Genomic DNA, 460186 nt, shown 5'->3' with positions numbered 1-460186 from the left:
CCATGCTGGAACAGCCGGCCAGCAGCAGCGCAAGAATCGCAATAACAAGACAACGACGGATCACGCACACCCCCTGACCGATGACATACCCGCAGTATCGCCGCATGCAGCTGTGCTGGCATGTCGCATTGCGGCGATTTCTGTCGAATATTCATCTGATTGTCGCCGCGGTGTGCTCGGCGCAACGTTGATCGCCATGGCCCGACACGGCGACTACGGCAGCAGGATCAGCGTCGCCAGGCCGAGGAAGCTCAGGAACCCCATCACGTCGGTCAGCGTGGTCAGGATCACGCCACCGGCCAATGCCGGATCGAAGCCCAGCCGTTTCAGCGTCACCGGGACCAGCACCCCGCCGAATGCGGCGGTGAGCATGTTCAAGGTCAGCGCGGTGCCTATCACCAGCGACAGCATCGGCTGCTGGAACCAGGCCAGCACGATCAGGCCCAGGCCCACGCCCAGCACCAGGCCGTTGATCAGCGCGACGGTGAGCTCCTTCTTGAGCAGGGTCATCACGTTGGAAGAGCCGATCTGGCCCAGCGCCAGACCGCGCACCATCAGGGCCAGCACCTGGGTGCCGGCGTTGCCGCCCATGCCGGCGACGATCGGCATCAACGCCGCCAGCGCCACCAGCTTCTCGATCGTGCCTTCGAAGCGGCTGACCACGCTGGACGCAAGGAAGGCGGTGCACAGGTTGATGCCCAACCAGATCAGGCGGCGGCGGAAGGCGCGCCGCGCCGGGCTGAACATGTCCTCGTCCTCGTCCAGACCGGCCGCGCTCATGGCCTGGTGTTCGGCCTGTTCGCGGATGATGTCGACCACGTCGTCGATGGTGATGCGGCCGAGCAGGATGTTGTTGTCGTCAACCACCGGCGCGGAGATCCAGTCGTGGTCCGAGAAGCGCCGTGCCACCTCGTCGGAGCCATCGCCGACATCGATCGCCGGTTGTTCGTCGTCGATCAGGCGATTGACCGGCGTGCTGTCCTCGTGGGTGACCAGCGCGGCCAGCGACACCCGGCCCAGGTACTGGTGGCGCCGGCTCACCACATACAGGTGATCGGTGTGGTCTGGTAGCTCGCCGCGCAGGCGCAGATAGCGCAGTACCACATCGACATTGACGTCGGCGCGCACCGTCACCACGTCCGGATTCATCAGGCGGCCGGCAGTGTCCTCCGGGTACGACAGCACCTGCTCGAGCCGCTCGCGGTTCTCGCGGTCCATCGACTTGAGCACTTCGTCGATGACGGTGTCGGGCAGGTCTTCGACCAGATTGGCCAGATCGTCGATGTCGAGGTCTTCGACCGCGGCGACGATCTCGTCGGTGTCCATGTCGGCCAGCAGGCTTTCGCGTACTTCATCGCCGACATGCAGCAGCACTTCGCCGTCGTCTTCCGGGTCGACCAGCCCCCACACCACTTCGCGCTTGCCGGGCGGCAGCGACTCCAGCAGGTTGCCGATCTCCGCCGGCGCGAGCGTATTGACCAGCCGGCGTACCGGGCCCAGGCGTCCGCTATCGAGCGCATCGGACAGCAGTCGCAGCTGGCGCGCGGTCTTGTCGTGGCGGACGGCTTCGGCCATGCGCGGCTCCCTGGAAGAGTGGACACGTCCCGATGGAAGACGCGCTGCTGAGTCAGCACGGCATTATCGCTTGCGCACGGTGACGAAACATACAGTGCCGCTCGCAACGCGTTAGAACATCGCCTGCGCGATGACGCGATCGCTCAGCGCGCCAGGCCCTGCGCGACGGTAGCCAGCCACTTCTCGATGCCCTTGCGGTCGCGCGCGCGCAGCAGCTTGTCGCCCTGCACGCGCAACTCGCCCAGGTGGATGTCGCGCACCGCACGGCGCACTTCCAGCAGCGTGGCCGGATGCAGGCTGAATTCGGTGAGTCCCAGCGCCAGCAACATCGGCACGAAGCGTGGGTCGCCCGCGATCTCGCCGCACACCGCCACCGGCTTGGCGTACGCGCGCCCGGTGGCGATCACCTGCGCGATCAGGCGCAGCACCGCCGGATGCAACGGCGAATACAGCTCGCCCAATGCCTCGTTGTTGCGATCCACCGCGAGCAGGTACTGCACCAGATCGTTGGTACCGATCGACAGGAAATCGATGTCGTCGATAAAGCAGTCCAGCGCCAGGGCCGCAGCCGGCACCTCGATCATCGCGCCCAGCGGAATGTGCTCGGCGATCTCGTGGCCTTGTTCGCGCAATTGCGCGGCCAGCTTCTTGATCTGCCGGCGCAGCAGCTGGACCTCCTCGCGGCCGCTGACCATCGGCACCAGGATGCGCACCGGCCCGTAGCCGGAGGCGCGCAGGATCGCGCGCAACTGCGCCTGCGCCACCGCAGGGCGGGCCAGCGACAACCGCACCCCGCGCAAGCCCAGCGCCGGGTTGTCCTCATCGCTCAAGGTCAGGCCGGTGCGGTCGGCCTTGTCGGCGCCCAGATCCAGGGTGCGGATGGTGACCGGTCGCCCGCTCATGCCCAGCACGGTGTCGCGATAGGTGTGGAACTGTTCTTCTTCGTCCGGCAACTCGCTGCGCTGCAGGAACAGGAATTCGGTGCGATACAGGCCAAGGCCGCTGGCGCCGAGTGCGTGCGCCCTGGCCACGTCCTCCAGCGATTCGGCATTGGCCAGCAGCGTGATATCGACGTTGTCGCGTGTGCGCGTGGGTTTGGAGCGCAACCGTCCGAGTTCGCGCTGTTCCTTGGCCAGCGCGCGCAGGCGCTCGCGGTAATCGCGCAGATGCTCAGGCTTGGGGTCGACGATGACCTGGCCGGAGCCGGCATCGACGATCAACACGTCGCCGTCGTCGATCCGCTGGACCGCATCGCTTACCCCCACCACCAGCGGCAGGTGCAGGCTGCGCGCCAGGATCGCGCTGTGCGACAGCGCGCTGCCGGCGGTGGTGACGATGCCGACCACCCCTTGCGCCTGCAGCTGCGCCAGCTCCGACGGCGCCACGTTGTCGCAGACCAGGATCTCGCCGGCCACGCCCTTGAGGTCGGGCGCGCGCTTGTGCAAGAACGCATGGATGCGGCCGATGACGTGATCCAGGTCGTCCATGCGGCTCTTCAGGTAGGCGTCCTCCATGCCGTCGAACACCGCCGCCAGCCGGTCACGCTGCACGCGCAAGGCGTAGTCGGCGCTGTAGCGGTGGGTGCGGATCAACTCGTCCAGGCCTTGCAGCAGCTCCGGGTCGTCGAGCAGCAGCGCATGCAGTTCGAGGAACTCGCCGACCTCCCGCGCAAGCGCGCCATGCAGGCGGTCGCGCAGCTGCTGCATCTCGGTGCGTGCCGCCTCGATCGCCAGGTGCAGACGCTGCAGCTGGGTTTCCACCTGGCTGGCGGGCACGCGTTGTTCGGCCACTTCCAGCGTGTGGCTCTGGCGCACGCGCGCGCGTCCGAGTGCGTTACCGCGCGAGGCGGCGTGTCCACGCAAACGCAGGCTCATATGCGGCCCTGGCGCGGACGCGCCCTGTCGGTCAGCCCCGCACCGACGCGGCGCATGCTCAGCTGTCCTCGTCGAAACGACGCTCGAACAGGTCCACCAGCGCCTGCAGGGCTTGCGCCTCGTCTTCGCCATCCAGCCGCACCACCACGCTGGTGCCCTGGCCGGCGGCCAGCAGCATCACGCCCATGATGCTCTTGGCATTCACCTCGCGGCCCTTGGCCGCCAGGGTGGCGTTGCTGCGATAGGACGACAGCGTCTGCACCAGCTTGGCGGTTGCCCGCGCATGCAGTCCGAGTCGGTTGGAAACTATGAGTTCGCGTTCAAGCATCGTCGATGATCGCTCCGTTGCGGGTGCCTGCCGCCGCGGTGGCGGGCAGCTCCTGCAATCCTTGTTCGGGGTAGTTCATCACCCGCAGCAGCATCGGCAGGCTGAGCGCGGACACCCGGCGAACCGGCGTGCCGAGCTTTGCCAACCGGCTGGCGAGATTGCTGGGGCTGGCGCCGTACAGGTCGGTCATGACCAGCACGCCGTCGCCGCTGTCGACCCGTCGCATCGCCGACGAGGCCTGGGGCAGCAAGGCGTCCAGGTCTGCATCGAGCGGCACATCGAACGCTTCGGTCTTCAGCGGCAACTGCCGCAACAGCCCCGTCGCCACGTTCAACAACGCCGCGCCGATGCCGGGATGAGTAATGAGGAGAATGCCACAGGCCATGCCGAAACGTTAACAGGTCGGCATGACCGCGCGATAGCGTCTGCCGGCACCGATGTGTTGCGAAATGAATAGCCGTTTAGGACCGCTGCAGCGTGTCGCGTGCAGCGCATGCAGCAAGCGCGCCGCTGCCCGCATGGCGATGATCGCGACGTCCGCAGTCTGCCGATGCGAACCGCATCACAAGCGAACGCTGCAGTGCGCACATGGCAGGCAGTCCCTGATCAGAACGCGCAGACGAATGCACCGATCGAAAGTTTTTTCCCGCAGACCCAAAGCCTGCATCAGGCCGAACAATGCGACCCGCAGCAAAACAGAGAAGCAGCAATGCCAAAAAAGACGAGCTGCAGCTCCCGATCAGCCATCAAGACTAAACATCCATAGCAAGCGCGGGGCAGGGGCCCGATGCAGAAGCCAACTCGCAAGGCCAAGCTTCAAAGCACAGATGTCACCGACCGTACGCACATTCCAAGCCGCATGACACCGCTTTGACGATTCCCGATTCCCCAATCCCGATTCCCCAATCCCAGCCCTTCAGTCCTGCTCACGATGAAACGTCGCCACCTCCGGCCAGCCCTGCTCGCGCGCATGCCGCGCCATGCGTTCGGCCAGATACACCGAGCGGTGCTTGCCGCCGGTGCAGCCGAAGGCGATGGTCACGTAGCTGCGGGTGTCGTTGCGCAGCCGCGGCAGCCAGGTGTCGAGCAGGTCCACGATCTGCGCGCTGTAGCGCACCACGTCCGGTTCCTTGTCCAGATACTCGCGCACGCCGGCATCGCGGCCGGTCAGCGGGCGCAGTTCCGGGTCCCAATGCGGATTGGGCAGGACGCGCGCATCGAACACGAAGTCGGCCTCGGCCGGCACGCCGCGTTTGTAGGCGAACGATTCGAACAGCAGTGACAGCCGGTCGCTGCTGCCGAGCGCGAACTCGGTGACCACGCGGCGACGCAGCTGGTGCACGTTGAGCGCGCTGGTGTCGATGATGGCGTCGGCCTGCGTGCGCAGCGGTTCGGTCAACTGCCGCTCGCGGGTGATCGCTTCCGGCAAGGCCAGGCCCAGATGGCTGAGCGGGTGGCGGCGGCGGGTATCGGCGTAGCGCTTGATCAGCGCCTCGTCGCCGGCCTCGAAAAACAGCAGCCGCGCCTCGATGCCGTACTCCTGCGCAGCCTGGCGCCATTGCGCCAGCTGGGTCAGATCGCTGCGGCTGCGTACATCGATGCCCACCGCCAGGCGCTGGTCGCCGAGCGGATTGCCGCGCAGGCGGCTGCGCACGAAATCCGGCAGCAGTTCCACCGGCAGGTTGTCCGAACAGTAGTAGTCCAGATCCTCGAAGGTCTTCAACGCAACCGATTTGCCCGAGCCGGACAGCCCGCTCACGATCATCAACGTGGAGGGCGCAATACTCATGGCGTGCGTCGCTCCAGCAGGTTGCTGTGGCGGGCGATGAACATCGCCGCCGGGTCGATGCCCTTGGTGCGCAGGATATGCAGACGCGTGGCGGCTTCGGTCAGCACCGCCAGGTTGCGGCCGGGCATCACCGGCAGGGTGATCAGCGGCACGTCCAGATCCAGCACGTGCCGGCTGCCGGAATCGCCGGTCAGGCGTTCATAGCCGGACGGGGTGGGCTCGGTCATCGGGCGGGTCAGGTGCACGATCAGGCGCAGGTACTTGTTCTTCTTCACCGCGGTGTCGCCGAACATGTCGCGCACGTTCAACACGCCCAGGCCGCGCACTTCCAACAGGTCCTGCAGCAGTTCCGGGCAGGTGCCGTCGAGCACGTCGGGGGCGATCTGGGTGAACTCGGGCGCGTCGTCGGCCACCAGCCGGTGACCGCGGCTGAGCAGCTCCAGCGCCAGCTCGCTCTTGCCCGAGCCGGCCTCGCCGGTGATCAGCACGCCGATCGAATAGATCTCCATGAACACGCCATGCAGCGTCACCCGCGGCGCCAGCGTGCGCGCCAGGTGGTAGGAGAGGTGATTGAGCAACTCGTGGCCGCGCTTGGGCGAGATCCACAGCGGCGTGTTGGATTCGTCGGCGGCCGCGCGCAGGTCTTCCGGGCAGGACTGGTTCTTGCTGATCGCCAGCGCCAGCGGCTGCACCTGGATGATCTTCTCGATGGTTTCCCAGCGTTGCCGCGCATCCAGCGAATCCAGCCAGGCCAGCTCTTCGGTGCCCAGAATCTGCACCTTATTGGGATAGATCACATTGAGATAGCCGGCCAGCGACGGGCGGCGTGCGTTGTTGCTGCCGGCCTCGATCTCGCGGTGCTCGCCTTTCTGGCCCGCCACCCAGCGCAGTGCCAGCTTGTCGCGTTGCTGGTCGAACAGTTCGCGTGCGGTGATGCTGGTATTCATGCGGCGCTGGCCTGTGCTGGCGGTGCGTCGGTGAGCAGCGCCATCAAGGCGTCGGCATTGGGGGCGGCGCGCAACTGCTGACGGAAGTCCGCGTCGGAAAACCGCTCGGCCAGTTCCGACAGCAGCATCAGATGCTGGTGGGTGTAGTGCGCAGGCACCGCCATCGCAAAGATCAGGTCCACCGGCTCGTCGCCACCGAAGGCCACCGGGGTGTCCAAGCGCAGCAATGCGCCACGCGGTTCGGTGAGATTAGGGCAGCGCCCGTGCGGGATGGCGATGCCGTGGCCGATGGCGGTACTGCCCAGGGCCTCGCGTTCGCACAGGTTGGCGTAGAGCTCGTCGGCACCGGCCTGGCGGCAGGACAGCAGGTCGGCGGCGGCATGCAGGACGGTGTCGCGATCGGCGGCCGGCGACACCACGGTGCGCACGGCCGCCATCAGATCGGTTAAAGGCATGAGGGCATCAAGCGGGAAGCGTCATGCGGGATTGTCGCGCACCTCGCGTGCATGGTGGTTACATTTCTTTTCCTTGTGCTTGAGCACAAGGCGGTCGAGCTTGTCGACCAGCAGGTCGATGGCCGCATACATGCTGGAGCCGCTGGCATCTGCGTGCAGGGTGCGACCGGGGAGGTTGACGGTGGCGACCACGTGATGGTCTGGCTTGCGAACAGCCAGCTGGGTTCGGACTTCACAGTGCTGGTCGAAATGGCGCTGCAATCGCTGCAGCTTGCTTGCCACGTACTCCCGCAGCGCGGGGGTCACTTCAAGCTGGTGGCCATACGTCTCGATACGCATCGGATACCTCCATTGGTCGGTGGGCCAATGAACCTTTCCGGTGATCCGACTCACCCGGCGCAGGCCGGCGTTGCGGTGGGTGCAACGTCAGGCGATACGCACGCGTTCGTGGGAGGCGGAAATGTTCATGGCCTCACGATACTTCGCAACGGTGCGCCGCGCCACTGGTACGCCGGAGGTTTTCAGCAGATCGGCCAACTTGGCGTCGGACAGCGGTTTGCGCGGGTTTTCCGCCTCGATCAGGCGCCGGATCATGGCCTGGATGGCGGTGCTGGAAGCCTCGCCGCCGCTGTCGGTGTCGATGCCGGAGGCGAAGAACGAGCGCAGCGCGATGGTGCCGCGCGGGGTGCGCACGTATTTGCGCGCAATCGCGCGGGAAATGGTGGATTCGTGCAGGCCGAGCTCGCCGGCGATCTCGCGCAGGGTCAGCGGCCGCAAGGCCTGCGCGCCGAATTCCAGGAACCCGGCCTGGTGCTGCAGCAGGCAGCGCACCACCCGCAGCAGGGTCTCGCCGCGCGCCTCCAGGCTCTTGAGCAGCCAGCGCGCCTCCTGCAACTGGCCGCGCAGGTAGCCGGCGTCGGACTCGCCGCAACTGCGGATCAGGTTCTCGTAACCGCGGTGGATGGTGACCTTGGGCTGCGCGCGGCCGGCCAGCGAGGCCCGCCACACGCCACGCTGGCGCCAGATCACGCAGTCCGGTACCACGTAGGTGTCCTGCGACAGGTCGCCGATCTGCTTGCCCGGGCGCGGGTCCAGCGAGCGCACCAGCTGGACCGCCTGCTCGACATCGGCGGTGGAGCGCTTGAGTTCGTGCGCCAGGCCGGCCACGCCGCTGCGCGGCAGGCGCTCCAGCGGGCCGGCGACGATCTGCAGCGCCAGCTCGCGCCCCGGAGTGGCCGGGTCGAGTACCGCCAGCTGCAGTGCCAGGCATTCGCCAAGAGTGCGCGCACCCACGCCGACCGGGTCGAAGCGCTGGATCTGGTGCAGCACGGTGAGCACTTCGGCCTCGTCCACCGCCGCACCGAGCGCCAGCGTTTCCAGAATCGCCGACAGCGGCTCGCGCAGATAGCCGTCCTCATCCAGTGCATCGATCAGCAGCGCGCCGATCTGGCGGTCGCGCGGCGACAGCGGCGACAGGTGCAGCTGCCACAACAGATGGTCGGCCAGGGTTTCGGATTCAGCTACGCGCTCGGCGGCATCGCCGGACTCGTCGTCGTCGAAGCTGCCGCCGCTGCCCGACCCGGTCCACTGCAGTTCGTCCTGTGACCAGTCGTCATCGCGCTCGGCCGGTGCCGGTTCCTCGCGCGGGGTGTCGTCGGTGGAGGCGGCCGACGACGCATCCACCGGCAGCTCGTTGGCCGCATGCGCGGCCTCGTCGGCCCATTCCAGCAGCGGATTGGTCTCCACCGCTTCGGCGATTTCCAGTTCCAGCTCGGTGGTGGACATCTGCAATAGCTTGATCGCCTGACGCAACTGCGGCGTCATGACCAACTGCTGTCCTAGCGATGTCTGGAGCCGGGCTTTCATGCGGGCACTGACTGGAAGAATCGATGGCGCGGCGACGCGCTCAAAGGCGGAAAGTTTCCCCCAGATACACGCGACGGACGTCGGGGTTGGCTAGCAGCGCATCTGGTGCCCCCTGCGCCAGCACGCCCCCCTCGGCGAGAATATACGCGCGGTCGCAGATTCCCAAGGTTTCGCGCACGTTGTGATCGGTGATCAACACGCCGATGCCGCGTTCCTTGAGGTGGATGATGATGCGCTGGATCTCGCCGACCGAAATCGGGTCGACGCCGGCAAAGGGTTCGTCGAGCAGCATCATGCGTGGCTTGGCCGCCAGCGCCCGCGCGATCTCGCAACGCCGCCGCTCGCCGCCGGACAGGCTGGCGCCGAGTTGGTCGGCCACGTGGGTGATCTGCAGCTCTTCCAGCAGCGAGACCAGTTCCTTCTCGCGGCCGGCGCCATCCAGCTCTTCGCGCAGCTCCAGTACCAGGCGGATGTTGTCGGCCACGGTGAGCTTGCGGAAGATCGACGGCTCCTGCGGCAGATAGCCGACACCGAGCTTGGCGCGGGCGTACATCGGCTCGGCGGTGAGGTCGCGGCCGTCCAGCTCGATACGCCCGGCATCGGCCTCGACCAGGCCGACGATCATGTAGAAGCAGGTGGTCTTGCCGGCACCGTTGGGACCGAGCAGGCCGACCACCTCACCGGCCTCGAGCGTGAGGCCGAATTCCTTGACCACTTCGCGTTGCTTGTACTTCTTGCGCAGACCGGTGGCGACCAGCATTACTTCTTCCCCTGCGGCTTGGCCGCGGGCTTGGCGGCCGGCGTCGCCGCAGGCGCTGCTGCCGCCGGCGCTGCGGTCTTGGGCTGGATGATCGTGCGCACGCGGCTGCCGTCGCCGCCGCTCTGCATATTGCCGGTCTTGGTGTTGTAGACCATGCGCTGGCCGGCGTTGGTGCCCTTGGGCGAGTCGACCTTGTAGTTGCCGGTCAGCACGATGACTTCGTTGGCGACCTGGTACTCGATGTTGTCGGCCTGGCCGTTCATCATCGCGCCGTCGTCCATCTGCTGCTTCAGCGTGGCCTGCTTGCCGGTCAGCACGACGCGGTCGGTCTGGCCGTTCTTCTGGAAGATGTCGGCGGTGTCGGCGTGGATTTCCAGCGTGCCCTGGGTGATCACCACATTGCCGCTGAAGCGGCACTTGCCGCTGTCGTCGAGCATGTTGCAATCGTTGGCATTGGAGTCGATCGCCATCGGCTGATTGCGGTCGCTGGTCTTGGCCATCGCAAGGGCGGGCAGCAGCAGCGCGGCAAACGCCAGTTTAGCGGGCAGCATTCGGTTCATAGCGGGTCTTGACCTGGGAAAGGAGCTTGTACTGGCGTGATTTGAGATCGGCCTCGAAGCCGACCCCGCTCTGCATGATACCCGGCCGGCTCATGCTCACCGGGGCCGCGGTCTTGGCGAGGTTCTGCTTCGGGAACACGTCCAGGCTCTGGGTGCGGAACGTGGTCGGCGGAGTCGCACCGCCGGTGGGGCTGTCGCCCTCGACATCGCCGCGCAGGCGCAGCTCGTCTCCCGTGGGGCTGATCCAGCCGGTCTTGGAGCGCAGCGTCCACGGTTGATTGGTGTTGTCAGGCAGCAGGAACACCGGGGTGGTGACTTCGGAAGTGCGATCGGCGCGGTTGCGATGCATCTCCGGCGCGCGCAGCGTCATCGATTCCTTGCCGGTTTCCTTGTCCAGCGCAATCAGTTCGAAATCGCGCAGCACGTAGTCGGCGCGCGCATCGTCTGTCGCCGCGGCGACCGGACGCGCGCGCTGCTGCCACGCCGACCAGCCGGAAATCACCGCGGCGGCGAACAGCGCCACGCCCAGGGTGGTGCGCCAGTTCCAGCTCATGCCGAGAACCTTTCGATGATGCCCTCGACCTGGCCCTGCGCGGCCAGCACCACATCGCAGACCTCGCGCGCGGCGCCTTCGCCGCCACGTGCCCGGGTATGCCATTGCACGCGCTCGGCGATCCACGGGTGCGCGTTGGCCGGTGCCACCGGCAGACCGACCGCCAGCAGGGCCGGCAGGTCCGGCAGGTCGTCGCCCATGAACAACACCTGGTCCAGCGACAGCCCGTGCTCCTGGCACAGGGCCAGCACTGCCAGGCGCTTGTTCTTGACCCCGATCTGCACGTGCAGGCCCAGATCCTGGCCGCGTTTTTCCGCCGACAGGCTGGCGCGTGCGGTGATCAGCGCGACATGGATGCCGGCATGGTCGAGCTGCTTGAGCCCCTGGCCGTCGAGCACATTGAACGACTTGCTCTCGTTACCAGCATGGTCGTAATAAAGGCGGCCGTCGGTCAGGGTGCCGTCGACGTCGAAACAGGCCAGGCGGATACGCGCGGCGCGGTCGGTGATGTCGGCGGGCAGGTGTTGCAGAGGGGAATAGGGCATCGGCACGAATCGGTGAGAACGGGGTTCCAACGGTAGAAAACTGAACCTGTTAAACCACTTTGGCGCGCAACAGGTCGTGAATGTTCAATGCGCCCACCGCGCGCTGCTGCGCGTCGACCACGATCAAGCCATTGATCTTGTAATCCTCCATCAGCCGTGCGGCTTCGGCGGCCAGCTGGTCGGCGCCGATTGTGCGCGGGTTGCGCGTCATCACCTGGGCAATGCCGGCGCTGCGCACGTCGATGTCGCTGTCCAGCGCACGGCGCAGGTCGCCGTCGGTGAACAGGCCGATCAGCCTCCCGTCCGCGTCCACCACTGCAGTCATGCCCAGCCGCTTGCGGCTCATTTCCATCAGCGCCTCGCTCAGGCTGGCGTCCTCGCGCACGCGCGGCAGGTCATCGCCGCTGTGCATCACGTCGGTGATGTGCAGCAGCAGGCGTCGGCCCAGGCTGCCGGCCGGGTGCGAGCGCGCAAAATCGTCGGCGGTGAAGCCGCGCGCGTCCAGCAGCGCCACGGCTAGCGCGTCGCCCATCGCCAGCGAGGCGGTGGTGCTGGAGGTGGGCGCCAGATGCAGCGGGCAGGCTTCGGCCGACACGCTCACGTCCAGGTGCACGTCGGCGGCCTGCGCCAGCGAGGAGTTCGGGCGCCCGGTCATGGCGATGATCGGGTTGCCCTGGCGCTTGAGCACCGGCAGCAGCATGCGCACCTCGTCCGATTCGCCTGAGTAGGACAGCGCCAGCACGATGTCGGCCTCGGTGATCATGCCCAGGTCGCCGTGCCCGGCCTCACCCGGATGCACGAAGAACGCCGGCGTGCCGGTGGAGGCCAGGGTGGCGGCGATCTTGCGCGCGATATGCCCGGACTTGCCCATGCCGGTGGCCACCACACGCCCGCGTGAGGCCAGCACCAGCCGACAGGCCGCGGCGAAGTCGCTGCCGATCCGCGCGCCCACGCTGGCCAGCGCCTCGCGCTCGATCTCCAGCACGCGCTGGCCGCTGGCGACCAGGCTGGTGTCGCTGACGGTGGCGGAGGGCAGGTGCGAGACGGCCATGCGGGACTCGGGTGAAGAGTAGAATGTGCGCTCATTTTATGAGGAAACGCCCTTTGGACGCCGAAACCATCCGTAAACTCATCGAATCCGGCTTGCCCGAAGCCCGCGTCGACGTGCACGGCGACGACGGCGTGCACTTCGAGGCGACCGTGATCAGCCCCGCATTCGCCGGCAAGGCCCCGCTGGCGCGCCACCGCATGGTCTACGCGACCCTGGGCGAGCTGATGGGCGGCGCGATCCACGCGCTGCAGCTCAAGACGCTGACGCCCGACGAAGGCTGAGCGTCAGCCGGGTCCTGGCCGGTCGGGCTGCGCCTGCGCCCCGACTGCCAGCGGCCCGGCCGGCTCCTGGCCACCCTTCCCATTCCCCCGACATCCCTTTTCGGATTTCCCAAGCTCCCATGGCAAAAATCGTAGTGACCGGCGGCCAAGCGCTGCACGGTGAGGTCAATATTTCCGGCGCCAAGAACGCGGTGCTGCCGATCCTGTGCGCGACCCTGCTGGCCGATGCGCCGGTGGAGATCAGCAACGTGCCGCATCTGCACGATGTGATCACCACGGTGAAACTGCTCAGCGAACTGGGCGCCGAGGTCACCATCGACGAAGGCACGCTGGCCAAGGGCCGCTCGATCCTGGTCGACCCGCGCTCGGTCACCCACCAGGTCGCGCCCTATGAGCTGGTCAAGACCATGCGCGCCTCGATCCTGGTGCTCGGCCCGCTGCTGGCGCGCTACGGCACCGCCGAAGTGTCGCTGCCCGGCGGCTGCGCGATCGGCTCGCGCCCGGTCGATCAGCACATCAAGGGCCTGCAGGCGCTGGGTGCGGAGATCAGCGTGGAGAACGGCTACATCAAGGCCACCAGCAACGGGCGCCTGAAGGGTGGCCGCTACGTGTTCGACATGGTCAGCGTCACCGGTACCGAGAACGTGCTGATGGCCGCCGTGCTGGCCGAAGGCACCACTGTGCTGGAGAACGCGGCGATGGAGCCGGAAGTCACCGACCTGGCCGACTGCCTGATCGCACTTGGTGCGCAGATCGAAGGTGCCGGCACGCCGCGCATCGTGGTGCAGGGCGTGGAGCGCCTGGGCGGCGGGCACCATGCAGTGCTGCCGGATCGCATCGAGACCGGCACCTTCCTGGTCGCCGCGGCGATGACCGGCGGCAGCGTCACCGTGCGCCGCGCCCGTCCGGACACCCTGGACGCGGTGCTGGACAAGCTCACCGAAGCCGGCGCCAGCATCACCACCACTGCCGACAGCATCACGCTGGACATGCACGGCAAGCGCCCGCGTGCGGTCAACCTGACCACTGCGCCGTACCCGGCGTTCCCCACCGACATGCAGGCGCAATTCATGGCGCTCAACTGCGTGGCTGACGGGGTGGGCGTGATCAACGAAACCATCTTCGAAAACCGCTTCATGCACGTCAACGAACTGCTGCGCCTGGGCGCGGACATCCAGGTCGAAGGCCATACTGCGATCGTGCGCGGCACCGAGCGCCTCAGCGGCGCGCCGGTGATGGCGACCGACTTGCGCGCGTCGGCATCGTTGATCCTGGCCGGCCTGGTGGCCGACGGCGACACCACCATCGATCGCATCTACCACCTGGACCGTGGCTACGAAAACATCGAGGAGAAGCTGGGGGCGCTGGGCGCGACCATCCGGCGCATCGCATGATCCTGCGCGGGCGCTTCACCACCCGGCGCAAGATCCTGCTCGGCGTGATCGTGCTGATCCTGGCATGGCTGGCCTATGCCTGGTCGGTGGGCATGGCGATCACCCAGGGCGTCGAGTTCAAAGACATGGACTGGAACAACGACGGCACCGCCAGCCGCGACGAGATCGCGCAGTCGTTCTATGCGGTGGCGGTCAAGAAGACCGTCGAAGGCAAGCGCCATTGCGACCTGTTCTACTGGCGCAGCACCGGCGAGCAGATCCGCGTGGACTGCCGCACGGTGTTCTCCAGCGGCGACGACAAGGCGGCCAAGCCCTGAGGAGTGATAGGTGGGTGCGGATAGATCAGTAGTAGAACGGCTGATCTGAGGCTTGGTTGCAGGGCCCTTGCCCGCCCACCCTCGCAGGACACGCCGCAAGTACGTCCCTGTAGGCTCTTACGCGGCATCCGTGCCGCGTAAGGTCCCGCGACGGTGAACGGGCAAGGACCCGTCGACATGGTCGGTGTGCATGTTTTCAATAAGGCAACCGACTAACTCTCTGGTGCGGTGTCCTCGCCGCTTGCGGGACCGTGTGGCGGCATGGATGCCGCCACCGAGCCCCCAGGGACGGGTTCACGGCGTGTCCCGCGAGCGGTGAGGGCACCGCGCCCTCGACCCACTGGCTCCTACAGCCTTGCGCCTTGGCGCGCTCTTAAAATGGCAGTTACATCCGGCCTAGCGCAGGCCCTTGATGGTCAGATCCAGCGCGTCCTGGCCTTTTTCCTTCTGCAGCAGGCGTGCCGGCACCGGCAGATCCTTGACCACCCACGCGATCAGTTCCTTGTCGCCGTCCACGCGCGACACCTTGGTCGCCTGTTCCTGCTTGCCGTTGACGGTGATGGTTTCCTTGCCGACCACCTTGTAGCTCATCGGCTTGATGCGGCCTTCGTCCACCATGCGGTAGTTCAGCGGCTTGCCGGCGGCCAGGTCGCGGGTGATCGCCAGGTTGATCAGCAGCGCATCCATGTCACCGGGTTGCAATTTCACCGGGCCACGACGGTCCGGCTTGATGTCGCCGCCCCAGGTCGCCTGGCTGGTTTTCCAGTCGTAGTTGGCGGTGACGTTGCGGCGCTTGACCATCATCGACGAGGTGTCGTTGCTGCTGACCGGACGCAGTTGGCCGTTGCTCTCTTCGAACACCGTGCTCTGGGTCAGGTTGGCCAGCTGGTTCTGGATGGTGAGCGTATAGCGCCACTGATTGGCGCCGGCGGCGGCCAGGGTCATGGTGCCGTTGGCCTGCATGCCCATGTAGTTGGCCGAATAATCGGCCTGGAACGGCTGCATGGCGAACGCGGGCAGGCTGGCCAACGCCAGTGCGGCAGCGGCAATCAGCGAACAGGTGCGGGAAACGGTGTGCATGGGTCAGGCTCCTTGATATTCGACCAGGCGTAGATCGACCTGATCCTCACCTTTGTCACGTTGCAGGATGCGCACCGGCGTGGGAACGCCGTTGGCGATCCAGAGGATGGTTTCGTTGTCGCCGCTGTTGACGCGGTACACGCGCAACGCGTCGTAGCTCAGGTCGCCGACCTGTACCACCTCGGTGGCATCGGCGACTTTGTAGTCGTACTTACGCACCCGGCCGACATCGACGTAGCGATAGCTCAAGCTGCGTCCGGGTTGCGCGTCGCGCATCAGCGACAGGTTCAGCGACAGCGCGCTCTGGTCGCCGCGCTGCAACGGAATCGCCTGCTGGCGCTCCTTCTTCAGATCGCCGTCCCACTGGGCGCTGGCGGTCTGCCAGTTGTAGACGCCGGTGACCTTCTTGCCGAAGAACATCGCCTTGCGCACCGTGCTCTGGCTCAACGGTACATAGGTGTCGCCATCGACGCGGAACACCGTGCTCTGCTCCAGGTTCAACCCTAGGATGCTGGCAAAGCCCTTGCGGCCGCGCACCGACATGTCGATACGCCACTGGCTGCCTTCGCCGTTGCTGACCTGCATGGTGGCATCACCGGCTTCCTTGCCACGGTAGAACGCCTGATAGGTGGCCACGAAGGGTTGCAGTGGCGGCGGCGTCCAGGTGCTGGCAGGCAGGGCCGCTGCAGAGGCTGGCGCCGCTGGCGGCGTCGCAGCTGGAGCAGGGGCCGTTGGCGCAGGCACGGCAGTCGCCTGTTGCGCACGGCCGGCACCGGCCGGGGCGAGCAGGGCAGTGGTCAACAGCGCGGTCGCGATCGGGAGGAGTTTCATGCGCTGGGAGGGAGGCACGGGGCCGCCAGGATGTCCGAGACAGGATGAGGAGGGCGTATCCGCATTCAGGCGAGTGCGGTGTCAGCGGACTCTAGTCGCAGTGGCGTAAACAGGCACTGACCGTCGATATGGACGCCATCGCCACGCACCTCCACACGCCCGCTGGCGAGCAGGTCCAGCGTGGCCAGCAGCAGCGGGTGTTCGCGCGCCAGCACGCGCGCGGCCAGCTGCTCGGCGCTGTCGTCGGGCAGCACCGGCACGTGCGCCTGTGCGACCACCGTGCCGGCATCCAGCTCCGGCACAACCAGGTGCACGCTGGCGCCATGTACGGTATCGCCGGCTTCCAGTGCGCGGGCATGGGTATGCAGGCCGCGGTATTTGGGCAGCAGCGAGGGGTGGATGTTGAGCATGCGCCCGGCAAAGCGGCGCACCAGCGGCTCGCCGAGGATGCGCATGTAGCCGGCGCAGATCACCCAGTCCGGCTGCGCGGCGGCGATTGCATCGCCCAGCGCAGCGTCGAAGGCCGCGCGGTCGGCGAAGCCGCGCGGACTGGCACTCCAGCGCAATGCCTCATCGACCTTGTGCAGTGCCGGCGCCTGCGGGCGATCGGAAAACACGCCGACGACCTCGGCCGGCAGCCGGCCGCTGGCGATGGCATCGAGAATGGCCTGCAGGTTGCTGCCACGGCCGGAGGCCAGGACCGCCAGACGCAGGCTCATGGGGTTGGATTCGCTGAAGTCATGGGGCAGTGCGCGTCACGCGGCGGTGGCGGTCGGAGCGAACAAGGCCTTGACCTGCGGGCGCAGCAGCACCACCAGCGTAAATACGCCGACGACGGTGCCGAACGGCATGAAGGAGCAGGAAATGCCGGCCACGATCAGGCACAGCAGATGCCGTCTGCGCTGGGCAATGCAGCGGCCCGCGTAGGCCATGAACGCCGCCAGCGTCAGGCCGCAGCCAATGAACACAGCCGCGAACGCCACGAAGAACCAGCCGAACAATCGCGGATCCATCGATGGTGCGTCCGCACTGGCATGTGTCATGGGCAGGTGCCCGGTGATGATTGCAATGCCCATGAACAGATGGATCAACGGGAAAAGCGAAAACAGCGCAGTGATGGCGGCCAGCACATAGTGAAAGACCGACAGCAGTTTCAGATGCTGGAGATCGTCAGCGCTGGCCGATGCCGGCAGTGCGCGTGGGGAAGCGTCCATGCAGCTCTCCTCGATCAACCGATCCGCACGCGCTCGTCGCCCTGCGCCGGGACCACCTGGCCGATGCGCCAATGCGCCAGCGACTGCGCATCCAGTGCCTGTTCAAGCGCGGCAGCCTGCTCGGGGGCGGCGATCAGCACGAAGCCGATGCCGCAGTTGAAGGTGCGCCACATTTCGGCATCGGCCACCGCGCCCTCGCGCTGCAGCCAGGCGAACACCGGCGGCAGCGTCCAGGCCTTGGCGTCGATGTCCAGGCCCAGGCCGTCGGGGATCACCCGGATGATGTTTTCGGTCAGCCCGCCGCCGGTGATGTGCGCCATGGCGTGGATGCTGTCGCCCTGCGACTTGAGCAGCGCCAGGATCGGCTTGACGTACAGCGCGGTCGGCGCCATCAGCGCATCGATCAGCTTGACGCCGTCGTCCAGCACCAGCTCGGCCGGTGAGCCGGCACGTTCGTAGATCTTGCGGATCAGCGAGTAGCCATTGGAATGCGGGCCGGACGAGGCGATGCCGATCAGCACGTCGCCCGCGCGCACCTGTGCGCCGTCCAGCAGCTGCGATTTTTCCACCGCGCCGACGGTGAAGCCGGCCAGGTCGTACTCGCCCGGCGGATACATGTCGGGCATCTCGGCGGTTTCGCCGCCGATCAGGGCGCAGCCGGACAGCTCGCAGCCGCGCGCAATGCCGCCGACCACCGCCGCGGCGGTGTCCACGTCCAGCTTGCCGGTGGCGAAATAATCCAGGAAGAACAACGGCTCGGCGCCCTGCACCAGCACGTCGTTGACGCACATGCCGACCAGGTCGATGCCGATGGTGTCGTGCCGGCCCAGCTGCTGCGCCAGCTTGAGCTTGGTGCCGACGCCGTCGGTGCCGGACACCAGCACCGGCTCCCGGTACTTGCCGGACAGGTCGAACAAGGCGCCAAAACCACCCAGGCCGCCCATCACCTCCGGCCGGAAGCTGCGCTTGACCAGCGGCTTGATACGTTCGACCAATGCATTGCCGGCATCGATGTCGACACCTGCCTCACGGTAGGTCATGGGCGAGGGATTGGAAGGCGTTGGGCTGGTCACGGGCGGGGAGGGCTCGGCTGTAAAGGCGGCGATTTTAGCAGCCACGTTGGCGCTGGCGTCCCATTCGGGCAACAATTCACCCGGATACGCTTACGTCATGGAACCGTCGATGCGCCGCAGTCTCGCTTTCTTTCTCGCCCTCGTGGTCGCCATGCCCCTCGCGCCAGCCTTTGCGCAGGCCGATCTACGCACCGAAGGCGACGTCGCCAAGGCGCAAAGTGCCTACGAGGCCGAAGTGCCGGTCAACAGCCAGAGCGAGTCCGATCGCCCCGGTGCGCTGGCGCGCGCGCTCGGTGCGGTGCTGGGCAAGGTGTCCGGCGACCGCGGCGTGATGAGCCGCCCCGGCGTCTCGCAGGCATTGCGCGGCGCGCCGGGCTATGTCGAAAACTACGATTACCGTCAGGACCAGGGCACCTCGCGCACCGGCGCGCCGACTTTCCGCACCGTGCTGGTGGCGCGCTTCCGGCAATCGGACGTGGATGGCCTGATCGCCGCGCTGGGTCTGCCGGTGTGGCCGCTGCCGCGGCCCAAGCCGGTGCTGTGGCTGGCCATCGACGACGGCAGCGGCCCGCGCCTGGTCGGCGTGGCGCAGGCCAACGCCGCGCGCAGCGTGCTGGACCGGGCGATCGAGCGCGGCTACCGGCTCGGCCTGCCCGGCGGTGCGGCCGCCGAGCAGGTGCTGGCCGGCGCGATCTGGCGCAAGGACACCGCCGCGGTGGCACGCGCCTCGGCCAAGTACAGCCCGCCGATGCAGTTGATCGGCAAGCTCTACCGCAATGACGCCGGCTGGACCGCCGATTGGGTCTTCGTCGACAACGGCAACGTGCTGTCCAGTTGGACCAGCAGCGACGCCGACGCGCGTCGCGCGATGGCTGCCGGTGCCGACGGCGCCGCCGATGCGCTGGTCAAGCGCTACGCCAAGCGCGTGGATTCGGGCGTGCCCGGGGTCTACCGCGCGGTGATCACCGGCATCAGCAGCGCCGACGATTACCTGCGTGTCTCTGCCGCGCTGCAGGGCGTCTCGGTGGTGCGCAGCATCCGCCCGGTCAGCGCCAATGGCGACCGCATGGAAGTGGATCTGGAATTGCTCACGGGCATTTCCGGCCTCAACCGTATGCTCGGCGACAACAGCCCGTTGGTGCCCGTTTCGGTACCGACCGAGGGCCCGATCATTCTCGAAAACGAGCACGCCGAGTACCGCCTGAAATGACTTTGACTCCCGAAGCCGAGATCGCCCTGTTTCTGCGTCGCCTGAAATGGGTGGCGGTGACCGTCGGCGTGTTGTGGGTGGTATCGCTGCTGTCGCCGATCCTGACGCCGTTCGTGCTGGCGCTGCTGCTGGCCTGGCTGGGCGACCCGCTGGTGGACCGCATCGAGCGCGCCGGCCGCTCCCGCAACATCGCGGTGGTGCTGGTATTCGTGCTGGCGCTGCTGCTGTTCGTGCTGGCGCTGATGATCCTGGTGCCGATGATCGAGCGCCAGATCATGACCCTGATAGACGCGCTGCCGCAGATGCGTGCCTGGGCCATCAGTACCGCGATCCCGTGGCTGGAAGCCAAGACCGGCGTCGAGCTGATGGGCTGGCTGGACCCGGAACGCCTGATCGACTGGATCCGCAGCCACTGGGAGCAGGCCGGCGGCGCCGCCAAGACCTTCTTCGGCTACGTGCAGCGGTCGGGCTTTGCGATGGTGACCTGGGTGATCAACCTGGCGTTGTTGCCGATTCTGGCGTTCTACTTCCTGCGCGACTGGGACCGCCTGGTCGAGCGTGTGGCCGCGGTCATTCCGCGCGCCTACATCGGCACCGTGAGCCGGCTGGCGCAGGAATCCAACGACGTGCTGGGTGGCTTCATCCGCGGCCAGTTCCTGGTGATGCTGGCGCTGGGCGCGATCTACGCCGCCGGCCTGTCCATCATCGGGCTCAATCTGGGCCTGTTGATCGGCATCATTGCCGGCCTGATCAGCTTCATTCCGTATCTGGGCGCCACCACCGGCATCGTGCTCGCCCTGCTGGCGGCGGTGGTGCAGGCACAGGGCTTCGACCTGAAGCTGCTGATCGGCGTAGGCGTGGTGTTCACCGTCGGCCAGCTGCTGGAAAGCTATGTGCTGACGCCGCGCATCGTCGGCGACAAGATCGGCCTGCATCCGGTGGCGGTGATCTTCGCGGTGATGGCGGGCGGCCAGTTGTTCGGCTTCCTCGGCATGCTGCTGGCGCTGCCGGTAGCGGCGGTGGCCAATGTGCTGCTGCGCTATGCGCATGAGCAGTACACGCGCAGCGACCTATATGCGGGCGAACGTGCCGGCATCGTGCTGCAGTCCACCAACGAGCGCAGCGTGATCATCGACCCGAGCAAGGACACGGATCGGCTGTGAGCGTTCCGCAGTTGCCACTGGCGCTACGCGCGCCGCCCGATCAGCGATTCGACAGTTACATCGCCGCGCCCGACGGCCTGCTGTCGCAGCTGCAGGCGTTGGCAGTCGGGCAGGTGAGCGACTGGCTGTATCTGGCCGGCCCCGCAGGCACCGGCAAGACGCATCTAGCGTTGTCGTTGTGCGCCGCCGCCGAGCAGGCCGGGCGCGCCCCAGCGTACCTGCCTCTGCACGCCGCCACTGGCCGGTTGCGCGATGCGCTGGAAGCGCTGGAAGGGCGCAGCCTCGTCGCACTGGACGGCGTGGAAAGCATTGCCGGGCAGCGCGACGACGAAGTGGCGCTGTTCGATTTCCACAACCGCGCGCGCGCTGCCGGCACTACCTTGCTGTACACCGCGCGGCACATGCCCGACGGCCTGGCCTTGGTATTGCCGGATCTGCGCTCGCGGCTGTCGCAATGCATCCGCATCAGCCTGCCGGTGCTCGACGATGCAGGGCGCGCGGCGGTGTTGCGCGATCGTGCGCAACGGCGCGGACTGGCATTGGACGAGGCAGCAATCGACTGGCTGCTGACCCATAGCGAACGCGAACTGGCCGGACTGGTGGCATTGCTGGACCGGCTGGATCGCGAATCGCTGGCTGCCAAGCGCCGCATTACCGTGCCGTTCCTGCGGCGGGTGCTGGAGGATCGCGGCTCTTCGAGCAGCTGACGGAATTACTGCGCTCAGCGCTAGGTAGGCGCAGGTTGCTTAGCGCTTGCCATCTGCACATCTATCGCAGTGTCGGTGCATTCGAGGCACATCGCCTGAAGCTTGTAGAGCAGCTGATCTGCGGGTTGGCTGCAGGGCCCTTGCCCGCCCACCATCGCGGGACACGCCGCAAGTACGTCCTTGTAGGCTCTTACGCGGCATCCATGCCGCGTAAGGTCCCGCGACGGTAGTCGGGCAAGGACCTGTCGGGATGGTCGGTGCGCATGGACAAGAGCAGGAGCGGCGCCGGCGCATTGGCTGCAAGCCCGTCGAGATGGTCGGTGTTCGTGGTTCGAGCAATGCACGACGCGCGGCCGGGCGTTTGCAGCGGCGTGGTTGCGATCAGCCGCCGTCGCGCAGCAACCGGGCATCCAGCTCCGCCAATCGCTGCGGCGTGCCGACATCGGTCCAGCGCCCGGCATGGTGGATGCCATCGATCAGGCCTGCCGCCATCTGCGCGCGCAGGATCGGCGCCAGCGCGAAGCGCGGCGCGGTGCCGGGGTGCTCTGGGTGCTGGCCGATGACCGACTGCCAATCGCGCAGCAACGCCGGTCGATACATGCCGATGCCGGCGTAGGTCAGCGTCGCGGGCAGATCTGCGCGCACCTTGCCATCGGCATCCAGCGCAAAGTCTGCGCGCGCCGCATAGGCGGGTTGATCGACCAGCACCAGCTGGGCCAGGCCCTCCGGCGCGGCCGACAGCCGCGCGAAATCGAAATCGGTCCAGATATCGCCGTTGACCAGTAGGAACGGGGCCTCGCCCAGCAACGGCAACGCATGCAGCATGCCGCCGCCGGTTTCCAGCGGGGTGGCGCCCTCAAAGGAGTACGTCAGCCGCAGCCCGAACGCGCTGCCATCGCCCAGTCCCTGCGGAAACTGCTCGGCCAACCACGAGGTATTGATTACCACCTCGTCCACGCCCAGCGCGGCCAGCTTGCGCAGATGCCAGACGATCAGCGGCGTGCCGCCCACCGACAGCAGCGGCTTGGGCGTGCGCTCGGTCAACGGACGCATGCGCTCGCCGAAACCGGCGGCGAAGATCAGTGCCTTCATGCGCCGGCCTGCGCGGAGTGTGCCGCCAGTGCAGGTTTGACCAGGTCTTCCAGCAGGCCGATCAGCGGCGCAAGTTCCGGATGACGCGGCAACACCTCGTCCAGATAGACAATGAAACGCGGCACGTTATCCAGATACCAGTGCTTGCCGTCGCGATGGCTCAGGCGCGAGAAGATGCCGAGATTCTTCAGGTGCCGCTGCACGCCCATCCAGTCCGCATCGCGCAGGAATTGCGCCAGCGGCGGCACCGGCAGTCCGTCCGCTGCGGCACGCGCGTGGTAGCGCTCCAGCCAGCCATCCACGCGCGCCAGCGGCCAACTCACCGAGGTGTCCTTGAACAGACTGATCGGGTCGTAGGCGATCGGCCCGATCACGCAATCCTGGAAATCCAGTACCGCCGGCCCGTCGCCGACCGGCATCAGATTGCGCGGCATGAAATCGCGGTGGGTAAAGACGCGCGGCTGCGCCAGTGCGTTGTCCATCAAGCGGCGCTGCACCAACTGCAGTTGTTCGGCCTGGCCGCAATCCAGCTGCAGGCCCAGGTGGCGACCAAGAAACCATTCTTCGAACAGTCCGGCATCGCGTAGCAGCAGCGCCTCGCCGAACACGCCGCTGTCGGCGGGCGGCGCAATCCGCTGCAGCAGCAGCAACTGGCTGATCGCAGCATCCAGCAACGCGTCGGCATTGGCGTCGGTCAGCACCTGCGCCAGGGTCGGCACGCCCAGGTCTTCCAGCAGCAGGAAGCCTGTCTCAAGATCCTGCGCAAGCACCTGCGGCACGCGCACGCCGTGGGTGCCGAGCAGAGCGTGCATGCGCAACCAGGGCGCCACGTTTTCCAATGCAGGTGGCGCATCCATCAGGATGCGGTCCACGCCGCGTCCTTGGGTACGCCAGTAACTGCGGAATCCCGCATCGACCGAGGCACGCTGCAGCGTGACCTCAGGGTCGTTCAACGCCTGCTTCGCCCATTGCAGACGAAGCGCAGCGCGCGCGGTATCGGGAGTCAACGATGACGTCATGGGTGAATGCTGTGTCGTGAAGTGAAGCGCAGCCAGGTCGGCAGCGACGCCGGGTCGATCAACGCTTGCTGCCGCTGAACAGCCGCAGCAGCGCCAGGATCGCGATCGCACCCAGCAACGCGCCGAGGAAACCGGCCGGTTCGCCAGCGTGATACCAGCCCATGTAGCGGCCGAACCAGCTGGCCACCACTGCACCGGCGATGCCCAGTACGATGGTCAGCAGGCAACCCAGTCGCTGCGTGCCGGGCGTGATGAAACGGGCAAGCAGCCCGACCACGAAGCCGACCAGAATGATGTAAAGCCAGCTGTCGCTACCGAAGAGATTGTTCATCGCAGGCACTGAGGGAAGTGGGATCGGCAGACTAGCATTCGCCGCCGCGGCAACCACATGTGCAGCGCCGACTGTCGCGACGGTGTTGGGGCTACGTCCATGCGCGCGCCGCAACGCATGGCAATGCCATTGGGCCGCCCCGGCATGCGCGGGGCGGTCCAGGGGTCAATCAGCAGCAGCCATGCCCACCATGACGGGTGCCGCTATCGGCTGCCACCGGCGAGCCGCTGGTCTCGCCGCGCAGGCAGGCGGCGTGGTGCTCGGCGATCACCTTGGACACGCAGGCCGTGACCCGCTTGCCCATCGGGATATGCAGGAACTCGTTGGGGCCATGCGCATTGGAATGCGGGCCGAGCACGCCGGTGATCATGAACTGCGCGCCCGGGAACTTCTCGCCCAGCATGCCCATGAACGGGATCGAGCCGCCTTCGCCCATGTACATCGCCGGCTTGTCGAAGAACGCCAGGCTGGCGTCGTCGATGGCTTTTGCCAGCCATGGCGCCATCTCGGGCGCATTCCAGCCCGATGATGCCTTTTCCAGTTCCAGGGTCACCTGTGCGCCGTTGGGTGGGTCGCGCAGCAAGGCCTCTTTCAGCAGTTCGCCACAGGCCTTGCCGTCGGCGGTCGGCGGCAGACGCAGCGACAGCTTCACCGCAGTCTGCGGACGCAGCACGTTGCCGGCCGACGCCAGCGGCGGCATGCCATCCACACCGGTGATCGACAGCGCCGGGCGCCAGGTGCGGTTCAACACCAGCTCGGTGAGGTCGTCGTGCATCGGCACCAGGCCCTCGACCATTGGGAACTTGTCGAAGATGGCGGTATCCAGCGTCGCCGCCGCGGCCTTGGCCTGCGCCAGCCGTTCGGCCGGCACCTGCACATGCAATCCGTCCAGCAGGATGCGGCCGCTGGCTTCGTCCTCGATCCGCGACAGCAACTGGCGCAGCAGGCGGAAGCTGGACGGCACCACGCCGGAGGCATCGCCCGAATGCACGCCTTCCTCCAGCACCTTTACGCTCAGGTTGCCGCCGGTCAGCCCGCGCAGCGAGGTGGTGCACCACAACTGCTCATAGTTGCCGCAGCCCGAATCCAGGCACACCACCAGCGATGGCTTGCCGATGCGTGCGGCAAGATGGTCGACATAGGCCGGCAGGTCGTAGCTGCCGGATTCCTCGCAGGCCTCGATCAGCACCACGCAGCGCGCATGCGGCAGGCCCTGGGTGCGCAGCGCCAGTACTGCCGCCAGCGAACCGAAGATCGCGTAACCATCGTCGGCGCCGCCGCGGCCGTACAACTTGTCGTCGCGCAGCACCGGCTCCCATGGGCCGAGGTCGGCATCCCAGCCGGTCATTTCTGGCTGCTTGTCCAGGTGCCCGTACAGCAGCACGGTGTCGTCGCCCGACTCGGCACCGGTTGCCGGAATCTCAATGAAGATCAACGGCGTGCGGCCTTCCAGGCGCACCACCTCGACCTGCATGCCCTCGATGGCCTGCGCGCGCGCCCAGGTTTCCATCAGGGTGACCGCCTGCTCCATATAGCCGTGCGCAACCCAGTCGGCGTCGAACATCGGCGATTTATTGGGGATGCGGATGTAATCGACCAACTGCGGGACGATCTCGCGGTCCCAGGTGTCGCTGATGAATTGGTCGATCTTGGCGCTGTCCATGGAGACTCCGAATACGTGACGTAACGGCACATTCTACGCCCGTGCCTGGGGGTAGGTATTTCCCTACAAGGCGGCGCGCAGTTCACCGGCTGTGTGAAAAGTTCGTTGGCGATAGGATTGCTGCATGTGGCGCGGGACACTGGCTCCGCCGGCAGGAATGCTGGCTAGGACCATCACCCAAGCCACAAGGAGCGTTGCAATGAAGTCATTTACCGTAGCCCTGAAGTCCCTGCTACTGGCGTTGCTGTTGTCCTCGAATGCGTATGCACTCGACAAGGTCGATATCAACACTGCGTCTGCTGAGGAATTGGACAAGGTGCTGACGAACGTCGGGCGATCAAAAGCCGAGGCAATCGTCGAGCACCGTCAGGCAAACGGTCCCTTCAAAAGTGCCGAGGAACTGGCCCTGGTCAAGGGCATCGGACTCAAGACGGTCGAACGGAATCGAGACCTGATCGAAGTAGGAGCCACGATGGCTCCCGCCAAGAAGGCTGCCAAGGGGGCGGCGGTGAAACCGGTGGGACGGCGTTAATGGGAAAGGATCCGAGATACGGTTCGACGCGAGGATGCGTGGCCGCAACCTAACTGGACAGGATGTCCGGGGGATGGCTGGATGCCGACAAGGACGTGGAATCGCCCGGTGTTGCACTTGGATGTGCAGCCGGGCGTTTTTCGTTTTGGGCCCGCGTGGGTGGCGAACGCACGCAAGCATCGGTGACTGTGGGAAACCAGCGCACGCCGCATGAGGCGCTACTCACTCCGTGAGGCACCAGCCGCTTCGTGGGTCTCGGCCACACCCTCCAGTTGAGGCTTGGCATTGAGCCTAGGGCACATCAGCAGCCCTGAAGCACCGCATGACGGGCTGGCGCCGCGCTTGCGGCACAATGTGCCCATGCAGCTGACAGACCTGAGCAGCCGGGTGATTCCGGCCACCGAGTACCGCCGTGAGCGGTGGCGCAATCAACTGGGCTGGACGCGCGAGATCCTGCGTCTAGGCGAAGCCGACGCATGGTCGCTACGCCTGTCGATTGCCGAGATCGAGCAGGACGCGGCGTTTTCCGCATTCCCGGGCATCGATCGCGAGCTGGTGCTGTTACACGGCAATGGCATGCGGCTGCAGTTTGGCGATGCTGCCAGCGGTATGGGCAGCGATACCAGCACTGACACCGGCACCCGCACAGGCACCGGTGCAGGCATTGGCATCGGCACGGCTACTAGCGGCGGCGTCAGCAAAAGCGATAGTGGCAATGGCAATGGCAATAAGGGCAATGGCAATAAGGGCAGTGGCAATAAGGGCAGTGGCAATAAGGGCAGTGGCGCTGACCAGGGCGTCCATGACGCCAGCGCCGGCGCCGGTGGCAATGTTCCTGGCAGCAGTCATCGCAGTTGCGAATTGCTGCCGCCGCACCAGCGCGTCCGATTTGCAGGCGAGGAAACGGTACATGCCACGCTGCTCGACGGGCCGACCCAGGATTTCAACCTGATGTGGCGGCGCGATCTGGTGCAGACCGAACTGCTGCACCGGCCGCTGGTCGGCACCATGCTGTTTTTCGCCGACCCGGGCAGCGCCTGGGCGATCCACCTACTGGCAGGCCAGGCCAGCTTTGGGCGCGAGAGTGGCCTGCCACCGTTGGCTGCCGGCGATACCGCGTGGCTGAGTGCCTCCACGCGCAGCCGCTATGTGCTAGATGGCGGCGGCGAACTGCTGGCGATCCGGGTGAGCCCGGTCTAGGGCGTTTCACGTATCCGCAAGCAGATCGCGCCCCCGCGGCACGCGCCCGGATGCGTTCGTGTCAACGCGGACAAGCGACGGCATCGCTGTGCCACCTGGCTAGGGAACAGTGCATGCGCCGGGAGTGGTTCCGGCAATTCCAGGGGGAAATCAATGAGTACCATCAGCTCGGTCGGAGCCGGCTATGCCGCCTACCCGGTCTATGCAAGCCGCAGCGCGACCACCGCCAACAGCGCATCCGCTGCGCAGGCGGAAAAAACCAATCCGCTGACGCAGTTGTTCAAATCCATCGATAGCGACAGCAATGGCAGCCTGACCGCGTCCGAGCTGTCGACCGCGCTGTCGTCCAATAGCGATGACGACAGCAAGATCGACATCGATGGGCTGCTGAGCATGCTCGATCAGGATGGTGGCGGCACCGTCAGCGAGAGCGAACTGGCGCAGGCCTTGCCGCCGCCTCCGCCACCGCCGGGTGAGCAAGGGCAGGATGTGCAGTCGTTGTTTGCCGGCCTGGACAGCGATGGCGACGACAGTGTCAGCAGCGGTGAATTGAGCACGCTGGTCAATGGCGACAGTGCGTCGAGCACGCAGCTACTGGACCTGCTCGACAGCGACAAGAGCGGGGCGCTCAGTCTGCAGGAACTGCAGGAGGCGATGCCGCCGCGCGATCCGCCGCCGCGACCGCCGTCATCGGCCGATGCATCCGGCAGCGACGGCACGCAGCAGGCCTATGCAGCGTTGGTGCAGATGGCCGTGGGGCAGTACCGCAGCATTGGCGGCAGCGCGACAACGAGCAATCTGGTCGATCTGGCAGCGTAATGTGGTGATCGAGCGATTACGGGGACGCCGGAGCGGTAGCGGTGTATCCGGCGCGCGGTGCAGCGAGGGTGCTGCATGCCTTGTCGATGCAGCACCGCGTTGGAAGGAGATTTCGTCGCGGAAGGCGTCGGACCAAAGACTGCTTCTCGCACCGCGGATGCATCACTGGATGTGCCTTCTGTGAAGTCCGGCTGTTAACTACTGCTTTCTTCTTTGGGCAACGCGGCTGTTTGGGGCAACCCGGCTGTGAACCCTGAGGCAACACAATTACTTCCTTCTTCGCCATTGGCCGCTGACAGAGGCCACAAGCGGTTGTCAGCGGCCGACAACGGTCAGAAGCATCGGGAAGGGCAGATGACTGCAGCAACGGCGCGCAGTCCTGGATCAGCCGGTGCGTTTAGCGCGCAGCCACTGCAAGCAGGGATGTTGCGGATTTCAGCAGCAGACGCGCTGCGGGTACCTGCGTAATCGCTTTGTTGAGCGCTTTTGGCGGTGCCGCATGCGATGGTTCAATACACGTCGCGGCGATAGCGCCCGTTGCGTAGTAGTTCCTGTCTGACATCGGCTCCGAGGATGCAATCCAGCGTGCGGTCGAGTTCGGGTGCCATGCCGCGCAGACTGCCGCAGACGTAGATGCAGGCATCTTGATCGATCCAATGACGCAGGCGGTCGGCGACTGCGGCCAGTGCGTGTTGGACGTAATGCGGTGGCTGTGGTTGATCGCGCGAGTAGACAAGATCCAAGCGCTCGATCCAGCCATCCTGCTGCCACTGCTGCAGCTCGTCGGCATACAGCGCGTCGTGCGCGGCATTGCGTTCGCCGAACAGCAGCCAGTTGCGCCGCGCACCGGCTGCGATGCGTGCACGCAGATGCGCGCGTAGACCGGCGATGCCGGTGCCGTTGCCGATCAGCAGCATTGGTTGTTCGGGCGCAGGCGGGTGGAAGCCGGGGTTGCTGCGCAGTCGCAGTGCTATGGACGCGCCGATCGGTGCATGCACGCAGAGCCAGCCACTACCCAGCCCCAGGCTGCCGTCGGCGTGCCGATGCTCGCGCACCAGCAGTTCGGCGTGGCCTTCCTCGGGAATGGATGCGAGCGAATAGTCGCGATGGGGCAGGGTGACCAAACTACGCACCAACGCATCTGCGTCCAGTGGTGAAGTTGTGCCTGTGGCTGTTCCCGTAGCTGTATCAGTGCCTTTACCTATGTCCGTGATTGGGTCGATTTTGACTTCGGCATCGGCATCGGCATCGGCATCAGCGCCAGCGCCAGCGCCAGCACCAGCATCAGCACCAGCATCAGCACTATCGCCGAGGCTTGCACCGGCACCCACATCGATACCGAAAGCGGCATCGGTATCGACGGGAAGTTGCGCGCCGCCGAGCCAGTCGCGCAGGCGGCGGCCGTCGATCTGCTGCGCGCCATCGTAGTGGTTACGCCGCAGCCAGGACTCGACCGCATCCGGGGTGTGACGCGGTGCGATCTCCGCGATGTCGCCTGCGCTCCACTCCGGCAACGCGCCATCGCATGGCGTCAGGCGCAGCCGGTAAATCGGCGCACCCGCACTGCCGGGATTGACGTGGACACGTTCGCGTAGCTGCCAGGTGGTGTAGGTCGGCAGGCCCCAGTCGGGTTGCGTCGCGAGTGCGGGCGCCAGTTCCGCCAGATAGCGTTGCCAGTCCTGCAGGGCGTTCGGGTCAGCGTTATCGACCTCGATGCGTTCGAACAGGCGAGTGGCGCCGCGCGCCTGCAGGCGATCGTCGAGGCGTCGGCCGAACGCGCAGTAGTGCGCGTAACCACGGTCGCCGAGCGCCAGCACTGCGTACTGCACGGCGGTCAGATCCTGCGCGTGGTCGGCAAGCCAGGCGCGCTCGGCTGCCTGCGCATGGTCGGGCGCATCGCCCTCACCGGTGGTGCTGACGATGCACAGCAGCCGCGGCACGCGTGCGAGTTGATCGCTGTCGACGTCTTCGATCGGCAGCGCATGCGCGCCGACGCCGGCCGATTGCAGCGCGGCAACGCTGCGTTGCGCCAGCTCACGCGCAAATCCGGTCTGGCTTGCCCAGACGATCAATACGCCGCTGGCGTCTGCGCGTTGTGCGCCGACGCGCTTGCGGGCACGCAGCAGCACGACCGCGCACAGGCCCAGATACAGCGCCAGGCCGAGCGCTGCCAGTTGCCAGCGATGCGGCGTGGGTGCGCTCCACCATGCGCCCTCATGCAGGCCGGCCAGCCAGCCGACGATGACCGCAAGCGCCAGCAGAACCAGCCCGTTGCCCAGCCACACCCGTGAGGTGGCGCTGCTCATGACGCGAACAGGTGGCGTTCGAATGCCGGGCTCATGGATTCGAGCAGGATGCCGTCCTTGCGTGCCAGGAATCGCACGGCCAGTTCCGCCTTGCGTGCATGGGCAAGACCGGCATCGACGCCAAGCACGGTCATCGCGGTGGCCCAGGCATCGGCCTGCATCGCATCGGGCGCAAGTACGGTGACCGCTGCGGGGGCATGCGGAACGGGCGCGCCGGTGCGTGGGTCGATGGTGTGCGTGTAGCGTGTGCCGTCGGCATCGAAGCGGTGCCAGCGATCGCCGGAGGTGGCGACCGCCAGGCCGTCCAGCACCAGCACGCGTGCCGGCAGCGCGCTACCGGCATCTTCGTCGGGGGCGGATTCGACCAGCACGCGCCACGCGCTGGCATCGGGCTTACGTCCGTAGCCGAACAATTCGCCGCCGACCTCGATCAATGCACTGTCGATACCCGACTGCAGCAATGCGCGATGCACGCAGTCCACACCGAAGCCCTTGGCGATGCCGGACAGATCCAGTGCCACTGCGCCTGGCTGCAGCACACGCCTGCCATCCAGCTGCAGGCGTTGCCAGCCGCAACGCAGGCTCGCCAATGCGATCGCCTGCGCTTCCGGCACGCGCTGGCGCGTGCCCGCGGCGCCGAAGCCCCATAGCTCGACCATCGGGCCGACGGTGGGGTCGAAGGCACCCTCGCTGGCCTGTGCGATCTCCAATGCTGCGCTCAGCACTGCGTGGAATTCGTCGGGCAGGTGGTGCCAGCTGCCCGCCGGTGCGCGGTTGTAACGGCTGAGATCCGAATCGGCCTCCCAGGTACTCATCTGCGCGACCACGCGATCCAGCGCGGCCTGGATGCACGCATGCAAGGGGTGCAAATCGCGTCCGCGCGGCGCCACCAGCTTGACGCTCCAGGTGGTGCCCATGCTGCGGCCGCCGAGCGTGGCAACGGCGTGGTCGGCGGAAGACGATGCGGACATGGACGGATCTTATGAAGATGGGGCGGCAGGGTGCACGCTGCGTGCACTCCTGCCGCGTGCCGGCAGATTACTGCGGCAACACTTCCAGGGTGGCGACATAGCCCAGGCGGCGCTGCTTGGCCTGCGGCAGCGAGGTCTTGGTGTCTTCGGTGGTGGTTTCCAGCCAGTACATGCCCGGCTCCGGCCAGGTCACGCTGAAGCCGCCCTTGGCATCGGTTTTGAGCTTGATCTCGTTCTGCGCATCGCGATAGCGGGTGCCGCCGCGCACGATCTCGATCTCCAGCCCGGCCGCCGGTTTGCCATCCAGCTGCAGCGTGAATTGCGCCGCTTCGCCGGCGACCAGATCGTTGGGATGGGTCACCGGAATCAACTCGATGCCCTTGCCGGCGGGCTTGAAGACCGTGGTGGTCGGCGCACCGCGGGTGACGAAGGTCTCCACCCGATTGAAGGACTGCGAGACCTGCAGATCCTGCGCGTTCTTCGGCACCTCGGTGGCGAAGCGGGTTTCGTCGCCACGCCAGCGCTTGGGCTTGCCGTCTTCCTTCCAGCTGGCGAACAGGCCGGCGTTGACGATGCTCAGCTTGTAGGTGCCGGGCTGGGTGAGCTGCAGGTCGAACACGCTGCGGTACTTGCCGGTGGCCGGATTTTCCGGCTTGAGCGCGCTGCCATCGGGTGCGGTGATGCTCAGGTTGTCCAGGCGCAGCGGCACGTGGTTGAAGTAGAACAGGTCGTTGGACACCGCTGCATCCACGGTGATCCACGGCGCCTCACCGGCGATGACGGTCTGCGACGGCAGCAACCAGGCCTTGTGGGCGAGTGCGCTGAGCGGCAGTGCGGCGAGCATGGCGATCAGGACGAGCGAACGTTTCATGACAACTCCTTGAAGGATGATGAGGACGGTGGGTCACGTGTCTGATCAGCGCGCAGGTATGGCGCTGCGTGGATGCGTGGAAAGCGAATGTGTCTGGCAACGCGATGCACTGCGCAGCTGCGCCGTGGCCGGCCGCGTGTGCTGCGCGGCCGCCACCAGCAGGCAATGCTCAGGGTTTGGCGACCAGGCTGACGGCGCCGAGCTCGCTGCTGCCGCTGGCCTTGGCGGTCTGCGCAGACTTTGTCGGCCAGGTAAAGGGCACCTTGACCAGTTCGCGGCCGCCGACCTCGCGCGCGGCTTCCACCACCAGCGTGTACTGGCCGGGCGGCAGCGACTTCAACGCACCCTTGGTGTCGGAGAACGACAGCGCATGCGCGCCGGCCGGACGGGTGGGGCCGGTGACACCGTCGACCGGCACCTCGAGGGTGCGCCCGCTCTTGCGCCACCACTGGCGCAGGTCCGGCAGCCACTTGGTGCCGTGGCCTTCGGCGGTGTCCTTGGATTGATACCAGACCGCCAGATTGGCGGCGACTTTCTGGTCCGCACCTTCCAGCCAGATCGCCACGTACGGGCGGTGATATTCGGCGACGTTGAGCTTGGGGATCTCGACGTTGATGTCGAGCGTGGCGGCGTATGCCGGCATGGCGAGCAGGCCGCTCAGGGCGATGGTCAGGGTGGCGCGCATGATCGTCTCCGGTAGGAAAAAGTCAGTGGATCAACAGCAGGGCGAGCAGCAACGGAATCAGCAGACCCAGGCCGACCAATGGCCAGGTCATGCGGCGCTGGCGCGCATGCAGATGCAGCAGGAACAGCCCGGTAATGCAGAACACCAGGCAGGCGATGGCGAACACGTCGATGAACCAGCCCCAGGCTGGCCCGGCATTGCGTCCCTTGTGCAGATCGTTGAGATAGGCGATGGCGCCGCGCCCGGTACGCTCGTATTCGATCGCGCCGGTGCTGCGGTCCAGGCTCAGCCAGGCATCGCCGCCAGGACGCGGGAGCGCCAGATACACCTCGTCGGCCGACCATTCGCCGGCACGGTTACCGATGCTGATATCCAGCTCACGCCCCAGCCACTGCGCCACGCGCGGCGGCAGCGGGGCGTCGCCGTCTTCGCGGCTGCCCAGGGACTTCAGCAGGGCCGGCGGCAGCGTGAGCGTGCGGTGTTCGGTCGAAGGGCTGGCTTCGATGCGCGCGGCATGGTTCAAGGTCAGCCCGGTGATGGTGAACAGCAGCATGCCGATCAGGCACAGCGCCGAACTGATCCAGTGCCATTGATGCAGCATGCGCAGCCAGAAACCGCGGCGTTGCTGGGTTGTGGCAAGCGTGTCGTTGGAGGTCGCCATGGCGCTCAGGCCACATCCGCTGCGAGCGACGGCTGCAGGTGCGATTGCCGCGCGGCCACTTCGCTCAGCAACGCGCGTAGACGTGGCTGCGTTGCACCTGCAAGCAACGGGGTAAGTTGTTGCAGGAAGCCGGCATGCCCGCCGGCGATCGCACGGCGCATCCATCGCTCGGCCTGGTCGATGTCGCCGGCGTCTGCGAGCAAGGTGGCGTAACCGGCCTGGCCGCGGAAATCGCCGGCTTCGGCAGAGCGGCGGTACCAGTGGCGCGCGGCGATCGGATCGGCAGCGCAGGCCAGGCCCTGGTCGAGATAGCGCGCCACGAAGTTCATCGATTTGGCATGCCCGCGCTCGGCGGCGGTGCGATACAGCGCCAACGCCTGCGCGTGGTCCTGCGCCACGCCACGGCCGGAGCCGTACAGATGGGCGAGGTTGTACATGCCCCAATCCAGCCCATGCTCGGCGGCGCGGCGGTACCACAGCGCCGCCAGCACCGCGTTGCACGCGGTGCCGAAGCCCAGTTCGTGGCAGCGCCCCAGCTGGTTCATCGCTTCCGCATGCCCGGCATTGGCGGCGACCTCGTACCACAGCATCGCCATGGCCGGATCGGCGGGGATACCGCGGCCTTCGGCGTAGAGCTGGGCGAGCAGCAGTTGCGCGGCCAGATCCTGGCGCTCGGCGGCCTTGCGCAGCAGCGCGACCGCGCGATCGGGCTGCGTGTGCAGCAGCTCGATCAGCTGCGCCGGGTCCAGTGCGGGCTCAGACATCGGCCCATTGCCGCAGCAGGTTGTGATACACGCCGGTGAGCTGGATCAGCGACGGATGGCCGGGGGTGTCCTGGGTGAGCCGCCGGATCGACACGTCCAGTTCGAACAGCAGGCGACGCTGCGCATCGTCGCGCAGCATGCTTTGCGTCCAGAAAAAACAGGCGACACGCGCGCCGCGGGTCACCGGCATCACCCGATGCAGGCTGGTGCCGGGATAGATCACCAGGTGCCCGGCCGGCAGCTTTACCGACTGCGTGCCGTAGGTGTCTTCGATCACCAGCTCGCCGCCGTCGTAGCTGTCCGGGTCGCTGAGAAACAAGGTGGCCGAAACATCGGTGCGCACGGGATCTGCGCCGCCGCGACTGCGGTCGTAGCGGATCGCGTTGTCGACGTGGTAGCCGAACGATTGCCCGCCGCTGTAGCGATTGAACAGCGGCGGATAGATGCGCCGCGGCAAGACCGCCGAAAAGAACGTACTGCTGCGCGAGAGTGCGTCCAGCACCAGCGCGCCGGCCTCGCGTGCAATGGCGCTGTCTTCGGGCAGTTGTGCGTTGTCCTTGGCCTGCGCCGACTGATGGCCGGCGGTGATGCGGCCGTCCGCCCAGTCGGCCGCGTCCAGCCGCGCGCGCAGCTCGGCGAGCTGGGCGGGGCTGAGCACATCGGGAATGGGCAGCAACATGCGGTGGTCTCCACGCCGCCCGCGTTGTGCGGGCGGCGTGCCAGTGGGTCAGAAACTGAAGGTGGCGCTCAACACCGCCGAGCGGCCTTCGCCTGGAAGCGCCCAGCCACTGCCGGCGGTGACGGTGCCGGCCGCATTGACGGTGAGGTTGTTGCGCACGCTGGTGTAGTACTCCTCGTCGAACAGGTTGTTGACGTTCAACTGCAGGCTGAGCCAGTCGTTGACGCGCAGGCCGACCATCGCGCGGTGCACCCAGTAGTCGTCGGTCTTGCGATAGGCCGCGGCCGAGGCGTTGTTGGGATAGAAACCGCCCTGATAGGTGACGCCGTAGCCGAAGGTCCACTGATTGAGCGTGTAGGTGGTCCAGATGTTGCCGGCATTGCGCGGGGTCTGCACCAGGTCGCGTCCGGCCACCGGGTCGCCGGTGAGGCTCTCGGTGCGGTTGGACACGCTCTGCAGCACTTCGCTGTCCAGGAAGGTGTAGTTGGCGAAGATCGACCAGCGGTCGGTCAGGTAACCGGCGGCGCCGAGCGCGATGCCGTCCACGCGTGCCTTGCCATCCAGCACCTGCTCGGGGATCAGCGGATCGCCGCTGTTGACCTTGTAGTTTTCGCGCTCGTTGCGGAACAGCGCAGCGGTCAGTGCCAAGCGCTGGTCCAGCACGTCCCACTTGCCGCCCAGTTCGATGTTGACCGCCGTCTCCGGCTCGACATTGCAGTTGGCGCCGGCGGTGGCCGTGGCGATCGGCGTGCACGAGCCGTTGACCGAGGCCTTGGACGGCGTCTTGCTGTTGGCGTAGGACAGATACAGGCTGGCGTTCTCGGCCGGCTTGAACACCAGGCCGGCGCGATACGAGAACAGGTCCTCTTCGCTGCCAGCCGGGAAGCCCGCGCTCACACCGGTGACGTTGCCGGCAGCGTTGACGGTGTAGGTGGTGCTGTCGCCTTCGTTGTGCTCGTAGCGGCCGCCCAGGTTGAGCATCCACTGTTCGTTGAACTGCAGCGTGTCGAACAGGTACACCGCCTGATTGGTCAGGCTGCCCTTGCTGCGCCCGGTGCGGAAGTAATTCTGCGGGCCGGTCCAGATGTTGTACGGATTGTCGAAGGACTGCACCGGGTAGGTGATGCCGGTGGTGGAGCCATCGGCATTGCGGAAGGTGGTGCCGCTATTGAGTTCGAAGTCTTCCTTGCTGAAGGCCACGCCTGCGACCACACGGTGCTCGATGGCGCCGGTATGCAAGGTGGCGGTCAGGTCGGTCTGGCTGTGCGCGATGAAGTTTTCCGTCTCGCGGACCAGGCCGCGCGGGCCGCTGTTAGGGTTCCAGCTGGCCGCCGGTTGGCCGACGCAGGCGCGGCCGGTGTACGGGTCGGTGCCGTTGGGCAGGCACCAGGTGCCCTGCGGTGCGGTGGCATTGGTGGTCTGGTCGACGCGCTGCACGCGCGCCAGGCTGCGCAGTTTGACGTTGTCGTCGAAATCCATTTCCAGCACGCCGGTCAGCATGTCCACGTCGATTTCCTGACGCGAGGTATTGCGGTAACCGAAGAAGGTTTCCGGGTCCACGCCCGGCAGCGGGCCGTCGTTGAACGGGCTGAGTGCGAACGGCACGCCGTACTGCGGCAGGTTGTTGTCGTGCTGGTGCAGGTAGCTCAGGGTGAAGCGGGTATCCGAGCCCAGGCCGAACGCCACCGACGGCGCAAAGCCCCAGCGATGACGGAACTCCTCGTCGCGCCCCGGCACGTCCTGGGTGTGGCCCATCGCGTTCAGGCGCACCGCGGTGCCGTTTTCGAAGTCGTAATTGCTGTCGGCAGTCAGCCGGCCATAGCGGTCGCTGCCGCCACCGACCACGACGTTGGTGAAGTCGCCCTGGCCGGCGGTCTTGGTGACCAGATTGATGTTGCCGCCAACCGAGCCGGCGCCGGACATGGCCGAGTTGGCGCCGTTGATCAGCTCCACCGCTTCAAGGTTGAAGGTGTCGCTGCGGCTGTACTGCGCACTGTCGCGCACGCCATCGGTGGTGATGTCGCTGCTGGCGGTGAAGCCGCGCAGGTTGATGCTGTCGCCATAGCCACCGCCGCCTTCGCCGGCGCCGAAGGTGATGCCGGGCAGGGTGCTGAGCACATCGCGCAGCGACAGCAGGTTCTGCTGGTCCATGGTCTGCTTGGTCACCACGGTGATCGTCTGCGGTGTGTCGCGCAGCACCTCGGTGTACTTGGGCGAGGATGGCTTCTGCGCGCGTTCCTGCTGCACCCGGATGGCGTCCAGATCGACCGCGCCCGGAGGCGCCGGCGCATCGCCAGGCTGGGCGAAGGCAGGAGCGGACAGCGTCAGCAGCACGGCCGAGGTGAGCGGGGAAATCCTGGGAGTCATGAGGCGTCTCGAAGAGGAAAGCGAGGCTCCGGCCTGGCGATGGCTCGGCGGATGCGGGATGGGAAGGCGGATCGGGGAATGCGCGCCCGCTAGCCCGAGGCGGCCAGTCGGCCCGACCAGTTCCCGGACACGCACAGGCGCTGCGCAGCAAGGCGCATGCGGGGCAGGATCGGGAAAAAAGTGTCGAACAGAGCTGGGCGCATGGGATCGCAGGGCAGGCCAGTTGTTAAGAAGGCCTGAAGGGCTGCGATCTTAAATGCAAATCATTCTTCTTTGCAATCTTTGTCGACTGGCGCCATGCATCGGGCAATCGCGCTGGCTGAGGCGTCAGGCCATTGCGGCGATCAATGCGGGCTTGCATGGGGAACCGCGCGGGTTTGCGCCTGCCGACGGGCCGAGGTGTCGCTTGCACGGCTGGTCGCGCTCGCTGGCGTGGCAACGCGTCTTTTTCCTGCGGGGCGCGGATCTGCGCACGCCAGGGGCACGCGCCGGACGGGGCCGAGACTGCGGATCAGCGTCCTGAGCGGTCTGCGCTCATGGCGACCGTGTCACCCACGGGTCCGGCCGGTGTCAGCGGTCGTCGCGGGTCCATATGCCGCCGTGTTCGCGCTTGACCGGGAACTTGGGCACCGCGGTGTAGGCCGGTGCGCACAGCGGGCGGCCGTCGCGGATGTCGAAGCGGGCGCTGTGCAGCAGGCACTCGATGCTGCCTTCTGCCGGGTCGAACGTGCCCGGCGACAATTCGTAGTCTTCGTGGCTGCAGCGGTCTTCCAGCGCGTACAGCTCGCCGTCGAGGTTGAAGATGACGATCGGGGTGTCGGTCACCTCGTCCCAGACGGTCTGCAGCTCGCCGGGCAGCAGCGCCTCGCTGGCGCAGACGAAGGTCCAGGTGTCGCTCACAGCGCTGCGCCGCCAAGCGGTTTTTCCAGCACCTCAAAGCGCAGGTCCTGGCGCAGCGGCACGCCGAAACGCTCGTCGCCATACGGGAACGGTTTGAAGACGCCGGTGCGGCGGTAACCGCGTCGCTCGTAGAACGCGATCAACTCGTCGCGGATGTCGATCACCGTCATCCGCATCACCGGCAGCTGCCACTCGGTGTAGGCGATACGCTCGGCCTCGGCCAGCAGCGTCTTGCCCAGCCCGCCGCCCTGTAGCGCGGGGTCCACCGCAAACATGCCGAAGTAGCCGGCACCGTGGTCGTCGGCAATATGCGCGCAGGCCCGCAGGCGCCCATTCTGTTCGACCAGCAGCACCAGGCTGCGGTCGCGCAACAGGTCCTCGCGCAGCACCGCAGGATCGATCCGCGCGCCGTCGAGAAAGTCGGCCTCGGTGGTCCAGCCAACGCGGCTGACATCGCCGCGATAGGCCGAGGTCACCAGCGACACAAGGGCGTCGATGTCGTCGACGGTGGCGGTACGGAAGGTGGTGGTCTGCATGGGAGCAGTTTAGCGGGAGTCGGGATTGGAGAATCGGGAATCGGGAATCGGGAATCGGGAATCGGGAATCGGGAATCGGGAATCGGGAATCGGGAATCGGGAATCGGGAATCGGGAATCGGGAATCGGGAATCGGGAATCGGGAATCGGGAATCGGGAAAAGCGTTGCGCCGCTCGATGAGCTACTTCCAACGTGTCGAACTGCATCAGTATGCGGGAGCGCCGCTTTTCCGATTCTCCATTCCCAATTCCCAATTCCAATCAACCCAGCAACCGACGCACTTTCACCAACGCAGCAACAAAGCGCTCGATCTCGTCATGCGTGTTGTAGAACGCCAGCGAGGCGCGGCAGGTGGCGGCGACGCCGTAGTACTGCAGCAGCGGGTGCGCGCAGTGCTGGCCCGAGCGGACTGCGACGCCTTCCAGGTCGAGCAGGGTGGCCAGGTCGTGGGCATGCGCGCCTTCGATCAGGAACGACACCACCGCGGCCTTGTCCGGCGTGGTGCCGAAGATGCGCAGGCCGTCGATGCGCTGCAGTTCTTCGGTGAAATGCGCCAACAGCTCGGTTTCGCGCGCTTCCACGTGCGCCAGCCCGACCGACTCCAGGTAATCGACTGCCGCGCCCAGGCCGATGAAACCGGCGATGTTGGGCGTGCCGGCTTCGAACTTGTGCGGGGCATCGTTGAACACCGTACCCTCGAAACTGACTTCCTTGATCATCTCGCCGCCGCCCAGGAACGGCGGCATTGCCTGCAGGTGCTCGCGTCGTGCCCACAGCGCGCCGGTGCCGGTGGGCCCGCACATCTTGTGGCCGGTGATGGCGTAGAAATCGCAGCCGATGCCGGCCACGTCGATACGCCGATGCGGCGCCGCCTGCGAGCCGTCCACCACGGTGACGATGCCGCGCTTGCGCGCCTCGCGGCAGATCTCGCGCACCGGATTGACCGTGCCCAGCACATTGGACACATGCGTGATCGCCAGCAGCTTGACCTCCGGCGTCATCGCCTTGCGCAAGGCATCCAGATCCAGCGCGCCGTCCGGGGTGATCTCGGCCACGCGGATGCTCGCGCCGGTGCGTTGCGCCACCAGTTGCCACGGCACGATGTTGGCGTGGTGCTCCATGCGCGAAATCAGGATCACATCGCCAGCGCCCAGGCGCGGCAGCGCCCAGGAATAGGCCACCAGATTGATTGCAAAGGTCGTGCCGCTGCACAGCACCAGTTCGTCGGCGCGCACGTTGAGAAAGCGGGCGAGCTTGCTGCGCGCGCCTTCGAAGGCGTCGGTGGCCTCGGTGCCCAGCGCATGCACCGCGCGGCTCACATTGGCGTTCTGACGACGATAGAACTCGTCGGTCGCGGCGATGACCTGCAGCGGCTTCTGCCCGGTGTTGGCGTTGTCGAAATAGATCAGCGGCTTGCCATGCACCTGCCGCATCAGCAGCGGGAAATCCGAGCGCACGCGCTCCCAGTCCGGCGCGGCCAGTTGCGTGGCGGCGGGCGCGTTCATGCCACGCCTGCCGAGGCCAGTGCGCGGTCCAGCTGCAGCGCCAGCACCGCAGTCAGCGCGGCGGGGAGCACGCGCAGCGGCTCGTGGCAGAACGCCGCGCTCAATAAACGCTGCGCCTCGGCCTGCGGCAGACCGCGCGAGCGCAGATAGAACAAGGCATTATCGTCGAGCTGGCCGACGGTGGCGCCATGCGCGGCCTGCACTTCCTCGGCATCGATCACCAGCACCGGCTGGGTGTCGATCTCGGCATTGGCCGACAGCAGCAGATTCTTGTTCGACAGCCGCGCGTCGGTGCCATCGGCGCCCGGCCGGATGTTGATGCCACCGTGGAAGACCACCCGGCTGCGATCGGCGCCCACGCCGCGCCAGACCAGCTCGCAGGTGGTGTCGCGTGCGATGTGCGCGATGCCCAGCCGTGTATCGACATGGCGGCGGCCGTTGCCGAGCAGCACGCCATTGGCGGTGAGCTGGGCATTGTTGCCCTCCAGGCGCACGTTGAGCTCGTGGCGCGACAGGTTGGCACCCAGTTCCAGGTCCACGCGCTGGTAGCGCGCATTGCGCGCCAGCACCGCATCGGTGCGCAGCAGCGACGTTGCGTGCGCGCTGTCGGCCTGCACGCGCGCATGCGACAGCACCGCATCCTGGGCCAGATGCACATGCATCAGGCTGTTGTGCAGATGCGCGGCATCGCCGACATGCAGGTGGTGCTCGACCACGTTCAGTGCCGCACCGGCGCGCAGTTCGATCAGGTGACGGTGGTGCCAGGACAGGTCGTGCTCGCCGGCCACGCCGATGAAGACCAGATGCAGCGGCGCCTCGATCTGCGCGCCTTCCTGTACGCGCACCAGTACGCCTTCGTCGGCAAGTGCGGCATTGAGGCGCGCAAAGATTTCATCGCTGCCTTCGAAACGGCGGCCGAGCAACTGCTGCGCCTCGTCGCTGGCGGCCAGCGACGCAGACAAGGTGTCGAGCTGCACGCCGTCCGGCAGCGTCGACAGGTCGCTCAATGCGTCGGACGGGCGGCCGTTGACGAACACCAGCCGCGGCGACGGGATCTCGTCCAGCAGCGCGGCGTCGATCAGCGTCGGCACCAGCGGCGCGGGCTGGAAGCTGCGCCGCTCCAGCTGCCGCAGCGAGGTGTACTTCCAGGCTTCGGCGCGCGGGCCGGGCAGGCCGGCCTGCAGCGCGGCATCGAGTTCGACCCGGCGCGCATCGTTACCGCAGAAGCCGCGGGCGAGGGATTCCAGCAGGGCGCTCATCAGGCAGCCGCCTCGGGCACCACGCGGTCCTTCAGGAAGTGGTAGCCGTGCTTTTCCAGCTCCAGCGCCAGTTCCGGGCCGCCGCTCTGCACGATGCGGCCTTCGGCCAGCACATGCACCACGTCCGGGGTGATGTAGTCGAGCAGGCGCTGATAATGGGTGATCACCAGGAACGAACGCTCCGGCGAGCGCAGCGCGTTGACGCCGTCGGCCACGCTCTTGAGCGCATCGATGTCCAGGCCCGAATCGGTCTCGTCCAGGATGGCGAGCTTGGGCTCGAGCACGGCCAGCTGGAAGATCTCGTTGCGCTTCTTTTCGCCACCGGAGAAGCCTTCGTTGACGCCGCGATGCAGCAGCTCATCCTTCAGATGCAGCACGGCCAGTTTCTGACGCACCAGCTTGAGGAACTGCATCGAATCCAGCTCGTCCTCGCCACGTGCCTTGCGCTGTGCATTCAGTGCGGCGCGCAGGAAATAGGTGTTGTTGACCCCGGGGATTTCCACCGGGTACTGGAAGGCCAGGAACAGGCCGGCGGCGGCGCGTTCTTCCGGCGGCAGCTCGAGCAGGTCCTTGCCTTCGAACTGCACGCTGCCGGCGCTGACTTCATAGCCGTCGCGCCCGGCCAGCACGTTGCCCAGCGTGGATTTGCCCGCGCCGTTGGGGCCCATGATGGCGTGCACCTGGCCCGGCTGGATGTCCAGCGACAGGCCCTTGAGGATGTCTTTGCCGGCGATGCTGGCGTGGAGGTTGTTGATCGTAAGCATGGGAATAGGGAATCGAGAATAGGGAATGGGTAATGCGAGACGTTGGCGCGGTAAGGAGCAGGAAAGAGAACCGATACCGATTCTCCATTCCCCACTCCCGATTCCGTTGGCGTCAGCCGACGCTGCCTTCCAGCGAGACTTCCAGCAGCTTCTTGGCTTCCACCGCGAACTCCATCGGCAGCTCGCGGAACACCTGCTTGCAGAAGCCGTCGACGATCAGCGACACCGCGTCTTCCTGGCTGATGCCGCGCGCGCGGCAATAGAACAGCTGGTCGTCGCTGATCTTGGAGGTGGTGGCCTCGTGCTCGACGGTGGCGCCGGGATTCTTCACCTCGATATAGGGGAAGGTGTGCGCGCCGCACTGCTTGCCGATCAACAACGAGTCGCACTGGGTGTAGTTGCGTGCGCCGTCGGCGTTGCGGTCCACCTTGACCAGACCGCGATAGGTGTTCTGTCCGCGGCCTGCACTGATGCCCTTGCTGACGATCTTGCTCTTGGTGCGCTTGCCGATGTGGATCATCTTGGTGCCGGTGTCGGCCTGCTGACGGTGGTGGGTCAGCGCCACCGAGTGGAACTCGCCGACTGAGTCGTCGCCGATCAGCACGCAGGACGGATACTTCCAGGTGATCGCCGAGCCGGTTTCGACCTGGGTCCAGGTGACCTTGCTGCGCGCGCCACGGCATTCGGCACGCTTGGTGACGAAGTTGTAGATGCCGCCACGGCCTTCCTCGTCACCCGGATACCAGTTCTGCACGGTCGAATACTTGATCTCGGCATCTTCCAGCGCCACCAGCTCGACCACAGCCGCGTGCAGCTGGTTTTCGTCGCGCATTGGTGCGGTGCAGCCTTCCAGATACGACACGTAGGCCTTGTCCTCGCACACGATCAGGGTGCGCTCGAACTGCCCGGTGTGGCCGGCATTGATGCGGAAATAGGTGCTCAGTTCCATCGGGCAACGCACGCCCGATGGAATGAACACGAAGCTGCCGTCGGAGAACACCGCCGAGTTGAGCGCGGCAAAATAGTTGTCGCCGACCGGCACCACGCTGCCCAGATACTGTTTGACGATCTCCGGATGTTCCTTGATCGCTTCGGACATCGAGCAGAAGATCACGCCCTTTTCGGCCAGTTCCTTGCGGAAGGTGGTGCCGACCGAGACCGAGTCGAACACCGCATCCACCGCCACGCCGGCCAGCCGGGCGCGCTCGTGCAACGGCACGCCGAGCTTGTCGTAGGTGTCGAGCAGTTCCTTGGGCACGTCGTCCAGCGATGCGTACTTCGGGCCCTTGGGCGCGGAGTAATAGCTCAGCGCCTGGAAGTCAATCGGCGAGACCTTCAGCTTCGCCCATTCCGGCATCGGCATCTTCAGCCAGTGCCGATACGCCTCAAGACGCCAGTCGGTCATCCATTGCGGCTCGTCCTTCTTGGCCGACAAGGCACGGATGACGTCCTCGTCCAGGCCGGGTGGGAGCGAGTCCGATTCGATGTCGGTGATGAAGCCGGCGTCATAGCGTCGGCCCAGCCGTTCGATAATTTCGGCATTCTGCGGGGGTGCAAGTTCGGTGGCCATCGGGCTGCCTACAGGGTCAGGTGGTCGCGACGCGTGCGGCGATGGAACGCCGACGGCTGTCGCCAGGGAGAGATAGGGGCTGCAACATCTGTGCGAGCGTGACGCGACGCAATGCATCGCCGACCACGTCGTTGATCAGGCGCCAGTTGGAACGCACCCCGCATGTCTGCGCGATGCCGCACTGGCTGTGGTCCTGGCTGCATTCGGTGATCGCCAGCGGGCCTTCCATCGCCTCGACGATTTCCACCAGCGTGATCTCGCTGGCCGCGCGCGCCAGCCGGTAGCCGCCGTGCACGCCGCGCAGCCCTTCGACCAGGCCCGCCTGCGACAGCGGCTTGAGGATCTTGCTCACGGTCGGCGCTTCCAGGCCGGCCTGCTCGGCAAGTTCGCTGGCGCTGAGCACCTGGCCGCAGCGCGCTGCCAGGACGGTCAACACGACGGTGGCGTAATCGGTGAGTTTGGTGACGCGCAACATGGGGAAGGCGATAAATCTGAAAGCGGACCGAAATTGTACGCTTTTAGCCGGGGCAGGGCCACCTGCCTGGTTCAGCCGCCGGCAAGCAGCAGCCGTTGCGGGTACTGCTGCGCTTGTGCTTGGCGCATCGTCGCACTGCAGTCACAATGAGCGGCCCCATCACTGGACCCCTTCATGTCGCGCAAAGTTGCCGCCCGCAAGTCACGTATCCACGGCAATGGCATGTTCGCCCTCGCCGCGCTCCGCAAGGGCGAGCGCATCATCCAGTACAAGGGGCGCCTGCGCACGCATGCGGAAGTGGATGCCGATGACACCGGCGATGTGGAGAGCGGCCATACCTTCCTGTTCACGCTCAGCGACGACTATGTGCTGGATGCCAATTACGAAGGCAATGTCGCGCGCTGGATCAACCACAGCTGCAACCCCAATTGCGAGGCGGTGATTGAAGAAGCCGAGGGCGACGACCGCAGCAAGGACAAGATCTTCATCGAGGCCAAGCGCGCGATCAAGGCCGGCGAAGAGCTCACCTACAACTACGGCATCACCCTGGCCGAGCGGCATACGCCGCGTCTGAAGAAGATCTGGGCATGCCGCTGCGGGTCGAAGAACTGCACCGGCACGATGCTGCAGCCCAAGCGCTGAGCACCGGTTTGCCGGCGTCGCACTGACGCGGCGCACACATCGATTCACTCATGCGCAACAGGCGCACGCCTAGCGTGCGGGCTTCTTTTCAGTGAGGAGTCCCCGCATGTCGTATTCGCTCTCCGGCAAGACCATCGCAGTGCTGGCCACCGATGGCTTCGAACAATCCGAACTCATTGAGCCCAAGCGCCTGCTGGAATCCTGGGGCGCCAAGGTCGATGTGATTGCGCCCGGCGACGCTGCGCAGATCCGCGCCTGGAACAAGACCGATTGGGGCGATTCGGTGCCGGTGGACCAGCGGCTGGATCAGGCCAAGATCGACAGCTACGACGCGCTGGTGCTGCCCGGCGGGGTGCTCAACCCCGACACCTTGCGCGGCGACGCCAAGGCGATCGCATTCATCCAGGCCTTTGCCAGTGCCGACAAGCCGGTTGCCGCGATCTGCCACGGCCCATGGCTGCTGGTGGAAAGCGAGCTGGTTCGCGACCGCGACGTCACCTCGTGGTCGTCGGTCAAGACCGACCTGCGCAATGCCGGCGCACGCTGGCAGGATGCGGAGGTGGTTGTCGACGGATCGCTGATCACCAGTCGCAACCCCGACGATATCCCGGCCTTCACCGCTGCAGTGGCCAAGGCCCTGGTGGCCTGATCCGTCCCTTGCAACGTTGAGATGAAAACAAAGGCCCGGCGTGGTGACGCCGGGCCTTTGTCTTGATCCGATGGCCGTTTGCGCAGATTGGCGCGACGGCATGACGGCGTATTTCAAGTCCTGCGTCGCAGCTAGCGCGTCAGCCTATTTCCCGGACAATGCAGCGGCCGGCACCAGCTGTTCGATGTTTTGGTTGAAATTCACCGCGACGCGGCCGTTCTGGATGCCGACCGACTCCACCTGCACATTGCCCATCACCGCCGCGATGGCCGGGTCGATACGATAGATCGGCTCCTTGCGCGCGTAATCGGCCAGCCAGGCATTGAGCAGCTGGCGGGTGCTGTGGTCGAGTTTTGCGCCGGCGTTGGCCGGGCGGAAATCGTCGATGGTGGGCTGATCGAGATAAAAGCCCTGCTTGGCCGTGTCGTAGCGCAGTGCGCTGGTCAGGGTCACATTGCCGACCGGTGCGGGCGCGCCGCCGGCAGTGGCGAGCGCCAGGTCGAAGGCCATCTTGAGCCGGTCGCCCGGCGGCAGCGACAGCGCCGGATTGCTGACCGTCATCTCGACCAGGCCGCCCAGCGCATCGTGCGTCTGCGGGAAGCGGCCACCCAGGAATTGCTGCAGGTCGCTGCCCTGTACGCTGATCTGGTGTCCCTGGATCTGCGGGGTCGCCCACGCGCTGGTCGTCGGTATCGCCAGAGCGAGGGCAAGCATGGATCCGGCAAGCGAACGCAGTTTCATCGGGTGACTCCGGCAACAGGTGCGATCACCTTAGTCGGTGCCGGTGAACCGTGGGTTAGCGCAATACCGGGTGCAGGGTGGCCGAGTAGATCTCCCAGTCGTCGCTGCCGCTGCGCGGCTGCAGCCGGTAGGCGCCGACCAGGCGTTGGGTGCCGGTGTCGGTGCGCACGATCAGTTGCACCGGCACTTCGATCCGGCGCGGGGGCTGTTCCTGATCCAGTGCGATGGGCGCGTCGTTATTGATACGCATCGACTGGATATTGCCGATACCGCGCAGCGCCGCATCGTCCGGCACCGGCGCAGGGTGACCGCCGCTCCACAGTGCATCGGCATCACCACGTGCCGCACCTGGCAACGCGCCCAGGTATCGCTGCACGGTCGCGCTTGCTTTGGCGAAGTTGGCGCGCGCAACCGCATCATCAGGGGTGGCATCGCTTGCGGGTCGTGCGGGCGTGTTGTCTGTGGTGGCGGTAGTCGGCGTTTGCGTCGCCGCTGCAACGTGCGAGGACGCTGCCGCGTTGCCCGTTTCTTCATCAGCGCTGCGATGGCAACTGCAACCGGCGATTGCCGCTGCCAGCATGACGATCCCCAACCCACGCATGGCGCATCTCCCGTCCCCGATGCGCGCAGTGTAGCGGTCGCCGCGACGCCGGTCTCAGGCGCCGGCGGCCGGCTGCACGCGTTGCAGGCGTTCCAGCAGCAACTGCAGTCTTGGCCGCAAGGCCTCCAATGCATCGCTTGGCTGCGCGCGCGGGCGGGCGGCCAGGTCTTCCAGCAGCTGCGAGCCGACCGTCAGCGCCGCACATTCGTCGCTGCTCAGATCGCGTCGCAGGTGCAGCTCCTCGAGCAGCCGCATCCAGTCGGCCCGCGAGCGCTGTTCGAATTCGATGGTGCAGCGATCGCTGCAGGGGCGGCCATCGCTCTCGATGGGCGTGACCGTAATGCGATAGCGTTTTCGGGACATGGAGGGGGCGTCGTTCCTTGGGCTGACTCCACCATAGGCGTAGCCAGCAACGGCCTCGATAGCTCAGGCCATGACGCAGTGTTCCAGCATGCTCACTGTGCCGGCTGTGGCACGGGTTTGCGCAGCAGCGGCAGTGGATCGTACGCACCGTTGCGCCCATAGACACCATAGTGCAGATGCGGCGGCGTGCCGCGCGCATTGCCGGTGGTGCCGACCATGCCGAGCGGTGTGCCGGGCTCGACGACATCGCCAACGGCCAGGCCGGCGGCCCAATCGTCCAGGTGCGCGTAGTAATGACGTTCCATCGCCGGCCCGAGTACCCAAACCTGCTTGCCGCCCAGGCCTTGATCGCGGATGGCGCTGACCACCCCGCGTGTTGCGGACAGCACCGGCGTGCCGCGCGGCGCGAAGATATCCACGCCGGCATGACGTCGGTCGCGACCGCGCGGTGCGCCGAAGGTGTCGGCGATGCGGCGTGCCTGCACGCCTTCGACCGGAACCGACAACTGTGCGGGTGGCGGCATGCGTGACAGCTCCCAACTGGTACGCAGTTGTTCGGCAATCGGCAACTGCCATGCCCAGCGTGCGGCCACACCCAGGGCGCACAGCAGCGCAATCGACACCAGCAGCCGGCGCACCCGGCGCGCGGGGCTGCGGGTTGCCGATGACGGCGGTGTGGATGGGCGAGAAGACGACGGATCGGTCACATGCACCTGCTGCGTTGCAAATCAGCGTGCAGGGTAGGCAAGCGGCGATGAGCGGCATGTGGGGAGTGATGCGGGCGGTCACGCGCGCGCAAAAAAAAAGACGGCCCGCAGGCCGCCTTCGTTACAACGCAGGCGTGCTCGATTAGAGCGCGGCGTCCTTCAACTTCTTCAGCAGACGAGCCTTGACCTTGAAGCTGGCCGGCTTCGCTGCAAAGGTCTGCTCTTCCTTGGTGAACGGGTTGATGCCCTTGCGCTTCGGCTTGGCCGGCACATGGACGCTGGTCAGCTTCAGCATGCCCGGCAGGGTGAACGAGCCGGCGCCCTTCTTGCTCAGCGACGAATGAGCGGCCGATTCCAGCGTCGCCAGAACAGCGCGGACGTCCTTCGGAGCCAGCTGGGTGGATTCGGCAATGTGCGCGACCAGGCCGGTCTTGCTCAGCGCTTCCTTGATCGGCTTCGGCGCAGCGGACTTGGCAGCAGCGGCCTTGGCCGGCTTTGCGGTCTTGGTCGCGGCGACCTTTTTCACTGCCTTCTTGGGGGCAGCCTTCTTAGCGGCGGTTTTTGCCATGAGTTATGTGTTCCGTGATCGTTGGTGGTGTTGGGTCTGCCGACCCAGTCGGCAACGCGAAATGTAGGGCAACTGCTGCGCGCCGCCAATAGGGAAACGATGAAACAACCGAAAAAAAGCGTCTTTTGACGGGGATTCGTTCACCGGCGGCAGAAAACCTCCGCGAAAGCGCTGTCGACACGGCTGCGATGCGCAGGGTGATGCGGTGTCTGACGCATAGCAGCAGATCGTTTGCGCGAAGCCATGTGTGCGTTTTGCATCATGCTCGGCGCTGAGGATTGGCTACGGCGTGCAGCTGGCGGTGGCGTTCGCTGCCGCGATCAAGCATCGCCGCGTGGCTACGCCTTGCAGGAGACGTCCGACGTCGCCGGCTGTTGGTGCGTGTTCCTGAGGCCTTGTTTTGACCCGACGAGCCGCTGCGTTTGCCTCGCTGCTGCTGTGCGCGCCCGTCGCGTGCGCCGGGTTTTTACGCGCCTGACAGGCGCCGACGCGCTATATGTGGTGACGGCTTAACTGCGCAATTGCAGCTGCACTCCCGCGCGCGGCACGGCCGGCGCTGCGAGACATTTCTGCTTTGGACGATGTCCCGTCACCGGTCGACTAATCATTGGCTGCCGACAGGCTGCGGCCGCGCTCGGTCGCCGCGGCAATCGCCTTGGCGGTGAGCGCTTCGAACTGGCCGGCCTGAAATGTCTCAATTGCCGCCTGCGTGGTGCCGTTGGGCGAGGTCACCCGGCGGCGGAGCAGCTCCGGTGCTTCGCCCGATTCGGTCAGCATGCGCGAGGCGCCGAGCAGGGTCTGCAGCACCAGCGTGCGTGCGGTGTCGGCTGGCAAGCCTTGCGCCTGCGCGGCAGCTTCCATTGCTTCGGCGAGCAGAAACACATAGGCCGGCCCGCTGCCGGAGACCGCGGTCACCGCATCCATCTGCGCCTCGTCGTCAATCCAGACGGTGACACCGGCGCTCTCCAGCAGGCCGGTTGCCTGCGCGCGTTGCACGTCGGAGACGCGTTGATTGGCATACAAGCCGGTGACGCCGGCACCGAGCAGGGCGGGTGTGTTGGGCATTGCGCGCACCACCGCAAGCTCGCCGCCGGACCAGCGCTCCAGCTGCGGAGCGGTGATGCCGGCGGCAATGGACAGCAGTAGCGGCTGCTGCGCCTGCGCAAGATCGGCCAGCTGTGCGCATACCGCTGGCAGCACCTGCGGCTTGACCGCCAACACCCAGATGGCTGCGCCGTCCACGGCGCTGCGCGCCTGCTCCACCGCATGCACGCCGAAGTCGCGCGACAGCGCATCGCGCAGTTCGGCCACCGGCTCGGCGACGCGGATACTGGCCGCGGGCACGCCTTGCCGGATCAGCCCGGCAATCAGGCTGCGCGCCATGTTGCCGCCGCCGACGAATGCGGTGATAGCAGCGGCAGAAGGCGCGGGCGAGGAGGGCAGAGTCATTGCGACACCTTAAGTAAGAGGAAACGGCGATGTGCTACGCGAGGCCGATCGGAACCGAGGGTCAGGACGCCGCGGCAGCCGACGAGCCGCGTTCGCCGAACAACGCAGTCCCGACCCGCACCATGGTCGCGCCGGCCGCGATCGCTTCGGCAAAATCCGAGCTCATGCCCATCGACAAGGTATCCACCTGCGGGTAGCGGCGCTTGAGGTCATCGAACAGTGCCTGCATGCGGGTAAACGCCGCCATGCGGCGCGCCTGCTCGGGGAATGGCGCGGGAATCGCCATCAGGCCGCGCAATTGCAGCCGCGGCTGCAGCGCGATGGCCGCGGCCAGGTCGTCGACCGCCTCCGGCGCGCAACCATGCTTGCTGTCCTCGTCGTCGATGTTGACCTGGATCAGCACATTCAACGGTGCGCGACTGGCCGGGCGGTGGCTGGCCAGCGGCGCGATCAGCTTGGCGCGGTCCACGGTCTGCACCCAGTCGAACCACTCGCTGGCCAGTTCGGCCTTGTTGGATTGCAGGTGGCCGATCAGGTGCCACTCCAGGCCGAGCGTCTGCAGTTGGGCAATCTTGGTTTGCGCTTCCTGCACGTAGTTTTCGCCGAATGCGCGCTGGCCCTGCGCCGCCAGCGCGGCAACCGCGTCTGCCGGCCGGGTCTTGGACACCGCCAGCAGCCGCACATCGGCGCGCGCGTGCCGAGCCGCGGCGGCGTGGATGGCATCGAGAATCTGCTGCAGCGACGAAGCCGGCACGTGGCAATCCAGGCGGGAAAGGAACGCTATAGTGCCGCCCCCGGCTGCGTCCTTCCAGCCGGCGCGTCGAATCAGGCCGGCCGATGACGCTGCAATGGCGCCAGCCCTCGCCGAGCCTGCCCACAGACGGGGCGAGCTGGCGATCGGCGCGGCGCTGGCCCAGGCAAGGACCGTGCCCGCACCGCGCGCCCAAACCAACGCCTTCAGGCGCGCCCGACGGCGCCGGCCTGAACCGGCCGCGCGCCGCTTCCCGCCAGCAGCCAGAACGCTATACTGCCGCTCGGGGAGTACCTTCCAATCGCAGCCTAGGGGAAAAGCAGCGCATGGATATCGCTGAACTATTGGCGTTTTCCGTCAAAAACAAGGCATCGGACCTGCATCTGTCGGCCGGCTTGCCGCCGATGATCCGTGTCGATGGCGATGTCCGTCGCATCAATATTCCGGCCCTGGATCACAAGCAGGTGCATGCGCTGGTCTACGACATCATGTCGGACAAGCAGCGTCGCGATTACGAGGAATTCCTCGAGGTCGACTTCTCGTTCGAGATTCCGTCGCTGGCGCGCTTCCGCGTCAACGCGTTCAACCAGAACCGCGGCGCCGGTGCGGTGTTCCGCACCATTCCTTCCGAAGTGCTGACGCTGGAGGACCTGGGCTGCCCGCCGATCTTCCGCCAGTTGATCGACCAGCCGCAGGGTCTGATCCTGGTCACCGGTCCGACCGGTTCGGGCAAGTCGACCACGCTCGCCGGCATGATCGACTACATCAACAAGAACGAATACGGCCACATCCTCACGGTCGAGGATCCGATCGAATTCGTGCATACCTCGCAGAAGTGCCTGATCAATCAGCGCGAAGTGCACCGCGATACGCACGGCTTCAACGAGGCGCTGCGCTCGGCGCTGCGCGAAGATCCGGACATCATCCTTGTCGGCGAATTGCGCGACCTGGAAACCATCCGCCTGGCGCTGACCGCCGCCGAAACCGGCCACCTGGTGTTCGGCACCCTGCACACCAGCTCGGCGGCCAAGACCATCGACCGCATCATCGACGTGTTCCCGGCCGGCGAAAAGCCGATGGTGCGCTCGATGCTGTCCGAGTCGCTGCGCGCGGTGATTTCGCAGGCGCTGCTGAAGAAGGTCGGCGGCGGACGCACCGCGGCCTGGGAAATCATGGTCGGCACCCCGGCCATCCGCAACCTGATCCGCGAGGACAAGGTGGCGCAGATGTATTCCTCGATCCAGACCGGCCAGCAATACGGCATGCAGACGCTGGACCAGCATCTGCAGGACCTGGTCAAGCGCAGCCTGATCACGCGCAACCAGGCACGCGAGTACGCCAAGGACAAGCGGATATTCGAGTAGCCGGGATTCGGGATTCGGGATTGGGGATTCGCAACGGCGGCTCCCTGACCGGACCCCGCTCTTGCGAATCCCGAATCTCCCATCCCGAATCCCTGCTCCCGAGGAGCACGCCATGAGCACCATCGACTTCACCTCCTTCCTCAAGCTGATGGCGCACCAGAAGGCGTCGGATCTGTTCATCACCTCGGGGATGCCGCCGGCGATCAAGGTGCACGGCAAGATCAGTCCGATCACCCAGACCCCGCTGACCGCGCAACAGAGTCGCGATCTGGTGTTGAACGTGATGACGCCGTCGCAGCGCGAAGAATTCGAAAAGACCCACGAGTGCAATTTCGCCATCGGCGTGTCCGGGGTCGGGCGCTTTCGCGTGAGCTGCTTCTACCAGCGCAACCAGGTCGGCATGGTGCTGCGCCGGATCGAAACGCGCATCCCCACGGTGGAAGAGTTGAGCCTGCCGCCGGTGATCAAGACGCTGGCGATGACCAAGCGCGGCATCATCATCTTTGTCGGCGCCACCGGCACCGGCAAGTCCACCTCGCTGGCGGCGATGATCGGTTACCGCAACCAGAATTCCACCGGGCACATCATCACCATCGAAGACCCGATCGAATTCGTGCACAAGCACGAGGGCTGCATCATCACCCAGCGCGAAGTCGGCATCGATACCGATAGCTGGGAAAATGCACTGAAAAACACCCTGCGCCAGGCGCCGGACGTGATCATGATCGGCGAGGTGCGCACCCGCGAAGGCATGGATCATGCCGTGGCCTTCGCCGAAACCGGCCATCTGGTGCTGTGCACCCTGCACGCCAATAATGCCAACCAGGCGATGGACCGCATCATCAACTTCTTCCCGGAAGACCGCCGCAACCAGTTGCTGATGGACCTGTCGCTCAATCTCAAGGGCGTGGTCGCGCAGCAGTTGATTCCGACCCCGGATGGCCGCGGCCGCCGCGTGGCGATGGAGATCATGCTGGGCACACCGCTGGTGCAGGACTACATCCGCGACGGCGAGATCCACAAGCTCAAGGAGATCATGAAGGAGTCCACCAACCTGGGCATGCGCACCTTCGACCAGAGCCTGTTCGAGCTGTACCAGGCCGGCGAGATCAGCTACGAAGACGCGCTGCGCTACGCCGACTCGCAGAACGAGGTGCGCCTGCGCATCAAGCTGTCGCAGGGCGGCGACGCCAAGACCCTGGCGCAGGGCCTGGATGGCGTGGAGATTGCCGAGGTTCGCTGAGCGCTTGCAGGAGCGCTGCAAGCCGTGGCGGATGGCCGGGCGTGCATGGAGGCGGGATGGTCTACGCCGGATTCGCTGCAGCGTCCTGCTTGCAGCTGTTTACTGCACGATGCCAGCGACGGACGCCGCCGCAGCCGATGACCGTGCAACGTCGCAACACACGCGTGGGGTGATGTTTCAGATGTAACCAGGCGGGCCGATAGTGTCTAATATCCGCACCCCACCGCAGTGCCCAGCCCGTGAGCCTTCCCGATTCCGATCTCCGTCCGGAGCAACAGCCGTTGCCCGACGACGGCACAGTGATGACTTCCGGTCCGTTGACGCCGCCACCGGATTCGGCCGGCACCTCAGCCGACGATCACGCGTTTCATCACTCGGTGGCCGAGGACGTGCAGGGCATGGTGCTGGCGACGCTGGTCGCCTCGCTGGGCCTGGCGATCTTCGCCAAGGGCGGCCTGATGATCGGCGGCATGGCCGGCGTGGCGTTCCTGCTGCATTACGCGCTGCACTGGAACTTCGGCCTGGTGTTCGTGCTGGTCAACCTGCCGTTCTATTGGCTGAGCGTGCGCCGCATGGGCTGGGAATTCACCCTGAAGACCTTTGCCGCGGTGGGTGCCTGCGGTGCGCTCACCGACCTGCTGCCGCGCTGGGCCGATTACGCGCACATCAGCACGCTGTTTTCGGCGATCGTCGGCGGCGCGCTGGCGGGCCTGGGCATCCTGTTCTTCATCCGCCATCGCGGCAGCCTGGGCGGCATCGGCATCCTGGCGGTGTACCTGCAGCGCGAGCGCGGCTGGAGCGCCGGCAAGGTGCAGATGAGTTTCGATGCGATGCTGATGCTGGTCGCCTTCAGCGTCCTCACCCCTGAAAAGGTGCTGTACTCGGCGCTGGGCGCATTGATGCTGAGCCTGGTGCTGATGTTCAATCACCGCCCGCATCGGTATATGGGCGTGTGATCCAGCGCGTTATCGGGCGCCGTTGATCTAGCTGCGCTCGGCCGCTACGCGGCACGTCGAGGCGGCATGTTGCGCATTGCCGCTGCCGCCATGCGCCGTGCGGCTGCTTGCCGGCGTGTGCGCGCCGACGTTGCCGCTAGACGGTGCCGTTGCGCATCCACGGCGGCGACAGCGCCTGGATGCGCGCGAACACCGGGCAACCGGCATGGTGCGCGCCGGGCAGGTAGCCCAGGCTCATCAGGAACTCGCCGGTGATCTCGCCACCGGTGAAGCGGAAGGTCTTCTTGAACAGCTTGACCCAGGCGGCTTTGTCGAGCGGATGCTGTGCATCCAGCCATTGCGCGAAACTGCCGTGCGAGGCGCGTAACTGCTGGATGACCTGCGCATTGTGGATGGCCGCCAGCACCTTCAACCGGTTGCGGATGATGCCGGCATCGCCGAGCAGCCGCGCAATGTCGCTCTCGCCATAGGCGGCCACCGTGTCCACGTCGAAGCCGTCGTAGGCGCGCTGGAAGTTGCTGCGCTTGCGCAGGATGGTTTCCCAACTCAGCCCGGCCTGATTGATCTCCAGCACCAGGCGCTCAAACAGCTCGCGCTCCTCGCGCTGCGGAAAGCCGTATTCGTGATCATGGTAGTGCCCGTGGACCGGATGCCCGGGGGCGATGCTGCAGTAGCCGCTCATGAGATGCCTGTTGTGGATGTAGCAGGTGTAGGTGGAGCAGCGGCCGGCGCGAAGGCCGGGAGTCCGGCCCGCCACGATAGCGACCGAACAGCGACGCGTGGGTGCACGCATCGACTGCGGTGCCGTAGCAGATCGATCGCAGCACGGCGCAGCCTCGAGGTCCGCGCCGCGCAGCCGCCAGCAATCTGAACGGGTCGGCCTTGCCTGCCGGGTGCCACCGGCGGCGTCTGCGAGGCCGCTGTCCATCGGCAGCATCGGCAGTCCGGTGCCGCGCGCATGCAGCAAGTATGGCAGCGGCTCTGCGCGCGGCGAAGCGAACGGCTAGAATGCGGCCATGTCTGTTTTGCCCACGCCTCTGGCCAACCAACTGCTGATCGCGCTTCCGGCGCTGTCCGATCCCACCTTTTCGCGCAGCGTCGCGCTGATCTGCCAGCACGACGAGAACGGCGCCATGGGCGTGCTGGTCAACCGGCCCTCCGAATACACGCTGGGCGAGGTCCTGTCGCAAATGGGCATCGACACCGTCGACGAGCACCTGCGCGAGCAGATCGTGCTCAGCGGCGGGCCGGTACATCCGGAACGCGGTTTCGTCATCCACGACGATGCGCGCGACTGGGATTCCAGCCTGGAAGTGGGGCAGGGCGTCTATCTGACCACCTCGCGCGACATTCTCGAAGCCATGGCGGCCGGCGAAGGCCCGCGCAATGCGCTGGTGGCGCTGGGCTGTGCCGGCTGGGGGGCGGGTCAGCTGGAATTCGAACTGGGCGAGAACAGCTGGCTGACCGCGCCGTCGGACGCCAATGTGCTGTTCGCCACCGCGCTGGAAGATCGCTGGCAGACCGCTGCCGGGCGCATCGGCGTGGACCTGTTCCGGCTGACGGATTATTCCGGGCATGCCTGAGGCGGGCGCGATCCGCCCGGATGGCACGGTGCTGGGCTTCGACGTGGGATCGCGCCGCATCGGCGTGGCCATCGGCACTGCGCTCGGCGCCGGTGCGCGTGCAGTTGCCGTCATCAATGTGCATGCCAGTGGCCCGGACTGGGTCGCGCTGGATCGCGTGCACAAGCAATGGCGTCCCGACGGCCTGGTGGTCGGCGACCCGCTGACCCTGGACGACAAGGACCAGCCCGCACGCAAGCGCGCGCATGCCTTCGCCCGCCAACTGCGCGAGCGCTATGCGCTGCCGGTGGTGCTGATCGACGAGCGCTCCAGTTCGGTCGAAGCCGCGCAGCGCTTCGCGCGCGAGCGCGCCGACGGGCGCAAGCGCCGCCGCGATGCCGAGGCGCTGGACGCGATGGCGGCCGCGGTGATCGTCGAACGCTGGTTGGCTGCGCCCGACCAGGCCACTCTTCTTCCCTGACACTCCCGACCTGCGATGACCACCATGCAACTCGATTCGGACGGACGCCTGCGCCACCTGCTCACCCTGGAAGGACTGCCGCGCACCACGCTGCTGCAGCTGCTTGATCGTGCCGGCCAGATCCGCGATGCGGCGGTGGGGCGCGTGGGCAAGCGCAGCGTGCTCGCTGGCACCGCGGTGTGCACGCTGTTCTTTGAACCGTCCACGCGCACGCGCAGCTCGTTTCATCTGGCTGCGCAGCGACTAGGCGCGGACGTGCTCAACTTCGATGCCTCCACCTCGTCCACCCGCAAGGGCGAGACCGCGCGCGACACGCTGAAGAATCTCGAGGCGATGGGCGTACGCGGCTTCGTGGTGCGCCATCCCGACGACGGTGCGGTGGAAGCGCTGGCCGCGGCCGCAGGCGAGGGCACTGCCTTGATCAACGCCGGTGACGGACGCAGTTCGCATCCCACCCAGGGCCTGCTCGACATGCTCACCCTGCGCCAGGCCAAGGGCACCGATTTTTCCAAGCTCAAGGTGGTGATTGTCGGTGACGTGAAGCACTCACGCGTTGCGCGCTCGGACCTGCATGCACTGCGCACGCTGGGCGCCGGCGAGATCCGCGTCTGCGGTCCGGCCAGCCTGCTGCCCGACGACGACATGCTGGATGGTTGCGTGGTCGGCCAGGACTTCGACGCCATGCTGGAAGGTGCCGACGCCTTGATGATGCTGCGGCTGCAGCGCGAGCGCATGGAAGAAGGCCTGGTGCCGTCGCTGGAGCAATACCACGCCGACTACGGGCTCACCCGCGAGCGCCTGGCACGCGCCGGCCGCGACGCTGCCGTGCTGCATCCGGGCCCGATCAACCGCGGCGTGGAAATCACCGACGAAGTCGCCGACGGCGCGCAATCGTGCGTGCTGCGCCAGGTCGCCAACGGCGTGGCGGTGCGCATGGCCGTACTGGAAACCCTGCTGGGTTGAGCGAGCCCGGCGACGCGACCGCGCACCCACACTGCGGTCGCGGTCGCCGCCGGCTGAGCGTCTTCGCGCAGACGCATCCAAAAGCCTTACCATCACAACGCGCGCTCCCCCTGCTCTTACGATTCCCGATTCCCGATTCCCGATTCCAGCCACCACGCCATAACATCCACTCGCCTATCGTGGCAGCTCCTTTCATCGCAGGAGATCGCAATGGGTATTTCGCGTCACGCCACCGCTCACTGGGAAGGCGACCTCAAGACCGGCAAGGGCCAGCTCAGCACGCCGCAAAGCGGGCTGATGGACAAGACCCGCTACGCCTTCAGCAGCCGCTTCGGCGACGAGAAAGGCACCAACCCAGAAGAGCTGATTGCCGCCGCCCACGCCGGCTGCTTCACCATGGCGCTGTCGGCACAACTGAGCGAAGCCGGTTTTCCGCCGACCTCGCTGGAGACGCGCGCAGACGTGGATCTGTCGATGGAAGGCGGCCCGCAGCTGTCGCAGATCCGCCTCAAGCTCAAGGCCGTGGTGCCAGGGATCGACGAAGCCAAGTTCCGCGAACTGGCCGACACCGCGAAGAAGAACTGCCCGGTGTCCAAGGCGCTGAGCGCCGTGCCGATCAGTCTGGAAAGCGAATTTTCCAACCAGGCGTGATCCCCTTGCGTGCGCCGGCGATGGTTGCCGGCGCACGCAGCTGGCGGCGACCTGAATAGGGCTTTGCAAGGGCGGGTTGGTTCAGGGCGGTTTCACTGGCGCAGGCCGAGCATCGGCAGCGTGTCCTCCCTGTGAAGCTGCTGCAATGAAAACTCTTGTGCTTGGTGCTCTGGTGATGGGTCTGGCAGTTGCAGGCAATGCAACGGCGCAGCGCTATGACAGCGGCTACGACGGACGTGGCAGCTATGAGGATGGTCGTTACGAATATGCGCGGGTAGTGCGCGTGGACCCGATCATCGTGACCGATTCGTATAACGAGCGCAGCAGCGAACGCTGCTACAACCGCCCGGCAGATGGCTACTACACCAGCAACGACGGCTACTACCGCGATGGCGGCAGCTATGGCCAGGCCGGTGTGTCCAACCGTGGCGTGGCCAGCGTGATCGGCGGTATCGCCGGTGCGGTGCTTGGTAGCCAGGTCGGTGGTGGCAATGGCCGCCTGGTCGGCACCGCCGTCGGCACCATGGCCGGCGTCGCAGCGGGCCGCTCGATCTACGAAGCCAATAATCGCAACTACCAGGGCAATGTCAGCGTCTGCGAGCCGGTGTCCTACCGGCGCGAACGCGATCGTGTCGATGGCTATGACGTGACCTACGAATACGCGGGCCGCACCTACCACACGCGTAGCGACTACAACCCCGGCGACCGCATCCGCGTGCGCGTGGACGTGCGCCCGGACTGACCGCTGCGGTGCCGCACGCTGCGGTCAGGCGATCGACATCCGCCGGTTGAATGAAAAAACGCTACGGGCGACCGCAGCGTTTCTTGTTTCCGCGCAGGCACTCTTCAGCCTGCGGGATCAGGCGCGATCACGCCCAATCCAGCGTGCCGCGGATCACCGTCTGCACCTGGCCGCCAGACCACACATCGCCATTGGCGTCGATGCGCAATTCCAGCAAGGCGTCGAAGCCGATCTCGCGGCCCTGGCTGACCACGTAGCGACGTTCCTTGCCCGGCAATGCCTGGCGACTGTCCAGCCAGGCGGCGAGCACTGCATTGGCCGCGCCGGAGGCGGCATCTTCGAAGCGCCGACCATTGCCGACAAAGGCGCGCACCGCCAGATCGTAGGCACCGGGCGCTGCGGCGCGGGCATAGGCGAACACGCCCATGCTGCCGGTGGATTCGGCCAGCGCGGCGATCGCGTCCCAATCCGGCTGCAGGCCGCGCAGCGCCGCTTCGCTGGCCAGTTCCACCACCCACCAGGTGCGGCCGCCGTCCATCAAGGCGGGCGGCAGGCTGCCGAGTGGCCAGCCGCGCACCGCATCGCGCAGGCGCGGGTCGTCGGCCTCCACCTGCTCGGCCACGCGCGCACGCGGGGTGCGGATGGCGATGCTGCGGTGGCCTGCGATCTGCTCCACGCGCAGCGGCAGCTGGCCGGCGATGCCATCCTGGATCAGCACGCCGTCGTCGGGTGCGGCCAGGCCGGCTTCCAGCACCGCGTGGGCGGTGCCGACGCTGGGGTGGCCGGCAAACGGAACTTCCTTTTGCGGGGAAAACATCCGCAGCCGATAGCTGCTGTGCGCATCCGGCGCTGCAAACACGAAGGTGGTCTCCGGCAGCTTGGTCCAGCGTGCGATGGCCTGCATCGCGGCATCGTCCAGGCCTTGGGCATCCAGCACCACCGCCAGCGGGTTGCCGCTGCCGGGGCGGGCGGAGAACACATCCAGTTGCAGGAAACGGCGGGTGGTCATGGTGGCGGCTCCGCGAACAGGGCGCGGCAGCTTACCAATCGATGCGGCCTTCGATCACTTGCCTGGTCGTTCCGCCGATCCAGACTTCGCCTTCGTGATCCACCTCCACGTGCACACGGCCGTCGCGGCCGACTTCGCGCCCCTGGCTGGCGACATAGCGCGACGCCTGGCCGGGCACGCGGCCTTCGCCGTGCAGGCGCGCGGCAATGCAGGCGTTGGCGCTGCCGGTGACCGGATCTTCCGGGATGCCGTCGCCGGGGCAGAAGGCGCGCACCACCAGGTCCGCACCGCCATTGGCCTGCGGGGCGTAGATGGCCAGGCCGGTGGCTGCGCTGGCCTGGGTCAGGCGGCTGATCGCCGCCAGATCGGGCATCGCCTGGCGTACCGCCTGCGCGTCGGCCAGTTCCAGCAGCCACCAGCCGGGGCCGTTGTTCCACAGTGCGGCCGGGCGTTCGGCCATGCGCAGGCCGGCGCAGGCCTCGTGCAATGCCGCAACATGCGCATCGCCGGTTTCGACTGCTTGCGCACGCGGTGCCCGCAGCCGCACCAGCACGGCGCCATGCCGGTCGATCACCTCTACAGGCAGCACGCCGGCAGCGCATTGCTGGCGCATCCGGCCATCAGGCTTGAACGCCACCAGCCCGTGCGTTGCCGCCGCCCACGCAGCTCCGACGCTGGGATGGCCGGCGAACGGCAGCTCGGCGCGTGGCGTGAAGATACGGATGTGGTAATCCGCATCGGGCGCGCTGACCGGCAGGAAAAAGATCGTCTCCGACAGGTTCAGCCAGGCGGCCATCTGCTGCATCTGCTCCGACGACAACGTCTGCGCGTTGAGGACCACGCCCAACGGATTGCCGTGGCCGTCCTGGCCGCCGAACACATCCAGTTGCAGGTAACGGTGCTTGCTCATGGGGCATGGATCTCGGTCGATGGAGGGCGCGTCGATGGTTGCAGCGCAAACCGTTGCGGTGATGGCCGTGGCCGCCGGCGGGCTGTGACCGTACACGGGGTCATGCGGGCGGCATTGGCAGTAGAATCGGAGGTTCCGCCCGGCGTACCGGGCGTCTTCCCCCTCATCCTAAACGCCTATCTCCATGTCAGCTCCCCACTCTACCGATCGTTGGATCGTCCTCAAGTTCGGCGGCACCTCGGTGTCGCGTCGTCATCGCTGGGACACGATTGGAAAACTGGCGAGCAAACGGGCCAACGAGACCGGCGGCCGCGTGCTGGTGGTGGTGTCCGCGCTGTCGGGCGTGACCAACGAACTCACGGCGATTGCCGATGGCGCTGCCGACAGCGCGCAACGCGTGGCAGCGCTGGAGCAGCGTCATCGCGAGTTCCTGGCCGAGCTGGAGCTGGATGCCGATGCAGTGCTGGGCGAGCGCCTTGCCGCGCTGCATGCATTGATCGGCGACGCGCGCGCGGCAACGCGCACGTTGGACTGGCAGGCCGAGGTGCTGGGGCAGGGCGAGTTGCTGTCTTCCACTATCGGTGCGGCGTATCTGCATGCCAGCGGCCTGGATATGGGCTGGCTGGATGCGCGCCAGTGGCTGTCGGCGCTGCCGCCGCAGCCAAATCAAAGCGAATGGTCCAAGCGCCTGTCGGTGTCCTGCCAGTGGCAGTCCGACGCCGACTGGCGCGCGCGTTTCGATGCGCAGCCCACGCGCCTGTTGATCACCCAGGGCTTCATTTCGCGGCACGCCGATGGCGGCACTGCGATCCTGGGGCGTGGCGGTTCGGATACCTCGGCGGCGTATTTCGGTGCGCTGCTCGGTGCCAGCCGGGTGGAAATCTGGACCGATGTGCCCGGCATGTTCAGCGCCAATCCCAAGGACGTGCCGGACGCGCGGCTGCTGACCCGCCTGGACTATTACGAGGCGCAGGAAATCGCCACCACCGGTGCCAAGGTGCTGCATCCGCGTTCGATCAAGCCATGCCGCGATTCCGGCGTGCCGATGGCGATCCTGGATACCGAGCGCCCCGATCTGCCCGGCACCAGCATCGACGGCAATGCCGAGCCGGTGCCGGGCGTCAAGGCGATCAGCCGGCGCAACGGCATCGTGCTGGTGTCGATGGAAGGCATCGGCATGTGGCAGCAGGTGGGCTTCCTGGCCGATGTGTTTACGCTGTTCAAGAAGCATGGCCTGTCGGTGGACCTGATCGGTTCGGCCGAGACCAATGTCACCGTGTCGCTGGACCCGTCCGAGAACCTGGTCAACACCGATGTGCTGGCGGCGTTGTCGGCCGATCTGTCGCAGATCTGCAAGGTCAAGATCATCGTGCCGTGTGCGGCGATCACCCTGGTCGGGCGCGGCATGCGTTCGCTGCTGCACAAGCTCTCCGACGTGTGGGCCACGTTCGGGCAGGAGCGTGTGCACATGATCTCGCAGTCGTCCAACGACCTGAATCTGACCTTCGTGATCGACGAAGCCGATGCCGATGGCCTGCTGCCGATCCTGCATGCGGAACTGATCGACAGCGGTGCGATGCCGGTGAGCGAAGGCGAGGTGTTCGGGCCGCGCTGGCGCGAGATCATCGGCTCGGTGCGGCCGCGGCCCACGCCGTGGTGGCATGCCGAGCGCGCGCACCTGCTGACACTGTCAAAGGCCGGCACGCCGCGTTACGTCTATCACCTGCCCACGGTGCGTGCGCGGGCGCAGGCGCTGGCGCAGATTGCGGCGGTGGATCAGCGCTATTACGCGATCAAGGCCAATGCGCATCCGGCGATCCTGATGGCGCTGGAACAGGCCGGGTTCGGGCTGGAGTGCGTCTCGCACGGCGAGCTGCGCCGCGTGTTCGATACCTTGCCCGAGCTGTCGCCGCGGCGCGTGCTGTTCACCCCGAGTTTCGCGCCCAAGGCCGAATACGAAGCCGGATTTGCGCTGGGCGTGACCGTCACCGTGGACAACGTCGAAGCATTGCGGCGCTGGCCGGAGGTGTTCCGTGGCCGCAACGTGTGGCTGCGCATCGATCTGGGGCATGGCGACGGGCATCACGAGAAGGTCAACACCGGCGGCAAGGCGTCCAAGTTCGGCTTGTCGTCCACGCGCGTGGATGAGTTCGTGGAAGTGGCGCGCACGCTGGAGGTCACCATCACCGGCGTGCATGCGCACCTGGGCAGTGGCGTGGAGACCGGCGAACACTGGCGCATGATGTACGACGAACTGGCCGGCTTCGCGCGCCGCATCGGCACGGTGGAGACCATCGATATCGGTGGCGGCCTGCCGATTCCGTACAGCGCCGAGGACGAACCGTTCGATCTGGAGCTGTGGGCCAAGGGCCTGGCTGAGGTCAAGGCGGTGCATCCGGGCTACCGGCTGGCGATCGAGCCGGGCCGCTACCTGGTGGCCGAAGCCGGCGTGCTGCTGGCGCAGGTGACCCAGGTGATCGAGAAGGACGGCGTGCAGCGCGTGGGCCTGGATGCGGGCATGAACACGCTGATCCGCCCCGCGCTGTACGACGCCTGGCACGACATCGAAAACCTCAGCCAGCTTGATGCGCCGGCCGATGGCAGCTTCGATATCGTCGGGCCGATCTGCGAATCCTCCGATGTGTTCGGCAAGCGCCGTCGTCTGCCTGCCGCCACCGCGCCGGGCGATGTGATGCTGCTGGCCGATGCCGGTGCCTACGGTTACTCGATGGCCAGCACTTACAACCAGCGCGAATTGCCGCGCGAAGAGGTGATCGATGCGCCCGCAGGCTGAGTTCATTGCACTCAGTACGCTGGCCGGTGGCGCTGCGATCGTGTTCGCCACCGCGCTCCAGCAAGTGAGCCTGGGCATGCCGTGGAGCGACACCTTCAAATGGGCGCTGCCCGCGCTGGTCGCTGCCGGTATCGGCGCGTGGTTGGCTGGGCGTTGGCAACGTCGGCGCGATGCGCGCGGTCCCACGCGTCGCAGCGGCGGGATGGCAGTGCGCACGGTGCTGTTGAGCGCGCTGAGTTATGTGCCGGTGGTGGCGCTGTATCTCGCCGTTGCCTTCGCGGTGTCCGGCGATACCACGGCTGCACGTCTGGATGTGCTGTTGCTGGCAGTGCTGTTCGGTTGCCTGCCGCTGCTGTGGGCTGCGGTGCCGTTTTCCATGATTGAATATGTCCTGTGCCGGCGTTATCTGCGTCGCGTACGTGTTCCTGCAGGTAGTCCATGAGCGCTTTCGACAAACACCAGATTTCCACCTTCCGTTTCGTGCGTTGCGCACTCGACGCGCAGACCGGCGTGGCGACGCTGGTGTATGCCTTCGATCAGGGGCCGGAACTTGTGGAAACCGTTGCCGTGCCCGGCGCGCCATTCGTGCTGGACGGCGCGCGTGCCGCCGCCGTGCAACAGGCCTTGCAGTTGCTGCACCTCATCGCGGGCGTGAGTTACTACAAGGCCGCAGTGCCGCCAACCATTGCCATCGACAGCTACAGCATCGATGCCGATACCGCTGCGCTGGTGGAAAGCGTCTACCTGCACGGCCTGGGCGAGTTCGCCTATCGCAATGGCTTGAACCTGCACGGCAAGATCCACTTGCCGGTGGCTGCACCGGCTGCCGGCGATGCGCCGGCGTTGGGCCTGCGCGAGCACGCCCTGGTTGCGATCGGTGGCGGCAAGGATTCGCTGGTCAGCATCGAAGCGCTGCGGCATGCCGGCATCGACCAAACCGTCAGCTGGATCGGCGGCTCGCAGCTGATCCGGGCCTGCGCCGAGCGCACCGGTCTGCCGGTGCTCAATATCGGCCGCGTGCTGGCGCCGGAATTGTTCGAGCTCAATCGCCAGGGCGCCTGGAACGGGCATATCCCGGTCACTGCGGTGAACTCGGCCATCCTGGTGTTGTCGGCCTTGCTCAATGGCGTGGACCAGGTGGTGTTTTCCAACGAACGTTCGGCCAGTTACGGCAGCCAGATTCCCGGCACCGGCGAGGTCAATCACCAGTGGTCCAAGGGCTGGGCGTTCGAGCAGGCGTTCGGCGATTACGTGCAGCGGCACGTAGCGGCCGACCTGCGCTATTACTCGCTGCTGCGGCCGTTGTCGGAGCTGGCGGTGGCGCGCCAGTTCGCCAAGACCGATCACTACGACGCGCATTTTTCCAGCTGCAACCGCAACTTCCACATCATGGGCGAGCGCCCCGTGCATCGCTGGTGCGGGGTCTGCCCGAAGTGCCATTTCGTGTTCCTGGCATTGGCACCCTTCATGCCCAAGACGCGGCTGGTCAAGATCTTCGGGCGCAATCTGCTCGACGATGCAACCCAGGCCGGCGGCTACGATGCGCTGCTGGAATTCCAGGACCACAAGCCGTTCGAATGCGTCGGTGAAGGGCGCGAATCGCGCGCGGCAATGGCGGTGCTGGCCAGCCGTGCCGAATGGAAGGAGGACGCGCTGGTGCTGCGTTTCATCCGCGAGATCCAGCCGCAGCTGGACCAGCAGGCGCTGCAGCTGGAGCCGTTGCTGGCCATCGACGGCGAACACCGGATTCCGTCGGCGCTGTGGGAGCGCGTGCGTGCGAATTTCGCAGCTTGAGGGCAAGGCGGTTGCGTTATGGGGCTGGGGGCGCGAAGGACGCGCCGCGTATCGCGCACTGCGCGCCGCGTTGCCGACGCAAACGCTGACGGTGTTCTGCAACGCCGACGAAGCGCGCGAGCTCGAGACGCTGGCCGATGCTGCGTTGCATGTGGAAACCGATGCCAGTGCGCAGGCGCTAGGTCAGTTCGATGTGGTGGTGAAATCGCCCGGCATCAGCCCGTATCGCCCCGAGGCGCACACCGCCGCAACCGAGCACGGCACGCAATTCATCGGCGGCACCGCGTTGTGGTTTGCCGAGCATGCGCAGCCTGATGGTTATGTGCCTGGCGCCATCTGCGTCACCGGCACCAAGGGCAAGAGCACCACCACCGCGCTGCTGGCGCATCTGCTGCGTGCGGCCGGCCATCGCACCGCCCTGGTCGGCAATATCGGCCAACCCTTGCTGGAAGTGCTGGCGCCGCAACCGCCGCCGGGCTATTGGGCGATCGAGCTGTCCAGCTACCAGACCGGCGAAGTGGGGCGCAGCGGCGCGCGTCCGGAATTGGCGCTGGTGCTGAACCTGTTTCCCGAGCATCTGGACTGGCATGGCGATGAGGCGCGCTACGTGCGCGACAAGCTGGCGCTGGTCACCGAAGGCCGCCCGCACATTGCCTTGCTCAATGCCGCCGATCCGCATCTGACCCAGCTGCAGTTGCCCGACAGCGAGGTGCGTTGGTTCAACCATCCCGATGGCTGGCATCTGCGCGGCGATGTGGTGTATCGCGGCGAGCAGCCGGTGTTCGACACCGCCAACGTGCCGCTGCCCGGTGAACACAATCGGCGCAACCTGTGCGCGGTGCTGGCAGCGCTGGAAGCCCTGGGGCTGGACGCGGCGGCGCTGGCGCCGGCCGCAGCGAGCTTCCGCCCGTTGCCGAACCGCCTGCAGCTGCTCGGCAGCGTGGACGGCATCAGCTACGTCAACGACTCCATCAGCACCACCCCGCATGCCTCACTGGCGGCGCTGGCCTGCTTTGCGCAACGCCGCGTGGCCTTGCTGGTCGGTGGCCACGATCGCGGGCTGGACTGGCAGGATTTTGCCGCGCAGATGGCGCAGCAGGCGCCGCTGGAAATCGTCACCATGGGCGCGAACGGGCCGCGGATCCATGCGTTGCTGGCGCCGCTGGCCGCGAGCGGTCGCTTCGGCCTGCATGCTGCCGACGACTTGGAGCACGCGATGCGGCTGGCGCGCCAGGCGCTGGGCGAGCAGGGCGGCGTGGTGCTGCTGTCGCCGGGTGCGCCCAGCTTCGGCGCCTATAGCGACTATGTCGCGCGCGGCCGCCATTTCGCCCAGTTGGCCGGGTTCGATCCGGCGGCGATCAGCGCGATTCCCGGCTTGGGCGTGCAGTAGCGCTGCGTTGCGCGCGCGCGGAGCGACGGCGCCATCCGCACCGGGTTTTTTCGACGGCCTTGGCAAAAAGCCGATGCGATCGGTCCGTCGGCATCCACGCTGACCCGGCCTGCACGGCGGCAGCGCCTACACTCGCCGGACCTTCCCGGGAGCAGGCACATGCACAAGCAATGGAGATGGCGTGGCGTTGGGTTGTTCGGTGTCTTGGCGTCGCTGGCGTTGCCCGCTGCGGCAGCGATGCAGGCCAAGCCGCTGGAATGGACGGTCGGCAAGGACACCTTCAGCGGTGTGCTGGTCTACGACGACGCCGGTGCCGCCAAGCGCCCAGGGCTGGTGATGGTGCCGAACTGGCGCGGCGTCAACGATTCGGCGGTCACCAAGGCCAAGCAACTGGCCGGCGACGACTACGTGGTGCTGGTTGCCGACGTCTACGGCAAGGGCAAACGTCCGGCCAACGACAGTGAGGCCGGGCAGTTTGCCGGTGCGCTGAAGAAGGACCCGCCGACGTTGCGCGCCCGCGCGCTGAAGGCGGTGGATGTACTCAAGGCGCAGGCCGGCAAGGCGCCGCTGGATGCATCACGCATCGGTGCGGTGGGGTTCTGCTTCGGCGGCACCACGGTGCTGGAGCTGGTGCGCGCCGGTGCGCAACTGGCCGGTGTGGTCAGCCTGCACGGTGGCATCGCTACGCCCAGCCCGGCGGCGGCCGGCTCGGCCAGGACGCCGCTGCTGGTACTCAATGGCGCCGACGACAAGAGCGTAAGCAAAGCGGACATCGCCGCCTTCGAAACCGAGATGAATGCGGCTGGCGCGGACTGGCAGTTCGTCAATTTCAGCGGTGCGGTGCATTGCTTTGCCGAAGCCGATGCCAACAGCCCGCCAGGCTGCCTGTACAACCCGCGTGCGGCGAAGCGTGCCTACCGCATGCTCGGCGATTTCTTCGACGAACGCTTTGGCGATTGATGAGGTAGCCAGAGGCGGGTGACCGCCGCACTGGCGGCCGTCGGATGTGGCGGACGGCGCGCGGACATGCGGTGCGGGAGCGAGGTGCCGATCCGAACATGGATCGGATCGCGCACGCAGCGTCGGTGTGTGATGCGTTCAGAGGCCGTGTGACAAGGCGCCGCAACCCTGGCATGGGTTGCGGCAGCGTTTTCGCCGGAAAGGCGAGGGTGACCGTCGGCTGTCAGCCCGTTCAGTGAGCGCGGCAGGCGAACCTGCCGCCGCCCGGCTCAATGCGTGCGTTGCACCGCATAGCGCGCCAGGCCGCGCAATGCGGCAACTGCGGGGCTGGGCGGCAACGTGTCCAGCGCCTGTTCGGCAGCGGCGGCATATTCGGCGGCACGCTGGCGGCTGTAATCCAGGCCGCCGGTGGCGTGAATCGCCGCCAGCACTTCGGGCATTGCGCTCGCATCGCCTTGTTCGACGATCTGGCGCAGGCGCTGCCGGGTGCCCGCATCCGAGTGCGCCATGGCGTGGATCAGCGGCAGGGTCGCCTTGCCTTCGGCCAGGTCGTCGCCCAGGTTCTTGCCCAGGTCCGCGGCGTCGGCAGCGTAGTCGAGCACGTCGTCGGCAATCTGGAAGGCAAAGCCCAACTGCATGCCGTAGTCGTACAGGCGCTGCTGCACCTGCGCATCCGCGCCCGAGGCCAGCGCGCCCAGGCGGGTGCCGGCGGCAAACAGCACCGCGGTCTTGCGCTCGATCACGCGCAGGTAGGCGGCTTCGTCGGTGTCGGGGTTGTGCACGTGCAGCAGCTGCAGCACCTCGCCTTCGGCGATGCGGTTGGTGGTGTCGGCCAGGATCTGCATGACTTCCATGCGATCCAGCTCCACCATCAACTGAAAGCTGCGCGAATACAGGAAATCGCCGACCAGCACGCTGGGCGCGTTGCCCCATAGCGCATTGGCGGTGCTGCGCCCGCGGCGCAGGTCCGATTCGTCCACCACGTCGTCGTGCAGCAATGTGGAGGTGTGGATGAACTCGATGATCGCCGCCAGTTGATGGTGCTCCGGGCCGGAGCCGCCAGCGGCGTGGCCGGCCAGCATCACCAGCATCGGCCGCAGGCGTTTGCCGCCGGCGGAGATGATGTGATCGGCGATCTGGTTGATCAGCACGACATCCGAGGCCAGACGGCGACGGATCAGCGCGTCGACCGCGGCCATGTCGGGCGCGGCGAGGGACTGGATCTGGGGCAGGCCCAGGACGGTGGGGAGGTCTTCGGCGATGGTCATGCGCAGGCGTTCGTGATGTGCGCCGATTATAGGTGTCTGGGCCAGATCCGTCCCGCTGGCCGTGTCCGAAGGCCTCCGGAGTGGCCGCAAACCCTTGCGGCGCCAGCGTCGGGCCTGTCGGCGAGCGCCCGGATTCCGACCTGCCGGCGCGGCATTCCCCGGCCCGGCGCTGCGGCGATCCGCCGGGACCGTGGCCGGCAGGTGCGGTAACATTGGCACCAAGACATTCACCGCCGCGCCCATTGGCGCCGGCGCACCATCTCGGAAGCATCTATGGCCCGCGGCATCAACAAAGTCATCCTCGTCGGCAACCTCGGCAACGATCCCGACACCAAGTACACCCAGGCCGGCATGGCGATCACGCGCGTGAGTCTGGCCACCACCAGCATGCGCAAGGACCGCGATGGCAACAACCAGGAGCGCACCGAGTGGCACCGCGTGGTGTTCTTCGGCAAGTTGGGCGAGATCGCCGGCGAGTACTTGCGCAAGGGCTCGCAGGTGTACGTCGAAGGCGAGCTGCGTTACGACAAGTACACCGGCCAGGACGGCGTGGAGAAGTACAGCACCGACATCGTCGCCAATGAGATGCAGATGCTCGGCGGCCGTGGCGAAGGCGGCGGTGGTGGCGGCATGGGCGGCGATCGCCCGCAGCGCAGCCAGGCTCCGCGCCAGCAGCAAGGCGGTGGCGGTGGTGGTCAGGGCGGCGGTCAGGATTACGCCCCGCGTCGTCAGCAGCCGGCCCAGCAGCAGTCGGCACCGCCGATGGACGATTTTGCCGACGACGATATCCCGTTCTGATCGGCAGCCAGCCTGCTTGTCATTCAGAAGGCCCGCATCGCGCGGGCCTTTTGCTTGCCGGTCGCTGATTGCATCGACGCAGGCCGGGCTGTTCCGAAGCTCCCTGGACGCGCAGGCCTGGTCGGTACGACGGCTCCGCTCACCAATCTCGACCAAGTCTGGCTAACAACACTTCGCTCGCAATCGTCAGGTCGCTGAGAACGCCGCGCACCCATGGTGTGTCTGCCTGCCACACACCGATTCCGGACATGGGCCGCGCCCACCTGGAGTTGCGCGCAGTTTTTACTACCAGTTGCGCTACGCCGACGTCCGGTCGCGGCCGTTCTGCTTGGCGCGATACAAGGCCGAGTCGGCGTCGTGCACGAAGGCATCCGGGGTGCGTGGCGTTTCGCCCGGTTCGAACGTCGCTACGCCGACGCTGACGGTGACGTGCGCGCTGGTCGGGCTGGACAGGTGCATCAGCCCGAGCCCGGCGACGGCGCTGCGGATTGCGTCGGCCAGCCGCAGTGCGCCGGCGGCATCTGTCTGCGGCAGGATCATGCCGAACTCTTCGCCGCCGTAGCGCGCGGCAATGTCTTCGCTGCGCCGTGAGCAACCGGCAATCGCGCCTGCGACCAGGCGCAGGCAGGCGTCGCCGTTGACGTGGCCATAAGTGTCGTTATAGAGCTTGAAATGATCGACATCGATCATCAGCACCGACAGCGGTGCCTGTCGATGCACAGCCTGCTGCAAGGCACGCGAGAGCCGGTGGTCGAACGCACGACGGTTGGCAATGCCGGTGAGTGCATCTATCCAGGCTTCGGAGCTGAGCTTGTCCTCGTTGCGATGCATGCGGCGTAACTGCAGATCCAGCCAGATGCCGACGCCCAGCAGTAACGCGCATCCCAGTGCGGCGATCACGATCCGCTGGCGCACGGATTGCCGCCAGTTGGCCAATGCATCATCGACCGCGACCCCGGTCAATACGGTCAATGGATAGGCCTGCGCTGGCGCGAAACTGGAAATGCGCTCCACGCCGTCGATCGGCGAACGATAGGTGGCAGTGCCATGCCTGCGCGCGCGCATGGCGACGTAGATCGAGGTGCCTGCGATCGAGGTGCCGATCACGCCCGGTTTGTCGGGCCGGCGTACCAGCACGATGCCGTCGTCATTGGTCATGCCGATGGTGCCGTTCGGGCCGACCTCGAAGGTGCTGTAGTAGTTCTGGAAATACTTCAGTTGCAGCGTGACCAGGACCACGCCGGCAAATTCGCCGCGGGGGGTGTTGAGGCGCCGGCTCAAGGTGAGCACCCAACTGCCATCGGAGCGGCTCTGCACCGGCGGCCCGACCAGCGACAAGGCGTCGCGATGATCGCGGTGATATTTGAAATAGGCGCGATCGGCGTTGTTGTGTTTCCTGGGCGTGCTGTCCAGTGACGAACTCACCCAATTGCCGTCGGCCGCATAGATGAAGATGCCATGCAGCCGGTCCGAGCGACGCGCTTCATGCACCAGGAAGTCATGCATGACCAGTCGCGCGCTGGCCGAGCCCTGGTCGTGCTCCACCCGCGAAACCAGCCCCGACAGCACGGCGTCGGCGATCGTCAGGGTGTCGCTGGCATGCTGCGCCAGCGAATTGGCGAGGTTCAACGATTGCGCTTCGGCGGTACGCAGGGCACTCGTGCGCTCGTCGTGGATGGACCAGTATTCCGAACCAAGCAGCAGCAGGCACGAAATGCTCAGCACAAAGTGCAACGCGATGCGTTGTGCTCGTTGCCGTCGCCGCTTGCCGGGTGATGTCACGTGAGTTACCTGTCTGGACATCAGGACGTTGCAACCGCCGTGCCAGCTTAGCCGTGGGCGCCGCGTGGAATCGTTTGCATCATGTGGCGCAATGCCGATCTGTGATTGATGCCTCATGCGTTGTACGGCAGCTCACCCAGCGTGCGACTGCGCTGCTGTCCCGCCTGCTCTCATCACCGTGCTCGATGCTGCGAGGATCACCAGCTCATAACGGAGTCCAAAGCCAGCTCGACTGCATGCGGATAACGCCCGGCGTGTTATCCCGAAGATCGATCACAGCAAGGAGCGCCCCATGCGCGCGATTCGTTTAGCTCAGCCTGCAGGCCTGAATGCATTACATGGTGTTGCCTTGCCCGACCCCGGGCAGCCGGCACGCGGTCAGATCAGGGTGCGGCTGCATGCAAGCTCGTTGAATTTCCATGACCTTGGCGTGGTGTCAGGGCAGATGCCGACCGCTGAGGGCCGTATCCCCATGTCCGACGGTGCCGGCGTGGTCGAGGCCGTCGGGCCTGAGGTGGATGAGTTCGCCGTTGGCGATCATGTGGTGTCCACCTTCTTCCCCGAGTGGCTGGATGGCGAGCCGCTGCATGCCGGCTTTGCCACCACGCCCGGCGATGGCGTCGATGGCTATGCACGCTCTGCGGTGGTGGCCGCCGCCCATGCGTTCACACACGCCCCGGCCGGCTACAGCCATGCCGAAGCGGCGACCCTGACCACGGCCGGCGTCACCGCATGGCGCGCCCTGGTGGTCAACGGCGGACTCAAGGCCGGCGACAGCGTGCTGGTGCTCGGCACCGGCGGCGTATCGATCTTTGCATTGCAGTTCGCCAAGGCGATGGGTGCCACCGTCATCGCGACATCGTCGTCCGACGAGAAACTGGCCAAGGCGCGTGCACTGGGCGCAGACCATGTCATCAATTATCGACAGCATGCCGAGTGGTCGGCGCAGGTGCTGGAGATCACCAATGGCCGCGGCGTGGATCACGTGGTCGAGGTCGGTGGGCCGGGCACGTTGGCGCAATCGATCCGCGCTGCGCGGGTTGGCGGGCATATCGCCTTGATCGGCGTGTTGACCGGTGCCGCGGGCCCGGTGCCGACCGCGGAAATGATGGGCCGGCAGCAGCGCCTGCAGGGGCTGGTGGTCGGCAGTCGCACGCATCAACAGCAGCTGGTGCGTGCACTGGATGCGTTGCCGCTGCGGCCGGTGATCGATCGCGCCTTCGCGCTCGACGATATCGCCGAGGCCTTCGCGCTGCAGCAGGCGGGCGGCCATCTGGGCAAGATCGTGCTGGAATTCTAGGAGCGGTCGAAAACGCGCCGCGCTTGCCGTGAGGCGGGCGCGGCCGCTGTGTGGGATCGTCAGGTGTCACTCGTGCACGCTGCAACTCCACGCTATCCACACTCAGCTGACGGCCGATCGCCACGCGCTGGCCGCCGCTCAAGAGCGGTCGTTCGCGTCCGGATGTTTTCGATGCAACGCATCCGGATTCGGAAGACAAGCACCGCGTGGTGGAGACCGAAGCAAGTGCGCTGACGCAGATGACATCGTCGTTGTCAGCACATGGAAAGGTCTCGAACCATTTCAAGAACCTGAGGCGCGCTGCCAAACGCGAGCTGCCTGCAGCACACACGATCGTTGTGCAGCGAGTACGCAACCCATTCCAACAATGATGAGCGCGTTTCATAGGCGCATGCAGTCCATGCCGTCAATGCCCGCCTGCAGCGCCTCTAGAATCAGGCCATACCGCCGATTCGCGCCCGCACACACTCGCCGCATGCTCACGCGATTGTGACCGGCCGCGCTGCACATTATTTAAGAACTGTATAAGCCAGCATTGTTGGAGATGCCAGCCATGAGAGATATCAAGATGACCCGTCGCGAGGTACTGATCGCTGGCACGGCGTCGGCAGCCAGCGTTGCCGCAACCCAGTCGATGGCCGCCACTGCAGCCAATGCGATGTCGCAGCGGCAGGCAGTCGAGCCTGCCAACGCATCGAGCCAGGTCGCATTCGAAGTCAACGGCAAGCCGGTGACGCTGACCCTGGACAATCGCACCACCTTGCTAGATGCCCTGCGCGAACACCTGCATCTGACCGGCACCAAGAAAGGCTGCGATCATGGCCAATGCGGTGCCTGCACCGTCATCGTCGATGGGCAGCGGATGAATTCCTGCCTGTCGCTGGCGGTGATGCATCAGGGCGGCAAGATCACAACCATCGAAGGCCTGGGCACGCCGGACAAGTTGCATCCGATGCAGGCGGCCTTCGTCAAGCACGATGGATATCAGTGCGGCTATTGCACGCCCGGCCAGATCTGTTCGGCGGTGGCGGTGCTGGACGAAGTCAAGCGCGGCATTCCCAGCCATGTCACCGACGATCTGACCGCCAAGACCAGGCTCACCACGCCGGAATTGCAGGAGCGCATGAGCGGCAACATCTGCCGCTGCGGTGCGTATTCCAACATCGTCGATGCGATCAATGATGTTGCGGGAGAGCGCGCATGAAGGCGTTTAGCTATGAGCGTGCGACCTCACCTGCCGACGCTGCGGCCAAGGCGGCACGCCAGCCGGGTGCCAAGTTCATCGCCGGCGGCACAAACCTGCTCGATCTGATGAAGCTGCAGATCGAGACGCCCTCGCACCTGATCGATGTCAACGGGCTGAGCCTGGACACCATCGAAGAGACGCCGGATGGCGGCCTGCGCATCGGCGCCCTGGTGCGCAATACCGATCTGGCAGCCGATGCCCGTGTGCGTCGCGATTACGCCGTGCTGTCGCGCGCATTGCTGGCAGGTGCGTCGGGACAACTGCGCAACCGCGCCACCACCGCAGGCAATCTGCTGCAGCGTACGCGTTGCCCGTATTTCTACGACACCAACCAGCCTTGCAACAAGCGCCTGCCGGGCAGCGGTTGCGCGGCGATCGGTGGCTTCAACCGGCAGTTGGCGGTGATCGGCGTGAGCGAGGAGTGCATCGCCACCCATCCCAGCGATATGGCCATTGCCATGCGCGTGCTGGACGCGGTGGTCGAAACGGTGCGTCCGGATGGACAGAGGCGTGCGGTGCCGTTGTCCGAGTTCTACCGTGCACCCGGCAAGACGCCGCACCTGGAGACCGTGCTGGAACGCGGCGAACTGATCACCGCGGTGAGCCTGCCCAAGCCGCTCGGCGGCACGCATGTCTACCGCAAGGTGCGCGACCGCGCCTCCTACGCATTCGCCCTGGTGTCGGTTGCAGCAGTCGTGCAACGCGATGGCAGCGTGCGGGTCGGCGTCGGCGGTGTCGCCCACAAGCCGTGGCGCAGCGAGGCGGCCGAAGCACAGTCGCGTCAGGGCGCACGTGCGATTGCCTCCGTGCTGCTCGACGGCGCACAACCCACCGAACACAACGCCTTCAAGCTGCCGCTGGTTGAGCGCACCTTGACCGCGATCCTGGCCGACACGAGGGCCTGACATGAAATTCGACACTCCCGCCAGTACCAATCCCATCGACCAGCTCAAGGTGGTCGGCAAGCCGGTCGATCGTATCGACGGTCCGCTCAAGACCACCGGGCAGGCGCCATATGCGTACGAGCATCACGATCTGCCTGGCCGTGCCGCCTATGGCCATATCGTTGGCGCCGGCATCTCCAAGGGCAGCATTCGCAGCATCGATCTGAGCGCCGCGCGCAATGCGCCGGGCGTGCTCGGCATCGTGACTGCGCAAAACGCAGGCAAGTTGCAGAAAGGCAAGTACAACACGGCCAAACTGCTTGGCGGCCCGGAGATCCAGCATTACCACCAGGCCATTGCGGTGGTGGTGGCCGAAACCTTCGAGCAGGCACGTGCCGCAGGCCAGTTGATCAAGGTCGACTACGGTCGTCACGTCGGTACCTACGATCTGGAAAAGGCCCGCGATGGCGCCAAGGTCACCAAGGAGGGCGGGGCGCCGAACAGTGCGGTCGGCAATTTCGATAGCGCCTTCGTGGCAGCGCCGGTGCAGCTGGATGCCAAATACACCACGCCCGATCATTCGCACGCGATGATGGAGCCGCACGCATCGATCGCGATGTGGGAAGGCGACAAGCTGAGCGTGTGGACCTCCAATCAGATGATCGACTGGAGCGCGGGTGATCTGGCCAAGACGCTGGGTATCCCGCGCGAAAACGTGCGTCTGATGTCGCCGTATATCGGTGGCGGCTTCGGCGGTAAATTGTTCCTGCGTGCCGATGCGGTGCTCGCCTCGCTGGCCGCACGCCAGGTCGGACGCCCAGTCAAGGTGATGCTGCCGCGGCCGCTGATCTTCAACAACACCACGCACCGCCCCGCCACCGTGCAGCGCATCCGTATCGGTGCACAGCGCGATGGCAAGATCACCGCGATCGCGCACGAGAGCTGGTCCGGCGACCTGCCCGAGGGCGGCCCGGAAATCGCGGCCGCGCAGACGCAGTTGCTGTATGCCGGCGCCAATCGGCTGATTTCCACGCGCCTGGCGGTGCTCGATCTGCCCGAAGGCAACGCGATGCGTGCGCCGGGCGAAGCGCCGGGTCTGATGGCGCTGGAAGTGGCCATGGATGAGATGGCCGAGAAACTGGACATGGATCCGGTCAAGTTCCGTATCGTCAACGATACCCAGGTGGATCCGGAAAACCCGCAGCGTCCGTTCTCGCAGCGTCAGCTGGTCAAGTGCCTGGAGGATGGCGCAAAGCGTTTCGACTGGTCCAAGCGCAAGGCCAAGCCGGCCAGCAACCGCGATGGTCGCTGGTTGGTCGGCATGGGCGTGGCGGCCGCATTCCGCAACGCGCCGGTGATGACCTCCGGCGCACGCATGCGGCTGGAGCAGGGCGGCCGTGTGGTGGTGGAAACCGATATGACCGATATCGGTACCGGCTCCTACACCATCATTGCGCAGACCGCTGCAGAGATGATGGGCGTGCCGCTGGACTGGGTGGATGTGCGCCTGGGCGATTCCAGCTTTCCCGCCTCGGCCGGTTCCGGCGGCCAGTGGGGTGCGAACAGTTCAACAGCCGGTGTCTATGCCGCGGCGGTGAAACTGCGCGAAGCCGTGGCCAAGCAGCTGGGGCTGGACCCGGCCAAGGCCGAATTCGCCGAAAGTCATGTGCGTGCCGGCGGCAAGCGCATCGCGCTCGGTGATGCCGCGGCCAATGGCGCGTTGGTGGTGGAGGACAAGATCGAGTTTGGCGAGCTGTCCAAGACGCATCAGCTGTCCACCTTCGGCGCGCACTTTGTCGAAGTCGGCGTGGATATCGCCACCGCCGAGGTACGCATCCGCCGCATGCTGGCGGTGTGCGCGGCCGGACGCATCCTCAACCCCAAGTCTGCGCGCAGCCAGGTCATCGGCGGCATGACCATGGGCGCGGGTGCGGCGCTGATGGAAGAGCTGGCGGTGGACAAGCGGCTGGGCTTCTTCGTCAATCACGACCTGGCCGGTTATGAAGTGCCGGTGCATGCGGACATCCCGCATCAGGAAGTGGTCTTCCTGGAAGAAAGCGACCCGATGTCATCGCCGATGAAGGCCAAGGGTGTCGGCGAGCTGGGCATCTGCGGCGTGGCGGCGGCGATCGCCAATGCGGTCTACAACGCCACCGGCGTGCGCGTCCGCGATTACCCGGTGACGCTGGACAAGCTGCTCCCGCATCTGCCCGAGTTGCTGCGCGCGTGAGTGCGGTGGTGGCCCCGATCACGCATGCAGCGCCGGCCGAGCCGGCGTGGCCGGCATGGCCGAGCTATGCCCTGCACGATGACCTGCTGCCGACGCTGACCGCCTGGCATCGGGCGGGGCAGCGCGTGGCCATTGCCACGCTGATCGACGTGCAAGGCTCCTCGCCGCGCCCGTTGGGGAGCGAGATGGCCATCAGTGCCGACGGCCGGGTGGCCGGCTACGTCTCCGGCGGCTGCGTGGAAGCGGCAGTGGCGCACGAAGCCATCGCCGCCTTGCGCGACGGCATACCGCGCTGGCTGGACTACGGCGAAGGCAGCCAGGTGCTGGACATCCAGCTCAGCTGCGGCGGTCGTATCGGCGTGCTGGTCTGGCCGGTCCAGGACCTGGGCGAGCATCTGGCGCGCTGGCGCAATGCGCGCCAGCATCGTCGTCCGTTCCATGTCGCGCTGGATCGGAGCACCGGCGCCGTCCGTTACCCGGTCAGCCCGCACGACCTGCGTCCGGACGAATTCCTGCGTACGCATCGGCCACCGCTGCGGCTGGTACTGGTCGGTGCCGATCCCGCGCTGCTGGTGCTGGTGTCGCTGGCCAGCCAGATGGGTATCGAGGTGCGTGTGCTGCGGCCGCATGGTCCCAGCGAACCACCGCCCGGCCTGGCCGCGGATCATTACGATCGCCGTGCTTTGGGCGACGCGCTGCAGGATCTGCATCTGGATGCGGACACTGCGCTGTACAGCCTGGCGCATGACGGCGACAGCGACCTGCAGGTCGCCTCTCGCGGGCTTGCCTCCGGGGTCGCCTGCATCGGCATCCTGGGCAGTCGCCAGAAGCGGGAAGCACGCCTGCAGGCACTGCGTGCGCTTGGGCATGACAATGCCGCGCTGGCCAGATTGCGGTTGCCGGCAGGCTGGCGCATGGGGCGCTCCTCCCCGCACACGATTGCACTGGGCATCATTGCCGAAGCCACCCAGGCGGTCGCCGATGGGCAGGCTGCTGCTGCGTCGGCTGGCTAAGAACGGCCACCAACACGACTGCGCGCACCGCCGTGCGGGCGCGGCCAATAGTCGTATGTACCACTCGTACACTGCGATTGCTCCGCGCCATCCGTACTCGCTTGGCGACTGCTCGCTACGTTCCGTTAGCCACTCCAAGCCGTACCGCCGTGAGAACGGGCAGGGCACTGCAATCGCGCGTTTGCATTAACTTCGATATGAATTTCAATGTGCAGTCACCAGCAGGGTGGGCGCGTGGTTGCCGATGAAGTTTCTGGTGCTGAAAAGTAGCAATCTGGAGAGTAAGTAATTTTTGATATGCCTTTTAAGGCATGCTCTTGTGATCCGCACTTCTGCAGGTAACTGCGCCATCCAGCGCTGGAAATCAGTCGCTGCCGTCCTGAGCGCAGCGCTACCGCAGCTCCGCATGTTTCTTCGTCATGCTTGCGTAGCAGTGCAATGCACGCCGGTCGGTTTGTAGACGTAGGAAAGCGTCATTATCTGGATCGGGGAATGCGCTGCATTTAGTCACTCCGCGCGCACAGTTACCTCTTTAGGCTGGCGCATCCCCAATATGCACGCCACGTCGCCATGACCGAATTACTTGATCACTACGACGACGTCTCCTGCGACGCAGCTCGATTGCCGTCGCCAGTCATTGCCGGCCCTCTCAACGCAACCCGGCGCGATGCGCTCGTTGATGCGTGCCCGATGCTGCGCACATCGCGCCATCGCTCGCCGCGCGCTATGGCATCGGACGCATGAGCAGCGATCACGTTGCGCTGCTGCTCGCCGCGGGTGCAGGACGTCGCTTGGGGCGCTCCAAACAATTGCTGCTGCGCGACGGCGAACCGTTGTTGCGGCGTTTCGCACGCGTCGCACTGCAGACGGCGCCGCGCCGCTGCGTGGTGGTGCTGGGCGCCGATGCCGACGCGTTGACCGGGGTCCTGCAAGGCCTGGAGGTGGAAGTGTTACGTCACGCCGACTGGGCCGCCGGCATGGGCTCCAGCCTGGCGGCGCTGCGCCAGCATGTGCAGGACGATACATCGCTAAGGCGCAGCCTGATTCTGGGGTGCGACCAGCCCGCGCTGGATACGCCGCATCTGCGCGCCTTGCTGGAAGAAGCGGACCGGGCCGCATCCGGATGCGCCACCAGCGGGTACGCCGGTGTGCGCGGCATCCCGGCGGTGGTCACTCACGCGGCCTGGGCCGACGTGCCGCTCCACGGCGACAGCGGCCTGCGCGGCTTGTTCGCCGGCCTGGACGTTCAGAGCTTGGGTTGCGTCAGCGCTCCGGCGCTCGCGCTGGACGTGGACACGCCCGCCGACCTGGTCGCAGCGCAACAGCGTGGCTGGGTGGACGCGGATTGAGACACCGTGACGGGTGCTTGACGCGCTATCCGGCAGCCTGGTGGCAGGGTTGCCTCAGGACCACAGCAAGAGTGCTTCCCTGATCACCAGGACATAGCCCACCACCATCGCGGTCTTGACCGGAAACTGGAACTTCCTGAGCAGATGCATGCGACCCCTCCCCCGAGGCATCTCCAAGAGCGACGAATTCCCCCGCGCCGTCTGCGCCCGTTGACGGCCAGCTGCGACGTCTGTTCGCCGCTCGAGCGCGAATTTAGCGCCAGCTCCGGTCGGTGTCACGTAAGAATTTTCCTACCTTCATGCCAGTGTCCGCCCGACGGCGTTGGCATAGGCGAAAAGACATGCTGGCTATGCCGGACGCGGGGCCCCAGGCCACTCTCCCGCGGCCCCTTGAGTAAGGGCACGCCGGCATCCCGAACGGGACCCCGGCACTCCCATCGCTGGTGCGCTGCGCCATTCCGCGCTGCCCACCTCCGTCGTTCTATCGCTGCATCTACTGGCCGGAGGCCCTGATGGACGAGTCTCGTTATGTTGTGCGTATTCATCCCGAGCAGGGCGGTTGGTGGGTGACCCGGCCGCAGTGGTCGCCGCTGCGTTATCTGCGTGAGCAGGGCGCGCTGGAAAATGCCGAATTGATGGCCAAGCTGCATTGCATGACCACCGGTCAGCCCAGTGGCGTGGTGTTGAAGACCGCCGAAGGCGAGCGCGTGGTACGTCGCTACGGCTGACCGAGCGATCTTCTTGCAGGGATCGCAGGGGAAACGCTGACTATCCCGTCAGGGCAGGGTGGCCGATCACACGCACCCGGCAACCCTAGCCCAATGCGCCAGCCGGCGGCCTTGCAGTCACGCCGGGAGTCGCCCGCAGATCCAGTCGACTGGACGCGACCGATCGGCCATTCTTGCTGCGATCCGCACCTTGGCGGCCCCTGTCGAGAATGTCGCCCCTAGTGAATGCCGCCGGTTCTGCCTTGATCCAAAACGATATCGTGGTCTTCGGCCTGATCGCCGCCACACTGGGAGCGGTGTTCTGGACCTCCTCGCGCGAGCAGGGGCCTTGGCGACGCTTCTACGCCGTGGTGCCGGCGCTGCTGCTGTGTTACCTGCTGCCGGGCATCTACAACACCATCGGCCTGATCGACGGTGCCAATACCCGCCTGTACAACCCGATCGCGCGCGACGTGCTGCTGCCGGCCGCGCTGATCCTGCTCACGCTGAGCATCGACCTGCGCGCCATCCTGGGACTGGGGCCCAAGCTGGTCGCCATGTACCTGGGCGCGTCACTGAGCATCATGCTGGGCGCGGTGGTGGCGTTCTGGGGGATGGGCTGGGTGCATCCGGCCACGGTGGCCGGCGATACCTGGGCCGGCATGGCCGCGCTGGCGGGCAGCTGGATCGGCGGTGGGGCCAACATGCTGGCGATGCGCGAGGTGTTCGATGTGGATGCCACCACCTTCGGGCAGTTTGCAGTGGTGGATGTGGGCGTCGGTTATGTGTGGATGGCGGCGCTGATCTTCCTGGCCGGGCGCGCGCGCAGCATCGATGCGCGCAGCGGCGCCGATACCCGCGCGCTGGATGCGCTGCAGGAGCGCATGGCGCGGTTCCAGGCCGAACACGCGCGCATCCCCAGCCTGGCCGATCTGATGGTGATCGTGGCGGTGGCGTTCGGCGGGGTCGGGCTGGCGCACGCGCTGGCCAGTCCGCTGGCCGCATGGTGCAAGGCCAATCTGCGCTGGTCCAGCCAGTTCAGCCTGGACACGCCGTTCGTGTGGGTGGTGGTGCTGGCGACCAGCATCGGCCTGCTGCTGAGCTTCACCCGCGCGCGCACGCTGGAAGGGGCCGGGGCCTCCAAGATCGGTTCACTGCTGCTGTATTTCCTGATTGCCTGCATCGGCATGCAGATGGATCTGCTGGCGCTGCTGGACCGGCCCTGGCTGTTCCTGCTCGGGCTGATCTGGATCGCGGTGCATGTCGGGTTGCTGTGGGGCCTGGGCCGCCTGTTGCGGGTGCCGTTCTTCTATTTCGCGATCGGCTCGCAATCCAATATCGGTGGGCCGGCCTCGGCGCCGGTGGTGGCCGCCGCGTTCCACCCGGCCCTGGCGCCGGTTGGCGTGCTGCTGGGCACGATGGGCTACGCCACCGGCACGTACCTGGCCTATCTGGTCGGCATCACCTTGCGTGCGATGGCGGGAGCGGGCTGACCGAGCAGTCGCACGGTCGGTGTAGTCGTCGGGAAGGTGTGGCAAAACATGCCGGGGTTACTTGGCGGTATCACGCATTGGCGCAGTGCCGGATGTACTGGCTGCATCCCTTCGACGAGCGCTTGCGAGGTGTTGTCAGCCTTGAGGCGGGCACTGGCCAGAGCCAGTGCCCGGTCATGATTACTGCTGAAGGCCGCGCCGCTGCGCTTCCTGCTGCGTGCTTTGCTGCGACTGCTGCTGATTGTGCTGCTGCAGCTGATCGACGTTGCCGTGCGCCGGCTCGTTGGCCGCCGAGGCGGTCTGCACATGGCTTCGCAGATGCGCCGGGTCGTCCATCCGGCCTTGCACCGCAATCAGGCTGTCGCCGTCGCGGTTGGGCACCAGGTGGTCGATCCGCTGCAGGCCGTCGCTGCTTGCACGCGCGGCCACGCTGGCGGCGGTGTTGAGAAACGCGGTGTCGTCTCGCAGGCCCAGGCGTTCGCGCTGGCCATCCAGGCGCACCACCGCGTCGTTGAACAACTGGCTGCCTGCACCTTGCGCCTGCCCGGGCGATTGCATCTCCTGCGCCTTCATCACCGAGTCCATGCCGTGCAGGTCCATGCGGTGCATCAACATTCTGCCGGGCACCAGGCGCTGCCCGAACGACAACGGGTCCGGTTCCGGCAGCTCGATCTGGTGGCCGGCCGCATTGGGCATCGCCCATTTCAGCGGGATGCTGTCTTCCTGCAGATGGGTGAGGATCTCGTTCTTGACGTGGTAGCCGCGGATCAACTCGCTGCTGGCGTACTCCTTGGCTGCCGAGGCATCCAGGCCCTGGCGTTCCAGCGTGCGGTCGTTGACGCCGGCGGCGTTGTAGGTCACGGCGGGGATGTCGTTGACCATCGCCGAAGCGGCCGCCAGGCCGCCGCCGAGCGAATGCCCCGAGATCACCACCTGGTCGCCGAACGCCTGCTTGGCCTGGCTGCCGAGCTGGATGGCAGACGCGTATTGCGCGTCGTCGAAGCCCAGGCCCTGGCCAAGGTTGTGCTTCCAGTCCTTGCCTTCGTCGGTGCCGCAGAAGCCGAGCACCACCTGGCCCTGCTCATTGCGGTAGAACGCGGCATCGAAACCGCTCTTGGCATCGTGCAGCAGGCCGGGGTCGATGCCCGCCCGTTGCAGCGTGCTGTCATCCATGCGCGTCCAGCCGTTGGGCAGGGGCGCAAAGGTTTCGGCGCTGCCTTCGCGTCGCTGCGAGGCAGTGGCGTAGAGGTCTTGCAGCACCCCCGGGAACTGGCGGTCTTCCGGCTGCGGTTGCTGTCCACGCATCGCCTCTGCGAATGGGGTGGACGAGGAATTTGACGGGCTCATGCGCGGCTCCTTGCGTTCGTCGTGCGAAAAGCCCGCTTAGCGGCTGCTTTCCACGGGAATGTTGTGGGCGCTCAACCATGCGCGCACGTCCGACCTGGCCTGCTGGCCGGCTGCATTGAGCAGGCGGTCCGGGGTGGTGAAGAAATACGCCTGGAAGGTTTTCTGTTGCGCGTTGCGCAGCGTGGGATCCACCCCGGCCTTGAGCAATTGCAGCACTGCCGGGCTTGCCGCGCCGCTTTGTGCGGCCAGATGCAACACGCTGTTGCCGGTATTGTCGACGCGCTGTAGATCGGCGCCTGCCTGGATCAACAACGCAATCTGCGCATCGCGCTTGCTCTGTACGGCGCGGAACAACGGCGTCCACCCGGCGCGCGCGCTGACCACATCGACCGGCGCCTTGTGCTGCAACAGGATATTCAGGTATTCCGCATCCTTCGCCATGGCCGCCATATGCACGACCGTTTCCTGGTCCATGCCCGGCAACGACGGATCTGCGCCGGCATCGAGCAAGGCGGCCAGGGCGCGGGGTTGTTCGTTCCAGATCGCCCACTCGAGCAAGGTGACGTTCTGATCGCCGTGTGCGGCGAGATCGACTGTCGGTGCGAGTGCGCGGATTTGGGCGACATCACCGTGCGCGATGGCGTTGGCGATGTCGGTCAGGCCGGGGTCGCGGAAGGCGACGGTGTGGTCCTGCAGCGTAGCTGACATGGTGGTTTGCTCCTTGGCACCGGGCGAGGCGGTGCATGAGACCGCGAAAAACGAGGTCGCAAGAACGAGCAGGGTGGGGAATCGCGTCTGCATCGAAATCTCCTTCTCCTGATCGCATTCCTGGTGGCACTGCGGTGTGTCCTTCCGCAGCCGGGCCGATCCTACCAGCTGTCTGGACGACGCGCGGTAAGATTTTGTGACATGCCGGCGCCGCAGGTTTCAGTTGTTGAGGCCGTTTGTCGTCGTGGTGTCGGCATGTCGCCGATGCATCACGATGAGTCTCACGCGCGCAGGCACTCCGCCACAGCCAACGGTCACAAGACGGCCGGCATAATGGTGCTTTGCGAGCAGATGGGTGCAATGGTCTACGAATTACTGATCAGCGATTGCGATGGCGTGCTTGTCGACAGCGAAATACTGGCCGATCGGGTAATGCGCGAGGCGCTGGCGGCCTTCGTGCCGGCCGAAGCGTTGGAGCAGTTGCTCGGCACAACGTTCGGGCAGACCACGCGTGAGGTATTGCTGCGCGTGCAGGAACAATTCGCAGTAAGGCTGCCAGAGACTTTGCTGGCACAGATCCAGGCGCGTAGCGAAGCCTTGATCAAGGCCGAGGTGCAGCCGATTGCCGGCGTGCGCGATGCATTGGAGCAGATTCCGTTGCCGCTGGCGGTGGCCTCCAACAGCCGCCGTCATAACGTGATCGCCTCGGTCGAACGGGTGGGGCTTACCGCACGCGCGGCGGGGCACATCTTCAGTGCAGACATGGTGGAGCGGCCCAAGCCGGCGCCGGATGTCTATCTGTTGGCCGCACGCACCCTCGGCGTTGCGCCGGAGCGCTGCCTGGTGATCGAAGACAGCCCCACCGGTGCGACTGCCGCATTGGCGGCCGGCATGCAGGTGCTGGGATTTACCGGCGCCAGCCATATTCCGCAGGGCCACGCCGACACCCTGCGTCGCATCGGTGTGCTGGGGGTGTTCGACGATATGCGCGAGCTGCCTGCGTTGTTCGAGCGGCTGGCGCAAAAACGCGCTAGCTGAGAGCTGCCGGCAGTACGTCTTGGACGCGTGTCGATGGTGGCGCAATCGCAGCCCTCTCATTCTGCAACCGACCGGGCCAGACCGTGCAATCGACCTGCAATGACAGGGCTGTTGCGTCATAGCGTGCCTTGGAGACCGTCAAAGGCTTGGTCCATCGAGCGCGCGGTGCCCTCACCACTTGCGGGACACGCCGCAAGGACGTCCGTGTAGGCTCGGTGGCGGCATCCATGCCGCCACACGGTCCCGCAACCGGCAAAAGCACCGCACCAGAAAGTTGGTCGGTTGCTTTCTTGAGAGCTTGTCGCTCGGCTTAGGGTGGCAGACGAGACGTTTGTGGGTTGCGTGCTGAAAGTCCGTCCACAACTGGGCTCGCGATGGCGTGGTGAGACGCTGGTCGACGCACACCGATCCGACCAATGCACCTCATGCACTGCTTGCAACCACGCACACCGACTCTCTCGACTGGTCCTTGCCCGCCCACCGTCGCGGGACCTTACGCGGCATGGATGCCGCGTAAGAGCCTACAAGGACGTACTTGCGGCGTGTCCCGCGACGGTGGGCGGGCAAGGGCCCTGCACCAACCCCAAGCCATCAACGCAGCAGGGCGCGATTCGCATCGCGCCCTGCTGCGTTCCGACTCGCCACCTATCCGGTCATCCGGTCAGCAGCAGCGAAACCCGCTCTTGCCGCCGTAACGCGCGTCCTGGCGCTCGCGGAAGAAGGTGGGGTAGTCCATCACCGGTTTGTCGGGGTGTTTTTCCAGCATGTGGCGCACATAGTTGTCGTAATCGGGAATGCCGCAGCACAGGCGTGCGGTCTGGATCAGGCGCCGCCAGATGCGGCGATGCACCTGGTATTGGCTGGCGAGAACGAGTTGGGTGCCCATTACAGGTCCGCCATCTGGTGTGGCTGCAAGGCCACGTACGGAGTTTCGCGGTCGCTACGCTGCGGAGTGCGGCGTGCAATCACGATGGTCTTGATCGCATAGATCAGGATCGAACCCACCACGAACAGGAACAGCACGGTCAGCCCAGTATTGACGTAGGCGTTGGTGACGATCTGCTGCATCTGCGCCACCGTCTTGGCCGGCGCGGTGATGGTGTTGCTGGCGATGGCGTCCTGGTACTTGTGCGCCTGCGCCAGGAAGCCCTGCGCCGGGTTGCTGTCGAAGATCTTGATCAGCCCCGCATAGGTGGTGCAGATCAGCAGCCACACCGCCGGCACCAGGGTGACCCAGGCGTAGCGGTCGCGCTTCATCTTGAACAGCACCACCGTGCCCAGCATCAGCGCGATTCCGGCCAACATCTGGTTGGAGATGCCGAACAACGGCCACAGGGTCTGGATGCCGCCGAACGGATCGATCACGCCGGAGTAGAGCAGGTAGCCCCACAACGCCACGCAACCGGCGGTGGCGATGATGTTGGCGGCCCACGATTCGGTTTTCTTCAGCGCCGGGATGAAGTTGCCCAGCAGGTCCTGCAACATGAAACGGCCCGCACGCGTCCCCGCGTCCACGGCGGTCAGGATGAACAGTGCTTCGAACAGGATCGCGAAGTGGTACCAGAACGCCATGGTGTCTTCGCCAGGCAGCAACTGGTGCAGGATCTGCGCAATGCCCACCGCCAGGGTGGGCGCACCACCGGCGCGTGCCAGGATGCTGTGCTCGCCGATGTCGCGTGCCGTGGCTTCCAGCACATCGGGCGTGATCGCAAAGCCCCATTCGGACACCTTGGCCGCCACCGCCACCGTGTCGCTGCCGACCAGCGAAGCGGGGCTGTTCATGGCGAAGTAGATGCCCGGCTCGATGATCGATGCGGCCACCAGCGCCATCACCGCTACGAACGATTCCATCAACATGCCGCCGTAGCCGATGTAGCGCATGTGGCCTTCGTTGGCGAGCAGCTTTGGGGTGGTGCCCGAGGCAATCAGCGCATGGAAACCGGAAACCGCGCCGCAGGCGATGGTGATGAACAGGAACGGGAAGATGCCGCCCTTCCAGACCGGGCCGTCGCCGGTGGACGCGAACTGGGTCAGTGCCGGCATCTTCAGATCCGGCATGACCACCAGGATGCCGATCGCCAGCGCCAGGATCGTGCCGATCTTGAGGAAGGTGGACAGGTAATCGCGCGGCGCCAGCAGCAGCCACACCGGCAACACCGACGCGACGAAGCCGTAGCCGATCAGCATCCAGGTGATCTGCTTGGCGGTGAAGGTGAATGCCGGGCCCCAGCTCGGATCCGCCGCGACCTTGCCGCCCAGCCAGATCGCGCCCAGCAGCAGGATCAGGCCGACCACCGAGATCTCGCCGATCTTGCCGACCCGGATGTAACGCATGTACACGCCCATCATCAGCGCGATCGGCATCGTGGCGATGACAGTGAACATGCCCCACGGGCTTTCCGCCAGCGCCTTGACCACCACCATCGCCAGCACCGCCAGGATGATGATCATGATCAGGAAGGCGCCGAACAGGGCGATGGTGCCGGGCACCTGGCCCATTTCCTCGCGCACCAGATCGCCCAGCGAACGGCCGTTGCGGCGGCTGGACAGGAACAGCACCACGAAGTCCTGCACCGCGCCGGCAAACACCACGCCGACCACCAGCCAGAGCAGGCCGGGCAGGTAGCCCATCTGTGCGGCAAGCACCGGGCCGACCAGGGGCCCGGCACCGGCGATCGCGGCGAAATGATGGCCGAACAGCACGTGCTTGTTGGTGGGCACGTAGTCCAGGCCGTCGTTGTTGGCCACCGCAGGCGTGGCGCGGGTGACGTCCAGCTGCATCACCTTGTCGGCGATGAACAGGCTGTAGAACCGGTAGGCGATCAGATAGATCGACACCGCCGCCACCACGATCCACAACGCGTTGATGTGTTCGCCGCGGCGTAGCGCCACGGTGCCCAGACAGAACGCGGCCAGCAGCGCCAGCGCGCCCCAGGCCAGCTTCGAGAACCCTTTCATGCATGCCCCTCAGGAACGATTCACCCAAGGGTCACCCTCTGCCCGCCCGGGGTCAATGGTGCCGTTCCGGGCCGGGGTAAAACTTTAGTTGTAGAGCGTCTTGGCGCCGCCTGCCGGATCGCGCGGCGGTGCCGGCGGGTTTTGGAACGATCGGTTGCGCCGGTCGCGGTTGGGCCGCGTGCCGGCTGCATCCATTATTCGAGCCAGTCATTCACGCAGGGAGAGGTCGATGAGCACCACCACCACCGCAGCGGCACACGTGCTGCGCACCATCCGTGGCATGCCCACCTCCGACGGTGCCGGAGTCAAGCTGACCCGCGTGATCGGCACCCAGCAGCTGCCGGACCTGGACCCGTTCCTGATGCTGGACGAGTTCGGCACCGACAAGGCCGAGGATTACCTGGCCGGGTTTCCCAGCCATCCGCACCGCGGCTTCGAGACGGTGACCTACATGCTCGACGGGCGCATGCGCCACAAGGACAACCATGGCAACGAGGGTCTGCTGACCCCGGGCAGCGTGCAGTGGATGACCGCCGGGCGCGGGTTGATCCATTCGGAAATGCCCGAGCAGGAATCCGGGCGCATGCGCGGATTCCAGCTGTGGGTGAACCTGCCGGCGCGCGACAAGATGACCGACCCCAAATACCAGGAGTACGCCCCGGAACGCATTCCGGTCGCCCAGCCGGCGCCTGGCGTCACGGTCAAGGTGATCGCCGGCGCGGTGGGCGAGGTGCGTGGCCCGATCGTGCAACCGGCCACCGAACCGGTGTACCTGGATATCGCACTGGCACCGGATGCGGCCTGGGACTATGTGCTGCCCAGCGGCCACAACGCGTTTGCCTATGCGTTCGAAGGCGCAGTGACGGTGGGCGAGGGCGATGCCGCGCGTGCGCTGCCGGCGCAGGAACTGGCGGTGCTCGGCGGCGGCGAGCGCCTGACGCTACGGACCGGTGCGCACGGTGCGCAGCTGATCCTGGTGGCGGGCCGCCCGCTCAACGAGCCGGTGATGCGGCACGGCCCGTTCGTGATGAACACCAAGCAGGAATTGATGCAGGCCTTCGTCGATTTCCAGGAAGGCCGGTTTTGAGCCGGCGCGCTCCAGCCACCGCGGGGTCGCGGCATGAGTGACCGGCCCGTCAGTGTCAGCACCGGCGCGGTGCCGTACACCGTGAGCATCCACGATGGTCAACACAGCTGGAGCGGCGACACTCAGCCGGCCAACGGCGGCGCCGACGCCGGGCCGGATCCGGAGTCGCAGGTGTTGGGTGCCCTGGGTGCCTGCACCGCGATCACGGTGTCGATGGTGGCCGCGCGCAAGCAGTGGCCGTTGACGGCGGTGCATGTGCATCTGCATTACACCCAGCGCGGCGCTGCAGGCACGCGGATCACGCGGCAGATCGAACTGGAAGGCACGCTGGACGATGCGCAGCGTGCACGCCTGCTGGAGGTGGCCGACAAGTGCCCGATCCATCGCCTGCTCACCGGCGAGGTGCGGATCGAGACGGCATTGCAGGGCGACGGCGACGCGTCAGGTGCGGCGGCGGGCGTTTGAAAGCGCAGGCGAGCCGCATGCGGGTGCTCCGCCGGCTCGCCTGAAAGACCGCGTCAGGTCGGCATGCCCTGGCGCGTCACGACCGCTTGCCTCAGCGCTGCAGTGCCAGGCTGGCCGGCTGCAGGTCCATGTTCTGCACCAGCGACTGCATCGAGGCCAGTTCCTCGGTATCGGCGCCGTCGATCCATAGCTGCGCGTAGCGCTTCTTGCCCAGCTCGACCACGGTGACGCGGCGCGATTCCATGCCCGGCAGTTCGCGGCCGCCCAGGTCGAGCTTGTACCAGTAGAAATCCTCCTGCTGGATCTGGCCTTTCTCCGCGCGTCGGTCGCGCGCCAGCGTCATCGCCGGGTCGCGGGTGGTCAGCATTACGCCGACCACTTGGCGACCGTCGGCGGTCATGGCCTTGCAGACCAGATAGTCCGCGCCCGCAAGCTCGCTCCACTGCAGCCCGGAGGCTGGCGGTAGCGGCGGGCAGACCGGTGAGGTTTGGGCGTGAACGGTGGCGGCGGCCAGCAACAGGCTCAGGCCGACAAGGCAGGATGCGGACTTCATTCAAGTGTTCCCCGGCGTTGGATGTCTGCGCAGGGACAGCGTCGTCGCGCGTGTCGCCGCATCAGCCTGTGCGCTCCCCGCCCGGCTGTGCCCGCACGCAACCTGTCCCCAACCTATGGGGACATCACTACCACAGGTGTGGCTGCAAGCTCAAGCGCAATTCGCAGGCCGGGCTGCAATCGGTCGTGCGCACCGGCACTTCCGTTTCGAGACCTGGGTGGGTTGGGCGGCGCTTGCGCCGCAGACTGCGGTCAGGGGTAGTTGACCGGCTTGGGCGCCGGGGTTTCCGGCAGCGGGATGAATTCCTTGTCGTCGCCGGGAATGCTGCCGAAGCGACCGGCCTGCCAGTCGTCCTTGGCCTGCTCGATACGCTCCTTGGAGCTGGAGACGAAGTTCCACCACAGGTGGCGCGGGCCGTCCAGCGGCTCGCCGCCGAGCAGCATCGCCTTCAGCGGCGTCCTGGCGCGCAGGCGCCCGCGGCTGCCGGGCGAGGGCACGATCAGGTGGCGCGCGGGCACGTCGGCGCCATCCAGCTGCGCCTCGCCTTCCAGGATGTAGAGCGCACGTTCGGCATGGCCGGTGTCCAGGTCGATCTCCGCATCCGGCTGCAGATCCAGCGCGACATTGAGCGTGCCGCTGAACACCTGCACCGGCGATTCCTCGCCGTACGCACGGCCGGCAATCACGCGTAGCCAGACGCCATCGCGGCGTTGCTGCGGCAGGCTGGCGGCGGCGTGGTGATGGAAGGCGGGCGCGGTTTCTTCGGCCGAGCGCGGCAGTGCGATCCAGGTCTGCATGCCGTGCAGCGCATGCGTGCGGGCGCGCTCGGGGCCGGGCGTGCGCTCGGAGTGGGCGATACCGCGGCCGGCGGTCATCCAGTTGACGTCGCCGGGGCGGATCACCTGGTCCGAGCCCAATGTGTCGCGGTGGCCGATCTCGCCGGACCACAGGAAGGTGACCGTGGCCAGGCCGATATGCGGATGCGGACGCACGTCGATGCCGTGATCCGGCTCCAGCACCGCCGGGCCCATATGGTCGACGAACACGAACGGGCCGACGCTGCGCGCCTGCAGCGTGGGCACGGCGCGGCGGACTTCCAGCCCGCCGATGTCGTGCACGCGGGGAGCGATCAAGGTGGTCATGGCGGCGGCTCGCGGTGGCTGGAGTGGTCGCCAGCTTTGCATGCGCGCACGCGGCCGGGCGAGCGCTCCACCAAGACAGATCGTCCCGGAGGCAGTGTCACGTACGAGGCCGGCGACGTGTTTTTCAATGGCCAGCGGCGCGTGTCGCGCGATTGCAGTCCAGCGGCGCGCAGCGATGTGCCGCAGCGACAGCAGGGATGAAATCTGTCGCGACGATGACGTGTGTTGTCGCAGCAAGGATCACCGGTCGATTGCGAGAGAGTTAGCGCCGATGCGCTCCAGGCCGAATGCCGCGCGTTGGAACGTCGTTGCATGGCGCGCTGGCGGCCAGCACGAGCGCACCGAGCTCGTTCGTCGTGGACGACGGCTGCAGGCACGCAGCGTGTCGATCGCGATTGACTGCCGCGCGCTAGAACAGTTGTGCGGGCGCCTCGGTGTCCAGGGCGATCTCGCCGCGCCGCGAGGCCAGCCGATCGGCCAGGCGCGTGGGTTCGGGCAGGCGATAGGCGCGCAAGGTACGCAGCGTCCAGTCGAGCGCGCCCTGCATCGAGACGCGATGGCCCGGCGAGACGATCAGCGGATTGCAGCGCAGCTTGCTGCGCAACGCCCAGCCGATCTGCGTGCCGCCCAGCAGGATCGGGCTGTGGTCGCCGCGCTCGGGTCCCGGCTCGACGAAGCTGCCTGCCAGGCGTTGCTTGGCCACGCCGATGCTGGGCAAGCCGGTCACCACGCCAAAGTGCGCGGCGATGCCGAGCTTGCGCGGATGCGCGATGCCCTGGCCGTCGATGAAGACCAGATCGGGGGGGCGCGAGAGCAGTGCCAGCGCCTGCAGCAAGGCCGGCAGCTCGCGAAAACTGAGCAGCCCCGGTACGTAGGGCATCGAGGTGGGCACGCGCGCGACATGCGTCTCCAGCGGCAGCAGCGTGTCTGCATCCAGCAGCACCGCGGCCGCGCGCGTGGTCTGGCCGTCGTCTTCGAAGCCGACGTCGAAGCCGGCGAGCAGCTGCGGTGTTGCGCCGGCCTGGTCCTGCAGCACCACGCGATGTGCCAGTTGCTGTTGCAACTGTCGCGCCTGGATGACGCTGCCATCCCAACCGGCAAAAACGGGATCGATCGTTTGCATGGCCGCAGCATCGCGCGCTGGGCGTGGCGGTGTCGTGCACGCCTGCGATGCGCTGGCTGCCGTTACAATCGCAGGCTGATCGGCCCCCAATCGGAGAACCGTAGTGACCCGCAAACTCGTACTGCTGCGCCATGGCCAGAGCCAATGGAACCTGGACAACCGTTTCACCGGCTGGGTGGATGTGGAACTCACCGAGCAAGGCCGCCAGGAAGCCGCTGCGGCCGGCAAGCTGATGAAGGACGAAGGCCTGCAGTTCGATGTGGCGCACACATCGGTGCTCAAGCGCGCCATCCATACGCTGCAGGGCGCGTTGAAGGAACTCGACCAGGACTGGTTGCCGGTGTCCAAGAGCTGGCGCCTCAACGAGCGGCACTACGGCGGCCTGCAGGGGCTGGACAAGGCCGAGACGGCAGCCAAGCACGGCGAAGAACAGGTCAAGATCTGGCGCCGTTCCTACGACATCCCGCCGCCGGCGATGGACGTCAACGATCCGGGGCATCCGTGTCACGACCGTCGCTATGCCACGCTGGACCGCAATGCATTGCCGGGTACCGAGTCGCTGGCGACCACGCTGGTGCGCGTGCTGCCGTACTGGCACGACGCGATCGCACCGCAGTTGAAGGCCGGGCAGACCGTGCTGGTGACCGCGCACGGCAACTCGCTGCGCGCGCTGTACAAATACCTCAACGATGTCTCCAACGAGCAGATCCTGGAGCTCAACATCCCGACCGGCATCCCGTTGCTGTTCGAGCTGGACGACAACCTGCAGGTGCAAAGCTTCCGCTATCTGGGCGACCCGGAAGCGGCCAAGCGTGCCGCCGAAGCGGTGGCCAACCAGGGCAAGGCGAAGTAATCGCCGCATCCGCCGGCTGCGCTGCGTGCATGGCGCGCAGCGTGGTGTGGGTTTCGCAGCGCGCGTTCTAGTGAGGCGTGCGGGTTTGACACGCAGGCGGTGCCTGTTCGCGGATCGAACAGGTACCGCATGACCGCATGCGTGTGTTCTTGCAGGGGAGACATGATGTCCAGCAAGCGTAAAAGGCAACAAATGAGTGCCACCTACTGCCGCGCGTATCTGGTGACGTTGGGGCTGCTGTTGGCCGGTGGCAGTGCGGCGTTCGCGGTGCTGGCCTGGGGCAGCGTGTCCGCTTCGGCGATCGGTGTGGCGCTGCTGATCTGCGTCATGGGTGTGGCGCTGCTGATGTTCGGTTTTTTGGGGCCGTCGCGGCAGATGGAATCCTGGGCGGAGGCAGCGTCCGGGCATGAGGTCGCGCTGGTGCTGATGGCGCTGGCGTATCCGGTGTATCTGCTGATGGCGCCAATGTACGCACGCAAATGACCGCAGTCGATGGCGCGCTTCTGCGCCGGACTGCTGGGTGGTTTCCGCGGCGGTAGATGGCGCTGGCACGCGCGTGCCCAGCTGACGTGCAGTGTCTTGTTGGTCGTTGTGCGTTCTTCGATAAGGCGCGGCACCGGACGTCAGGGCGTTGCGGTGCCGTTGCGATGATGGTGTGGTTGGTGTGTCTGCGCTGATTGCCTACTTTTTTGACTGCGTCTGACGCGGTCGTCTGCCTTGGAGAATGGAAAGATGTTGAGCAAATTCGCGCCACTGTCGCTTGCGCTGGCCATCGCGGTGACGCTCTCGGCGTGTGGCAGTTCCGACGACAGCGCCAAGCCGGCACCGGCCGCAACGCCGGCCGCACCGACCAGGGTGGATGTGTCCAAGCTCGATGCACCGATCGTGGCCTTTGGCATCAACGACCTGGATCCGGCCATCAACGCGTGCCAGGACCTCAACGGCTTCGTCAATGCCAAGTGGCTCAAGGCCAATCCGGTGCCATCGGACCGCACTAGCTGGGGCAGTTTCGAAGTGCTGGCCGAGCGTTCGCTGACCATCCAGCACGCGCTGGTGGAGCAACTGGCGCGCGGCAACCTGTCGGCCGGTTCAGTGGATGCCAAGATCGCCGACCTGTGGCGCACTGGCTCGGACGAAGCGGCGATTGACAAGGCCGGCATCACGCCGCTGCAGCCACAGCTGAAGGCGATCGATGCGCTGACCCATGCGCCGTCCATTGCCGCGTGGTTGCGCGATAGCTATGCCAAGGGCCAGGGCTTCGTGTTCTCGTTCGGCGCCAATGCCGACTACAAGAATTCCGAACAGATGATCGCCTACGCGGGCCAGGGCGGTCTGGGACTGCCGGAAAAGGGCTATTACACCGATCCGGCGCAGGCCAAGATCCGTGAGCAGTACGTGGCCTACATCGCGCGCGTGCTGGAATTGTCCGGCGTTGCGCCAGCGCAGGCGGCAACCCAGGCCAAGGCGGTGATGGCGTTCGAAACGCGCCTGGCCAATGCCTCGCTGTCGCGCATCGAACTGCGCGACCCGGCCAAGCGCTACAACCCGGTCGATGTGGCCGGCGCCAATGCGGTCACGCCGCATTTCGACTGGCAGGCGTTCTTCAGCGCGCTCAAGGTGCCGGCCGGGACCTTCTCGCTGAGCCAGCCGGGTTACTTCGCCGAGCTCGATGCGATGCTGGCTGACACGCCGGTGGACACCTGGAAGGCCTACCTGCGTTTCCACAGCGTGGATGAGGCAGCGCCGTATCTGGCCAAACCGTTCGAGCAGGCCAACTTCGACTTCTATGCCAAGACGCTGCGTGGCCAGCAGGACATGTTGCCGCGCTGGAAGCGCACCTTGAACGCGGTCAACGAGGCGATGGGCGAGGCCCTGGGCCAGTTGTACGTGCAGTCCGCGTTCCCGGCCGAATCCAAGCAGCAGATGCAGCAGCTGGTGCAGAACCTCTCGGCGGCGCTCAAGGCGCGGCTGGAAAAACTCGACTGGATGAGCGCGGAAACCAAGCAGCGCGCGCTGGAGAAGTGGGCCAGCTTCACGCCCAAGATTGGCTACCCGGATCAATGGCGCGACTGGTCGGGCCTGGAGACCCGTGGCGATGGATTCCTGGCCAACATGCAGGCCGCGCAGGCATTCAACTACCGCTACATGCTGGACAAGATCGGTAAGCCGGTCGACAAGCGCGAGTGGCATATGACCCCGCAGACGGTCAATGCGTACTACAACGCCACGCGCAACGAGATCGTGTTTCCGGCCGCGATCCTGCAGCCGCCGTTCTTCGATCCCAAGGCCGACCCGGCATTGAACTACGGCGGTATCGGCGCGGTGATCGGGCACGAGATGATGCATGGCTACGACGACTCGGGCAGCCAGTTCGATGCCAAGGGCAACTTCGATACCTGGTGGACCGATGCGGACCGCAAGCTGTTCACCCAGCGCACCGACCAGCTGGTGGCGCAGTTCGACGGCTATGAGGCGATTCCCGGCGTACATGTCAAAGGCAAGCTGACCCTGGGCGAGAACATCGGCGACCTGGGCGGCCTCACCGTGGCCTACGACGCGCTGCAGATGGCGTTGCAGGAACAGCCCGACGCCGGCAAGGATATCGACGGTTATACCCAGGACCAGCGCTTCTTCATGAACTGGGCCACGGTGTGGCGCCGCAACTTCACCGACGGCGAACTGCGCGTGCGCCTGAACACCGATCCGCATGCGCCGGCCAATTTCCGCGCCAATGGCGCGCCGTCGAACATGCCGGCATTCGCGCAGGCATTCCAGTGCAAGCCCGGCGATGCGATGGTGCGTGGGGACAAAGAGCGCGTTGCAATCTGGTGATCGGCGCAACTGCAGCACGCGGGGTTGCGACCGCGCGTGCTGCAAATGCCGCGTTTTTAGCGGCTTTGTAGAGCCTGCTTGCGGCTGCGTCTGCACATCGGTCTGCCGGTGCAGCGTCTAGACTGCCGCGCTCCGAAGGGCAGGAAGCGGCAGTGACAAGGCGAAAGATCTTCAAGGCGATCGGGATCGGTTTACTGATCCTGGTGCTGGGCAGCGTGCTGTCGTTGTACGGCTACGGGCGCTTTGCCGATCGTCAGCGCGGTGCGGTGAGCCATGCGTTGCCTGCCACGGCGATTGCCACGCCGATCGATCGGGTCGTCGCGCCGCTGCAGCAGGCACATGCCGGCCAGACCGGCATGGTGATCCTGCCCGACAATGTCGACGCGTTCGCGGTGCGCGCGCTCACCGCGCGTGCGGCCGGGCGCAGCCTGGATCTGCAGTACTACATCTGGCATGCGGACTTCACCGGCAACCTGCTGCACAACGAGCTGCTGCATGCGGCCGATCGCGGCGTGCGCGTGCGCCTGCTGCTGGACGACATGAACATCCATGGCAGCGATTCAGTGCTGGCGGCGCTGGACAGCCACCCGCTGATCGAGATCCGGCTGTTCAATCCCACCCGTGCGCGCGAAGGCACGCTGATGCGCGGCGTGGAGATGGTGCTGCGCATGTTCAGCATCAATCGGCGCATGCACAACAAGGCCTGGATTGCCGATGGCCGGATGGCGGTGGTGGGTGGCCGCAATGTGGGCGACGAGTATTTCGATGCGGCGCGCGACACCAACTTCATGGACATGGACGCGGCATTGATGGGGCCGGCCGTGGGCCAGGCCGAGCAGGTGTTCGATGCGTACTGGAACAGCCCCAATGCCTTGCCGCTGGCCGCGCTGGTGACCGCGCAGCCGCAGGCACTGGATGCATTGCGCGGCAGTCTGGACGCCGGCCTGGAATCGGCACGCGCGCATCCCTACGTGGAGCGGCTGCGCCAGTCGCCGAGCGTGCAGGCATTGACGCAGGGCCAGCGCCAGGTGCATTGGCTGGACCAGGCGCGCATCGTCTCCGACCCGCCGGAAAAGGCCGAGGGCGCACCGCCGCAGGCGGACTGGATGACGCCAATCCTGATCGGCGAGATGGCGCGTGCGCAGCGCGAGCTGAAGGTGATCTCGCCGTACTTTGTGCCGGGCGGGGAAGGCATGCGCTGGATCGGCCAGTTGCGCCGGCGCAATGTGCGCGTCAGCGTATTGACCAATTCGCTGGCGGCAAACGATGTGGTTGCCGTCCATAGCGGCTATGCCGGTTACCGCGTGCCCTTGCTCACCCAGGGCGTGCGCCTGTACGAGCTCAAGCCGATGGGCAAGCCGGACGGCAGCCTGTTCGGATCCAGCGGGGCCAGCCTGCACACCAAGGCTTTCGTGGTGGACGACAGCAGCGGCTTCATCGGCTCGTTCAATCTGGATCCGCGCTCGATGAACCTCAATACCGAGATGGGCCTGCTGTTCAACGATCGCGCAGTGGCCGCGCAACTGGAACAGGTCTACAACCGCAAGATCGGTGCGCCGGTGAGTTACCGCGTGACCCTGGAGCACGGCGAGTTGCGCTGGCACGACGATGCGGCGCAACCGCCCGAGGTGTGGTCGCAGGAGCCGGCAGCCAGCGTGTGGCGGCGTGGTGCGGCGACGGTGATGGGCTGGTTGCCGCTGGAGTCGCAGTTGTAGTTCCGCGGCGCGCGCGTGCAGTGCGCTACTGCAGCTGTGTCACGATCTCGCGCGCCATCGCGCCCAGCGGCAGGATGCGGTCGGCGCCGCCGCGTTTGATCGCTTCCTTGGGCATGCCGAATACGATGCTGGTGTGCTCGTCCTGCGCCACCGTGCGCGCGCCGGCCTGACGCATTTCCAGCAGCCCGGCGGCGCCGTCGTCGCCCATGCCGGTCATGATGATGCCCAGCGCATTGCTGCCGGCCGCACGTGCGGCCGAGCGGAACAGCACATCCACCGACGGACGATGCCGGTTGACCGGTGGGCCTTCCATCACTTCGACAAAGTATTGCGCGCCACTGCGGCGCAGCAGCAGATGCTTGCCGCCGGGCGCGATCAATGCGCGGCCCGGCATCACCCGGTCGTTGTTGGCCGCTTCCTTCACCGCGATCTGGCACAGGCCGTTGAGGCGCGCGGCGAAGGCGGCGGTGAATTTCTCCGGCATGTGCTGCACGATCACGATGCCGGGGCAGACGCGCGGCAGGGCGGTCAGCACTTCTTCCAGCGCCTGGGTGCCGCCGGTGGAGGTGCCGATGGCGACGATGCGCTCGGTGGTCTGCGCCAGCGCGCGCCCGCTTTGCGCCGGCAGGATCACATCGGCGGTGTGCTTGACCTCCGCTTCCAGCGGCGCTGCGGCAACCCGCGCGGCCAGCCGTTTGACGTTGGCGCGTGCGGCGCTGCGCACCGTATTGACCAGTTCCTCGGCCGAGTCGGTGAGGAACTGCTTGAGCCCCAGTCGCGGCTTGGTCACCACGGCCACCGCACCGGCGGCCAGGGCGTCCATGGTGACGCGTGCGCCTTTTTCGGTGAGCGTCGAACAGATCACCACCGGGGTGGGGCGCTCGCTCATGATCTTGCGCAGGAAGGTGATGCCATCCATGCGCGGCATTTCCACATCCAGCACGATCACGTCCGGCCATTGCTTGCGCATCTTCTCGATCGCCAGCAACGGGTCGGCCGCGGTGGCGATGACCTCGATGTCGGCCGCGTCGTTGAGCACGCCCACCAACACCTGGCGCACCACCGCCGAGTCGTCGACGACCATGGCCTTGATGGGACTGGGGCTGGCAGCTGGGCGGTTGAGGGCTATCGACACGGCGGATCCTTGGCTCAGGCCTTGCGGAAGATCGAGGGTGCCACCTGGACCAGATCGATGTCGAGTTCGCTCAGGCTTTCCGAATGACCGATGCAGAAATATCCGCCCGACTTGAGGTTGGACAGCACGCGCAGGATGACCTCGCGCTTGGTCTGGCCATTGAAATAGATCATCACATTGCGCAGGAAGATCGCATCGAAGCTGCCCAGCATCGGCAAGGCCGTGTTGAGGTTGGCATGCACGAACTTGACCCGGTCGCGCAGCCGGCGTTCCACCAGCAAGGTGCCGTCGTACTCGCCCTGACCACGCAGGCAATAGCGTTTGAGATAGGGCTGCGGAATGCCGTCGATGCGTTGCAGCGCGTAGTGCCCGGTGCGGGCCTTGGCCAGCACGCGGGTGCTGATGTCGCTGCCGACCACTTCGAACGGCCGTCCCTGCAAGGCATCGTCCAGCACCATCGCCATGCTGTAGGCCTCTTCGCCGCTGGAGCTAGCCGCGCTCCAGCAGCGGAACGGCAGGCCGCCGCGATGTTCGCCGGCCAGCTTGCGCAGCAGCTCGAAGTGCTTGGGCTCGCGGAAGAAGTAGGTCTCGTTGGTGGTCAGCAGATCGATCGCGGTCTGGATCTCGGCGCGGTCCTGGCGGCTTTCCAGCAACTGCAGGTACTGCGTGTAATTGCTGAACTGGTGTTCGCGCAGGCGCTTGCCCAGGCGGCCGCACAACATGGCCTTCTTGCCCGAGGAAATGCTGATACCGGCCGCTTCGAAGATGAAGCGCTGGAAGCGGCCGAATTCCTGTTCGGTGATGGCGGTGGACGTGCTCATGTCAGGCGCCGTCCGCATCGCTGGGCAGTGCGTTGCCGCACAGGCGGGCGATGCGCACGGCGTGTTCGCGCCACCATTCCGACAGCATCGGCCCGGGCATCGGCGAGCCCATCAGATAGCCTTGCGCCAGGTCGCAGCCCAGCTCGCGCAGCAGGCGCCAGTCGTCCGGGGTCTCCACTCCTTCGGCCACGGCGGTGAGGTCGAGCCGGTGCGCCAGTTCCAGCGTCGATTCGAGCACGGTGCGCTGGCTGCGGCTGCGATGGGCGGCATGCACGAAGCTGCGATCCAGCTTGAGTTCGGTGAAGGGAATGCTGGCCAGGCGCTGCAGCGAGGAAAACCCCGTGCCGTAGTCGTCGATCGACAGGCCAAAGCCATGCAGGCGCAGGCGCGCCAGCATGCTCAGGGCATTGGCCGGCTCGACGATGGCGCTCTCGGTGAGTTCCAGCACCAGATCGGCAGGGCTCAGGCCGTTGTCGCTCAGCTTGCCGCACAGTTGTTCGAGAAAGCCCTGCTCGCTGAGCAGGTTGGGCGACAGGTTCAAGGCCAGGCTCAGCTCGAAGCCTTCTGCGCGCCAGTCCACCAGTTGCGCGACCGCCAGGTCGATCACCTGCTGGGTCAATGCATGGATCAGGCCTTCGCGTTCGGCCAGCGGAATGAAGCGCTCCGGCCCGATCATGTCGCCTTGCGGGCGGCGCCAGCGCGCGAGTGCTTCCACACCGCGCAGGCGGCCATCCCTGAGATCGAGCTTGGGTTGGTAGGCCACGCGGATTTCGCCGCGGCGCATGGCCCGGTCCAGCCGCGATGCCGCCGCGCCACCGCTGGACATCAGCGGCGATATCGCCGGCTGTGCAAACGCAGGCGCGTTCGTGGCCAGTCCCGGTTCGCACTCCAGCACATTGGCCAGGTCCTGCAGATGCATCGGCTTTTCGATGCCGCCGAGCACGCGCACGCCGGCGCTGCGGCTGAGCTGCATCACCGCATCGATCAGGGCGCCGCCGCGCTGCGAGACCACCACCACCGGCACGCTGTACTTGCCGCGCGCCAGTGCATCGAGCAGCTGCACGCCGTCCATGCCCGGCATTTCCAGATCGATCAGCAGCAGCGATGGCGAAATCGCACTGCCCAGCCAGGCCAGCGCAGCGTGACCGTCGACCGCGCCGTCGACCGCGACGGCGCCGAGCTGGCGGCACAGTGCCATTGCGTGTTCGCGCTGGACCACGCTGTCGTCGACGACCAGTACCGGGCCGTCCAGCGCGCAGCTGCAGGAGAGAAGGGTGGGGCGCATGGGAGTCCTTGCGTGCATGCTGGACATGTCAGGCTGCCAGCTCGGCGACAGGCAGCTGGGCGAGTGCGTCGTTGCCCAGCACCGCGTCGGCGTCGAGCAGGATCACGAAGCGTTCGCCGATCCTGGCCATCGCATGGATGCATTCGCGTGCGATGCCGGCGCCAAAACTGGGCGCGCCGGCGATGGCGTCGGGTGCGATCTCCAGCACTTCGCTCACCGCGTCCACCAGCAGGCCGAGCACCTGATGCGTCTGGCCATGGGCAATCTCCACGATCACGATGCAACTGCGCTTGGTGATCGCGCTCGCATTGCGGCCGAAGCGTTGCTGCAGATCCACCACCGGCACCACCGCGCCGCGCAGGTTGATCACGCCGCGCAGGGCCGGCGGCATCATCGGCACGTCGGTGGGCGCGCGGTATTCGATGATTTCCTTGATGCCGAGGATGCCCAGGCCGAACATCTCCGTGCCCAGCAGAAAGGTCAGGTATTGCTGCGGTGCCGTCGATGACGGCGCAACGATGCGTGTGGTGGTGGTGGCTGCGCTGTGCGGTTGCATCGTCGTTTCCTCAGAAGCTGGCGAACTGCGATTCGTCGATCGCATCGGCGGTGGTCGCCACCGCGCTGATCTGGCGCACGTTGCTGCGACGCGGCGGTGCGCTGACCGCGGTGCTGCTGGCATGCGTTGCGATCCGGCGCGGGCCAGGCTTGTTGCTGGGCGATGCCACCGCGCGCGCGCTGTTGCCGAGCCGGAAGAAGCCCATCAACTGCTGCAGTTGTTCGGCCTGCGCGCTCATTTCCTCCGAAGTGGCGGCCAGCTCTTCGGCATTGGCCGCGGCCGACTGCGTGGTCTGGTTCAACTGGCCGACGGCGGTGTTGATCTGGCTGACGCCGGCGGTCTGTTCTTCGGAGGCGGCGGCGATTTCCTGCACCAGGTCGGAGGTGCGGCGGATCGAGGGCACCATCTCGCCGAGCACGCGGCCGGCGCTTTCGGCCAGGTCCACACTGGAGCCGGCCACCTCGCCGATCTCCTGCGCGGCGATCTGGCTGCGCTCGGCCAGCTTGCGCACTTCCGCCGCCACCACCGCAAAGCCCTTGCCGTGTTCGCCGGCACGCGCGGCCTCGATCGCGGCATTGAGCGCCAGCAGATTGGTCTGGTAGGCGATGTCGTCGATGATGCCGATCTTCTTGGCGATGTCCTTCATCGCCACCACGGTGGCGCGCACGGTGTCGCCGCCGTCGGCCGCTTCGCTGGCGGCCTTGGCGGCCATGCTGTCGGTGACGCGCGCGTTCTCGGTGTTCTGCGCGATGGAGGCGGTCATCTGTTCCAGCGAAGCGCTGGTCTCTTCCACGCCGGCGGCCTGTTCGCTGGCGGCCTGGGCCAGTGCCTGCGCGGTGGCGCTGACCTGTTCGGAGGCGCTGGCCAGGTTCTCGGCGTTGCGGTTGACCTCATCGACGATCTCGGTCAGCCGGCTCATGGTGGTGTTGACGTAGCGCTGCATGTCGGCGAAGGCGCCTTCGTAGCGGCCTTCCACGGTGTGGGTGAGGTCGCCGTCGGCCATTGCGCCCATCACCTGGATCACCTCGGAAATGCTGCGCAGGTTGCCGCGCGCACGCTCCACGGTGTCGTTGATGAAGGCCTTCTTGCCCGGCAGCTGCGCTAGCGGTGCCTCGAAGTTGCCGCGGCCGAACTCGGCCACCACGCCCATCGCCAGTTTCTTGACTGCGATATGCGCGCCCACCATCTGGTTGATGCCGGTGGCCATGCTGCGGAAATCGCCGTCGAAGCCGCTGCTGTCGATCACCACATCGATGTCGCCGGCCTCGTGTTCGGCCGACATGTGGTTGATCTCGCGGATCAGGCCGGTGAGGTTGCCGCGCACCTGTTCCAGGGTTTCGTTGATGAAGCGCTTCTTGCCCGGCAGCAACGGTAGCTGCGCGGTGAAGTTGCCGCGGCCGAACTCGGCCACGCAGGCGATGGCCTGCTTCTTGACCGCGATGTGGCTGGCCACCATCGCATTGATGCCTTCGGCCATGCGGCGGAAATCGCCGCTGAAACGCTGGCTGTCGATGACCACGTCGATATCGCCGGCATCGTGCTCGGCCGCCATGCGGTTGACCTCGGCGACCATGCCGGTGAGGTTGCCGCGGATCTGCTCGACGATCTCGTTGATGAAGGCCTTCTTGCCCGGCAGGCGTTCCAGCTCGGCGGAGAAGTTGCCGCGGCCAAACTCGGCCACGCAGGCCATGGCCTGCTTCTTGACCGCGATGTGGCTGGCGACCATGCGGTTGATGCCTTCGCCCATGGTGCGGAAGTCGCCGTCGAAACGCGCCACGTCGATGCGGACATCGATCTCGCCGGCATCGTGTTCCTGCGAAACGCGATTGATCTCTTCGTTGACGTGGGCGATGTTGCCTTGCACCTTGCGCAGTGCACGCAGCACCTCGCAGGCCTGCTCATCGCGCAACTGCGGCAGGGCGACGGCGAAGTTGCCGCGCGCAAAGGCATCCAGCGTGGTGGTGGCAAGCTGCAGCGAGCCGGTCGCGCTGCGGATCGCATGGAGCAGCAACGCACCGCTGACGAGTGCGGCCAGGACGCTGGCGGCGAGCAGGGCGCCGTGCGACAGCGTCAGCGCAAAGCCGGCGACCACCACCACGACGGGCAAGGCGAGGGCGAGGGCGGCGGTGAACCACAACTGCGTGGCGATCGGGAGACGGTGTGACATGGCGGCAGCTTCCTGGGCTCAGGGAACAACGGATGACGCGGTGATGTGGGGAGTGCTGGTGTGGTGACTCAGGCCGCCAGGGCGTCCTGGTTTGGATGCAATTGCTGCAGCAGGCTGGGCACATCGAGAATCAGCGCGACATCGCCGCTGCCCAGGATGCTCGAGCCACTGATGCCCTTGACCTGCGCGAAGACCTTGGATAACGGCTTGATCACGGTCTGCCATTCGCCCAGCAAGGTGTCCACGACCAGGCCGAAGCGCTGGGCGCCCTGGCGGATCACCACGATGCTTTCGCGCGCCGGGGTCCTGCCGCCGAGCGCGAACAGCTCGCGCAGGCGCACATACGGCAGCACGCTGCCACGCAGGTCGATGTAGTCGCTGGCGTAGTCGGGGGTGAACTCCACGCATTCCTCCACCACGTCCAGCGGCACCACGAACACCGACTTGCCGACGCCGACCTGGAAGCCGTTGATGATGGCCAGCGTCAGCGGCAGCCGCACCGAGATGGTGGTGCCCACGCCGGCGCTGCTGTCGATCTCCACGGTGCCGCGCAGCGCGGTGATGTTGCGCTTGACCACGTCCATGCCGACGCCGCGCCCGGACAGGTTGGTGACCTTTTCAGCGGTGGAGAACCCCGGCTCGAAGATCATCGCAAACACCTCGCGGTCGCTGAGCTGGCGGCCCGGTTCGATCAGGCCGCGTTCCAGTGCCTTAGCCAGGATGCGGTCGCGGTTCAGGCCGCCGCCGTCGTCGGTGATTTGGATGACGATGCTGCCGGAGTCGTGATACGCATTGAGGCCAACGGTGCCGCGTGCGGGCTTGCCGCGCGCCACGCGCACGTCTGCCGGCTCGATGCCGTGGTCCATGGCGTTGCGCACCAGATGGGTGAGCGGGTCGCCGATCTTTTCCACCACCGACTTGTCCAGCTCGGTGTCCTCGCCGGCCACCACCAGCGCGATGTCCTTGCCGAGTTCGCGCGCCACATCGTGTACCACGCGCTGGAAGCGGCTGAAGGTGCCGCCGATCTTGACCATGCGCAGTTGCAGGGCACTTTCGCGTACCTCTTCCACCAGGCCGGCCAGGATCGAGGCCGATTCCAGCAACTGCGCGTCGCCGGTGCGCTGTGCGTTGGCATTGGTGCCGGCCACCGCGATGATGAGTTCGCCGACCAGATCGATCATGCGATCGAGCTTGTCGGCATCGACGCGGATCGAGCGCGCGTCGGTGTTGCGTGTGCCGGTGTCCTGCGGCGCGCGTGCCGGCGCTGCGGCCGGGACGGCAGCCAGCGCGCCGACCACCGGCGCGGCAGCCACGACCGGCTCGCTGGCAGGCACGGCGCTGGCGTCCATCGGTGCCGGCACCGAGAGGATCTCCAGGTCGCAGTCTTCGCGCACGAACTCGAACACGTCCTCGATCGCGGCACGGTCGGCATCGCTGCGCAGCAGGATCTGGAAGCCCAGATAATTGGCTTCCGGATCGAGCGCTTCGAAGCTCGGCAGCTGGCTGGCATCGGTGCTGATCGACTCGACCGAGCCCAGCCCGCGCAGGTTGCGGATCAGCTTGAGCGGCGAGTTGCCGTAGCGCAGCGCGTCGGCGAACAGTTTCAGCGCGATGCGCCAGTAACCGCTCTGTTTTTCCGGGGTGCTGTGCTGGATGGCGGAGGCGGTGACACCGCATGCGCTGGCCTGCAGGTAGGTCTGCAGTTGTGCCAGCAGCGGTTCGGCCTCTGCCGCCAGTGCGTCGGCATCGGCGTGAGCGGGGTCGGCGGCGGTTTCCACCAGGGCATGGATGTGGTCGCAGCACACCAGCAGCAGCGCGATCAGTTCCGAGCTCAGCGTCAGCGCGTCGTCGCGCACCAGGTCCAGCACGCTTTCCACGACATGGGTGAAGCCGACCAGCTGCGGCAGATCGAACAGGCCGCCCGAGCCCTTGATGGTGTGCGCCGCACGGAAGATCGCGTTGACCGCATCCGGCGAGGACTCGCCACGCTCGGCTTCGAGCAGGTGACGTTCCATGTCTTCGAGCAGGTCCCGGCTCTCGGCCAGGAAGGTCTGCATCAGCTGGTTCATATCCATACGCGTCGCCGGTCCGTTAGTGAATGCGTTCGCCGATACCAGCAACCGCATGCGGGTACAAGGCTTCGAGCAGGCCGAGCAGTTCGATCACGTCGACCACCGCGCGGCTGGAATCGGTCAGCGAAAATGGCCGGCCGTCGGCCTGGATCGCCTGCTTGGTCGCCAGCAGCAACTGCAGGCCGGTGGTGTCGATCTCGCTGACCGCGCCCAGGTCCAGGTGCAATCCGCCCGGATGCAGCAAGGCCGGCTGCAGCAGCGGCTTGAGTTCGGCAGCGCGACGGATGGTCATCTCGCCTTCCAGGGCGAGCGTCAGCGGCGCGGGTAGATCGGACAGTGGCGTGTTCATTGATGCCTCAAGCGATGCGATGGCGCACGGATGCGTGCCATGACGCGGAAGAAGGTCGCTCCGGCGTGGCTTGCGTGGGCAGCTCTGCACACGCGGACATGCCGGTCCATGCAGGTATCGGCGCGTGACAGGAATATTTAGGCCAAATTCAGTGCAGTGACGGATTTGAGAAATCCATCACTGCCTGGGCATTAATTGCTCAGCTTTGTCGCAAGCAGGCTCAGGAAACCAATGTCCTGGACAGTCCTGCAGGACAGATAGCCGCCTTTCAGCCGACTTCTTTAATGCGTGCGGCCCGGATCTGCGCACGGCCGCTGCCGCGAAAACGCATGAAACAGGCGGCATGCGTCACGCCCGGCATCGCAATGTTGCGAAGGGCGTTAGTGAAAATGCCGCATTGGCCCGGATTGACTTCGCGCCGCGATCGCAACGCGCCCGCCGCGTGCTTGCGTCCTGCACGGTCGAGAGCGCTGCATAAAGCAGGCGCAACCGACCGCGCAGCGCGCTTATCTCGGCGCCAGCATCGTCAGCAGCCCACGTGCGGCGTTGAAGCGGTCCGCGCCTTCCGGTAGCGGTAGCTTGATGCGCAGTTTGTCCGGGCCGTCCATGGTGTAGATCTTGGGCTGCTTCTGGATCATTTGGATCACCGCGACCGGATCGATCGCCGGTTTCGCCTCGAAGACCAGCCGGCCGCCGTTCTCGCCCAGGTCCAGCTTGCGCACACCCAGCGCATTGGCCTGCAGCTTGAGCTCGGCAATCGCGAACAGGTGCTTGACCGGGTCCGGCAGCAGGCCGAAGCGGTCGATCATCTCCACCTGCAATTCGCGCAGCGCATCGGCGTCGCGGGCGCTGGAGATGCGCTTGTACAGCGTCAGGCGCGTATGTACGTCGGGCAGGTAATCCTCGGGAATCAGCGCGGCCACATGCAGTTCGACCTCGGCACCGCGGACCTCCTCACCGGCATCCAGGTCCGGCAGCTTGCCCTGGCGGATGCTGCGCACCGCGCGTTCCAACAGCTCGGTATACAGGCTGAAACCGACCTCGGCCATCTGCCCGCTCTGGTCTTCGCCCAGCAGCTCGCCGGCACCGCGGATTTCCAGATCGTGGGTGGCCAGGGTAAAGCCGGCACCGAGCTCGTCCATGGAGGCGATCGCCTCCAGGCGCTTCTCCGCATCGGAGGTCATCGAGCGACGATCCGGCACCACCAGGTACGCGTAGGCGCGGTGATGCGAGCGGCCGACGCGTCCGCGCAGCTGGTGCAACTGCGCCAGGCCGAAGCGGTCGGCGCGGTTGATGATGATGGTGTTGGCATTGGGGATGTCGATGCCCGATTCGATGATCGTTGTCGACAGCAGCACGTTGAAGCGCTGCTTCTGGAAATCCAGCATCACCCGTTCCAGCTCGCGCTCGGGCATCTGCCCATGCGCGATGCCGATGCGTGCTTCCGGCACAAGCTCGGACAGCTCGCGCTGCATGCGTACGATGCTTTCCACATCGTTATGCAGGAAGTACAGCTGCCCACCGCGACTGAGCTCGCGCTGGAAGGCCTCGCGCAGCAGCGCGTTGTCCCAGGCGGTGATGAAGGTCTGCACCGCCAGCCGGTTCGGCGGTGGGGTGGCGATGATCGACAGGTCGCGCAGCCCGGCCATGGCCATGTTGAGCGTGCGCGGGATGGGGGTTGCGGTGAGCGTGAGCAGATGCACGTTGGCGCGCATCGCCTTGAGCGCTTCCTTCTGCCGCACGCCGAAGCGCTGCTCTTCGTCGACCACGACCAGGCCCAGGTCCTTGAACTTGACGTCCGGCTGCAGCAGCCGGTGCGTGCCGATGATGACGTCGATCTCGCCGCTGGCGACCTTCTCCAGCTCGGCCTTGATCTCCTTGGTGCTCTTGAAGCGCGACAGCACTTCCACCTTCATCGGGTAATCGGCGAAGCGGTCGCGGAAGTTGCGGTAATGCTGCTCGGCCAGCAACGTGGTCGGCACCAGCACCGCGACCTGCTTGCCGGCGCTGGCGGCGGCAAATGCGGCGCGCACGGCCACCTCGGTCTTGCCGAAGCCGACGTCGCCGCAGACCACGCGGTCCATCGGCTGGCTGCTGCCCAGATCGCGCAGCGTCGCATCGATGGCCGCCAGCTGGTCGGCGGTTTCCTCGAACGGAAAGCCGGCCGCGAACGGTTCGTACATCGCCCGGTCCACCTGCAGCGCCAGACCGGCACGCGCACGTCGGCGGGCCTGGATTTCCAGCAATTCGGCCGCCACGTCGCGGACCTTTTCGGCCGCCTTGCGCTTTGCCTTGGTCCATTGCTCGCCGCCCAGCGAATGCAGTGGCGCGGTCTCGGCCGAGGCGCCGGAATAGCGGCTGATCAGATGCAGCTGCGCCACCGGCACATACAGCCGGTCGCCCTTGGCGTACTCGATTTCCAGGAACTCGCCGGGCATGCCGCCGGCGTCGAGCACGATCAGGCCGCGGTAGCGGCCCACACCGTGGTCCTCGTGCACGATCGGCGCGCCTTCGGACAGCTCGCCCAGGTCGCGGATGATCGCTTCCGGCTCGCGTCCGACCCGGCGGCTGCGGCGCGGCTGGTTGGCGCGCTCGGGAAACAGCTGGCGCTCGGTCAGCACCGCAATCTGCGGGGCGTCCAGCGCAAAGCCGTCTTCCAGCGGCGCCACGGTGATGCCGAAGCGCAGCTTGGGCGCCGCCAGGAAGGCGGGCAGGTCGGCGACGACCTCCGGCTTCAGCTGCGCGGCGGCCAGCACTTCCATCAAGGCTTCGCGCCGGCCGGCGGTATCGGCGGCCACCAGCACGCGGCCGGGGTAATGGCCCAGGAACGAGGCCAACGCCTGACCAGCCGGGGCGTCTTTTGCCGCCACCGGCAGCGGCGGCAACGGCTGGTCGCCCAGCGCGGCGGCCTCGTCGATGCGCGGATGGTCGCTGGCCCAGACTTCGATGCGCGCCAGCTTGTTGAGCCGCTCGCGCAGTGCGTCCGGCGACTGATACAACTCGTCCGGCGTCAGCAGCGGGCGCTCCACATCGTGGCGGCGTTGCTCGTAGCGGTCCTGCGCCTGCGCCCAGAACGTGTCGGCCGCGTTGGAGACGCCGGTGGCGACCAGCGGCAGCACGCGCTTGTCCAGATAATCGAACAAGGTGGCGGTCTTGCTGAAGAACATCGGCAGGTAATACTCCACCCCCGACGGCGCCAGCCCCGACTTCAGATCCTGATACAACGCGCTGCGCCGGGTGTCCACGTCGAAACGCTCGCGCAGGCAGGCCAGCACACGCTCCACGCTGGCATCGTCCATCGGCACTTCACGGCCGGGCAGCAGCTTGACGGCCTCGACCTTGTCCAGCGAGCGCTGCGATTCCGGGTCGAAGGCGCGGATCGAGTCGATATCCTCGTCCAGCAACTCGATCCGCAACGGCGTGGCTTCGCCCATCGGGAACACGTCGAGCAGGCCGCCGCGCACTGCAAAATCGCCCGGGTCCATCACCTGCGGCACGTTGCGGTAGCCGGCGCTTTCCAGACGGCGTTTTTCCGCATCCAGATCCAGCCGCTGGCCGACCTTGAGATCGAAACTGCCGCCGACGATGTAGCTCAGCGGTGCCAGTTGCTGCATCAGTGTCTGCACCGGCACGATCACCACGCCACGGGTCAGTGTGGGCAACCGATGCAGTGCGGCCAGGCGCTGGCTGATGATCTCCGGGTGCGGGCTGAACTGGTCGTAGGGCAGGGTTTCCCAATCGGGAAACGGCACCACCGGCAGCGTCGCATGCTCGCCGAGCAAGGCATGCAGATCCGCCTCGATCTGATGCGCGCTCTGGTTGTCGCGGGCGATCACCAGCAGCGGGCCGGCATGCACCTCGGCGGCGCGTGCGATCGACCAGGCCAGCGCAGTCGGCGAAGACGGAGCGCGCCAATAGGCGCGGAGCTGGCCGGACTTGGGCAGCGGCGGGGAGGGGAAGGTGGTTGGCGACGGCATCAGCCGGCAATTTTACCAGAGCCCCCACCGCGGCCGGTCCATCCGGCGTGAAAGCCGGCGTCGGCCCACCTGCGCCGCGTTGATCGGATGTGCGGCGCACTCGCCATCTGCATACCGACCACCCCGACAGGTCAACAATCAAAGCCAGGTGAGTCGAGGGTGCGGCGTCCTCACCGCTCGCGGGACACGCCGTGAATCCGTCCGTGGAGGCTCGGTGGCGGCATCCATGCCGCCACACGGTCCCGCAATCGGCGAGGACACCGCCCCAGACAGGTAGTCGGTCGTTTAAAAAGCTGGTCCGCTGCCCTGGCTTTCTTGCGGAACGCGCGGACGCGCTCTTGCCTGACACCGTGCTGCTCGCACTATGCGGACCGACCATCCCGACAGGTCCTTGCCTGCTTACCGTCGCGGGACCTTACGCGGCATGGATGCCGCGTAAGAGCCTACATGGACGTACTTGCGGCGTGTCCTGCGATGGTGGGCGGGCAAGGGCGCTGCAGCCAAGCAGCAGATCAACAATCAAAGCCAGGTGAGTCCAGGGTGCGGCGTCCTCACCGCTCGCGGGACACGCCGTGAATCCATCCGTGGAGGCTCGGTGGCGGCATCCATGCCGCCACACGGTCCCGCAATCGGCGAGGACACCGCCCCAGACAGGTAGTCGGTCGTTTAAAAAGCTGGTCCGCTGCCCTGGCTTTCTTGCGGAACGAGCCGACGCGTTCTTGCCTGACACCGTGCTGCTCGCACTATGCGGACCGACCATCCCGACAGGTCCTTGCCCGCTTACCGTCGCGGGACCTTACGCGGCATGGATGCCGCGTAAGAGCCTACACGGACGTACTTGCGGCGTGTCCCGCGATGGTGGGCGGGCAAGGGCCTTGCAGCCAAGCGACAGATCAACAATCAAAGCCAGGTGAGTCAAGGGCGCGGCGGCCGTCCCAATCCCCAATCCCCAATCCCGAATCCCAGCCCCTCAGGCATCCAGCTCGAGCACCATCCGCACCAGCTCCGGCGAATCCGGATGCGGCTGCGGCTTGAAGCCCAGCGACTCGGCCAGCTGCAGCATCGGCACATTGCTTTGCAGCACGTCGCCGAACAGGCAATCCAGGTATTTGCGCCGTGCCCACTTGACCAGCTTGCGCATCAGCTGCCGTCCCAGCCCCTGGCCGGCGACGAAGCTGCTGACCAGGATGGTGTACTCGGCCTGGCGGGTGCCCGGCACCAGCGCTGCGCGCGCCACCGCACCTACCAGGGCTTCGCCCGGGGGCAGCTGTTCGGCGGCCACCAGGACGATCTCGCTCTTGGGATTGGGATGGGTCAGGCGCTGCACCATCTCCGGGGTGATTTCGGCGGAGGAACGCACGAAGCGCGCGCGGATTTCCTCCGGTCCCAACAGGCTGAAGGCACCCTGCAGCGGCGGACCGTCCTCGGGACGGATCGGGCGGAGCAGGAGCGTGCGGCCATTGGGCAGGCTGAAGTTTTCATGCCAGGGAGGCATGCGATTGCGAATGGCCATGACCGGTGTTCCTTAAAGATCGGAAGATTCTGGCACCAGCCCAGCGCACAACCGTGAATGAATCCGGTGCGCCGCTGGGGCCGTCAGGGGGTGGCAGTGCTTCCCTCATCACTGTACCGAGCGATACCGTGATCCAGTCGTGAGTATGCAGCCGCGTTCGCCAGTACGAGCAGGCGCTGGCATCGCCGACTCAGGCGTCCTGGCGCAGCCACTCCAGCCGGGTCGATGCACCTGCTTCGCCTAGATGCTGCTTCAGCACCGGCAGCGCGGGCGCCAGCACCTGGTCGAACTGCCACGGCGCATTGACGATCAGCAGCCCGCTGCCGGTCAGGCGCAGCGGCGAGTCGTCCGGGCGCACCTGCAGCTCGGCCACCAGCACCGACTTGGCCGGCAGCGTGGCGGCCTTGCGCATGAACGGCTGCAGGCTGCGGCGCAGCTTGATCGGGTACCACACCATGCAGATCGCCTGCGGCCAGCGCGCCAGCGTCTCGCGCACGCTGTGGATGACCTGCGGGTACTCGGCTTCCTGCGCCTCGTACGGCGGGTCGATCAGCACCAGCCCGCGGCCGATCTTGGTCTCGCCCGCACGTGGCGGCACGAATGCGCGAATCGCCTCGTAGCCATCGCCGGCATGCACGCGCACGCGGCTGTCCCTGGCGAACAGGCGCTTGAGCGCCTCGGCCTCTTCCGGCTGCAACTCGCAGAACGCCATGCGGTCCTGTTCGCGCAGCGCCTGCGCCGCCAGCAACGGCGAGCCGGGGTAATGGTTGATCTGGATGCCGGCGGTGGGGCGCGCCGGCTTCTGGCCGGGCGTGGCCGGGCGGGCGACGGTGTGGTTGTCGGCCTGCACCGCGCGCAGATAGCGCTCGACCACCTCGGGCAGGGTCGATTCGGCCATCAGCCGCATCACCCCGGCATCGGCCTCGTTGGTCTTGCGGCTTTCCTCGCCGCCGAGCTGGTAACGCCCGCGTCCGGCATGGGTGTCGAGCACGAAGAACGGCGTGTCCTTGCGCTTGAGGGTGTCGATCAGCGCCAGCAAGGCGATGTGCTTGAGCACGTCGGCATGGTTGCCGGCATGGAAGGCGTGGCGATAGTTCATCGCGGCAGTGTACGGGCCGCGCCAGCATGCGGCTATGCTGCGCGCCATGTCCGAGTCCCCCGCCCGCGTGCTCGTCGTCGAAGACGAAGCCGCCATTGCCGATACCGTGCTGTACGCGCTGCGCAGCGAAGGCTATGCGCCCGAACACTGCCTGCTGGGCCGTGACGCATTGGCACGCCTGCGTGCCGACCCGGCCGATGTGGTGGTGCTGGACGTGGGCCTGCCGGATATCAACGGCTTCGAGGTGTGCCGCACGCTGCGCGGGTTCAGCGACGTGCCGGTGATCTTCCTGACCGCGCGCAACGACGAGATCGACCGTGTGCTCGGCTTCGAACTGGGCGCCGACGACTACATGGCCAAGCCGTTCTCCCCGCGCGAGCTGGTGGCGCGGGTGCGCGCGCGGCTGCGTCGTCGCCATGCGGCCGCCGTGGCGGAGCCGGGCTGGCAGCCGCATGGCGCGTTTGCGATCGATCGCGAGGGCAGCCGCATCCGCTACGGCGATGCGCTGCTGCCGCTGACCCGCTACGAGTACGCGCTGCTGTCGGCGCTATTGCAGCGCCCCGGCGCGATCCTGAGCCGCGCGCAGCTGATGGACCGCGGCTGGGACGCCAGTGCCGACAGTGCCGACCGCACCGTGGACACCCATATCAAGACGCTGCGCGGCAAGCTGCGCCAGGCCGGCGTGCCGGCCGACCCGATCCGCACCCACCGTGGCCTCGGCTACGCGCTGGAGCTGTAACCATGGCCGCGCGCAGGCATCGCGTTGTTCTTCGGGCCGGGGCCTGAGATGCGGCTCGGTCTCAAGCTGTTCCTAGGCTTCTTCCTGATCGTCGGGCTGGCCGCGTTCTTCGTGATGCGGGTGTTCGTCAACGAGGTCAAGCCGGGCGTGCGCCAGGCGATGGAATCCACGCTGGTGGACGCGGCCAACGTATTGGCGGAAATGGCCAGCGGCGAGCTGGCTGCCGGCACCATCGCCAGCGGCAGCTTTGCGCGCAACGTGGCGCAGGCGCAGCGGCGCGACCCCAAGGCCTGGGTGTGGCGATTCCGCAAGAACAATGTGGCCTACCGCGTCACCGTCACCAACGCGCGCGGCGTGGTGGTGTTCGACTCGCTGGGCCGCGATGTGGGCCGCGACAACTCGCGCTGGAACGATGTCTATCGCACCTTGCGCGGCGAATACGGCGCGCGTTCCAGCCCCGAGGTCGATGGCGACCCGACCGCCACGGTGATGCATGTGGCCGCACCGATCTACGCGCCGAATGACCCGGCCAAGTTGATCGGCGTGCTGACGCTGGCGCAGCCCAATCGCAGCATCGACCCGTTCATCGAGGCCAGCCAGCGCAACATCCTGCAACGCGGTGCCTGGCTGATCGGCATTTCCGCGCTGATCGGCATCTGGATGACCTGGTGGCTGATGCGAGGCATCGGCCGGCTCAATCGCTACGCGCAGGCGGTAAGCGCCGGCGTGCCGGTGCCGCCGCCGGAACCGCGCGGCGATGAAATCGGCGACCTGGGCCAGGCGCTGGAAAGCATGCGGCGCAAGCTGGAAGGCAAGGCCTACGTGGAGCAGTACGTACAGTCGCTGACGCACGAGATGAAGAGCCCGCTGGCGGCAATCCGGGGTGCGTCCGAACTGTTGAGCGAGCCACTGCCGGAAGCCGATCGCCAGCACTTTGTCGCCAGCATCCGCGCGCAGGAGCTGCGCCTGACCGAAACCATCGACAAGCTGCTGGCGCTGGCCGAGGTGGAGCAGCACGGCTGGCTGCAGACGCGCGAGCGCATCGCGGTGGCTGGCCTGCTGCAGGCGGCCGTGGATGCCGTGCTGCCGCGCGCGGCAGCGGCCGGCGTGCTGCTGGAACGCGATGCCGCCTCCGACACGGCGCGCGGGCAGTACGTGCTGGGCGATGAATTCCTGCTGCGCCAGGCGCTGATCAACCTGCTGGAAAATGCCATCGCGTTTTCATCGCAGGGCAGCACCATCCAGCTGCGTGCGCAGGTGCTGAAGGAACAGCTGCAGCTGGTGGTAGAAGATCGCGGCAGCGGCGTGCCGGACTACGCACTGGAACGGGTGTTCGAACGTTTCTATTCGCTGGCCCGCCCGCAGACCGGGCAACGTAGCTCCGGCCTCGGCCTGCCGTTCGTACGCGAAGTCGCGCGCCTGCATGGCGGCGAGGCGACGCTGGGCAACCGCGAGGGCGGCGGTGCGATCGCCACCCTGCGCCTGCCCATCGGCTAAGCGCGGCTAGCAAACCGTAGCGCGCAGTCGTCAGGTGGGTGCGGATGGCGCGCAGCACCAGAGTGTACGGGTGGTACCTGCCGATTCCGCGCATCGGCCGCGCCCACCTGGCGGCTACGCAGCAGGTTTGTTGGCGGCTCTGAACCGCATTGCATGCCGTCTGTGCACAGGCCGGCTGCCGACGGTGGCGGTATCGCGGTGGCACGCAAGCGGCATGCGCCAGGCACATGCCGCATCCGTGTCAGCCGCGCATCGCTGTGCGCAGCCGCTGTGTGTCAGTGCACCACGTCGGCCCCGATGACGTCCTTGGCGACCACCGACCAGGACAGCTTGCCAAAGCCCTTGTTGCCCCACTCGGTGCCCCAGCTGTTTTCGACGAGCAGCCCTTCGCTGTCGTAGCCCAGCGCGATCACCGCATGCCCGCCCAGGATCGGCGTCTTGGTGTCGTAGTCGACCTGGTTTTTTGGCGTGAGGTCTTCGAACCCCTGCCTGACATAGAAGCCGATCGCCACCGGCGTGGACGAGGCCAGCGCGAGTTTGATCTGTTCGATCAGGGCCCGCCCGCCATTGCCGTCGCCCGAATACAGCACGGTGTACTTGCGGTATGGCGTGGGGTTCTTGGCGGCGTTGGCGCGGTCGGCCGCAGTGGGTGGGTTCTTCCAGTTGTAGTTGCCCCACGAATAATGCTGCTCGGTGTCGATGCCTTGGGCCAGCGCGACGTCCAGCGGCGCTTCCAGCGTGGAGCCCTCATCGACGCCACCGTTGACCTGGCTGTAGAGATACATCGGGGCGAAGCGGGTTTGTGCCTGCTTGTTGGCGTTGGCATACCAACCGGTCAGGGTGTGGGCGTTTGCCCATGACGCACATGACCCCACCTGGCCCTGGTCGCCCGGGGTAATTGCCCAGGCAGTCAGGTCCACCGTGGCGGGCAGGGGTTTGTCGGCGCTGGCAATGCCGAACAACGGAGTGACCGGCTGCATCAATGACGAGGGTTTCAGGCCCATCCCGTGCATTGCCGCCTGTGCGGCGGCGGAGGACAGGCTCAGGGCAGCGAGCAGGCAGAGCGTGAGCGAACGTTGCTTGGTCATGAAGGCAAACTCCAGGCGAGAGAGAGGCAGTCGTGCGCGTTTCAGGAACCATGGCCGGCAGGCGGGCATGCGTGTGCGACACCGCCGCTGCGGCGCGTAACGTTGAATGCGGATGCCGCGGAACCACGGAACTGCAACGCCGTGATCAACGCAGACTCGAGAAAAGCAATGGCCCCGTGATGCGCAACTGCACTCGCATCCTTGCGCCTGGCGGCGAAGCGCGCGGCGGTGATGCGAAACCCTGGCGATGCAACGGAAGCATGTCCTGGGCCTCTGTTGCATTTTTGATGGGCAAAACCTGCATTTCCTAACGGGATCACAGTGCCGGTCGCCGAGCCTGCCGATCGCCCACTTCACATTCGCTTCAAATTCGCCTCAAACCTGCGACACCGGCGCAACGCACCCTGGCGACCTCCCAGACTGAGGAAGGTCGATGAAATCCCTGAAACTGTTGTTGCGCTTCGCCACCATTGGCGGACTGATCCTGTTGTTGCTGATCCCATTGCTGTTGATCCGCGGCACGGTGCAGGACCGTGCGCGTTACCGCGACGAGGCGGTGGAGCGGGTGGCGCAGAGCAAGGCCGGCGAGCAGCAGTTCATCGCGCCGGTGCGGGTGCTGCCGTTTACCGAGGACGTGCAGGTCACCGAGCCGGACGAGCAGGGCAACCCGCGCAAGGTCTGGCGCAAGCGCGACGGCCAGTTGCTGCAGACCCCGCGCACGCTCGCCCTGAGCGGCGAGCTGACCCCGTCCGAGCGCAAGATCGGCCTGTTCCGCGTGCAGGTGTATTCGTGGAAGGCCAGGCTCAAGGCCGAGTTCGACCCGTTCGAGTATCCGGCCGTGGCCGGTCGCCGCTATGGCCGGCCGCATCTGGCGGTGGGCATTTCCGATGTGCGCGGCCTGGTCGGCACGCCGAGCCTGCGGGTGGACGGCCGCAGCTTGCCGCTGGAGAGCGGGGCCGGTGGCCTGGTGGGGCGCTCGGCCGGTATCCATGCCGATCTGCAGCCGCTGGGCGATGCGCTGACCGGCACGCTGGGCGATGGCAACCTGGTGGAGATGTCGTTCGTGCTGGATGGCACCCGCAGCCTGGCGATCGCACCGATTGCCGACAACAACGACATCGCGCTGCGCTCGGCCTGGCCGCATCCGCTGTTCGGCGGGCGCTTCCTGCCGAATGCGCCGACGATCGGTGCGCGCGGTTTCGATGCGAGCTGGTCGTTGTCGTCGCTGGCCACCGGTGCACAGACCCAGTTGCAGTCCAGCCAGTCGTCGCTGGATACGCTGGAGGTGCGGCTGGTCGATCCGGTCGACGTGTATACCCAGGCCGACCGCGCCAGCAAGTACGGCATCCTGTTCGTGGTGCTGACCTTCGTGGCGTTCGTGTTGTTCGAGTTGATCAAGCGTCTGCCGATCCATCCGCTGCAATACCTGCTGGTGGGTCTGGCGCTGGCGATCTTCTTCCTGCTGCTGCTGAGCCTGTCCGAGCACATCGCGTTCTGGCAGGCGTATCTGGTCTCGGCTGCGGCGTGTATCGGCCTGCAGTTCTTCTATCTGTCCGGAGTGTTGCGCAGCTGGGCGCGTGCAGCGGGGTTCTCGGCGATGCTCACGGCGTTGTACGGGGTGCTCTACAGCCTGTTGATCTCCGAAGACAACTCGCTGCTGATGGGATCGCTGCTGCTGTTCGGCATCCTGGCCAGCATCATGTGGGTGACCCGCAAGCTCGACTGGTACGAGCTTGGCAACAGCCTGCGCTGAGGCCGGCATGCGCGCTCACGCACAGTTGCACCGGCGGGCGCAGCGTTTGCTGCCCGCCGGGATCGACACGGTGGCGCTGCTTCCCGCAGCGTTGCCGCAGTATTGGGAAGCTTCGCCGTTGTCGGCCTTGCCCCTGCGCCGCGACGGACGCCGCGGCGTGATCGGCCTGCGCCTGCATGCAGGCACCGCACAGGCGTTGCGCCTGGGTGGTAGCGGGTTCCTGCAGGCGGCGCAGCGGCAGGACGCGGCGGCAGACAACGCGCGTCCGCGCCGCTACGGGCCGTGGCAGCGGTTGAGCAACGGCAGCTACTGGGCGCGCAGCACCGATGCGCTGCTCGGTGTGCTGCTGGCCAGCGAGGAGGCGGCGGTGTGGTTGCTGTGGCAGCAGCCGGCTGCGGCGGCTCCGGGCAATGGCGGCTGGCTGCGCTGATGTACGGCGGCGCAGCTGCGCCAAGCTGGCTTACCATGGCCGGCATGAGCGGCTCCTCCCTGATCGTTGAAACGGTGCGCGGCACGCAGGTGCTGCCGCATCTGGCTGCGGTGGCGCAACTGCGCATCGCGGTGTTCCGCGCCTGGCCGTACCTGTACGACGGCGACGCCGATTACGAGCGCGGCTATCTGGCCGCCTACGCGGCCTCGCCGGACAGCGTGTTCGTGCTGGCACGCGATGGCGATGCGGTGATCGGCGCCTCCACCGGGCTGCCGCTGCTCGACGACAGCGAAGCCTTCCATGCGCCGTTCCGTGCCGCCGGCATCGACCCGGCCAGCGTGTTCTATTTCGGCGAATCGGTGCTGCTGCCGGACTATCGCGGGCAGGGAATCGGCCACGCATTTTTTGACCGGCGCGAGGCGCATGCGCGTGCACTGGGCCGCTTCGCGCTCACTGCGTTCTGCTCGGTGGAACGCGCAGAAAACGATCCGCGCAAGCCGGCCGACCATCGACCCAACGATGTGTTCTGGCGCAAACGTGGCTATGCACCTCAAGCGGACATGCGCGTGCAATTGGCGTGGGCGGAGTTGCAACACGGCGAGATCGACCACAGTCTGCGGGTATGGACGCGGCCACTGCCGCCGTGACCGAGTCACTTCTTACGCCATCGATCAATCGCAACCAGGCCAGCAGATGAAAATTGCCGTCGCCAAATACCCGATCGGCAAACCTGCCGACTTTGCCGCGTTCGCCGCACGCCAGTCGGCGCTGGTGGGCGAGGCTGCCGCCGCCGGCGCACGCCTGCTGGTGCTGCCGGAGTATCTGTCGCTGGAGCTGGGCGCGACCTTCGGTACGCAGATTTCTGCCGGCTTGCCGGAGTCGCTGGCGGCGATCCAGGCGCTGCGTGCGCCGTGGCTGGAGCTGTTTGCCGGCCTGGCGCGCCAGCATCAGCTGCATCTGGTGGCCGGCAGCTTTCTGCTGGACCTGGGCCAGGGCCGTTACCGCAACCGCAGCGACTGGTTCACCCCCGATGGCCGGCACGGCTGGCAGGACAAGCTGCAGCTGACCGGCTTCGAAAAGGCCACCGGGCTGATCGAGCCGGGCGACGCGCTGAAGGTGTTCGACCTGGATGGCGTGCGTGCGGCGATCGCGATCTGCTACGACAGCGAGTTCCCGCTGCCGGTGCGCGCGCAGTACGAGGCCGGCGCGCAGCTGTTGATCGTGCCCAGTTGCACCGACACCGCCGCCGGGGCGATGCGGGTACGTGTCGGCTGCCTGGCGCGCGCGCTGGAAAACCGCGTGTTCGTCGCGCAATCGGTCACGGCCGGGCAAGCGCCGTGGAGCCCGGCGCTGGACGTCAATACCGGCGAAGCGGCGGTGTTCGCGCCGATGGATGTCGGCTTCCCGGCCGATGGCGTGCTGGCGCAGACCCAGGGCACTGCCGTGTGGGCGTATGCGGAGCTGGATTTTGCCGCCTTCGAGGCCAGCCGCGCGCAGGCGCAGGTCGCCAACGATCGCGATTGGGTCGGTCAATTGGGCGCTCACGTTGCACGTGCCAGGCTGGCCACGTTCGACTGATAGAGCGCGGCCAGCCACTGCGCGCAGCATCAGGCGAGCGCAGTCGGTGCCTGCGACCAATCGCGCCGCGCGTGCCGACCGTTCCGCGCCGGCCATCACTCTCATTCCTAGCACCATCCACCAGGTTCCCATGGCCAAGAAAACCCTGATTCCGCACAGCGTCCGTCTCGAGTTCGCGCCTGGCGCGCTGGTGCACAGCAATCTGTCCGGTGCGGCCTTCACCGACGACTGGCTGTGGGTGGCCGGCGACGAGGCCTGCGCGGTGGATCGCCTGCGCAGGCTCGACCCCGTGCAGCGCGAGACGCTGCGCTTCGGCCAGGGGCAGAGCTTTGCGCTGGCCGAGTTGCTGGATCTGCCCGGCGAGGCGGCCGAGGAGGCGGATCTGGAAGGCATGGCGCTGTCGGAGGGATTGCTTTGGGTGATCGGCTCGCATGGGCTCAAGCGCAAGAACGCCAAGCGCAGTCGCGACGATGCCGAAAACGCCAAACGCCTGACCAAGCTCAAGCTCGACGCCAACCGCCGCCTGCTGGCCTGCCTGCCGATCGAGCGCGATGCCGACGGCACCCCGCGCCTGGTGCGCGAAGCCGCTGACGGCCGTCGTGCGCTAAGGCTCAAGGGTGACGCGAAGCACAACCAGCTCACCGAGCTGCTGGCCGAGGACCCGCACTTCGGCCCGTTCCTGAAGATCCCGGGCAAGGACAACGGCTTCGATATCGAAGGCATCGTGGTGGACGGCGAGCGCCTGCTGCTGGGCCTGCGTGGCCCGGTGCTGCGCGGCTGGTCGGCGCTGCTGGAGATCCGGGTGCAGGCGCATGGCGACCACCTGCGCCTGGCGCCGCTGGACGAGGACGGCACGCTGCTGCGCAAGCACTTCCTGCAATTGGGCGGGCTGGGCATCCGCGACCTGCATTATTCCGGCGACGACCTGTACCTGCTGGCCGGCCCGACCATGGTGCTGAACGGCGAAATCCGCCTGTTCAAATGGCCGGGCGCGCGTGCGGTGCTGGCCGCCAACCAGGCGCCGGTGCGCTTTCAGCACGAGCTGCTGGAATCGGCGGTGTTGCCGCACGGCACCGACAGCGACCGCGCCGAGGCGATCTGCAATCTTCCCAGCCACCTGGCCGGCGACACGCCCAGCTGGCTGGTGCTCTACGACGCGCCCGGCCCGGCGCGCAGCGGCGGCGATGACGTGGTCTACGGCGACCTGTTACGCAACCGCTGAGCCGCGCGCGGGCAGGTCTGCGCTGGTCAAGGTAAAATCGGCCGACTCCCGTTTTGCCGAGCGCTCCATGACCTGCCGCACCCGTTTTGCCCCCAGCCCCACCGGTTACCTGCACATCGGCGGCGCCCGCACCGCCCTGTATTGCTGGCTGGAGGCGCGCCGCCGCGGCGGGCAGTTCGTGCTGCGCATCGAAGACACCGACCGTGAGCGCAGCACCCAGGCCGCGATCGACGCCATCCTGGAGGCGATGGAATGGCTGGGCCTGGGTTACGACGAAGGCCCGATCTACCAGACCCAGCGCGTCGCCCGCTACCAGGAGGTCGCCGAGCAGCTGCTGGCCCAGGGCAAGGCCTATTACGCCTACGAAACCCGCGAAGAACTCGACGCCATGCGCGAGGCTGCGATGGCCAGGCAGGAAAAGCCGCGCTACAACGGCGCCGCCCGCGAGCAGAACCTGCCGTACCGCGACGACCCCAACCGGGTCATCCGCTTCAAGAATCCGGTCGGCGGCACGGTGGTGTTCGACGACCTGATCAAGGGCGTCATCGAGATCGCCAACAGCGAGCTCGACGACATGGTGATCTTCCGCCCGGACGGCTTCCCCACCTACAACTTCGCGGTGGTGGTGGACGACTGGGACATGGGCATCACCGAGGTGATCCGCGGCGACGACCACATCAACAACACGCCGCGCCAGATCAACATCTATGAGGCGCTGGGGGCGCCGGTGCCGAAGTTCGCGCACATGCCGATGATCCTGGACGAGCAGGGCGCCAAGCTGTCCAAGCGCACCGGCGCGGCCGACGTGATGCAGTACAAGGACGCCGGCTATCTGCCGCACGCGCTGATCAACTACCTGGCCCGTCTGGGCTGGTCGCACGGCGACCAGGAGTTGTTCAGTCGGCAGGAACTGCTCGACCTGTTCGACGTCAAGGACGTCAATTCCAAGGCCGCGCGGCTGGACATGGCCAAGCTGGGCTGGGTCAACCAGCATTACCTGAAGACCGACGACCCGGCCAGCATTGCCCCGCAGCTGGAATACCAGCTCGCCAGGCTGGGCATCGATGTCGCCGCCGGCCCGGCCGCCGCCGATGTGGTGGTGGCGCTGCGCGAACGCGTGCAGACCTTGAAGGAAATGGCCGAAAAAGCCGTGGTCTGGTACCAGCCGCTGGAAACCTACGACGAGGCGGCGGTGATGAAGCACCTCAAGCTGGGCGCAGAAGTGCCGCTGGGCAAGGCGCGCGAACTGCTGGCGGCGCAGAGCGAGTGGAGCGTGGAGACCGTCTCGGCCGCGCTGCACGACGCGGCCGCCGCGCTGGAGCTGGGCATGGGCAAGGTGGCCCAGCCGCTGCGGGTGGCCATCACCGGCACCCAGGTCAGCCCGGACATTTCGCAAACGGTGTACCTGGCCGGACGCGAGGGCGCCTTGAAACGCATCGATGCGGCACTCATCAAGATAGGGGCGGGCTGACCGCCGGAGCCTGTGATGAAAACCAACGAACACGCCTGCACTGCACCGCATCACCATGTCGACGACGCCAACGGCTTCGTGCGCGCGGTGGAGCGCGCCTGCAGCGAGCGCGGCCTGCGGCTGACGCCGATCCGCGCCAATGTGCTGCGGCTGATCGCCGACGCCGGCAAGCCGGTCAAGGCCTATGAACTGCTGGACTGGGTGCGCGAAGGAAAGGGCGTTGGTGCCGACGCCCCGCCCACGGTGTACCGCGCACTGGATTTCCTGATGGCCAATGGCTTCGTGCACAAGCTTGAGTCGGTCAACGCCTTCGTCGCCTGCCACCACCCCAATAGCGCCCAGCACTCGGTGCCGTTCTTGATCTGCGACCGCTGCCACAGCGCGGTGGAACTGGAAGACCGCGAGGTGGTGGCGCAACTGGAAGCGCGCGCCAAGGCGCTGGGCTTCCAGCCGCAGGCGCAGACCCTGGAAGTGCACGGCCTGTGCGCCAAGTGCGCGGTGGCCGAGTAAGCATCGCCAGGCAAACGCGGGGCGGTTCACTTGGAGCGGCTAACAAGCCGTCGCCGCACCTACGCGGTATGGATGCCGTGCAAGAGCTTGCAGGGACGTACTTGCAGCGTGTCCCGCGACTTTAGGCGGGCAAGGGCCCTGCAGCCAGGCAGCAGATCAGCTGGCGTGACGTAGTTTTGTTAGCCGCTCTATAAGTTGCCGGCAGTGCGCAGACGCAGCCATCTGCTGCAGACAAATGCGCTGTTGTTGTCACACCAACCAAGCTTCGAGCAGTACGCGCATGCACGAGTGCCATGCATGCGCATCAGTGGGGTCGCCAGCGACTCTTACCCAAGCTATCAGACACCACCACGCATCACGCCGCGGCGTCGGTCTTGCATCCATAGCCCGCCAGAAACAGGGCGACCGCGCGCTGCGTCGCCTCGCGCAGATACTCGGGCGAGGGATCCTTCAGCGCGCCGAACAGGCAGGGCATCAGGGTTTCCGCCTCCAGCAACCCGCCGAACTGCCTCGACGCGATCAGGACGTCGGCGCAGCGGATCACGCCGCGATCCATCTGCGTCTGCAGATAGTCGGCCATGCGTTGCATGCCTTCTTCGGGGCCTGCATTGAAGAACAGCGCGCCCACGTCCGACCGCCCCGATACACCGATGATGGTCTGCCAGATGGTGATCGAGCTGGGTTGGCACAGGAAGCCGAGGATGTCCTCGCCGAAGCGCTGCAGCGTCTCGGCGACCGGGCCGCTGCTTTGCGAAAGCGCGTCCAGCAGCGGATCGATGTAGCGGTCGGACATGTCCTTGGCAAACGCCACGAACAACTCCTCCTTGGACGGGAAATAGCCGTAGAGCGTGCGTTTGGAGCCGCCGACGCGGGCGGCGATCTGCGACATCGAGGCACCTTCGAAGCCCAGTTCGAGGAACACCTCGCTGGCCGCCTGCACGATGGCGTCGCGTTTTTCTTCGGTTCTGACCCGCATCAACTGACTCCATTGGGTACTTAAGTATACCGACTGGGCAGGAATGCTTGACGGCCACGGATGCGCTTATTAGGATACCGAACCGTACCGTTTATATTTAACCATTCTGCGTCCCGTCGGAGACCTCCTCGTGCGTCCTCATGCTTCGTTTCGCCTGCCCCTGCTCGCTGCTGCCGTTGCTGCCACCGTCCTGCTCAGTGCCTGCGGCAGCCCGCCGGGCGGCCCACCGCCGGAGGAGGGCATGCCCGAAATGGGCGTACTGACCGTCAAGCCGCAGCCGGTGACCCTGACCACCGAGCTGCCCGGACGCACGGTTCCCTACCTGATCGCCGAAGTTCGCCCGCAGGTGGGCGGCATCGTGCAGTCGCGCCAGTTCACCGAGGGCGGCGACGTCAAGGCCGGGCAGACGCTCTACCAGATCGATCCGGCGACCTACCGCGCCAGCTATGCCAGCGCCCAGGCCACCCTGGCCAAGGCGCAGGCCAACCTGCGCACCGCCAGGCTCAAGGCCGAGCGCTACACCGAACTGGTGCAGATCAAGGCGATCAGCCAGCAGGACGGCGACGACACCGCCGCCGCGCTGGGCCAGGCCGAGGCCGACGTGGCCGCCGGCAAGGCCAGCGTGGAAACCGCGCGCATCAACCTGGCCTTCGCGCGCCTGGACGCGCCGATCTCCGGCCGTATCGGCCGCTCCAGCGTCACCCCGGGTGCCCTGGTGACCGCCAACCAGGCCACCGCACTGACCACCATCCAGCAACTGGACCCAATCTATATCGACGTCACCCAGCCCAGCGCGGCCTTGCTCCGCCTCAAGCAGGCGATGGCGCGCGGCGAGCTGGAAAAGGCCGGCGACGACGCGGCCAAGGTGTCGCTGCTGCTGGAAGACGGCAGCGCCTATCCGCTGCAGGGCCACCTGGCGTTCTCCGATGTCACTGTCGACCAGAACACCGGCTCGATCACCTTGCGCGCGGTGTTCCCGAACCCGAACGCCGAGTTGTTGCCGGGCATGTATGTGCGCGCGGTGCTGCAGGAAGGCATCAAGGAGCAGGGCGTGCTGGTGCCGCAGCAGGCGGTCTCGCGCAATGGCGCCGGCAAGCCGACCGCGTTCGTGGTCGGCGCCGATCACAAGCTGCACCTGCGCGTGCTGGAAACCGACCGCGAAGTCGGCGACCAGTGGCTGGTGCGCAGCGGCCTGAAGGCCGGCGAGCAACTGGTGGTCGAAGGCGTCTCGCGCGCCCGCGACGGCATCGAGGTCAAGACCGTGCCGTGGCAGCCCAAGGGCGGGCCGGCTGCCGGTGCCGGCAATGCAGCCGCCGGCACTCCTTCCGCCCCGACCGCACCGCGTGCGGCCAACTGAGGCGGGATCACACGTCATGGCACGCTTCTTTATCGATCGTCCGATCTTCGCCTGGGTGTTGGCCATCATCGTGATGCTGGCCGGCATCCTGTCCATCGCCACCTTGCCGATTGCGCAATACCCCAGCATCGCGCCGCCGGCCGTCGCCATCACCGCCAACTATCCGGGCGCCTCGGCGCAGACCCTGGAAGACACCGTCACCCAGGTCATCGAGCAGAAGATGAAGGGGCTGGACCACCTCAGCTACATGGCCTCCACCAGCGAATCCAGCGGTGCGGTGACCATCACGCTGACCTTCGACAACGGCACCGATCCGGACACCGCGCAGGTGCAGGTGCAGAACAAGTTGTCGCTGGCCACGCCGTTGTTGCCGCAGGAAGTGCAGCAGCAGGGCGTGACGGTGACCAAGTCGGCCACCAACTTCCTCAACGTGCTGGCCTTTACTTCCGAGGACGGCAGCATGAGCGATTCGGACCTGTCCGATTACGTGGCTGCCAACGTGCAGGAAACCATCAGCCGCGTCGAAGGCGTGGGCGACACCACCTTGTTCGGCTCGCAGTACGCGATGCGGGTATGGATGGACCCGAACAAGTTGAACAACTTCAGCCTGACCCCGGTGGATGTGCGCACCGCGATCCAGGCGCAGAACGCGCAGGTTTCCGCCGGCCAGCTCGGCGCGTTGCCGGCGGTGCCCAACCAGCAACTCAATGCCACCATCACCGCGCAGACCCGGCTGAAGACCGCCGAGGAATTCGAGAACATTTTGCTGCGCACGCAGTCCGATGGCTCCCAAGTGCGCCTGCGCGATGTGGCACGCATCGAACTGGGCAGCGAGAGCTACAACACGGTGGGCCGCTATAACGGCAAGCCGGCCGCCGGTCTGGCGATCAAGCTGGCCACCGGCGCCAATGCGCTGGATACGGTGCGCGCGATCGACAAGAGCCTGGAGGAGCAGGAGAAATTCTTCCCGCCCGGCATGAAGGTGCAAAAGCCGTACGACACCACGCCGTTCGTGCGCATCTCCATCGAGCAGGTGGTGCATACGCTGATCGAAGCGGTGGTGCTGGTGTTTCTGGTGATGTACCTGTTCCTGCAGAATTTCCGCGCGACCTTGATCCCGACCATCGCGGTGCCGGTGGTGTTGCTGGGCACCTTCGGCGTGCTGGCGGCGTTCGGTTTCACCATCAACACGCTGACCATGTTCGCGATGGTGCTGGCGATCGGCCTGCTGGTGGACGATGCCATCGTGGTGGTGGAAAACGTCGAACGCGTGATGGGCGAGGAGCAGCTGTCGCCCAAGGACGCCACGCGCAAGTCGATGGACCAGATCTCCGGCGCGCTGGTCGGCGTGGCCCTGGTGCTGGCCGCGGTGTTCGTGCCGATGGCGTTCTTCGGCGGTTCCACCGGTGTGATCTACCGGCAGTTCTCGATCACGATCGTCTCGGCCATGACCTTGTCGGTGCTGGTGGCGATGATCCTGACCCCGGCCCTGTGCGCCACCTTGCTCAAGCCGGTGGAGAAGGGCCATGGTCTGGCGACCACCGGGTTCTTCGGCTGGTTCAACCGCGTGTTCGATCGCGGCAACAGCGGCTATCAGGGCGTGGTGCGGCACATGCTGGGCAAGGGCTGGCGCTACATGCTGGCCTACGCGGTGTTGCTGGCGTTGGTGGTGTTCGGCTTCATGAAGCTGCCGGTGGGCTTCCTGCCGGACGAGGACCAGGGCACGCTGTTCGTGCTGGTGCAGTTGCCGCCCGGTGCCACCGATGCGCGCACCGGCGAGGTGCTCAAGCAGGTGGAGCATCACTTCCTGGTCGATCAGAAGGACTCGGTTGCCGGCATCTTTGCGGTCTCCGGGTTCAGCTTTGCCGGTACCGGCCAGAACGTGGGCTTTGCCTTCGTCAAGTTACGCCCGTGGGACGAGCGCACCGGCAAGGGCCAGAGCGTCACCGACGTGGCGGGCAAGGCCGGTGCGTTCTTCAGCACCATCCGCGATGCCAAGGTGTTTGCCTTTGCACCGCCGGCGGTGTCGGAGCTGGGTAATGCGACCGGTTTCGACCTGATGCTGCAGGACCGCGCCAACCTCGGCCACGAGGCCTTGATGCAGGCACGCAACCAGCTGCTGGCCGAGCTGTCGCAGGACAAGCGGCTGGTGGCGGTGCGCCCGAACGGGCAGGAGGACACGCCCGAGTTCAAGCTGGAAATCGATTCGCACAAGGCGCAGTCCATGGGCGTGTCGATCGCCGATATCAACAACACCTTCTCCAGCGCCTGGGGCAGTACCTACGTCAACGACTTCATCGACAAGGGCCGCGTCAAGAAGGTGATGCTGCAGGCCGATGCGGTGTACCGCATGAATCCGCAGGACATCGACCGCTGGTTCGTGCGCAACAGCGCCGGCACGATGGTGCCGTTCAACGCCTTCGCCACTGCCAGCTGGAGTTCCGGCTCGCCGCGTCTGGAGCGCTACAACAGCGTGCCGTCGGTGGAGATCCTGGGCATGGCGATGCCGGGTGCCGCCTCCAGCGGCGAGGCAATGCAGATCGTCGAAGCGGCGGCGGCCAAGTTGCCGCCGGGTATCGGCTACGAGTGGACCGGGCTGTCGCGGCAGGAGAAATCCTCGACCGGCCAGACCGGCCTATTGTACGGGTTGTCGATCCTGATCGTGTTCCTGTGTCTGGCCGCGCTGTACGAAAGTTGGGCGATTCCGTTCTCGGTGATCCTGGTGGTGCCGCTGGGCGTGTTCGGCACGCTGCTGGGCGCAATGCTGACCTGGAAAATGAACGATGTGTACTTCCAGGTGGGCCTGCTCACCACGATTGGTCTTGCATCGAAAAACGCGATCCTGATCGTGGAATTTGCCAAGGAACTGCATGAAAGCGGCAAGAGCCTGATCGAGTCCGCATTGGAGGCAGCGCGCATGCGCTTGCGGCCGATCCTGATGACATCGCTGGCCTTCATCCTGGGCGTGGTGCCGCTGGTGCTCGGCAGTGGTGCCGGTGCCGGCGCGCAGCATGCCTTGGGCACCGCGGTGATCGGCGGCATGTTGTCCGGCACGATCCTGGCGATCTTCTTCGTGCCGTTGTTCTTCGTGCTGATTAGCGGCTTATTCAAGCGCCGCACACAGCCCACTTCGCCCGCACCGCAACCGGCAGGACACTGAGATGACACCGATCCGCATGACATTGACCGCGATCGCGGTGGCCGGCGTGCTGTCTGGATGCACGCTGATGCCGCGCTATGCACGGCCCGACGCACCGGTGCCCGAACGCTTTGCCGGCACCGAGCTCTCGACGGCATCCACTACCACCGATATGGCCAGCCCCGCGCAGGCGATCGATATCGCCAACATCGGCTGGCGGCAGGTATTCACCGACCCGGCGCTGCAGCAGGTGATCGCGCTGGCATTGGAGAACAATCGCGACCTGCGCGTGGCCGCGCTCAACATCGAGGTGGCACGTGCGCAGTACCGGGTGGAGCGCGCTGCGCTGCTGCCTGCCGTGCAGGGCACCGGCACCGCCAACAACGCGCGCACGCCGTCGGAGCTGGCCATTCCAGGCCAGCCGCAGGTGTTCCGGACCTACAGCGCCAACATCGGCGTCAGTGCGTACGAGCTGGATCTGTTTGGGCGGGTGCGCAGCCTCAAGGAACAGGCGCTGCAGCAGTTCCTGTCCACCGCCGAGGCACGCCGCAGCACCCATATCAGCCTGGTGGCCGAAGTGGCCACCGCCTATATAACGCTGGCGGCCGATCAGCAGTTGCTGCAGCTGGCGCAGTCCACCTTGAGCAGCCAGGGCGACAGCTATCGCCTGCAGCAACGCAGCTTCGAGCTGGGTGTGGCCTCGCAGCTCAGCTTGCGCCAGGCGCAGACCACGGTGGAAACCGCACGCGTGGATGTGGAGCGTTACACGGCGCAAGTGGCGCAGGACCGCAATGCATTGGTGCTGCTGGTCGGCACGCAGGTGCCGGCGGAGCTGTTGCCGCAGGCCTTGCCCGACGGCGCCAGCGTGGACGGCAACGTGCTGGCCAGCGTGCCGGCCGGGTTGCCGTCGCAGTTACTGCAGCGCCGCCCGGACATCCTGGAGGCCGAGCGCAACCTGCGCGCGGCCAATGCCAACATCGGTGCGGCGCGCGCGGCGTTCTTCCCCAGCATCAGCCTGACCGCATCGACCGGCTCGTCCAGCAGCAGCCTGTCCAACCTGTTCGATTCCGGCACCCGCGCCTGGAGCTTCGTGCCCACGCTGACGCTGCCGATCTTCAACGCCGGGCGTAACCGCGCCAACCTGGACATGGCTAAGGCCAACCGCGATATCGAAGTGGCGCAGTATGAAAAGGCGATCCAGAGCGCGTTCCGCGAGGTTTCCGATGCGCTCGCGCAACGCGAGACCCTGGGCCGGCAATTGCAGGCGCAACAGGCCCTGGTCGATGCCACCGCCGACAGCTACCGGCTCTCGCAGGCGCGCTTCGAACGCGGCGTGGACAGCTACCTGCAGGCGCTGGATGCGCAGCGCGCGCTGTACAGCGCGCAGCAGAACTTGATCACCACGCAGCTGTCGCGCTTCACCAATCTGGCGACGTTCTACAAGGCGATGGGCGGCGGTTGGCTGCAATCGGCCGACCCGGCGGTGGCCACGACCGCGACGGGGCAGCCACGTGGATGACGCCGCTGCCGAGGCCCCGGCGCCCAGGCGCGCACCGCACGACAAGCGTGGCGCGATCCTGCGCGCGGCAGCCGAGCTGTTTCCACGCCAGGGCTTCGACAAGACCAGCATGGACAGCATCGCCGAGCGCGCAATGGTGTCCAAGGCCACGGTGTATGCGCACTTCGCGTCCAAGGAGGTGCTGGTCCGCACCACCCTGGAGGCGCTGGCGCACCAGTCGCCCAATCCCTGGGAGGCATTGTTGAACATGCGCGGGCCGTTGCCCGTGCGTCTGCTCGCCATCGCCGATGCGGTCGTGCGCATGGCGGCCAGCAATGCACTGGGCGATGCCGCCTACGGCCTGGTGCGGCCGCCGGCACTGCCCAGCCAGATACGCGAGGAGATGTGGACGCTGGGCTTCGAACGCTACGACACCACGATGCGTGCGGTGTTGGCGCGCGAAGTGGAGCAGGGCAGCCTGGTCATCGACAATCTGCCGGATGCCTCGGTGCATTTCTTCGGATTGATGACCGGGATGCCGGCCAATGCGGCACTGCGTGGCGACACGTGGCAGGCACCGGCCGCCACGCAGCACGGGTATGTCGCCATTGCGGTGGCGCTGTTCCTGCGCGCGTATCGGCCGCAACCGCCGGTGGTGACAGCGGGAGGCAAGCGCGAGGTGCCGAGCGGGTTCTAGCGGCGGCGGCAGGGCAGCGTGATGGATGGTCGGTGGCGTGTTGTCGGCGTTCGCGTGCGCAGAGTTACCCCGGCAGTGCAGGCGCTGCGCGCGTTGATGAGGCTCGCTCATAAGCGTTAGCGCCGCCTGCTGTGCAATGCGCCTGCCCCACAGGTCTATCGTGATGTATCGGTGCTGCAGCGGTATTGCCGCCTGCGGCCGACCCATTCGATGCGGCCGTTGCCGCGGGAGCACACGATGCAAACACGACAGTTGGGAAACAGCGGACTGCAGGTGTCCGCGCTGGGCCTGGGCTGCATGGGCCTGAGCTATGGCTACGGGCCGGCGACCGCGCGCAAGGAGGCCGTTGGCTTGCTGCATGCGGCAGTGGAGCGCGGCGTCACCTTCTTCGACACGGCCGAGGCCTACGGGCCGTTCGCCAACGAGGCATTGCTGGGCGAAGCGCTGGCGGCGCACCGCGACCAGCTGGTGATTGCGACCAAGTTCGGCTTCAAGGACGGACATGCCGACGCCGGGCTCGACAGTCGTCCCGAGCGGATCCGTGCGGTGGCCGAGGCCAGCCTGACGCGCCTGAAGACCGACCGCATCGACCTGTTCTATCAACATCGCGTGGACCCGGCGGTGCCGATCGAAGAGGTGGCCGGCACGGTCAAGGACTTGATCGCCGAAGGCAAGGTCAAGCACTTCGGCCTGTCCGAAGCCGGTGCCGATACCATCCGGCGCGCGCACGCGGTGCAGCCGGTGACGGCGGTGCAGAGCGAATACTCGCTGTGGTGGCGCGAGCCGGAAACCAGCGTCTTGCCAACGCTGGAAGCACTCGGGATCGGCTTCGTACCGTTCAGCCCGCTCGGCAAGGGCTTTTTGACCGGCGCCATCCAGGCCGACACGCAATTTTCTGCCGACGATTTCCGTAATCAGGTGCCGCGCTTCGCTGCCGAGGCGCGTCAGGCCAACCAGGCGCTGGTCGAACGCATCCAGGCCATCGCTGCCGACAAGGGCGCCACCCCTGCGCAGGTCGCGCTGGCATGGTTGCTGTCGCGCAAGCCGTGGATCGTGCCGATTCCCGGCACCACCAAGCTGCATCGCCTGGAAGAAAACCTGGGCGGCGCCGCCTTGACCTTGAACAACAAGGATCTTGCGCGCATCCAGCAGGCGCTGGATGCGGTAGCGATCGTCGGCGAGCGTTACAGCCCGGAGCGACAGAAGCTGGTCGGTAAATAACCCAGCGATCAACTAGCCCAACCGACGCTGTCGTAGGAGCGTGCCCGCGCGCGATGGGCGTTATCGATAACGCCTCGTCGCGCGCAGGCACGCTCCTACAAGCGGGTATCAGCGCGCCGGATCGTGTCGCAATGCGTCGATCACCCCTTTCAACCAGCCGCAAGCCGACGCTGTCGTAGGAGCGTGCCCGCGCGCGATGGGGCGTTATCGAGAAGGCCTGGTCGCGCGCAGGCACGCTCCTACACGGGTGTGTCAGCGCGCCGGAGCGTGCCGCAATGCGTCGATCACCTCTTTAACCCGGCCGCAAGCCGAGGTTGTTGTAGGAGCGTGCCCGCGCGCGATGGGGCGTTACCGAGAAGGCCTGGTCGCGCGCAGGCACGCTCCTACACGGGTGTGTCAGCGCGCCAGGTCGTGCCGCAATGCGTCGATCACTACCTTGAGTGCGCGCGAGGATTGGCGGCGGCTGGGGTAGTAGGCGTGAGCCGTCGAACGGCTCGCACCAGTCCTCCAGCACGCGGCGTAGCCGGCCGGCGGCGATGTGCTCCAGCACCATGGTTTCCGGCAAGAACGCGAGGCCACCGCCGGCCAACGCGGCACGCAGGATGGCGCTGCTGCCGTTGAAGGTCCATTGCCCGTCCACGCGCACCTTGACCTCGCGGCCGTCCTTTTCGAAATCCCAGGGCAGCAGGCCGCCATGGGTGGGCAGGCGCAAGCCGATGCAGTTGTGCCGGGCCAGCTCGGCCGGCGCGGCGGGGATGGTGTGGTGCACGAAGTAGCCCGGCACCGCCACCACCGCCATGCGCTGCATCGGGCTGATCGGCACCGCGATCATGTTCTTGGCGACCTGGTCGCCCAGCCGGATGCCGATGTCATAGCGCTCGGCAACGATGTCGGCCAGCCCGTAATCGACGGTGACCTCAATCTTGAGGTCGGGATAGTCGGGCAGTACGTTCGACAACGCCGGCCAGATATAGGCGTCGGCGGCGTGGCCGGCGGTGGTGATACGGATGGTGCCGGCCGGCTTGTCGCGGAAGTCGGTGAGCGCGGACAGCTCGTCGTCGATCTCTTCCAGGCGTGGTGCCACGGTGTCGAACAGGCGTGCGCCGGCTTCGGTCATCGACACGCTGCGCGTGGTGCGGGTCAACAGACGGATGCCCAGGCGTGTTTCCAGTGCGCGCACGGTGTGGCTCAGCGCCGACTGCGAGACGCCCAGCTGCGCGGCCGCACGGGTAAAGCTACCCTCGCGCGCCACGGTGACGAAGACCTGCAGATCGTTGAGATTTTCCCGCGCCATTGCTTGCGACGGCCGACTCCAGCGCATGCCATTCATGCCGCTGCATCATGCGCGATGCTGCGTGATGGCTTCAAATCCGAGGTGTCATTGCCGCATTGATGCGCTGTGTTTCTAGGTGCATGCGCGGTTGCCCGGGTAGTGCCGGCGTGCATGCGCGCTACAGTGCAGGCACTTGGATCGAGGAGCACTGCCATGAATCTGTTCGCAACTGCGATGTCGCTGTCGATGATGGCCGCCATCACGCCCGGTGGTGAAGAGCAACAGGCGATCAGGGTGAGCAAGGCCGGTGGCGCCGCATCTGCGGCCGGCCCGGCCGACTATTTCACCGGCAAGGTGCGCATCGATGCGCCTTTCCAGGCCGATGCGCCGGCGCGGGTGGGCGGCGCCACGGTGACCTTCGAGCCGGGCGCGCGCACCGCCTGGCACACCCACCCGTTGGGGCAGACGCTGATCGTCACCGCCGGTGCAGGGCGCGTGCAGGAATGGGGCAAGCCGGCGCAGCAGATCCGCCCGGGCGACATCGTGTGGATTCCGCCGGGCATCAAGCACTGGCACGGCGCCAACGCCACCGTGGCGATGTCGCATATCGCCATCGCCGAAGCGCAGGACGGCTCGCCGGTGACCTGGCTGGAGCAGGTCAGCGAGGCGCAGTACGCGGCCGAGTGACACGGCGCTCAACGATGACGTGGTGCGGTCTGCCGCCTCATCGTTGGTGATGCATGTCGTTCAGTGCGAGTGCGCGTGACTGCACTCCACTGCGTAACTGCGCACGAATTGGCTTATGCCGCTTGTGTCGCAGCCTGTGCCCCGGCACGCAACCGTTGTGCGTCACGTGCGGGCGGCGCGCCGAGAATGCGCGCGTAGTCGCGACTGAATTGCGAGGCGCTCTCGTAGCCGACGCGGAAGCCGGCATCGGCGGCATTCAGCGCTTCGGCCAGCATCAGCCGGCGCGCTTCGTGTACGCGCAGATGCGAGCGGTATTCCAGCGGCGTCATCGAGGTGACTGCCTTGAAATGCGCATGAAAGGTGGAGCGGCTCATTGCCGACAGATCGGCGATCTGCTCGATGCGGAAGCGCTGTGCGTAATGCTGGCGCAGCCAGACGATGGCTTTGGAAATCTGGTTGAGCCGGCTGTCGGCGATGGCCATCTGGCGCACCACCGCATTGGCCGGATCGGCCATCAGGCGATAGAGCACTTCGCGCAGGACCAGCGGCGCCAGTGCGGCGATCTCCTGCGGTTGGTCGAGCAGACGCGCCAGCCGCACTGCAGCGTCCTGCAATGGCGGCGTGCTGTGGTTGAGCAACAAGCCGGCCTGCGCCGTATCGCGTTGCGGCTCGACCAGCTCCGGGTGGCTGACGGCCAGATCGCTCAGCACCGCGGTGTCCAGATCCAGGCAGAAACACAGATACGGTTGCGCAGCGCTGGCCTCGATCACCGAACCGACGATCGGCAGATCCACCGAGGCCACCAGATACATCTGCGGATGATAGAGATACGCCGCCGCGCCCAGCATCGCCTGCTTGCGGCCTTGCGCCACCAGGCACAGCATCGGCGTATAGACCGTGGGCACCGACACGGTGGGCGAGGCGCTGCGCATGATCTGCAGCCCGGCAATCCGGGTGGCATGCATGCCGTCGCCGGGGGCATGGCGCAGCAGGATGTCGGTCATCTCGGTCAAGGCGGACATGCAGGACTCGGCAATGGCACCAGGCGGCGTGGCCGCGATGCCGTCGATCCTACAAGACCCACTGTCATGGAGCCGGCATGCCTGCCACAGCAGCGGGTAGGGGTAGCGCCGATTGGCGCCGGCACAGACGGTCAGGCCCACGCGCCCGGTGCCTCGAAACGGCAGGCCAGCCACGATCTGGCGCTCACATGTGCGCCGTATCATGGGTGTCTGTTTCCGTGACCGCCCAGTCCCATGCCCGCAAAACGTTCGACCATCGCCGCACCGGCAAGCCCGGCCGACTGGAAGGCGCTCGAGGCCGCCGCTACGGCCGAACTTGCGCGCCGCACGGCGCAAGCGCATCAGCAGATCCTGGGATTGTTGAACACGCATGGGCATCTGCTCAGCGAAGCGCAGCGGCGTGGGTTGCACCGGCGCTTGCTGCGTGCGGGACGCTAAACGAGGGCGCTAGGGCGCCAGCGACATCCTTGACGCTAGAGCGACGGTGCCAACGCTCCGGCCGCACGCGCATTGTTGATTGGTGAGTAGAGTGTGCGGTGCCCTCACCACTTGCGGGACACGCCGTGAATCCGTCCGTGGAGGCTCCTTGGCGGCATGCATGCCGTCACGGGTCCCGCAAGCGGCGAGGACACCGCACCAGAAAGGTGGTCGGCGCTCGCATAAAAGCTGCTTGTCGCGCGATGTGCATTGGTCGTTGACTGTTGGGCCGCGCAGGTACATCGCTATCCAAATGCACATGACGCACTGCTTTTGCCCATGCGCACCGACCATCCGACTGGTTGTCGCTGGAGATGCATCAGGCATTGAGCTGGCGCATCGGCATCAAACAACGCGCAGCAGGCAATGTTCGTAATTGTGCACACCGACCATCCCGACAGGTCCTTGCCCGCTCACCGTCGCGGGACCTTACGCGGCATGGATGCCGCGTAAGAGCCTACACGGACGTACTTGCGGCGTGTCCTGCGATGGTGGGCGGGCAAGGGCCCTGCAGCAAACTCGCAGATCGCCGCCCACCACTGATCCAACAGCGCGACTCGGCCGCATCCAGCCACTAACCAACCAAGACGTCGCCTCGCAGCCACGCATCAATCCGCGTCCAGCCAGCATCTGCCGACGCAACCAACGCGCTCGCGTTCAACCGCCAAGCTCCCACGGCGGCACTTCGCCCAGGCGTTCCTGCAGAAAATCCACGAATGCACGCACACGTGGTGGCTGCAGCTGGCGCGCCGGCATCACCGCGTTGATCTGCGAGGTTGGCGGCGGGTAATCGGGAAGTACTTCGACCAACCGGCCGTTGCGCAGTTCTTCTGCGATATGCCAGTACGAATGCAGCGCGATGCCTTGGCCGGCGACGGCCGCATCGCGGATCAACTCACCGAAATTGCTCTCGAAGCGGCTCTGCATGCGCACGCGCACCAGGCCGCCCTCCGGTGTTTGCAACTGCCAGACATCCTGGCGGCCGTCGCGGCCCATCAGCAGTACGCCGGCATGCCCGGCCAGGTCGTCCGGCGTGCGCGGGGTGCCATGGCGCTGCAGGTAATCGGGCGAGGCGGCGAGGGTGCGGCGGTTGTCGGCGATGCGCCGCGCTACCAGCCCGGAGTCGTCGAGTGGGCCGATGCGGATCGCCAGGTCGAAGCCTTGCTTGACCAGGTCTACCAGGTCGTCGCTCAGGTGCGCACTGATGTGCACGCGCGGATGACGGGCCTGAAATTCCGGTAGCAACGGCGACACGTACTGCCGCCCGAACGAGGCCGACATGGTCATGCGCAGGATGCCGCCGACCGCGTGTGCGCTTTCGCGCAGATCGTCGGCCAGCGCGTCCAGATCCTGCACCAGCACGCGGCCGCGCTCGGCCAGGCGCTGGCCTTCAGGGGTTGGGTGCAGCCGGCGCGTGGTCCGGTGGAGCAGGCGCACGCCCAGGTCGCGCTCCAGCCGCTTCAGGCGCTGGCTGGCGACCGCTACCGACAGGTCCAGGCTACGCGCACCGGCAGTGATCGAGCCGGAATCGAGCACGCGCAGGAACAGCGCGATATCGCCGAGGCGGTCCATGCGATTCTCAATGATTGCTTGATAGTGAATCAGGATAACAGGGGTTTTTGCTTAGGACCCTGGAGCGCAGGCTGTGGGTTGTCTTCCCTGGTCCATGCCCATGTCCGCTTCCGCGCGTTCTTCCCGTTTTCCGCCAGCGCTGCTGGCGCTGACCATCGGTGCCTTCGGCATCGGTACCACCGAGTTCGTGATCATGGGCCTGCTGCAGCAGGTGGCCACCGACCTGGGCGTGTCGCTCAGCGCTGCCGGCCTGCTGATCAGCGGCTATGCGCTGGGCGTTTTCGTCGGGGCGCCGGTGCTGACCCTGGCCAGTGCGCGGCTGCCGCGCAAGGCGGTGCTGGTCGGCTTGATGGCGATCTTCACCCTGGGCAACGTGGCCTGCGCGCTGGCGCCGGACTACACCAGCCTGATGGTTGCGCGCGTGCTGACCTCGCTGGCGCACGGCACCTTCTTCGGCGTGGGCGCGGTGGTGGCCACCTCGCTGGTCCCGGCCGAGCGCCGGGCGTCGGCGATCTCGCTGATGTTTGCGGGCCTGACCGTGGCCACCCTGCTGGGCGTGCCGGCCGGCGCCTGGCTGGGTCTGCAGCTGGGCTGGCGGGCGACGTTCTGGGCGGTTGCGGTCGTCGGCGTGCTGGCCACGGCCGCGGTGGCGCTGTGGGTACCGGCGAACGCAGGCGCGGCCGCGCCGGTGTCGTGGCGCCAGGAAGTGGCGGTGCTGGGGCGCGGACAGGTGCTGCTGGCGCTGGCAATCACGGTGGTGGGCTATGCCGGCGTGTTCGCGGTGTTCACATACATCCAGCCGTTGCTGGTGGACGTGAGCGGTTTTGCGCAGACGGCGGTGTCGCCGGTGTTGCTGGTCTTCGGCGTCGGCATGATCGTGGGCAATCTGCTGGGCGGGCGTCTGGCCGACCGGCGTCCCACCGCCGCGTTGCTGGGCAGCCTGGCGGCATTGGTGGTGGTGCTCGCCGCGATGGGCCTGGTCCTGCACAACAAGACTGCGATGGTGGTGTTCGTCGGGCTGCTGGGCGTGGCCGCCTTCGCCACCGTGGCGCCGCTGCAGTTGCGCGTGCTCGAGCATGCACGCGGTGCCGGCCAGAACCTGGCTTCCAGTCTCAATATCGCCGCGTTCAATCTGGGCAATGCGCTGGGCGCCTGGTTGGGCGGTGTGGTGATCGCCACGCATGCCGGCCTGGTCGCCACCCCGTGGGTCGCCGCGCTGTTGAGCGCGCTCGGCCTGGGCATCGCGTTGTGGAGCGTGCAACTGCAACGCCGGCGTGCCGCCGCGCCGGGCGTGTGCGCGCAGGCGGGTTGATTCGTTTTTTAGGCATGAGTGCAGTGACCGCGCAACCGGCAACCCTGCGCGCTCGCGCGGGTGATCGGCAAGCGGAGCGTGGCGCCTGACATCGCGCGTGGCCGGATCGACCGGCAGCGCGTGGATTTTCTTTCGGCTTCAAGGAGCATTGCGATGGAGACACGTTTTCTCGGCCGTTCCGGTTTCAAGGTGCCGGTGCTCGGTCTGGGGGCCGGTACCTTTGGCGGTAAGGGGCCGCTGTTTTCTGCATGGGGCGATACCGATGTCGCGCAGGCGCAGCGCATGATCGACCTGTGCCTGGAGGCGGGCCTGAACCTGTTCGACACCGCCGATGTGTATTCGGACGGCGCCTCTGAAGAGATCCTCGGCCAGGCGCTGCAGGGCCGCCGCGATCAGGTGATCCTCTCGACCAAGACCGGCCTGCGCCTGGGCGATGGCCCCAACGATGCCGGTGCCTCGCGCTTCCGTCTGTTGCGTGCGGTGGATGCCTCGTTGCGACGCCTGCGCACCGACTATATCGATCTGCTGCAGCTGCATGCCTTCGACGCGATGACGCCGGTGGAAGAAACCCTGTCCACGCTCGATGGGCTGGTCCGCGCCGGCAAGGTGCGCTACCTGGGCGCGTCCAATTACGCCGGCTGGCAGCTGATGAAGTCGTTGGCAGTGGCCGATGCGCAGGGCTGGAGCCGCTTTGTCGCCAACCAGACCTATTACTCGCTGGCCGGGCGCGATTACGAATGGGAGCTGATGCCGTTGGGCATCGACCAGGGCGTGGGCGCGGTGGTGTGGAGTCCGCTGGGCTGGGGGCGCCTGACCGGCAAGCTGCGCCGCGGCCAGGCGTTGCCCGAACACAGTCGCCTGCATGCCACTGCGGCCGCCGGGCCGGCGATCAGTGACGAGCGCCTGTTCGACATCGTCGATGTGCTCGACGCGGTTGCCGACGAGACCGGCCGCAGCGTGCCGCAGATCGCCATCAACTGGCTGCTGCAACGGCCCACCGTGAGCACGGTCTTGATCGGCGCACGCGACGAAGCGCAGTTGCGCCAGAACCTGGGTGCGGTGGGCTGGTCGCTGACGGACGCGCAACGCGCGCGCCTGGATGCGGTGAGCGCGGTGGAGCCGCCGTATCCGTATTACCCGTACTGGCGCGGGCACTTTGCCGAACGCAGCCCGCTGCCGGTGTGACACGGGCTGCGCCATCGCGCCACGCTGCCGCCGGTTGGCAGCAGCGTGGCATCCCTCACCGTTGCCGCCTCACAACGGCCGTGCCGCGCGCGGAATCACCTCGGGCATGATCGCTCCCACGCCCTTGCTGCCTTGTAGCTGTTTGCAGTTATCCAGTGCGGTGGCCACCGAGTCGTAGCCGATCATCGCGCTGCCATCGATGGCCGAGGCATAGATCAGTGTGCCGCCGGTACGTGAGGCCAATCCACCGGCGATGGCTGGGGTGGTATTGAACAGTTTGATCGAGGAGCCCAGCAGGATCAGTTGACCGCTGCGCGTTTCGAGCGCTGCGGCCACGCGCGGGGCTTGCCCGGCCGGAACCACGGCGGCCGTGCGTGCGGCCGTGCCGGCATCGAGATAGATCGCGTAGCGGTCGAAGCGTGCAACCGGAGCGTCTATGGTGGTTTGCGACGCCGGCACCGCGCGTGCGGCGGTCGCTGCAGGCGCGCCGTCGGCCAGCCTGACCACTGCGCCGGGAATCAGCCGGAAGCTGCTGCGTCCCGCAGCGATGGTCGGCCCGGTCGCCGCAGCGTGCAGGCGTTTGCTGTCGACCAGCTGCGCCGACGCGGGAGCGCAGACGCCAGCTGCAACGACAACGAGCAGTGTTAGTAAGGATGTCTTCATGTCAGTGGCCCACCACGCGCATTTCGAATTCCTCCAGTTGCTCCTTGCCCTGGTCGGCGAGCATGTCGTCGACCTCCAGGGTCCAGCGCCCGGCCGAGGGTTCGTCCAGGAAGGCGTTGCTCGATGTCAGCCAGACCACGGTGCCGTCGGGGGCCTGATCGAGTGTGGAAAACGGCGTCATCACCGTGCTGCGCGTGCCGCTGGGCGACACCAGCACCACCCGCAGGTGACTTGGGTCATTATGGGTGGCCGAGAAATACAGTTGCACGCCTTCCACCTTGAAGGATTGGGTGATGTTCAATGACAACCTGGCCGGTGCCGCGACACCCCCGATGGTGCTGCTGTTGCCTTCATACACTTTCCAGCTCGTGTCCTGCAGGGCGGGCAGCGAGGTGAAGTGCATTGCACGTTCCACAGCCGCGGCGGCGTCGACCAGCCCGAAGCCATACCAGTTGCTGAAAGGATGGCCCGCCGCATTGGTGACCCAACCCGGGTCGATCACGGTGCCGTTATAGAGGGCTTTGGGTTGAGTTGGGTCGACCTGGGTCGCGGTGGTTGCCAGGATGTATTTGACATCTCGCAGGGTCAGCTGCGGATTGGCGCCCAACATCAAGGCCGCCACGCCCGCCACGGTAGGCGATGCCGCCGAGGTGCCGTTCATGCGCGCGGTGTAGTTGCACGATGCATCGATCCTGGAGCGGCTGCTGTCGAGCGCGTTCTGCATCTGGCGGGTGCGATCACGGTTGTTGCCCGCTGCACAGCCGCTGAGGTCGGTGGTGACGATTGCGGCTTTATAGAAGCGCCGCAGCGGCAGAAGGTTGGTGAGCCCATAAGAGGGCCGGGCCGTTTCCGGGTGCGGATCGAAGGCGCGCTGAAACCCATACTCGCCACCCAGCCCGGAGACCCACAGTGCAGAGCCTGGAGATGAGTACGACGCCCGCACGCCATCGGCGTTGACGGCACCGGCCACGATCGTGGTGATCAGGTTGTTGAACTGGTCGGTGTTGGCCAGTGCGCAGCCGACACCGAGCTTGCGGGTCTGGTCTGCGCAGCGATCCACCGGATTGCCTTGTGCATCGTTCTCGATAAGGGCAAAGAAGTCATTGCCGGCAGCTTTGACATACACCCCGCCTTTCCCGCCGCGCTGCGCCTGCATCAGTCTTTCGAGCGACTGTTGTTCGTCGACTTCGGTGTACGGATACGCGCGCGACGAACCACCCCAACTGTTGTTGAACACCTCCATGGCGCGCCCTTCCGGCCCGTCGCCCCAGGCGTAGCGAATGTCGACGTACTGCTTGCTGCCATCCGGCTCTGCAATTGCATTGAAGCCTGCCAACTTGGCCTCCGGTGCAACGCCACGTCCGCCGATCCCGTTCCATCCGCGCTCGGCAATGATGCCCGCAACTGCGGTGCCGTGGTCGCTATCGATCTCGCTCGCCGGTGGTGTCGGCTCGTTGGAGCCGGTCAGGAAATTGCGCGAGCCGTTGGCGACGATATTGTCGACCAGGTCCGGGTGTGCGATCTCCAGGCCGTCATCGATCACCGCAACCTTGACGCCTGCGCCGCGGATGCCCAGTGCGTGCAGGATATCTACGTCCAGGTCCACGCCGGGCAGCGGGCGTCCATCGCCGAACACTGGCTGGCCCTGATTGAGCAGATGCCATTGGTAGCGGAACAGTGGGTCGTCGCCTGGCTGTGTTGCGGCGTTGGCCGCTGCGCTGAACACCTGGGCATCCCCGTGCTGGCTGGCATACGCCAGGCCGCATGCGGCGAAGCAGGCAAGTGACGTCGAAGTAAGCATCATGTATTTCATGTCAGTGCCCCAGGATGCGAAGCTTGAAGGTTTGCAGCGCCGCAGTAATCGTCGGCTCGGTCATGTCGGTCACTTCCAGCGTCCACACGCCTTGCGCCTTTTCGTCCAGGAAGGCATTGCTGGACGTCAGGTCGATATAGAAGCCAGTATTTGCGTACGCCGAAGCATCGAGCGCTGAAAAGGGCGTGAGCACATAGCTGCGTGTGCCGCTGGGAGATTCCAGGACCACGCGCAGATCGGTCGGGTTGCGATGCGATGTGGCAAGCGACAGTTGCACGCCTTCCACCGTCATTGCTTGCGTGATGCGAATGCGCTGCTTGGCCGGCCGCGCCGGTCCGCCAATCTGGCTTGGGGCGGCAGTGGAAGTAATCCAACGAGAGTCTCGCACTGGAGGAAGCGGCGTGAAGTCGCTAGCTTTGTAGACCGCCTCGGCCCCATCGACCAGGCCGAATCCATACCAGTTGCTGAAGCGATGTCCGGCCGCATTGGTGATCCAGCCCGGATCGATCACGCTGCCCTGATATATGGCGCGCGGTTGTTGTGGGTCGACCTGGCGCGCGGTAGTGGCCAGGATGTACTTCACGTCCCGGGCACTAAGGCTGGCATTGACGCCCAGCATGAGAGCGGCGACGCCGGACACGGTTGGCGCGGCGGCGGAGGTGCCGTTGAAGCGGGCCGTGTAGTTGCAGCCGGGGTCGATCTTCGAACTGCTGGTATCCAGCGCATTGGCCGGATCAAGACCGCGATCCTGGTTGTAGCCTGCCGAACAACTGCTCAGGTCGGTCGTCACCAGCGCGGGGCCATACGCAAAGGGCACTGCATCAGCGGGCAGGCGTTCGCCCGGGTCAGGGACGAAGGCGCGTTGCATTCCTATCAGCCCGCCAAGACCAGACACCCATAGCGCGGAACCGGGTGAAGAATACGCTGCGCGTTTGCCGCTGGCATCGACGCTTGCGACGGTGATGGTGTCAAACAGGTTGTTGAGTGGGTCCAGATTGGCCAGTCCGCAGCCGACCCCTGCCGCGCGGGCGCGCGGGCCACACAGATCGCGCATGTTCCCGTCCTGATCCGGCATCTGCAGACTGAGGAAATCGTTACCCCCGATCTTGACGTAAACCGCTCCCAGTCCACCGCGGGTCGAGCGCATCAATGCCGCCCATGACGCTTGCTCCTGTTGCGGAAAATCCAGGTAGAATGAGGCCGGCTGGCCCCAGCTGTTGTTGAAGATATCGATGTTTCGACCTTCCGGCCCGTCGCCCCAGGCATAGCGCACGCTGGCCAGGTTCCTGGACGAGTCGCGGGCGTCGAAATCGAACCCCGCAAGCCTGGCTTCGGGCGCCACGCCGCGGCCACCACGCCCGTTCCAGCCAACGGCCGCGACAATGCCCGCGACCGCAGTGCCATGAGACAGGAAAGTGTCGATGGGCGTCACGTCATGCGAGCCGGTCTCGAAGTTGTACGAGCCGTTCGGAATGATGTTGTCGGCCAGATCTTCATGACCCAGTTCCAATCCGTCATCCACCACGCCGACGCGGATGCCTTTGCCACGAATTCCGAGGGAATGCAGGACATCCACATCCATATCCACGCCCGCAACCGGGCGGATGTCGCCGATGACCTGCTGCCCCTGATTGGAGATGTGCCACTGATACCGCACCAGCGGGTCGTCGGCGGCCGTACGCAAGGCGGTGGCCGGAGCGGCGGCCACCGCCGTGTACAGTGGGGCGCCGATCAGCAGCGCGCCAACCATGGCGCTGCGGTGATGCTTGCGAACACGGCTCATGCTGTTCTCCGATCGATGGTCGAATGCGTGTGAGCGAGCAAGGCAGCGATGGCAAGTACGCCTTCGCTCGATTGCCGCGTTGTAGATGGATGCGTCCGCGGAGCGGCCCGCCGCGCGCGCGCTCGACGGTCGCCCGGAGGTCTGCTACATCGGCTGCATGACCGACTGTTGCACCACCAGCGCCGCCTGCGTGCCGGGCGTGCTGGCGCGCAGACGGGTCAAGGCCTGCTGCGTCTGTTCGATCGACGGATAGGCGATCACTGCGCTGTTGTCGATCGTCGAGGCGTAGACGACGCGCCCGCCGGAGCTGCGGGCCAGTGCACTGACAGCGCTTGGCGTGGTGTCGGTCAGCTTCAACTGTGGCTGGACCAGTACGACGCGTCCATTGCGTTCGTTCACCGCTGCGGCAATGGCGCGTTCTGTCGAGCCCGTGGATGTGGACGCAAGCCTGGACGCGCCACGTGCAGCGCTGGTTGACGGAAGGACGATGGCATAGGGGCCGATTCGTGCGGCAACCTTGCCATCGATTGCTGCTGCGCTGCTTGCGCGCGCCTTGGCGGCAGATGCGGGAGCGGCGTTTAAGCGGTCGTTCGGCAGTGGCTCGGAGACCACCGCGCCGGGCAGCATGCGATAGGTATCGTTTCCGGATTTGAATTGCTCGCCGGTGGCCGCTGCGCTGAGCGCCTGGGCGTCCATGTACTGGCCGGCATGCGCGAACCCGCACGCGGCCAAGGAAGCAACGAGGACCGAAGTAAGGAGGATGCTTTTCATGTCAGTGCCCCAGGATGCGAAGTTTGAAATTCTGCAGCGCCGCAGTGGTTCGCGGCTCGGTCATGTCGGTGACTTCCAGCGTCCACACGCCTTGCGCCCGCTCATCGAGAAAAGCGTTGGTGGAGGTGAGATCGATATAGAACCCGGTCTTCGCGTACTCGGCCGGATCCAGTACCGAGAACGGGGTGACGACGTAGCTACGCGTTCCGCTGGGCGACTCCAGCACCACGCGCAGATTGGCCGGATTGCGGTGCGAGGTGGCCAATGACAGCTGCACGCCTTCCACCTTCATTGCCTGGGTGATGCGAATGCGTTGTTTGGCTGGTCGTGCAGGTCCACCGATCTGACTTGCAGCAGCGGTGGATGCAACCCATTGCGTGTCGCGGACCGGAGGCAGGGGCTTGAAATAGGTCGCCTCGTAGACGGCTGCGGCGCCGTCGGCCAGGCCGAAGCCATACCAGTTGCTGAAACGATGGCCGGCCGCATTGGTGATCCAACCCGGGTCGATCACGCTGCCCTGGTAGACCGCGCGCGGCTGCCAGGGATCGATCTGGCGCGCGGTCTTGGCCAGGATGTACTTGACATCGCGCGCGGTCAGGCTGGGGTTGGAGCTTAGAATCAGCGCTGCGACACCTGAGACGGTGGGCGCAGCGGCAGATGTGCCGTTCATCAACGCGCTGTAGTTGCAGGATGCGTCGATCCTGGAGGTGCTGCCGGCAAGCGCGTTTTCGACCGTCGCGCCATCCACATTGTCGCCAGCGCTGCAGCCGCTGAGATCGGTGGTGACGATTGCCGGATCGTAGACGAACGGTGCGGTCTCGGGGGAGGCGGTCTGTGCCGTGTTGGGAGAGAACCTGCGCTGGTATCCAAACTCTCCACCCAGGCCGGAAATCCACAACGCCGAACCGGACGACGAGTAGGAGGCGCGCTTGCCGGTGGCGTCCACGCTGGCGACCACGATGGTGGCGGGAACATTGTTGAGTGGATCGACATTGGCGAGCACGCATCCGACATTCAAGGTGCGCGACAGTTCGCTGCAAGCATTGACGATGTTGCCCTCTGCATCGCGGATGCGAAAACGCCTGAAGCTGTTGCCGGCTGACTTGATGTAGATGCCACCCAGCCCGCCGCGTGTCGAACGCATCAACGCTTCCCAGGACTGACGCTCTTCCAGCGGAAAGTCGGGGTAGCTGGCCTGGGTCGAACCCCAGCTGTTGTTGAAGATATCGATGGTGCGTGCTTCGGGACCATTGCCCCAGGAATAACTGACTTCTGCGCCGCTGCCGGCCGAGTCGCTCCCCAGAAAATCGAAGCCTGCAAGCAAGGCTTCGGGCGCAACGCCGCGACCGCCACGGCCATTCCATCCAACCGCAGCGATGATGCCCGCGACCGAGGTGCCGTGACCGAAATCCGGGTCGGTCGGGGTGGGGTCGTGCGACCCGTTACCGAAATTGTACGAGCCATTCGGGAGGATGTTGTCGCGCAGATCTTCGTGGCCGATCTCCAGGCCGTCGTCCACCACGCCGACGCGGACGCCACGGCCGCGAATGCCCAATGCATGCAGCAGATCCACATCCATATCGACCCCGGGCAGCGGACGGCTGTCGCCGATCACGGCCTGTCCCTGGTTGGACATGTGCCATTGGTAGCGCAGCAATGGATCGCTGCCCTGTGCGCTGGACTTGGAGCTGGCGGTGGCGGTAGGAGCGGTCACTGGCGTGTCGGCCAGTGCTGAGAGTGGCACGCTTGTGATCAGTAGGGCACCGATCAACAGCGCGAGAGGGCACCTGCGATAAGGGTTCATTCCGTTTGAGTCCAGTCAAGGGTAGGCACGTTCGATACGACACAGTTCCCCGTCCGGCCGATCAGGCGATCGGCCAGCGCAACTGCTTCAACAGAGTCAGGCCGTGCCTATCGAGCCCGAATCAGATGCGTCAGCAAGCGTAGAAAGTGAATCCATGCGGCGGCGGCCGCGGCGAGCAAAACCGATCAGGCAGCGCCGAACAGATGCGCTTGGCCGTGCCAGCACGCCGTCAACCTCAGGTGGAATTGAATCGTGCGTGCAGGAGAACCACGCGAAGAGGCAGCAATAGGGTGCATGTCCGTGTATCCCGAAAGAGCCAGTGATACGCATCGGTCCCACACGCTGGACGGATGCGGCCGGGTCATCAGTCGGCTCCCCCGTGCGCGTCCGCGCAGCCGACGCTGGCAATGCGAACGCATTGGCAACGATTCGATTAGAGATGGCGCAATCCGCGCTCGCAACCCGAGCGCCAGATGACCGGCGCGTGATCCGTTGCGCATTTCATGCAGGACATGCAGATTCACGCTCGCGATGCGAGGTTTTTCGCACAGGATTGGCTGCGATCTGTTGCGAGCTATCAGTTTTTCATTGACAGAAAGCATCGCGATGCGCGGATTTGCTTCGCATCCGGCGCGGGGCGGCACGCGAATTGCGGCGGTGCTGCGCCGGGGACGCAGTCAGGCGATGCCATGCGATTCAGCACTGAGACGCTGTATGCGGGCGTGCGGGCGGCTTCGCCTGTGCCGCACCAATAACCCGCATCGTTGAATGCACAGTGGCACAGGTGTTCCCGGTGCACACATGTGCTGTGGCAACAAAAAGGCGCCGATCCCATGTGTGTCCAGGATCGACGCCGTAATGCCTCGCTGTCTTGATCCTGCCACCTACCAGCGATACGCCACCGACATCTGGTACTGCCGCCCGGCGATCGGCCGGCCCATGAACACGCCGCCGGTCGCTGCACCCGGCACGCGCACATTGCCTTCGGTCAGGCCCAGCGTGTCGGTGACGTTGCTGCCGCTGGCGGTCACTTCCCAGTGCTCGCCCACATGCAGGTTGGCGCCGATGTCGAGCATGTCGTAGGACGGCAGCCGCTGGCTGTTGGCCAGGTCCGCAAAGCGATCGCCGATGTAGGAATAGGTGGCAAACACCTTGAGGTCGCCGAACGGCAGCATCCAGTAATAGCTGGGCGTGACGCGGAACTGGCGCTTGGGCTGGCGCATCACCTGGTTGCCGGTGAACTCGCGGTAGTTGCGGTACTTGGCATCCAGCCACACCCCGGTGCCGGCCAGCTCGAAGCCGCCAAATGGACGGATGGCACCTTCCACTTCCAGCCCGCGCGCACGCGAGTCGCCGACGGTGGTGAAGTTTTCACCATTGGCCAGGAACGCCTGGAACGGCGAGTTCTTGAAGGTGTTGTAGAACGCGGTCAGGTACAGGTCGTAGCTGCTGGCACCGGACTTGAGCCCGAGTTCGTACTGATCCACTTCCTGCACGCGATTCTGGCCATCGCGCAGATTGTCGAAGCCGGGGAACTTCACCCCTGAATTGACGCGTGCGAATAGGCTGTTGTGGGTATCGAGCGTGAAGTTCAGCCCCGCCGTCCAGGAGAACGCCTCATCGTCCTGGTCGATGCGGCGCGTGCTGGCCAGGGCGAGCGAGGTGGCGTTGTCGTACAGCGTGTCCGGGTTGCCGTCCAGATCGACGGTGGCGGTGTCGTGCACATCGCCGGTGACGCTCTGGCGCTCGTAGCGGGCGCCCAGGTCCAGACGCAGCCGCGCGTTGAGCTCCCATTCGTCGGCGACGAAGGCGGCGATGTTCTCGCCATCGTAGTTGGCGCGCAGGTTGAAGAACGCGGTGCTGGTGAAACCCTGGCGCGTGGCCTGCTGGCCGTTGTCCAGCGCCAGATCGATCCGGCGCGCGTTGTTCTGCGCGGTGAGCAGCATGGTGTTGCCCAGGTACCAGGTGTCGGCCGAGGAGTACTTGGCATAGTACGCGCCCACGGTGAGCGTGTTGCCAGTAAACAATTCGCGGCTCAGGCGCAGGTCGTTGGTGACCGAATTCAGGCGCTTGTCCACCGACCACCAGCCGGCTTCCAGCACCTGCTGATTCGGATCGACGACGCCGCCGCCATTGGTGAAGCTACCGCTGCCGGTAGTGCCGTAACTGGCGATGAAATCGCTCAATCGCACCGGTGCACCGCCGGTGAACAACGCATAGGTCGGCGCGCTGCCGCTCATCACATTGAAGCGGTCGGCAATGGTCCAGTCGCCGGTCTCCCAGTTCAGTTCGCCGCCGAATACATCGATGTTGACGCCGCGGCCGTCGGCCAGATCGCGGCGGATGGTCTGTCCATCCGGCCCGACCAGCAGGTCGACATTGCGGAAGTCGCGGCCGAGCAGGGTGCCGGTCTGCGCATTCAAACCGGGGAAGCTGGACAGGTCGTTGCCGTTGTTGCGCGACAGCAGCGGAATGGCGGTATAGAAGGCATTGTTGTCGTCGGTATGCCGCGCGTAGAACGACAGCTCGCCGCTGTCCCAGCGCTTGCTCAGGGTGGCGCTGAACTGGCCACCCTTGTCGGCGGAAAACTGCGGGTCGCGCACACCGTCGGTTTCGCGAAAGAAACCGCCCACGCTGTAGTACCAGCCGTTGCCCATCGGCCCGCTGTTGAAGACATCGATGCGGCGCAGCGCGTTGTTGCCGCCGGTCAGGCGTACGCTGCCTTCGGGCTCGTCCTGGCCTTTTTTCTGGATGAAGTTGACCGTCAGACCCGGCTGGCCGTTGGAGAAGATCGGGCTGGAGCCGCCACGCAACACCTCCATGCGCTCGACCGTGTCGTCGACGCGAAACAGCGTGGAATTTTCCAGGAACGACAGGGTCGGCGGCGGAAACAGCGGCGAGCCATCCAGTTGCATGGTCACGAACGGCGCATCGCCTTCGGATGGCATGCCGCGCACGAAGATATTGGCGCCGGTGCCGCCACCGCTGGGCTCGGCCCATACGCCGGGCACGATCTTCAGCAGGTCCGCAGTGCTCTGCGGCACCGCCTGCTGGATCTGCTCCGGGCTGGCGGTGGTGATCGAGAAGCTGGCATCGCGCTTGGCCAGGCCCTTGAAGCGCGCGGTGCCGCTGACGATCACTGCATCCAGCGTGGTGGCCTCGCTGCGCGGCTCGGCGGTGGACGTCTGCGCGTGCACGGCAGGCGCAAGCAGGGCGCCGATGGCAAGGGACAGGGCATAGCGGGGCATCGATGCGGTCATGAAAGCTCTCCTGGGATGACGTCGCAGCTGGCGGCAATGCGCGCACGCGTGCACGCGCCGCCAAAGAGTGACCGGCAGCACGTCACAGTGGCCGGTCGCGCAACGCAGCGACACACGTCGCGCTGTTGTTCTAACGGAGTTGCCGGCAAAAGCTGTTGTGCGCTGCGGCACTCGGTGTAGGCGATATGCTCGCCATCGATCAATGCGGCAAGGCGCCAGACAGCGCGTGCGCAGTGCACGTGTGTCGCTATCGGGCTGCGTGTGGGGCCGTTCAACGCGCACCACAGCGGCAGCCGATGCGATCCATCGTCGCGGCACGATGGCCTTTGCGCATGTGCTGCCGGCACCATGCAATGGCACAGCGATGTCGCTGCACGCAAGCCGATAGGCAGGCGCGCGCTTGCGCCTGTTTTACGCTGCTGCGCGTACCGGCGCGGCTTCGCGGATTGGCAGGTTGATCAGTGCGGCGATGACTGCCAGCAGCATGTCGGCGTACCACATCCAGCTGTAATCGCCGAAGCGCTCCAGCGCCAGCCCGCCCAGCCACGCCCCGAAAAAGCCGCCGATCTGGTGCGACAGCAAGGTCAGGCCGAACAAGGTCCCCAGGTAGCGCGGGCCGAACAGTTTGCCGATCAAGCCCGCCGTCGGCGGCACCGTGCCCAGCCAGGTAAAGCCCAGTGCCGCGGCGAACAGGTAGAAGGTCAGTGGCGTCGGCGGCGCGATCAGGTACAAGCCGATCAGCACCGCACGGCTGGCATACAAGACGCACAGCAGCCACTTCATGCGGATGCGTTCGCCGAGCTTGCCGGCGACCAGGCTGCCGGCCACGTTGAACAGGCCGATCAACGCGATCGACACCGCCGACACGCTGGCGGGTAGGCCGCACAGCACGATCTCGCCGGGCAGGTGCGTGACCAGAAACGCGATATGCACGCCACAAGTGAAAAAGCCCAGATGCAGGCACCAGTAACTGCGGTCGCGCATGGCAACCTGCAGTTGCGCACGCAAGCCGATGTCGTCGTTTGCGATCGGCGTGTGCGTGCCCGGCGGCGTCGATCTGCGTCGCAGCGGCCAGGCCAGCGGCAAGGTCAGCAGGGAGATCATCGCCAGCCCAGTCATCGCCCTGGCCCAGCCGGCGGCGCCGATCATCAGCTGCACCAGTGGCGCAAACACGAACTGGCCGAGCGAGCCGCCGGCATTGATCAGCCCGGCTGCGAACGAACGCCGCTCCGGTGCGAGCCGGCTGGCAGTGGCGCCGATCAGCACCGAGAAACTACCGGCGCCCGCACCGGCGGCGGCCAGGATGCCGAGCGAGACGATCAGGCCCCACTCGCTGGCCAGCCACGGGCTCAGTCCCAGGCCCAGCGACAACAGCACGCCGCCGAACAGCAGCACCGGCAGTGGCCCGCGCGCATCGGCGATCGCGCCGAATACCGGCTGCACCGCGCCCCAGACCAGTTGCCCCACCGCCAGCGCGAAGCTGATCGACGCGATGCCGATCCCGGTCTGGCGATGGATCGGCTCCACGAACAGGCCGGTGGTCTGGCGTGCGCCCATCGTCAGCATCAGCATGGCCGAGGCGGTGAGCAGCAATCCCCACTGCGCGCTGGTGCGGGCGCTCGCAGAGATGTTCATGCCGCTGCCTCCGCGTCCAGGGCCGCATCCAGTTGCATCAGGGTGGCGTGCAGCTGCGCGGTGGAGGCGCTGCCGAACAGCGTTTCCAGCTGCGTCTGTGCGCGTTGCCAATGCGGCAGGGCGCGCACCAGCAGCCCGCGCCCACTGCGGCTCAGTACCACCAGTTTCTGACGCGCATCCTCGCCGTGACGTGCCTGCACCCAGCCCGCCGCCAGCAGCGGCTTGAGATTGCGGGTCAGCGTGGTGCGATCCATGCCCAGCGAGTGCGCCAACGCACCCAACGGCTGTGCACTGACCAGCCGGCGCAGGATCGAGTATTCGTTGAGGCTCAGGCCCACCTGCGCCAGGGCATGGTCGTACAGCTGCGAGGTGCGCCGTGCGGCGCGGCGCAGCTGGAAGCAGGTGCAGGGGCTGGTCCCGGACATGGCGATGCTCCACGAGGATGCTCGCACTTTGCGTGCATATGCACCTATTGGCAAGCGCATGGCGAACGTGGGTCGCCTGTTCGTCGAAGCAGGATCGATTGAGTCTGCGCGGCAAGACCGCCCGACCCGCGCCGATGACGGCACGGGTACATGCGCTGGTGCGTACCGGCAGCCTTGCTATCGGCCGGCGTCGGCAAGCGGCCTCGGTGTGATCGGTCAGCGGGGCGTCGAGCCAGCCAGTGCAATGCATTGCATCGGCTCGTTACAGGGAGCGATGTGGAGCAGAACCACCATTTCCATGCGAATGCGCGCAGCAGTGCAGAACGCCGAGGCCGGCAGCCCGCCGCCGGACATGACGAGGCCGCCCGGAGGCGGCCTCGCTTATGACGGCGGGAGAGAGGTACCGTCAGAAGAACAGGCGCACGCCGAACGAGGCGCTGCGGCCGGGAAGCATCACGTCGTCCTTGAGGAAGGAGGTGTGCACGCGTGCGTCCTGGTTGGTCAGGTTGTTGCCGTCCAGGAACACTTCCCACGCGTTGCTGCCACGGTCCACGTGGTAGGCCAGATGCGCATCGACGAAGGTGTAGCCGTCGGTCGGGGTTTCGTTCACCGCCACCTTGTCCTGCTTCATGGTGCGGGTGGCGCCGAGCGAGGCGCGCCATGCGTCGGCGTTCCAGCGCATCTGCGCGCCGACGCGGCCCGGTGCGATGCGCGGCAGGTTGCCGCCATCCTTCAGGCGCGCACGCACGGTATCGCCGAACACGCGCAGATCCCACGCGCCGGTGTCGTTGTCGGCCAGATGGAAGGTGGCCTCGCCCTCGAAACCGTGGAAGACCGCATCGTTCTGCGTCCACTGGCGGATCGGCAGGAAGTCGTTGTCTTCTTCGTTGAACCATTGGCCGCCGGTATCGACGATGTAGACGAAGTCGTTGTAGCGGTTGTAGTACGCGGCGATCTTGGCATCCACCCATGTGTTCTGGAAGTTCAGGCCGAGCTCGGCCTGGTTGGCCTTTTCGGTCTTCAGATCCGCATCGCCGATCTCGTAGGCGAGGGTGGCGATATGCGGGCCGTTGGCGAACAGCTCTTCCTCGGCCGGTGCGCGTTCGGCGTGGTCGAGGTTGGCGGTCAGGCGCCACTGTTCGTTGAAGCGGAAGCCGCCGCTGGCCGAGAAGCTGGTCGGGGTGAAGTCGCGGTCCACGCCGATGTCGGTGCGGTACTTGACCTTGTCCACGCGCGCGCCGACTTCGGCGGTGACGCGCTCCCAGCTGTTGCGGGCAACGCCGAACACGCCGAGCGAGCGGGTGTCGGTCTTGGGCACGAAGGATTCCTCGCCAATCGCCTGGAAGGTGGTGTCGCTGCCCTGCAGGCCGAACGCGGTCTGCCAGCCGCCGCCGAAGGTGAACGATGCTTCCACGCGGCCTTCGTTGGCGCGCTTGGTGAACACGGTGCCGACTTCGGCGCCTTCGAATTCGGTGTGCGCGTAATCGGTGTGGCCGAAGCTGTAGCGCAGCGCGCTGCCTTCGCCCCAGGGATCGGTCAGCCCGCCCTTGAGGTCGTAGCGATCCTGCTGCAGCTTCAACGACACTCCGCGCTCGCCGATCGTCGGGTCGCCCGGCTCGCCGGGGTTGCCGTAGTTGTCGCGGAAGCGCGAGGCCGACAGGCCGACGAAACCCCAGTCGCCGGACAGCGAGGCGCCGACCGAGCCGACCTTGGAGTCGATCCAGCTGTTGAGCTGGCGCCCCTGCGGGGTGTCGTAATCGTTCTGGTTGCGGTACACGCCGTCGGCATGGATCGACAGGCCGCTGCCATTGCCGGCATCGACGCGGAACATGTCGGTGTTGCCGTCCTTGTCGCCGCCGTCGAAGCGCACTTCGGCGCGGCCGCTGAAACCGTCCACCGGGGTTTCGGCAATGCGCCCGTCGACCACGTTGACCACACCGCCGATCGCGCCGGAGCCGTACAGCAGCGTGGACGGGCCCTTGAGCACCTCGATCTGGTTGGCCAGGAACGGCTCGATCGCCGGCGAGTGGTCCTGGCTGACCGTGGACACGTCCTGGGTCGACAGGCCATCGCGCAGCACCGCCACGCGCGGGCCGTCCAGGCCACGGATGATCGGCCGGCCGACGCCGGGGCCGAAGTTGGAACTCTGCACGCCGGGCAGGCTGGCCACGGTCTCGCCCAGGCTGGAGCTGCGCACCTCGTCCAGACGCTCGCCGGCCAGCACCTCGACCGGGCGGCTCAACTCGCCGGCCGCATCGCGCAGCGGGCTGGCGGTGACCACGACCTTGTCCAGGTCCTTGATATGGCGACCACTGGAAGTGGTGGCGTCGTGGCGCGTGTCCGAGCTGGGCGGGGTCTGCGGGTCGGCAGCTGCCGGTGCGTCCTCGGCCAGGGCCAGGGCGGGCGTCAGCAGGCTGGTCAGCGCCAGCGAGAGCGTGGAGCGGCGGAACGAGGAAGCGAGGCGAGGGTGCATGGCGGGCCGGACTCTGTGATTGTTACTGTATATCAATGATAAGGCGCAGCTTGGCTGCTGTGCCGACGGCAGGACCCGCTCACCTGCGCGATGCAGCGGTGCGGGTCTGGAACAAGGAAGATGTTATATTATTCCACGTCGCCGCGAGCCCCTGCTGGAAGTCATGCCTCTACCGTCCCTTCGCCATGTGCTCGACCGCTTCGGTGCGACCGGTTCGCTGCTGTGCGCCGTGCATTGCGCGGTGCTGCCGCTGGTACTGGCCCTGGCCCCGTCGTTGGGCCTGTCGTTCTGGCTGGGCGATGGGGTCGAACTGGCCATCGTGGTGTTCGTGACGCTGCTGGGGCTGTTCAGCCTGGTGCTGGGCTATCGCCGTCACAAGGCGCTGCACGCGCTGGCACTGTTGCTGCCGGGCTTGTTGCTGCTGTGGGCGGGCCTGCTCTACGACCCCTTGCACCACGCGGTGGTGCCGCATGCGGTGGTGATGACGCTCGGTGGCGCGCTGGTCGGCATCGCCCACCTGGTCAATCTGCGTCTGAACCACGGGCACGCCCACGTCCACGACGCCAGCTGCGCGCACTAGCCCGGGCTGCGCGGGCAGGGCCTACGTGGTAGGCTTGCCGGCCTTGCGCGAGGGCGCCGCCGGCGTAAACCTCGCCAGACCCGTGTTCAGCGCGGGGATTTTGTATTCAGTATTCACATTCAGGAGTCGACGAACATGGGTAAGGGTGACCGCAAGACCGCCAAGGGCAAGCGCTACAATTCCAGCTACGGCAATTCGCGTTCGCACGCGGTGAGCAAGGTTGTCGTGGGTGCAGCTGCCCCGGTTGCCAAGAAGGGCGTGGTCAAGGCTCCGGCCAAGAAGGCTGTTGCCAAGAAGACCGTTGCCAAGGCCGGCTGATCCCTAGCCCGCTTCGCGACATCAGAACGCGGCGCTTGCGCCGCGTTTTTTTATGTCCAGCATCGGCGCAGACGCGCGCTGCAGCGCTCGCCCGAGCAGCCATTCCGCTACCGGCCTGCGTCGAAGCGGCGACGTGCGCGCCGCTGGCGTCGGTTCGCGCACGGCACAACAGCGCCGGCCGCAGTGCGCGGCGATCATGGCCGGTATCTGCACACTGCGGTCGGTCGGCCCTGCGCCGCTCTCCCGCGTGGGATGTTCAGTGCGTCGTTGCCGTAGCCGGCGAGGTGCGGGACGGCGTCGGCGCCAGCAACTGTTCGGCCAGGCCGCGATAGATCGGCGTCTTGCACACCAGCCCGGACATTGCGCGCGCGATCAGCACGGTGGCCAGGATCGGCAACAGCATCTGGCTGGTGTCGGTCAGTTCCAGCGAGATCACCGCCGAGGTCAACGGCGCCTGGGTCACGCCGGTCAGATACGCGCACATGCCCAGCAGCACGAAGGTGCGCGGGTCCACGCCCGGCATCAGCACCGACAGGTTGTGGCCGATGCCGGCACCCACCGCCAGCGCCGGCGAGAACAGCCCGCCCGGAATGCCGGCCAGGTAGGAGACCAGATTGGCCAGCAGCTTCATCAGCCCGAATTCGTGGCCGACCACCGCATGGCCCTGCACCAGGCTGCGCGCCTGCTCGTAGCCGGTGCCGAACGCGCCTTGCCCGAACACCAGTGCCAGCCCAACCAAGGCCACCCCGCACAGCGCGGCCAGCAGCACCGGATGGCGCTGGCGCAGCGTTGCCAGCCAGCGCGGTTTGCCGCTGACGCTGGCCAGCACCAGGCGCGCGAAGATGCCGCCAAGCAGGCCGGCCACGCTGCCGCATAGCGCGATCGCCAGCCAGGCCTGGCCCAGCGGCAAGGCCAACGCCACCTTGCCGAAGTAGGTGTAGTTGCCCAACAGGCCCAGCGACACCACGCCACCGACGATCACCGCAGTCAGCAAGGTGCCGGAGAAGCGGTGCTCGAAGCGCCCGCTCAATTCTTCGATCGCAAACACCACCCCGGCCAGCGGCGTGTTGAACGCCGCGGCGATACCGGCCGCGCCGCCGGCGAGCAGGAAATGCGAGAGCTCGCGCGGATCGTGAAACCCGAACCAGCGCCCGAACACATGCATCAGGCTGGCGCCGACATGCACGGTGGGGCCTTCGCGTCCGACCGAGGCGCCACCGAGCAGCGACAAGGTGGTCAGGGCGAGCTTGCCGATCGACACGCGCAGCGACAGATTGGTCTGGCGAAATGCCGCGTCGTCATGTTCCAGTGCCGCGATGACCTGCGGGATGCCGCTGCCACGCGTGGGCCGCATCGCGCCGGAGGTGAGCCAGGCCAGCAGGGCGAAGATGCCCGGCGTCAGCAGCAGTGCCCACCAGATCGAATGCGCGGTGATGCGCTGGAACAACTGGAAGGCGGCGTCGCTGGCCTTGGCGAACACGATCGCCACCAGTGCTACTGCAATTGCGCCGCCCCAGAGTGCGGCGCGACGACGCCAGCCTTGGCTGGACAACAACGGCCGCAGCCGAAGCCGGCGCGGCGAGGGATCAGGAGCAGACATGGCGCCATTGTCGCATCCGCACAGTGCGGCCGCGACGCGTCACTCAGCGGCCGGCGGCCGGCGGCGCGCGCAGGGCCGGCAGCAGCGTGGCGGGATTTCCATCATTGGGCGCGGCAGGAATGCCCAGCAGCCGGGTCATCAGCGCATACACATCGACGTTGTCGAAGCCCGGCAAGCTCTTGCCCTGCGCCAGATCCGGGCCCTGCGCCAGGAACACCGCACGCATCGACGGCAGCGCCGGATCGAAACCGTGCGAGCCGCGCATCTGATCGCGCGGGCGCTTGGCCAGCTTGTCCGGGAACAGTGCATCCCAGCCTTCGTGCATCTGGCACACGATCGGCGGAATGCGCGGATGCGTGCCGTAGTGCCAGCGCGCAGGCAGCTCCGTCTTGCGCCAGCAGTCGTACTGCGCATGCGCACCGAGCAGGCCGGCTTCGGCGCGGGCCTGCTGTCCCGGCAATGGCGCAAAGCCGATCACCTGCCCGTCGGTCACGGCATTGGCGATGTCCGGGCGCGCCATGTCTTCCACGCTGATCGCATGCCCGGGCGCCACCTCGGCCATGCCGTGGTCGGAGACCACGACGATATTGGTGCGCTCGCGCGTGCCGTCGCGCTGCATGCCGGCCAGCAGCCGGCCGATCGCGCCATCCACCGCACGCACGTTGTCGGCGTATTCGCGCGACTCCGGGCCGTGGTCGTGGCCGGCTTCGTCCACGTGTTCGAAATACAGCGTGACCAGGCGGTTGCGGTCGGCGCCGGAGGCGGCCAGCCAGCCCCGCACTTCGTCCACGCGCGCGTCCAGGCTGGTGCCTTCTTCGTAATGGCGCCAACGCGTGGGGCGCACGCCGCCGATCGCCGCCTCGCTGCCCGGCCACGACCAGGTTGCGGTATGCAGGCCATGGGTTTCCGCACCCACCCACAGCGGCTCGCCACCCCACCAGCGCGCATCGCCGACCGCATCCTGCTTGCTCAGCCAGAAGCCGCCCAACGTCGCATCGCGCATGCTGTTGTGCACGATGCCGTGGTGATCCGGGCGCAGGCCGGTGACCAGCGTGTAGTGATTGGGAAAGGTCAGCGACGGGTACGACGGCGTCATCCAGCGCGCACGTACGCCGTCGTGTGCCAGTTGCGACAGATTCGGTGTGATGCCGCGATCGAGCATGTCCGCGCGCAGCCCGTCGATGGAAATCAGCAGCACGCTATGCGGTACATCGCTGTGCTGTGCGCCGGCCGGGGCGGGCGCTGGCGTACTGCGCCAAGGGGCGTGAGAACTGCAGGCCGCGAGCAGTGCGAGCGCGGCAAACACAAAACGTCGATCGATCATCGCGCCAGTTTACGGCCTGGCAATGACGTCGCGAAGTCAGCGCGTGCCGGTGGCGGATGCGGCGAACAGATCGTCGGCCGCTGCGCCCTGGCGCGGCGACCAGCCTTCCAGCTGCAACAAGGCCTGTTTGGTCGGCAGGCCGCCGCCGAAGCCGGTCAGCGCACCATTGGCGCCGATCACGCGGTGGCAGGGCAGCACGATCGGCAATGGATTGCGCCCATTGGCAGCGCCGACCGCGCGGCTGGCGGCGGGGCGTCCCACCGCATGCGCGAGCTGCGCATAGCTCCAGGTCTGCCCGAACGGAATCTGCGCCAGCGTATGCCAGACCTGCAGCTGGAACGGCGTGCCGGTCGGGGCCAATGGCAAATCGAAGCTGTGCCGCCCGCCATACAGATAGTCGAGCAGTTGCTCGCGTGCCTCGCGCACCAGCGGCGCATCGGGGTCGTGCTGCCAACGCGCGCGGCCGACCGCGTCGTAGCGGTTCTGCGCGAACAGGATGTGGTGCACGCCGGCAGCATCGGCGGCCACGCTGAGTGCGCCGATCGGCGAGGGAAAGGTGTCGTAATACAACGTGCTCATGGGCGGGTGTCCTTGCGATCGACAGCGAGATGCCACAGGTGCAATACGGCGTAGGCGCGCCACGGCCGCCAGGCCTGCGAGCGCGCTTCGGTGGCACGCTCGCTGAGGCGCTCGGGCGTGCCGAGCACCTGCTGCAGGATCAGGTCGCCGGCCGGAAACGCGTCCGGATGCGACAGCGCACGCATGGCGACGTAATGCGCGGTCCACGGCCCGATGCCGGGCAACGCGGTGCAGGCGGCGACGAACTCGGACAGGCGCTGGCCGGCGCCGAAATGCAGCCGCCCTTGCGCGCAGGCCGAGGCCAATGCACGCAGCGTGGCCGCGCGCGCCCGCGGCAGGCCGAGTTGTTCCAGCGGCGCCTCGGCCAGCTGTGCCGGAGTCGGAAAGATGCGGTCCAGGCCGGGCGGCATCTCCACATGATGGCCGCCATGCCGGTCGACCAGCCGCGCCGCCAGCGTCGCCGCGCCGGCCACGCTGATCTGCTGGCCCAGCACGGCGCGCACGGCCACTTCAAAGCCGTCCCAGCCGCCCGGCACGCGCAGGCCGGGGCGGCGCGCGATCGCCTCGGCCAGCAGCGGCTCGGTCGCCAGCGTGGCATGCACCGCCTGCAGGTCCGCATCCAGATCGAACAGGCGGCGCACCCGGCGCACGATCTGCGGAATCTGCCGCGGGTCGGTCGCGCCGATGCGCAGCAGCAACTCCGCACGCTGCGGCGCCGCGCTGACCTCGATCAGGGTTGCGTTGCCCGGTGTGCCGATCACGCGCCGGTAGCCGCTGGCGTCGACCTGTTCGATGCCGGGAATCGCGCGGCGTTGCAGAAATGCCAGCATCGCCGGCAGATCCAGCGGCGGGCGATAGCCCAGGCGCAGGGTCAACTCGCCACCGGGCACCTCGGCACGCTGCTTGCGCAGCGCCGATGGCGGCATCCCGCAGCCTTCCAGGAATGCGGCATTGAAGCGACGCAGGCTGTTGAAGCCGGCCGCCAGTGCGACCTCGGTGACCGGCAATGCGGTCTCGGTCAGCAGCTGCTTGGCCAGCAGCAGCCGGCGCGTGCCATGCACCTGGATCGGCGTGGCACCGAGCTGCTGCACGAATTGCCGCTGCAGCTGGCGTGCGCTCAGGCCCACCGCGTCGGCCAGGGTCTGCACCGGCTGCTCCTGCAGGGCACCGTCGGCAATCATCGCCAGTGCGCGTTGCACGCTCTCTTCGCCCAGATGCTGCTGCGCCTGCGGCGACAGCTCGGGGCGGCAGCGCAGGCAGGGCCGGTAGCCGGCGGCACTGGCTGCCGCCGCGCTGGGGTAATAGCTGATGTTGCCCGGCTTGGGCGGCGGCGCCGGACAGACCGGCCGGCAGTAGATGCCGGTGCTACGCACCGCGGTGAAGAACAAGCCGTCGAAGCGTGCATCGCGCGCCAGCCGGGCGCGGTCGCATTGGAGTCGGTCGGGCGTGGCGGTCTGCATGGCGCCAGTCTATGCGCTCGTCCCGGCCCGGGCTGGCCGTTTTCGGACAGGGTTGTAGCGTGCCGCTGCGTTCATGGCAGGGTCAAACGCTTCGCCCATTCAGCCATAGACTGAGGGTGATCTCCGTCGCGGTCTGTTGCCTGACATCATGCTGAAACTGCTCTGCCTGTCCCTTTCATGCGTGCTGGCGCTGGCGGCCTGCGACCGCACCAGCACCTCGGCCGATGCCGCCGCGACGCAACAGAGTGGCGCGGGGCAGGGCGATGGCGACCATATGGTGTCGGTGGATACGCCCGAGCCGGTGGCGCCGCCGCCGCGGCCGCGTGCACAGGCCGGCGAAGCCGGCTGGCCGCAGGCGGAGCTGGACGCGGGCAAGGCCTGGATCAGTTGCGCCACCGATTACAGCAGCGAAGCCGGCGACGGCACGCTGCTGCCGGCGCTGGACCGCGCCAGCGTGGAGGCGGCGCTGGCGCCGTGTCGCGACACTGGCCTGCTGCGGGTGCGCTACGCCGGCAAGATCAACGCCGGCTTCGCTGCGCTGGTGTGGCGGCTGGCCGCGGTGGCCGAGCAACTGCGGCTGCCGCATCGCATCCTGGACCTGGATTCCAGCGGCGGGCAGGTGGAAGCGGCGATTCGCGCCGGCGATGTCATCGGCGAATCCAACTGGACCATCTGGGTGCGCGAGGGCTCGATCTGCCACAGCGCCTGCGTGTTCGTGCTGGCGGCCGGCGACAATCGGCTGGTGGCTGGCAAGGTCGGTATCCACCGCATGATGCGGATCAGTTCCAAGGCCACCTCGCGCGCGGAACTCAATCGCGAATTGCGCGAGGTCTACGGCAACGTCAAGGATTATCTGGAGCGCAACGGCGTGGCGGTGGCGGTGGCCGACCTGATGATGACCGTGCCCAACCGCAGCCTGCGCCTGCTGACGATGGACGAGCTGCGCGAGTACGGGCTGGATGGCACCAACGCGGTGCAGGACGACCTGGAGCGCATCCGCCAGATGCGCAAGTGCGGCGATGCCTTCGTGCGCCGCAAGGACGCGTTTCTGGTTGCCTTCGACCAGAAGTGCAAGGGCGAGGGCGCCGATCTGGAGGCGGTCAACGCCTGCGGCCTGGCCTTGAAGCAGCGCTTCGGCTTCCCGGATGCGGCCTGCCCGGAAGAAAGCCCGCTGGCCGAAACCGATGCCGCCGCGCTGCCGGCCACCGCCGCAGCGCAGGCCGCGCCGGCGGCCGACGCGGAGGCAGGAGCGCCAACTGCGGCACCGGCCGCAGAGTCGGCTGCCGAGCCCGCGCCGGACCCCGCCCAGGGCGAGGGCTGAGCTTCACACCCACCGCACTGCCGGCTGCCTATGGTCGCGGCATACCACGGAGCCGGGGGGCGACATGCTTGGAAAGACGAAAGGCGTTGCGCTGGCATATCTGCCATCGGCGCTGCTGGTGCTGGCCGGATTTGGCGTGGCTGAACTGCTGCAGGTGATCGCTGCGGCCAGCCAGGTGCAGTGGCCGGCGACGCTGGCGGTGTGGCTGAGCCTGGCGGCCCTGATCGCGGCCATCGCGCGCGCGCTGTGGGTCAGCTGGCGACTGTGGCGGCCGCGCGGTGTCGCGGCGGTTCCGCCGGGCGGCGACATCTGATTTTTGAGTCAAGGCGTGCGTTCCCGGCACCCGGCTCGCGCGTCGCTTGCACACTCACCTCACCATGCAGCGCAGGTCTTAAACTGCCGCACCCGCCGCGAACCCTGCGGCGGTTCCCATCCGTTTGCTACGCACAAGGTCATCTGCCCCATGTTCCGTCCTCGTCTGCTTGCCGCACTGCTGTTGGCTCCCTCGCTGGTTCTGGCACAACAGCCGCAGACCGCTGCACGTCCGGCCGCCGCTCCCCAGGCGGCGCCCGCGGCCAGCCCGGCGCAGCAGGCGCAGCTGACCAAACAGAACACCGAGATGACCCAGGCGGCATTGCGGGTGGCGCAGATGGTCGATGCCAACCAGGTGGCCTCGCTATGGGATGGCGCCTCCAGCGTCGCCAAGACCGCGGTCAAGCGCGATGTCTTCGTGAGCCAGATCGGTGCCGAACGTGCACGCCTGGGGGCAGTGGTCGGACGCGGGCAGGGCTCGGTGACACGGGTCAAATACGCCGCCGGCGCGCAGGTGCCCGAAGGCCTGTACGTCAACGTCAGCTTCCCGACCCGGTTTGCCAAGGCCCAGCAGCCGGTGCGCGAGCTGGTGTCGTTCCGCCTGGACGAGGACAAGACCTGGCGGCTTGCCGGCTACAGCCTGCGCGCGTCGATCAAGTGATCTTGCAGCTCATCGGGAGACCCGCGTGGAACTGACCATCGAACTACAGATGCTGGGCTGGGCCATGGTGCTTGGTCTGGTGCAACTGCTGGCCGCCTCGGCCAGCATGACCGCCCAGCGCGGGACCAAGTGGAATGCCAGCGCCCGCGATGGCGACGCCAAGCCCTTGACCGGCGTCGCGGCGCGGCTGGATCGCGCCTTCCGCAATTATCAGGAGACGTTCCCGATCTTCGCTGCTGCGGTACTGGCGGTGAGCGTTGCCGGCCGTACCAATGCAGATACCGCACTGGGTGTGCAGCTGTACCTGTGGGCGCGCGTGGCTTACGTGCCGGCGTATGCGGCAGGCATTCCCTATCTGCGCAGCGCAATCTGGGTGGTGTCGTTCTGGGGCATCGTTAAGCTGGTGCGGGCGTTGCTGGGCTGGTGACGCAGGCCGGGCTGCGTGCGCGCAGCCTGTGGTTAGTGGCTGAGAAAACGCAGCGACAGATCGCGCGCCTGCGACTGCGGTAGGTCGCCTGTTCCGGTCACTGCTTGATCCTGATCAACGCCGGCGAGCACCACTGCCGTTAAACTGAAAGCCGCTACCAAGACGGCTGCGCTCACGGCCAGGCGTGCGTGCTCGATGCGGCAGGTGCCACGCGGACATGCCGGTTGCTCTGCGCCGACCGCATCCAGCGGACCACTGCACGCGAGGTCTTGTTAGCTCCTCTGGGTCTCGGTGGTGAAGGAGCGTGGCATGCAATCGGTGGATGTCGCAGTCATTGGTGCCGGGCCGGTCGGCCTGAGTTTTGCGCGGTCGTTGGCCGGCAGTGGCCTGTCGATGCTGGTGGTCGACCAGCAGCCACGCGCGCAGCTGGCCGAGCCGGCCTTCGACGGACGCGAAATCGCGCTGACCCATGCCTCGCGTGCACTGCTGGAGCAACTGGGCATCTGGCCGCAGTTTCCCGCCGATGCGATCTCGCCGCTGCGCGACGCCCGCGTCATGGACGGGCATTCGCATTTCGCGCTGACCTTCGCCGCCTCCGCGCGTGGTGCCGGCGATCTGGGCTGGCTGGTGCCCAATCATCTGATCCGTCGCGCGGCCTGGCGGGCGCTGCAGGCACAAGCTGCGTTGGAGATCCGCTGTGCCTGCACGCTGCAGGCCGTGCAGCAGCAGCGCGACCGCGTGGTGCTGCAGTTATCCGATGGGGAAACGGTGTCGGCGCGCCTGCTGGTGGCGGCCGACAGTCGCTTTTCCAGCACCCGGCGCCTGCTCGGCATCGGTGCGCAGCTGCGTGATTTCGGCAAGACCATGCTGGTGTGCCGGATGCGGCATGCGCTGCCGCACCGGCATGCCGCGTGGGAGTGGTTCGGCTACGGCAAGACGCTGGCGTTGTTGCCGCTGCAGGGCAATCGCGCCGGTGCGGTGCTGACCCTGCCGCCGCGACAGGTGGAGGCCTTGCTGGCGATGGAGGCGGTGGACTTCAGTGCGGCGGTGACCGAGGCGTTCGAGCATCGGCTCGGGCCGATGCAGCAGGACGGCAGCCGGCATGCGTATCCGCTGGTGGCGGCGTATGCGCAACGCTTTATCGCCGAGCGTGCCGCGCTGATCGGCGATGCGGCGGTGGGCATGCACCCGGTCACCGCGCACGGTTTCAATTTCGGATTGCAGGGCCAGGCACGCCTGGCCGAGCGTGTCTGCGCTGCTGCCGCCGCTGGGCGCGATATCGGGGCTGCGGCCCTGCTGCAGGGCTATGAGCGGGCGCACCGGCTGGCGACGCGCCCACTGTATGAAGCGACCAACGCGCTGGCCGCGCTGTATACCGACGACCGTGCGCCGGCCCGCCTGCTGCGACGTGGTGCCTTGCGTGCGGCGCATGCGGTGGCGCCGTTCAAGCAGGCGATCGCAGCGCATCTGACCCAACGCAGCGTTTGACGTATCGAAGTGGGGGCGGGGAGACGCAGTGCGTGCAGCGCTGCGTTGTGGTCCTCACGCGCAGTGGCCTGCAACGGTGTTCGACGCGCGGGGGCAATGCGGTCATCCGCTCGCTCGCAGGTGCTCTTGCGGCAATCGGATGGGCTCGATCAGGCCGGATTTGCATGAGGTCGGCTTTCGTCACGCGCGCCGCAGTCGGGCAGCAGCCATCAGGTCGGCGTGTTGACCCGCGCAAGAATCGCATCGATCGCGGTGCGCGCATCGCCGCTGCGCAAGGCGTCTTCCAGCAGTGGAATCACCCAGGCGCAGCCGGCCTTGGTCACGTCTGTGCGCCAGCCGCCGGGCCAGGCTTCCAGCTCGTGCAAGGCCAGCATGCTGCAACCGCCGCGCTCGGCGTGACCGCCACGGATCGACTGCTCGAACCAGAACGGCGTGGGTGAATCGACGTCGATCGAGAAAATATAGACATCGTGGTCCGGGTCTTCAGCCGAGGGCGCGTTGTTGCGCCAGCTGACCTGCACCACGCTCATTCTGCCGGCTCCGCATCGGGGTCCAGCGCCAGCACGCGGATCTCCACATCGTCCAGTTGCACGCACTGGCCGGGGCGGATCTTGGCGGTCTTGCGCAGTTCCTGCACGCCATCGACGCTGACCGCGCCGCTGGCGACGATCGCCTTGCCCTGCCCACCGCTGTCGGCAATACCCGCCAGCTTGAGCAACTGGTTGAGTTCGATGTACTCGCCGTCCAGGTCGAATTCCAGAAATTGCATGATGCGCTCGGTGACAGGAAGACGGCGATTATCCGCCTGTCGCAGCCGGCAACACCACTGTGCCGAACGCGGCGCCGGCAGGTGGAGTCGTGACGGCAGCGCGACGCCGGCACGCCAGCGGCGTGCACGACGCCGGAGGCGCGGTGCGGCGCGGCACGCTTATTCGCGTCGAAAACGTGCAATCTCGTCCAGCATGCTTTCGGCGCGCACGACGCCGGGCCCGACATGCGCGTTGTCGATGCGCTCCAGCCAGGGATGGCGTTTGCGCTGCAGCCGTCGATAGCCGAGCCAGGTGCCGATGCCGCCGAGCACGCCCACCAACAGATTGAGCAGCAGCCAGTCGTGCGGCAGGGTCAGGCCGGTCAGCCCGCGCCAGCCGGCGTCGGCCACGGCCACCCACAGCACCCAGAACGCCACGCCCAGCCACGGGGCCACCCGCGTGCGCCAGCGCCGCAGCTGCGCGAGCGCGCGCTGCGTCGGCAGCAGCGGTCCGGCAAAGTCCAGTTGCGCCAGCAGCTGCAGCTGCCGTAGTGCGGAGATCGCCAGTGCAATGCTCCACAGCTGCAGCAGCACGCCGCCGATGATGGCTGCAGCCTGATCGGTGTGGGCAAGCCAGCTGCGCGCGATCACGATGTGCAGCGCCACGGCGCACAGCAATTGCACGGATTGGCTCAGCCACAGCGGGCGCAGGCTGGTGCGCGCCGCGTGGCCACGCACCTGGCCGACGATGTGGCCGATCTGCGTGCCGTGCTGATCCAGGCGGTGTTCCATCGCGTGCCAGGCGCGCTGCATGTCGTCGAGTTCCATCGAATGTTCCTTGGGTGAAGTGGGTGGTCAGAGTTCGGCGCGGATGCGCGCCTTGAGGCGGCTGAGTTTCGTGGCGACATTGGTTTCGCTGATGCCGAGCACCTCGCCGATCTCGCGGTAGCTGTGCGCGTCCAGGTACAGCAGCATCAAGGCGCGTTCCAGCGGCGGCAGCTGGGCGATGAAGCCGTGGAGTGCGGCGACCTGTTGCGCGTGTGCCAGGTCGCGCGCCAGCGGGTCGGCGATGCTGTCGGCCACCGCCTCCAGCGGGAGCGGGTCCTGCGGCGCGCGGCTGCGGCCGCGCAGATCGCTGATCGCCACGTTCAAGGCAATGCGATACATCCAGGTGGAAAAGCGCCGGCCGGCGTCGTAGCCGGGGAATGCGCGCCATAACTGCACAGTGATGTCTTGCGCCAGCTCGGCGCGGTCGTCCGGGTTCCAGCAATAGCTGGCCGCGACCTTCAGGACGATGCCGCGGTGCTGCTGCAGCAAGGCGTTGAAGCGGGTGTGCAGGTCTGTTTCCAGGGACATGGCTCCGGCCGGGTGGGTGGATGACGAGGGTCGAGGAGATGATTCGCCGCAGCGGGCGAATCCTCACAAGCTGAACGGACTGTCACGGAAATTTCGACAGCAGGGGGCCTGAGGGCGCACACTATGCTGCTTTGCGCCTGCCGGCTCCGTGCGGCGCCTCCGGAGTTACCCAATGACCCAAGAATCTCCCGCGCCGCTGCTGTTTGCAGACCTCGGCCTCTCAGACGCTGTGATGAAGGCGGTTGCCGCCGTCGGCTACGAGTCGCCGTCGCCGATCCAGGCTGCCACCATCCCCGCGCTGCTGGCCGGCCGCGACGTGCTCGGCCAGGCGCAGACCGGCACCGGCAAGACCGCCGCGTTCGCGCTGCCGGTGCTGTCCAATGCCGACCTCAACCAGCTCAAGCCGCAGGCGCTGGTGCTGGCCCCAACCCGCGAGCTGGCCATCCAGGTTGCCGAGGCGTTCCAGAAATATGCCGAAGCCATTCCCGGCTTCCGCGTGCTGCCGGTCTACGGCGGCCAGCCCTACGCGCAGCAGCTGAGCGCGCTCAAGCGCGGCGTGCATGTGGTGGTCGGCACCCCTGGCCGCGTGATCGATCACCTGGACCGCGGCACGCTGGACCTGTCCCAGCTCAAGACGCTGGTGCTGGACGAAGCCGACGAAATGCTGCGCATGGGCTTCATCGACGACGTCGAAGCGGTGCTGAAGAAGTTGCCGGAGAAGCGCCAGGTGGCGCTGTTCTCGGCGACCATGCCGCCGGCGATCCGCCGCATCGCGCAGACCTATCTGAAGGACCCGGCCGAAGTCACCATCGCGGCCAAGACCACCACCTCGGCCAATATCCGCCAGCGCTACTGGTGGGTGAGCGGCCTGCACAAGCTGGACGCGCTGACCCGCATCCTGGAGGTCGAGCCGTTCGACGGCATGATCATCTTCGCGCGCACCAAGGCTGCCACCGAAGAGCTGGCGCAGAAGCTGCAGGCACGCGGCATGGCCGCGGCGGCCATCAACGGCGACATGCAGCAGGCCGCCCGCGAGAAGACCATTGCCCAGCTCAAGGACGGCAAGCTCGACATCCTGGTCGCCACCGACGTGGCCGCGCGCGGCCTGGACGTGGAGCGCGTCAGCCATGTGCTGAACTACGACATCCCGTACGACACCGAAAGCTACGTGCACCGCATCGGCCGTACCGGCCGTGCCGGCCGCAACGGCGACGCGATCCTGTTCGTCACCCCGCGCGAGAAGGGCATGCTGCGCGCGATCGAGCGCGCCACCCGCCAGCCGATCGAAGAAATGCAGCTGCCGAGCGTGGATGCGGTCAACGACACCCGCGTGGCACGTTTCATGACCCGCATCACCGAGACCCTGGCCGGTGGCCAGATCGACATGTATCGCGATCTGCTGCAGCGCTACGAGAGCGAAAACAACGTGCCGGCGATCGATATCGCCGCGGCGATGGCCAAGTTGCTGCAAGGCGATGCGCCGTTCCTGCTGACCCCGCCGGTGCGTGGCGCGCGCGAGGAATTCGCACCGCGCGAGCGCAACGACCGCGGCGACCGCAGTGATCGCGGCGAGCGTCCGCGCTTCGAGCCGAAGTTCGAGCGTGGTCCGCGTGCCGATGGCGAGCGCGCGGCACGCCCGCCGCGTGCGGAACGTCCGGCGTTCGCCAGCGATGGTGCGGGCGCCGAGCGTCCGCGTCGCGATCCGGTTGCGCCGCGTGGCGAGCCGGAGTTCGGCATGGAGAGCTACCGCATCGAAGTGGGCCACACCCACGGCGTGAAGCCGGCCAACATCGTCGGCGCGATCGCCAACGAGGCCGGCCTGGAAAGCCGCTACATCGGCCGTATCGACATCCAGGACGACTATTCGATCCTGGACCTGCCGGCCGACATGCCGCGCGAACTGCTGACGCACCTGAAGAAGGTTTGGGTGTCCGGCCAGCAGCTCAACATGCGCAAGCTGGAAGAAGGCGAGGCGGCCGCGTCGCCGTCCAAGCCGCGCTTCCCGCGCGGCGGCAAGCCGTCCGGTCGCCCGAATGGCCCGAACCGTCCGATGGACCGCGCCGGCGCGCCGCATCGCAAGGGCCCGCCCAAGCCCCGCGGCGAGTAAGCACCGCTGACAACGCGGCGGCTGCGGCTGCCCGGCCCGCCCGGCTGGTCGCCGCAGTCGCTATGTTGGTTGATGCATATCGGTGTGCTGGCGTCCTGCGCCGATACCGCGGAGATTACCGGCGGCACCCTGTTAGCCATGCTAAGTTCCGCGCCGACCGTGGCCGGGCGGGCGCAGCCATACAGACTGCGCCGTTGCGGCCGCTACTGCCTTCAGGCGCCCACTGGGCGCCTGAATCGCATTGGGCAGCGGCAGTGGGGGCGAGGATGACAATGGCGCAGATGGCGGGCGGCAAGAGCGGTGGGCGGACCATGCACCTGATGCGCGGCTGGCTGACGCTTCCCTTGGCCTTGTTGATCGGCATGGCCGTCAGCATGGCGGTGCTCTCGGCGCTGGTGATCGAGATCCAGTCCGGGGCAATGGCCTGGATCGTCGGCCAGAGCCACTGGTCCAATGCCCAGCAGGAGTCGGTGTACTGGCTGGAGCGCTATCTGGGCAGCGGCGATCCGGCCGACCTGCAGGCCGCCTGCCGGGCGCTGGAAGTGCCGCTCGGCGACCGCGCAGCACGCGAGGCAGTCGAGCAGCCGGTGATCGACTGGGCTGCGGTCCATGCCGGGCTGGCCGCCGGCCGCAATGCCCGTGAGGACATGCCACAAATGGTGCGGCTGTATCGCTACGGCCATGTCTTTCCGTATCTGGGCGATGCCATCACGATGTGGAAACACACCGACGCCGACCTGCTGCAGCTGAGCGCCCTGGCTGACCGGGCCGCCTCCGTGCAGGCCGCCAGCCGCCCGGATCCGCGCGCGCTGCAGGCCCTGCGCGACGAGCTGCACTTGCTCGACGGCCGCATGCGCGGCGATACCGCGCAGTTCCAGGCGCTGCTGGTCCGCTGTGCGCGGCTGCTGCACGATGTGATGGTGGTCTGCAGCCTGGCGACCCTGTTGCTGGTGCTGATCACCTGCGTGCTGGCGATGCGCCGCATCCGCAATTATCTGCTCTCGCACGAAGGCCGCTTCCGCACCGCGTTTCAGCAGGCGGCGCTGGGCATGGTCAAGTTCGACCTGCGCGGCCGCGTGCTCGATGCCAATGCCGCGATGGCCAACATCCTGCGCTACCGGCCGGAGGAGCTGCAGGCCTGCACGCTGGCCGAGGTGCTGCATCCGGACCACATCGCGCTGGACAGCCGCGGCCTGATCGACTGGCCGACACTGCTGCAGTCCGGCGAGCGGCGCTTGCTGCGCGCCGACGGCGGGGTGATGTGGGGGCGCTGGAGCGCGTCGCTGGTGGAGCCTGGCCCGGAGGAGCCGACCCTGGTGCTGGCGGTGATCGAAGACGTCTCGCATGCGCACGAGCTGGCCGATGAAGTCGCCTTCCATGCGCGCCACGATGCCTTGACCGGCCTGATCAACCGCCGCGAGATCGAACGCCGGCTGCTGCGCCTGATCGAGCCGCCGCAATCGCCGCAGCTCTGCCATGCGCTGTGCTTCGTCGACCTGGATCACTTCAAGCTGGTCAACGACACCTTTGGGCATGCGGTGGGCGACAAGTTCCTGTGCCACTTCGCCGACGTGATCACCATGCAGTTGCGCCCCGGCGACTGGCTGGGGCGGCTGGGCGGCGACGAGTTCGCGATCCTGCTGGCCAATACCGATCTGGCGCAGGCGCAGACCTTGCTGGAGCGCATGCATGCGGTGCTGGGTCAGCCGTGGAGCCATCAGGGCGGACGGCCGCTGACGCCGAGCTGCAGCTTCGGCGTGGTGGAAATCCGCCAGGGCGCCAGCGACGTCAATGCCTTGATGACCGCCGCCGATCTGGCCTGCCATGCGGCCAAGGAAGAGGGCCGCAACCGCATTCGCTGCTTCGGCGAAAACGATCTGGCGCTGGCGCGGCGGCGCCACGACGGTGGCTGGATCAGCGCGGTGCAGCAGGCGATCGCCGAGGACCGGCTGCTGCTGTATGCACAGAAGATCCAGGTGTTGAGCGATCCGGAACGCCTGCAGTACGAGGTGCTGGTGCGCATGCGCGCGCGCGACGGGCGGGTGCTGAGTCCGGGCGAATTCCTGCCCGCGGTGGAGCGCTACGGGCTGGGGCGCATGGTCGATGTGCATGTGCTGGAAACGCTGTGCGCGCAGCTGGCGGCCAATCCGATGCATGTGGCCACGCTGGACCTGTGCCACGTCAATCTGTCCGCACAGTCGATCGCGCAGCCGGATTTTCTCGATTTCGTGTGGTCCTTGTTCGAGCGCTACCCGAGCCTGGTGCCCAAGCTGTGCATGGAGATCACCGAGACCGCCGTCATCGGCGATCTGGAACATGCGCAGCGCTTCGTGCAGAGCGTGCGCGCGCGCGGCTGCCATGTGGCGCTGGACGATTTCGGCAACGGCCTGGCCTCGTTCGGCTATCTCAAGCAGTTCACCGTGGATGTCCTCAAGATCGATTGCGGCTTCGTGCGCAACTACGCGCACGACGCGGTGGACCGCGCGGCAGTGCACTCGATCGCGCAGGTGGGCCTGGCGCTGGGGATCGAAGTGGTGGCCGAGGGCGTGGAGTCGGAGGCGGACATTCCCGGCCTGCGCGAGGCCGGTGTCGGCCAGGTGCAGGGTTTCAGCCTGCATCGCCCATGCCCGCTGGACGAGCTGCTGCATGCCGGGCAACCGCTGTTGGCGCTGTCCTGATCGCAGATTGGTGCACGCGCGCCGCTCCAAATCGCCGATAATCGGCCGATGACGACCCGACTCAACAAATACATCGCCGAAACCGGCTTCTGCTCCCGCCGCGAGGCCGATCGCCTGATCGGCGAACGCCGGGTCACCGTCAATGGCGTTGCTGCCGGCACCGGTGCGGTGGTGGGCGAGGACGACACCGTACTGGTGGACGGCCAGCCGCTGCGCACGCGCGCCGCCAGCAAGCCCGGTGGCCGCAAGCATGTCTACATCGCGCTCAACAAGCCGGTGGGCATCACCTGCACCACCGAGAGTTCGGTCAAGGGCAACATCGTCGAATTCGTCGGCCACGAGCAGCGCATCTTCCCGGTCGGCCGGCTCGACAAGGAGTCCGAGGGGCTGATCCTGATGACCAGCAACGGCAACATCGTCAACGAGATCCTGCGCGCGGAAAATCGCCACCAGAAGGAATATCTGGTGGCGGTCAACAAGCCGGTCACCGACGAATTCCTGCGCGGCATGGCGCGCGGCGTGCGCATCCACAACGAGACCACGTTGCCGTGCCGCACAGCGCGCATCGCCAAGTTCGGCTTCCGCATCGTGCTGGAGCAGGGCTTGAACCGGCAGATCCGCCTGATGTCCGCCGAATTCGGTTACCGCGTAACCCAGCTGCGCCGGGTGCGCATCGACAACATCAAATTGGCCGCGCTCAAGCCCGGGCAGTGGCGCAATCTCAGCGATGCAGAATTGCGCGGACTGCTGCCGCAACGCACCGACTGGTGAGCTTTTCTCGCGCGTTGAACTGAACCGCAACAGCGCGGTGCATCGGCTGCGCAGGCGCAACCCGATGGCCGCGCATGACCGGCTCGGTCATACTTCCGCCGCCGACAGCCAGCTGGGGAGCGGGCAGAGTGATCAAACCGACATTGCCGGACAACGAAGCCGAGCGGCTTGCAGCGCTGCGTCAGTACGAGGTGCTGGACTCGCCGCCCGAGCGTGCCTTCGACGACCTCACCATGATTGCGTCCACACTGTGCGAGACGCAGATGGCGGCCGTGGTGCTGGTCGACGAACAGCGGCAATGGTTCAAGTCCGCGCATGGCGCGCCGCGCAGCGAAGCATCGCGCGACATCTCGTTCTGCGCGCATGCGATCCTGCGCCCGGACGAAGTGATGATGGTCGACGATACCTTGCTCGACCCGCGCTTCCACGACAATCCGATGGTGACCGGCAGCTCTGCGGTGCGCTTCTATGCTGGCGCGCCGTTGGTGACCAGCGAGGGCATGGCACTGGGCTCGCTCTGCGTCTTCGACCAGACCCCGGCGCATCTGCGCGAAGAGCAGCGTGCCGCCTTGCAGGCATTGTCGCGACAGGCCGCGCATCTGCTGGAACTGCGCCTGGCCGGCAAGCGCCTGCGCCAGCAACTGCACGAGCGCGAATGGTACGAGCAGCAGCTGGCCGGCTATTACGCGCAAATGGACGCGCTGAATGCCGATCTGGTCGAGCAGACCCGCACCGATCCGCTGACCGGCTTGCCCAATCGACGCGCGTTTTCAGTGGCCTTGGCCGCGGCCATGGAACAGACGCGTGCGGCAGGCCAGCCGTTGTCGGTGGCGTTGCTGGACGTGGACCACTTCAAGACCGTCAACGACGTGCATGGGCACGACCAGGGCGACGTCGTGCTGCGCGAACTGTCGGCGTTGCTGCGCGCGCATGTGGCCGGTGCCGGCACCATTGCGCGTTATGGTGGCGAGGAGTTCGTGCTGCTGCTGCCCAACGTGGATCTGCTGCAGGCGCGCGTGCAGTGCGAATACCTGCGCCAGAGCGTGGCGGTGATGACGATCGCGCTGCCGGTGACGGTGAGTATCGGCGTGGCCACGCTGCATCCGCAAGAAAGCGTGGAGGCGGTGATCAAGCGCGCCGACCAGGCCCTGTATGCGGCCAAGCGTGGCGGGCGCGATCAGGTGGTGGCGTTGGGGTAGGTGGCGTGCGCACGTGGGTGCGTCGATAAGGCCGGTCGCGGCCTGGGCCGCTGCGACGGTGGCGTTTGTTGGTTGCGCCGTGCGGTCAGTCGATGATGTTCTTCGCCTCGGCAGTGCCGAGCAGCTCCGGGTGCACGATCTTGCGCCGGCGTTCCAGCACCGGATGCAGGAACACCGCGCCGAGAATGATCGCCACGCCGAGATAGAACTGCAGGGTCAGCTCGCGTTGCTCGCCGAGCAGGGCGATCGCCAGCACGATGGCGTAAACCGGTTCCAGGTTGGTCACCAGCTGCACCGAGTAGGCGCTGAGATGGCGCAGCGCCACCAATGCCAGCGCAAACGGCAGCAGGGTGCAGGCCAGCGACAGCACCAGCAGCAGGACGCCATCGTGCAGGCTGGGGATGATCATCAGGTCGCCATGCAGCGACGGCAGCAACAACGGCATGGCCGGCGCCAGCACGGTCAGGGTCAGCGTGCCGGCGCCAAGCTCAAGTGCGGTGACGGTGAGCGGGTCGGCATGCGCGACCATGCGCTTGTTGAGCGAACCGAACAGGCCGACGAACACCGCCGAAATCGCGCCGACCACCACGCCGGCACGCATGCCATCCGGCACCCCGCCGACCACCAGCGCGACGCCGGGCAGCACCGCCAGGCCGAACAGCAATTCGCGCGGGCGGAAGGGGCGCTGCGTCACCCATGGCTCGATCACGGCGGTGAACACCGGCGCCAGTGCAATGCAGGTCGCCGCCACCGAGGCATTGGCCAGCTTGATCGCGCCGTAGAAGGTCAGCCAGTGCAGGGCCACCAAGGCGCCGATGCCGCAATAGCCCAGCACCACGCGTCCGGACAGACCGCGCAGTCCGCGCCACACCCGCGGCAACAGCGCCAGCGCCACCACCACGATCAACATGCGCCACCACACCAACGGCAACGCGGGCAGCGTGATCAGCTTGCCCAGGATCGCGGTGATGCCCCAGAGCAGGACGCAGAAATGGATTTGCAGTTGCGCCTTGCGCAGGTCGGTCGTGGGCATGCGCCATTGTCGCCGAAGACGCGACGTAACGCCCCTGTTAGCGCGCCCCCAACGTCTGCAGCAACGCCATTGCCGCCGCCGGATTGCGCTCCTTGGCGGCACTGATGAAAAACACGAACACCTCGCGCGGCGTGGCTGCGGCGTGCGTCGATGCGTCGACGTGCGGCAGGTCCGCCACATCGTCGCCGCGCCGCCAGGCCTGGATGCGCTCGGCCCAGCGCGCCAGTGCCGGCGCCGGGTAGCCGGCATGCAGGCGCGCCTGGCTGCGCATCAGCCGCGCATAGACAAAGTCGGTGGACAGATCGGCAAAGGACGGATGCTCATCCGAATCGGTGAACACCGTGGCCACCCCATGCCGGCGCACCAATGCCAGCAGCGAGGCATCCACCGCATCGTGGTCGCGGATTTCCAGCACATGGCGCAGCACGCGCTTGCCGGCACGTTTGGGCAGCAACGACAGGAAGGCGTCCAGGTCGTCGGCCTGCAGCCGATGCCCTTGTTCGAACTGCCACACCAGCGGCCCCAGCGTATCGCCGAGCTCGACAATGCCGCCGATGAAGTCGTCCACCTGCGCCTGGGTGCCGGCCAGTTTGCGCGACTGGGTGATGCGGCGCGGTGCCTTGGCCGAGAAGACGAACCCGGGTGGCACCTGGTCGCGCCACTTCGCGTAGGTGGCCGGTTTCTGCGTCCCGTAATACGTGCCGTTGATCTCGATGGCGGTGACGTGGCGGCTTGCGTATTCCAGCTCGCGGCGCTGCACCAGCCCTTGCGGATAGAACATCCCCTCCCGCCATGGCGCATACACCCAGCCGCCGATACCGACGTGGATGCCATCGAGCGCGGGCGGGGTGGCGGCGAACAGGTCGGTCATGACAGATTCCACGTTGGCGTGAGCGCGCGCCTGGCATGTTCGCAGACGCACAGATGTGGCAAGCCGCCCAGATGATAGCCCCGCCGGCTCCGCGGCGAAGCAGCGCGGCCCCAAACGCTTGCGCGCACTGCCAGGCAGGCGCGGCCGTTGGCGCGGGGCGCATGCAGGCGTTGTGCACTCGATGCAGGCACCGCCCGGCCAGCCGGCTGGGTGATCGGCGCTTACGCGGACGCGGCCATGCCGCTACCATCGCAGATCGCCACTTTCGGACCGCAGCGATGACCTGGACCACGCCCGATCTGTGTGACCGCTTTCCCGAGGTGAGCATCGCCGAACCGTTGTTCCGCTCCTATGGCGGACGTGCGGCATTCTCCGGGCCGATCGTCACCGTGCGCTGTTTCGAGGACAACTCGCGGGTGCGCGAGCTGGCCTCCACGCCTGGCGACGGCCGTGTGCTGGTGGTGGACGGGCAGGGTTCGTTGAAGCACGCGCTGCTGGGCGACCAGATCGCGATGCAGGCGGTCGCCAACGGCTGGGCCGGCGTGTTGATCCATGGCTGCGTGCGCGATGTGGAGATCCTGGCCACGCTGCCGCTGGGCGTGCTGGCGCTGGGCGCCTGCCCGCGCCGCACCGAGCGCCGCGATCTGGGTGATGTGGATGTGCCGGTGAATTTTGCCGGCGTGGCCTTCGTGCCGGGCCATTGGCTGTATGCCGATGGCAACGGCGTGTTGGTGGCACCGCTGCCGCTGTCGCTGGACAGTGCCGGCGGATCGACCTGAGCGAATGAGAGGACGTGCGACAGTGACCGTGAACCGATGGCTGAGTGGAGGCGTGCTGATGCTGGCAAGCTTGGTGACGACGACGCAGGCGGCCGAGCTTCCCGCCGGCATGCAGCAGTTCGACGCGCAGATGGAACGCGTGCGCAAGCAGTTCGATGTGCCCGGCATTGCGGTGGCCATCGTCAAGGATGGGCAGGTAGTGCTGGAGCGCGGCTACGGCGTGCGCGAGATCGGCAAGCCTGCGCCGGCGCAGGCCGACACGCTGTTTGCGATCGCCTCCAACACCAAGGCCTTCACTGCCGCATCGCTGTCGATCCTGGCTGACGAGGGCAAGCTCTCGCTCGACGACAAGGTCATCGACCACCTGCCGTGGTTCCGCATGTCCGACCCGTACGTCAGCGGCGAGATGCGTGTGCGCGATCTGCTCGCGCACCGCAGCGGCCTGAGCCTGGGCGCGGGCGATCTGTTGTTCTGGCCGACCACCAGCTACAGCACCGACGAAGTGGTGCAGCGCCTGTCCAAGGTGCCGTTGAAGGGCGGTTTCCGCGATCGCTACGCCTACGACAACATCCTGTACGCGGTGGCGCAGAAGGTGATCGAGCAGGTCTCCGGGCAGACCTATGCGGCGTTTCTGCAGCAACGCATCTTCGCCCCGGTGGGCATGCGCGGTACGCGCTTCAATGCCGACCATCTGCAGCCGGGCGACAACGCGGCCGTGGGCCATGCCAAGTACGACTTCACCGAATTGCGCACGGTCGCGCCGCTGACCTGGTCCAACAACTCCGGTGCCGGCGGCATCTATTCCAGCGCGCATGACATGGCGTTGTGGATGAAGGTGCAACTGGCCGGCGGCATCCTGCCCGATGGCACGCCGCTGTTCAGTGCCAAACGGCAGCAGGAGATGTGGTCGATGATCACGCCGATTGCGATTGCCGACCCGGCCGTGCCGGAGCTGGCGGCAGCACGCCCCAATTTTGCCGGCTACGGTGAGGGCTGGAGCCTGAGCGACTACCGCGGCCATCGGCTGGTGTGGCACACCGGCGGCTGGCCGGGCATGGTGTCGCGGCTGACGCTGGTGCCCGAGCAACAGTTGGGCGTGGTGGTGCTGACCAATCAGGAAATCGGTGCGGCCTTCAATGCGGTGACCCTGCAGGTGCTGGATGCGTTCCTGCAGGTGCCGGCCACCGATTGGACCGCCGCCTATGCCAAGGCGGTGGCCAAGGCCGACGGTGACGCGGACACCAGCTGGAAGAAACATCAGGACGCACGCGCTGCGCGCTCCACACCGTCGTTGCCGTTGCGCAGCTATGCGGCGACCTATCGCGACCCGTGGTATGGCGATGTGGTTATCCGTCAGGACGGCAAGCGCCTGCGCCTGCAGTTTTCCAAGACCGCGCAATTGATCGGCACGCTGGAGCATTGGCAACACGATAGCTTCATCGTGCGCTGGGACGATCGCAGCCTGAATGCCGATGCCTTCGTCAATTTCGCGCTGACCCCGGATGGCGCGGTGCGCGAGATGCGGATGGAGGCGATCTCGCCGCTGACCGATTTCAGTTTCGATTTCCAGGACCTGGTGTTGACGCCGGTGGCAGCGGAGCAAGCGGGGCACAAGTGACACATCCCTCGTCCTGCAAGCAGGTCACGGTCACTGCACGGAGCGTGTAGTGGCCGGCGGCCAGTGCAGTATCGGTTTGGCGTCCACGCTATCCCCAACCGATTGCGGCGCTTTGGTGTGCCATCTGCGCTGCGATGTGGGCTGCAGCAGGCATTGATCACAGAACGCGCCGGCAACCGGGCTCGGCGCGCAGGCGTCACGTGATCGGGCCTGCCGCTGCAGGCGTGCCGACGCCCGCCGGTGCCTTGGCGCCAGCTGCACGATGGCTATCGCCGGCCGGCATGGCTCGTTATGATCCGCGCACTTCTCAGGGATGTTGCCCAACGCATGACCACTCCGCAGATGTCGGTGTATTTCTTCTTGCAGGCTGCGGTGATCCTGCTGATCTGTCGTCTGGTGGGATTGCTGGCCAAGCGGGTGGGGCAGCCGCAGGTGGTCGGCGAGATGATTGCCGGCGTGGCGTTGGGGCCGTCGCTGTTCGGCATGTTGCTGCCGGATGTGCAGGCGGCGCTGTTTCCCAAGCAGACGCTGGACGTGCTGTATGTGCTGGCCCAGTTCGGCGTGGGCCTGTACATGTTTCTGGTCGGCACCGACTTCCGCAGCGATCATTTCCGCGCACGCTATCGCAGCGCGATGAGCGTGTCGCTGGCCGGGATCGCGGTGCCGTTCGCATTGGCCTTTGCGATGTGTCCGTGGCTGATCAACGTGGAGGGCTTGTTCTCGGAAAAAGCCAAGTTGATGGAGGCCTCGCTGTTCCTTGGCGCGGCTATTGCGATTACCGCCTTCCCGATGCTGGCGCGCATCATCCACGAGCGCGGGCTGACCAATAGCCCGTTGGGCACGCTCGCACTCACTGCAGGTGCGTTCGACGATGCGGCGGCGTGGTGCATTCTTGCCGTGGTGCTGGCCAGCTTCGGCGGCAGCTGGGGCAGCGCCTATCTGGCCATCGGCGGCGGCGTTGCGTATGCGGCGTTCATGATCTTTGTCGGCCGGCATCTGCTGCGTCGTCTCGAGCGTTACGTGGTGCAGGACCAACCGCTGAGCAATGGCGTGTTGGCGGTCATCCTGATGCTGTTCTGCCTCAGCGCCTGGGCGATGGATGCGATCGGCATCCATGCAGTCTTCGGTGGCTTCCTGCTCGGCGTCTGCCTGCCCAGGGGCGCGTTGACCGAAAAATTGCGCGAGATGATGCAGCCGTTCGTGGTGGTGTTCCTGCTGCCGATGTTCTTCACCTATTCCGGCTTGAAGACGCAACTGAGCGTGTTGCTGCAGCCGCAGATCATGCTGGCCGGCGTGGCGATTCTGGCCGCATCGTTCATCGGCAAGGGACTGGCCTGCTGGGCCGCCGCACGCATCACCGGCGAGAACAACCGCGATGCGATGGCGATCGGCTCGCTGATGAATGCACGCGGTTTGATGGAACTGATCATCATCAACATCGGGTTGCAGGCCGGCGTGATCGAACAAGGTCTGTTCTCGGTACTGGTGCTGATGGCGATCCTCTCCACGCTGATGGCCACGCCGCTGTTCAACTGGATCATGCGTCGCCATGCCGACGTGACCGCTGCGGTGCCGAGCCTGCAGCAGCGTTGATGCTCGCAGCGGCCTGGCATGCCAGGCCGACGCAAGCGCGGCGGCGTAACCGCGCGAACGCCTCAGCGCGACAACGGCAGTTGCACGCTGGCCAACAACCCGCCGCCGGCGCGATTGCCCAGGATCAAGCGGCCATCGTGCGCCTGGCAGATGGCCGAGGCGATTGCCAGGCCCAGGCCGCTGCCACCGGAATGGCGCGCGCGTGAACTGTCCGCGCGCCAGAAGCGGTCCAGCAGGTGCGGCAGCTGCGCCGGCTCCACGCCGGGGCCGCGGTCGCCGAGCGTGACCAGCACATGCGCACCATCGCGGCGCAGCTCGATATCCAGCACCTTGCCTGCGGCGGCGTAGCGCAGTGCGTTGTCGATCAGGATGGAAAACACCTGGCCCAGGCGATGGCGGTCGGCGCAGACGCGGAGCCCGGAAGGTGCCGGCGCGGTGACCGTCGTCTGCAACGCGCGGATTGTCGGGCCTGCCCATTCCACCCGCTCGGCAATCAGCTCATGCAGATCGAAACTGTCTGGCTCCAGCACCAGCTGGCCGGCACGCGCCAGCGACACCAGATGCAGGTCACCGATCAGCCGGTTGATCTGTTCCAGCTGGCGATGGACCAGGCGCAGCTGTTCGGGATCGTGCGGGAAGACCTCGTCCAGCATGCCTTGTACGCGGCCCATCGCTGCGTTGAGCGGGGTGCGCAGTTCGTGCGCCAGCATTGCGCTGGACTCGCGCAGTTCGCGTTCGTACTGCTGCAGTTTGCCGCTCATGGCGTTGAAGTCGTCGGCCAGCGCCGTGAGCTCGTCCGGTGCGCCTGCCACCACCTGTGCGCGTGCGCCGAAGTCGCCATCGCTGACCTGATGCGCGGCCCTGGCCACCTGGGAAAATTGCCGCGACAACGGACGCGATGCAAGCAGCCCGCAGACCAGGATCACCGGGATGGAGAGGGCGACCATGGCCCACAGCATCCACCAGTCAGGGTTGGCCAGCCCGGGCAAAAAATTTTCCACATCGTAGTACTGCTGCAGCAGTTGCCACAGACGTGCCTCGTTGGCGACCGGCTGTTCGCGCAGTTGTTCGATTTCGATGCGGGCCGCCGCCGGCAGCTTGCCCAGGATCAGGCTGTCGCGCAGGTTGAAGTAGCACCACATGCCAAAGGCGATCACCACCACGGTCACCACTGCCAGTGCGCTCATCCGCACGCCCACCCACATCCACAGCGGCGCTTGCCGGCGCCAGGCGTTGAAGCGCCGCAGGGCATTCATTGGAAGCGGTATCCCACCGCGCGCACGGTGACCAGCACGCCGGTGATGCCGTGCACCTCCAGCTTGCGGCGCAGGTTGTGGATGTGCGAATCCACCACCCGTTCCAGTGCATCGCTGTCGGGCAGGCAGGCGTCGAGCAGTTCGCCGCGGGTGAATGCCTTGAACGGCGTCTTGAGCAGGATGGCGAGCAGGTTGAATTCGGTCGGGGTCAGGTCCAGTGCCAGCTGAGCCCCGGCCGGGTCCTGCACGGTGGCCACCACTGCGGCCAGATCCACACTCAGGCGGCCATGCCGCAGCGGCTCGCCCGGCGCACGCACCGCCACGCTTCGGCGCAGCACTGCATGGACGCGTGCCACCACTTCCTTGGGGCTGTACGGCTTGACCACGTAATCGTCGGCACCATAGCGCAGTGCGCCCAGCTTCTCCGGCTCGTCGCCGATGGCGGTGACCATGATGACCGGCGTATCGCTGGCGCGACGGATCGCCGACAGCACCTCGATACCGCTGAGCCTGGGCAGCATCACGTCCAGCAGCACCAAATCCGGCGCCCACTGACGATGCAGGTGAATCGCCCGCTCGCCGTCTCCGGCGATGGCAACGTCGAAGCCGTCGCGGCGTAGATAGGCGTCCAGGATGCTGGCGCTGTCTGCATCGTCTTCCACCAGCAGAACCTTTTTGCCTGTCATGGCGTGTTGCCCTGTCGTCTCGATCAAATCTGGATAATTCCCGAAAACAACCTGGACGCTGCAGGTCGAGGATGTCGGTCGAGATTGGCTCGTGTGCTCCGACATCATGATTCCACAAATGACCGCGCCTCGTTGTTTCCGCGCCCTGCGTAATGCGGCAATCGCCATGTTGCTGGGCGGCTGTTCATTGACGCCGACTTACCAGCGACCGGCGGTGACCGTGCCGGGCACTTTCGGCAGCCAGCAGGCAGTGGCCGCTGTGGAACCGAGCGAGTCGGTGGGGATCGAGCTGAATCTGAAGGAACGCGCGTTTGTGCAGGCGTTCGCACCGGATCGCGATCTGCGGCCGTTGCTGCAACGCGCGCTTGCGCACAACAGCGACTTCCGTCGCGCCGCCTTGCAGGTGGAGCAGGCACGGGCGCAGTACCGTATCGAGCGCGCCGCGCGCGTGCCAAGCATCGGCGTGGGTGCACAACAGGTGCGGCAGCGCTTCGACGATCCGGCCCTGGACGCGCGCTACGCGCAGGATCTGGTCGTTGCCAACGCCGGCATCGGCAATCTCGAGCTGGACTTCTTCGGCAAGCTGCAGGCCATGTCCGAGGCGGCGCGGCAGCGCTATCTGGCCAGCACCCATGGGCGCGATGCGGCACGGGGCGCGCTGGTTGCCGAGGTGCTGCGCGCCTACACCACCGAACGCGCAAGCAGCCAGGCGCTGCAGCAGCTGCAAGCAGCCGATGCCGACAGTGCTGCGCTGCTGGCCATCGCACAGCGGCAGTACCGGATCGGGCTGATCGCGCGCGACCAGCGCGATGGCCAGCAGCGTCAGGCCGATCAGGCCCATGCCGCGGCCTTGCAGGGCGCCGACGACCACGCTGCGGCATTGCGCGCGCTGCAACTGCTGGTTGGCTACGACAGCTTGCCGGTGCCGGGCGACCTGCAGCGCATGATTGCCGCAGATACACCCAGCACGGCGTGGCGTGCGCTGGATTCCTCGTTGTTGCTGCAACGCCCGGACATCCAGCAGGCGGAGCTGGAACTGCGCGCGGCAAACGCCGACATCGGCGCCGCACGCGCCGCGTTCTTTCCATCGATCACCCTGAGCAGCAGCGTGGGCACCGCCAGCGATGGCTTGAACGGGCTGTTTTCCGCCGGCCACGGTATGTGGAGCTTCAGCCCGCAATTGAACCTGCCGCTGTTCGACGGCGGCCGTAACCGCGCCAATCTTGCCCTGGCGCAGCTGCGCCAGCGCGCCGATGTCGCGGCCTACGAACAGGCGATCCAGTCCGCCTTCCGCGAGGTCGCCGATGCGCTCGACGCGCACGCCACCCTGGCCGACTCCGAACCGCGTGCACGTGCGCAGGCCGAGCGCGAGCAATCGCGCATGACACGGCTTAGCAGGCGCGTGGAGGCAGGCCTGGAAGATCGCACCACGCTGCTGACCGAGCGCCTGCGCGCCACGCAGGTGCAACTGGACTACCTGACCACCGCACGCCAACGCCTGTTGAGCCGGATTGCCTTGTTTCAGGCGTTCTATGGCGTTTGCCTGCCATCCCTTTCTTGATCGCTGACGGAGATTTTCATGGCCATCCTGTTTTCCATGCAGTTGCCTCGTGACACCACACTGCGCGCCTGGCCGTTCGTTGCCAGCCTGCTGCTGCCATGCCTTGCGCACGCGCAGACCGATCTGACCGGCAGCTCGCGGCTGTTGGGCGACCACACCGATCTCACCGTGGGCGCGGCAGCGGTTGCGGCACCGCGGTATGCCGGCGCCGAGCGCGCGCGCGTGCAGGCCAACCCGGTGCTGGTGGTCCAGCGCGGCATGCTGTTCTTCGACACCGCGCGTGGCGCGGGTCTGCAGTTCCAGAGCGATTCCGGCTTCTATCTGTCGCAGTCGCTGTATTACGACCTGGGCCGCCTGCAACGCGACAGCGACTGGCGTCCGGGTTCGCGCGTGCTGGCCGGCATGGGCGATGTACCGGGGTCGGTCACCGCACGCACACTGGTGATGCAGCGGATCACGCCGTACATGAACGTCAACGCGGAAGCCGAATTCGCGCTCAAGCAGGACGCACGGCGCAACCGCTATCGCGCCGGCGTGGAGTTCACCCTGCTGCATGGCGCCAGCGACACGGTGACGCTGGATCTGGATGTGCATGCCGGCGATCGTCGCTTCAACCAGGCCTATTTCGGGGTCACCGACGCGCAGGCGGCGCGGACGCGCTGGCAGGCCTTCAGTACCGGTTCCGGCGTGTATGCCGCCGCGGTGGGCAGCAGCTGGACGCATGCGCTGGGCGATCACTGGGCCACCACCGTGAGCGTGACCGGCACCCGCTATGCGGACAACGCCACGGACAGCCCGCTGGTTGCACGCCGCAGTTTTGTCGGCGGCACGGTTGCAGTGACCTACAGCCGCTGAGCGGCACATGGCAGGGGATAGGGTGATGATGGATGTTCTTCGCACCATGGTGTGTTGCGGTCTGTTGCTGGTGCTGGCCGGCTGCAGCCCGCCGGATGCGCCGGCGGCCGAGACCCCGCGGGCAGTCAAGCTGGAGCGCTTCGGCTCCGGCCGCGATGGGTGGCTGCAGGTGCCGGCAATGGCGCGTCAGCAACAACGGGCCGAGTTGGCGTTCGAGAGCGGCGGACGCATCGCCGCCGTGCTGGTGGATGTGGGCGACCGCGTAGAGAAAGGGCAGGTGCTGGCACGCCTGGATGCCGAGCCGCTGCAATTGCGCCAGCAGCAGGCCGACGCCAACCTGCGCGCGGCGATGGCGCAGTCCGGCGAGCGGCAGCTGCAACTGCGTCAGCAGCACGCCATGTTCGACGATGGTGCCAGTTCGGCGGCGACGCTGACCGCCGCCCGCGCGGCGGCGGATGCGGCAACCGCGCAACTGCAGGTGGCAAAGGCCGACCTGGCGCTGGCGCGGCGTGCATCGCGTCTTGGCGAGCTGCGCGCACCCTTCGATGGCGCCGTGGTCGCACGCCTGCAGCAACCGCAGGCCGATGTGGGGGCGGGGCAGGCAGTGTTGCAGCTGGAAGGGCAGGCGCATCTGCAATTGCTCGCCAATCTGCCGCCTGTTGCTGCCGCCGGGCTGACGCCTGGGCAGACCGTGCAGGCCACGCTGGCCGACGAGCCTGCGGTGCCGCTGACATTGCGCCTGCGCAGCCTGTCCAGCCGGCTGGATAACGGTGCCACTGCGCTGGCGATTCTGGAGGTGGTGCGCGCGCCGCACGCGATGCGCAGTGGCGACAGTGTGCTGCTGCAGTTGCCCGCGCAGGCTGCGAGCACGCCCAGTGTGCCACTGTCTGCGGTACTGCCCAGGCTCAATCGCCAACGGGCCAGCGTGTTCGCGTATCAGCCGGCACAGCGGATCGTGCGCGAGCGCGCAGTCGAGCTCGGGTCGATCGTCGGCGGCCGCATCCAGGTCCGGCGCGGGCTGCAGGCCGGCGATCAGGTGGTCAGCGCAGGCGTGGGCTTCTTGATCGATGGCCAGCCGGTGGCGCCGTTGCAGATGCAAACCAAGCTGAGCGGAGGGCAGGCGCCATGATGCTGACCCGGATGGCGATGAGGTCGAGCCGGCTGACCTTGTTCGCGGCAGTGATGATCCTGCTCGGCGGCATCGTGGCGTTCGTCGGTTTTCCCTCGCAGGAAGAACCCTCGGTCACCGTGCGCGACACCATTGTGTCGGTGGCGTTTCCGGGCATGCCCAGCGAGCAGGTGGAAACCCTGTTGGCGCGCCCCCTCGAGGAGCGCCTGCGCGAACTGGCCGGCATCAAGCGCATCGTGAGCACGGTGCGGCCAGGCAGCGCGATCGTGCAGCTGACCGCCTACGACGATGTGCAGGATCTGCCGGCGTTGTGGCAGCGCGTGCGCGCCAAGGCCGCCGAGGCGGGTGCGCAACTGCCTGCGGGCACGCAAGGGCCGTTGGTCGACGATGACTTCGGACGGGTGTCGGTGGCCTCGATCGCAGTCACCGCACCGGGCTATTCGATGAGCGAGATGCGTGGGCCGCTGCGGCGCCTGCGCGAGCAGCTGTATACCCTGCCGGGCGTGGAGCAGGTGGCACTGTACGGGCTGCAGGACGAGCGCGTGTATGTGGCGTTCGATCGCGCGCGGCTACTGGCGACCGGACTGAGCCCTGCCAGCGTAATGGCGCAGTTGCGCTCGCAGAATGTGGTGGCCTCCGGCGGGCTGGCGACGGTGTCCGGGCTGGCGATGACGGTTGCGACTTCCGGGGAGATACGCTCGCCTGCGCAGTTGCGGAACCTGTTGCTGACCTTGCCGACACCCAATGCCAATGGCGTGCGTGAAGTGGCGTTGGGCGAGCTGGCGCAGGTACAGGTGACGCCTGCCGATCCGCCGGAAAGCGCTGCCGTCTACCAGGGCCAGCCGGCGGTGGTGGTGTCGGTCTCGATGAAGCCCGGCAGCAATATCGCCGATTTCGGCAAAACGCTGCGCGCCAAGCTGGACCAGACCGCGCAGGAATTGCCCGCAGGTTTTGCGCAGCACGTGGTCACTTTCCAGGCCGACGTGGTCGAGCGCGAGATGGGCAAGATGCACCACGTCATGGGCGAGACCATCGTCATCGTCATGGCGGTGGTGATGCTGTTCCTGGGCTGGCGCACCGGCCTGATCGTCGGCGCGATCGTGCCGTTGACCATCTTCGCCTCGCTGATCGTCATGCGCGTGCTGAGCGTGGAGCTGCAGACGGTGTCGATCGCGGCGATCATCCTGGCGCTCGGCCTGCTGGTGGACAACGGTATTGTCATTGCCGAAGACATCGAACGCCGCCTGGTTGCCGGAGAACAGCGCCGTCAGGCCTGCATCGACGCCGGCCGCTCCCTGGCCACCCCGTTGCTGACCTCATCGTTGGTGATCGTGCTGGCGTTCTCGCCGTTCTTCTTCGGCCAGACCAGCACCAACGAATATCTGCGCTCGCTGGCTACCGTGCTCGGGGTGACCTTGCTGGGCTCGTGGCTGCTCAGCATCACGGTGACGCCGCTGTTGTGCATGTATTTCGCCAAGGCACATGTCGCACACGGCAGCGAACAGGAACCGTCGCGCTTTTATCGTGGCTACCGCCGCCTCATCGAGCGCGTGCTGATGCACAAGGCGCTGTTTATCGCCGGCATGGTGGCGATGCTGGCGGTGGCGGTCGCGGTGCTGGTGTCGATCCCCTACGACTTTCTGCCCAAGTCCGATCGTCTGCAGTTCCAGATGCCGGTGACCTTGCAGGCAGGCAGCGATACGCGTGAAACCCTGCGCACGGTGCGCGCGCTGAGCCGCTGGTTGGCCGATCGGCGCGCCAACCCGGAGGTGGTGGACAGCATCGGCTATGTCGCCGATGGCGGCCCGCGCATCGTGCTGGGCCTCAATCCTCCCCTACCGGCGGCCAACATGGCGTACTTTACCGTGAGCGTGCGCCCAGGCACCGATCTCGATGCAGTGATAGCGCGGGCACGTGCGCATGTCCGCAGCCACTTCCCCACCGTGCGCGCCGAGCCGAAGCGGTTCTCGCTGGGCGCGACCGAAGCCGGCATGGCGGTGTATCGCGTGGTCGGCCCCGACGAGACAGTACTGCGCAGCAGCGCCGCTGCGATTGCAAAGGCGCTGCGCGCGTTGCCGGGCACCGTGGATGTGCAGGACGACTGGCAGGCGCGCATTCCGCGCTACGTGGTGCAGGTGGACCAGCTCAGGGCGCGGCGTGCCGGGGTGAGCAGCGAGGACATTGCGCAGGCGCTACAGGCGCGCTACAGCGGCGTGGATGCCTCGTTGTTGCGCGACGATGGCAGCTCGGTGGCCGTGGTGTGGCGTGGCAGTGCGCAGGAACGCGCCGCCGACGGCACACCTGGCGACACCCTGGTGTACCCGCAAGCAGGCGGTGCGCCGGTGCCGCTGGCGGCGGTCGCCACGGTGCTGCACGACAGCGAGCCGTCGGCGATCCAGCGGCGCAACCTGAGCCGTGCGATCACCGTGACCGCACGCAACCCGCAGTTGACCGCGACCGAGATCGTCGAGCGCCTGTCGGTGCCGATGGCCGCGCTCAAGCTGCCACCCGGTTATCGGCTGGAGATCGGTGGCGAGCTCGAGGATTCTGCCGAGGCCAACCAGGCCCTGCTCCAATACATGCCGCACGCACTGGGCGCGATCCTGCTGCTGTTCGTTTGGCAGTTCAACTCGTTCCGCAAGCTGCTGATCGTGCTGTCGGCAGTCCCGTTCGTGCTGATCGGTGCGGCACTGGCTCTGGTGATCACCGGCTATCCGTTCGGTTTCATGGCGACCTTCGGTTTGCTGGCGCTGGCCGGCATCATCGTCAACAACGCGGTGCTGCTGCTGGAACGCATCGAAGCCGAGCTTGCCGATGGCCTGCCACGCCGCGAGGCGGTGATTGCCGCAGCGGTCAAGCGGCTGCGCCCGATCGTGATGACCAAGCTCACCTGCATCGTCGGCTTGATTCCGCTGATGCTGTTTGCCGGTCCGCTGTGGACCGGAATGGCCATCACCATGATCGGTGGCCTGGCGCTGGGCACGCTGGTGACGCTGGGCTTGATCCCGATCCTGTATGACCTGTTGTTCGGCCTGCGCCTGCCGGCGCGTGCAGCGGGTGTGGCGTAAATCCGGGCGGGCGAGGGCAGCGGCGCAATGATGCTGGCGAGATGGTGGGCGGCATCGTCGATGCGTGATCGCGCGACATGCTGCACATCGCACATCGCACATCGCACACCGCACACCGCATGGTGCAGCGCTGACGGGGCGGGCCATGCAGGCGCGGGCCGCTGCCGCCATACTGGCGACTGAGAGACACGACCAAGACCCGATGAGCAAAGCCAAGAAGAAAGCTGCACAGCAGGCGGTACCCGCGCCTGCGCCGGTATATCAGCTGCATGTTTCGCTGGTGGACAGCGCGCCGTTGATCTGGCGCCGCGTGCTGGTGGCCGGAGCGCTGCGCCTGGCCACGCTGCATCGCGTGCTGCAGCCGCTGATGGGCTGGAGCGGTGCGCATCCGTACGAATTCGACCTGGGCGGCGGCCGCTACGGCGAATCCGGGCTGGATGTGCCGGAGCGGCCACGGCTCAAGCATGCTGCCCGGGTCAGCATCGAAAGCGCGGTGGGCGAGCTGGAGCGTTTCGACTATTTCTACGGTGCCGGCGCGGGTTGGCAGCACCGCGTCCAGGTCGAGGCGATCCTGCCGCCGGACGCGAGCCTGCGCGCGGCCCGTTGCGTGGACGGCGCCAATGCCTGCCCGCCGGAGAGCGGCGAAGGAATCGACAGCTACCAGGCCTTGCTGCGGATCATCGCCGACCCGGAGCATGCGCAACATGTGCAGGAGCTGGCCACCCTGGGCGGGCGCTTCGATCCGGGCCATTTCGATCTGGTCGAGGTCAACCGCCTGCTCGCACGTGTCCGCGAATGAGCGCGACCGACGCCGCATGACCCGGGCAACCGGAACCGATGCGACGGGCCGGTTGCCTGCCGCGCACATCGCAGCCTGCCGTGCGGGTGATGCTGCAGCAACCCGACGCCAGCGCCACTGCAGCTTGACGCGCGATCAGCTAGCCTGATCTCCCGGTTTTTCCCGAAAGTGTCTGCGATGTTCCGCTGGTTCGAATCCCTGATCGATGTCTTCCCGCCGATCGAGCGGGAAATGCCGCCGCGTAGCGTGTGGCGGTTCTATCTGCATTATCTGCGGCCGTTATGGCCGATCCTGCTGGCCACGCTGATCGCCGGGCTGCTGCTGGCCCTGGTGGAAGTGGCGATGTTCGACTTCCTCGGGCGCATCGTCGACATGCTGGCCGAGCGGCCGGGAGCGGACTTCTTCCGCCGGCATGCCGGCGAATTGCTCTGGATGGCGGCGATCACACTGGTGGCGCGCCCGCTGTTCACCGGGCTGCACAATCTGCTGGTCAACCAGGCGATCGTTCCGGGCCTGAGCAATCGCTCGCGCTGGCTGATGCACAACTACGTGGTACGGCAGAGCCTGGGCTTCTTCAACAACGATTTCGCCGGCCGGATCGCCAACCGGGTGATGCAGACCGGGACCTCGCTGCGCGAATCGGCAGTGCAGATGGTCGATGCGCTCTGGTACATCGTGGTCTATACCGGCAGCGCGCTGTGGTTGTTTGCGCAGGCCGACCCCTGGCTGATGCTGCCGCTGCTGATCTGGCTGGTGGTGTATGTCGCGCTGATGGCGTTCTTCGTGCCGCGCATGAAGGCGCGCGCGTGGATCGCATCGGACGCACGCTCCAAGGCCACCGGGCGCATCGTCGACGGCTACACCAATATCTCCACGCTCAAGCTGTTCGCCCATGCCGGCCGCGAACAGGCCTATGTGCGCGATGCGATCGACGAGCTGGCGGTGAAGCATCGCGGGCAGACGCGCGTGACCACCACGATGGATACCGCCATTGCGGTGGCCAATGGCTTCCTGATCGTGGGCACCTGCGGGCTGGCGTTGTGGCTGTGGAGCCGCGGCCAGATCAGCGTCGGCGCGATCACGCTGGCCACCGGCCTGGTGATCCGCATCCACAACATGTCCGGCTGGATCATGTGGACGGTCAACGGCATCTTCGAAGACATCGGCAGCGTGCAGGACGGCATGCAGACCATCTCGCAGCCGGTGCTGGTGCAGGACGCGCCCGACGCCGTGCCGCTGCAGGTGACACACGGCCAGGTGCAGTTCGAGCACATCCATTTCCATTACGGCAAGCGCGGCGGCGTGATCGCCGGGCTGGACCTGCAGGTGCGTGCCGGCGAGAAGATCGGCCTGGTCGGGCCGTCGGGCGCGGGCAAGTCGACCCTGGTCAACGTGCTGCTGCGGCTGTACGACCTGGAGCAGGGGCGCATCCTCATCGACGGGCAGGACATCGCCCAGGTCACCCAGGAAAGCCTGCGCGGGCAGATCGGCCTGGTCACCCAGGACACTTCGCTCCTGCATCGTTCGATCCGCGACAACCTGCTGTATGGCAGGCCGCAGGCCAGCGACGTGCAGATGCTGGAAGCGGTGCGCAAGGCGCGCGCGGAAGGCTTCATCGACACGCTGGTCGATGGCGAAGGCCGGCGCGGATTCGATGCCTATGTGGGCGAACGCGGGGTCAAGCTGTCGGGCGGTCAGCGGCAGCGCATCGCCATTGCGCGCGTGCTGCTGAAGGATGCGCCGATCCTGATCCTGGACGAGGCCACCTCGGCGCTGGACTCGGAAGTGGAAGCGGCGATCCAGGACAGCCTGGACGCGTTGATGGGCAACAAGACCGTCATCGCGATTGCGCACCGCCTCTCCACCATCGCGCGCATGGACCGGCTGGTGGTGATGGATGCCGGACGCATCGTCGAGACAGGCACGCATGCGCAACTGATCGCGCAGGGCGGCCTGTATGCACGGCTGTGGGCACGGCAGACCGGAGGGTTTGTTGCGGCGGATGGGTGAGGCGAACGATGCTTGATTGCTCGATGCGAGAGGTCGCAGGCGGGCGTAGTAACTTCGAGATCTAGCCCCTCTCCCGCATACGGGAGAGGGATGGGGTGAGGGTACGGGGCGAAGCCACGCGCTGGTCGGCCATACGAGGCTTCGCCCGTACCCTCATCCGCCCCTGCGGGGCACCTTCTCCCGAGGGGAGAAGGGTCACTTGTTCTCCCCTCGGGAGAAGGATCAATCACTCGATCGGCTGGTCCAGCATCAACTCGCGTGCAAAGCGCACCGGTGGGGCGCCGTAGGACAGCATCTGGTCGTGGTACGCCTTCAGGTTGAAGTCCTTGCCCAGCTTGTCCTGCACGGCCTTGCGCGTGTCCAGATGTTCCTGCACGCCGACGAAGTAGGTCGGCAGCTGCGCGGACGACAGCTGCGCACGCACCCACTTGCCCGCGGCTTCGCTTTCCTGCTGGAAGGTGTCGTGGGTCATCAGGTGCATCGCCTTGTCGCGTTCCCAGCCATCCACATGCACGCCCTGATCGAGGATGGCGTTGGCGATGGTGCGCAGGTAGAACTTGAGCTGCACCAGGTGGAACAGCGGGTCGTTATCCAGATAGCCCTGTTCCTGCATCATGCGTTCGGTGTAGACCGCCCAGCCTTCGGCGAACATGCCCGAGCGCAGCACCGCGCGCAGCGTGGAGGGGAACTTGGCCGAATGCCAGCCTTCCAGGTAATGGCCCGGGGTGCCTTCGTGGATGCTGAGCAGGTGGATCATGCGGCTGTTGTACTCGCGCAGGAACGAATCGACCTGCTTGTCGTTCCAGTCGTCGGGAATCGGCGAGACCGCATAGAAGGTCTTGAGATTCTTGTCGAGCGGGCCCGGCGAATCGCAGTACGCCACCGCCACGCCGCGCTGGAACTCCGGCATCAGGATGATGTCCACCGGCGAATCGGGCAGCGTCATCAGATCCTTCTGGCGCACGAACTCGGTGGATTGCGCCAGGGCGGCCTTGGCATCGTCCACCACCTTGTCGCGTGCCGGCTTGTCGGCATAGGCCAGTTCCAGCGCCGCCTCGATCGCGGCCTGTTGCTGGTCCTCATTGGGCGTCTCGGGCAGTTTGGGTGCACCGGGCTTGTCCTTGAGCACCGTGCGGGCAATGCCGTACATCTCGCTGCGGACGCGCTTGAGCTCGGACTCGGCGCGCTGCTTGATCTCGGCGCGCGACAACGACGACAGCAGCGCGAATTTCAGCTTCTGGTCGTAGATCTGCGCACCGACGCGGAAATCGCCCTTGGCATTGGGCACCAGCACGGTATCCAGCCAGGTCTGCTGCTCGGCCACGGCCTTGCGCAGGTCGTCGATGGCGGCCTGCGCGCGGGCCGCTTCGATCGGGCCGAGCTGGCCGATATTGGGCGCGATGAAGGTATCGACGATGCTGAGGATGCCCTTGTTCTGCTTGGCCACCGTTTCGGCATGGATCTTCGGCACGCGGGCCGGGTCCAGGTTGGCGCGCGCCTGCGCAAAGATGCCGGGAATCTTCTCCATGCGCTGCGTGGCGGAGCTCAGGCGCTCGGACAGCGGCGCGAAGTCCCGCGCCATCAGGCCATACAGCGCGCTGCCGGCCAGGCCGTTGTAGACCTGCGGGTCCCAGGCCCAGCTCTGCAGCACCTCGGTGTTCCAGATTTCCGATTGCAGCTGGTTGCGCAAAATGGCCGCATCGACCTGGTTCTCGCGCGACAGCTTGGCCACCTCGATGGCATCCAGCTCACTCAATAGCTTCTTGCCGGCCTCCAGGCTGCGCTGGCGCCCGGCGGTGCTGAGATCGTCGATCTGCGTGTCGAAACGGTGATCGCCGGTCTGAGTGGCGGTAACCGGCGACAGCTGCATCCAGGTGTCGAGCGCGCGCTTGGACAGCGCCGCGAAGCGCGCATCCGGCGTCTGCGCAGCCTGCGTCGCGGCATCGGAGGTGCCGGCGCGCGGCGATTCGGGCTGCTGCTGGCAGGCGCTCAGGCCGGCGAGCAGGGCGAGGACAAGCAGACGTTGACGCATGGTGGATTCCGATGGAAGCAATCCGCCAGCATAGGCATGTGCGCGCTTGTCCGCATCCGCCATTGGTTTAGAGTGGCCGCTTTCAAGGAGGATCACCATGCACGACGCCGACAGCTGTCATTGCGGACGCATCGCGTTCGACCCGGACACCGATGCGCCGAACCCCGAGGCGTGCGAGCGCACGTGTGCGTCATGCCGTCGCCGTGGCGGCCTGCTGCGGCCCGGCATGCGCGCGCCATTGCGCCTGCAGGTGGCGCCCGAGATGCCGGGAATCCATCGCTTCAACCGGCAGCATGCCAATCACCACCACTTCCCGCAGCGCGGCGGTGCGCGCTTCAACGCGGGCGTGCGTTGCAGGGCCGGCGAGCCCGGTGTGGCGGTCAAGCTGCGCGGCGTGTCCGCGCCGGGTCTGGCCGTGCAGAGCATGCACGCGGCCGATGGAGCCAGCCAATGAGGCACCGGATGCAGTGGTACGCGGTCGGCCTGTTGCTGGGCTGGGCGCTGAGCGGATGTGCCAGGCCGTCGGGCGAAATGGCGGCAGACGGCGGCGCGCCGGCGCCGGCACCGTCCGCCGCGCAAGGCAATGCGCTGGCGTATGAGCACGATGTACGCATCGAACTGCCGGCCGATCAGATCGATCAGCGCATCGCCGCGGTACGCACTGCCTGCCAGTCGGCGCAGTTCGGCGACTGCGCGCTGCTGGCGGTGGAACAAACCGGTGGGCGCGACCCCAGCGGCAGCGTCAGCGTGCGGGTGGTGCCGGACGGCATCGAGCCGATGGTGCAACTGGCCGGCCAGCATGGCGATGTCGCCGCGCGCAGCACGCGTGCCGAGGATCTGGCGCAGCAGATCGCCGATACCGGACTGGCACAGGCGCGCCTGCAGAAAGAACATGCGCGCCTGCTCGAACTGCAGCAACGCCGCGACCTGGCCGTGACCGATCTGCTTGCCCTGTCCAAGCGGCTTGCCGAGATCGAGGCCGAAGCGCAGCAGACCCAGCAGGACGCCGCGCAGCAGCAACGGCGCGTGCGCACCCAATTGCTGACGCTCAATTTCCGCGGCACCGGTAGCGAGCAGGGCAGGGGCGAGATTGCCGAGGCGGCAGCCGAGTTCGGCCAGGTCTTCGCAGCCAGCGTGGCCTTCGTGATCCGCGCAGTGGCGGCGTTGCTGCCGGTGCTGGTGCTGGGGGTGATCGTCGGCTGGCTGCTGCTGCAGGCATGGCGCTGGCGTGCGCGGCGGCGCCGGATGTCATGATCCACTGCGTAGCTGGTCGGCGATGCCGCATCGGCTGCGCGTGTGTTTGAACATGCGCGTGGCCTCGAAGATGTAAGTCGACGAAGTGCGCGTGGTAGGGCGATCTCAGTACTAGTTGCGCTGTTTGAACGCGATCGCGGTACAGCGCGTGGTGTGCAACCTCTCCAGACACCGACTGCGCGCAAGCGCAGCGCAGTCGGTCCGGAGCCGGCTCAGCCTTCGTCGAATTCGTACTCGACAAATACGTCCAGCTGCAGGGCCAGTTCCTGCACGGCGTCGCGCACCTTCTGCGCAGTGGCATCGTTGCCGGCTTCCACTTCGAACTCGTGGCTGCCCGGACCTTCGTCGTCGGACAGGCCGGCCGAGCTGGAATCGTCGTCGTCCAGGTGCGGCATCAGGTCGTCGACTTCTTCCACGTGCTCGATGCCTTCGATGCTCTGCAGCAGGTTGGCGATGGCACGCGCGTCGTCGTCGGTGCCGGTGATACGCATGCGAAGAGTAGGCATGGGTGTGTCCTGGGGATTGGGGAGCTAAAGCCTAGGCACCGACAGGACAAAACGAGGTGATGGTGCGCGCTGCCTGCTCCATCGAGTAGGTAAGCCGTCGAGCGCTCTTGCCGCTCGCGATAAGCCCCTTCCTGTGGGGTGACTAAAGCAACGCTTGCGCGCCACTGACGCGCGCGTCCTCAAATCCCCCGGCGCACCCAAAAAAAACTCTCTCCTGCGGGAGAGGGGTTGGGGTGAAGGTACGAGGCGAAGCCACTTGCACTCAAACTGCGCCAAGGCTTCGCTCGTACCCTCATCCGCTGCATCGGATGCACTTCTCCCGGAGGAAGCAACAACAGCCGCGCCAAGCTTCGCTGCTACCTCTTCGTACACCTTCTCTCCGTGAAGGAGGACGATGTCCCGGAGGCAGAGATGCAGAGGTAATGCGCGCGTAGGCGGGCAAGGACGATTGCTGCGCAACCTCATTCCGTTGCCGACGTTTTGCGTGATCGTCGCTGCGTGCGCGGTGTACTCGACGTCTCGCTTGCCGGCAACGCCACCAGCTCCGCCGGCAGTGCCGGCATCGGGGTGCGCTCGTCCAGCGCCTCGCGCTTGAGCCAATCGATAAACGCCATTGCCGCAGGGCCGGGGACGCGGTGGCTGGGGTGCACGATGTAGTAGGCGTAGCGTGCCTTGAGGGTGGGGCCGGGCAGGCGTACCAGCTCGTAACGCTGCAGGTACGGTTGCGCGATGTGCTTGCGCGCCAGCACTGCGCCCAGGCCATAGACCGCAGCGCGCATCGCGTCGGTGCTGTCGTTGAAGGTGTGCATCGGCGGCAGCGTGGTGCCGCGCACCTGGGCGGCACGGAACCAGTCGCGCCAGCCCTGCGGCGACATGTCGGTGAGCAGCGGCAATTGTGCGATCTGCGCCGGCGTGCGCAGCGCAGCGACCTCCGGCAGTGATGGCGAGGCCACCGGAAACAGTTCGTCGTCCATCAGATGATGCGAGGTCAACCCGGGCCAGGCGCCCTGGCCATAGCGGATGCCGAGATCCGGGCCGCCTTCTTCGAAGCGCGAAAATGCCGCGTCCGATTGCAGATCCATGCGGATATGCGGATGCGCGCGACAGAAGCGCGGTAGCCGCGGCAACAGCCAGCAGTACGACAGCGAGCGCAAGGTGGTCACGCGCAGCGGGATGGCATCTTCGCGCGGATGCAGGTTGCCGGCCACCGAAGCGATCTCGGCCAACGCAGCGGTAGCGGCGTCAGCCAGCTGGCGGCCCTCGGCGGTGAGCTTGACCCCGCGCGGCAAGCGCTGGAACAGGGTCACGCCAAGCAGCGCTTCGAGCTTGCGCACATGGTGGCTGACCGCACTGGCGGTCAGATGCAGTTCTTCGGCGGCATGCGCGAAGTTCTGGTGGCGCGCGGCGGCGGCGAACACGCCCAGCGCGGGCAGCAAGGTGGGGCGCAGGTTCATCGAGGCATGAGTGAGATTTGTGGCTCGCCTCGATACTACGCGCTTGTCGCGCCTGCGGTTGCAACCGATGCTGCAGTACCCCATCGCGATGATCGTGCCATGTCCGTCTGCCTGCCTGATGTTGTCTTTTGTGGTTTCAGCACATCACGGCAGCGTGCGCAGGTGCGGCCATGAGCGCGCAACCGGCGACGCAGCCGGCGGTTGCGGCACGCGAATGGCGCACCCCGCTGGAGTTGGGGTTTCTCGGCATCGTCTGGGGTTGCTCGTTCCTGTTCATGCGTGTGGCCGCACCCAGGTTCGGCACCGTGGCGCTGGTGGAAATCCGCCTGGCGCTCGGTGCATTGGTGCTGTTGCCGTTCCTGTGGCTGGCGCGCGAGCGCTTCCCCCTGCGTCGCTGGCCGATGCTGGCGGCGATCGGCGTGCTCAACTCCGCGTTGCCGTTTCTGCTGTTCGCCTGGGGCGCGCAACACGCGCCGGCCGCGATCGGTGCGATCTGCAATGCGATGACGGTGTTGTTCACCGCATTGATCGCCTTCCTGTTCTTCGGCGAGAAGATCGGCACGCGTCGCGCGCTGGCCTTGCTGATCGGTTTCATCGGCGTGCTGGTGCTGGCCACCGGCAAGTCGGCCGGGTTGAGCGTGGGGCCGGCGGCACTGGCGGGCGCCACCGCGTCGCTGCTGTACGGCATCGGCTACAACCTGGTGAAGCGCCACATGGGCGATTTGCCGCCGGCCGCATCGGCGGCGTCCACGCTGGGTTGCAGTGCGCTGCTGCTGGCACCGCTGGCCTGGTTGCAGTGGCCAACCACGCCGGTGCCGGCAGTGGCGTGGGCCTGCGCCACCGCGCTGGGCGTGGTGTGCACCGGGTTGGCGTTCCTGATGTATTACCGCCTGATCCAGCGCATCGGCCCCGCCCGCGCCTCCACAGTGACCTATCTGGTGCCGGTGTTCGGCGCACTGCTGGCATGGTCGCTGCTAGGCGAGCCGCTGACCTGGACCATGCTGGTGGCCGCAGTGCTGATCCTGGGCAGCGTCGCCTTCAGCCAGCGCGCCCGCTAGGCACGCGCGCCCCGCTTTACGATTCCCGATTCCCGACTCAGCCAGCCGGCGGCGTCCGCACCGGCAACGGCACATTGCACAGATCGATATGCCCGGCCGGGCGCTTGTAGAAATCGTCCCTGCGATTGCGGCGCGCTTCGGCCACATCGCGGAAGGTCTGGCTGTCGGTGCGCAGCAACTGCAGTGGCGTGCGTTCGGGCATGGGCACCTCTCTGGCCAGGCGAATGGCGCGGATCGGCGAGCGCTGCGCGGGGTCTTCGTAGAAACCCATCGGGTCCGGGCCGCGCGGGATCACGCTGAGCAACTCCATGCCCTTGACCACGCGGCCGACCACGGTGATGTTGCGGTCCAGCTGGCGCGGCGATTGCCCGGTGACCACATACAGCTCGGCGCCGATGCTGCTGTCTTCGTCGTTGTTGCGGCCGGCGCCCAGGGTGCCGTAGCAATGCGCCAGCCAGGTCTTGCCGCTGGCGCTGTCGCGCCCTACCGGGAAGCCGTCGACAAAGCCCACCTGCGCTGCCCAGCCATCGCTGTCGGGCAGGCGCTGGAAGTCCAGGCCCTGCGACGGGCGTTCGAATTCGGCCGGCAGGTGCGTCTTCGCCGAGCCCAGCGACTTGGCCTTGGCCGGCGTCTCGCCATCCGGGTCGCCGAACTGCACCACGAAGTTGTCCTGCGAACGGTAGATGCTGAGCCCGTCCCAGAAGCGCTCGTGCGCCAGGGTGCGGATGTTGCCCACGTGCGCGGGCGCAAACTGCGGCGCCAGCTCGATGATCACCCGTCCGCCATCCAGTTCCAGGTACAGCGTGCGCTCGGGGTCGAGCACGCGCCAGGCGCTGGCCGGCGAGGCATCCAGGATCTGCTGCGGGCTGCGATAGGCCGCGTTGGCGGCAGCGGGTAATACCAGGGCAAGCAGGCAGGCGGAAGCAACAGTGCGCAGAAGCATGAAGGCAGCCAGCGGGAGGGATGCCCGATTCTTGCCGACCACGCGTCTGGACGCAAAGCGCCTGGACACAGAATGCATGTACGCACAGCAAGACGCCGGCGGAATGCGCCGGCGTCCTGCTGTCACGCGCATGCCTGCCGCAGCTGTGCGCTTACGGGTTGTTGCGCACGTGCGGGCTGGTGTGGTGAACGTTGGCGTCATGGTCGTTACGGAACAGCGGGACCAGCTGCCACAACGCAGAGATGCCGACCAGCGTGTAGACCACACGCGACAGCAGGGCATCCTGGCCGCCGAACAGCGTGGCGACCAGATCGAACTGGAACAGGCCGACCAGGCCCCAGTTCAAGCCGCCGACGATAAGAAGCACCAGGGTGATGACATTGAGCGTTTTCATGAAGACAGACCGTGTGGGTTGGGAGACCCCAGAGTCCGCATGCCGCGCGCAACACCTCGTGAGCGCGCGCGAGGGCATGACGGGCTTGCGCACGCCACGATCACGTCCAGCCGACGCGCGTGAAACCCATGCAGCGTGTTGAACATCCGGCAGCACGCCGAACGCCCAGTGTCAGCGTGCCGGTTTGCGCCTGACGTACAACTGCTTGCGCACCCGCGCCACCACCTCGCCCTGGCGGTTGTGCACCACGTTTTCGAACCAGCGCAGATGTTTTTCGCCATTGGCGGTGGCGGCGCGCAACTCGGCCAGCACGCTGTCGTCGATGACGAACTCCGCGCTGACCGTACCGCGCCCGGGTTTGACGAACTCGATGCTGCCGGCCTTGTCCCACACGTAGTAGTCGCGCCCCAGGTTCTGCATGGTCAGCAGCATCCAGAACGGGTCGGTCATCGCGAACAGGCTGCCACCGAAGTGGGTGCCGACGTAATTGCGATTCCACGGCCGCTGGCGCAGTTCCACGCGTGCGTAGCGGTAGTCGACCGACAACGCGGTGACGTGGATGCCGGCGAACAGGTACGGCGGCCACAGGTTGATACCGAGCTTGAACAGTGAAGCACGCATGCGGCCAGGGTCCATGGCGGGGCGGGCCTGCAGCATACCATTCGCATGCGTATGGAGGTTATGGCGGTGGTGGCAGCGCCCGGCCGGCCTGCAGACCGGGCGCCGTAGTGCCGGCGGTGCTTAGAACACCAGCGATGACATCTTGCGGCGGTAGCGGCCGACCAGGTCTTCGTCTTCGATCACCCGGAACGCATCGATCAGGCTACGCCGCGGCAGGTTGTCGTCGAAGGTGCGGTCCTGCCGCAGCATTTCCAGGAACTGCTCCAGCGCGGCCTCGTCGTGGCCGTCGAGCAGGTGGCGCACGCCAAGCAGATGGCGCGCGCGCAGGTCGGCGCCGTTGGCGGCAACGGCGGCCTGCAGCGCGTCGGCATCCGGCGCGTCCTTGAGCACATTGGCAAAGCTCAGCCGGGCCTTGGCGCGCACTGCACGGTCGTCGGTGGCCAGGTTGGCGGGCAGGGCGTCGATCAACTGCTCGGCCTCGGCGGTGTCGCCGGTCTTCAGCAGCGCCAGTGCCAGGTCCAGCTTGAGCTCGTCCTTGTCCGGCTCGGCGGCGATCGCCTCACGCAGCGCGGCGACCTGGTCCTGCGGCTCGAGCGGGGCCGGCGGCAGTGCTTCGGCAACCTGCGGCTCGGCCGGCAGCACGCCGTGCTGGGTCAGGAATTCGCGCACCTGGCCTTCCGGCATCGCGCCCGGGAAGCCATCGACCAGCTCGCCGCCCTTGACCAGGAACACCGTCGGCACCGAGCGGATCTGGAACGCGGCGGCGATCTGCTGCTCCTTGTCCACATCGACCTTGGCTAGCTCGAAGGCACCGTTGTAGTCGGCGGCGAGCTTTTCCAGGATCGGCGTCAACGACTTGCAGGGGCCGCACCAGGTGGCCCAGAAGTCCACCAGCACCGGTGTCGTCAACGATTTCTGCAGGACCTCGGTCTCGAAGGTGTCGGTGGTGGCATCGAATACGTGCGGCTTGTCGGACATGGGCTTCCAGAAGTGATTGCGGCAACAGTGGGAGGTAATGGTGGCAAACCGGGCCGACACAAGGCTGGCCGGCCCGGGCGCATGGCGCGCGGCCGGCCGTCACGCCGGCAGGGGTTCACGCCACGCGCGCCCGGCACGACAATGTCGCGTCCTGGTGGCGCAGCCTGCGCCCCGCGTTGGAGCAAGGCAATGACACGCATCGATGGCACCCAGCGCTACCTGGGCCTGGTCGCCGCAACCGTATTCGTGCTGGCGGTGGCCGGCTTCGGCGTGGCACTGCCCGGTTACCTGCAGGCCAGTCACCCGGTGGCATTGCTCGGTGCCAACGGGGTGCCGCATGCGCTGGGCTTCAACCTGCTGGCATTCGTTCTGGTCGGTGCGCTCGGCATGGCCACCGGGGTCAGCCTGCTGGCGCGCATGCCGGCCAGATCCAGCTGGAGCCTGCGCGTGGGCGGGCAGTTGATCGTACTGGCCGGGCTGGCCTTTCTCGGCATGGGCGCCTTGCCCCTGGACCCCACCGATCTGGACGGGCGCGCCAGCCAGGCCCATGCCACCGCCTGGCTGCTGTGGGCGGTGGCGTTCGTGCCGGGCATGTTGCTGCTCGCCGCCGCGCTGCTCAACCAGCCGGGCACCCGCGCACTGGCATGGCTGAGCCTGGGCGCGGGGCTGCTGGTGGCGGTGCTGGCGTTCGGCCCGCCGGGCCTGCTGCGGCAGGCGATCGCCCAGCGCCTGGCGTTCCTGGCCTGGGTCGGCTGGCTCGCGGTGGCGGCCTGGCGCTGGCCGGCCAGACCCGCCACCTGAGGCAAGCGTTTGGAGCACCTGCTGCACTGCGGTACCCTGTGCCGCTTTGCACCGCCCGAGCATCCGCTCCCAATGTCCACCGTCGAACCGAACGCCTACGACCCGCAGCAGGTCGAAACCTCCGCCCAGCAGTTCTGGGATGCCACCCACGCCTTCCAGGTCGACGAAACTTCGGACAAGCCGAAGTTCTATTGCCTGTCGATGCTGCCGTACCCGTCCGGTGCGCTGCACATGGGCCATGTGCGCAACTACACCATCTCCGATGTGGTCAGCCGCTACAAGCGCATGACCGGCCACAACGTGATGCAGCCGATGGGCTGGGACGCGTTCGGATTGCCGGCGGAAAACGCGGCGATCAAGAACAAGACCGCGCCGGCCAAGTGGACCTACGCCAACATCGACCACATGCGCGGCCAGCTCAAATCGCTGGGCTATGCGATCGACTGGTCGCGTGAGTTCGCCACCTGTACGCCCGAGTACTACGTGCACGAGCAGCGCATGTTCACCCGGCTGATGCGCAAGGGCCTGGCCTATCGCCGCAACGCGGTGGTGAACTGGGACCCGATCGATCAGACCGTGTTGGCCAACGAGCAGGTCATCGACGGCCGCGGCTGGCGCTCCGGCGCGCTGGTGGAAAAACGCGAGATCCCGCAGTGGTTCCTGCGCATCACCGACTACGCGCAGGAATTGCTCGACGGCCTGGACCAGCTGGACGGCTGGCCGGATTCGGTCAAGACCATGCAGCGCAACTGGATCGGCCGCTCGGAAGGGCTGGAGATCCAGTTCGACGTGCGCGACACCGATGGCGCTGCATTGGACCCGCTGCGCGTGTTCACCACCCGCCCGGACACGCTGATGGGTGTGACCTTCGTGTCGATCGCCGCCGAGCATCCGCTGGCGTTGCATGCGGCCAAATCCAATCCGGAGCTGGCCGCGCTGCTGGAAACGCTCAAGCACGGCGGCGTTTCCGAAGCCGAGCTGGAAACCCAGGAAAAACGCGGCATGGCCACCGGCCTGACCGCGGTGCATCCGATCAGCGGCGAGCAGGTGCCGGTGTGGGTGGCCAACTTCGTGCTGATGGGCTACGGCACCGGCGCGGTGATGGCGGTTCCCGGCCACGACCAGCGCGATTTCGAGTTCGCCAACAAGTACAAGCTGCCGATCGTGCAGGTGGTCAAGCTGCGTGAGCCGCGCAACGACGACGAGCAGAGCTGGGACGCCGGCCAGTGGCGCGACTGGTATACCGACAAGAGCCGTCCGCTGGAGTTGATCAATTCGGCCGAGTTCGACGGTCTGGATTTCGGCGGCGCCTTCGAGGCGCTGGCCGAGCGTTTCGAGCGCAAGGGCCAGGGCCAGCGCCGGGTCAATTACCGCCTGCGCGACTGGGGCGTCAGCCGCCAGCGCTATTGGGGCTGCCCGATCCCGGTGATCTATTGCGCCAAGTGCGGCGCGGTGCCGGTGCCGGAAGACCAGTTGCCGGTGGTGCTGCCGGAAAACGTGGAATTTGCCGGCACCGGTTCACCGATCAAGACCGACCCGACCTGGCGCCAGACCACCTGCCCGGATTGCGGCGGCCCGGCCGAGCGCGAGACCGACACCTTCGACACCTTCATGGAGTCGAGCTGGTACGTGGCGCGCTACACCAGCCCCAACGCACGCGACATGGTCGATCGCCGCGCCAACTACTGGATGCCGGCCGACCTGTACGTGGGCGGCATCGAGCACGCGATCCTGCACCTGATGTACTTCCGCTTCTATCACAAGCTCATGCGCGACGCGCGGCTGGTGGACAGCGACGAGCCGGTGACCAACCTGCTTACCCAGGGCATGGTGATCGCCGACACCTTCTATCGCGATGCCGATAACGGCGGCAAGGACTGGATCAATCCGGCCGACGTGGAGATCCAGCGCGACGAGCGCGGCCGCGTCACCGGCGCGGTGCTGATCGCCGACGGCCAGCCGGTGCACATCGGCGGTACCGAGAAGATGTCCAAGTCCAAGAACAACGGGGTGGACCCGCAGTCGATGGTGGCCAAGTACGGCGCCGATACGGTGCGGCTGTTCTCGATGTTTGCCGCCCCGCCGGAGCAGTCGCTGGAGTGGAACGAGGCCGGCGTCGATGGCATGGCGCGCTTCATGCGCCGGCTGTGGGTGCAGGTGCATAAGCATGTGGGCGAGGGCGCTGCCGTTGCACTGGACGCCGCCGCGCTTAGCGCCGAGCAGAAGGCGATTCGCCGCAAGACCCACGAAACCATCGGCAAGGTCAGCGACGACTACGGCCGCCGCCACAGCTTCAACACCGCGATCGCCGCGGTGATGGAACTGTCCAACGCGCTGGCCAAGTTCGACGATGCCAGTGCGCAGGGCCGGGCGGTGCGCCAGGAAGCCCTGGAAGCGATGGTGCTGCTGCTCAACCCGATCACCCCGCACGCCAGCCACACGCTGTGGCAGGTGCTGGGCCACGGCGAGACGCTGCTGGAAGATGTCGCGTTTCCGCAGGTCGATGCCGCCGCGCTGGTGCGCGACGCGCTGACCCTGGCGGTGCAGGTCAACGGCAAGTTGCGCGGCACCATCGAGGTGGCCGCCGATGTCGGACGCGAGCAGATCGAAGCGCTGGCCCAGGCCGAGCCGAACGCAGCCAAGTTCCTGGAAGGGCTGAGCGTGCGCAAGATCATCATCGTGCCCGGCAAGATCGTGAATATCGTGGCGGGCTGATCGTTGCCGATTGCCGGTCCGTGCAGTGTCGCGGACCGGCGTGGCGACGCGCAGGTGAGATTGCCGCAGTGGCGTGTGGTCATTCATTTCACCGGCGCGTGGCGACGCGTTTGTCATTCCCGGGCGCCGCGTTTTTCGCGGCGCCCTCTCAAGCCCCGTTCACGCGGTGTCAGGCAGGCTAGCCGCCTGTTGCCGCCGCCGGGGCGCTCATCCAGACTGTGCCCATGATTCGATTTCCTACTGCCTTCGCTGCGTCCCTCGTGCTGGTCTCGAGCCTCACCGCCTGCGGCTTCCATCTGCGCAACTCGCTGGCGCTGCCGCCGGACACGCCCGCGGTGAAGGTGCAGTCCGCGGTGCAGTACAGCGAGCTTGCCAAGTTGCTGCGGCGTGGCCTCAAGGCCGCCGGCGCCACCCTGGCCGACGAAGATGCCAAGACCGGCTTTGCGCAGGTGCAGGTGTTGTCCGAGCGTTGGGGCGATCTGCCGATCGCCATCGACAGCCAGGGCCGCGCGCAGGAATACAGCCTGCGCTATGCGGCCATCTTCACCGTCACCACCGCCAACGGCTCGGTGCTGGTGCCGCAGCAGGTGATCGAGCTGTCGCGCGACTACGTGTCGCCACCGGTGGATGCCACCGGCACCGCAACCGAGCGCGAGATCCTCGCCAACGAACTGCGCAAGGACATGTCGGCCTCGATCCTGCGTCGCATCGACAGTGTCGTGCGCGCGCGCGTGGAGCGCGGCGAGACGCTGGAAAGCACGCCCAGCGCGCCGCTGCAGCCGGCCACCACACCGCCGGTGCAGCCGTCCACGCCGGAATCGAGCGTGCCGGCCTCGCTGCCGCCCGCGTCTTCGTCGAATAACTGAGCAGCTGGTGATCATCCCGTCCGCGCATCTGCCGGGCAACCGCGCACGCTGTGCGGAGTTGGCTTGCGCCAGGCGCATGTCGCGCTTGCTGCGCGGTGAGCATGCCCCGACGATCGCTGCCGACGCTGTCTTGTGCGTGACGGTGCAGTGGCGTGTGCCTTCGTAGTGATGGAACTTAGGTAGTCATGGAACTTCGCCCAGAACAGCTCGCCGGCCAGTCCAATCAGCCGCTGCAGCCGGTCTACCTGATCGCCGGTCCGGAGACCTTGCGCGTGCTGGAGGCGGCCGATGCGGTACGCGCACGCGCGCGCGCCGAAGGCATCAGCGAACGCGAGGTCTTCGATGCCGATGGCCGTGAGTTCGATTGGAACCAGCTGGATGCGACCTTCAACGCGCCCAGCCTGTTCAGTCCGCGCCGGCTGGTGGAAGTGCGCCTGCCCAGCGGCAAGCCGGGCAAGGACGGCGCCGAGGTCATCACCCGCTTCTGCACCAACCCACCGCCGGATGTGGTGCTGTTGATCACCGCCAACGACTGGAGCAAGGCGCACCAGGGCAAATGGGCCGATGCGATCGGCCGCATCGGCACCATTTCGGTGGCCTGGGCGATCAAGCCGCACGAGCTGTCGGACTGGATCGAGCGCCGCCTGCGTAGCCACGGCCTGCGTGCCGACGCGGCGGCGGTGCAGCGCCTGAGCGAACGGGTGGAAGGCAACCTGCTGGCCGCGGCGCAGGAAATCGACAAGCTGGTGCTGCTGGCCGATGGCAAGGTGCTGGACCTGGAGGCGATGGAGTCGCTGGTCGCCGATGCCGCGCGCTACGACGTGTTCCGCCTGGCCGAAACCACGTTCTCCGGGCAGCCTGCCGCAGCGATCCGCATGCTCGCCGGCCTGCGCGCCGAAGGCGAGGCCGTGGCCGCGCTGATGCCGATCCTGATCAAGGAACTGCTGCGCACTGCGTCCTTGGCCAAGGTGCAGGCCAACGGCGGCAACCTCGCTGCCGAAATGAAGGCGCAGGGCCTGTGGGAATCGCGCCAGGCGCCGTTCAAGCGCGCGCTGCAACGGCACCCCGAACCACGCCGCTGGGAGCGCTTCGTCGCCGAAGCTTCGCGGGTCGACCGCATGGCCAAGGGCCGCGCCGAAGGCGACCCCTGGGTCGGCCTGGAACGCCTGCTGGTGGCCGTGGCCGAATCCCGCGCGGTGAGATTGCTGGCGTGAAAGCCGGCGATGCCGCCAACGGCGACGCGCGACCCGCCTCCCCAAGCAGCGCAACCCCCGACCAGGCCGCAGCTGCGGCCCCCACCTCTCTGCCCACAGACTCCCACCCGGCAGCGCCGGCTCCGCGCTCTTCCGATTCCCGAATCCCGATTCCCGAATCCCAGCTCCACCCCGATTCCCAGCTCCACCTCTACTACGGCGGCACCTTCGATCCGGTCCACCTGGGCCACCTCGCCATCGCCTGCGCTGCGCGCGACGAACTCGGCGCGTTGGTGCACCTGGTACCGGCCGCCGATCCGCCGCACCGTCCCGCACCCGGCGCCACCGCAGCGCAGCGCGCGCGCATGCTGGAGCTGGCGCTGGCCGACACCCCCGGGCTGGCGCTGGACACCCGCGAGCTGCAACGCGCCAGCCGCGACCGTGCGCCGTCCTACACCGTCGACACCTTGCGCGCGCTGCGCGCCGAGCTCGGCCCCACGACACCGATCGCCTGGCTGCTCGGTGCCGATGCCTTCATGGGGCTGAGCAGCTGGCATCAGTGGGAAGATTTGTTCGAGCTGGCGCATTTCGTCATTGCCGCGCGTCCGGGCACGCCGCTGGACCTGGCCGATGCGCCGCAGCTCGCCGCGGCAGTGCAAGGCCGCTGGGCGGCCAGGGCGGGCGAGCTGGGCGTCTCGCCGGCCGGCCGCCTGTGGTCGCTGCAGCAGCCGTTGCGCGGCGAATCGGCCAGCGCGGTGCGCTCGCGCATCGCCGGCGGCGGCGACTGGCAGGCGCTGCTGCCGGCGTCGGTGGCGGCATTTATCGCGCACGAAGGCCTGTACGGCTGCGTCCCGCCGACTAGCTGAACACGCAGCCGGCCGGACCGGCCTATAATTCACGCCAATTCCATCGAGTTGCCCGCTTTGACCACCCAAGCCCAAGTCATCAAGACCTCCATCCCGAATCCGCCGCCGTCCGTGCCGGCCCTGCTGGCCACCGTGCGCGAGGCCGTGGAGGAGCTGAAAGCCAAGGACGTGGTCGAGATCGATGTGCGCGGCAAGTCCAGCGTCTGCGATTACATGGTGGTCGCTTCGGGTACCTCGACCCGCCATGTGAAGTCGATCGCCGAAGAAGTGGTCAAGTTCGCCAAGCGGCTGGACGTGATGCCGCTGGGTGTGGAAGGCGAGCGCGAGGCCGAGTGGGTGCTGGTGGACCTGGGCGACGTGGTGGTGCATGTGATGCTGCCGCGCGTGCGCGAGTTCTACGCGCTGGAGCGTCTGTGGACGGTGGGTGACCAGCGTCCGGACGACGCGGAAGCCGATCCCGAAGAGTGAGTGAGCCGGGCATGCCACGCAATGCCCGACCCCCGACCGACGCGCCTGCCTCGCAGGCGCTGCAACAGCTGCGCAGCCAGGGCGCGCACGCCTCCGCCGCGCCGCTGTCGCCGGCACGCAAGCGCTTCGACCGATTGCTGCGCGACCTGGAACGGCATCGTGCCGACCTGCAGGCCTGGCAGCTTGCACTCGCGCAATGGCGCGAGCGTTACCACGCCGAATTGCAGCCCTTGCTCGACCGCCGCCGCGCGGCCGACATCGCCCTGGTCGAAGAGCTGGACCATGCGTATGCCACGGTCAAGCTGGGCAAGGCCGACCGCGCCTTCCTGTCCGAGTTGCTGTGCGATATCGCCGCCCCGCTGATCGAGGCCGGCCACGAGGCACTGCGGCCGATCTACGACCGCCACAGCGCAGTCGGTTACGACCAGGAAGTCGCCGAATCCGATGCGCTGATGAAGCAGATCCTCGGCCAGGCCTACGGGCTGGATGCCGACGAGCTGGATGGCATTGATTCGCCCGAGCAGCTCTACGAGCGCGTCAGCGAGCGCCTGCAGCAGGAGCGTGCGCAGCAACAGCAACGCCACACGCAACGGCGCAAGCGTGCCGAGCACAAGGCAGTTGGGGAGAATGTCGAGCCGCCTCCGTTACGCGAGCTGTATCGCAAGCTGGCCGGCAATCTGCATCCGGATCGCGCCAAGGGCGCCGACGACCATGCCGCGCGCACCATCCTGATGCAGCGGCTCAACGCGGCCTACAAGGCCGGTGATCTGCTGGGTCTGCTCGAACTGCAGGCCGAGATCGGTCTGATGGACGCCCAAGGCGTGGATGCGATGAGCGCCGCGCGCCTGCAGGACTACAACCGCGAGCTGGATCGGCAGTGCAGGCAGCTGCAACAGCAGGTGCAGCAGCAGTCGGACGACTTTTGCGCCGAATACGGGCTGGAGTTGCCGTCGCGCCCCAAGCCGGAGCGACTGGGCCGTTTGATGGCCCAACTCAAGCGCGAAGTCGAAGACGACCTGCTGGACGCGCGCCGTGGCCTGCGCGAGCTGGAAGACCCGCAATCGTTCAAGCGCTGGTTGAAGCGGCAGCGCGCCATGGCGGACGCGCCCGACGCGCCCTGGTTCTGATCCCGGCCTTTATGGTGGTTGTCGGCTTGCACACCCGCCACCGCAGGAGCGCGCGCGTGCGGTGCGCAGGCTCGGCTTGACACGCTGCCAGCGGTGTAATCGAAACGCGTGCATGCGCAGCGTTGTGCCGGCGGCCGGAGCGACGCTGCCGAACGGAGGCCGTCCGTTCGGCAGCGCTGGCCGTTGCCCTGTGCCCAAGACAGCCAGCTCAGGGCCGCAGGCTCACAACGGCCCGCGCTCCCACGGGCCGGTGATCGCCAGGGTGATACCCGGGGTCTGGATGTTGACGAACAGGGTGCGCGCCAGCGGATCCCAACAGGCGCCGCAGAACTCGGTATCGCGGTAGTCGCCCTCGGCAATGGTCTTGCCGGCATCGGCGATCTGCTGCGAGGTGAGCTGCACATTGTTCTTGGCCAGATAGAACGACTCGCCGCCGCGGGTCAGCCCGAGCAGCCGCGCGCCGGGGCCGTATTCGTCCGGGCTTTCGCCGCCGTCTTCGCACAGCACCACGCCGCCGCGCGCGCTGACGGTGACGTTGTCCGGGTTGTGCGCAGCCAGCTGATTGCCGCTGACGAACAGGGCGCTCAGGCGCTGGGTGAACAGGTCCAGCACCCACACCGCGCCGTTGCCGTAACCGCGGCGGCCCTGTGCATCCACGCCGGTGCTGGTGTCGACGATGAACAGTTTGCCGTAGCTGTACCAGATGCCTTCGCCACGGCTCATGCGCAGTGCACCGTCTGCCCAGGCCTGCGCAAACGGCCCGCTCAGGGTGTCGTTGGCGCCGATGTCGGCAAAGCCGGCCGGCGCGGCGATGCTGTCCAGATCCGGCTCTTCGATGTCCACCCATTCCAGCTGGAACTGCTGGCCGATGCTGGCCACGGTGAGATCGGCATTGCGCCGCCCGCGCACGCGTGCGGCCTGCAGCCGGCCGCCGTTTTCCAGCGAGCCATTGCGCCCACGGCGGTCGTTGGGAATGAAGCGGTACAGCCCGGCCTTGTTGCGATCGTCCTCGGTGAGATAGACGATGCCGGTGCGCGGATCGATCGCCACTGCCTCGTGGCTGAAGCGGCCCAGCCCGAGCAGCGGCCGGCCGGTGGTGCGCTGGCTGTCCGGGTCCACTTCGAACACGTAGCCGTGCTTGCGGCCGGTGCTGGACACCGCATTGGTCTTGATCTCCTCGCAGCTCAGCCATGTGCCCCACGGGGTCGGGCCGCCGGCGCAGTTGACCAGGGTGCCGCCCAGGCTGGGCTCCAGGCTGCCCCAGCCGCGGCGGCCGTAACTCAGCGTGGTGGTGCCGCCGCCGGCGGATTGGGTGCCGCTGACGATGCCGGTGTCGTACATCGCCGGTGCGCGGAACGGCGTGGTCGCACCGCGTTCGTGGTTGCGGATCAGCACATATTCCAGGCCGCGCAACGGGTCGCTGCCCGGACGCCAGTCGGGCCGACGCAGGCCGACCACGGCCATGCCGTCATGGCGGTCGGGGCAGGGCTGGCCATCGTCCATGCGGTCGCCGCTCCAGCCGAACGAGCGGTAGCTGAAACCGCGCGGCAGCTGTAGCAGCGGCAGTCCGGTGCTCTGGTCGGCGACCGGTGCGAGCGGGCCATACCGGCTGGGCACCGGGGCAAGTTGCAGCGGCGGCGATGAACTGTTGGCGGCCTGGGCCTGGCGCGACTGCAGCGCACTCAAACTGCCAAGCGCACCGGCGGCCATCACGGCAGCGCTGCCCTTGAGCACCTGGCGGCGGGCGGGATCGAAAATCGGCATCGAACGACTCCTGCGGGCTGGGTAGTGCGTCGACCCTAGAAGCCCGCTGTAACCGCACCATGACACCGGTGTGATCGACCCGGTTCCGATGCCCAGGCTGTGACGCGGATATCATGTGGTCATGAAATGCCGACTTATCGCTACCGGCGAGCGCGCACCGGCCTGGGTGGCGCAGGGCTTTGCCGAATATCAGAAACGTCTCTCGCACTGGATGCCGCTGGAGCTGGTCGAGATCGAACCCGGCCTGCGCGGCAAGGGCCGCGATGCACAACGCGCCATCGACGACGAAGGCCGCCGCGTGCTCGCCGCACTGCCCAAGAACGCCTACGTGGTTGCGCTGGACATTCCGGGCCGCCCGCTCAGTTCGGAACAGCTGGCCCAGCGCATGGAGCACTGGCGCGGGCAGGGGCGCGATCTGGCGTTCCTGATCGGCGGCCCCGAAGGTCACGCCGCCGAGGTGCTGAAAACCGCCAGCGAAAGCTGGTCGATCGGCCCGCTGACCCTGCCGCACATGCTGGTGCGCCTGATCGTCGCCGAGCAGCTGTACCGTGCTGCGGCGATGCTGGCCAATCATCCGTATCACCGCGCCTAAGCGGCATGCGCGACGGCAGTAAGCCGCGCGTCGCCGCTGCGCTTTCGAGATGGGTGTGCGGGTAAGTAGCCGGGCGTACCCTCAACCCGATCCGCGAGACCGCACGTCGTCGCGTGCACGCAAGCGCACTGCAACGATGCGCATGCAACAGCTGAAACCGTGGCCTCGCAGCAGCCGGCTGCGCAACGCCAGACCATGCGGCGACCGGGCATCCGGGTCGCCGCAGGTGATGACGCATCAGTTCAACGAAAAACTCACCGGCACCAGGCCGTAGGCCTGCACGGCCTGGCCGTTCTGCATCGCCGGCTGGAAGCGCCAGTTGCGCAGCACCTGGCTACGAGCCGCCAGATCGAGCGCGCGATGACCGCTGCTGGTCTGCACGCTCACCTCGGCCGGGCGCCCATCGGTGCCGACCAACACGCGCAGCAGCACCGTGCCCTGCTGCCCGGCACGCAGTGCCGCCACCGGGTAACTCGGCGCCGGTGAACTCAGATACTGCAACTGGCCCGCCTCGACCGGGCCGCTGGGCGCGGCAATCGCCGGCGCGCTGTCAGACACCGCCTCCGAGACCGCAGGTAAGGCGAACGTTGCGTTGTCGACCACCGCGGGCTCGCTGATCACCGGGGTCTGCACCTGCACCGGCACCGTGGTCGGCGGTGTGTGCGTTGCCTTCGGCTTGAACTTCACCTCGATCGGAAACACCGGTGGCGGCGGCGTCTCGATGGTGATGGGCATGACCCAGCGTTCTTTCGGTGCGGGCTGCTGCGGAATTGCCCGGTACGAGAGCGGTATCAACAACAACCCGCCGGCCAGCAGATGCAAGGCCACCGCCGTGCTCATCGCCAGAACGCGCGACGTGTCGATGCCGGTGGATCGGGAAGAAACCTGCGATTGCGTGCGAACCATCATCCACCTCCTCAACGGAACTGCGGAAAGGACCAGCGCGACCCGGACGCACTACACCATCCGGTAGCGTAGGTTTACCTCAGCGTGCGCGGCTGCACAAGCGCGGCGCGTATCTGCGAAGGCGTTGCACATCGCGAAGGATGCCGGATCGATTCCGCGACCATGTCGATATCGATCGCTGGCCGGCTTTTTAAGGCGCAAACAAACAGGAGGACTCCTAGGCAAACGCCCAGCCGGAGCTGGGCGTTTGCGGTAGAAAAGCCCAGCCCGTTGCGGGGCTGGGGAAACGACGCTGACGGGAGAGTGCGTCAGTAGTCGTACGACACCGATAACATCGCGTAGCGCGGCTGGGTGAAGAACGCGCCCATGTTGTAGGTGTTGGACAGGGTGAACGGGCTGTCTTCCCAGGTGGAATCGACCTGCAGCGGCTTGCGCTCGTTGAAGATGTTGAAGGCCTGCAGGGTCATGGCGAGCTTGTTGTCGGCGAACGCCGGGCGATAGGTGAGGCCCAGGTCGACGATCTTGGTCCACGGCAGCCGGCCGGCATCGCCCGGACGCGACGGCCGGCCGTTGCAGGTGTGGTAAGAGGAGCCATAGCCCACCGGGTCGCCGGCATCGGAATCTTCGCTGATGCCGTTGATGCTGACATACCCCAGGCAGGACTTCGGCGTGCCGGACAGCACGCGGATATTGCCTGCGATCAGCCATTCGGGCGCGATCTGGTAAGAACCGTAGATCTTGATCTGATGGCGACGATCGTTGGCCAGGTAGCCACCCGAATACCACATCAGCGCAGCGGCATCCCAGTCCTGGGTCTTGGAGACATCGGTCTGGCCGATATCGGATTTGATCTGGCCTTCGGTATTGCCGAAATTACGCGACCAGGTGTAATCGATGCGGCCTTCCCACTTGCCGTCGAACGGATGCTGCAGGAACAGGTCCACTGCCAGATAGGTGCGCTTGGCCTCCTTGTCGAAGCCCCAGTCCGAGGGCGACATCGACACCGAGGTGCGCCCGGACCCATTGAGGTTGGCCAGGCTGAAGGAGTTGGTTTCGCCGGGATTGAAGATGATGCAGCCGGGTACGTTGACGGTGCTCGGGTCGATACCCGATGCAGTCAATTTGGTGCGCATCCGGTCGGCATCGCAGACGTCGTCAATGGTGGCGCCGAGCGTGCGGTAGGTCGCCTTGGCACCGGTGACCCAACTCTCGCCCAGGGTCTTGTCGAAGCCGAGCATGAACTCGTCCTGGTACATCGACTTCAGGTCGGTGGCGGCGATGCCGGCGGCATCCGGTGCCTGACCGCATTCCAGATTGGAGGAGACGACGTTACCCGAACAGGAGAATCCGGCGGATGGATCGACCGCGACCGGCGTCAGCCCGGTCGGGCTGCCCTGCGCATCAATGTCGGTGTAGGTGAAGTATTCGCGCGTAAACGTGGACGGTGATGCGCCACGGATGGCCACGCTGTTAGGCAACGCCAGGTAGTAGCGACTAGCGTTGCCGTAGACCTTGAGCGAGGAGTCGCCGAACACGTCCCAGCTCAACCCCAAGCGCGGCGCCCACTGATCGCCACTGGTCACGTAAGGCACGCCCGCGTCGTTGAAGTTGGTGAACTTGTCGTTGCGGATACCCAGCGTCAGCAGCATCTTGTCGTTGACCTGCCATTTGTCTTCGAGGAAGTAGGCCTTTTGCTCGACCGACATACTGGTCGCGGTATTGAACACGGAGCGATAGGCGTAGTAGCCATTGCCACCGGCCGGACCCACGCCCAGCGCAGCGCTGATGGGCGAGGTGGGGCGCGAAGAGCGTCCATAGATCCAGCGGAAGCCCGGGCCGGTGGTGATGACACCTTCGTTATTGGCATTGAAATACATGTTGTCCACACCTGCAGTGAGGGTGTGGCTGCCCAACACATATTCCAGGTCGATGCGCAGACCGCGCGTCTTGTTTTCACCATCGCGCGCCTGGCTGGAGGTCTGGTTGTTGCGGATCTCGCTGCCACCGGTGATGGCCGGGTCCTGCAGATTGGTGTTGGTCAGCAGCGGTGCGGTGCTGGGGTTGTTGCGGAAATCGGTCTGACGGCTCTTGCCGTAGGTGGCGCTCAAGGTGAGATCGTCGGTGATGTAGCTGGTGTACTTGCCGATGTAATAGCGGTCGTTGACCTTGACCGTATCGGCGAATGCGCCGTTGGCGTCGCCGTTGACGCCCTGGTATCCGTTGAAATCGCTGTAAGCACCGCCATCGCGCGAATTATTCTTGACGCCGGTCAGTTCGAGGATGTTGCTGTCGTTAATGTTCCAGTCGATCTTTGCGTAGACCTTCGGCTCATCGGTGCGGTAATTGTTGCGGCCGATCACCGGGTCGTCCCTGCGTGCGGTGGAAACGCCTTCGGTGCGTTCCTGCTCTGCGGCGACAAAGACGAACAGGCGGTCTTCGATCAGCGGGCCGCCGCCATAAACGCTATAGACCGTATTCCAAAAGGTGTCGTCCTTTCGGCTACGGTAAAGAGTGCCGGGCAGGCTGTCGTCGCTGTATTCATAGCCGGCAGGTGGGGCGGCATCCGGGTAGAAGACATTTTTGTAGTCGCTGGACAGCGACTTCGGACGCCATAGCACCTGTGCGCCGAAGTGCCATTCGTTGGTGCCGCGCTTGCCGACCTGGCTGAGCACGCCGCCCGCGGAGCGGCCATACCGGGCGCTGTAGCCGCCGGTATAGGTTTCCTGCTGGTCGATAGCGCCGAACGGCAAGGTGACACCACCGATGTTGGAAAGCGGGTTGGAGCTGAGATAGCCGTTAAGGTAATAGGCGTTTTCGGTCACGCCGGCGCCGCCGAAGGAAATCGCATTGCCGAAATAGCCGCTGCCCTGCACGGCCCCTGGCGACAGCAGTGCAATGGCTTCGCCAGAGCGCGCCAGCGGCAAACGCTGCAACTGCTCGGCAGTAATCACGGTGCGCGAGGCGGTGGCGGACACATCCACCGGCGAGATGTTCTTGCCGGTCACGGTGATCGTGCCCAGGGTGGCGGTGTCGCCGGCGGCACCGCCGCCGAAGGACACATCGGTGCCTGCGCCGACGCGCAGGGCGATGTTCTTGCGTGTCTCTACAGATTGTCCGTCGCGTTGCAAGGTGACCGTATAAGTGCCGACGGGAAGATTGCCGATCGCGTAGCGCCCGTTGGCATCGACGATCGCGGTCCGGGCAAAACCGGTGTCGCTTTGTGCCGTGACGGTTGCACCGGCGGCAGCGGGTGCACTGCCGTAAATACCTGCAGTGGTGCTTTGTGCGGCGGCAGTGCCCGACGCCAGCACGCCGACGGCGCCGCTCAGCGCAAGCGCAAGCACGCTGATGCGGGCATAGCGCGCCCGCGATGCTGGATGGAAGGTGCGCTTTGAAGCAACGTTGCCGGACATCGTCTCTCTCCAGAGGAGCGCCATCACGAATATGACGGTGCGCTGACAACCGATGCTAGAGAGCTGTAGAGGTTGCTTAAAGAACGTTTGCTCTAAATTTCATGTTTTTTTAAGCACAAATGTACAAATTCGCCTATTCATGCTGGCCTGACGTGACTTTGGGCACTTGTAAGTCACCACGTTATAAGTTTTAAACGAAACTTGATTGCTGGTATGAAAGGCGATGAGGCGCCACCTCGCGATGGGCTGCGGAAACGACACTGCCCTCCGAAGAGGGCAGTGAGCGGCACGCGGCAGGACGAGATTTGCCTCTTCAGCGACCCAATTCGAACGTCACATCCAGATTGATCGACAAGGTGCTCTCGCCAGGGGCGACCTGGGTGTCCATCTCGGCCTTGGCCGAGCGCATCGAGGCGGCCATCATCATCGGGCGCACGCCGCCGCCGCTGCGGCCTTCGGAGATGCTGACGATGCGGCGCACCTTCAGGCCCAGCGACTTGGCATAGGTGTCGGCGCGGGCCTGGGCCTTCTTCAGCGCGGCCACGCGGGCCTCGTCGTAGGCCGGTTCGGGCTGGTCGACCGAGAAGCTGGGGCCGTTGATGTCGTTGGCGCCCTGGGCGACCAGCGCGTCCAGCACCTTGCCCAGGCGCGAGATGTCGCGGACCTTGAGGCTGACCGTGTTGCTAGCCTGGTAGCCGTTGATCCTGGGTGCTTCATTTTCCTTGTAGGTGTACTGCGGGCTGAGGTTGATACCGGTGGTCTGCACATCCTTGTCGGCGATGCCGGCGGCCTTGATCGCGGCCATGACCTTGCTCATCTGTTCGGCGTTCTGGCGCATGGCGGCGTTGCCGTCGGCGGCCTGGGTGACCACGCCGGCGGACAGCGTGGCGATGTCCGGTATGCGCTTGGCGTCCGCTTCGGCCGACACGTTGAGCAGGGTGCCGTCGTTGGGAATGGTGTAGCTCGGAGCGGTCTGGGCGTGGGCGGTCATGGCGGTTCCGGCAGCGATGGACAGGGCCAGCAACAATGGTTTGAGGGTGGTACGCATGAGATCTCCTTGTCTGTAGGGGAAGCGTGTTGCCGGTTCGATGAACATGTTGTGAGTCGAACGCGACCACTGCCGCCCGGATCGGCAAGCGGGCGGGGAGGGGCAACAGGTATGCTGGACGGATGCTCTATCTCGCCTCCCGGTCGCCGCGCCGGCAAGAACTGCTGCAACGCTTGGATGTGCCTTTCCAGACCCTGCAACTGGACGTGCCCGAACTGCGCGCGCCCGACGAATCGCCTGCGCAATACGTGCAGCGCGTTGCGCTGGACAAGGCGCGTGCCGGCCTGGCGCAGGTGCAGGCCAGCGACCCCGATGCGATCGTGCTCGGCTCCGATACCGAGGTGGTGCTGGGCGAGCGGGTGTTCGGCAAGCCGGCCGATGCGGACGATGCGATCGCCATGCTGAGCCTGCTGTCCGGGCGTACCCACCAGGTACTCACGGCCGTGGTTCTAGTCTGCGCGCAACGCGCCCCGGTGCAGACGCTGGTGGTGTCGGAGGTGACCTTCGCGCCACTCGATGCTGCGCAGATCGCCGCGTACGTGGCGTCCGGCGAGCCGATGGGCAAGGCCGGCGCGTATGCGATCCAAGGCCGCGCCCAACGTTTTATCAGCCATCTGTCCGGCAGCTATTCCGGCGTGATGGGATTGCCGCTGTTTCACACCTCGCAGTTGCTCACAGCCCTCGGAGCGCATTGATGTCGGAAGAGATCTTGGTCAACGTCACCCCGCGCGAAACCCGCGTCGCGGTGATCGAGAACGGCATGCTGCAGGAGCTGCATATCGAGCGCGGCTGGCGCCGGGGCGTGGTCGGCAATATCTACAAGGGCAAGGTGCAACGGGTGATGCCGGGCATGCAGGCGGCATTTGTCGAGCTGGGTCTGGAGCGCGCCGCGTTCCTGCACGCCAACGACGTAGTGCGCCCGGCGCCGGCACCGGCCAGCGTGGTCGATACCGAAGAAACCCCGATCCCGCCGCCGCCGGCGGCCGCGGTGCCGATCGTGGAACTGCTGCGCGACGGCCAGGACATCGTGGTGCAGGTGGTCAAGGACCCGATCGGCACCAAGGGCGCGCGGCTGACCACGCAGATCAGCATTCCTTCGCGCTACCTGGTGCTGCTGCCGCAATCCAAGATCGTCGGGGTGTCGGCGCGGATCGAGGACGAGGCAGAGCGGCTGCGTCTGAAGACCATCGTCAGCGAGGTCTCGGCCCAGCACGGCGGTTTCGGCTACATCATCCGCACCAACGCCGAAGGCCAGCCGGCCGAAGCGCTGGCCGAGGACATCGCCTACCTGTCGCGGGTCTGGAACGTGGTCGAGCGGCGCGGCCGCGAGGCGCCGCCGTGCAGCATCATCTACGAAGACCTGAGCCTGCCGTTGCGTGCGGTGCGCGATCTGATCCGCCGCGACGTGGAGAAGGTCAAGGTCGACTCCAACGAGACCTTCGTGCAGTTGCAGGCCTTCGTGGCCAAGTACATGCCGGTGCTGGCCGAGCGGCTGGAGCTGTATACCGGCGACCGGCCGATCTTCGACCTGTACGGGGTCGAGGACGAGATCGGGCGCGCGTTGAACAAGCAGGTGCCGCTCAAGTCCGGCGGCTACCTGGTGATCGACCAGACCGAGGCGATGACCACCATCGACGTCAACACCGGTTCGTTCGTCGGCCAGCGCAATCTCGAGGAGACCGTGTTCCGCACCAACCTGGAGGCCGCGCAGGCAGTGGCGCGGCAGCTGCGGCTGCGCAATCTGGGCGGCATCATCATCATCGACTTCATCGACATGGACGATGCCGAGCACCGCCGCCAGGTGCTGCGCACGCTGGAAAAGGCGCTGGCGCGCGATCATGCCAAGACCACCGTGTACGAATTCTCGCCGCTGGGCCTGGTCGAGATGACCCGCAAGCGCACCGTCGAGAGCCTGGAGCGGCAGCTGTCGGAAACCTGCGGCCAGTGCAGCGGGCGCGGCACCATCAAGACCGCCGAGACGGTGACCTATGAGATCTTCCGCGAGATCACCCGCGCGGTGCGCCAGTTCGATGCCGCGCGGCTGCTGGTGATCGCCTCGTCGAAGGTCGTCGCTCGCATCACCGACGAAGAGTCGGCCGCGGTGGCCGAGCTGGAGGAATTCCTCGGCAAGAGCATCCGCTTCCAGTCCGACGACCAGTATCTGCAGGAGCAGTTCGATGTGGTGCTGCTGTGAGTCCGGGATTGGGGAGTCGGGATTCGGGATTGGTCAACGCCGGCTCTGGTAGCGTGGCTTGGTCCGATAATGGCGCTTGACGGCACCGCGCGCGGCTTTGCTTTGACCAATCCCCAATCTCCAATGCCCAATCCCCGCCCCTGATGCCCACCCCGCTGCGCCGCCGTCTCCGTCTGTTTCGCCGCTATGCGATCACTGCCACCGCGCTTGCGCTGGTGGCGATCGCGTTGCTGGTGGGGGCGGCCAGCCAGGCGTTGCCGTTGGCCGAGCAGCGGCCACAGCAAATCGCCGCATGGCTGAGCGAGCGCGCCGGCCAGCCGATCGCGTTCGATCGCCTGCAGACCGAATGGACCCGGCGCGGCCCGTTGCTGCGGCTGGATGGCCTGCGGATCGGCCCGCATGGCGAGGTGCGTGTGGGCCAGGCCGAAATCCTGCTGGCGATGTACGCCGGCCTGTTGCCCGGCCACTCGCTGACCGAGGTGCGTCTGCGTGGCCTGGCGCTGACGCTGCAACGTAGCGACGATGGCGTGTGGTCGGTGCAGGGCCTGCCGGCCGGGCGGCGTTCGGACCCGTTGGAAGCGCTGCGCCGGCTCGGCGAGATCCAGGTGGCCGAGGCGCGCCTGCGCGTGGCCGCGCCGTCGATCGGCGTGGACACCACGCTGCCGCGCATCGACCTGCGCCTGCGCGTCAACGGCTCGACGGTGAAGGTCGGCAGCCGCGCCTGGATCGACCTGCAGCGCGCACCGTTGACCACGGTGATCGCGTTCGATCGCGACAGCGGCGACGGCAGTGCCTATGCGCAAGCCGACCCGGCCGATCTGGCCGCCTGGGCGGCGTTGCTGCAGTTCGGCGGCATGCGCGTGGATGGCGGCACCGGACGCCTGCAGGCCTGGTCGCAGTTGCGCGCGCGCCGGATCACCGCAGTCACCGTGGATGCCGACCTGCAACAACTGCGTCTGTCCGGCGCACCTTTGCCTGAGCAGACCGCACGCCGCACGCTGGTGTGGGAGCGGCTGCAAGCGCGCGCGCGCTGGCAGACCATCGACGGCGGCTGGCGCATGGATGCGCCGCTGCTGCGCTTGGGCCAGGCGGCCAGGCTGCAGCGGCTGGACGGGCTGAGCATTGCCGGCGGGCGCCGTTATGCGGTGGTGGGCAAACACCTCGATGTCTCGGGCCTGATCGCGGCGGCCGCCTTGAGCGAGCAACTGTCGCCTGGCCTGCGGCGCTGGCTGAGCCTGTCCCGGCCGCAGTTGCGCCTGGCCGATCTGCAGATCGCCGGTGAGCAGGGCGGAGCGGTGCGCGCGCAGGCCCGGATTGAGGAACTGGGCTTTCTGCCGGTAGGCAATGCGCCGGGCATCAGCGGCCTGCGCGGCCGGATCGATGGCGATGCGCAGGCGATCCAGCTCGACCCCGCAGCGGATGCCACGCTGCGCTTCGACTGGCCGACCGGTTTCGGAGTGGTGCACGAGCTGCAGCTGGCCGGCAGCATCGTGGGCTGGCGCGACGGTGCCGGCTGGCAGGTCGCCACGCCGGCGTTGCGCGTGCAGGCCAAGGACTATGGCGCCAGCGTGCGCGGCGGGCTGTGGTTCCAGAACGATGGCAGCCGCCCGCGCATCCAGCTGGCCACGCAACTGGACGATGTTGCCCTGCCGGTGGCGCGCAAGTTCTGGATCCGCTCCAAGATGAGCAAGGCGGCCATCGACTGGCTGGACACGGCAGTTGCCGGTGGCGTGATCACCGGCGGCACCGGCCTGGTCAGCGGCGATCTGGACGACTGGCCGTTCGACAACAACGACGGCCGGTTCGAGGCCTTCGGCCAGATCCGCGATGGCGTGATCCCGTTCAATCCGGACTGGCCGGCGATGGAGCAGGTGCAGGCCGATCTGCGCTTCATCGGCAACGGATTTTCCCTGCAGGGCAAGGGCGAGCTGGCCGGTGCGCCGATCGCGTCGCTGGAGGCGGGCATTCCCAGCTTCGCCACCTCCGAGCTGTACGTGCGTGCCTCCACCCGGGCCGATGCCGCGCAGCTGCTGGGCATGTTGCGTAAGAGCCCGCTGGAGCAGCGCTACGGGGACACCTTGCGCAACCTCACGGTGTCCGGCCCGGCAGCGGTGAGCTTCGACCTGCTGCGGCCCCTGCGCACCGGCGGTGTGGGCGGCCATCTGCAGGGCACGGTCGCGCTGCAGGGCGCCAGGCTGGGCGATGCGCGCTGGAACCTGGCTTTCGACCAGGTCAGCGGGCAGGCCGAATACCGCGACAGCGGCTTTGCCGCCGAGCGCCTGAGCGTGCAGCACCAGGGCCGCAGCGGCGAGTTGTCGTTGCGTGCCGGCGGCTTCGTGCAGGACCCCAAGCAGGCCTTCGAGGCGCGCTTTGGCGCCACCCTGGATGCGAAAGAGCTGTTCGACCGCGCGCCGCAGATGGAATGGTTGCGCCCCTACGTGCATGGCAGCGCACCGTGGCAGGTGGGCGTGGACGTGCCGCTGACCTCGCCAGGGCAGGCCGACGCGCAGGCGTTGCTGACACTACGCTCGCAGCTGGTTGGCATCACTTTGGATCTGCCCGCACCCTTGGACAAGGCGGCCACGCAGCCGCTGGACACACAGGTCAGGGTGGCCTTGCCGGTGGGCGATGGCGACATCGACGTGGCCTTCGGCAAGCTGGTCGCGCTCAAGGCCAGCAGCCAGGGCAACCAGACCGGCGTGCGCGTGGTCATGGGCACCGACACGGTCACTGAGCGGCCGCCCGCCAACGGCTTGGTGGTCACCGGCCGCACTGCCTCGCTGGATGCAATCGACTGGATCAGCCTGGCGCGCGGCAGCAGCGAGCCGGACATGCCGCCACTGCCGGGCCAGCCGGCAGCACCGAAACAGGACGCCGTGCCATTGCAGCAGGTGGATGTGCAGGCCGACCGGTTGCTGATGATCGGCGGCGTGTTCCCGCAGACGCGCCTGCGCCTGCGGCCGACCCGCGACGCGGTGGCGGTGACCCTGGACGGCCCGTCGCTGGCCGGCCAGCTCAGCGTGCCCAATGCCGATGGCGCCGCCGTGCAGGGCAAGCTGAGCACGGTGCACTGGCAGCCGGTGGCCGCACCGGCCGAGCCGGCCGCACCCGAGCCGGGCGATCCGCTGGCCGGGGCCTTGCCGGAACCGGCGCGCCGTGCGGTGGCCGAGTTCGACCCGGTCTCGATCCCGCCGCTGTCGCTGGATATCGACGACCTGCAGGTCGGCAAGATGACCCTGGGCGCGGCCACCCTGCGCAGCAGCCGATTGACCGACGGCATGCAGGTGGACCAGCTGCAACTGCGCTCCAACGACCAGAACATCGGCCTGACCGGCGCCTGGCGCGGCAAGGGCGATTCCGCCAGCACCCGGCTGTCGGCACGGGTGGACAGCCGCAATCTCGGCAACCTGCTGCAGAACCTCACCCTGGGCGGCCAGCTGCGCGGCGGCGAAGGCCAGCTGGAACTCAATGCCGGCTGGCAGGGCTCGCCGACCGGGTTTGCGCTCGGTTCGCTGGATGGCGATCTCAAGATCGACGTGCGCAATGGCCAGCTGCTGGAAGTGGACCCCGGTGCCGGCCGCGTGCTCGGCCTGCTCAGCGTGGCGCAGCTGCCGCGCCGGCTGATGTTCGACTTCCGCGATTTCTTCTCCAAGGGGCTGGCCTTCAACAAGCTGGACGGCCAGGTGCGCTTCGGCGAGGGCTTCGCGCGCACCGATGCAATCCGCATCGAAGGCCCGGCCGCCGACATCGCCATCCGGGGGCAGACCGACCTGCGCGCGCAGACCTTCGACCAGACCGTGGACGTGAACCCCAAGGCCGGCAATCTGCTCACCGTGGTTGGCGCCGTGGCCGGCGGCCCGGTCGGGGCGGCGGTGGGCGCGGCCGCCAATGCGGTGCTCGGCAAACCGCTGGGGGCGATCGGTGCCAAGACCTATCACGTCACCGGGCCGTGGAAGGATCCGCAGGTGGACGTGGTGGAACGCGAAGTGCGCGAGCGTGCGCCTGGCAAGCCGCCGGCAGAAGGCGCGCCCACGGCAACGCCAGGCGCGCCCGGTCGGTCGCCACGCTGACGCGCCCAATTGCGGGCGCGCTGGCGTGTGCTGGTGCTGAGTCGTCGCGGGCACTCAGGCATTGCGGCAAGTCGATCGAACGCGGCAAGCGCGTCAGCGGGCACGTCCCGCGCGCCGATGCAGCGATGCACTCAGTCGAGCGGACTGTCGCCCTCGCAATCGGCGCGCACGAACATCGGCAGACGCAGGCGCGAACGGTGGCCCTGCACCGGCGCCTGATCGGCATCGGCGACGCCACGGAAATAGCCGCGTTGCCATTTCTCGCGCGCGGCGGCCGACTGCGCATCCGGCAGTTCCTGCAGAAACTGCGTGCGGCTGCGCGTCCAGTCGGCATGCTGCTGGGCCAGTTGCGGCGCCTCGGACAAGGGCTTCCACTGCGGCTGCACCTGTTCGATCAGTTGGCGCGGCAGCGGGAACAGATGGCAGAACGGCTCGCCGGCCTCGAAGCGCACTTGCCCGGGCCGGGTGAACTTCCAGTTCATGGTGAAGGTGTACGGGCTCCAGTCGGTTTCGACCATGCCGCTCAGCGCGCCGATGCCGTCCTTGGGCCGGTTCAATGGCCCGGTGACGAACAGATCCATGCCGGCATCGGTGCGAAACAGGCAGGGCACGTGGAAGGTCAGCACGCCGTAGCCGAAGTGGCTGAGCGCCGGTGAAGCGGCGCCGGCATCGGCATCGATCCGGATCGCATCCAGGCCGTCGCGCCCGTCCCAATTCGCCTCGAAACCGGCCTGGCACAGCAGCTCCCAGCCATGCGCATTGGCGATCGCCAGCGGCAGGCAGCGGTAGGCATAGCGCTGGTCGGTGGCGTCCATCCAGTCGCGCTCGTGCGGGGCAGGGCGGATGTCCAGCGTATGGCCATCCAGGACGTGGGCGGTGAGCTTCATGCGCGGGCGTCGGCGTGGCGATGGACCCGCGATGATAGCCGTGCCGCATGTTCAGCCGAACGACTTGTCTCCCCGGCGCGCGGGCCCCATCCTGACTACATGACCGATAACGCTCTCACTCTGGCCGAAACCCGGCTGCTGCTTCCTTCCGGCCTGGACACCGGCCATCTCGACCGCACCTTTGGCGCCCTGCTGGGCCCGGGCATCGACTTCGGCGACCTGTACTTCCAGCATTCGCGACGCGAGAGCTGGAGCGTGGAAGACGGCATCGTCAAGGACGGTGCGCATTCCATCGAACAGGGCGTGGGGGTGCGCGCGATTGCCGGCGAGAAGACCGGCTTCGCCTATTCCGATGACATCCAGCGCGACGCCTTGCTGGAGGCGGCGCAGTCCGCACGCGCAATCTCGCGCGAGGGCGGTGCGCAATCCACCCGCTCGCTGGTGCGCGGCAACGGCCGTGCGCTGTACCCGGCCACCGACCCGATCGACGACATGGACAGCGCGACCAAGGTCGATCTGCTGCGCCGTATCGACCAGTACGTGCGCGCCGCCGACCCGCGCGTCAAGCAGGTGATGGTGAGCCTGTCCGGCGGGGTGGACACGGTGCTGATCGCGCGCAGCGACGGCGTGCTTGCCGCCGACGTGCGCCCGCTGGTGCGGCTGAACGTGCAGGTGATCGTCGAGCAGGGCGGGCGGCGCGAGTCCGGTTACTCCGGCGGCGGCGGCCGTTACGGCTATGCCGAACTGTTCGCCGATGGCCGCCCGGAAGGCTTCGCCCGCGAAGCGCTGCGTCAGGCGCTGGTCAACCTGGATGCGATTCCGGCACCGGCCGGCGTGATGCCGGTGGTGCTCGGCCCCGGCTGGCCCGGCGTGCTGCTGCACGAGGCGGTGGGGCATGGCCTGGAAGGCGATTTCAACCGCAAGGGCACCAGCGTCTACGCCGGCCGCATCGGCGAGCGCGTGGCCTCGCCGGGCGTGACCATCGTCGATGACGGCACCCTGGATGGCCGCCGCGGCTCGCTCAATATCGACGACGAGGGCACGTCGACCCAGTGCACCACGCTGATCGAAGATGGCGTGCTGGTCGGCTACATGCAGGACACCCACAACGCGCGCCTGATGGGCGTGGCACCGACCGGCAACGGCCGGCGCGAATCGTTCGCGCACCTGACCATGCCGCGCATGACCAACACCTACATGCGCGCCGGCCAGCACGATCCGCAGGAAATGATCCGCTCGGTGAAAAAGGGTATCTACGCGGTCAACTTCGGCGGCGGCCAGGTCGACATCACCAGCGGCAAGTACGTGTTCTCGGCCACCGAGGCCTACCTGATCGAAGACGGCAAGGTCACCGCGCCGGTCAAGGGCGCCACGCTGATCGGCAACGGCCCGGAGACCATGCAGAAGGTGCGCATGATCGGCAATGACCTGGCGCTGGACGAGGGCGTGGGCGTGTGCGGCAAGGACGGGCAGAGCGTGCCGGTCGGCGTCGGCCAGCCGTCGCTGCTGATCGACGGCATCACTGTTGGTGGAACGCAGGCCTGAGATGCGGGGATTTGGGATTCGGGATTCGGGATTCGCAACAGCAGGAAGCGCCGGGCGTGGCGGGTTCCGCTTGGGTGGATCCGGGAGCCGGGATCTGGGATTGGCAACGGCCGGGATGGCCGTTGCGGGGCTGGGTGGATCGAGCGGAGCCTTATTCGTCGGCTTCCGACGCCGGTTCGTCGTCTTCCAATCCCGATTCCCCACCCTCCAATCCCTGCTCCTGAGACAGGTCGCGCAGCACCTGGAACAGCTCGCGGTAGGCGCGCGGCGGTTTGTTCTTGGCCCGCTCGTGGATCGCGTTGCGTACCAGCTGGCGCAGTTGTTGACGGTCGGCGGCCGGGTAGGTTTCCAGCAGTTCGGCCAGCGCCACATCGCCTTCGGCGAGCAGACGCTCGCGCCAGCGCTCGACGCGGTGGATCGCGGCCACTTCGCGGCGCGCGGTGTCGCTGTTGGCATCCAGCGCATCGCGGATTGCGGCCAGCGTTTCGTCGTCCTCGCGGCGCATGTGCTTGGCCAGAAACGCCAGCTGGCGCTTGTGCGCGATATGCGAGGTGATGCGCTTGCTCTCCTCGATATGCGGGATCAGCGATTCGGGCACCGGCAATTTGGCCAGCTGCGCCGGAGTGAGCGCCACCAGCTTTTCGCCCAGGTCGAAGATTTCCAGCGCCTCGCGCCGCTGCTGGCTGCGGCTGGCGCCGCGGAATTCACCGGTGTCTTCGTCGCGTCCGCGCATTGCCATCCATCCGAAACAAAAAGTTATTCATCATTGAGACTAGGATAAAGCATTGAACGCACTCTCCTCCGAAACACGTGTCCAGGACGACAGCCTGCAGCGCCTGGATGCGCTCACCGACATCGCGCAGCGCCTGCTCGAGCGCGCCCGTGCCGCCGGCGCCACCCAGGCCGAAGTGAGCTGCAGCGAAGAGCGCGGGCTGGACGTCAACGTGCGCCTGGGCGATGTGGAGACGGTGGAATCCACCCGTGACCGCGGCATTGCGGTGACCGTGTACTTCGGCAAGCGCAAGGGCAGCGCCAGCACCGCCGATCTGCAGGATTCCAGCCTGGAATCGACCGTTGCCCAGGCCTGCGCGATCGCCCGTTACACCGAGGACGACGTCGCTGCCGGCCTGGCCGATCCGGAGCTGATGGCGCGCGACTTCCCCGAGCTGGACAGCTGGCACCCGTGGGCGCTGGACGCCGACACCGCGGTGGATCTGGCGCTGGCCTGCGAGAGCGCCGGGCGCGATGCCGATGCGCGGATCAGCAACTCCGACGGCGCCTCGGCCAGCACCGGGCTCAGCCTGTCGGTCTACGCCAACTCGCATGGCTTCATCGGCCGCGAGCGCGGCACCCATCATTCGATCAGCTGCGCGCTGATTGCCGGCCAGGGCGACGGCATGCAGCGCGATGGCTGGTACAGCAGCGCGCTGGCGCGCGAAGACCTGGAGGCGCCGGAAGCGATCGGCCGCCACGCCGCCGAACGCACCCTGGCGCGGCTGCAGCCACGCTCGCTGCCGACCGGCCAGCTGCCGGTGCTGTTCGCGCCGGAAGTGGCGCGCTCGCTGGTCGGGCATCTGCTCGGCGCGGTCTCCGGCGGCGCGTTGTATCGCCGTGCCAGCTTCCTGCTCGACAGTGTCGGCAGCAAACTGTTCCCGGACTGGTTCAACATCGAAGAACTACCGCATCTGCGCCGCGGCCTGCGCTCGGCCGCCTTCGATGGCGAGGGTGTGGCGACGCGGCGTTCGGCATTGATCAGCGACGGCGTGCTGCAGCGCTATGTGCTGGGCAGCTACTCGGCGCGCAAGCTGGGCCTGCAGACCACCGCCAACGCCGGCGGCGTGCACAACCTGCAGGTCACCGCCAACGCCGGCGACCTGGCTTCGCTGGTTGCCGGCATGTCGCGCGGGCTGCTGGTCACCGAGCTGATGGGCAACGGCGTCAATCCGGTGACCGGCGATTATTCGCGCGGCGCCGGTGGCTTCTGGATCGAGAACGGCGTGATCGCCTATCCGGTCGACGGCCTGACCATCGCCGGCAATCTGCGCGAGATGTTCGCCGGCATCGAGGCGGTCGGCAGCGATGTCGATCCGCGCTCGCACGTCAAGATCGGCTCGGTGCTGCTCAACCGCATGACGGTGGCAGGCGATAGCTGAGCGCAGCTGACCCAGGCAGCTGCACCCACTGCCTGACTACACGGCGCCTGGCGCGCGCGTCTTGCCGCTCTGCCTGGCGGTAGCCGCCGTGCACCGCCGAGACCATGTCTTCCCGCACTGGTGGCTGGCTGAATCGTTGCTATAGTCCGCCGCACCACAACCATGCATGGGGAGACATGATGAGCGAATTCGAGTCACACGCCGTACCGCCGCCGCCGCCGATCGGGACCAGCACGCCGTCGGAGGAGCGCACCCTGGCGCTGGCCGCGCACTTGCTCGGCATCCTGACGTCCTTCATCGGCGCGCTGGTGATCTGGCTGATCAGCAAGGACGCCAGCCCGTCCAAGCCGTTCGCCACCGATCAGGCCAAGGAGGCGTTGAACTTCCAGATCACCGTGATCATTGCCTATGTGGCTGCGGTGATCCTGACCATCGTGTCGTTCGGCATCCTGTTCTTCGTGCCGACGCTGGTGTGGATCGCCAACCTGGTGCTGTGCATCCTGGCCGCGGTCAAGGCCAACAACGGCGAACACTACCGTTATCCGTTCACGCTGCGCCTGATCAAGTAATCCGGCGCGGTGCAAATGACGAAGGCCCGGCAGCGATGCCGGGCCTTTGTCGTTTCAGGCGACGATGCGATCAGTTCTGCGCCGGGGTGTTCTCGGCGAAGTACTCATGGCTGTCGGCGTTGGTGATCGCCTGGGCCGGGTTGCTGATCGCCAGGCTGCGCGCGCCGGACTGGCCGTAGACACGGTCCTGGGTGCCGGCGACGACCGTGAAGTGGCTGGTCTCGTGCACCAGCGTGCCGGCCTTGGAGTCGGTGCCGGTTGTCGACGCACTCCAGAACGCATTGCAGACATGGATCTCGTACGGCTGGTTCGGATAGACGTAGGCGAAGGCGTCCGCCAGATCCGCTTCGCAGCTGCAGTTGATCGTCAGCTGGCCGTTGTTCTGGTCCAGCGCGTTGTCGATGTTGACGAAGTTCGAGCTGACCCGGCTGTAGCGCGAGGCGTTGTAGGCGCCGAACCAGGTGGTGTAGCGCGCACCGGTGCTGCCGGCATTGAGGTAGTTGCGCGCGTTCTGCGAGTAAGTACGCGCGGCAGTGACGGCACTGGCGGCCTGGTTGGTGCGGGTGGTGCTGCAGTTGAGGTAGTTGATGCCATTAACCACGGCGGTCGGACCGATTGCGAGCTGGCGCTGCACGCCGCGACGCGCGCCGTCCAGCCAGACGGTGAGCGGCGTGCTGGTGGCCACGGCCGGCTGGCCGTTGGCCGCCTTCATCAGACTGCCGTCGGACAGCGAGGCGTATTGCAGCGACGAACGGACCTGGATGGTGTAGTTGCCACTGGTCGACAGATCGTAGGCGCCGGCCAGATCGACCTCGCCCTTGACGCTCTGGCCGGGCTTGAGGATGGTGAAGTCGGCTGCCTTGGGCAGGCCGCGCTTGACCAGGCGTCCGGTGTACGCCACCGGCGCGCCATCGCGGCTCACTTCCAGGATGCCGTTGTCCAGCGTTTGCAGCGGTAGTTGATAGGTGGGCACGCGGGCGATCTGGCTGCCGTTGTTGGTGACGGTCACCGCGATCTTGCCCTGATGTCGCCCGGCCTGATCGGCGACCGGCGCCAGTTCGATGGTCAACGGGACCGGGCCGCGCACGGACTGCGCCTGCGCCGAACCGAGCACGCCAACAACGGCCAACGTACCTGCTGCAAACGATGCGAGAAAAACGTTCTTCACCAGTGACTCTCCATGTGGTCGGGGGATGTCCGCGGACGCGGGCAGGTCAACCTAGGCAGAGCGAGCAGACGCAACAAGAGAACCGATTGCTGCGGTTTTTGGCCTACTGGTGGCTACGCAATGACAAATACGGACAACGATGGCGACAATTCAGCGAAGAATTGCGGATCGGTTCACGCTTTTTGGCTAATGTGCGGAAATTTACATGTGAAAAATGTACTGAAAGAGAATTTACGTTCTGTGACACAGCGCAGCACTTGCAGGGCGGTGCGCTGCAGCCGCACCGTGCGCTGGCGCACGGTGTGCGCAAAGGCCGGTGCGACCGGCTGATCACTGCGGGCTGCTGGAGTCGAACGTGCTGCCGTAATCGCCGTGCGTGGTGGCATTGCAGCCGCTGCAGTGGCCTCCTCACCCTGCGCATTGGCGGTGCCGGTGCTCTGTTGCCAGACATCAACACGCGGGGCGCGGCGCGGCTGCACGGCCGCTCAAACGAACGTAGTGCGCTAGTGCGCGCGGTCCACCGCAAACCGGCCCAGCGTCGCCAGCGTGTCGCCGGGCGCACCGTAGGGCTGCAGGATGTCGTGCATGCGGGTGGCCAGTTCGGCCAGCTTGGCCTTGGCGCCGTCCATTCCGAGCAGGGCCGGATAGGTGGACTTGGCTTGCGCGGCGTCCTTGCCGGCGGTCTTGCCCAGCTGCGCCGAGCTTGATTCCACATCCAGGATGTCGTCGCGGACCTGGAACGCCAGGCCCAGCGCATCGGCAAACGCATCCAGGCGTTGCTGGTCGTCGGCTGCGGCAGCGCCGGTCAGCGCGCCCATGCGCACCGCGGCGCGGATCAGCGCGCCGGTCTTGAGGGCGTGCATGCGCTCGAGATCGCGCAGCGATTGCAACTGGCCGGTGGCATCGATATCCAGCGCCTGGCCGCCGCACATGCCGGCAGCGCCCGCGGCGGTGGCCAGACTCTGCAGCCAGCCGACCCGCAGCTCTGCGCTGACCGGGGCCGCAGCCAGCAACTCGAAGGCGCGTGTCTGCAGCGCGTCGCCGGCCAGGATTGCCGTGGCTTCGTCGAAGGCGATATGCACGGTGGGCTGGCCGCGGCGCAAGGCGTCGTCGTCCATTGCCGGCAAGTCGTCGTGCACCAGCGAATAGGCGTGGATCAGCTCCACCGCCACTGCGGGGGTGTCCAGGCTGTCCTCGTTGGCGCCGAACAGTGCGCCGGTCGCATACACCAGCAGCGGACGCATGCGCTTGCCGCCGCCCAGCACCGCGTGCCGCATCGCGGCGTGCAGTCGCTGCGGTGCCAGGGTGGTGCTGGGCAGACTGGCCTCCAGGCTGCGTTCGGTGCGGCCGATCCAGTGCTCGAACAACGCCGAACTCACCTCAGCCGCCGTCCTGCGATGGCGCCTGGAAGTCTTCGGCCAGATCGGGGCGCGCGGGGTCGGTCAGCATGCGCACGCGCAGTTCGGCCTGTTCCAGTGCCTGCTGGCAGTCGCGGTACAGGCCGATGCCGCGCTCGTAGGCGGTGAGCGATTGCTCCAGGCTCTGGTCGCCGACTTCCATCTTCTGCACCAGTTGCTCGAGTTCTTCCAGCGACTGTTCGAAGCGGGCAACCGGGGATGTTTCGTTCAAGGATTTTTTGACCATCGTCAAAGTGTGCGGCGCGCAGGCAGGCGGGTCAATTCGCAGTGGCGTGGTCGCGCCATCGCAAGGATGCGCCATGCGCGCTTAGCCAGTCGCTCAATGCCGCCGAGACGATGCAGTCGCCGGCTGCCAGCACCTGGCCGTCGGCCCACAGGACCGGCAGGCGCGCGCGTTGCCAGGGCGGTAGATCCAGCGCCTGCAGCAGGTGCTTGAGCCGATGCGAATGCGCGCGTTGCGGCAGCACGATGCGTTCGCCACCCTGGCGTGCGCGCACCAGCAGCGGTTGCGCGAAGCGCAGGCCGGGTGCGCCGTGTAACTGCAGCTGCGCGCCATCCGGCAGTGGCAGCGGGGACGTGCCATCCCAGCAGGCCTGCCATGACGCCGGCCACGTGCTGTGCGGACGCAGCAGGTATAGGCACTGGCGCCAGCGCCGCACCTGCACCTGTTGCCAGGCAAAGCAGGCCTGCCGATCCGGCGCGTCGTCGTCGACTTCCTGCTCCAGGGCGGCAACGCCGTGCGCAGGCAGCGGTGGTGCCTGCGCTGCAGCCACCCAGGCGCGCAGCAGCCGCGGTCGACGTGTTGCCGGCTGCGCACGCAAGGCCTGCAGATCGAGTGCGCCGGCGGCGGTCAGCAGGCCAGGCAGCAGCGTGGTGTCCTCCTGCAGCAGCAGGTCGCTGGCATCGGCGCTCAGCTGCGCGCTGCGCGCCAGTGCCTCGGCGGCCTGCGGCCAACGCTGATGCAGTACGGGCATCAGCTGGGTACGCAGGAAGTTGCGGTCGTGGCGGGCATCGGCATTGCTGGGGTCTTCGATCCATTGCAGGCGATGTGCCTGTGCATACGCCAGCACCTCGGCGCGCGCATGCGCCAGCAGGGGACGCCACAGCATGCCGGCGGCGAAGGGACGCTGCGCGCGCATCGCGGCCAAGCCGTCCGGGCCGGAAGCGCGCAGTGCGCGCAGCAGGAAGGTTTCGGCCTGATCGTCGCGATGGTGCGCCAGCGCCAGCCATTCGCCGGGCGCCAGTGCGGCGGCAAACGCGGCGTGGCGTGCATGGCGTGCCGCCGCTTCCAGCCCCAGGCCGCTGTCGCGCGCGACCTGCACGCGCGCGATCTGCAAGGGGACGTGCAGTGCGTCGCACTGGCGCTGGCAATGCGCGGCCCAGGCGTCGGCATCGGCATGTAGGCCATGATGCACGTGCAAAGCACGCAGCCCCGTTCCGCGATAACGCGGCGTCGCTGCCAGCAGGTGCAGCAAGACGCTCGAGTCCACGCCGCCGCTATAGGCGACCAGCACCGGGCCAGGCGGCGCTGCGGGTGGTAGCAATCCGGTCATCGATGCAGTTGGTGTGCTGCGACGCTGCATCCGCACGCGGGCGGCGGGGTATGACCCGCCACCGTCCGCGCTGCCCGCAGCCTGCCCATCAGCGCTTGGCCGCAGTCTCGAACGTGGCCGACTGCGGCAACTCCACCGGCACGCCGGCACTGTCGCAGGTACCGGCCTTGCACAGGCGCTCGCGCAGGCGCGGCGTGGCCTGGACGATGACGTGGTAGATCACGTTCTCTTCCAGCGTGCCGCGGAAGGCGGCGCTGCCCGGGCCGGTGGCCCAGATGCCGACGTCTTCGCCGCCATGGCTTTCGGACTTGGTCGGCACCAGCGATTCCTGCATGTAGCTGGGCGCCTCGGTGTCGACGTGGGTCAGGTCCGGGCGGCCGGCGGCCGGCTCGCTGGTGCTGGGTTCGTGCGGGTACTTCTTGGGGCCGGCCGGCTGCGCGTTGCTGGCGCCGGTGTAGCCGGGGCCGTTGGCGTAGCTCAGCGTGGTGTAGGGCTGGCCGGCCAGGTCGGTGGCCAGTTGGCTGCGGTCGCCTTCTTCGCCGCCGGTGCCGCGTACCTTGCCCAGGATCGGGTTGCCGCGCACCGGGTAGCCGACGAAGTTGAGCGTATGCGAATGGTCGGCGGTGACGATGATCAGCGTGTCCGGCGGCGCGGTCTGCACGGCGGTGCGTACTGCATCGGACAGCGAGACGGTTTCGTCGAGCGCGCGGTAGGCATTGCCGGCGTGGTTGGCGTGATCGATGCGGCCGCCTTCGACCATCAGCACGAAGCCGTTCGGGTCGCGCGACAGCGACTGGATTGCGGTATGGGTCATCTCGGTCAGGCTGGGCTCGCCCTGCGGGGTGCGATTGCGATCGTGATCGAACTGCATGTGATCCGGCTCGAACAGGCCCAGCAGTGCGGGCGCGCCGGTGGCCGCCTGCAACTGTTGTTCGTTCCAGACGTAGGCGCCCTGCGGGTGTGTCTGCCTCCACTCGGCGACCAGGTCGCGGCCGTCCAGGCGCAGGCCGACCTTGTCGTCGTATTCCGGATCGCGTTCCTGCACAGTCTGGAACTGGCTGCGTCCGCCGCCTAGCACCACCTGCGGACCACGCCCGAAGCGTGCGCTGGACAGCAGTTGCTGGGCGATGTCCTGGCAGCCGGCAGTGTGGGCGGACTCGGGCAGGTCGGTATCGTTTTCCCAGTTGCGGTCCGGCGAATGCGCATAGGTCGCCGCCGGGGTGGCGTGGGTGAGGCGGGTGGTGGTGACGATGCCGGTGGCCATGCCGGCGCTGTCGGCCAACTGCAGCCAGCTCAACAAGCCCTTGCCCAGGCTGTCGGCGCAGTCGCTGCGGTTGCCGCTGCTGACGCCGATCGCACCCATATGCGTTTTCACCCCGGTGGTGATCGCGGTCATGGTGCCGGCCGAATCCGGCGTCTGCGAATCGGTGTTGTAGGTCTTGCTGAAGGCGGTGGCCGGGAACTGCTCCCACGACAGCAGGTTCTCCTCGCCCGGCCCGCCCTTGCGCTGGCCATCCAGGATGCGTGCTGCCGCCACCGTGGTCAGGCTCATGCCGTCGCCCAGGAACAGGATCACGTTGCGCGCGCGCCCGGCCATCGCGCCATTGCCGGCTGCGCGCGCGGCGCCCGAGCGGTACCACCATTGCGGCGTCTCGCCGGCGGGATGCGCCACCTGCGGCACCTCCACGCGCACGGCGGCAGGCGCGGATGCGCTGGTGACGGCGCTGGACGCGCAGGCGGCGACACACACGGTGGTCAGGGCGGCGAGGGCAGGCAGGCGGTAACGCATCGGCATCGAACTCGTGACTGAATCAATGCGCATTATGCCGGGATGCCTGGTGTCACACAGATGACACGCCGCTGTTCCAGTCGTGGCCTCGCGGGCGGCGCGGGCCTGGGCTATGGTGCATGCACTCTCCCCCCCCCCGGATGATTCGACGCATGACATTGGTCTCGGCCTGGTTGCGCATTCCGTTCTGGCAACGCGTGGTGGCCGGCTTCGTGCTCGGCGCGCTGGCCGGCTGGGCCATGGGGCCGGCGGCCGATGTGTGGTTCGGCCCGCTCGGCGATCTGTACGTCACCCTGATCAAGATGATCGCGATCCCGCTGGTGTTCTTTGCGGTGATCAATGCGATCTCCTCGCTGCACGGGCAAAAATCCGTCGCCGCGCTCGGTGGGCGCACCTTCCTGTGGTTCGTCATCACCGCTGCGCTGGCGGTGGGCGTGGGCCTGGCGGTGGGTACGTTGATGCAACCCGGCGCCGGCCATTTCAGCCTGAGCGTGGATTCGGCCTGGAAACCGCGCGATGTGCCCAGCCCGATCAAGGTGCTGCTGGACGTGGTGCCCTCCAACCCGTTCTACGCACTGACCGGCATCGGCACCAAGACCAATGCGGCCGGCGAAACGGTGCTGGCTGCCGGGCGCGGATCGATCCTGCCGGTGATCTTCTTCGCCGCGCTGCTGGGCTTTGCGATGGTCAAGCTCGGCGAGCGTGTGGCCGAGGCACGCAAGCTCACCGCGCAGTTGAGCGACATCATGATCCAGGTCACTCGCTTCGTGCTGGAGATGACCCCGCTCGGCACCTTCGGGCTGATCGCCAGCCTGGTCGGCAGCTATGGCTTCGAGAAACTGCTGCCGTTTGGCAACTTCGTGCTGGCGCTGTATGTGGCGTGCGCGATCCATATCGTGGTGGTCTACAGCAGCCTGTTGTTGCTGCATGGATTGAACCCGTGGAAGTTCTTCCGCGGCGCGGCGCCGGGCATGCAGGTGGCCTTCGTCAGTTCATCGAGTTTTGCCGCGATGCCGGTGGCGATGCGCTCGATCACGCATAACCTGGGCGTCAGCAAGGACTACGCCGCGTTCGCAGTGCCGCTGGGTGCCAGCATCAAGATGGATGGCTGCGGTGCGATCTTCCCGGCCCTGTGCGCGGTGTTCATCGCGCAGTACACCGGCGTGCCGCTGACCGCGAATCAGTACTTCGTGGTGTTGATTGCCTCGGTGCTCGGTAGCTTCGGCACCGCCGGCGTGCCCGGCACCGCAGTGATCATGGCCACGGTGGTACTGAGTGCGGCCAACCTGCCGCTGGAAGTGATCGGCTACCTGTATGCGATCGACCGCATCCTCGACATGATGCGCACCATGACCAACGTGACCGGGCAGATGCTGGTGCCAGTGCTGGTGGCGAAGGAAACCGGCCTGCTCGACAAGGCGGTCTACGAGTCGGCCTCGACCAATGTGGGGCTGGAAGATCCGCTGACCGATCGCGCGCCGACGCAGCGCTGACCGCCGCCGATGCGCGCTGGATTTCCCACGCTGCGCGATCGGCTGCAGCAGTTGCCCGAGTTGCACTGCGTCGAGGGCGTGTTGGTGCAGCGGTCGTTGGCCGATGACCCGTTCGAGCAGCAGTATCTGCAGGTTCGGCGCAAGGAAGGCCGGCTCTACACCGATGCACAGGTGCGCAGCCTGCCGCGTCCCGGCGGCAAACTCGGCACGAGTCTGGAATGGCAGGTGCGCGCGCTGTCCAGCGCCTTGCTGGTCCAACACCTGCGCGCGCAGGCAGGCGAGGGCGCCATTGCCGAACTGGGCTGCGGCAACGGCTGGCTGTCGCAGCTGCTGGCGCAGTCGCTGCAACGCGACGTCTGCGGCATCGACGTCAACCGCACCGAGCTGACCCAGGCCGCGCGCGTGTTCGGCCACGACCAGCGCCTGAGCTTTATCGCCGCCGACATCCAGACCCTGGCGCTGCCGCGCGATCTCTTCGACGTCATCGTGGTCCCGGCCTGCATCCAGTATTTCGCCGACCCTGCGGCATTGGTCGTCCGCCTGCTCGCCCAACTGCGCGACGGCGGCGAGCTGCACATCCTCGACAGCCCGCTGTATGCGGATGCGCAAGCCGCCAACGCAAGCGCCGCGCGCAGCCTGCGCTACTTCACCGAACTGGGCGTTCCGGCGCTGGCCGCGCATTACCATCAGCACACCTACGCCAGCTTCGACCGCTTTGTGGTGCAGCGACTGTTCGACCCGCGACGCCCGGGGGCGCGCCTGCGAAGAATGCTCAGAATGAAACAACCCCACTTTCCCTGGCTGTGCCTGTGCAGGCAGGACAACCTGGATGCGCTGCGTTCCTGAGTGAAGCGTCGGTCCTGCCGGACGCGGCGTCAGGCGTTTGCGTTGGGCGCGCTGACCTCCCACCCGCATGGCACACTGCCAGCTCATCCATTGACGGGGGCGGGCGGTGATTGGCGAGCAGCGTGATCTGACATTTCGTTTTCTGGCCGAGCCCAGCGACGTCAACTTCGGCGGCAAGGTGCATGGCGGCGTGGTGATGAAGTGGATCGACCAGGTCGGCTTTGCCGCGGCCAGTGGCTGGAGCGGGCATTACTGCGTCACCGTGGCGGTGGGCGGCATTCGCTTCGTGGCGCCGGTGCGGATCGGCGATCTGGTTGCGGTGTCGGCCAAGCTGGTCTACACCGGCCGCACCAGCATGCACTTCGCCATCGATGTGCGCGCGCGCAGCCCGATGGGCGGCGACTCGCGGCTATGCACGCATTGCATCATCGTGTTCGTGGCGATGGACCCGGATGGCGTCACCCCGGTGGAAGTGCCTTCCTGGCGGCCGGACACGCCCGAGGATCAGCGCCTGGCCGAGTACGCGCTCAAGGTGATGGAACTGAGCAAGGGCATCGAGGACACCATGGCGCATTACCAGGCCGATGCCGCGCGCTGATCGCGGTGGCAAGTGCGCGGTGCTGCGTACGTGACCCAGATGCGTGCGCGGCGACGGCAGGGAGCTTCCGCGCAAAGACCGTCCACCATGCAAAAGGCCGCGGGATCTCCGCGGCCTTTCTGTCGTGCAGTGGATCAGGTGCTTGGGTTCACAGCACCCGACGTGCCTGAATGAACTTCTCGCTCCAGTAACCGCTCGCCAGCGAATCCACGCGCACGTCCTTGCCGCGGCTGGGCGCGTGCAGGAACTTTCCATCGCCGACCACCAGGCCCACGTGGTCGATGCGGCCGCGCCTGCCGAAGAACACCAGATCGCCTGCCTTGAGCGCGTTGGGGTCCTTGATCAGTTCAGCAGACTCGTCACGCGCGATGTCGCGCGACACGCGCGGCAGGTCGATGCCCAGGGCGGTCTTGAACACATAGCCGACCAGGCCGCTGCAGTCGAAACCTTCGGTGGACTCGCCGCCCCAGACGTACGGGGTGCCGAGCAGGGCCATGGCGCGTTGCAGGATCACCTGCACACGGCTGTCGGCCACGGCGTTCTGGGCAGCATTGGCTGCGCTCTGGGAGACGTCGTAATTGGCCAGCAGGCGGCTGAGGTCACCGGCGAACATCGCCGAGCGGTCCATCAGCGGAATGGCGTCGTTGGCGGCCAGGTGCGGAAGCAGGGCGGCCAGTGTTGCGGTGGCAGCGGCGTCGGCGCGGCTGCGGGTTGCGGCTTTCTCGGCGGCGACGGCGCTGTCTGGCGTGGTCGTCTGCGGAGCGGATGCGGTGCCGTTGGTGGTCTGGGCCAGGGCGGGTAGGGCTGCGAGCCAAAGGGCAGTGGCGCATAGCAGGCGGAGCGGTTTCCGGGGCGGAAGCGGTGCGGCGCCAGTGTTGATCTGTTCGTCGTTCGTCACGCGGGAATCACAATTCTGCTGTCGATGCGGGATGATGCCTTGGTGAAAGAATCGTTACGTTCAAAAAAGGTTAAATTTCCGTTTTATTAAATGTGATGCGCGTCACACATTAGGGCAAAACCCGCTTTGAACCTGAATAATGGTCACGCCAGTAGGCGCCATCCAGGAAATCCAAGCGGACGGTACCGCCGGTGTTCGGGGCGTGTACGAAGCGGCCTTCACCGACATAAATGCCGACATGGGTCACGTTGCCGCTGGAGCCGAAGAACACCAGGTCGCCGGTGGTCAACTGCTCCGGCGGGATGCGCGGGCCCTGCACCGCGGCCAGCTCACGGGAGGTGCGTGGCAGCGACAGTGCCAGCACATCCTTGTAGACATAGGTGACCAGCCCGCTGCAGTCGAAGCCGGTTTCCGGCGTATTGCCGCCGAAGCGGTACGGCGTGCCGACCAGGCCCAGCGCGCGCATCAGGATGTTGTTGGCGGCGGCCGGGTTGGACGGCGGCACCTGCGGCCAGACGCGGGGTGCCGGTGGCGGGGTGGCGGCCGGTCGACGGACCGGTGCCTGTGCGCAACCGCCCAGCAGCACGAGCAGGCCCAGCAACGAACTGGCCGCGGCGCAGCGGGCGCGGGCGGCGAAAACTGGCGTGATATGCATGGAGCCGGGATAATGGGCGGTTCGAAAGGTCGCCATGATGGCGGCGCACCCGGCGGCCGACAAGCCGTCCTCCACCGTCTGCCACCGGGCAGCCTATCCAGAGCCAGGCATGAAGATCGAAAAAGACAGCGTCGTCCGCTTCCACTACACCGTTTCCGAGCTGGGCCAAGAGCCGATCGAGAGCTCCAAGGAGCGTGACCCGTTGGCGATCATGATCGGCCACGGCAACATCATTCCGGGCCTGGAAGCGGCCATGATGGACAAGGAAGCCGGCGACAGCTTCGGCGTGGACGTCAAGGCCACCGAAGCGTACGGCGAATACCGCGAAGGCCTGAGCCAGCGCGTGCCCAAGAAGCACTTCGGCGCCACCAAGCTGGTCCCGGGCACCCAGGTGGTGCTGCAGACCAACTTCGGCCCGCGCGCAGTGACGGTGCAGAAGGTCGGCATGAGCGTGGTCGACGTCGATCTCAATCACCCGATGGCTGGCAAGGACCTGCACTTCGACGTGGAGATCATCGAGGTGCGCGAAGCCACCCAGGAAGAGCGCGATCACGGGCATGTGCATGGCGAAGGCGGCCATCACCACTGAGCGCAGTCGTCACGCGGCCTGTGTGGCAGACGGACCGATGCGGTCTATCTGCAGGATCGGCATGCACCGCACGGTGATGCCGGCTTGCACGCGCCGATCGTGTCCGTGTGACCAGCGTTGGCTGGATGTGTTTCCGCGGCCCGCCATCTCGGCGGGCTGTTTGCATGTTGCGCGCCGCGATCGCCGCGCCGCGCTGCCCGAGCCGAGATGACCCCGCGCGATCCTTTGCTGCCCATCGCAATCAGCGAGCGAATCGCGGTGCTCGACGTGCTGCGCGGTTTTGCGCTGCTGGGCATCCTGCTGATGAATATCGAAGCCTTCGTCGGTCCGCTCGATCTGGCGGTCACCGGCGTGGAGCCGCATTGGCACGGCGCCGACCGGGTTACCGATGCGCTGGTGTACCTGCTGGTGCAGGGCAAGTTCTATACGCTGTTCTCGCTGCTGTTCGGCATGGGCTTTGCGGTGATGGCGCAACGTGCCGCGCAGGCCGGGCGTGGGTTGTTCGGCACCTATCTGCGCCGTACCGTCGGGCTGCTGGTGATCGGCCTACTGCATGCGCTGCTGCTGTGGTCCGGCGATGTGCTGGTGACCTACGCGTTGCTGGCCTTGTTGCTGCTGGCCACGCGCTCGGTGCCGACGGTGACGCTGCCGTGGTTTGCCGCGCTGGTCTACTGTTGCGCGCCCGCGTTGATGCTGCTGTATGGCGTCGCAGGCACCTTGATGCAGCTCGATCCGGCGGGTGCCGTGGAATGGAAGGCCGCGATGGCCGATGCGGCGCTACAGGCCGCAGCGAACGTGCAGGCGCAGCGCGCCGCCTTCGGGAGCGGCAGCTATGCGCAAGCGACGCTGCAGCGCTGGCACGACCTGCAGCACGCGATGACCGGGCTGAGCATCAATGGCCCGGCGATGCTCGGCATGTTCCTGCTGGGCAGCTGGTTTGTGCGCAGTGGCGCGATCGCCGCGCCCGAGCGCTTCCCGCGCCTGTTTCGGGCCCTGCGCTACGGGGTGCTGCCGCTCGGGCTGGGCGTGATGGGGGTGAGTTACGCGCTGGAGCCGTGGATCGATCCGGCGCGGCTGGATCTGCGCCTGTCGGGTGCGTTCGCGTTGTCGCTGATTGCCGGCCCGCTGATGAGCCTGGGCTACGCGGCGTGGGTGGTGCGCCTGGCGCCGCGCCTGGCATGGCTTGCGCCCGCCGGGCGCATGGCGCTGAGCAACTACCTGATGCAATCGCTGGTGTGCACGTGGATCTTCTACGGTTACGGGCTGGGCTATTTCGAGCAGCTGCCGCGCGTATGGCAGCTGCCGTTCGCGCTGGCGCTGTTTGCGCTGCAGGTGGTGTTGAGCCAATTGTGGTTACGCTGGTTCCGCTTCGGGCCGATGGAATGGCTATGGCGTAGCGTGACCTATCTGCGTGTGCCGCCGATGCGTCGCAGCAACGCGCGCGTGGGGTAGTGCACACATGAGTGCCGCGCCTGTCGATGTGGTGGTGGTCGGTGCCGGTGCCATTGGGCTGGCGACTGCGCTGGCACTGGTCGAAGCGGGCCGGCAGGTGCACGTGCTCGATGCCGGTGCGGTGGGTGCGGCGACGTCGTACGGCAACTGCGGCACCATCACGCCGAGCCATGCGCCGCCGCTGGCAGCGCCGGGTATGATCGCGCAGGCGCTGAAGTGGATGCTGACGCCGGACGCGCCGCTGTATATCCGGCCACGTCTGGACCCGACGCTGTGGCGCTGGTTGCTGCAGTTCGCGCAGCGTTGCAATACGCGTCACTGGCAGGCCAGCGCGCAGGCGCGCGCGGCGTTGCTGGGCGATGCGCGGCAACGCTTCGACGACTGGGTCGAGCGCTATGCGCTGGACTGCGAATTTCGCAGCGATGGGCTGGACTACGTGTTTGCCGATGCGCGCCGCTTTGCGCACTATCGCCACGAGTGCAACGTGCTTGCGCAGTGGGGTATCCAGGCCGAAATGATCGACGGTGCCGACTACGAGCGCCAGGATCCGGCATTCCGCGCGGGCATTGCCGGTGCGATCCATTTCCCCGGTGATGCGCATCTGCGCCCGGAGCGTTACACCGCAGAACTGGCAAGAGTGCTGCGCGCGCGCGGTGCGGTGATCCAGGCGCAGTGCCGCGTCGATGCGGTGGTGCCGGACGCACGCGGCGCGTGCGTGCACACCGCGCGTGGGCGACTGCAGGCGCGCGAGGTGGTCATCGCAACCGGCCCGTGGTCGCCGCTGCTGGCGGCGCAACTGGGATTGCGTCTGCCGGTGCAGGCCGGCAAGGGCTATTCGATCACCTATACCGCCCCGGCGCTGATGCCGCGTCGCCCGGTGGTGCTGAAGGACCGTTGGGTGTTCGTGGTGCCGTGGCGCGATCGCCTGCGGATCGGCAGCACGATGGAATTCTCCGGGCACGACACCCACCTCAACCCCACGCGCCTGGCGGCACTGGAGCGCGCAGCGGCCGATTATCTGTATGTGCCGGCCGGTCCGGCCGTGATCGAGCGCTGGTATGGATGGCGGCCAATGACCTGGGACGACGTGCCGGTGCTGGGCGCGGTGCCGGGTCGTCCTCACGTCTGGCTCGCAGCCGGGCATGGCATGCTCGGCATCAGCATGAGCACTGCAAGCGGACAATTGATGGCCGACCTGATCACGGGCCGCGCACCTGCGCTGGACCCGCATCCCTACCGGGCGGAGCGCTTCGCATGAGTGCCCGGTACGACTACGACGTGGTGATTCTGGGGGGCGGCTCCGGTGGACTGGCCGCTGCGTTTCGCGCAGCCAAGTATGGCGCGCGCGTGGCGATGATGGAGCCGAACGAATTGGGCGGCACCTGCGTCAATCTCGGCTGCGTGCCGAAGAAGGCGATGTGGCTGGCGGCCGATCTGGCCGGCAAGATCGAGTTGGCCGGGGCGCTGGGTTTCGATGTGCCGCGACCGACCCTGGCGTGGCAGGAACTGGTCACCCACCGGCAGGGCTATATCGGCAACATCCACGCCAGTTATCGGCGCCGCCTCAACGAAGATGGCGTGGTCATGATTCCGCAGCGCGGTGTGTTGCAGGATCGCCATACCATCATGGGCGGTGACGGCGTGCCGGTGACCGCCGAGCACATCGTGATCGCCACCGGCGCGCATCCGCTGCGGCCGGACATCGAAGGTGCCGAGCACGGTGAGGTGTCCGACGATTTCTTCAATCTCTGTCATGCGCCCGCGCAGGTAGCGATCATCGGCGGCGGCTATATCGCGGTGGAGATCGCCGGCCTGCTGCAAGCGCTGGGCAGCCGTGTGCATCTGTTCGTGCAGGGCGAGCGGTTGCTGGAACGCTTCGATGCCGAGCTGACCCTGCAACTGGCCGACAACCTGCGGCATCTGGGCGTGCGCCTGCATTTCGGTTTTTCCACCACCGGCCTGGAACGCGATGCAGAAGGCAAGCTGCGCGTGCATGGTCATCCCGCGCACCCCAGCGAGCAGGGCAACGACGTCTTCGACAAGGTGTTTTTCGCCACCGGCCGGCGTGCCAACACGGCAGGGCTGGGTCTGGAAGAGGTCGGCGTGCGTCTGGGCGACAAAGGCGAGGTGGTGGTGGACGAAGGCCAGACCACCAACGTGCCGAACATCCATGCCATCGGTGATGTCGGCGGCAAGGTCGGACTGACGCCGGTGGCGATCAATGCGGGACGCAAGTTGATGGATCGCCTGTTCGGCAAGCAGCCGGATGCGCGCATGGACTACGAAGGCGTGCCGAGCGTGGTGTTCTCGCATCCGCCGCTCGGGCAGGTCGGGCTGACCGAGGAACAGGCACGCGCGCGGCACGGCAGCGCGGTGCGCATCTACCGCAGCAACTTCCGCCCAATGTTGCACGCGCTGGCCGACGCGCCGCAGCGCAGCCTGTTCAAGCTGGTCTGCGTGGGCGAACAAGAGCGCGTGGTCGGCGTGCATCTGCTGGGCGAGAGCGCCGACGAAATGCTGCAGGGCTTTGCGGTGGCAGTGAAGATGGGTGCGACCAAACGCGACTTCGACGAGACCGTGGCGATCCATCCCACCTCGTCGGAAGAGATCGTGTTGATGCATTGATGCATTGATGCATTGGTACGGCAGTTGTGACCGGGCCAACGAGGGGCATCAGTCACCGGCCGGAGACAGGGACTGCCGTTGGCCCCTGCGTTTCACAACTTGCGATAGCCCAGCGCGACACCGCACGCCACTTCTGCGCCCGACGTAGGTGCGCTTGACGCAGGTCAGGCCCCCGCAAGCAAACGGATCAAAGCCCCTCTCCCCTCGGGAAAGGGGTTGGGGTGAGGGTCCGGCACGCTCGATGCATCACTCAGCTGCCGATCTGCCGTCCCAGCCGGCCATGCCTCATCCGGCCATGCGTGGAAGTTGACCGCGCTGCTTGTCCGCCGTGCCTCGTGCCGCCCGAACCCTCACCTCAATCCCGCTTCGCGCTGTCGGCCAAGGCGCGTCAAGACACGCGCACCGACAGCGCGCAAACACTGCCTCCTCGCTCGGACGGAAGAGGGATTTCAATCCCATAGCTGGCATCCTTGCGCGATGTCCAAGCCCCGCAAACCAACGACGCGTCGATCCGCCAACCCATCTCCGCGCTCCGCCTCCAACGCCGAGCCGCTCTCCGGCGAACAGGCGCGACTGCGCATTCTTGCGGCGATTCGTGCAATACCTTCCGGCCAGGTTGCCGGCTATGGCGAGGTCGCACTGCGCGCCGGCCTGCCCGGGCGGGCGCGGCTGGTGGCGCGCGTGCTCAGCGGCAATGACGATCCGCAGCTGCCCTGGCACCGGGTGCTGCGCAGCGATGGCCGGATCGCGTTGCCGGAAGGCTCATCCGGCTACCGTGAGCAATGTCGGCGGCTGCGTGCCGAAGGCGTGGCGGTCGAGCAGGGCCGGGTGCGCCGTGCGAGTGCCGCGCAAACCCTGGATGCGGCCGTGTGGGGACCTTCATAAGCCTGCCGTTATGATGGTTGGCATTCCGAAGGATGCCGTCATGCCCCAACTGCCGCCCGTCACCAAAGCGTTGTTGATCGCCAATATTGGCTTGTTCCTGCTGCAATGGGCATTGGGCGACCTGGGCGCCGGCGTGCTGCCCTCCGATGCGGCGCTGTCGTCGTTGATGCTGTGGCCGATTTCCAACGGCTTCGATGCGTTCTCGCCCGGCGCCAGCTTCATGCCATGGCAGTTGCTGACCTATGCGTTCCTGCATGGCGGTTTCAACCATCTGTTCTTCAACATGCTGGCGCTTTTCATGTTCGGCGCGGCGCTGGAGCAGACCTGGGGGCAGAAGCGCTTTCTGACCTATTACCTGGTGTGCGTGGCCGGTGCCGGCGTGTGTCAGTTGCTGATGGCCTGGTTCACCCAGAGCGGGGCGCCGGTGGTGGGGGCGTCGGGCGGGGTGTTCGGTCTGTTGCTGGCCTACGGCATGCTGTTCCCCAATCAGCGGGTGATGCTGCTGTTTCCGCCGATCCCGATGAAGGCGCGCACTTTCGTGATCGTGTTCGGTGCGATCGAACTGTTCCTGGGTGCAACCGGCTGGCAGCCGGGCGTGGCCCACTTCGCGCATCTGGGCGGCATGCTGTTCGGCTGGCTGATGATCCGCTACTGGCGCGGGCAGTCGCCGTTTGGCGGCAGCGGCAAGAAGGGCGGTGGCAAGGGGCGCAAGCCGCCGCTGCGTGTGGTGCGTTGAGATAGTCGCGGCGTGGCAGATCCAGGTGATCCGTAGGAGCGGCCCTGGCCGCGATGGGGTTTTACCGGTTAGGCTTCATCGCGGCCGGGGCCGCTCCTACCAAGCGAGTGCTGTCATGGAAGAAACGCCAGGCACAAAAAAAGAGCGCGGAGTCCGCGCTCTTTTTTATTGCCTGCCACTGCGTGTGGATTGCCAGTGACTTCCTGGCGCTTGAATCAGCGCCAGATCTTCAACTGCTCGGCGTCCAGGCGCTGCATCGGCTGGCCGGCCTTGCAGCTGAACGCCGCACCGAACTCCGGCAGGTTGGACAGCGGGCCGTTGGTCCGCCACTGGCCCGGCGCCCGGATGTCGGCACTGGCACGCTGCACCGCTTCGTTCGGCGACAGCTGCTGGGCCCACAAGCCGGCCCAGGCAGTGAAGAACGCCTGCTTGTCGGCCTCGGTGGCCGCTGGCTGTGCCTTGCTGAAGGCCTGCCAGGCCAGTTCGATGCCGGCCAGGTCGGCCAGGTTTTCTTCGGCGGTCTGCGCACCGTTGACCTTGACGTTGGGCACGCCCGGGTAGGGGTAGGCACCAAACTGGCTGGCCACCTTGTCGGTCAGCAGGGTCCAGCTGGTCTTCTCGGCCGGCGTCCACCAGCTGCGCAACTCGCCCTTGGCATCCACCAGCGAGCCCTTGGCATCGATGGCGCGGGTGATTTCGTGGGCGACCAGCGCGCCGTAAGCGCCGTACTGCGCGGCCGGTGTGCTGCCGGCGGTCAGCACCGGCGGCTGCAGCACGGCGGCGGTGATGATCAGGCGGTTCTGCGCGATGTCGTAGGCCACTGCCGGCTGCTGCGGCAGCACGTCCCAGCGACGGTCGGCGTTGCCCTTGCCGATGCGCTTCATCTCCTCGCGGTGGCGCCAGGTCGAGGCGATCAGCATGTTGCCGCCAAAGCTGCCGCGGCCCATCGGCTGCACGGTGTAATCCAGATCGCGACGCGGCGCGCCGACTTCGATCTTCATCGCCGCCAGCTTGGCCTTGGCTTCGGCGATCACCTCGCCGTTGCCCCAGCCGGTGCGCTCCAGCGCGGCCAGCTGCGCGTCGCGCAGCTGGTCGGCGATGGCTTCGGCCTGGCGGCGCGTGTCGCTGCTCAGGTAACGCGCCACGTATTCGCGGCCGAGCATCGGGCCGGCGGCGACATTGATCGCGTCCAGCACCTGCTGCCAGCGCTGCGGCGGCAGTGCATCGCCACGCAGCAGACGGCCGCGGAACTGGTATTCGGCATCGTGGAAGCTCTTGGACAGGTACGGCGCCATCGCATCGCCCACGCGCCAGCGCAGATAGGCCTTCCACTGCTCCGGCTTGATGCTGACGATCATGCTGTCGAGCTGCTTGAACATGGCCGGGTCAGCCATCGACACCAGGTCGTCCTTGACGCCCTGCGCTTCCAGGAAGTCGGTCAGGCGCAGATTCTTGTACTGCTTGGTCAGCTCCTTGGTGGCGATCGGGGCATAGTTGTTGAACGGGTTGTTGATGCCCTGCACCGACTGCGCGCTGCGCGCCAGCGCGGTCTCGATCTGCAGCACCGAGGCGGCATCGGCGTCCAGCCTGTCGGCCGGGGTGCCGGTCAGCGCCAGGATCTGCTTGACGTAGGCGCGGTAGCGGCCCATCAGCGCCTGGGTGTCGGCGTCGGTGCGGGTGTAGAACGCCGGGTCCGGCAGGCCCATGCCGCCCTGCATGAAATACCCGATGTGCCGGTCAAGCGCCTTCAGGTCCACGTCCGGGCCGAAATTGAAGCCGACCGGGATACCGACCTGATGCAATGCTGCGATGGAAGCGGGCACATCCTTGGCCTTCTTGATCGCGTCGATGCGCGACAGCAAGGGGGCGATAGGGTTGGAGCCGTCCTTTTCGACGGATGCTTCGTCCAGGCCGCTGGCCCAGAAGTCGCCGAGCAGCTTCTGCACATTGCCCTGCGGCGTCTTCATCGATGCATCCAGCAACTCGCGTTGCTGCTGCAGCGCGCGCTCGGACAGCTGGCCCAGCGCGGTAACGGCACCGGCCTGCGGCACCGGGTTGGCCTTGAGCCAGCCGGCATTGGCGTAATCGTAGAAATTGGTGCAGGCCGCCGAGACGGCCGGCGCCTTGGGAGCAGCCTTCTTCTTGCGAGCGGCGTCGGCGTCGGGGGCGGACAGCAGCGTGATCAGGCTGAAGCCAAGAGCGAGGGCAAGCGGACGAATGGTGGGCATCGAGAAGAAGGGTGGCCAGATTGAAGTCGGCGGAGTTTAGCAAGGCTGCGCCCCGTGCAGGCGGGCACGAGCTGCCCGCGGTCCTCGGTGCCGGCCGCTTGCATGAACGCGACAGGCCCGCGGGTGCGGGCCTGTGCGTGTTGCGTTGCTGCTGGAACCGATTGCAGGCGCTAACTGCACCGAATTACCAGATCACCACGCGGTCTTTCTCCGGGCGCACCATTGCATCGCCCGGCTTGCAGGCGAAGGCGGTGGCGAACTGCGGCATGTTTGACGGTGATGCGATGGCGCGCAGGTTGTCCGGTGAGTGCGGATCGCTCGCCAGGTAGACCAGTTGTTGCTGCTCGCGCGTCTGTCCGCGCCAGTTGCGCGCAAAGCCCAGGAAAAACCGCTGCTCGGGGCTGTAGCCGTCGATGCGCGCGACCCGCTCGGGATGCTGGCGCAATGCAGTCTGCAGGGCGTCGTAGGCAATGTTGATACCGCCCAGGTCGGCAATGTTCTCGCCGAGGGTGAGCTTGCCGTTGACATGCAGCTTGGGGTGGCTGGGCAGCGGAACATAGGCATCGAACTGCTTTACCAGGGTATCGGCACGCTGTTCGAATGCCTTGCGATCCTGCGCCGTCCACCAATTGACGTTGTTGCCCGCACCATCGAACTGGCTGCCTTGATCGTCGAAGCCATGCGTGGCTTCGTGCCCGATCACCGCGCCGATGGCGCCGTAGTTCAGGGCATCGTCGGCATTGGCATCGAAGAACGGCGGTTGCAGAATGCCGGCCGGGAAATTGATGGTGTTGGTGCTGGGGCTGTAGTACGCGTTGACCGTCTGGGGCGTCATCGACCAACGCTTGCGATCGGTGGGCTTGCCGATTTGAGCGATGTCATAGCGGTAGTTGAACTTGGCAGCCGCCTGCAGATTGCGGTAGTACGCCCCCGGCACGATGTCCAGTCCCGACCAGTCGCGCCAGGTGTCGGGGTAGCCGATGTTGGGCAGGAACGCGTTCCACTTGGCAAGCGCCTTTGCCTTGGTTTCGGCGCTCATCCAATCCACGTTTTCGATGCGCGTCTTGAGCGCGGCGCGGACGTTGTCGACCAGTTCGGCCGCGCGTTGCTTGGCTTCGGGCGTGAAGACTTCGGCGACGTAGAGCTGGCCAAGGCCTTCGCCCATGGCGGAGTCGAGCGCGCGCAGGACGCGTTTCCAACGTGGGCGTTGCTCTGGCTGCCCGGACAGAGCCTTGCCGTAGAAAGCGAAGTTGTTGTCGACAAAGGCCTTGCTGAGATGTTTGGATGCATCGTCGATGGTGTGGAAGCGTAGATACGCCTGCCACTGTGCAATGGGCGCACTCGCCAACTGGTGGTCGAACGCAGCGAAGAAGCGCGGTTGCGACAGCGAGAAGCCGGCACCGACATCCACGCCTTGCGCGGCAAAGAAATCTTTCCACGAAAAGTGCGGGGTGAGCGCGTCTGCCTCGGCAACGCTGACAAAGTTGTACTGGTTCTTGGGTTGGCGTGCGTCAGTCGGCGAAAGCGACGCAGCAGCCAGACGCGATTCCAGCGCCATCACGTCCTTGGCCTGTGCCTTGGCCGCATCGGCATTGCTGCCGGTGAGCTCGAACGATTTGGCGATGTAGGCCAGATAGGCTTCCCGAATGGGGGCGTACTCGGCAGCGGTGTAGTAGTCCTTTGTTGGCAGGCCGAGGCCGCCTTCGTTGGCGAAGGCGATTTGCTGGTCTGCCTTGTGGAAGTCCGCGCTCGCGCCGAACTGGAAAACCTGGCCGTCACCCTCCGCGTAGCGGCTCGCGATGTACTTGGCGACCTCTCCCGGGGATTTCAGCGCCCCAATCGTCTCCAGCAACGGATGGATGGGTTGGTCTCCCGCTGCCTCGATTGCGGCTTCGTCCATGCCCGAGGCATAGAGCAGGCCAAGCTTGCGTGTGAGCGGGTCGGTCTGCGTATCTGCCTGCTTCGCGGCGCTTTCAACAATCTCACGCTGCGTCGTCAGGCTCTTTTCTGTCAGCTCGTCGAACATGCCCCAACTGGTGCGGTCGGCCGGAATCGGATTGGCCTTGGCCCAGGCACCATTGACGAAGTCGTCCAGGTTTTGGCACGCGCTGGCTGCCGGGCCCAGCTCGCTGATATCGAATGCGGGTTTGCTGGCTGTCGTGGCCGGCGGCGCGGCAGGTGCCGAAGTGGCCGCTGATGCCGGGGCGCCATCTGCATCGGAGGCGCGCTTGCAGCCAGGCAGGGCGACCAGCAGGGCCAGGGCAAGGGTGGAGGTCTTGAGCAAGGGCATATCTGGCATCGGCGAGGAAATGGACTCCGAGCATAAGCGGACGCCGCCTTGCGAGCGCCGGGTTTGAGGTTTGTTGAGCTTGGCCTGGAGACACCGGTTCACGAAGCGCATCCGTTCACCAGGTGCAGCCACGGCAATCCAGGCCGGCGCTGCACAAGCGCTTGTCTCCGGCGTGCCTGCTAAAGCGCTCCCGGGCGAGGTGCAGCCTGCTTGGTTGCCGGAATGGCGTGCTGATTTCCGGTTGGGGCACAGGCGCTGCCAGTACGGACGAAAGAGGTTTACGCACCCGGCCAACGCCGCCACGGCGCACACAAAAAAAAGCGGCGATCCGAAGATCGCCGCTCGCTCTTGCCAATGTCGCGCAATTACCAGATCACGACCTGCTGATCGCCTTGACGCACCATCGCATCGCCGGCCTTGCACGAGAACGCGGCGGCAAATGCCGGCATGTTCGACGGCGCACCGATGGCGCGGAAGTTGGCCGGGGCATGCGGATCGGTCTTCAGGCGCACCACCAGTTCTTCCGGAGTGAAGTTGCGGCGCCACACTGTTGCCCAGTTGAGGAAGAAGCGCTGGTCACGGGTGATGCCGTCGGTCTTGGGATCGTCCTTGCCGGCGGTGGCGGTCTTCATCGCGTCGTAGGCGGTGTTGAGGCCGCCCAGGTCGGCGATGTTTTCGCCCAGGGTCAGGTCGCCCTTGACCTTGTCGCCGGCCGGGGTGCGATAGCCGTCGAACTGCGCCACAAGCTTGCCGGTGCGTGCCTTGAAGGCGTCCAGATCCTTCTGCGTCCACCAACCCGGATCGGCGATGAAGTTGCCATCGGCACCGAAGCGGCTGCCCTGGTCGTCGTAGCCGTGGGTCATCTCATGCCCGATCACCGCACCGATGCCGCCGTAGTTCATTTCCTCCGGCGCATTCGGGTCGAAGAACGGCGGCTGCAGGATCGCGGCCGGGAACACGATCTCGTTCTGCAGCGGGTTGTAGTAGGCGTTGACCGTCTGCGGGCTCATGCCCCATTCGGTCTTGTCCACCGGCTTGCCGATCTTGGACAGGTTCCACTTGTAGTTGTACTCGGACGCGGCCATCACGTTGCCCAGGTAGCTGTCGCGGCTGGTGTTCAAGCCGTTCCACTCGCGCCACTTTTCCGGGTAGCCGATCTTGGGCGTGAAGCTTTCCCACTTGGCGATCGCCTTGGTCTTGGTCTCCGGGCTCATCCAGTCCAGCTTTTCAATGCGGGCCTTCAGCGCGGTGCGCAGGTTGGTCACCAGGGCTTCCATCTTGGCCTTGGAATCGGCCGGGAAGGCGACCTTGACGTACATTTGGCCCAGCGCTTCGCCGGTCTGGCCATTGATGGTCGCCAGCACACGCTTCCAGCGCGGCTTGATCTGCTTCTGCCCGCGCAGGGTCTGGTTGTAGAACGCGAAGTTCTCATCCACAAACGGCTGGCTGAGGAACGGCGAGGCACCATCGACGGTGTGGAAGCGCAGGTAGGCGCGCCAGATCGCCGGATCGGTGTCGGCGATCATCTTGCTCACTTCCTGGTGGAAGGCCGGGATCGCCAGCGAGAACATCTCCGGCGTGGCCACGCCCTGCGACTTGAAGAACTCGGTCCACGACCAGTTGGGAGTCAGCTTGTCGGCATCGGCCGGCGAGATCGGGTTGTAGGCCAGCGAGGCATCGCGCGACATCTGGGTGCTGGTCTTGGAGACCTTGGCCAGACGGGTCTCGAACGCGACCACCTGCTTGGCCTGCGCGGCGGCATCGGCCGCGGCCACGCCGGACAGTTCCAGCACCTTGGCCACGTGCGCCTGGTAGGCCTCCAGCTTGGCCTTGTTGGCGGCACTGGTGTAGTACTCCGGATCCGGCAGGCCCAGGCCGCCCTGCATGGCATAGGCGATGTTCTGGCTGGACTTCTTGAAGTCCGCCTCGGCGCCGAAGCTGAAGAGCTCGTTGTTGCCCTTGGCGGCGCTGCTGCGCAGATAGTCGACCAGCTTGGCCTGGTCGTTGATGGCGTCGATCGCGGCCAGTTCCGGCTTCAGCGGCTCGATGCCCTGGGCGTTGATCTTGGCCTCGTCCATGCCGGTAGACCACAGGTCGCCGACGATCTTTTCCACGCCGGTGGCGCTGGTGTCGGCCGCGGCCTGTTCGACCAGCTGCTGCTGGATCGCATTGGAGCGCTCGTCGAGCATCTCGAACGCGCCCCAGCTGGTGCGATCGCTCGGCACCGGGTTGGCGGCCAGGAACTTGGCGTTGGCGTACGCATTCAAATCCGTGCAGGCGTTGCCGTTGGTATCCAGGTCGGCGGCGGTGAACTGGTTCACGGCCGGCAGCTTGCTCTGGTCCAGGGTCAGCGTCTTGGGAGCCGCCGGGGTGGTTGCGGCGGTGTCGGCCGCGGGCGCGGCCGGCGCGGCGTCTTCGGATTTCTTGCAACCGCTCAGCGCGGCGGCCACGGCCAGGGACAGGGTCAACAAATGAGGTGTACGAATCACAAAGGGCTCCAGGAGCAGATGTGGGAAGCCCCGTCGCCGGGGCTGTGGCCGGCACTCTACGCCTGCCTAGCCGATAGGCATGGTGTCGAAGGTCATGGGTGAGGGGGGGAGGCCACCGATGCACGCTGGCTTTGTTACGTTTCGCTGCCGCCCGGACCAAAAAAAACGGCCCCTTGCGGGGCCGTGGAGAACATGCAGCACAATGCCTGCTGACGCCTTGCTCAGTGCTCAGAAGTCATACGATGCCGACAGGCGGACAAAGCGTGGCGGGTTGAAATACGTACCCATGCCATAAGTATTGGAAACCGTGTAGCGATCGTCCCCATAAACGGCTTCGGTACGGGTCTCGTCACGATCGTTGATGACGTTGAACACCTGTAATCCGATGGCGAGCTTATGGTCAGCAAACGCCGGGCGATAGGTCACGCCCAAATCCAGATTGGTCAGCCAGGGAGTCCGGCCTGCATCGCCTGGACGGGATGGTGTCCCTGCGCAGTAGTGGTAGCCGGATTCATAGCCGATGGGATCCTGTTCGCCCTGGCCGAAATAGCCCAGGCAGGACTTGGGCGTTCCCGACAGAACTCGAACCGTTGCCGATGCCATCCACTCGGGCGTGAACTGATACGCGCCGAACGCCTTGAGCTGGTGACGGCGATCGTTGGCCAGGCTGCCGCCTGCGTAGTACATCAACTCTGCCGAATCCCAGTCCTGGGTCTTGGAAACGTCCGCTTGGCCCAGATCGGATTTCACCTGGCCTTCGGTATTGCCGTACAGGTGCGACCAGGTGTAGTCGACGCGAGCGAACCATTTCTCATCGAAGGGATGCTCCAGGAACAGGTCGACCGACACATAGTTGCGTTTGGCGCCGCTGGTGAAGCCCCAGTCGTCCTGGGACATGCGCACCTGGGTCCGACCGGAACCATCGTTATTGGCCAGGTTATAGGTGTTGGTTTCGCCCGGATTGAACATCACGCAACCGGGAATGGCCACCGACGAGGAGTCGATGCCACTCGCTTCCAGCTTGTCTGCCATCTTGCCGGTATCGCACACGTCGTCGATAGCTGTCTGCAACTTGCGGTAGGTCACCTTCGCGCCGGAATTCCACTTTTCGCCAAGGGTCTTTTCGAAGCCAACCAGGAACTCATCCTGGTACTGCGACTTGAGATCGCTGGGCGCGAAGGAGTTGGGATCAGGCGTCTGCCCATACTCTCCATTGGAGGAGACCGGTCCGGGACCCAGGGCTCTCAGGCCGGTCGGCTCGCCGTTGGCATCCAGGCCGCTGTAGGCGAAATATTCATCGGTGTAGGTGGAGGCCGATGCGCCACGGACGGCAACGCTATTGGGCAGGGCCAGGTAGTAGCGCCCTGCGTTTGCATACAGTTTCAACGACGAGTCGCCGAACACGTCCCAGCTCACGCCCAGCCGCGGGGCCCACTGGTCGCCACTGTCGACATACGGCGCGCCTGCGCTGTTGAAGTTGGTGAACTTGTCGTTGCGGATGCCGAGCAGTACCAACCAGTTGTCGCTCACCTGCCAGCGATCTTCCAGGTAGTACGCCTTCTGTTCCACGGCCATGCTGGTGGTGGTGGTGAAGATGCGCCGCTGCGCGTAGTAACCGTCGCCACCGGAGGGGCCAACACCCAGGCTTGGGCGGATATCAATGTTGGGATTGGACTGGCGGGCAAACAGCCACTGGTATCCTGGGCCAGTGGTCCGCACGCCTTCGTCGGAGGCATTGAAGTACATGTTGTCCACACCGGCGGTCAGGTCATGATCGCCAAGCCGGTATTCAAGTTCAAGCCGCAGGCTGCGCGTCTTGTTCTGCGGCCGATCGGCCTTGGTGCGGTTGCTGGCCTGGTCGTTGGTGATGGGTGTGCCGCCGGTCAGCGCCGGGTTCTGATTGGTCACATTCTGCAGATAAGGCAGTTCCGACACATACGGATTGGCTTGCAGATTGTCCTGCCGGCTACGACCCCAGGTGGCATTCAAGGTCAGGTCATCCGTCAGGTACCCGGTGTACTTGAAGATGTCGTAGCGGTCCTTGATCTTGTAAGTGTCAGCAAAAGTGCCGCTACGGCCGCCACCGGACAAGGTGTTGTAATCGAAATCGGTGTAGTAACCGCCGCGGCGATCGGTGCTCTCGATGCGCGTGTACTCGAGGATATTGCTGTCGTTGATGTTCCAGTCGATCTTGCCGTAGAACTTGGGTGCGCTGTAGGCGTAGTTGTTACGTCCCAACACACTGGCCGCGCTCGAGTTGGTGGACACGCCATCGGTCTTGTCCGATTCGCCCGCGACGAAGACGAATAATTTGTCCTCGATCAACGGGCCGCCCGCGTAGGCGCTGTAGACGGTACGGGTGGCACCATCGTCCTTGCGGCTGCGATACAACGTGCCGGGCTGGTCGGGATTGGTGTACTCAAATCCGTCCGGGAGCGTGTTATTGGGGAAACGCACGTTCTCAGGCGAGCTGGCCAGCGACTTGGGTTCCCAGACGGCCTGTGCGCCAAAATGCCATTCGTTGGTGCCGCGCTTGCCGACCTGGTTGATCACACCGCCGGTGGAGCGGCCGTAACGGGCGCTGTAGCCGCCGGTGTAGGTTTCCTGCTGGTCGATCGCACCATAGGGAAGGCTGACGCCGCCGAGATTGCTGAGCGGATTGCTGACATTGAAGCCGTTAATGTAGTACGCGTTTTCGGTCACACCGGCGCCACCGAACGAAACAACCGAGCGCGAGCCGTTGTCAAATGCTCCGCTACCCGCGACAGCACCAGGCGCCAGCAGTGCGATTGCCTCTGCGCTGCGGCCGAGCGGCAGCACTGCGAGCTGTTGGGAGGTGATCACCGAGCGCGCGCTAGTCGAACTCACGTCAATTTTTGGCGCGTTCGCGGCGGTGACCGTGATGGCGCCAAGTGTGGTCGCATCTTCGTTGCCTGCTCCAGCGTTTGCGCCAGCAAACGACACCTCGGTCCCGGATCCGACGCGCAACTGCACGTTCTTGCGGGTGTCGACGACCTGATCGCCACGCTTCAAGGTGACGGTGTAAGCGCCGACCGGCAAAGAGCCGAGGTTGTAACGACCATTGGCGTCGACGGTGATCGTCCGGCTGAGGCCGGTGTCGCTTTGAACGACGATGGTGCTGCCGGCTTCCGAGGGAGCGCTACCGTAGATGCTGCCGGTCGTGCTTTGTGCATAGACCGCGCCATTGGCGAGACAGGCGCCGAGCACAACTGCCAGAGCGGTGCGCTTGAGGGCATGGCGACGAAATTGATTGCTCATTCCTAACCTTTCAGCTGGGTATCGGGAGAAGTGGCGGTCATCGAAGAGTCAGATGGCCTTAACCCGAACGTAATGAATCTGTGTGCAGTGTCGCAAGCCTTTTGAATGATTCGTTAATGAAAAGGGCAAGATCCGCATCAAATGTGCGGATCTGTGCACAAATTGTCGGGTATGCGAACAAGGGCGTACTTCGCTTGCCCGGGCATTCATTTTTGTCAGTGCGCACGATGCGGCGTGAAATTAGGCGCGATCAACCGAACGCTACTTGGTAAACGTACCTGCGGTCAGTTGTCGAGCCTGGTTAAATGGTTTCATCTGCAATATCAATTAAAAAAAGACCCCGTCGAACGGGGTCTTTTCGATGCATCGTCAACAGGCCTCAGAATCGGACAGTGGTGCCCAGATAGAAGAACCGGCCGATGTTGTCGTACAACGCGGAGGTGAAGTCCGAACCGAAGTAGTTGCGCGGCGGATCCTTGTCGAAGGCGTTATCGATGCCGAGGTAGACGTCAATCTTCGAGCCGGGGAACTGATAGCCGAACTGGAAGTTGTGGTAGGTGTACGAGCCGTTCTTGATCGGGCTGGCCGAGCCCGGATTGCTGTTGTAGCTCTCCGGCGTCACGCGCAAGTTGCCGTCCACATAGTTCATGTCCCACGAGGCACGCCATTCGTTCCAGTTGTACTTGGTTTGGAACTGCGCGCGCCAGCGCGGGTCGGTCACGTAGGTCACGTACTCGTCGTATTCGGCCGGGAAGTCCTGGAACACCCATTCGCGCGACTGGATCAGGCGCGTACCGACAAGGCGCAGCACGGTGTTGCCTTCGCCGAGCTGGAAGCGGTAGTCCATTTCCAGATCCACGCCCACACGCCGCGAGCGTGACAGGTTTTCGTTGAGCGCCTGCCAGCCGATGATGCTGTGCTCGGGATAGATGCGGCCCTGCGGGTCGGTGAATCCACCCAGCGGGGCGCGCTGCACGAAGCCGCAGAAGCTGTTGTTGATGCCGCCTGGATTGTCCACGCAGCGCGTGGCATTGGTCTCCGCGGTCACGGTGCCGATCGCGTCCTGCAGGTCGATGCGCCAGTAGTCGATCGACATGCCGAAGCCGTCGAAGAACTCCGGCTGCCACACCAGGCCATAGGACAGGCTGCGCGCGCGCTCCGGCTTCAGCTCCGGGTTGCCGCCGCTCACGCCGGGGCGGGTGGAGGTGAAGGTATCGATCCAGCCCACCGGCACGCCCAGCGCACTGCAGTTGGCCTGGCGCAATGCCACATCGCCTGCGGTGCCGGGGCGGTTGGTGTTGGTCGGCAGGTAGTTGCAGGGATCGTTGATGGTCGCGAAGTTTTCGCTCTGCGAGTCGTACAGCTCACCGATGCTGGGCGCGCGCACTGCCTGTGCCACGGTGCCGCGCAGACGCAGCGACGGGATGATGGTCCAGTCCAGGCCCACGTTCCAGGTCTTGGTCGAGCCGATGCTGTCGTAGTCCGAATAGCGTCCAGCCACATCCAGTGCCAACCGGTCCACGCCCGGTAGGCCAGCGAGCAACGGAATGGTGCTCTCGACGAAGATTTCCTTGACGGTGTATTCGCCACCGCTGTTGGGGATGGCGTTGAGGAAGGTCGCTCCCGAGGCTGCCAGCGGATCGGTGATTTCCTCGCTCTGCTCCTTGCGGTATTCCACGCCACCGGCAAACCCGATGTCGCCGGCCGGCAGCGACAGCAGGTTGCTGTTGGCCACCGATGCGCTGAACACGGTCTGCTGGATCTTGGCCTGCGAGCGCGCGGTGGTGTTGAACCATGCGGCTGCTTCCGGGGTCACTGCGCCATTGCCGAACACACTGAACGGCACGCAGCCTTCGCGCGCCAGCGCCGAATAGACGCGGTTGGTGTGGGGATTGATTGCGTTCGGATCCAGCGTGGTGCGGCAGACGATGTTGCCGCTGGCATCACGTGCGGCATCGATACCGGCTTGCCAGCGCTCGTTGATGCGGTTGTTGAGATTCAAGCGGTCGACCGTGGTCTTGCCGTAGTTGGCGGACACGTCGTAGGTCCAGTTGTCGGTGAAGTTGCCTTCGGCACCGAGCACTGCGCGATAGGTCTTGCGTTCGATGTTCTCGCCGCGACGGCCGGCATCGACATTGAAGCGGTTCATCAGGATCTGCGTGGCACCGCGCGAATCCATCAGCGCACCGAGTTCGGGGCTGACATACGGATTCTGGCGGCGCACGCGCAGCGAGCTGTCGAAGGCCGGCTGGCCGAAGAAGTCCGAATCGGTCTCGCTGTACTTGCCTTCGAAGAACAGGCGATGGTTCTCGCTGACCTCGAAGTTGATCATGGTATTGACGCTCTTGCGATCGAAGCCGGGCTGCAGGTCGGCGACCGCATTCAGATCGACGAAATCGCAATCCACGCACGAGGTGTTGCTGACCACCGTGCCGTTGTAGCGGTTGCGGCGGAAGCTGCCGTCCTGGTTGAACAGGTAGCGGTTGCCATAGCTGGCCGGGTTGCGGAAATCGAAGGTGCCCAGGTTGAAGGTGCCGCCGTAGGACGTGGAATGATTGCCGCCCGGGCCGCTGAGCACGTTCTGCGGATTGCGCTCGCTCGGCGGTTGGCCCGGATCGAACGCGGGGTTCGGAACCGACACCAGGTACTCGCGGCCGATGGCGCGGTTGCCGCGACCGAAGCGGTCCTGCTTGCTGTATTCGCCCGACACCGCGATGTTGCCGCGGCCGTCCGCAAAGTCGGTGCCTGCCGAGAAGCTGGCGAAGGAGCGGTTGTAGTTGCCCTCATCGGCCAGGCCGGTCTGCGCGCGCGTCTCGAATCCGGTGAAGTTCTTCTTGAGGATGAAGTTGACCACGCCGGCCACTGCGTCGGCGCCGTAGACGGCCGAGGCACCACCGGTGATGACTTCGACGCGTTCCACCCATTCCACCGGAATCGTGTTGACGTCCACCGCAGTCGAGCCCGGGCTGGAACCAACGTGGCGGCGGCCGTTGACCAGGACCAAGGTGCGGTCCACGCCCATGCCGCGCAGGTCGAGCAGGCCCAGGCCGGCGGTGCCGATGAAGCGGGTGGAATTGCCCAGCGTGTAGCTCGGTGCCAGCGCCGGCATGCGCGCCATCAGGTCGCTGATGGTTGTCGCGCCGGTGGCGCGGATTTCCTCGGCACTGATTGCGGTGACCGGCGAGGGCGTGACAAAGCCGGTACGCGCAATGCGCGAGCCGGTGACAGTGACCTTGTCCAGATCGGTGGTGCCGGGTGCGACCCCGTTTTCTGACTGCGCGGCAGCGTGGCCGGCAGACGCGGCCAGCACGGCAAACAACGCGGTGCTCAAACGATGACGCTGGGTGTGTTGCGGAAGACGGCTCGACATGACCTTGCGGATTCCTCGCTGGGATTTTGCGAAACAGCTGTGCTCGCTGAGCGCTGGCTGAACTGAATCCCGAACGTAACAATTCCTTAATCGTGTGTCCACATTTGTGAAATTTGTCGCGGTTTGACACATGCGTGAGCGCGCAGCGCCGATGTCCGGTAGTGGCTTGAAACGCATCTGCCTGTGGCCGAGCCGGTAAACTGCCGGTCTTCCCATGCACTGCGCCTGGCGATGCAGCCATCGCTGTGTTGGCAGCGCACGACGAATCAGGCAGGCAATGACGACGATGGTGCAATACGCTTCAAGCAAGGCGATCGACCTCCCCCAGAGCGCACGCGCATGAGCGGCGAGCGCAGAATCCCCGCGCACGCGGTGCAGGGCGCGCTGGCGCCGCATCCGCGCATCCGCAATGTGATCGCGGTGGGCTCGGGCAAGGGTGGGGTGGGCAAGTCCACCACCGCGGTGAATCTGGCGTTGGCCTTGCGTCAGCAGGGCGCGCGCGTCGGCGTACTGGACGCGGACATCTACGGGCCGAGCGTGCCGGCGATGCTGGGCCTGAGCGGGCGGCCGGACAGCCCGGACAACAAGTCGATCGAGCCCTTGCGCGCGTTCGGAATCGAGGCGATGTCGATCGGTTTGCTGGTCGATCAGGACACGCCGATGATCTGGCGCGGGCCGATGGCAACCTCGGCACTGACCCAGCTGTTCAACGACACTCTGTGGGACGACCTGGATTACCTGCTGATCGACCTGCCGCCAGGCACCGGCGACATCCAGCTGACCTTGTCGCAGAAGATCCCGGTGGCCGGCGCGGTCATCGTCACCACGCCGCAGGACATCGCCACGCTGGATGCGCGCAAGGCCTTGAAGATGTTCGAAAAGGTCGAGGTGCCGGTGCTTGGTATCATCGAGAACATGGCGGTGCACACCTGCAGCCAGTGTGGTCACCGCGAGCACCTGTTCGGCGAGGGCGGCGGCGAGCGCATGGCCGCGCAGTACGGCGTGCCCTTGCTGGGGTCGTTGCCGTTGGCGATCGCGATCCGCGAGCAGGGCGATGCGGGCCAGCCGATCGTGGTGGCCGCGCCGGAGTCGGCTGCAGCGCAGGCTTATCTGGCCGCTGCCGCGCGCCTGTCCGAGGAGCTGGGCAAGCGGCCGCGCGCCAGCATCCCGATTTCGGCTTCGCTGCTGTAGCGCGCAGGCCGGCGCTGGTGCCGGCCGCTTGCTAGAATTCGCTGCCTTTCGCGCGGGCCGCTCGGCCTGCCGCCTTCCGTCTTCAAGGAACACCGCATGAGCATCAAGAGCGACCGCTGGATCAAGCGCATGGCCGAACAGCACGCGATGATCGAGCCGTTCGAGCCCGGCCAGATCAAGCACGATGCCGCCGGCCAGCGCATCGTCAGCTTCGGCACTTCCAGCTACGGGTACGACGTGCGCTGCTCGCGCGAGTTCAAGATCTTCACCAACATCAACTCGACCATCGTCGACCCGAAGCACTTCGATCCGGGCAGCTTTGTCGATATCGAATCGGATGTGTGCATCATCCCGCCCAACAGCTTCGCGCTGGCACGCACGGTGGAATACTTCCGCATTCCGCGCGACACCTTGGTGGTGTGCCTGGGCAAGAGCACCTATGCGCGCTGCGGCATCATCGTCAACGTGACCCCGCTGGAGCCGGAATGGGAAGGCCACGTCACGCTGGAATTCAGCAACACCACGCCGCTGCCGGCGCGCATCTACGCCAACGAAGGCGTGGCGCAGATGCTGTTCTTCCAGTCCGACGAAGTCTGCGAGACCTCGTACAAGGACCGCGGCGGCAAGTACCAGGGCCAGACCGGCGTGACCCTGCCGCGCACCTGATGCAGTGGAGCAGCCGCGGCCTTCAGCAGGTCGCGGTGGCCCGCTCGCGGTAGCGCAGCAGTTGGCGCACGCCCGCGGCGATCAGCAACGCCGGCCACCAGGTCGACACCAGGTTGCCCAGGTCGATACGGGCCAGCCCGAGGTTGTCCAGCAGAAATAGCGTGCCCAGCGTGATCAGGGACAGGGCGGGAATCAGGCGATAGTGCATGGCAATGTCCTCGGTAGGTGTGCGCCCATGCTGCGCGCAATACACCCACCGATCAGGTGCCGGAAGTCAACACTTGCAGATGACAAACGTCATGTCGGCCAGGTCATGGCTGCATTGGTGGCCGTGTCGTGCTCGCTGGCAGTCTCAGGAATACAGAAGCCCTGGCTTTCTACCGGTGCAGTCGGCTAGCGCATGAGGCCTCGCGCGTCCCCGCATCCGCCCCTTCGGGCACCTTCTCCCGATGGGAGAAGGATGTCGGCGCTCTGACCAGGCGCTGGGGCTGACTGCTGGAATCGCTCCATTCCATATTTTTAGGCGCTGACGCCCATCATTCGCACAGGCAAGAGCCGCGCCTCAAGGCGCATTGCCGCATTCAATCAGTGACAGATCAGCAGCCACGGCCGGATAGTTCGGGAACCAACAGCGCCAAAGGGCGCTCTTACGATTCCCCAATCCCGATTCCCGATTCCCGGCTATTTGCCGCGCCCAAACAACATCCCCACACCGCAGGCGACCAACGCCGCCGGCCACCACGTGGCGATCAGCCGGCCAAGACTGACATTGGTCCAGCCCAGGTTGTTGGCCAGGAACAGCAGGCCGACGAGGATCAGGATCAGCGCGGCGACGACATTGGATTTCATGCGGAAAGGTGGTTGTGAGACGGGCGCCTATCGTAGCCGCTGCGCCCACGCAGCGACATGCTGGTGCAGCGCGTCGGCCTCGAAGCGCTGCGCGCTGCCGCTGCCCCAGACCGGGCCAGGCCAGGCCGCATCGCCCGGGTGCCGGCCGACCAGATGCACGTGCAGCTGCCGCACGATGTTGCCCAGCGCGCCGATATTGAGCTTGGCGACCCCGGGCTCGACCCGCAGCAACTGCGAGAGCTGATTGATCTCGGCCAGCAACAGACGCTGCTGGCCGCCATCCAGATCGATCCACTCGCTGACATCGGCGACCCGCGGCACCAGCACCAGCCACGGGAAGCGGCTGTCGTCCATCAGCCGCACCTGCGACAGCGGCCCGTCGGCGACGAACACGCTGTCTGCGGCCAGCCGCGCATCGAGCTGGAAGCCGCTCGCCCCGGACGTGCCGGCTGCAGTCCCGCTCATCCCAGATGCGCTTCGAAAAAGCCCAGGGTGCGCTCCAGTGCACGCTCGGCGCTGTCTGCGTCGTAATGCGTGGGGTCGATGCTGCGATTGAAGGCGTGGCCGGTCGGATACACGAAGGTTTCCATCTGCGGCAGCTTCTCGCGGTGGGCCTGGATCGCCTCGGGCGGAATGCTGGTGTCCTGCTCGCCGAAGTGGAACATCACCGGCGCCTTCGGAGTTTCGTCCAGCAGCTGGGTGTTGCGGCCGCCGTAGTAGCTCACCGAGGGCAGGCCCAGGCGGATCGCCGACAGCAGCGCCACCGAGCCACCCCAGCAATAGCCCACGGTGCCGACCTTGCCGGCGCGGCCGAGCAGGGTGGCGGCGGATTTGACCACCTCCACCGCGCGCTCCAGGCCGACCGCGTTGGCCAGTGCCAGGCCGCGCTGCAGGCTCTCCTGGTCGTAGGGCAGCTGCACGTCCTTCTCTTCCAGGTCGAAGAAGGCCGGCGCCAGCACTTCGTAGCCGCGTGCGGCGTAATCATCGGCCACCGCGCGGATATGTTCGTTGACGCCGAAGATCTCCTGGATCACCACCAGGCCGCCGCGCGGGCTGGAGGTCGGGGTGGCGTGCCAGGCGGCGACCTGGCCGTCGGGGGTGTCGAGCGTGGTCCAGTGACCCATGGGAACTCCTGCTGCGGTAGGGAAAGGCGCGCATTATCGACCGGATCGGCGGCGCTGCAGGTGAGGGTCTCGCTAAGATGACCTTGCCTGCCCGCAGCGCGGTTCAGAGCGCTGCCCGCGCGCCGCTATAATTGCTCCACTCAGGCCCCAGGCCGCTCCGTTCCCAGGCTCCTGCTTCCATGTCCCAGCTGAACCCCAAAGTCGGCTTCGTCAGCCTTGGCTGCCCGAAGGCGCTCGTCGACTCCGAACGCATCCTCACCCAGCTGCGCGTGGAGGGCTACGACATCGTGCCCAGTTACGACGCTGCCGACGTGGTGGTGGTCAACACCTGCGGCTTCATCGACTCGGCGGTGACCGAGTCGCTGGACGCGATCGGCGAGGCGATGAACGCCAACGGCAAGGTGATCGTCACTGGCTGCCTGGGCAAGCGCCCGGAACAGATCCGCGAGGCCTACCCGCAGGTGCTGGCGGTGTCCGGCCCGCAGGACTACCAGAGCGTGATGGAGGCGGTGCACGCCGCATTGCCGCCGCGCCACGACCCGTTCGTGGATCTGGTGCCCGACTACGGCATCAAGCTGACCCCGCGGCATTACGCGTACCTGAAGATCTCCGAAGGCTGCAACCACCGTTGCAGCTTCTGCATCATTCCCTCGATGCGCGGCGATCTGGCCTCGCGTCCTGTCGATGAGGTGCTGCGCGAAGCCGAACGCCTGGTGCGTGGCGGGGTCAAGGAATTGCTGGTGGTCTCGCAGGACACCTCGGCCTACGGCGTGGACCTGAAATATGCCGAGCGCCCGTGGCGCGATCGCATGTACCAGACCCGCATGAAGGCGCTGTGCGAAGGCCTGTCGGAGCTGGGCGTGTGGACGCGGCTGCACTACGTGTACCCGTACCCGCACGTGGACGATGTGATTCCGCTGATGGCCGAAGGCAAGCTGCTGCCGTACCTGGACATCCCGTTCCAGCACGCCAGCCCGCGCATCCTCAAGCTGATGAAGCGGCCCGGTGCGGTGGAAAAAACCCTCGAGCGCGTGCAGCGCTGGAAGGCGATGTGCCCGGAGATCACGGTGCGCTCCACCTTCATCGTCGGCTTCCCCGGCGAGACCGATGCCGAATTCGAATCCATGCTCGACTTCCTGGATCAGGCCCAGCTCGATCGCGTCGGCGCGTTTGCGTATTCGCCGGTGGAGGGTGCCAGCGCCAACGCGTTGCCGGACCCGGTGCCGGAAGAGCTCAAGCAGGAACGTCTGGCGCGCTTCATGGCCAGGCAGGCGGAGATTTCCGCCGCGCGGCTGGAGGCCAAGATCGGCAGCGTGCAGCAATGCCTGGTCGACCTGATCGAGGACGATATCACGGTGGCGCGCTCACGCGCGGACGCCCCGGAAATCGACGGTCTGGTGCATATCCAGAACGGCGGCGAGCGCGGCTTGAAGGTCGGCGACCTGGTCGATGTGGAAATCACTGACAGTGACGAGCACGATCTGTTCGGCGATGCATTGCCGGCCAATGTCGCAATCCAGCAGGGACGTCCGTTGAATCTGCAGATGGTGTAACTGGACGCTGGTCCTTGCACACCTGTCCGTAGGAGCGCACTTGTGCGCGATGGGGCCTTATCGATAATGCCCCATCGCGCACAAGTGCGCCCCTACACGCAGGTCAGCAGGGTGCGATCACTCGCCTAGTGAGTGGCGTAATCCACCGACACCACCACGAAGGTGTGCTTGCCCGACGGCAACTGCGCTTCGAACTCGTCGTCCACGCGTTTTTTCAGCAGCGCGCGCGCCAAGGGCGAGTCGATGCTGATCCAGCCGCGTCCAGCGTCGGTTTCGTCCGGGCCGACGATGCGGTAGTGCAGCAGCTCGCCGCTGTCGGCGTCCTCCAGTTCGACCTGTGCGCCGAAGAACACCGCGCGCGGATCGGTCGGTGCGGTATCCACCACGCGCAGCGCTTCCAGCCGTTTGCTCAGATAACGCACGCGGCGGTCGATCTCGCCCAGCTGCTTCTTGCGATAGGTGTACTCGGCGTTCTCCGAGCGGTCGCCTTCTGCCGCGGCGGCGGCCAGCGCACGCACCACCTCCGGCCGACGCACGCGCCACAGCTCTTCCAGCTCGGCCTTGAGCCGGGCGTGGCCCTCGGGCGTGATCAGTGCGGTGCTTTTTTCGGCGGGCGGGCGCCAGCGGCTCATGGGCGGTGTATCGGGCAGCGGGGCCGCGATGCTAGCGCGCATGGCCGGCTTGCGCATCTGCCGTCGCACGGCGAAGCTTTACGCTTTCTGGGACACGGACGTTGTCATGTTGCTGATGCCGCTGCACAAGCCCTGGTCGCGCCAGAACATTCCCTGGGTGACGCTGCTGCTGGTGTTGGCCAATGTGGTGGTGTACCTGGGCTATCAGCGCAAGGACGACGCGCTGGTCGAAAACGCGGTGCGCTACTACGTCGAGTCCGGCCTCGGTGCAGTGGAGGCGCAAGCCCACGAGCGCTATCTGCAGCAGACCGACGACACCAAGTTACGCGCTGCGCGCCAGGCCAGGCTGGACAGCGTGCCGGCGCGGCAACGCCTTGCCTATCTGGCGCAGCTGACGATGCACGACCTGGCCTTTACAGAGGCGTTGCGCAGCGGCGCATTGTTCAAGGACGAGCAGCGTCAGCGCGAATGGCGCACATTGCGCGCGCCCTACGATGCGCGCCTGTCCAAGGTGTTCACGTTGCGGCATCTGCAGCGTAGCTCCGAGTGGTCACCTGCGAGAATGCTGACGGCCACCTTCCTGCATGGCAGCTTCGATCATTTGCTGGGCAACATGCTGTTTCTGCTGGCGCTGGGCACCTTGCTGGAAGGTGCGATCGGCAGCGGCTGGTTCCTGCTGCTGTATCTGCTCGGCGGGTTCGGTGCCAGCGCGGCCAGCTTGTGGTGGCGCTGGGGCGCACCGGGCGGCGGCCTGGGCGCCTCCGGTGCGATCGCTGCCTTGATGGGCGCGTTCTGCGTGGTCTGGGGCAGGCGCAAGGTGCGCTTCTTCTACTGGTTCTTTGTGGTATTTGATTACGTACGCGGGCCGGCGATCCTGCTCTTGCCGCTGTGGCTGGGCTGGGAGCTGTACAGCCTGCTATGGAGCGACAACGGCAGCGTCGCCTTTGAGGCACACGCCGGTGGCCTGGTCAGTGGCGCGCTGCTTGGCGTCTTTTTGGTGCTGTTGCGGCGCACGCGCCCGGCCTTCATGCAGGAGAGCGAGGCAGTGCTGGTGGACGATCGCTGGGAGCGCGCGCAGCGGCATCTGGGACGCATGGAGAACGTGGAAGCCGAGCGCCTGTTGGCGGAGCTGGCCAGCGAACAGCCGCATAACCTGGACGTGGCGCTGGCGCGCTACCGCACCGCGCGCAATGCCGGCCGCAACCAGGACAGCCTGCAGCATGCGCAGACGCTGTTGCAGCTGCACACGCACCACGCCGAACAGACGTGCATCCAGCTGATAGTCGCTGCCGAACTGAGCAAGGCCGGGATCGGGTACGCGTCATCGGCACGCATGGCACTGATCGGCGCATGCCTGCGAACGGGATTGTTGGCCGATGCCGAATGTCTGTTGAAGGAAGGCGAGTCGGGGATGCCGCGCGCCGATCTGGCGCACCACTGGTTCGTGCTGGCCCTGCGGCACGGCGAGCTGCAGGACGGCGCGCAGCGTACGCGCTTGCTGCGTCAGCTGCTGGAGCAGTTTCCCGAGCAGGCACAGGCCAGCAAGGCGCGCTTTTTGCTCGAGAACGGGTGAGTGGTTTCTGCTTGATCCGTTTTGCCAAAGCAAGCGGTGAGGGCACCGCGCGCTCGACTCACCGAGTTTTTGACCTGGCATTTGACTGCACTTGAAAGACACTGCTACGCGAGGGCCGGGTTGCTGTTGTGTCTTCTGCCTCGAGCAGGATTATCTAGCGCGGATGGATGAGTTGCAGAGCGGTGGATCTGCAGCCTGGCTGCAGGGCCCTTACCCGCCCACCATCGCAGGACACGCCGCAAGTACGTCCGTGTAGGCTCTTACGCGGCATCCATGCCGCGTAAGGTCCCGAGACGGTGGGCGGGCAAGGACCAGTCGAGAGGGTCGGTCTGCATGGCTGCGAGCAGTGCACGTCGCATAAGCCGATTATCGGGATTTGCTCGGCGCCTTAAAAAAGTTCTGTTGGCTGCTCAAGCTGGTTGAATCGCCACAGCTTTCAGCGCGGCTTCCAGCTTAGTGCGCAGTGCATCGTCGTCGGATTGAGCCAGTGCGTTTTGCAGCACTGCGCGCGCCTGCTCATCGCGGCCGAACCGTTCGCCCAACAGCAGGCCGGCATCCAGTGACCAGGCCGGCATCATCCGATCGCGCGGCCACGCGGCGATTGCCGCAAGCAGGCCGTCGGTCGCCAGCTGGAATTGCCCGGCCATCTTGGCGCGCTCGGCCAGCAAGGTGGCGTGCTCAGGCGTCAGCGGGGTAAACGTGGAGTCGCCGTCCAGCGCTTCGCGCTGCAATGCGAGCGCGCGACGCTCCTGTGTTTCCTGCAGCAGGCGGTTGATGTACTGGCGGGTGTGCTCGCGCAGTTCATCGTTGCGATGGTGTTGACGCAGCAGGCGCTGATACAGCTCGTGCACCGCCAGGCTCACCGCACGCGAACGCACTGCCCCGCGCAGGGCCTGGAATGCCTCGTCGGAATGTCCGTCGCGCAGGTATTGTTCGGCTTCGTCGAGCAGGCGTTGATCCGGGTCTTCGCGCTCGAACGCCGCATCGCCGCTGGGCACGTAGCCGAGTTCTTCGTGGTACTGGTAGACCAGATACCCCATCAGGTGGAAGCTGGCGAACAGGCTCCAGATCGAGGCGATCACCATCGTCGCCTCGCGCACGATCGGCGGCAGATACTTCACCGCGATGAAGATCGCCGCAGTGGCGCTGCCCTGGATCACGTACAGCAAACCGTATGCAGCCAGGTACGGCCAGCCGATGCGCACTGCCATGTCGATCGACACGGCCGGATTGAGGGCGCGGCGCAGGCTGCCGTCGATGGCCAGCGCAATCATCATGCCCGGGAGCAGCAACTGGGCTGCAAGATAGGCGATGGTCAGGCCAGGCTTGCCCGCCAGTACGCCCGCCGCACCAATGACGATGCCCAGCGCAAGCGCCAGCAGGACCAGCCGCAGCACCGCGCTGTCGAAGCTGTTGTAGCCCAGCCGGGGAGCGTCGGCTTGCCCGTCGGCGGTATGGCGCAGGATGTCGAAGGCATAGGTGTAGGTCGCCATGCCCAGCACGCCGGCGACCACCAGTTTCAGGATGCCGGGCAGCACCAGCAGCGCGCTGCACAGCGTCAGCGCAATCAATGCGTACAGCGCCGAGCCGCGCAGCGGATAGGTGGCAATGGCGGGAATGCGGGTCCAGAACGGTGCCGGCGCGGCCTGCGCGGCAACCTTGCGTGCGCGAAAACGGTCTTCCATGACGCTCCCCAGGCGTGTGATGTGACCGGATTGTGCGGTGGCGCGTGCCGTCACGCAATTGGGGGAGGGCGAGCCAATTAAACCTGGAATGGGCACAGGCCGGCGACATGTCGCCGGCACGGTCCGGATATTGCTGGCCAGGCCAGGCGTCAGTGCGGGCATTGCATTAAAGCTCGCTGTGTCCGATAGCATCGGATGCGCATCGACAGACCATTGATGCGTTGCGTGCATGATCTGTCCGACGCACTGGGGGGCAATAGGTAAAATAGCGGCCCGCCGCAATCTTGCGGCCCATACGAGCGACCGGGCGCGCCGCGCCCCTGCATTGCCGTCGCTCGCATCACAAGGAGTGTCGCTTGAATCCCTCTGCCACTGGCAACCCGCAGGTCCGCATTCGCGGCATCGATGTGCTCTCTGACAATTGGTATGTGCTGCGCAAGGTCACGTTCGATTTTCAGCGCAAGGACGGCCGCTGGCAGACCTTGTCGCGCGAGGCCTACGATCGTGGCAATGGCGCCACCATCCTGCTGTATAGCCGCGCCAAGCAGACGGTGATGCTGACCCGCCAGTTCCGCCTGCCCACGCTGCTCAACGGCAATCCCGACGGCATGCTGATCGAAGCCTGCGCCGGCCTGCTCGACCAGGACGATGCGCTGACCTGCATCCGCAAGGAAACCGAAGAAGAAACCGGCTACCGCATCGACAACGTGCGCAAGGTGTTCGAGGCCTTCATGAGCCCTGGCTCGGTCACCGAACGCCTGTACTTCTTCGTCGGTGAATACTTCGACGGCGACAAGGTCAGCGAGGGCGGCGGACTCGAAGAAGACGGCGAAGAGATCGAGGTGCTCGAGCTGTCCCTTGATACAGCGCTGGCGATGATCGGCTCGGGCGAGATCGCCGACGCCAAGACCATCATGCTGCTGCAGTACGCCAAGTTGCATGGTGTGTTGGCATAGAGCAGCACGTTGCGCTATGGCGGTAGCGCCTCAGAGTCGGCTGCCAAAGATCTAGGTCGCTTGCAACTCAATGCACGCGCTTCAGGAACTTGTCCTGGTATTCGGATGCTCCGCCGCTCTGACAGCTTCCGCCATCCTGGGATAGGAACTCAGCAACACCGGGTTTGGGGTTGTCGGTTTCATCAATCCGGAATCCGTAGAGCGGAGAGGGATAGGAAAAGCGTGGGTCGGGCTCTGCTTGCAAGATCAAGCAGCTGCCCGCGATCTCATCCACCCACCACGTACTACGCAAGGTCACTGTCTGTCTGTGATGTTTAGGATCTTGTCCAGATAGACAGGTGTACTTCAACGTATAGCGATGACTTTTCTGATCCTTGACGGCGGCTTCCAGCCACAAGTCAGCGTGTGCACTTGCGCATTCAGGGCGTTCGCCCTCTATCTGCAAGAGGCCTGAGTAATGGCCGGCGAGAAGGTGCTGGCTGCGCAATGGCCACTTGATTGGACCATAGCCAGGATCGTGGTAGTCGTAGTTGGGGTTGCGTGTTTTTTCCTGTGCTCCGCAAGTTGCAGTCAGAACAAGCATGGCAATCCCACAAAGATGCATCCATATCTTGCGCATAGTGTTCGTCCCTGTGGTTATTCGTTTTACTCAACGCTTCCCACCAAAAATACTGCCGAAGATGCCGCGCACGATCTGCTGGCCGATCTTGTTGCCCACCGTGCGCGAGGTCTGCTTGGCCATCGCTTCGAGCATGCCCTGGCGGCGGCTGGTGCCGAACACCGCGTCCTTGACCGCCTTGCCGAAGCCGCTGTCGTGCGCATCGTCATCTTCGCGCTTGCGTGCCGGCGGTGCGGCGTTGTGTTCCGCGACCTGTTCGACCCGGCGCGCCAGCAGTTCGGCAGCCGATTCGCGGTTGATCGCGGTGTCGTAGCGGGTGCCGACCGGGCTGGCAGCGCGCACCTGCGCGCGTTCGGTCTCGCTGATGGCGCCCATGCGGCAGCGTGGCGGGGCGATGAGCGTTTGCTGCACCGGTGCCGGCACCCCCTTGCCTTGCAGCGGCGACACCAGCGCTTCGCCGGTGCCCAGGCTGGAGATCGCGGTGGCAACATCGAGCTTGGGATTGGCCACGAAGGTCTGCGCCGCGGTCTTGACCGCCTTCTGGTCGCGCGGGGTGAACGCGCGCAGGGCATGCTGCACGCGGTTGCCGAGCTGGCCGAGGATGTTGTCCGGAATGTCGTCGGGAAACTGCGAGCAGAAATACACGCCCACGCCCTTGGAGCGGATCAGCCGGACCACCTGCTCGATCCGCTGCACCAGCGCAGCCGGCGCATCGTCGAACAGCAGATGCGCTTCGTCGAACACGAACACCAGCTTGGGGTGTTCCAGGTCGCCCACCTCGGGCAGACGCTCGAACAGTTCCGACAGCAGCCACAGCAGGAAGGTGGAATACAGCTTCGGCTTGAGCACCAGTTGATTGGCCGCCAGGATGCCGATCACACCACGGCCGTCCGCAGACACGCGCATCAGGTCGGCCAGCTCCAGCGCCGGCTCGCCGAAGAAGTGCTCGCCACCGTCCTGCGCCAGCCGCAGCAGGGCGCGCTGGATCGCGGCCACCGACTGGCTGGAGACCAGTCCGTAACTGGTGGACAGTTCCTTGCGTTCTTCCACCACCAATCCAAGCAGCGCGCGCAGGTCGTCCAGGTCCAGCAACAGCAGGCCACGGTCGTCGGCCAGCTTGAACACGATGTCGAGCACGCCGGACTGGGTGTCGTTGAGTTCCAGAATGCGCGCGAGCAGGGTAGGGCCCATCTCGCTGACGGTGGTGCGCACCGGGTGGCCGAGCTGGCCGTACAGATCCCAGAACACCACCGGGCTGGCGGCCGGCGCGTAGTCGGCGATGCCGATCTCCGTGGCGCGCTGCAGCACGCCGGCGGCGCCGTCGCCTGCCACCGCCAGTCCGGCGACATCGCCTTTCACGTCGGCCAGGAACACCGGTACACCCATGCGCGAGAAGCCTTCGGCGAGGGTCATCAAGGTCACGGTCTTGCCGGTGCCGGTGGCGCCGGCCACCAGTCCGTGGCGATTGCCGAAGCGTCCTTCCAGCACGACCGGGATGTCGTCGGTGACGCCTTTGCCGAGCAGGAACGAGGCCATAGCGTAGATCCGGTGGGAAACGCCGGATTCTAGCGGGCAATCCGGCCGGGCAAACCGGGCGGGGCTTGACCCCGGATTCCGACCGCGCTGTCCGACTGCCGGCGGCCGACAGGCAGTGCATTGACGCAGCCGGTGTGCCAGCCGCTTGCCGCCCTTCCCCAAGGCATTCCAGGCCCGCTGCGCCACCGCCAAGCTAACGGCCCACTGACCCTGCCGGCCCCGCCGCCTTGCCCCAGTGTCGCCCCGGCGGCTACCCTGCCTGCCTTTCCGCTGTACTGCCTACGATGCCGCTCGCTCATTTTGGTTTGCGCCCATGGCCGGTTCTGGTCGTGGTGGCGCTGATGTCTGTCGTCCCCGCTGCCCACGCCATTTCCAAACGCGACACGGAGAAGGCCGCCGTGCTCGATGCCCGCATGGCCGCCGCCGAAAAGCGTTACCGCGATGCGCTGGTGCTGGTGAACAACTCCGACCCCAAGGGCACCGCCGAAGGCGATGCCGCGCTGGAGGACATGGAAGACGTCATCGACGCCTGCATCAAGCAGCGCGGCTGCCTGGTCGCCAATCAGCTGGCCACCTACAAGCGCCTGCTGAAGGCGCGCGCCGATGCCGAAGCGCCGGCCGCCGAAGATCCGCAGGACGACGACACCCTGCTGCAGGCCGACCCGGACCACCTCGGCCCGGCGGCGAACGGCGTGCCCGAGGCGGCGCGTGCCGCCACGCTGCTCAACGACCAGCGCCACGATTTCGACAAGATGGTGCAGTACAACCCGGCCGTGCAGGCCGGCATTCGCCGCTGGCTGACCGACATGCGCCCGGCGCTGCTGACCAGCTACGAGAACTACAGCAACCTGCGCGGGGTGATGTGGCCGGAATGGCAGAAGCGCGGCCTGCCTGAGGCGCTGCTGTTCGGCATCATGGCCAAGGAATCCAACGGCAAGGTGCACGCCAGTTCGCGTGCCGGTGCGGCCGGGCTGATGCAGTTCATGCCGGCCACCGGGCGTCGCTTCGGGTTGGGCCCGGACGGCACCGGCTTCGACACGCGCTTCGATGCACGCAGCGCCGCCGAAGCCAGCGCCGCCTACCTCAACGAGCGCATGGCCGGGCTCAACCGCAACATCGAACTGGCGCTGGCCGCCTACAACGGTGGCGAAGGCCGTGCCGCGCGCGTGTTCTCGCAGAGCGGCGGGCGCGGGTTCTGGGAGCAGGACGTCTACAACCAGTTCCCGGCCGAAACCAAGGACTACGTGCCGATGGTGATCGCCGCGGCATGGATCTTCCTGCACCCGCGCCAGTACGGTGTGGACTTCGCCAAGCTCGACGCGCAGCCGGCCACGCTGAAGCTGGCCAAGTCGACCACCATCTACGAACTCACCATCTGCCTGGGCAGCATGGGCACGCGCGACGGCTACATGCGCGCGCTGCGCAACCTCAACCCGCGTTATGAATCCGATGGCTGGATCCCGGCCGGCACCGTCATCAACGCCACCAACCGCATCGTCAGCCTGTACACGCGCTACTGCGTGAACGGCCCGCGCGCGGACCTGGCGCGCACGCTGATCACCGCCGATCTCAACAGCGCGATCGTGCGCAGCAGCGGCGCCCCCGAGTACGTGCCCAGCGTTGCGGTGGGCGATGTCAGCCCGATGGCCGGTGTGCCGACCACCGTGGCCACCGGCCAGCCGGCGATCGCCAAGCCCAAGGCCAAGCAGGCGCGCAGCTACACCATCGCCAGGGGCGACACGCTTGGCCGCGTCGCGCAGAAGTACCAGTGCGAGATCAAGGAACTGGCCAAGGCCAATGGCCTGAAGGCGCCGTCGTATGCGCTCAAGCCAGGGCAGAGCATCAAGCTGGCCGGCTGCGATCGCTGAGCAGCGCTTGCAGTACCACGTCGGTTAGAACACGGCCAGCTGCTTCGGCAAGCTGCGCCGGGCCGCGCTCCGTTAGAAGCGGTAGGGCGCTCCGGTAGGAGCGGACCTGGCCGCGACGAAGCAGTCCCGGTAGCTTCATCGGCACAGGCAAGGCAGTTCCGAATCGGAGGCTGGAGTCAGAAAGGCGCAAGCGCCCCCAGCCTCACTGCGAATGCCATGTCGCGGTCGGGCCCGCTCCTACACCCGCATCGTTCTTGTGGGAGTCTGATTGGGCATCGGTCTTGTAGCGAGCGAGCCTGGCGGCAATGACACCGTCGCGGCGGCGTTTTCGTCGCAGTCCCATGCTCCTGCATCGGAGTAGGCCATCGAACTGATCAGCGGAGATCGTCGGCCAGCGCAGGCAGGCCTACCGCATCGGCGCGCTGCGTCGGGCTGCGCCGTTGTAGGAGCGGACCTGGCCGCGACGAACCAGTCCGGCTAGTTCCAACGCAGGCGAGGACGCTCTACATCGAAAGCTGGGAGTGCGACATGCGTCTGCGCATTGAACGTCGTCGAGAAGGCCCTGTCGCCGTCAGGCCCGCTCCTACGACGGCGTCGCTGCGTTGCATCACTTGCAACCGAAGCGGGCATCGCAGGCGCACGGCAGTGATCAGCCCATCTGGCGACGGGCGAGCGCTTGCCCCAGGCGCACCGATGTCTCCGCGGCAAGTCCGCCATCGAGCTTTGCGACACCGGGCGGCAGCAGCACGATCACGGTCGAGCCGTAATTGAAGCGCGCCATCTCCGCAAACTTCTCCAGCACGATGCCCTTGCCGCGATAGTCCTTGCGCGTGATGCGGTCGCCGTAGCGCGGGATCTCCACGCCGCTCCACACCGTTTCCACGCCCGACACCAGCAGCGCGCCCACCATCACCGAGACCATCGGGCCGAAGTCGGTGTCGAAGTGGCAGACCAGGCGCTCGTTGCGCGCGAACAGCCGCGGCACGTTGCGCACCGCATCCGGGCCAACGCTGAACAGGCGGCCGGGCACGTGCACGGTCTCGCGCAGGGTGCCGGTCCACGGCATATGCACGCGGTGGTAGTCCTTGGGCGAGAGGTAGACGGTGGCGAACAGGCCGTCGTTGAACGGCAACGCCGCTTCGGCGTCGCCGAGCAACTCGGCGGCAGTGAACGACTGCCCCTTGGCCTGGAAAATGCGGCCGTTCTCGATCGGGCCGAGCTGGCTGATGCGGCCGTCGGCGGGCATCAGCAGCGCCGCAGGATCTGCGTCGGGCACGCGTACGCCCGGCTTCAAGGCGCGGGTGAAGAATGCATTGAAGGTGGGATAGGCGCGCGGGTCCGGTTCCAGCGCCTCGCCCAGGTCCACGCCGAACTTGCGCGTAACCGTGTCGATCAACCATTGCTTGGTGGACGGCGTATCGGAATAGGCCAGCGCGCGCGCCAGCGAGGACAGCAACCGGTGCGGCAGCACGTAGGTCAGGGAAGTGACGAGACTCACGGAGCGGTTACCTTGGTCAGTTGCTGGAGGTCGGCGGCGATCGCCTTGGGGTCGAGCGGGGGACGGATCAGCCCGGCCAGGCGGCCCTGCGGGTCGAGCACGGCGATGCCGGCCGAGTGATCCATGCTGTAGTCGTTGGGATTGTCCGCAAAGCCCTTGCCCGGCACTTTCTGGAACACGAAGCCCAGCGCGGTGGCGAAGCGCTGCAGCGCCGGCACCTCGGCGGTGGCGGCCAGGGTGTCCTTGTGGAAGGCATGCGCGTATTCGCCCAGGCGCGCCGGCGGGTCGCGCTGCGGGTCCACCGACACGAACAGCACGCGCGGGCGCAGGCCATCCGGGATGCTTTCCCACTGCTGCTGCGCCACCGCCAGATCGGTCAGCGTGGTCGGGCAGACGTCCGGGCAGAAGGTGAAGCCCAGGAACACCAGCGTCCAATGTCCCTTCAGCTCACCGGGTACCAGCTGGGTGCCGTCGGACTGGCGCAGGCTGAACTGCGGCAGCGTGCGTGGCTGCGGATAAAAGGTGATGGTGCGGGTGGGCGGCCAGGGCGAGCTGGACGCGGCGCCGAGAAACTTCTGGCCCAGCAACAGCCCCAGGCCGGCGGCCAGCGCCACCAGCAGCACGATGCCGGTATTGCGATTGAACATGGCGGTTTCCAGTGCAACGGACGCTCATGATACCGATCCGACCTCTATAATCGTGGGCCGATTCCTCTTTAGTTGTTGCCATGACTGCCGCCGCGGCCGACGAACTGCACACCATCATCGACCTGATCCGCTACGGCACCAGCCGTTTCAATGCCGCCGGTCTGACCTTCGGCCATAGCTACGACAATGCGCTGGACGAGGCCACCCAGCTGGTCCTGCACAGCCTGCATCTGCCGCACGATCTGGGGCCGGCCTATGGCCAGGCGCGCCTGCTGCGCTCGGAAAAGGAGCAGGTGCTGGGCCTGTTCGAGCGCCGCATCAACGAGCGCGTGCCGGCGGCGTACCTGACCGGCGAGGCCTGGTTCGCCGGGCTGAGCTTCAAGAGCGATGCGCGAGCGCTGGTGCCGCGTTCGCCGATCGCCGAGCTGATCGAAGCCGGCTTCGAACCCTGGCTGGGCGGCCGCGAAGTCACCCGCGCGCTGGACCTGTGCACCGGTTCGGGCTGCATCGCGATCGCCATGGGCCACTACAACCCGCAGTGGGACGTGGACGGCGTGGACATCAGCGACGACGCGCTGGCACTGGCCGCCGAAAACAAGGCGCGCCTGCATGCCGACAATGTCACCCTGCTCAAGTCGGACCTGTTCGCCGGGCTGGGTGGCCGCCAGTACGACCTGATCGTCACCAATCCGCCGTATGTCACCAACGACGAAACCGATGCGCTGCCGCAGGAGTATTCCTACGAGCCGGAGCTGGGTCTGCGTGCGGGCGACGACGGCCTGGATCTGGTGCTGAAGATCCTGCGCGATGCGCCGCAGCATCTCAGCGAAGATGGCCTGCTGATCTGCGAAGTGGGCGAGTCCGAGCAGCACCTGATCAAGCTGCTGCCGGAAGTGGATCTGGCCTGGGTCGAGTTCAAGGTGGGGCAGATGGGCATCTTCGCGGTCGAATGCCGCGAGCTGATCGCGCACGGCGCGCGCATCGCCGAGCTGGCCAGTGCGCGCTGATTCGTCCATCGCGCGGCCGCAGCTGAGCGATCTGCTGTTGCTGGTGCCGGTGTCCATCTTCGGCGTCGGCATTCCGCTCAGTTTGATCGACGTGGTGTACCGCCTGTTCGACCCGATGTACGGCGGTCCCTTGCCACAGCGCTTGTTGAGGGCGGGGGCGGAGATCGGCTTCGGCCTGATGGCGTTTTTCGGCCTGGTGTCGGCGTGGATCGTGGTGGTCAGTTCGGATGCGGCCTTGCGTGCGCATCGGCGCCGCACGCTCATTGTGGCACTCGGCCTGCTGGTCGGAACTGGCGTTGCGCTGCACCTGCTCGCCGATTGGCTGCTGAGTGGGCGCATTAAGCTGGATGTCTTTGTGCTGGTGTTCAGCGGCCTGTTGGCGGTGGCACCGATGCTGGTGGCGGCACGTCACCTGCCGCGCATCCTGCGCGCCACGCCACCTGCTGCAATGTTGAGAGGATGCCGTCATGGGCAGTAACAGTTTCGGCCGCCTGTTGACGGTCACCACCTTCGGCGAGTCGCACGGGCCGGCGATCGGCTGCGTGGTCGACGGTTGCCCGCCGGGCCTGGAGATCGCGCCGGAAGAATTCACCCACGATCTGCAGCGGCGTGCATCCGGCAAGAGCCGGCATACCTCGGCACGCCGCGAAGCCGACGAGATCGAGATCCTGTCCGGCGTCTACGAAGGCCGCACCACCGGCACGCCGATCGGCCTGCTGATCCGCAACACCGATCAGCGCAGCAAGGACTACAGCAACATCGCCCAGCAGTTCCGCCCCGGGCACGCCGACTACACCTATTGGCAGAAGTACGGCATCCGCGATCCGCGCGGCGGCGGGCGCTCGTCCGCGCGCGAGACCACCATGCGTGTGGCCGCCGGGGTGATCGCCAAGAAGTGGCTCAAGCAGCGCTACGGCGTGCTGGTGCGCGGATTTCTATCGCAGCTGGGCGAGATCCGCCCGACCGGTTTCGACTGGAATGCGGTCGAGGACAATCCGTTTTTCTGGCCGCATGCCGAGCAGGTGCCGGAGCTGGAAACTTACATGGACGCGCTGCGCAAGTCCGGCGACTCGGTCGGCGCGCGCGTGGACGTGGTGGCCGGTGGCGTGCCGGCGGGCTGGGGCGAGCCGATCTACGGCAAGCTCGATGCCGAACTGGCCGCCGCCTTGATGAGCATCAATGCGGTCAAGGGCGTGGAGATCGGCGACGGTTTCGCCAGCGCCGCGCAGAAGGGCACCGAACACCGCGACCTGATCACCCCGGAAGGCTTTCTCAGCAATCATGCCGGCGGCATCCTGGGCGGCATTTCCACCGGCCAGGCGATCACCGCCTCGATGGTGCTCAAGCCGACCTCCAGCCTGCGTCTGCCCGGCGCGACCGTGGACGCGGACGGCGCGGTGGTTGATGTGATCACCACCGGCCGCCACGACCCCTGCGTCGGCATCCGCGCCACCCCGATCGCCGAGGCGATGATGGCGCTGGTATTGATGGACCAGGCCTTGCGTCATCGCGCCCAGTGCGGCGATGTCGGCGAGGTGGCGCCACGCATTCCCGGTCAGGCCGATGTCTGAGTCGCCCCGCGCCAAGGTGTGGGTCAGCCAGCCGCTGTTCGACGATGTCGTCGCGCAGCTGGGCGAGCATTTCGAGCTGACCACCACCGCGCGCGTCACCGCGTATTCGCCGGCCGAGCTGGCTGCGCGGCTGGCATCGCTGGACGGTGCGCTGATCACCCTCAACGAGCGTATCGGCGCGGCGGAAATCGCTTCTGCACCGCAACTACGCGCGATCGCCAACGTCGGCGTGGGCTACAACAACCTGGATCTGGATGCGCTCAGCGCAGCCGGCATCCTGGCCAGCAACACCCCGGATGTACTGACCGAGACCACCGCCGATCTCGGCTTTGCCTTGCTGATGGCCACCGCGCGCCGCATCACCGAAGCCGAGCGCTGGCTGCGCGACGGGCAGTGGGGGCAGTGGTCGTTCAAGACCATGCTCGGTGCCGATATCCACGGCAGCACGCTGGGCATCCTGGGCATGGGCCGGATCGGGCAGGGTATCGCCCGCCGCGGCGCGCATGGCTTCGGCATGCGCGTGCTGTACCACAACCGCAGCCAGCTGCCGGCCACCACCGAACAGGCGCTCGGCGCGCAGTACGTGGACCTCGATACATTGCTGGCGCAGTCCGATCACCTGGTGCTGGTGCTGCCGTACACCAAGGACTCGCACCACATCATCGATGCCGCGGCGCTGGGCAAGATGCGCCCCACCGCCACGCTGGTGAATATCGCGCGCGGCGGCCTGGTCGATGAAAGCGCGCTGGCCGATGCGCTCGCCAATGGGCGCCTGGCCGGTGCCGGCCTGGATGTCTACGAAGGCGAGCCGGCCGTCCGTCCCGAGCTGCTGGCCCTGCGCAACGTCGTACTCACCCCGCATATCGGCAGCGCCAGCCTGGCCACGCGCCGCGCGATGGTGCAGCTGGCGGTGGACAACCTGATTGCCGCGCTGGGCAAAGGCGCCAATGCCGGCCACCCGCCGAGCGCGCTGAATGCTGATGCGGTGGCTGTTGCCAAACAGGGCGGCGCGCGCGCTGGTGAAGCGACCAGCACCGGCACCGGCAAAACCATCACGACCAAACGATAGGGAACCTCCGCGGCCAGCTTTGGAGGTTCCCCGAACCCACTGCGCAAGCGTATTCCCCACTTTCCTTATTCGATAAAGACAATCTCATGAGCAACGAAAACCGTCGTTTCAACGTCGCGGTCGTGGGCGCCACCGGCGCTGTCGGCGAGACCATGCTGAGCATCCTGGCCGAGCGCAACTTCCCGGTCGCCACCCTGTACGCGCTGGCCTCGGCGCGCTCGGCCGGCGGGCAGGTGGAGTTCAATGGCGGCAAGGTCGATGTGCTGGACCTGGCCGACTTCGATCCCACCGGCGTGGACATCGCGCTGTTCTCCGCAGGCGGCAGCGTGTCCAAGGAGTACGGCCCCAAGTTCGCCGCCGCCGGCGCGGTGGTGATCGATAATTCCTCCGCGTTCCGCTACGACGACGACGTGCCGCTGGTGGTGTCGGAGGTCAACCCTGAAGCGCTGAAGCAGCGCCCGCGCGGCATCGTCGCCAACCCCAATTGCTCGACCATGCAGATGCTGGTCGCGCTCGGCCCGATCCACCGCAAGTACGGCATCGAGCGCATCAATGTGGCGACCTACCAGTCGGTCTCCGGCGGCGGGCGTTCGGCGATGGAAGAGCTGGGCAAGCAGACCAGCGAGCTGCTGAGCTTCCAGCAGATCGACCCGCAGCGTTTCCCGGTGCAGATCGCCTTCAACCTGATTCCGCATATCGACGACTTCCAGGACAACGGCTACACCAAGGAAGAGATGAAGCTGGTCTGGGAGACGCGCAAGATCCTGGGCGACGACTCCATCCAGGTAAATCCCACCGCGGTGCGCGTGCCGGTGTTCTACGGTCACTCCGAAGCGGTGGCGATCGAAACCCGCGACAAGATCAGCGTCGAAGACGCGCGCGCGCTGCTGGCCGCATCGCCCGGCGTGGAAGTAGTGGACGAGCGCAAGCCTGGCGGCTACCCGACGCCGGTCACGCATGCCTCCGGCAAGGACGCGGTGTTCGTCGGCCGTATCCGTGAGGACCTGTCGCATCCGCGCGGCCTGAATCTGTGGATCGTCTCGGACAACATCCGCAAGGGCGCCGCGCTCAACGCCGTGCAGCTGGCCGAGCTGGTCGCACAGGAAGGCTGAGCACGGGAGTTTGTAGGGGCGCGCTGGCGCGCGATGAAGCTCTCCCAGTGAAGCCTCATCGCGCGCAAGCGCGCTCCTACCCATGCACTGTCGATGGCCTGCAGCATGCATGTCGCATCGCGGCATCGCGGCGGCATCTGCGCTCTGCGTCGGGTCGCCGACTTTTTCGCTCATGCAGCGGCTATATTGATGCCCATGAAACATAGGGGCGGGGGCGCGATGCGTCCGATACAAGGGATAGGTGCGCTGCTGCTGATGGCCTGCAGTGGCGCTGCCATGGCGTTGGGCTTGGGCGATATCCGGGTGCTGTCCAGGCCCGGGCAGCCGTTGGTGGCCGAGATCCCGGTCATCTCCAACGAGCCGGGCGAACTCGACAACGCACGCGTGGCGCTGGCATCGGCTACCACGTTTGCACGGGTCGGCCTGGAGCGCCCGCAGGGCCTGGTCAGCAACCTGCAGTTCCAGTTCGCGCAGGACGCGCGCGGGCGTGCGGTGATCCGTGTGACCAGCAGCCAGGCAGTGGAGCAGCCGGCGATCAACTTCCTGATCGAGGTGGAGTGGGGCCAGGGCCGGCTGGTGCGCGAATATTCCGCACTGGTCGATGCGCCCAACACCGCCGCGGCGATCGCCGAGCCAGGCATCGAGGCGCCGCGCGCCGGGGCCAGCAATGCCATCGCACGCGCGCCGGCCGCCGCGCCCGCAGCCGCTGCCGAGCGCGCCGGACAGGCCGCCGACGCGGCGGCGCCCGGCACGCGTTCCAGCACGCGCGCTGCCGCGCCGGTGCCGGCCGGCGATGCGTTGCCGGCGGTGCGCTCGGGCCAGACCTTGTCGGAGATCGCTGCCGCGTTGGCCCGTTCCAGCGGGCATTCGCTCGACCAGACCATGCTGGCGCTGCTGCGTAACAACCCGGACGCCTTCATCGGCGGCAACATCAATCGATTGAAGCAGGGCGCAGTGCTGCGCACCCCGCAGGAAGATGCGCTGGCGCAGGTCGGCGCCGCCGAGGCGGCGGTGATGGTGCGCGAGCAGGCCGCGCAGTGGCGTCAGGCGCGCTCGGCGATGCCGCAGCCGGCCGAGGCCGGCGCTGCGGCCGCAACGCCTGCGCCTGCCGCAGCGGCGGCCTCGGCGGCTGCCGGCGCGCGACTCGAGATCGCACCTGCAGTGGCGAGTCAAACCAACACCGCCGGCGCCACGTCCGGCACCAGTGCCGAAGGCGAGGGCGACATGGCGGCCAACCAACAGTTACAACAGGCCAGAGAAGACATCGCCACCCGCGATGCGGAATTGCAGGATCTGCGCACCCGCGTGGCCGATCTGGAAAAGCTCAAGCAGCAACAGCAAGCCTTGATCGCCATGAAGGACACCGACCTGGCGGCCGCGCAGAAGCGGCTGTCGGAGACGCCGGCTGCGGCACAGCAGGGCAGCGGGTTCCCGCTGTGGCTGATCGGTGGCCTGGTGTTGATCGTCGCGGCGGTCGTCGCTTGGCTGGCGGCGCGTCGGCGCAAACCCTCGCCGCTGCCGCCGTTGCCGCGGCGTCAGTTCGATTTCGTGCCGGTCGGTGCCGCGGCAGACGCCGCCGAACCGCAGGACGATGCGCAGGCCACCGTGCCCAGCGAACACGATGTGCTGCACGACCCCGAATTCGAGCAGGCCGATCTGCGCGAGGAAGAACGCGCCTACCAGACGCAGCAACCGCTGTCCGATGTGCTGCGCCGCGAGCCGCTGTTGTCCGAGCCTGCCGCCGCGCCGCCGGTGGTCGCCAGCGAGGACTGGCGCTCGCTGCGCGCAACGCCGCCAGCGCTTCCGGTAGAGCAGCCGGCGTTCGTTGCGCCTGAGGACCCGATGCCGGAGCCGCCGAGGTCCGCGCACGCGCAGCCGGAAGACGGCCAGCCGCCATACGGTGACGTTGCGCACGCCAGCAACGATCTGCCGCCGGGCGTGCCGTCCGCGTCGGTCGCCACACAGGACCGCCTGGATATCGATCCGGCCCCCATCGCGCCGGCCGCTGTGCCCAGCGCGGTGAACAGCAGGGAATTCGTCTCGGCAGGGCGCGATCGTCTGGAGCTGGCCGTGGCCTACATGGACCTTGGCGACAGGGACACCGCGCGCGGCCTGTTGCTGGAAGTCGCCGCAACCGGCGACGAGGCCAGCCGCGCCGAGGCCGCCGAACTGCTGGAACGCCTGGCATGAGCCCGGCGCTGGACAGCATGGCCGCCGCACGCGAGCGCCGCATCGATTACGTGGAATTCGCCTCGCTCGATCTGGAGGCCAGTCGCGCCTTTTTCGAAGCCGTGTTCGGCTGGCAGTTTCAGGCCTATGGCCCGGATTATCTGGCCTTCAACGACGGTCGTCTGGACGGCGGTTTCTATCGCGTCACCGCCGCAGCGCCGGCAGACGCTGGCCCATTGGTCGTGCTGTATGCCGATGCGCTGGAGCCCATGGCCGAGCAGATCCTTGCCGCCGGTGGCGAGATCGTCAAGCCGGTGTTCGGCTTTCCCGGCGGCAGCCGCTTTCATTTCCGCGAGCCGGGCGGTAACACGCTGGCGGTGTGGTCCGAGCGCGCGGTCGGCTAGTCCGCGCGCTCCATCGATTCGATAACAGGCAGGTTCCGATGCGTTACGCGCTGGGCGTGGAGTACGACGGCAGCGAGTTTCAGGGCTGGCAGCAGTTGGGGGAACATGGCGGGCCGAGCGTACAGGCCAGCCTGCAGGCGGCGCTGTCCTCGGTGGCCGATGCCCCGGTGCAGGTGGTGTGCGCAGGCCGCACCGATGCCGGCGTGCATGGCGAATGCCAGGTGGTGCATTTCGACAGCGATGCGCGCCGCGAGCCGCGTGGCTGGATGCTGGGCACCACCGCGCGCCTGCCGCCATCGATCGCGGTGCGCTGGTGCGTGCCGGCGGCCGCCGACTTCCATGCGCGGTTTTCCGCACGCGCACGCCGCTACCGGTATCGCCTGCTCAATCGGCAGATACGCCCGGCGCTGTATCGCCAGACCTTGAGCTGGGAACGGCGCCCGCTGGATGCCGATGCCATGCACGCAGCCGCGCAGGCCTTGCTGGGCGAGAACGACTTCAGCGCATTTCGCAGCGTGCAATGCCAGGCCCTGCATGCACGCCGCAACCTGCAGGCCATCAGCGTGCAACGCATCGGCGAGGTGGTGGAGGTGCAGGTCCAGGCCAATGCATTCCTTCATCACATGGTGCGGAATATTGTTGGCTCGCTGATCCTGATCGGAACCGGAGAACAACCGGGCGACTGGATCGCGACGTTGCTGGCCGGCCGCGACCGCACGGTGGCCGGGCCGACAGCGCCGCCACAAGGCCTGGTCTTCATCGGGCCGCTGTATCCCGCAGAGTGGCATCTGCCCGCTGAGGTAACCCAATGAATCGATCGCTGTACCGCACCCGTATCAAGTTCTGTGGCATGACCCGCGCCGGTGATATTCGACTGGCCGGCGAGCTGGGTGTGGACGCGGTAGGTTTCATCTTTGCGCATGGCAGCCCGCGCCGCGTGGCGCCGGCCGAGGCGCGCGCAATGCGCCAAGCCACTGCGCCGATGGTCGATGTGGTGGCGCTGTTCCGCAACAACTCCAAGGAAGAAGTGCGCGAAGTGGTGCGCACCGTACGTCCGACCTTGCTGCAGTTCCATGGCGAGGAAGACGACGCGTTCTGCCGCAGCTTCAACCTGCCGTATCTGAAGGCGGTGCCGATGGGCAGCGGCGGGATGAATGGCGAGGACGCCAACGCGCGAACCCTGCAGCTCGCCTTTCCCAATACCGCCGGTTTCCTGTTCGACAGCCATGCACCCGGCACAGGCGGCGGCACCGGCAAGACCTTCGATTGGTCGCGCCTGCCGACCGGCCTGCATCGCCCATTTCTCCTGGCCGGCGGCATCACCGCCGACAACGTGTTCGATGCGATCGTGGCAACGCTGCCATGGGGTGTGGACGTGTCCAGCGGCGTGGAGCTGGCGCCCGGCATCAAGGACGGCCACATGATGCGCAAGTTCGTCGAAGAAGTGCGCCGGGCCGATTGTCACGAGATGGGGTGAGTTGGGGAGTCGGGAATCGGGATTGGGGAATCGGAGTAGGCAGTCTGCTTCGTTGTTTTGATTGCCCTAGATCTTTCGCTTCTCTGATGATCGATTGTTCGGTCGCTGTTTCGCAGACCACTGAGGTTTCAAATTAGACGCTTGCGGCATCCGTGGTGCGCTGCTGATCTTCTGAAAGTGCGCTACGCAACCAGCCGGCGAGCTGGTCGATGCGTGGATCCGGGTTGCGCCTTGCGGCGCACAGCACCCAGCGGCCGCGGGTTGGCGTGAAGCCCCAGGGCGCCAGCAGGCGTCCGGCGGCCAGGTCCGCGGCAACCAGCGGTTGCGGTGCGATCGCCACGCCCAGTCCGGCGGCGGCGGCTTCCAGCAGGTAGACCAGATGTTCGAATTCGGTGCCGAAGCGCAGTGCTTCGGCTACCACGCCATGGCTTTGCGCCCATTCCGGCCAGGCCTGCGGGCGCGAGCGGGTATGCAGCAAGGCGTGATCGAGCAGGGCGGCAGGCGCTCTGCCAGCCAGCTGCGTCGCCGATGCCAGTTGCGGACTCAACACTGGACCAATCCACTCCACCCCCAGCTCGTGCACCTGCCAGTCGCCTGGCCAGGGCGGGGTGTCCAGCAGCAGGGCCGCATCCAGGCCGTCCAGATCCGGGCCGGGCGCCTGCTCGTTGGCCGACAGGTGCAGGCGCACCTGCGGCAGATCCCGCTGTAACCGGCCCAGCCGCGGGATGACCCAGCGCGCGAGCAGGCTGCCCGAGCAGCCCAGCACCAGCGGCGCCTCGCTGCTGGGGCGCCGCAACGCCGCCCAGGTGTCACTGATCAGCGCAAAGCCCTCACCGGTCGCATCGCGCAGCCGGACGCCGGCGGGCGTCAGCACCAGGCCGCGGCCCTGGCGGGTGAACAGCGCCGCGCCCAGGGCCTGTTCCAGTGAGCGCACGTGCCGGCTGATGGCGCCATGGGTCACGTGCAACTCCTGCGCGGCCCGGCTGACGCTCTGCAGACGCGCCGCGGATTCGAACGCGCGTAGCGCTGCCAGCGGTGGAAGCAGGGTGCTCATATGTGAGTCCAGGTCACAGGTTGCGGCAATCTTATCGATTTATCGCGCGCCGTGGCTGCGCTACAGTAATGCTTCTTGTATGACCGCATCGCTGCAGAGGATTCCCATGTCGGCCCAGCCCATCAGTGACTTTCACGCCTATCCGGACGCTGCCGGCCACTTCGGCAAGTTTGGTGGCCGGTTCGTCGCCGAGACCTTGATCGGCCCGTTGCAGGAACTGGCTGCCGCCTATGACCAAGCGCGCCAGGATCCGGCCTTCATTGCCGAGTACGACAAGGATCTCAAGCATTACGTCGGCCGGCCCAGCCCGATTTACCACGCCGAGCGCCTGAGCCGCGAAGTGGGCGGCGCGCAGATCCTGCTCAAACGCGAGGACCTGAACCACACCGGCGCGCACAAGATCAACAACACCATCGGCCAGGCCCTGCTGGCCAGCCGCATGGGCAAGACCCGCATCATCGCCGAGACCGGCGCCGGCCAGCATGGCGTGGCCAGCGCCACGGTCGCCGCGCGGCTGGGCCTGGAGTGCGTGGTCTACATGGGTGCCACCGACATCGAGCGGCAGAAGATCAACGTCTACCGCATGAAACTGCTCGGTGCCACGGTGATCCCGGTGACCTCCGGCTCGGCCACGCTCAAGGACGCGCTCAACGAGGCGATGCGCGACTGGGTCACCAACGTGCAGGACACCTTCTACATCATCGGCACCGTGGCCGGCCCGGATCCGTATCCGCGCATGGTGCGTGACTTCAATGCGATTGTCGGCCGCGAAGCGCGCGTGCAGATGCTGGAAGACTTCGGCCGCCTGCCGGATGCGATCAGCGCCTGCGTCGGTGGCGGCAGCAATGCGATCGGCCTGTTCCATGCCTTCCTCAACGACCCGGGCGTCAAGATCTACGGTGCCGAAGCGGCCGGCGACGGCATCGCCAGCGGCCGTCATGCGGCGTCGATCGCGGCCGGGCGCCCCGGCGTGCTGCATGGCAACCGCACCTATGTGATCTGCGACGACGACGGCCAGATCACCGAAACCCATTCGATCTCCGCCGGCCTGGATTACCCGGGCGTGGGCCCGGAGCATTCGTTCCTGTCCGACAGCGGCCGCGCGGTCTACCAGGGCATTACCGACGACGAAGCGATGGCTGCCTTCCATCTGCTGGCGCATACCGAAGGCATCCTGGCCGCGCTCGAATCCAGCCACGCGGTGGCGCAGTCGATCAAGCTCGCGCGCGAGATGCCCAAGGACGCGTTGATCCTGTGCAACCTGTCCGGCCGCGGCGACAAGGACGTGCACACCATCGCTGCGCGCGAAGGCGTGCAGGTCTGATGCCACTGCGGCGCGTCACCGTGACCGCGCTGGCCGATCAGCCGGGCGAACAGGAGTTGCTGTTCGCCTGGCTCGATCGCTGGGCGCCGCAGATCCGCAGCTGCTCGGAAAACAGCGGCTGCGGCTGCTGCCTGGACAGTTTCGACCTCGAGGTCGAAGCCCAGGCATTGGCCGAACTGCCGCCTGCCATGTACCAGGACATCCATTGAAGCGGTCGCACCGCCTCTAAACTTTTGCAAGGTCTTTCAATGCGTCGTATCGACGAAACCTTCCAGCGCCTGCGCGCCGATGGCCGCAAGGCGCTCATCCCCTTCATCACCGCCGGCGACCCGTCGCTGGAAGCCACCGTGCCGGTCATGCACGCGCTGGTGCGTGCCGGTGCTGACGTCATCGAGCTGGGCGTGCCGTTCTCCGACCCGATGGCCGACGGTCCCACCATCCAGCGCAGCTCCGAGCGCGCGCTGGGCCGTGGTGCCGGCTTGGCCTACGTGCTGGAGGCGGTGCACGAATTCCGCCGCGAAGACGCCACCACACCGGTGGTGTTGATGGGCTACCTCAACCCGATCGAGATCCACGGCACCCGGCGCTTCGCCGAAGCCGCCGTCGCTGCCGGGGTGGATGGCCTGCTCCTGGTCGATCTGCCGCCCGAAGAGGCGGCCGAGACCCGCGCCATCTTCACCGAGGTCGGCCTGGCCCTGATCGCGCTGGCCTCGCCGACCACCAGCGAGCAGCGCCTGGACATGCTGTGCAGCAGCGCCCAGGGCTATCTCTACTACGTCAGCTTCGCCGGCGTCACCGGCGCCTCGAATCTGCTCGACACCCATGCCGCCAGCGACCGCCTGCGCCAGCTGCGTCGGCGTGCCGGCGCCCCGGTGGTGGCCGGCTTCGGCATCAAGGACGCCGCCAGCGCCGCCGCGATGGCCGTCGACGCCGAAGGGGTGGTGGTCGGCAGCGCCCTGGTCGCCGCGCTGGCCGAAGCCACCGACGTCCGCAGCGCCCGCGAACACGCCGAAGCCTTCGTGGCCCCACTGCGCCAGGCGCTCGACCAGGCCTGAAACCAACGCCGCGTTCTCCTGCAGGGGGAGACGGCGCGGCCTGCGCGCCACTGGTGCGCAGGCCTTTAAGCGCCCGCGCGGCAGGCACGGGCCGGGCCCGCCGGCCCTGCATTTAGCCTCCGCGCTACCTCGGCTTTCCCGCGGCGCGTTAGACTGTCGCCCCTCTGCGGCCCGCATGGCCGCCCTGCATGGATTGTCATACACGCATGAGCTGGCTCAGCAAATTGATGCCCTCCGGCATCCGCACCGAGAACACCCCGGCCAAGAAGCGCAGCGTCCCCGAGGGCCTGTGGGAGAAGTGCAGCAACTGCGGCAGCGCGCTGTACGGGCCCGAGCTCGAGGAAAACCTCGAGGTGTGTCCCAAGTGCGACCACCATATGGCGATCCGCGCGCGCGCGCGCCTGAACTCGCTGTTCGATCCCGACACCGCGACCACCGAGATCGCCGCCCAGCTGGGCCCGGTCGACGTGCTCAAGTTCAAGGACCAGAAGCGTTATGGCGAGCGCATCAAGGCCAGCCAGAAGAGCAGCGGCGAGTACGACGCACTGATCGCCATGCGCGGCACGCTCAAGGGCAATCCGCTGGTCGCCGCGGCCTTCGACTTCGCCTTCATGGGCGGTTCGATGGGCTCGGTGGTCGGCGAGCGCTTCGCACGCGCGGCCGAAGTGGCGCTGGAAGTCGGCTGCCCGTTCGTGTGCTTTTCCGCCAGCGGCGGGGCGCGCATGCAGGAGGGCTTGTTCTCGCTGATGCAGATGGCCAAGACCTCTGCCGCGCTCGGTCGCCTGCGCGAAGCCGGCCTGCCGTACATCTCGGTGCTGACCCATCCCACCACCGGTGGCGTGTCGGCCTCGTTCGCGATGCTGGGCGATATCAATATCGCCGAGCCGCATGCCCTGATCGGTTTCGCCGGCCCGCGCGTGATCGAGCAGACCGTGCGCGAGACCCTGCCGGAAGGCTTCCAGCGTTCGGAGTTCCTGCTCGACCACGGTGCCATCGACCAGATCTGCGACCGCCGCGACCTGCGCGACCGCATCGCCGATCTGACCGCGATGATGATGCGCCAGCCGCATCCGCAGGACGCGGCCGCATGAGGCCAGTGGTTGCGCGCATGCGCGACACCGTCGCACGCGCCGCTGCGCGCGCGTCCACCCTTAGACAGGAACACCGCAACGCATGAGCAGTCGCAAGTATTTTGGAACCGACGGCATCCGCGGTCGGGTCGGGCAGGGCGTGATCTCGGCCGATTTCGTGCTGCGGCTGGGCAATGCGCTCGGTCGGGTGCTGACCAAGGGCCGCAGCAAGCGTCCGCTGGTGCTGATCGGCAAGGACACCCGGATCTCCGGCTACATGTTCGAAGCCGCGTTGGAAGCCGGCCTGGTCGCCGCCGGCGCCGACGTGCAGCTGATCGGCCCGATGCCGACCCCGGCCATCGCCTTCCTGACCAACACCCTGCGTGCCGACGCCGGCGTGGTAATCAGCGCTTCGCACAACCCGCATTACGACAACGGCATCAAGTTCTTTTCTGCCGAAGGCGAGAAGCTCGACGACGCCACTGAAGCGGCGATCGAGGCCGCGCTGGACGAGCCGTTCCACACCGTGGAATCGGAGCGCCTGGGCAAGGCGATCCGCACCCGTGATGCGATCGGCCGTTACATCGAATTCTGCAAGGCCAGCGTGGCGCGCGGGTTCACCCTGCACGGCCTGAAGATGGTGCTGGATTGCGCGCATGGCGCGACCTATCACATCGCGCCGATGCTGTTCCGCGAGCTGGGTGCGGACGTGGTCGTCATCGGTGCCGCACCGGACGGGCTCAATATCAACGCCGGTGTCGGCTCCACCCATATCGACAACCTCGCCGCCAAGGTGCGCGAGAGCGGTGCGCAGCTCGGCATCGCCTTCGATGGCGATGGCGATCGCGTGCTGATGGCCGACGACCAAGGCAACCCGGTCGATGGCGACGATCTGCTCTATGTGCTCGCGCGCTCCTGGCAGGCCAGCGGCCGGCTCACCGGCACCGTGGTCGGCACCTTGATGACCAACTACGGTCTGGAACAGGCGCTGGCCACATTGAACATTCCGTTCCAGCGCGCCAAGGTCGGCGACCGCTACGTGCACCAGGCCCTGGTCGAGGGCGGCGGCACGCTGGGCGGCGAAACCTCCGGCCACCTGCTGTGCCTGGATCGCGCCACCACTGGCGATGGCATCGTCAGCGCGCTGCAGGTGCTCGAGGCGCTGGGGCGCGACGGGCAGAGCCTGCGCAAGGCCCTGGGCAGCCTGAGCAAGGTGCCGCAGAAGACCGTCAATGTGCGGCTGGGGGGCGGGGCGGCCAAGGCGATCGTGGAGGCCGCCGGCGTGCAGCAGGCGCTGCAGCAGGCGCAGGCCGCCGTGCAGGGCCGTGGGCGCGCGTTCCTGCGTCCGTCTGGCACCGAGCCGGTGGTGCGCGTGACCGTGGAAGCCGACGACGCCAGCCTGATGCAGGACACGCTCGACCGTCTTTCCGGAGCCGTGCGTGACGCGGCGTGAGTCGCTGATCATTGGTGTGTGCGTGGTCTTTGCCAAGGCCGCGACGTTCTACCTGTTGTATCGCCTGCTGTCCTGAGCGGCAGGCCTTCCTTTCGACTTCCCGACTTCAACTGCAGATATCCGTATGAGCGCCCGCATCCCGACCCTGGACATCACCCGTTTCGACAGCGACCGCGACGCCTTCGTCGCCGAGCTCGGCGCGGCTTATCGGCAGTGGGGCTTTGCCGGCATCCGCAACCACGGCATCGCGCAGGCCGACATCGACGCGGCGTATGACGTGTTCAAGGCGTTCTTCGCACTGCCCGAAGAGGTCAAGCGTCGCTATCACGTGGAAGGCAGCGGCGGTGCGCGCGGCTACACCGCGTTCGGCGTGGAGACCGCCAAGGATTCCAAGCATTTCGATCTGAAGGAGTTCTGGCACATCGGTCGCGAGATCGCGGACGATTCGCCGTACCGCGCGGTGATGGCGCCGAACCTGTGGCCCGAAGAAGTCCCCGGCTTCCGTGAGCGCGGCTATCGCCTGTACCAGCAGCTGGACCACCTGGGCTCGCGCGTGCTGTCGGCATTGGCGCTGCATATCGGCCTGCCGCAGGACTATTTTGTCGACAAGACCAACAACGGCAACTCGATCCTGCGGCCGATCCACTATCCGCCGATCACCAGCGACGACATCCCCAACGTGCGCGCCGGTGCGCACGGCGACATCAATTTCATCACCCTGCTGGTCGGCGCCAGCGCGGCCGGTCTGGAAGTGCGCTCCAACGATGGCGAGTGGGTGCCGTTCACTGCCGACGCCGACACCATCGTGGTCAATATCGGCGACATGCTGCAGCGCCTGACCAACCATGTGTATCCGTCCACCATCCATCGCGTGGTCAACCCGCCGGGCGAACAGGCGCGCAAGCCGCGCTATTCGGTGCCGTTCTTCCTGCATCCCAATCCGGATTTCCTGATCGACGTGCTGCCTTCGTGCATCACCGCCGACAATCCGAGCCGTTATCCCGAGCCGATTACCGCGCACGGTTTTCTGGAAGAACGTCTGCGCGAGATCAAGCTGAAGTAATCCGTTCGCAGCCGCGACAGCGCAGCCAGCGGCTGCGCTCGCAGCATCGGCAATGACCTCCGCCACAGTTTGATTCATAAAATTCCGCTGGCGGCTGGTTAAAGCTTGCATTCACCTCAGCCGATAACCCAGTCTGATCGCTAGCGCGACGTCGGATTCGCCTGGCGTGCGCTGCCGATTGCACTAGGCTTGGGGGGCGCATGCGGACGCAGTGGTTCAAACGGATCGGCCCGGTTGCGGGGTTGCTGGCGTATTGCGCCGCAAGCTGTGCGTTGGCGACGCCGCTCAGCGTCACCGTTGTCGATGCCAACGGCATGTTGGTCGATGCGGTAGTGAGTCTGGAGCCGGCACGTCCGGTGGCCGCCGGCGGGACGCCCAGAACCGTCGAGATGGACCAGGTCAACTCGCAGTTCGTGCCTGCGGTGCTGGCGGTGCGCACCGGCACCCTGGTGCGGTTTCCCAACAACGACCAGATTCGCCATCAGGTCTATTCGTTCTCTGCCGCAAAGCGGTTCGAGTTGCCGCTGTTCCAGGGCAGCACTGCCGCGCCGGTGCGCTTTGACCAGGCTGGGCTGGTGACGGTGGGTTGCAATATCCACGACTGGATGCTGGGCTATATCGTGGTGGTGGACACGCCGTATTTCGGCAAGACCGGCAGCGACGGTCGCGTGCAGCTGGATGCGCCGGCAGGCAACTACACCTTGCGGGTCTGGCATCCGCGCATCAAGGGCGCCGCGCTCGCCGCGCCGGTGGCGCTTGCGCGCGAGGCCGTGCAACGGCGCGTGACCTTGCAGACCAGCGGCCCCGTACCAGCGGTGGCACCTCCGGATGCGCGGGTGCGCGCGCTGCAGGACAAGTTCCGCCGCGCCGACCCGCAGAAGCCCAAGCCATGAAGGCCATGCGCCTGCATACCCGCATCGCGGCGTTTCTGGTGCTGGTCGTGCTCGCCACGCAGGCGTTGACCTTCATCGCGGTGCAGGTCGCCACCGAGCGCAGCGTCAAAGCGCAACTTGGCGAAGAGCTGCAGATCGGCGAGCGCGTCTGGCAACGCATCAATCTGCGCCGCGACGAACAGCTGATGCAGTCGGCCTCGGTGCTGGCCGACGACTTCGGTTTCCGCGCGGCCGTGGCCAGCGGCGATGTGCCGACCATGCAATCGGCATTGCGCAACCACGCCGCGCGCATGTCGGCGCAGACCGCGCTGCTGCTGGCGCCGGATGGCGAATTTTTGACCGGGCTTGCCGATCTGCCGCAAGCCGAACAGCTGCGCGCAGTGCAGACCCTGCTGCAGCAGGCGCAGCGCGATGGGCGCGCGGTTGGCGTGGTCGCACTGGACCAACGCATCGTGCGGCTGGCGGTGGTGCAGGTACTGGCACCGAGCCGGGTGGGCTGGATCGCGATCGGCAACGAATCCGGCGACGGTCTCGCGCAGGATTTCCGTTCCACCACCGGGCTGGATGCGACCTTCTTCACCGATGGTCCGCCGGTGCGGGTGCTGGCGTCCACGTTGGAGCCGGCCGCGCGCGCCGAGTTCGCGCAGCAGTTGCCGACCGCCGAACGCGCACAGGGCGCGGCGGTCGCGTTGACGCTGGCCGAGTCGCGTTACCTGGTCAAACTGCAGTCGATCCAGGGCGACAGCCATGTGCGGGTCGCGCTGCAGGCCTCGCTGGATCGCGCGGTGGCGCCGTACCGCGTGCTCAAGTTGCGCATCCTGCTGCTGGCGGGCCTGGCCACGGCTGCGGCGCTGGGTGTGGCGATCTTCCTGGCGCGCAGCGTCAGCAGGCCGGTCGCGCAGCTGGTACAGGCAGCGCGGCGCATCCAGCGCGGCGACTACCACACCGCGGTCGAGGTGCCATCCGGGCGCGAACTGGCCGAGTTGGCCGACAGCTTCGGTCGCATGCAGCAGCAGATCGCCAGCCGCGAGCAGCACATCCTGCATCAGGCGCGCCACGATGCCCTGACCGGTCTGCCCAATCGCATCTGGTTGCTGGAGCGGCTGAAGGACGTGGTGGAGCAGACCGTGGCCTCCGGCGGCACGGCCGCAGTGCTGATCCTGGATCTGGAACGTTTCAAGGAACTCAACGACAGCCTGGGCCACGATTTCGCTGACCAGGTCCTGGTCGAAGCAGGCCGCCGCCTTGCCGACGTGGTGCAGGAACCCAATCTCGTCGGGCGGCTGGGCAGCGACGAATTCATGGTGGTGGTGGCGCAGACCGACGTCACCACCGTGCAGCAGGATGCGCAGCGCTTGCTGCTGCAGTTGCGCCGCCCGCTGGCGCTGCCGCAGGCGCGCATCCAGCTGGAGGCCAGCATCGGCATCGCCCTGATTCCCGAACACGGCGCCGATCCGGACACCTTGTTGCGGCGCGCGGACATCGCACGGCGCCAGGGCGGCAACGTCACCACCGTCGGCGCCAGCGTGTATCGCCTGGGCCAGGACGAGCAGCATCTGCGCCGGCTGCGCCTGACCGGCGATCTGCGCCAGGCCATCGGCGGCAACGAGCTGACCTTGCGCTTCCAGCCCAAGATCTGCCTGCGCAACGATCGCGTCGAACAGGTCGAGGTGCTGGTGCGCTGGCAGCATCCGGTGCTCGGGGCGATCGGCCCGGACGAATTCATTCCGCTGGCCGAGCACTCCGGCGTAATCCATCCCTTGACCCGCTTCGTGCTGGACGAGGCGCTGCGCTGCCAGGCGCAATGGCGCAGGCAGGGGCTGGAACTGGGCATGGCGATCAATCTCTCCGCGCTGGATCTGTCCGATCCCGGCCTGCCGGATTACGTGCGTGGCCGTCTGGAGCATCACGCGGTGCCGGCGCAGTCGGTGACGCTGGAACTGACCGAAAGCGCGCTGATGCGCGATGTCGAATCGGCGCTGCACATGTTGCATCAGCTGCGCAGCGTCGGCGTGCGCCTGTCCATCGACGACTTCGGCACCGGCTATTCCTCGTTGGCGCAACTCAAGCGCATGCCGGTGAACGAATTGAAGATCGACAAGAGCTTCGTCATGCAACTGGCCGAGGGCACCGACGATGCGTTCATCGTGCGCAGCACGATCGATCTCGGGCACAACCTGGGCTTGAGCGTGATCGCCGAAGGCGTGGAGAACGCCACCGCGCTGGGGCTGCTGCGCGGTTATGGCTGCGACATGGTGCAGGGCTATCTGTATTCGCCGCCACTGGAAGAAGTGCCGCTGGTCGCCTGGTGCATGCGGCAACTCGATCTGGCGCCGGCGGCGCAGGCAGGAGTGCATCGATGAGCAAATGGCGGGGCGCGCTGCTGTCTGCAGCGCTGGCCGGGCTGGCCAGCGCACCCGCGTCGGCGATCGCCGGCGACGGGCGCCTGCTCGCCACCGGTGGCGTGTCGATGATCGAAGGCAGCAGCGGTGGCGGCATCGTGCCGTGGGCCACGCTGTCGGGCTACGGCACCCGCGACGAACTCGGCAGCGTGCTGTTCGCCACGCATGTGGACAGCGGCGATTACCGGCTCGACGTGCAGGGTGCCGCGCTGACGGTCGGCAACCGGCTGGAACTTTCGCTGGCGCGGCAACGGCTGGATCTGGGCACCCTGCAGGACCGGCTGGGCCTGCCATGGAATGCGCTTGGCCAGGACGTGTTCGGCGCCAAGCTGCGGGTCTACGGCGATCTGGTCTACGGACATGCGCCGCAGGTCAGCGTGGGCGTGCAGTACAAACGCCTCCGCAATGGCACGCTGCCGCTGGCGATCGGCGCGCGCGACGATCACGGCACCGATGTGTATGTCAGTGCCAGCCGGTTATTTCTGCAGGCCGCGGGCGGCTATCAACTGCTGCTCAACGGGACGCTGCGCGCGACCCGCGCCAATCAGACCGGCTTGCTCGGTTTCGGCGGCGATCGCCGCAACGCCTATCGGCTGGTTGGCGAAGCCAGCGCCGCCGTCGTGCTGTCGCCGGCGTGGGTGGTCGGCGTGGAATATCGCGACAAGCCCGACAACCTCGGCTTCGCCCGCGAGCAGGCCTGGGCGGATGCATTCGTGGCCTGGTTTCCCAGCAAGCATGTGTCCCTGACCGCGGCCTGGGCCGAGCTTGGCGACATCGCCACACTCACCGACCAACGCGGTCCCTATCTTTCCCTGCAGGTGGCGTTCTGATGAATCGACGGCTGCGCTGGCCCTTGCTGTGCATGCTGGCGCTGATGAGTGCCTGCGCCACCACGCAACCGCGCCCCACGCTCTACGACGAACTCGGCGGGCAGGCTGGGATCGAAGCGCTGGTGGAAACCATGCTGTCGCGCATCGCCGACGACCAACGCATCGTCGACAAGTTCGCGCGCGTCAACATCGTGATGCTCAACGAGCGCCTGGTGCAGAAGTTCTGCCATGTCGCCGACGGCCCGTGCCCGGATACCGCCAAGTCGATGCAGCAGGCGCACGCGCACCTGGCCATTCGCGAAGGCGACTTCAATGCGCTGGTGGAGGATCTGAACTGGGCGATGGATCAGCGCAAGATTCCGCGCCGCACGCAGAACCGTCTGCTGGCGCGGTTGGCGGCCATGCACGGCGAAATTGTCAATCACTGAGGCTGTCGCATCGCTACCGCGCGCAGCGATGGGCGCGCGTGGTCGCTGCTCGTAACACCATGTTTCCAGCCACGGGCTGCGGCTGTGGGCGGCGCCGTTCACAGCATCCGACGTCCGCTCGCGACGTATTGCCAGTCGCCCTGCGCTGCAGACAGGAGGGAGGCCGCGGCCGGTACCGGTGGTGACCATGGCAACGGACAAGCGGGCAGTTGCAAGCGGCGCGCGGTCACGGGTGTGTGGCTGCGCAGGCAAGACGCTGCAGGCAGCCGATGCGCCGCCGCCTCTCACTGCAACGGACGCACTCGCTGCGATCCGCGCGCCATCAGGCGCAGTGCGAGCGCATGCGGCATCACGCGCAAGGCCGCATTGACCAGGCGATAGCGCCAGCCCGGCACGGCCAGCACCTGGCCGCGTTCCAGCGCGGCAATGCCGTACTCGGCCACGTCGTCGGCCTGCAGCCACGCCCAGCGGGGCAGGGTGGACATCGCCGCGCGGGTGCCGGTGACATCGTGAAACTCCGACCAGGCAAATCCGGGACACAGCGCGCAGACCTTGACTGCGCAGTCGGCATTCTCCAGTGCCAGTGATTCGCTGAAGCGCAGCAGGAAGCTCTTGCTGGCTGCATACAGCGTCTGCCCGTCGGCACTCGGCGTCAGTGCGGCGAACGAGGCCACATTGAGGATCCGGCCCTGGCCGCTGGCGCGGATCATCGGCAAGAGCCGCCAGGTCAGCTCGCACACCGCGCCCACCATCACTTGCAGAAAGCGTGCATGCGTGGCCCAGTCGTTGTGTAGATAGCGGCCCGGCACGCCGTAGCCGGCGTTGTTGACCAGGGTGCCCACCGTCCAGCCATTGCGCTGGATCTGCGCAACCAGTGTTTCGACCGCGGCGGGATCGCCCAGATCGGCCGGCACCACTTCCACCCGCACCAACGGCCGCAACTCTTCGGCCAGCGCCTGCAGCCGGTCGACCCGGCGCGCGGTCAGGATCAGCGGCACGCCACGCCTTGCGTAGGCACGCGCAATCTCGCGGCCGATGCCGCTGGAGGCGCCGGTGACCAGCGCGAAGACAGGCAAAACGGACATGGCAGGTTCCTGCTGGAGGAGGGGGAGGACAGGCAACGGACAGAAGTGTGCCGGCTGCCGACAGGGCATGGGCTATTCTGTCGCCTGTCTTCCACTCAGGAACCTGCGCCTGATGCGTCGAAAGATCGTTGCCGGAAATTGGAAGCTGCATGGCAGCCGCGCCTTCGCCACCGAACTGGTGGCCCAGATCGCCGCGCACATGCCCCTGGAGGGTGTCGATGTCGTCATCCTGCCGCCACTGCCTTACCTGGGCGACCTGATCGAGGATTTCGAGGAGCACCATCTGTGTTTCGGTGCCCAGGATGTCAGCAGTAACGAGAAGGGCGCCTATACCGGTGAAGTCTCGGCCACGATGCTGGTCGATGTCGGCGCCGAGTACGGGCTGGTCGGCCACTCCGAACGGCGCCAGTACCATCGTGAGAGCAGTGAGCTGGTGGCGCATAAATTCGCCGCCGCCATGCATGCCGGCCTGATCCCGGTGCTGTGTGTGGGCGAGTCGCTGGAGCAGCGCGAGGCCGACCAGACCGAGGCGGTGCTGCGCGCCCAGCTCGAGCCGGTGCTGGCGCTGGTGGGCAGCGCGGGCTTTGCCCGCGCCGTGCTCGCTTACGAGCCGATCTGGGCCATTGGCACCGGCCGCACCGCCAGCCCGGAGCAGGCGCAGGCGGTGCACGCGTTCCTGCGTGGCGAAGTCGCGAAGGCGGATGCTAGAATCGCCGATTCTCTGCCCATCCTGTACGGGGGCAGTGTCAAGCCCGATAACGCCAGCGAGCTGTTTGCGCAGCCCGACGTCGATGGCGGGCTGGTCGGAGGCGCCTCGCTGGTCGCCGAGAATTTCCTGGCCATCGCGCGTGCGGCGGCCGCTTGTTAACCCATTAAGTTTTGTCCGGGGACGGATTTCGAAATGCTGATGTTGATCCTCAATGTGGTCTACGTGCTGGTCGCGCTGGCGATGATTGCGCTGATCCTGATGCAGCGTGGTGCGGGTGCGGCAGCCGGTTCCGGCTTCGGCGCCGGCGCGTCGGGCACCGTGTTCGGCTCGCAGGGCGCGTCGAACTTCCTGTCCAAGTCGACCAAGTGGCTGGCGGTGGTGTTCTTCAGCATCAGCCTGTTCATGGCGTGGTACGCCACCCACGGCGCACGTCCGACCGACCAGAACCTGGGCGTGATGTCGCAGTCGGCCACCCCGGCGCCTGCCGCCGCGGGCGAGCTGACTCAGCCGTTGCCGCAGGCGCCGGCCGCCGGCGCAGTCCCGACCGCTCCTTCGCAGCCAGTGCCTGCCGCAACTCCGGCTGCAACGCCGGCGCAGTCCGCACCGGCACAGCAGGTGCCCGCGGCACGCGAAGAAAACGCTTCAGAACCAGCACAAAAACGCTGAAGCCGGTTACAATACGCTGCGCACTGGGATGCCCAGCGGCGTAACGTATGCCCAGGTGGCGGAATTGGTAGACGCACTACCTTGAGGTGGTAGCGACTTAGGTCGTAGGGGTTCGAGTCCCCTCTTGGGCACCATTGTTTGGCTGCAGTTCCTGCGCATCGCTGGTCGCGCGCGGGGTCTGCCTATACCCCATGCCGGCACGCGGCGCGTGCGGGCAGAGGCAAGAGAGAATCGCTGTGCTGGCCGAATATTTGCCGAGTCTGCTGTTTCTGATCGTCGCCACCGGTATCGGCATCGTGCTGATGCTGGTCGGTCGATTCCTCGGTCCGCGTAGTCCGGACCCGCGCAAGCTCTCGCCTTACGAGTGTGGCTTCGAAGCCTTCGAAGACGCGCGCATGAAGTTCGACGTGCGCTACTACCTGATCGCGATCCAGTTCATCGTGTTCGATCTGGAAATCATCTTCATCGTGCCGTGGACGCAGGTGTTCATGGAGATCGGCGCACGTTCGCTGGTCACCATGGGCCTGTTCGTCGGCATGTTGTTCCTCGGCTTTATCTACGTGTGGAAGAAGGGAGCGCTGGAATGGGAGTGATTCAGACCCTGGATCGTCTGATGACCAACCCGATGCCGGAAGGCCGGGTGGAAGACATCCTGCGCCCGGAAGGCGAAAACCCGCTGCTCGAGAAGGGCTACGTGACCACCAGCGTCGATGCGCTGCTGAACTGGGCGCGTACCGGCTCGATGTGGCCGATGACCTTCGGCCTGGCCTGCTGCGCGGTCGAGATGATGCATGCCGGCGCCGCGCGTCTGGATCTGGACCGCTACGGCGTGGTGTTCCGCCCGTCGCCGCGCCAGTCCGACGTGATGATCGTGGCCGGCACGCTGGTCAACAAGATGGCCCCGGCGCTGCGCAAGGTCTACGACCAGATGCCGGACCCGAAGTGGGTCATCTCGATGGGCAGCTGCGCCAATGGCGGCGGCTACTATCACTATTCGTATTCGGTGGTGCGCGGTTGCGATCGCATCGTGCCGGTGGACATCTACGTCCCCGGTTGCCCGCCGACCGCCGAGGCGCTGGTATACGGCATCCTGCAGCTGCAGAAGAAGATCTGGCGTACCCAGACCATCGCGCGCTGACACCCGTCTTCTTCTACTGAGAGCAGCCAAGCCCCCATGGCAGAGCAAGCATCTTCCTTCACTGACCGACTTGCGGCACGTTTCGCCGGTGCGCAGATCGCCGTGGCATTGCCGCGCGGCGAAGTGACGCTGGAAGTCGCTGCGGCCGATTGGCACGCCACCTGTCTGGCCCTGCGCGACGAGCTCGGTTTCGAACAGCTCAGCGACCTGTGCGGCGTCGATTACCTGGGCTACGGCAGCGACGAGTGGGATACCGCCGACGTGTCGTCGCAGGGCTTCAGCCGCGGCGTCGAGGGCAAGGCCGTCGGTCGTTTCGCCTGGGGCGAATTTCCCAGCCAGGAAAGTTCCGACGGCGCCCATCCGCAGCACATGCCCAAGCAGCGTTTTGCGGTGGTCGCGCAGCTGATCTCCTACCAGCACAACCAGCGTCTGCGCGTGCGTTGCTACGCACCGGACGAGCAGGTGCCGGTGGTGGCCTCGTTGACCGATATCTGGCCCGGCGTGAATTGGTTCGAACGCGAAGCCTTCGACCTGTTCGGCATCGTCTTCGATGGCCATCCGGACCTGCGCCGCATCCTGACCGACTACGGATTTGTCGGCCATCCGTTTCGCAAGGATTTCCCGCTGATCGGCAATGTCGAAGTGCGTTACGACGATGAGCGCAAGCGTGTCGTGTACGAGCCGGTGACTTCGGTCGAGCCGCGCGTCGGTGTGCCGCGCGTGATCCGCGACGACGCCCGTTATGAGACTGCCGCTGGTGAAGTGGGCAAGTCGGAGACCGCCAAGTGAGTGAGTTCCGCCAGGCAACCGATGCCTTCGCGAGCAATCCTGTCGAAAGCAAGCAGGAAATCCGCAATTACACGATGAACTTCGGCCCGCAGCATCCTGCGGCGCACGGCGTGCTGCGCCTGATCCTGGAAATGGACGGCGAGACCGTGGTGCGTGCCGATCCGCATATCGGCCTGCTGCACCGTGGCACCGAGAAGCTGGCCGAATCCAAGCCGTTCAACCAGTCGGTTCCATACATGGACCGCCTGGATTACGTGTCGATGATGTGCAACGAGCACGCCTACGTGCGCGCGATCGAGTCCCTGATGGGCATCGAAGTGCCCGAGCGTGCGCACTACATCCGCACCATGTTCGACGAGATCACCCGCATCAAGAACCACCTGATGTGGGTCGGTTCCAACGCGCTCGACCTGGGCGCGATGGCGGTGATGCTGTACGCGTTCCGCGAGCGCGAAGAATTGATGGACGTCTACGAGGCGGTCAGTGGTGCGCGCATGCACGCTGCCTACTACCGTCCCGGCGGCGTGTATCGCGATCTGCCCGATCGCATGCCCAAGTACAAGGAATCCCGCTGGCACAAGGGCGGGGCACTGAAGAAGCTCAATGCAGCGCGCGAAGGCTCGATGCTGGACTTCCTCGAGGATTTCACCAATACGTTCCCGTCGCGTGTGGACGAGTACGAGACGCTGCTGACCGATAACCGTATCTGGAAGCAGCGTACCGTCGACGTCGGCATCATCAGCCCGGATCTGGCGCGTGCCTGGGGCATGACCGGCCCGATGCTGCGTGGCTCGGGCATCGAATGGGACCTGCGCAAGAAGCAGCCGTACGCCAAGTACGACGCGGTGGAGTTCGACGTGCCGGTCGGCACCAATGGCGATTGCTACGACCGCTATCTGGTACGCGTGGCCGAGATGCGCGAGTCCAACCGCATCATCAAGCAATGCGTGAAGTGGCTGAAGGCCAACCCCGGCCCGGTCATGGTCACCAATTTCAAGGTCGCTCCGCCAAGCCGCGAAGGCATGAAGGACGACATGGAAGCGCTGATCCATCACTTCAAGCTGTTCAGTGAAGGCTACTGCGTGCCGGCCGGCGAAACCTATTGCGCGGTCGAAGCGCCCAAGGGCGAGTTCGGCTGCTACCTGATGTCCGATGGCGCCAACAAGCCGTTCCGCGTGCATCTGCGCGCGCCGGGCTTTGCGCATCTGTCGTCGATGGACGCGGTGGTGCGTGGCTATCTGCTGGCCGACGTCGTGGCGATGATCGGTACTTACGATTTGGTTTTCGGTGAGGTTGACCGATGAAGGCGACGGGTAATTTCGAGGCGGCGCGCGACGTCGATCCGCAGGTGGTGCTGAGCGACAAGACGCGCGCGCACATCGATCACTGGTTGAGCAAGTTCCCGCCCGATCGCAAGCGTTCGGCCGTGCTGCAGGGCCTGCACGCTGCGCAGGAGCAGAACCAGGGCTGGCTGACCGACGAGCTGATTGTCGGCGTGGCCAAGTATCTGGACCTGCCGCCGGTGTGGGCCTACGAGGTCGCCAGCTTCTATTCGATGTTCGAGACCGAGAAGGTCGGCCGCCATAACGTGGCGTTCTGCACCAACATCAGCTGCTGGCTCAACGGCGCCGAAGACCTGTTGGCGCACGCGGAGAAGAAATTGGGTTGCAAGCTGGGGCAGTCGACGGCCGATGGCCGCGTCTACCTCAAGCGCGAAGAAGAGTGCCTGGCGGCCTGCTCTGCGGCGCCGATGATGGTCATCAACGGCCATTACCACGAGCACCTGACGAAAGAGAAGGTCGACGCGCTGCTGGACGGGCTGGAGTAAGACATGGCACATCATCACGCACCCTCAGGCCCGGTCGGTCCGGCGCCGTTGCCGCATCAGGTCGTCTACACGACGCTGCACTACGACACCCCGTGGTCGTACGAGAGCTATCTGAAAACCGGTGGCTACGCCGCGCTGCGCAAGATCCTCGAAGAGAAGATCGCGCCGGCCGACGTCATCGAGATGGTCAAGGCGTCCAACCTGCGCGGCCGTGGCGGCGCAGGCTTCCCGACTGGCTTGAAGTGGTCGTTCATGCCCAAGGGCACGATGCAGAAGTACATCCTGTGCAACTCGGACGAATCCGAGCCGGGCACCTGCAAGGACCGCGACATCCTGCGTTACAACCCGCACTCGGTGGTGGAGGGCATGGCGATCGCCTGCTACGCCACCGGCTCGACGGTGGGTTACAACTATCTGCGTGGCGAGTTCCACCACGAGCCGTTCGAGAACTTCGAGCTGGCGCTGGCCGATGCCTATGCCAACGGCTGGCTGGGCAAGAACATCCTCGGCAGCGGCGTGGATATCGATATCTACGGTGCGCTGGGTGCCGGCGCCTACATCTGCGGCGAAGAAACCGCGCTGATGGAATCGCTGGAAGGCAAGAAGGGCCAGCCGCGCTACAAGCCGCCGTTCCCGGCCAACTTCGGCCTGTACGGCAAGCCGACCACCATCAACAACACCGAGACCTATGCGTCGGTGCCGGCGATCATTCGCAACGGCCCGGAGTGGTTCCTGGGGCTGAGCAAGACCAAGAACGGCGGCCCGAAGATTTTCTCGGTGTCCGGCTGCGTGCAGAAGGGCGGCAATTTCGAAGTGCCGCTCGGCACCACCTTCGACGAACTGCTGGAAATGGCCGGTGGCCTGCGTCCGGGCCGCAAGCTCAAGGGCGTGGTGCCTGGCGGCGTGTCGATGCCTGTGCTGAAGGCCGACCAGGTCGCCGGGCTGCAGATGGACTACGACACCTTGCGTGCGCTCGGCACCGGCCTGGGGTCGGGTGCGATCGTGGTGCTGGATGACAGCGTGTGCTGCGTGCGCTTTGCCTGCCGCATCTCGCAGTTCTTCCACAAGGAATCCTGCGGCCAGTGCACCCCGTGCCGCGAGGGCACCGGCTGGATGCACCGCGTGCTGGAGCGCATCGTTGCCGGCAAGGCAACCATGGAAGACCTGCATCAGCTGCGCACCGTTGCCGGCCAGATCGAAGGACACACCATCTGTGCCTTCGGCGAGGCGGCGGCGTGGCCGATCCAAGGCTTCCTGCGCCAGTTCTGGGACGAGTTCGAGTACTACATCGTCAACGGTCGTTCGATCGTCGACACGCACGTCGGAGTGGCCGCATGAGCGCCCAACCAGTGAACCCCAGCGTGCCACCGGACCATGTCACCGTCGAGATCGACGGCCAGTCCCTGGTGGTGCCGAAGGGTTCGATGATCATCCAGGCGGCCGACAAGGCCGGCATCCCGATCCCGCGTTTCTGCTACCACGAGAAGCTGCCGATCGCGGCCAACTGCCGCATGTGCCTGGTGGACGTCGAGAAATCCCCGAAGCCGTCGCCTGCCTGCGCCACGCCGGTGATGGACGGCATGAAGGTCACCACGCGTAGCGAAAAGGCGCTTAAGTACCAGCGCAGCGTGATGGAATTCCTGCTGATCAACCATCCGCTGGACTGCCCGATCTGCGATCAGGGCGGCGAGTGCGAGCTGCAGGACGTGTCGCTCGGTTACGGCCGTTCGGTCAGCCGCTTCAACGAGCGCAAGCGCGTGGTGCCGGACGAGGACATCGGTCCGCTGGTCGCCACCGAAATGACCCGCTGCATCCAGTGCACGCGTTGCGTGCGTTTCACCGCAGACATTGCCGGCACCTACGAGCTGGGTGGCATGTATCGCGGCGAGAACCTGCAGATCGGCACCTACGACGGCAAGCCGCTGACCACCGAAATCTCCGGCAACGTCATCGACGTCTGCCCGGTCGGCGCGCTGACCAATAAGGTGTTCCAGTTCCGTGCGCGTCCGTGGGAGCTGATGGCGCGCGAGTCGCTCGGCTACCACGATGCGATGGGCTCGAATCTGTTCCTGCACGTGCGTCGCGGCGAAGTGCTGCGCACCGTGCCGCGCGAGAACGAGGCGGTCAACGAGTGCTGGCTGTCCGATCGCGATCGTTATTCGCATCAGGGCCTGTATGCCGAAGACCGTGCGGTCAAGCCGCTGAAGAAGGTCAACGGGCAGTGGACCGAGGTGAGCTGGGCCGAAGGACTGGCCGCCGCGACGCAGATCCTGCGTGACAACGCCGGCGATCAGCTCGGTGTGCTGGTGCATCCGTCCACCTCCAACGAAGAGGGCGCCTTGCTCGCACGTCTGGCCGAAGGCCTGAACAGCGGCAATCTGGATCACCGCCTGCTCAACCGTGATTTCTCCGATGCCGCGGTGGCCCAAGCGTTTGCCACGCCGCTGGCCGAGATCGAGCGCGCCGATGTGGTGGTGCTGTTCGGCACCAACGTACGTCACGAGCTGCCGTTGCTGCATGCCCGCCTGCGTAAGGCCAGCATCCAGAACGGGACGAAGATCCACTCGGTCAACCCGGTCGATTTCGATTTTGCCTTCACCCAGGCAAGCCGCACGGTCGTTGCGCCGTCGCAGCTGGCCGGTGCCCTGGACGATGCGGCGTTGCGCGATGCGGTCAAGGGCGCCACGCGCGCCGTGATCGTGGTCGGCGCACTGGCTGAAAACCAACCGCAGGCTGCCGCATTGCGTGCCGCTGCACGCGACTTTGCCGCTGCAACCGGCGCCTCGCTGTGCCGCATCCCGCAGGGTGCGAACGCGGTCGGTCTGGTGTCGCAGGGTGTGCTGCCGACCGCACGCGATGTCGCCGGCATGCTGGCGCATCCGCGCCAGGCCTACGTGCTGTATGGCATCGAGCCGGGTCTGGATTTCGCCGATGCCGCCGCTGCACGCAGCGCCTTGGCGGGTGCCAAGGTGGTCGCGTTCAGCCAGTTTGCCTGTGCCTCGACGCGCGACGTGGCCGATGTGATCCTGCCGATCGGTGCGCTGCCGGAAATCGACGCATCGCTGACCAATCTGGATGGCCGCGTGCAGACCGCACGTGCCGCCGGTCGCCTGCCGGTCGAAGCCCGCGAAGGTTGGCGCGTACTGCGTGCACTTGGTGGCGAACTGGGTCTGGCCGGTTTCGAATTCATCGATCTGGTCGGCCTGCGTGCCGGCATGCAGAACCGTTCCGTCAGCCCTGTCGCCTCGGCACAGCCGGCTGCGAGCAGCGACGGGCTGGAAGTTGCCGCCACCGCTGCGATCTATCGCACCGATGCGGTGGTGCGTCGCGCCGCCGCGCTGCAATCGCATCCGCTCAACATCGCGCCGTGTGTGGCGATGCATCCGGAGCAGGCTGCGCAGTTGCAGGTCGGCGCTGGTCAGATGGTCAAGGTCGGTACCGACGCCGGTAAGGCGACGTTGCCGGTAGTGCTGGACAAGCGCGTCGCACCGGGCACGGTGTGGATCGAATCCGGCCATGGCGCAACCGCGCCGCTCGGTGCCGGTCGTGTAACGGTGGTGGCTGCATGAACGAATTGCTGTTGAACCTGGTCGATCCCTTGCACCAGTGGTTTGTCGGTCTGGGCGATGGCGGCGTGGTGCTGTGGACCGTGCTGAAGATCCTGCTGATCACCGTGCCGGTGATCGTGTCGGTGGCCTTCTACGTGGTCTGGGAGCGCAAGCTGATCGGCTGGATGCACGTGCGTCACGGGCCGATGTACGTGGGCATGGGCATCTTCCAGGCCTTCGCCGACGTGTTCAAACTCCTGTTCAAGGAGATCGTGCAACCGAGCAGCTCGCACAAGGCGATGTTCATCATCGCGCCTTTGCTGACCCTGGCACCGGCCTTCGCGGCCTGGTCGGTGGTGCCGTTCGACGCGCAGCTGGTGCTGTCCAACGCCAACGTCGGTTTGCTGTATCTGCTGGCGATGACCTCGCTGGGCGTGTACGGCATCATCCTGGCCGGCTGGGCGTCCAACTCCAAGTACGCGTTCCTGGGTGCGATGCGCTCGGCCGCGCAGGTGGTCAGCTACGAAATTGCGATGGGCTTTGCGCTGGTCGGCGTGATGATCGCCTCCGGCAGCGTCAACCTGAGCCAGATCGTGTTCGCGCAGGCGGGCAGCTCCGGCTTCTTCGACTGGTTCCTGATTCCGCTGTTCCCGTTGTTCATCGTGTACTGGGTGTCGGGCGTCGCCGAAACCAACCGCGCGCCGTTCGACGTGGTGGAAGGCGAATCGGAAATCGTCGCCGGTCACATGGTGGAGTACTCGGGCGGTGCGTTCGCGCTGTTCTTCCTGGCCGAATACGCCAACATGATCCTGGTCAGCTTCCTGATCTCGATCTTCTTCCTCGGCGGCTGGTTGAGCCCGATCCAGGGTTGGGTCAACGCGGATATCTCGCCGTGGATCGACTGGTTGTGGAAGGGCGGTTGGCCGTGGCTGCTGATGAAGGTGTTCTTCTTCGCCAGCGCCTACATCTGGTTCCGTGCCAGCTTCCCGCGCTACCGCTATGACCAGATCATGCGTCTGGGCTGGAAGGTGTTCATTCCGCTCACGATCGTGTGGATCGCAGTGACGGCGTTGATGGTGTTTTACGGCGTGATCCAGAAGGGCGTGTAACTGATGAACAAGATCACCCATTACTTCAAAAGCCTGCTCCTGCTCGAACTGCTAGGCGGCCTATGGCTGACGTTGAAATACACGTTCAAGCCCAAGTACACCGTGCTGTACCCGATGGAGAAGTTCCCGCAGTCGCCGCGTTTCCGTGGCCTGCACGCATTGCGTCGCTATCCCAACGGCGAAGAGCGCTGCATCGCCTGCAAGCTGTGCGAAGCGGTGTGCCCGGCGCTGGCGATCACCATCGACTCGGCCAAGCGCGAGGACGGCTCGCGCCGCACCACGCGCTACGACATCGATCTGTTCAAGTGCATCTTCTGCGGCTTCTGCGAAGAAAGCTGCCCGGTGGACTCGATCGTCGAGACGCACATCCTCGAGTACCACTTCGAGAAGCGTGGCGAGAACATTGTCAACAAGCCGCAGCTGCTGGCGATCGGAGACCGGTTTGAAACCGAGATCGCCGAGCGTCGCGCTGCCGATGCCGCCTTCCGTTGAGGTCATGATGGACTGGGTCACTATTGCTTTTTACGCCTTCTCCGCCGTCGCGGTCGTGTCCGCCGGTGCGGTGATCAGCGTGCGCAACCCGGTGTACGCCGTGTTGTGCCTGATCCTCACCTTCTTCTCGATGGCATGCATCTGGTTGCTGGTCGGTGCCGAGTTCCTCGGCGTGACGCTGGTGCTGGTCTACGTCGGCGCGGTGATGGTGCTGTTCCTGTTCGTGGTGATGATGCTGGACATCGACACCAGCCGCCTGCGCGAAGGGTGGGTCAAGTACATGCCGGTCGGCGTCATTGTGGCGGTTGCCATGCTGGCCCAGATGGTCACCCTGATCGGGGTCAAGGCGCGCAGTGCCGCACCGTTCCCGGCCGATAACGCCGCCGCGCAGGCCGCCGACGTGTCGAACCTGACCTGGCTGGCCAAGACCCTCTACACCCAGTTCCTGCTGCCGTTCGAGTTCGCCGCGGTGATCCTGACCGTGGCTGTGGTGGCCGCGGTGATGCTGACCCTGCGCAAGCGCACCGGCATCAAGCACCAGAATGCGGGCGAGCAGTCGCGGGTGAAGGCGGGCGATCGTCTGCGCATGGTCAAAATGGCGGTTGAAAAGCCGGTACAGATCGCGCCGAAGCTCGATGCGGCCGACGGACAGGAGGCGAAGTCTTGATTACCTTGGGCCACCTGCTTGGACTGGGCGCGGTGCTGTTCTGCATCTCCCTGGCCGGCATCTTCCTCAACCGCAAAAACGTCATCGTGCTGCTGATGTCGATCGAGCTGATGCTGCTGTCGGTCAACGTCAACTTCATTGCGTTCTCGCGCGAGCTTGGCGACCCCGCCGGTCAGCTGTTCGTGTTCTTCATCCTGACCGTTGCCGCCGCGGAGGCTGCGATCGGCCTAGCGATCCTGGTGACTCTGTTCCGCACGCGCCGCACGATCAATGTGGCCGAAGTCGATACGTTGAAGGGCTGACCTGTAGATGGAAATCACTCTCTCCAAGAGTCTGTTGATCGCGGTGGTGCTTGCACCGCTGGTCGGCAGCATCATCGCCGGCCTGTTCGGTCGCCAGGTAGGGCGCAAGGGCGCGCAATACGTCACCATCCTGGGCGTGGCGGTCAGCTGCGTGCTGTCGTGCCTGACGCTGTATCAATTGGTGGAGCAGGGCGCCAGCCCGTTCAATCAGAACCTGTACACCTTCTTCGATGTCGGTAACTACTCGGCGCATGTCGGCTTCATGGTCGATCGCCTGACCGCGATGATGATGGTGGTGGTGACCTTCGTGTCGCTGCTGGTGCACATCTACACCATCGGCTACATGGAAGAAGATCCGGGCTACCAGCGCTTCTTCAGCTACATCTCGTTGTTCACCTTCTCCATGCTCACGCTGGTGATGAGCAACAACTTCCTGCAGCTGTTCTTCGGCTGGGAAGCGGTGGGACTGGTGTCCTACCTGTTGATCGGTTTCTGGTTCAAGCGCCCGACCGCCGTATTCGCCAACATGAAGGCGTTCCTGGTCAATCGCGTCGGCGACTTCGGCTTCATTCTCGGCATCGCCGGTGTGCTGCTGTGGTTCGGCTCGCTGGATTACTCCACCGTGTTCGCCAACGCGACCACCATGGCCGGAGCCAAGGTGCAGCTGTTCGCAGGCCACGAATGGAGCGTGATGACGCTGATCTGCATCTGCCTGTTCATCGGCGCGATGGGCAAGTCGGCGCAGGTGCCGCTGCACGTGTGGCTGCCGGACTCGATGGAAGGCCCGACGCCGATTTCGGCCCTGATCCATGCCGCCACGATGGTCACCGCCGGCATCTTCATGGTCGCGCGCATGTCGCCGCTGTTCGAGCTGTCGGAAACCGCGTTGAACTTCATCCTGTTCATCGGTGCGACTACGGCCTTCTTCACCGGCCTGATCGGCATCGTGCAGAACGACATCAAGCGCGTGGTTGCGTACTCCACGCTGTCGCAGCTGGGCTACATGACCGTGGCGCTGGGCGTGTCGGCGTATTCGGCCGCCGTGTTCCACCTGATGACGCATGCCTTCTTCAAGGCGCTGCTGTTCCTGGCGGCCGGTTCGGTCATCATCGGCATGCACCACGAGCAGGACATGCGCAAGATGGGCGGCCTGCGCAAGTACATGAAGGTGACCTACTGGACCAGCGTGATCGGTACCTTGGCACTGGTCGGCACGCCGTTCTTTTCCGGCTTCTACTCCAAGGACACCATCATCGAGGCAGCCGCACACCATGCCCATGAGTCGCATAGCTGGATCGCGACCTATGGCTACTGGGCAGTGCTCGGCGGCGTGCTGGTGACCAGCTTCTACAGCTTCCGCCTGTTGTTCCTGACCTTCCACGGCAAGGAGCGCTTCCGCGATGCCCATGCGCACGATGCGCATGCACATCACGACAGCGCGCACACCGATGCCGAGGCGCAGGTCCACGCGCACGACAGTCATGCGCACGACGTACATGCACACGATACGCACGGCCACGACGACCACGGTCATGGCCACCATGGTGCCCACGAGCCGCACGAATCCAAGTGGGTGGTGACGCTGCCGTTGATCCTGCTGGCGATCCCGTCGGTGGCGATCGGTTTCTTCACCATCGGTCCGATGCTGTTCGGCACCGACTGGCAGGGCCACCACGCCGCGCATGCGCTCAAGGGGCAGGCAGTGTCGTTCTTCACCGGCATCGTCGATTTCTACGATCCGGCGCGTGACACCGTCGGCGCACTGGCCGAAGAGTTCCATGGCCCGGTCGCCTTCGCGCTGCATGGCATGATGGCGGCGCCGTTCTTCCTGACGGTCGCCGGCCTGCTGCTGGCTGCGCTGTTCTATCTGTGGAAGCCGGAACTGGCTACCAAGTCGCGCAAGGCGTTCGCGCCGGTGGTGTGGCTGCTGGAAAACAAGTACGGCTTCGACAAGCTCTGGATCAATGGCTTCGCCGGTGGCGGCGTGGTCCTTGGCAAGGCGTCACGTGCCATCGATACCCATGTGGTCGACGGTGTCGTCGTCAATGGTTCTGCCCGACTGATCGACCTGGCTGCAAATCTGCTGCGTCGCACGCAATCCGGTTTCCTCTATCACTACGCCTTCGCAATGATCATCGGTTTGATCGCCTTGTTGGCGGTACTGATGCATTTCTGGCGTTGACCTGTACGGAATAAGAAAACGTGTCGAACTGGCCTTTACTGTCTATCTTGATCTGGCTGCCGATTATCGGTGGCGCCTTGATCCTTGCGTTGCGCAACGCCGAGACTGCCCGCTGGGCATCGCTGGCGGTGGCGGTGGCGACCTTTGTGCTGAGTCTGCCGCTGCTGGGCTACGACACCGCCAATGACGCCATGCAGTTCATCGAACTGCATGCCTGGATCCCGGCTTACAACATCGGCTACAACCTGGGCGTGGACGGCATCGCGGTCGCGTTGATCGTGCTGACCACGCTGGTGACGGTGCTGGCGCTGATCGGTGCCTGGCGCTCGATCGACAAGCGCGTCAATCAGTACGTCGCCGCCTTCCTGATTCTGGAAGGCGTCACGGTCGGCATCTTTGCCGCGACCGACGCGATGCTGTTCTATGTCTTCTTCGAAGCCATGCTGATCCCCATGTTCCTGATCATCGGCGTCTGGGGCGGTCCGCGGCGCATCTACGCAGCGATGAAGTTCTTCCTGTACACCTTCCTCGGCTCGGTGCTGATGCTGGTGGGCCTGGTCTACCTGTACCTCAAGGGAGGCAGCTTCCAGCTGGCCGATCTCTACGCGCTGCAGCTGACCGCCAAGGAACAGACTTGGATCTTCTTCGCCTTCCTGATCGCGTTTGCGGTCAAGGTGCCGATGTTCCCGGTGCACACCTGGCTGCCGGACGCGCACGTCGAAGCGCCGACCGCCGGTTCGGTGATCCTGGCTGCGATCGCGTTGAAGATCGGTGGCTACGGCTTCCTGCGCTTCAACCTGCCGATCGTGCCGGATGCAAGCCACGAGTTCGCCTGGCTGGTGATCACGCTGTCGCTGATCGCGGTGATCTACGTCGGTCTGGTCGCCCTGGTGCAGGACGACATGAAGAAGCTGGTGGCGTATTCGTCCATCGCGCACATGGGCTTTGTCACCCTTGGCACCTTCATCGCCTTCACCCTGGTACGTGAGTACGGCAGCACCGACGCCGCCCGTCTGGGCCTGCAGGGTGCGATGGTGCAGATGATTTCGCACGGCTTCGTGTCCGGTGCGATGTTCTCCTGCATCGGCGTGCTGTACGACCGCATGCATACCCGCCGCATCGCCGATTACGGCGGCGTGGTCAACGTGATGCCGTGGTTTGCGACGTTCTCCATGCTGTTTTTCATGGCCAATGCCGGCCTGCCGGGTACCAGTGGTTTCGTCGGCGAGTTCATGGTGATTCTGGCCAGCTTCCAGAAGCACCCGCTGGTCGCTTTCGCCGCCGCCACCACGCTGGTGATCACCGCCGCTTATACGCTGTGGCTGTACAAGCGCGTGTTCTTCGGCGAAGTGGCCAATGCCCATGTGGCCGAGCTGAAGGACATCAATGGCCGTGAGGCGTTCGTGCTGGGGGTGTTCGCCGTTGGCGTGCTGGCCCTGGGCCTGTATCCGAAGCCGCTGACCGATCTGATGGAACCATCGATCGCCAAGCTGGCTACCCAGATTGCCGCGTCCAAGCTGTAACAGCTTGCCGTACGTTTTGATTTCCAGGATTTGATGATGACCACGCCAACGCTCGCGCCGTTGACCACCGCTGACCTGGCTCCGCTTGTTCCGGAGCTGGTGCTGATCGGCGGCGCCTTTGCACTGCTGATGCTCGACCTGTTCGTGAGCCAGCGGAACAAGGTCTGGACCCACCTGTTCTCCGTCGCCGTGCTTGCGGTGGTGTTCGCGCTATTGGCGACCGGTACGGGCGGGCAGGGCGAGATCTTCCACGGCATGTTCGTGCGCGACACAGCGGCCGACGTGATGAAGACGGTGATCGTGCTGGTCAGCGGGCTGAGCCTGGTCTACGGCTGGACCTACCTGCGCGAACGCAATCTCTATCAGGGCGAGATCCCGGTGCTGGTGTTGTTCGCCACCGCCGGCATGATGCTGCTGACCTCGGCCGGCAGCCTGTTGATGGTGTACCTGGGCCTGGAACTGCTCGCGCTGTGCTCGTACGCATTGGTTGCCTCCAATCGCGACAACGGACTGGCCACCGAAGCGGCGATGAAGTACTTCGTGCTCGGTTCGCTGGCCTCGGGTCTGCTGCTGTACGGCATGTCGCTGGTCTACGGCGCCACCGGGACGTTGAGCCTGAGCGGCATCCACGACGCAATCGAAGGCTCCAACGAGCGCACGCTGCTGCTGACCGGCACCATCTTCATGATCGCGGGCGTGGCCTTCAAGCTGGGTGCCGCGCCGTTCCACATGTGGTTGCCTGATGTGTACCAGGGCGCGCCGGCTCCGATTGCCCTGTTCATCAGCTCCGCGCCCAAGCTCGCTGCCTTCGGTATGGCGTATCGCCTGCTCGAGGTCGGCATGGGTCCGCTGTCGCCGCAGTGGCATCTGTTGATTGGCGGCCTGTCCGCGGTGTCGCTGGTGATCGGCAACCTGATGGCGATTGCGCAGAGCAACCTCAAGCGCATGCTGGCGTACTCGACCGTCTCGCACATCGGCTTCTTGTTGATGGGCGTGGCCGGCGGTGGCGAGGAAGGCTATGCCGCGGCGATGTTTTACGCGGTGAGCTACACCATCATGTCGACCGCCGCGTTCGGCGCGATCATCGCGTTGTCGCGCAACGGCTTCGAAGCCGAGAACATCGACGACTTCAAGGGACTCAACGCACGCAATCCGTGGATGGCCGGCCTGGTGCTGTGCATCATGGCCTCGCTTGCGGGTATTCCGCCGTTCCTGGGTTTCTGGACCAAGTTGGCGGTGCTCGGCGCCGCGGTGAAAGGCGACATGCTGTGGCTGGCCCTGGTCGGTGTGCTCTGCGCAGTGATCGGCGCCTTCTACTATCTGCGCGTCATCAAGGTCATGTACTTCGATGAGCCGGTGGGCGAGCCGCTGCCGGCCAACAACGATCGTGTGCTGGGTACCGTGCTTGGCGTCAACGCGCTGGCATTGCTTGCGCTGGGCCTGGCCTGGAGCCCGATCATGGTGTGGTGCCAGCGTGCATTTGCAGGCCTCGCCTGAGTCACGCGTCCTTGCATGACCTCGCGGCGCGTGCGCTACGCGCGCCGTCGAGGGGGAACTGAAATAAAGTCGTGATTGCTGTTTCGTTTTTGTTGCAATGCGGTTATCATTTGCCGCGACGTTGAAGACCCCCAGGGTTTTCAATCGATGAAAAACTAGGGCTTGCAATTGCCGCTCAAGTTCTTCATAATTCCGCTTCTGCTGCGGGGTGGAGCAGTCTGGCAGCTCGTCGGGCTCATAACCCGAAGGTCGCAGGTTCAAATCCTGCCCCCGCTACCAAGTTTTGAAGTACTGCTTTAATGCAATGCCTTAGGGCAGTACTTCAGTTTCTTGGATCGCAAAGACGCATGTTCCCGTCTTTGCGCCGACCCTGAGAGGTCGGGCTTTTTTCACGCAAGGGGCCCATCGGGCCCCTTGTTTTTTCCGGAACCGGAAAGTTTGCTGCCGGTTGCCGGGGTTCTACTGGCAATCATCTGATCAGGGCAGTCTGTGAGCGAAAAAGCGACCGAAATCGCGAATCTGCTGAGTCCAACGGTTGAGTCCTTGGGCTTGGAACTGCTGGGTGTGGAATATCTTCCCGCTCCAGGTGGCGCCACATTGCGCCTGTACATCGATGTGCCGCTGGCCGAACAGCCCGAGCGTGTCATCAACGTCGACGACTGCGAGCGTGTAAGCCGCGAAGTCTCGGCCCAGCTCGACGTCGAAGACCCCATCACCGGCAACTACACGCTCGAGGTGTCCTCGCCGGGTGTGGACCGTCCGTTGTTCACGCTGGAGCAGTTCGGCCGTCACGTTGGCGAGTCCGCCAAGATCGTGCTGAAGCTGGCGCAGGATGGTCGACGCCGCTTCCAGGGGCAGATCGTGCGGATCGACTCCGAGGCGGACGCGGTGGTGTTCGCCGTCGACGGCAAGGACGTGCAGATCGGCTTCGACAACATCGACAAGGCGCGCATCCTGCCGGATTGGGTCGCCCTGGGCCTGGCCCCGCAAAAACCGAACAAGCCCGGCCCGAAAAAACCCGGGCACGACAAGAAGAAACCATCCAACGAGTCGGCGGCTGGCAAGCCGCGCGCGGAGTGACGAAATGAGCAAGGAACTTTTGCTGGTAGTGGATGCGGTGGCCAACGAAAAGGGCGTGCCGCGCGAAGTGATCTTCGATGCGATCGAGGCCGCGCTGGCCTCCGCAGCGAAGAAGCGCTATCCCGACCAGGACGTGCTGACGCGCGTGACCATCGACCACAAGGACGGTAACTACGAAACCTATCGTCGTTGGGAAGTGGTTGCCGACGATGTCGTGATGGAATCTCCGGATCGCCAGGTGCGTCTGATGGATGCCGTCGACGAAGCCGACGGCGTGGATGTGGGCGACTACATCGAAGAACAGATTGAAAACCCGGACTTCGGCCGTATCGCGGCGCAGGCTGCCAAGCAGGTAATCGTGCAGCGTGTGCGCGAGGCCGAGCGTCAGCAGGTGGTCGATGCCTGGAAGGATCGCGTTGGCGAGTTGATCACCGGTGTGGTCAAGCGCGCCGAGCGCGGCAACATCTTTGTCGATCTGGGCGGCAATGCCGAAGCCTTCATTCCCAAGGACAAGGGCATTCCGCGCGACGTGCTGCGCCCGGGCGACCGCGTGCGCGGCTATCTGGCCGAAGTGCGTTCCGAGCCACGTGGCCCGCAGCTGTTCATCAGCCGCGCCGCGCCGGAATTCATGATCGAGCTGTTCAAGCTCGAAGTGCCGGAAGTGGGCCAGGGCCTGGTCGAGATCAAGGCCTGCGCGCGCGATCCGGGCGACCGCGCCAAGATCGCGGTGATCGCGCACGACACTCGCACCGATCCGATCGGCGCGTGCATCGGCATGCGTGGTTCGCGCGTGCAGGCGGTGTCCAACGAGCTCAATGGCGAGCGCGTGGACATCGTGCTGTGGAACGAGAACCCGGCCAACTTCGTCATCAATGCGATGGCGCCGGCCGAAGTGCAGTCGATCATCGTCGATGAAGACAAGCACTCGATGGATCTGGCCGTGGCGGAAGACCGCCTGGCCCAGGCGATCGGCAAGGGTGGCCAGAACGTGCGTCTGGCCAGCCGCCTGACCGGTTGGCAGCTCAACGTGATGACCGCCGACCAGGTTGCCGCCAAGTCCGAAGCCGAGCAGACCTCCGCACGCCAGTTGTTCATGGATCGCCTGGAAGTGGACGAAGAAATCGCAGCGATCCTGGTGACCGAAGGCTTCAATACGGTCGAAGAAATCGCCTACGTGCCGGTCGGCGAGTTGCTGGCGGTGGAAGGCTTCGACGAAGACATCGTCGAAGAGTTGCGCGCCCGTGCCCGCGATGCGTTGCTCAACGCTGCGCTGGCAGAAGAAGAAGGCCTGGAAGGAACTCAGCCCACCGAGGACCTGCTGGCGCTGGAGGGGATGGACGAGGAAACGGCCTTTGCTCTGGCCGAGCACGGCGTGCGCACCAGCGAGGACTTGTCCGACCTGGCAGCGGACGAGATCGTCGACTTCGGCATCGAGGGTCTGACCCAGGAGCGCGCCGCGGCGCTGATCCTGGCGGCCCGCGCCGAGGAGATCGCCCGTTTGGAGCGCGGCGAATGAGCCGGCAATGAACCGCGCCCTGACCCCATCAGGGCTTAGAATCAGCGTTTCCCTTGCTCTGGGCGAGGGGGCGCCAACCAGATCATAGGATCCGAATGTCGCAGCAAACCACCATCCGCAAGCTTGCCGAACTGGTCAATACGCCGGTCGATAAACTGCTGGTTCAACTGGCCGAGGCCGGAATGAAGTTCAGCGGTCCCGACCAGGTCGTGACCAGCACCGAGAAGATGAAACTGCTTGGCTTCCTGCGTCGCACGCATGGCAAGGCCGAGACGCCTGCCGAAGCGGCGAGCGAAGCAGCCAAGAAGATCACCCTCAACCGGCGCAAGCTGCAGGAAGTCACGGTCAGCGCCGGCCGCACCAAGACCACGGTCAACGTGGAAGTGCGGCAGAAGCGTACCTACGTGAAGTCCGAAAACGAAGGCGGCGGCCGTCCTGCGCCGATGACGCCGGACGAAGAGCGCGCCGACATCCTGGCCAAGCTCGCCGCTTCGCGTCAGCGCAATCTCGACGAACAGCAGGCGCTGGCCGAAAGCGACCGCGTGCGCGACGAAGCGATCCAGCGCAAGCGCGAAGAGGAACAGGCTGCGCGCGACCGCGCCGAAGCCGAGCGCAAGGCTGCCGAGGAAGCCGCTGCGGCTGCCAGTGCGCCGGCGCCGGTGGCTGCCGCACCCGCACCGCCTGCAGCACCTGCCGCACGCGCGCCGTCGTCGCCGTCTGCGCCGCGTCCGGCCCGTCCGGCTGGCGCATCGCCGGCATCGCGTCCGGCCACGCCGGCGCGTCCAGACGACCGCTCCAATGCGGCCAAGCACAAGACGCGCGGTTCTCACGTCATGGTGGCCGGTGTCGAAGACGACGATGCGACCAAGCGTTTTGCCGGGCAGTTGCATCTGTCCGCGGCCGATCGTGCGCGCCGTTCCAACGTGCGCGGCAAGCCGACCGGTCGTCCGGGTTCGTCGTCCTCGCGTCGTGGCAACGATAACGGCCGTGGCGGCAACCAGGGCAATAGCGGTCCGCACGGGTTCGAGCGTCCGACCGCACCGGTGGTGCGCGAAGTGGCGATCGGCGAGACCATCACCGTGGCCGACCTGGCGCAGAAGCTCGCGCTCAAGGGCGGCGACGTGGTCAAGGCGCTGTTCAAGATGGGCGTCATGGCGACCATTACCCAGAGCATCGACCATGACACCGCCGCGCTGGTGACCGAAGAACTCGGCCACAAGGCCGTGCGTGCCGACAATGCCGACTTCGAGGATGCGCTGCTGGCGCATGCCGAGGATGCGCAGGGCGATGCCACGCCGCGTCCGCCGGTGGTGACCATCATGGGTCACGTCGATCACGGCAAGACCTCGCTGCTGGATTACATCCGTCGCACCAAGATCGCCTCCGGCGAAGCCGGTGGCATCACCCAGCACATCGGTGCTTACCACGTCGAAACCGGCCGTGGCGTCATCAGCTTCCTGGATACGCCCGGCCATGCCGCGTTTACCTCGATGCGTGCCCGTGGCGCCAAGATCACCGACATCGTGGTGCTGGTGGTTGCAGCCGATGACGGCGTGATGCCGCAGACCAAGGAAGCGGTGGCGCATGCCAAGGCGGCAGGCGTTCCGTTGATCGTGGCGGTGAATAAGATCGACAAGGCCGGCGCCGATCCGCTGCGGGTCAAGAACGAATTGCTGGCCGAAAACGTGGTGGCCGAAGAGTTCGGCGGCGATACCCAGTTCATCGAAGTGTCGGCCAAGGTCGGTACCGGTGTGGACACGCTGCTGGACGCGATCTCGCTGCAGGCCGAAGTGCTGGAACTCAAGGCAGTGGCCGAAGGCCGCGCCAGCGGTACCGTGATCGAATCCTCGCTGGACAAGGGCCGCGGCCCGGTGGCCACGGTGCTGGTGCAGCAGGGCGCGCTGAAGCGTGGCGATTACCTGGTGTGCGGCATCCAGTACGGCCGCGTGCGTGCGCTGTTCGACGAGACCGGCCACCAGCCGGCCTCGGCCGGCCCGTCGATCCCGGTGCAGGTGCTCGGCCTGTCCGGCGTGCCGGAAGCCGGCGACGACTTCGTGGTCGTCGACGACGAGCGTCTGGCCAAGGACGTGGCGCAGCAGCGCGAAACCAAGCGTCGCGAGTCGCGCCTGGTGGCCTCGGCCAGCAACCGTATGGAAGACATCCTGGCCCAGATGGGCAAGGGTGAAGGCCAGCAGGTGCTGAACCTGGTGATCAAGGCCGACGTGCAGGGCTCGGTGGAAGCGCTCAAGCAGTCGCTGGTGGCGTTGTCCAACGACGACATCCGCATCAACGTGATCCACTCCGGCGTGGGCGGCATCACCGAATCCGATGCGAATTCGGCAGCGGCCTCCAAGGCCACCGTGATCGGCTTCAACGTGCGTGCCGATGCTTCGGCCCGCAAGATCGTCGAGTCCAACGGCATCGATCTGCGTTACTTCTCGATCATCTATGACGTGATCGACCAGGTGAAGCAGGTGGCCTCCGGTCTGCTCGGCGTGGAAATCCGCGAAGAGATCATTGGTATCGCGCAGGTCCGCGACGTGTTCCGCAGTTCCAAGTTCGGCGCGGTTGCAGGCTGCATGATCATCGAAGGCGTGGTGAAGCGCAGCAAGCCGATCCGTGTGCTCCGCGACAGCGTCGTGGTGTTCGAGGGCGAGCTGGAGTCGCTGCGTCGCTTCAAGGAAAACGTCGAGGAAGTGCGCAACGGTACCGAGTGCGGTATCGGCGTGAAGGCCTACAACGACGTCAAGGCCGGCGATCAAATCGAGTGCTTCGAGCGTATCGAAGTCGCCCGTACGCTGTAATGGCTGCCGGGGCCTGCGGGCCCCGGACTCCGCCAGGCGGAGTTGCAACGCGAGTTCTGCAAGGCGAGGGCGGCATGGCCGCCCGCGTCCGTTTTTGGCTTCGGTGCCAACTGGCCCTCCGAATCAACCAGGTCCATGACCATGCCAACCAAATCATTCCATCGCACGGACCGCGTGTCGGCGCAGGTGCGTCGTGACCTCGGCACGATCGTGCACGCGGCCGTGCGTGACCACGGCCTGCCGTCGGTCAGCGTTTCCGACGTCGAAATCAGTCGCGACCTGGCACATGCCAAGGTGTTCGTCACCGCGCTGCAGCAGGAGCGTTCGGCCGAAGCGGTCAAGGGGCTCAAGGAAATCGCCGGTCAGTTGCGCACGCAGCTGGCGCGCGCGATGAAGCTGCGCCACGTGCCCGAACTGCATTTCCATTACGACGACTCGGTCGACCGCGGCGAGCGCATCGACAACCTGCTGCGTGATCTGGACGATGTCGGCCCCGAGGCCGCGTCTAGCGACGAGGACGCCGAGCAGCGCTGAGCGCTGCCGGCCGCCTGTCGATCAGCGGCCCTGATTTCAACGGGCGCGCATAGTGCCCGATTCGAGCACCGATCTGTTGAAACCCCGTATCGTCTATCGCCCGTTGCACGGCATCCTGTTGCTCGACAAGCCGGCTGGAGTCAGCTCCAACACGGCCTTGCAGTCCGCGCGCCGTTTGTTGCGTGCCGAAAAGGGCGGCCACACCGGCAGCCTGGATCCGCTGGCCACCGGCTTGCTGCCGCTGTGTCTGGGCGAGGCCACCAAGATTGCCGGCCTGCTGCTCGGTTCGGCCAAGGCCTATGACGCCGAGATCGTGCTGGGTGTCACCACCGATACCGACGATGCCGATGGTCAGGTGTTGCGCGAGCGTGCCGTGCCGGTACTGGACGAAGGCGCGCTGCGTGCAGCGCTGACACCCTTCATCGGGCGCATCCGCCAACAGGCCCCGATCTATTCCGCGCTCAAGCAGGGCGGCGAGCCGCTGTACGCCAAGGCACGCCGGGGCGAGGTGATCGAGGCACCGGTGCGCGAGGTCGACGTGCATGCGATTGATATGCTCGGTTACGCCGCGCCGCGGCTGCAGTTGCGCGTGACCTGCGGCTCGGGCACCTACATCCGCAGCTTGGCGCGCGATCTGGGCGAGGTGCTTGGCTGCGGTGCGCATATCGCCTCGCTGCGCCGGCTCTGGGTGGAGCCGTTTCGCGCGCCGCAGATGATCACGCTGGAAGCGCTGTCGGCAGCCCTGGAAGCGGGCACCGACGCGCAAGAGCTGTTGCTGCCGATCGAGGCCGGACTGGCCGATTTTGCGCGGATCGTGCTCGATGCGGCGCATGCGGCGCGTTTTCGCATGGGCCAGCGCCTGCGTGATCCCGCATTTCCGACCGGCCAGGTGGCCGTGTTCGGACCCGACGGGATCCCCTCAGGGCTAGGCCTGGTGGACGCGGAGGGGCGTTTGTCGCCGCAGCGATTGTTCAATGGACTGAACGAAGCAGTGGCTTGTTAAGGTTTAGTCAACTTGTTCCCGGGCCCGCACGACGTTACAATTTTGCGGCCCCGATCGGGGCACATCCAGCGCCAAGCGCGCTCATCCCTAGCAAACGGCGAGTCCGGCGGTGCGTCATGCACGTTCCTGCCGACCACGCATCTATCGAGTAAACATCATGTCCGTCGACACCCAGAAAGTTATTGAAGACAACAAGCGCAGCGCCCAGGACACCGGTTCGCCGGAAGTGCAGGTCGCCCTGCTGACCGCGCGCATCGAGCTGCTGACCGGTCACTTCAAGACCCACAAGAAGGATCACCACAGCCGTCGTGGCCTGCTGCAGATGGTCAACCGTCGCCGCAGCCTGCTCGACTACCTGAAGAAGAAGGACAACGAGCGTTACAAGTCCTTGATCGAGAAGCTCGGCCTGCGCCGCTAATCGAGTCATACCGCCGCGGCGCAGCGATGCGCCGCGGCTTTGTTTTGGTCATTCGCATCACGTTATCTGCAGCATGTAGTTCATGGGCCGGAGCCTCCCGGCCGCCCGTTCTCGGCATGGGTCGACGACGGTCCAACGAAGACAGCAACACCTAAGGGAAAAAACCTCCGTGGCAAAAATCACCAAAACCTTCCAGTACGGCAAGCACACCGTCACCCTGGAGACGGGCGAAATCGCTCGCCAGGCAGGCGGCGCCGTCATCGTCAAGTTCGACGACACCGTACTGCTGGTCACCGCCGTCGCCGCCAAGAGCGCGCGCGAAGGGCAGGACTTCTTTCCTCTGACGGTTGATTATCAGGAGAAGTTCTACGCCGGCGGCCGCATCCCGGGCGGCTTCTTCAAGCGCGAAGGACGTGCGACCGAGAAGGAAACGTTGATCTCGCGCCTGATCGATCGTCCGATCCGTCCGCTGTTCCCGGAGGACTACAAGAACGAAGTGCAGATCATCGCCACCGTGATGTCGATGAACCCGGACATCGACGGCGATATCGCCGCGCTGATCGGCGCATCGGCCGCGCTGTCGCTGGCCGGCACCCCGTTCAACGGCCCGATCGCTGCGGCGAAGGTCGGTTACAAGAATGGCGAATACATCCTCAACCCGACCGTGACCGAGCTGAAGGATTCGCAGCTGGAGCTGGTCGTGGCCGGTACCGCCAATGCGGTGCTGATGGTCGAGTCCGAAGCCGAGCTGCTGTCGGAAGAAGTGATGCTGGGCGCGGTGACGTTCGGCCATCGCGAGATGCAGAAGGTCATCAACATCATCAACGAGCTGACCGTCGAAGCCGGCACCAAGCCGTCCGACTGGGTGGCCCCGGCCAAGAATGACGGCATGATCGCTGCGCTGAAGGAAGCGGTGGGCGAGCAGCTCGCGTCGGCCTTCCAGGTGCGTGACAAGCTGCAGCGCCGCGACGCAATTTCGGCGATCAAGAAGGACGTGCTGGGTGCGCTGGCACCGCGCGCCACGATTGAAGGCTGGGCTGCCGGTGACCTGTCCAAGGAATTCGGCGAGCTGGAATACCAGACCATGCGCGGCTCGGTGCTGAGCACCAAGGTGCGCATCGACGGCCGTGCACTGGATACCGTGCGTCCGATCAGCGCCAAGGCTGGCGTGCTGCCGCGTACCCATGGCTCGGCGCTGTTCACCCGCGGCGAGACCCAGGCGATCGTGATCACCACGCTCGGCACTGCACGCGACGGTCAGGTCATCGACGCCGTCTCGGGCGAGTACAAAGAGAACTTCCTGTTCCATTACAACTTCCCTCCTTACTCGGTGGGCGAGTGCGGTCGTTTCGGCGCGCCGAAGCGTCGCGAGATCGGCCACGGCCGTCTGGCCAAGCGCGGCGTGCTGGCAGTGATGCCGAGCCTGGAAGAATTCCCGTACACCATCCGTGTGGTCTCGGAAATCACCGAGTCCAACGGTTCGTCCTCGATGGCATCGGTCTGCGGCAGCTCGCTGGCGCTGATGGACGCCGGTGTGCCGATCAAGGCGCCGGTCGCGGGTATCGCGATGGGTCTGGTCAAGGAAGGCAACGACTTCGTCGTGCTGTCGGACATCCTGGGTGACGAAGATCACCTCGGCGACATGGACTTCAAGGTGGCCGGCACTGCCGAAGGCGTGTCCGCGTTGCAGATGGACATCAAGATCGAAGGCATCACCGAAGAGATCATGAAGCAGGCGTTGCAGCAGGCCAAGGCCGGCCGTCTGCACATCCTCGGCGAGATGGCGCATGCGCTGACCACCCCGCGTCAGGAACTGAGCGATTACGCGCCGCGCTTGCTGACCATCAAGATCCACCCGGACAAGATCCGTGAAGTGATCGGCAAGGGTGGCTCGACCATCCAGGCCATCACCAAGGAAACCGGTACGCAGATCGACATCCAGGACGACGGCACGATCATCATCGCTTCGGTCAACGCCATTGCTGCGCAAGCTGCGAAGTCGCGCATCGAGCAGATCACCTCGGACGTGGAGCCGGGCCGCATCTACGAAGGCAAGGTCGCCAAGATCATGGACTTCGGTGCGTTCGTCACCATCCTGCCGGGCAAGGACGGCCTGGTGCACGTATCGCAGATCTCCAGCGAGCGCGTGGAAAAGGTCGGCGACAAGCTGAAGGAAGGCGATCTGGTCCGCGTCAAGGTGCTGGAAGTGGACAAGCAGGGCCGTATCCGTCTGTCGATCAAGGCAGTGGAAGAAGGCGAGGGCGTTCCGCCGTCGGCCGAGTAATCGCCGCTGGTTGATGCGTCACGAAAAAGCGGGCCTCGGCCCGCTTTTTTGTTGGGTGTTCGACAAGGGCGCCCGACTTGATCCTTCTTCTGCGGGAGAAGGTTTTCCGCAGGGGCGGATGAGAGAACGGGCGAAGCCTCGTGTGGTTGAACGATGGCCAGGGCTTCGCCGCCGCACCCTCACCCCAACCCCTCTCCCGACGGAAGAGGGGCTTTGATCCTTGCTTACCCCGGCTGCTGTGTCGGCGCGGGCTGTGTTTCCGGGCGTGGCGGCACCACGCGCGGGAAACCCGGCGGCATCGTGGTGGGTAAGGTGGTTGGCGAAGGCAGCGGTTCGACCGGTGGTGGCGCCGTCATCACCGCATCCGGGCGCAGCTTCAACAGGGCCGCCCAGTCGCGTCGATTGAAATCGCAGAGTTCTTCGTGTGCCGGCGTGCATTCGCTGGCGATGCCCAGACCGTCTTCGCTCTGGTCCTGGCTGCCGTCGGATTGCGGCGTCGGCAACACCACGCGGCCGGCGCGGTCCAGCGGCATCTTGCGCATCATCACCGTGTTGAACACATTGCCGCCGATCAAATACAGGGTGCGATCGCCACCGACGTTGGCGGCAATCACCACGTCGCAATGCGATTGCCACGGCATCGGCGCGCTGCCGCCAAGCCCGGCCTTGAGGCCGGCGTAGCCGAGCGCGGCGCTACGCCCGCGCAGCAGGCACAGCAGATCGCCGGGGGCGGGCTTTTCCACCGCCGGGTCGGTGAACTGGTACGGGCCGCTGGCGCCATCGTTGTAGGCGCTGCGGATGTAATCCAGATGGCGTGCAGAGCGATGGAAACCGCTCAGTCCGGCCTGCGTCATCACCCACGAGATGAAGGCGGCCGACCACGGGTTGTCGATCAGGAACGCGCGGCAATCGCTGGCGGTGTAGCGCGTGCCATCCAGTGCCGCGCAACTCGATGCGCCGGGGCGGCCGCCCATCGATGCCAGCGTGCCGCTGTCGCGCCAGTAGCCGGCCACGCGTTGCCAGGCGACCACGCCGTGGTCGGCCAGATAGCCCGATTCGGCCTCGGTCACGCCCAGGCTGGCCAGACGGCCCTTGGCATCGATAAACGGGTGCTGCCACAGGCGATGCTCGTTGCAGGCACTGCGCACGATGGCGATTGCTGCAGGGCTGGTGCCGAAGCGTGGCGGTACATCGCAGACTTCCGCGGCGGCCGCGGTGCCGCCCCATGCGGCCAACACCAGACAGAGCCACGGCCAAGGTTTTACAGTCATCGCAGATCCTGCACAGAACAATCGCAGCAGGCTGACAGAGCCGGCTGCGGGCACGCGTGAAATCAGCGCGGCGGTGGGCCGAGTTTGAGCGACAGATCGACCGCGTGCACGTGCTTGGTGAGCCCGCCGATGGAGATGCAATCCACGCCATCGGCCGCAATGGCGGCAATGCCGGCCAGATCCACGCTGCCGGAGACTTCCAGAGGGATGCGTTGTTCGCGCGGCAGCGCGGCAACGATGCGCACCGCGTCGCGACGCATCGCCGGGTCGAAATCGTCGATCAGGATGCGCGTGCAGCCGACCTGCAAGGCCTCGCGCAACTGCTCCAGCGTTTCCACTTCGACCACCAGCGGCAACTGCGGTTGCTGCGCACGAGCGGCATGCACGGCGGCGCTCAGCGAGCCGGCGGCGCGGATATGGTTTTCCTTGAGCATCACCGTGTCGAACAGGCCGATGCGGTGGTTGGCGCCACCGCCGCAGCGCACCGCGTATTTCTGCGCGGCGCGCAGGCCCGGCAGCGTCTTGCGCGTGTCCAGGATGCGCGTGCCGGTGCCGGCCACGGCAGCCACGTATGCAGCGGTGGCGGTCGCGGTGGCCGACAGCGTCTGCATGAAGTTGAGCGAGGTGCGCTCGGCGCTGACCAGGCTGCGGCTGCGGCCATGCAGCAGCGCCAACACCGTGCCGGCGGTGACGTGCTGGCCTTCGTGCACCTGCCAGTCGATCCGCACCTGCGGATCGAGTGCGCGGTGCGTGGCGTCGAACCACGGCCGCCCGGCGATCACGGCGTCCTGCTTGCACAGCAGGTACGCGCTGTCTGGCTGATCGGGCAACAGTGCCGCGGTCACATCGCCGCTGCCGATGTCTTCGGCCAGCGCGCGCGCCACATCGGCGTCCACCAGCGCGGCCGGTGGTGCCTCCGGCACGGTGGTGCGTACGGAAGGATTCACTTTTCGGGGAAGTCGGCGATCTGCGCAGTGCCGATGGCTTCTTCGGCCAGCAGCACCGGAATGCCGTCATCGACGCGGAAGATCTGCTTGCGGTCGCGCGTGATCAGCGCCTCGCGCAGTGACTGTGTCTGCGCGGTGCCGTCGGCACGCTGCAGGGCTCCGCCGGCGATGGCGGTGTTGAGTGCCTCCAGGCCCTTGCCGTCGAGCAGCGAGAGCGGCTGGCGGGTGTCGGGCGAGCACAGCAGGTCGAGCAGTTTGCGATCCATCGAAGTCTTGTCTTGCGTGGAAGATGGCTAGAATACGTCTTTACCGCAGGGCAGGGCCATGACCTCCAACCACTCCGCGCCGCTGGTCGGCATCGTGATGGGTTCCCGTTCCGATTGGGAAACCATGCAACACGCAGCTCAGAAGCTCGATGCGCTGGGCGTGCCTTACGAAGTCAAGGTGGTCTCGGCGCACCGCACACCGGACGTGTTGTTCAGCTATGCCGAGCAGGCTGGCGCACGCGGTCTGCGCGCGATCATTGCCGGTGCCGGTGGTGCGGCGCATCTGCCGGGCATGCTGGCGGCCAAGACGGCGGTGCCGGTGCTGGGTGTGCCGGTACAGTCCAAGGCGCTCAACGGCATGGATTCGCTGCTGTCGATCGTGCAGATGCCGGCCGGTATTCCTGTGGCGACGTTTGCGATCGGCAATGCCGGCGCGGCCAATGCGGCCTTGTTCGCCGCTGCGATGCTGGCGCCGGAGCAGGCGCAGATCGGTCAGGCACTGGCGCAGTTCCGCGCCAGGCAGACCGACGATGTCATGGCCAGCGACGACCCGCGCCAATGACCACGGTCGGCATTCTGGGTGGCGGCCAGTTGGCCCGCATGCTGGTGTTGGCCGGTGCGCCGTTGGGCTTGCGGTTTGCGGTATTCGACCCGGCCACCGATGCCTGCGCAGGGCAGGTGGCGCCGCTGCAGGCAGGCGCCTTTGACGACACCGCCGCGCTTGCCGCATTCGCCGCGCACGTGGATGTGATCACCTTCGATTTCGAAAACGTGCCGGCCGCCGGCGCGCAGCAGTTGGCTGCGCAGGTGCGGGTGTTTCCCAGCGCTGCCGCGTTGGCGGTGGCGCAGGACCGGCTCAGCGAAAAAACCCTGTTCCGCGAGCTCGGCATTCCGGTGCCCGAGTTCGCCGCCATCGATGACCGTACAGGACTGGACGCCGCATTGGCCCGTATCGGCACGCCGTGCGTGCTCAAGACACGTCGCTTCGGCTACGACGGCAAGGGCCAGTTCCGCATCAAGATGCTGGCCGATGCCGATGCCGCGTGGGACGCGCTCGGCGCGCAGGCGGCGAAGGTCGGACTAATCGTGGAGGCCTTCGTGCCGTTCGAGCGCGAGGTCAGCGTGGTTGCGGTGCGCGGGCGCGATGGCGAATTCCGCGCCTGGCCGCTGACCGAGAACTGGCATGTGGACGGCGTGCTCTCGGCCAGTCTTGCGCCGGCGCGTGTGGATGCCGGCTTGCAGGCTGCGGCAGAGGCGCATGCGCGTGCGGTCGCCGAGCGGCTGGACTACGTGGGCGTGTTCGCGCTGGAACTGTTCGTACGCGATGGCCAGTTGCTCGCCAACGAGATGGCGCCGCGCGTGCACAACTCCGGGCATTGGACCATCGAAGGTGCCGAGACCTCACAGTTCGAAAATCATGTGCGCGCCGTGCTCGGTCTGCCGCTCGGTAGTACCGCGATGCGCGGGCATGCCTGCATGCTCAACTGGCTGGGCGCGATGCCGGACGCGGCTGCATTTCTGGCGGTGCCCGGTGGGCATTGGCACGATTACGGCAAGCAATCGCGCGAGGGCCGCAAGGTTGGCCACGCCACACTGCGCGCAGAGACGCCGCAGGCGCTTGCGCAGGCATTGAGCGCAGCAGGCACCGCGCTGCAGCGTGATGCGCAGGTCGGACCGGTGCTCGCGCGTTTGAGCGAAGGGTGATTCGCAGAGCCATCGCTGGCACTGCTGGCCTCGCCGATGCGCAGGTCTGTGGCGAAGATGCACGCAATGCGCGATGCCGCCGGACGCTGTTGCAACAGGTCATCTGATCGTTGACCTGTTGCAACGGCGCAAGCGGCTAACCCAACCGGCTGGTCACGAACTCCCAGTTGATCAGCTTCCAGAACGCGTCCAGGTACTGCGCGCGGTCCTGCTGGTAATCCAGGTAATAGGCGTGCTCCCAGAGGTCGCAGGCGAGCAGCGGGGTGTCCGGCCCGGTGAGCGGCGTGGACGCATTTGGCGTGGCGACGATCGCCAGTGCGCCATCCGGGCGCTGCACCAGCCACACCCAGCCCGAGCCGAAGCTGCCCAGGGCGACGCGGTTGAATTCCTGCTTGAAATGCACGAAGTCGCCGAACGATTTGGCGATGCGGTCGGCCAGCCGGCCCAGCGGCTCACCGCCGCCGCGCGGGCGCAGGCACTGCCAATAGAAATTGTGGTTCCACACCTGCGCAGCCAGATGGAACAGCGTGCCTTGCGCCTGCGCGATGATGTCTTCCAGCGTCAGCTCGGCGAACTCGCTGCCTTCGATGCGCGCATTGAGCCGATCGACCTCGCTGCGGTGACAGACGCCGTGGTGCGCCTCCAATGTGGCGGCGGACAGATACGGCTCCAGGGCGACGCGGGAGTAGGGCAGTGCAAGGTGTTCGATCGGCATGATGGCAAGGGCAGCGAAGGGAGTGCGGCGACAGGTCGCGCTGAAGGCTTACAATGCGCGCCTTTGCGGAAGTCTATCCGACCCGGCGGTCGGGCCTGCCGCTCCCAGTCAGGAGAGTCCAATGCCGGTGATGGAACGGATCCAGGCCGAAGTCGAACAACACCCGATCGTGCTGTTCATGAAAGGCACCCCGCAATTCCCGATGTGCGGTTTTTCCAGCCGCGCCGTGCAGGCCCTGGTGGCTGCCGGCGCCGATCAGTTGCGCACGGTCAACGTGCTGGAAGAGCCCGAAGTGCGCGCCAATCTGCCGCGCTATTCCAACTGGCCCACCTTCCCGCAACTGTTCATCCACGGCGAGCTGATCGGCGGTTGCGACATCACGCTGGAACTGTTCGAAGCCGGCGAGCTCAAGCGCATCGTCAGCGAGGCTTACCAGCCGTGAGTCTGGCGCAGGCCCGGCCCGACGCGGCGGCACTTGCCGGCCGCGTGGTGCTGATCCCCGGTGCAGCCGGCGGGCTGGGGAGCGCTGCGGCGCAGGCGTGTGCATCCGCCGGTGCGACCGTGGTGTTGCTTGGCCGCAAGCTGCGCCCGCTGGAGCGCGTCTACGACGCGGTTGCCAAGCTGGGTCCGGAGCCGTTGCTGTATCCGCTGGATCTGGCCGGCGCCACGCCGGACGACTACGCCGCACTGGCGCAGCGGCTGCAGTCCGAGCTCGGTGGCCTGCACGGCCTACTGCACTGCGCCGCCGATTTCGCCGGCTTGACCCCGGCCGAACTCGCGGCGCCTGCCGACTTCGCACGCAACCTCCATATCAACCTCACCGCGCGCGCCTGGTTGACCCAGGCCTGCCTGCCGCTGTTGCGGCAGCAAGCAGATGCGGCGGTGGTCTTCGTCGTCGATGACCCCGCGCGCGTTGGCCAGGCATATTGGGGTGCCTATGGCGCTGCCCAGCATGCACAGCGTGGCCTGCTCGCCAGCCTGCATCATGAAACCGCCGCCGGCCCAGTGCGCATCAGCGGACTGCAGCCCGGCCCGATGCGCACCGCCTTGCGCGCCCGCGCCTTCACCCATCAGGAAGACAGCGAAGCGCTGGACCCCACGCGCTATGCCGCCGCCTGCGTCACCTTGTTGTCCACGGCCGGTGGCGCTTACCGCGGCGCGATCTGGAGTCCTTCCGCATGACCATTCTTTCGGCGGCACTGCTGCTGTTTCTGATCCTCGACCCGCTGGGCAACATTCCGGTGTTTCTCAGCGTGCTCAAGCCGCTGCCGCCCAAGCGCCAGCGCTTCGTGCTCGCGCGCGAGTTGCTGATCGCCCTGTTCGTGCTGATGGCGTTCCTGTGGGGCGGCAAGTACGCGCTGGAGCTGATGCATCTACGCCAGGAGTCGGTGGCGATCGCCGGTGGCATCGTGCTGTTCCTGATCGGCATCCGCATGATCTTCCCGCGCCCGGAAGGCCTGATGGGCGAAATTCCCGACGGTGAGCCCTTCATCGTGCCGCTGGCGATCCCGCTGGTGGCCGGCCCGTCCGGCATGGCCGCAGTGATGCTGATGGGCAGCAACGAACCCACCCGGCTATGGGATTGGAGCCTTGCGCTGATGATTGCCTGGATCGGTGCATCCACCATCTTGGCCTCGGCACCGCTGTTGTACAAACTGCTCGGTCATCGCGCACTGACCGCGATCGAGCGGCTGATGGGCATGTTGCTGGTGGCCATTTCGGTGCAGATGTTCCTGGACGGGTTGGGGACTTACTTCAAATTGCCGGTATCGATCTGAGTCCAGTCGGTGATAGACGGGCAGGGTGCGTGGGGACGACCTATGAATGCTCGGCGGGAACTTGAAGCCGCGTTGCTGACCCGTGGCGTGAGCGGGTGGCAGTGTCAGGCGACCACAACTGGATGGCGTCCGATAGCCAGCGCTGCGTTTTCAGGCCCAACGTTGCCGGTTTGCGACAAGCCAGCTCAATAGCGCGAAGCCGGTCTCAAATGCCGCGCGACTTTGCGCAAGCTGGCGTTTACGCCTTCACATGCGAAGTTCATGTTGCACTGCGCGAACTTTGTCACGTCGCCGTCACAATCAGGCCTTAGCGTGTTAATCTGTTGTTAACCGTTGCGGCAGCAACCAGCCGCGCGGCAAGGGACCCCAGATCATCGGCAGCCCACCCCCGGGAACGGTTGGGCTGACTGCGCCTTTTTGTCACTGCCCAACCTGTATCGAGGCTACCGAAATGACCCACCCCCGCTGTCTCCGCATGTCCAAGCTGACGCTTGGCCTTGTTGCCGCACTCGCCGCCGCCCCCGTGTTCGCCCAGAGCACCTCTGCCGGCGTCGCTGGCCTGGTGACCAGCAGCGCCGGTCAACCGGTGCCAAATGCCGAGGTGACGATCACCCACGTCGAATCCGGCACGGTCAGCCGCGCCACCACCGATGCCAGCGGACGCTACAACGCGCGCGGCCTGCGTGTGGGTGGGCCGTACACGATCACCATTACTGCTTCCGGCGCGGGCAACACCACGCGTGAAGGCGTGTACTTGAACCTGGATAAGGTCAATCAGGTTGATGCAGCCCTGGGCGGCGATCTGGCCACGCTCGGTACCGTGCAGGCGATCGCAGGCAACTACGGCTCGGCGATCTTCAGCGCCAACAAGATGGGCACCGGCACCAACGTGACCCGCGAAGAAATCGAGTCGCTGCCGTCGATCAACCGCAACCTGCAGGACTACGTGCGTCTGGATCCGCGCGTCGCGCAGACCGACAAGGCGCGCAACGAAATCTCCATCGCCGGCCAGAACCCGCGCTACAACGCGATCCGCGTCGACGGCATCAGCACTAACGACGCTTTCGGCCTGGAATCCAACAGCCTTCCGACTCCGCGCCAGCCGTTCTCGATGGACGTCATCGATGAGATCTCGGTGGACGTGGCCAATTACGACGTCACGATCAGTGGCGGCACCGGTGGCGTGATCAACGCTGTAACCAAGTCGGGCACCAACGAGTTCCATGGCTCGGTCTACGGAACCTATCGCGAGAACGACTGGTCGGGCAAGAACGAGAACGATATTCGGCCCCAGTTGTTCGATCGCGAATCGACTTACGGCCTGACGCTGGGTGGTCCAGTGGTCAAAGACAAGTTGTTCTTTTTTGCGAATTACGAAAAGTACAAAGGCAAAGGCGTTTTCACCGGTAACAGCGGTTTTGGTCCGACAGGCTCTGGTGCGAGCAACACGGTCAACATCACGCAGGCGCAGGTCGACGAGATCGCCGACATCTCGCGCAATGTGTACGGTTTTGATCCGGGCACGTTGACGTTGCCGGCATTGGATTCCGACTCTGAAGAAAAGGGCTTCAAGCTGGATTGGAATATCAGCGATAAGCATCGCGGTTCATTCCGTTACGGTAAGTCCGAGCAGAGCACTGCCAATCTCAATGGTTTCAGCACAAGTTCGTTGGCGCTGAATTCGTACCACTACGTGCGTGACTTCGAGCTGGAAACCTACACGGCACAGCTTTTCAGCGACTGGACCGATACCTTCTCCACTGAGGCCAAGGTGTCTTATCGCGATTACGCGGCAGTACGTACCGCAGCGTCTCAGCTGCCGGCCATCAATGTCCGTGTGGGCGCAAACTCAGTCAATCTGGGAACCGAGGCAAATACGCAGGCGAACGAGTTGCGTACCGAAACATGGAATGCATTCTTTGCTGGTAACCTGTTCCTTAACGACCACACAGTCAAATTCGGCTTCGACTACGAAGACAACGATATTTTCAACTTGTTTGGTCCACGCGTTTTCGGTTCTTACAACTTTGATTCGATTGCTGCTTACCGCGCCAATCGGCCAGTGTCTTATCGCTATTCGTCCTCGAACACCGGCAGTATCGATGACATCGCAGCGAAGTGGGGGCTGCGCAACCTAGGCCTGTTCGTTCAGGACAGCTGGGCTGTCAACAACAACCTGACGTTGACCTTTGGCTTGCGCTACGACAAGCAGATGGTTCCGGACAGCCCGCAGTTCAATCAGGCTGCATTCAATGCCTTCGGCGTGCGTAACGACGCGACGCTCGATGGTAACGACCTCTGGCAGCCGCGCTTTGGCTTCAATTACACGTTTGATGCCGAGCGGCCGACCCAGTTGCGCGGTGGCGTGGGCCTGTTCCAGGGTGCGGCGGCGTCGGTGTGGCTGTCCAATCCGTTCTCCAATACCGGCCTGGCTTACACGGATTACAATTTCCGCAACGCAAACGAGATCGCCGCTGGCGGTATTCGTTTCACTCCCGATATCAACAACCAGCCAACTGGTACCGGCGGAGCGACTCAATCGGTCGACTTTGTCGACAAGGATCTCGGACAGCCGTCGGTCTGGAAAGCTAACTTGGCATTCGACACCGAGTTGCCGTGGTACGGCATCATCGGCTCGTTGGAAGGTGTGGTCACCAAGGTCAACGAGGCGATCTACTACCAGCAACTCAATCTTGGCACGCCGACTGCGGTTGGGCAGGATGGTCGTCAGATCTACTGGAACGCGGTTGGTCGTAACCGGGCGAGCTGGGATAACCTTGGTCGCTTCACCGGCAACGCACTGACACGCGCCAACAGTAATCAGGGCTTCAACGACGCAATTATTGCGCGTCCAACCGACCAGGGCGGTACGCAGAGCTTCACCGTCGGTTTGAATAAACCTTTCAACGACAGCGACTGGTCGTGGAGCCTCGCTTACACCTACTCAAACGCGAAGGAGGTCAGCGGTCTGACCAGCTCTACCTCGGGCTCTCAGCTGTTGAATGTAGCGACCTTCCAGGCTAATGAAGAAGTCAACGCCACGTCCGCTTATGAGATCAAGGACAGCATCCTCGGCACTCTGCAGTGGAAGCACAACTTCTTCGGCGACTACGCAACCAAACTTGGCCTGATTTATCAGGGCCGCAGCGGTCGTCCGTATAGCTATACGTTCGATAACGATGCCAATGGTGACGGTCGTGCCAATGACCTGCTTTACATTCCGAACGGCCGTGGCGATGTGTTGTTCGGAAGTGCAGCTGAAGAGAATGCTTTCTGGAACTACGTGAGCAACAATCAGTATCTGTCTTCGCACCAAGGGCAGTTGGCTGGCCGCAACGCCGTTCGCAATTCCTGGGTAAATCAGTTCGATCTGCATATCGAGCAGGAACTGCCGGGCTTCTTCGACGGCAACAAGGCGCAGATATGGGTCGACATCATGAATGTCGGTAACCTGCTTAATAAGAAGTGGGGCCGCGTGGATGAGTACGGGTTCCCTGGCTTCAAGGGTGTTGTGGAGTACGGCGGTATCGATGCTGCAACCGGCAAGTACGTGTACCGCTTCAATGAGCCGGACTTGTCCACCGTCTACGACGACAAGGGCATCTCCCGCTGGGCACTGCAGCTGGGCTTCCGCTACCAGTTCTAAAGCTGGCTAGCGTGTCGAAGTTTGCAAAAACGGCCGGGTTCTCCCGGCCGTTTTCTTTTGTGCGGGTGAGTACGCTAAAGTTCTGAGATACGACAGGAGCAAGCTATGGAACTCAGCAGTACGGCAGCACGGGCGCTGCCGGTGGTGGATGCGCGGATCTACCCGCGTGGTGGCCTGGACGTGTTGTCCAAGGCGGAAGTTGCGCGTCTGCGCGATGCCTCCAGCGGTGGCATGCATGAGCTGTTGCGCCGCTGCGCGTTGGCCGTGCTGACCAGCGGCAGTGCGTCGGACGACCCGCGCGCCGCGCGCGATCTGTATCCGGATTTCGATATCCAGGTGAACCAGCAGGACCGCGGCATCCGCATCGATCTAAGCAACGCACCGGCGATGGCCTTTGTCGATGGCGAGATCATCCGGGGTGTTGCCGAGCTGCTGTTCGCCGTGGTGCGCGACCTGGCCTACATGGCAATCGAGCTGGAAGCCCAGCGCGGGGATCTGGATACCAGCGAAGGCATCACCAACGCGGTGTTCGGGCAGCTGCGCAATGCGCGCATCCTGCAGCCGTCGGACCCGAACCTGGTCGTGTGCTGGGGTGGCCATTCCATCTCGCGCGACGAATACCTCTACACCAAACAGGTGGGCTACGAGCTGGGCCTGCGTGGCCTGGACATCTGCACCGGCTGCGGCCCGGGCGCGATGAAGGGCCCGATGAAGGGCGCCACCATCGCGCACGCCAAGCAGCGCAAGCATCACACGCGCTACATCGGCGTCACTGAGCCGGGCATCATTGCCGCCGAGTCGCCGAACCCGATCGTCAACCACCTGGTGATCATGCCGGACATCGAGAAGCGCCTGGAAGCCTTCGTCCGCATCGGCCATGGCATCCTGGTGTTTCCGGGCGGCGTCGGCACGGCAGAGGAAATCCTCTACCTGCTCGGCATCCTGCTGCGCGAAGAGAACGCCGACCTGCCGTTCCCGCTGATCCTAACCGGCCCGACCATTGCCGCGCCGTATTTCGAGCAGATCGACCGCTTCATCCGGCTTACCCTGGGCGAAGCTGTCGCTTCCCGCTACGAAATCATCGTTGGCGACCCGGTTGCCGTAGCGCGTCGCATGGCTGAAGGCATCCACGACGTGCGCGCGCACCGCAAGGAACAGAAGGATTCGTACTACTTCAACTGGTCCGTCCACATCCCGCTCGAGTATCAGCAGCCGTTCGAACCCAGCCACGAGGCCATGGCCGCCCTCGACCTGCACCACGGCCGCCCAGCGCCCGCACTGGCCGCCGACCTGCGCCGTGCCTTCTCCGGCATCGTCGCCGGCAATGTTAAGGAAGACGGCATGCGCCGCATCGAGGAATTTGGCCCCTTCGAAATCCACGGCGACCCGGACATCATGCAGGCCCTGGACGAACTCTTGCGCGGCTTCGTCGAACAGCGACGGATGAAGATTTCGGGGGATTACCGGCCTTGTTATCGGGTGGTGACTTAAGCGCCTAGACGGTAGGCGGCCGGGGCGGTTTGACGCCTGTCGGTCCAGGCCGTCCGCCTGTCTGTCTCGTGCTTGTCCCACAGCCCGTCAGAGTTCATGCTCTCCAGCAATAACGCTGGGGAGCGTCTTGATGTTCGTTGTCCGAACGCGTGGATTCACATTGATCGAGCTCATGGTAACCGTCGCGGTGCTAGCCATCACCGCAGCGATCGCATACCCGAGTTTCCAAGGCGTCGTGCGCTCAAATCGGGTGGCTGCGTCAAATAACGAAATGATGGCATTGCTCACGTTGTCCAGAAGCGAAGCCATCCGGAACGGCCAAGGCAGCGGCATCTGTGGCAGTGCGAACGGGACAGCCTGCAATGGGAGCTGGAGTGCAGGGGTGATGGCCTGGAGCGACACAAATGGAAACGGGAGTTATGACTCAGGTGAAACCGTGCTCCGTTATTCGTTGGGAAATCCAAGGCTGGTCGTCCAGGGGCCAACGACGGGGACGGTCATTGCGTTTGATGCGCGGGGGCGCCGCCGTGCTGCTGCCGATCAACAGGTTACATTGCAACCTGATCAATGTGGCGGGCAACCGTTAAAACGCTCATTAACAATCAATGCGTCCGGGCAAATTCGAAGCAAAAAAGAGACCTGCACATGAGCCAGAATCATCTCTCTCATAGACGTTCTGCAGCGGGCTTCACCCTGATCGAAGTGCTGATTGCCATTCTCATACTCGCATTTGGGTTGCTAGGGTTTGCGCTGCTGCAGACCATGAATGTGCGGTTTGTTCAAAGCGCCAATTACCGGACGCAAGCGACCAATCTGGCCTACGACCTAATTGATCAGATGCGATCCAATCGTTATCAGGTTGGTCAATATACTGCCGCCACATTCGCTGCCGGGGCCGTGACGGCGACTGGCGCCTGCGTATATCCAACAGGCCAGACCGTATCGGTAAGCCAGAATATAACAAGATGGCAATGTCAGGTTGCCAAGGCGCTTGGAGATAAGGCTGCTGCTACAGTTACCTATGTCAACGGCGTCGCCACTGTGGCAATAAGTTGGGGCGATCAGCGCTGGGACAAGGAAAACCCCGAGGCAGTGACGAGTTTTGCGTTGCGAACGGAGATCTAGGGGAATGAACTTGCGTTCGCGAATGTCCGGCCTTTCATTGATCGAACTGATGATCGCGTTAGTGATCGGGTTGGTTCTTTTATTAGGCGTAATCCAAATATTTTCAGCGTCGCGCACGGCCGCCCAACTATCTGAAGGTGCTTCGCGAGCACAAGAGAATGGACGTTTTGCGCTTGATTATCTGGCTCGAGACATTCGCATGGCGGGCCACTTTGGGTGCGTCAACGATCAAGCGCAATTCGTTAAGGGGGAGGGGGATCCCAGGGTCAATCTCTCTGCGACAACAGGAAGCGGGAGTCCTTTAGATTTCTCGGTATCGGTTCAAGGTTACGAAGCACCAGGAACAGCTCCAGGGGGGCAAATAACGATCGGTGCCAGTGCGAATTCGATAGTAGGTTTGCCGGCCTCCATTCAGAATTTGAGCCCCGCGCCGAGACCAGGCAGCGACATCATTGTATTGCGTTATCTTTCTGCCGAGGGCGTGCCTGCGACAGGTATCACAGCAGCTGGTTCCAACAGCACCTTGACTATGGATGCGACACGTTGGGCACGCCTGACCGACGATGGGGTAGCTGCCCCCACCTTGTTTGGAATAGCGGACTGCGCACATGCGGATGTATTTGCTGGCACCACGACTGCGGGATCCGTAACGGCCAGTGGCGTCAATCTTTCAGGGCGATATGTGGTACAGCCCACTGGTCAGACAATGGTGTACCGCGCCGAGTCCCTGGTGTATTACGTTGCCAATAGTCCCGATACCGGCGAACCCGCGCTAAGGCGTGCTCGCGCGGGGAGCAATGGCATCTATGTCAGCGAGGAATTGGTTGAAGGAATAGAAAGTTTGCAATTTCTATACGGATTGGATACGACGCCGTCGATTGCAACCCAGACGCCGCCTGTTGGTAATATCACCGAGCAACGTGTGGCGAGTGGAGTTTCCACTGGAGCCGATGCGGCGGCCGCCAACCAGTGGCGTCGCGTTGGGCAAGTGCAGGTCGGTATCCTTGCTCGCAGTCCGACGGCAGCGGCTGCAAGTACTCAAGTCGAGTCCAGTCGGTTAGGCGTGCTAGGTGTCACGGTCATTCCGCCGACGACCAACGATGGACGCTATCGCGCTAGTTACGAGCTATCCATCGCCCTCCGCAATCGCCTTTTCGGTAACTGAAAATGCAGACCAGACATCTCACTCGAGATCGAGCACGTAATACCCCCGCGGCAACTCAGCGCGGTGCTGTCTTGTATGTGGCGTTGATCATGCTGGTGTTGCTTGCGTTGATTGGCATTGCAGGCATTCAGGTCTCTGGAATGCAAGAAAAAATGGCGGCCAATTATAGGGCGGTGAATCGTGCTTTCGAGGAGGCTGAAGGTGTGGTCAGAAACGCTGAAAACTCCGTCGAAAATATTTCCAATCGAACGACGGCGCCGACTGGTACCACGAGTTCAGTTGCTTCTGGAGACATCAATCGAGTCTGTGACGATGGTTTTGACCCTATGCAGTGGGCGCAGGCGCAGACCTCGGCTCGCGCGGTCAATGTTCGCCAGATAGATCAATGCATTCAGGGGGAAGCAAACATCGGAATGGGACAACCTGTCGATCCTGCATCTCCTGTTTTTCAGATCACTGGCGTTGCCGCTGATGATCAGAATAACGCGAGTTCCGAGGCGGCCGTAGACACTATCTTCAAGCTTTGAAGAGAAGCACATGACCTTGCATAAAAAGAAAGTAATTTTTGCTTCTGCCGCCGCCGCGGTTGGCCTGGCGTGCTTCGTCTACGCGCTAATCGCTGCGCAAGGTCAAGGCGTCCTTGCTCAGGCGCCAATGAATAATCAGGTGCAGACGCCGCCTGCATTCATCATGGCTGTCGACGATTCCGGGTCGATGACGTTTCAAACCCAATTTCCAGGGCAGGATGGCCAGGGCTGCTGGAGTACAGCGCAATATACGTTTTTCTCAAGCCCCGGAGTGCTTAATACGGAAGATACGAGAAGCGTTGGATGTGGTTACAACCACGTGCTTCCTGGCGTCCGTATCGATGAAAACCGATTGGGTGTTCCTCCGTTGGATAGTCTTGGTTTCGCGCGTTCGGCTGCCTACAATCCAACATATTATGATCCGACAGTCAAATACGAGCCGTGGATCAATAACGATGGCACTCCCTTTCCTCAGGCTGACCCGCTGAATACCCGTATTAATCCGCTGCAATCCGCGACCGTCGCGTTGGCATCGAACTACATGGGTGAGGATTTCAGTAGTAGCTTTCGAATTCAGAACAGGATGGTTCTGCCCCGAGGTACAAGTTACAGGCAGCGCTTTAGGGATAATAACAATAATCTCTATTTCGGAGCTGAGACAACGACGACAACTGATGTCACTTGGAATGGTGGTTCGCAGACACTGCTGATAAGGTTTTGGCCTGCAACCTTTTTTGTTCCTTATACGAGTAATAATGATGCTCGGCCAGTCCTTCCTGGCTCTGCCTCAGCGTATGACTCAGTGCCGCGCGAGCGTGTACGAGATGTGTGCGGAACGGGCTGCGACATGTGGAAATACACGATCGGCACAACCAATACCGTTGCCTTGCAAAACTTTGCAAATTGGTTTTCTTTCTATGGTAATCGCAATAGGGCAATTATTGCGGGCATGACTAGGTCGCTGGCTGACGTCAATAATATGCGGGTGGGATTCTTTCGCATTAATCAGCACACTAGCTATGATGCCATTACGGACAGGCTGCCAATGCGAAATATGGCAACGGCAAGTGAAAAGGCGGCGCTTTACAATTCGATCCTCGCATTGCCTGCGAGCGGGGGTACACCAAATCGCCAAGCGGTAAACGCCGCAGGGGTTCAATTCCAGCGCACAGATAGCGCTGCTCCAGTCCAATTGGCTTGCCAGAAAAATGCCGTAATGCTTTTTACTGATGGCTACAGTAACCAGGATGGGCCGCAGGTCAGTAATGCGCAAGGCGATGGTGGAATGGGAGTTCCATTCGCTGACGGTTACGATAATACTATGGGGGATATCGCTGCAAAGTACTATAATAATGTTAACGGCGGATCCCCTATTCGGCCGGACCTGGCCTCCGGTCTTGTGCCTGTGCCAAGCTCCTGCAGCACTGCAAACGCCAATGTAAGGTTGGATTGCCAGAAGAATCTGCACGTAAATTTTTACGGTATTACGCTGGGTGCGCGAGGGAATTTGTTCAATCCCGATGTGGTGCAGGATGCTTACACCACTCCGGCGATTTACCAAAATTGGCCGCCGCGTGAAAATGATGAAAGAAGCACCGTTGATGACATCTGGCACGCGGCAACCAATACTCGCGGTCAATACATAAACGCGAAGACTCCGGCGGAAATTACAGCTGCGATGCGGAGAGTTCTCTCTTCGGTGACATCCGGTTCGTCTCCCTCGGGAACGCTCGCGCAGAGCGGTGCGCGTATCGGTGCTGGCTCGTTCTCAGTGGTGCCCAACTACGAAATTGCCAATGAGGGCACCGATTGGTTTGGCCGTCTTACCGGCTATACCGTTTCTATCAATCCAGCGACTCGGGTCGCAGTGACCACGGCAGCGTGGGAGGCAAGTTCACGAATGCCCTCTGCCGCGGCACGCAATGTCTTGGTCAGCAAGGCAGGATCAGTTAGCGCCTTCAATGCGACTAATGTTTCTCTTGCAGATCTTTGTAACAAATCGACGTCGCTGTATCCCGGGATGTCACTGTGCACTGAGTCGGACCTTTCCGCACTGGGAGCGACCGCAGCTACCGCTACCGCGTACTTGCGTGGGGATGCGTCTGGGGAAGTCCGCAGCGGTGGTCGCTTACGTGATAGAACCACTGTGCTTGGCGATATCGTCAATTCGACGCCTGTCATCAGTTCTCCATTGGATGACTATGGCTATCGTGGTTTGGCGGGCACGCCTGGAAGTACTTATGGCGCTTACTTGGATTCCAAGAAGGCAAACAGAAATTATATGGTCTATGTTGGTGCCAACGACGGCATGTTGCATGGCTTCGATGGCGGCATGAGCGCAAATGGGGTAATGAATTCGAATGGCGGTGTAGAGCGATTCGCTTATATTCCATCAACTGCGCTCGGTCACATGGGTAATTTGCTACTTCCTTACGATCCAACCGATCAAAGTGACCAAGACTTTGACCATCGCTACTACGTGGATGGGCCGTTGACCGTATCGGATGCTTACTATGGTGGATCCTGGAAGACAGCTCTTGTAGGGACCGCAGGTGCGGGCGGACGTAGCATTTTTGCAATGGACGTCACGACGCCGACAAGTATTTCGGCAGGCAATCGTCTTTGGGAAATCAGCGATCTTGATAGCACGTTGCCTGCGGCAGTCCGTAACAACATAGGCTATGTGCTTGGTAAGCCGGTTATCGTTCCAGTTGCTAACGCATCCGGCGCTGTGACATGGAAAGCGATTTTTGGCAATGGCTATAACAGCGCCAGTGGAAAAGCCGTTCTTTTTGTCGTTGATATCAAGGCGGGCGCACCCACGATTACCATGATCGAAGCCGCAGAGAGTGGAGGAGGTGTCGCCGGAAGCAACGGTCTCGGCAACATCGTTGTTGTTGATCGCTGGGGCGGTGCCAGCCAAGCTGATCGGGTTCGTGATGGATATGCGGACACTGTTTACGCAGCCGATCAAAAAGGAGCCCTTTGGAAGTTTGACCTTCGTAGCACCGTGACATCTGTTTCCGTGCCGCTCTTTACAAGCCGTACTTCAACCGAGAACGGCTCTACCTATCGTCAGCCGATTACCGGCGGACTCGCTGCTACTGCTGGCGATAACGGCGGTGTCATGCTTTTCTTCGGAACCGGAAGCTTCTCATTCGTAAATGATCCATTCGATACTGCTATCCAGTCGTTGTATGGGATCAATGACGTTTCCGCTGGAGCAATCACGAGTGCGTTGACGCGCACCAACCTGCAGGCCAATACGATCTCCAGTTCTGGTGGTACGCGGAGTCTGGTGTTGGGAGCAAGCCCGGCAGGTGGGCGTGGCTGGTATGTCGATCTGCCAGCCGGCGAGCGTATGGTGGGAAATCCAAGCGTCGCATCGGGTATTGTTTTTATTCCGACCTATGTCCCCAATCCAAACAGCGTGGGATGTGCTGCCCAGGGTAGCAATTGGCTATTTGGGTTGAATACTAGGACGGGTGGGGCCGCACTGGATGTGGCGCGCCGTAATTCGCCTACAGGTGCTTCGTTTGCTTCGGGAACTGCCGCGACTTCGTTGACAACGCAAGGAACTACTCCGGTGAAGGACGTCGGCATATCAGCTATTCCGCGGTTGACTCCAGCAGAGTCTGGCGGAGCGCCCCCGCCTGGGGGCAGCTCCTGCTGGATGGTGATAAGCGTTGCAGGTGCCGACCCAATGTATGTTCCCTATCCATGCGGACGTCAGTCCTGGAGGCAGGTGCAATGAGATCTTCTTGGGCCAGAGAAACCGGCGCCCGTGGCAGGGGCGCATCACTGTTGATTTCCCACGGTTTCACGCTGATCGAGCTGATGATTGTCGTCGCGGTTGTGGCGATTCTTGCTGCGATTGCCTACCCGAACTACTCGGAGTACGTGCGTAAGTCTCGCCGTGCGCAGGCCAAGGCAGATCTTGTCGAGTATGCGCAGCTGGCCGAGCGCTATCACACTGTGCAGAATACGTACGTCGGCTTTACTTTGCCCAATCCTGTCTCGCCTCGGGAGGGTGGAACAGCCGCCTACAACCTGCCGTCGCCACAGGTGACTCAGTCCACCTTTGTGATTACTGCGACCCCGACCAATGTCCAGTCAGCCGACAAGTGCGGAACTTTGAGTATTGACCAGGCTAGTCGCAAGACCAACTCCAAGGGGGCCTTGTCGGACTGCTGGTGAGAGCGTGAGTTCGGGGACGTTGATGACTGTTGCAATGCCCCAAAATCTTGCTACAATGCCGACCCCGCCCGAATAGCTCAGCCGGTTAGAGCACTTGACTGTTAATCAGGGGGTCGTTGGTTCGAGTCCAACTTCGGGCGCCAAGTTGTTGAAGAGGCCGCGACTAGTCGCGGCCTCTTTGTTTTTGCTGTAGCTCATCGTGCAGGGCAGGCGGTTGGTTGCCTGTAGCGGACAGAGCGCGTTCGCCCTGAGTTGTTGACGATGACATCTGCCAGGCGCTGCGCACGCGTGCAGAGGCTGATCGTAATGTTGGTGCCGCTGTTGCGGCCGTTCGGAAGAAATCGCACAAGCGATCGGCCGATCGTTGCAGTAATGCTGATGCCCTCACTCGCAGCATACTGCTCGACCCGCAGGATCGAGCCCGCGTCCGCAGGCTGCCCACTGCGCGTTGGGTCTTTGAAAACAATCCACCCCTGGCCCCAGTCGCTGTCACGTCGGCAATTGGCGCCGTCGACGGATGGACAGACGCTAACTGGCAGGCGGTGCGTGATGGCCAGGCTCCTGGCCATTGCCAGGTGCGCGGTGAGCAGATGAACCCGTGCCTGTGCGCGCTGCCACTCGATCAAAGCTCTGAAGTTGGGCAGGCCGATGGCCGCCATGATCCCGATGATCGCCATCACGATCATCAGCTGTACTGCCGTGTACCCTTTTGTGCACGAACGAGTCACTGCTTTCACCGTCCTGCTCCTCGGCTCGGAGCAAGCAGTCTCTACGGCGTCCAAGGCTCAGGTAAGGTCGGCTCTCACGGGATGGGATGTCAGACTTTTACCGAAAGTGGCCTCCGCCATTAGTGCAGTCCTCCCCCGAGACCAGCTCCATGACCGACCGTTTTCAGCTTGTATCCCCGTACTCCCCAGCCGGCGATCAGCCTGCCGCCATCGAGAAGCTCGTGGCCAGCTTCGAGGCCGGTCTGGCCAAGCAGACCTTGTTGGGCGTGACCGGCTCCGGCAAGACCTACACCATCGCCAACGTGATCCAGCAGGTGCAGAAGCCGACCCTGGTGATGGCGCCGAACAAGACGCTGGCGGCGCAGCTGTACGGTGAGTTCAAGTCGTTCTTTCCGCACAACGCGGTGGAGTACTTCGTCAGCTACTACGACTACTACCAGCCAGAGGCCTATGTGCCGTCGTCGGACACCTTCATCGAGAAGGACAGTTCGATCAACGAGCACATCGAGCAGATGCGTCTGTCGGCGACCAAGACCTTGCTGTCGCGTCGTGATTCGCTGGTGGTGGCCACGGTGTCGGCGATCTACGGCCTGGGCGCGCCGGAAGACTATCTGTCGCTGCGCTTGATCCTGTCGGTGGGCGAGCACATCGATCAACGTCAGTTGATCCGCCATCTCACCGATCTGCAGTACACCCGCAACGAATTCGAGCTGACTCGCGGCGCGTTCCGTGTGCGCGGCGAAGTGCTGGACGTATTTCCAGCTGAATCCGACACCGAGGCGTTGCGGATCGAGTTGTTCGATGGCGACATCGAGCGGCTGACGCTGTTCGATCCGTTGACCGGTGAAACGCTGCGCAAGCTGCAGCGCTACACCGTGTACCCCAAGACGCATTACGCGACCACACGCGAGCGCACGTTGAGCGCGGTGGACACGATCAAGGACGAACTGAAGGAACGGTTGGAGCAGCTGTATTCGCAGAACAAACTGGTCGAAGCGCAGCGCCTGGCGCAGCGCACCCAGTTCGATCTGGAAATGATGGCCGAAGTCGGCTTCTGCAACGGCATCGAAAACTACTCACGGCATCTCACCGGCAAGGCGCCCGGCGAGCCGCCGCCGACGTTGTTCGACTACCTGCCGCCGGACGCGCTGCTGGTCATCGACGAGTCGCATGTGACCATTCCGCAGATCGGCGCGATGTACAAGGGCGACCGCTCGCGCAAGGAGACGCTGGTGGAGTTCGGTTTCCGTCTGCCGTCGGCACTGGACAACCGGCCGCTGCGTTTCGAGGAATGGGAGGCGCGCTCGCCGCGCAGCATCTATGTGTCGGCCACGCCGGGCCCCTACGAACTGCGCGAGTCCGCGGGTGAGATCACCGAGCTGGTGGTGCGCCCGACCGGCCTGATCGATCCGGTGGTCGAGATTCGTCCGGTCGGAACGCAGGTGGACGACCTGATGTCCGAAATCCACGAGCGCATCAAGCTCGGCGACCGCGTGTTGGTGACGACGCTGACCAAGCGCATGTCCGAGAACCTCACCGAGTACCTCGGCGAGCACGGCATCCGCGTGCGCTATCTGCATTCGGATATCGACACGGTGGAGCGCGTGGAGATCATCCGCGACCTGCGTCTGGGCAAGTTCGACGTGCTGGTCGGCATCAATCTGTTGCGTGAAGGCCTGGACATGCCGGAGGTGTCGCTGGTGGCGATCCTGGATGCGGACAAGGAAGGCTTCCTGCGTTCGACCGGCTCGCTGATTCAGACCATCGGCCGCGCAGCGCGCAACCTGCGCGGCAAGGCCATTCTCTATGCCGACAAGATCACGCGTTCGATGCAGGCCGCGATCGACGAGACTGACCGCCGCCGCGAGAAGCAGGTCGAGTACAACCTGGAGCATGGCATCACGCCCAAGTCGGTGGCGCGTCCGATCTCCGACATCATGGAAGGTGCGCGCGAGGATGCCGCCGAGAAGAAGGCAGGCAAGGGGCGCTCGAAGTCGCGTCAGGTGGCGGAGGAAATGCCCGATTACCGCGCAATGGGGCCTGCCCAGATCGCCGGCAAGCTCAAGAGCCTGGAGCAGCAGATGTACCAGCACGCCAAGGACCTGGAGTTCGAGGCGGCCGCGCAGATTCGCGACCAGATCCAAAAACTGAAAGCTGCCAGCCTGGCGTAGGGCAGGGCGACAGCGCGAAAGTTCGAGCGCAGGGAGGGCTTGTGGTGATCCAAACCCTGCGCTAGAATGCGCGCCCTGCACAGCGCAATGCTGATGCAGGAAACGGGCGGTTAGCTCAGCGGTAGAGCACTACCTTGACATGGTAGGGGTCACAGGTTCGAACCCTGTACCGCCCACCACTCCAAGTCCAGACGGCACCGCGACTTGAGTGGCTTCAACATCGGCAGCGACTGCTGCCGCGGATCCTAAAGTGATTTACGCAGCAGCTCCTGCAGATTCCGCGTGTCCTGTATTTCGTCTTCGACGATTGCTTTCACTTCCTTCTGTGCATCGCCCAGGCGTGTTGGATGAATGTTGTGCAGCGGCCGGGCATTGCCGGCGGCGGAGCGGTGGCCTAGCAAGCCGAGCGCTCTTTCGCTCCTGAGTAATAGGTCCTGCGCCAGGCCAAGCTTCTGCTCTGTGTGTCATTTCGTCGCAGCGCTGGTCACCCCATCCACGAAGCAGCAGGTAGTTTTTTAACGCCAGGCACGTGCGTGGCTCTGAAAGCACTTCAAGCGTTCACTGAATTCCACCGGCGGTGACGCATCCCGATCGTCGCCTTGCCTCGAATGCGCGCGCGGTTGTGCCGGCTTGGCCGAAACCGCTTTCTCCATCACACGTCTTGCTTTAGCATCGCCTCCGCGCTGACGAAAAGGAAGGCTGGCGATGGACGAGTATCAGCACACCGTGCTGACCAGGGGCGGGTACCGTGTCGTGGCAATCACCCGGGAAGACACCTATGCGCCGGACGCCGTGGTGGCCTATGCCGTGGTAACGGATGCCGGAACCCGGATCACGCCGGATCTTTCCCTGGATCAGGCCAGAGTCTGGATCGACTCGCTCGTCGAGAGTGAGAGTGGTGGACGCAGGTCGGATCTGGTCGATCACAAACCTGTCGTCCGTCGCTAAGTGCCGTTGAGAAGTAAGCCAAGGAGTAGGGGCGCGTGTCCAAAGCCAAAATAATTGCAATCGCCACCGTGGTGACATTGCTTGTTGGATATTTCCTGTCCGGATATCTGACGCTTCTGTTGTTGCGGCTCGATACCGGGCTGTACGCATGGGATACCTACTACCGCTACGTCAAGGCGCTGGGCCTGCCGGAAGTGGCGCCTTACGCAACCAAGATCAAGATGTCCGGCATTCTCGGCTTTGGCCTGCCCGGGATCATCTGGGCCATCACGGTCGTGCTCCTGCTCAAGCCGAAGGCGCGGGCGCTGCATGGCGACGCGCGCTTTGCCGGAGCGGCAGACCTTTCCAAGCACGGTTTGTTCAAGCCGAGCGGCAACGGCATCGTGGTTGGCAAGTTCAACGGCAAGCTTGTACGGCTGAGCGGGCAACAGTTCGTGATCCTTGCCGCGCCGACGCGCTCCGGCAAGGGCGTCGGCGTGGTCATTCCCAACCTGCTGGAGTACCAGGAATCGGTAGTGGTCCTGGACATCAAGCAGGAGAACTTCGACCTCACCAGTGGCTGGCGCGCCAGTCAGGGGCATGAGGTGTTCCTCTTCAATCCCTTCGCCGAAGACCGTCGTACGCATCGCTGGAATCCGCTGACCTACGTGTCCAGCGACCCTGCCTTTCGTGTGTCGGATCTGATGAGCATTGCCGCGATGCTGTATCCGGACGGGTCGGATGACCAGAAGTTCTGGGTCAGCCAGGCGCGTAACGCCTTCATGGCGTTCGCCCTGTATCTGTTCGAAAACCAGGACGAAGAGTTGTCGCTCGGCTTTCCGGGCGGGGCAGGGGCTCCCACGCTTGGCGGCATCTATCGCCTCTCGTCCGGGGATGGCACAGACCTCAAGAAGTACCTCAAGTCGCTGTCCGAACGAAGATTCCTCAGCAGCAATGCGCGCTCGGCATTTGCCAACATGCTGTCACAGGCCGATGAGACCTTTGCGTCCATCATGGGTACCCTGAAAGAGCCGCTCAACGCATGGATCAACCCGGTCCTGGATGCGGCCACTAGCGCGGACGACTTCCTGCTCACCGACCTGCGCAAGAAGAAGATGACGATCTACATCGGCATCCAGCCCAACAAGCTGGCCGAAAGCCGGCTCATCATCAACTTGCTCTTCAGTCAGATCATCAACCTCAACACCCGCGAGCTTCCGAAGTCCAATCCGGAGCTCAAGTACCAATGCCTGCTGTTGATGGACGAATTCACCTCGATCGGCAAAGTGGACATCATTGCCACCGCGGTAGCCTACATGGCGGGTTACAACCTTCGCCTGCTGCCGATCATTCAGAGCATGGCGCAGCTGGACGCCACCTACGGCAAGGATCTGTCGCGCACCATCATCACCAACCATGCGCTGCAGATCCTGTACGCCCCGCGCGAGCAGCAGGATGCAAACGACTACTCCGAGATGTTGGGCTACACGACGATCAAGAAGAAGAACGTCACCCGCGGCAGGGAAACCACCCGAAGTGTCTCCGAGGAGCGACGTGCGTTGATGCTTCCGCAGGAGCTGAAGGCGATGGGCAACGAGAAGGAGGTCTTCCTGTACGAAGGCATCCCGCATCCGGTGAAATGCGACAAGATCCGCTACTACGAAGACCGCTATTTCACCGCGCGCTTGCTGCCTAAGACGGACGTGAAAACGCTTTCCATCAGGTTGTGACGGTCGTCGCACAACGGCTGCGAAGGGGCGCCGGTAATTCTTGACTCATGTGTTCGTTAAGGGCAAAGTTACCCAGAATTCGCGCAGTGTTGATTTTTTGTTAAGAGGGGCGGCGCCGGACGGGGTCGTACAGGAGTAAGGCTATGGATGGTTCTTCGGCGTATTCATTTTTACCGGATGTGCGCATGCATGACGCTGACTGGCCTGTTCGGGCTGGTTCGGGCGGCCGCGCACACTCGATCGAGTCATCAAAGGCAGATCCCCTCCGTCACCCGAAGGTGAGCGGAGCTGTTGTGCTGTCCGTCTTAAGCCCGAAATCTCATGAGTTGGAGAAGTCAGAGTGAATCCGATGTCTGTGTCCAAGCTGTCGCTGGTCTTGGTGGTCGCTGCGTTGGTCGGGGCCTGCGCGACCAAGCCTGCTCCCGATTTTGGTGGGCGTTGGAAGCCGGTTAACCGCTTTGCCGAAACTCCCATGGAGTTGCCTTTGCATGCTTCTTATGTTTACCAAGCCACTCCGATGGATGGAACGTTGAAAACCATGCTGGAGCGCTGGGTTAAAGATTCCAATATGACGCTCGCTTACAATATAACCTCTGATTACACTTTGTATTCTGCTGTCTCCAAAATTGATACTGTTAGTATCAAACAAGCAGTTGAGGAACTCAGTGCGGTTTATGCTGCGCAAGGTGTATACGTGTCTGTGGTTGGAAATCAAATTGTCGTTCAGCCTGCTACGCCTCAAGCGGCAGGCTAGATTGATATGGGCCTATGAGCTGCGCATTTTCTGTGCAGATTTGACATTGTGAAATCAAGGTATAAGCGGATTAATCATGTTCCGTAAGAAAGACTCTAGCAGTCAGAATGTTGATCAAGTCGTGGCGAAAGCGGTCAACTATGAGCTGACGATTGCGGACCTTGCGCAACGCAGTCAGCGTCGCGCCTGGATGGTCGCTACGGCCTCTCTAATGATGTCATTGCTCTTGGCCGGTGGTTATTATTATATGCTGCCTTTGAAGGAGAAGGTTCCGTACCTGGTAATGGCTGATGCCTCCAGCGGAACTGCAACCGTTGCTCGACTTCAAGGTGATTTTTATAATCAGCAAATAACATCTAGTGAAGCCATAAACCGTAGTAATGTTGCGCAGTATGTGACTGCTCGTGAATCTTATGACTCGGAGATAATGACGCTGCGGGATTGGAATTTGGTTTTTATTATGTCCACTGCCTCTGTGGGTGCTGGGCACAAGCAATTGTATATGGAAAACAATCCGGATAATCCTTTTCTGAAGTATGGAAAAAGTAAAGCTATCAGGGTTAAAATTCTAAGTATAACCCCCCTGGGGCAGCGTCCATCTGGCGGATTCCGTGGTGCTGCTGTCAGAATTCAGCGCACGTTGTATGAAAAAACGACCGGTACGTCATCATTCATTGATAATAAGTTGATTACGTTGGCGTTTGATTATAACGATAACCTGAAATTGGATGAGCAGGATAGGCTGCAGAATCCGTTGGGTTTTCAAGTGACCGAATACCGCGTGGATAATGATTATGACAAAGCTGTCCCCGATGTAGGAGCGCCGGTCGCAAGTAGTACGACACAACCCTCGCCGCCACAGCAGCAAGGAACTGCGGTTCCCCAAAGTGTTGATCAAGCGTCCGTGCCCGCGATTGGTGTGGCGGTTCCTGCAGCGACTGAGACTGCTTCTGGGACAGCTGAGGGAATTTCTATTGGAAATGATGGAGCAAAAGGTCAATGATGCTCAGGCATAGATGGAAGGTGTGGTTATTGGCCGTACTTACATCGGTCTACATGATCGGTAACGTAAGTGCTCAGGCCGTTGACTATTACGATTACAAGGCTGACCAAATCTATCAGATTCGTGCCGGGCTGGGCATAACTACCCAGATCGAGTTGAATCCAAATGAAAAAATTCTAGATTATAGTACTGGCTTTAGTAGCGGTTGGGAATTGACGCGTAGGGATAATGTTTTTTATCTAAAGCCAAAAAATATTGACGTGGATACCAATATGATGGTGCGGACAGAAACGCACTCTTATATTTTCGAGCTAAAGGTCGTTGCCACTGACTGGCGCGAGCTCGAGCAGGCGCGCCGTGCCGGAGTTCAATACAAGGTGGTTTTCAACTATCCCAGCGACTCGCAATTTACCGCAGCCCAGGATACTGCCAAGGATGAGAACAAGCCGCTGCTCAATACCGAACTATCCAAAGATAGGCAGTATTATTTTGACTATTCGTATTCAACGAGAAGTCGTCTTGCTTGGCTAGTTCCTGTAAGTGTCTACGATGATGGTCGGTTCACTTATTTAAAACTTACAGACTCAAATGCATTTCAGACGGGCAATTTTCCAGCTGTCTTTGGTCGTGAAAAAGAACACGGTGAAGATTTCGTTGTGAACACTACCGTGGAAGGAAATATGTTAGTGATCCATGGCACTTATCCTTATTTGATTATCAGGCATGGAAGCAATGTCGTTGGCCTCCGGAGGAACGTGAAAAAATGAGCCAGAATAATCCTCCTGACAATAACGACGGTCACCTTGATGGCAGAGATAACGATCGGTCTCAGGCGACAAATAACGGGCAAGATACGAACAACCCATATTTCGCGCGCACGCAGGCGCAGCCATTGCCAGATCTGGATGCCTCGGCACCTGAACTGCGTTCTGTCGAAGATCAGCGTTTAAACAGGAAGGCTTTGTTTTTCCTGGGTGCAATTGTTCTCGTTTTGCTTGTGCTCGCCTTCTTTCTTTATAAAAGCGCGACGAGCCGCAATGTCGCAGATGCAAGGAAGGAGCCTACGACTGCTGTCACAGCACCAAGTTTGCCAAAAATGGCAACCACTTCTGCTCCGGTCGACGTTCAACCGGACGTCCCTCCCATTTCACTTGCACCGCCGCCCCTTCCCTCAGCGGAAACGCCGGACTATCCTCAGCCGGTTTATCCAGCAAGCAACCGTCCGGCGGGACCTACCTTGGCTGAGCGTCGCATGGCCTCCGCCGGAGGCGCTAACGAATCTGGCGGCAGTGGCCCGACGAGCGCTGAAGAATATTCCAACTCAATATTGGCTGGACTTAATCCTGCTAGCGAGGGCGGGGTCGCGGGCGCGGAGGGTGGTAGCGAGGCAGATAAGCAAAAAGTCTCGAACGCTCAGTTTATTCGACATCCAGATGCGTTGCTTGTGCGTGGTACTTATTTGCGGTGCATTCTTGAAACTCGGGTAATTACAGATATCCCAGGGTTCACATCATGTCTTATTACCGAGCCTGTTTATTCCATTAACGGACGGACGTTGTTGTTGCCCAAAGGGTCAAAGATTTACGGAAGCTACAGCGGCGGTCCCACAGGCCAGCGTGTTTCTGTGATTTGGGACCGTATTACAACGCCGACAGGTATCGACGTCTCTATGGCAAGTCCCGGCATTGATAGCTTGGGCGGCGCGGGGCATCCTGGTCAGTATGACGCACATTGGGGCCAGCGTTTGTCGTCGGCATTAATGATCAGCTTGCTAGCCGACGCCTTCAAGTATGCGGCAGCCGAATACGGCCCTGAACAAACAACAGTCTCACAGACTGGTGTAGAAGTTCAGTCCCCTTATGAGAGTGCAACCGCTCGGACAATGGAACGTCTTGCGAATGACGCAGCAACGGAGAGCATGAGGCGACCAGCAACTGTCACTATTAATCAAGGTTCGCTGGTTAATGTGTATGTTGCAAAGGACGTCGATTTCACTAACGTACTGCCAAGAAGGTAACGAGAGCACACGTGGACGTAGAAGTTTCTCCCGTCTCAAAGGCATCCAGCGAGTTCCTTGAATACCAGTACAGTGTGCTCGGTATTCGGGAATACATGCTCTCGTCCGAAGTAACGGAGATATGTATAAATCGTCCTGGAGAGGTGTATCTAGAGACGCGTAGCGGTTGGGAGAAGGTCGAGGTGCCAGGGCTGACGTTCGAACGTGCTCGCCAATTCTGTACAGCAGTCGTCAATGAAAGTAACACGGGTCAGCGTATTACTGACGCTGATCCGGTTGTTTCACTGACTTTTCCAACAGGTCAACGGGCTCAGTTTGTTATTCCCCCTGCCTGCGATTCCGGTAAAGTCTCTATTACAATCCGTTTGCCCTCTAAGCATACGAAGACGCTTTCTCAATATCAGGAAGATGGATTTTTTGATCAGATCCTGGAGCACAGCGGAGAAGTAAGCGAGCACGACAAAGAACTTCTGATGCTACGCCAATGTCGGCAATATGCTGAGTTCTTCAGGCAAGCAGTACTGTACAAAAAAAATATCGTTGTTTCTGGTGCGACTGGTAGCGGCAAGACTACGTTCATGAAGTCGTTAGTCAACCATATCCCCGGTAGTGAGCGTCTTGTCACGATCGAAGATGCGCGGGAGCTGTTTATCTCGCAGCCTAATGTGGTTCATCTGCTCTATTCTAAAGGTGGGCAGAGCGCCAGCAACGTGACAGCCAAGAGCTGTATGGAGGCTTGCCTACGTATGAAGCCGGATAGAATTATCTTGGCAGAGCTACGGGGAGATGAAGCATTTTATTTTATACGAAACTGTGCGTCTGGACATCCTGGTTCCATTACTAGCTGCCATGCAGGCAGCCCGGAGCAGACGTGGGACCAATTGGCTTTAATGGTGAAGGCATCGGTTGAGGGTTCTGGCTTAGAGTTCAATGTGATTAAACGATTGTTGATGATGACAATCGATATAATCGTTCATATCAAGGCGCACGAAGGTCGGCGGTATATCACAGGTATCGACTTCAACCCAGAAAGGAGCTTTCAGTCATGATAAGAAAGGACGGAATGCTTTTTTTATCCTTGAATGAGGGCACCTCGGTCATCTGTGCGTATACACGTTTGTTTGGCACCAAGTGTGAGACAGAGAGGAGGGCGTATCGTGCTCCCTGGAATTGAAATCATGGCATGTGGAGAGATGGCCGCTCCGCTTTCTGTAATGCAGCATGTTGTCCAAGTAGAGTCTTCGCACAACCCCTATGCCATCGGCGTCGTAGGTGGACGGCTCGTACGGCAGCCGATGAATTTGAGCGAAGCGCTTTCGACGGTCCAGATGCTTCAGGAAAAGGGCTATAACTTTTCTCTTGGGCTTGCTCAAGTAAATCGTTACAACTTGTCGAAATACGGTCTGCAGTCTTACGAGCAGGCATTTCAACAATGCCCGAACTTGAAGGCAGGATCAGCTATTCTCTCTGAGTGCTATCAACGCTCCGGGAAAGATTGGGGCAAGGCGCTTAGTTGCTACTATTCAGGAAATTTTGTGACCGGCTTTCGACATGGATACGTACAAAAGGTGTTCGATTCCATGGCAAGGGCTACCGCTCAAGCGGGCGTCGCTCCTATTCCGTTGGCGAATCAGATTCCAGTGCAGCTGAGGCAACCAGTCAAGCCGGCCAAAGCATTGCTCAAGTCATTGCCGGATCGCGTGTTGTCGCGTGTAGTGGACGACCGTTTGCATGCCGCAACCGCTATGCCGCCAGCTGATCCTGCTCAGGTCTTCCCTCAGAATTTGGCTGTCGAGAGCAGCGGGTCCGTGCGTTCAAGCCAAGGGGATCCCTTGGGCTCTTCTTCCTCAGTGCAGCGAAGTCCTGAGGCTTCCGCGCAATCGCTTGGGATCAGAACGATTAGCTCTCCAAAATCGTCTAGTGCCTCTCAAGCATCTACGGGCCTTTCGAGCGATGGAGAGGTTGCCGTGTTGATGAGTTCACGAGTACCGGTGATACTAGGTTCCCCTTCAAAGCAAGCTGCCGCAGACCACCCAGTTCCTTCACCTGTCTCTTCACAGCAGCCAGTTGTGAAAACAGGGGACGCGGCATTCGTTTTCTAGCCTCCGGCACGGCCGATCCGGTAGGTGCATCATCATGTTGGGCCTTAACAAGGAGATTCACAATGAAGCATGCCAAATTTGTTTCCCCCGAAACCCAGCAGACAGCCAAGACGGTCGTCAAGTCTGCGATATTTGTGGCGGCGTTGACTGCATCGTCCGCTTTTGCGCAGAATTTTGGTGGCACTGATACGAAGACCTGTGAGTTTTTCACCAGTATTACTGGCCTGCTCAATATCGCTTCGATCGCAGTGGTGACCATCGCGGTAATTTTTGCCGGTTATCAAATCGCATTTGCACATAAGCGTATAGGCGATGTGGCTCCTATTTTGATTGGTGGCGTTTTGATCGGTGCTGCTGGCCAGATTGCTCGTATGCTGTTGGGTACTGGAGCTGGTGGCACCTGCGGAGCAGTTAACGCCTTCGTCACTCACAGCCTTCCCTTCCTGGCGGCTTAACGTGAAGAAAAACGTCGTCTTCCGCGGCTGCACCAGGCCTGCCATGTTCTTGGGCGTGCCCTATGTTCCGTTTTTCATAGGTGCAGGCGGGACGTTAGTTTTTTCCATGTATACGAATTTTTTATATCTTTTTCTCATTCCGGTGATTATCTTCATAATGCGTCAGATGGCTCGACGCGACGAGATGATTTTTCGCTTATTGGGATTGCGTTGGCAGTTCAAGTTAAGAGTTAGAAACGTTCGTTCCAATGCAGGAAAGTGGGTTTTTACACCCAATAGTTATCGGAAAAGTCCGCCTCCATGAAATTGGCAGGCTTTTGATAGTTTAGGGGTCGGCGTCGTCAGACGCCGGCTTCCTTGCATTTTCAGTGTTACCCACAGGGGCTAGGCCAAGCAGATGTTCAACCCGGACACCTCCATAAGCGAATTTATTCCCTTTTCGTCGCATGTCTCGGCCAACGTGGTCAAGACAACAGGGGGCGACTATCTGTTGACTTGGCACTTAGAAGGTTTGCCGTTTGTCGGTCGCGATGAATGGGAGCTGGAGCATCGGCACAACACATTTAACAGATTGCTGCAGACCCTGCGTGCGCCAGATTTCGTGAACGTTGCCTTTTGGGTGCATGACGTGCGACGTAGAAGGAAGCTGACGCAGAAAGGTAGTTACAGCAACCTGTTCAATCAGCAGCTGTCGGACAAGTATTTCGATATGCTGTCGTCGCAGAAGCTCATGCAAAATGAACTTTATCTGACGATGCTGTACCGTCCAATGGTGAGCGGTAAGCGTTTCGCGGAAAAATCTACGGACATCAAACGCTTGCAGGCTTCGCAGGAGCAGGCTGTTGCAAAATTGATGGAACTCGCCGGCAATGTCGAAGCGGTTATTCGAGATTATGCCCCTTACCGGCTTGGCATCTATGAGGCCAAAAACGGCATTGTCTTTTCCGAAACATTGGAGTTCTTTGCTTACCTTGTAAATCGAATCGATGAGCCTGTGCCGGTTCTAACTGCACCTGTCAACGAGTATCTGCCTGTCAGCCGACATATGTTTTCAGCAAAAAGCGGAGACTATGTGATCAATACTCCCAATGGAGTGAATCACTTTGGCGCGCTTCTGAACGTAAAAGAGTATGCTGAAGGCACATATCCGGGTATTTTAAATGGTCTGAAATATCTTGACTTCGAGTATGTAATTACCCATTCCTTCAGTCCTATTGGGCGTCAGGATGCTTTGCGCGTACTGGACCGTACGAAGGGCATGATGATTTCTTCTGGGGACAAGGCGGTCAGCCAGATCATAGAGTTAGATATGGCGATGGACCAGATCGCATCAGGCAATTTTGTGCTTGGCGAATACCACTTTACGATGGCCGTTTATGCGGACAGCCAAGACATACTGACACAGAATATTGCTGCCACCCGCGCCGAGCTGTCGAATGGAGGATTTGTTTCCGCCAAGGAGGATCTTGCGGTTGCATCCTCATTCTACTCGCAGCTGCCGGGCAACTGGCGTTATCGCACGCGGATTGCCAATGTCAGCTCGCTGAATTTTCTTGGCTTATCACCGCTCCATAATTTTGCCAGTGGTAAGCGTAGCAATAATCCCTGGGGTGATTGCGTCACCACCCTGCAGACCACGAATGGTCAGCCGTACTTCTTCAATTTTCATGCTACTCATCCTAGTGAAAACTCGCTTGGAGAGAAGGCAATTGCCAACACGATGGTAATTGGTAAGTCCGGTACCGGCAAGACCGCGCTCATCAACTTCTTGTTGAGCCAAGTTCAGAAATACGAGCCTTCGCCGACGATCTTTTTCTTTGATAAGGATCGTGGTGCCGAGATCTTTGTGCGTGCATGTGGCGGGAATTATCTGGCACTTGATAACGGTATGCCCACCGGGTTCAACCCGTTTCAATGCGAAAGAAACGAAGGCAATGTCCAATTCCTTGCCGACTTGATCAAGGTGCTGGCTGGCAAGCGCGAATACAGCTCGCGTGAGGAAGAGGATATCTTCCGAGCGGTAGAGAACATGCTTGACACGCCGATGCATCTGCGCAGCATGACGAATTTTCAAAAGAGTTTGCCCAATATGGGTGATGATGGTCTATTCGCGCGTATGCGCCGCTGGACTTCCGGAAATTCTCTAGGTTGGGTGTTCGACAATCCAGTCGACACCATCGATCTGTCGCGTGCGAACATCATCGGTTTTGATTATACGGACGTCATCGACAATCCTGAAGTCCGTGTGCCGGTCATCAATTACCTGCTTCATAAGTTGGAAACGCTGATCGATGGTCGTCCTCTGATCTACGTGATGGACGAGTTCTGGAAGATCCTTGATGGCGGCGGCGGCTTGAAGGAATTCGCAAAAAACAAACAGAAAACTATTCGTAAACAGAACGGCCTAGGTATTTTTGCAACACAAAGCCCGGAAGATGCGCTGAAAAGCGACATTTCGGCGGCCCTGATCGAGCAGACTGCGACGTTGATCCTTCTGCCCAATCCGAATGCGGATCGCGAAGATTATATCAACGGACTCAAGCTCAGCGAAGCGGAGTATCAAGTCGTGATTGGATTGGATGAGCGTTCTCGCTGTTTCTTGGTTAAGCAGGGGCACGCTTCCAGTGTCTGTCAGCTCAACCTGCGCGGAATGGACGATGCATTAGCGGTGATTTCAGCGTCTACCGACAACATCGAGATCATGCATGCTTCGGTCAATGATGCTGCCTCCCGATTGCATGTATCCGCGAACGACGTGCCGCCCGAAGAGTGGCTGCCGGCGTTTTATGAAAATAGAAAGGGTTCTGGTAAAGGAAAGGCAGTAGTTTAGAAACATAACCGGTCGTTTGAAACCAGATTCTGTCGCTGTTGTCGTAAATATGAATGATAGGAGAATGTCCATGAGTCGTCAGTTGAAAGTTGGATTTCCAAAACTAAAGGCCCGGATTTTGGCGATTTCCTTGTATGCCAGTCTTGGCTTGACGTTGGTGCCGATCAATGCTGGAGCTAGTGGCGTTCCCGTTATAGACGTGGCTGCGATTGGAGAGTCCATCAAGAATATGCTTGCCACCGTAAAGCAGTGGGGGGTGGAGTACAGCCAATACACTGCACAATTTGAACTGCTTCAGAAAAACCTAGTTCAGTTGCAGTCTATGATCAATACGTTCGGACTGCCAAGTGGGGTCAAACTTGAGCCGGTGTCGCCTAATTTTGGATTCGAGCGCTGCGGCGGTGGTATTAGCTTTAGCATGTCGTCCATCACAAGCATGCTGAGTAGTTCTACTGGGTTTGCGAATAATAATCCGCGTGAGCAACAAAAGCAGCTTTGCGTGGCTATTCAGTATATGAAAAATCAACGCTACAACTACGTCGTTGGTTTTCTAGCTGAAACTATGCCGACCATGGATCAGAGCTTGAACAAGCTAATGTCCCTGCGCAATTTCAGTGTGAATCCAGGTGATCTTAATGCTTCTATGTATTCTCTAAATGATACAAATACGCGCATGACCAAGACTTTTGAGCAAGTGAATAATCAAGTCAAGGGCTATGACACATATATCGCTGCGTTGGAAGATAACCAGCGCGCACTTACGCAGGATATGTTGCGTGGGAAGCAGAATATATTGGGTACTGTGGTGAAAACTGCTGCTCTTGCTGAAGCGCTTGGAGACTAGTGAGCGGAGTTTTCAGGATATTCATCGTTGCCCGAACCGTTGATTGAGGTGTTGTAATGGCAAATGGAATTTCAAATTTTGGGCAATGGATGAATAATCTGAGTGTGCAGGCACTCAGTCCTTATCCGGGTGTCTCGTCGGTCGGTGACTTCGTCTTCTATCGCCAGATCATGAGTTATCTGACGAATAGAATCTCCGACTTTGAAGCAGGTCTTCTGGGACGTTTTACGCTCTGGGTTTCGGGCGTTGCAATGATCGTGTTGACGATCTGGGTGATGATCCAGGGCTTTAACATGATCACAGGTCGTAGTCGGGAGTCGATGGCCGCATTCATCGTGACGATGTGTAAGAGCGCATTGATTGTCACTATTGCGGCTTCGATCGGGATGTCTAGTCCTTTCATCCAGAAGTTCGTCAACGACGATGTCAAGAAGGAGATCGCCTACGCGATCACGGGCGAGAACAAGACGCCGGAAGATCAGGTAGACGAAAGCCTGGGATGGATGCAGGTCGCTCTATCCAGCATCGACGTCCTCGACGTTGTGCAAGATCCTACACTGGATTCGCAGAAATCCCGTGCGATGTGGATGGTTGGCATTGGGACTGGCGGCCCGGCTGTTGTGGCTGGTTCCATGATGCTCCTCTACCGCATCGCGATGGCGCTGTTCGTTGGCTTTGGGCCATTGTTCATTCTTTGTCTGCTATTTGAACAAACGAAATCATTATTCCAACGGTGGCTCTTCTATGGAATTGGAACCTTCTTCTCCATGTCCGTGCTGGCAGTCATGACATCCATTGCTTTGGACATGGTCACGAAAGTGTCTCTAGCCTTTTGGGGATCTTCGCTGCTGGGCACCGTGTTGGGTCAGGATTTTACATCAGGTATCAGTAGCCAAGCACTGCAGCAAGGCGGCATGGGCTTGATTTTGACGACACTAATCTTGACTGCACCTCCAATGGCTGCGATGTTCTTCCAGGGCACGCTTGGTGCATTTACGCCATATGCGGCAATGGGGGCTGCGACTGGGGCTTCTGGTGCTGCGAGCCGTCCGGGTCCGCAGGGGCAGCCGCCTGGATCTTATGGCTACTCTCCGCCTACACCAGTTGATGCGGGTAGAGAGAATGTTGGTGATTCCCGAGTTAATCTTCCAAGGTTTAGTGGTACTCCCTCCGGCGAGCTGCTCGCAGGGGCAAAGGGCGCGCACAAAGACCGAGGGATTGCATAAAATCGGCATCTGTATGGCTGGGTACGTTTAACTGGAAATAATTATGAAAAATTTAGTTGTTTCAATTCTAATTATTTTTTTTTGTAATGTCGTTGTTTTTGATGCCTCTGCACAGACTGCCTGTCCAATTGGTACAGCTGCAGGCTCAGCTATGTGTGGTCCATCGCCAAGCTCGGCTGGGGGCTCCGCTGAGGAACTCCCACGGCCTCGCGCTGTCCCGAACGGCGAATGGGAGTCACGATGGGGGTCGATATCAATCGACGGCAACACAGGTAGCGTCGGTACCTCTAGTGACTTGGCTAGTAAGTCAGAAGCGGTGTCGCGTGCTAAAAATGATTGTGAGTCTGATGGTTCTAACGACTGCAAGGTGATTACGACTTATAGCAATCAGTGTGTTGCGTTGGCGTGGCCGTCGGAGAGGAATAAAAAATTTGCTACCGGCCTGAGTAACGAGAAAAATGTCGCTATACAGAGGTCAGTGACGAATTGCGAAAAATATGGCGGGGAGTGCAGGGGGGTTTATTCGTCGTGCAGCCTTCCGGTTTTTCATAGATACTAGGCGTATGATGTTGTCTGTTTGGGGAGCACTTAACCTTTTGGATGGAAAAATCTATTCCAACGGTGGCTCTTCTATGGAATTGGAACCTTCTTCTCCATGTCCGTGCTGGCAGTCATGACTTCCATTGCTTTGGATATGGTCACGAAAGTGACCCTAGCCTTTTGGGGATCTTCGCTGCTGTGCTCCGTGTTGGGTTAGGGTTTTACATCAGTATCAGTAGCCAAGCGCTGCAGCAGGCGGAATGGGCTTGATTTTGACGACACTAATCCTGACTGCACCTCCAATGGCTGCGATGCCCTTCCAGGGCACGCTTGGTGCATTTACGCCATATGCGGCAATGGGGGCGGCGACTGGTGCAGCTAGCCGTCCCGGGCCGCAGGGACAACCGCCAGGATCTTATGCACCACAGACCTATTCACCTCCCCAAATTGCTAGAGATGCTAACTCTGATGTTGTCGTGGGAACCGCCTCACCCACGAGGGTGACACGCGGAGCAGTTGATGGCCCTCAGCAGTCGGAAGGGAAATTTGCTAATGCTCCTTTACCTGAGCGACCTGGAGGCAGGAATGCATAACTCAATTTCCGCGAGACCTGCACTTTCTTGCGCTGCGCTATTTTTAATTTTGCCGATCACTGCAGCATTTGGCCAAACCGCCTGTCCGATTGGCACTGCGGCTGGTAGTGCGATGTGTGGTCCTGGGCCTTCAGAGAGTCAGGGCTCTGGCTCTGACAGATATATAACGACTCCTGCACCCAGGCCTAATGGTGAATGGCTAAAAACTTGGGGCGCGGTTGCACAGTCTCCTAATGGAGATACCGGTCTAAGTGCTGGCTTTCTTTCCAAAGTAGATGCCTCTACAGATGCACTATCTAAATGCGCTACTTGGGGTGCAGCTGATTGTCGTGTAATAGTAACGTATAGAAATCAATGTGTTGCTTCTGTTAACCCAGTTGATGGTGGTGCAGGAGGTGCTATCGCTAATGCTTCCTCTGTGGATAATGCAATAAAGATAGCCGGTAAAAGTTGCGAAAAGTCTGGTAGGGTTTGCAAAGTAACATTCTCAGAGTGCTCAGAGCCTAAATTTAGGAGTTTTTAATCTGAGGAAATGATGAGCTTTTAGTTTGTGTGGGTGTAGCGGGTTCAGGCGCTATATGTCAAATGATTTATCCTGCCTGTTCTAATTCTTTCGTAGAAGAATGCTAATCATCTGCTTTAATTTTTTTTGGAATTTCGTGTTATGTCTATCAAGGAGGTTTGAAAATGAGCGCTTTGAAGTCTTTGATTTGGGTGCTTTGGGTTGTCGCTTCACCAGTCTATGCAGGGGACTCCTGCACTACATTGATGTGCATGTCTGGAAAACTAGCGGGCGTAAGCACAGGTAAAAGTTGCGCCGAGCCTATGGCGGATTATTTTAAAATCGTCCGTTTTGATCGTCATGGTTACAGTGAAAGAAAAACCAAGAATGCTCGTCAATCATATCTAGACTCTTGCAGCTCCGAGACTAGCGGTGAAGGTAAACGAATCAACGAAAAATTTGGTACTATGCGCTTGGGTTTTTAAAAAGCTTCTATTTAGGCTTTGTTTCAAAAATTGGAAGCTTGCCGCGCAATAGTTTTTAAGAGTATATCGATTGTTACGATTGCGGCTTCGATCGGAATGTCGGGTCCCTATCCGATCACGGCCGAAAACAAGACGCCGGAAGATGAGGTAGACGAAAGCCTGGGATGGATGCAGGTCGCTCTATCTAGCATCGACGTCCTCGACGTTGTACAAGATCCTACACTGGATTCGCAGAAATCCCGTGCGATGTGGATGGTTGGCATTGGGACTGGCGGCCCGGCCGTTGTGGCTGGTTCCATGATGCTCCTCTACCGCATCGCGATGGCGCTGTTCGTCGGTTTTGGGCCATTGTTCATTCTTTGTCTGCTATTTGAACAAACGAAATCATTATTCCAACGGTGGCTCTTCTATGGAATTGGAACCTTCTTCTCCATGTCCGTGCTGGCAGTCATGACATCCATTGCTTTGGACATGGTCACGAAAGTGTCCCTAGCCTTTTGGAGGTCTTCGCTGCTGTGCTCCGTGTCGGGTCAGGATTTTACATCAGGTATCAGTAGCCAATCGCTGCAGCAAGGCGGAATGGGCTTGATGTTGACGACGCTAATCCTGACTGCACCTCCTATGGCTCCGATGTTCTTCCAGGGCACGCTTGGTGCATTTGCACCATATGCGGCAATGGGGGCGGCGAATGGGGCTTCGGGTGCTGCGCCGTCCGGGCCTGCATGGGTATTCGCCTGGACTTATGGCTACTTTCCGCCTATGCCAGTTGATGCGGCTAGAGAGAATGTTAGCGGCTCCCGAGTTAATCTTCCAAGTTTTTTAGTGGTATTCCCTCCTGCGAGCTGCTCGCAGGCGTAAAGGGTGCGCACAAGATCGAGGGATTGCATAAAATCTGTATATGGATGGCTGGGCACGTTTAACTGGAAATAATTATGAAAAATCTAGTTACTTCAATTCTAATTATTTTTATTGGTAATATGGTTGTTCTTGATGCTTCTGCACAGACTGCCTGTCCAATCGGTACGGCCGCGGGCTCAGCTATGTGTGGTCCGTCGCCCAGCTCGGCTGGGGGCTCCGCTGACGAACTCCCACGGCCGCGCGCTGTCCCGAACGGCGAATGGGAGTCACGATGGGGGTCGATATCAATCGACGGCAACACAGGTAGCGTCGGTACTTCTAGTGACTTGGCTAGTAAATCAGAAGCGGTGTCGCGTGCCAAAAATGATTGTGAGTCTGATGGTTCTAACGACTGCAAGGTGATTACGACTTATAGCAATCAGTGTATTGCGTTGGCGTGGCCGTCTGAGAGGAATAAGAAATTCGCTACCGGCCTGAGTAACGAAAAAAATGTCGCTATAGAAAGGTCAGTGACGAAGTGCGAAAAATATGGTGGGGAGTGCAGGGGAGTTTATTCGTCATGTAGCCTTCCGGTTTTTCATAAATACTAGACGTACGATGTTGTCTGTTTGGGGAGCGCTTAAATTTTTGGATGGAAAAATCTGTTCCAACGGTGGCTCTTGCATGGATTGGAACCTTCTTCTGCAGATCCTTGCTGGCAGTCATGACATCTATGCTTTGGGCATGGTCACCAAAGTGTCCAAAGCCTTCTGGGGATATTCGCCGCTGGGTTACGTGTTGGTTCAGGATTTTACATCAATTAGCAGTAGCCAAGCGCTGCAGCAAGGCAGCATGGGCTTAATTCTGACGACACTAATCCTGACTGCACCTCCGATGGCTGCGATATTCGTCGAGGACACGCTTGGTGCATTTACACCATATGCGGCAATGGGGCGGCGACTGGAGCCTCTGGTGCTGCGAGCCATCCGAGTCCCAAGGGCAGCCTCCCGGTTCTTGTGGATATATTCCACAAGAACCTTCTGATGTAGGCAGAGAAGAACGTAATATCAACATCGGTATTAATTCTCCGCTTACAAGAGGGCAGCAGACCATGTCGGATATGCTGGTAGGTTCGAAAAATGCTTCCGATTACAGTAATTAGGTTTAATCGGTTTATTAAAATTTGGCGGTGTAAAGTGAAGATAGCCATTGTTGGTTTTAGCATCATTTTATTTTCTGGTGTTTCTGTAAATGGGGCCGTTGCACAGACAGCTTGTCCAATTGGCACTGCGGCTGGCTCTGCAATGTGTGGTCCTACCGAAAGTAGTAGTGGTGGATACAGTAATGAGGTTCCCGCACCTAGGGCGATTCCCACCGGAAAATGGGAGTCGCGATGGGGAGCTATTGCGATCGATGATTCGACTGGTAGCGTTGGAACCTCTTCAGACTTGAAAAGCAAGTCCGACGCAGCTTCTAAAGCGATTAGCACTTGCGCGGTAGAGGATTCAAAGAGATGCAAACTTATAACAACTTATAGCAATCAATGCATTGCCCTGGCGTGGCATTCTATAAAGGGTAAGCCTGCTTCGACGGGGCTTGCTCAGGATGAAAACTACGCTAAAACGCGTGCGGTCAATAATTGCAATGAGAGTGGAGGGGATTGCAAAGCAGTTTATTCTGCGTGCAGTAAGCCTGCCTTTTTCAAGTATTGAAATCTAAAGCCGCTCTATTGTCAGTTCAGATTCGATTTGAAAAGAGGTGGTTTCGCTTATCTCTTTTTAGTGTGCAATTGCACCTTTGATGGTGTTGCTGAAGCTCAGACTGCATGTCCAATAGGACAGCCGCGGGTATTGCAACATGTGGGCCAGCGCCTTCATCTTCTACTGGCTATGCTTCTAGCCAAGAAATTCCTGCTCCTCGTGCTATTCCCCCAGGCCGCTGGATAAAAACATGGTGCGCGATTGCGAGTTCTCCCACTAGTGGTTCAGGTGCATCGATTAGAAAGCTCTCAAAAAAAGAGGCGGAAATAGAAGCCTTGGCGCGTCGTTCCGAAGGTGGCGAGAAGATTGTACTGTCGCTCTTTCTTGCAGGAATCAATGTGTTGCATATGCTTTTCCAGAATCTAGAATAGGGAAAAGCGCTGTCGTCAGCGAAAGATCTGTAGAAATAGCTAGTGCAAAAGCAATATCACTCTGCGGGAAAACACTTCAAAGAGGGAGTTGCAGCATAATTTATTCTGCCTGTTCTGAGCAGATTTTGAGAGATTCTGAAATTTAAATAGGCTGGCTGAGGTTAGGGGCTTGGGTGCCCAGAATAACGGAAGTGAGGTTTTCTATTGAAATAAATCCATGTTGGAGGATGCAGTTAAATTTTTCTACCTTGCGTATTCTCATTAATGGCCATGAATTCTTCAGTTGAGGCTGGTGATGCTTGTGCGATTCTAATGTGTATGTCCGGCAAGTTGGTAGGAGTCAACACTGGTAAAAGTTGCGCTAAGCCGATGGCGGATTACTTTAAAATAGCTCGTCTTGATCGTCACAGTTACAGTGCAGGCAAAACCAAAGAGTGCTTGTCAATCGTATCTAGACTCTGCAGATCCGAGACCAGTGGGGGAGGTAAGAGAACTAACAAAAGGTTGGGGCGATGCGTGTGGGTTTCTGATCTGGAGTTTTTAGTAAGCTGCCCGCCGATGAATACGTATGCGCGAGCGCCCTCGTTCCGTGTTGCGCAGTTACGCTAATGCCTTTAGCAGGGCGCTTATTCTGGCGCCCGCATTGGCCCGGGAGGGGCGTACATGTCGCAGACACCATGGTGGCGCGGGGCCGTCATCTATCAGATTTATCCGCGTAGTTTTCTGGATTCCAATGGCGATGGGGTAGGCGATCTGCCCGGGATCATCGCCAAGCTCGACTACATCGCAGGGTTGGGCGTGGATGCGATTTGGATCTCGCCTTTCTTCAAGTCGCCTATGGCCGATTTCGGCTACGACATCGCGGACTACCGTGCAGTGGATCCACTGTTCGGGACGCTGGATGACTTTGATCGGCTGCTCGACAAAGCGCATGGCCTTGGCTTGAAGGTGATGATCGACCAGGTGTTGAGCCACACCTCGATCGCGCATGCGTGGTTCCAGGAGAGCCGGCAGGACCGGACCAACGCAAAGGCGGATTGGTACGTGTGGGCCGATCCGCGTGAGGACGGGACGCCACCCAACAACTGGTTGTCGCTGTTCGGTGGGGTGGCGTGGCAATGGGAGCCGCGGCGGGAGCAGTATTACCTGCACAACTTCCTGGTGGATCAGCCGGACCTCAATTTCCATAATGCCGAGGTGCAGCAGGCGACGCTGGATAACGTGCGCTTCTGGCTGGATCGCGGGGTGGATGGGTTCCGGCTGGATGCGATCAACTTCTGCTTCCACGATGTGCAGCTGCGTGACAATCCGGCCAAGCCAGCCGACAAGCGGGTGGGGCGTGGGTTCAGTGCCGACAACCCTTACGCGTATCAGTACCACTACTTCAACAACACGCAGCCGGAAAATCTAGCGTTCCTCGAGCGCTTGCGCGGGCTGCTGGATCTTTATCCGAATGCAGTGAGCCTTGGCGAGATCTCGTCGGAAGACTCGCTGGCGACCACTGCCGAGTACACCGCTCATGGCCGCCTGCATATGGGCTACAGCTTCGAGCTGCTGGTGCAGGACTACAGCGCTGCTTATATCCGCGAGACGGTGAGCCGGCTCGAAGCCACGATGCTGGAAGGTTGGCCATGTTGGGCCATTTCTAACCACGACGTGGTGCGCGCGGTGACGCGCTGGGGCGGGGCCGACGCGTCGCCAGCGTTCGCGCGGATGGTGGTGGCGATGCTGTGCTCGCTGCGCGGGTCGATCTGCCTGTACCAGGGCGAGGAACTGGGCCTGGGCGAGGCGGATGTGGCGTTCGAGGATCTGCGCGATCCCTATGGCATCACCTTCTGGCCAACCTTCAAGGGGCGCGATGGCTGCCGCACGCCGATGCCATGGACGGCTGCGCCGTCGGGAGGCTTCAGCAGCGGCAAGCCGTGGTTGCCGCTGGCTGAGGAGCATCGTGCGACTGCGGTGAGCGTGCAGCAGGACGATCCGTTGTCCGTGCTCAGCGCGGTGCGGCAGTTCCTTGCTTGGCGCAAGGGCGAGCCTGCGTTGCGTGAGGGTACGATCAAGTTCTACGACACCGCCGAACCTGTGCTGATGTTCCGGCGCGAGCACGCCGGCCGGGTGATGTTGCTGGCATTCAATCTGTCGGCCGACGTAGCTGAGCTTGGGATGCCGGCTGGCGCGTGGAAGCAGGTTGATGTGCCCGGCGTAGAGCGCGGAGCCATCGAACATGACCACCTGCGCTTGGCCGGGCATGCAGTGGTTTGTGCGATCGAAGTTTGCTGATGGTGTGTCGCGCCAGCTAACTGTTGGTACGTGATTTTCTGGAACGCAGCGAGGCATTCCTTTTGGGAATGCCTCGCTTTTTTTGTAGTTGACGATTGCTTGATTCGCCGAGCATTTATAGCGTCACGCCAGTTCTGTGGTTATTCCAAGCCGATCAGGTCCTTGCTCTGTGGATGAGGGAGGGTGCGCTGCTCTCCACGCCAGTCGGGTTTTTTTTGACCGGAAGGCCACACGTGAATTGCGATCGACTGCGAGCACGTCAGCGTTACAGGCGGCCTTGCAGCAGCGGCTTGGATTCGTGTTGGTGCAGGTAGGCGCTGATGGTGTCGGGAGATTGGCCCCGTTCCGGTGCACAGGCGAATGCTATGCGCAGGGAGGTGCTGATGCGCAGGGGACATGACTGGCGGACGATCCTGTGCGCTTTGCGAAGGGCAATGCGAGCTTGGATTTTGAAAATCTTGGATCAAAAGAAAACCCGCCGGTATCACGTCGGCGGGTTTTCTTTGGTCGATGTTGTCGTTTTGATCAGGAGAGCATTCGGTTCTTCTAGTTAGAGGCCGCATCTTGAATGACGGCCCATGGAGCCCGACAGAGCAGAACTGGCCCTGCTTGATTGGCGCGCGTTGCGCTTGTGCCGAGCCCTCACCCCAACCCCTCTACCGGTGGGAGAGGCTTTGGTGTCCCGGTGGAGAGGGCTGGCACCGGGGCCGGCCAGCCAGGTGATGCGCCGGTTGTCACGTAGGTAGCGTAGCCACAGTTAGCAATGTGGCCACAGACAAAGATGTAGCCAATCAGCGCATCGTTTGCAGTTCACAGCTCATCAGAACTTGTAGTTGACGCCCAGCACGAAGGTGCGGCCCCATTCGATGTATTCCAGCGGACGGTCCTTGGTTTCGGCGTAGGTACGGTAGGGAGAATTGCTGAGGTTGCTGGCCTGCAGCAGCACGGTCAGGCCGGCAAGATCGCTGCTGTCGTTGAAGCTGTAGCTGATCTGCGCGTCGGTAATGTTTTCGCCGACCACGTAGCGCAGCGTGCGGTTGCCGTTGAAGTTGCCGATCTCGCCGATGAAGTCCGATCGACGGCGCTGGCTGACGCGTGCCTCGAAGCCCTTGTGCTCGTAGTAGGCGGTGAGGTTGTAGACGCGTTCGGACAGGCCGGGCAGGCTGATTTCGCCGTCACCGACGCTGGAAGCACTTTCCGGGTCGCGGATCTTGACGTCGCTGTCGTTGAAGGTGGCGCTGGCCTGGATGCCGAAACCTTCCAAGGGAGCGAAGACCAGATCCAGCGGCAGCGAAGCAGTGAGTTCGACGCCGCGCAGGGTGCCGCCCTTGCCGTTAAACGGGGCGCTGAAGGTGCCGGTGGTCAATACCGGCGCCGAGCCCGGTGGTGGCACATAGCCGGCCACCAACGCGGAGAAATCGTAGTTGTCGCGGCTCTGGGTGTAGATGTAGCTCTTGAGGTCCTTGTAGAAGAACGCGGCGGTCACGTAGGCGCGCTCGGCGAAATACTTTTCGTAGGAGAGGTCGATGGCGTTCGCGCGCCAGGGATCCAGCATCGGGTTGCCGCCGCTGGCACCGGGGCGGCCGGTGGAGGTGTCGACGCCAAATTCCAGCGAGGCGCGCAGCTGATCCACGCGTGGGCGTGCGACCTGCTTTGCCATCGCAAAGCGCAGTGTCTGTTCGTACGGGAACTGGAAGGCCAGATTCAGGCTGGGCAGCCAGTCGCGATAGGTCTTGCCGTCGTCGATCGGGCGCACTTCGCTGCCCGCCGGCTGCGACGCGTCCCAGTAGTTGGCGCGCGAGGATTGGTCGGCGCTCTGCAGCTGCACGCCGATATTGCCGCGCACGCCCACATCGCCCCACTCGGTATCGAGATTGGCACGCAGCCAGGCGGTGGTGATCTTCTCTTCGACGATCCAGGCCTTTGACACCAGGAACGAGGCATCGTCGCTGGGATTGAACAGCATGTAACGCGAGACCACGGCCGGGACGTTCCAGGCGGGCAGGGTGCCGATGCCGGCAAAGCCCAGGTTGACCGGCGCATATTGCAGGTCCGGTGCGATGGTGGATTCGCCCTGCGCGCCAAGGGTGATGTTGCCTTCCGGCTGGGTTTTCTGTTTTTCGCGATTGGCGTAATTGACGCCCACATCCAGATCCGAGAACCAGCTCAGCGCTTCGGGCATCGGGAAGCTGGCCTGCAGGCGTGCGCCCTTGAGCACATCTTCCACGCTCGGCACCTTGCCGTAGCCGGAGCCGTAGATGGTGTTGGTGAGAAACAGTTGATCGGGATTGGAGTAATCCATTCCGGGCGCCAGCTGGGAGAAACCGTTGCCGACAACCGATACGCCGACGGTATCCAGCTGCGGCATGGGCGCACGCTGAAGATTGTTCTCCAGGTTCAGTTCGTCGCGCGTGGCCTTGGAGTAATTGAGATCGGCAGTGATCTTGACCGCACCGGCAGTGATTTCGTTGTTCCAGCCAAACGCGTCGATGGTGTCTTCGCGCTTGTTGTACATGCCGCGGACCAGCGGATAGACGCCGCTGGCATCGCCGCCGGTGAAGCTGTTGCTGTCGTTGACGCGCACGTTGCTGATGTTCAGGCCTGGCGTATAGCCACCGTTGTAGTTGCTCAGGTTGAGCTCGAACTGGTTGGCGGTGTCGATCTGCTCGGCCTTGGTGTGGAAGGCGTCGAGCGTGCTGGTCCAGGCGTTGGACGGGCGGTATTGCAAGGTGGCCATGACGCCGTCGCGCTTCTGGTTGCCGGTGCGGCGCAATGACTTGATGCCGTCGGAAAAATACACGCCGTCGGCCACGCCTGGGCGCGGGCGCTGTGCGTTGACCGGCTGCCATGGTTCGTACAGGCCGACCTGATTTTCCTGGATCGGCATGTCAGTGTGTGCGTAGCCGATGGTCAGGCCGATGGTGCGGTCGGCGAACTGGTCGATGTAGCTGACATTGAAGCGGTTGCCGTACGGATCGACGTTGGCGGCCTTGCCCAGCGAATTGCGCTGGTAACGGCCACCGATGGCAATCACCCGCTCGTTGTAGCTGAGCGGGCGTGCGGTCTGCATGTCGACGGTGCCGGACAGGCCCTGGCCGACCAGGCCGGCGTCGGGCGTCTTGTAGACAGTGACGCCGCTGACCAGTTCGGACGGGTACTGGTCGAATTCCACGCTGCGGTTATCGCCGGTGCTGACCACTTCGCGGCCGTTGAGCAGCGTGGTGGAGAAGTCCGGCGACAGCCCGCGCACGCTGATGACCTGTGCGCGACCGGCCACACGTTGCGCCGCCAGGCCAGGCAGGCGCGCGAGCGATTCGGCGATGCTGACGTCCGGCAGCCGGCCGATATCTTCGGCCGAAATGGCTTCCACGATCGAGGTCGAATCCCGCTTGACCGAGATGGCACCTTCGATCGCGCGGCGCAGGCCGGTGACCTGGACCTTGTCCAAGTCGGTCACCGCGCCGGCGGTTTGTTCGGTGTCGGTTGCTTGCGCCGGCGTTGCCGATTGCGCGGCAGCCAACGTCGGTGCCATGGCAACGGCCAGGGCGATACTCAGCGCAGAGCGCTTGTGCTTCAACATTTTCCCCTCCCAGGTACATGTTGTTCTTTGAATTTTCGATCCGGCAGACGCCTGGATGCATTGCATCGCGCGCCACGACGGACATCACGACTGCGACGTATGGTAGACACGGCATCTGGGTGCAAACGGGCAATGCATACGTATTCAACCCGGCTGATGGCGCTGGAATCGATTCCACGCCGGCTTTGCTGCGGCGCGCTAAGCCATCTGGCTTGTAGTGAGACGGCAGCACCGCATCACGCAGCGGCTGCCGTGCCGCTGCACGATGCACTCGATCGCGTGGAAGATCTCTTCAGCCTGTTGCGACCAGGTCAGCGCCTGCCATCCACCGGCACGAAGCGAATCGCCTGCCCACCGCCTGGCGCGAGACGCAATTCCAGCGTGTCGGCACTGCTGACCTGGCGTTGTTCGCTGACAAAGGCGAACGGGTTGCTGACATAGTCCGCACCGTCGCCGTCGCGATAGATCTGCGCGGTGTAGCGCACGCCGGGCTCAAGGAATCCCAGCGGCACCTGCAGCAGCCGGCCATGCTCGTCGGTGATGCTGCCCAGGAACCAGTCGCGGCTATGCCGGTCCTTGCGCGCGATGGTGACGTAGTCGCCGACTTCGCCATTCAAGGCGCGGGTCTGATCCCAATCCACCGCCACGTCTTCGATGAAGCGGAAGGCGTCGCGGTGCTGCAGATAATGCTCGGGCAGATCGGCCGCCATCTGGATCGGGCTGTAAAGCGTCACGTACAGCGCCAGCTGGCGCGCAAGCGTGCTGGGAATCGCCTGGCCGTTGCGGCCTTTCAGGCTGACGATGCCGGGCGTGTAATCCATCGGCCCGGCGAGCAGGCGGGTGAACACCAGGTTGACCTCGTGCTCGGGCGGATTCGGTGGCTGGCCCCAGGCGTTGTATTCCATGCCGCGCGCGCCTTCGCGCGAGATCCAGTTGGGATAGGTGCGGCGCAGGCCGGTGTCCTTGATCGGCTCGTGCGCGTTGACCGCCAGGTGGCGCGCGGCGGCTTCCTGCACCACGCGCAGATGATGGCGCGCCATCCATTGGCCGTCGTGCCATTCGCGCAGCGGTGTGCCGCCTGCCGGGTTACGACGTTCCACCTGGCCGTCGTCGCAGACATAGCCGGTCTTGACCGAGTCCACGCCGAACCGGGCGTACAGGTCCATCGCTTCGGCAATCTGGTCTTCGTAATGATCCACTGCGCACCCCGTTTCATGATGGCCGATCAGATGCACGCCCTTGCCGGCGGCGTATTTGCTCAGCGCGGGCAGGTCGAAATCCGGTGTCGGCCGGGTGAAATCGAAACTGCCGCCATTGCCGAACCATTCCCCGTCCCAGCCCGGATTCCAGCCTTCCACCAGCACGCCACGAAAGCCGTGTGCCGCAGCGAAGTCGATATAGCGCTTGGTGTTGGCAGTGGTGGCGCCGTGTGTCGGACCGGTCGCCCAGGTCTGCTGGTTGAGATGCATTGACCACCACACCCCGACATATTTGGACGGCTTGACCCAGCTCACATCGCCCAAGGCATTGGGCGCGTTGAGGTTGAGGATCAGGTTGGATTCCACCAGCCCGGTGGCCTGGTCGGCGATCTGCAGCGTGCGCCACGGCGTATCGAACGGCAGCTTGCGCCGCACCTTCCAGCCTTCGGCGGCGGGCGACAGTTGCGCGCGCAGACGCTGGCCTTCGGCACGGCGCAGCCACATGCCGGCGTAGTCGACCAGCGCCGCCTCATGCAGCGCGACATGCAGCCCGCTGTCGGTGCGCAAGGTGAGCGGCGTATGTGCCAGCGCGACCTGGTTCAACGGCGTGCGCTGATACAGGTATTCGTAGTGGATCGGCTCGCCTGCCGGAATCCACCATGCCTCGGACGGTTGCGCGACGGCGAATTCGGTCACTTCTTCGTCGATGATGGCTTCGCGCAATCCCGCTTGTTCGGGAAAGTGATAGCGCAGGCCGATGCCATCGTCGTACACGCGGAAGATCACATCGAAGCGGCGTTGCGCGCCGCTGCGTTCGCCCAGGCTGACGCTTAGTTCGTTGTAGTGGTTGCGCACCAGGCGCGTCTCGCCCCAGGGTTGTTCCCAGGTATCGTCATGGGCTTGGCGTGCTTGCGAGAGGACGACCAGGCCGCGGTCCAGCCGGCCGTCGCGCAACTGGAAACCCAGGCGCGAGCGTTCCAGCACTGGCTGGCCCAGGCGTTGCACGCGGTAGTAGGGCGTGCCGCCGTCCACTTCCAGCGTGACCTGCAGGACGTTGCCGGGCGAATCGGCACTGATGGCGATGCGCTCGGCCTGCGCGATGCCCGCAAGACTGCCAAGCAACAGGACAAGCAGTCGCGCATTGCGTGCGGCGCGCGCTATCGAACGCACGCGATGTGAAACCAGCGGCATATCCCCTCCCAAGGCGGCCGTTGCGTCAGCGGCGACTATGCAGCGCTGTGGCGTGGATGGGCCATGCTGCACTGCGGCCATTGCCATGAATACGTATGCATTGATGCGGAACCGCTGAGCGCGCGTCTACCATGGCGTCACGGCACCTGGGAGGGTCCGCGCCCGTGGCACGCCAGTGCCGCGCACTACAACGCGTGCAACGAGGGAGGGAGGCCGACGGTGCAAGCCGTCTGGCCGCTTCGATGCTGAAGATGATCTGCATGGCTGCAACGCTCGGCGTTGCGGCAAGCTCGCCGGTGTTGGCCGATGAGCTGGAGTTCCAGGGCCGCCATGCGCAAGCGCAGGCGCTAGAAGACGGCGGTTTCGTGCTGCGCTGGCCGCAGGGCGAGCGCAGCATCGGGCCGCAGCCGATGCGCACCCATACCGCCAGTCCGTTGTTCGACGCCCTGTTCGCCATGGCGCAGCAGGAAATGGCCGACGACCGTGTCGAGGCGATCCGCGATCCGGCCTTCAACGACGGCAAGCCGGTGCCGTGCGTGTGTTTCGAAACCGGTGAGCGCTGGCCTTACGTGTGGACGCGCGATGTCAGCTTCGCCGCCGATCTGGCATTGGGGCGGCTGGAGCCGGAGCGCACGCGCAACGCGCTGCGCTTCAAGCTGTCGGCGGCGCGCGACGGGCAGACGCCAGGGGTGTTTGTTGCGCAGGACACCGGCTCCGGTGGCAGCTGGCCGATCAGCAGCGACCGGGTGGTGTGGTTTCTTGCCGCGCGCGGCCTGCTGGATGACAAGGCGTTCGCTGAAGAGGTCTGGGAGGCGTTGCAGGCCACCCTCGCGCAGGATCGTGACGCGGTCTTCGATGCGCAGATCGGCCTCTACCGCGGCGAAACCTCGTTTCTGGATTGGCGCGAGCAGACCTACCCGGAGTGGACGCGCCAGGATGTGCGCTTCATCGCCGAGTCCTTCGCCCTGTCCACCAACGTGTTGCACTACCAGGCCCTGCGCCTGGCCGAGCAACTGGCGCGCCAGCATGGCGATGCGCGCGCGTCCAGGTACGCCCAGTGGGCCGATGCCCTGCGTCAGGCCATCGCCACGCGCTTCTGGGATGCGCGCAGCAATCAGTATGTGAGCTATCTGGGCAATGCGGCGCATCCGGTGCGCTATGCCAAGGTCGATCTGCTCGGCGTGTCGCTTGGCGTGCTGGCCGAGGTGTTTCCGAAGGAGCGTGCGCGTGCCGCGCTGCGCAGGTATCCGCTGGTTGCCGGCGGCAGCCCGGTGGTGTGGCCGCAGGACGCCGAGCAGCCGATTTATCACAATCGTGCCGTTTGGCCTTTCGTGAGTGCGTATGCGCTACGCGCCGCACGCCAGCTGGACGACGCGCCGCGCATTGCGCTGGAGCTGCAGTCGTTGATGCGCGGCAGCGCGCTGGCCGGCTCCAACATGGAAAACTACGAGATGCAGAGCCTGGCGGTGCATGTGGAGGAGGGCACACGTAGCGGCCCGGTAGTGAATTCGCCACGCCAGTTGTGGTCGGTTGCTGGGTATCTCTCCGCGGTGCTGGAAGGCGTGTTCGGCATTGGCGCCGATGGCAGCGTGACGCCGAAACTGCCGCATACGTTGGTGCCGTTGTTGTTTGGCGATCGTCAGCAGATCGTGCTTGAACAGGGCGCCCGACGCTATGTGCTGCAGCGGCCGACGGCGAGTGCAGGTGAGTTGCTGGTGGCGGGGAAGGTCGAGCAACAAGGCCAGACCACGTTGGTGCATCTGATCGGCCGCAAGGCCGATACCACCGCCCCGCCTCAGCCAGGCCAGGTGTTCGCACCCAGCACGCCGGAGGCGCCCGTCGCGCAACGGCAGGGCGATGGCTATCGCATTGTGATTCCGGCTGGGGCGACGCTGTACATGGATGGGCATGCGTTGGACGCCACGCAGCACTGGTACCTGCGCGAGGACGGCCTGCTGCACGTGCTCAGCCTGACCCGTCGCTCCGATGGCCTGGAGTCGCTGCACGGTCCCTCGCTGACGCTCGGCCCGTTGCAGGAGGTCACGGGCAGCGAGGCCTGGGTTTGGACTGTCACGCGCGCGGGTCAGCATCGCGTATCGCTGCGTTATCGCAACCCCAACGGCCCCATCAATACCGGCGTCACTGCGGCGGTCAAGCGGCTGCTGCTGGAATGCCCGGGGCAGGCCACGCAGTCGCAGGTCGTGGTGATGCCGCATAGCGTAGGCGAGCAGCTGTCCACGCAGGTCAGCTTCACTGCGGTGGCCGGGCAGCAGTGCAGATTCCGGCTGGAAAATGGCTTCAACATGAGCGCGCTCGCGCATTTTGCGCAGTACAACGGCGGCCGCGGCGGTCGCGATGGCGTGGTCAACACCGCGCAGGTGAGCGCGCTGCTGGTCGGCCCCGCAGCGAGCACGGAGGCTGCGCAATGACTGCCAAGCCACGCCTGAGTTTCTGGCAGATCTGGAACATGTGTTTCGGCTTTCTCGGTATTCAGTTCGGCTTCGCGTTGCAGAACGCCAACGCCAGCCGCATCTTCCAGACCCTGGGGGCGCAGGTCGACGATGTGCCCGGTCTGTGGATTGCCGCACCGCTCACCGGTCTGATCGTGCAGCCCATCATCGGCTACCTGTCCGACCGCACCTGGACGCCATGGGGGCGCCGGCGCCCGTATTTCATGGTCGGCGCGGTGTTCACCACACTGGCCTTGCTGGTGATGCCCAACGCGCCGATGCTGTGGATTGCCGCAGGCACGTTGTGGGTGCTGGATGCATCGATCAACATCTCGATGGAGCCATTCCGCGCCCTGGTCGGCGATCAACTGCCACCGGCGCAGCGGCCCACCGGCTATGCGATGCAGAGCTTCTTCATCGGGGTCGGCGCGATTGTGGCGAGTTTCCTGCCGTGGTTGCTCACGCATTGGGGTGTGGCCAATACCGCGCCGCCAGGACAGTTGCCTGACAGCGTGCGCTATGCCTTCTACCTCGGTGCCGCGGTGCTGTTCCTGTCGATCAGCTGGACGGTGCTGCGCACGCGCGAATACAGCCCGCAGCAGCTGGCCAGTTTCGACGATGCGCATCCGCCTGTAGCGGCTGCAGCGGTCGCCGGCACCTTGCCACCGCAGCGTGCGAGCGTGCTCTGGTGCGGCATCGGTGTGCTGCTCGCCGCTGCGATCGCCTGGCAGCACGGCGACCGCATGCTCTACGTGCTGGCCGGCTTATGCATCGCCTACGGTGCGCTGCTTGCGTTGGCGCGCGTGCTGCCATCGACCGGCATGCTGGTGGCGATCGTGCAGGACGTGCGCAGCATGCCGCTGACGATGCGACGCCTGGCCTGGGTGCAGTTCTTCTCCTGGTTCGCGCTGTTTGCGATGTGGATCTACACCACCGCGGCGGTTACCCAGGTGCACTTCGGTGCCAAGGACACCGCATCGGCAGCCTACAACGAAGGCGCGAACTGGGTGGGCGTGTTGTTCGGCGCCTACAACGGGTTTGCGGCGTTGGCGGCATTGGTCATTCCATTGCTGGTGCGTGCGATCGGCCTGCGTTGGAGTCATCTGTGCAACCTGTGGCTGGGTGCGGCCGGGCTGTTGTCGATGCTGGTGATCCGCGACCCGCAGTGGCTGCTGCTGTCGATGCTGGGTGTCGGCTTTGCCTGGGCCTCGATCCTGTCGCTGCCCTATGCCTTGCTATCCGACAGCGTGCCCGCCGCCAAGATGGGCGTGTACATGGGCATCTTCAATTTTTTCATCGTGATTCCGCAGCTGGTCGCGGCCAGCGCCCTGGGCTTCGTGCTGCGCGTCTGGCTGGGCGGTCAGCCGATCCATGCGCTGGCCATCGGTGGCGCCAGTTTGCTCATTGCCGGTGTGTGCGTGGTGCGGGTTCCAATGGCCTCGGGAGGGCAGTGATGCGGCAGGTGATGATGGCTGGATTGATCGTATCTGCAGGAGCGGCGAGCGCGGCGGCTGCACCCGGCCATTACTACGGCACGCTGGAGCCGTTCGCTGCCGACGCGGTGTATTTCGTGGTGACCGACCGTTTCGTCAATGGCGACCCCGGCAACGACCAGCGCGACCAGGGCGGTGCGCATCGCACGTTCGATGTGCCGACGCCTTGCGCAGATGGAGTCGGCGACAACATCGGTTACCTGGGGGGCGACTTCAAGGGCATCGTCGAACATGCCGACTACATCCGCGACATGGGCTTTGGCGCGGTATGGATCACGCCGATCGTCGACAATCCGGATGAGGCCTTCACCGGCGGCAAGCCGATCAGCTGCGGCAGCACGCTCAGCGACCACGGCAAGACCGGCTATCACGGCTACTGGGGCGTGAACTTCTACAAGCTCGACGAGCATCTGCCCAGCCCGGGCCTGGACTTTGCCGGCTTCACCCGCGCCATGCATGCCAACCGCTTGAAGGTGGTGCTGGATATCGTGGGCAATCACGGCTCGCCGGCCTATAGCATGCCGGTGGCGCAGCCGGGCTTCGGCAAGCTGTACGACGCCGATGGCCGCCTGGTCGCCGATCACCAGAATCTGCCACCGGCGCAGCTGGATCCGCAGCGCATTCCGCTGCACGCGTTCTACAACACCGGCGGCGGCCTGGCCGAGCTGTCCGATCTCAACGAAAACAATCCTGCAGTGCTCGATTATCTGGCCGGCGCGTATCTGCAGTGGATGGAGCAGGGCGCCGACGCATTCCGTATCGACACCATCGGCTGGATGCCCGACCGCTTCTGGCATGCCTTCGTTGCGCGCATCCGCGAAAAACGTCCGGGGTTCTTCATGTTCGGCGAAGCCTTCGATTACGACGCCAACAAGATTGCCGGGCATACCTGGGCGCGCAATGCCGGCGTCAGCGTGCTGGATTTCCCGTTGAAGCAGCAGCTGTCCGCTGTCTTCGGGCATGAGCAGGCCGGGTTCGAGAAGCTTGCCGCGCCGCTGTTTCTACGTCAGGGGCCGTATGCCAACCCGTACGAGCTGATGAGCTTCTACGATAACCACGACATGGCGCGCCTGGATGCCAGCGACACCGGCTTCATCGACGCGCACAACTGGCTGTTTACCGCGCGCGGCATCCCGGTGATCTATTACGGCTCGGAGACCGGCTTCATGCGCGGGCGTGCCGAACATGCAGGCAACCGCAATTACTTCGGTGCCGAGCGCATCCGCGCTGCACCGCACAGCCCGATCTTCGGCCCATTGCAGCAGATCGCGCGGCTGCGTCGCGATACCCCGGCATTGCAGCGCGGCGTGCAGGTGGATGTGCTGCTACGCGGGGATCACGCGGCGTTTTTGCGGGTCTATCAGCATGCGGGCACCAGCCAGACGGCGTTGGTGCTGCTCAACAAGGGCGATGCGGCGGCGAACATCGAGGTGACGCGTTTTCTGCAGCCCGGCACCTGGCGCGACGCGATGAGTGGCGAGCGGGTGCCGGTGCAGCGTCGGCTGCTGGCGCCGGTGCCCGCGCATGGGGTGCGGGTGCTGCTGTCGGACGCGCCGATCACCGACCCGGCCTTGCGCAGGCAGCTCGACGCGCAGATGGCCGAGCAAGCCGCGCGCGACGCCCGCAACAAGTAGGAGCGCACCCGGGCGCGACGGGCATTACCGGGAACGCCCCGTCGCGCCCGGGTGCGCTCCTACGAGGCATCAATGGCCGCAGCCGATTCGCAGCCTGTCGCGCATGCTCCAACGATTCCCGATTCCCGATTCCCGATTCCCAACTCAACGCCTGACAGCCCCATCAGCGGCCCGGCCAAGCACCGCCTCGCCGGTCTCCGCGCCGGACGGTCTCCAGCCCAGCGGTGGCTGCAGCCCACTGCTGCGCGAGGAATCACGTAGCGCCAGCCTCACCGGAATCGTGCGGCTCTGCGCCGCTTCGCCGCGGATCAGCGCCACCAGGCTTTCCACCAGGAGCGTGCCGGCCTGCTTGGTGTCCTGCTGCACCGTCGACAGCGCCGGCGCCACCGACGCCGCCAATGCGATATCGTCGAAGCCGCTCACCGCCACATCCTGCGGCACCCGCAGGCCGCGCTCGCGCAAGGCGCGCATGGCGCCGATCGCAATCAGGTCGCTGGCCGCACACACCGCATCGAATGCCTTGCCGCTGTCGAGCAGCGCCAGGCACGCGGCATGGCCGGACGACTCGGTGGTGATCGCGTCGAACTGCAGCGCGCGATCGGCCACCAAACCCTGCTGATTCAGCGCAGCCACGTAGCCGCGGTAGCGCTCTTCGAACTCGGGATAGTGGTTGGATGCGTGGCCGAGAAAGGCGATGCGGCGACAGCCCTGCGCCAGCAGATGCTCGGTGATATCCAGCCCGCCCTGGTAATTGTCGCTGCCGATCGAAATGCCCGGCTGCCCCGGCAGCGCCGCGCCCCAGCGCACGAAGTGGGTACCTTGTTCGACCAGCAACTGCAGCCGCTGGCGCGACTGCTGATAATCGCCGTAGCCGAGCAGGATGATGCCGTCGGCCTTGTTGCTGTCTTCGTAATCGGCCTGCCAGTCCTTGGACAGCTGCTGGAACGACACCAGCAGGTCGTAACCCTGCAGCGCGCAGGCGCGGGTGATCGAGCCCAGCATCGAATGGAAGAACGGGTTGATCAGCGAATCGTCGGCGGTGGGGTCTTCGAAGAACAGCAGGGCCAGCGTGCCGGCATTGCGCAGCCGCAGCGACGAGGCGTTCTTGTCGACCTTGTAGTTCAATTCCTTGGCGATGCGCAGGATGCGCTTGCGGGTTTCCTCGTTGACCATCGGGCTGCCGCGCAGTGCGCGCGACACGGTCGGCTGCGACACGCCGGCCAGGTAGGCGATATCCAGCGAGGTGGCTTTACCCTTGATGGTCATGGTCGGCACTGGCAGCACAGGTGGCCGGCATCATGCCACGCGCCCGCCGGCCCCGTGCCGGCATGCGCAACACCGGGCTGATTGGTTTACCATTCGCTTCCAAGACCCCTTGCGAGAAGGTGGCCCGCGCCCCGCGCCGGCCCAGCGTGCGACATGAGCACTACCACCGCCCACCGCTGATTCCGGCCGCGCCAGTCCGCAGGGCGCCCGCACGGCGTTCGTTCTGCCCCACCTCTCGCCATACCCTTATCCGAGCCTGTCCCGCAACGGGCAGATCTCCCTTGCAGCCGCCGCGCTGCAGCCAGCACAGACCTCATTCTTGCCCATGATCAACATCACGCTCCCCGACGGCAGCCGCCGCGAATTCGAATCCCCCGTCTCGGTGATGCAGGTCGCCCAGTCGATCGGCGCCGGCCTGGCCAAGGCCACCATCGCCGGCCAGGTCGACGGCCAGCTGGTCGATGCCAGCGACGTCATCGACCACGATGCCAGCCTGCGCATCATCACCGCCAAGGACGCCGAAGGCGTGGAGATCATCCGCCACTCCTGTGCGCATCTGGTCGGGCATGCGGTCAAGCAGCTGTACCCGGAGGTCAAGATGGTGATCGGCCCGGTCATCGCCGAAGGCTTCTACTACGACATCTACAGCGAACGCCCGTTCACGCCGGACGACATGGCCGCGATCGAGCAGCGCATGCAGGAATTGATCGCGCAGGACTACGACGTGATCAAGAAGGTCACCCCGCGCGCCGAGGTGATCGAGGTGTTCGCCCAGCGCGGCGAGGAGTACAAGCTGCGCCTGATCGAGGACATGTCTGACGACATCACCGCGATGGGCCTGTACTACCACCAGGAATACGTGGACATGTGCCGCGGCCCGCACGTGCCCAACACGCGCTTCCTCAAGGCCTTCAAACTGACCCGTATTTCCGGCGCCTACTGGCGCGGCGACGCCAAGAACGAGCAGCTGCAGCGCATCTACGGCACCGCCTGGGCCGACAAGAAGCAGCTGGACGCCTACATCCTGCGCATGGAAGAAGCCGACAAGCGCGACCATCGCCGTATCGGCAAGCAGCAGGACCTGTTCCATCTGCAGGAAGAGGCGCCCGGCCTGGTGTTTTGGCATCCCAAGGGCTGGTCGCTGTGGCAGGTGGTCGAGCAGTACATGCGCAAGGTCTATCGCGACAGCGGCTACGGCGAAGTGCGCTGCCCGCAGATCCTGGACGTGTCGCTGTGGCAGAAATCCGGCCACTGGGACAACTACCAGGACGCGATGTTCTTCACCGAGTCGGAGAAGCGCACCTATGCGGTCAAGCCGATGAACTGCCCGGGCCACGTGCAGGTGTTCAATCAGGGCCTGCACAGCTACCGCGACCTGCCGATCCGCTACGGCGAGTTCGGCGCCTGCCACCGCAACGAGCCCTCGGGCGCGCTGCACGGCATCCTGCGCGTGCGCGGCTTCACCCAGGACGACGGCCACGTGTTCTGCCTGGAATCGCAGATCGAAGCCGAAGTCACCGCCTTCCATCAGCAGGCACTGGCGGTCTACACCGCGTTCGGCTTCGACGACATCGAGATCAAGATCGCGCTGCGTCCGGAAAAGCGCCTGGGCGACGACGTCACCTGGGACAAGGCCGAAGCCGCGCTGCGCAGCGCGCTGGGCGTGTGTGGGGTGGAGTGGCAGGAGCTGCCGGGCGAGGGCGCCTTTTACGGCCCCAAGATCGAGTACCACCTCAAGGACGCGATCGGCCGCACCTGGCAGCTGGGCACCATGCAGGTCGATTTCATGATGCCGGGCCGCCTCGGCGCCGAGTACGTGGACGAGCACAGCCAGAAGAAGCATCCGGTCATGCTGCACCGGGCGATCGTCGGCTCGATGGAGCGTTTCATCGGCATTTTGATCGAACACCACGCCGGCGCCTTCCCCGCTTGGCTCGCCCCGGTCCAGGTCGTTGTCGCAAATATCACCGATGCCCAGGCAGACTACGTCGACTCGGTTCGGAAAACCCTTGCAAATCAAGGCTTCCGTGTGAACGCCGATTTGCGTAACGAGAAGATCGGATATAAGATTCGCGAGCATACGCTGCAACGCGTGCCTTATCTCCTCGTCGTCGGTGACCGCGAGAAGGAAAACGGCGCCGTCGCCGTGCGGACACGTTCGGGAGAGGACCTCGGGACCATGACGGTCTCGGCCTTCATCGAACGTCTGCAGGCAGAGCAGGCAGCGTGAGCCAACCCCGGCCGGTCTGGATGATCCGGATGCGCCGGTTCGATTCCCCTGGGAGATTGCAATATCAGTACCCCTGACAACAAACAGAACCGCAAGAACCAAGAAATCCGTGTGCCGCGCGTCCGCGTGATCGGCAGTGACGGTGAGATGGTCGGCGTGTTGTCGCGCGACGAAGCGCTCGCCAAGGCCGAGGAAGAAGGCCTGGATCTGGTCGAAATCCAGCCGCAGGCCGATCCGCCGGTCTGCAAGATCATGGATTTCGGCAAGTTCAAGTTCGAGCAGCAGAAAAAGGCCAACGAGGCCAAGAAGAAGACCAAGCAGGTCGAGATCAAGGAACTCAAGTTCCGTCCGGTCACCGACGAGGGCGACTACCAGATCAAGCTGCGCAACATGCGCCGCTTCCTGGAAGAGGGCGACAAGGTCAAGGTCAACATCCGCTTCCGTGGCCGTGAAATGAGCCACCAGGAGCTGGGGCGCGAAATGGCGTCCCGGATCGAGGCCGACTTGGGCGAAGACATCGTCATCGAGTCGCGCCCGCGCCTGGAAGGGCGCCAGATGGTCATGATGATCGCGCCGAAGAAGAAGATCTGATCCCGCGCTGAGACGGGCCCCGCCGGGGTCCGTCCGGCCGGCGACAGCATTCATTTGCAAGAATTCCCGGTAACGGGCATACTGCGCGGCCCGGTTTTGCCGGGGCGCCGCGCAAGCGGTACAGGACCTGTCCGGATCGTGTTCGATCAAGGACTTACAAGCAGGCAAGGGCATGGATGGAAAGCGTGGTCGCAAGACTGCCGCCCGGGTCAGTGACAAAACACCATCAAGGACATTGCAATGCCCAAGATCAAGACCAACCGGGCGGCGGCCAAGCGTTTCCGCAAGACCGCCTCCGGCAAGTACAAGTGCGGCCACGCAAACCGTAGCCATATCCTCACGAAGAAAGCGACCAAGCGGAAGCGCAACCTGCGGCAGACGAACCACGTCCGCGCCGAGGATGCAGGCCGTCTCGATCGTATGCTTCCCTATCTCTGAGGACTGAACCATGGCACGAGTAAAGCGTGGTGTGCAGGCGCGCCGCCGCCACAAGAAAATTCTGACCCTGGCGAAGGGCTACTACAATGCCCGTCGCAAGGTTTTCCGCGTCGCCAAGCAGGCGGTCATCAAGGCGCAGCAGTACGCCTACATCGGCCGCAAGCAGAAGAAGCGCGTCTTCCGTTCGTTGTGGATCACCCGCATCAACGCGGCTGCCCGCATCAATGGCCTGAGCTACAGCCGTTTCATGAACGGCCTGCTGAAGGCGGGTATCACCCTGGACCGCAAGGTGCTGGCCGATATCGCCGTGCACGATGCCGCCGGCTTTGCCGCGCTGGCTGAGAAGGCCAAGGGCGCGCTGGCGGCATAGGTGCGAGTCCCTCGCAAGAGCCCGCACATCCATGTGCGGACTTTTGGAGGGGTAGTTTCTCGAGGGAGCTTGCACATTCGTGTGCAGGCTTTCGGCGAGGGCAAGCAGATATGCAGGGGGAAGGGCGCGAGTCCTTCCCCTTTTGCGTTTTTAGATGGCCGGCATTGCTGACTGGATGCCGGGCAAGACCAGATTTGAGTGGCAATGCGTTCCGGTGCATCCGGAAACACCGTTCGGTTGACGCAGTTGAGGCGCGAGTGCAATGAGTGAGATTCAATCCCTGACCGAGCGTGCGCTGGCCGATGTCGCCGCTGCGCAGACGCCGGACCAACTGGAAGCCTTGCGCGTCGCATTGCTGGGCAAGAGCGGCAGCATCACCGCCCAGCTCAAGCAGCTCGGCACGCTGCCGGCCGATCAGCGAAAAGCCGCTGGCGAAGCGATCAACCTGTCGCGCGATGCGCTGACCGCAGCGTTGTCCGAGCGCAAGCACACGCTGGAAAACGCCGCGCTGGACGCACGTCTGGCCGGGGAGCGGATCGATGTCACCTTGCCGGGGCGCCGCAGCGAACGCGGTGGACTGCACCCGGTCACGCGCACGCTCGAGCGCATCGTCGAGATCTTTGCGCGCCTGGGCTATGAGTTGTCCGATGGTCCGGAGATCGAGGACGACTGGCACAACTTCGAAGCCCTGAACTTTCCGCCGCACCATCCGGCGCGCGCGATGCACGACACGTTCTATTTCGGCGATGGCCGCCTGTTGCGCACGCATACCTCCGGCGTGCAGGTGCGCTACATGGATGCGCACAAACCGCCGCTGCGCATGATCGCGGCCGGCAAGGTGTACCGCTCCGATTCGGACCAGACCCATTCGCCGATGTTCCATCAGGTCGAAGGCCTGCTGGTCGACGAGCACTCCAACTTCGCCGATCTCAAGGGCACCTTGTCCGAGTTCGTACGGGCGTTCTTCGAGCGCGATTTCGAAATGCGCTTCCGCCCCAGCTATTTCCCGTTCGTGGAACCGGGCGCGGAAGTGGATATCGCCTGGCAGCAGCCCGACGGCAGCACGCGCTGGCTGGAAGTACTCGGCTGCGGCATGGTGCACCCGAACGTGCTGCGCAGCGTTGGCATCGATCCGGAGTGCTATACCGGCTTCGCGTTCGGCCTGGGCGTGGAGCGCTTTGCGATGCTGCGCTACGGCGTCAACGACCTGCGCGCATTCTTCGAAAACGATGTGCGTTTTCTCAGGCAGTTCGCCTGACGGCGGGAATTGGGGATTCGGGATTGGGGATTCGCAACGGCGCCCCGGTCCGCCCCAGACCCCGTCGACGCGTTTTAGCTAATCCCCAATCCCGAATCCCCAATCCCGGCTCCTCATGAAATTCTCTGAAAATTGGCTGCGCAGCCACGTTCCCATCCAGGCGAGCCGCGACGAGCTTGCTGCGACGCTGACGGCGATCGGTCTGGAGGTCGAAGAGGTCACGCCATTGGGCGAGGCGCTGGGGCAGGTGGTGGTGGCGCGTATCGTCGAGGCGGTGCGTCATCCGGAAGCCGATCGTCTGCAGGTCTGCAGTGTCGACGCAGGGCAGGGCGAGTTGCTGCAGATCGTGTGTGGCGCGCCCAATGCGCGTGCCGGTCTGGTGGCACCGTTGGCGCTGGTCGGCGCGCAGATCGGCGCGCTGACCATCACCGCGGCCAAGCTGCGCGGGGTGGCGTCCAACGGCATGCTGTGCTCGGCCAAGGAGCTCGGGCTGGACAGCGATGCATCCGGCCTGTTCGAGCTGCCCGACGATGCGCCGGTGGGTCAGGCGCTGGCCGAGTATTTGGGCCTGCCCGATGCCAGCATCGAGATCAAGCTGACGCCCAATCGCGCCGACTGCTTCAGCGTGCGCGGCATCGCCTTCGATGTGGCGGCCGCATGCGCCAGCGAAGTGGTGGCTTTTGAAGCAGGTGCAGTGGCGCCGGTGTCCACGCGCACGCTGGCGGTGGAATTGCATGCCGGCAACGCTGCGCCGCGCTATTGCGGACGGGTGATCGAAGGCATCGACCCGGCCGCAAAAACACCGGTGTGGCTAGCCGAGCGGCTGCGTCGCAGCGGTGTGCGTCCGGTCTCGCTGCTGGTGGATATCACCCAGTACGTGATGCTGGAACTTGGCCAGCCGATGCATGCGTTCGATCTGGACACCCTGCAAGGCCCGATCGGCGTGCGCCATTCGCGTAGCGGCGAGCAGCTGGCATTGCTGGACGGGCGTCAGGTCACGCTGGACGACAGCTTCCTGACCATCACCGATGCCGACCGCCCGGTCGCATTGGCCGGCCTGATGGGCGGCCTGGATACCCGCGTCACCGAGACCACGCGCAACGTGTTCCTGGAGTCGGCGTACTTCGATCCGGCCGCGATCATGGGGCGTGGCCGCAAGTTCGGTCTGCATACCGATGCTGGTCATCGCTTCGAGCGTGGTGTGGATCCGGCATTGCCCCCGCAAGCGATCGAAGTGGCGACGCGGCTGGTGCTGGAACTGGCCGGTGGTACGCCGGGCCCGGTGGTGCATGCGCAATTGCCGGAGCATCTGCCGCAGCCGGCGCGCATCCTGCTGCGGCGTGCGCGGATTGCGCGCGTGCTCGGTATCCAGATTGACGATGCCGAGGTCGTGCGCATTTTGAGTGCGCTCGGCATGCAGCTCGAGGCGGTTGCCGAAGGCTGGCAGGTGATGGCACCGAGCCGTCGCTTCGATATCGCCATCGAAGAGGATCTGATCGAGGAACTGGCGCGTATCCACGGGTACGACCGCGTGCCGACCACGCTGCCGGGCGGGGCAAGCCGGATTGCGATGCCGAGCGAAACCCAGCTCGATGAGCTCAGCGTGCGGCGCCAGCTGGTGGCGCGCGAGCTGCAGGAAACCATCAATTACGCCTTCGTCGACGCCACCTTGCTGGAGCGCTGGCAGCTGACCGACGGCCTGGTGCCGTTGGCCAATCCGCTCAGCGCCGAGCTGGCGATCATGCGTCCGCGCCTGTTGCCGGGCCTGGTGGCGACGCTGGGCCGCAATGCCGCGCGCCAGGCCGGGCGCGTGCGCGTGTTCGAGCTCGGCAAGGTGTTCACGGCTGCGTCCGACGCCGGCGCTGCCCCGCAGGAGTCGCAGCATGTTGCCGCGGCCGTGTGTGGCGATGCCCTGGCGCTGCAGTGGGGCGAGCCCGCGCGCAAGGTGGACTTCCACGATCTTAAGGGCGACCTGATGGCGCTGGCTGCGGCCAGTGGCGCGGTGCTGGAATTCCAGCCCTCTGCCCAACCCTTCGGGCATCCGGGGCGCTCGGCCGACATCCATCGCGATGGCGTGTGCATCGGCTGGATCGGGCAGGTGCATCCGCGCCTGGCCAAGGCATTGGACATCGACGTGGATGTGATCGCCTTCGAGCTGCAACTGACGGCGTTGGTCAAGCGTGCGCTGCCGCGTGCCGGCGAGCTGTCGCGGTTCCCCTCGGTGCGTCGCGATCTGGCCTTCCTGGTGCCGGAAGAGGTGAGCTGGGCGGCGCTGTCGCGCAGCGTGCGCACCACCGTCGGGCCGTTGTTGCGCGAGGTGCAGCTGTTCGACCGCTACGTCGGGCAGGGGGTCGAGCCAGGTTTCAAGAGTCTGGCTATGGGCTTGATTTTGCAGGATAACTCGCGCACTCTCACCGACCGGGACGTCGATGCAGTCGTTGCCGATGTGGTGGCCGTGATCGAGCGCGAGCACCGCGCCCGGATCCGGAGTTGAGGCGGTAACCAGGGGATTGGCATGGCATTGACGAAAGCGGAGATGGCCGAACGTCTGTTCGACGAGGTCGGTCTGAACAAGCGCGAGGCAAAGGAATTTGTCGACGCGTTCTTCGATGTGCTGCGCGATGCGCTGGAGCAGGGCCGTCAGGTGAAGCTGTCCGGTTTCGGCAACTTCGATCTGCGGCGCAAGAATCAACGGCCCGGTCGCAATCCCAAGACCGGTGAGGAAATTCCGATCTCGGCGCGCACGGTGGTGACCTTCCGTCCGGGCCAGAAGCTCAAGGAGCGGGTGGAGGCTTATGCTGGATCCGGGCAGTAATCGCGAACTACCGCCAATCCCGGCCAAGCGCTACTTCACCATCGGCGAAGTCAGCGAGCTGTGCGACGTCAAGCCGCATGTGCTGCGCTACTGGGAAACCGAGTTTCCGAGCCTGGAACCGGTCAAGCGGCGCGGCAACCGGCGCTACTACCAGCGCCACGACGTGCTGATGGTGCGCCAGATCCGCGGCCTGCTGTACGAGCAGGGCTATACCATCGGCGGTGCACGCCTGCGCCTGGAGGGCGACGGCGCCAAGAGCGAGTCGGCACTGAGCAACCAGATCATCAAACAGGTGCGCATGGAGCTGGAAGAGGTTCTGCAGCTGCTGCGCCGCTAGGAAAACGCTTCACAAAGCCGCTATAATCGCAGGCCGCCCTCGTGGCGGATGCAACATCTTCGGGGTATAGCGCAGCCTGGTAGCGCACTAGTCTGGGGGACTAGTGGTCGTCGGTTCGAATCCGGCTACCCCGACCAAACACGGAGCCCATGTCCTCACGGACATGGGCTTTTTTGTTGCGCCGCAACATGCAATTCCTGGCCTGTCATGCGGGTGACACGATATGTCCATCGGCATATTGCAGAGCAGCATGAAACGACCGGCCGAGCCCGGTTGTCTGCGGTTCCGCCCGCTATGGACCTGGATCACGGAACGCTGCTAAGTATCCGAAAATGCTCCAGATCATTAGCGCTGGATTAGTAACTGGATCACGTTTTGTTAACGCCGCAACGACGAACTTGAATCAATAGTCCAACGCCGTCAAAAAAATGGCGAGCAGCGTCTTGCGATGCGTTGGTTCTATGCCATAGTGCACTGCAACACGTCACACCTGTCGTGATCCCGAGCGTCTTGGGATGAATTTCTCTGTCGTACGTTCTTGCTGGCGTGTTGGCCGGTTGAATGCTGCGCGAGGTCCTGTCCCACCCAACCGAGGCAGCCAGCCACACGCATGAAAAAACTGATCGGACGATTTTGCCAAGGCCTCAGCCTGGCGTTGATCTGCTCGATGGCACTGGGCGCATGCAGCACCGGTCCGAAGATGGCGGATTCCCTGCCGCTTCCGGATCCGCTCGCGATGTCTGCAGTGCAACCGGAGTATCGACTCGCCCCAGGCGACTTGCTGTTGTTCAAGGTGTTCCAGGTCGACGATCTGGAGCGGCAGGTCCGCATCGATCAGAACGGCCACATCTCGCTGCCGTTGATCGGCGACGTCAAGGCAGCCGGCCTGGGTGTCGGCGAGCTTGAAAAGCTGGTGGCAGAACGCTACGCCGCCGGGTATCTGCAGCAGCCGCAGGTGTCGGTGTTCGTGCAGGAATCCAATGGTCGCCGGGTCACGGTGACCGGTGCGGTCGACGAGCCCGGCATCTACCCGGTGATCGGCGCCAACCTGACCCTGCAGCAGGCCATCGCGCAGGCCAAGGGCGTCAGCACGGTGGCCAGCCGCGGCAACGTCATCGTGTTTCGCACCGTCAACGGTCAAAAGATGATCGCCAGATTCGATCTGACCCAGATCGAGAAGGGGGCCAACCCGGACCCTGAGATCTACGGCGGCGACATCGTTGTGGTGTACCGCTCGGACGCACGCGTCTGGCTGCGCACCATGCTGGAACTGACCCCCCTTGTGATGGTGTGGCGCGCTTACCGATGAGTATGAATTCAGACAATCGTTCTTCCCCGTCTCATCGTCATGGGCATCTCGAGCTGGCCGACGTGGGCTTGCTCGACTACTGGCGCGCTCTGGTGTCGCAGCGCTGGTTGATCATTCTGATCACCGTCGCGGCAGTGGCGCTGGCGTTTGGCGTCACCCTGCTGATGCCGGAAAAGTACCGCGCCACCAGCACGCTGCAGATCGAGCGCGACTCGCTCAACGTGGTGAATGTCGACAATCTGATGCCGGTGGAATCGCCGCAGGATCGCGATTTCTATCAGACCCAGTACCAGCTGCTGCAGAGCCGCTCGCTGGCCCGTGCGGTGATCCGCGAAGCCAAGCTCGATCAGGAACCGGCGTTCAAGCAGCAGGTCGACGAAGCACTGGAAAAGGCTGCTGCCAAGAATCCGGAAGCCGGCAAGTCGGTCGACTCGCGCCAGGCCATCATCGAGCGCAGCCTGACCGATACGCTGCTGGCCGGGCTGGTGGTCGAGCCGATCCTCAATTCGCGCCTGGTCTACGTCAACTACGATTCGCCGGACCCGGTACTGGCTGCCAAGATCGCCAACACCTACACCAAGGTCTTCATCGTCAGTACGCAGGAACGCCGCATCAAGGCGTCCTCGTTCGCGACCAAGTTCCTGGCCGAGCGCCTGGAGCAGTTGCGCGACAAGGTGGAGGACTCGGAGAAGAATCTGGTCTCCTATTCCACCGACGAGCAGATTGTGTCGGTGGGCGACGACAAGCCATCGCTTCCGGCGCAGAACCTCAGCGACCTCAATGCGATGCTGGCATCGGCGCAGGACACCCGCATCAAGGCCGAGGCAGCCTGGCGTCAGGTCAGCAGCGGTGACGCGATGTCGCTGCCGCAGGTGCTGAGCAACCCGCTGATCCAGAGCCTGCGCGGCGAGCAGATCCGCTTGAACACCGAATATCAGCAGAAGCTGTCGACCTTCAAGCCGGACTATCCGGAAATGCAGCGCCTGAAGGCGCAGATCGAAGAGTCGCGTCGCCAGATCAATGGCGAGGTCCTCAACATCCGCCAGTCGCTGAAGGCGACCTACGACGCGTCGGTGCATCAGGAGCAGTTGCTCAACCAGCGCATCGCCGGATTGCGTAATGATGAGCTCGATCTGCAGAGCCGCAGCATCCGCTACAACATGCTCAAGCGCGACGTCGATACCAACCGCCAGCTCTACGATGCGCTCCTGCAGCGCTACAAGGAGATCGGTGTGGCGAGCAACGTCGGCGCCAACAACGTGACCATCATCGATACCGCAGACGTGCCTACGTCTAAGACTTCGCCGAAACTCAAATTGAACCTCGCTTTGGGCTTCATCTTTGGCGTATTCCTGGGCGTGGCTGTGGCACTTGTGCGCTACTTCCTGCGTGGCACGGCAGCGCAGACGCGGTTGGACTGACATCGTCGTGTTGCACAACGATGGTTAATTGAAGTGACAACTGATTCAGCGTGGAAAAGGTTGGATCCCGTATGTTTCGGGCTCCTTCGTTTGAAAGTTTGTCTCTGTTGAAACAAAGGGCTGTCGTGCGATCTGGGGTCGGTAGGTATTACCGCGGTGATCGTTCGACGGAGATGATTGAAAGCTCGCGTGCGTTTCGTATGTTCCCCCGCATGCGCCGTACCGAGTTTGGAGGACATCCCCATGCTTTTGGCAGACTTGAGTAGCGCGACTTACACCACATCCTCGCCGCGATTGTTGTCCAAGTATTCGGCTGCAGCCGATTTGGTCCTGCGCGTCTTCGACCTCACCATGGTCGTGGTCTCCGGGCTGATCGCCTATCGCATCTTCTTCGGCTCCTGGGTGCCTGCGGCACCGTATCGGGTGGCCATTGCCACCACGCTGTTGTACTCGGTGATCTGCTTTGCGCTGTTCCCGCTGTATCGCAGCTGGCGCGGTCGCGGGCTGTTGAGCGAGCTGATGGTGCTCGGCGGTGCATTCGGCGGCGTGTTTGCGCTGTTCGCGGTGCATGCGCTGATCGTGCAGGTTGGCGAGCAGGTCTCGCGCGGCTGGATCGGTCTGTGGTTCGTCGGTGGCCTGGCATCGCTGGTGGCGGCCCGCACGGTGCTGCGCGGCTTCCTGAATCACCTGCGCACCCAGGGTGTAGATGTGCAGCGGGTGGTGGTGGTGGGTCTGCGTCACCCGGTGATGAAGATCAATCACTACCTTAGCCGCAATCCCTGGGTCGGCATGAACCTGGTCGGCTACTTCCGCACGCCGTACGACATCGCCGTGACCGAGCAGCGTCAGTCGCTGCCGTGCCTGGGCGATCCGGACGCGCTGATCGAGTACCTGAAGGACAACCAGGTCGAGCAGGTGTGGATCTCGCTGCCGCTGGGCGAACGTGACCACATCAAGCAGTTGCTGCAGCGCCTGGATCGCTATCCGATCAACGTGAAGCTGGTGCCGGACCTGTTCGACTTCGGTCTGTTGAACCAGTCCGGCGAGCAGATCGGCAACGTGCCGGTGATCAACCTGCGCCAGGGCGGTGTGGACCGCGACAACTACTTCGTGGTCGCCAAGGCGCTACAGGACAAGATCCTGGCGGTGATCGCGCTGATGGGCCTGTGGCCGCTGATGGCTGCGATTGCTGTCGGTGTGAAGATGAGTTCGCCGGGTCCGGTGTTCTTCCGCCAGCGTCGCCATGGCCTGGGTGGGCGCGAGTTCTACATGTTCAAGTTCCGCTCGATGCGTGTGCATGACGACCATGGCACCACCATCCAGCAGGCGACCAAGAACGACACCCGTATCACCCGTTTCGGTGCGTTCCTGCGCCGCAGCAGCCTGGACGAGTTGCCGCAGATCTTCAACGTGCTCGGTGGCAGCATGTCGATCGTGGGGCCGCGCCCGCACGCTGCGCAGCACAACACCCATTACGAAAAGCTGATCAATCACTACATGCAGCGCCATTACGTCAAGCCGGGCATCACCGGTTGGGCGCAGGTCAATGGATTCCGTGGCGAAACCCCGGAACTGCGCACGATGAAGAAGCGCATCCAGTACGACCTGGACTACATCCGTCGCTGGTCGCTGTGGCTGGATATCCGCATCATCGTGCTGACCGCAGTGCGTGTGCTCGGACAGAAGACCGCGTACTGATGATGGCGGGGAGTGTGCGACCTGGCGCGCCGAGCGCCGCGGGCGGCTGCATCGCAGCCGCCCCTCTCAAGCAGGCGTCTGCATGCTGATCCGAATGAGCGACGAGGCCCGCGTTCGCTGGCACAACCTGCTGATCGAGCTGACGCTGCTGGTCGGCGTCGGTTACAACCTGGTGCTGGCGCTGATCAACGCGAACGTGTTCACCGTACGTCCGGTGATCACCTACGCAGTCGAGTTCATGGTCTACGCCGCGTGTTTCCTGCTCGGCCTGGGCTCGATGAGCCGCAAGCGCATTGCATTGATCATCAGCGGCCTGGGGCTGATCGTCACCTTGATGTTCGTGCGCTTCCTGGTGAACTGGCAGATCGACCCGAAGTTCTTCCGCGACGCGCTGGTGGTGTTTGCGTTCGTGGTGCTTGGTTCGGCTTACACCGGGTCGGTGCCCAAGCTGTTCGTGCGCATGACCATCATCGTGTCGTTGGTTGCGGCCTTCGAACTGGCGATGCCCAGCGCCTATGGCGATCTGGTCAACCCGAAGAGCTTCTTCGTCAACGCGCGCGGCATGAGCGCGGAGGGGTTCTGGAACGAAGACAGCAACCTGTTCGTCAGCGCCACGCGACCGGGCGAGCGTAACTTCCTGCCGGGCTCCAATCTTCCCCGCGCCTCCTCGATGTTCATCGAGCCGGTGACGATGGGTAATTACATCTGCTTCTTTACCGCGATAGTGCTGGTGTTCTGGCGCTGGATGCGGCCCTCGATGCTGATCCTGTCGGTCGGTTTGATCGGTTTCATGGTCGTGGCCTCCGACGGCCGACTTGCGGCGGGCACCTGCGTGCTGATGGTGCTGCTGTCGCCGCTATTGAAACGCCTGGATCAACGGCTGGCGTTCCTGGTCTTTCTGCTCGTGATCATGACGGCGTGGTTGCTGGTGTGGATCACCGGGATCACGGCCTATCAGGACAACACGATGGGCCGGATCTTCTTCACCGTCAATTCGATGAACAACCTGTCCTTCAACTCGTGGATGGGCCTGGATTTTGCGCAGGCGTACCGTTACTTCGACAGCGGCATTGCCTACTTCATCGCATCGCAGTCGATCGTCGGCGTGCTCGCCTTCCTGCTGTCGTATTCGTTCCTGTTGTTGATGCCGAGCAAGGAAGGGCAGTTGTTCAAGAACCTGGCGATCTTTGCGTTCGCGCTGAGCTTGCTGGTGTCCAACGGCTACTTCTCGATCAAGACGTCGGCATTGTGGTGGTTCGTGTGCGGCTGCCTGTGGCACATGCGGCCGACCTGGTCTGCTGCCAGTGCTACGCAGCTGCCTAGACAGGATCCGGCTGACGAGGATGCGCGATTGCCACTGCCCGCGGGAGGCACGCGATGAGTGTGGCGGCAACGCAAGCACCGCAGCCGGTCACACCGGTCGTCGGCGCGTACGTTGCCATCGGCGGGCGCAGCCGCGACCCGCGCATCGATGCCACCAAGGCCCTGGCGATTCTGTTGGTGGTGTTCTGCCACGCCAAGGGCGTGCCGCATGCGATGACGTTGTTTGCCTACAGCTTTCATGTGCCGCTGTTTTTCATGGTGTCCGGCTGGCTGGCGGCGGGCTATGCGTCGCGGACCACCGGCTTGCCGCAGACCATCAGCAAGCAGGCACGCAGCCTGTTGCTGCCGTATGGGACGTTTTATCTGCTCGGCTACGCGTACTGGTTGCTGACGCGCAATATCGGCGAGAAGGCGGCGCGCTGGGGCAGCCATCCGTGGTGGGAGCCGATCGTGGCGATGTTCACCGGCATCGGCCCGGATCTGTATGTGCAGCCTCCGCTGTGGTTCCTGCCGGTGATGCTGGTGACGGTGCTGAGCTATGTAGTACTGCGGCGCTGGCTGTCGCCGGTGGTGATCGCGGTGGCGTCGTTGATCCTGGCCTGGTGCTGGATGCGCTGGTTTCCGGGCCAGCAGGTACGACTTTTTTTCGGCCTGGACGTTCTACCGGTGTCGCTATGCTTCTACGCGCTGGGCGCCTTGCTGATCCACGTCTCCGCACGTCTGCCGAGCTCCTTGCCGGTCAGCGCGCTGGTGACGGTGCTGCTGGCGTTGCCGGTGGCCTGGCTGGCCGATCGTAACGGCCGCATCGACGTCAACATGCTGGAGTTCGGCCGCAACCACGCCGGATTTGTGGTCAGCGCAGTACTCGGCTCGCTGATGGTGATCTGTGCCGCACGGTTGGTGCAGGGCTGGGCCTGGATACAGTGGATCGGCCGCAATACCTTGCTGATCCTGTGCACCCATATGCTGGTGTTCTTCGTGCTCTCCGGTGTGGCGGCGCTGGCCGGCGGATTCGCTACCTCGCGCCCGGGTCTGGGCTGGGCAGTGTTTGTGACGGTGTTTGCGCTGCTGGCGTGCGTGCCGCTGCGCTGGTTGCTGATGCGTTTTGCGCCGTGGACCCTGGGTGCCCGCCCGGTGGCGGCATGAGCGGCGCTGCGCCATGACCACCGCACCGTATTCCAACGCGGCCGGGCACGACGGCCTGGGTGCAAAGGCCGCGCCAGCACCTGCATTGACCCGCGATTGGCAGATCGATGCAGCAAAGGCGCTGGCGATCGTCCTGGTGGTGCTGGGGCATGCCAACGGCATGCCGGCCGCCTACAAGTTGTTCGCCTACAGTTTTCATGTGCCGCTGTTTTTCGTGCTGTCCGGCTGGGTCGGCGAGCGCTTCGGCCACCGCGCAATGACGGTGGCGACGATTGCGAAGTTGGCGCGCACGTTGCTGGTTCCCTATGTCGCGTTTTTCCTGGTGGCCTACGCCTGCTGGCTGCTGATGGGAGTGACCAGCCGCGCGGCGCATCCATCGCATGTGCTGCCGTGGTGGGATCCGTTTGTCGGCCTGTTCTGGGCCAACGGCACGCGCCTGTACGTGCTTCCGGCGTTGTGGTTCCTGCCTGCCTTGTTCGTCACCACGCTTGCCTACATCGCCTTGCGCACGCGCCTGACGACGGCGGCCCTGGCGGCAGCAAGCCTGTTGTTCGCCTTGGCATGGGCGGGCTGGTTTCCGTCGTTGCACCTGCGGCTACCGTTGGCGCTGGATGTATTGCCTGTCGCGCTGTTCTTCATCGCCGTGGGCGGATGGCTTTCGCGCTACGCCGATGCACTTCGCGCGCTTGGCGCCTCGGCATGGGCATTGGCACTGCCGGTGCTGGCAGCAGCGTGGTGGTGGCTGGCCGGATGGAACGGGCAAGTGGATGTGAACAATCTGCAGTTCGGGCATTCCGCTGCGGTATTCCTGCTGGTCAGCCTGCTGGGCACTGCAATGACCTTGTGCGTGGCGTATTTCGTTCGACAGTGGCGTTGGCTGCAGTGGATCGGTGGCAATACCTTGCTGATCCTGTGCACGCACACATTGGTGTTCCTGGTGCTCACCAGCGTGGTGGCACGAACGGGTGTGATCGCTCGCAGCCTGATCGGCACACCGGCCTGGGCGATGGGCCTGAGCGCGTTTGCTGTCGCTGTCAGTGTGCCGATGCGCGCGGTGCTGGTGCGCGTTGCGCCGTGGATGTTGGGATTGAAACGTAAATGACGAGCTTCCAGAATGATCAGCCGAGCATGCAGATGTGTCTGCGTCGCTGGCACAGGAGATTGGCGTAATGAAAGTGGTGCATGTCGTCCGCCAATTCCATCCTTCGATCGGAGGCATGGAGGAAGTCGTTCTCAATGTGGCCCGGCAACACCAGGCCACCAGTGCCGATACGGTGGAGGTCGTGACCCTGGATCGGGTGTTTACCGATTCGGGCGCGCAGCTTGCGGAGCAGGAGACGTATCAGGGCTTGCCGATCCGACGCATCGGTTATCGCGGCTCGTCGCGTTATCCGTTGGCGCCGTCCGTGCTGAGCGCGATCCGCTCGGCCGATCTGGTGCACCTGCACGGCATCGATTTTTTCTACGACTATCTGGCGCTGACCAGGCCGCTGCATGGCAAGCCGATGGTGGTGTCCACGCACGGCGGCTTCTTCCACACCGCGTATGCCTCGCGGATGAAGCAGCTATGGTTTCAAACGCTCACCCGCACTTCGGCATTGGCGTATGCGCGGGTGATCGCAACCAGCGAGAACGACGGCGAGCTGTTCGCCAAGGTGGTGTCGCCGGCGCGTTTGCGGGTGATCGAAAACGGCGTGGACGTGGAGAAATACGCAGCGCAGGGCGCAGCGACGCCGGGACGGACCATGATGTATTTCGGCCGCTGGTCGGTGAACAAGGGCCTGATCGAAACCCTGGAGCTGCTGCAGGCGGTACTGCAGCGCGACCCGCAGTGGCGCCTGATCATTGCCGGGCGCGAATACGATTTGAACGAGGCCGACCTGCGCAAGGCGATCGCCGAGCGGGGCTTGCAGGACAAGGTGCAGCTCAGCATGTCGCCGTCCCAGGAGCAGTTGCGCAGCCTGATGCAGCAGGCGCAGTTCTTCGTCTGCCTGTCGCGCCATGAAGGCTTCGGCATCGCTGCGGTCGAGGCGATGAGTGCCGGCCTGATTCCGATCCTCAGCGACATCCCGCCGTTCGTGCGTCTTGCCAGCGAATCGGGGCAGGGCGTGATCGTCAACCGCGACCGGATCGATGCGGCCGCAGATCAGGTACAGGCGCTTGCGCTGCAAGCGGATGCCGATTTCGATACGCGTCGTGCAGCGTCGATGGCGTACGTGAGCCGCTACGACTGGAAGCATGTGGTCGGGCGCTACGTTGACGAGTACCACACCGCGTTGGGCACCCGCCGTACCCGGGAGGCAGTGCGATGAGCGCGCCTGCATCGGCAGCGAGTGCGCGAGCGTCCGCGCAGCCGCAGGTCACCGTGCTGTTCTCCACCGAAAAGCCAAATGCCAGCACCAATCCATATCTGACCCAGCTTTATGCATCGCTGCCCGCCGCAGTGCAGCCGCGCTTCTTTTCGATGCGCGATGCGCTGTTGTCGCGCTACGACGTGCTGCATCTGCATTGGCCGGAATATCTGCTGCGCCATCCCAGTGCGGTCGGCACTTTGGCCAAGCAGATGTGTGCGGCGCTGTTGCTGCTCAAGCTGCAGCTGACCGGCACGCCGGTGGTGCGCACCTTGCACAACCTGGCACCGCACGAGGATCGCGGCTGGCGCGAGCGCGGCCTGTTGCGCTGGGTCGACCGGCTGACGCGTCGCTGGATCCGCATCAACGCGACCACGCCGCCGCGACCGCCATTCACCGACACCATCCTGCACGGCCATTATCGCGAGTGGTTTGCAAAGATGCCGCAAGGCACGCCGGTTCCTGGGCGGCTGCTGCATTTCGGCCTGATCCGCCCATACAAGGGCGTGGAAACGCTGCTGGAGGTGATGCGTCAGGTCGACGATCCGCGCCTGAAGCTGCGTATCGTCGGCAACCCGGCCACGCCGCAGATGCGCAGCCTGGTGGAAGAGGCCTGCGCGCAGGATCCGCGTGTGAGCGCCTTGCTGGCTTATGTCGAAGAACCGGTGCTGGCACGCGAAGTCAGCGAGGCCGAGCTGGTGGTGCTGCCGTACCGGCAGATGCACAACTCCGGCACCTTGTTGCTGGCGTTGTCGCTGGCGCGCCCGGTGCTGGCACCGTGGAGCGAATCCAATGCGGCGATTGCCGAAGAAGTGGGGCCGGGCTGGGTGTTTCTCTATGAAGGCGAATTCGATGCGGCGCTGCTGACCGGCATGCTGGACCAGGTGCGTGCCGCGCCGCGCGGCCCGGCACCGGATCTCTCGCAACGTGACTGGCCACGGATCGGACAGCTGCATTACCGCACCTACCTGGAAGCGCTCGGCAAGGATGGAGACGCCGCGCTGTGACCGCAGAGATCCCAACGATGAATTCCCCCACGCCGCCGCCACAGCGCAGCCTCGGTTCGCGCGCCGCCGGTGGCGCAGCGGTGACCATGATCGGCCAGTCGGCCAAGATGGTCGTGCAGTTCGGCGGCATCATCCTGCTGGCGCGCCTGCTGACGCCTTACGACTACGGCCTGATGGCGATGGTCACCGCGATTGTCGGTGCGGCCGAGATCCTGCGCGATTTCGGCCTGTCTGCCGCTGCCGTGCAGGCCAAGCATGTCAGCCGCGAGCAACGCGACAACCTGTTCTGGATCAACAGCGGCATCGGCTTGTCGTTATCGGTGGTGGTGTACGCCTCTGCCCATGTGATCGCCAATTTCTATAAAGAACCGGCGCTGGTGACGATCTCCCAGGCGCTGGCGGTGACCTTCCTGATCAACGGCATGACCACGCAGTACCGCGCGCATCTGAGCCGCGGGCTGCGGTTTGGCCAGGTTGCGCTCAGCGATGTGGGATCGCAGGTGCTGGGCCTGGGTGCGGCCGTCGCTGCCGCCTTGCTGGGCTGGGGCTATTGGGCACTGGTGGTGCAGCAGGTGGTGCAGGCGGTAGTTAATTTCATCATCGCGGCGAGCTGTGCACGCTGGTTGCCGGGTGGGTACCAACGCTCGGCGCCGATGCGCGACTTCATGAGCTTCGGCTGGAACCTGATGGCTGCGCAGTTGCTGGGCTATGCCAGCCGCAACGTCGGCCAGGTCATCATCGGTTGGCGCACCGGCCCGGATGCACTGGGCCTGTACAACCGTGCGTTTCAGTTGTTGATGATGCCGTTGAATCAGATCAACGCGCCGGCCACCAGCGTGGCGTTGCCGGTGTTGTCGCAGCTGCAGGACGACCGCGAACGCTTCAGCGCCTTCCTGCTGCGCGGGCAGACGGTGATGGTGCATCTGATCGTCGCGCTGTTCGCCTTCGCCTGCGCGCTGGCCATGCCGCTGATCGTGCTGGTGCTCGGCGAGCAGTGGCGCGAGGCGGTGCCCCTGTTCCAGGTGCTGACGCTGGGCGGTATTTTCCAGACTGCGTCCTATGCAACCTACTGGGTGTTCCTTGCCAGGGGCCTGATGCGCGCGCAGTTGCTGTTCTCGCTGGTCAGCCGCATCGTGCTGATCGGCTGCATCTTCGTCGGCTCGCGCTGGGGCGCGATGGGCGTGGCGATCGGCTACTCGTTCGGCCTGCTGGTGACCTGGCCGTTGTCGCTGGTCTGGGTCGGCAAGATCTCCGACGCACCGGTGGTTGCACTGTTCACCAATGCGGTGCGTGCGATGACCGCGTATGGCGTGGCGGGGGTGTGCGCGTATTACGCATCCATCACCGTCGGTGGCCCGCTGTGGCAGCAGCTGGCTGTCGGTGCGGCCGCGATGGCGGCGGTCTGTCTGCTGGCGTTGGCGATCTGGCCGGCGTTCCGCCGCGACGTCGTTGCCATCCTCAACATCCGCAAGTTGCTCAAGCAGGCCAAGGCACGCCAATGAGATCGACATCGTCTTCGCCTGCGTTCTTGCATGCTTTCTCCCACTCATTCATAGGACACGGCCCATGAGCGATACACCCGCCGCCGCTTCCGGCATTCGCCGGCCTTGCTATCTGGTCTTGTCCGCCCACGACTACCGCACGCCACGCCGCGCCAACATCCACTTCATCACCGATCAACTCGCGCTGCGTGGCACCACGCGGTTTTTCTCGCTGCGCTATAGCCGGCTGTCGCGCATGAAGGGCGACATGCGGCTGCCGCTGGACGACACCGCAAACACCGTGGTGTCGCACAAGGGCGTGGAGTGCTACCTGTGGCGCACGACGGTGCATCCGTTCAACACGCGCCGCGCCTGGCTGCGTTCTGTCGAAGATGCGATGTTCCGTTGGTATGCCGCGCATCCGCCACGCCAGTTGCTGGACTGGATGCGCGAGGCGGACGTGATCGTGTTCGAAAGCGGTATCGCGGTGGCCTTCATCGAGCTGGCCAAACGCATCAATCCGGCAGCGAAGCTGGTCTATCGCGCTTCCGACGGCCTGAGCACGATCAATGTCGCGTCCTATATCGAGCGCGAGTTCGATCGGGTCGCACCGACGCTGGATGTGATCGCATTGGTGTCGCCGGCAATGGCGGAAGAAGTGGCAAGCCGCGACAACGTGTATCACGTCGGCCACGGTGTGGATCACAACCTGGATCAGCTGGGCGACCCGTCGCCGTATGGCGAGGGCATCCATGCGGTTGCGGTGGGCTCGATGTTGTTCGATCCGGACTTCTTCGTGGTTGCCAGCAAGGCGTTCCCGCAGGTCACGTTCCATGTGATCGGCTCGGGCATGGGCCGGCATCCCGGCTATGGCGACAACGTGATCGTCTATGGCGAGATGAAGCACGCCGAGACCATCGGCTACATCAAGCACGCCCGTTTCGGGATCGCACCTTATGCATCTGAGCAGGTGCCGGTGTATCTGGCCGATAGCTCGATGAAGTTGCTGCAATACGATTTCTTCGGCCTGCCTGCGGTGTGTCCGAATGCCGTCGTGGGGCCGTATCAATCGCGTTTCGGCTACACTCCCGGCAACGGTGAGTCGGTCATTGCGGCCATCAGTCGCGCGCTGGAAGCACCGCGCGTGCGTTACCGCCAATGCCTGAATTGGTCCGACACCACCGACCGCGTACTGAATCCCGGTGCGTATCCAGAAACCCGTTTGTACCCGCAGCAAGATGGCGCAGCTGTGCGTGCTTCTTCGGAGGCCGCGCTCTCGCACTGATGCAGCGCACCCAACTTTAGAAGGAGACTGCTCGTTATGGCCAATGCTTTGCTGCAGAAATGGATCGAACATGCGGAACGCCGTGCCTTGTTCTGGTGGCAGCCGAAGAACGCTGGCGTCAACATGGGCGATCATCTGTCCAAGGTGATTGTGTCCTGTGTGCTCTCCTTGCAGGACAAGACGCTGATCGAGAAGCGTGATCTCAGCAAGAAACTGATCGCCATCGGGTCGGTGCTGCATTTTGCCAAGGACGGCGACACCGTCTGGGGCAGCGGCATCAACGGCAAGATTCCCGCCGAGCGAAATACCTTCAGCACGCTCGATGTGCGTGCAGTGCGTGGTCCGAAGACGCGTCAATTCCTGCTCGATCGCGGGATTGCCGTGCCGGAAGTCTATGGCGACCCCGGTCTGCTGACACCGATGTTTTTTCCGGCTGATGCGCTGGGAACGGCAAACAAGCGTCCCTTCGCCATCGTTCCGCATTTCAACGAGCCGGTCGAGAAGTACAGCGCGTACGCGGACCATCTGGTATTTCCCAACGTCAAGCCTGCAACCTTCATGAGTGCGTTGCTGGGCGCCGAGTTGGTGATCAGCAGTTCGCTGCACGGGCTGATTCTTGCCGAAGCGTACGGGATTCCGGCGGTGTACCTGGACTGGGGCAACGGCGAGGATCGCTTCAAGTACGACGACTACTACAACGGCACCGGACGCATGCAGTGGCACTCGGGCAACAGCGTGGAAGAGTGCCTGAAGCTTGGCGGTAACGGCGATTTCGATCTGGAAAAACTGCAGGCCGGGCTGCTGGCCGCGTTTCCTTACGACCTTTGGTGATTCGATGATGCAGGGCCGGCACGTGGATACGGAGACGACAGCAACCGCCAACACGGCGATGCCGCAGGGCGTGGTGATTCCGCTTGGCGGATTTCCGGTGCTCTCCACCACGCAGGAAGCATTTGCACTGGAGTTGTTTCACGCATTGGCCGCCCGGCAACCACGCCGGGTCTTTTTTGCCAACACCAATTTCATCGTGCAATGCCAGGCACTGCGGTTGCGGATGCGCGAGCCCAGCGTGCGCATCGTCAATGACGGCATCGGCATGGATCTGGCAGCGCGCCTGATCCATGGCCGCCGCTTTGCCGGCAACCTCAATGGCACCGACCTGATTCCGTATCTGTGTCGCGAGGCCGCGCAGCCACTCAAGTTCTTCCTGCTCGGCGGTCGTCCGGGCGTGGGCAAGACCGCCGCCGCGACCTTGACCGGAACACTGGGCCAGCAAGTGGTGGGCATGTGCGACGGCTATGGCGAATTTGCTGCCGCCGGCGAGGGCCTGGCCGAGCGCATCAATCGCTCGGGCGCCGATGTGCTGCTGGTGGCCTTCGGCAACCCGCTGCAGGAGCGCTGGATCCTGGACCACAGCCATGCCTTGAACGTCCCGCTGGTGTTCGGGGTCGGCGCGTTGCTGGATTTCCTGTCCGGCACCGCCAAGCGTGCGCCGGATTGGGTACGGCGCCTGCATATGGAATGGATGTACCGGCTGCTCAACGAGCCGCGTCGCCTGCTCAAGCGCTATAGCTGGGATCTGCTGGTGTTCTTCCGTACCTGCCTGCGTGCGGGCAAGCACCTGCCGTGATGCATGCGCGGGGTCGGCTGGCTTAGCATGTAGGCATGCATCCGACCGCCGCCAACCTGATCCGTTCGCTCGAACTCGCCCCGCATCCCGAGGGCGGGCATTTCCGTCGCGTGTATGCGTCTGCGCGCCAGGTGAGCGATGGCGGCCAGCCGCGCCCGGCGCTGACCGCCATCCGCTTCCTGCTTGCTGCCGGCGAGTCCAGCGCCTGGCATCGCGTCGATGCGGAAGAAAGCTGGCATTGGCAGCAGGGCGATGCGCTGGAGTTGTCGATCTACGACGAGGCCAGCGGACAGCTGCAACGCCTGATCCTGGATGCCGCCGAGCGCGGCGAGCCGATGCACGTGGTGCCGGCAGGGTGCTGGCAGGCGGCGCGGTCGCTTGGCGCTTTCACCCTGGTGGGCTGCACGGTCTCGCCGGGATTCGTCTGGGAAGGATTCGCGCTGCTCGACGGCGCCTCGCCGCTGGCTGCGCACCTGGCCAGCCTGGATCCACGCTGAGCCATCGGCGGCTGCGGCGGCGAACATTTCCCTAACGCGGCCATGGCCGGCTTGGCGTAGTGTCCGCGTTCTCACACAGGGGGCGAGACGTGATGCGAGGCCAGCGGGCGGGGTGGGGCATGGGAATGATGCTGGTGTCGTTGCTGGTGTCGTTGCTGGCGTCGGCCAGCGATGGCACGACGCCGCCGCCGGCCGCGCCATCGCCGCCGGCCGTGGTCGATCTGGAAGCGATGGTGGTGCGCGGTGTGCAACCCGGCCCGGGCCTGTGGAAGGTCAGCAAGGGCGATCATGTGCTGTGGATCCTGGGCACCGTGTCGCCGCTGCCGAAGCGGCTGCAGTGGCAGTCGGCCGAGGTGGAAACGATCATCGGCCAGTCGCAGCAGGTGCTGATGGCCCCGACCGTCCAGATCGATGCGGACATGGGGTTCTTCGGCAAACTGACCCTGCTGCCGTCGGCGATGAAGGCGATGAAGAACGAGGACGGTCGCGAACTGCGCGAGCTGCTGCCGGCCGATTTGTATGCGCGCTGGTCGGTTGCCAAGGCACGCTATCTCGGCAGCGACCGTGGGGTGGAGCGCAAGCGCCCGATGCTTGCCGCCGGCGAGTTGTATCAGGCAGCGATCAAGCGCTCCGGCCTGGCGCGCTCGCCGGTGATCTGGTCGGTGGTGGAGCGTGCCGCCAAGCGCGCCGGGATCAAGCCGACCCCCACCGCGCTGGATTACAAGATCGCCGACCCGCGCCAGGCCATCAAGGAGTTCCGCGCCGGTGGCATGGACGATACCGCGTGCTTCCGCAGCATCCTGGTCACCGTCGAGCGCGACCTGCCCACGATGGTCGAGCGCGCCAACGCCTGGTCGGTGGGCGACATCGAGGCACTGCGCCAGTTGCCACGCGAAGATCCGCAGGCCGCCTGCATGAGCGCCATGGCCAGTTCCGGCGCCGCCAGGAAGCGCGGCATCGACGATCTGGAACGGCGCATGCGCGAGCACTGGCTGAGCATCGCCACCACCGCGCTGCAACGCAATCGCAGCACCTTCGCGGTGCTGCCGATCAGCCGGCTGACCGCAGCCGATGGCTATCTGGCGCGGCTGCAGGCACTGGGATATGCGGTGGAAGCGCCTTGACACGTCGGCACGACTGCCCGGCGGTTGTGGTCTAGAACGAGGTGGCGATCGACTGACCGATCGCCGTCCTCGCAGGCAGTCCATACGCATTGCGCGCTCCGGCGATCGATCGGCTCGACCCACGCCAGCCACGGTATGCTGCGCGCCTTGTCCAACGAGACCTCCGTGTTGAACGCATTGCCGCTGCGCATTCTGGGCACCGGGCGCCATGTCCCCGCCACGGAGGTGACCTCGCAACAGCTGGATCAACGCTGGCAGCTGCCGGCAGGCACCACCTTCGCGCGCTCGGGAGTAGCCACGCGCCATTACGTAGGCGAGGGCGAGACGGCTTCGTCGATGGGTGCGGCGGCGGCGACCCAGGCGCTGGCAAGCGCGGGCATCGACCCTGGTCAGATCGATTGCCTGATCTCGGCCTGCAGCGTCATGGAGCAGCCGATTCCCTGCCAGGCGGTGCTGATCCAGCGCGCACTCAGGCTGGGCGATTCGGGCATTCCGGCCTTCGACGTCAATGCGACCTGCCTGAGCTTTCTGGTGGCGCTGGACATGGCCGCGAATGCGTTGGCGCTCGGGCGCTACCGATGCGTGTTGATCGTTTCCAGCGAGGTGGCATCGGGCGGGCTGGAGGCATCGACGCCAGCCACCGCCGGCTTGTTTGGCGATGGCGCGGCCGCGGTGGTCGTGGGGCGCAGCGCCGCCGATGACGGCTCGGCACTGCTGTCCAGCCGCCTGTCCAGTTACGGCGACGGCGCGGAGCTGTGCCGCATTCGCGGCGGCGGCACTCGCTATCCGCGCGGCGAAGAACAGTCGCCCGAGGCCTTGCGCAGCTTCAGCATGGATGGGCGTGGCGCCTACCGGTTCGCGGCGCGCCATCTGCCTGCGTTCTGGGAGCGGTTGCTGGGCGAGGCCGGCACCACCACGGCAGCGTTGCGCTGCCTGGTCCCGCACCAGGCCTCCGGTGGCGGCCTGGATCATGTGGTGCAGGCGCTGGGGCTGCGCCCCGATCAGGTGATTCGCATCCTGCAGGCCACCGGCAACCAGGTCGCCGCCTCGCTGCCGCATGCCTTGCATCACGCCCGGATCGAACAGCGCATGCAGCGTGGCGATCTGGTTGCGCTGCTCGGCACCGGTGCCGGGCTGGCAATCGGCGGCATGGTGTTGCGGTACTAGAGCATGTGCGCATGTTCCGACCAGGTCGCGCCCTGATGCCGCCGCGCGTGTCGCTCGAGTTGCTGCGCATCGGCCATTGCCGCCATTGCGAGCGCATGGTGCGTGCGGACGGCCACTGGCATGCGGTGGAATTCCCCGCGTTGAGCGTGCTGATCCGACATCCGCAGCGCGGCGCGCTGTTATACGACACCGGGTATGCCGAGCATTTTTTCCACGCGACCGATCCCTGGCCCGAGCGCCTGTATCGCTGGACCACGCCGGTGCACCTGCCCGCGCACGAAACGCTGGGCGCACAGCTGGCACGCCGTGGCGTGCAGCTGGAGGAGATCGCCTGGTGCCTGATTTCGCACTTCCATGCCGACCATGTCGGCGGTCTGCGCGATCTACCCAACGCGCGCTTCCTGTGCCTGCGCGCCGACTATCAACAGTTGCGCAGTTGTTCGCGCCTCGGCGGCCTGCGGCGTGCCTTGTTGCCGCAGCTGCTCCCCGAGGATTTCGATCGACGCCTGCAGTTTGCCGAGCAGGCGCCGTTGCGTGCGCTGACCGGCGCCTGGCAAGGTCTGGGCGCGGCCTACGATCTGTTCGAAGACGGCAGCGTGCTGGCCGTGCCGTTGCCCGGGCACGTGCCCGGGCAAATGGGCCTGTGGTTGCGCGATCAACACGACCGCGAGGTGTTGCTGTGCGCCGACGCGGTGTGGTCGTCGGCGACCTGGTCTGCGCTGCAGTGGCCTGCCTGGCCCACACGTTTGTTGATGCACGACTGGCGCGCGTTCCGGCGCACCGTGCAGCAGCTGCACGCGCTGTCGCATGCACACCCAGAGTTGGCCATCCTGCCGTCGCATTGCCAACCCAGCCTTGACCGTTATCAACCGGAGTGGCGATGAGCCTGCGTATTCTCGTGACCGGTGCATCCGGCTTTGTCGGTGGTTCCTTCCTGCGACGTTTCCAGGGGCAGCCGGGTGTGGAGATCCACGGCATCGGGCGTCGCACCAGCGATCTGCCCAACTACCATCGCATCGATCTGAGCCAGCCGTTCTCGTTGCAGTGGCAACCGGATGTGGTGATCCACGCTGCGGCATTGGCCTCGCCGTGGGGCACGCGTGCGCAGTTCCAGTTGCACAACGTCCAGGCCACCGCCAACGTCATCGATTTCTGCAAGCGCCATGGCTGCCCGCGTCTGCTGTATGTGTCGTCCAGTTCGGTGTTCTATCGCGAGGAGCATCAATACGACCTCAGCGAGGACAGTCCGATCGGGCCGACGTTCGTCAACACCTACGCGCAGACCAAATACCTTGGCGAAACGCTGCTAGAGCAGTATCCGGGCGACAAATCCGTGCTGCGCCCGCGTGCGGTGTTCGGGCCGGGAGACACGGTGTTGTTCCCGCGGGTGATCGCCGCTGCGCGCAAGGGGGCGCTGCCACGCTTCGTCGGCCAGGCGCAGCCGGTGATCGGCGACCTGATCTACATCGATACGCTGTGCGATTACCTCTATCGCGCTGCGACCGCGCCGCAGTTGCTGCCGGCCTACAACCTCACCAATGCGCAGCCGGTGGATCTGCAGCAGTTGCTGTTGGACCTGCTCACGCGCCTGCAGCTGCCGCTGCCGCGACGCGAGGTGCGCATCGCCACCGCACTGCGCATGGCCAGCGTGGTGGAGGCGGCGTATCGCGTGCTGCGCCTGCGCGGCGAGCCGCCGATCACGCGCTTCGGCGTGGGTGCGTTCGCCTATTCCAAGACCTTCGACCCACGACGCACGCTCGCCGATCTCGGGCCGCCCAGCGTCAGTCTGGAGCAAGGCATCGAGGCATTCGTGCGTTGGCAGGCGGCGCAGTGGGCGTAGTCGTTCCGATAGTGGCAGCTGCCTACCTGGCGGTGCTGATGGTCAAGACGGCTGCAGTGCTGTGGGTGCTGCGTGGTGCACGCGCACTGCCAGCGGGGGGCGCCAGCGCAACCCAGGCCGAGGTGGCGATCCTGCAGCCAGTGCTGGGGGGCGATGCGCATTTGCAGCAGGTCCTTGCGGCCAACCTGCAAGCGCTGCCGGACGCGCAGTTTGTCTGGTTGCTGGATGCAGACGATGTCCCGGGAAATAACGTTGCCGACGCCTTGGTTGCACTGCATCCGCATGCACGCATCCAGCGCATGCGGGTGCCGGCCGCGCCGGCCGGCATCAACCCCAAGGCCTGGAAGCTCGAGCACGCGCTGGCGCATGTGCGCGCGCCGATCAGCCTGATCCTCGACGACGATGCACAGCTGAGCGCCAGCGCGCTCGCACGCCTGCTGCAGGATCTGATCGACGCCGATATGGTCACCGCGTTGCCGTACTACCAGGACAGCGCCACGCTGCCAGGCCGGCTGTTGTCGCAGTTCGTCAACAACAATGCGGCACTGACCTATCTGGGCTGGCTGCCGTTCGCCGCGCCGCTGACCATCAACGGCATGTGCTATGCCGCGCGTACCGAGCAGCTGCGTGCCTGGGGCGGGTTTGCTGCGTTACTGCAGCAGCTCACCGACGATCTGGCCGTTGCCACCTTGGTGCGTGAGCGCGGCGGGCGACTCCGCCAATCCGTCGCGCCGGTGGCGATGCGCACCGCGATGCCGGATCTGGCCAGCTACGCACGCCAGATGCATCGATGGATGCTGTTCGCGTTGATCCTGCTGCGTCGGCAGAGCGTGGGCCTGCGTTCGGCGATCGGCGTGCTGCAGGGGCTGCCGCCGTTGCTGCTGCTGGCCTTGCTGGTCTGTGCCTGCGTGCAGGCGAGCTGGCCGGCGCTGGCCTGGGTGCTGGGCACCTTGCTGCTGCGTGCGCTGCTGCTATGCCTGGTGCAATGGCGGGTGACCAGTGCGGTTCGCCACCGTCCGCTGCTGTCGGTTGTTGCGGAGTGCCTGCAGCCACTGCATCTGCTGCATGCGGCGCTGGTGCGCACGATCCGCTGGCGCACCCGGCGTTATCGCGTGTTGCCGGATGGGCGTTTCCGTGCGGACTGACGGCGCCAGCCTGCAGATCGCCTTCCTCACCGGGCAAAGCGATCCGGAGAGTTGCGCATTGAGCATGCAGCAACAGCATTTTCTGCAGCAGCTGCAAGGCCCGGGCCGGCGGCTGATCGACTGCAATTATCCGTATCGCTCCGCTAGTCCACCGCACCGGCACATGCCGCTGTGGCGCGCCAGCGTGTCCAACGCGCACCAGTATCTGGCCGCGCGCGCCGCGCGCGTTGCCGATGCAGATCGCTTGCGCGTGGTGGCGCTGCTGGAGCAGGCGCCGACGACGATACTGCTGGCCGGCAGTTGTGGCCTGCAGCTGCTGACAGCCTTACGGCTGCCGCAGGCGCTGCGCACGCGTCTTGCGGTGTTCGCCTATGGCCCGGTATGCGATGCGCCTGCCGCGTTCGGGCAGTTGCGCGTGGTCCAGGGCAGCGGCGACTGGATCTCGCGCGCGCTGTTCGCCGGTGCGCCCGATCTGACGCCTGCCTGCGGGCATCTGCACTATCTGCGCGATGCGACAGTGCTGGTCGAGTGCCAGGCCTTCATCGCGCAGGTCGAGCAGGCAGTGCAGGGGAGAGAACATGCGCATTGATCTGATCGCGCCGCCGTATAGCGGGCATCTGCATCCGATCCTGGCGATCGCCCGGCAGCTGGCGCCACATCACGATGTCCAGGTCATCAGCACGCCGGCGGCACTGGCGCGCATCCGTGCATGCGGGCTGAGCGCGGTCAGCGTGCTGGATGCGCAAGCCGATCGGCAGTTGCTCGATATCGCCAATCCACCGCATGCGGTAGGCCACAATCCCTTGCGGCTGCGCCGGCAGTTGCACAGCGCGCTTGGCCTGATGGCGCGGGTGGGCGATGCGGTACGGCAGCGCTGGCGCGAGCGGAGGCCAGACCTGGTGATCGCCGATTTCACCCTGCCCAGCGCGGGGCTGGCAGCGCAGGCGATGGGCATCGCCTGGTGGACCAGCATGCCGTCGCCATGCGTGATCGAAACCGGCGACGGGCCTCCGGCGTATTTCGGCGGCCTGCTTCCGCCATCCACGGCAGCGCAGCGGATCTGGCAGGCGATGGCGCGGTGGCTGACGCGTGGCTTCAAGCGGAGCCTGCACCTGTGTTACCGCCGTCAGATGCGCGCATCCGGATTGCCGGCGATCTATCGCAGCGATCGCAGCGAGGCGGTGTATTCGCCGCACTGCATCCTGGCCCTGGGGCTGCCGTCGTTCGAGTTGGCACGGCGCTGGCCGGCGGCGGTGCGCTTCGTCGGCCCGCAGCTGTGCACGCCGCCAGCGGCGGTTGCGCCGCCGCAGTTCGTCCCCGGTCGTCGGCATGTGCTGGTGACGCTGGGCACGCATCTGCAATGGGTCAAGCAGCGGATGGACCACGTGCTGCGTGCGGTGGCGCTGCAGTTTCCGCAGGTGATCTTCCACTTCAGCGATGGCGATACCGCCGCGGCGCCAGCGCAGACGCACGGCAACTACCAGCGCCTGCCGTACGTGGACTACGCGCAGCAGCTGCATCGCTACGACCTGGTGGTCCACCATGGCGGTGCCGGCATCCTGTATGCCTGCCTGGCCGCAGGCTTGCCGTCGATCGTCTATCCGCTTGACTATGATCAGTTAGACCATGCCGCGCGTCTGCACAGCGCAGGTGCGTCGTGGTGGCTGCGCGAGTTGAGCGGCCTGCCTGCGCTGTTGCGCGAGGCACTGGATGCCACCGAGCTGCCAGCGGGCGTACGCAGATTGCAGACGGAGCTGCACGACATCGATGCGCAGGCGCGCATCCTGCGGCTGGTGGATACGTTTGCACGCACTGGGGCGGTGCCGCAGGTCTGATGCGTTATCGCGCGGGATCGGTCGTGTTGCGGGTCACTACGTCAGCGTCAGCATGCGGCATCCGTCATTGCCGGCACGGGCAGGCGATTCTGCAACCGCCTGCCGCAACTGCCGCCGTATGTGACCCGCGCAGGCCTCAGCCTGCAGCGGCATTCAACGCGGGCGCCTTGCCTGCCATCAGCTGTGGCCAGCGCTTGAGCACCGCAGCGCGGATGCCGGCCTGGTCGATGCCGGCCTCGGCCAGCAGGTCTTCGCGGCTGGCGTGGTGCTGGAAGCTGTCCGGCAGGCCCAGATGCAGCATCGGCATGGTGACCGCTTCGGCGTTGAGCAGCTCGGCCACGCCGGAGCCGGCGCCGCCGGCAACGACGTTGTCTTCGATGGTGACGAAGCCTTCGTGGCTCTTGGCCAGTTCCAGCAGCATGGCTTTATCGAGCGGTTTGACAAAGCGCATGTTGACCACGGTCAGGCCGAGTTCGCGGCCGACCGCTTCTGCCGCATCCACGCTGGCGCCGAAACCCAGCAGGGCGATGCGTGTGCCGCTGTGACGCAACTGCGCCTTGCCGATCGGCAGGCTGGTGAGCGATGCATCGAGTGCGCTGCCCGGGCCGGTGCCGCGCGGGTAACGCACTGCCGCCGGGCCTTCGTAACGCACGCCGGTGGTGAGCATCTGACGGCATTCGGCCTCGTCGGCCGGCGCCATCACCACCATGTGCGGGACGCAGCGCAGAAAGCTCAGGTCCAGGTTGCCGGCATGGGTGGCGCCATCCGGGCCGACCACGCCGCCGCGGTCGATCGCGAACAGCACGTCGAGCTTCTGCACCGCCACGTCGTGCACCAGCTGATCGTAGCCGCGCTGCAGGAAGGTGGAGTAGATCGCCACCACTGGTTTGGCGCCCTGGGTCGCCATGCCGGCGGCCAGCGTCACCGCGTGTTGCTCGGCGATCGCCACGTCGAAATAGCGCTGCGGGTATTCCTTGCTGAAACGCACCAGGCCCGAGCCCTCGCGCATCGCCGGGGTGATCACCAGCAGCTTGGGCTCGGCCGCGGCCATGTCGCAGACCCAGTCGCTGAAGACATCGGTATAGGTCGGCTTCTTGGCGCCGGCCTTGGCGACCAGGCCCTTGCTTGGATCGAACGGACCGACGGCGTGGTAACCGATCTGGTCGCCTTCGGCCAGCTCGTAGCCCTTGCCCTTGGTGGTGATCACATGCAGCAGCTGCGGGCCCTTGAGCGTCTTCAGGGTCTTCAGTGCGCCGACCAGGCCGGGCAGGTCGTGGCCGTCGATCGGGCCGGTGTAGTGGAAGCCCATTTCCTCGAACAGCGTGGACGGCACGAACATGCCCTTCCAGTGTTCTTCCCAACGCCGCACGAAGCGCGCGGTGGGATTGTTCTTCTTGTCGCCGAGGATCTTCTTGCCGCCCTCGCGGATGGCGTTGAGGGTGCGGCTGCCGCTGGCACGCCCCAGCATCTTGGTCAGCCCGCCGACCGCTTCGGAGATCGACATGCGGTTGTCGTTGAGGATCACCAGCAGGTTCGGCTCCGGGTCCATGCCGCCGGCATGGTTGAGCGCCTCGTAGACCATGCCGGCGGTCATCGCGCCGTCACCGATCACCGCCACCACCTTGCGCTCGTCGCCACTACGCTGCGCGGCGATCGCCATGCCCAGCGCGGCCGAGATCGAAGTCGAGGAGTGCCCGACACCGAAGGTGTCGTAGACGCTCTCTTCGCGCTTGGGGAACGGCGCCACGCCGTCCTTCTGCTTGACCGTGTGGATCTGGTCGCGGCGGCCGGTAAGGATCTTGTGCGGATAGGTCTGATGGCCCACATCCCACACCAGCTGATCGACCGGGGTCTGATACAGGTAGTGCAGGGCGACGGTGAGTTCGATCACGCCAAGGCCGGCCGCGAAATGCCCCCCGCTCTTGCCCACCGATTCGATGAGGTAGGCGCGCAGCTCTTCGGCGATCGCGGTCAGATCGGCCTCGTCGAAAGTGCGCAGATCGTCGGGGGTCTGGATGCGGGACAGGCGCGGATAGCGGGTGGAGTCGATCATCATCGTGTCAATGTTCTGAAGCCGTATTGTCCTCCCCATGCGAAGGCCCGGCAAGCAAACCGGTTCAGCTGTCAGCGGGAAGTGATGGCCGAGCCTGCTGGCAGCGCAGGCGCGCGCGCCGGGTTCCAAGGGCTGCGGCAATCTGCCGCACCCGGGTCAGCGGCCTGGGGGATAGGTCAGGGTTGCCTGGCCGTCGTATGGCTTGCGGGTGGAGCCGGCGCACAGGGGAGAACGGGTAGGAGGCCATACGAGGCAATGCGCCGTCGTGAGCCGATACGCTCGACACCGTCGACGATGCCTTTCTCTCGATCGGCCATTGCCAACGGTCGTATTTGGCGCTCGGAGCATCGCGCCGAGCCGGCATGGCGGACTACAGCGACAGTTTCGAGCGCTTGGGCAACTGCGCGCGCAGGAACGCCATCTGGTCGGAGAGGATGTTGCGGTTGGACAGGATCAGATGTTCGATCCAGCTCGGCCGGTACGGCACGGCCAGCAACGGCATATGCGCCTGCTGTGGTGTCCGGTTGGCCTTGCGCGAGTTGCACTGGAAGCAGGCGGTGACCACGTTCTCCCAGCTGTCGCGGCCGCCCTTGGAGACCGGCATGACGTGATCGCGGGTCAGATGCGGGCGACTGAAGTGCTGGCCGCAATACATGCACAGCTGCGAGTCGCGCGCGAACAGGGCGGTGTTGCTGAGCGTCGGCGTCGGGTCCAGCGCACGCGAACGCGCGTGCCCGCGCGCTGCGATGATGGGATGCAATTCCAGCACGCTGCGCGCGCCGGTCAGGCGCGAGATGCCGCCATGGATCTGCATGCAGGGCTCGCCCAGCGTCCAGGACACCGCATCGCGTGCGTACAGACAGGCGGCGTCCTGCCAGTTGATCCAGTCCAGTACGCGACCATGCGCATCGAGCGACAGCAGGCGCAAGGTGGGAAGTTGCTGGATCGCAGCGACAGCGCTGCCCGCGACCGGAGCAGAAGAGCCTCCGGGGAAGATCACATCACCTGCGTGCGTGTCTGTCTCCATCGGGAAAACAGCTTATACCCGATCGTTGACAGTTTGTGTATTGCAGCGACTGGCTTTGGCGCGCGTCTTGCAATCACTTGCAGTCAGAGGTCAGCACGTCTCCGCCCAGCCACCCCGGCCGCCGCGCTGCGCAACCATGTTCTGACGCCTTGCAGGCCTTGCTAAGCCGTGTAGGAGCGCACCCGGGCGCGACGTCTCGCCGATCGGTACTGCCTCGTCGCGGCCAGGTCCGCTCCTACGACAGCGGCGGAATCCTGGGATGTTGCTGTAGGAGCGCACCCGGGCGCGACGTCTCGCTGATCGGTACCGCCTCGTCGCGGCCAGGTCCGCTCCTACGACGGCGGCGGAGTTCTGCGATGTTGCCGTGGGAGCGCACCCGGGCGCGACGTCTTGCCGACCGGTACCGCCTCATCGCGGCCAGGTCCGCTCCTACGACAGCGGCAGCCCGCCGCGATGATGGCGCTTGCTCAGGCTTCGCCGAACAACTCCGCTTCCAGCGTCATCAACGGCGCTGCGCCGCTGCGGATGGTGGCGGCATGGGTCAGCGTACGCGGCAACACGCGTGCGAAATAGAAGCGGGCGGTTTCGCGCTTGGCGCGCTTGAACTCCTCGCTGTGCGCGGAGGCATCGGCAGCGGCCACGCTGCGCGCCCACCAGTACGCCAGCACGACATAGCCGGAATAGAACAGGTAGTCGTAGCTGGCGGCACCGAGTTCGTCCGGGTTGCGGGCGGCGCGATCGAGCACGTCGCGGGTCAGCATCGCCCATTCGCTGCACTTGTCGCGCAGTGGCTTGATGAACTCGGCCAGTGCGGCATTGCCTTCCTGCGCATTGGCGAAGGTTTCCACATCGGCCAGGAACAGCTTCAGTCCCGCCGCCTGGCTGGCAGCGGTCTTGCGGCCGATCAGATCCAGCGCCTGGATGCCGGTGGTGCCTTCGTAGATGGTGGTGATGCGTGCGTCGCGGGCCAGCTGCTCCATGCCGTATTCGCGGATGTAGCCGTGGCCGCCGAAGCACTGCAGCGCGTGGTAGGTGTTCTCGATCGACCACTCGGTCTGGCAGGCCTTGGAGATCGGGGTGAGGAAGCTCACCAGGGTCTCGGCGTCGGCGCGTTCCTGCTCGGTGGCGCCGCGGTGGGCCACATCGACCAGGCTGGCCGCGTGCAGCGCGAGCAGGCGGCTGCCTTCGGTCAGCGACTTGATGGTCAGCAGCATGCGGCGCACGTCCGGGTGCACGATGATCGGGTCGGCCGGCTTGTCGGGGAATTTGGCACCGCTGAGCGCGCGCGACTGCAGGCGCTCGCGGGTGTAGCGCAGCGCGTTCTGATACGCCCGCTCGGACAGGCCGATGCCTTGCAGACCCACACTCAGGCGCGCGGTATTCATCATCGTAAACATGGCCTGCAGGCCCTTGTGCGGCTGGCCGACCAGATAGCCTTGCGCGCCTTCGAAGTTCATCACGCAGGTCACCGAGCCCTTGATGCCCATCTTGTGCTCGATCGAGCCGCAGTGCAGCGCATTGCGTTCACCCACGTTGCCGTCGCGGTCCACCTTGAACTTGGGGGTGACGAACAGCGAGATGCCCTTGGCGCCGGCCGGTGCGTCCGGCAGTTTGGCCAGCACCAGATGCACGATGTTGTCGGTGAGGTCGTGCTCGCCGGCGGTGATGAAGATCTTGGTGCCGGTGATGGCATAGCTGCCGTAGGCGTTGGGCTCGGCGCGGGTCTTGAGCAGGCCCAGGTCGGTGCCGCAATGCGGCTCGGTCAGGCACATGGTGCCGGTCCAGCGGCCGTCGATCAGCGGCTTGAGGAAGACATCCTGCTGCCAGGTTTCGCCGTGCTGACGCAGCGCTTCCATCGCGCCGTGCGAGAGCAGCGGGAAGTTGCCCCAGGCCAGGTTGGCGGCGTTGATCATTTCGCTCAACGGCACGCCCAGCGTGTGCGGCATGCCCTGGCCGCCGAATTGCGTCTCGGCGGTGAGCCCGTTCCAGCCGCCTTCCACGAACTGGTCGTAGGCCGCACGGAAGCCGGGCGGGGTGGTCACCGCGTGGGTGCTCTTGTCGAAGGCACAGCCGATTTCGTCGCCGATGCTGTTGAGCGGCGCCAGCACCTGCGCGGTGAAGCGGCCGGCCTCTTCGAGCACGGCGTCGATGATGTCGGTGCTGGCGTCGGCATAGCCGAGCCGGGCGAACAGGGCCTGCGCGCCGAGCACGTCGTGCAGGGCGAAGCGGAAATCGGTCAGCGGGGCGGTGTAGCTGCTCATGCGGGATCCTTCAAACGAGTGCGGGAAGGCGTGCGCGTCAGCGCAGCACGCCGTTGAGGCCGGGGGCCGGGCTCAGCGTGTTGCGCGACTCGACGCTGAAATCGCGCTGCTTCTTGTCCTGCGGGGTCGCCCACACCGTGCCCTTGAGCGAGTAAGGCAGCGAGCGGCCGCCGGCGAGCACATCGGCCACGGTGAGGCGGCCCAGCGAGGTCGGCTGCACGCTGACGGTTACCACGTCGGCGGTTTCCGGGCCGATCGACATCCCCACCGCCTGGTCGAGCTTGCCGGCCACCTCTTCGCCGGCAGAAATTTCCAGCGCCACGCGCTCGAACTGCATCGGGATGCTGCTGTAGTTCTGCAGGCGCAAGTCCACCGACCAGGAGCCGTCGGCACGCACGGTGAGCTGCTGGATGCTGGCCGCCGGCTCGGACACGCGGCGGACCGCACCTCCGCAGGCGCTCAGCAGCAGGCTGCAGGCCAGCGACACGATCAGGAGACGGTAGGCACGACGCATGTACTGAGGTCCTTGGCGGGTGTAAGGCGGCGCCAAGAATACTACGCAGTACGGACGCTGCCTTGCTGCCTTGCGGCGTGTCCGTGCGCAGGCGTTGCGGCACACCACGCAGCACGGCCTGCGTTCAGGCTGCTGGCGTCAACGCAAGGGCGCAGCCACGATCAGCGGCGACAGGTCATAGCCCATCTGCGTGGCCTGACGCTTGAGTTGCTCCAGCTGCGCGCGCGGCATCTGTGGCGAGCGCGACAGGATCCACAGGTATTTGCGATCCGGCTCGCCGACCACCGCCCACTGATAGTCAGGGTCGAGGGCGATCACCCAGTAGTCCGCCCAGACCAGCGGCAACCAACTCAACCATTCCGGCGCAAAGCGCACCTGCAACTGCCCGGCGTGGCCGGCGACCGGTTTCGCCACTCCCTCGGCCTGCGCCATGGTGCCATCGGCGGTACGGCAGCCATTGCGCACGCCGATCAGTCCGTCGTCGCGCAAGGTGTAGCTGGCGGTGATGTCGCTGCGGCACTTCTTCTGGAACGAAACCGGAAGATGCGCGATCTCGTGCCACTGCCCGGCGTAGCGGGAGATGTCCAGTTGCGGCACTGCGCGTACCGGCTGTTGGGCCGCGGCCATCAACGGCAGCAGCATGGCGAACGACAACAGCAGGCGGGGCAGGCGCATGACAATCTCCTCGGGACCTGCGCAGGCTAGGCCATGCCGCCCGCCGCGCGGCGTGAACCGGTGCAGGAAAGCACGGTCGCCGCGCCGGCCCGCAACAAAGTTCATCACAATGCTTGCTCAAACTGCGCCTGCTCGCTATGATGCGCGTCCTCGCAACGCAGGCAGCATGTTGCGATAGTGGCCGAGTAGCTCAGTTGGTAGAGCAGGGGATTGAAAATCCCCGTGTCGGCGGTTCGATTCCGTCCTCGGCCACCATTTCCAAGCCTTCGTTCGCAAGGCTTCCCGGCAATCGCCGGATGTGCAAACTCTCTTCCCTGTTTTTGTTGACGCCAAGTTGCAGCGATTGCTGCGGATGGATTGCTTGCGTTTGCCGGCAGACCTGTCGCCTGCGGCTGGGCGAACTGCTGTGTTGCTCCGTGCTGTGACGCCAGCCCCTGGGCGGCGCGTGCGCGCTGCTCAAACTCCAGCTGCTGAGCAGCGCCCGATTGTTCCTTCTCCCCTAGGGAGAAGGTGCCCGACGGGCGGATGCGGGTACGGCCCGCCTTTGAATGGGCTTGGCAGATTGCGTCCGGTGAATGACCCAAGGGGTTGGAGCCGGATCGCGCGCTGCCAGATCGCGGTGGTTTTTCCACGTGGTCTTCAACTGCGCGTGGCGATACTTCCGCACATGACGCACAAGACACTTCGACGCACGTTGATCCACGGCTACTGCGGAGAGTTCCGCGTGGAAACGATGGAAAGTCAGGCCCCTGGACAGACGCAGTGGTCGTCGACGGCGTTCGTGTATCACCGCGACCACCCTTCGCCGATCGCCACCATCGAAGGCGCGGGGCAGGGCGAATACCGCGGCGATGCGCGCGAGCAGGCGCTGCGTGTGGGCTCCTGTCTCGCCGAGTTTCTGGATCCGAAGGAATACCGGCCCTGAGGCCTGGCGTCGGCACTGTGGCGTCAGGCTTTGCTGGACCGTTTCTGTGCTGTTAAAACGCGCCACCGCGTCGTGCACTGGTGAATCGCTGGAAACGAAAGAAGCAGCGATTGCCGCGCGGGGACACCGGCGCGGCTTGCGATCAGCGCACCGTAGGCCTGGCAGCGCGGGTGCGCTTACCACGTGCCGCCGCTGATGCCGCTGATGATGAGCTGCCGTTCTTATTCGTGTGCCATTGCACTGGCAGACACGCTCGTATTTTCGAACCGGCGGCCACGTGATACATGCCCAACTGATGCAACGCGCAGCATCGCCTACGTAGACATGATCTCGCGCAGCGCCTCACCAGCCGGCCGGCCTGGATAGCCGCGTATGCTGGCGTCCCATGCAGATGAAGGAACGGCGATGACGACGCGATGCTTGTGGTTGGCCCTGGCACTGGCACTGGCACTGACAATGGCCGCAGTCGCGCCGTGCACCGCAGCGACGACACTGCCTGCCGCTGCGTCCAGGTTGCTGCCTGCCGGGCAGACGGTCATCGGCCTTGCCGAGTCGGATCTGACCGGGGATGGGCAGCCGGATTATGTGGTGGCCCTGCGCGCCAAGGCAGAAGATGCGCGCAAGACAAACAGCGACCCGGCGCCGGCGCGGACCCTGCTGGTGTTGGTGGCGACCGCCGACGGCGGCTTTGTGGTTGCCGGGCGCAATACGCGGGTGATCTTCAAGGCCGACGAGGGCGGGCAATGCGATCCGTTTCTGGATGGCGAACAAGGCCTGGTGGCGAAGGGCGCCTACTTCACCGTGCAAAATGGCGTGGCCTGCGGCCAGCACTGGACCGACTACATCACCTTCCGCTACGACCGTGTGCGCGGCGAGTTCTTGTTTCATAAGCGCGTGCTGGAAAGCTGGGAGATGAATACCGACAACGCGCCCGATGCCGATGCGATGCGCATGAGCGAGCATAAGGAGATCAAGGCCGATCCGCGCAAGCCGATTGCACTGTCTGCTTATACGCCTGCACTCGCGTGACGCGGCAGGGCGATCAGCCGCCTGCCGGCCACCAGTTGTCCATGTTGCGCCGGTAGACGAACAGGCGCGGCGCCTTGGCCACCTGGGCTGCGGCCTGGCGGTCGCCGGCGACCAACGAAAACCCGATGTCCGCCAGCATGCGCGAGAGCGCGTTGGCGTTGCCGCGGCCCGGGTCGCTGATGACGATCTCGCACGAGGGCCTGGCCAGCGCGGGAATGAGGCTGGCTAACATGGTGGCGTGGCGGGTTTCGTACAGCACGTCGCTGGCGATGATCATGTCGAACTGGCCCATGTTCAGCGCGCCGGCGTCCCAGTCGAGCCGGCGATACGGCACCGAGTCCAGGGAGTTGAGTGCGGCGTTGTACGCCAGGAACACCTCTGCCAGCGGGTGATGATCGCTGGCGACCACGTCGGCGCCGCGCCGGCGCAACACCAGGCTGGCCAGCCCCAGGCCGCAGCCGAGTTCGAGAATGCGCTTGCCTTCGATCGGGCGCGTGGCCATGGCTTCGGCCAGTAGCTGGCCGGCAGGCCAGACCTGCCCGAACAGGCTCCACTGCGCCGAGGAGATGCCGGCATCGGCCGCACTCTCGTCCGGATCGGCGTATTGCTGTTTATCGGCAAGTGCGCGGATGACGTAGGTCAGTTGCCCGAAGGTCAACTCGTGAATCTGGGTCTGGTAGCCCGGCATGGTGGCATCGCATGATTGCCAGAGCCTGCGCTGGCTGGAAAGACGCGCGCAACGGCGCCAGAACGGCCGAATGAAGCGCAAGAGCTGCTTGCTGCCTGCGCATGCTACGGCAAAACGACCGATGCACCTGCCTGCCACTGCTCGCCCGCCGTGCCTTCATTAGCCTGCTTTCAGCAAGCGACGGCGCAGGCAATGGCGCACAGCGGCGCGCTTGCAAGCAAGCCGGTGCCTGCCGCTATGGTCGCCGCATTCCACAGGCAGGGTGCGGCGATGAAGAACTGGATATTCCTGGCAATCGCGATCTGCGCAGAGGTCACCGCCACGGCGGCGCTCAAATCGAGCGAAGGCTTCACGCGCATGTGGCCATCGCTGCTCACCGTGCTGGGCTACGGCATTTCGTTCTATTTCCTGGCACTGACGCTGCGGGTGATCCCGGTCGGCATCGCCTACGCCATGTGGTCGGGCGCAGGCATCGTGTTGATTTCGCTGGTGGCCTGGGCCGTGCACGGACAACGGCTGGATGCGCCGGCGCTGCTAGGCATGGGGCTGATCGTGGCCGGTGCGGTGGTCATCAACGTGTTTTCCAAGGTGGCGCCGCATTAGCGCGTGCTGCCTCCCGCGTGCCGGGTTGCATCGGCGGGCGCGGCCGTACGGGAAAGGCTCATGGATGTGAGGGATCAACTCACCGGCCCCAACTAGACTATCGCCACGGGAATGGCCCCGCGGAGAACATCACTTGAACGATACCCGTCACGGAGAGCTGCGGGCGCCTCATATCAGCGAATCTCGCAGCCTGCCTGTGGAGAAGCATCGCTCGGATATCTTTTTTGCCGCGGTGGAAACTACGCGGATGCCGATGACGGTCACCGACCCGCACCTGCCCGACAATCCGATCGTGTTCGCCAACCGGGCGTTCCTGGAAATGACCGGGTATTCGTCCGAGGAGATCATCGGCAACAACTGCCGTTTCCTGCAGGGCCCGGAAACCGATCAGGCCAGCGTGCAGGACGTGCGCGAGTCCATCGAGCAACGCCGCGAATTCGCCACCGAGGTGCTGAATTACCGCAAGGATGGTTCCTCGTTCTGGAACGCGCTGTTCGTCTCGCCGGTGTTCGACGAGCAAGGCAACCTGGTCTACTTCTTCGGTTCGCAGCTGGACGTGAGTCGTCGCCGCGATGCCGAGGACGCCTTGCGCCAGGCGCAGAAGATGGAAGCGCTGGGGCAGTTGACCGGCGGCATCGCGCACGATTTCAACAATCTGCTGCAGGTGATGTCCGGGCATCTGGAAGTGATCCAGATGATGGTCTCCGGCGATGCCGCCAGGAACGCCGAACGCATCGCCTTCAGCGCCGAACATGCCGCAACGGCCGCGGCCAAGGCGGCCACCCTGACCCAGCAATTGCTGGCGTTTTCGCGCAAGCAGAAATTGCGGGGGCGGGTAGTCAATCTCAATGGCCTGGTGTCGGGCATGAACAACATGGCCGAGCGCACGCTGGGGGGCGGCATCAGCCTGCGGCAGTCGCTGGAAGAGGGGCTGTGGAACTGCCAGATCGACACCACCCAGGCCGAAGTGGCACTGTTGAACGTGCTGATCAATGCGCGCGATGCGATGGCGCAGTCCGAGCGCAAGGAAGTGACCGTGCAGACCCAGAACGTGGAAATCACCAGCCACGATCTGGCCATGCACCACCAGTTGGCGCCGGGTCGCTATGTGAGCATTGCCGTCAGCGACACGGGCTTGGGCATGCCGCCGGAGGTGGCCAGCCGCGTCATGGAGCCGTTCTTTACCACCAAGGACGAGGGGCAGGGCACAGGCCTGGGTCTGTCGATGGTGTACGGCTTCGTCAAGCAGTCCGGCGGCACCGTGCGCATCTACAGCGAAGTGGGCGAAGGCACCACGGTGCGGTTGTATTTCCCCGCATCCAACGAGTTCGAGAACGACCTGCAGGCCGTCAAGAGCCGTGCCATCGACAAGGGCGGCAGCGAAACCATCCTGGTGGTGGAAGACAAGCAGGACGTGGCGGTGGTGGCCAGGATGTTCCTGGAAAACGCCGGTTACCGCATTCTCTCTGCAGCCAGCGGGCGCGAGGCGATCGAGTTACTCGAGCAGCATGCGGAAGTGGATGCGCTGTTCACCGATCTGATCATGCCCGGCGGCATGAATGGCGTGGTGCTGGCCCGCGAGGCGCGGCGCATGCTGCCCAGAATCAAGGTTCTGCTGACCACCGGCTATGCCGACGCCAGCATTCAGCGCACCGACGTGGGCGGCGCGGAGTTCGACGTGGTCAACAAACCGTATACGCAGAAGGAGCTGCTCAAGCGGATCCGCATGCTGCTGGACGGGCCGACCGGTGTCGGTTGAGGCGCACGCATCCGGGCAGTGCGATGCCCGGATGTCGCCTGCAGATGGTCGCTGCGATCGTGTAGCGGGGGCTGCGCTGCAGGTCTATCCTGCGCTGCGCTCTTTTTGTCCTGTCTAAAGCCGCGGCCAGCAGTGCCCGGCCCGAAGTAAGTGTCGCGCAGGACCTGGACGGCATGCGTGATGCACGCCGATCCCGGTCACAGGCCGCGCCTGTCCGGCAGTGAGCGCAGTGGTCTGTTGGCCGCGCTGAATCCTGACGTGCTTACTCTTCGCTCATCGGCGCGACATAGCCATCCGGCTTGTCGGCATTGCGTTCGAACAGGAACTTCTGCAATTCGGCTTCGAGAAATGCGCGGTGCTTGGGGTCGCGCGGAGAGAGCCGGTTTTCGTTGATCAGCATGGTCTGATGCGCCAGCCAGGCTTGCCATGCGCTCTTGCCGATCTGCGCGAACACGCGCTGGCCGAGCTCGCCGGGATACGGCACAAAATCCAGGCCTTCGGTGTCGCATTGCTGGTACTGGCAGAACACGGTGCGGGACATGCGGATTCCTTTGAGTGCGCGCCTAGAGGGCGTCGAGCAGTTTGCGGATCGGCGCCGGCAAGCCCAGCGATGCGAGATCGGCGCGGGCGACCCAGCGCAGGTCGTCATTGTCGCGTACCGCCGGGCGCAGTGCGACCTTGCCGAGGCGCAAGGGCTGCAGATGCAGTCGGTAATGGCTGAAGGTGTGCACGATCAGCGGCAGTTCGTCGGCGCGGTCGTAGTTGCCATCGATGTGTTTGTCGAACCATGCGCGCATGCCGCTGTCGGTCTCGGCCTGCGGCAGCGTCCACAGCGAGGCCCAGATGCCGGTCGGCGGGCGGCGCTGCAGCAGGATCTGCCTGTCTGCGTTTTCCAGCAGCAAGGCGGTGGCTTCGCGCTCGGGCAACGCCTTGCCGGGCTTGGGCGTGGGCAGTGCGTCCACCAGGCCATCGCGGCGCGCCACGCAATCGTCCTGCAGCGGGCACAGCACGCAGGCCGGTCTGGCGCGCGTGCATAGCGTGGCGCCGAAATCCATCTGCGCCTGGGTGTAGTCGGCCAGGCGGCCGGCCGGCACCTGCGCCACATGCGTCGTCGCCAGTTGCCATAACTGCTTTTCGATCGCCGGCAGGCCGGGGTAGCCGGCAATGCCGTGGAAGCGCGTCAGCACACGTTTGACGTTGCCGTCCATGATCGCGAAGCGGTCGTTCCAGGCCTGGCTGAGGATCGCGCCGGCGGTGCTGCGGCCGATGCCGGGCAACGCCAGCAAGGCATCGAAATCGCGTGGCAGCTCGCCATCGTGCAGGGCGACGCATTGCCGGGCTGCGGCATGCAGGTTGCGTGCGCGTGCGTAGTAGCCCAACCCGGCCCAGTGCGCCATCACGGTGTCGTTGTCGGCTGCGGCCAGGTCGGCCAGGGTGGGAAAGCTGGCGACGAACTTGTGGAAATACGGAATGACCACCGCAACCTGGGTCTGCTGCAGCATGATTTCCGACAGCCACACGCGGTAGGGCGCGCGCGGGTGCTGCCAGGGCAGGTCGTGGCGGCCGTGGCCGTCGAACCAGTGCAGCAGGCGGTCGACGAAGGCGTCAGCGGTGGCAGTGGCGTGATCGGCTGGCATGGGGTCTGCTGGCGAAGGAGGGCGATGACGGCGGGCGGATGACGCCCGGCTGTGCGCGTATGGCGGTAGGCCGATCAGTGCAGCGGAAACGCAAGTCCAACCCGGCATTGGTCGCAGAAGAAGCCTTCATCGCCAGGCCAGTGCGGTGCGGCCGGTGCATGGTAATGAACCAACGCTGCATTGCGCCGCGCCTGCTTGCGCAATGCCGCCGGCAACGGCTGGGAGAACTCCAGGACACATGTGGCGCGCGACCAGTCGCCGGACACTCCCCGTAGCGTGCAGCCTGTCTGCAGCGCCTGCGCGCACAGCGCTTGCAGATGCGGGCAGGCCTCTGCCACTCAGCTGCCCAGGGCTTCCGGCAGCAGGGCATCGACGAAGGCGACCGGGTCGAACACGCGCAGGTCTTCCGGGCGTTCGCCGATGCCGGCGAAGCGGATCGGGATATTGAACTCGCGCGCCAGTGCGAACACCACGCCGCCCTTGGCGGTGCCATCGAGCTTGGTCACGACCAGGCCGGTGACGCCGACCGCGGCATGGAACTGGCGCAGCTGCGAGATGGCGTTCTGGCCGGTGGTGCCGTCGATGACCATCAGCACCTCGTGCGGTGCGGCGGCATCGATCTTGCCGAGCACGCGGCGGATCTTGCCCAGTTCGTTCATCAGCCCGGTCTGGGTGTGCAGGCGGCCGGCGGTGTCGGCGATCAACACCTCGGTGCCGCGCGCCTTGGCGGCCTGCAGCGCGTCGAACGCCACCGAGGCGGCATCGGCATTCTGCCCCTGTGCGATCACGGCCACGCCGTTGCGATCACCCCAGGCCTGCAGCTGCGCCACCGCCGCGGCGCGGAAGGTGTCGCCGGCGGCCAGCATCAGGCTGTTGCCGTCGTCCTTGAAGCGCTTGGCCAGCTTGCCGATGGTGGTGGTCTTGCCGACGCCGTTGACGCCGACGGTGAGCACCACGAAGGGCTTGGCCGAGCGGTCGATGACCAGCGGTTTGGAAACCGGCTGCAGCAGCGCGATCAGATCGGCGCGCAAGGCCTTGAACATCGCCTGCGCATCGGCGAACTCGCGCGACTTCATGCGCTTGCGCAGCCCTTCGACCAGGGCGGTGGTCGCGCCGATGCCGACGTCGGCGGTGATCAGCGCGGTTTCGATCTCGTCGAGCAGATCGTCGTCGAGCTTGGGGTTGCGCGAGAACAGACCGCCGAAGCTGCGCGCGAAGCTGCTGTTGCGCAGACGGTCGCGCCAGCCCGGCTTGCCGGCCGGAGCGGCCGGTAGCGCATCGCGCTGGCCGTTGATGCTGTCGTTGTCGGAACTGGCCGGCACTGGGGCGCTGATCACGGCCGGGGCGACGACGCTGGGCGCGGCGGTGGGCAACGGGGCGACGGCCGGTTGCACTGTGGGCGCAGCTGTTGCGGCGGCAGGCGTCACGACAGCGGGTGTCACGACGGTAGGCGTGGCAGCAGGCGTTGCGGTCGACGGTACGACTGCGGGCGCGGCGCCTTGCGCAGGCGTGCCTGCCGGCTGCGCGGGTAGGCTGTGCGGCTGCACGACCACCGGAGGCGGTACCACTACCGTGGGAGCGTGCGGCGCGGCAGACGGAAGCGGGTCGGGCAGTGCCTGCAGGGCCTCAGGTGCCGGCGTGGCAGGCGGCGTGGGTGCGTTGGGGGCTGCGGCAACGCTCTGCGCCTGGCCAGTGCGCGCGGCGATGTCCTGGGCAAGCTGGTCGGCCGGTGCCGCGGAAGGCGGCGTTGCGGCTGGCGTCGGCGTTACCGCATGGCTACGCGCCGGTGCGGCAGGCGCGGGTGATGCTGGTGTGGCCGATGTGCCGGGTTCGGCAGTCGGCATTGCCTCGACCGGCGATGCCGGGGTGGCGGCAGACGGCGCGGTGGGGAATGCGGCTGCCAGTTCTTCCAGGCTATAGCGCGAGGTACGCGCGCTGTCGGGCGTGGTTGGCTTGTTACGGCGGAAAAAGCTGGCCATTGGCAACGCGGTAGGGGAAACCAGAAATTCTACCATCCGGGCCCAGGGTCGCCTTGACGCGACCTTCAGCGCGGCCCTGTCCGGGCCACCTCCTGCGCACCGCAATAGCGGTGCAACGACCCGCGCAAACCGCATCGCCGCGGCATCGCCAATGCTGCCGAATTCGGCATTTGTGCCAGTGGTGTGTCAGCGTGTGTTTGCGTGCCTATAACTGCCCTTTGAGCGCTCGGTAATCGCGCGGGGTCATGCCGACGGTTGCCTTGAACTGACGCGCGAATGCGCTCTGGTCGGCAAAGCCGCAGCGCTGCCCGATGCTGGCGATGCTGTCGTCGCCGTACAGCAGCCGCATCGCCGATTCGATCCGCAGCTTGGTCAGCAGTTGCTGCGGAGTCACCTGGAACACGCGGCGGAAGTGCCGTTCCAGCTGCGCCACCGACAGGCCGGCCAGGTCGGCCAGGCTCTGCACGCGCAGGTTGTCGCCGAAGTTGGCCTGCATGTGATCCATCACCTGGCTCAGGCGCTCGTACGCCGAGTGCCGGCTGTCGGGCTGGCCCAGATCGCGCGAAATGCCGACCACGCCAATCACTTCATTGGCCTCGCACAGCGGGCGCTTGAAGGTCAGGCACCAGCCGGGCAGGCGGTTGGGATACAGATGCACCTCCAACTGGTTGTCGATGAGCTCGCCACACAGCACGCGGCGGTCCTGCATCATGTAGCTTCCGCCCAGCGGCAGCGGGAACACTTCCAGTGGCGAGCGGCCGATGATTTCGCTGCGCAATTTGCGTCCGAGCCGGCGCACCAGCGTCAGGTTGCAATGGGTGTAGCGGCCCTCGCTGTCCTTGATGAAGAACACCACGTCCGGCAGCGCATCGAACAGCGTCTGCATTTCCAGCGCGGGAAGGTTGAGGTCCATCGGCGTCATGGTGGCGGTCACGATTGACGGCTGCACGAAAGGCGCGGCCCTGTATTGATCCTAGCGCAAACGCGGGGCTGTGAAGCGGGTTGTCGATTGTGCGGATTTCCGCATTTGCAACTCGCATTGGACGCTAGTCGTCCGCCAGCCGGCAGTGGGAGCATGAGCCATGCACACCATCGACGTCATCGACTCCCATACGGCCGGCGAACCTACCCGCGTGGTCCTCTCCGGCTTCCCCGATCTGGGCGATGGCGATCTGGCGCAATGCCGCGAGCGGTTTGGCCGCGATTTCGACCAGTGGCGCAGCGCGATCGCCTGCGAACCGCGCGGCTCGGACACCATGGTCGGCGCCTTGCTGCTGCCGGCCCGCGACCCCAGCGCCTGCACCGGGGTGATCTTCTTCAACAACGTTGGCTACCTGGGCATGTGCGGGCACGGCACCATCGGGGTGGTGCGTACGCTGGCCGAGCTGGGGCGCATCGCGCCGGGCCAGCACCGCATCGAGACGCCGGTCGGCACGGTCGGCGTGGAACTGGCCGAAGACGGCACGGTGTCGGTCGACAATGTCGACAGCTATCGCGTCGCGACCGAGGTGGACGTGGACGTGCCCGGTTACGGGCTGGTGCGTGGCGATGTGGCCTGGGGCGGCAACTGGTTCTTCATCACCGGGCAGGCGCCGTGTGCGCTGGACCTGGCGCATCAGCGCGAGCTGACTGCCTATACCGAGGCGATCCGGCTGGCGCTGGAAGCGGCCGGCATCACCGGCGAGGCCGGTGGCGAGATCGACCATATCGAAATCAACGGCAGCGCACCCGATGGCAGCGGCGTGGCGCGCAACTTCGTGCTGTGCCCGGGGCTGGCCTACGACCGTTCGCCGTGCGGCACCGGCACCAGCGCCAAGCTGGCCTGCCTGGCCGCCGACGGCAAGCTGGCCGAAGGCGAGCGCTGGGTACAGCAGGGCATTCTGGGCAGCGCCTTCGAAGGAAGCTATCGCCTCAGCGGGCGCGGCATTGCGCCACGCATCAGCGGGCATGCTTACATTACCGCGCGCGCGCAGCTGCTGATCGACCCGGCCGACCCGTTCGCCTGGGGCATCGTGGCCTGATGGACGAAGTGCGGCCCGCATCGGAGGGAGTTGGCAGCGCGCTGGCCGCCGATGCGGCGCCGTCGGCAGCGTCCACGCGGCGCAGCTACGACCTGATCGTGGTGGGCGCGGGCATCGTCGGCGCGGCCTGCGCCGAGGCGGCCGCGTGCGAAGGGCTGCGGGTGGCGATCGTCGAGCCGGGGCCGATCGGCGGCGGTTCCACCGCGGCGGCGATGGGGCACCTGGTGGCGATGGACGACGACCCGGCCGAGCTGGCGTTGTCGGCGTATTCGCTGCGGCTGTGGGAGCGCTTTGCACAACTGAGCGAGGCCGAATTCAGCCGCTGCGGCACGCTGTGGGTGGCCCGCGATGCGCGCGAACTGGCGGCGGTGCCGGCCAAGGTCGCGCGGCTGGCGGCGGCCGGCCTGCATGCCGACGCGATCGATGCCAGCCAGCTGTATGCACTGGAGCCGCAACTGGTGGCGGGCCTGGCCGGCGGCATGCGCGTGCCCGATGAGGCCGTGGTGTATCCGCCGCGGGTGGCGCGGCATCTGGTGAGCCTGGCCTGCAAGGCGGGCGCGCAGCTGTTTGCCGGCCGCAAGGTGGAGCAGTTGCAGGCGCAGGGCGTGCGTCTGGACGATGGCCAGCTGCTGGCCGGCCCGGTGCTGGTGGCCAGCGGGGTGGCCTTGCCGCAGTTGTTGCCCGAGCTGGCGCTGCGCCCGCGCAAGGGCCATCTGGTCATCACCGACCGGCATCCTGGCTTGATCCGGCATCAGCTACTGGAACTGGGCTATGCCGATTCGGCGCATGGCGCCGACGCCACCAGCGTGGCCTTCAATGTGCAGCCGCGGCCGACCGGGCAGATATTGATCGGCTCCTCGCGCCAGTTCGGCGAGCACGATCGCGCGCTGTCGCTGCCGGTATTGCAGCAGATGTTGCAGCGCGCATTCGCCTATCTGCCGGTGCTGCGCGAGTTGCAGGCGATCCGGGTATGGACCGGGCTGCGCCCGGCCACGCCGGACGGACGCCCGTATCTCGGGGCAGTGCCCGGCCGGCGCGATGTGTGGGTGGCCGCCGGTCACGAAGGGCTGGGTGTCACCACGGCGCTGGGGAGCGCCCGGGTGATCGTGGACAGCCTGCTTGGGCGCACCCCGGCCATCGACCCCAGCCCGTACGCTCCTGCGCGCGCCGTGCATGGTGCAGCCGCATGAGCGCGACGGTACGCCTGCACGTGGATGCGCAAGCGGTCGAGGTGCCGGCCGGCGCCAGCGTGGCCGCTGCGGTGGCGCAGGCGACGCTGCAGTTCCGGCAGTCGTGCAGCGGCCAGCCGCGCGCGCCGTTGTGCGGCATGGGCGTATGTTTCGAATGCAGGGTGCGCATCGACGGCATCGGTCAGCAACGCGCCTGCTTGGTGGATGCGCGCGACGGCATGCAGGTACGCACCGATGGTTGAGCGCGTGCAGCATTTCGATGTGCTGGTGATCGGCGCCGGCCCGGCCGGCCTGGCGGCAGCGCAGGCAGCGGCCAGTCATGGCGTGCGGGTGGGCGTGGTCGACTTGCAGCCGCGTGCCGGCGGGCAGGTGTGGCGCAACGATGTGCGGCACGGCGCGCCGGCCGATGCGCGCGCGCTGTTGCGGCAGGTGCAGGACGCGGCGTCGATCACGTTGCTGACGCAGACGCAGATCCTGCTGGCGCAGCCGGGCTGGCTGCTGGCCGATGGCCCGCACGGTTCCCTGCAACTGCATTACGCCGCCCTGGTGCTGGCCACCGGCGCGCGCGAATTGCTGCTGCCGTTTCCGGGCTGGACCCTGCCCGGTGTCACCGGCGCCGGTGCGGCGCAGGCGCTGGCCAAACAGGGCTGGCCGCTGGCCGGCAAGCGTGTGGTGGCCGCCGGCAGCGGCCCGCTGCTGCTGGCCAGTGCGGCCACCTTGCAACGGCATGGCGCGCAGGTGCTTGGCATCCACGAACAGACATCAGCGGCCGCGTTGCGGCAGTTTGCGCTGCAGTTGTGGCGCTGGCCGGGCAAGGCAGCGCAGGCGGTGGCGTTGCGCCTGCAATTGCGCGCGGTGGCGTATCGCGCCGGCAGCTTTGTCGTTGCCGCACATGGCGACACGCAACTGCGCGAAATCGAGATCGAAGGGCGGGCCGGCCGCACGCGTGTTGCCTGCGACCAGCTGGCGGTTGGCTATGGCCTGGTGCCGAACACCGAGCTCGCACAGCTGCTCGGTTGCCGGCTGGACGCGTACGGCGCGCATCAACAGGTGCATGTGGACGCACTGCTGCGCACCAGCGTGCGGCAGGTCTTTGCAGCGGGCGAGGCCTGCGGCATCGGTGGACGCGATTGCGCGCTGATCGAAGGCGCGATGGCCGGGCACATGGCTGCCGACGCGCCGGACGCGGCGCTGCGCCTGCAGCCGCGGCGACGTGCCGCGCGTGCGTTCGCCGAGGTGCTGCAACAGCAGTTCGCTCTTGATCCACGCATCCGCGCGCTGGCACAGCCCGACACGCTGGTGTGCCGCTGCGAAGACGTGCCGCTGGGCGCGCTGGACAACTTCAACGATGCACGCGATGCCAAGCTCGCTTCGCGCTGCGGCATGGGCGCCTGTCAGGGCCGCATCTGCGGCACCGCGCTCGCCGAGCTTGGGCGCTGCCCGCCCGCGCTTTCCACCGACGCCGGCCGCCGGCCGCCGTTGTTCCCGGTCCGCCTCGCGGCGCTGGCCGACCCGTTCACTTCCGACTCGCAAGGGAATCATCCATGAGTATTGCTGCGTTCTGGCATGGCGTGCTGCCGGCCATCACCACCCCGTTCACCGCCTCCGGCGAGATCGATCACGACTTCCTCGCCAAGCACGCCAATCAACTGGCCGACGCCGGCTGCACCGCGATCGTGCCGCTGGGCTCGCTGGGCGAAGCAGCCACCCTGAGCGTGGACGACAAGCTGGCCGTGCTCAAGACGCTGGTTAGCGCATTGAACGGCCGCGTGCCGGTGGTGCCGGGCATCGCCAGCCTGGCGACCGGTGAGGCGGTGGTGCTGGCCAAGGCGGCCAAGGACCTCGGTTGCGGCGGGCTGATGGTGTTGCCGCCCTACGTCTACTCCACCGACTGGCGCGAGATGGGCGCGCATGTGCGCGCGGTGATCGCCGCCACCGACCTGCCGGTGATCCTGTACAACAACCCTGTGGCCTACAAGACCGATTTCGGCCCGGCGCAGATCGCCGAGCTGGCCGCCGAATTCCCCAACCTGCAGGCAGTGAAGGAATCCTCGGGCGACGTGCGCCGCTTCGCCGCGCTGCAGGAGCTGCTGGGCGATCGTCTGGCGCTGCTGGTGGGCATGGACGATGCCATCGTCGAAGGCCTGAGCATGGGTGCCAAGGGCTGGATCGCCGGCCTGGTCAACGCCTACCCGAAGGAATCGGTGCGCCTGTTCGAACTCGCGCGCGACGGTGGCTATCCGGCGGCGAAGGAACTCTACGACTGGTTCCTGCCGCTGTTGCGCCTGGATACCGTGCCCAAGTTCGTGCAGTTGATCAAACTGGTGCAGGAAAAGGTCGGCCTGGGCAGCGAGCGCGTGCGCGCGCCGCGCCTGGTGGTCGACGGTGCCGAGCGCGAGGCCGCGCTCAAGGTCATCGACCACGCCATCGCCACTGCGCCCAAACTGTCCTGACGATGAGTTCGCGCCGCACGCCACCGGATGAGCGCCGCGCACGGATGCACGCGCGGACGCGGTGGCCGGCGTAGCGCGAGGTGGGTCGATGAGGATGTCGCATCAGCGCGGCATCCTCGTCGTTTTCTGGTCGGCCGCTGCCGCACAGTGCGCAGGGTCTGTCCTCATGCAACCGAAGGTGCCGCAATGAACGAGACGCTCCAATCCCCGCCCACACAGCAGGCCGAGGTATTGCTGGCCGGCCGGTGGCAACCCAGCCGCGCGGCGAGCGCCAGCTTCCGTGCCGCCGACCCGAGCACGGGTGAGGCGATCGGGCCGCAGTTTCCGGTCAGCGGTGCGGAGGATGTCGAAACCGCGATTGCGGCAGCGCAAGCGGTCGCAGCGGAACTTGCGGCAGCACCGGTCGAGAAGATTGCGGCGTTTCTGGACGCCTACGCCGACGCACTGGACGCCGATGCCGACACCCTGGTGGCGCTTGCCCACGCAGAAACCGCACTGCCGGCGCCCACACGCTTGCGTGGCAACGAGCTGCCACGCACCAGCGGGCAGTTGCGTCAGGCCGCCCAGGCGGTGCGCAGCTATAGCTGGACCCAACCCATCATCGATACCGCTGCCGATCTGCGTTCGCATCTGGCGCCACTCGGCAAGCCGGTGGTGGTGTTTGGCCCGAACAATTTCCCGTTCGCCTTCAATGCGATTGCCGGCAGCGATTTCGCCTCGGCCATTGCCGCGCGCAACCCGGTGATCGCCAAGGCGCATCCGCTGCATCCGGCCACCAGCCAGCGCATGGCGCAGCTTGCGCACACAGCCTTGCTTGCGGCGGGCCTGCCGGCTGCGGCGGTGCAGTTGCTGTATCACTTTGACAACGCCACTGGCCTGCGGCTGGCCGGCGATGCGCGGCTGGGGGCGATCGGCTTCACCGGCAGCCGTGCGGGCGGGCTGGCGCTGAAGTCCGCCGCCGATGCGGCCGGCGTGCCGTTCTATGCCGAGCTGTCCAGCGTCAACCCGGTGTTCCTGCTGCCGGGCGCACTGGCCGAACGCGGCGCCGCGCTGGCGCAGGAATTCTTCTCCTCGTGCACGCTGGGCAGCGGCCAGTTCTGCACCAATCCCGGGGTGGTGGTAGTGCCACAGGGCGAGGCCGGCGATGCGTTCGTGGCCGCGACCACGGCGCATTTCGAGGCCGCCATGCCGATGGTGTTGTTTTCCAGTGCAGGCGTGGAAGGCGTGCAACACGGTGTGGCAGCGCTGCGCGCTGCCGGCGCCGCGCTGCTTGCCGGCGGGCATACCGGCGAAGACGGCTATCGCTACGCGCCGACCTTGTTGAGCGTGGATGCGCAGGCGTTCCTCACCAGCCCGCATGCGTTGCAGACCGAGGCCTTCGGCCCGGTGAGCCTGCTGGTGCGTGCACGCGACGTGGCGCAGATGACGCAAATCGCCGCTGCATTCGAAGGCAACCTCACCGGCACCTTGTACCGCGCGGCCGATGGCAGCGACGATGCGGCCTGGCAGGCCATCGCCCCGGTGCTGCGGGCGCGGGTGGGGCGCTTGATCAACAGCAAGATGCCGACCGGCGTGGCGGTGAGCGCGGCGCAGAATCATGGCGGGCCGTTCCCCAGCACCGGGCACCCGGGCTTCACCGCGGTGGGCATGCCCGGTTCGATCCGCCGCTTCGCCGCCTTGCACAGCTACGACGCGGTGCCGGACGCCCTGCTGCCAGCCGACTTGCGCCAGCGCAATCCGGGTGGCGTGGCGCGCCTGGTCGATGGGCAATGGAGCACCGCCGACTTTGGAGCCGGCGCATGAGCAGCCAGATCGGCGGGCTGTCGCTGGAACAGGCGCGCGCGCAATTGACGCCGTGGACGCAGCGCGCCGCGCCGATCGCCGCGCAGGAATACGCACAGCGTATCGAACGCGCACGCCGCCTGATGCGCGCGCACGGCGTGGATGCGTTGTTGATCGGCGCCGGCACCTCGCTGCGCTATTTCACCGGCGTGCCCTGGGGCGCGAGCGAGCGCCTGGTCGCGCTGCTGCTCACGCTGGACGGCGACCCGGTGCTGATCTGCCCCGCGTTCGAAGAAGGCTCACTGGATGCGGTGCTGAAGATCGCGGTCGCCAAACATCTGTGGGAAGAACACGAGGACCCGTACGTGCTGGTGGTGCAGGTGATGGACGACCGCCACGCGCATGCGCTGGCGCTGGATCCGGGCATCGCCTTTGCCGTGCACACCGGCCTGCGTGCACACCTGGGCACGGCGATCCGCGATGCCGCGGCCATCATCGACGGCTGCCGCATGTGCAAGTCACCGGCCGAGCTGGCGCTGATGCAGCAGGCCTGCGACATGACCTTGCTGGTGCAGCGGCTGGCCGCCGGCATCGCGCAGGAAGGCATCGGTACCGACCAGTTGGTGCGCTTCATCGACGAGGCGCATCGCGCGCTGGGTGCCGACAACGGCTCGACCTTCTGCATCGTGCAGTTCGGCCATGCCACCGCGTTTCCGCACGGCATTCCCGGCGTGCAGCACCTGCGTGCAGGCGAGCTGGTGCTGATCGACACCGGCTGCACCGTGCAGGGCTATCACTCCGATATCACCCGCACCTGGATCTACGGCATGCCCGACGACGCGCAACGGCGCATCTGGGACCTGGAACAGGCGGCGCAGGCAGCCGCGTTTGCGGCGATCCGCCCCGGGCTCGCCTGCGAAGCGGTGGACCAGGCCGCGCGCAGCGTGCTGGAGGCGGCAGGGCTGGGGCCGGACTACCGCTTGCCGGGATTGCCGCACCGCACCGGCCATGGCTGCGGCCTGGCGATCCATGAAGCGCCGTATCTGGTGCGCGGCAATGCGCAGCCGCTGCAGCCGGGCATGTGCGCCAGCAACGAGCCGATGATCGTGGTGCCCGGTGCGTTCGGGGTGCGCCTGGAAGACCACTTTTACGTCACCGATACCGGCGCGCAGTGGTTTACGCCGCCGTCGACGGCGATCGACCAACCGTTTGCATGAGCCGGCCCAGGCTCACGCACGCGTAGGAGCGCGCCCGGGCGCGACGGGCAGTCCCGATAAAGCCGTCGCGCTCAGGCGCGCTCCTACAGCCGCCATTGCATCTTGGAGTAACTGCATGAACCACCTGCGTCCCGTCGCCATCGGCCTGCTGGCCGCCGCTTTGTTCACTGCCTGCAAGCCGGCGCCGCCGGCAGCGGAGACGGCAGCTGCGGCCACGCCTGCGCCAACCAGCGAACAGGCCGCCAAGGCCTTCGATGCGTTGCTGGACCAGCAATGGCAGTACCAGTTGCAGCACAACCCGGAGTTCGCCAGCATCATCGGCGACAAGCGGTACAACGATCGTTGGAGCGACTACTCGCTCGAGGCCGTGCAGGCCGAACGCACCGCCACTGCCGAGCTGCTCAAGCAATTCGAAGCGATCGACAGCAAGACGCTGGACGAACAGCGCCAGCTCAGCCTGCAGATGATGCTCGGCCAGTTGCGCGACAAGCTGGAAGGCATCGACCTGAAGACCTATGCGATGCCGCTGGAGCCGATCGGTGGCATCCAGCTGGGGCTGGCCGGTTACGGCGATGCATTTCCGTTCGAGAACGCCAAGGATTATCAGGACTACATCAAGCGCCTGCAGACGATTCCGACGGTGATCGACCAGGTGATCGCGGTGTCGCGGCAGGGCGCCAAGGAGGGGCTGGTGCAGCCGCGTTATCTGCTGGAGCGCCTGCCCGAGCAGATCGATAAGATCGCCGCGCTGACCGGCGAGCAGAGCCCGTTCGCCTCGCCGCTGAAAAAACTCGATGCCGCAGTGCCGGCTGACCAGCGCGCTGCGCTGCGCACGCAGTTGCTGGCCGCGATCGAGCAGCAGGTGCGCCCGGCCTACGCCAAGCTGGCCGCGTTCGTGCGCGACGAATACGCCGCGCAAGGGAGCGCGCAGGAAGGTCTGTGGTCGCTGCCCGATGGCGAACGCCGCTATCGCTATGCCATCCATACCCAGACCACCACCGACATGGCGCCGGAGGAGATCCATCAGATCGGCCTGAAGGAAGTGGCGCGCATCGAAGGCGAGATGACAGTGATCGCCAAGGCGCAGGGCTTTGCCGACCTGGCCAGCTTCCGCAAGGCGGTGGATACCGACAAGCGCCACTTCGCCAGCTCCGGCGAGCAGATCCTGCAGCAGTACCGCGATTACATCGCCGCGATGGAACCCGAGTTGCCCAAGCTGTTCGGCCATTTGCCGAAGACGCCGCTGGAAGTGCAGGCGATGCCGGCATTCCGGCGCAGCGCGCCCGGCGCCGAATACTGGCAGAGCAATCCGGAAGGCACCAAGCCGGCCATCGTCAAGGTCAACACCAGCGACTTCGCCAGCCGCACGCTGGTCAATATCGAAACCACCGCCTATCACGAGGGCGTGCCGGGCCATCACCTGCAGATCTCGCTCGCCCAGACGCTGCCATTGCCGCCGTTCCGGCAGCAGGCCGGCTACAACGCCTATATCGAAGGCTGGGCGCTGTACGCCGAGCGCCTGGGCAAGGAGATCGGTTTCTTCAAGGACCCGTACAACGACTACGGCCGGCTGTCCGGCGAGCTGTTGCGCGCCAATCGCCTGGTGCTCGACACCGGCGTGCATTACAAGCGCTGGAACCGCCAGCAGATGGTGGATTTCTTCCACGCGCATCCGTCCGATGACGAGCCCAGCATCCAGTCCGAAACCGATCGCTATATCGTCTGGCCGGGCCAGGCCCTCGGCTACAAGCTGGGGCAGCTGCAGATTCTTGCGCTGCGTGCGGAGGCGGAAAAAGAACTCGGCGATCGCTTCGATGTGCGCGCCTTCCACGATGCGGTGCTCGGCGGCGGCGCAATGCCGCTGGCGATGTTGCAGCAGCGCGTGCGCCAGTGGATCGCGCAGGCCAAGGCGGCGCCGGAGGCACGCGGATGAAGACCAGCAGCGTCTGGCGCGCGAGCGCATTGAGTGTATTGATTGCAGCCACTCTGGGCGGTACCGTGTCGCAAGCACAGGCCGCAGCACCTGCACCCGCAGCAAGCACGCAGGACAGTGCAGCGGCACGCTTCAAGGCGCTGTACACGCGCGAATGGCGCTGGCGGCAGGCGCAGCTGTCCGGCGCGGTGGATGAAGACAACCAGGCCACCCAGGACAGGCAGTCCGACCATCTGCCCAAGGTCGATGTGGCCACGCAAAACCTGCGCACTGCGTACTGGCAACAGGCGTTGAAGGAGCTGGATGCAATTCCGGCAACGCAGTTGCCGGCCGAAGATCAGGTGAGCTACCAGGTGTACCGGCAGCAGTTGCTGGTGCTGCTGGATCAGCAGCATTTTCGCGCCTGGGAAATGCCGTTCAACAGCGACTCGGCGTTCTGGAGCGACCTGGGTTTCAGCGCCGAGGCCAAGCTGCGTACGCGCGAGGACTACCAGCGCTATCTGAAGATGCTCGCCGATATCCCGCGCTATTTCGCCGAGCACACCGACAATATGCGTGCCGGCCTGGCGCGCGGTTTCAGCCAGCCCCGGGTGACCCTGACCGGGCGCGACCAGTCCATCGCCGACGTGGTGCAGGCCAAGGGCGAGGCCAATCCGTTCTACGCACCGTTCAAGCAGATGCCGGCCACGCTGCCTGCCGATGTGCAGGCGCAATTGCGCCAGCAGGCAGTGCAGACCATCGATACGCAGGTGCTGCCGGCCTACGCGAAGCTGCTGGACTTCATCCGCAACGAGTACCAGCCGCGCGCGCGCACCACGCTGGCCGGCGAGGCCTTGCCGGACGGGCAGGCGTATTACCGCGCGCAGATCCGCGAGTTCACCACGCTGGAGTTGAGTCCGGAGCAGATCCACCAGATCGGTTTGCAGGAAGTGGCCGGGCTGCGCACGCAGATGGATCAGACCATCGCTGCCAGCGGCTTCAAGGCGCCGGCCGGGCAGGCAGTGTTTCCGGCCTTCCTGCAGTTCCTGCGCAGCGACCCGCAGTTCTATGCCAAGACGCCGGAACAGTTGCTCAAGCAGGCCGCCTGGATCGCCAAGCGCGTGGACGCCAAGGTGGGCGATTACATCGGCCGGCTGCCGCGCCGACGCTTCGCGATCGAGCCGGTACCGCCGGAGCTGGCGCCGTTCTACACCGGCGGGCGCGGTGGCCCGGGTATCTATCTGGTCAACACCTACAACCTGCCGTCGCGGCCGCTGTACAACCTGACCGCACTGACGCTGCACGAGTCCTCGCCCGGCCACGCGCTGCAGATGCCGCTGGCGGCAGAGGCACAGGGGCTGCCGGAGTTTCGCCGCTACGCCTACATCTCTGCCTATGGCGAAGGCTGGGCCCTGTATTCGGAGTACCTGGGCCAGGAAATGGGCATGTACGACACGCCCTATGACCGCTTCGGCTATCTCACCTACCAGATGTGGCGCGCCTGCCGCCTGGTGATCGACACCGGCATCCACCACAAGGGCTGGACGCGCGCGCAGGCGCAGGCCTATCTGCGCGACAACACCGCCTTGAGCGAGCACGAAGTCACCACCGAGGTGGACCGCTACATCGCCTGGCCGGGGCAGGCGTTGTCGTATTACCTGGGCGAGCTGAAGATCCTGGAGCTGCGGCGCAAGGCCGAAGCCGCCCTGGGCGAAAAATTCGACCTGCGCCATTTCCATGATGCGGTGCTGCAGACCGGCTCGGTGCCATTGCCGGTGCTGGAAGCGCGCATCGACCGCTTCATCGCCGACGGTGGTGTCTCGCCGTATGCCGCCGAAGATGCTGCCGGGTCGGCGGCAGCAGAGGCCAAGGCCGCTGCCAGCGACTGATCCAGTACATCACCAGCCGACGTTCTTCGCTACACCAACCGCGTATCCACGCTTCGGGGCGACCAATGACCACACACGGTGCGACCACGCAAGGCAAGTTCCACAAGCGACTCAGCCTGACCGACCTGACCTTTATCGGGCTGGGTTCGATCTTCGGCTCGGGCTGGTTGTTCTCTGCCAGCCATGTCTCTTCCATCGCGGGGCCGGCCGGCATCCTGTCGTGGATCCTTGGCGGCATCGCGGTGTTGCTGCTCGGCCTGGTGTATTGCGAACTCGGCGCCGCGCTGCCACGCGCCGGTGGCGTGGTGCGCTACCCGGAGTATTCGCATGGCGCCTTGCTCGGCTCGTTGACCGGCTTCATCACCCTGATCGCATTTTCCAGCCTGATCGCGATCGAGGTGGAAGCGGCGCGCCAGTATGCGGCGGCGTGGTTCCCGCTGCTCAACCAACCCGGCGGCAGCCATCCCAGCGTGTTGGGCTGGCTGGTGCAACTGGCCCTGCTGGTGCTGTTCTTCCTGCTCAACTATTTCAGCGTCAAGACCTTTGCGTTGGCCAACAACATCGTCAGCATCTTCAAGTTCCTGGTGCCGATCCTGGTGATCGTGCTGCTGATGAAGCACTTCAACCCGGGCAACCTGAGCGTGCACGGGTTTGCGCCCTCGGGCATGGCCGGGGTGGAAGCGGCGATCTCTGCCGGTGGCATCATCTTTGCCTACCTGGGCCTGACCCCGATCGTGTCGGTGGCCAGCGAGGTGCGCGATCCGCAGCGCAATATTCCGATCGCCCTGATCCTGTCGGTGGCCTTGTCCACGGTGATCTACGTGCTGCTGCAGCTGGCATTCCTGGGCAGCATTCCGGCCGCGCAACTGGCACCGGGTTGGAGCGGCATCGACAAGGTGTTTGCCTTGCCGTACCACGACATCGCGCTGGCGTTGGGGATGGCGTGGCTGGCTGCACTGGTGATCTGCGATGCGATGGTCTCGCCCAGCGGCACCGGCAACATCTACATGAATGCCACCCCGCGCGTGGTGTACGGCTGGGCGCGCAGCGGCGGGTTCTTGCCGGTGCTGACGCGGGTGGATCCGCAATCGGGCATCCCGCGTCCGGCATTGTGGTTGAGCCTGGGCTTGTCGATCTTCTGGACGCTGCCGTTCCCCTCGTGGGAGACCCTGATCGGCGTGGTGTCGGCGGCCCTGGTGCTGAGCTACGCGGTGGCGCCGGTGACGGTGGCGGCGTTGCGCCGCAGTGCGCCGGACTTGCCGCGGCCGTTCCGTGTCCGTGGCCTTGCCGTGCTGGGTCCGCTGTCGTTCATCGTCGCCGCCTTGATCGTCTACTGGTCGACCTGGCCCACCTTGTCGTGGTTGCTCGGCCTGCAGGTGGTCGCGTTCGTGCTGTATGTGCTGTATCGCCTGCCATCGCGCCAGGGCAGGGCACGCCTGCTGCGCCAGGTGCGCGCATCGCTGTGGTTGATCGTGTTCTTCGTGCTGGTGATGGCGGTGTCCTGGGCCGGCACGTTCGGCGGTCACGGCTGGATCGCGCATCCGTTCGACACCTTGAGCGTGGCGGTGATTGCATTCTTCATCTATCACTGGGGCGCGCGCAGCGGCTTGCGCGGCGATGAGCTGGCGTTGGAGGAGGACGATGGCGAGTGAGCTGCGCCGCAGCGCGGGTGCATCGCGCTGGTTGCGTGGCTGCTTGAACGGGGTGGCTGCGTGCATCGTGTTGCTGTCGACGGCGGCACAGGCCGCGCCCAGTGTGGCCGACTACCAACGCGCGCTGGGCTTGCGCGCGCAATGGAGCACGCTGACCGAGAACGTGGCCTGGCCGGCGCAATGGCAGGACAACGGCACGTTCTACTACCGCAAGACGGTGCCGGGCGGATTCGCCTTCGTTCGTATGGATGTCGCCACGCTGCAGAAAACGCCGGCGTTCGACCAGCTGCGCGTGGCGCAGGCATTGAGTGCAGCGACCGGCACACCCTACACTGCGTTGCAGTTGCCGTTCGAGCGCTTTGCCTATGCGCCGGACGGCGAGCGCAGCGACGGAGCGATTCGCTTCGCGCTTGGCGAAGCGCCCTGGCGTTGCAGCCTGACGGACGACCGCTGCGCCCGCGATGACGCCGCTGCACAGCAGCGTCCACGCGGCTTCGGTGTGGTGCGCGACCCTGCGGTGCCAGCCGACAACACGCCGCGCCGTTCGCCCGATGGCCGCTGGGAAGCGCTCGCCGATGGCTGGAACCTGCTGCTGCGTCGCGTCGCCGATGGGCAGCTGATCCGGCTCAGCGACGATGGCCGCGCAGACGATTACTTCGACCCGGAGAGCATCGCCTGGTCGCCGGATTCGCAGCGGCTGGCGGTGTATCGCGTGCGTCCCGGGTTGGCCCGCCGCGTCACCCGTGTGGAAGCGGCGCCTGCAGGCGGCGGCCAGCCGCGCGTGCGCACCCAGCTGTACCCCAAGCCCGGCGATGCGGTGGATGTGGAGCGGCCGGTGCTGTTTGCCGTGGACGGCACACGCCGCGAGGTGGACACTGCCTTGTTCGCCAATCCGTATGCGCTGTCGCCGCTGCAGTGGCGCAGCGATGGCCACAGCGTGAGCTTCGACTACGTGCAACGCGGCTTTCAGCGCATGTGGGTGATCGCGGTGGATGCGCAGAGCGGTCGCGCGCACGTGGCGGTCGGCGAGGATGCGCGCACCTTCGTCTACGCCGACTGCAGCTTTCGCCATGACGTGGATGGGCGCGGCGACGATTTGCTGTGGATCTCCGAGCGCGACGGCTGGCGGCATCTGTACCTGGTCGATGGCCGCAGCGGCAGTTTCAAGCGGCAGCTCACGCGCGGGCCGTGGATCGTGCGCGATGTGCTGCGCGTGGACGACGCGCAGCGGCGCATCTGGTTCACCGCCAGCGGCATGGATGCGGGCAAGGACCCGTACTACCGGCAGCTGTACAGCGTGGATTTCGACGGCCGCCAGTTGACCCGGCTGACCCACAGCGATGCCGATCATGATGTGGCGATCGCTGACGACGGCCGGCATTACGTCGATGTCTATTCGCGCCCGGACCTGCCGCCGGTGATGGAGCTGCACGCCATCGATGGCCGGCTGCTGCAGCAGGTGGAGCAGGGCAAGATCGACAAATTGCTGGCCGCCGGCTGGCGCGCGCCGGAGACCTTCGTGGCCAAGGGCCGCGATGGCCGCACCGACATCTGGGGCATGGTGGTGCGCCCGCGTGATTACGACCCGCACAAGAAGTATCCGGTAATCGAGAACATCTACGCCGGCCCGCACGACTCCTTCGTGCCGAAGACGTTCTGGCCGTTTGGCTATCACTCCGGTGGCGACAAGCAGATCGGCATGCAGGCGCAGGCGGATCTGGGCTTTATTGTGGTGATGATCGACGGCATGGGCACCGCCAACCGCTCCAAGGCCTTCCATGATGTGGCGTGGAAGAACCTGGGCGATTCCGGCTTTGCCGATCGCATCGCCTGGCATCGCGCGTTGGCCGCCAGGGACCCTTCCTACGACATCGGCCGGGTCGGCATCTATGGCGCCTCGGCCGGCGGGCAGAGCACGCTGGGCGCGCTCGAACGCCATCCGGACTTCTACAAGGTGGGCGTGGCGTTCGCCGGTTGCTACGACAACCGCATGGACAAGATCAGCTGGAACGAGCAGTGGATGGGCTGGCCGGTGGATGCCGGTTATGCGCAGGCCTCGGGCGTGGTCAATGCGGCCAAGTTGCAGGGCGACCTGCTGCTGATCGTCGGCGAGCAGGATAGCAATGTGGACCCGGCCTCCACCGCGCAGGTGGTCGATGCGCTGATCAAGGCCGGCAAGGACTTCGAGCTGCTCAACCTGCCTGGTGGCGAGCATTCGGTAGGCCGCTCCAGCGGGCCAATCGACTATGTGCAGCGTCGCCAGTACGACTTCTTCGTGCGCCATCTGCGCGACGAACCCACGCCGCATTGGAATTCACTACCGTCGGAGGCGCGATGATGCGTTTGCTTGCCCTGAAGATGCCGCGGCCGCGCGGCCGCATCGCAGCCCTGCTGTGGTCGCTGGCGATGTTGGCCGGTTGCGTGCCATTGCTGGCCAGCGCGGAAGAACTGCCGCGCTTCGTTACCCAGAACGGCCGCCATGCGCTGTTCGTCGATGGCGCGCCATACACCGTGCTGGCCGCGCAGCTGCACAATTCCAGCGCCTGGCCGGCGGTGCTGCCCAAGGCGCTGGACGAGGTGGTCGCGCTGCATGCCAATATGGTGGAGGCGCCAGTGTACTGGGAGCAGTTCGAGCCGGCGCCCGGGCGCTTCGATACCACCAACGTGGATGCCTTGATTGCCGGCGCGCGCAAGCGCAGCCTGCGCGTGGCCCTGCTGTGGTTCGGCAGCTGGAAGAACGGCCAGATGCATTACGTGCCGGAGTGGATCAAGCGCGACGACGCCACTTACCCGCGCATGCGCGATGCCAATGGCGAACCGGTGGATGTGCTGTCGCCGCATGTGGCCGCCAACGTGCAGGCCGATGTGCGTGCCTTTACCGCATTGATGCAGCACCTGCGCAAGGTCGATGGCGACCGCCACACGGTGATCCTGGTACAGGTGGAAAACGAGCCCGGCGCAATCGGCACGGTGCGCGACCATGGCCCGGCCGGCGAGGCGGCGTTCGCGCAGCCGGTGCCTGCCGCGATCGCGCAAAAACTCGGCAAACCGCAGGGCAGCTGGCAGCAGCTGTTCGGTGCCGAAGCGGCCGAAGCCTTCAATGCACATGCGACGGCGGCGTATATCGAACAGGTGGCCGCCGCCGGCAAGCGCGCGTATCCGCTGCCGCTCTACGTCAACACCTGGCTGCGCTACAAGGGCAAGCGTTACCCGGGCATGGATTATCCGTCCGGCGGTGCGACGGTGAATGTGTTCGCGCTGTGGCGCGCGGCTACGCCGTCGATCGACTTCATCGGTACCGATATCTATACCAACGACTACAACGAGTACACCAAAGTCATCGGCCAGTACGCGCGGCCGGACAACCCGGCCTGGGTCTCGGAGACCGGCTTCGAAGCGGCCACCGCGCCGTATCTGTTCCATGTGCTGGGGCAGGGCGGGATCGGCTTTTCGGTGTTCGGCATGGATGGCAACCAGGACAGCCAGGCCAACCGCGACGCGATCGCTGCGCACGCCGCCAACTTCAAGCTGCTGGCGCCGCTGCAGCGCCTGATCGCCCAGGCCGCCTTCGATGGCCGGCTGCAGGCGGTGGCCGAACAGCCCGGCGCGCCGCAACGCACGCTGCGCTTTGGCGACTGGCAGGCCCGGGTGTCGTTCGGTGCGCCGATGTGGGGCGATGCGCCGGCGATCCTGCCCGGCAACGACGACCATGCCGGCCGGCTGCTGGTGGCGCAGTTGGGTCCGGAGGAGTTCCTGGTCATCGGCATGGCCACGCGGATTGAATTTTTCCGCGAGGCGGCCGATACCCGTCATGGACAACTGTTGCGGGTGGAGCAGGGGCGGTACGTGGACGGGCGCTGGCAGGTCGAAAGACAGCTCAACGGCGACCAGACCGACTACGGGCTCAACTTCGGACGGGTGGATGCGGCGGGCGAGGTGCCGGTGGTGTTGCGTGTGCGGGTAGGCACCTATTGAGCCTGCGTGAGGCGACTGCGCAGCCGTGAGGTGGGCGTGATCGGAATCGGTGGGTGGGACACGTCATTGCGGTTCCTGTTAGCTGGTTCCACCTTGTGAGACACGCTCGCCACGCGCCTCGGTGGGCGTAAGAACAACAGCAGTGCGACGCGATCGCCGGCAACGATTGTGTTGATTGGTTGGTAAACAAACGTCATTGGTTATTTCTCAGTTCTGCACCGGAGCCACCATGAGCATCAGCAGTATCGCCAGTTCCGGAATGCAGGTCGCCGCACTGCGCCAGCAGGTTGCCGCCAGCAATGTGGCGCGTCAGCCGGTGGACGGCAGTCCACGTCAGGCCGTTGCAGCCAGCACGCAGCTCAATGGTGGAGTGGCAGCCAGCGTGGTCGACGCCAACGCCGATCCATCGGCACCGGCCAGCGATCTGGTCGAAGGCCTCTCGGCACGCAACGACTTCCAGGCCAACGCCACTGCGCTGCGGCGCTCCGACGAAATGCTGGGTAGCTTGTTGGACGTGTTGAGCTGAGAGCCTGGATTGGACGAAGGCCGGTTGTCGACCTAGTGCATTAGGTGCATGGCCTTCGCTTTGATGCCGTATCTGGCTGCACCTGAAACCGGATTTACGTTCTGCATTTCGTGGAGTCAGCGAATTGATGGCTGCTGCTTATGCCAGTATCGATAGACGACTCGATAGTGCGCTTGTCTTGGCTGCGGGCTTTTAGGGCAGTGCGGATAGAGCGCAAGCGTGGAGCAGCTGGTCTGATAGCTGGCCGCAGGGCCGTTGCCCGCCCACCATCGCAGGACACGCCGCAAGTCCGTGTAGGCTCTTACGCGGCATCCATGCCGCGTAAGGTCCCGCGACGGTGGGCAGCCAACGGCCAGTCGAGAGTGTCGGTTTGCAGTGTGCAAGCAATGCATGACGCGCTTCTGATTCGCTAACGTTCATGTGGTTGCGGCCCAAATCAGCAAGCCGATGGAATCCGCAAGATGGACCACTTTTCACAACGCTAGCGTAGCCCCGGGTGCGATGTCCTTGCCGATTGCGGGACCGTGCGGCGGCATCAATGCCGCCACCGAGCCCCCACGGGCGGGTTCACAGCGTGTCCGGCGAGCGGCGAGGGCACCGCGCCTTCGACTGACTCGCGTTTGGCCTGGAGCGTCATGCTGACGGCGTTGTACTCACGGCCCGTCACTGCCCAACACCTGCGCCGCATCCACGATATCCACGCCCTGCAGCTGTCCCAGCCAGTTGTCGAACCAGGGCTTGTGCGTAGCGCCCACCACCGCCAGCACCCGTGCACCGGGTTGGTCGGCAAAGCTGGCGCGCACGTTGGACACCATGCGCAGGTTGCGGATTTCCCAGCCGGACATGTAGCGGTAACCGTAGCGCTGCGGCGAGCCCTCGCTCAGTGCGGCGCGAAAATCCACCGCGATGGCCAGCTGCTGGCTGGCCGGCAGGTTGATCGCGCGATAGAGCTCCAGCAACTTGCCTTGACTTGCCAGCTGGTCCTCGTGCTCGCGCATGGCGCTTGCCCGCGGCGCGGCCTTGTCCCAGGCGGCCTGGATGGCCTTGCCGTACGCCGCCGGGTCGCCCAGGTCAACGTTGTCGCCGGTGTGATCGTCGGCCGGGTGGACGCGTTGCAGGCCAAGGCGTGCCGCCAACCGTGCGGCGATCTGGTAACTCTCGTTGGGGCGCTGTTCCATGCTGCGCAGTCGCGCGACCAGCGCCGCATCCAGGCCGTCGCCGCTGCGCTGTTCGGCTGGCGCAAGCTGCAGCCACTGCACCAGCGCAGATGGTGGCTCGCCCGAGGCCAGAAACAGCGCAGCCAGGTGCCGGCGCTGTGCCGGTGTGGGCGCACTGGGCAAGCTGCGGAGCGCTACACGGACCTGGCCGAGAGCGGTGGGAACGTCCAGCCCGGTGGCACGCGCCGCCTCGCTGGTGTCGGGGCAATAGGTCGTGGTGTCCTCGGGCAGATACACCGCCGGATGGCGCCGCATCAGGTCGCAGGTTTCGCCCGACAGGTCCTCTGTGGTGATGATGGTCGGCGCGTACGCGGCCAGCCGGTCCATCAGCGGTTGCAGCCGTGCTGTACCGATGGGCAACTGCGACAGATGCACGCTGCCGAGCACCAGCACCTGGGTGCGTGGCGCGGCCATCTCGGCATCCAGCTGCGACAGGTCCACCTGCGCCTGCGCGATGCAGGGCGCGATCAAGGCCAGCCACAGCCAGCGATGCGCCGGACGTTGCAACCGCCTGGCAGACGCGCTGCCGACATCGAAAAATCGCGCTGCGGCGCGGGCACTGTGCGCGATGCGCGGTAGGGATGGCTGCATGACGGTCCTTGTGGGTGGGCTTGGGTTGCGTGGCGGTCTGGCGACGATGTCGCCTGCGTCTGTGCAGCCAGTGTGGCTGCCACCGCAGATGCCGGCGTGGCCAGAAAGTCACGTGGCTAAATGGCAGGGGGGCGGCAACTGGGCGCTGCGCCGTTGCTGCGATGGCAGCGCAGCAACAGCTGCTTGTGTGCGGATTTCCGCATACGTGCCAGACAGCTGCCACAAGACGCAAGCGGCGCCGTCGCGCAGGATGTGGATGAGATCAACCGAGGGCGCGACGATGGACCGCAGAAGCTTTTTGCGTCAGGGCATGGCGGCAACCGCGGCGGTGGGCGCGGGTGCCGCGCTCGCGCTGCCGGGCACGCCGCACACCCCGGCGACGTTGCCGCCACCGGCGTTGCCGCGTCTTGAGGCGCTGCCGTCGGCCGCGCATGTGGGCAGCAAGCTGTGCAGTTTTGAACACCTGCAGCAGCAGTGGACCGTCTACGAGCATCTCGACAACCCGCAGGGCCAGCTGACGCTATGGACCGACAACGGCATGCTGCGCCTGGACAAACGCACCGAGCCGGCCTATCCCGCCGAGGGCAAGCCGTACTTCGGGATGCCGCTGGCCGAGGTGGCGATGGCCGAGGCAGATCTGCTCGCCGACCGCCTGCTGCGCGATGGCGACCCGGACGAGGCGCAGGTGCGCGATGTCGCGCCGCCGCCGGCCTCGCTGCTCGACCCCAAGGACAATGGCGGGCGCTGGCCGTGGACCACCTTCGTCGGCACGCGCGAAGGCCTGGACACCATGCCGATCCTGCCCAACGGCCGCAGCCGCACCTCGCGGCCGGAACACGCATTCGCCGAGCTGGGCGAAGAGGCGCTGATCAAACGGCGCGAGGAAGGTCTGCTGGGTGGCTGGATGCCGGCGGTGCGCAAGGTGATGCGGCGCGAAGGCGAGGTTGATAGCTGGTACGACGTGCTGGTGTTCGCCGATGTGCGTGCCAGCGATCGCTTCGTGGTCCAGACCTGGCATCGCACGATGCAGGTACGCGGCGGCGAGATCGTCGGCGTGCATTACACCCACAGCTATCCCGCGTTTGCACCGTCGCGCAAGCCGGCCACGGCTGAGCAGTTCTACGCGGCGTTGATCGATTTCGCCGCGTACTGGCAGCAGGCCCTGGACGGCACGGTGCAGGCGCAGCTGCCCGATGCCAGCTGGAACGACATGGCGCAGTTCGCCTTCGCACGCGAGCTGGTGGTGCGCCCCGGTGGCGATTATCCGAAGTACGGCGCGGTGGAACGCGACTACTACGGCAACGAGTACGACGGCTTCCAGGACACTTTCACCAGCTCGTTCTACGCCAACCTGGAATGGGGCCGCTTCGCGCAGGCCGCTGCGGTACTGGACAACTACTTCGACGACTTCGTGCAGGACGATGGCTTGCCGAACATGCGCGGGCCGGAAGTCGGGCAGTTCGGGCTGACCCTGTCGCTGCTGGCGCGCTATCTACGCTATACCGGCGATGCGGCGCGGCTGCGCCGCCTGCTGCCCAAGATCGCCGCCACCGCCCAGCTGCTGTGCGAGCTGCACGACCAGGCGCTGGCATTACCGCGCAACGCGCATGGCCATGGCCTGCTGCACGGCTGGAACGAATCCGATGCCTGCCTGTTCCCCGACCCGTCGCTGTGGTGGAAACCGTATTACGCCAACAGCGCGCTGACGATACGCGGCTGGGAAGACATCGCCCAGGTCTGGAGCACGCTCGGTGGCGATGCCGGTCTGGCCACGCGATGGCAGCATCGCGCCAGGCAGTTGCGCACACGGCTGGAGGCCAGCCTGCGTGCCAACGTGCGCCGCGATCTGTCGCCGCCGTATATCGGCCCGTTGCCGGGCACCACACTGACGTTTCGCCAATCGCTGCTGCAGGAAAAGCCCAGCGAGCAGCAATGGCCGCACCGTGCGTATGCGGAATTGCTGCAGGCCGATGTGCTGCCCGACGACCTGGCCAACCTGGTGATCGATTGCCTGCGCGGCCATGGCGGCACCAGCATCGGCGTGGTGGCCAACATCGCCCCGCCGGAGCCGGGCAGCCGCGATCTGCTCGGTTTCATTTCCTACGGCTATGCGCAACAGCTGCTGCGGCTGGATCGCATCGAAGAGTATCTGTTGTTCGTCTATGCGCACCGCTACCAGGTGCATACGCCCGGCAGCTGGACCGCCGGCGAGGTCAGCGGCATCACCGGTGGCATGCCGCTGTTCTGCATCCCCGCGCAGATGACCATCCCGTTGCTGCTGCGCTGGATGCTGGTCAGCGACGACAGCGCAGGCGAGCAGTTGTTCCTTGCGCGTGCGCTGCCGCGCGCATGGCTGGCCAGTGGCGCCGCGATCGGCATCAATGCAGCGCCCACACGCTGGGGCAAGCTCACGCTGACACTGCGCGCCGACGTGGAGGCACGCCGCATCGATGCCGAGGTGCAACTGCCGGAACGGTCACCCAGGCACACCTGGCTGAGCCTGCGTGCGCCCAAGGGTAAGAAGCTCACCCGCGTGCTGGTCGACGGCAAGCCGGCGCGTCCACAAGGCCCGCATGCCGATCGCGTGGCGGTGCCCGGCAGCGCCACTGCGGTGAAGGTGCAGGCCTGGTACGGGTGATGGCCCATTGGCGCGATGACCGTGCCGAGCACGACCCCACCATCTCCGCGGATAAACGCATGAAGCCACTGCTGCATCACACCCAGACCTCCAGGCGGCGTAGCGTCGCAGCATGGTGCCTGAGCATCGCACTCTGGACGCTCTCGGCAAGCGCAGCGGCTGCATCAGCTGCGTCCGTGGCAACCACGCCCGTGCCCACGCCCACACCGGCGCAGTACGCGCAGGCGATCGGTCTGGCCGATCACTATGCGTCGCTGGTCGACAGGCAACCGACGGCGCCGGTATGGATCGATGCGGGGCATTTCCTGTATCGGCGTGGCGTGGCACGTGCCGATCAGGCGCCGGCCATCGAGTACCGCCTGGTGGATGCGGGCAGCGGCCGCAACACGCTGGCCTTCGATCATGCGCGGCTGGCGGCGGCCCTGACGCAGGCCGGTGCGCAGGCCATCGACGCCACGCAACTGCAGCTGGAGGAACCCACCCTGGATCGGCAGCGCCTGGGCTTCCAGTTGGCGAAGCTGGGCTGGCAGTGCGATCTGGCCCGCTATCGCTGCGCGCATGTGCCCGAACGCGACGTGCAGGCCGAGTCGATGGACATGCGCCTGCCGCTCAAGCAGGGCGAGCGGCAGGCCAAGCTATCGCCGGATGGCCGCTGGCGCGCCTGGGTGGAGCAGGCCAATCTGGTGATCGCACCGGTCGGTGGTGGCGAGCGCAGCGTGCTTAGCCGCGATGGCAGTGCGGACGATTACTACGCACTCGACAGCGTGGTGTGGTCGCCGGACTCGCAGCATCTGGCTGCGTATCGGGTCAAGGCGCCGCCGCCGCGCATGGTCTATTACATCGAATCGGCGCCGGCCGATCAGCTGCAGCCGAAGTTGCACCAGCAGGTCTATCCCAAGCCCGGCGATGCCTTGCCGGTGATGCAGCCGGTGTTGTTCGACATCGCCACGCGCACCGCGCATCCGGTGGCGATGATGCTGCTGCCCAATGCCTTCAGCTTGAGCGAGATGGTCTGGTGGAAGGACAGCCGCGGGCTCACCTTCGAATACAACGCGCGCGGGCACCAACTGTATCGGGTGATTGAAGTGGACGTACGCACGGCTGACGCGCGCACCCTGATCGAAGAGACCTCGCCCACCTTCATCGAATATTCCGAACTCAGCGGAACGCACGAGGACGGCGGCAAGCATGCGCGGCGCGATCTGACCGACGGCACGCAGATCCTGTGGGCCTCCGAGCGCGATGGCTGGGAGCACGTGTATCTGTACGACGGCCACAGCGGTGCGGTGATCCGCCAGGTCACGCAGGGCGACTGGGTGGTGCGCAAGCTCGACTACATCGACGAAGCCGCAGGCCAGCTGTATTTCACCGCCTCCGGCATTCAGCCCGGCGAGGACCCGTATTACCGCCATGCCTATCGCATCGGTCTGGACGGCACCGGGCTCACTGCATTGACGCCGGCAGCCGCCGATCACCAGGTGAATTATTCGCCGGACGGCAAATGGTATCTGGACCTGTACTCGCGATTGGACCTGGGTCCGGTGCTGGAGCTGCGGCGCAGCGCCGACGGCGGCCTGGCACGCACGGTGGAGCGCACCGACCTGAGCCGTCTGCAGGCTGCCGGCTGGCAGCCACCGTTGCCGTTCCACACCACCGGCCGCGATGGCAAGACCGAGATCTGGGGCGTGATCCAGCGCCCCACGCAGATGCAGCCACAGCAGCGTTATCGCGTGATCGAATACATCTACGCCGGCCCGCAGGGGTCCTTCGTGCCCAAGACGTTCACCCCCCGCATGTCAGCGCTGACCGCACTGGGATTTGCGGTCGCGCAGATCGATGGCATGGGCACCAACAATCGCTCGCGCGCGTTCCACGATATGGCCTGGCGCAACCTCAAGGATGCGGGCCTGCCGGATCGCATCGCCTGGCACAAGGCTGCTGCCGCACGGTACCCGTGGTACGCCATCGACGGCGGCGTCGGTATATACGGCACCTCGGCCGGTGGCCAGAACGCATTGGGTGCGTTGCTGTTCCATCCGGAATTCTATGTGGCAGGCGTGGCCAATTCCGGTTGCCACGACAACCGCATGGACAAGATCTGGTGGAACGAGCAATGGATGGGCTGGCCGGTCGGGCCGTGGTATGCCGAATCGTCGAACGTTGAAAACGCCGCGCGCCTGCAAGGGCATCTGCTGCTGGTCACCGGCGACATGGACATGAATGTCGATCCGGCCAGCACCTTCCAGGTGGCCGATCGGCTGATCAAGGCGGGTAAGGATTTCGATCTGCTGGTGGTGCCCGGCGGCGATCATGGCGCCGGTGGCGATTACGGCAAGCGCCGCCTGCTGGATTTCTTCCTGCGCTGGATGCAGCAGGCGCCAACGCCGGACTGGAACCACGACCAGCCTGCGACGACGCAGGCGCCGTGATCCGTGAGGCCGGGTCTGCCGGCCGACCATTTGACTGCAATGCCTAGACCACGGCCGCTGAAACAGGGCGGGCAGGGCAGTGCACGCTGATTGCCGTCATCGCGCTGCTGCATGCATGCGCGGTGCTCGATTTCTAGATCGACTGTCATCGCACATGGTTGCAAGCGATACATCGCCTCGGGCGTTTCGCCAATCGTCTTGCGCATCGTGTCCAGCTGGGAACACCGCTGCAGAGCGCAACATCAGCGCGGGCTCATTCATTTGCGAACCATGCAGTTTTCCGCATGCGCTGTCGCCAAATGCGACAAGACGTAGCGCGTGCGCACAGGCACATTGTGACTAGCTGATGAAACTGGAGCGCATGGGCGCCTCCGGTGCGGAACCAACACCCTTTTTGACAACACGCGCTGCTGCGTGACCCTGCGTGGTCGTGCGCGTCGCAGGTTGTCTGCATGTCTGCAGCACAGCGCTGGCGAGAAGTTTCGCTGCGTGCGCGTCTGCCATCCATCTTGCCCTGCGCTGGCGTCCGCCGGCACGGGTGTGTGTTGCCCATCGTTTGTCTGCCATACGAATCAGGAGCCTTGCATGCCGATGCCGCTGTTGCCTTTCTCCCGGACCTCCGGCACGCCCACGCGCCCGGTGCCGAGCATGCTCAGCGCCGCGTTGCTGGTGGCGCTGTCTGCAGGCGTCAGCGCACCGGTGTCTGCGCAGCAGGCCGGCGGCAGTAGTGATGCGCCGCAGACGCTGGACAGCGTGGTCGTCACCGGCTCGCGTCTGCGCCGCGTGGATACCGAAACCGCCAACCCGGTGGTCACCGTCAGCCAGGAACAGATCGCCGCGACCGGCAAGGCCACGGTGGGCGATCTGCTGCAGGAGCTGCCGTCGATCGCCGGCAACGCCACCAATCCGTATACCAACAACGGCGGCGGCACCGGTGCGTCGGCCATTTCGCTGCGCGGTCTGGGCGACAAGCGCACCTTGGTGCTGGTCAATGGTATTCGTCTGGCCTACAACGACGTCAACGCCATTCCGTCCAGCATGATCGAGCGCATCGAAGTGCTCAGCGACGGTGCCTCTGCGGTGTATGGCTCCGACGCTATCGGTGGCGTGGTTAATTTCATCCTGCGCAGCCAGTTCGATGGCGTGCAGTTCAGCAGCGACTTCGGCACCAGCAGCGAAGGCGACGGCAACCGGCGCAACTTCACCCTGACCACCGGCAAGACCTGGGAGCGTGGCAGCCTGATCGGCGGCCTGTCGTACCACAACATCGATCCGGTCTCGGCAGCGGCGCGCGACTATTCCAAGGACGCGCTTGCGTTGACCAACGGGCAACCGGTGAAGCAGGGCTCGTCCGCAACGCCCACCGGCACCGTGAATTTCAACGATGGCTCGGATCAGTCCACGCAGCTTGCGCAAGCCAACGGCTGCGGGCGTGTCACCCTCAACAGCGGCGTGAGCGGTCGCGCCGGCCCGGGCGATTTCCACTGTTACAACGCCAGCGCCGACTCCTACAACTACCAGCCGTTCAACCTGTTGCAGACCCCGCAGAAGCGCACCAATGCGTTTTTGCTGGGCACCTATCGCTTCACCGACAACGTCGAGGGCTACGTCAACACCTGGTTCAGTAAAACCGAATCCGCCTCGATCATTGCGCCGATTCCGATCTTCGCCAACGGCGACAACATCCTGGTGTCGTCGCAGAGTTACTACAACCCGTTCGGGGTGAACTTCGGCACCGATCGCAGCACCGGCACCTCCTACAACGACCTCAACACGCGCGCCACCGTGCTGGGCAATCGCAGCTATCAATACAACACCTACAACTTCCAGATCAGCCCCGGCTTGCGCGGCCGCTTCGGCGACAGTTCCTGGCAGTGGGATGCCACCTTCAACTACGGCAAGGTCAAACAGAAGTCGATCAACAACGGCTTTCTCGACTATGCCGCGTTCAATCAGGCCATTGGCCCCTCGTTCCTGGACAGCGATGGCGTGGTCAAGTGCGGCAGCGCGGGCGCGGCAATCGCCGGCTGCACACCGCTGAACTTCTTCAACCTCAACGACAGCACCAACCTGTCCACCCTGCAGGGCATGGTAGTCAACCCCATCGTGACCAGCGTCTACACGGTCAAGCAATTCGAAGCCAATGCCAACGGCTCGCTGTTCGAGCTGCCGGCTGGCACGGTCAGCCTGGCGACCGGCGTCTCCTATCGCAAGGAGCGCTCCACCACCGCCTCCGACCCGCTATGGACCGGCGACGAAGACGGCCTGTGCGGGGTGATCGAATTCTGTTCGTCCACGTTGGCCGGCAGTTTCGACGTCAAGGAGGCCTATGCCGAAGCGCTGTTTCCGCTGCTGAAGGACCTGCCCGGCATCAACGCCTTGAATATCACGTTCGGCACGCGCTTTTCCGACTTCAGCTCGGTCGGCAGCAAGACCAATAGCAAGGTGTCGCTGGAATATCGCCCGATCGAGAACCTGCTGATCCGCGGCACGGTCTCGGAGGTGTTCCGCGCGCCCAACATCAACGAACTGTACGCCGGCGTGGCCGGCGATGCGGCCACCGTCAACGACCCGTGCAATGGCTACACCGGTGGCAATAGCGTGGCCTGCGCCAATGTGCCCACCGATGGCAGCTACCAGCAATCCGATGGCCAGGTGTCGGGCAAGGTGTCCGGCGCAGCAGTGGCCGGGTACCAGCTCAAGCCGGAAACCGGCAAGTCCTACGACGTGGGGCTGGTGTACGACCCGCAGTGGATCGATGGGCTGTCGCTGAGCGCGGACTGGTGGCGCATCGATCTGGAAGACACCATCACCACGGTGTCGGCGCAGACCGTGCTCAATCAGTGCTTCGCCAACCCGGCCAGCTCCTTCTGCGCGTTGATCCATCGCAACGGCAACGGCACCATCAATTACATCGCCGAACCCACCGTCAACCTGGGCAAGCTGTGGGCCAAGGGCATGGACTTCAACCTGACCTACCGCGCGCCGCCCACCACATGGGGCAATCTCAGCGCCGGCCTCAACGGCACCTATCTCACCCGTTACGACGTGCTGCCCGATACCACCGACCCCAGCTCGGTCACCATCCACAACGTCGGCCGCTACACCCAGGCCTACGGCAATTTCCCGCGCTGGCGTGCGCTGGGCACGGCGAACTGGGCGTTGGACGACTGGAGCGCCACCTGGCGCATCCGCTACGTGGGCCACACCGCCATCGGTAATTCGGATCCCGACCAGAGCCTGTCGGCCGATTCCAGCGAGCCGATGGTGGTGCGCAAGATCGGCGCCTACGTCTACAACAACCTGCAGCTCGGCTACAACGTCGAACCGTGGCATACGCGCTTCGAAGTGGGCGTGGACAATATCGCCAACAAGCAGCCGCCGCTGTATTACTCCAACAACGTCGGCAACGCCAATACCGATGTGGCCACCTACGATCTGCTCGGTCGGTTCTATTGGGCGCGTGCCACGGTGAAGTTCTGATCGGGCCGGTGTATCGCAGTGGTGTGCGGCCAGATGCCATCGGTCGTGGGCGTCATGCGTATGCACGCGCGTGTTGTCGCGATTGTATAGGCGGTTGTTGCAACGGCGCGCGCGGTCTGTGCGCGCCGACAGGAGCTAAGCTGAGCCCATGACCGAGACGTATCCGAGCGAATTGCCCAACGACCACGCGCCGAGCCTGTCGCGGCGGCGCTTTCTGGCGTGGAGCAGCCTGGCGGTTGCGGCGGGTTTCCTGCGCTTTCCGGCGCAGGCCAGCGCCGCACAGCCCGGCAGCGTGCGCGCCGTGCCGCTGGCGCAGGTGCGGCTCACGCCGTCGTTGTTCCTGGATGCGCTGCACACCAACCGTCGTTACCTGATGCGGCTCGAGCCCGACCGGCTGTTGCACAACTTCGTGCTGTACGCCGGCCTCGATCCCAAGGCGCCTGCATACGGTGGCTGGGAGGCGGACACCATCGCCGGGCATACGCTCGGTCACTATCTCAGCGCGCTGGCACTGATGCATGCGCAGACCGGCGATGCGCAATGCCGCACGCGCGCCGGGTATCTGGTCGCAGAGCTGGCACGCTGCCAGGTGCATGCAGGCGATGGTTATGTGGCTGGCTTCACCCGAAAGAATGCAGCAGGGAAGATCGAAAGCGGCCGCGCGGTGTTCGATGAGCTCAGGCGCGGCAAGATCGACCCGGCGCCGTTCTACCTCAACGGTAGCTGGGCACCGCTGTACACCTGGCACAAGTTGTTTGCCGGCCTGCTCGACGTGCACGCGCATTGCGACAACGCGCAGGCGTTGCAGGTGGCGGTGGGCCTGGCCGGCTATCTGCAAGGCATCTTCGCCGCACTCGACGACGCGCAGCTGCAGAAGGTGCTGTCGTGCGAATTCGGTGGTCTCAACGAATCCTTCGTCGAGCTGCATGTGCGTACCGGTGATGCGCAATGGCTGGCACTGGCGCAGCGCCTGCACCATCACGCCGTGCTCGATCCACTGATCGCCCAGCGCGACGAGCTGGTGCATCAGCACTCCAATACCAACATCCCCAAGCTGATCGGCCTGGCACGCGAGTACGAGGTCACCGGCGACGCCGCCTCGGGCGCGGCGGCGCGCTTCTTCTGGCACACCGTCACCGACCACCACACCTACGTGATTGGCGGTAACGGCGACCGCGAGTATTTCCAGCAGCCGGACAGCATTTCGAAGTTTGTCACCGAGCAGACCTGCGAGCACTGCGCCAGCTACAACATGCTCAAGCTCACCCGACATCTGTACCAGTGGGGCCCGCAGGCCGAGTTCTTCGATTACTACGAGCGCACGCTGCTCAACCACGTGATGGCGCAGCAGCATCCGCGCACCGGCATGTTCACCTACATGACACCGATGCTGGCCGGCGAAGCGCGCGCCTGGTCGTCGCCGTTCGACGATTTCTGGTGCTGCGTCGGCAGTGGCATGGAGGCGCACGCCCAGTTCGGCGATTCCATCTACTGGCAGGACGGGCAGGGCGTTTACGTCAATCTGTATGTGCCCTCCAGCGTGCGCGATGCTGCCGGGCTGGACATGACCCTGCGCAGCACGATGCCGGAGCAGGGCAGCGCCTCGCTACGCATCGACGCCGCGCCGGCCGAGCAACGCATGGTCTCACTGCGCGTGCCCGGTTGGGCGCAGTCGCCGAAGCTGCAGCTCAACGACCAGCCGGTCGATGCCACCGTAAATGAAGGCTACCTGCGCATCGCCCGCGTCTGGCGCGCGGGCGACACGCTCACGCTGTCGTTCGAGATGCCGCTACGCCTGGAAGCCACAACGGACGACCCGGCCTGGGTCTCGGTGCTGCACGGGCCGCTGGTGCTGGCGGCCGACCTGGGCGATGCGGCAAAACCCTGGTCGGGCAAGACCCCGGCATTGATCGGCGGCGATGAGGTCTTGCAGCGCCTGCAGCCGGTGGCAGGCCAGGCCGCGTTCGACTACAGCGACGGCAGCCAGCACTGGCGCTTCTCGCCGTTCTACGCGCAGTTCGATCGCCGCAGCGCGCCCTACCTGGAGCATCGCGACGCCGTTGCATGGCAGCAGCATCAAGCCGAGCAGGCCGCAGCAGACGCGAAACAGCAGGCGCTGGACGCGCGCGCACTTGACCGCATTGCCCTGGGCGATGAAGCCTCTGAAAAAGCCCACGGCCTGCACAGCGAAAGCTCCTACGCACTGAGCTACCGCCGCCGCGCCGGTCGTGACGCCCGCACCGGCGGCTTCATCGCCTTCACCCTGCGCAACACCGCGAAGGCCCGCATCCTGCGCCTACGCTACTGGGGCGACGAAACCCGCCGCCGCTTCCGCATCCTGGCCGACGGCGAACTCATCGCCAACGAACGCCTGGACGGCAATCGTGGCCTGGACTTCGTCGATGCAGATTACGCGCTGCCAGCAGCCGTCGCCGGCCGAGCCAGGCTGCAGATCCGTATTGAACCGGAAACCGGCTATTCGGCAGGGCCAGCGTTCGGGTGTTGGGTGCTGGAGTCGGCTTGAATGCCGAAGTAAGCGCGCTGTCGATCTTGCTGCAGCGTGTCTTGTAGAGGGGAAGGCCTACTACCAGAAGGCGAAGCGCAAGCCCACATCAATTCAGCACAAACTTTCCGGCGCGCAAAACAAAGCCCCTCTCCCCTCGGGAGAGGGCATGGGGCGAAGCCTAGTGGCGTTCCAATCGCACGGAGACTCGCCTTTCAGCTTCACCGTATGGAATCTTCCGCCACCGTCACCACCAGTTCGCCATTACGCGCAGTGATCTGCAGCTTGCGCCCAACCGCAAACCCCAACTGCTCTAGCCACAGCCCACGCAAGCGCACACTGGGAATCCGCTGGCTGTGTGGCCGGCCGGGTTCTGCATCGTAGAACGCATAACCCACCGTGCAGCGCGTGGGCGTACGTGCCTTGCGCGGTGGGCGCGGCGGCAGATCGTCCGCGCGAGGCCTGTGGCGACGGTCGAAGGCGAGGTTGTCCACATCGAACGTGGGCGAGGGCACCAGCCGCATGGGCTGCGTGTTCTTTACCGGCGTGGCTGTCCGCTTGGCGGAAGCGGCGCGCTTGGTATTTGATTTGGACCGCTTGGCGGTTGGAGACTGCGCCCGGCTCATCGCTTCACCTCCGCCAGCACCACGGAGCGACGACGCCCACCAGCCAATACCGATGCATCTGTCATGACAACGCCTCCTTCGAAAAATAGGCACCGTCGCCGGCCGGCGACGGGATGTCGGGAGGTTAGAAACCGCTAGTAGTCGGCGGGCGTATTCCTCCCGAAGGAGTGTTGTATTAGCCGCCCTCCCGACGCAGGCATCGCGTCGGTTTGTACCTGCAGGCAGGCACAAAAAAACCCACCAGTTTGACGGAGGTGGGTACCGCTACTAGAGGAGTTTCTACGCTCCTTGAGGCAGAGGTTGCTACTGGTTGTGTGGGATGTCAACTGTCTGGCGACAATCAGTCTTGCCTATGTCTAGCCGCCACAGTGGCTAGCCTTAGATACTTCTGTTAGTCATTAAATGGTTCCTTTTTTGACGAGCAGAACTAAAACGCTAGCGAAGTGATTCGTAAATTACCGTAACGAGGATCATCCACGACGCGCCTGCGATTGCCATTATTAAACCTCTCTTGTCCCAAGCTGATCGGAAAGGCTTAGTTTGAGGCGCAGCTAAGAACGATCCCCATCGAATAAGACCCCCTAGCCCAAGAAAAAATCCACCCGCAAGCATCGCTAGGATATAAGCCAGCTTCATTGCGCTTCACATGAACATTTTTTCTGCTGGATAACTACGGCATTTCCTGCAGCAGCGCCATAAATAGTGGCGTCAAATCCGCCTTGTCTCTGATGCCATCCTGTGCTCTCAGCTCCAGCGCCGAAGTTCCACCAGGCTCCACCAATCGATATTTTTTGATACATCTGATAGCCCAGGCCAAATGAAACTGATCCTGCAGAGAACTTCGCATAAGGACCGTTGAACACATCAGGGTCTGGCACATCATTGGAGTCCATGAGTTCTACTTGCGAACCAGCCATTGAAATTGGTGCCCCTAATCCACCTGCGCCTCCGACTGCCATCACATAGGCAGATGCGAGTCCGCCACCCGGACAGGGGGAAGTGACTTGATAGAAGTCTATGTTCAAGCCGAACTTTCCTGCCCCGACACCAACTCCAAAAGTAGAGCCTTTCCAAGTTGCCAAGCCATAAAAATCCATGTGGACAAAAGGAGCCTGCAATGCGTATCCAAAAGTGCTGCTGCCACCTCTCAAGCCAATCGGATCACTCTGTCCGTATCGCCCGGTGGCGGGGTCGTAGTCCCTGAAGTAGTTCTGATTCAACCCACTCGCCGCATCAAACCGCTGCCCCGGGAAGCGCATATCCAACACCAGCGCCGCACCATCGCCGTCAGGATCCTGATTCGGGGCGGTGTTGCCGAAGGCTTCGCCCTTCAAGCTCCATGTCCACACCGCAACATCGCGGGTTGGGTCGATCACTACGCGCGGGCTGCCCAGGTGATCGGGTTCGATGTAGTGCAGCTTGTTGGCGTTGGCCAGCAGGCCGACCGGTAGATCGTCCAGCCAGATCGCCTGCTGCTTGGGCGCGCCGTTGGTGTCGTAGTCGCCCAGCCAGTGGCCGGCTTCGTCATAGAGCGTGTAGGTGTTGGTGGTGCCGAGGAAGCGGCGTACCTGCTCGCCTTTACCGTTGTAGCGGTAGTTCATGGTCACCGCGCCGGCGCGGCGGGCCTGGGTCATGCGGCCGGTGGTGTCGTAGGTGTACTGGCGCGCGGTGCCGCCGATGGCGGTGGTGTTGCCGGTGGCGTCGTAACTGCGGGCGACGCCGGCTACGGCACTGAGGCGGTGGCTGTCGGCCGGGTAGGTGTAGGCCTGCGTGGCCGTGCCGACCTTGGCGCTGAGGCGGTTGCCGGTGGCGTCGTAACTGTAGCCGTCGATCAGGGTGCCGGTACGGCCGTCCTTGAGGCCGGTCAGGCGACCCAGGGTGTCGTAGCCCAAGCCGATCTCCGGCGTGGGATTGCCAGCCGGCGTCAATGCGGTGAGGTTGCCGGCCGGGTCGAAGCCGAAGCCCACTTCCAGCCCGCCCGGGCGGGTGTCATGGATCGCCTGCGGGCGATAGTCCAGATCGTACTGGCGGGAGAGGGTGCGGCCATTGCCGTAGGTCCAGCCGGCAGCCGGGCCGAACGGGTAATAGCTGGCGTTGCCCAGCAGTACCTGCCGGCTGCCGCCGGCCGGGGTCACACCGACCTCGGTGGTCTGGCCTTGCGCGTTGCGCACGTAATCGACCACCGCACCGTCCGGATAGGTCATGCGGCGCAACTGGCCGCCGACGGTGTAGTCGTAGCGCAGCACCAACGCCTTGCCGTTGCTGGTCTGCACCTTGCGCACCAGATCGCCGAAGCGGTTGTAGCAGTACTGGGTGATGGCGCCGCCGTCCTGCATCTTGGTCAGGCGCCCGATGGAGAAGGTCTCCCCGCTCGTACATGCTGTCTGAGTCACGTCGTAGGTGTAGGTGACGTTGAGGCTGGTGGTTGGATAGGTGACCTTGGTCAAGCGATTGAGCGCGTCGTAGCCGTAGCCGGCGGTGTTGCCGCGCGCATCTGTCTGGGTGGCACGGTTGCCGGCGCTGTCGTAGGTGTAGCTGGTGACGCCGGTATCCGGGCTGGTGAGCTTCACCAGATCGCCAAAGCCGTTGTACTCGTATTTGGTATCCAGGCCCTTGGGGTCGGTGACCTTGGTGAGGTTGTCCAGCGCGTCGTAGTCGAAGGTGGTGTCGGCCTTGATGCCGGCCACATCCTGCAGCGTGCGCGAGAGGCGATTGAGCGGGTCGTACTCGCTCTGCGTCGCGGTTGCCAGCGCATCGGTCACCTTGGTGGCGTTGCCGTTGGCGTCGTACTCGAAGTCGGTGGGATCGCTGGCCGCGGTGGCCTGCGTCTTGAGTTGCCCCAATTGGTTATAGACACGCGAGAGCGTGCGCTTCAACGTGCCGGCCGCGTCCTGGGTGTCTTCCTTGACGCGATTGCCGGCGTTGTCCAGCGTGTAGTGGACGGTGTTGCCCGCGTTATCGGTGATATCGGTCAGCCGATGCGCCGCATCGTAGGTGAATGCAGTGAACGCGCCATCGGGCTGGGTGACCTGCTTGACTAGGCCGGTGGGCCAGTAATCGATGCGAGTGATGCGGTCATCGGCCTCGCTGGATGCATCGCTGCCGCGCACCTTGGTCGATGTTAGCCAGCCTAGCGCGTGGTATTCGTAGTCTGTGACGACTCCATTTGCGCGTTTTACTGACAAAGCCCGGCCAGACTCGTCGTACGACAAGTACTCCGTCACGTGGCCAGCAGAGTCGACTATCTTCCAAAGATCGCCGATTCGATAAGGACACTTTTCTGTTTCATCTGAGCAATTTGCAGCGTTCGTTGAATAATACTGATAGCTTGTTAGGTCAGGTGTGTCTTCCCTTGTTCCATCCAGAGACACCAGAAGTCCTGCAATTGGGCAAATGCCCGAAATTACATCTGATTCCAGGCAATACTTTCTCTTTGTCGTGCGATCATTGTCGTGGGTGCTTAGATCTTTATTTGTCACGGTCACAAGGCGCGATTGATCGTCATATTGATAATCGGTTGATCGTGTTCCTTCTGTCATTTTGCTAAGTAGTGGTTTTTCTTTAAGCCACTCATTGCGAATTGTGCGCAACGCTTTGTCTTTATCGTGCTCTTGCTGAGTGGTTATCAGGCCGCGAGCATTGTATTCATATTTAACAATCCGCCCGGACGAATTCACCTTTGATGTCAGTTGGCCCAATTCGTCATATTCGTAATTAGAGTTGTCGGATGTGCAGTCAGCTGATGAGGTGCCCTCGACTGAGGTTACCCGGTTGACTCCTTGGATTACGTTATAGTGATGGTTGACGCGCGCTCCTAAAGGGCTAACAACTTCCGCATTCCCAGTGGCTAGATAAGAAATAGTGGTTTTTCCTATTTCAGCCGGGCCTGAGCTATAAAGGGCACGATTGAAATCGTCATAGCTCCAACTCACATAACGAACACCGGACTCGTCTGTAATTCCTGTGAGAAGATTAGGGGCTCTAGCTAATTCGTAGTGGTATTTTCGGGAAAGCCTGATGCTTCCCCGCTTTTTGTCCACGTTAACTAGCATTCCGTAAGTGTCATACGAATAGGTAATTTCTAGCCCGCCAATCCGAGCCGAAATGGGTTGATGTTTGTTATCTTCTGTGATTGTCGCGTATCTGCCAGCTAATTCAATTGTAACGACATTTGGAGAGCTGTAAGTAAGCTTGAAATGAAATCCTGCTGAAGTGTCTAGTGAAAGCAATTTCCCACTTCCATTGAATGTCATTAGATTATTGCTCTTGTCCCTGTATCGCCAATTGACGCCATCTTGCTCAAGCGTTCCATCTTGTTGGCTGGAAATTGCTGCGCTCGGCGACATCTGAAAAACAGATTGCCTGCCATCTGCTCGTATTAATGCAACGGATTCTTCGCTGATTAACAGTCGTGTTGAAAAGTTATGTCTCCATAGTCCATCCGTGCTGTTGTAGTATCGTATAAGCTCAAGCCCCTCAGTTCCAAGTTGATTGTTTGCCGAAATATAATCGATCTCGCGCTGGAATTTGTTCCCCGTCGTGACATTGATGGGGTTTCCTTGCAGTTTACCCGGGCCGGAACACGAAGGGTTCAGTGAGCCGCCCATCTCCATGGCGGGCTGAAGATCATCTGGAGCATTGCAGGCACCAGTTGCCGGATTGTATGTATGCCCTGTGCCGCAATTATTACCCTCACGCACGGCAAGGGCTTCAATAAAATTGGGTCCTACTGGAATTGGGTAATTCTTTGGTGGCTCAAGGTAAAAACTGCATTCAAAAATCCATGGTGTGTCCGGCATCATTGAGACTGAAATTGAATTATATGCTCGTCCCTCGTTAATGCCTGAAAGCCATTTGGCATAGCCTTCGCAGGCTAGGTGTGGGCTTGGGAAAGTTTCAGAAATCCGGTGTTCATTTGGTCGCCACTTGTATCCTTCTGCTTGCGCATCGAAATAAGAAAAAATTAAAGATAAAATCAGTGTGCTAAATAGCGACTTCTGAATCCAGGTGCGGCCACTAAAAATGATGGGCCGGACGAGCCCTGGTTTTTCCTTCATTTCATTCATTTGATATTTCCAATGTCCTTATATGCGCGAGCGATTATCTCAGGCTAATTAAAATTTTCTCGAAAAATTCTAATGCCCAAGCGACTGTTAAAATAATAACTTTTTTTCCCAGGCTTGTGCTGGGTGTTTGTATCGCACAAAATCCTTCGGAACATACCATGTTCCTCATATTTCCAACATAAGGCTATTCTCTGATCGCTGAAATCCGGGCAACGCCATCGACCTATGTCTTACACATGGCTTCCGGTCACACTGGAAGGCAAGGGTTTTCGCATCGACTGTCGTGATATCTGGCGCCCAAATGCAAAGACCGGCAGTTAGCCGGTCTTCGCGTTACGCACTATGGATGCCGCTTACGCCGACAACTCCAACAACAACTTGTTCAACCGCTTCACATAGCCGGCCGGGTCCTTGAGGCTGTCGCCCGCCGCCAGCGCTGCCTGGTCGAACAGCACCCGGCTTAAGTCGCCGAAGCGGTCCATGTCGGCTTCCGCATCCAGCTTTTCGATCAGCGGGTGGGCCGGGTTGAATTCGAACACCGGCTTGGACTCCGGCACGGCCTGGCCGCTGGCTTCCAGCAGCTGACGCATCTGCAGGCCCAGGTCGCCCTGGCCGATGGCCAGGATTGCCGGGGAATCGGTCAGGCGGTGCGAGACGCGCACTTCGGCCACGTCGTCGCCCAGGGCGGCCTTGATGCGCGAGGCCAGGCCTTCCTTGGATTTGGCGACTTCTTCCTGCGCCTTCTTGTCTTCTTCCGAATCCAGCTTGCCCAGGTCCAGGTCGCCGCGTGCCACATCCACGAACGACTTGCCGTCGAACTCGG

General features: G+C 65.1%; 395 protein-coding genes, 6 tRNA genes, 3 other RNA genes and 3 pseudogenes (2 of these 407 cut by a window edge). 251 read left to right on the top strand and 156 right to left on the bottom strand.

Annotated features, from left to right (window positions below):
• From AC1PLA_RS14900 to AC1PLA_RS14880, 5 genes are all read right to left on the bottom strand, one after another.
• Positions 1–106, bottom strand: the beginning of a protein-coding gene (locus tag AC1PLA_RS14900; protein ID WP_481104839.1) for a carboxylesterase family protein. 734 nt of this gene lie to the left of the window's left edge; the window shows 106 of its 840 coding nt (coding positions 1–106); its start codon is at positions 104–106; the stop codon falls past the left edge of the window.
• Between the two features lie 107 nt (positions 107–213).
• Positions 214–1575 (bottom strand): magnesium transporter, encoded by a 1362-nt coding sequence (gene mgtE / locus AC1PLA_RS14895; RefSeq protein WP_016904202.1) that lies wholly within the window; start codon positions 1573–1575, stop codon positions 214–216.
• A 143-nt stretch (positions 1576–1718) separates the two neighbouring features.
• Positions 1719–3449 (bottom strand): phosphoenolpyruvate--protein phosphotransferase, encoded by a 1731-nt coding sequence (ptsP, locus tag AC1PLA_RS14890; protein WP_039813360.1) that lies wholly within the window; start codon positions 3447–3449, stop codon positions 1719–1721.
• Between the two features lie 58 nt (positions 3450–3507).
• Positions 3508–3777 carry an HPr family phosphocarrier protein gene (locus tag AC1PLA_RS14885; protein ID WP_016904613.1) on the bottom strand — a complete coding sequence of 90 codons (270 nt, stop codon included), beginning with the start codon at positions 3775–3777 and terminating at the stop codon, positions 3508–3510.
• Positions 3770–4093, bottom strand: coding sequence for a PTS sugar transporter subunit IIA (locus tag AC1PLA_RS14880; protein ID WP_369920304.1), 324 nt, complete (start codon positions 4091–4093; stop codon positions 3770–3772). Before AC1PLA_RS14880 ends, AC1PLA_RS14885 begins: the two co-directional genes overlap by 8 nt.
• On the opposite strand from AC1PLA_RS14880, the pseudogene AC1PLA_RS14875 reads away from it, so the two are divergent.
• A pseudogene (locus tag AC1PLA_RS14875) lies at positions 3983–4234 on the top strand (GNAT family N-acetyltransferase); the annotation flags it as partial. The gene AC1PLA_RS14880 and the pseudogene AC1PLA_RS14875 sit on opposite strands and share 111 nt — an antisense overlap.
• Before the next feature lie 459 nt (positions 4235–4693).
• Here the strand turns inward: AC1PLA_RS14875 and rapZ are convergent.
• From rapZ to AC1PLA_RS14825, 10 genes are all read right to left on the bottom strand, one after another.
• Positions 4694–5566 carry an RNase adapter RapZ gene (rapZ, locus tag AC1PLA_RS14870; protein WP_166767267.1) on the bottom strand — a complete coding sequence of 291 codons (873 nt, stop codon included), beginning with the start codon at positions 5564–5566 and terminating at the stop codon, positions 4694–4696.
• Positions 5563–6513, bottom strand: coding sequence for an HPr(Ser) kinase/phosphatase (gene hprK, locus AC1PLA_RS14865; RefSeq protein ID WP_016904610.1), 951 nt, complete (start codon positions 6511–6513; stop codon positions 5563–5565). Before hprK ends, rapZ begins: the two co-directional genes overlap by 4 nt.
• Positions 6510–6968, bottom strand: a complete 459-nt coding sequence (locus tag AC1PLA_RS14860) for a PTS sugar transporter subunit IIA (RefSeq protein WP_026064839.1) — start codon at positions 6966–6968, stop codon at positions 6510–6512. The genes hprK and AC1PLA_RS14860 overlap by 4 nt, the downstream gene beginning before the upstream one ends.
• 21 nt (positions 6969–6989) lie before the next feature.
• A complete protein-coding gene (gene hpf, locus AC1PLA_RS14855; RefSeq protein WP_016904608.1) occupies positions 6990–7307 on the bottom strand; it encodes a ribosome hibernation-promoting factor, HPF/YfiA family in 318 nt (105 codons plus the stop codon).
• An 87-nt stretch (positions 7308–7394) separates the two neighbouring features.
• Entirely contained in the window at positions 7395–8834 is a 1440-nt protein-coding gene (locus AC1PLA_RS14850; protein WP_039519777.1) for an RNA polymerase factor sigma-54, read from the bottom strand.
• Positions 8835–8874: 40 nt separating this feature from the next.
• The gene (lptB, locus tag AC1PLA_RS14845) at positions 8875–9594 is read right to left on the bottom strand and encodes an LPS export ABC transporter ATP-binding protein (protein WP_016904606.1); all 720 of its coding nucleotides are present in this window, start codon (positions 9592–9594) and stop codon (positions 8875–8877) included.
• Positions 9594–10154 carry a lipopolysaccharide transport periplasmic protein LptA gene (lptA, locus tag AC1PLA_RS14840; protein ID WP_102251576.1) on the bottom strand — a complete coding sequence of 187 codons (561 nt, stop codon included), beginning with the start codon at positions 10152–10154 and terminating at the stop codon, positions 9594–9596. Before lptA ends, lptB begins: the two co-directional genes overlap by 1 nt.
• A complete protein-coding gene (gene lptC, locus AC1PLA_RS14835) occupies positions 10132–10707 on the bottom strand; it encodes an LPS export ABC transporter periplasmic protein LptC (protein WP_039526175.1) in 576 nt (191 codons plus the stop codon). The genes lptA and lptC overlap by 23 nt, the downstream gene beginning before the upstream one ends.
• Entirely contained in the window at positions 10704–11252 is a 549-nt protein-coding gene (locus tag AC1PLA_RS14830; protein ID WP_024938741.1) for a KdsC family phosphatase, read from the bottom strand. The genes lptC and AC1PLA_RS14830 overlap by 4 nt, the downstream gene beginning before the upstream one ends.
• Before the next feature lie 49 nt (positions 11253–11301).
• Complete coding sequence (locus AC1PLA_RS14825) at positions 11302–12303, bottom strand: KpsF/GutQ family sugar-phosphate isomerase (protein ID WP_481104838.1); 1002 nt, start codon at positions 12301–12303, stop codon at positions 11302–11304.
• A gap of 53 nt (positions 12304–12356) precedes the next feature.
• On the opposite strand from AC1PLA_RS14825, the gene AC1PLA_RS14820 reads away from it, so the two are divergent.
• From AC1PLA_RS14820 to AC1PLA_RS14810, 3 genes are all read left to right on the top strand, one after another.
• Positions 12357–12584: a BolA family protein gene (locus AC1PLA_RS14820; protein WP_016905061.1), complete on the top strand. Its 228-nt coding sequence runs from the start codon at positions 12357–12359 to the stop codon at positions 12582–12584.
• A 119-nt stretch (positions 12585–12703) separates the two neighbouring features.
• Positions 12704–13978, top strand: coding sequence for a UDP-N-acetylglucosamine 1-carboxyvinyltransferase (murA, locus tag AC1PLA_RS14815; RefSeq protein ID WP_039526178.1), 1275 nt, complete (start codon positions 12704–12706; stop codon positions 13976–13978).
• Entirely contained in the window at positions 13975–14295 is a 321-nt protein-coding gene (locus AC1PLA_RS14810) for a hypothetical protein (protein ID WP_039519791.1), read from the top strand. Before murA ends, AC1PLA_RS14810 begins: the two co-directional genes overlap by 4 nt.
• 396 nt (positions 14296–14691) lie before the next feature.
• On the opposite strand, the gene AC1PLA_RS14805 is transcribed toward AC1PLA_RS14810, so the two are convergent.
• The 5 genes from AC1PLA_RS14805 to purM form a co-directional block, all read right to left on the bottom strand.
• Positions 14692–15375, bottom strand: coding sequence for a DUF3108 domain-containing protein (locus AC1PLA_RS14805; protein WP_104622988.1), 684 nt, complete (start codon positions 15373–15375; stop codon positions 14692–14694).
• Between the two features lie 3 nt (positions 15376–15378).
• On the bottom strand, positions 15379–16206 hold the full coding sequence (locus AC1PLA_RS14800) for a DUF3108 domain-containing protein (RefSeq protein WP_184625572.1): 828 nt from the start codon (positions 16204–16206) through the stop codon (positions 15379–15381).
• A gap of 65 nt (positions 16207–16271) precedes the next feature.
• Entirely contained in the window at positions 16272–16925 is a 654-nt protein-coding gene (gene purN, locus AC1PLA_RS14795) for a phosphoribosylglycinamide formyltransferase (RefSeq protein ID WP_481104837.1), read from the bottom strand.
• Between the two features lie 36 nt (positions 16926–16961).
• Positions 16962–17420 (bottom strand): hypothetical protein, encoded by a 459-nt coding sequence (locus AC1PLA_RS14790; protein ID WP_039813337.1) that lies wholly within the window; start codon positions 17418–17420, stop codon positions 16962–16964.
• Between the two features lie 14 nt (positions 17421–17434).
• Positions 17435–18568, bottom strand: a complete 1134-nt coding sequence (purM, locus tag AC1PLA_RS14785) for a phosphoribosylformylglycinamidine cyclo-ligase (protein ID WP_179465435.1) — start codon at positions 18566–18568, stop codon at positions 17435–17437.
• 22 nt (positions 18569–18590) lie between these two features.
• On the opposite strand from purM, the gene AC1PLA_RS14780 reads away from it, so the two are divergent.
• Genes AC1PLA_RS14780 through hda form a run of 3 tightly spaced genes read left to right on the top strand, consistent with a single transcriptional unit; the run spans position 18591 to position 21573 of the window.
• Positions 18591–19703 carry a DUF2066 domain-containing protein gene (locus AC1PLA_RS14780; RefSeq protein ID WP_016904626.1) on the top strand — a complete coding sequence of 371 codons (1113 nt, stop codon included), beginning with the start codon at positions 18591–18593 and terminating at the stop codon, positions 19701–19703.
• Positions 19700–20866 carry an AI-2E family transporter gene (locus AC1PLA_RS14775; protein ID WP_039813322.1) on the top strand — a complete coding sequence of 389 codons (1167 nt, stop codon included), beginning with the start codon at positions 19700–19702 and terminating at the stop codon, positions 20864–20866. The genes AC1PLA_RS14780 and AC1PLA_RS14775 overlap by 4 nt, the downstream gene beginning before the upstream one ends.
• A complete protein-coding gene (gene hda / locus AC1PLA_RS14770; protein ID WP_039515168.1) occupies positions 20863–21573 on the top strand; it encodes a DnaA regulatory inactivator Hda in 711 nt (236 codons plus the stop codon). Before AC1PLA_RS14775 ends, hda begins: the two co-directional genes overlap by 4 nt.
• A 381-nt stretch (positions 21574–21954) precedes the next feature.
• Here the strand turns inward: hda and murU are convergent, their stop codons facing one another.
• The 4 genes from murU to AC1PLA_RS14750 form a co-directional block, all read right to left on the bottom strand.
• Positions 21955–22665, bottom strand: a complete 711-nt coding sequence (gene murU / locus AC1PLA_RS14765; protein WP_481104836.1) for an N-acetylmuramate alpha-1-phosphate uridylyltransferase MurU — start codon at positions 22663–22665, stop codon at positions 21955–21957.
• A complete protein-coding gene (locus AC1PLA_RS14760) occupies positions 22662–23684 on the bottom strand; it encodes an aminoglycoside phosphotransferase family protein (RefSeq protein ID WP_481104835.1) in 1023 nt (340 codons plus the stop codon). Before AC1PLA_RS14760 ends, murU begins: the two co-directional genes overlap by 4 nt.
• Before the next feature lie 58 nt (positions 23685–23742).
• Positions 23743–24015: a GlsB/YeaQ/YmgE family stress response membrane protein gene (locus AC1PLA_RS14755; RefSeq protein WP_006452367.1), complete on the bottom strand. Its 273-nt coding sequence runs from the start codon at positions 24013–24015 to the stop codon at positions 23743–23745.
• 169 nt (positions 24016–24184) lie between these two features.
• Complete coding sequence (locus AC1PLA_RS14750) at positions 24185–25678, bottom strand: M20 family metallopeptidase (RefSeq protein WP_065049150.1); 1494 nt, start codon at positions 25676–25678, stop codon at positions 24185–24187.
• Positions 25679–25835: 157 nt separating this feature from the next.
• On the opposite strand from AC1PLA_RS14750, the gene AC1PLA_RS14745 reads away from it, so the two are divergent.
• The 3 genes from AC1PLA_RS14745 to xopAW all read left to right on the top strand — a co-directional run bounded on the left by AC1PLA_RS14745 (position 25836) and on the right by xopAW (position 28229).
• Positions 25836–26210, top strand: coding sequence for a ComEA family DNA-binding protein (locus AC1PLA_RS14745; protein ID WP_016904771.1), 375 nt, complete (start codon positions 25836–25838; stop codon positions 26208–26210).
• Between the two features lie 360 nt (positions 26211–26570).
• Positions 26571–27410 (top strand): HutD/Ves family protein, encoded by an 840-nt coding sequence (locus AC1PLA_RS14740; RefSeq protein ID WP_481104834.1) that lies wholly within the window; start codon positions 26571–26573, stop codon positions 27408–27410.
• A gap of 153 nt (positions 27411–27563) precedes the next feature.
• Positions 27564–28229 carry an EF-hand domain-containing protein gene (xopAW, locus tag AC1PLA_RS14735; RefSeq protein ID WP_228607740.1) on the top strand — a complete coding sequence of 222 codons (666 nt, stop codon included), beginning with the start codon at positions 27564–27566 and terminating at the stop codon, positions 28227–28229.
• 509 nt (positions 28230–28738) lie between these two features.
• Here the strand turns inward: xopAW and AC1PLA_RS14730 are convergent.
• From AC1PLA_RS14730 to AC1PLA_RS14660, 15 genes are all read right to left on the bottom strand, one after another.
• Complete coding sequence (locus AC1PLA_RS14730; RefSeq protein WP_481104833.1) at positions 28739–30535, bottom strand: flavodoxin domain-containing protein; 1797 nt, start codon at positions 30533–30535, stop codon at positions 28739–28741.
• Complete coding sequence (locus tag AC1PLA_RS14725; protein WP_481104832.1) at positions 30532–31506, bottom strand: FAD:protein FMN transferase; 975 nt, start codon at positions 31504–31506, stop codon at positions 30532–30534. Before AC1PLA_RS14725 ends, AC1PLA_RS14730 begins: the two co-directional genes overlap by 4 nt.
• Positions 31507–31573: 67 nt before the next feature.
• Complete coding sequence (locus tag AC1PLA_RS14720) at positions 31574–32377, bottom strand: DUF4198 domain-containing protein (protein ID WP_102253727.1); 804 nt, start codon at positions 32375–32377, stop codon at positions 31574–31576.
• A 169-nt stretch (positions 32378–32546) separates the two neighbouring features.
• Positions 32547–33062 carry a DUF2271 domain-containing protein gene (locus AC1PLA_RS14715; protein WP_065049140.1) on the bottom strand — a complete coding sequence of 172 codons (516 nt, stop codon included), beginning with the start codon at positions 33060–33062 and terminating at the stop codon, positions 32547–32549.
• A 22-nt stretch (positions 33063–33084) separates the two neighbouring features.
• Positions 33085–33723, bottom strand: a complete 639-nt coding sequence (locus tag AC1PLA_RS14710) for a PepSY-associated TM helix domain-containing protein (RefSeq protein ID WP_102584998.1) — start codon at positions 33721–33723, stop codon at positions 33085–33087.
• Positions 33724–33728: 5 nt separating this feature from the next.
• Entirely contained in the window at positions 33729–34487 is a 759-nt protein-coding gene (locus AC1PLA_RS14705; protein ID WP_481104831.1) for a tetratricopeptide repeat protein, read from the bottom strand.
• Positions 34480–35166 (bottom strand): Fe2+-dependent dioxygenase, encoded by a 687-nt coding sequence (locus AC1PLA_RS14700; RefSeq protein ID WP_245102689.1) that lies wholly within the window; start codon positions 35164–35166, stop codon positions 34480–34482. The genes AC1PLA_RS14705 and AC1PLA_RS14700 overlap by 8 nt, the downstream gene beginning before the upstream one ends.
• A 48-nt stretch (positions 35167–35214) precedes the next feature.
• Positions 35215–37533, bottom strand: a complete 2319-nt coding sequence (locus AC1PLA_RS14695; protein WP_065049132.1) for a TonB-dependent receptor — start codon at positions 37531–37533, stop codon at positions 35215–35217.
• A gap of 570 nt (positions 37534–38103) precedes the next feature.
• Positions 38104–38433 carry a non-heme iron oxygenase ferredoxin subunit gene (locus AC1PLA_RS14690; protein ID WP_024938766.1) on the bottom strand — a complete coding sequence of 110 codons (330 nt, stop codon included), beginning with the start codon at positions 38431–38433 and terminating at the stop codon, positions 38104–38106.
• Positions 38430–38969 (bottom strand): GNAT family N-acetyltransferase, encoded by a 540-nt coding sequence (locus tag AC1PLA_RS14685; RefSeq protein ID WP_481104830.1) that lies wholly within the window; start codon positions 38967–38969, stop codon positions 38430–38432. The genes AC1PLA_RS14690 and AC1PLA_RS14685 overlap by 4 nt, the downstream gene beginning before the upstream one ends.
• A gap of 260 nt (positions 38970–39229) precedes the next feature.
• Positions 39230–40474: a cysteine desulfurase gene (locus AC1PLA_RS14680; protein WP_481104829.1), complete on the bottom strand. Its 1245-nt coding sequence runs from the start codon at positions 40472–40474 to the stop codon at positions 39230–39232.
• Positions 40471–41733, bottom strand: a complete 1263-nt coding sequence (gene sufD / locus AC1PLA_RS14675; protein ID WP_481104828.1) for a Fe-S cluster assembly protein SufD — start codon at positions 41731–41733, stop codon at positions 40471–40473. The genes AC1PLA_RS14680 and sufD overlap by 4 nt, the downstream gene beginning before the upstream one ends.
• The gene (gene sufC, locus AC1PLA_RS14670; RefSeq protein WP_054591439.1) at positions 41733–42497 is read right to left on the bottom strand and encodes a Fe-S cluster assembly ATPase SufC; all 765 of its coding nucleotides are present in this window, start codon (positions 42495–42497) and stop codon (positions 41733–41735) included. The genes sufD and sufC overlap by 1 nt, the downstream gene beginning before the upstream one ends.
• A 112-nt stretch (positions 42498–42609) precedes the next feature.
• Positions 42610–44067 (bottom strand): Fe-S cluster assembly protein SufB, encoded by a 1458-nt coding sequence (gene sufB, locus AC1PLA_RS14665; RefSeq protein WP_349779829.1) that lies wholly within the window; start codon positions 44065–44067, stop codon positions 42610–42612.
• 16 nt (positions 44068–44083) lie between these two features.
• Positions 44084–44542: an SUF system Fe-S cluster assembly regulator gene (locus AC1PLA_RS14660; protein WP_016902345.1), complete on the bottom strand. Its 459-nt coding sequence runs from the start codon at positions 44540–44542 to the stop codon at positions 44084–44086.
• A gap of 174 nt (positions 44543–44716) precedes the next feature.
• On the opposite strand from AC1PLA_RS14660, the gene AC1PLA_RS14655 reads away from it, so the two are divergent.
• On the top strand, positions 44717–45184 hold the full coding sequence (locus AC1PLA_RS14655) for an SET domain-containing protein (RefSeq protein ID WP_016902346.1): 468 nt from the start codon (positions 44717–44719) through the stop codon (positions 45182–45184).
• A 106-nt stretch (positions 45185–45290) separates the two neighbouring features.
• Complete coding sequence (locus AC1PLA_RS14650; RefSeq protein WP_349779828.1) at positions 45291–45833, top strand: type 1 glutamine amidotransferase domain-containing protein; 543 nt, start codon at positions 45291–45293, stop codon at positions 45831–45833.
• 144 nt (positions 45834–45977) lie between these two features.
• Here AC1PLA_RS14650 and AC1PLA_RS14645 read toward each other — a convergent pair whose 3' ends face one another.
• The 7 genes from AC1PLA_RS14645 to AC1PLA_RS14615 all read right to left on the bottom strand — a co-directional run bounded on the left by AC1PLA_RS14645 (position 45978) and on the right by AC1PLA_RS14615 (position 51016).
• Positions 45978–46574 (bottom strand): YceB family lipoprotein, encoded by a 597-nt coding sequence (locus AC1PLA_RS14645; protein WP_039519840.1) that lies wholly within the window; start codon positions 46572–46574, stop codon positions 45978–45980.
• Between the two features lie 55 nt (positions 46575–46629).
• Complete coding sequence (locus AC1PLA_RS14640) at positions 46630–47154, bottom strand: hypothetical protein (protein WP_374151367.1); 525 nt, start codon at positions 47152–47154, stop codon at positions 46630–46632.
• Between the two features lie 75 nt (positions 47155–47229).
• The gene (locus AC1PLA_RS14635) at positions 47230–47538 is read right to left on the bottom strand and encodes a DUF3861 family protein (RefSeq protein WP_016902350.1); all 309 of its coding nucleotides are present in this window, start codon (positions 47536–47538) and stop codon (positions 47230–47232) included.
• 92 nt (positions 47539–47630) lie between these two features.
• Complete coding sequence (locus AC1PLA_RS14630; protein ID WP_039526211.1) at positions 47631–48251, bottom strand: M23 family metallopeptidase; 621 nt, start codon at positions 48249–48251, stop codon at positions 47631–47633.
• A gap of 136 nt (positions 48252–48387) precedes the next feature.
• Positions 48388–48813, bottom strand: a complete 426-nt coding sequence (locus AC1PLA_RS14625) for an HU family DNA-binding protein (protein WP_026064288.1) — start codon at positions 48811–48813, stop codon at positions 48388–48390.
• Between the two features lie 600 nt (positions 48814–49413).
• Positions 49414–50262, bottom strand: a complete 849-nt coding sequence (proC, locus tag AC1PLA_RS14620) for a pyrroline-5-carboxylate reductase (RefSeq protein ID WP_349779827.1) — start codon at positions 50260–50262, stop codon at positions 49414–49416.
• A gap of 61 nt (positions 50263–50323) precedes the next feature.
• Positions 50324–51016 carry a YggS family pyridoxal phosphate-dependent enzyme gene (locus AC1PLA_RS14615; RefSeq protein ID WP_349779826.1) on the bottom strand — a complete coding sequence of 231 codons (693 nt, stop codon included), beginning with the start codon at positions 51014–51016 and terminating at the stop codon, positions 50324–50326.
• A 323-nt stretch (positions 51017–51339) separates the two neighbouring features.
• On the opposite strand from AC1PLA_RS14615, the gene AC1PLA_RS14610 reads away from it, so the two are divergent.
• The 3 genes from AC1PLA_RS14610 (at position 51340) to AC1PLA_RS14600 (ending at position 54576) form a co-directional block, all read left to right on the top strand.
• On the top strand, positions 51340–52377 hold the full coding sequence (locus AC1PLA_RS14610; protein WP_003489919.1) for a type IV pilus twitching motility protein PilT: 1038 nt from the start codon (positions 51340–51342) through the stop codon (positions 52375–52377).
• 112 nt (positions 52378–52489) lie between these two features.
• The gene (locus tag AC1PLA_RS14605; protein ID WP_016902355.1) at positions 52490–53620 is read left to right on the top strand and encodes a PilT/PilU family type 4a pilus ATPase; all 1131 of its coding nucleotides are present in this window, start codon (positions 52490–52492) and stop codon (positions 53618–53620) included.
• A gap of 281 nt (positions 53621–53901) precedes the next feature.
• The gene (locus AC1PLA_RS14600; RefSeq protein ID WP_349779927.1) at positions 53902–54576 is read left to right on the top strand and encodes a YitT family protein; all 675 of its coding nucleotides are present in this window, start codon (positions 53902–53904) and stop codon (positions 54574–54576) included.
• Between the two features lie 136 nt (positions 54577–54712).
• On the opposite strand, the gene AC1PLA_RS14595 is transcribed toward AC1PLA_RS14600, so the two are convergent.
• Entirely contained in the window at positions 54713–55258 is a 546-nt protein-coding gene (locus AC1PLA_RS14595; RefSeq protein WP_349779825.1) for a DNA-3-methyladenine glycosylase I, read from the bottom strand.
• 334 nt (positions 55259–55592) lie between these two features.
• Here AC1PLA_RS14595 and AC1PLA_RS14590 point away from each other — a divergent pair, with 334 nt between their 5' ends.
• From AC1PLA_RS14590 to AC1PLA_RS14570, 5 genes are all read left to right on the top strand, one after another.
• The gene (locus AC1PLA_RS14590) at positions 55593–56159 is read left to right on the top strand and encodes a YqgE/AlgH family protein (protein WP_011051924.1); all 567 of its coding nucleotides are present in this window, start codon (positions 55593–55595) and stop codon (positions 56157–56159) included.
• Positions 56152–56619 (top strand): Holliday junction resolvase RuvX, encoded by a 468-nt coding sequence (gene ruvX, locus AC1PLA_RS14585; protein WP_104573639.1) that lies wholly within the window; start codon positions 56152–56154, stop codon positions 56617–56619. Before AC1PLA_RS14590 ends, ruvX begins: the two co-directional genes overlap by 8 nt.
• 15 nt (positions 56620–56634) lie before the next feature.
• Positions 56635–57582 (top strand): aspartate carbamoyltransferase catalytic subunit, encoded by a 948-nt coding sequence (locus AC1PLA_RS14580; protein WP_039526216.1) that lies wholly within the window; start codon positions 56635–56637, stop codon positions 57580–57582.
• A 210-nt stretch (positions 57583–57792) separates the two neighbouring features.
• Positions 57793–58233 carry an OsmC family protein gene (locus AC1PLA_RS14575; protein WP_126965878.1) on the top strand — a complete coding sequence of 147 codons (441 nt, stop codon included), beginning with the start codon at positions 57793–57795 and terminating at the stop codon, positions 58231–58233.
• 145 nt (positions 58234–58378) lie between these two features.
• Positions 58379–58975: a glycine zipper 2TM domain-containing protein gene (locus AC1PLA_RS14570; protein ID WP_349779824.1), complete on the top strand. Its 597-nt coding sequence runs from the start codon at positions 58379–58381 to the stop codon at positions 58973–58975.
• A 127-nt stretch (positions 58976–59102) separates the two neighbouring features.
• On the opposite strand, the gene AC1PLA_RS14565 is transcribed toward AC1PLA_RS14570, so the two are convergent.
• Positions 59103–59984 (bottom strand): PhzF family phenazine biosynthesis protein, encoded by an 882-nt coding sequence (locus AC1PLA_RS14565; RefSeq protein WP_039513838.1) that lies wholly within the window; start codon positions 59982–59984, stop codon positions 59103–59105.
• A gap of 31 nt (positions 59985–60015) precedes the next feature.
• A complete protein-coding gene (locus AC1PLA_RS14560) occupies positions 60016–60894 on the bottom strand; it encodes a PhzF family phenazine biosynthesis protein (RefSeq protein WP_349779823.1) in 879 nt (292 codons plus the stop codon).
• A 184-nt stretch (positions 60895–61078) separates the two neighbouring features.
• On the opposite strand from AC1PLA_RS14560, the gene AC1PLA_RS14555 reads away from it, so the two are divergent.
• The 5 genes from AC1PLA_RS14555 to AC1PLA_RS14535 all read left to right on the top strand — a co-directional run bounded on the left by AC1PLA_RS14555 (position 61079) and on the right by AC1PLA_RS14535 (position 67832).
• The gene (locus tag AC1PLA_RS14555) at positions 61079–63688 is read left to right on the top strand and encodes a bifunctional aspartate kinase/diaminopimelate decarboxylase (RefSeq protein WP_016902365.1); all 2610 of its coding nucleotides are present in this window, start codon (positions 61079–61081) and stop codon (positions 63686–63688) included.
• On the top strand, positions 63672–64130 hold the full coding sequence (locus tag AC1PLA_RS14550) for a membrane protein (protein ID WP_047129051.1): 459 nt from the start codon (positions 63672–63674) through the stop codon (positions 64128–64130). Before AC1PLA_RS14555 ends, AC1PLA_RS14550 begins: the two co-directional genes overlap by 17 nt.
• On the top strand, positions 64127–65482 hold the full coding sequence (murL, locus tag AC1PLA_RS14545) for a UDP-N-acetyl-alpha-D-muramoyl-L-alanyl-L-glutamate epimerase (protein ID WP_047129050.1): 1356 nt from the start codon (positions 64127–64129) through the stop codon (positions 65480–65482). The genes AC1PLA_RS14550 and murL overlap by 4 nt, the downstream gene beginning before the upstream one ends.
• Positions 65463–66872, top strand: a complete 1410-nt coding sequence (murD, locus tag AC1PLA_RS14540; protein ID WP_481104827.1) for a UDP-N-acetylmuramoyl-L-alanine--D-glutamate ligase — start codon at positions 65463–65465, stop codon at positions 66870–66872. Before murL ends, murD begins: the two co-directional genes overlap by 20 nt.
• A gap of 159 nt (positions 66873–67031) precedes the next feature.
• Positions 67032–67832, top strand: a complete 801-nt coding sequence (locus AC1PLA_RS14535) for a dienelactone hydrolase family protein (RefSeq protein ID WP_047129048.1) — start codon at positions 67032–67034, stop codon at positions 67830–67832.
• A gap of 269 nt (positions 67833–68101) precedes the next feature.
• Here the strand turns inward: AC1PLA_RS14535 and AC1PLA_RS14530 are convergent, their stop codons facing one another.
• Positions 68102–69100 carry a polyprenyl synthetase family protein gene (locus AC1PLA_RS14530; protein ID WP_411758225.1) on the bottom strand — a complete coding sequence of 333 codons (999 nt, stop codon included), beginning with the start codon at positions 69098–69100 and terminating at the stop codon, positions 68102–68104.
• A 273-nt stretch (positions 69101–69373) separates the two neighbouring features.
• Here AC1PLA_RS14530 and AC1PLA_RS14525 point away from each other — a divergent pair, with 273 nt between their 5' ends.
• Positions 69374–69898 carry a single-stranded DNA-binding protein gene (locus tag AC1PLA_RS14525; protein ID WP_016902371.1) on the top strand — a complete coding sequence of 175 codons (525 nt, stop codon included), beginning with the start codon at positions 69374–69376 and terminating at the stop codon, positions 69896–69898.
• A gap of 297 nt (positions 69899–70195) precedes the next feature.
• Here the strand turns inward: AC1PLA_RS14525 and AC1PLA_RS14520 are convergent, their stop codons facing one another.
• On the bottom strand, positions 70196–71701 hold the full coding sequence (locus AC1PLA_RS14520; protein WP_228599849.1) for a sensor domain-containing diguanylate cyclase: 1506 nt from the start codon (positions 71699–71701) through the stop codon (positions 70196–70198).
• A 271-nt stretch (positions 71702–71972) separates the two neighbouring features.
• Between AC1PLA_RS14520 and AC1PLA_RS14515 the strand changes: the two genes are divergently transcribed.
• From AC1PLA_RS14515 to AC1PLA_RS14475, 9 genes are all read left to right on the top strand, one after another.
• The gene (locus tag AC1PLA_RS14515; RefSeq protein ID WP_228599848.1) at positions 71973–72980 is read left to right on the top strand and encodes a zinc-dependent alcohol dehydrogenase family protein; all 1008 of its coding nucleotides are present in this window, start codon (positions 71973–71975) and stop codon (positions 72978–72980) included.
• Between the two features lie 553 nt (positions 72981–73533).
• Positions 73534–74184, top strand: coding sequence for an aldehyde dehydrogenase iron-sulfur subunit PaoA (gene paoA / locus AC1PLA_RS14510; protein ID WP_024939376.1), 651 nt, complete (start codon positions 73534–73536; stop codon positions 74182–74184).
• Entirely contained in the window at positions 74181–75131 is a 951-nt protein-coding gene (locus AC1PLA_RS14505; protein ID WP_481104826.1) for an FAD binding domain-containing protein, read from the top strand. The genes paoA and AC1PLA_RS14505 overlap by 4 nt, the downstream gene beginning before the upstream one ends.
• A gap of 1 nt (position 75132) precedes the next feature.
• On the top strand, positions 75133–77340 hold the full coding sequence (gene paoC, locus AC1PLA_RS14500) for an aldehyde oxidoreductase molybdenum-binding subunit PaoC (RefSeq protein WP_481104825.1): 2208 nt from the start codon (positions 75133–75135) through the stop codon (positions 77338–77340).
• Complete coding sequence (locus AC1PLA_RS14495) at positions 77337–78353, top strand: XdhC family protein (RefSeq protein WP_481104824.1); 1017 nt, start codon at positions 77337–77339, stop codon at positions 78351–78353. Before paoC ends, AC1PLA_RS14495 begins: the two co-directional genes overlap by 4 nt.
• Positions 78354–78408: 55 nt before the next feature.
• Positions 78409–78484, top strand: a non-coding RNA gene (locus AC1PLA_RS14490) — sX9 sRNA.
• 609 nt (positions 78485–79093) lie between these two features.
• The gene (locus AC1PLA_RS14485; protein WP_481104823.1) at positions 79094–79702 is read left to right on the top strand and encodes a nucleotidyltransferase family protein; all 609 of its coding nucleotides are present in this window, start codon (positions 79094–79096) and stop codon (positions 79700–79702) included.
• A gap of 512 nt (positions 79703–80214) precedes the next feature.
• Positions 80215–80430 (top strand): hypothetical protein, encoded by a 216-nt coding sequence (locus AC1PLA_RS14480; protein WP_024939372.1) that lies wholly within the window; start codon positions 80215–80217, stop codon positions 80428–80430.
• Positions 80431–80651: 221 nt separating this feature from the next.
• Positions 80652–81902: a DUF819 family protein gene (locus tag AC1PLA_RS14475; RefSeq protein WP_481106207.1), complete on the top strand. Its 1251-nt coding sequence runs from the start codon at positions 80652–80654 to the stop codon at positions 81900–81902.
• Positions 81903–82082: 180 nt separating this feature from the next.
• On the opposite strand, the gene AC1PLA_RS14470 is transcribed toward AC1PLA_RS14475, so the two are convergent.
• Entirely contained in the window at positions 82083–83249 is a 1167-nt protein-coding gene (locus AC1PLA_RS14470) for a Tle-like phospholipase domain-containing protein (protein ID WP_481104822.1), read from the bottom strand.
• A 36-nt stretch (positions 83250–83285) separates the two neighbouring features.
• Positions 83286–84050, bottom strand: coding sequence for an ankyrin repeat domain-containing protein (locus AC1PLA_RS14465; RefSeq protein WP_481104821.1), 765 nt, complete (start codon positions 84048–84050; stop codon positions 83286–83288).
• Between the two features lie 240 nt (positions 84051–84290).
• On the opposite strand from AC1PLA_RS14465, the gene AC1PLA_RS14460 reads away from it, so the two are divergent.
• Positions 84291–84995, top strand: a complete 705-nt coding sequence (locus AC1PLA_RS14460) for an HAD family hydrolase (protein WP_181109524.1) — start codon at positions 84291–84293, stop codon at positions 84993–84995.
• Positions 84996–85656: 661 nt separating this feature from the next.
• Here AC1PLA_RS14460 and AC1PLA_RS14455 read toward each other — a convergent pair.
• On the bottom strand, positions 85657–85881 hold the full coding sequence (locus AC1PLA_RS14455) for a YbdD/YjiX family protein (RefSeq protein ID WP_016904074.1): 225 nt from the start codon (positions 85879–85881) through the stop codon (positions 85657–85659).
• Positions 85881–87953: a carbon starvation CstA family protein gene (locus tag AC1PLA_RS14450; protein ID WP_481104820.1), complete on the bottom strand. Its 2073-nt coding sequence runs from the start codon at positions 87951–87953 to the stop codon at positions 85881–85883. The genes AC1PLA_RS14455 and AC1PLA_RS14450 overlap by 1 nt, the downstream gene beginning before the upstream one ends.
• A 229-nt stretch (positions 87954–88182) precedes the next feature.
• On the opposite strand from AC1PLA_RS14450, the gene AC1PLA_RS14445 reads away from it, so the two are divergent.
• Together AC1PLA_RS14445 and AC1PLA_RS14440 are read left to right on the top strand one after the other, a co-directional pair.
• On the top strand, positions 88183–89040 hold the full coding sequence (locus tag AC1PLA_RS14445; RefSeq protein WP_481104819.1) for a pirin family protein: 858 nt from the start codon (positions 88183–88185) through the stop codon (positions 89038–89040).
• A 33-nt stretch (positions 89041–89073) separates the two neighbouring features.
• Positions 89074–89505 (top strand): OsmC family protein, encoded by a 432-nt coding sequence (locus AC1PLA_RS14440; RefSeq protein WP_016905026.1) that lies wholly within the window; start codon positions 89074–89076, stop codon positions 89503–89505.
• 91 nt (positions 89506–89596) lie between these two features.
• Here the strand turns inward: AC1PLA_RS14440 and AC1PLA_RS14435 are convergent, their stop codons facing one another.
• The 3 genes from AC1PLA_RS14435 to nfi all read right to left on the bottom strand — a co-directional run bounded on the left by AC1PLA_RS14435 (position 89597) and on the right by nfi (position 92323).
• Positions 89597–90058, bottom strand: coding sequence for a hypothetical protein (locus tag AC1PLA_RS14435; protein ID WP_481104818.1), 462 nt, complete (start codon positions 90056–90058; stop codon positions 89597–89599).
• Between the two features lie 251 nt (positions 90059–90309).
• Positions 90310–91200 carry a pirin family protein gene (locus tag AC1PLA_RS14430; RefSeq protein ID WP_039519908.1) on the bottom strand — a complete coding sequence of 297 codons (891 nt, stop codon included), beginning with the start codon at positions 91198–91200 and terminating at the stop codon, positions 90310–90312.
• Between the two features lie 409 nt (positions 91201–91609).
• Entirely contained in the window at positions 91610–92323 is a 714-nt protein-coding gene (gene nfi, locus AC1PLA_RS14425) for a deoxyribonuclease V (protein ID WP_481104817.1), read from the bottom strand.
• Positions 92324–92426: 103 nt separating this feature from the next.
• On the opposite strand from nfi, the gene gpmA reads away from it, so the two are divergent.
• From gpmA to AC1PLA_RS14405, 4 genes are all read left to right on the top strand, one after another.
• Positions 92427–93176, top strand: coding sequence for a 2,3-diphosphoglycerate-dependent phosphoglycerate mutase (gpmA, locus tag AC1PLA_RS14420; RefSeq protein WP_016904068.1), 750 nt, complete (start codon positions 92427–92429; stop codon positions 93174–93176).
• Between the two features lie 165 nt (positions 93177–93341).
• Positions 93342–93659, top strand: coding sequence for a hypothetical protein (locus AC1PLA_RS14415; protein WP_024939360.1), 318 nt, complete (start codon positions 93342–93344; stop codon positions 93657–93659).
• A gap of 249 nt (positions 93660–93908) precedes the next feature.
• The gene (locus AC1PLA_RS14410) at positions 93909–96008 is read left to right on the top strand and encodes a M13 family metallopeptidase (RefSeq protein ID WP_481104816.1); all 2100 of its coding nucleotides are present in this window, start codon (positions 93909–93911) and stop codon (positions 96006–96008) included.
• Positions 96009–96160: 152 nt separating this feature from the next.
• Positions 96161–97723: a phospholipase D family protein gene (locus AC1PLA_RS14405; RefSeq protein ID WP_481104815.1), complete on the top strand. Its 1563-nt coding sequence runs from the start codon at positions 96161–96163 to the stop codon at positions 97721–97723.
• Positions 97724–97748: 25 nt separating this feature from the next.
• Here the strand turns inward: AC1PLA_RS14405 and AC1PLA_RS14400 are convergent, their stop codons facing one another.
• From AC1PLA_RS14400 to AC1PLA_RS14355, 10 genes are all read right to left on the bottom strand, one after another.
• Positions 97749–98876 (bottom strand): protein-glutamate methylesterase/protein-glutamine glutaminase, encoded by a 1128-nt coding sequence (locus AC1PLA_RS14400; RefSeq protein WP_026064711.1) that lies wholly within the window; start codon positions 98874–98876, stop codon positions 97749–97751.
• Positions 98873–99679, bottom strand: coding sequence for a CheR family methyltransferase (locus AC1PLA_RS14395; protein ID WP_481104814.1), 807 nt, complete (start codon positions 99677–99679; stop codon positions 98873–98875). The genes AC1PLA_RS14400 and AC1PLA_RS14395 overlap by 4 nt, the downstream gene beginning before the upstream one ends.
• Position 99680: 1 nt before the next feature.
• A complete protein-coding gene (locus tag AC1PLA_RS14390; protein ID WP_481104813.1) occupies positions 99681–100964 on the bottom strand; it encodes an EAL domain-containing response regulator in 1284 nt (427 codons plus the stop codon).
• Between the two features lie 28 nt (positions 100965–100992).
• A complete protein-coding gene (locus tag AC1PLA_RS14385; protein WP_481104812.1) occupies positions 100993–101520 on the bottom strand; it encodes a chemotaxis protein CheW in 528 nt (175 codons plus the stop codon).
• 10 nt (positions 101521–101530) lie between these two features.
• On the bottom strand, positions 101531–103687 hold the full coding sequence (locus tag AC1PLA_RS14380) for a methyl-accepting chemotaxis protein (protein WP_481104811.1): 2157 nt from the start codon (positions 103685–103687) through the stop codon (positions 101531–101533).
• Between the two features lie 68 nt (positions 103688–103755).
• The gene (locus AC1PLA_RS14375; RefSeq protein WP_481104810.1) at positions 103756–105762 is read right to left on the bottom strand and encodes a chemotaxis protein CheA; all 2007 of its coding nucleotides are present in this window, start codon (positions 105760–105762) and stop codon (positions 103756–103758) included.
• Positions 105763–105778: 16 nt separating this feature from the next.
• The gene (locus tag AC1PLA_RS14370; protein WP_016905011.1) at positions 105779–106108 is read right to left on the bottom strand and encodes an STAS domain-containing protein; all 330 of its coding nucleotides are present in this window, start codon (positions 106106–106108) and stop codon (positions 105779–105781) included.
• Between the two features lie 506 nt (positions 106109–106614).
• Complete coding sequence (mfd, locus tag AC1PLA_RS14365; RefSeq protein ID WP_481104809.1) at positions 106615–110085, bottom strand: transcription-repair coupling factor; 3471 nt, start codon at positions 110083–110085, stop codon at positions 106615–106617.
• A 970-nt stretch (positions 110086–111055) separates the two neighbouring features.
• Positions 111056–111598, bottom strand: coding sequence for a GNAT family N-acetyltransferase (locus AC1PLA_RS14360; RefSeq protein WP_024939889.1), 543 nt, complete (start codon positions 111596–111598; stop codon positions 111056–111058).
• Positions 111599–111788: 190 nt separating this feature from the next.
• Positions 111789–112697, bottom strand: coding sequence for a 23S rRNA (adenine(2030)-N(6))-methyltransferase RlmJ (locus AC1PLA_RS14355; protein ID WP_016902309.1), 909 nt, complete (start codon positions 112695–112697; stop codon positions 111789–111791).
• A 34-nt stretch (positions 112698–112731) separates the two neighbouring features.
• Here AC1PLA_RS14355 and creB point away from each other — a divergent pair, with 34 nt between their 5' ends.
• Both creB and creC read left to right on the top strand, forming a co-directional pair.
• Positions 112732–113436: a two-component system response regulator CreB gene (gene creB, locus AC1PLA_RS14350; protein WP_016902310.1), complete on the top strand. Its 705-nt coding sequence runs from the start codon at positions 112732–112734 to the stop codon at positions 113434–113436.
• A 48-nt stretch (positions 113437–113484) separates the two neighbouring features.
• On the top strand, positions 113485–114933 hold the full coding sequence (gene creC, locus AC1PLA_RS14345) for a two-component system sensor histidine kinase CreC (protein WP_481104808.1): 1449 nt from the start codon (positions 113485–113487) through the stop codon (positions 114931–114933).
• A gap of 4 nt (positions 114934–114937) precedes the next feature.
• Here creC and AC1PLA_RS14340 read toward each other — a convergent pair.
• Both AC1PLA_RS14340 and AC1PLA_RS14335 read right to left on the bottom strand, forming a co-directional pair.
• Positions 114938–115012: non-coding RNA, sX9 sRNA (locus AC1PLA_RS14340), on the bottom strand.
• A 196-nt stretch (positions 115013–115208) separates the two neighbouring features.
• The gene (locus tag AC1PLA_RS14335) at positions 115209–116021 is read right to left on the bottom strand and encodes a C1 family peptidase (protein WP_481104807.1); all 813 of its coding nucleotides are present in this window, start codon (positions 116019–116021) and stop codon (positions 115209–115211) included.
• 433 nt (positions 116022–116454) lie between these two features.
• Here AC1PLA_RS14335 and creD point away from each other — a divergent pair, with 433 nt between their 5' ends.
• From creD to AC1PLA_RS14300, 7 genes are all read left to right on the top strand, one after another.
• Positions 116455–117774, top strand: coding sequence for a cell envelope integrity protein CreD (creD, locus tag AC1PLA_RS14330; protein WP_104559383.1), 1320 nt, complete (start codon positions 116455–116457; stop codon positions 117772–117774).
• Positions 117775–117781: 7 nt separating this feature from the next.
• Positions 117782–118204: a hypothetical protein gene (locus tag AC1PLA_RS14325; protein WP_039522411.1), complete on the top strand. Its 423-nt coding sequence runs from the start codon at positions 117782–117784 to the stop codon at positions 118202–118204.
• On the top strand, positions 118201–118851 hold the full coding sequence (locus AC1PLA_RS14320) for a GNAT family N-acetyltransferase (protein WP_481106206.1): 651 nt from the start codon (positions 118201–118203) through the stop codon (positions 118849–118851). The genes AC1PLA_RS14325 and AC1PLA_RS14320 overlap by 4 nt, the downstream gene beginning before the upstream one ends.
• A gap of 46 nt (positions 118852–118897) precedes the next feature.
• Positions 118898–119782, top strand: a complete 885-nt coding sequence (locus AC1PLA_RS14315) for a carbon-nitrogen hydrolase family protein (RefSeq protein ID WP_481104806.1) — start codon at positions 118898–118900, stop codon at positions 119780–119782.
• 130 nt (positions 119783–119912) lie between these two features.
• Complete coding sequence (locus AC1PLA_RS14310) at positions 119913–121004, top strand: DUF3616 domain-containing protein (protein ID WP_481104805.1); 1092 nt, start codon at positions 119913–119915, stop codon at positions 121002–121004.
• A 67-nt stretch (positions 121005–121071) separates the two neighbouring features.
• On the top strand, positions 121072–122475 hold the full coding sequence (gene gltX / locus AC1PLA_RS14305; protein ID WP_024939898.1) for a glutamate--tRNA ligase: 1404 nt from the start codon (positions 121072–121074) through the stop codon (positions 122473–122475).
• 15 nt (positions 122476–122490) lie between these two features.
• Complete coding sequence (locus AC1PLA_RS14300; protein WP_024939899.1) at positions 122491–122985, top strand: transcriptional repressor; 495 nt, start codon at positions 122491–122493, stop codon at positions 122983–122985.
• A gap of 355 nt (positions 122986–123340) precedes the next feature.
• On the opposite strand, the gene AC1PLA_RS14295 is transcribed toward AC1PLA_RS14300, so the two are convergent.
• Positions 123341–123961 carry a TetR/AcrR family transcriptional regulator gene (locus tag AC1PLA_RS14295; RefSeq protein ID WP_245102617.1) on the bottom strand — a complete coding sequence of 207 codons (621 nt, stop codon included), beginning with the start codon at positions 123959–123961 and terminating at the stop codon, positions 123341–123343.
• Between the two features lie 130 nt (positions 123962–124091).
• Between AC1PLA_RS14295 and AC1PLA_RS14290 the strand changes: the two genes are divergently transcribed.
• The 5 genes from AC1PLA_RS14290 to AC1PLA_RS14270 all read left to right on the top strand — a co-directional run bounded on the left by AC1PLA_RS14290 (position 124092) and on the right by AC1PLA_RS14270 (position 131873).
• Positions 124092–125318 (top strand): efflux RND transporter periplasmic adaptor subunit, encoded by a 1227-nt coding sequence (locus AC1PLA_RS14290; RefSeq protein ID WP_481104804.1) that lies wholly within the window; start codon positions 124092–124094, stop codon positions 125316–125318.
• A 16-nt stretch (positions 125319–125334) separates the two neighbouring features.
• A complete protein-coding gene (locus AC1PLA_RS14285; RefSeq protein WP_481104803.1) occupies positions 125335–128478 on the top strand; it encodes an efflux RND transporter permease subunit in 3144 nt (1047 codons plus the stop codon).
• Between the two features lies 1 nt (position 128479).
• Positions 128480–129976: an efflux transporter outer membrane subunit gene (locus AC1PLA_RS14280; protein WP_481104802.1), complete on the top strand. Its 1497-nt coding sequence runs from the start codon at positions 128480–128482 to the stop codon at positions 129974–129976.
• Positions 129969–130652: a TetR/AcrR family transcriptional regulator gene (locus AC1PLA_RS14275; protein WP_481104801.1), complete on the top strand. Its 684-nt coding sequence runs from the start codon at positions 129969–129971 to the stop codon at positions 130650–130652. The genes AC1PLA_RS14280 and AC1PLA_RS14275 overlap by 8 nt, the downstream gene beginning before the upstream one ends.
• 237 nt (positions 130653–130889) lie before the next feature.
• Complete coding sequence (locus AC1PLA_RS14270) at positions 130890–131873, top strand: aldo/keto reductase (protein ID WP_481104800.1); 984 nt, start codon at positions 130890–130892, stop codon at positions 131871–131873.
• Between the two features lie 396 nt (positions 131874–132269).
• Here the strand turns inward: AC1PLA_RS14270 and AC1PLA_RS14265 are convergent.
• Positions 132270–133167, bottom strand: a pseudogene (locus AC1PLA_RS14265) (LysR family transcriptional regulator).
• Between the two features lie 192 nt (positions 133168–133359).
• Here AC1PLA_RS14265 and AC1PLA_RS14260 point away from each other — a divergent pair.
• Positions 133360–133833 (top strand): (R)-mandelonitrile lyase, encoded by a 474-nt coding sequence (locus AC1PLA_RS14260; protein ID WP_481104799.1) that lies wholly within the window; start codon positions 133360–133362, stop codon positions 133831–133833.
• A 113-nt stretch (positions 133834–133946) separates the two neighbouring features.
• On the opposite strand, the gene AC1PLA_RS14255 is transcribed toward AC1PLA_RS14260, so the two are convergent.
• On the bottom strand, positions 133947–134855 hold the full coding sequence (locus AC1PLA_RS14255; protein ID WP_481104798.1) for an AraC family transcriptional regulator: 909 nt from the start codon (positions 134853–134855) through the stop codon (positions 133947–133949).
• 234 nt (positions 134856–135089) lie between these two features.
• On the opposite strand from AC1PLA_RS14255, the gene AC1PLA_RS14250 reads away from it, so the two are divergent.
• Positions 135090–135293 (top strand): hypothetical protein, encoded by a 204-nt coding sequence (locus tag AC1PLA_RS14250; RefSeq protein ID WP_039522385.1) that lies wholly within the window; start codon positions 135090–135092, stop codon positions 135291–135293.
• A gap of 696 nt (positions 135294–135989) precedes the next feature.
• Here AC1PLA_RS14250 and AC1PLA_RS14245 read toward each other — a convergent pair.
• Positions 135990–136904, bottom strand: a complete 915-nt coding sequence (locus tag AC1PLA_RS14245) for a LysR family transcriptional regulator (RefSeq protein ID WP_016902329.1) — start codon at positions 136902–136904, stop codon at positions 135990–135992.
• A gap of 100 nt (positions 136905–137004) precedes the next feature.
• On the opposite strand from AC1PLA_RS14245, the gene AC1PLA_RS14240 reads away from it, so the two are divergent.
• Together AC1PLA_RS14240 and AC1PLA_RS14235 are read left to right on the top strand one after the other, a co-directional pair.
• The gene (locus AC1PLA_RS14240) at positions 137005–138216 is read left to right on the top strand and encodes an MFS transporter (RefSeq protein WP_016902330.1); all 1212 of its coding nucleotides are present in this window, start codon (positions 137005–137007) and stop codon (positions 138214–138216) included.
• Positions 138217–138369: 153 nt separating this feature from the next.
• Entirely contained in the window at positions 138370–139401 is a 1032-nt protein-coding gene (locus AC1PLA_RS14235) for an aldo/keto reductase (RefSeq protein ID WP_104607826.1), read from the top strand.
• Positions 139402–139470: 69 nt separating this feature from the next.
• On the opposite strand, the gene AC1PLA_RS14230 is transcribed toward AC1PLA_RS14235, so the two are convergent.
• From AC1PLA_RS14230 to AC1PLA_RS14190, 9 genes are all read right to left on the bottom strand, one after another.
• The gene (locus AC1PLA_RS14230; protein ID WP_481104797.1) at positions 139471–140064 is read right to left on the bottom strand and encodes a hypothetical protein; all 594 of its coding nucleotides are present in this window, start codon (positions 140062–140064) and stop codon (positions 139471–139473) included.
• A gap of 1 nt (position 140065) precedes the next feature.
• On the bottom strand, positions 140066–141877 hold the full coding sequence (locus tag AC1PLA_RS14225; RefSeq protein ID WP_481104796.1) for a S8 family serine peptidase: 1812 nt from the start codon (positions 141875–141877) through the stop codon (positions 140066–140068).
• Between the two features lies 1 nt (position 141878).
• Positions 141879–143627 (bottom strand): S8 family peptidase, encoded by a 1749-nt coding sequence (locus AC1PLA_RS14220; RefSeq protein WP_481106205.1) that lies wholly within the window; start codon positions 143625–143627, stop codon positions 141879–141881.
• Positions 143628–143804: 177 nt separating this feature from the next.
• Positions 143805–144431 carry a hypothetical protein gene (locus AC1PLA_RS14215; RefSeq protein ID WP_481104795.1) on the bottom strand — a complete coding sequence of 209 codons (627 nt, stop codon included), beginning with the start codon at positions 144429–144431 and terminating at the stop codon, positions 143805–143807.
• Between the two features lies 1 nt (position 144432).
• Complete coding sequence (locus AC1PLA_RS14210) at positions 144433–146202, bottom strand: S8 family peptidase (RefSeq protein WP_481104794.1); 1770 nt, start codon at positions 146200–146202, stop codon at positions 144433–144435.
• 917 nt (positions 146203–147119) lie between these two features.
• A complete protein-coding gene (locus AC1PLA_RS14205; protein ID WP_481104793.1) occupies positions 147120–149495 on the bottom strand; it encodes a TonB-dependent receptor in 2376 nt (791 codons plus the stop codon).
• A gap of 411 nt (positions 149496–149906) precedes the next feature.
• Positions 149907–151130, bottom strand: coding sequence for an MFS transporter (locus AC1PLA_RS14200; protein WP_481104792.1), 1224 nt, complete (start codon positions 151128–151130; stop codon positions 149907–149909).
• The gene (locus tag AC1PLA_RS14195; RefSeq protein WP_166773312.1) at positions 151127–151555 is read right to left on the bottom strand and encodes a MarR family winged helix-turn-helix transcriptional regulator; all 429 of its coding nucleotides are present in this window, start codon (positions 151553–151555) and stop codon (positions 151127–151129) included. The genes AC1PLA_RS14200 and AC1PLA_RS14195 overlap by 4 nt, the downstream gene beginning before the upstream one ends.
• Before the next feature lie 406 nt (positions 151556–151961).
• Positions 151962–154028 (bottom strand): TonB-dependent receptor, encoded by a 2067-nt coding sequence (locus AC1PLA_RS14190; RefSeq protein ID WP_481104791.1) that lies wholly within the window; start codon positions 154026–154028, stop codon positions 151962–151964.
• Positions 154029–154191: 163 nt separating this feature from the next.
• Here AC1PLA_RS14190 and AC1PLA_RS14185 point away from each other — a divergent pair, with 163 nt between their 5' ends.
• The gene (locus tag AC1PLA_RS14185; protein ID WP_024939915.1) at positions 154192–154608 is read left to right on the top strand and encodes a MerC domain-containing protein; all 417 of its coding nucleotides are present in this window, start codon (positions 154192–154194) and stop codon (positions 154606–154608) included.
• A 135-nt stretch (positions 154609–154743) separates the two neighbouring features.
• Positions 154744–154926, top strand: coding sequence for a 30S ribosomal protein THX (locus AC1PLA_RS14180; protein WP_016904806.1), 183 nt, complete (start codon positions 154744–154746; stop codon positions 154924–154926).
• Between the two features lie 256 nt (positions 154927–155182).
• Here AC1PLA_RS14180 and AC1PLA_RS14175 read toward each other — a convergent pair whose 3' ends face one another.
• Genes AC1PLA_RS14175 through AC1PLA_RS14160 form a run of 4 tightly spaced genes read right to left on the bottom strand, consistent with a single transcriptional unit; the run spans position 155183 to position 159889 of the window.
• Complete coding sequence (locus AC1PLA_RS14175; RefSeq protein WP_047130489.1) at positions 155183–156526, bottom strand: chloride channel protein; 1344 nt, start codon at positions 156524–156526, stop codon at positions 155183–155185.
• A gap of 43 nt (positions 156527–156569) precedes the next feature.
• Complete coding sequence (locus tag AC1PLA_RS14170; RefSeq protein WP_481104790.1) at positions 156570–157850, bottom strand: alkaline phosphatase family protein; 1281 nt, start codon at positions 157848–157850, stop codon at positions 156570–156572.
• Positions 157851–157886: 36 nt separating this feature from the next.
• Positions 157887–158429 (bottom strand): methylated-DNA--[protein]-cysteine S-methyltransferase, encoded by a 543-nt coding sequence (locus tag AC1PLA_RS14165; RefSeq protein WP_481104789.1) that lies wholly within the window; start codon positions 158427–158429, stop codon positions 157887–157889.
• On the bottom strand, positions 158426–159889 hold the full coding sequence (locus AC1PLA_RS14160) for an AlkA N-terminal domain-containing protein (protein WP_481104788.1): 1464 nt from the start codon (positions 159887–159889) through the stop codon (positions 158426–158428). Before AC1PLA_RS14160 ends, AC1PLA_RS14165 begins: the two co-directional genes overlap by 4 nt.
• 148 nt (positions 159890–160037) lie before the next feature.
• On the opposite strand from AC1PLA_RS14160, the gene AC1PLA_RS14155 reads away from it, so the two are divergent.
• The 6 genes from AC1PLA_RS14155 to ubiM all read left to right on the top strand — a co-directional run bounded on the left by AC1PLA_RS14155 (position 160038) and on the right by ubiM (position 164098).
• Positions 160038–161210, top strand: coding sequence for a COG3904 family protein (locus AC1PLA_RS14155; RefSeq protein ID WP_102584936.1), 1173 nt, complete (start codon positions 160038–160040; stop codon positions 161208–161210).
• A gap of 64 nt (positions 161211–161274) precedes the next feature.
• Positions 161275–161523 carry a hypothetical protein gene (locus AC1PLA_RS14150; protein ID WP_039526321.1) on the top strand — a complete coding sequence of 83 codons (249 nt, stop codon included), beginning with the start codon at positions 161275–161277 and terminating at the stop codon, positions 161521–161523.
• 150 nt (positions 161524–161673) lie between these two features.
• Positions 161674–162183, top strand: a complete 510-nt coding sequence (locus AC1PLA_RS14145) for a DUF4019 domain-containing protein (protein ID WP_039522331.1) — start codon at positions 161674–161676, stop codon at positions 162181–162183.
• A gap of 25 nt (positions 162184–162208) precedes the next feature.
• A complete protein-coding gene (locus AC1PLA_RS14140) occupies positions 162209–162610 on the top strand; it encodes an MAPEG family protein (protein ID WP_039522329.1) in 402 nt (133 codons plus the stop codon).
• A gap of 202 nt (positions 162611–162812) precedes the next feature.
• Positions 162813–162888, top strand: a non-coding RNA gene (locus AC1PLA_RS14135) — sX9 sRNA.
• A 31-nt stretch (positions 162889–162919) separates the two neighbouring features.
• Positions 162920–164098 carry a 5-demethoxyubiquinol-8 5-hydroxylase UbiM gene (ubiM, locus tag AC1PLA_RS14130; RefSeq protein WP_481104787.1) on the top strand — a complete coding sequence of 393 codons (1179 nt, stop codon included), beginning with the start codon at positions 162920–162922 and terminating at the stop codon, positions 164096–164098.
• 209 nt (positions 164099–164307) lie between these two features.
• Here the strand turns inward: ubiM and AC1PLA_RS14125 are convergent, their stop codons facing one another.
• From AC1PLA_RS14125 to AC1PLA_RS14110, 4 genes are all read right to left on the bottom strand, one after another.
• Positions 164308–164628 (bottom strand): hypothetical protein, encoded by a 321-nt coding sequence (locus AC1PLA_RS14125; RefSeq protein WP_481104786.1) that lies wholly within the window; start codon positions 164626–164628, stop codon positions 164308–164310.
• Positions 164625–164867: an RNA-binding S4 domain-containing protein gene (locus tag AC1PLA_RS14120; RefSeq protein WP_024939760.1), complete on the bottom strand. Its 243-nt coding sequence runs from the start codon at positions 164865–164867 to the stop codon at positions 164625–164627. Before AC1PLA_RS14120 ends, AC1PLA_RS14125 begins: the two co-directional genes overlap by 4 nt.
• Positions 164868–165026: 159 nt before the next feature.
• Positions 165027–165674, bottom strand: coding sequence for a hypothetical protein (locus AC1PLA_RS14115; RefSeq protein ID WP_481104785.1), 648 nt, complete (start codon positions 165672–165674; stop codon positions 165027–165029).
• 27 nt (positions 165675–165701) lie between these two features.
• On the bottom strand, positions 165702–166202 hold the full coding sequence (locus tag AC1PLA_RS14110) for an RNA polymerase sigma factor (protein ID WP_481104784.1): 501 nt from the start codon (positions 166200–166202) through the stop codon (positions 165702–165704).
• A 172-nt stretch (positions 166203–166374) separates the two neighbouring features.
• Between AC1PLA_RS14110 and AC1PLA_RS14105 the strand changes: the two genes are divergently transcribed.
• The 4 genes from AC1PLA_RS14105 to AC1PLA_RS14090 all read left to right on the top strand — a co-directional run bounded on the left by AC1PLA_RS14105 (position 166375) and on the right by AC1PLA_RS14090 (position 172957).
• Complete coding sequence (locus AC1PLA_RS14105) at positions 166375–168309, top strand: DEAD/DEAH box helicase (RefSeq protein ID WP_228607718.1); 1935 nt, start codon at positions 166375–166377, stop codon at positions 168307–168309.
• Positions 168310–168581: 272 nt separating this feature from the next.
• Positions 168582–170987 (top strand): putative bifunctional diguanylate cyclase/phosphodiesterase, encoded by a 2406-nt coding sequence (locus AC1PLA_RS14100; protein WP_481104783.1) that lies wholly within the window; start codon positions 168582–168584, stop codon positions 170985–170987.
• Positions 170988–171035: 48 nt separating this feature from the next.
• On the top strand, positions 171036–171758 hold the full coding sequence (locus AC1PLA_RS14095) for a pseudouridine synthase (protein ID WP_016903964.1): 723 nt from the start codon (positions 171036–171038) through the stop codon (positions 171756–171758).
• 74 nt (positions 171759–171832) lie between these two features.
• The gene (locus AC1PLA_RS14090; RefSeq protein WP_425512696.1) at positions 171833–172957 is read left to right on the top strand and encodes a GGDEF domain-containing protein; all 1125 of its coding nucleotides are present in this window, start codon (positions 171833–171835) and stop codon (positions 172955–172957) included.
• Positions 172958–173042: 85 nt separating this feature from the next.
• On the opposite strand, the gene AC1PLA_RS14085 is transcribed toward AC1PLA_RS14090, so the two are convergent.
• Entirely contained in the window at positions 173043–173990 is a 948-nt protein-coding gene (locus AC1PLA_RS14085) for a DMT family transporter (RefSeq protein WP_104594426.1), read from the bottom strand.
• Between the two features lie 37 nt (positions 173991–174027).
• On the bottom strand, positions 174028–174861 hold the full coding sequence (locus tag AC1PLA_RS14080) for a DUF72 domain-containing protein (RefSeq protein ID WP_481104782.1): 834 nt from the start codon (positions 174859–174861) through the stop codon (positions 174028–174030).
• Between the two features lie 278 nt (positions 174862–175139).
• Between AC1PLA_RS14080 and rraA the strand changes: the two genes are divergently transcribed.
• The 3 genes from rraA to AC1PLA_RS14065 all read left to right on the top strand — a co-directional run bounded on the left by rraA (position 175140) and on the right by AC1PLA_RS14065 (position 178851).
• Positions 175140–175640, top strand: coding sequence for a ribonuclease E activity regulator RraA (gene rraA, locus AC1PLA_RS14075; RefSeq protein WP_024939752.1), 501 nt, complete (start codon positions 175140–175142; stop codon positions 175638–175640).
• Positions 175641–175662: 22 nt separating this feature from the next.
• Positions 175663–177258: a serine hydrolase gene (locus AC1PLA_RS14070; RefSeq protein WP_481104781.1), complete on the top strand. Its 1596-nt coding sequence runs from the start codon at positions 175663–175665 to the stop codon at positions 177256–177258.
• Positions 177259–177585: 327 nt separating this feature from the next.
• Positions 177586–178851, top strand: a complete 1266-nt coding sequence (locus tag AC1PLA_RS14065) for a cation:proton antiporter (RefSeq protein ID WP_481104780.1) — start codon at positions 177586–177588, stop codon at positions 178849–178851.
• 62 nt (positions 178852–178913) lie between these two features.
• Here AC1PLA_RS14065 and AC1PLA_RS14060 read toward each other — a convergent pair whose 3' ends face one another.
• Both AC1PLA_RS14060 and AC1PLA_RS14055 read right to left on the bottom strand, forming a co-directional pair.
• Complete coding sequence (locus tag AC1PLA_RS14060; RefSeq protein WP_481104779.1) at positions 178914–180107, bottom strand: sensor histidine kinase; 1194 nt, start codon at positions 180105–180107, stop codon at positions 178914–178916.
• Positions 180104–180793 (bottom strand): response regulator, encoded by a 690-nt coding sequence (locus AC1PLA_RS14055; RefSeq protein ID WP_481104778.1) that lies wholly within the window; start codon positions 180791–180793, stop codon positions 180104–180106. Before AC1PLA_RS14055 ends, AC1PLA_RS14060 begins: the two co-directional genes overlap by 4 nt.
• A 106-nt stretch (positions 180794–180899) precedes the next feature.
• Between AC1PLA_RS14055 and AC1PLA_RS14050 the strand changes: the two genes are divergently transcribed.
• The 6 genes from AC1PLA_RS14050 to AC1PLA_RS14025 all read left to right on the top strand — a co-directional run bounded on the left by AC1PLA_RS14050 (position 180900) and on the right by AC1PLA_RS14025 (position 190215).
• Complete coding sequence (locus AC1PLA_RS14050; RefSeq protein WP_481104777.1) at positions 180900–182354, top strand: efflux transporter outer membrane subunit; 1455 nt, start codon at positions 180900–180902, stop codon at positions 182352–182354.
• Between the two features lie 36 nt (positions 182355–182390).
• On the top strand, positions 182391–183209 hold the full coding sequence (locus AC1PLA_RS14045) for a MipA/OmpV family protein (RefSeq protein ID WP_311547858.1): 819 nt from the start codon (positions 182391–182393) through the stop codon (positions 183207–183209).
• Between the two features lie 25 nt (positions 183210–183234).
• Positions 183235–184338: an efflux RND transporter periplasmic adaptor subunit gene (locus tag AC1PLA_RS14040; protein ID WP_481104776.1), complete on the top strand. Its 1104-nt coding sequence runs from the start codon at positions 183235–183237 to the stop codon at positions 184336–184338.
• Entirely contained in the window at positions 184335–187406 is a 3072-nt protein-coding gene (locus AC1PLA_RS14035; protein WP_481104775.1) for an efflux RND transporter permease subunit, read from the top strand. Before AC1PLA_RS14040 ends, AC1PLA_RS14035 begins: the two co-directional genes overlap by 4 nt.
• A gap of 202 nt (positions 187407–187608) precedes the next feature.
• Positions 187609–188205 (top strand): plasmid pRiA4b ORF-3 family protein, encoded by a 597-nt coding sequence (locus AC1PLA_RS14030; protein ID WP_481104774.1) that lies wholly within the window; start codon positions 187609–187611, stop codon positions 188203–188205.
• A 177-nt stretch (positions 188206–188382) separates the two neighbouring features.
• Positions 188383–190215 carry an ABC transporter ATP-binding protein gene (locus AC1PLA_RS14025; protein WP_065032500.1) on the top strand — a complete coding sequence of 611 codons (1833 nt, stop codon included), beginning with the start codon at positions 188383–188385 and terminating at the stop codon, positions 190213–190215.
• A gap of 226 nt (positions 190216–190441) precedes the next feature.
• Here AC1PLA_RS14025 and AC1PLA_RS14020 read toward each other — a convergent pair whose 3' ends face one another.
• The gene (locus tag AC1PLA_RS14020; RefSeq protein WP_481104773.1) at positions 190442–192247 is read right to left on the bottom strand and encodes a DUF885 domain-containing protein; all 1806 of its coding nucleotides are present in this window, start codon (positions 192245–192247) and stop codon (positions 190442–190444) included.
• 97 nt (positions 192248–192344) lie between these two features.
• Here AC1PLA_RS14020 and AC1PLA_RS14015 point away from each other — a divergent pair, with 97 nt between their 5' ends.
• Together AC1PLA_RS14015 and AC1PLA_RS14010 are read left to right on the top strand one after the other, a co-directional pair.
• Positions 192345–192701, top strand: a complete 357-nt coding sequence (locus AC1PLA_RS14015) for a GFA family protein (protein WP_481104772.1) — start codon at positions 192345–192347, stop codon at positions 192699–192701.
• Complete coding sequence (locus AC1PLA_RS14010; protein WP_481104771.1) at positions 192698–193501, top strand: DUF4349 domain-containing protein; 804 nt, start codon at positions 192698–192700, stop codon at positions 193499–193501. Before AC1PLA_RS14015 ends, AC1PLA_RS14010 begins: the two co-directional genes overlap by 4 nt.
• Before the next feature lie 212 nt (positions 193502–193713).
• Here the strand turns inward: AC1PLA_RS14010 and AC1PLA_RS14005 are convergent, their stop codons facing one another.
• Positions 193714–194007 (bottom strand): hypothetical protein, encoded by a 294-nt coding sequence (locus tag AC1PLA_RS14005; RefSeq protein WP_005994696.1) that lies wholly within the window; start codon positions 194005–194007, stop codon positions 193714–193716.
• A 461-nt stretch (positions 194008–194468) separates the two neighbouring features.
• Entirely contained in the window at positions 194469–195461 is a 993-nt protein-coding gene (locus AC1PLA_RS14000; protein WP_104622911.1) for a LysR substrate-binding domain-containing protein, read from the bottom strand.
• Positions 195462–195631: 170 nt separating this feature from the next.
• On the opposite strand from AC1PLA_RS14000, the gene AC1PLA_RS13995 reads away from it, so the two are divergent.
• Entirely contained in the window at positions 195632–196519 is an 888-nt protein-coding gene (locus AC1PLA_RS13995) for a DMT family transporter (RefSeq protein WP_039522286.1), read from the top strand.
• Between the two features lie 37 nt (positions 196520–196556).
• Here AC1PLA_RS13995 and AC1PLA_RS13990 read toward each other — a convergent pair whose 3' ends face one another.
• From AC1PLA_RS13990 to trxA, 4 genes are all read right to left on the bottom strand, one after another.
• Positions 196557–197462, bottom strand: coding sequence for a peptidylprolyl isomerase (locus AC1PLA_RS13990; RefSeq protein WP_481104770.1), 906 nt, complete (start codon positions 197460–197462; stop codon positions 196557–196559).
• 151 nt (positions 197463–197613) lie between these two features.
• Positions 197614–197856 carry a DUF378 domain-containing protein gene (locus AC1PLA_RS13985; protein ID WP_102256569.1) on the bottom strand — a complete coding sequence of 81 codons (243 nt, stop codon included), beginning with the start codon at positions 197854–197856 and terminating at the stop codon, positions 197614–197616.
• 171 nt (positions 197857–198027) lie between these two features.
• Positions 198028–198477, bottom strand: coding sequence for a DUF4442 domain-containing protein (locus AC1PLA_RS13980; protein ID WP_481104769.1), 450 nt, complete (start codon positions 198475–198477; stop codon positions 198028–198030).
• A gap of 120 nt (positions 198478–198597) precedes the next feature.
• Positions 198598–199455 (bottom strand): thioredoxin, encoded by an 858-nt coding sequence (gene trxA / locus AC1PLA_RS13975; protein ID WP_104622909.1) that lies wholly within the window; start codon positions 199453–199455, stop codon positions 198598–198600.
• 189 nt (positions 199456–199644) lie between these two features.
• Here trxA and AC1PLA_RS13970 point away from each other — a divergent pair, with 189 nt between their 5' ends.
• From AC1PLA_RS13970 to AC1PLA_RS13940, 7 genes are all read left to right on the top strand, one after another.
• Positions 199645–200256: a DUF998 domain-containing protein gene (locus AC1PLA_RS13970; RefSeq protein ID WP_039522279.1), complete on the top strand. Its 612-nt coding sequence runs from the start codon at positions 199645–199647 to the stop codon at positions 200254–200256.
• A 72-nt stretch (positions 200257–200328) separates the two neighbouring features.
• Positions 200329–202971, top strand: a complete 2643-nt coding sequence (gene leuS / locus AC1PLA_RS13965) for a leucine--tRNA ligase (protein WP_481104768.1) — start codon at positions 200329–200331, stop codon at positions 202969–202971.
• A gap of 224 nt (positions 202972–203195) precedes the next feature.
• Positions 203196–203837: an LPS-assembly lipoprotein LptE gene (locus tag AC1PLA_RS13960; protein ID WP_024939734.1), complete on the top strand. Its 642-nt coding sequence runs from the start codon at positions 203196–203198 to the stop codon at positions 203835–203837.
• A 185-nt stretch (positions 203838–204022) separates the two neighbouring features.
• Positions 204023–205051: a DNA polymerase III subunit delta gene (gene holA, locus AC1PLA_RS13955; protein WP_481104767.1), complete on the top strand. Its 1029-nt coding sequence runs from the start codon at positions 204023–204025 to the stop codon at positions 205049–205051.
• Positions 205048–205896 carry a nicotinate-nucleotide adenylyltransferase gene (gene nadD / locus AC1PLA_RS13950; protein ID WP_481104766.1) on the top strand — a complete coding sequence of 283 codons (849 nt, stop codon included), beginning with the start codon at positions 205048–205050 and terminating at the stop codon, positions 205894–205896. The genes holA and nadD overlap by 4 nt, the downstream gene beginning before the upstream one ends.
• A gap of 57 nt (positions 205897–205953) precedes the next feature.
• Positions 205954–206364, top strand: a complete 411-nt coding sequence (rsfS, locus tag AC1PLA_RS13945) for a ribosome silencing factor (RefSeq protein WP_016903759.1) — start codon at positions 205954–205956, stop codon at positions 206362–206364.
• Positions 206365–206375: 11 nt separating this feature from the next.
• The gene (locus tag AC1PLA_RS13940; protein WP_481104765.1) at positions 206376–207491 is read left to right on the top strand and encodes a J domain-containing protein; all 1116 of its coding nucleotides are present in this window, start codon (positions 206376–206378) and stop codon (positions 207489–207491) included.
• Between the two features lie 222 nt (positions 207492–207713).
• On the opposite strand, the gene AC1PLA_RS13935 is transcribed toward AC1PLA_RS13940, so the two are convergent.
• Positions 207714–209255 (bottom strand): alkaline phosphatase PhoX, encoded by a 1542-nt coding sequence (locus tag AC1PLA_RS13935; RefSeq protein WP_054591527.1) that lies wholly within the window; start codon positions 209253–209255, stop codon positions 207714–207716.
• Between the two features lie 121 nt (positions 209256–209376).
• Between AC1PLA_RS13935 and rlmH the strand changes: the two genes are divergently transcribed.
• Complete coding sequence (rlmH, locus tag AC1PLA_RS13930) at positions 209377–209847, top strand: 23S rRNA (pseudouridine(1915)-N(3))-methyltransferase RlmH (protein WP_016903756.1); 471 nt, start codon at positions 209377–209379, stop codon at positions 209845–209847.
• A 237-nt stretch (positions 209848–210084) separates the two neighbouring features.
• Here the strand turns inward: rlmH and AC1PLA_RS13925 are convergent, their stop codons facing one another.
• Entirely contained in the window at positions 210085–210693 is a 609-nt protein-coding gene (locus AC1PLA_RS13925) for an energy transducer TonB (protein WP_425512212.1), read from the bottom strand.
• Here AC1PLA_RS13925 and AC1PLA_RS13920 point away from each other — a divergent pair.
• The gene (locus tag AC1PLA_RS13920) at positions 210581–210820 is read left to right on the top strand and encodes a hypothetical protein (protein WP_180969204.1); all 240 of its coding nucleotides are present in this window, start codon (positions 210581–210583) and stop codon (positions 210818–210820) included. The genes AC1PLA_RS13925 and AC1PLA_RS13920 overlap by 113 nt on opposite strands.
• A 241-nt stretch (positions 210821–211061) precedes the next feature.
• Here the strand turns inward: AC1PLA_RS13920 and AC1PLA_RS13915 are convergent, their stop codons facing one another.
• Together AC1PLA_RS13915 and AC1PLA_RS13910 are read right to left on the bottom strand one after the other, a co-directional pair.
• On the bottom strand, positions 211062–214166 hold the full coding sequence (locus tag AC1PLA_RS13915; RefSeq protein ID WP_481104764.1) for a TonB-dependent receptor domain-containing protein: 3105 nt from the start codon (positions 214164–214166) through the stop codon (positions 211062–211064).
• 313 nt (positions 214167–214479) lie between these two features.
• The gene (locus AC1PLA_RS13910) at positions 214480–215214 is read right to left on the bottom strand and encodes an SIMPL domain-containing protein (RefSeq protein WP_039522270.1); all 735 of its coding nucleotides are present in this window, start codon (positions 215212–215214) and stop codon (positions 214480–214482) included.
• 122 nt (positions 215215–215336) lie between these two features.
• Here AC1PLA_RS13910 and AC1PLA_RS13905 point away from each other — a divergent pair, with 122 nt between their 5' ends.
• The 3 genes from AC1PLA_RS13905 (at position 215337) to AC1PLA_RS13895 (ending at position 221478) form a co-directional block, all read left to right on the top strand.
• On the top strand, positions 215337–215909 hold the full coding sequence (locus AC1PLA_RS13905; protein WP_102253807.1) for a Maf-like protein: 573 nt from the start codon (positions 215337–215339) through the stop codon (positions 215907–215909).
• Complete coding sequence (gene rng / locus AC1PLA_RS13900) at positions 215909–217408, top strand: ribonuclease G (protein ID WP_024939725.1); 1500 nt, start codon at positions 215909–215911, stop codon at positions 217406–217408. Before AC1PLA_RS13905 ends, rng begins: the two co-directional genes overlap by 1 nt.
• A 143-nt stretch (positions 217409–217551) precedes the next feature.
• Complete coding sequence (locus tag AC1PLA_RS13895) at positions 217552–221478, top strand: YhdP family protein (RefSeq protein WP_481104763.1); 3927 nt, start codon at positions 217552–217554, stop codon at positions 221476–221478.
• 131 nt (positions 221479–221609) lie between these two features.
• Here the strand turns inward: AC1PLA_RS13895 and AC1PLA_RS13890 are convergent, their stop codons facing one another.
• On the bottom strand, positions 221610–222365 hold the full coding sequence (locus AC1PLA_RS13890; protein ID WP_104559426.1) for a DUF6065 family protein: 756 nt from the start codon (positions 222363–222365) through the stop codon (positions 221610–221612).
• Between the two features lie 99 nt (positions 222366–222464).
• Between AC1PLA_RS13890 and tldD the strand changes: the two genes are divergently transcribed.
• Positions 222465–223910 carry a metalloprotease TldD gene (tldD, locus tag AC1PLA_RS13885; RefSeq protein ID WP_024940782.1) on the top strand — a complete coding sequence of 482 codons (1446 nt, stop codon included), beginning with the start codon at positions 222465–222467 and terminating at the stop codon, positions 223908–223910.
• A 151-nt stretch (positions 223911–224061) separates the two neighbouring features.
• Here tldD and yjgA read toward each other — a convergent pair whose 3' ends face one another.
• Complete coding sequence (yjgA, locus tag AC1PLA_RS13880; protein WP_481104762.1) at positions 224062–224643, bottom strand: ribosome biogenesis factor YjgA; 582 nt, start codon at positions 224641–224643, stop codon at positions 224062–224064.
• Between the two features lie 52 nt (positions 224644–224695).
• Between yjgA and pmbA the strand changes: the two genes are divergently transcribed.
• Both pmbA and AC1PLA_RS13870 read left to right on the top strand, forming a co-directional pair.
• Positions 224696–226063, top strand: a complete 1368-nt coding sequence (gene pmbA / locus AC1PLA_RS13875; protein WP_054591519.1) for a metalloprotease PmbA — start codon at positions 224696–224698, stop codon at positions 226061–226063.
• Between the two features lie 104 nt (positions 226064–226167).
• A complete protein-coding gene (locus tag AC1PLA_RS13870; protein WP_024940779.1) occupies positions 226168–226632 on the top strand; it encodes a DUF4870 domain-containing protein in 465 nt (154 codons plus the stop codon).
• Between the two features lie 70 nt (positions 226633–226702).
• Here AC1PLA_RS13870 and AC1PLA_RS13865 read toward each other — a convergent pair whose 3' ends face one another.
• The 6 genes from AC1PLA_RS13865 to AC1PLA_RS13840 all read right to left on the bottom strand — a co-directional run bounded on the left by AC1PLA_RS13865 (position 226703) and on the right by AC1PLA_RS13840 (position 232566).
• Positions 226703–227800, bottom strand: coding sequence for a M35 family metalloendopeptidase (locus AC1PLA_RS13865; RefSeq protein ID WP_039522258.1), 1098 nt, complete (start codon positions 227798–227800; stop codon positions 226703–226705).
• A gap of 173 nt (positions 227801–227973) precedes the next feature.
• Entirely contained in the window at positions 227974–228279 is a 306-nt protein-coding gene (locus AC1PLA_RS13860) for a hypothetical protein (protein WP_126962931.1), read from the bottom strand.
• Between the two features lie 24 nt (positions 228280–228303).
• Complete coding sequence (locus tag AC1PLA_RS13855) at positions 228304–229179, bottom strand: polyprenyl synthetase family protein (RefSeq protein ID WP_126962929.1); 876 nt, start codon at positions 229177–229179, stop codon at positions 228304–228306.
• 1 nt (position 229180) lies between these two features.
• On the bottom strand, positions 229181–229444 hold the full coding sequence (locus AC1PLA_RS13850; protein ID WP_016903977.1) for an exodeoxyribonuclease VII small subunit: 264 nt from the start codon (positions 229442–229444) through the stop codon (positions 229181–229183).
• A 31-nt stretch (positions 229445–229475) separates the two neighbouring features.
• Complete coding sequence (gene tilS / locus AC1PLA_RS13845; RefSeq protein WP_481104761.1) at positions 229476–230771, bottom strand: tRNA lysidine(34) synthetase TilS; 1296 nt, start codon at positions 230769–230771, stop codon at positions 229476–229478.
• Between the two features lie 88 nt (positions 230772–230859).
• Positions 230860–232566 carry an alkaline phosphatase family protein gene (locus AC1PLA_RS13840; RefSeq protein WP_481106204.1) on the bottom strand — a complete coding sequence of 569 codons (1707 nt, stop codon included), beginning with the start codon at positions 232564–232566 and terminating at the stop codon, positions 230860–230862.
• Positions 232567–232712: 146 nt separating this feature from the next.
• Between AC1PLA_RS13840 and AC1PLA_RS13835 the strand changes: the two genes are divergently transcribed.
• From AC1PLA_RS13835 to AC1PLA_RS13825, 3 genes are all read left to right on the top strand, one after another.
• Positions 232713–234053 carry a dicarboxylate/amino acid:cation symporter gene (locus tag AC1PLA_RS13835; RefSeq protein WP_039522251.1) on the top strand — a complete coding sequence of 447 codons (1341 nt, stop codon included), beginning with the start codon at positions 232713–232715 and terminating at the stop codon, positions 234051–234053.
• 9 nt (positions 234054–234062) lie between these two features.
• Positions 234063–234899 (top strand): class I SAM-dependent methyltransferase, encoded by an 837-nt coding sequence (locus AC1PLA_RS13830; protein WP_164736933.1) that lies wholly within the window; start codon positions 234063–234065, stop codon positions 234897–234899.
• 106 nt (positions 234900–235005) lie between these two features.
• The gene (locus AC1PLA_RS13825; protein WP_126967372.1) at positions 235006–235497 is read left to right on the top strand and encodes an acyl-CoA thioesterase; all 492 of its coding nucleotides are present in this window, start codon (positions 235006–235008) and stop codon (positions 235495–235497) included.
• 148 nt (positions 235498–235645) lie between these two features.
• On the opposite strand, the gene AC1PLA_RS13820 is transcribed toward AC1PLA_RS13825, so the two are convergent.
• Together AC1PLA_RS13820 and AC1PLA_RS13815 are read right to left on the bottom strand one after the other, a co-directional pair.
• The gene (locus AC1PLA_RS13820) at positions 235646–236395 is read right to left on the bottom strand and encodes a C40 family peptidase (RefSeq protein ID WP_481104760.1); all 750 of its coding nucleotides are present in this window, start codon (positions 236393–236395) and stop codon (positions 235646–235648) included.
• Positions 236396–236504: 109 nt separating this feature from the next.
• Positions 236505–237113, bottom strand: a complete 609-nt coding sequence (locus AC1PLA_RS13815) for a C40 family peptidase (RefSeq protein ID WP_181118576.1) — start codon at positions 237111–237113, stop codon at positions 236505–236507.
• Between the two features lie 46 nt (positions 237114–237159).
• Here AC1PLA_RS13815 and AC1PLA_RS13810 point away from each other — a divergent pair, with 46 nt between their 5' ends.
• From AC1PLA_RS13810 to AC1PLA_RS13785, 6 genes are all read left to right on the top strand, one after another.
• A complete protein-coding gene (locus tag AC1PLA_RS13810; RefSeq protein WP_024939526.1) occupies positions 237160–237639 on the top strand; it encodes an FKBP-type peptidyl-prolyl cis-trans isomerase in 480 nt (159 codons plus the stop codon).
• A 207-nt stretch (positions 237640–237846) separates the two neighbouring features.
• On the top strand, positions 237847–239091 hold the full coding sequence (locus AC1PLA_RS13805; RefSeq protein WP_481104759.1) for a DUF418 domain-containing protein: 1245 nt from the start codon (positions 237847–237849) through the stop codon (positions 239089–239091).
• 7 nt (positions 239092–239098) lie between these two features.
• On the top strand, positions 239099–240349 hold the full coding sequence (locus AC1PLA_RS13800; RefSeq protein WP_481104758.1) for an NAD(P)/FAD-dependent oxidoreductase: 1251 nt from the start codon (positions 239099–239101) through the stop codon (positions 240347–240349).
• Positions 240346–241716 (top strand): glutathione-disulfide reductase, encoded by a 1371-nt coding sequence (gene gorA, locus AC1PLA_RS13795; protein ID WP_481104757.1) that lies wholly within the window; start codon positions 240346–240348, stop codon positions 241714–241716. Before AC1PLA_RS13800 ends, gorA begins: the two co-directional genes overlap by 4 nt.
• 477 nt (positions 241717–242193) lie before the next feature.
• Positions 242194–242601: an MGMT family protein gene (locus AC1PLA_RS13790; protein ID WP_481104756.1), complete on the top strand. Its 408-nt coding sequence runs from the start codon at positions 242194–242196 to the stop codon at positions 242599–242601.
• Between the two features lie 40 nt (positions 242602–242641).
• Complete coding sequence (locus AC1PLA_RS13785) at positions 242642–243337, top strand: rhomboid family intramembrane serine protease (RefSeq protein WP_039523057.1); 696 nt, start codon at positions 242642–242644, stop codon at positions 243335–243337.
• A 215-nt stretch (positions 243338–243552) separates the two neighbouring features.
• Here AC1PLA_RS13785 and AC1PLA_RS13780 read toward each other — a convergent pair whose 3' ends face one another.
• From AC1PLA_RS13780 to AC1PLA_RS13760, 5 genes are all read right to left on the bottom strand, one after another.
• A complete protein-coding gene (locus AC1PLA_RS13780; protein WP_481104755.1) occupies positions 243553–245565 on the bottom strand; it encodes a M13 family metallopeptidase in 2013 nt (670 codons plus the stop codon).
• A gap of 184 nt (positions 245566–245749) precedes the next feature.
• Positions 245750–247855, bottom strand: coding sequence for a M13 family metallopeptidase (locus tag AC1PLA_RS13775; RefSeq protein ID WP_481106203.1), 2106 nt, complete (start codon positions 247853–247855; stop codon positions 245750–245752).
• 365 nt (positions 247856–248220) lie between these two features.
• The gene (locus AC1PLA_RS13770; RefSeq protein WP_481106202.1) at positions 248221–250323 is read right to left on the bottom strand and encodes a M13 family metallopeptidase; all 2103 of its coding nucleotides are present in this window, start codon (positions 250321–250323) and stop codon (positions 248221–248223) included.
• Positions 250324–250572: 249 nt separating this feature from the next.
• A complete protein-coding gene (locus AC1PLA_RS13765; protein ID WP_481104754.1) occupies positions 250573–253623 on the bottom strand; it encodes a TonB-dependent receptor in 3051 nt (1016 codons plus the stop codon).
• A 379-nt stretch (positions 253624–254002) separates the two neighbouring features.
• The gene (locus AC1PLA_RS13760; protein ID WP_481104753.1) at positions 254003–256993 is read right to left on the bottom strand and encodes a TonB-dependent receptor plug domain-containing protein; all 2991 of its coding nucleotides are present in this window, start codon (positions 256991–256993) and stop codon (positions 254003–254005) included.
• A 339-nt stretch (positions 256994–257332) separates the two neighbouring features.
• Between AC1PLA_RS13760 and apbC the strand changes: the two genes are divergently transcribed.
• Entirely contained in the window at positions 257333–258184 is an 852-nt protein-coding gene (apbC, locus tag AC1PLA_RS13755) for an iron-sulfur cluster carrier protein ApbC (protein ID WP_481104752.1), read from the top strand.
• A 96-nt stretch (positions 258185–258280) separates the two neighbouring features.
• Positions 258281–258850 carry a dCTP deaminase gene (dcd, locus tag AC1PLA_RS13750; protein WP_010366727.1) on the top strand — a complete coding sequence of 190 codons (570 nt, stop codon included), beginning with the start codon at positions 258281–258283 and terminating at the stop codon, positions 258848–258850.
• Between the two features lie 22 nt (positions 258851–258872).
• On the opposite strand, the gene AC1PLA_RS13745 is transcribed toward dcd, so the two are convergent.
• The 4 genes from AC1PLA_RS13745 to AC1PLA_RS13730 all read right to left on the bottom strand — a co-directional run bounded on the left by AC1PLA_RS13745 (position 258873) and on the right by AC1PLA_RS13730 (position 260823).
• The gene (locus tag AC1PLA_RS13745) at positions 258873–259058 is read right to left on the bottom strand and encodes a LiaI-LiaF-like domain-containing protein (protein ID WP_481104751.1); all 186 of its coding nucleotides are present in this window, start codon (positions 259056–259058) and stop codon (positions 258873–258875) included.
• A 473-nt stretch (positions 259059–259531) separates the two neighbouring features.
• Positions 259532–259699, bottom strand: coding sequence for a LiaI-LiaF-like domain-containing protein (locus AC1PLA_RS13740; protein WP_006452352.1), 168 nt, complete (start codon positions 259697–259699; stop codon positions 259532–259534).
• Between the two features lie 27 nt (positions 259700–259726).
• Positions 259727–260164, bottom strand: coding sequence for an HIT domain-containing protein (locus AC1PLA_RS13735; RefSeq protein WP_024939538.1), 438 nt, complete (start codon positions 260162–260164; stop codon positions 259727–259729).
• Entirely contained in the window at positions 260161–260823 is a 663-nt protein-coding gene (locus AC1PLA_RS13730) for a dienelactone hydrolase family protein (protein WP_016905084.1), read from the bottom strand. The genes AC1PLA_RS13735 and AC1PLA_RS13730 overlap by 4 nt, the downstream gene beginning before the upstream one ends.
• Positions 260824–261002: 179 nt before the next feature.
• On the opposite strand from AC1PLA_RS13730, the gene rimO reads away from it, so the two are divergent.
• Positions 261003–262376 carry a 30S ribosomal protein S12 methylthiotransferase RimO gene (gene rimO, locus AC1PLA_RS13725; protein WP_481104750.1) on the top strand — a complete coding sequence of 458 codons (1374 nt, stop codon included), beginning with the start codon at positions 261003–261005 and terminating at the stop codon, positions 262374–262376.
• 125 nt (positions 262377–262501) lie between these two features.
• Here rimO and greB read toward each other — a convergent pair whose 3' ends face one another.
• Entirely contained in the window at positions 262502–263008 is a 507-nt protein-coding gene (greB, locus tag AC1PLA_RS13720; RefSeq protein WP_104554371.1) for a transcription elongation factor GreB, read from the bottom strand.
• 106 nt (positions 263009–263114) lie between these two features.
• On the opposite strand from greB, the gene AC1PLA_RS13715 reads away from it, so the two are divergent.
• Positions 263115–264581 carry a rhomboid family intramembrane serine protease gene (locus tag AC1PLA_RS13715; RefSeq protein ID WP_481104749.1) on the top strand — a complete coding sequence of 489 codons (1467 nt, stop codon included), beginning with the start codon at positions 263115–263117 and terminating at the stop codon, positions 264579–264581.
• A gap of 410 nt (positions 264582–264991) precedes the next feature.
• On the opposite strand, the gene AC1PLA_RS13710 is transcribed toward AC1PLA_RS13715, so the two are convergent.
• Positions 264992–266266 (bottom strand): hypothetical protein, encoded by a 1275-nt coding sequence (locus tag AC1PLA_RS13710; RefSeq protein WP_481106201.1) that lies wholly within the window; start codon positions 266264–266266, stop codon positions 264992–264994.
• A 356-nt stretch (positions 266267–266622) separates the two neighbouring features.
• Here AC1PLA_RS13710 and nudK point away from each other — a divergent pair, with 356 nt between their 5' ends.
• Positions 266623–267222 (top strand): GDP-mannose pyrophosphatase NudK, encoded by a 600-nt coding sequence (gene nudK / locus AC1PLA_RS13705; protein WP_481104748.1) that lies wholly within the window; start codon positions 266623–266625, stop codon positions 267220–267222.
• A 67-nt stretch (positions 267223–267289) separates the two neighbouring features.
• On the opposite strand, the gene AC1PLA_RS13700 is transcribed toward nudK, so the two are convergent.
• Positions 267290–267805, bottom strand: coding sequence for a hypothetical protein (locus AC1PLA_RS13700; protein ID WP_115511298.1), 516 nt, complete (start codon positions 267803–267805; stop codon positions 267290–267292).
• A gap of 66 nt (positions 267806–267871) precedes the next feature.
• On the bottom strand, positions 267872–269377 hold the full coding sequence (locus tag AC1PLA_RS13695) for a helicase HerA-like domain-containing protein (RefSeq protein WP_481104747.1): 1506 nt from the start codon (positions 269375–269377) through the stop codon (positions 267872–267874).
• Positions 269378–269661: 284 nt separating this feature from the next.
• On the opposite strand from AC1PLA_RS13695, the gene AC1PLA_RS13690 reads away from it, so the two are divergent.
• Complete coding sequence (locus AC1PLA_RS13690; protein ID WP_481104746.1) at positions 269662–271245, top strand: transglycosylase SLT domain-containing protein; 1584 nt, start codon at positions 269662–269664, stop codon at positions 271243–271245.
• A 649-nt stretch (positions 271246–271894) separates the two neighbouring features.
• Here the strand turns inward: AC1PLA_RS13690 and asd are convergent.
• Both asd and AC1PLA_RS13680 read right to left on the bottom strand, forming a co-directional pair.
• The gene (gene asd / locus AC1PLA_RS13685) at positions 271895–272743 is read right to left on the bottom strand and encodes an archaetidylserine decarboxylase (RefSeq protein WP_481104745.1); all 849 of its coding nucleotides are present in this window, start codon (positions 272741–272743) and stop codon (positions 271895–271897) included.
• Positions 272740–273390 carry an SCO family protein gene (locus AC1PLA_RS13680; protein WP_481104744.1) on the bottom strand — a complete coding sequence of 217 codons (651 nt, stop codon included), beginning with the start codon at positions 273388–273390 and terminating at the stop codon, positions 272740–272742. Before AC1PLA_RS13680 ends, asd begins: the two co-directional genes overlap by 4 nt.
• Before the next feature lie 80 nt (positions 273391–273470).
• Here AC1PLA_RS13680 and prmB point away from each other — a divergent pair, with 80 nt between their 5' ends.
• From prmB to AC1PLA_RS13635, 9 genes are all read left to right on the top strand, one after another.
• Positions 273471–274397 carry a 50S ribosomal protein L3 N(5)-glutamine methyltransferase gene (gene prmB, locus AC1PLA_RS13675; RefSeq protein ID WP_016903701.1) on the top strand — a complete coding sequence of 309 codons (927 nt, stop codon included), beginning with the start codon at positions 273471–273473 and terminating at the stop codon, positions 274395–274397.
• Positions 274387–274875, top strand: coding sequence for a hypothetical protein (locus AC1PLA_RS13670; RefSeq protein ID WP_481104743.1), 489 nt, complete (start codon positions 274387–274389; stop codon positions 274873–274875). The genes prmB and AC1PLA_RS13670 overlap by 11 nt, the downstream gene beginning before the upstream one ends.
• Positions 274865–275968, top strand: a complete 1104-nt coding sequence (gene aroC, locus AC1PLA_RS13665; RefSeq protein ID WP_039522212.1) for a chorismate synthase — start codon at positions 274865–274867, stop codon at positions 275966–275968. The genes AC1PLA_RS13670 and aroC overlap by 11 nt, the downstream gene beginning before the upstream one ends.
• Entirely contained in the window at positions 275961–277037 is a 1077-nt protein-coding gene (locus AC1PLA_RS13660; RefSeq protein ID WP_481104742.1) for a 2-hydroxyacid dehydrogenase, read from the top strand. Before aroC ends, AC1PLA_RS13660 begins: the two co-directional genes overlap by 8 nt.
• 86 nt (positions 277038–277123) lie before the next feature.
• A complete protein-coding gene (locus AC1PLA_RS13655; RefSeq protein ID WP_039510062.1) occupies positions 277124–278149 on the top strand; it encodes an aspartate-semialdehyde dehydrogenase in 1026 nt (341 codons plus the stop codon).
• 219 nt (positions 278150–278368) lie between these two features.
• Positions 278369–280339, top strand: coding sequence for a motility hub landmark protein FimV (locus tag AC1PLA_RS13650; protein WP_481104741.1), 1971 nt, complete (start codon positions 278369–278371; stop codon positions 280337–280339).
• Positions 280336–280722, top strand: coding sequence for a VOC family protein (locus AC1PLA_RS13645; RefSeq protein ID WP_039522207.1), 387 nt, complete (start codon positions 280336–280338; stop codon positions 280720–280722). Before AC1PLA_RS13650 ends, AC1PLA_RS13645 begins: the two co-directional genes overlap by 4 nt.
• A gap of 38 nt (positions 280723–280760) precedes the next feature.
• Positions 280761–281534, top strand: coding sequence for a tRNA pseudouridine(38-40) synthase TruA (gene truA, locus AC1PLA_RS13640; protein ID WP_039526468.1), 774 nt, complete (start codon positions 280761–280763; stop codon positions 281532–281534).
• Positions 281531–282199: a phosphoribosylanthranilate isomerase gene (locus AC1PLA_RS13635; protein WP_481104740.1), complete on the top strand. Its 669-nt coding sequence runs from the start codon at positions 281531–281533 to the stop codon at positions 282197–282199. The genes truA and AC1PLA_RS13635 overlap by 4 nt, the downstream gene beginning before the upstream one ends.
• A gap of 133 nt (positions 282200–282332) precedes the next feature.
• Here the strand turns inward: AC1PLA_RS13635 and AC1PLA_RS13630 are convergent, their stop codons facing one another.
• Positions 282333–283253 (bottom strand): LysR family transcriptional regulator, encoded by a 921-nt coding sequence (locus tag AC1PLA_RS13630; protein ID WP_481104739.1) that lies wholly within the window; start codon positions 283251–283253, stop codon positions 282333–282335.
• 106 nt (positions 283254–283359) lie between these two features.
• Between AC1PLA_RS13630 and trpB the strand changes: the two genes are divergently transcribed.
• The 10 genes from trpB to AC1PLA_RS13580 all read left to right on the top strand — a co-directional run bounded on the left by trpB (position 283360) and on the right by AC1PLA_RS13580 (position 293771).
• The gene (gene trpB, locus AC1PLA_RS13625) at positions 283360–284577 is read left to right on the top strand and encodes a tryptophan synthase subunit beta (protein ID WP_039522203.1); all 1218 of its coding nucleotides are present in this window, start codon (positions 283360–283362) and stop codon (positions 284575–284577) included.
• A complete protein-coding gene (locus tag AC1PLA_RS13620) occupies positions 284577–284786 on the top strand; it encodes a hypothetical protein (protein ID WP_039816394.1) in 210 nt (69 codons plus the stop codon). Before trpB ends, AC1PLA_RS13620 begins: the two co-directional genes overlap by 1 nt.
• Positions 284787–284825: 39 nt before the next feature.
• Positions 284826–285632 carry a tryptophan synthase subunit alpha gene (trpA, locus tag AC1PLA_RS13615; RefSeq protein ID WP_481104738.1) on the top strand — a complete coding sequence of 269 codons (807 nt, stop codon included), beginning with the start codon at positions 284826–284828 and terminating at the stop codon, positions 285630–285632.
• Between the two features lie 206 nt (positions 285633–285838).
• Positions 285839–286723 carry an acetyl-CoA carboxylase, carboxyltransferase subunit beta gene (gene accD, locus AC1PLA_RS13610; protein ID WP_016902982.1) on the top strand — a complete coding sequence of 295 codons (885 nt, stop codon included), beginning with the start codon at positions 285839–285841 and terminating at the stop codon, positions 286721–286723.
• Between the two features lie 82 nt (positions 286724–286805).
• Positions 286806–288155: a phosphoglucosamine mutase gene (gene glmM, locus AC1PLA_RS13605; protein WP_481104737.1), complete on the top strand. Its 1350-nt coding sequence runs from the start codon at positions 286806–286808 to the stop codon at positions 288153–288155.
• A 124-nt stretch (positions 288156–288279) separates the two neighbouring features.
• A complete protein-coding gene (locus tag AC1PLA_RS13600; protein WP_039816401.1) occupies positions 288280–289218 on the top strand; it encodes an isopenicillin N synthase family dioxygenase in 939 nt (312 codons plus the stop codon).
• Between the two features lie 200 nt (positions 289219–289418).
• Positions 289419–290111, top strand: coding sequence for a methylamine utilization protein (locus AC1PLA_RS13595; protein ID WP_016902986.1), 693 nt, complete (start codon positions 289419–289421; stop codon positions 290109–290111).
• Positions 290108–292474: a putative bifunctional diguanylate cyclase/phosphodiesterase gene (locus AC1PLA_RS13590; protein WP_047124253.1), complete on the top strand. Its 2367-nt coding sequence runs from the start codon at positions 290108–290110 to the stop codon at positions 292472–292474. The genes AC1PLA_RS13595 and AC1PLA_RS13590 overlap by 4 nt, the downstream gene beginning before the upstream one ends.
• Entirely contained in the window at positions 292471–293343 is an 873-nt protein-coding gene (locus tag AC1PLA_RS13585; RefSeq protein WP_024937985.1) for a DUF3034 family protein, read from the top strand. The genes AC1PLA_RS13590 and AC1PLA_RS13585 overlap by 4 nt, the downstream gene beginning before the upstream one ends.
• Positions 293343–293771, top strand: coding sequence for a group I truncated hemoglobin (locus tag AC1PLA_RS13580; protein WP_016902989.1), 429 nt, complete (start codon positions 293343–293345; stop codon positions 293769–293771). Before AC1PLA_RS13585 ends, AC1PLA_RS13580 begins: the two co-directional genes overlap by 1 nt.
• 284 nt (positions 293772–294055) lie before the next feature.
• Here AC1PLA_RS13580 and AC1PLA_RS13575 read toward each other — a convergent pair whose 3' ends face one another.
• A complete protein-coding gene (locus AC1PLA_RS13575; protein ID WP_481104736.1) occupies positions 294056–294856 on the bottom strand; it encodes an SDR family NAD(P)-dependent oxidoreductase in 801 nt (266 codons plus the stop codon).
• A gap of 112 nt (positions 294857–294968) precedes the next feature.
• On the opposite strand from AC1PLA_RS13575, the gene tpiA reads away from it, so the two are divergent.
• From tpiA to pnp, 25 genes are all read left to right on the top strand, one after another.
• A complete protein-coding gene (gene tpiA, locus AC1PLA_RS13570; RefSeq protein WP_481106200.1) occupies positions 294969–295724 on the top strand; it encodes a triose-phosphate isomerase in 756 nt (251 codons plus the stop codon).
• Between the two features lie 33 nt (positions 295725–295757).
• Positions 295758–296231, top strand: coding sequence for a preprotein translocase subunit SecG (gene secG / locus AC1PLA_RS13565; RefSeq protein ID WP_024937981.1), 474 nt, complete (start codon positions 295758–295760; stop codon positions 296229–296231).
• Between the two features lie 49 nt (positions 296232–296280).
• Positions 296281–296365, top strand: a tRNA-Leu gene (locus AC1PLA_RS13560).
• Positions 296366–296467: 102 nt separating this feature from the next.
• Positions 296468–296824: an NADH-quinone oxidoreductase subunit A gene (locus AC1PLA_RS13555; RefSeq protein ID WP_003485539.1), complete on the top strand. Its 357-nt coding sequence runs from the start codon at positions 296468–296470 to the stop codon at positions 296822–296824.
• Positions 296815–297369 carry a NuoB/complex I 20 kDa subunit family protein gene (locus AC1PLA_RS13550; RefSeq protein ID WP_016944318.1) on the top strand — a complete coding sequence of 185 codons (555 nt, stop codon included), beginning with the start codon at positions 296815–296817 and terminating at the stop codon, positions 297367–297369. The genes AC1PLA_RS13555 and AC1PLA_RS13550 overlap by 10 nt, the downstream gene beginning before the upstream one ends.
• 36 nt (positions 297370–297405) lie before the next feature.
• On the top strand, positions 297406–298158 hold the full coding sequence (locus tag AC1PLA_RS13545) for an NADH-quinone oxidoreductase subunit C (RefSeq protein ID WP_024937980.1): 753 nt from the start codon (positions 297406–297408) through the stop codon (positions 298156–298158).
• A complete protein-coding gene (locus AC1PLA_RS13540; protein ID WP_016902995.1) occupies positions 298155–299462 on the top strand; it encodes an NADH-quinone oxidoreductase subunit D in 1308 nt (435 codons plus the stop codon). Before AC1PLA_RS13545 ends, AC1PLA_RS13540 begins: the two co-directional genes overlap by 4 nt.
• Entirely contained in the window at positions 299459–299986 is a 528-nt protein-coding gene (gene nuoE, locus AC1PLA_RS13535) for an NADH-quinone oxidoreductase subunit NuoE (protein WP_016902996.1), read from the top strand. The genes AC1PLA_RS13540 and nuoE overlap by 4 nt, the downstream gene beginning before the upstream one ends.
• A 3-nt stretch (positions 299987–299989) precedes the next feature.
• Positions 299990–301324 (top strand): NADH-quinone oxidoreductase subunit NuoF, encoded by a 1335-nt coding sequence (gene nuoF / locus AC1PLA_RS13530; RefSeq protein WP_024937978.1) that lies wholly within the window; start codon positions 299990–299992, stop codon positions 301322–301324.
• Entirely contained in the window at positions 301321–303555 is a 2235-nt protein-coding gene (gene nuoG / locus AC1PLA_RS13525; protein ID WP_481104735.1) for an NADH-quinone oxidoreductase subunit NuoG, read from the top strand. The genes nuoF and nuoG overlap by 4 nt, the downstream gene beginning before the upstream one ends.
• Complete coding sequence (nuoH, locus tag AC1PLA_RS13520) at positions 303552–304643, top strand: NADH-quinone oxidoreductase subunit NuoH (RefSeq protein WP_039522183.1); 1092 nt, start codon at positions 303552–303554, stop codon at positions 304641–304643. Before nuoG ends, nuoH begins: the two co-directional genes overlap by 4 nt.
• 3 nt (positions 304644–304646) lie before the next feature.
• Entirely contained in the window at positions 304647–305135 is a 489-nt protein-coding gene (gene nuoI / locus AC1PLA_RS13515; protein WP_002810206.1) for an NADH-quinone oxidoreductase subunit NuoI, read from the top strand.
• A gap of 4 nt (positions 305136–305139) precedes the next feature.
• A complete protein-coding gene (locus AC1PLA_RS13510; RefSeq protein ID WP_481104734.1) occupies positions 305140–305802 on the top strand; it encodes an NADH-quinone oxidoreductase subunit J in 663 nt (220 codons plus the stop codon).
• The gene (gene nuoK, locus AC1PLA_RS13505; RefSeq protein WP_006450557.1) at positions 305799–306104 is read left to right on the top strand and encodes an NADH-quinone oxidoreductase subunit NuoK; all 306 of its coding nucleotides are present in this window, start codon (positions 305799–305801) and stop codon (positions 306102–306104) included. Before AC1PLA_RS13510 ends, nuoK begins: the two co-directional genes overlap by 4 nt.
• Positions 306105–306111: 7 nt before the next feature.
• On the top strand, positions 306112–308286 hold the full coding sequence (gene nuoL, locus AC1PLA_RS13500; protein WP_102581424.1) for an NADH-quinone oxidoreductase subunit L: 2175 nt from the start codon (positions 306112–306114) through the stop codon (positions 308284–308286).
• A 20-nt stretch (positions 308287–308306) separates the two neighbouring features.
• A complete protein-coding gene (locus tag AC1PLA_RS13495; protein ID WP_039522180.1) occupies positions 308307–309809 on the top strand; it encodes an NADH-quinone oxidoreductase subunit M in 1503 nt (500 codons plus the stop codon).
• A 36-nt stretch (positions 309810–309845) separates the two neighbouring features.
• Entirely contained in the window at positions 309846–311306 is a 1461-nt protein-coding gene (gene nuoN, locus AC1PLA_RS13490; RefSeq protein WP_039523046.1) for an NADH-quinone oxidoreductase subunit NuoN, read from the top strand.
• Positions 311307–311508: 202 nt separating this feature from the next.
• Positions 311509–311585: transfer RNA gene (locus AC1PLA_RS13485), tRNA-Met, on the top strand.
• Between the two features lie 210 nt (positions 311586–311795).
• Positions 311796–312386, top strand: coding sequence for a ribosome maturation factor RimP (gene rimP, locus AC1PLA_RS13480; protein WP_024937971.1), 591 nt, complete (start codon positions 311796–311798; stop codon positions 312384–312386).
• 4 nt (positions 312387–312390) lie between these two features.
• Positions 312391–313902, top strand: coding sequence for a transcription termination factor NusA (nusA, locus tag AC1PLA_RS13475; RefSeq protein WP_016903006.1), 1512 nt, complete (start codon positions 312391–312393; stop codon positions 313900–313902).
• A 95-nt stretch (positions 313903–313997) separates the two neighbouring features.
• Positions 313998–316706, top strand: coding sequence for a translation initiation factor IF-2 (gene infB / locus AC1PLA_RS13470; protein ID WP_039522179.1), 2709 nt, complete (start codon positions 313998–314000; stop codon positions 316704–316706).
• Between the two features lie 141 nt (positions 316707–316847).
• Positions 316848–317240, top strand: a complete 393-nt coding sequence (rbfA, locus tag AC1PLA_RS13465) for a 30S ribosome-binding factor RbfA (protein WP_024937968.1) — start codon at positions 316848–316850, stop codon at positions 317238–317240.
• A 76-nt stretch (positions 317241–317316) separates the two neighbouring features.
• Entirely contained in the window at positions 317317–318243 is a 927-nt protein-coding gene (gene truB, locus AC1PLA_RS13460) for a tRNA pseudouridine(55) synthase TruB (protein ID WP_481104733.1), read from the top strand.
• Positions 318244–318400: 157 nt separating this feature from the next.
• On the top strand, positions 318401–318661 hold the full coding sequence (rpsO, locus tag AC1PLA_RS13455; RefSeq protein ID WP_003485583.1) for a 30S ribosomal protein S15: 261 nt from the start codon (positions 318401–318403) through the stop codon (positions 318659–318661).
• Positions 318662–318830: 169 nt separating this feature from the next.
• Positions 318831–320945: a polyribonucleotide nucleotidyltransferase gene (pnp, locus tag AC1PLA_RS13450; RefSeq protein ID WP_039526507.1), complete on the top strand. Its 2115-nt coding sequence runs from the start codon at positions 318831–318833 to the stop codon at positions 320943–320945.
• Between the two features lie 224 nt (positions 320946–321169).
• Here pnp and AC1PLA_RS13445 read toward each other — a convergent pair whose 3' ends face one another.
• The 3 genes from AC1PLA_RS13445 to AC1PLA_RS13435 form a co-directional block, all read right to left on the bottom strand.
• Entirely contained in the window at positions 321170–322216 is a 1047-nt protein-coding gene (locus tag AC1PLA_RS13445) for a DUF2272 domain-containing protein (RefSeq protein WP_104569831.1), read from the bottom strand.
• Positions 322217–322278: 62 nt separating this feature from the next.
• Positions 322279–323163, bottom strand: coding sequence for a carboxylating nicotinate-nucleotide diphosphorylase (gene nadC, locus AC1PLA_RS13440; RefSeq protein ID WP_349780106.1), 885 nt, complete (start codon positions 323161–323163; stop codon positions 322279–322281).
• Positions 323160–323429 (bottom strand): Trm112 family protein, encoded by a 270-nt coding sequence (locus AC1PLA_RS13435; protein WP_349780107.1) that lies wholly within the window; start codon positions 323427–323429, stop codon positions 323160–323162. The genes nadC and AC1PLA_RS13435 overlap by 4 nt, the downstream gene beginning before the upstream one ends.
• 58 nt (positions 323430–323487) lie before the next feature.
• On the opposite strand from AC1PLA_RS13435, the gene purE reads away from it, so the two are divergent.
• Both purE and AC1PLA_RS13425 read left to right on the top strand, forming a co-directional pair.
• Complete coding sequence (gene purE, locus AC1PLA_RS13430; protein ID WP_039510673.1) at positions 323488–323991, top strand: 5-(carboxyamino)imidazole ribonucleotide mutase; 504 nt, start codon at positions 323488–323490, stop codon at positions 323989–323991.
• Positions 323988–325133 (top strand): 5-(carboxyamino)imidazole ribonucleotide synthase, encoded by a 1146-nt coding sequence (locus AC1PLA_RS13425; protein WP_349780108.1) that lies wholly within the window; start codon positions 323988–323990, stop codon positions 325131–325133. The genes purE and AC1PLA_RS13425 overlap by 4 nt, the downstream gene beginning before the upstream one ends.
• Before the next feature lie 136 nt (positions 325134–325269).
• Here the strand turns inward: AC1PLA_RS13425 and AC1PLA_RS13420 are convergent, their stop codons facing one another.
• Positions 325270–325848 carry a superoxide dismutase gene (locus AC1PLA_RS13420; protein ID WP_349780109.1) on the bottom strand — a complete coding sequence of 193 codons (579 nt, stop codon included), beginning with the start codon at positions 325846–325848 and terminating at the stop codon, positions 325270–325272.
• A gap of 121 nt (positions 325849–325969) precedes the next feature.
• Between AC1PLA_RS13420 and grxD the strand changes: the two genes are divergently transcribed.
• The 12 genes from grxD (at position 325970) to AC1PLA_RS13360 (ending at position 339920) form a co-directional block, all read left to right on the top strand.
• A complete protein-coding gene (gene grxD / locus AC1PLA_RS13415; RefSeq protein WP_006450539.1) occupies positions 325970–326290 on the top strand; it encodes a Grx4 family monothiol glutaredoxin in 321 nt (106 codons plus the stop codon).
• Complete coding sequence (locus AC1PLA_RS13410) at positions 326287–327030, top strand: SDR family NAD(P)-dependent oxidoreductase (RefSeq protein ID WP_349780110.1); 744 nt, start codon at positions 326287–326289, stop codon at positions 327028–327030. The genes grxD and AC1PLA_RS13410 overlap by 4 nt, the downstream gene beginning before the upstream one ends.
• Positions 327027–327626: a YhgN family NAAT transporter gene (locus AC1PLA_RS13405; protein WP_006450537.1), complete on the top strand. Its 600-nt coding sequence runs from the start codon at positions 327027–327029 to the stop codon at positions 327624–327626. The genes AC1PLA_RS13410 and AC1PLA_RS13405 overlap by 4 nt, the downstream gene beginning before the upstream one ends.
• A 451-nt stretch (positions 327627–328077) precedes the next feature.
• On the top strand, positions 328078–331272 hold the full coding sequence (locus AC1PLA_RS13400; RefSeq protein ID WP_065031754.1) for a TonB-dependent receptor: 3195 nt from the start codon (positions 328078–328080) through the stop codon (positions 331270–331272).
• 105 nt (positions 331273–331377) lie between these two features.
• Positions 331378–332763: a nucleotide 5'-monophosphate nucleosidase PpnN gene (ppnN, locus tag AC1PLA_RS13395; protein WP_016901083.1), complete on the top strand. Its 1386-nt coding sequence runs from the start codon at positions 331378–331380 to the stop codon at positions 332761–332763.
• A gap of 130 nt (positions 332764–332893) precedes the next feature.
• Positions 332894–333412: a GspH/FimT family pseudopilin gene (locus AC1PLA_RS13390; protein WP_104600344.1), complete on the top strand. Its 519-nt coding sequence runs from the start codon at positions 332894–332896 to the stop codon at positions 333410–333412.
• Positions 333409–333888, top strand: coding sequence for a type IV pilus modification protein PilV (gene pilV, locus AC1PLA_RS13385; RefSeq protein WP_104600345.1), 480 nt, complete (start codon positions 333409–333411; stop codon positions 333886–333888). Before AC1PLA_RS13390 ends, pilV begins: the two co-directional genes overlap by 4 nt.
• Positions 333889–333892: 4 nt before the next feature.
• Complete coding sequence (locus AC1PLA_RS13380) at positions 333893–335053, top strand: PilW family protein (RefSeq protein WP_481104732.1); 1161 nt, start codon at positions 333893–333895, stop codon at positions 335051–335053.
• Between the two features lie 2 nt (positions 335054–335055).
• Positions 335056–335580 (top strand): pilus assembly PilX family protein, encoded by a 525-nt coding sequence (locus tag AC1PLA_RS13375; RefSeq protein ID WP_481104731.1) that lies wholly within the window; start codon positions 335056–335058, stop codon positions 335578–335580.
• Positions 335581–335590: 10 nt separating this feature from the next.
• Positions 335591–339334, top strand: a complete 3744-nt coding sequence (locus AC1PLA_RS13370) for a pilus assembly protein (RefSeq protein WP_349780113.1) — start codon at positions 335591–335593, stop codon at positions 339332–339334.
• Between the two features lie 83 nt (positions 339335–339417).
• Positions 339418–339777, top strand: coding sequence for a type IV pilin protein (locus AC1PLA_RS13365; protein ID WP_228960938.1), 360 nt, complete (start codon positions 339418–339420; stop codon positions 339775–339777).
• 66 nt (positions 339778–339843) lie between these two features.
• Positions 339844–339920: transfer RNA gene (locus AC1PLA_RS13360), tRNA-Asn, on the top strand.
• Between the two features lie 51 nt (positions 339921–339971).
• Here the strand turns inward: AC1PLA_RS13360 and AC1PLA_RS13355 are convergent.
• Complete coding sequence (locus AC1PLA_RS13355; RefSeq protein ID WP_237348078.1) at positions 339972–340514, bottom strand: GspH/FimT family pseudopilin; 543 nt, start codon at positions 340512–340514, stop codon at positions 339972–339974.
• A gap of 140 nt (positions 340515–340654) precedes the next feature.
• Between AC1PLA_RS13355 and uvrB the strand changes: the two genes are divergently transcribed.
• The 25 genes and pseudogenes from uvrB (at position 340655) to AC1PLA_RS13230 (ending at position 363932) form a co-directional block, all read left to right on the top strand.
• Positions 340655–342676, top strand: coding sequence for an excinuclease ABC subunit UvrB (gene uvrB, locus AC1PLA_RS13350; RefSeq protein ID WP_039526529.1), 2022 nt, complete (start codon positions 340655–340657; stop codon positions 342674–342676).
• A 104-nt stretch (positions 342677–342780) separates the two neighbouring features.
• Positions 342781–342855, top strand: a tRNA-Val gene (locus AC1PLA_RS13345).
• Between the two features lie 526 nt (positions 342856–343381).
• Positions 343382–343624, top strand: a complete 243-nt coding sequence (locus AC1PLA_RS13340) for a hypothetical protein (RefSeq protein ID WP_065031748.1) — start codon at positions 343382–343384, stop codon at positions 343622–343624.
• A gap of 35 nt (positions 343625–343659) precedes the next feature.
• Positions 343660–345333: a type IV secretory system conjugative DNA transfer family protein gene (locus AC1PLA_RS13335; RefSeq protein ID WP_481104730.1), complete on the top strand. Its 1674-nt coding sequence runs from the start codon at positions 343660–343662 to the stop codon at positions 345331–345333.
• A 349-nt stretch (positions 345334–345682) separates the two neighbouring features.
• The gene (locus AC1PLA_RS13330; RefSeq protein WP_104581990.1) at positions 345683–346087 is read left to right on the top strand and encodes a hypothetical protein; all 405 of its coding nucleotides are present in this window, start codon (positions 345683–345685) and stop codon (positions 346085–346087) included.
• A gap of 76 nt (positions 346088–346163) precedes the next feature.
• Positions 346164–347090: a VirB8 family type IV secretion system protein gene (locus AC1PLA_RS13325; RefSeq protein ID WP_481104729.1), complete on the top strand. Its 927-nt coding sequence runs from the start codon at positions 346164–346166 to the stop codon at positions 347088–347090.
• Positions 347087–347857: a TrbG/VirB9 family P-type conjugative transfer protein gene (locus AC1PLA_RS13320; RefSeq protein ID WP_039522158.1), complete on the top strand. Its 771-nt coding sequence runs from the start codon at positions 347087–347089 to the stop codon at positions 347855–347857. The genes AC1PLA_RS13325 and AC1PLA_RS13320 overlap by 4 nt, the downstream gene beginning before the upstream one ends.
• Positions 347854–349107, top strand: a complete 1254-nt coding sequence (locus AC1PLA_RS13315) for a TraB/TrbI/VirB10 family type IV secretion system protein (protein WP_481104728.1) — start codon at positions 347854–347856, stop codon at positions 349105–349107. Before AC1PLA_RS13320 ends, AC1PLA_RS13315 begins: the two co-directional genes overlap by 4 nt.
• A gap of 11 nt (positions 349108–349118) precedes the next feature.
• Complete coding sequence (gene virB11, locus AC1PLA_RS13310) at positions 349119–350156, top strand: P-type DNA transfer ATPase VirB11 (RefSeq protein WP_039522154.1); 1038 nt, start codon at positions 349119–349121, stop codon at positions 350154–350156.
• A gap of 108 nt (positions 350157–350264) precedes the next feature.
• On the top strand, positions 350265–351209 hold the full coding sequence (locus AC1PLA_RS13305) for a lytic transglycosylase domain-containing protein (RefSeq protein ID WP_481104727.1): 945 nt from the start codon (positions 350265–350267) through the stop codon (positions 351207–351209).
• 62 nt (positions 351210–351271) lie between these two features.
• Positions 351272–351664, top strand: coding sequence for a TrbC/VirB2 family protein (locus tag AC1PLA_RS13300; protein ID WP_481104726.1), 393 nt, complete (start codon positions 351272–351274; stop codon positions 351662–351664).
• 1 nt (position 351665) lies between these two features.
• Entirely contained in the window at positions 351666–351968 is a 303-nt protein-coding gene (locus AC1PLA_RS13295) for a VirB3 family type IV secretion system protein (RefSeq protein WP_104581995.1), read from the top strand.
• 93 nt (positions 351969–352061) lie between these two features.
• Complete coding sequence (locus tag AC1PLA_RS13290; protein WP_481104725.1) at positions 352062–354494, top strand: VirB4 family type IV secretion/conjugal transfer ATPase; 2433 nt, start codon at positions 352062–352064, stop codon at positions 354492–354494.
• Positions 354495–354564: 70 nt separating this feature from the next.
• Positions 354565–355338, top strand: coding sequence for a TrbJ/VirB5 family protein (locus AC1PLA_RS13285; RefSeq protein WP_146098204.1), 774 nt, complete (start codon positions 354565–354567; stop codon positions 355336–355338).
• 56 nt (positions 355339–355394) lie between these two features.
• Positions 355395–356564, top strand: coding sequence for a TrbL/VirB6 family protein (locus tag AC1PLA_RS13280; RefSeq protein ID WP_481104724.1), 1170 nt, complete (start codon positions 355395–355397; stop codon positions 356562–356564).
• A 43-nt stretch (positions 356565–356607) separates the two neighbouring features.
• Complete coding sequence (locus AC1PLA_RS13275; RefSeq protein WP_481104723.1) at positions 356608–357123, top strand: DUF4189 domain-containing protein; 516 nt, start codon at positions 356608–356610, stop codon at positions 357121–357123.
• A gap of 500 nt (positions 357124–357623) precedes the next feature.
• Positions 357624–358220 (top strand): DUF4189 domain-containing protein, encoded by a 597-nt coding sequence (locus AC1PLA_RS13270; protein WP_481104722.1) that lies wholly within the window; start codon positions 357624–357626, stop codon positions 358218–358220.
• Positions 358221–358384: 164 nt separating this feature from the next.
• Complete coding sequence (locus AC1PLA_RS13265; protein ID WP_155274089.1) at positions 358385–358684, top strand: IncN plasmid KikA protein; 300 nt, start codon at positions 358385–358387, stop codon at positions 358682–358684.
• A 96-nt stretch (positions 358685–358780) separates the two neighbouring features.
• Positions 358781–359542 carry a type IV secretion system protein gene (locus AC1PLA_RS13260; protein ID WP_481104721.1) on the top strand — a complete coding sequence of 254 codons (762 nt, stop codon included), beginning with the start codon at positions 358781–358783 and terminating at the stop codon, positions 359540–359542.
• Between the two features lie 74 nt (positions 359543–359616).
• Positions 359617–360132, top strand: a complete 516-nt coding sequence (locus tag AC1PLA_RS13255) for a DUF4189 domain-containing protein (protein WP_481104720.1) — start codon at positions 359617–359619, stop codon at positions 360130–360132.
• Between the two features lie 7 nt (positions 360133–360139).
• Positions 360140–360565, top strand: coding sequence for a hypothetical protein (locus tag AC1PLA_RS13250; RefSeq protein ID WP_481104719.1), 426 nt, complete (start codon positions 360140–360142; stop codon positions 360563–360565).
• Positions 360566–360660: 95 nt separating this feature from the next.
• Complete coding sequence (locus AC1PLA_RS13245) at positions 360661–361233, top strand: DUF4189 domain-containing protein (RefSeq protein WP_481104718.1); 573 nt, start codon at positions 360661–360663, stop codon at positions 361231–361233.
• Between the two features lie 113 nt (positions 361234–361346).
• Positions 361347–361652, top strand: a complete 306-nt coding sequence (locus tag AC1PLA_RS13240) for a hypothetical protein (protein ID WP_481104717.1) — start codon at positions 361347–361349, stop codon at positions 361650–361652.
• A pseudogene (locus AC1PLA_RS13235) lies at positions 361640–361798 on the top strand (hypothetical protein); the annotation flags it as partial. The gene AC1PLA_RS13240 and the pseudogene AC1PLA_RS13235, both read left to right, overlap by 13 nt.
• 517 nt (positions 361799–362315) lie before the next feature.
• Entirely contained in the window at positions 362316–363932 is a 1617-nt protein-coding gene (locus AC1PLA_RS13230; protein ID WP_481104716.1) for an alpha-glucosidase, read from the top strand.
• Positions 363933–364752: 820 nt separating this feature from the next.
• Here AC1PLA_RS13230 and AC1PLA_RS13225 read toward each other — a convergent pair.
• On the bottom strand, positions 364753–367512 hold the full coding sequence (locus AC1PLA_RS13225) for a TonB-dependent receptor (RefSeq protein WP_481104715.1): 2760 nt from the start codon (positions 367510–367512) through the stop codon (positions 364753–364755).
• A gap of 311 nt (positions 367513–367823) precedes the next feature.
• On the bottom strand, positions 367824–369902 hold the full coding sequence (locus tag AC1PLA_RS13220) for a glycoside hydrolase family 97 protein (protein WP_104573534.1): 2079 nt from the start codon (positions 369900–369902) through the stop codon (positions 367824–367826).
• Between the two features lie 242 nt (positions 369903–370144).
• Here AC1PLA_RS13220 and AC1PLA_RS13215 point away from each other — a divergent pair, with 242 nt between their 5' ends.
• From AC1PLA_RS13215 to AC1PLA_RS13205, 3 genes are read left to right on the top strand one after another with little or no spacing between them, the layout of a single operon-like run.
• Positions 370145–372331, top strand: a complete 2187-nt coding sequence (locus AC1PLA_RS13215) for an alpha-L-rhamnosidase-related protein (protein ID WP_481104714.1) — start codon at positions 370145–370147, stop codon at positions 372329–372331.
• The gene (locus tag AC1PLA_RS13210) at positions 372328–373806 is read left to right on the top strand and encodes an MFS transporter (protein WP_211920307.1); all 1479 of its coding nucleotides are present in this window, start codon (positions 372328–372330) and stop codon (positions 373804–373806) included. Before AC1PLA_RS13215 ends, AC1PLA_RS13210 begins: the two co-directional genes overlap by 4 nt.
• Before the next feature lie 14 nt (positions 373807–373820).
• The gene (locus AC1PLA_RS13205; RefSeq protein WP_481104713.1) at positions 373821–375479 is read left to right on the top strand and encodes an alpha-amylase family glycosyl hydrolase; all 1659 of its coding nucleotides are present in this window, start codon (positions 373821–373823) and stop codon (positions 375477–375479) included.
• Between the two features lie 144 nt (positions 375480–375623).
• Here the strand turns inward: AC1PLA_RS13205 and AC1PLA_RS13200 are convergent, their stop codons facing one another.
• Complete coding sequence (locus AC1PLA_RS13200) at positions 375624–376745, bottom strand: LacI family DNA-binding transcriptional regulator (RefSeq protein WP_481104712.1); 1122 nt, start codon at positions 376743–376745, stop codon at positions 375624–375626.
• Between the two features lie 325 nt (positions 376746–377070).
• Between AC1PLA_RS13200 and thrS the strand changes: the two genes are divergently transcribed.
• From thrS to AC1PLA_RS13055, 29 genes are all read left to right on the top strand, one after another.
• Positions 377071–378975, top strand: coding sequence for a threonine--tRNA ligase (thrS, locus tag AC1PLA_RS13195; protein WP_039815152.1), 1905 nt, complete (start codon positions 377071–377073; stop codon positions 378973–378975).
• 48 nt (positions 378976–379023) lie between these two features.
• Complete coding sequence (infC, locus tag AC1PLA_RS13190; protein ID WP_080639730.1) at positions 379024–379566, top strand: translation initiation factor IF-3; 543 nt, start codon at positions 379024–379026, stop codon at positions 379564–379566.
• A gap of 240 nt (positions 379567–379806) precedes the next feature.
• Positions 379807–380004, top strand: a complete 198-nt coding sequence (rpmI, locus tag AC1PLA_RS13185) for a 50S ribosomal protein L35 (RefSeq protein ID WP_002811096.1) — start codon at positions 379807–379809, stop codon at positions 380002–380004.
• Between the two features lie 10 nt (positions 380005–380014).
• Entirely contained in the window at positions 380015–380374 is a 360-nt protein-coding gene (gene rplT, locus AC1PLA_RS13180; protein ID WP_016903313.1) for a 50S ribosomal protein L20, read from the top strand.
• A gap of 262 nt (positions 380375–380636) precedes the next feature.
• Entirely contained in the window at positions 380637–381632 is a 996-nt protein-coding gene (pheS, locus tag AC1PLA_RS13175) for a phenylalanine--tRNA ligase subunit alpha (RefSeq protein ID WP_481104711.1), read from the top strand.
• 115 nt (positions 381633–381747) lie between these two features.
• Positions 381748–384126, top strand: coding sequence for a phenylalanine--tRNA ligase subunit beta (gene pheT, locus AC1PLA_RS13170; protein WP_481104710.1), 2379 nt, complete (start codon positions 381748–381750; stop codon positions 384124–384126).
• Positions 384127–384147: 21 nt separating this feature from the next.
• Positions 384148–384447, top strand: coding sequence for an integration host factor subunit alpha (locus AC1PLA_RS13165; protein ID WP_002811076.1), 300 nt, complete (start codon positions 384148–384150; stop codon positions 384445–384447).
• The gene (locus tag AC1PLA_RS13160) at positions 384428–384784 is read left to right on the top strand and encodes a MerR family transcriptional regulator (RefSeq protein WP_005995911.1); all 357 of its coding nucleotides are present in this window, start codon (positions 384428–384430) and stop codon (positions 384782–384784) included. Before AC1PLA_RS13165 ends, AC1PLA_RS13160 begins: the two co-directional genes overlap by 20 nt.
• 60 nt (positions 384785–384844) lie before the next feature.
• Positions 384845–384921: transfer RNA gene (locus tag AC1PLA_RS13155), tRNA-Pro, on the top strand.
• 473 nt (positions 384922–385394) lie between these two features.
• A complete protein-coding gene (locus AC1PLA_RS13150; RefSeq protein WP_016903310.1) occupies positions 385395–386093 on the top strand; it encodes a polysaccharide biosynthesis/export family protein in 699 nt (232 codons plus the stop codon).
• Positions 386075–387514: a GumC family protein gene (locus AC1PLA_RS13145; protein WP_026064516.1), complete on the top strand. Its 1440-nt coding sequence runs from the start codon at positions 386075–386077 to the stop codon at positions 387512–387514. Before AC1PLA_RS13150 ends, AC1PLA_RS13145 begins: the two co-directional genes overlap by 19 nt.
• 243 nt (positions 387515–387757) lie before the next feature.
• Complete coding sequence (locus AC1PLA_RS13140; protein WP_481104709.1) at positions 387758–389212, top strand: undecaprenyl-phosphate glucose phosphotransferase; 1455 nt, start codon at positions 387758–387760, stop codon at positions 389210–389212.
• 94 nt (positions 389213–389306) lie between these two features.
• Positions 389307–390593: a polysaccharide biosynthesis protein GumE gene (locus AC1PLA_RS13135; RefSeq protein WP_161961477.1), complete on the top strand. Its 1287-nt coding sequence runs from the start codon at positions 389307–389309 to the stop codon at positions 390591–390593.
• Positions 390590–391681, top strand: coding sequence for an acyltransferase family protein (locus AC1PLA_RS13130; RefSeq protein WP_481104708.1), 1092 nt, complete (start codon positions 390590–390592; stop codon positions 391679–391681). Before AC1PLA_RS13135 ends, AC1PLA_RS13130 begins: the two co-directional genes overlap by 4 nt.
• Positions 391682–391694: 13 nt before the next feature.
• Positions 391695–392783 carry an acyltransferase family protein gene (locus tag AC1PLA_RS13125; protein ID WP_481104707.1) on the top strand — a complete coding sequence of 363 codons (1089 nt, stop codon included), beginning with the start codon at positions 391695–391697 and terminating at the stop codon, positions 392781–392783.
• A gap of 67 nt (positions 392784–392850) precedes the next feature.
• Positions 392851–393993, top strand: a complete 1143-nt coding sequence (locus AC1PLA_RS13120) for a glycosyltransferase family 4 protein (protein ID WP_481104706.1) — start codon at positions 392851–392853, stop codon at positions 393991–393993.
• Positions 393990–395039: a glycosyltransferase gene (locus AC1PLA_RS13115; RefSeq protein ID WP_481104705.1), complete on the top strand. Its 1050-nt coding sequence runs from the start codon at positions 393990–393992 to the stop codon at positions 395037–395039. The genes AC1PLA_RS13120 and AC1PLA_RS13115 overlap by 4 nt, the downstream gene beginning before the upstream one ends.
• A 17-nt stretch (positions 395040–395056) precedes the next feature.
• Positions 395057–396541 (top strand): lipopolysaccharide biosynthesis protein, encoded by a 1485-nt coding sequence (locus AC1PLA_RS13110; protein WP_047128908.1) that lies wholly within the window; start codon positions 395057–395059, stop codon positions 396539–396541.
• A 64-nt stretch (positions 396542–396605) separates the two neighbouring features.
• Complete coding sequence (locus tag AC1PLA_RS13105) at positions 396606–397805, top strand: GumK N-terminal domain-containing glycosyltransferase (RefSeq protein WP_024937922.1); 1200 nt, start codon at positions 396606–396608, stop codon at positions 397803–397805.
• A gap of 36 nt (positions 397806–397841) precedes the next feature.
• A complete protein-coding gene (locus AC1PLA_RS13100) occupies positions 397842–398636 on the top strand; it encodes a polysaccharide pyruvyl transferase family protein (RefSeq protein ID WP_039522111.1) in 795 nt (264 codons plus the stop codon).
• A gap of 4 nt (positions 398637–398640) precedes the next feature.
• Positions 398641–399435, top strand: a complete 795-nt coding sequence (locus tag AC1PLA_RS13095; protein WP_126967782.1) for a WecB/TagA/CpsF family glycosyltransferase — start codon at positions 398641–398643, stop codon at positions 399433–399435.
• 35 nt (positions 399436–399470) lie between these two features.
• Positions 399471–399932: a cupin domain-containing protein gene (locus tag AC1PLA_RS13090; protein ID WP_481104704.1), complete on the top strand. Its 462-nt coding sequence runs from the start codon at positions 399471–399473 to the stop codon at positions 399930–399932.
• A 92-nt stretch (positions 399933–400024) separates the two neighbouring features.
• A complete protein-coding gene (locus AC1PLA_RS13085) occupies positions 400025–401056 on the top strand; it encodes a TraB/GumN family protein (RefSeq protein ID WP_481104703.1) in 1032 nt (343 codons plus the stop codon).
• A 135-nt stretch (positions 401057–401191) separates the two neighbouring features.
• Positions 401192–402223: a 3-oxoacyl-[acyl-carrier-protein] synthase III C-terminal domain-containing protein gene (locus AC1PLA_RS13080; RefSeq protein WP_481104702.1), complete on the top strand. Its 1032-nt coding sequence runs from the start codon at positions 401192–401194 to the stop codon at positions 402221–402223.
• A gap of 35 nt (positions 402224–402258) precedes the next feature.
• On the top strand, positions 402259–403107 hold the full coding sequence (locus AC1PLA_RS13075) for an MBL fold metallo-hydrolase (RefSeq protein ID WP_481106199.1): 849 nt from the start codon (positions 402259–402261) through the stop codon (positions 403105–403107).
• The gene (locus AC1PLA_RS13070) at positions 403104–404063 is read left to right on the top strand and encodes an NAD-dependent epimerase/dehydratase family protein (RefSeq protein ID WP_481104701.1); all 960 of its coding nucleotides are present in this window, start codon (positions 403104–403106) and stop codon (positions 404061–404063) included. The genes AC1PLA_RS13075 and AC1PLA_RS13070 overlap by 4 nt, the downstream gene beginning before the upstream one ends.
• Positions 404054–405208: a glycosyltransferase family 21 protein gene (locus AC1PLA_RS13065; RefSeq protein ID WP_481104700.1), complete on the top strand. Its 1155-nt coding sequence runs from the start codon at positions 404054–404056 to the stop codon at positions 405206–405208. Before AC1PLA_RS13070 ends, AC1PLA_RS13065 begins: the two co-directional genes overlap by 10 nt.
• Positions 405186–405797: a hypothetical protein gene (locus AC1PLA_RS13060; protein ID WP_481104699.1), complete on the top strand. Its 612-nt coding sequence runs from the start codon at positions 405186–405188 to the stop codon at positions 405795–405797. Before AC1PLA_RS13065 ends, AC1PLA_RS13060 begins: the two co-directional genes overlap by 23 nt.
• Positions 405787–407043: a glycosyltransferase gene (locus AC1PLA_RS13055; protein WP_481104698.1), complete on the top strand. Its 1257-nt coding sequence runs from the start codon at positions 405787–405789 to the stop codon at positions 407041–407043. The genes AC1PLA_RS13060 and AC1PLA_RS13055 overlap by 11 nt, the downstream gene beginning before the upstream one ends.
• 136 nt (positions 407044–407179) lie before the next feature.
• Here the strand turns inward: AC1PLA_RS13055 and dxs are convergent, their stop codons facing one another.
• The 5 genes from dxs to AC1PLA_RS13030 all read right to left on the bottom strand — a co-directional run bounded on the left by dxs (position 407180) and on the right by AC1PLA_RS13030 (position 413573).
• Positions 407180–409096 (bottom strand): 1-deoxy-D-xylulose-5-phosphate synthase, encoded by a 1917-nt coding sequence (gene dxs, locus AC1PLA_RS13050; protein ID WP_481106198.1) that lies wholly within the window; start codon positions 409094–409096, stop codon positions 407180–407182.
• 370 nt (positions 409097–409466) lie between these two features.
• Entirely contained in the window at positions 409467–410123 is a 657-nt protein-coding gene (locus AC1PLA_RS13045; RefSeq protein WP_047128903.1) for an HNH endonuclease, read from the bottom strand.
• A gap of 467 nt (positions 410124–410590) precedes the next feature.
• Complete coding sequence (locus tag AC1PLA_RS13040) at positions 410591–412384, bottom strand: acyl-CoA dehydrogenase C-terminal domain-containing protein (protein ID WP_481104697.1); 1794 nt, start codon at positions 412382–412384, stop codon at positions 410591–410593.
• A 37-nt stretch (positions 412385–412421) separates the two neighbouring features.
• Positions 412422–412898 carry an LEA/WHy family protein gene (locus AC1PLA_RS13035; protein WP_481104696.1) on the bottom strand — a complete coding sequence of 159 codons (477 nt, stop codon included), beginning with the start codon at positions 412896–412898 and terminating at the stop codon, positions 412422–412424.
• Positions 412899–413036: 138 nt separating this feature from the next.
• Positions 413037–413573, bottom strand: a complete 537-nt coding sequence (locus AC1PLA_RS13030; RefSeq protein WP_481104695.1) for a lipocalin family protein — start codon at positions 413571–413573, stop codon at positions 413037–413039.
• 179 nt (positions 413574–413752) lie between these two features.
• Here AC1PLA_RS13030 and AC1PLA_RS13025 point away from each other — a divergent pair.
• The 3 genes from AC1PLA_RS13025 to AC1PLA_RS13015 all read left to right on the top strand — a co-directional run bounded on the left by AC1PLA_RS13025 (position 413753) and on the right by AC1PLA_RS13015 (position 415527).
• Positions 413753–413828 (top strand) — tRNA-Phe (locus AC1PLA_RS13025).
• Positions 413829–414240: 412 nt separating this feature from the next.
• Positions 414241–414498 carry a hypothetical protein gene (locus tag AC1PLA_RS13020; protein ID WP_024937906.1) on the top strand — a complete coding sequence of 86 codons (258 nt, stop codon included), beginning with the start codon at positions 414241–414243 and terminating at the stop codon, positions 414496–414498.
• Positions 414499–414954: 456 nt separating this feature from the next.
• Positions 414955–415527, top strand: a complete 573-nt coding sequence (locus AC1PLA_RS13015) for a hypothetical protein (RefSeq protein ID WP_481106197.1) — start codon at positions 414955–414957, stop codon at positions 415525–415527.
• A 13-nt stretch (positions 415528–415540) separates the two neighbouring features.
• Here AC1PLA_RS13015 and AC1PLA_RS13010 read toward each other — a convergent pair whose 3' ends face one another.
• Positions 415541–416215: a class I SAM-dependent methyltransferase gene (locus tag AC1PLA_RS13010; protein ID WP_024937904.1), complete on the bottom strand. Its 675-nt coding sequence runs from the start codon at positions 416213–416215 to the stop codon at positions 415541–415543.
• Between the two features lie 170 nt (positions 416216–416385).
• Entirely contained in the window at positions 416386–416574 is a 189-nt protein-coding gene (locus AC1PLA_RS13005; RefSeq protein ID WP_481106251.1) for a hypothetical protein, read from the bottom strand.
• Between AC1PLA_RS13005 and AC1PLA_RS13000 the strand changes: the two genes are divergently transcribed.
• Both AC1PLA_RS13000 and AC1PLA_RS12995 read left to right on the top strand, forming a co-directional pair.
• Complete coding sequence (locus AC1PLA_RS13000; RefSeq protein ID WP_039523025.1) at positions 416486–416818, top strand: SMR family transporter; 333 nt, start codon at positions 416486–416488, stop codon at positions 416816–416818. The two genes, AC1PLA_RS13005 and AC1PLA_RS13000, sit on opposite strands and share 89 nt — an antisense overlap.
• 133 nt (positions 416819–416951) lie before the next feature.
• The gene (locus tag AC1PLA_RS12995; protein ID WP_481104694.1) at positions 416952–418577 is read left to right on the top strand and encodes a hybrid sensor histidine kinase/response regulator; all 1626 of its coding nucleotides are present in this window, start codon (positions 416952–416954) and stop codon (positions 418575–418577) included.
• Positions 418578–418839: 262 nt separating this feature from the next.
• On the opposite strand, the gene AC1PLA_RS12990 is transcribed toward AC1PLA_RS12995, so the two are convergent.
• The 4 genes from AC1PLA_RS12990 to AC1PLA_RS12975 form a co-directional block, all read right to left on the bottom strand.
• Complete coding sequence (locus AC1PLA_RS12990) at positions 418840–419118, bottom strand: oxidative damage protection protein (RefSeq protein ID WP_016902008.1); 279 nt, start codon at positions 419116–419118, stop codon at positions 418840–418842.
• A gap of 22 nt (positions 419119–419140) precedes the next feature.
• Positions 419141–420214: an A/G-specific adenine glycosylase gene (gene mutY / locus AC1PLA_RS12985; protein WP_481104693.1), complete on the bottom strand. Its 1074-nt coding sequence runs from the start codon at positions 420212–420214 to the stop codon at positions 419141–419143.
• 338 nt (positions 420215–420552) lie between these two features.
• Positions 420553–422193, bottom strand: a complete 1641-nt coding sequence (gene ftsY / locus AC1PLA_RS12980) for a signal recognition particle-docking protein FtsY (RefSeq protein WP_481104692.1) — start codon at positions 422191–422193, stop codon at positions 420553–420555.
• A gap of 205 nt (positions 422194–422398) precedes the next feature.
• Positions 422399–423115, bottom strand: coding sequence for an AraC family transcriptional regulator (locus AC1PLA_RS12975; protein WP_024937898.1), 717 nt, complete (start codon positions 423113–423115; stop codon positions 422399–422401).
• Positions 423116–423275: 160 nt separating this feature from the next.
• On the opposite strand from AC1PLA_RS12975, the gene AC1PLA_RS12970 reads away from it, so the two are divergent.
• The 13 genes from AC1PLA_RS12970 (at position 423276) to AC1PLA_RS12910 (ending at position 440810) form a co-directional block, all read left to right on the top strand.
• Entirely contained in the window at positions 423276–424214 is a 939-nt protein-coding gene (locus AC1PLA_RS12970) for a proline racemase family protein (protein WP_481104691.1), read from the top strand.
• The gene (locus tag AC1PLA_RS12965) at positions 424214–425404 is read left to right on the top strand and encodes an NAD(P)/FAD-dependent oxidoreductase (protein WP_481104690.1); all 1191 of its coding nucleotides are present in this window, start codon (positions 424214–424216) and stop codon (positions 425402–425404) included. The genes AC1PLA_RS12970 and AC1PLA_RS12965 overlap by 1 nt, the downstream gene beginning before the upstream one ends.
• A complete protein-coding gene (locus tag AC1PLA_RS12960) occupies positions 425401–425646 on the top strand; it encodes a 2Fe-2S iron-sulfur cluster-binding protein (protein ID WP_024937895.1) in 246 nt (81 codons plus the stop codon). The genes AC1PLA_RS12965 and AC1PLA_RS12960 overlap by 4 nt, the downstream gene beginning before the upstream one ends.
• Positions 425639–426952 (top strand): FAD-dependent oxidoreductase, encoded by a 1314-nt coding sequence (locus tag AC1PLA_RS12955; RefSeq protein WP_481104689.1) that lies wholly within the window; start codon positions 425639–425641, stop codon positions 426950–426952. The genes AC1PLA_RS12960 and AC1PLA_RS12955 overlap by 8 nt, the downstream gene beginning before the upstream one ends.
• Entirely contained in the window at positions 426949–427857 is a 909-nt protein-coding gene (locus AC1PLA_RS12950; protein ID WP_349779283.1) for a dihydrodipicolinate synthase family protein, read from the top strand. The genes AC1PLA_RS12955 and AC1PLA_RS12950 overlap by 4 nt, the downstream gene beginning before the upstream one ends.
• A 186-nt stretch (positions 427858–428043) precedes the next feature.
• The gene (locus AC1PLA_RS12945) at positions 428044–429660 is read left to right on the top strand and encodes an aldehyde dehydrogenase family protein (protein ID WP_481104688.1); all 1617 of its coding nucleotides are present in this window, start codon (positions 428044–428046) and stop codon (positions 429658–429660) included.
• On the top strand, positions 429657–430856 hold the full coding sequence (locus tag AC1PLA_RS12940) for a M24 family metallopeptidase (RefSeq protein WP_481104687.1): 1200 nt from the start codon (positions 429657–429659) through the stop codon (positions 430854–430856). Before AC1PLA_RS12945 ends, AC1PLA_RS12940 begins: the two co-directional genes overlap by 4 nt.
• Before the next feature lie 115 nt (positions 430857–430971).
• Positions 430972–432789, top strand: coding sequence for a DUF885 domain-containing protein (locus AC1PLA_RS12935; RefSeq protein ID WP_481104686.1), 1818 nt, complete (start codon positions 430972–430974; stop codon positions 432787–432789).
• On the top strand, positions 432786–434657 hold the full coding sequence (locus AC1PLA_RS12930; protein ID WP_481104685.1) for a DUF885 domain-containing protein: 1872 nt from the start codon (positions 432786–432788) through the stop codon (positions 434655–434657). Before AC1PLA_RS12935 ends, AC1PLA_RS12930 begins: the two co-directional genes overlap by 4 nt.
• A gap of 65 nt (positions 434658–434722) precedes the next feature.
• Positions 434723–436309: an APC family permease gene (locus AC1PLA_RS12925; RefSeq protein WP_481104684.1), complete on the top strand. Its 1587-nt coding sequence runs from the start codon at positions 434723–434725 to the stop codon at positions 436307–436309.
• Positions 436299–438647 carry a S9 family peptidase gene (locus tag AC1PLA_RS12920; protein ID WP_481104683.1) on the top strand — a complete coding sequence of 783 codons (2349 nt, stop codon included), beginning with the start codon at positions 436299–436301 and terminating at the stop codon, positions 438645–438647. The genes AC1PLA_RS12925 and AC1PLA_RS12920 overlap by 11 nt, the downstream gene beginning before the upstream one ends.
• Positions 438644–440284 carry a DUF5597 domain-containing protein gene (locus AC1PLA_RS12915; protein ID WP_481104682.1) on the top strand — a complete coding sequence of 547 codons (1641 nt, stop codon included), beginning with the start codon at positions 438644–438646 and terminating at the stop codon, positions 440282–440284. The genes AC1PLA_RS12920 and AC1PLA_RS12915 overlap by 4 nt, the downstream gene beginning before the upstream one ends.
• A gap of 229 nt (positions 440285–440513) precedes the next feature.
• Positions 440514–440810: a flagellar basal body rod protein FlgC gene (locus AC1PLA_RS12910; RefSeq protein ID WP_065031652.1), complete on the top strand. Its 297-nt coding sequence runs from the start codon at positions 440514–440516 to the stop codon at positions 440808–440810.
• A gap of 653 nt (positions 440811–441463) precedes the next feature.
• Here AC1PLA_RS12910 and AC1PLA_RS12905 read toward each other — a convergent pair.
• Positions 441464–442618, bottom strand: a complete 1155-nt coding sequence (locus AC1PLA_RS12905; RefSeq protein WP_481104681.1) for a DUF5694 domain-containing protein — start codon at positions 442616–442618, stop codon at positions 441464–441466.
• A 280-nt stretch (positions 442619–442898) separates the two neighbouring features.
• Between AC1PLA_RS12905 and AC1PLA_RS12900 the strand changes: the two genes are divergently transcribed.
• From AC1PLA_RS12900 to AC1PLA_RS12885, 4 genes are all read left to right on the top strand, one after another.
• Entirely contained in the window at positions 442899–445256 is a 2358-nt protein-coding gene (locus tag AC1PLA_RS12900) for a glucosidase family protein (protein WP_481104680.1), read from the top strand.
• Between the two features lie 59 nt (positions 445257–445315).
• Positions 445316–447685, top strand: coding sequence for a S9 family peptidase (locus AC1PLA_RS12895; RefSeq protein WP_481104679.1), 2370 nt, complete (start codon positions 445316–445318; stop codon positions 447683–447685).
• A 585-nt stretch (positions 447686–448270) separates the two neighbouring features.
• Complete coding sequence (locus AC1PLA_RS12890; protein ID WP_481104678.1) at positions 448271–451168, top strand: TonB-dependent receptor plug domain-containing protein; 2898 nt, start codon at positions 448271–448273, stop codon at positions 451166–451168.
• 148 nt (positions 451169–451316) lie between these two features.
• Positions 451317–453692, top strand: coding sequence for a beta-L-arabinofuranosidase domain-containing protein (locus AC1PLA_RS12885; RefSeq protein ID WP_481104677.1), 2376 nt, complete (start codon positions 451317–451319; stop codon positions 453690–453692).
• Between the two features lie 200 nt (positions 453693–453892).
• On the opposite strand, the gene AC1PLA_RS12880 is transcribed toward AC1PLA_RS12885, so the two are convergent.
• The 3 genes from AC1PLA_RS12880 to htpG all read right to left on the bottom strand — a co-directional run.
• Positions 453893–454297, bottom strand: a complete 405-nt coding sequence (locus AC1PLA_RS12880; RefSeq protein WP_039815081.1) for a SymE family type I addiction module toxin — start codon at positions 454295–454297, stop codon at positions 453893–453895.
• A gap of 632 nt (positions 454298–454929) precedes the next feature.
• A complete protein-coding gene (locus tag AC1PLA_RS12875) occupies positions 454930–459363 on the bottom strand; it encodes an RHS repeat-associated core domain-containing protein (protein ID WP_481104676.1) in 4434 nt (1477 codons plus the stop codon).
• A 353-nt stretch (positions 459364–459716) separates the two neighbouring features.
• Positions 459717–460186, bottom strand: the 3' portion of a protein-coding gene (gene htpG, locus AC1PLA_RS12870) for a molecular chaperone HtpG (RefSeq protein WP_046343176.1). The gene runs 1435 nt beyond the window's last position; the window shows 470 of its 1905 coding nt (coding positions 1436–1905); its start codon lies beyond the right edge, outside the window; its stop codon occupies positions 459717–459719.

Source organism: Xanthomonas sp. NCPPB 1826 (genome assembly GCF_056725285.1).
Note: the sequence above shows the minus strand (reverse complement) of the source record. Positions and strands in the feature narration are given on the sequence as shown.

Excerpts from the sequence above, each read along its gene's own strand:
- mgtE (WP_016904202.1), bottom strand. The coding sequence starts at position 1,575 with ATGGCCGAAGCCGTCCGCCACGACAAGACCGCGCGCCAGCTGCGACTG.
- ptsP (WP_039813360.1), bottom strand. The coding sequence starts at position 3,449 with ATGAGCCTGCGTTTGCGTGGACACGCCGCCTCGCGCGGTAACGCACTC.
- AC1PLA_RS14885 (WP_016904613.1), bottom strand. The coding sequence starts at position 3,777 with ATGCTTGAACGCGAACTCATAGTTTCCAACCGACTCGGACTGCATGCG.
- rapZ (WP_166767267.1), bottom strand. The coding sequence starts at position 5,566 with ATGAGTATTGCGCCCTCCACGTTGATGATCGTGAGCGGGCTGTCCGGC.
- hprK (WP_016904610.1), bottom strand. The coding sequence starts at position 6,513 with ATGAATACCAGCATCACCGCACGCGAACTGTTCGACCAGCAACGCGAC.
- AC1PLA_RS14860 (WP_026064839.1), bottom strand. The coding sequence starts at position 6,968 with ATGCCTTTAACCGATCTGATGGCGGCCGTGCGCACCGTGGTGTCGCCG.
- hpf (WP_016904608.1), bottom strand. The coding sequence starts at position 7,307 with ATGCGTATCGAGACGTATGGCCACCAGCTTGAAGTGACCCCCGCGCTG.
- AC1PLA_RS14850 (WP_039519777.1), bottom strand. The coding sequence starts at position 8,834 with ATGAAAGCCCGGCTCCAGACATCGCTAGGACAGCAGTTGGTCATGACG.
- lptB (WP_016904606.1), bottom strand. The coding sequence starts at position 9,594 with ATGCTGGTCGCCACCGGTCTGCGCAAGAAGTACAAGCAACGCGAAGTG.
- lptA (WP_102251576.1), bottom strand. The coding sequence starts at position 10,154 with ATGAACCGAATGCTGCCCGCTAAACTGGCGTTTGCCGCGCTGCTGCTG.
- lptC (WP_039526175.1), bottom strand. The coding sequence starts at position 10,707 with ATGAGCTGGAACTGGCGCACCACCCTGGGCGTGGCGCTGTTCGCCGCC.
- AC1PLA_RS14830 (WP_024938741.1), bottom strand. The coding sequence starts at position 11,252 with ATGCCCTATTCCCCTCTGCAACACCTGCCCGCCGACATCACCGACCGC.
- AC1PLA_RS14825 (WP_481104838.1), bottom strand. The coding sequence starts at position 12,303 with ATGGCCGTCTCGCACCTGCCCTCCGCCACCGTCAGCGACACCAGCCTG.
- murA (WP_039526178.1), top strand. The coding sequence starts at position 12,704 with ATGGCAAAAATCGTAGTGACCGGCGGCCAAGCGCTGCACGGTGAGGTC.
- AC1PLA_RS14810 (WP_039519791.1), top strand. The coding sequence starts at position 13,975 with ATGATCCTGCGCGGGCGCTTCACCACCCGGCGCAAGATCCTGCTCGGC.
- AC1PLA_RS14805 (WP_104622988.1), bottom strand. The coding sequence starts at position 15,375 with ATGCACACCGTTTCCCGCACCTGTTCGCTGATTGCCGCTGCCGCACTG.
- AC1PLA_RS14800 (WP_184625572.1), bottom strand. The coding sequence starts at position 16,206 with ATGAAACTCCTCCCGATCGCGACCGCGCTGTTGACCACTGCCCTGCTC.
- purN (WP_481104837.1), bottom strand. The coding sequence starts at position 16,925 with ATGAGCCTGCGTCTGGCGGTCCTGGCCTCCGGCCGTGGCAGCAACCTG.
- AC1PLA_RS14790 (WP_039813337.1), bottom strand. The coding sequence starts at position 17,420 with ATGGACGCTTCCCCACGCGCACTGCCGGCATCGGCCAGCGCTGACGAT.
- AC1PLA_RS14780 (WP_016904626.1), top strand. The coding sequence starts at position 18,591 with ATGGAACCGTCGATGCGCCGCAGTCTCGCTTTCTTTCTCGCCCTCGTG.
- AC1PLA_RS14775 (WP_039813322.1), top strand. The coding sequence starts at position 19,700 with ATGACTTTGACTCCCGAAGCCGAGATCGCCCTGTTTCTGCGTCGCCTG.
- murU (WP_481104836.1), bottom strand. The coding sequence starts at position 22,665 with ATGAAGGCACTGATCTTCGCCGCCGGTTTCGGCGAGCGCATGCGTCCG.
- AC1PLA_RS14760 (WP_481104835.1), bottom strand. The coding sequence starts at position 23,684 with ATGACGTCATCGTTGACTCCCGATACCGCGCGCGCTGCGCTTCGTCTG.
- AC1PLA_RS14755 (WP_006452367.1), bottom strand. The coding sequence starts at position 24,015 with ATGAACAATCTCTTCGGTAGCGACAGCTGGCTTTACATCATTCTGGTC.
- AC1PLA_RS14750 (WP_065049150.1), bottom strand. The coding sequence starts at position 25,678 with ATGGACAGCGCCAAGATCGACCAATTCATCAGCGACACCTGGGACCGC.
- AC1PLA_RS14745 (WP_016904771.1), top strand. The coding sequence starts at position 25,836 with ATGCTGGCTAGGACCATCACCCAAGCCACAAGGAGCGTTGCAATGAAG.
- AC1PLA_RS14740 (WP_481104834.1), top strand. The coding sequence starts at position 26,571 with ATGCAGCTGACAGACCTGAGCAGCCGGGTGATTCCGGCCACCGAGTAC.
- xopAW (WP_228607740.1), top strand. The coding sequence starts at position 27,564 with ATGAGTACCATCAGCTCGGTCGGAGCCGGCTATGCCGCCTACCCGGTC.
- AC1PLA_RS14730 (WP_481104833.1), bottom strand. The coding sequence starts at position 30,535 with ATGAGCAGCGCCACCTCACGGGTGTGGCTGGGCAACGGGCTGGTTCTG.
- AC1PLA_RS14725 (WP_481104832.1), bottom strand. The coding sequence starts at position 31,506 with ATGTCCGCATCGTCTTCCGCCGACCACGCCGTTGCCACGCTCGGCGGC.
- AC1PLA_RS14720 (WP_102253727.1), bottom strand. The coding sequence starts at position 32,377 with ATGAAACGTTCGCTCGTCCTGATCGCCATGCTCGCCGCACTGCCGCTC.
- AC1PLA_RS14715 (WP_065049140.1), bottom strand. The coding sequence starts at position 33,062 with ATGCGCGCCACCCTGACCATCGCCCTGAGCGGCCTGCTCGCCATGCCG.
- AC1PLA_RS14710 (WP_102584998.1), bottom strand. The coding sequence starts at position 33,723 with ATGGCGACCTCCAACGACACGCTTGCCACAACCCAGCAACGCCGCGGT.
- AC1PLA_RS14705 (WP_481104831.1), bottom strand. The coding sequence starts at position 34,487 with ATGTCTGAGCCCGCACTGGACCCGGCGCAGCTGATCGAGCTGCTGCAC.
- AC1PLA_RS14700 (WP_245102689.1), bottom strand. The coding sequence starts at position 35,166 with ATGTTGCTGCCCATTCCCGATGTGCTCAGCCCCGCCCAGCTCGCCGAG.
- AC1PLA_RS14695 (WP_065049132.1), bottom strand. The coding sequence starts at position 37,533 with ATGACTCCCAGGATTTCCCCGCTCACCTCGGCCGTGCTGCTGACGCTG.
- AC1PLA_RS14685 (WP_481104830.1), bottom strand. The coding sequence starts at position 38,969 with ATGCAGACCACCACCTTCCGTACCGCCACCGTCGACGACATCGACGCC.
- AC1PLA_RS14680 (WP_481104829.1), bottom strand. The coding sequence starts at position 40,474 with ATGAACGCGCCCGCCGCCACGCAACTGGCCGCGCCGGACTGGGAGCGC.
- sufD (WP_481104828.1), bottom strand. The coding sequence starts at position 41,733 with ATGAGCGCCCTGCTGGAATCCCTCGCCCGCGGCTTCTGCGGTAACGAT.
- sufC (WP_054591439.1), bottom strand. The coding sequence starts at position 42,497 with ATGCTTACGATCAACAACCTCCACGCCAGCATCGCCGGCAAAGACATC.
- sufB (WP_349779829.1), bottom strand. The coding sequence starts at position 44,067 with ATGGCCACCGAACTTGCACCCCCGCAGAATGCCGAAATTATCGAACGG.
- AC1PLA_RS14660 (WP_016902345.1), bottom strand. The coding sequence starts at position 44,542 with ATGTTGCGCGTCACCAAACTCACCGATTACGCCACCGTCGTGTTGACC.
- AC1PLA_RS14655 (WP_016902346.1), top strand. The coding sequence starts at position 44,717 with ATGTCGCGCAAAGTTGCCGCCCGCAAGTCACGTATCCACGGCAATGGC.
- AC1PLA_RS14650 (WP_349779828.1), top strand. The coding sequence starts at position 45,291 with ATGTCGTATTCGCTCTCCGGCAAGACCATCGCAGTGCTGGCCACCGAT.
- AC1PLA_RS14645 (WP_039519840.1), bottom strand. The coding sequence starts at position 46,574 with ATGAAACTGCGTTCGCTTGCCGGATCCATGCTTGCCCTCGCTCTGGCG.
- AC1PLA_RS14640 (WP_374151367.1), bottom strand. The coding sequence starts at position 47,154 with ATGCTGGCAGCGGCAATCGCCGGTTGCAGTTGCCATCGCAGCGCTGAT.
- AC1PLA_RS14635 (WP_016902350.1), bottom strand. The coding sequence starts at position 47,538 with ATGTCCCGAAAACGCTATCGCATTACGGTCACGCCCATCGAGAGCGAT.
- AC1PLA_RS14625 (WP_026064288.1), bottom strand. The coding sequence starts at position 48,813 with ATGGCAAAAACCGCCGCTAAGAAGGCTGCCCCCAAGAAGGCAGTGAAA.
- proC (WP_349779827.1), bottom strand. The coding sequence starts at position 50,262 with ATGACTCTGCCCTCCTCGCCCGCGCCTTCTGCCGCTGCTATCACCGCA.
- AC1PLA_RS14610 (WP_003489919.1), top strand. The coding sequence starts at position 51,340 with ATGGATATCGCTGAACTATTGGCGTTTTCCGTCAAAAACAAGGCATCG.
- AC1PLA_RS14605 (WP_016902355.1), top strand. The coding sequence starts at position 52,490 with ATGAGCACCATCGACTTCACCTCCTTCCTCAAGCTGATGGCGCACCAG.
- AC1PLA_RS14595 (WP_349779825.1), bottom strand. The coding sequence starts at position 55,258 with ATGAGCGGCTACTGCAGCATCGCCCCCGGGCATCCGGTCCACGGGCAC.
- AC1PLA_RS14590 (WP_011051924.1), top strand. The coding sequence starts at position 55,593 with ATGTCTGTTTTGCCCACGCCTCTGGCCAACCAACTGCTGATCGCGCTT.
- ruvX (WP_104573639.1), top strand. The coding sequence starts at position 56,152 with ATGCCTGAGGCGGGCGCGATCCGCCCGGATGGCACGGTGCTGGGCTTC.
- AC1PLA_RS14580 (WP_039526216.1), top strand. The coding sequence starts at position 56,635 with ATGACCACCATGCAACTCGATTCGGACGGACGCCTGCGCCACCTGCTC.
- AC1PLA_RS14575 (WP_126965878.1), top strand. The coding sequence starts at position 57,793 with ATGGGTATTTCGCGTCACGCCACCGCTCACTGGGAAGGCGACCTCAAG.
- AC1PLA_RS14570 (WP_349779824.1), top strand. The coding sequence starts at position 58,379 with ATGAAAACTCTTGTGCTTGGTGCTCTGGTGATGGGTCTGGCAGTTGCA.
- AC1PLA_RS14565 (WP_039513838.1), bottom strand. The coding sequence starts at position 59,984 with ATGACCACCCGCCGTTTCCTGCAACTGGATGTGTTCTCCGCCCGCCCC.
- AC1PLA_RS14560 (WP_349779823.1), bottom strand. The coding sequence starts at position 60,894 with ATGAGCAAGCACCGTTACCTGCAACTGGATGTGTTCGGCGGCCAGGAC.
- AC1PLA_RS14555 (WP_016902365.1), top strand. The coding sequence starts at position 61,079 with ATGTCAGCTCCCCACTCTACCGATCGTTGGATCGTCCTCAAGTTCGGC.
- AC1PLA_RS14550 (WP_047129051.1), top strand. The coding sequence starts at position 63,672 with ATGCGCCCGCAGGCTGAGTTCATTGCACTCAGTACGCTGGCCGGTGGC.
- murL (WP_047129050.1), top strand. The coding sequence starts at position 64,127 with ATGAGCGCTTTCGACAAACACCAGATTTCCACCTTCCGTTTCGTGCGT.
- AC1PLA_RS14535 (WP_047129048.1), top strand. The coding sequence starts at position 67,032 with ATGCACAAGCAATGGAGATGGCGTGGCGTTGGGTTGTTCGGTGTCTTG.
- AC1PLA_RS14530 (WP_411758225.1), bottom strand. The coding sequence starts at position 69,100 with ATGACCATCGCCGAAGACCTCCCCACCGTCCTGGGCCTGCCCCAGATC.
- AC1PLA_RS14525 (WP_016902371.1), top strand. The coding sequence starts at position 69,374 with ATGGCCCGCGGCATCAACAAAGTCATCCTCGTCGGCAACCTCGGCAAC.
- AC1PLA_RS14520 (WP_228599849.1), bottom strand. The coding sequence starts at position 71,701 with ATGTCCAGACAGGTAACTCACGTGACATCACCCGGCAAGCGGCGACGG.
- AC1PLA_RS14515 (WP_228599848.1), top strand. The coding sequence starts at position 71,973 with ATGCGCGCGATTCGTTTAGCTCAGCCTGCAGGCCTGAATGCATTACAT.
- paoA (WP_024939376.1), top strand. The coding sequence starts at position 73,534 with ATGAGAGATATCAAGATGACCCGTCGCGAGGTACTGATCGCTGGCACG.
- AC1PLA_RS14505 (WP_481104826.1), top strand. The coding sequence starts at position 74,181 with ATGAAGGCGTTTAGCTATGAGCGTGCGACCTCACCTGCCGACGCTGCG.
- paoC (WP_481104825.1), top strand. The coding sequence starts at position 75,133 with ATGAAATTCGACACTCCCGCCAGTACCAATCCCATCGACCAGCTCAAG.
- AC1PLA_RS14485 (WP_481104823.1), top strand. The coding sequence starts at position 79,094 with ATGAGCAGCGATCACGTTGCGCTGCTGCTCGCCGCGGGTGCAGGACGT.
- AC1PLA_RS14480 (WP_024939372.1), top strand. The coding sequence starts at position 80,215 with ATGGACGAGTCTCGTTATGTTGTGCGTATTCATCCCGAGCAGGGCGGT.
- AC1PLA_RS14470 (WP_481104822.1), bottom strand. The coding sequence starts at position 83,249 with ATGAGCCCGTCAAATTCCTCGTCCACCCCATTCGCAGAGGCGATGCGT.
- AC1PLA_RS14465 (WP_481104821.1), bottom strand. The coding sequence starts at position 84,050 with ATGCAGACGCGATTCCCCACCCTGCTCGTTCTTGCGACCTCGTTTTTC.
- AC1PLA_RS14460 (WP_181109524.1), top strand. The coding sequence starts at position 84,291 with ATGGTGCTTTGCGAGCAGATGGGTGCAATGGTCTACGAATTACTGATC.
- AC1PLA_RS14455 (WP_016904074.1), bottom strand. The coding sequence starts at position 85,881 with ATGGGCACCCAACTCGTTCTCGCCAGCCAATACCAGGTGCATCGCCGC.
- AC1PLA_RS14450 (WP_481104820.1), bottom strand. The coding sequence starts at position 87,953 with ATGAAAGGGTTCTCGAAGCTGGCCTGGGGCGCGCTGGCGCTGCTGGCC.
- AC1PLA_RS14445 (WP_481104819.1), top strand. The coding sequence starts at position 88,183 with ATGAGCACCACCACCACCGCAGCGGCACACGTGCTGCGCACCATCCGT.
- AC1PLA_RS14440 (WP_016905026.1), top strand. The coding sequence starts at position 89,074 with ATGAGTGACCGGCCCGTCAGTGTCAGCACCGGCGCGGTGCCGTACACC.
- AC1PLA_RS14435 (WP_481104818.1), bottom strand. The coding sequence starts at position 90,058 with ATGAAGTCCGCATCCTGCCTTGTCGGCCTGAGCCTGTTGCTGGCCGCC.
- AC1PLA_RS14430 (WP_039519908.1), bottom strand. The coding sequence starts at position 91,200 with ATGACCACCTTGATCGCTCCCCGCGTGCACGACATCGGCGGGCTGGAA.
- nfi (WP_481104817.1), bottom strand. The coding sequence starts at position 92,323 with ATGCAAACGATCGATCCCGTTTTTGCCGGTTGGGATGGCAGCGTCATC.
- AC1PLA_RS14415 (WP_024939360.1), top strand. The coding sequence starts at position 93,342 with ATGTCCAGCAAGCGTAAAAGGCAACAAATGAGTGCCACCTACTGCCGC.
- AC1PLA_RS14410 (WP_481104816.1), top strand. The coding sequence starts at position 93,909 with ATGTTGAGCAAATTCGCGCCACTGTCGCTTGCGCTGGCCATCGCGGTG.
- AC1PLA_RS14395 (WP_481104814.1), bottom strand. The coding sequence starts at position 99,679 with ATGAGCACGTCCACCGCCATCACCGAACAGGAATTCGGCCGCTTCCAG.
- AC1PLA_RS14390 (WP_481104813.1), bottom strand. The coding sequence starts at position 100,964 with ATGCGCCCCACCCTTCTCTCCTGCAGCTGCGCGCTGGACGGCCCGGTA.
- AC1PLA_RS14385 (WP_481104812.1), bottom strand. The coding sequence starts at position 101,520 with ATGCAACCGCACAGCGCAGCCACCACCACCACACGCATCGTTGCGCCG.
- AC1PLA_RS14380 (WP_481104811.1), bottom strand. The coding sequence starts at position 103,687 with ATGTCACACCGTCTCCCGATCGCCACGCAGTTGTGGTTCACCGCCGCC.
- AC1PLA_RS14375 (WP_481104810.1), bottom strand. The coding sequence starts at position 105,762 with ATGGATATGAACCAGCTGATGCAGACCTTCCTGGCCGAGAGCCGGGAC.
- AC1PLA_RS14370 (WP_016905011.1), bottom strand. The coding sequence starts at position 106,108 with ATGAACACGCCACTGTCCGATCTACCCGCGCCGCTGACGCTCGCCCTG.
- mfd (WP_481104809.1), bottom strand. The coding sequence starts at position 110,085 with ATGCCGTCGCCAACCACCTTCCCCTCCCCGCCGCTGCCCAAGTCCGGC.
- AC1PLA_RS14360 (WP_024939889.1), bottom strand. The coding sequence starts at position 111,598 with ATGGCCATTCGCAATCGCATGCCTCCCTGGCATGAAAACTTCAGCCTG.
- AC1PLA_RS14355 (WP_016902309.1), bottom strand. The coding sequence starts at position 112,697 with ATGAACTATCGCCACGCCTTCCATGCCGGCAACCATGCCGACGTGCTC.
- creB (WP_016902310.1), top strand. The coding sequence starts at position 112,732 with ATGCTGCGCGCCATGTCCGAGTCCCCCGCCCGCGTGCTCGTCGTCGAA.
- creC (WP_481104808.1), top strand. The coding sequence starts at position 113,485 with ATGCGGCTCGGTCTCAAGCTGTTCCTAGGCTTCTTCCTGATCGTCGGG.
- AC1PLA_RS14335 (WP_481104807.1), bottom strand. The coding sequence starts at position 116,021 with ATGACCAAGCAACGTTCGCTCACGCTCTGCCTGCTCGCTGCCCTGAGC.
- creD (WP_104559383.1), top strand. The coding sequence starts at position 116,455 with ATGAAATCCCTGAAACTGTTGTTGCGCTTCGCCACCATTGGCGGACTG.
- AC1PLA_RS14325 (WP_039522411.1), top strand. The coding sequence starts at position 117,782 with ATGCGCGCTCACGCACAGTTGCACCGGCGGGCGCAGCGTTTGCTGCCC.
- AC1PLA_RS14315 (WP_481104806.1), top strand. The coding sequence starts at position 118,898 with ATGAAAATTGCCGTCGCCAAATACCCGATCGGCAAACCTGCCGACTTT.
- AC1PLA_RS14310 (WP_481104805.1), top strand. The coding sequence starts at position 119,913 with ATGGCCAAGAAAACCCTGATTCCGCACAGCGTCCGTCTCGAGTTCGCG.
- gltX (WP_024939898.1), top strand. The coding sequence starts at position 121,072 with ATGACCTGCCGCACCCGTTTTGCCCCCAGCCCCACCGGTTACCTGCAC.
- AC1PLA_RS14300 (WP_024939899.1), top strand. The coding sequence starts at position 122,491 with ATGAAAACCAACGAACACGCCTGCACTGCACCGCATCACCATGTCGAC.
- AC1PLA_RS14295 (WP_245102617.1), bottom strand. The coding sequence starts at position 123,961 with ATGCGGGTCAGAACCGAAGAAAAACGCGACGCCATCGTGCAGGCGGCC.
- AC1PLA_RS14285 (WP_481104803.1), top strand. The coding sequence starts at position 125,335 with ATGGCACGCTTCTTTATCGATCGTCCGATCTTCGCCTGGGTGTTGGCC.
- AC1PLA_RS14280 (WP_481104802.1), top strand. The coding sequence starts at position 128,480 with ATGACACCGATCCGCATGACATTGACCGCGATCGCGGTGGCCGGCGTG.
- AC1PLA_RS14270 (WP_481104800.1), top strand. The coding sequence starts at position 130,890 with ATGCAAACACGACAGTTGGGAAACAGCGGACTGCAGGTGTCCGCGCTG.
- AC1PLA_RS14260 (WP_481104799.1), top strand. The coding sequence starts at position 133,360 with ATGAATCTGTTCGCAACTGCGATGTCGCTGTCGATGATGGCCGCCATC.
- AC1PLA_RS14255 (WP_481104798.1), bottom strand. The coding sequence starts at position 134,855 with ATGTCCGCCTTGACCGAGATGACCGACATCCTGCTGCGCCATGCCCCC.
- AC1PLA_RS14250 (WP_039522385.1), top strand. The coding sequence starts at position 135,090 with ATGCCCGCAAAACGTTCGACCATCGCCGCACCGGCAAGCCCGGCCGAC.
- AC1PLA_RS14245 (WP_016902329.1), bottom strand. The coding sequence starts at position 136,904 with ATGGACCGCCTCGGCGATATCGCGCTGTTCCTGCGCGTGCTCGATTCC.
- AC1PLA_RS14240 (WP_016902330.1), top strand. The coding sequence starts at position 137,005 with ATGTCCGCTTCCGCGCGTTCTTCCCGTTTTCCGCCAGCGCTGCTGGCG.
- AC1PLA_RS14235 (WP_104607826.1), top strand. The coding sequence starts at position 138,370 with ATGGAGACACGTTTTCTCGGCCGTTCCGGTTTCAAGGTGCCGGTGCTC.
- AC1PLA_RS14230 (WP_481104797.1), bottom strand. The coding sequence starts at position 140,064 with ATGAAGACATCCTTACTAACACTGCTCGTTGTCGTTGCAGCTGGCGTC.
- AC1PLA_RS14225 (WP_481104796.1), bottom strand. The coding sequence starts at position 141,877 with ATGAAATACATGATGCTTACTTCGACGTCACTTGCCTGCTTCGCCGCA.
- AC1PLA_RS14220 (WP_481106205.1), bottom strand. The coding sequence starts at position 143,627 with ATGGTTGGCGCGCTGCTGATCGGCGCCCCACTGTACACGGCGGTGGCC.
- AC1PLA_RS14215 (WP_481104795.1), bottom strand. The coding sequence starts at position 144,431 with ATGAAAAGCATCCTCCTTACTTCGGTCCTCGTTGCTTCCTTGGCCGCG.
- AC1PLA_RS14205 (WP_481104793.1), bottom strand. The coding sequence starts at position 149,495 with ATGACCGCATCGATGCCCCGCTATGCCCTGTCCCTTGCCATCGGCGCC.
- AC1PLA_RS14200 (WP_481104792.1), bottom strand. The coding sequence starts at position 151,130 with ATGAACATCTCTGCGAGCGCCCGCACCAGCGCGCAGTGGGGATTGCTG.
- AC1PLA_RS14195 (WP_166773312.1), bottom strand. The coding sequence starts at position 151,555 with ATGTCCGGGACCAGCCCCTGCACCTGCTTCCAGCTGCGCCGCGCCGCA.
- AC1PLA_RS14190 (WP_481104791.1), bottom strand. The coding sequence starts at position 154,028 with ATGCACCCTCGCCTCGCTTCCTCGTTCCGCCGCTCCACGCTCTCGCTG.
- AC1PLA_RS14185 (WP_024939915.1), top strand. The coding sequence starts at position 154,192 with ATGCCTCTACCGTCCCTTCGCCATGTGCTCGACCGCTTCGGTGCGACC.
- AC1PLA_RS14180 (WP_016904806.1), top strand. The coding sequence starts at position 154,744 with ATGGGTAAGGGTGACCGCAAGACCGCCAAGGGCAAGCGCTACAATTCC.
- AC1PLA_RS14175 (WP_047130489.1), bottom strand. The coding sequence starts at position 156,526 with ATGTCTGCTCCTGATCCCTCGCCGCGCCGGCTTCGGCTGCGGCCGTTG.
- AC1PLA_RS14170 (WP_481104790.1), bottom strand. The coding sequence starts at position 157,850 with ATGATCGATCGACGTTTTGTGTTTGCCGCGCTCGCACTGCTCGCGGCC.
- AC1PLA_RS14165 (WP_481104789.1), bottom strand. The coding sequence starts at position 158,429 with ATGAGCACGTTGTATTACGACACCTTTCCCTCGCCGATCGGCGCACTC.
- AC1PLA_RS14160 (WP_481104788.1), bottom strand. The coding sequence starts at position 159,889 with ATGCAGACCGCCACGCCCGACCGACTCCAATGCGACCGCGCCCGGCTG.
- AC1PLA_RS14155 (WP_102584936.1), top strand. The coding sequence starts at position 160,038 with ATGCTGAAACTGCTCTGCCTGTCCCTTTCATGCGTGCTGGCGCTGGCG.
- AC1PLA_RS14150 (WP_039526321.1), top strand. The coding sequence starts at position 161,275 with ATGCTTGGAAAGACGAAAGGCGTTGCGCTGGCATATCTGCCATCGGCG.
- AC1PLA_RS14145 (WP_039522331.1), top strand. The coding sequence starts at position 161,674 with ATGTTCCGTCCTCGTCTGCTTGCCGCACTGCTGTTGGCTCCCTCGCTG.
- ubiM (WP_481104787.1), top strand. The coding sequence starts at position 162,920 with ATGCAATCGGTGGATGTCGCAGTCATTGGTGCCGGGCCGGTCGGCCTG.
- AC1PLA_RS14125 (WP_481104786.1), bottom strand. The coding sequence starts at position 164,628 with ATGAGCGTGGTGCAGGTCAGCTGGCGCAACAACGCGCCCTCGGCTGAA.
- AC1PLA_RS14120 (WP_024939760.1), bottom strand. The coding sequence starts at position 164,867 with ATGCAATTTCTGGAATTCGACCTGGACGGCGAGTACATCGAACTCAAC.
- AC1PLA_RS14115 (WP_481104785.1), bottom strand. The coding sequence starts at position 165,674 with ATGGAACTCGACGACATGCAGCGCGCCTGGCACGCGATGGAACACCGC.
- AC1PLA_RS14110 (WP_481104784.1), bottom strand. The coding sequence starts at position 166,202 with ATGTCCCTGGAAACAGACCTGCACACCCGCTTCAACGCCTTGCTGCAG.
- AC1PLA_RS14105 (WP_228607718.1), top strand. The coding sequence starts at position 166,375 with ATGACCCAAGAATCTCCCGCGCCGCTGCTGTTTGCAGACCTCGGCCTC.
- AC1PLA_RS14100 (WP_481104783.1), top strand. The coding sequence starts at position 168,582 with ATGGCGCAGATGGCGGGCGGCAAGAGCGGTGGGCGGACCATGCACCTG.
- AC1PLA_RS14095 (WP_016903964.1), top strand. The coding sequence starts at position 171,036 with ATGACGACCCGACTCAACAAATACATCGCCGAAACCGGCTTCTGCTCC.
- AC1PLA_RS14090 (WP_425512696.1), top strand. The coding sequence starts at position 171,833 with ATGACCGGCTCGGTCATACTTCCGCCGCCGACAGCCAGCTGGGGAGCG.
- AC1PLA_RS14085 (WP_104594426.1), bottom strand. The coding sequence starts at position 173,990 with ATGCCCACGACCGACCTGCGCAAGGCGCAACTGCAAATCCATTTCTGC.
- AC1PLA_RS14080 (WP_481104782.1), bottom strand. The coding sequence starts at position 174,861 with ATGACCGACCTGTTCGCCGCCACCCCGCCCGCGCTCGATGGCATCCAC.
- rraA (WP_024939752.1), top strand. The coding sequence starts at position 175,140 with ATGACCTGGACCACGCCCGATCTGTGTGACCGCTTTCCCGAGGTGAGC.
- AC1PLA_RS14065 (WP_481104780.1), top strand. The coding sequence starts at position 177,586 with ATGACCACTCCGCAGATGTCGGTGTATTTCTTCTTGCAGGCTGCGGTG.
- AC1PLA_RS14060 (WP_481104779.1), bottom strand. The coding sequence starts at position 180,107 with ATGAATGCCCTGCGGCGCTTCAACGCCTGGCGCCGGCAAGCGCCGCTG.
- AC1PLA_RS14055 (WP_481104778.1), bottom strand. The coding sequence starts at position 180,793 with ATGACAGGCAAAAAGGTTCTGCTGGTGGAAGACGATGCAGACAGCGCC.
- AC1PLA_RS14050 (WP_481104777.1), top strand. The coding sequence starts at position 180,900 with ATGATTCCACAAATGACCGCGCCTCGTTGTTTCCGCGCCCTGCGTAAT.
- AC1PLA_RS14045 (WP_311547858.1), top strand. The coding sequence starts at position 182,391 with ATGCAGTTGCCTCGTGACACCACACTGCGCGCCTGGCCGTTCGTTGCC.
- AC1PLA_RS14040 (WP_481104776.1), top strand. The coding sequence starts at position 183,235 with ATGATGGATGTTCTTCGCACCATGGTGTGTTGCGGTCTGTTGCTGGTG.
- AC1PLA_RS14035 (WP_481104775.1), top strand. The coding sequence starts at position 184,335 with ATGATGCTGACCCGGATGGCGATGAGGTCGAGCCGGCTGACCTTGTTC.
- AC1PLA_RS14030 (WP_481104774.1), top strand. The coding sequence starts at position 187,609 with ATGAGCAAAGCCAAGAAGAAAGCTGCACAGCAGGCGGTACCCGCGCCT.
- AC1PLA_RS14025 (WP_065032500.1), top strand. The coding sequence starts at position 188,383 with ATGTTCCGCTGGTTCGAATCCCTGATCGATGTCTTCCCGCCGATCGAG.
- AC1PLA_RS14020 (WP_481104773.1), bottom strand. The coding sequence starts at position 192,247 with ATGCGTCAACGTCTGCTTGTCCTCGCCCTGCTCGCCGGCCTGAGCGCC.
- AC1PLA_RS14015 (WP_481104772.1), top strand. The coding sequence starts at position 192,345 with ATGCACGACGCCGACAGCTGTCATTGCGGACGCATCGCGTTCGACCCG.
- AC1PLA_RS14010 (WP_481104771.1), top strand. The coding sequence starts at position 192,698 with ATGAGGCACCGGATGCAGTGGTACGCGGTCGGCCTGTTGCTGGGCTGG.
- AC1PLA_RS14005 (WP_005994696.1), bottom strand. The coding sequence starts at position 194,007 with ATGCCTACTCTTCGCATGCGTATCACCGGCACCGACGACGACGCGCGT.
- AC1PLA_RS14000 (WP_104622911.1), bottom strand. The coding sequence starts at position 195,461 with ATGAACCTGCGCCCCACCTTGCTGCCCGCGCTGGGCGTGTTCGCCGCC.
- AC1PLA_RS13995 (WP_039522286.1), top strand. The coding sequence starts at position 195,632 with ATGAGCGCGCAACCGGCGACGCAGCCGGCGGTTGCGGCACGCGAATGG.
- AC1PLA_RS13990 (WP_481104770.1), bottom strand. The coding sequence starts at position 197,462 with ATGCTTCTGCGCACTGTTGCTTCCGCCTGCCTGCTTGCCCTGGTATTA.
- AC1PLA_RS13985 (WP_102256569.1), bottom strand. The coding sequence starts at position 197,856 with ATGAAAACGCTCAATGTCATCACCCTGGTGCTTCTTATCGTCGGCGGC.
- AC1PLA_RS13980 (WP_481104769.1), bottom strand. The coding sequence starts at position 198,477 with ATGCGTGCTTCACTGTTCAAGCTCGGTATCAACCTGTGGCCGCCGTAC.
- trxA (WP_104622909.1), bottom strand. The coding sequence starts at position 199,455 with ATGTCCGACAAGCCGCACGTATTCGATGCCACCACCGACACCTTCGAG.
- AC1PLA_RS13970 (WP_039522279.1), top strand. The coding sequence starts at position 199,645 with ATGACACGCATCGATGGCACCCAGCGCTACCTGGGCCTGGTCGCCGCA.
- leuS (WP_481104768.1), top strand. The coding sequence starts at position 200,329 with ATGTCCACCGTCGAACCGAACGCCTACGACCCGCAGCAGGTCGAAACC.
- AC1PLA_RS13960 (WP_024939734.1), top strand. The coding sequence starts at position 203,196 with ATGATTCGATTTCCTACTGCCTTCGCTGCGTCCCTCGTGCTGGTCTCG.
- holA (WP_481104767.1), top strand. The coding sequence starts at position 204,023 with ATGGAACTTCGCCCAGAACAGCTCGCCGGCCAGTCCAATCAGCCGCTG.
- AC1PLA_RS13940 (WP_481104765.1), top strand. The coding sequence starts at position 206,376 with ATGCCACGCAATGCCCGACCCCCGACCGACGCGCCTGCCTCGCAGGCG.
- AC1PLA_RS13935 (WP_054591527.1), bottom strand. The coding sequence starts at position 209,255 with ATGCCGATTTTCGATCCCGCCCGCCGCCAGGTGCTCAAGGGCAGCGCT.
- rlmH (WP_016903756.1), top strand. The coding sequence starts at position 209,377 with ATGAAATGCCGACTTATCGCTACCGGCGAGCGCGCACCGGCCTGGGTG.
- AC1PLA_RS13920 (WP_180969204.1), top strand. The coding sequence starts at position 210,581 with ATGACCCAGCGTTCTTTCGGTGCGGGCTGCTGCGGAATTGCCCGGTAC.
- AC1PLA_RS13915 (WP_481104764.1), bottom strand. The coding sequence starts at position 214,166 with ATGTCCGGCAACGTTGCTTCAAAGCGCACCTTCCATCCAGCATCGCGG.
- AC1PLA_RS13910 (WP_039522270.1), bottom strand. The coding sequence starts at position 215,214 with ATGCGTACCACCCTCAAACCATTGTTGCTGGCCCTGTCCATCGCTGCC.
- AC1PLA_RS13905 (WP_102253807.1), top strand. The coding sequence starts at position 215,337 with ATGCTCTATCTCGCCTCCCGGTCGCCGCGCCGGCAAGAACTGCTGCAA.
- rng (WP_024939725.1), top strand. The coding sequence starts at position 215,909 with ATGTCGGAAGAGATCTTGGTCAACGTCACCCCGCGCGAAACCCGCGTC.
- AC1PLA_RS13895 (WP_481104763.1), top strand. The coding sequence starts at position 217,552 with ATGCCCACCCCGCTGCGCCGCCGTCTCCGTCTGTTTCGCCGCTATGCG.
- AC1PLA_RS13890 (WP_104559426.1), bottom strand. The coding sequence starts at position 222,365 with ATGAAGCTCACCGCCCACGTCCTGGATGGCCATACGCTGGACATCCGC.
- tldD (WP_024940782.1), top strand. The coding sequence starts at position 222,465 with ATGACCGATAACGCTCTCACTCTGGCCGAAACCCGGCTGCTGCTTCCT.
- yjgA (WP_481104762.1), bottom strand. The coding sequence starts at position 224,643 with ATGCGCGGACGCGACGAAGACACCGGTGAATTCCGCGGCGCCAGCCGC.
- AC1PLA_RS13870 (WP_024940779.1), top strand. The coding sequence starts at position 226,168 with ATGTCTTCCCGCACTGGTGGCTGGCTGAATCGTTGCTATAGTCCGCCG.
- AC1PLA_RS13850 (WP_016903977.1), bottom strand. The coding sequence starts at position 229,444 with ATGGTCAAAAAATCCTTGAACGAAACATCCCCGGTTGCCCGCTTCGAA.
- tilS (WP_481104761.1), bottom strand. The coding sequence starts at position 230,771 with ATGACCGGATTGCTACCACCCGCAGCGCCGCCTGGCCCGGTGCTGGTC.
- AC1PLA_RS13840 (WP_481106204.1), bottom strand. The coding sequence starts at position 232,566 with ATGCCGATGCGTTACCGCCTGCCTGCCCTCGCCGCCCTGACCACCGTG.
- AC1PLA_RS13835 (WP_039522251.1), top strand. The coding sequence starts at position 232,713 with ATGACATTGGTCTCGGCCTGGTTGCGCATTCCGTTCTGGCAACGCGTG.
- AC1PLA_RS13830 (WP_164736933.1), top strand. The coding sequence starts at position 234,063 with ATGCGCGCTGGATTTCCCACGCTGCGCGATCGGCTGCAGCAGTTGCCC.
- AC1PLA_RS13810 (WP_024939526.1), top strand. The coding sequence starts at position 237,160 with ATGAAGATCGAAAAAGACAGCGTCGTCCGCTTCCACTACACCGTTTCC.
- AC1PLA_RS13805 (WP_481104759.1), top strand. The coding sequence starts at position 237,847 with ATGACCCCGCGCGATCCTTTGCTGCCCATCGCAATCAGCGAGCGAATC.
- AC1PLA_RS13800 (WP_481104758.1), top strand. The coding sequence starts at position 239,099 with ATGAGTGCCGCGCCTGTCGATGTGGTGGTGGTCGGTGCCGGTGCCATT.
- gorA (WP_481104757.1), top strand. The coding sequence starts at position 240,346 with ATGAGTGCCCGGTACGACTACGACGTGGTGATTCTGGGGGGCGGCTCC.
- AC1PLA_RS13790 (WP_481104756.1), top strand. The coding sequence starts at position 242,194 with ATGTCCAAGCCCCGCAAACCAACGACGCGTCGATCCGCCAACCCATCT.
- AC1PLA_RS13785 (WP_039523057.1), top strand. The coding sequence starts at position 242,642 with ATGCCCCAACTGCCGCCCGTCACCAAAGCGTTGTTGATCGCCAATATT.
- AC1PLA_RS13780 (WP_481104755.1), bottom strand. The coding sequence starts at position 245,565 with ATGCCCACCATTCGTCCGCTTGCCCTCGCTCTTGGCTTCAGCCTGATC.
- AC1PLA_RS13775 (WP_481106203.1), bottom strand. The coding sequence starts at position 247,855 with ATGCCCTTGCTCAAGACCTCCACCCTTGCCCTGGCCCTGCTGGTCGCC.
- AC1PLA_RS13765 (WP_481104754.1), bottom strand. The coding sequence starts at position 253,623 with ATGAGCAATCAATTTCGTCGCCATGCCCTCAAGCGCACCGCTCTGGCA.
- AC1PLA_RS13760 (WP_481104753.1), bottom strand. The coding sequence starts at position 256,993 with ATGTCGAGCCGTCTTCCGCAACACACCCAGCGTCATCGTTTGAGCACC.
- apbC (WP_481104752.1), top strand. The coding sequence starts at position 257,333 with ATGAGCGGCGAGCGCAGAATCCCCGCGCACGCGGTGCAGGGCGCGCTG.
- dcd (WP_010366727.1), top strand. The coding sequence starts at position 258,281 with ATGAGCATCAAGAGCGACCGCTGGATCAAGCGCATGGCCGAACAGCAC.
- AC1PLA_RS13745 (WP_481104751.1), bottom strand. The coding sequence starts at position 259,058 with ATGCACTATCGCCTGATTCCCGCCCTGTCCCTGATCACGCTGGGCACG.
- AC1PLA_RS13740 (WP_006452352.1), bottom strand. The coding sequence starts at position 259,699 with ATGAAATCCAATGTCGTCGCCGCGCTGATCCTGATCCTCGTCGGCCTG.
- AC1PLA_RS13735 (WP_024939538.1), bottom strand. The coding sequence starts at position 260,164 with ATGAGCGGGACTGCAGCCGGCACGTCCGGGGCGAGCGGCTTCCAGCTC.
- AC1PLA_RS13730 (WP_016905084.1), bottom strand. The coding sequence starts at position 260,823 with ATGGGTCACTGGACCACGCTCGACACCCCCGACGGCCAGGTCGCCGCC.
- rimO (WP_481104750.1), top strand. The coding sequence starts at position 261,003 with ATGTCCCAGCTGAACCCCAAAGTCGGCTTCGTCAGCCTTGGCTGCCCG.
- greB (WP_104554371.1), bottom strand. The coding sequence starts at position 263,008 with ATGAGCCGCTGGCGCCCGCCCGCCGAAAAAAGCACCGCACTGATCACG.
- AC1PLA_RS13715 (WP_481104749.1), top strand. The coding sequence starts at position 263,115 with ATGTTGCTGATGCCGCTGCACAAGCCCTGGTCGCGCCAGAACATTCCC.
- AC1PLA_RS13710 (WP_481106201.1), bottom strand. The coding sequence starts at position 266,266 with ATGGAAGACCGTTTTCGCGCACGCAAGGTTGCCGCGCAGGCCGCGCCG.
- AC1PLA_RS13700 (WP_115511298.1), bottom strand. The coding sequence starts at position 267,805 with ATGCTTGTTCTGACTGCAACTTGCGGAGCACAGGAAAAAACACGCAAC.
- AC1PLA_RS13695 (WP_481104747.1), bottom strand. The coding sequence starts at position 269,377 with ATGGCCTCGTTCCTGCTCGGCAAAGGCGTCACCGACGACATCCCGGTC.
- AC1PLA_RS13690 (WP_481104746.1), top strand. The coding sequence starts at position 269,662 with ATGCCGCTCGCTCATTTTGGTTTGCGCCCATGGCCGGTTCTGGTCGTG.
- AC1PLA_RS13680 (WP_481104744.1), bottom strand. The coding sequence starts at position 273,390 with ATGTTCAATCGCAATACCGGCATCGTGCTGCTGGTGGCGCTGGCCGCC.
- prmB (WP_016903701.1), top strand. The coding sequence starts at position 273,471 with ATGACTGCCGCCGCGGCCGACGAACTGCACACCATCATCGACCTGATC.
- aroC (WP_039522212.1), top strand. The coding sequence starts at position 274,865 with ATGGGCAGTAACAGTTTCGGCCGCCTGTTGACGGTCACCACCTTCGGC.
- AC1PLA_RS13660 (WP_481104742.1), top strand. The coding sequence starts at position 275,961 with ATGTCTGAGTCGCCCCGCGCCAAGGTGTGGGTCAGCCAGCCGCTGTTC.
- AC1PLA_RS13655 (WP_039510062.1), top strand. The coding sequence starts at position 277,124 with ATGAGCAACGAAAACCGTCGTTTCAACGTCGCGGTCGTGGGCGCCACC.
- AC1PLA_RS13650 (WP_481104741.1), top strand. The coding sequence starts at position 278,369 with ATGCGTCCGATACAAGGGATAGGTGCGCTGCTGCTGATGGCCTGCAGT.
- AC1PLA_RS13645 (WP_039522207.1), top strand. The coding sequence starts at position 280,336 with ATGAGCCCGGCGCTGGACAGCATGGCCGCCGCACGCGAGCGCCGCATC.
- truA (WP_039526468.1), top strand. The coding sequence starts at position 280,761 with ATGCGTTACGCGCTGGGCGTGGAGTACGACGGCAGCGAGTTTCAGGGC.
- AC1PLA_RS13635 (WP_481104740.1), top strand. The coding sequence starts at position 281,531 with ATGAATCGATCGCTGTACCGCACCCGTATCAAGTTCTGTGGCATGACC.
- AC1PLA_RS13630 (WP_481104739.1), bottom strand. The coding sequence starts at position 283,253 with ATGAGCACCCTGCTTCCACCGCTGGCAGCGCTACGCGCGTTCGAATCC.
- trpB (WP_039522203.1), top strand. The coding sequence starts at position 283,360 with ATGTCGGCCCAGCCCATCAGTGACTTTCACGCCTATCCGGACGCTGCC.
- AC1PLA_RS13620 (WP_039816394.1), top strand. The coding sequence starts at position 284,577 with ATGCCACTGCGGCGCGTCACCGTGACCGCGCTGGCCGATCAGCCGGGC.
- trpA (WP_481104738.1), top strand. The coding sequence starts at position 284,826 with ATGCGTCGTATCGACGAAACCTTCCAGCGCCTGCGCGCCGATGGCCGC.
- accD (WP_016902982.1), top strand. The coding sequence starts at position 285,839 with ATGAGCTGGCTCAGCAAATTGATGCCCTCCGGCATCCGCACCGAGAAC.
- glmM (WP_481104737.1), top strand. The coding sequence starts at position 286,806 with ATGAGCAGTCGCAAGTATTTTGGAACCGACGGCATCCGCGGTCGGGTC.
- AC1PLA_RS13600 (WP_039816401.1), top strand. The coding sequence starts at position 288,280 with ATGAGCGCCCGCATCCCGACCCTGGACATCACCCGTTTCGACAGCGAC.
- AC1PLA_RS13595 (WP_016902986.1), top strand. The coding sequence starts at position 289,419 with ATGCGGACGCAGTGGTTCAAACGGATCGGCCCGGTTGCGGGGTTGCTG.
- AC1PLA_RS13590 (WP_047124253.1), top strand. The coding sequence starts at position 290,108 with ATGAAGGCCATGCGCCTGCATACCCGCATCGCGGCGTTTCTGGTGCTG.
- AC1PLA_RS13585 (WP_024937985.1), top strand. The coding sequence starts at position 292,471 with ATGAGCAAATGGCGGGGCGCGCTGCTGTCTGCAGCGCTGGCCGGGCTG.
- AC1PLA_RS13580 (WP_016902989.1), top strand. The coding sequence starts at position 293,343 with ATGAATCGACGGCTGCGCTGGCCCTTGCTGTGCATGCTGGCGCTGATG.
- AC1PLA_RS13575 (WP_481104736.1), bottom strand. The coding sequence starts at position 294,856 with ATGTCCGTTTTGCCTGTCTTCGCGCTGGTCACCGGCGCCTCCAGCGGC.
- tpiA (WP_481106200.1), top strand. The coding sequence starts at position 294,969 with ATGCGTCGAAAGATCGTTGCCGGAAATTGGAAGCTGCATGGCAGCCGC.
- secG (WP_024937981.1), top strand. The coding sequence starts at position 295,758 with ATGCTGATGTTGATCCTCAATGTGGTCTACGTGCTGGTCGCGCTGGCG.
- AC1PLA_RS13550 (WP_016944318.1), top strand. The coding sequence starts at position 296,815 with ATGGGAGTGATTCAGACCCTGGATCGTCTGATGACCAACCCGATGCCG.
- AC1PLA_RS13545 (WP_024937980.1), top strand. The coding sequence starts at position 297,406 with ATGGCAGAGCAAGCATCTTCCTTCACTGACCGACTTGCGGCACGTTTC.
- nuoE (WP_016902996.1), top strand. The coding sequence starts at position 299,459 with ATGAAGGCGACGGGTAATTTCGAGGCGGCGCGCGACGTCGATCCGCAG.
- nuoF (WP_024937978.1), top strand. The coding sequence starts at position 299,990 with ATGGCACATCATCACGCACCCTCAGGCCCGGTCGGTCCGGCGCCGTTG.
- nuoG (WP_481104735.1), top strand. The coding sequence starts at position 301,321 with ATGAGCGCCCAACCAGTGAACCCCAGCGTGCCACCGGACCATGTCACC.
- nuoH (WP_039522183.1), top strand. The coding sequence starts at position 303,552 with ATGAACGAATTGCTGTTGAACCTGGTCGATCCCTTGCACCAGTGGTTT.
- nuoI (WP_002810206.1), top strand. The coding sequence starts at position 304,647 with ATGAACAAGATCACCCATTACTTCAAAAGCCTGCTCCTGCTCGAACTG.
- AC1PLA_RS13510 (WP_481104734.1), top strand. The coding sequence starts at position 305,140 with ATGATGGACTGGGTCACTATTGCTTTTTACGCCTTCTCCGCCGTCGCG.
- nuoL (WP_102581424.1), top strand. The coding sequence starts at position 306,112 with ATGGAAATCACTCTCTCCAAGAGTCTGTTGATCGCGGTGGTGCTTGCA.
- nuoN (WP_039523046.1), top strand. The coding sequence starts at position 309,846 with ATGACCACGCCAACGCTCGCGCCGTTGACCACCGCTGACCTGGCTCCG.
- nusA (WP_016903006.1), top strand. The coding sequence starts at position 312,391 with ATGAGCAAGGAACTTTTGCTGGTAGTGGATGCGGTGGCCAACGAAAAG.
- infB (WP_039522179.1), top strand. The coding sequence starts at position 313,998 with ATGTCGCAGCAAACCACCATCCGCAAGCTTGCCGAACTGGTCAATACG.
- rbfA (WP_024937968.1), top strand. The coding sequence starts at position 316,848 with ATGCCAACCAAATCATTCCATCGCACGGACCGCGTGTCGGCGCAGGTG.
- rpsO (WP_003485583.1), top strand. The coding sequence starts at position 318,401 with ATGTCCGTCGACACCCAGAAAGTTATTGAAGACAACAAGCGCAGCGCC.
- AC1PLA_RS13445 (WP_104569831.1), bottom strand. The coding sequence starts at position 322,216 with ATGACTGTAAAACCTTGGCCGTGGCTCTGTCTGGTGTTGGCCGCATGG.
- AC1PLA_RS13435 (WP_349780107.1), bottom strand. The coding sequence starts at position 323,429 with ATGGATCGCAAACTGCTCGACCTGCTGTGCTCGCCCGACACCCGCCAG.
- purE (WP_039510673.1), top strand. The coding sequence starts at position 323,488 with ATGACCTCCAACCACTCCGCGCCGCTGGTCGGCATCGTGATGGGTTCC.
- AC1PLA_RS13425 (WP_349780108.1), top strand. The coding sequence starts at position 323,988 with ATGACCACGGTCGGCATTCTGGGTGGCGGCCAGTTGGCCCGCATGCTG.
- AC1PLA_RS13420 (WP_349780109.1), bottom strand. The coding sequence starts at position 325,848 with ATGCCGATCGAACACCTTGCACTGCCCTACTCCCGCGTCGCCCTGGAG.
- grxD (WP_006450539.1), top strand. The coding sequence starts at position 325,970 with ATGCCGGTGATGGAACGGATCCAGGCCGAAGTCGAACAACACCCGATC.
- AC1PLA_RS13405 (WP_006450537.1), top strand. The coding sequence starts at position 327,027 with ATGACCATTCTTTCGGCGGCACTGCTGCTGTTTCTGATCCTCGACCCG.
- AC1PLA_RS13400 (WP_065031754.1), top strand. The coding sequence starts at position 328,078 with ATGACCCACCCCCGCTGTCTCCGCATGTCCAAGCTGACGCTTGGCCTT.
- ppnN (WP_016901083.1), top strand. The coding sequence starts at position 331,378 with ATGGAACTCAGCAGTACGGCAGCACGGGCGCTGCCGGTGGTGGATGCG.
- AC1PLA_RS13390 (WP_104600344.1), top strand. The coding sequence starts at position 332,894 with ATGTTCGTTGTCCGAACGCGTGGATTCACATTGATCGAGCTCATGGTA.
- pilV (WP_104600345.1), top strand. The coding sequence starts at position 333,409 with ATGAGCCAGAATCATCTCTCTCATAGACGTTCTGCAGCGGGCTTCACC.
- AC1PLA_RS13380 (WP_481104732.1), top strand. The coding sequence starts at position 333,893 with ATGAACTTGCGTTCGCGAATGTCCGGCCTTTCATTGATCGAACTGATG.
- AC1PLA_RS13375 (WP_481104731.1), top strand. The coding sequence starts at position 335,056 with ATGCAGACCAGACATCTCACTCGAGATCGAGCACGTAATACCCCCGCG.
- AC1PLA_RS13370 (WP_349780113.1), top strand. The coding sequence starts at position 335,591 with ATGACCTTGCATAAAAAGAAAGTAATTTTTGCTTCTGCCGCCGCCGCG.
- AC1PLA_RS13365 (WP_228960938.1), top strand. The coding sequence starts at position 339,418 with ATGATTGTCGTCGCGGTTGTGGCGATTCTTGCTGCGATTGCCTACCCG.
- uvrB (WP_039526529.1), top strand. The coding sequence starts at position 340,655 with ATGACCGACCGTTTTCAGCTTGTATCCCCGTACTCCCCAGCCGGCGAT.
- AC1PLA_RS13340 (WP_065031748.1), top strand. The coding sequence starts at position 343,382 with ATGGACGAGTATCAGCACACCGTGCTGACCAGGGGCGGGTACCGTGTC.
- AC1PLA_RS13330 (WP_104581990.1), top strand. The coding sequence starts at position 345,683 with ATGTCTGTGTCCAAGCTGTCGCTGGTCTTGGTGGTCGCTGCGTTGGTC.
- AC1PLA_RS13325 (WP_481104729.1), top strand. The coding sequence starts at position 346,164 with ATGTTCCGTAAGAAAGACTCTAGCAGTCAGAATGTTGATCAAGTCGTG.
- AC1PLA_RS13320 (WP_039522158.1), top strand. The coding sequence starts at position 347,087 with ATGATGCTCAGGCATAGATGGAAGGTGTGGTTATTGGCCGTACTTACA.
- AC1PLA_RS13315 (WP_481104728.1), top strand. The coding sequence starts at position 347,854 with ATGAGCCAGAATAATCCTCCTGACAATAACGACGGTCACCTTGATGGC.
- AC1PLA_RS13300 (WP_481104726.1), top strand. The coding sequence starts at position 351,272 with ATGAAGCATGCCAAATTTGTTTCCCCCGAAACCCAGCAGACAGCCAAG.
- AC1PLA_RS13290 (WP_481104725.1), top strand. The coding sequence starts at position 352,062 with ATGTTCAACCCGGACACCTCCATAAGCGAATTTATTCCCTTTTCGTCG.
- AC1PLA_RS13285 (WP_146098204.1), top strand. The coding sequence starts at position 354,565 with ATGAGTCGTCAGTTGAAAGTTGGATTTCCAAAACTAAAGGCCCGGATT.
- AC1PLA_RS13280 (WP_481104724.1), top strand. The coding sequence starts at position 355,395 with ATGGCAAATGGAATTTCAAATTTTGGGCAATGGATGAATAATCTGAGT.
- AC1PLA_RS13275 (WP_481104723.1), top strand. The coding sequence starts at position 356,608 with ATGAAAAATTTAGTTGTTTCAATTCTAATTATTTTTTTTTGTAATGTC.
- AC1PLA_RS13270 (WP_481104722.1), top strand. The coding sequence starts at position 357,624 with ATGGCCCTCAGCAGTCGGAAGGGAAATTTGCTAATGCTCCTTTACCTG.
- AC1PLA_RS13265 (WP_155274089.1), top strand. The coding sequence starts at position 358,385 with ATGAGCGCTTTGAAGTCTTTGATTTGGGTGCTTTGGGTTGTCGCTTCA.
- AC1PLA_RS13260 (WP_481104721.1), top strand. The coding sequence starts at position 358,781 with ATGTCGGGTCCCTATCCGATCACGGCCGAAAACAAGACGCCGGAAGAT.
- AC1PLA_RS13255 (WP_481104720.1), top strand. The coding sequence starts at position 359,617 with ATGAAAAATCTAGTTACTTCAATTCTAATTATTTTTATTGGTAATATG.
- AC1PLA_RS13250 (WP_481104719.1), top strand. The coding sequence starts at position 360,140 with ATGTTGTCTGTTTGGGGAGCGCTTAAATTTTTGGATGGAAAAATCTGT.
- AC1PLA_RS13245 (WP_481104718.1), top strand. The coding sequence starts at position 360,661 with ATGCTTCCGATTACAGTAATTAGGTTTAATCGGTTTATTAAAATTTGG.
- AC1PLA_RS13240 (WP_481104717.1), top strand. The coding sequence starts at position 361,347 with ATGTCCAATAGGACAGCCGCGGGTATTGCAACATGTGGGCCAGCGCCT.
- AC1PLA_RS13230 (WP_481104716.1), top strand. The coding sequence starts at position 362,316 with ATGTCGCAGACACCATGGTGGCGCGGGGCCGTCATCTATCAGATTTAT.
- AC1PLA_RS13225 (WP_481104715.1), bottom strand. The coding sequence starts at position 367,512 with ATGTTGAAGCACAAGCGCTCTGCGCTGAGTATCGCCCTGGCCGTTGCC.
- AC1PLA_RS13220 (WP_104573534.1), bottom strand. The coding sequence starts at position 369,902 with ATGCCGCTGGTTTCACATCGCGTGCGTTCGATAGCGCGCGCCGCACGC.
- AC1PLA_RS13215 (WP_481104714.1), top strand. The coding sequence starts at position 370,145 with ATGCTGAAGATGATCTGCATGGCTGCAACGCTCGGCGTTGCGGCAAGC.
- AC1PLA_RS13210 (WP_211920307.1), top strand. The coding sequence starts at position 372,328 with ATGACTGCCAAGCCACGCCTGAGTTTCTGGCAGATCTGGAACATGTGT.
- AC1PLA_RS13205 (WP_481104713.1), top strand. The coding sequence starts at position 373,821 with ATGGCTGGATTGATCGTATCTGCAGGAGCGGCGAGCGCGGCGGCTGCA.
- AC1PLA_RS13200 (WP_481104712.1), bottom strand. The coding sequence starts at position 376,745 with ATGACCATCAAGGGTAAAGCCACCTCGCTGGATATCGCCTACCTGGCC.
- thrS (WP_039815152.1), top strand. The coding sequence starts at position 377,071 with ATGATCAACATCACGCTCCCCGACGGCAGCCGCCGCGAATTCGAATCC.
- rpmI (WP_002811096.1), top strand. The coding sequence starts at position 379,807 with ATGCCCAAGATCAAGACCAACCGGGCGGCGGCCAAGCGTTTCCGCAAG.
- rplT (WP_016903313.1), top strand. The coding sequence starts at position 380,015 with ATGGCACGAGTAAAGCGTGGTGTGCAGGCGCGCCGCCGCCACAAGAAA.
- pheS (WP_481104711.1), top strand. The coding sequence starts at position 380,637 with ATGAGTGAGATTCAATCCCTGACCGAGCGTGCGCTGGCCGATGTCGCC.
- pheT (WP_481104710.1), top strand. The coding sequence starts at position 381,748 with ATGAAATTCTCTGAAAATTGGCTGCGCAGCCACGTTCCCATCCAGGCG.
- AC1PLA_RS13165 (WP_002811076.1), top strand. The coding sequence starts at position 384,148 with ATGGCATTGACGAAAGCGGAGATGGCCGAACGTCTGTTCGACGAGGTC.
- AC1PLA_RS13160 (WP_005995911.1), top strand. The coding sequence starts at position 384,428 with ATGCTGGATCCGGGCAGTAATCGCGAACTACCGCCAATCCCGGCCAAG.
- AC1PLA_RS13150 (WP_016903310.1), top strand. The coding sequence starts at position 385,395 with ATGAAAAAACTGATCGGACGATTTTGCCAAGGCCTCAGCCTGGCGTTG.
- AC1PLA_RS13140 (WP_481104709.1), top strand. The coding sequence starts at position 387,758 with ATGCTTTTGGCAGACTTGAGTAGCGCGACTTACACCACATCCTCGCCG.
- AC1PLA_RS13135 (WP_161961477.1), top strand. The coding sequence starts at position 389,307 with ATGAGCGACGAGGCCCGCGTTCGCTGGCACAACCTGCTGATCGAGCTG.
- AC1PLA_RS13130 (WP_481104708.1), top strand. The coding sequence starts at position 390,590 with ATGAGTGTGGCGGCAACGCAAGCACCGCAGCCGGTCACACCGGTCGTC.
- AC1PLA_RS13125 (WP_481104707.1), top strand. The coding sequence starts at position 391,695 with ATGACCACCGCACCGTATTCCAACGCGGCCGGGCACGACGGCCTGGGT.
- AC1PLA_RS13120 (WP_481104706.1), top strand. The coding sequence starts at position 392,851 with ATGAAAGTGGTGCATGTCGTCCGCCAATTCCATCCTTCGATCGGAGGC.
- AC1PLA_RS13115 (WP_481104705.1), top strand. The coding sequence starts at position 393,990 with ATGAGCGCGCCTGCATCGGCAGCGAGTGCGCGAGCGTCCGCGCAGCCG.
- AC1PLA_RS13110 (WP_047128908.1), top strand. The coding sequence starts at position 395,057 with ATGAATTCCCCCACGCCGCCGCCACAGCGCAGCCTCGGTTCGCGCGCC.
- AC1PLA_RS13105 (WP_024937922.1), top strand. The coding sequence starts at position 396,606 with ATGAGCGATACACCCGCCGCCGCTTCCGGCATTCGCCGGCCTTGCTAT.
- AC1PLA_RS13100 (WP_039522111.1), top strand. The coding sequence starts at position 397,842 with ATGGCCAATGCTTTGCTGCAGAAATGGATCGAACATGCGGAACGCCGT.
- AC1PLA_RS13095 (WP_126967782.1), top strand. The coding sequence starts at position 398,641 with ATGATGCAGGGCCGGCACGTGGATACGGAGACGACAGCAACCGCCAAC.
- AC1PLA_RS13090 (WP_481104704.1), top strand. The coding sequence starts at position 399,471 with ATGCATCCGACCGCCGCCAACCTGATCCGTTCGCTCGAACTCGCCCCG.
- AC1PLA_RS13085 (WP_481104703.1), top strand. The coding sequence starts at position 400,025 with ATGCGAGGCCAGCGGGCGGGGTGGGGCATGGGAATGATGCTGGTGTCG.
- AC1PLA_RS13080 (WP_481104702.1), top strand. The coding sequence starts at position 401,192 with ATGCTGCGCGCCTTGTCCAACGAGACCTCCGTGTTGAACGCATTGCCG.
- AC1PLA_RS13075 (WP_481106199.1), top strand. The coding sequence starts at position 402,259 with ATGCCGCCGCGCGTGTCGCTCGAGTTGCTGCGCATCGGCCATTGCCGC.
- AC1PLA_RS13070 (WP_481104701.1), top strand. The coding sequence starts at position 403,104 with ATGAGCCTGCGTATTCTCGTGACCGGTGCATCCGGCTTTGTCGGTGGT.
- AC1PLA_RS13060 (WP_481104699.1), top strand. The coding sequence starts at position 405,186 with ATGGGCGTTTCCGTGCGGACTGACGGCGCCAGCCTGCAGATCGCCTTC.
- AC1PLA_RS13055 (WP_481104698.1), top strand. The coding sequence starts at position 405,787 with ATGCGCATTGATCTGATCGCGCCGCCGTATAGCGGGCATCTGCATCCG.
- dxs (WP_481106198.1), bottom strand. The coding sequence starts at position 409,096 with ATGATCGACTCCACCCGCTATCCGCGCCTGTCCCGCATCCAGACCCCC.
- AC1PLA_RS13045 (WP_047128903.1), bottom strand. The coding sequence starts at position 410,123 with ATGGAGACAGACACGCACGCAGGTGATGTGATCTTCCCCGGAGGCTCT.
- AC1PLA_RS13040 (WP_481104697.1), bottom strand. The coding sequence starts at position 412,384 with ATGAGCAGCTACACCGCCCCGCTGACCGATTTCCGCTTCGCCCTGCAC.
- AC1PLA_RS13035 (WP_481104696.1), bottom strand. The coding sequence starts at position 412,898 with ATGCGTCGTGCCTACCGTCTCCTGATCGTGTCGCTGGCCTGCAGCCTG.
- AC1PLA_RS13030 (WP_481104695.1), bottom strand. The coding sequence starts at position 413,573 with ATGCGCCTGCCCCGCCTGCTGTTGTCGTTCGCCATGCTGCTGCCGTTG.
- AC1PLA_RS13020 (WP_024937906.1), top strand. The coding sequence starts at position 414,241 with ATGACGCACAAGACACTTCGACGCACGTTGATCCACGGCTACTGCGGA.
- AC1PLA_RS13015 (WP_481106197.1), top strand. The coding sequence starts at position 414,955 with ATGGCCGCAGTCGCGCCGTGCACCGCAGCGACGACACTGCCTGCCGCT.
- AC1PLA_RS13010 (WP_024937904.1), bottom strand. The coding sequence starts at position 416,215 with ATGCCGGGCTACCAGACCCAGATTCACGAGTTGACCTTCGGGCAACTG.
- AC1PLA_RS13000 (WP_039523025.1), top strand. The coding sequence starts at position 416,486 with ATGAAGAACTGGATATTCCTGGCAATCGCGATCTGCGCAGAGGTCACC.
- AC1PLA_RS13005 (WP_481106251.1), bottom strand. The coding sequence starts at position 416,574 with ATGCGCGTGAAGCCTTCGCTCGATTTGAGCGCCGCCGTGGCGGTGACC.
- AC1PLA_RS12990 (WP_016902008.1), bottom strand. The coding sequence starts at position 419,118 with ATGTCCCGCACCGTGTTCTGCCAGTACCAGCAATGCGACACCGAAGGC.
- mutY (WP_481104693.1), bottom strand. The coding sequence starts at position 420,214 with ATGCCAGCCGATCACGCCACTGCCACCGCTGACGCCTTCGTCGACCGC.
- ftsY (WP_481104692.1), bottom strand. The coding sequence starts at position 422,193 with ATGGCCAGCTTTTTCCGCCGTAACAAGCCAACCACGCCCGACAGCGCG.
- AC1PLA_RS12975 (WP_024937898.1), bottom strand. The coding sequence starts at position 423,115 with ATGACGCCGATGGACCTCAACCTTCCCGCGCTGGAAATGCAGACGCTG.
- AC1PLA_RS12970 (WP_481104691.1), top strand. The coding sequence starts at position 423,276 with ATGCACACCATCGACGTCATCGACTCCCATACGGCCGGCGAACCTACC.
- AC1PLA_RS12965 (WP_481104690.1), top strand. The coding sequence starts at position 424,214 with ATGGACGAAGTGCGGCCCGCATCGGAGGGAGTTGGCAGCGCGCTGGCC.
- AC1PLA_RS12960 (WP_024937895.1), top strand. The coding sequence starts at position 425,401 with ATGAGCGCGACGGTACGCCTGCACGTGGATGCGCAAGCGGTCGAGGTG.
- AC1PLA_RS12955 (WP_481104689.1), top strand. The coding sequence starts at position 425,639 with ATGGTTGAGCGCGTGCAGCATTTCGATGTGCTGGTGATCGGCGCCGGC.
- AC1PLA_RS12950 (WP_349779283.1), top strand. The coding sequence starts at position 426,949 with ATGAGTATTGCTGCGTTCTGGCATGGCGTGCTGCCGGCCATCACCACC.
- AC1PLA_RS12945 (WP_481104688.1), top strand. The coding sequence starts at position 428,044 with ATGAACGAGACGCTCCAATCCCCGCCCACACAGCAGGCCGAGGTATTG.
- AC1PLA_RS12940 (WP_481104687.1), top strand. The coding sequence starts at position 429,657 with ATGAGCAGCCAGATCGGCGGGCTGTCGCTGGAACAGGCGCGCGCGCAA.
- AC1PLA_RS12935 (WP_481104686.1), top strand. The coding sequence starts at position 430,972 with ATGAACCACCTGCGTCCCGTCGCCATCGGCCTGCTGGCCGCCGCTTTG.
- AC1PLA_RS12930 (WP_481104685.1), top strand. The coding sequence starts at position 432,786 with ATGAAGACCAGCAGCGTCTGGCGCGCGAGCGCATTGAGTGTATTGATT.
- AC1PLA_RS12925 (WP_481104684.1), top strand. The coding sequence starts at position 434,723 with ATGACCACACACGGTGCGACCACGCAAGGCAAGTTCCACAAGCGACTC.
- AC1PLA_RS12920 (WP_481104683.1), top strand. The coding sequence starts at position 436,299 with ATGGCGAGTGAGCTGCGCCGCAGCGCGGGTGCATCGCGCTGGTTGCGT.
- AC1PLA_RS12915 (WP_481104682.1), top strand. The coding sequence starts at position 438,644 with ATGATGCGTTTGCTTGCCCTGAAGATGCCGCGGCCGCGCGGCCGCATC.
- AC1PLA_RS12910 (WP_065031652.1), top strand. The coding sequence starts at position 440,514 with ATGAGCATCAGCAGTATCGCCAGTTCCGGAATGCAGGTCGCCGCACTG.
- AC1PLA_RS12905 (WP_481104681.1), bottom strand. The coding sequence starts at position 442,618 with ATGCAGCCATCCCTACCGCGCATCGCGCACAGTGCCCGCGCCGCAGCG.
- AC1PLA_RS12900 (WP_481104680.1), top strand. The coding sequence starts at position 442,899 with ATGGACCGCAGAAGCTTTTTGCGTCAGGGCATGGCGGCAACCGCGGCG.
- AC1PLA_RS12895 (WP_481104679.1), top strand. The coding sequence starts at position 445,316 with ATGAAGCCACTGCTGCATCACACCCAGACCTCCAGGCGGCGTAGCGTC.
- AC1PLA_RS12890 (WP_481104678.1), top strand. The coding sequence starts at position 448,271 with ATGCCGATGCCGCTGTTGCCTTTCTCCCGGACCTCCGGCACGCCCACG.
- AC1PLA_RS12885 (WP_481104677.1), top strand. The coding sequence starts at position 451,317 with ATGACCGAGACGTATCCGAGCGAATTGCCCAACGACCACGCGCCGAGC.
- AC1PLA_RS12880 (WP_039815081.1), bottom strand. The coding sequence starts at position 454,297 with ATGAGCCGGGCGCAGTCTCCAACCGCCAAGCGGTCCAAATCAAATACC.
- AC1PLA_RS12875 (WP_481104676.1), bottom strand. The coding sequence starts at position 459,363 with ATGAATGAAATGAAGGAAAAACCAGGGCTCGTCCGGCCCATCATTTTT.